We start from the raw sequence: 461,373 nt of genomic DNA on the forward strand, positions 1-461,373 counted from the left end.
TGGCTAATACATCGTTTGTCGAATTAGAAACTTTTGGTTTCTCCGGTACAGGTTTTTGTATCGGTTTTTCAACAGGAACAGGTTTTTTAGGCTTTTCTTTTGTCGGAATTACAACGTCATTATCTGCAGTTGTATTTTCTTGTGTAATTATCGATTCCTCTTCTGGAGTTGCTTTTGCAGGCGCTTGTTTTACATTGTTTTTTACATCCAGAACTTCGCTTTTATAATTGGCGCCAGAACCTAAATCGCTGTCTCCAAAATTTATGGTTACGCCTCCACCGCCACCTCCGCCATCAGCAAGAGCAACATTGTTTTCTGGATTATATGGTGGCCAGAAACGTATAAATAACAGTAATAGAATTATTACTGCATAAATAGCTGTTGTGAATAGCAATGATTTCTTTTGATCTGAAGAAATTGAGGAACTCATTTAAATTCTAAATTTTGAAATGTATTATTTTAAAAACGTTTAAAAGTAGTAAAAATTGTTTAGAATGAAAGAGAGAATTTAACCGCGCGTTATGAGTTTTTAGAATTTATTATAACGCAAAGTTCACAAAGGTTTACGCAAAGAAACGCAAGTTTTATCTGTTTAATTTGAGAAATCTTTAGGTTAAAGTTCACAAAGTTTAATATAGACACAGCTTTGCGAACTTAATATTTAGATATTGCTTGCGCTCTGAATTAAAATATCTTAGCGTGCTTTGCGTTAAAATCTATGGGTACAAAAAAAACGAGCCAAATAAAAATCTGGCTCGTTATATATTAAAGTGTAAAATATATTACACTAACTGTTTCAATGCAATCTCAAAAGCAGTTGCACTGATATTTGTTTTAGATGGGCTTAGAGCATGCGCTTTAACAATTGCATTTTTAATAGTTTCTGAAGTGTCATTAAAAATTGCCTCGTCTGTCATTTGAACTTTTTTCTCCATGAAATAAGCAAAAACTCTCGCCATTCCGCAGTTTGAAATAAAGTCAGGAATTAAACTTACTTTACTATCTACTTCTTCCATGATAGAACCAAAGAAAATTTCTTTGTCTGCGAAAGGAACATTTGCTCCGCATGAAATTACTTCCAATCCGTTTGCGACTAAACTGTCAATTTGAGCCTGAGTTACCAATCTTGAAGCTGCACAAGGCGTGAAAATCTCAGCGCCAATTGTCCAGATTTTAGAATTGATTTCCTCAAACGGAATCATATTATCAGCAACTAATTTGTTTCCGTCTTTATTTAAGAACAAAGCTCTGATTTCTTCAAAAGAAAAACCTTCTTCTTTTATTAATCCGCCATCGCGGTCGATAATTCCAATTACTTTTGCGCCCATTTCGGCTAGATAAAAAGCAGCGGCAGAACCTACGTTTCCGAAACCTTGTACGATTGCTTTTTTACCTTTAATGTCTCCTCCGTAAGTTGCATAGAAATGACGAACTGCTTCGGCCACACCAAAACCAGTAATCATATCAGCAACTGTGTATTTCCTAGTTACGTCTGGTGAGAATTTTGGGTTTTCGATAACCTTAATTACACCTTGACGCAATTGCCCGATTCTATTAATTTTATCTGCTTCTGTTGGTTTGAAGTGTCCGTTGAAAACTCCTTCTTGCGGATGCCAAACGCCACATTCTTCTGTCATTGGAATTACTTCGTGAATCTCATCAACATTCAAATCTCCTCCAGTTCCGTAGTAGCTTTTTAGTAACGGAGAAACCGCTTTGTACCAGCGTTGTAAAACTCCTTTTTTGCGAGGATCGTTCGGATCAAAATTTATTCCAGATTTAGCACCGCCAATTGCAGGGCCTGAAACAGAGAATTTAACTTCCATTGTTTTAGCTAGAGATAAAACTTCGTTCATGTCTAAGCCTTTTCTCATTCTTGTTCCTCCACCCGCAGCTCCTCCACGAAGTGAATTAATAACAGTCCACCCTTCGGCTTCTGTTTCTGAATCTTTCCAATTGAAAACAATTTCAGGTGCTTTGTTTTCAAATTGTTGTAATAAATCTTTCATTTTGTTGTGATATGTTTATTTTGCGTAAATGTATAAAATAGAATAATGCGAATAATGTATTTTGCATCAAATTTATAAAACAAAAAAGAAAAGCCGAAAACTATTTGGTTTTCGGCTTTTCGAATATTTAAAAAATTAAGAATTATTGTCCTAATAAGTGTTTTTTCAAAGTTTCGTCTACTGGTTTGTCAGAAAGCCAGATTCCGAATAATGCTTTTTTGAAATCGAATCCAGGAATTTTTCCTTTTAAAACTTCATTTTTACTCACATAAACATTTTGGTCTAACGGATTGTATGCTAAAATGAAAACATCTTTTTCTGTAATGGCATCGCTTAAAAAGCTTTTTAATTGCTCAATTCTAGGGCGCAATTGTTCCAAATTTGCACCAGCAGATTTTTCAAAACCTGTATTCATTGCTTTTGTTAATTTGCTAGAAGAAACCATAGAAGAAGTGATTTCGATTCTCACAGCCATTTCTGTGTCACTGTCAATAATGAATTGCGGGTCTTGAGTTAATTGAGATAAATACAATGCCTGAACATAAACTTCTAACCACATTTTTGATCTTCCGCCTGCTCCGTTTAATTGTAATGACTTGCCTTGAAATTCTATTTTTCTAGGAACTGTAACACCATTAACATCGATTTGAGTTTGTGCTGAAACAGTAGAAAATTGCAAGCTTAGAAGGATTGTCAGTAAAAGTAAAATCTTTTTCATATTCATCAATTTTTTATTTTTAGGGCAAAAATAATAGTAATTTATCAATTTTTAGGTCACATTGAAAATGTTTTTTTACTAAAATTTTCATGTTTAATTTTTGTATTGCATTAGCAATCAATTTAGTAAGAGTAGGTTTACGTAGTTTTACTGATTTTAAGAATTGTTTAATTTTTGGAGTACTAAAAAAATTCATTTTTCTGATTTTAAAATGCTTTTTAAGCTCATTTTTGAATGAGAGATTTTATAGAAATTGTTGTCAAATTAATGCTCTTTTGAAAAAAAATATAAATAATAACGAAAACGTTATCGTAATCTTTGCTGATCTATTAATTTTATATGCGCGCATTGTAATTTAAACATTAAAAAATTATCTTTGGAAGCCTTTGCACAAAAAAATAAGGCATCGAAAAAACATAAAAAAATCATCAACTATAGAAATCTATTTTGAAATCTGGTTGAGAAAAACATTTAAAGTAAACTACTATGGATTTTAATCTTACCGAAGAACATTTAATGATTCAGCAGGCAGCAAGAGATTTTGCTCAAAATGAATTATTGCCGGGAGTTATTGAACGTGACGAAAAACAAATTTTTCCAACTGAGCAAATCAAAAAAATGGGTGAGCTTGGATTTATGGGAATGATGGTTGATCCTAAATATGGAGGAAGCGGTCTCGACGCTGTTTCTTATGTGATTGCAATGGAGGAAATTTCTAAAGTTGATGCTTCTGCTTCGGTTGTAATGTCGGTAAACAATTCATTGGTTTGCTGGGGATTGCAAGAGTATGGAACTGAAGAGCAAAAACAAAAATATCTGCCAGGTCTTGCTTCGGGAGAAATTCACGGTGCATTTTGCTTAAGTGAACCGGAAGCTGGAAGTGATGCAACTTCGCAAAAAACGACTGCAATCGATATGGGAGATCATTATTTAGTTAATGGTACAAAAAACTGGATTACAAATGGAAATACTGCATCTGTATATTTGGTAATTGCACAAACTCATCCAGAATTAAAGCACAAAGGAATTAACGCTTTGATTATGACGAAAGATATGCCAGGTTTCTCAGTTGGTCCAAAGGAACAAAAAATGGGAATTCGCGGTTCTGACACGCACTCTTTAATGTTTACTGATGTGAAAGTTCCAAAAGAAAACAGAATCGGTGAGGATGGTTTTGGATTTAAATTTGCCATGAAAACACTTGCTGGAGGTAGAATTGGTATTGCATCTCAAGCTTTAGGAATTGCTTCTGGAGCGTATGAATTGGCTCTAAAATATTCTAAAGAGCGTAAAGCCTTTGGAACTGAAATCTGCAACCACCAAGCAATTGCTTTTAAGTTAGCAGACATGGCGGTTAATATCGAAGCAGCACGTCATTTATGTATGAAAGCAGCTTGGGATAAAGATCAGCATAAGAGTTATGATGTAAGCGGTGCAATGGCTAAGCTTTTTGCTTCGCAAGTTGCAATGGATACAACAGTTGAGGCTGTTCAGATTCACGGAGGTAACGGATATGTAAAAGAATATCATGTAGAGCGTTTAATGCGCGATGCAAAAATTACTCAGATATACGAAGGAACTTCTGAAATTCAGAAAATTGTAATTTCTAGAGCGGTTATTGCTGGATAAATAATCTTAGAATTTTTTTTATACCCTTTCGGCTTTTAGTTGAAAGGGTTTTTTTATGAATATTCTATTACTTTTCATAAGTTTATAGTCCAATAAATTTTATAATCAATCATCAATTAAAAACAGAAAACTATGAGAAAGCTATACTTTTTGCTTCCAGTTATTTTTTTAGCCTGTAAATCGGGAACTTCAACAACAAAGGAAAATGAAGTAAAAACAGATTCAAAGCCAATAGAAATCAGCTATAAAGTAAAAGAAAATGAAATCTCAGATTTTCTTAAATACCTTTCTTCTGATGAATTGGAAGGTCGTGAAACCGGAACAAAAGGAATTGAAAAAGCGGCAGTTTTCTTGGAAGACTTTTTAAAGAAAAATAAAATCAAACCTTATTTTAAAACTTACAGAGATACGTTGACTAATTTTAATACGCCGGCTTTTAATATTGTTGGGGTTATTGAAGGAACAGATCCTCAATTAAAAAAAGAGTTTGTAGTATTGAGCGCACATTACGATCATATTGGTTTGGAGAAAAAAGATCAAGCCGATAAAATTAATAACGGAGCTAATGACGATGCTTCGGGTGTGACTTCTGTAGCAGCAATGGCAAAGTATTTTAGCGAAACAAAATCGAATAAAAGAAGTATTTTAGTTGTATTCTTCGCAGGAGAAGAAAAAGGATTATTAGGGTCTAAAAGTTTAGTCGAGAAATTGAAAAAACAAAATTTCAATCTTTATACGCAATTAAATATCGAAATGATTGGTGTGCCAATGAAACGAGATTATCTGGCTTACATTACGGGTTTTGATAAATCGAATATGGCGCAAAAAATAAACGAGTACACAGGAAAAAATACTATCGGATTTTTGCCAAAAGAGGCAGAATATCAATTGTTCTACCGTTCTGATAATTATTCATTCTTTCAAGCTTTTGGCAAACCATGTCAATCTTTAAGTACTTTTGACTTTGAAAACTTTGATTTCTATCATCATGTTTCAGATGAATTTAAAGTGATGGATATTCCACATATTACTAGATTCACACAAGAATTATTGCCTGCTGTGACCAAAATTGCGGTTTCGTCTACGCAAGAAATAACCATGAATAAATAAGAGGCTGTTTTACAGCATTTGATTATTTTTGCTCCATGAAAAATATTATCGTTACAGGAACAAGCAGAGGAATTGGTTATGAATTGGCCTTGAAATTTGCTGAAGCAGGTCACCAAGTTTTGGCCATTTCCAGAAAAATACCGCAAACACTTTTAGAACATCAAAATGTAACTTGTCTATCTGTTGATTTGGCAGATGAAACTGCTTTATATCAAGTTGAGAATTTCCTTTCTTCAACTTGGAAAAAAGTAGATGCAGTAGTTCATAATGCAGGAGCCTTACTTTTAAAGCCTTTTGCAGAAACTACTCAAGCAGATTTTGAAAGTATTTATAAAGTGAATGTTTTTGCAGTGGCGAATTTGACTCGTATCTGTATTCCGTATTTAGAAAAAGGAAGCCATGTCGTTACGATTAGTTCTATTGGCGGAGTTCGCGGAAGTTTGAAATTCGCAGGACTAGCAGCTTACAGTTCCAGTAAAGGTGCTGTAATTACTTTAACTGAATTGCTAGCAGAAGAATATAAAGAAAAAGGAATTTCTTTTAACGTTTTGGCTTTGGGTTCTGTTCAAACCGAAATGCTAAACGAAGCTTTCCCTGGTTATCAAGCGCCAATTTCAGCAGAAGGAATGGCAACTTACATTTATGATTTTACGCTTAACGGAAATAAGTATTTTAACGGAAAGGTTCTTGAAGTTTCATCAACGAATCCGTAATTAGTTAAATTCCAAAATTTAAATTCCAAATTCCAATTTAAAAACGTCTAACATCTAACCAATAACATTTAACTTTAAATTGAGCGAAACTTTAGCTAAATATATTCCAGAACATGCGGTAAAACCCGTTTTCGATTTGATAGTGGCCAATCAGGTGCATTTGAAAATTGTAAACGAACGTCAGACGCGTCATGGTGACTATAGACGCGGTCCGAGTGGAAAGCATGAAATTACGGTTAACGCTAGTTTGAATAAATACAGGTTTTTAATCACGTTAATTCATGAGATTGCACATTTGGTTGCTTTTGAAAAATTTGGACGAAATATAAAGCCGCACGGGAACGAATGGAAATACACTTTTCAGCGTTTAATGGTTCCGTTTATTCGGCCAGAAATATTTCCAGGACATATTTTGCCTTTGTTGGCGAGACATTTTAAGAATCCTTCAGCAAGTAGTGATACAGATACAACTCTTTCTTTGGCTTTAAAGCAATATGACAAAGACAATGACAAGAACTATGTTTTTGAAATTCCTTATGGAAGTATTTTTAGAATCAAAAACGGTAAAGTTTTTAAAAAAATAGCCGTTCGGACAAAACGTTTTGAGTGTTTAGAAATCAGCTCTGGAAAAACGTATCTTTTTAATCCAAATGCGGAAGTTGAATTGATAACGTTGAAAAATTCCAATATTTAAATTCCAAATTCCAATAATTGGAAAAATCAATAAAAAAATCCCAAAATCCAAGTTTACTGCCATTGGAATTTGGGATTTTAAAATATTGGAATTTAAAAGACTATAATCCTTTCAAATACGCTTCACGTACTTTCTTAAATAAGTTTGAAGAATAAACGAATTTTACGATTGCTTCATTATCGGTTCTAAAGATTTCTTCTTTAGTTCCCTGCCAAGCTTTTAATCCTTTCTTTAAGAAAACAATATTTTCGCCAATCTCCATTACAGAGTTCATATCGTGCGTATTGATTACGGTAGTGATATTATACTCTTTTGTAATTTCCTGAATCAAGTTATCAATCAAAATCGAAGTATTTGGATCTAAACCTGAGTTTGGTTCATCGCAAAACAAATATTTCGGATTGTTTACAATAGCGCGTGCAATTGCCACACGTTTCTGCATACCTCCAGAAATTTCAGAAGGTAATTTTTTATGAGCGTCTACTAGATTTACCCTTTCTAAAACAAAATCAACACGTTCTTTGATTTGTCCTTTGCTATTATTGGTAAACATTTTTAACGGGAAAGCTACATTTTCTTCAACAGTCATAGAGTCAAATAAAGCACTTCCCTGAAATACCATTCCGATTTCTGTTCTCAAGTCGCGTTTTTCATCTTTATCTAAGTCAGAATAAACTCTTCCGTCAAATTCAATTGTTCCTGAGTCTGGTGTGTGAATTCCTAACAATGTTTTTAATAAAACTGTTTTTCCAGATCCACTTTGCCCAATAATCAAGTTGGTTTTTCCAGTTTCAAATACCGTCGAAACGCCTTTTAAAACTTTGCTGTCACCAAATGATTTTTCTATATTTTTTACTTCTATCATTATCCTAATAATAATTGAGTTAATATATAATTTAGAAGGATGATAGTTACAGATGTCCATACAAATGACGTTGTACTTGCCTTACCAACTTCTAATGCACCACCTTTCATATAATAACCATGAAAAGATGGAATTGTTGCCAATAACATAGCAAAGATTAAAGTCTTGATAAAGGCATATGTAATATGAAACGGTATGAAATCTTTCTGAGCTCCCATAATAAAATCTGCTCCCGTTGAAAATCCGCCGTAAGCGCAAGCAAGCCATCCTCCAAAAATTCCTAAAAACATACTAATCCCGATTACAAATGGGTACATTAATAAAGCTATAATTTTTGGGAAAACAAGATAGTTTACTGAGTTTACTCCCATAACTTCTAAAGCATCAATTTGTTCTGTAACACGCATTGTTCCAATACTTGAAGTAATGTAAGATCCCATTTTTCCAGCCATAATTACTGAAATAAAAGTAGGAGCGAACTCCAAAACCACAGACTGACGTGTTGCGAAACCGATTAGATATTTTGGAATCAAAGGATTAGTCAGGTTTAATGCCGTTTGGATAGCAACAACTCCTCCAATGAAGAAAGAAATAAAGCATACAATTCCAAGTGAATCAATAATCAAATCGTCTATTTCTTTGAAAATTAAATTTTTCATAACCGACCATTTGGTCTGTTTATTGAAAATTTCTTTCAACATTAAAAAATATTTTCCTATTTGGGATAAATAACGAATTAGCATCATAAGTTTTAAATATTGGCTAAGGTAAAAAGAAGTTATGAGTTTTGAGTTATGAGTTAAGAGTTTTCGGCACGTTTCCGAATCAAATTAACTTTTTTTTCATTTTTTGCAAACGATAATTTCTGATAAACTTAGCTTGTTCAGGAGTTACAAGTAAAGGTGTTTTGGCGCTTTTAGCTTTCATAAATCCTTTAATGTAATCTAAAAACAGAAATGGTTTTTTCTTCATCATCGCCAATTTTGCAGAAGCAATTGCCGTGATCCAGAAACCATAACCCAAAGTATAAAAAGCTTCGCCTTGTTTATAGCGAGCTGTTTTGTTGTAATTTGCACCAGTCGGTTTTAGATGTTTTACATGTAAAGATTGATCAGTGACTATTTTCCAATCATAATATTTGCATAGTAATTCATCTACAGTATCCCAGCCCATTGCTGGTTTTAAACCGCCAATTTGCAGAAAGGTTTCTTTGCGATACGCTTTTAAAGCTCCTCGAATATGATCTTTATCGGTTAGGTTTTCTAAAACCCATTCGCCATTTTTATCAATATAGCAGAATCCGCCGACCATTCCGATTTTTGGATCAGATTCGAAATGTTTGATTATGGTTTCGAAGTAGTTTGGAGGAAAAATTAAATCGCCATCTATTTTTACAATAATGTCATAATCAGAATCCAGAGTTTCAAAACCTTTCTGAAAAGCCTGAATTACTTTGCTTCCCGGCAAATGAATAGCATCTGAAGTTTTGTTTACAACAGAAATATATGGATTTTCTTCTGCAAAACTTAAAACAACTTCTTCTGTTTTATCGGTTGAATTATCATTTACGACTACAACTTTAGAAGGCAAAACAGTTTGGGAAACCAAAGATTGTAAGGTCAGGCCAATTAAATCTTGCTCGTTATGTGCGGGAATGACGATATAGTACTTCATTTTAAATTCCAATTTTTAAATTCCAAATTCCAAACCTTGAGAATAAATCCCAATCTTCTAAAATTCCAAATTCCAATCTTAACGATATAGTTAAAATTGGAATTTGGAATTTAAAATTTGGAATTTATTTTATCTTTTCCGCAACAACGATATAATATCTCGGAGTGAAATATCTTAATAATGGTCTTAATCCAAGCTTTTTTACTGGATGTGTAAACTGCAGACGGTCTGTTATTTTCCATCCCGTTTTTTCTAAAAGCCAGTCCAATTGCCAATCTTCAAATTCATGGTAATGTCTGTCCCACATATCGGTTTTAGAACGATATGCTGGCGAAAACCATAAGCGTAACGGAATTGAAATTAATAATTTATCACATTTTACGTTTTGCAAAATAGTGTATGGATTTAGTAAATGTTCGAAAATTTCAAAAGCTGTAAAAACAGTATATTCTTCTGTTTGTAAAGCAGTATGATCGTTGTCTAAATCTTCTCCTTTAGTGTTTTTTACCTTGTATCCGTTTTCTTCCATTATTTTAGAAAATGGATTTGGTACGCCAAAATCAAAAATGGTTTCAGATGTGCTAACGTGTTTTTTTAAAAACTCTAAAGTAAGTTTGAATCTTTTATTCGGAAACGTTTTTTCGTACATAGTCATTGCGAACGAATCTCTCGTTCATGAATTGTTAATTAGGTCGCAAATATACTAAAAAAGTCCGCACTATAAGATGCGGACTTTTTTTAGTTTTCAGTCTCAGTCACAGTTTACAGTTAGTTAAACCGAATACTGCGACTGCAAACTGCGACTAGTATCGGTAAACAAAAGCATTAATGTTCATTCCCGCTCCCACAGAAGCAAAAATAAGAACATCACCTTTGTTGATTTCGTGGCCTTCAACTTTTCCTTGAAGAATTAAATCATATAAAGTTGGTACAGTTGCAACACTACTGTTTCCTAAATCGTGAATGCTCATTGGCATAATGTCTTTAGGTGCTGTTTTGTCATATAATTTGTAGAAACGTTCAATGATCGCTTCGTCCATCTTTTCGTTTGCTTGATGAATCAGGATTTTTTTAACTTCGTCTATTGCAATACCGCTTTTATCCAAACAGCTTTTCATCGCACACGGGACATTGCTTAAAGCAAATTCGTAAATTTTGCGTCCGTACATTTTAATGTATTTCGTGTCTGGATCTAAATCTTTATTGTATGATTTTCCAAAGAAAAGATAATTAGCTTCATCAGTTGCGTAAGTTGCACTTTCATAAGCCAATAATCCTGCTTCATCTGTGGAGGCTTCTAAAATTGAAGCGCCAGCACCGTCAGAATAAATCATAGAGTCACGATCGTGATCGTCTACAACTCTTGATAAGGTCTCGGCTCCAATTACCATCACTCTTTTTGCCATTCCAGATTTAATGAAAGCATTGGCTTGCAAAACGCCTTCAATCCATCCTGGACATCCAAAAATAATATCATAAGCGACACACTTAGGATTTTTGATTCCTAGTTTGTTCTTAACACGTGTTGCTAAACTCGGCAAAATATCAGATTGAGTAGTTCCTGGTTTTACATCTCCAAAATTATGGGCGATGATGATATAGTCTAAAGTTTCTGCATCAATTGCAGCATTTGCAATTGCTTTTTCAGCAGCAAAGAAAGCTAAATCAGAAGCATTGTATTGTGGTTCAGCATAACGGCGATTTTCAATTCCAGTAATGCCTTTAAATTTTTTAATTACAACTTCATTAGGATAACCAAAAGGAGTTCCGTCCTCATTTAAAAAAACATGCTTATCAAAATCTGTGTTTTTTACTTCTAAATTAGGAATATAGCTCCCAATACCAATTATTTTTATTTTCATTTTTCCCTTTATTATCCGATAAATTTAGCGCTAATGTATAAATAATATTATGATAACAATCATAAAAAATAGTATGCATGCATATAATTATGAAATAACTATTTTTCGGTTGATATATTGTATTTTTTCTAACGATTTTTTAATATTTCCTAGATTTCAAACGATTGAAGACGATTATGAAGGTAAAGTTTTTTTGGTATTATTTTAATTTATTCGAAATAATTTCACAAAAGATTAGCTAAAAGTTATGTTTCTTTAAATCAGATTTCTTCTTTGGTGTTTTGTTTTAAAAAAGTTTCAGGTTTCTGGTTTCAAGTTGCTTTTCGAAACCTGAAACAAAAACAAAACCCGACAGGTTTTTAAAACTTGTCGGGTTTGAATATTATAAGAAAACTAATTTTAGCTTTCCATATAAGCTTCGATTGGAGCACAGCTGCAAACTAAATTTCTGTCACCATAAGCATCATCTACACGACGAACAGATGGCCAGAATTTATTGTCAGCAATGTAGTCTAATGGGTAAGCTGCTTTTTCTCTTGAATAAGGGAAATCCCAAGCATCATTAGTTAACATTGCTAAAGTGTGAGGTGCATTTTTTAATACGTTGTTTGTATCTTCAGCTGTTGCAGCTTCAATCTCTTTTCTGATTGAGATAAGAGCATCACAGAAACGATCTAACTCAGCTAAATCTTCAGATTCAGTTGGCTCAATCATTAAAGTTCCTGCCACAGGGAAAGAAACTGTAGGAGCGTGGAAACCGTAATCCATTAAACGTTTAGCGATATCGCCAACTTCGATTCCGTTTTCTTTAAATGCACGGCAATCTAAAATCATTTCGTGAGCCGCTCTTCCGCATTCTCCAGTATAAAGAATTGGGTAGTGTCCTTCGAAACGCGCTTTCATGTAGTTCGCATTCAAGATCGCATGCTCTGTAGCACTTTTTAGTCCTTCAGCTCCCATCATCGTGATGTAACCGTAAGAGATTAAACAAACCAAAGCAGAACCGTAAGGTGCAGATGAAATAGCTGTGATCGCATTTTCGCCACCAACTTTTAATATTGGGTTTGTTGGCAAGAACGGAACTAATTTTTCGTTCACACAGATTGGTCCAACACCAGGTCCACCACCACCGTGAGGAATAGCGAATGTTTTGTGTAAGTTTAAGTGACAAACGTCAGCGCCAATTGTAGCAGGATTTGTTAATCCAACTTGCGCGTTCATGTTTGCACCATCCATATATACTAATCCGCCGTTTTCGTGGATTAATTTTGTGATTTCGATAATTGAAGATTCGTAAACTCCATGAGTAGAAGGGTACGTTACCATTAAACAAGATAAATCATCTTTGTGTTCGATAGCTTTTGCTCTTAAATCTTCTACATCAATGTTTCCTTCTGGAGTAGTTTTCGTAACAATGATTTTCATTCCAGCCATTGCAGCAGAAGCAGGGTTTGTTCCGTGAGCTGATGAAGGAATTAAACATACATTACGGTGACCTTCATTTCTTGACATGTGGTAAGCGCGAATCGCCATTAAACCTGCATATTCTCCTTGAGCTCCAGAGTTTGGCTGTAAAGTTGTTCCAGCAAATCCAGTGATTACATTTAATTGCTGCTCTAATTTTTTAAGCATTGTAATGTAACCTTCAGCTTGCTCAACTGGTGCAAACGGGTGAATGCTGTTCCAGTTTGGCATTGAAAGAGGTAACATTTCAGAAGCTGCGTTTAATTTCATCGTACAAGAACCTAATGAAATCATCGAGTGATTCAATGATAAATCTTTACGCTCTAATTTTTTGATGTAACGCATTAATTGGCTTTCTGAATGATGATTGTTGAAAACATCATGTGTCAAGAAAGAAGATGTTCTTTCTAATGAAGCCGGTAATTGACTAGCTTCACTTAATTCAGAAACAGAAACCGTTTCTTTTCCTAAAGCCTCAGCAAAAATCGCAATAATTTGGTTGATGTCAGAAATCGAAGTTGTTTCGTTAAATGAAATCGAAACTGATTCAGCATCAGGATAGAAGAAGTTTACTTCGTTTTTCTCAGCAACTGCTTTTACTTTTTGAGCATCAGCTTTTACTAAGATTGTATCAAAGTAAGCTGAGTTAGTTTGGTAAACTCCTAATTTATTTAAAGCTTCAGCAGTAGTAACTGCAGAGGCGTGAACTTTGTTTGCAATGTATTTCAAACCTTCTGGTCCGTGGTAAACAGCGTACATTCCAGCCATAACTGCTAATAAAACCTGAGCAGTACAAATGTTAGAAGTCGCTTTTTCACGTTTGATGTGTTGTTCACGAGTTCCCAAAGCCATACGTAAAGCACGGTTTCCATTTGCATCGATAGAAACCCCAATAATACGGCCTGGCATAGAACGTTTGTATTCTTCCTTAGTAGCAAAGTAAGCAGCGTGAGGACCACCGTAACCCATTGGTACACCAAAACGTTGCGTTGTTCCAACTACCACAGCAGCTCCCATTTCTCCAGGAGAAGTTAAAGTTGCTAATGATAAAATATCAGCAGCAAAAGCAACTTTGATTTCGTTTTCTTTTGCTTTAGCAACAAAAGCACTATAATCGTTTACTTGACCATATTTTCCTGGGTATTGTAAAATCGCTCCGAAGAACTCATTTGAAAAATCAAATGTTTCGTGATTTCCAACAACTAATTCAATTCCGATTGGAGTTGAACGTGTTTGAAGAACAGATAAAGTCTGTGGTAAAATTTCTTCAGAAACGAAGAATTTGTGTGTATTGTTTTTCTTTTGATCTCTTGTACGAACATCAAATAATAAAGCCATAGCTTCTGCAGCAGCAGTTCCTTCATCAAGCAAAGAAGCGTTGGCGATTTCCATTCCTGTTAATTCGATAACTGTAGTCTGGAAATTTAAAATAGCTTCCAAACGACCTTGTGCAATTTCTGCTTGGTAAGGCGTGTAAGCTGTGTACCATCCTGGGTTTTCAAAGATATTTCTTTGAATTGGAGCAGGAACGATAGTTGGGTGATAACCCAAACCAATGTACGATTTGAATACTTTATTTTTCTTTCCTAATTCTTGAATATGATTTGCAAATTCATATTCTGTCATTGCAGGATCTAAATTCAAAGGTGCTTTTAAACGAATATCATCCGGAAGGGTTTCGTAAACAAGTTGCTCAATTGAGTCAACTCCAATTGTTTTCAGCATATGCTGAAGATCGGTTTCTCTTGGACCAATGTGTCTTAAAGCAAAAGCATCTGTTTTCATGTAGCTATCTAAGTTTTTTAAATTAATGTGTTCGAACACCATTTTGCTGAACGAATCACATTTAAAAGTAAATGTGTTGTTTTTTGTGGCGCAAAATTAAGTATTATTAATAATTTAATAGGTATTTTTAACTTCATTTTTTATCAAATTTCTAACTAATGGTATGATTTGTTAATAAAAGATTAGATTTGAGGTATGATAGTATCAAAACGCTTCTTAGATTTTTACCTGAATAGCAGTATTCATGTAGCTTTGTCGTGTTATGCACTTGTGCGAATAACGTTTCATGTATTTCATATTCAGTATGATGAACCCATGGCGCTTTTTGTTTTTTTTGGAACAATTGTAGGATATAATTTCGTAAAATATGATGCGCTGGTTCGCGTAAAGAAAAATCCGATTGGAACTCAGCTAAAAATTATTGCTATTTTGAGTTTTATTTCGGTTGTTTTAGTCGGTTATTATTTTTTCCATTTAAAGAGAATTACGCAAATAGTCTCTGTCGGAATTTTTGCCATAACAGCGCTTTATACTTTGCCTTTTTTTCCAAACAGAAAAAATGCTAGAAACTGGGCAGGTGTAAAAATTTATATTGTCGCACTTTGTTGGGTTGGAGCAACTTTAGTCCTGCCTTTAATAAATGCTGAAATTCCGTTTACCACAGATTTCTTCATTAAATGCATTCAGCGTTTTATATTGGTTTTTGTGCTGATTCTGGTTTTCGAAATTTTAGATTTAGCCAACGACGATCCGCATTTGCAAACCGTTCCGCAGACGATCGGTGTAAAGCGAACTAAAATTTTAGGGCTTTCGCTTTTAGTTCCGTTTTGGTTTTTAGAGATTTTAGTATCAACTTTTAATTATCATGATGCCTTCATCAATTTGATAATGGTTATTATGCTCATGCTTTTTATCATTTTCGCCAATCCAAACCGATCTAAATATTATACTTCTTTTTGGGTTGAAGCTGTTCCAATTTTTTGGTGGTTGATGGTGGTTTTTTTATAAAAATATTTTGGGCGTGCTCCAATAAAACAAGTGGGCAAAATTACTTTGTGCTTATTCGCCCACTTGTTTTATCGCGGTCGGGCTATCCGTGCTACTTCGGTAGCTAGCTCCTATCCCTCACGCAAAACGTAAAATGAGAAGATTCATTTTCAAAGAAGATTAAATCTGTGTGAAATAAAATCCAAACAATTATCAATTATTGTTTTCCGAAATCTCTTTTAAAACCTTATTTCTTTCCAAAAGAAAATTTATCAAATGTCTTTTCAAAAACAAAACATCAAATAATTTTCCGAAAATCCCAAACGGAGTTTCATATTGCAGTTTGTCTTTCATAATTATAAAACCATTTTCTTCCTCAAAAAAATGTTCATGTTTGAAAGACTTGAATTTGCCTTTTTCCATTTCATCTACAAAATAATCATAGAGATTCATTGCTGTTATTCGGCTTTTGTGTGTGAGATAAAATCCGAAATGTTTTCCTCGCCAGGTTACGGTTTCATCTAAATTGATTAACCCAGATGTTACACCTGCAATTGCTTTTTCTTTTGAAAAACTTGCTGACTGTTGATGAATATTGATGTTTCTTGAAGCATCAAAAACGATTTGTTTTGGTGCTTTTATTTTAGTTGTGAGGTTTATGGTTGTCATTGGCTTAAATTTTTCTTTGCGTAATCTTTCGACGAAGGAGAAATCTCCACAAGAAGCTCGACAAAGATTGGCTTATTGGAGCGGAGTTACTTGCGAAGATTTCTCCTTCGTCGAAATGACAAACTATTTGAATTTAGGTTCTAAATTAAATCTCGAAAAGCCTTATCAATCTCCCCAAACTTAAATTCAAACCCATTTTCTAAAAGTCTTTTAGGAATCACATTTCTACTTTTCAAAACCAATTCCGTTTCAGTTCGAATGAGGAAAGATCCAATTTTCAGAAAGAATGTATTCAACGGAATTCCAAAAGGAAAACCAATAGCTTTTCGAAGTTTCTGCATAAAATCAACATTTCGAATTGGAGTAGGAGAAACAATATTGATCATACCAGACATTTCTTGTTCAATTATAAAATCAACAGCATGGGCAAAATCATCTTCGTGAATCCAACTTACAAATTGATTCCCTTTTCCTTGTTTTCCTCCAAAACCAATTTTTGCCAAAGTCTTTAACGGAATAAAAGCGCCACCATTTTTCCCTAAAACAATAGAAGTCCGCAAAGTTGTTTTTAAGGTATTTGGAGTTTCGGTTTTAAAGAATGCTTTTTCCCAGGAAAGTGCCACGTTTATAGAAAAGTCATTTCCAATTTCGCCATCAACTTCATCCATTTGTTTGTCTAAAGAAAAACGATAAATAGTTGCTGTTGATGAATTCAGCCAATGTTTAGGCGGATTTTGACATTTTAAAACTGCTTTATTTAGAATTTTCGTGCTTTCAATTCTCGACCAAAGAATTTCTTTTTTATTCCCTTTCGTATAACGACAATCAACAGATTTTCCTGCAAGATTAATTAAAACTGTCGCATTTTCCAATTCCTTTTCCCAACCAGTAAAAGTTCTTGCATTCCAGTTTACATATTTAATTCCGTCAATTGTTTGAGATTTTCCTCTTGTTAGAATTACAATCTCATCAAATTTATTTTTGAAATGATTCGCTAAAACTTTTCCAAGAAAACCTGTTCCAGCTGCGATTAGAAGTTTTTTCATTTTGTTGTTTATTATTAAACCTAACAGGTTTTTAAAACCTGTTAGGTTTTGACATTGTTAAGCTTTAAAAACTAATCTCTCTTCGCGTTGAGCTTCCTTAGCTTTTCTTTTTCCTCTAAAAAAGAAATACAAATTGAAGAATAACATAATGCCAAGATAAATAGAAAATCCTCCAATTTTATAGCTTAGTCTTTCAATTAATTCCTGATAACTGTCTTGGTTTAATTGCAGTTCCAAAATCATTAATGCAAAACCAATATTTAAAAGATAGAATCCCGTTTCAAAAAGTTTGTTTGTTGCTTCAGCAATTTCTTCACGGCCTTTAAATATATCTAACATAAAGATTTTTCCGTTTTTGAAAAGTGTTTTAGAAACATAATAAGTTAAAAATAAAGCAACTGGCAAGTAAATTCCGTATCCGATTAAGATTTTTGTAGTTTCCATAATATTTGAATTTTAGTTGTTGTGGATTAATTTTTCAACGTATTTAGTTATAATTAAAATGTTGAGGTAATGCAGAATTGAAATAATAAAAATTATGACAGCTGTTTTGGTGCAAATCGTTTCAATTACTTGAGTAGAAGAGATAATTTTTTTCCAGGAAATTAAAGTCATTGCACAATAGCCTATGTTTAAAAGATAATAGGCCAAAAGCAAAACCTGATTTATTCTTTGACAAATATCCGCGTGATTTGGGATTAAATCTGCAACGTAAATATTTCCGTTTTTGTAGCAGATTTTTCCAACTTTTAGAATGATGAAAGTTGTAATGCCGAGATAGATTAAATATCCAATAATGTTAAAATTCATAATTTCTTTTTTTGATTATAGATAATAAACGTTAGAAAGAATATTAAGGCAACTGGTAATAAGAAAAGCCAAGTAAATTCTCCATCCCAGATCAAAAAGAAAAAGATTACGAGTGAGAAATAAATGTAAATGAATTTGTTTTTCGGAAACAAAATAAGAAATAGAAATGCAGCTAAAACTTGTAATGCTCCTGTAATTGCTATTCCATAAGCACCTGCCAGTAAAAACGTTAATGCACAAATATTGATTATTTCCATTATTTTAAAAGTTGTTTTCATAGTTACTGTTTTTTTTAAACTTTCAGAAAAATTTGAAAGTTTGAATTAAATTTTTTTTATTTCATCATTTTTATAAACAATTTCCCAAGCCAGTTATCATTAAATTCAGTCATTTTGTCCAACATATTATCTGCTTTTAAAACAAAATCATAGAGTTTAGTGGTTTGATCAACGAAGTGTTTTTCCTCAGCTGAATCTTTAGCTTCAATTGTCGAAACTTCTTTTAAGATTTTAAGAGCAGGCTTAATTTCTCTTTTGCTTCTTTCTCTGGATATTTTTGCAGCCAATTCGTCTAAATCTTTTTCGGCTGTGAAAAATTCTTTTCTTTCGCCAGCTTTAAATTCTTTATACACAATTCCCCAATCCATAAGAGCTCTTAGGTTCATACTGGCATTACCACGAGAAATCTGCAATTCTTCCATAATGTCTTCCATCGAAACAGGTTCGTTTGAAACCATTAATAAAGCGTGGATCTGTGCCATCGTCTTATTAATTCCCCACTGAGAACCCAATGCTCCCCAGGTTTGTACAAACTTATTTTTTGCTTCTTTGAATTCCATGGATCAAATGTATGTAAAAGTTTTTAAACTTTCAATAAAAAATGAAACATATTTAACAGATTATAAAGTTATGTTAATTCAAACACTGAAATTTCCGATTAAATAATGATGCAGCTATTTTTGTAAAAATCACATTTTATGGAATTATACTACACATTTTCGGTGCTGATTGTATTAGCATCTTTCTTCGCCTATTTAAATTTAAGATTTTTAAAACTTCCAGGAACCATCGGAATTATGATTATTGCTATGCTGGTTTCAGTTGGAATTCGCCTTTTGGGAGATTCTTATTTTCCTGCAACAACAAAGCATTTTTTTGATCTCATAAAAGAATTTGATTTTAATGAAATACTAATGGGAGCGATGTTGAATTTCCTTTTGTTCGCAGGAGCTTTGCACGTAAATATGTTTGATCTTAAAGAGCAAAAAGTTCCCATTATGATTTATTCAACAGTCAGTGTCGTTTTATCAGCTTTGATTATTTCTGTTCTGCTTTATTATATCGCACCGTTTTTCGGAATTACGATTCCGTATATTTTTTGTTTGGTTTTTGGAACCTTAATTTCTCCTACAGATCCAATTGTGGTGTTGGGAGTTTTAAAAGAAGCTAAAGTTCCCAAGAGAATCGAAACCAAAATTGTTGGAGAGTCATTATTTAATGACGGAGTAGCAGTAGTAATGTTTGCCGTTGTTCTAAAAATGGCGACCGACCCGACATTTGATGCTACTTTCGGTTCAATATCTTGGTTATTTATTAAAGAAGGAATTGGCGGGCTTTTATTAGGAGCGGCTTTCGGATTTACAGCATCTAAGGTGATGAAGAAAATAGACGATTATAAAGTTTCTGTTCTTATAACGCTTTCTATTGTAATGGGAGGATTTTTGATTGCCCAAAGTTTACACGTTTCCAGTCCGCTGGCGATGGTTGTTGCCGGATTGATTATTGGAAACTATGGCAAAAAAGTTGCTATGAGTGAAGTGACTAAAGATTATTTAGGGAAATTCTGGGAACTTATAGATGAAATTTTAAATGCTGTTTTGTTCTTATTTATTGGTTTTGAATTGTTATTGTTGCCAGATTTAAATAAGCAATTGCTGACAGGATTCATCGCTATTTTTATAGTACTCTTTTCAAGATTAACTTCTATAGTTTTACCGTGGAAATTCTTCGATATATTTAAATTCTTCGGAATCAAATCGGCTTACAACAAAGGCTCTTTAATGGTTTTGGTTTGGGGTGGAATCCGTGGTGGAGTTTCTATCGCATTAGTTCTTTCTATGCCAGAGAGCGAATACAAAAACCTCTTATTGGAAGTAACTTATATTGTGGTATTATTTTCTATTGTTGTTCAAGGATTGACAGTTGGAAAATTGGCCAATAGGGTTTTGGAGAAAGAGTAAAGAGAATAGAAATAGAACAAAGAGTAAAGATGAAAGTTCTTTATTTTTAAAACGTAAAATTAAAAAGGCTGACTCACTTTCGAGACAGCCTTTTTTATTAGAATGCTCCAGCGGAGCAAAATGTTCTTCAATACTTTTATCGTTTATCTTCTTTAGAAAAGTTGGATTCTCCATTTATATCAATTTGAGTTCCTAAAAAGCGAGGTTCGCGATTTCGTAAAACATCAAAAAAAGATTTGAAAATAGAACCATATTCTCTAAAGCAAACATATTTATAACCTAAATATTCTCCCTTGTTTGCGGAATATCCAACACATTTAATTCCTAGTTTTTGTCCGATATAAATAGCGCGATTTAAATGATATTTCTGAGAAATTAAGGTTGCTCTTTTAATTTTGAAAATATGTTTGGCACGATACATTGTCGAGTAAGTATCAAAACCCGCATAATCAATAAATATCTTGGTAGTGTCAACGCCATGATTATAACAATAATTTTTCATCACCGTTAATTCATCATATTCATCACGACCATTATCTCCGGAAAGTAAAATTTTATTGATGCGTTTGGCTTTCCAAAGCATAATCCCAGCATCCAAACGATCTTTTAAATATTTGCTTGGCTGATTTCCGTTAATTCCTGCACCAAAAATAATTCCGACATCATTCTTTGGGAACTTTTTAGCTGAATAATAAATCTTAGTTTTTGTTGAAGATTTTTACATAATAGTTTACAGAAACAACGGCAATCAATCCGATAATGGCAAGATAAAGTGCTATTTTAAAATATTTTTTCACGGCTTGTATTTGTAAGATTATGATTTAAAATACGAAGATAACTAAATTTATTTCTAAGAAAAATCAAATAAAAAAACCGAAGCAGGAAAGCTTCGGTTTCAAAAAATATCTAATAGTGTAAGAAGTCTAAAAATCTAAGAAAGTCTAAAGTAATCCTGCTCTCTTCAACAAAGCTTCAGGTTTAGGTTCTTGACCTCTGAAACGTTTGTACAAAATCATCGGGTGTTCTGTTCCTCCTTTTGAAAGAACATTATCTTTAAATTTCTTAGCAATATCTTCGTTGAAAATTCCATTTTCATGGAAATATTCAAAAGCATCTGCATCTAAAACTTCTGCCCATTTGTAGCTGTAATATCCAGAAGAATATCCGCCTTGGAAAATGTGTGAAAATGCCGTACTCATTGCATTTTCTTTTACATCAGGATACAATTGTGTGTTGGCAAATTGTTCTGTCTCGAAAGCTTTTAAATCTGTGATATTAGTTGGGTCTTGCCCGTGCCAAGCCATATCTAATAATCCGAAACTTAATTGGCGTAAAGTCGCTAAACCTTCTTGGAAACTTGCACTTTCTTTAATTTTCTGAACATATTCAATCGGAATGATTTCTCCCGTTTCGTAATGGTTTGCAAACAAAGCCAAAGCTTCAGGCTCGTAACACCAGTTTTCCATAATCTGACTTGGTAATTCTACGAAATCCCAATAAACAGAAGTTCCAGATAAACTTGGGTAAACTGTATTTGCTAACATTCCATGTAAACCGTGACCGAATTCGTGAAATAAAGTGGTAACTTCATTAAAAGTCAATAATGAAGGTTTTGTCTCGGTTGGTTTTGTGAAGTTGCAAACATTCGAAATATGTGGTCTTTCATTTACGCCGTCTTTTACATATTGAGATTTGAATGAAGTCATCCATGCGCCATTTCTTTTTCCTTTTCTTGGAAAGAAATCAGCGTAGAAAATCGAAACTAAATTGCCATCAGCATCTTTTACTTCGTAAGTTGTAACTTCTTCGTGGTATTTATCAATATCAAAAACCTCGGTAAAAGTTAAACCGTATAATTTTTTTGCAACGGTAAATGCACCATCTAAAACTTTTTCTAATTGAAAGTAGGGTTTCAGTTTTTCATCATCTAAATTGAAAAGCTGCTGTTTTAATTTTTCAGAATAATATGCGCCGTCCCATTTCTCTAATTGTTCAATTCCGTCTAATTCTTTCGCGAAAGCGGTTAATTCAGCAAATTCTTTTTGAGCTGCTGGTTTTGCTTTTGCTAATAAATCATTTAAAAAAGAAAAAACTTTCTCCGGACTTTCTGCCATTCTTTCTTCCAGAACAAAATGAGCGTGTGTTTTATAGCCTAATAAATTGGCTCTTTCATGACGAAGTTTAGCAATCTTTAAAACAATTTCTTCGTTGTTGAATTCGTTCTTCTGGAAACCTTTTGCTCCAAAAGCAATTGCCATTTTTTTACGTAATTCGCGATTATTGGCATAAGTCAAAAACGGAACGTAACTTGGATGATCTAAAGTAAAGATCCAGCCTTCTTTTTCCTGATTTTTGGCTAATAATCTAGCCGCTTCTATTGCGCCTTCCGGTAAACCTGACAAGTCTTTTTCATCGGTTAAATGCAATTCGAAGTTGTTTGTTTCTGCCAAAACATTTTCGCCAAACTGCAAACTCAATTTGGATAATTCTTTGTCGATTTCTCTTAGTTGATTTTTCTTGTCTTCTGGCAAGTTCGCTCCGTTTCTTGAGAAGCTTTTGTATTTTTTATCTAATAAAGTTGTTTGTTCAGGGTTGAGGTTCAAATTTTCTTTTTGATCGTAAACGGTTTTTACTCGTGCAAAAAGTTCTGCATTTAAACGAATATCATTTCCAAATTCTGAAAGCCAAGGCGAAACTTCCTGAGCAATTTTCTGCATTTCGTCATTCGTTTCAGCCGAATTCAAATTGAAGAAAATACTAGAAAGACGATCTAAAATGTCGCCTGAAAAATCCATTGCGACAATGGTATTTTCAAAAGTCGGCTCATCTGGATTATTTACAATTGCATCAATTTCGGCTTTAGCCAAAGCAATTCCTTCCTGAAAAGCAGGAACGTAATCTTCGATTTTAATTTGCGAAAAAGGCGCTGTGTTATGCTTGGTGTTGAAATATTGTGTTAATACGCTCATATTTTTAGTTTTCAGTCTCAGTCTCAGTTTTCAGTATGAAATTGAGACTAAAGAGTTTATTTTTTGAGTTTTCAGTCGCAGTCTCAGTTTTCAGTGTTCACTGTGACTGAAAACTGAGACTGAATACTATTTTAAGCTTTCAGCCGCTTTATTAACCGCCGCTTTCAATTCTTCTTTATAAGAAATAATAGTATCTAAAACTTTTTTGTCATGGCTTCCGATGATTTGCGCTGCTAAAATCCCTGCATTTTTTGCTCCGTTTAAAGCTACTGTTGCAACAGGAACTCCGCCTGGCATTTGCAGAATTGACAATACAGAATCCCAGCCATCAATAGAATTGCTTGATTTTACTGGAACTCCAATTACAGGAAGCGGAGACATTGAAGCTACCATTCCAGGTAAATGCGCTGCGCCACCAGCACCAGCAATAATTACCGAAATGCCGCGATTGTGTGCGTTTTTGCTGAAATCGAATAATTTTTCCGGCGTTCTGTGTGCCGAAACGATATCTAATTCAACTTCAACATTAAATTGTTTTAATATGTCGATTGCATCCTGCATAACTGGCATGTCTGAGATGCTTCCCATTATAATGGCTACTTTGCTCATTTTGTTTTTGTTTGTTTTGTTTCAGGTTTAAAGTTTCAAGTTGTTAGAAACTGTAAACTCTGTTTTTGTTTTGTTAGTTTATGATCTAAATTTAAGCAGAATTGTATAAATTAGAAATAAAATGAAAATTGTTAATGCTAAGGAACTAAAGACAAGTAAAATAAATAGAATGAAACTTTTTATCCTTTCTCCTTTATATTCGTATTTGTTTGTGAATTTTTCAAAATGAATTTTAAACAAATTTGATTTGTCGTCTAAATTTAAAAGATTCATTAATATTTCTACAAGATCCATTAAAACTGATAAATTTGTTTATTTTGCTTTGAGTTTGTTAACTGACCACTAAAAAATTACTGATCACTGATCACTTTAATAGTATTCTTCACTTCCTGTGCAATTCTTCTTGCTTCAGCCATATTTTCATTTACGATTGTCACGTGTCCCATTTTTCTGAAAGGGCGAGTTTGTTTTTTTCCGTAAATATGTGGTGTAACACCGTTCCATCCTAAAATGGTTTCAATGTTTTCATAAACAACATTTCCAGAATGACCTTCGGCACCGACTAAATTTACCATAATTCCGGCCACTTTGCTGTCTGTGTTTCCTAATGGAAGATCTAAGATAGCGCGTAAATGATTTTCGAATTGTGAAGTATAACTCGCTTCAATAGAATAATGTCCAGAATTGTGTGGGCGAGGAGCTACCTCGTTTACCAAAATTTCGTCGTCCTGAGTCTGAAACATTTCGACTGCTAAAAGGCCAACGTGATTGAAATTCTCTGAAACTTGTAAAGCAATTGCTCTGGCTTTTTCGGCAACTTTATCGTCGATTCTTGCTGGGCAGATTACATATTCTACTTGATTGGCTTCTGGGTGAAATTCCATTTCGACCACCGGATACGTTTTCATTTCTCCTGACGCATTTCTAACCACGATTACAGCCAATTCATTTTTGAACGGAACCATAGTTTCGGCAATGCATTCTACATTTGGTAATGTATCTAAATCTGATGCCTGACGAACTATTTTTACTCCGTTTCCGTCATAACCAAATTCGGTGCATTTCCATACAAAAGGTAATTTTAGATCGCTGATTTTAGATTTTAGATTTTCTAAATTTTCAAATCTTTCGAAAGGTGCGGTTGGGATATTATTTTTAGCGTAAAATTCTTTTTGAACGCCTTTATTCTGAATTCCTTTTAAGGTTTTTGGAGACGGATATACTTTTAAACCTTCATTTTCCAATTGCGTTAAAGCTTCAAGGTTTACCAATTCGATTTCGAAAGTCAAAACATCGACTTGTTTTCCGAAATTGTAAACAGTATCATAATCCATTAAATCGCCTTGAAAAAACTTGTTGCAGGCAATTTTACTTGGCGCTTCATCACTCGGATCTAGAACGTAAGTTTGTATGTCAAATTTTCTGGTATCGAACAAAAGCATTTTGCCTAATTGTCCGCCACCTAATATTCCTAATTTAAAATCAGAAGAAAAATAATTCATTTTGTGTTGTGTTTTTGCAAAGATACTTTTTAATCTTTTTTTAGCCAAAATTTAGTTTTTCTGCCACAGATTAAAAGGATTTTTTTGTTTGCCACGAATTACACCAATTTTCACTAATCAATTTTAAAATTGATTTAAAGAAAAATTTGTGCAAATTGGTGTAATTGCTTCGCCTGTTCAATATAGCTCGGGTCGTGGCAACTAAAAACTATTTTATTTTCTTCAAAACTTCTTTGGCGACGGCTTTGTATGCGGCGGAATGGTCTCCGAAATCTTTATCGATTGTTACTTTTAGTTCGGGGTGAATCCAGTCGTAATAATTTCCTAGAATATATAAGGTTCTGATGGAATATGCTTTTGTTGCAACTTTTGTATCGTTAATCAGCCAATCGAAAGAGGCTTCAATGCAGTCTTGAAGATTTTCTTCGGAGAGTTTGATGCTGTTTTCGCTTTTCTTATAATGTGATTTTACTAAAAGCTGAACGATTTTTGCAATCGGGCGCATGGCACTTTCGTCTTTTAAAACTTTCAGATTGGAACAGAAAAAATCGAGGTGAGGCTGGAGCCAAAGCAATTCTTCGTAAGAAACAAATTCTAAAATCCAGCAAGCTTTGTGGTTGTTTTTGTCTTCGGGTGAAAAGCAAATTGAAACTAATGCGCTGAAAAGTGAAGGGTTTTCTAAAACATCTTGCGCGGTTTTGAGGCGGTTTTCTCTATAAGCATTAACATAATCCAGTTTTTTCTGCAGTTCGGAAAGCATTGTCTTTGAAATTTAATACGCCACTAAAATAAATAATTTAATGAGATAATTCCGTAATAGTTTATAGGTAATCCTGGATAATAAAATCTTGGTTGCGCATTTCCAACTCCTGTAGCGTTGGTCAAAATCATCGAAGCGTATTTTTCGTTCGTAACATTATTTATTCCTGCGTCTAAATGTGCTTTTAATCCCGATAAAATTTCAAATTGATATCCTGTTTTTAAATTTAATAAAGAATATGAATCTGAAAAATCGGCATTTGAATCATTCATCGGAATTTTATCTGTAAACTGAAAATCGGCTGAAAAATAAAATCCTGAATTCGTATTGAAATTAAAACCTGCGCTCGCGGTATTGGCTGGAACTCCGGTTAATTTGTTTCCAGAATAATCATTTCCGTTATCAACAAAATCTTTGAATTCATAATTCCCGATCGAAGCTCCGACATAAGAATGCAAATTGAAAATTCGATTGATTGTCCAATTGTGATTTAATGAAATTTCAATTCCTTCATGAAACGTTTTTCCAGCATTTACACCTTCGTATTGATCATCTCCGATTCTTTTGGCGACTAATAAATCTTTGATTTCCATTCGGTAAATAGCAATTTGTGTGTAAAGTTTTTTATTGAAAAAATGTAGTTTTCCGCCCAATTCAAAATTATAACCTGTTTCGGGTTTAATGTCAGAATTGATGTTTCCTGTAGAAGTTAAAGTTTCTTCGGTTGCAGGAAGAGAAAATCCTCGGCTTGCAGAAAAGTAAAAAGTTCGGATTTCATTCGGTTTAAATAAAAAAGAAAGCTGTGGCGAAAAAATGCCGTCATAACTATATTCTTCCTTTGGATTATTCGCGGAAGCGGGAAAATCATTCTGAAGTTCGAATTTGGTTTTGTTGTAATTTAAACCGGCTTGAATTTCAAATCTATCGGAAAGCAAAGTTCTGATTTGCGAAAAAATATTGTAGAAATGCCTTTTCTGGTCGGTTGCAGTAAGTTGATCGCCTTGCAAACTTCCGTTTCCATTATTCTGCTGATATAAGTTTTCGAAAGTATTCCCGCTATAATTATCTCTGAAATATTCTAATCCAGCAATAAATTGATTTTTGATTTTTCCGATACTAAAATCTCCCGAAAACTGCGTTCTCGCACCCGAAGCAAAAGTATATTGGCGCAAAATATCAAAAGGGCGCGGTTCGTTGCTGTCTTTATAATTGATAAAAACCGAAGTCGAATTATTCAAATGATCATTTAATTTAAAATCATAAGCCAATCCAGCTAAAGTCGATTTGTATTCTTTGAATCCTTTTGAAGCAACCCAAGTCGGTGCTCCAGCTTGCGGATTATTTTCGAAAGTGGTTTTATTGATCGAACTCGGAATGTAGGCTTTCAAATAAGTATAATTGGAAAAATACGTCAGTCTGCTGTTTTTCTTTCTGAATAATTCACCACTGAGCGTAATTCCTTCGCGATTGTATGCGCTGTTTTCGCGCCAGCCGTCGGTTTTTAAATTATGATAACTCAGATTTAAAGAAGCACTTTTTTCATTCAAATTAAAACCGACTCTGTTTTTCAATAATCCAAAAGACCCAAAAACAGAACTAACTTCAGTTTGATAGTTGGATTTATTGAATGTTTCTGGCGAAATCAAAATTGCTCCGCCCAATCCAGCGCCATAAATACTAGAAAGCGGACCTTTTATAACTTCAATTTGATTGATGTTTTGAAGATCAATATCGTCAATCACGGTTTCGCTGTTTCCGGATGTTAGCGGAATGCTTCCGTAAAAAGCTCTGATATTATTGGTTCCGTATGGAGTTCTCGCTCCAATTCCGCGAATCGAAATTCGGGTTGTGGTAATATTAGACGATTGCATAAAAACGCCAGGAATAGTATTAATGACATTACTTATGTCTGTTGTGTTGTTTCGAAGCAATTCTTTTTCGGATAAAATGCCAATCGAAGCGGGGCTATTTTGCAAATTACGATTAATATGAAGCGGACTTATTAAAATTTCGTTCAGTTTTTGAGTTTTGACTGAATCAATATTTTGAACTTCTTTTTCTTGTGCGGAACTATTTTTAGAAATAAAAAGAACAAAAAGAAGAAGAAAATATTTTTTGAAAGGCATAAAAGGAGATGGATTAAAGTGCGGTTTATTTTAACACATAGAAACATAGCAATGATTGAGGCAAAAAAGGCGTTTTACTTGTCAAAAGCCACATAGTACTATGTGTGAAAACTAGTTTTCTTAATAACATCTTTTTAAACAATCCCGATGAATCGGGACTATGTCTCTATGTGTTTAAATGTTTTTATAGTTGGAATTTGGAATTTTTAGTTTGGAGTTTTATTTCGCTGTCACTTTCCAAATCGTATTTCCGCTATCATCATTTACTAAAAGTGATCCGTCATTCATAACCGTTACCGCAACTGGACGTCCGTAAACTTCGGCTTTGTTTTCGTCAGAAATAAATCCGGTTAAAAAATCTTCTGGTTTTCCGGAAGGTTTTCCGTCTTTAAAAGGAACGAATAAAACTTTATAACCTGAAATTTTAGAACGGTTCCAAGAACCATGCTGTCCAACAAAAGCTCCGTTTTTATATTTTGCCGGAAATTTTTCTTTTGTATAAAATGCCAATCCTAGTGAAGCAGTGTGAGAACCAACTGGAACATCTGGAACAATTGCTTTTTCGACCAAATCTTTTCTTTGGCCTTTCATTCTTGGATCTGGAATACTTCCAAAATATGAATATGGCCAACCGTAGAAACCATCTCTTTTTACACTGGTAATATAATCAGGAACTAAATCGTCTCCGAGTTCATCACGTTCATTGACTGCTGTCCATAATTCTTTATTGACAGGATTCCAATCCATTCCTACAGGATTTCTCAGTCCAGAAGCAAAGATTTTTTCGCCAGTTCCGTCAGGATTAATTTCGAGAATTGCTGCCCTGCGGATTTCTTTATCCATTCCGTTTTCTCCATTATTACTTCCAGAACCTACCGAAACATAGATTTTGCTTCCATCAGGACTTGCCAATAGATTTCTTGTCCAGTGATTGTTGTAGCCGCCCGCGGGAAGTTCAAGTATTTTTTCTCCTTTGCTTTCCAGTTTTAGCGGATTGTTTTTATAAGGATAGCGGTATAATCCATCCGTATTGGCAATGTAGAAAAAGTCTTTTAAAACTAACATTCCAAAGGGTTTGTTGAGTCCAGAAATAAAAACTTCGCGAGTTTCAAATTTTCCGTCTTTGTCTTTATCTCTTAAAACTGTGATTTGATTTTTACTCGATCTCGTTCCACTTTCAACTACAAAAATATCTTGGTTTGGTGCAATATAAGTCCATCGCGGATTTTCGAATCCGTCAGCAAATTTGGTTACCGTAAAACCTTCAGGCGCTTTTGGTGTCTTGCCAGCTGGCCATCCAATTACTTTACTGTTATTAGTTTTAGATTCGGTAGCGTATGGAGGAGGAAGCGTAATATCTCCAATGGCAGTTTTTACAACATTGCCTGGCTGGTTGGCGAGCGCTTCTTTTTCTTCTTTTTTTACTTGCCCATTGCAGGCAGTCATTAAGGCTAGTAGTGGTATAGATAATAGGGTTGTGGTTTTTTTCATCGGTTTTTTGAAGTTAAATGATTATATCACAACAATTTACTGAAATTTAGAATAGGGTCAAAAAACAAATTGTAAACATTAACTGATATTTAACATTCATAAAAAATATCTCGATACAGTTTATTTTGATAGAAGCTGTTAAGTTCTAATTCTTTATCTTTGTCCATTATTTTAAAAAGAAAAATAATGATACAACTTCACGATAAACAATTTGTTCCGTTTATTTCGGCTAAAGAAATTGATTTTGCTTTGACTAAATTGGTAGCTCAGGTAGAAGACGATTTTGGAGATGATACGCCAATTTTTATTGGAGTTCTGAATGGCGCTTTTATGGTAGTGTCAGATTTTCTAAAAAAATATAAAAAGCCATGTGAGGTTTCATTTATCAAAATGGCATCTTATGAAGGAACACAAAGTTCTGAATCGGTTAAAGAATTGATCGGAATTAACCATGATTTGACAGGAAGAACAGTCATCGTTATAGAAGATATTGTTGATACTGGAAATACAATCGAAGAATTAAAACACTTGTTTAAAGCACAAAATGTAAAGCATTTTAAAATTGCGACATTGTTCTTTAAGCCAGAAGCATATAAAAAAGACATCAAAATAGATTATATCGGAATTCGAATTCCGAATAAATTTATTGTAGGTTACGGTTTAGACTACGATGGTTTAGGAAGAAATTTAACCGAAGTTTACAAATTAGCAGAATAACAAAACACAACTAATATTCATTTAAAAAACTTCTGAAAGACAGAAGTAACAACACTCATTTCAATTATGATTAACATCGTTTTATTTGGAAAGCCTGGTGCAGGAAAAGGAACTCAGGCAGAATTTTTAAAAGAGAAATACAATTTAACACACCTTTCGACAGGAGATATTTTTCGTTTCAATTTAAAAAATGATACTGAACTAGGAAAACAAGCAAGAGTTTTTATGGACAATGGAGAATTGGTTCCTTGCGAAGTAACAACTGCCATGTTAATTGATGAGGTGAAAAAACATCCAGATACAGCAGGATTTTTGTTTGACGGTTACCCAAGAACAATCAATCAGGCTGAGGCTTTAGATAAATTTTTACCAACGATCGGATCAAGTGTAACAGCAACAATCGCTTTAGAAGCTGATGATGAAATTTTGGTAAAACGTCTATTAGAGAGAGGAAAAACAAGCGGGAGAGTTGATGATCAGGACGAAGAAAAAATTCGTGTGAGATATCAGGAGTACAATGAGAAAACAGCTCCTCTAATTGGATATTATAAAGAACAAGGTAAGTTTCATGCTGTAGACGGTATTGGAACTATCGAACAAATTACAGAGCGCTTAACGTCAGTTATAGATAATTTGTAGAAGCTTTTTCCAGCTGTACGTTACGAGTCCTCGCTAAAAAAACTATTTTTCTATACCATAAAACGAGCTTCCTGCGGTCGCTGTTTTCTGGCAAGAAAAATTAGTTTTTTTAGCTCTGGGCTCTTCTCTTCCATCTGGGCTATTTTAGATTACGGTTACAAATTATATAACGAGACTATTTTATAACGAATCCCCCTATCAATTGGAAATACTAATAATATTTTTTCTAATTCTACTAAACGGAGTTTTCTCCATGTCAGAGATCGCTTTGATTTCGGCCCGTAAAAACAGGTTGGAAACAGCAGCGAAAAAAGGCAACAAAAGTGCTAAAACGGCACTCGATTTAGCCAACTCCCCAAATAAGTTTTTATCTACAGTACAAATCGGAATTACCTTAATCGGGATTTTGACGGGTATTTATTCTGGTGACAAAATCACAGCAGATGTTGAACTTTTTGTGGCAGGAATTGCAGTTCTAAAACCTTACGCACATTCAATTGCGGTGGGGATTGTAGTTGTAGTTTTAACTTTTTTCTCATTGGTTTTGGGAGAATTACTTCCAAAACGAATCGGATTAAATTATCCAGAAGCTATCGCTAAAATGGTTGCAATGCCAATGAAAGTGATTTCTATTATTACGGCACCATTTATTTGGCTGTTGACTTCATCAACAGATTTTTTATTGAATGTTCTTCAAATCAAGCCAACTGCTGACGGAAAAGTGACCGAGGAAGAAATTAAAGCCATTATTAAAGAAGGAACAGAAGTTGGAGAAGTTCAAGAAATTGAACAAGATATTGTGGAGCGTGTTTTTCATATTGGAGATAGAAAAGTAAATTCTTTAATGACGCACCGCAAGTCGGTTGACATGTTGCCATTAAAAGCCGACAAAGAAAAAATTAAAGAGCTGGTTGTTCAGGATCTTCATGCGGTTTATCCGGTGTACAACGATAATTATGATGATATAGTTGGAGTTGCTACACTGAAAAATATATTTGCCAATATTGAAAATGATAATTTTGATTTTTCATCAATTATAACTGAAGCGCCTTATTTGATGGAGCAGACAACGGCTTATAAAGCGTTGGAAAATTTTAAGAAAACGGGAGTTCATTACGCGTTAGTTTCTGATGAATATGGTGTTTTTCAAGGTATGATTACGCTGAATGACATCTTAGAAGCTTTAGTTGGAGATGCCTCAGAATTTTACAAAGACGAATTCCAGCTTATAGAAAGAGAAGACGGTTCTTGGTTGGTTGACGGACATTATTCGTTACACGATTTTTTAACGTATTTCGAGTTAGACGAACTGACAAACGATTACGAAGTAAACACCGTAAGCGGAATGATTATGACTGAACTTTCACATATTCCAAAAGAAGGTGAAAAACTGATTTGGCAGAAATTCATCTTGGAAGTTGTCGATATGGATGGTGTTAAGATTGATAAAGTGCTTGTGAAAGCATTAAAAGAGTAAAATTTGTTTCAAGTTTAAAGTTTCAAGTTAGTTGACGTTCTGTTGGCTTGAAACTTGAAACATGAAGCTATACATAAACAAGAAAAAATGACAGAAGGAAATTTTGTAGATTACGTTAAGATATATGTTTCTTCCGGAAAAGGAGGAAAAGGTTCTACGCATTTACATAGAGAGAAATTTATTGAAAAAGGTGGTCCGGACGGTGGAGATGGCGGTCGCGGAGGACATGTGTATTTGGTTGGAAATAAAGGACTCTGGACATTATTTCATTTAAAGTTTGCACGTCACATTAAAGCAGGTCACGGTGGAGATGGAGGTTCTGACAGAAGTACAGGAGCAGACGGAGAAGACAAAATCATTGAAGTGCCACTAGGAACTGTTGTAAAAGACAAAGAAACTGGAGAAACACTTTTTGAAATTACAGAACACGGAGAAAAACAAATTCTGGCAAGAGGAGGAAAAGGAGGTTTAGGAAACTGGCATTTTAGAAGTTCTACAAACCAGACACCTCGTTATGCACAGCCAGGTTTGTTGGGTGTAGAAATGGATGTGATTTTGGAATTGAAAGTTTTGGCAGATGTTGGTTTAGTTGGTTTTCCAAATGCTGGAAAATCTACTTTATTATCTGTTTTGACTTCTGCAAAACCTAAAATCGCCGATTATCCGTTTACGACTTTAAAGCCAAATTTAGGAATTGTTGCGTACAGAGATTTTCAATCTTTTGTAATTGCTGATATTCCTGGAATTATTGAAGGAGCCGCAGAAGGAAAAGGTCTTGGGCATTATTTCTTGCGTCATATTGAACGTAACTCAACTTTATTGTTTTTGATTCCTGTTGACACGGCAGATATTAAAGCAGAATATGATATTTTGGTTAACGAATTGACTAAATACAACCCTGAAATGTTGGACAAAGAGCGTCTTGTCGTGATTTCAAAATGCGATATGCTGGATGATGAATTAAAAGCTGAACTAAAAGCTGAATTGGATGTTTCATTCAAAGATGTTCCGTATATGTTTATTTCGTCTGTTGCACAGCAAGGTTTAACAGATTTGAAAGACAGGCTTTGGAAAATGCTTAATGAATAAGATTCTGAGTTTCTAAGATTCTAAGCTCAAAAGAGAAAACTTAGAATCTTAATTGCTTAGTATCATAGTAACTTTTCAAAAAAGGTGTTCTGTTCTCAGAGCACCTTTTTTGTTTTATACTGTTAAATTCGTAATAAACTGCTAAAAATATAGTATCATTTTTAATTTTAAGATTGTTTAGGTTGAGATAATTGTCAAAATGGCTTATATTCGCATCACTTAAACAAAATAACATGAAAAAAGTAATTTTATTCTTGACCATGTGCCTTATGGCTTTCCCAATGAGAGCCGATGAAGGGATGTGGTTTTTGATGTTTATCGAAAGATTGAACCATAGAGATATGGAAAAAATGGGCTTGCAATTGACAGCCGAAGAAATTTACAGTATTAATCACCACAGTTTAAAAGATGCGATTGTACAATTCAATGGAGGATGTACTGCCGAAATCGTTTCAAATACTGGTTTGGTATTGACTAATCACCACTGCGGATACGGCGCGATTGCAGAACTTTCGACTGCAGAACAAAATCATTTGAAAGATGGTTTTTGGGCAAAAAGCCGTTCTGAAGAATTGAAACCAAAATCTTTATTTGTTCGTTTCTTCGTTCGTATGGATGATGTTTCAAAAAGAATCTTGTCAAAAGTAAATGATACCATGACAGAAACTGAAAGAAATAAAATCATTCAGCAAGAAATCGCTTTGATCGAAAAAGAAAATAGCGAAAACGGAAAGTACACAGTTTCTGTTCGTCCTTTTTTTCAAGGAAATGAATATTACTATTTTGTTTACCAAGATTACACAGACGTTCGTTTAGTTGGAACTCCTCCTGAAAGCGTTGGTAAATTTGGTGGAGATACAGACAACTGGGAATGGCCTCGTCAAACAGGAGATTTCTCTATGTTTAGAGTGTATGCAGATAAAGACGGAAATCCTGCTGCTTACTCAAAAGACAATGTGCCTTTAAAACCAAAACATTATTTACCTGTTAGTTTAAAAGGTGTAAAAGAAAATGATTTTGCGATGATCTTAGGTTATCCAGGACGAACAAACCGTTGGATGCCAGCTGGAGGAATCGAGCAAAACATTAAATACGCTTATCCTGCATGGGTTGAAGGTGCAAAAACAGGAATGGATGTAATGAAAAAGTATATGGATAAAGATGCAACTGTTCGTTTACAGTATGCTTCTAAATATGCTTCGACTGCAAACTACTGGAAAAACCGTCAAGGTATGATCGATGCTTTAACAAAAGCAGGAACGGTTGATACAAAAGCAGAACAAGAAGATAAATTTTATGAGTGGGCGAGCAAACCTGCTAATAAAGAAAAGTACGAGAATGTAATTCCGACTATCAACGATTATTACAGAGAAACAAACTTAAAAGCGCGCCATGATAATTATTTGACTCAGCTTTTACGTACTTCTGCTTATGCCACAGGACCAGCTAATTTAGGAAATGCATTGATTGCTTATTACAAAGAAAACGACGCTAAGAAAGCAGAAATGCTTCCTAAAATCAATGCAATGGTAGAAAGCATTTATGGAGATTTTTATGCTCCATTAGAAAAAGATGTTCTAACAGCCCAATTGAATTTATATGCTTCTAAAGCTGCTGAGTACGGACTTGCTCCAGAAATTGCAAAAATGAAAACGGCTAATAATGGTGACTTTACTGCTGATGTAGCAAAAGCAACTGAAATAAGTTATTTTTCAACTAAAGAAAAAGTATTAGCATTTTTAGCTGATCCAAAACCATTGGCAATTGTACATGATCCGTTGTATATTATTTCTAATGATTTATTGACTAAATACCGTTCTAAAACAGACGACCAAGCAAAAGCTGATGATGGTTTTGCAACAGCTTACCGTAAATTGGTTGAAGGTTTAAGAGAGTCTAAATTAAACGCAATTAAATATCCAGATGCAAACTCTACATTGAGATTGACTTACGGAAAAGTTCGCGCTTTACCAGCTGATCCTCGTAACGATGCTAAAATCAACAACTATACTACAATGGAAAGTATGGTTAAAAAATACAAAGCAGGAGATCAGGAATTTGACTTGCCAGCTCGTTTATTAGAATTAAACAAGAAAAAAGATTACGGGCAATATGCTGATAAAGCAGGTTACATGCCAGTAAACTTCTTAACAGATAATGATATTACTGGAGGTAATTCAGGTTCACCAGTTCTTAATGGAAAAGGAGAATTAATCGGAATTGCTTTTGACGGTAACATCGAAGCTATGGCTGGAGACGTTATTTTCGATTCTAAATTACAAAGAACAATAAACGTAGATATTCGTTATGTGCTTTGGATTATCGACAAATACGCTGGAGCTAAAAACATTATTGACGAATTGACGATTGCCAAATAATCTCAATTTCTATATAAAATTAACCCGACAAGTTCTGAAACTTGTCGGGTTTTTGTTTTATATATTTCCCTATTTTTGATATATGAAAAAGCTGCTACTTTTCTTTTTAATTGTTCCAATGTATTGTTGGTCGCAATCTAATTTTGAAAAAGCAGAAAAATTATTTCAGTCAAAAAAATACAGTGAAGCCCAATTGCTTTTCGAGGGAATTTTAAAAAATAATCCGTCAGATATAAAAACTTTGGAGTATTTGGGTGAAATTTCGGCGCACCAAAAATCTTGGGTGAAGGGCGCAGAATATTTCAAAAAACTAAAAGATTTGAAGCCAACTGTGGCTGATTATTTTTTTAAATATGGGGGCTGTCTGGCAATGCATTCTTTGGAAGTGAATAAAATAAAAGCTTTTGGGATGGTCGGTGATATGAAAGAAGCTTTTGAGAAAGCAATTGAACTCAACCCGAAACATGTTCAAGCCAGATGGGCATTAATCGAAATTTATTTGCAATTGCCTGGAATTCTAGGCGGAAGCGAATCAAAAGCACTTGCATATTCAAATGAATTGGCGCAGTTTTCTCCAATTGATGGTTATTTGTCAAAAGGACGGATTGATGAATATTTCAAAAGATATGATTCGGCCGAAAAAAATTACAAAAAAGCACATGAAATTGGCAATTCAAAAGTCACATTTCAAAAATTATATAATTTATATTTGAACAAATTAAAAGACACAAAAAAAGCACAGGATTTAAAACGAAAATTCGAAGCTTAAAATAAAAATCTCAAAATGCAAATTCTGCATACAATTGGAATTTGGAATTTAATAATTGGAATTTAAATGAAAACACATTTCATCGCGATAGGCGGAAGTGCAATGCACAACTTAGCATTAGCATTGCATAACAAAGGATATCAAGTTACTGGCAGTGACGATGCTATTTTTGAACCATCAAAATCAAGATTAGAGAAAAAAGGAATTTTGCCAGCTGAACTGGGTTGGTTTCCAGAAAAAATAACGGCAGATATTGATGCGATTATTTTAGGAATGCATGCAAAAGCAGATAATCCTGAATTGTTGAAAGCGCAAGAATTAGGATTGAAAATTTATTCGTATCCAGAATTTTTATATGAGCAATCTAAAAATAAAACCCGTGTTGTAATTGGGGGGTCACACGGAAAAACAACAATTACTTCGATGATTTTGCATGTTATGAATTATCATAATATCGCTGTCGATTATATGGTAGGGGCGCAGCTGGAAGGCTTCGACACTATGGTTCATTTAACTGAAGAAAATGATTTTATGGTTTTGGAAGGCGATGAGTATTTATCTTCTCCAATTGACAGACGTCCGAAATTTCATTTGTATCAGCCAAATATTGCTTTGATTTCTGGAATTGCTTGGGATCATATCAATGTTTTTCCAACGTATGAAAACTATGTCGAGCAGTTTGAGATTTTTATCGAAAAAATTACAAATGGCGGAATTTTGGTTTACAACGAAAATGATCCAGAAGTAAAGCGTGTTTCTGAGGCAGCAACAAATCCGATTAGAAAAATTGCATATTCAACTCCAGAATATTCAGTAAGCGATGGCGTGACTTTATTAAAAACTCCAGAAGGCGATATGCCGATTGAAGTTTTTGGAGCGCACAACTTAAATAACTTAGCGGGAGCAAAATGGATTTGTCAAAATATGGGCGTTGACGAAGCTGATTTCTACGAAGCAATTGCAAGTTTTAAAGGCGCTTCTAAACGCTTAGAAAAAATTGCTGAAGGAAAAGGTAAAGTAGCGTACAAAGATTTTGCACATTCTCCAAGTAAAGTGGCTGCGACAACAAAAGCAGTTAAAGAGCAGTATCCGAACAGAACTTTGGTGGCCTGTTTAGAATTGCACACTTACAGCAGTTTAAACGCTGCATTTTTGAGAGAATATGAAGGTGCTTTAGAATATGCTGATGTTGCTGTTGTTTTCTACTCGCCAGACGCAGTAAAAATAAAACAGTTGGAAGAAGTAACTTATGATCAGATTGCTACTGCATTTAATAGAAAAGATCTAATTATTTATACTAATCCTGCTGAATTTAAAGAGTATCTATTTAATTTGAATTTGGACAATTCAGCACTTTTATTAATGAGCTCTGGAAATTATGGAGGTTTGAATTTTGATGAGGTAAAAGGTTTGATTAATTAGAAAATTAGGAAATTTGATAATGTGCCAATTGCTTTGCAGTTGGCACTTTTTTTTAAAAAGATAATTATCAAATTGGTACATTTTCTAATTGTAGTTAATTGAAAGAATTTTCTTCTTTTTTAATATCTTCGCTTCTTTAAACTGTTATTATGGAAGTAGGACATTTCGCTATTAAAAACTGGTCAGATGATGACAAACCACGTGAAAAATTAATGCTCAAAGGAAAAGATGCTTTGAGTGACGCTGAATTATTAGCAATTTTAATTGGTTCAGGAAGTCGTAACGAATCTGCAGTTGCATTAAGCCAACGAATTTTAGCCTCTACAAAAAATCTAACTGCTTTGGGAAAAATGTCTATTTCTCAATTGATGCAATTTAAAGGGATTGGGGAGGCAAAAGCGGTTTCAATTGTTTCTGCTTTAGAATTGGGGAGGAGACAAAGAATAGAAGATGTTTTAAAAGTCAAAAAAATAACGTCAAGTAAAGGTGTATTTGATATTATGCAACCCATCATTGGAGAACTTTCACATGAAGAATTTTGGGTGCTTTTTCTTAATAATTCTAATAAAGTAATTTATAAATCACAATTAAGCAAAGGAGGTATCGCGGGAACAATTGTAGATATACGATTGGTTTTTAAATTAGCTTTAGAAAATGGGGCTACAGGCTTGATTTTGTGCCATAATCATCCTTCTGGAAGTTTAGTTCCAAGTAGTGCTGATAAACAAATTACCAAAAAAATTAAAACTGCAGGAGAAATTTTAGATGTTAAAGTTTTAGACCATGTTATTATTACTGAATCAAAATATTATAGTTTTGTAGATGAAGGAATTTTTTAATACATGAACACCAATATTACTGACATCTTTTTTGATTTAGATCATACTCTTTGGGATTTTGATAAAAACTCAGAAATGGCTTTTGATCGAATTTTTAAAAGTAAATATCAAGAAATCATTACTCAAGATTTTATTAAGGAATATATTCCCATCAATCAAGAATGTTGGAGATTGTATCAGAATGATAAAATTACGCATCAAGAGTTACGTTATAATCGTTTAAAGTATTCATTTGATGCTTTGAATTATGTGATTTCAGAAGAGAATATTTTGGAAATTGCCAACGACTATATTGAGTTTCTTACTGATAATAATTATCTTTTTGATGGAGCAATTGAAGTTTTGGAATATTTAAAGCCGAAGTATAAACTCCATATTATTACAAACGGATTTGCACATGTGCAGGAAAAGAAAATTAATAATGCATCGCTTGGAGGTTATTTTAGCACGATTACAAATTCGGAATTAGCAGGGGTTAAAAAGCCAAATAGCATTATATTTGACTATGCTTTAAATTTGGCAAAAACTTCAAAAGAAAAGAGTATAATGATTGGAGACGACTTTGAAGCTGATGTAAATGGAGCTTTAAATGCAGGTCTGGATGCTATTTTCTTTAATGAGAAAAAAGTTGATGTTTCGGGAGAATATAAACAAATTAACCATTTATTAGAACTAAAAAAATATTTATAATGATGAAGATTAAATTTTTACTCGCAGCAATTTTATGTTCAGTTGTTGGATTTGCGCAATCTATTAATGATTACAAAGCTGTAATTGTACCTTTGAGATATGATTTTATTAAAACCGATAATCAATACCGCTTGGCTACATTGAGCAAGGCAAATTTAGTTAAAGCTGGTTTTGAGGCTTTTTATTCAAATGAACAGCTTCCTGATGGTTATACTGATCGTTGTCAAGTTTTGTATATTGACGTGAAAAAAGATAATGCTTTTTTGGTAACTAAACTTTTTGTTGAATTTAAGGATTGTTACGGACAGGTGGTTTATACATCGGAGGTAGGTAAAAGTAGAGAAAAAGAATATGAAGTTGCCTATAAAGAAGCGTTAGACAATGCTTTTACATCAGTTTATGCTTTGCATTATAAATATAGCGGTAAATCTGTTGCTTCGGCTAAAGTTGCACAGAAAATTACTGCAGAAAGTTTGGCAGCAACAGCCTCTGTTGCTCCTGCGGCAGCGGCAGTAAAATTGGCAGCAACTCCGGCAGCTCCCTCGCCAGATTTAAAAGATCCAAATTTATTGTATGCTCAACCTACAGAATCAGGTTACCAATTGATTGATAAAACACCAAAAGTGGTTATGAAGCTTTTTAAAACATCGCAACCAAATGTTTATATTGCTTCCAAAGATAATGTTCAAGGTTCTTTGATTTTGAAAGAAGATGGACAATGGTATTTTGAATCTTATCAGAATGATAAATTAGTTTCAGAAAAAATTGTAGTTAAATTCTAAAATGCAAAATACGGTTTAATAACCGTATTTATCTTTCCAACGGTTCTTTAAAAATTCGCGGGTACTGTTCTCTCTAGAATTGTTTCCGGGATTGTAAAGAACCGTTTCTTTTATGGCATCTGGCAAGAATTCTTGTTCGGCAAAATTGTTGGCATAATTATGCGAATATTTATATTCATCTCCATATCCTAGTTCTTTCATTAATTTAGTAGGAGCATTTCGCAAATGAAGTGGGACTGGTAAATCGCCAGTTTGTTTTACCAATTGTTGTGCATTTCCTATTGCCATATACGAAGCATTGCTTTTTGGAGAAGTGGCCAAATAAATCGCACATTGGCTTAATATGATTCGGCTTTCTGGATATCCAATAGTGGTAACGGCTTGGAAAGTATTATTAGCCATTATTAAAGCAGTCGGATTGGCATTGCCAATATCTTCACTTGCGAGAATTAGCATTCTTCTAGCAATAAATTTTACATCTTCACCGCCTTCAATCATTCTAGCTAGCCAGTAAACGGCTCCATTTGGATCGCTGCCGCGAATAGATTTTATAAATGCAGAAATAATATCATAATGCTGTTCGCCAGTTTTGTCATAAAGAACCGTATTTTGCTGTACAAGTTCTAAAACGCGATCATTGGTTATAGTAATTTCATCACCAGCAGAAGCATTAATAACCAATTCAAAAACATTGAGAAGTTTTCTTCCGTCACCGCCTGAAATTCGAAGTAAAGCCTCTGTTTCTTTTAGATTTATCTTTTTTGTCAATAAATAGGCGTCAGTTTTCATTGCTCGCTCTAAAAGAGCTTCTAAATCGGCTTTTGTAAACGCGTTTAATATATAAACTTGACAACGTGACAATAATGCAGGAATCACTTCAAAACTCGGGTTTTCGGTTGTAGCACCAACCAAAGTTATCCAGCCTTTTTCTACAGCGGCTAAAAGTGAATCTTGCTGTGATTTACTAAATCTGTGAATCTCGTCAATAAATAGAATGGGATTTTTAGCAGTAAAAAGTCCGCCGCTTTGTTTTGCTTTATCGATAACATCGCGAATATCTTTTACACCTGAATTTATGGCACTAAGAATATAAAATGGTCTTTTTGATTCTTGAGCAATTATTTGGGCCAAAGTTGTTTTGCCTGTACCAGGAGGTCCCCAGAAAATTAACGAAGGAATTATTCCTTTTGAAATTTGCTGAGTTAAGGATCCAGTTGGTCCAACCAAGTGCTGCTGGCTGATATAATCTTCTAATTTCTGCGGACGAATACGCTCTGCTAAAGGTGCTTCCATATTACAAAATTACTGTTTTAAGATTTAAATTTCATTTATTCAAAAGTTAAAACACTTCGCGTGGAGAAGGATTGTTCCAATTTGAGACAATTTCTTATTTTGATATGACAAAATATCAGTAAATTTTTTTTGGATAGTTTTTTGAGTTCTGTTAAATATTATTTTGTAAAAATATGAGCAATACTAATTTTAAGTTTTCAAATTCGGTTGTTGGACTTCCGCTTTTTTTTGCCCTTTTTTTATGGATTGTGTATTGGCTTCAGATTCGTTTTGACTTTGATTTTTATCGATACGGAATTTACCCAAGAGACCTAATTGGTTTACGCGGTGTTTTATTTAGTCCATTTATTCATGAAAATTTAGATCATTTATATAATAATAGCATTCCACTTGTAATACTATTAGCTGCGATGCGATTTTTTTATCCAAAACAGACATTAGGTGTAATCGGTTATGGTATTTTATTTTCAGGATTGATTACTTGGCTTGTTGGGCGAGAAAATTTCCATATTGGGGCAAGTGGATTGATTTATGTTCTCGTGAGCTTTATTTTCTTTAAAGGGATTCAGACTAAATATTATAGACTCGTAGCGTTATCTCTAACCGTAATCTTGCTTTATGGTGGAATGATTTGGTATGTTTTTCCAGATGTTGATCGATCCATTTCTTGGGAAGGGCATTTGGCGGGACTTATTACAGGTTTTGTTCTCACTCTATTCTATAAAGCACCAGAATATGCAAAACCGATTGTTTACGATTGGCAGCGTCCTGATTTTGATCCCAGCAGTGATCCTTTTATGAAGCATTTTGATGAAAATGGAAATTTTGTACCCCGTTCTCATGATGAAGAAGGTTTTGAATATTTTTTTTCTAGTCATCCGGTAAATTATATTGTAATCAAAAAAGAAGAACAGGAGGAGCAAGAAGAAAGATAATGAGTAACTGTCTTTAAAATAAAAAGATTAAATTTGTTAGATAACGATTTAATCTTTTGAGCATTATGAAGAAAATGAAATTTTTGGTTTTGTTCTTGTGTTTTTTTGTTCATGCAAAAGGCAATGCTCAATGTGAAGTGAAAAATAGGGTACAGGCAGACGGAAGTATGATTTACTATTTTGAACCTGCCGTATTTTATACTACAAAGTCAAAATCGTTAAAAATTAATATTGTTACAGATAAAGAACACTATTTTGTTGCCTTACAGCCGACGCCATTTCCTGAAAAAAGAGAAGGAAAAAAAATCAAAGATGATTTAATAATTCATCTTGCAGATAGTAAAACGTACAAGTTGGCGCATTATGATACCCAATATAGACGTAACGATTCGATAATGCAGGTTCTTTATTTGATTGATGATAAAGATCTTGAAGCATTTTCTAATTATGAGGCTGTTAGTGCAGAAATCAATATGCAGGGTACTGAATTTATGCGAAGCTATAACTTTAAGCTTCATAAAAATGCAATTGTTGAACAGCTTAAATGCTTTTTAAAGAAAGAAGAAAACTAGATTACTCCTCATCTTTTGCCTCTGGAGTTTTTCTTTCTTTAAATTTCTTTTGAAGATTTCGAATAAGGTTATTGAAAGTTATAGTAAGGGATGCAGCGTTAGTGGTTTGATTTCCGTTGTTTCGTGGGAGGTATTCGTTGCAATAAGTTAATTCGACCTGAAAATCATCGGTAAATAAATAACCAGCCCCCACATTGAATCGATTCCTATCGAAGAAACTTTCACCCGTAACTTTCGCTCCAGATTTAAAGTAAATTTCATCTGAAGCAATTCCATATATTACGCCGCTTCTTAAGAACTTACTGTTAATAGGCTGTATGTATTTAATTTGTTGGCGATACCGAAAAACATTTTCATAATCATCATCTTTATTTTTCATATGACGGAATTCAGTGCGCATTCTTGTGCTTAAGGTGTATCCAGTTTTATGAAAATAATAAATTCCTTGAAGAGCAAATCGTGTTTCAGGAGATTCGAATTGGCCAATTTCGGGAACATCTCTATTATTGAAATAAGCGATAAATGCAGAAAATTTCCATCTTGGAGAAAAGTAATAATGTCCCCAGCCTCTAATAGATCTCTGGATTGTATTTTCGAATAAATTTGGTGACGATTCAGTACTGCTATAAGTTGCGGCAAAATCTATCTCAGTTGCCCATTTTTTGCTTAAAGTCTGGTTAAACTGAATTTCATTCCAAAACTGATTATACGTAGTATTTTGTCCGTAGCTGTTTGTAATCAATAAAATCACAAACAGGCATCGGAATATGATAAATTTTGATTTTGAATTAGATTTTGAAAGCATTAATTAAAGGTATTTAATTATTTCATTCGCATCTTAATCTCTAAATGTATTTTTAGGTTCTTTGTCGAACAGCTTCGTATAGGAAAGCACCACAGGCAACAGACACGTTTAAAGATCCAATCGATCCAAACATTGGCAGTTTTGCTTTTTCGTCCACTATTTTTAAAACAGAAGGATTTATTCCTCGATCTTCAGATCCCATAATTATGGCTAATGGTTCTGCTAGTGATATATCATAAATATTTTGATCAGTTTTTTCAGTCGCAGCAACTGTTTTGATTCCTGAGCCTTGCAGGTAGAATATAGCATCTTTTATATGCTCAACTTTGCAAATAGGTACATTGAATACAGCGCCTGCAGAAGTTTTAACGGTGTCGCCATTTACTGGAGCCGAACCTGCTTTTTGTACAATAATTCCGTTTACTCCAGTACATTCGGCTGTTCTAATAATTGCGCCAAAATTTCTAGCATCTGATATCTGGTCTAAGATAAGAAAAAGAGGTTTTTTACCAGACTCCATTGTAGATTCAACCAGATGTTCCAAATCAATAAATCCAATAGGAGAGATGGTTGCTACGGCACCTTGGTGATTATTTGGAGTAAGGCGGTTTAGTTTTTCTACAGGCACATAAGAGAAGTTAACGTTTGCACGTTTCATTACCTTCATTAAATCTTTCATAAGCTCGCCAGAAATGTCTTTCTGAATGAAAACTTTGTCTACTTCTTTTCCTGACTGAATTGCTTCTATGATGGCTCTAATGCCAAATATTTGATGTTCTTTTTCCATTGGACAAATATAGGTAATATGTTTATATAAAAAAACCATCCCAAATTAATGGGATGGTTTAATATTTACACTATTGAATTAAAATCCTAGTATTCGTCTTCGTAGAAACCAGTTCTCTTGTGACCTTCATAAAGGATATCATATCCAGCAGCATCATAGTCAAAATGAGCTCTAAAAGAGATTTTGTCTACCTTGTGTCCACCTTTTGAAGTTGCTGCACCTTTTTCGATTTTTCCGTCAGTAATTGTTACTTTAGAACCATCAAGGATGTTTTCAGCTGAAGTAGCATTGAAAGTTCCAGTTTTTGTGTCAACTGTAACTTTACATTTGATAACATAACCATTTTCATGATCATCAATCCACATTGTGTTATCATTTGCAGCAGTGTTGTAAGTTGAATGCAGAGCGTGTTCAGCAATAACATGTCCGTCAGAATCAGTTACATTTACGAACCAGTCTCCAGCCATAGCTTCAACAGAAGTTCCCCCTGAATCTGTATCACCAACTTCGTCGCAAGCTACAAATGAAGTAAGTACAAGCATAGCAACAAGTACACGTGTTATGTTTAATTTTAATTTTTTCATTTTAATAGTTTTAGATTTGCAATTGAGTTAATGTTGAAACAAAATTATAGTTTGTAGCAGGTGGCGCAACCCAAGCACAAGTTAGCACAACTGTCTTAGTAGCTGCATTAACAGTTAAAGCAGTAATATTTGCAACTCCTCCAAAATATTGATTTGTTAAAGGGTTTCCAGGGAAAGTAAATGTGTTGGTAGGGATGTTACCAGCAATTGTTCCTCCTCTTGTAGCAGAAGTTATACCAATATTTCTTCCTATACTATACCATCCTCCGAATGCGTCAGATACACCATAAGTACCATCAGAGTTTTTCCAGATATAAATATATTTCATATCTACAGAGCTTCCTTGTGATGCAGGTAATAATGTACCATTTCTTCTAGTTGTAGAAAGATAAACACCTTCAATACTATTTACTAAATCTCCAGTTTTGTATACAATTACTTTTCTAGTAGCGGTTGCTTTAAAACCGTCTTTGTTTGTTGCAGTATAAGTTTCAGTGTATTCATCAGGCTGATTAACATCTAATGTTTTAGCCCCTCTGAAGTTTCCGTTAAAACTTACTTCAGTTTTGATTACAGTTGTACCTTCTTTTGCTACAGCTCCTGGGTCTGTGTAAGTTCCGCCAGCTGGTACAAATACTGTACTTGCACCGTTTACTTCAATAGTAGGATATATTGTAACTTTTGATACTCCTCCTGTTGAATCAGCATCACAAGAAGTAAATAGCAAACCGCCCATTACTACCATTGTTAGTTTTATGAATATATTTTTCATTGTTTATTTTTTATTAGTTAACATCCCACCAAACTGGCTCAGTGATTGCTTTTAAAGCTGGAGCATTTGGATTTCTTGATTTCACGTTGTTTGGTAAAACAACTCTTTTTGGGAATTTACCACCTGTAACATTCTCTACAGATACAGCAAATTGTCCAGGCACATAAGCTTCATTTGATTGAGGCACATTAGAAACCCTCGGGAATCCTGTTCTGCTTTGCTCAAAGAATGATTCGTAACCGTTTCCAGGGAAACTTGCAATCCATTTTTGAGTAATAATTGCTTCAACTTGAGCGGCAGTTCCTGTTGCAGGGAATTCATATTTTCCTCCTGCTGCTAAGAATGCTGTAGCTGTTCCTCCCCATCTTGTGAATGAAGCAGTAACACCTGCGTCGTATTTCGCTTTTGCACCAGCACCTCCGTAGTATCTTGAAAGCGCTTCAGCTTGCAAGAAGTTACTTTCTTCTTTGCTAATAAAGAATACCGGAGTAGTTGGGCTTAATGTAACTAATGAAAGATTAGTTGCTGTATTTTCGAAATCTCCTTGGTTATTAGGATTTCCAGCACCATAGTACTTGCCTAAACGTGGGTCAGCATTAGTTGATAAGTAAGAGTATAAAGTTTTACTAGCTCTTAAGTTAAGAGTAGTGTTTAATTGTCTTCTGTCAGATTCATATAAAGGGTTACTTCTGTCAGCAGCATCTTCAAATTGAGTCATAGCAGCATCAACATCTAAGAATTGAGCACCAGAATTAATTAAAGTTGTAATTCCTGATTGCGCTAAAGTTGGATTAACCTCAGTTTGTCTTAGGTATAATTTCAATAATAAAGTATTACCGTATTTAGTCCAATTAGTCATGTTGCCAGCAAAAATAAAATCATCAGCAGCTGGTGCACTACCTACAGAAGAGCTTAGATCTTTAGATAAAGCTAATTTTAAATCAGCAATCATTAAGTCGTAAACTTCTTTTCCAGTATTAAATTTAGGTTGCAAAATGTTTACATTATTTGCTTCAGTGTAAGGAATTGCATCATACAAATCTGTTAAAACTTGAGATCCTTGAACTTCAAGTACAGTTGCAATTAAATAGTAATCCCAGTTTCCTTCAGCAGCAGCCTGTGCTTTTACAACTCTAATATCGTTTAAAGCGTCATACATTGCTGTATAACCTGCTTGGTAATCATTCGTTCCAATACTGTATGAGTCAACATCTTTGTATTGGTTTGAAGTATTGTTTTGTGTCCAAAATTGAGACCAAAATCCACCAATTATGGCATAGTATGATCCTTGAGCACCAGCTAGACCTGCAATACCTGCAGGAAGAATAGTACTGTTTGCTTGTCCAGGAGGCAATGCATCTGGATCTCTATTAATGTCAAATGTTTCATCACATGACACTAATAAGAAAAGAGCTGTAATTAATGTTACTATCTTTTTCATTTTTTCTATATTTTTTTTAGAATGATAATTTTAAAACTCCACCAACTGATCTTTGTGATGGGTTAGTACCGAACTCTCCAAAATCAGAAGCTACTCCAGTTCCATATGTACCCGTTTCAGGATCTGTGTAAGGATTCTCTCCTGGAGTCCACATAAACAAGTTTCTTGCGTAAACTCCTAAAGTGATTTTGTTTAATCCCATGTTTTTGCTAAGCGCAGAAGGGAAATCGTAGTTTAAATTTATCTCTCTTAATCTTACAAATGTTTTGTCAATTACGTGAGTTCTTTCAATACCTGGGTTATTAGAAGTATTGTAGAATGTTGTTACTTTATCCCAAGCAATTGGAGTAGTGTTTTCTGTATATGTTACAGCACCAGTTGTTGCATCTACGTGCTCATTAACAGAGTTTGGTACAATGAAAGGATTTCTGTCATTGTAAGTAGTCTCAATACCATTACCTACGAAGTGAGAAAGTCTCTTAGTGTATGAATAGAATTCACCTCCTTGTTTCCAATCCATAGATAATCCTAGATTGAAGTTTTTGTATTTGAAGTTGTTTTGTAATCCCATTACGAAATCACGTTGTGAATTTCCAATTTTTTGGATGTCATCACTAACTTCATACATTCCTGTCGAAGGATTTACGATATATTGGCCAGCAGCATTAGTTTTTGGTACTTGAGAAAAGAATGTTCCAAGAGGTTCTCCTTTTGCTGCAGAGTATGTAACTCCGTATGCAGAATTCACATCAATTCTATCGAATCCATCAGCTAACTTTGTAACTTCACTCATGTTTTTAGTGAAAGTGTAGGTTAAATTCCAAGTAAAGTTGTTGTTTTTAATTGGACTTGCACTAAGAGAAAGTTCGATACCTTTATTTACTAATTCAGCAGCATTGATAAATTTAGAAGTAAAACCAGTAGATGGATCTAACGGTAAAGCAACGATCAAATCAGATGTTGTTTTGTGATATAAAGCAATATCATAGCTAATTCTGTTTTTTAAGAAAGATCCCTCAGCTCCAACTTCATATTCTACAGTTGTTTCTGGTTTTAAATCAGCATTTCCTAATCTCGCAGCAGCTTCATAGAAACTAATTCCGCCAATTGGAGATGCAATAATACCAAAGTTAGCAGCTGCAGATCCAGGAACATAAGAATTCTCAGTAACATAAGCTTGTGTGTCATTTGCAATTTTAGAACCTGCACCTCTTAATTTTAAGAAAGTGTCTCCATTGTCAATTACGATTGCACCAAGAGATAATGCAGGGTAGAAATATGCATTGTTACCAATTGGTAAAGTTGATGTAACATCTTCTCTACCTGTAACTGTTAAGAAATATCTGTTTTTGAAAGCAATCTCTGCAGAAGCATAAACCGCTCCAGTTTTTCTCATAGAGTTTGATTGAGTAATTGTTGGTCTAACAGCTGAGTTAGAAAGCTCGTAATATCCTGGGATACCTAAGTTTGTAATCGTGTTGAACAATTGGTCAGATTCTCTTTTGTTGTAGTTGAAACCACCCAAAAGATTTAATGTCCAGTCTTCACTTAAATTAGTGTTGTAGTTTAAGTTAAAGAAAGTATCAAATTCGCTAAATTCTGATCTTCCCTCTGTTACTCCTCCCACAACTTTGTTAGCCCCAGCCACAGCTTGTGGAGTACCTGGTAAGTAGTTTACAATTGCGCCATAGCTTTTTTGTCTTTCAGTTCTAAAGTTACCACCAACTTGCCATGTAGCTGTTAATTTGTCAGTGATTTTATAACTTAAATTAACATTTCCAAAAATATTGTTTCCGTAGATTTTTGTGCTATTTTCGTTAATTGAGAAGTATGGATTTGTTGCATAAGGGGTAAAATAATAGTCTGGCGTATTAAAGATGTTATTTTTGTAATCTCTTAAGTCTACCACACTTATATCTCTTGGGATCTGTAATAAATCTTGTTGTAATGTAGATCCTTGTCCTGCATCATCACCTTGTCCAGTGTTAACGACACTTTGGTCTTTATAAACATAGTTTAATGCAGTTCTTAAAGTGAATTTTTTTCCTTTTAAACCGCCATTGAAACCTAAAGATTGCTTTTTGTATAAGTCTGTATCAGTAGGAACAACTCCATCACTGTTTACATTAGAAAATACTAAAGAGAAATCAGATGTATCTCCACCTCCACTTAAGTTTACAGATTGTGTAGACAATATACCAGTGTCATAGAAATCTCTAACGTTATCATTTAATCCAACATATGGCTTAATTTGCTGTGTCCCGTTGTACACAGTTCCCCATGGTCTAACCTCGCCATTAAACGCAGGTCCCCAAGATCCATTCTCATTACTGTAAGAATTTGTTCCAGAATATCCAGCTCCGTTCCATCCTTGTCCAAATTGATTTTGTAAATGTGGAACTCTAGCTACTTCACTAAATTCTGTTGAAGCTAACATATCAACTTTGATACCTGTATTTGCTTTTCCTTTTTTGGTTGTAATGATGATTACACCTCCACCAGCTCTAGATCCATATAACGCAGATGCCGCCGCTCCTTTAAGAACTGTCATGCTTTCGATGTTATTTGGGTCAAGGTCTGTAATACCGTTTCCAGCATCATAAGATCTAGTAGAAGATGTTGATCCACTGTAGCTGTTATTGATTGGTGTTCCATCAACAACATAAAGGGGACCACCTGGTTGAGTAATTGTGTTGAAACCACGAATTACAACTTTTGTAGAAGCTCCTGGTTGAGATGGAGCAGTAATATCAACCCCAGCAATTTTACCAGAAAGGGTCTCAAAAGGGTTTGTGTTAACTACTTGAGTAAGAGCTTCTGCTTTTAAAGTCGTAGTCGCGTAACCAAGAGCTTTTTTCTCTCTTTTAATACCAAAAGCAGTAACAACTACACCTTCAAGTTCTTGTGCCCCTGCATCCGCCATTTTAACGTTTACAGTAGATGAACTTGCAGCTACTTCTTGGGTTTTCATTCCAATGTAGCTAAATACCAAAATTTGGCTTGAAGAAGCTTTGATCGAAAATTTACCATCAAAGTCTGTTTGCGTTCCTGTCTTAGTTCCTTTAACTAATACACTAACACCTGGTAAAGGCATTCCTGCATTGTCAGAAACTGTTCCCGAAACAGCTCTTTCTTGCGCAAAAGAAAGTTGCGCAACTAGTACTAATAAAAGTACTAAGAATCCATTGAACTTTAGTTTCATTTTTAAATATTTTGAATTAGTCCGACAAAAATCTTAATAATTTGTTAATCTACCTAATTTAAAAAGCTTTTTTTTTAGTTAAATAATGATTTTAGGATGTGATTTTGCTGTTTTGCTGATTAAAAGTAGCTTAAAATTGCAAATCCGTAATTTTTAGTGTTAAATTTGATAATAATTAAAAATTTCGTCAAACCTACAAATGTTAAATTTATCGATTGAGGGTGTTTAAATGTTTTTTTTATAACTTTTGTCTCAATAAAAACAATGAGATTTACTGCTAAATTTTGTTAAAAAGAGCGAGAATCTTTAATACTAGTCATTAAGAGATGTATAAAGTGATTTGTGTTTGTTGTTATTTTGAATATTAAGCAAGTCTTTTGATTGTTGGAAGAATTGAAAATGTGGTTTTCTTTTTGGATGGTTTGCAACTTTTTTGTTTGAGATTCTGGCTCAAGTGGGTCAAATGTAAAATTAGGGTTAATTTAGTTTTAAAAACAATAAACGGTTACAGAATATCTGTAACCGTTTATTGTTAATTGAAAAATATAAGTTAAAATTTATCCCAAAATAATTTGGTTTCCACAGCATCACCACCAATTGCAGCGCTTGCTTCTGTATAGCTTGCTTTATTTAACGATTGCTCAATAATTGGATAAGTATATCGCATTGGAAAACCAGACACGGCATCGGGTGGGGCGATTAAAACAGGAAAATCTAATCTTCTATAGAACGACCAACCCTCAAATGAGTTATTGTAAAATGCTATCCAACTTTGTGTTCCTATTTTTTCTTTCCATGTTCCTGCGGCAGTTGAGTAAGCAACATCCGGATTTGCTAGGTAAGTCGTAGCATCAGATTGTGTTCCTCCCCAGTCTAAAATGGAAGCGGTTATTGCGGTATTATAATGTGTTTCAGCATCTGCAGGAGTTCCGTATAAAGATCTTTCCGCTGCTTCTGCTAAAAGAAATTCCGCTTCAGCATAGTCTAAAATTGTTCCTGGAAAGTCTGGAGCTTGAATTGTTGGTGTAATGTGTGTTTTTTGTGCAAATGAATTGCTAGCGCCATTTTCTCCTCCTATATATTCTATTTCTGGGGTTGATGGGTCGTCCATGTTGTTATCAAAGTATTTTGCTCTCCTTGGATCTTTTAAATTGTTCATTTTGTCTATTATTGTACTAGTTGGAACAAAATCCGAACGGCCACTCGCAACAAGATCAACATATAATGGGTTAGTATTTGGTGTAGCTGTAAGGTATTTTAGGTCAGCATTATCAAGATTTGATGTGAATACAAATGGTGCTGCACTTGATACGGTTGCTTGTGCTAATGCATTTTCGGATGGGATATCAGAAATAGTTATGCCCATCCTTAATTTTAGAGTGTTTGCAAACTTGATCCATTTTGATATATCTCCCCCATAAATCCTATCATTGTCTCCAAAGCTTTTGCCTCCAGTGTCTAATTTAGCTATTGCATTGTTTAATCTTGTGATTAAATCTTTGTAGATTGTTAGGCCGTCATCGTACTTTGGTGTTTTGTATTTAAGATTTATAGCTTGAGAATATGGAATGTTTCCGAACGTTTCAACTAATATTGCATAAGTATAAACATTTAAGACTTCTATAATTGCAAGTTTGTTTTGTTTGTCTAAAGGGTTTTCTGTTAAACCAAGTGGTGTATTAGTAATGTTTTTGGCACTTTGATCTAAATCTTTTAATACATCCTTATATAAAAATTGCCAGTGTTGTTCTGGAATCGTCCTTGTAACTAAGTCGTAGTTGCTTTCATCTGTATAAACAGTTTCAGTAAAATACTGGTTAATTAATCTAATGATGTTATTGTTGACATTTGTATTTGTCATTTGGTCTACCAAACTTTTTTGCGCACTCGTAAATAACGCTTCTCCAGGTACATTGGATGGATCTTTTACGTTGACATTTAATTTTTCTATATCATCAGAACAGGACGAGAATACTGCCGCAGTGAGTATGATTATAAATATTTTTTTCATGATTTCTAGATTTAAAATTGGAATTTAATGTTGAAGCTAACATCTCTTGTTGATGGTAGAGATCCTGTTGAGTAACCTTGTAAGTTACCAGCTCCTAATCCTGATTCAGGATCCGCATCGGGTAAATTCTTATGGATAATCCAAAGATTTGTTCCAACAATACTAAAAGTCATTCCGTTTATGAATGTGTTTTTTAATACCTTTTCTGGTAGTGAATATGCAATTGATGTCTGTCTTAGTTTTATATAACTTGCGTCATATACAAATGCCTCGTCAGGCAGACCTCTTCTGTAGCCTTGAGCTCCAAATCGGCTTGCCTCAATTCTAGTTGTGTTTACTTTGCCGTCAGGATTTACTCCTGGGTTTATAAAGCCTCCACTATCAGCTCCCGAGGTCAATGGGTTTCTGATTGGATTCCCTAATTCATTTAAATATGCGGTGTCGTCTGGCAAACCTGTTGCTAAGCCATAATAGCGATCTAATGAGAATATTTGTCCGCCTTTTTGCATGTCTATTAAAAATTCAAACGAAAAGCTTTTGTAGGTGAATTTGTTGTTTAGGCCTCCTGTATAATCGGGATTTGCATTTCCAATAGGATTGTCAGAAGTTGAAGTTTTGATATATTGGCCATTGCTTGGGTCAACAACTCGCTCTCCATTTAAATAAGTATATTTTGTACCATATATTACGCCATATGGTTGGCCCACAGCAGCATTTATTGTCACACCGCCTTGAAAAGATCCTAATTGCAGGTTGTCAATACCTTCCAATAGGTTTAAAACTTTGTTTCTATTTCTGGCAAAGTTTAAATTAACCTCCCATGAAAAATTGTCTGTTTTTATTGGCGTACCATTTAAGGTTATTTCGATCCCTTTATTTTCAATTTCTCCTGCATTAATTAATTCGTACAGGTATCCTGTAGATGCAGTAAGTCTTAATGGGATTATTTGATCAATTGAATTTGATTTGTAGTAAGAGAAATCAAATCCCAATCTCTTTTTAAAGAAAGAAAGTTCTAAACCTGCTTCGTAGCTTTTTGTGCGTTCTGGTTTTAGATTAGGGTTGTTTTTGGTGTCCTTTACAGATGCAGATGCTGCTCCAAAAGCAGTGTTGACTGCATAGGTGTCTAGAACTCTATCAAACCCAGGGCTATTTCCTACTTCTGCGTAATTAAGTCTTACTTTTCCGAAAGAAAGCCAATCTGCTTCTATAAATTTAGAGAATACAAAACTAGAAGAAACAGAAGGGTAGTAGTAGGTGCTGTTTGCTTCTGGAAGGGTTGATGAATGGTCTCTTCTGATTGTTCCCTCAAGGAATAAATAATCTTCATACCCAAAAGATGCGCTTCCGTAAATACCGTCTACTCCTATAGCTTCATCTCTTTCAATGGGAGCTAATAGAGGACTAACAGTATTTTGTAGGGAATATAATTTTGGTATGGCAAGTCCACCGTTTGTTGCTGCGAATATTGAGTTATAATAACTTCTTCGAATATTTACACCGACAACACCCTTTAGATTTAGTTTTTGCGTAATGTCTGTGTTGTAGTTTAACATAAAGTCATAGTTGTATTCACTGAAGCCTATGTTTTTTCGTGAGTAACCTGATGAAGCTGGGTTTCTATTAAGAGACCCATCGCCACCTCCAGTTCCAATACCAAAATCAACAGGGACACTTCCAATGGCTCTTCTTTCTTCTTGTAGTTCATCATATGTGTCAACAGAAATTCGGCCAAAAGCATCTAACCACTTTGCAATTTTGTAGTTTAACGAAACATTTCCGATGAATCTGCTTCTGCTGTCTGATTCGTAATTTTCGTAACGTTGAAAATATGGATTGTCCCAAAATATTGGAGTTGGATTAGTGTAGGAATTAGGGTTCCACGTTACATTCCGTCCTGTAAGTTCATAAGCTTGTCTTAGGCTTTTTATGTCAACGTTGGTTTGCCACCATTGTCTAAAATTACCAGCGATATTGTCGTTGTATCCCGTGCTGTTTCTACCAATTGTGCTTGTTTTTGTAAAGTTTCCATATCCTGCTACAGTTAATCTGTCGTTGATTAGGGTAGATGCGTTTAATGTAAAAGTGTTTCTCTTTAAGCTGCTGTTTGGTAATAAGCCAGTTTGATCAAGATTATTAGCTCCTAATCTCAAATAGCCATTGTCTAAACCCTTATCGATTGAAATTGAATTTGTAAGAGCGACTGGTTTTTGAAAAAATGTAATTGGACCATTTTTTGCGGCTACCCACGGTGTCGCTTTCATGTAATTTGGCGACTCAGGGTAAAATGCATCCCATTGATAAACTAATAAATTTGGATCAAAAGCTTGCCCATACGAAGCGTCTTCAGTTAGCGGAGTTACATTGTCTAAAATTCCGTCTCCATTTATGTCGATATGATCTAAGTACGAATCTTCATCGGGGCCATAATAAGGTCCATATCCTGCACCATATTGCTTTTGATATTTTATGAAAGTACTTTTGTCGACAGAACCAATTGTTACGCCTGAATTAACAGTAATTGAATAGCCTTTTGCTTTTTTGTTTCCTTTTTTTGTTGTTATAACAACAACACCATTAGCCGCTCTAGATCCATAAAGGGCACTGGCGGCAGAACCTTTTAGGACGTTGATAGATTCAATGTCTTCCGGGTTGATATCTGATGCGGCGCTTCCGTAGTCATAACCTGCTCCAGATTGTTCTTGGTCTCTTGTGTTTGAATTGTTGTTGCTTACTGGTACCCCATCAATTACAAATAGCGCTTGGTTGTTTCCTGTTAGAGAAGAATTTCCTCTAATAACAATGTTGGTAGAGCCTCCAAAATTTGTTGTTCTTTTTACTTGTACTCCAGAGACTTTTCCTGATATGGCATTTACGAAGTTATCGCTTTTAACCGCGGCTAGATTTTCTCCTTTAACTTCTTGAGTGGCATAACCGAGAGATTTTTTCTCTCGCGATAATCCTAAAGCTGTAACTACAACTCCTTCTAATTGTTGTGCGTCACTGGAAAGTTTAGCATTGACTTTTGTTGAGCTAGCTGGAAATTCTTGTGATTTCATTCCGATATAGCTAAAAACTAAGACTTGATTTGGTGATGCTTTGATGGAATATTTTCCATCAAAATCGGTTTGTGTTCCAGTTTTTGCTCCTTTTATTAATACGCTTACGCCTGGTAGAGGCATATTTGCATCATCGGTAACAATACCTGAAACAGTTCTTTCTTGCGCAAAGGTTAGCTGCGCCATTAGTGCTAGTAAAAACACTAAGAATCTGTTTTGTTTTGATTTCATATCGTCAAATATTTTGGATTAGTCATGTAATATTCGTAAATACTTGTTAAAAATCCTAATATTTTGTTAATGATTTTTTGTAAAATCCTAAAATTTAACATTGTAACAGATTGTAAGGATACTGTTATAAAATTTTATTTTGTCTTCATTTGTGCTACCATTAGCTATTATTATCTTTAATAACCCATTTTTTGTTAGTAGTCCTAAACTTACACCAATACTAATTAAACTGTTGAATCTTTCGCTATTTTTTATTGAAGTTCGATCTTGGTAAATTCCATAATCGAGTATGGTGTGTGCGTATAAATTTGAGCTAAGTAAATATCTGTATTCGGTAATAAATAGATTTGCAATATTTCCTTGAAGACTATTTTCTGAGAAACCTCGAATTGAATTTAATCCTCCAAATCTAAAAAGTTCGTTTGTGATGTAATTGTCACTCTTTAGATATAAGATTTGTGGGTTGATGTAAATAAAGTTTTTCTTATTTAATTCGAAATTGTAAGATAGGTTTAGATTAGCGAAAAATTGATTGGTTGTTTCTTTGATTTCGGTAGTGTTGTTTGTTGTTCTTTTTCCATAGCCAAATAACAGGTTTGCATATGATTTTCTTGGAAACACATAGTTGGAGTTGTCATTTTTTTTATGTTCTAAAGTGGTGGTGAAATATGAGTTTTTGAAATCACTGATTGTTGCGCTATTGGTGTTTTGGATATCACTTGATTCTGTTGATTGGTAGCCTGCATATACTTTAGAGTTATAGTTAAGGAAATAGCCTAGATTTATTTCTGTTTTTGTGTTTTGAAATGTGCTATCCTGTTTAAAAATATTTAGTTGGGCTTTTATTCCTAACGGGCTTTTGAAAATGTATGGGATTTCCAGTTTTGTATTAAATGTCGTTTGTTTATTGCCGTCGCTTTTCCAGTATAATGAAAATTGCTCTCCTGCGTGGAGTATGTTAATTAAGGAAATGTCTAAATAGCCATTAAGGCGTATTTTTTTACTGTCGTCGTTTGAAAATCCAACATAGCCATCAAAAGTATTTGCTTTTCTTTTTTCAATATAAGTGTAGACTTTTGTCGAGTCTTTGGTGAATAAAATTTCGGGGTATTTAGTTTGAGAAACAAATTCAAAACTGTTTATATCTTCATAAAGTCTTTTTACAGTTTCTTGGTTGAATATTCTGTTGGTGTATTTTTTATTTAATTGTTTTAATGCTCCTTTTGGGAAGTAGTCTTTTAAAGAGAGATCTGTGTAATTTACAATAATGGAATTTAGTGTTCTTTTTTTTTCGGAATTAAGATTTAAGTCAGCGTAAATTATGGAATTCTTTTTTTTGATATTTGCTAGATTGATTTTGGAAAATGCAAAACCTGCTTTTTCATTGTTTGAAATTTCTTTATTAAGGAAGTTTTCAAGCTCTGTAAAAGGGATAATTATGCTGTCTTTTGTGTTTTTCTTATATTCATTAAAAAAACTATTTATACCTATATATACATGTACTTCTTTGATTTTGGTTTTTAAGTCTATAAATGCTGTATAAGTGCTGTCATTTATCTTTTTGGTTTCTAATATTTTAGAATCTATATAGCCTTGTTTTGAGAGTTTGTTTGTTACTGAAAAAAGTTCGTCATTTAATGATTTTATGTTTACGTGTTTTTTTGCATATGGAATAGAATCGATTGTTAGGCTTTGTTTTTTGTTAATTCCATTTATATTCAAATAAAATGACTGTGCGAAACAATTTACGGATAATAGTAAAATGAGTATGTAATATAATTGTTTCAAATGCAATTGTTTTGTTAGTTAAATGTAAAGCAAATATCTAATGTTTCTTTGTTAAATCATAGATATAAATAATGTTGTTGAAAATTAATGATTTAACGTTTGTATAGTGAAAATTATTTTATACATTTGCAACCCCGTAAAAAGCGGGAATTTAATAAACATAATAATTTTTAGTATTAATTATGCCAACAATTCAACAATTAGTAAGAACAGGAAGAACTCAGATCACTAAGAAGAGTAAATCGGTTGCTTTAGATTCTTGTCCTCAAAGAAGAGGGGTTTGTACGCGTGTTTACACTACTACACCAAAAAAACCAAACTCTGCAATGCGTAAAGTTGCGCGTGTGCGTTTGACAAATGGTAATGAGGTGAATGCTTACATCCCAGGAGAAGGACATAATCTACAAGAGCACTCGATAGTATTAGTGCGAGGTGGAAGGGTAAAAGATTTACCAGGTGTTAGATATCACATCGTTCGTGGAGCGCTTGATACGTCAGGTGTTGCAGGAAGAACGCAAAGAAGATCTAAGTACGGTGCTAAACGCCCAAAAGAAGCAAAAAAGTAATTTAAAAACTTTTAAGAAAAAGACATGAGAAAAAGAGCGGCAAAGAAAAGACCACTTTTACCGGATCCAAGGTTTAATGACCAATTAGTAACACGTTTTGTGAATAACTTAATGTGGGATGGTAAGAAATCTACAGCTTTTAAAGTATTTTATGATGCTATTGATATCATTGAAACTAAAAAGCAAAATGATGAGAAAACTTCATTAGAGATCTGGAAAGATGCTTTAACTAACGTTATGCCTCACGTAGAAGTACGTAGCCGTAGAGTTGGTGGAGCTACATTCCAAATTCCAATGCAGATTCGTCCAGATAGAAAAATTTCTATGGCAATGAAGTGGTTAATACTTTATTCAAGAAGAAGAAATGAAAAATCTATGGCGCAACGTTTAGCTGCTGAGTGTTTAGCTGCTGCTAAAGAAGAAGGTGCTGCGGTTAAGAAAAGAATGGATACTCACAAAATGGCAGAAGCTAATAAAGCATTCTCTCACTTTAGATTTTAATTCGTAAAGAAATGGCTAGAGATTTAAAATATACAAGAAATATCGGGATCGCTGCTCACATTGATGCTGGTAAAACTACAACAACTGAGCGTATTCTTTTTTATACTGGAAAATCACACAAAATTGGTGAGGTTCACGATGGTGCTGCAACAATGGACTGGATGGCGCAAGAGCAAGAAAGAGGTATTACAATTACTTCTGCTGCTACAACTTGTACTTGGAACTTTCCAACTGAGCAAGGTAAAGTTTTGCCAGAATCAAAAGCGTACCACTTTAATATTATTGATACTCCTGGACACGTTGACTTTACTGTAGAGGTTAACCGTTCTTTACGTGTATTAGACGGTTTAGTGTTCTTATTTAGTGCTGTTGATGGTGTTGAGCCTCAATCAGAAACTAACTGGAGACTTGCTGATCAGTATAGAGTTCCTCGTATGGGATTCGTGAACAAAATGGACCGTCAAGGTGCGAACTTTTTAAATGTATGCGGACAGGTTAAGGACATGTTGAAATCGAATGCGGTTGCAATTACTTTGCCTATTGGAGATGAAGCTGATTTTAAAGGTATTGTTGACTTGGTTAAAAATCAGGCTATCGTATGGCATGATGAAACTCAAGGAGCTACTTTTGATATTGTTGACATTCCTGCTGATATGGTTGATGATGTAAAGCACTATCGTTCTATCCTTATCGAAGAGATTGCTACTTATGATGAAAATCTTTTAGATAAGTACATGGAGGATGAAAACTCTATTACGGAGGAGGAAATCAACAATGCATTAAGAGCGGCTACTATTGATATGGCGATCATTCCTATGCTTGCTGGTTCTTCTTTCAAAAACAAAGGGGTTCAATTCATGTTAGATGCAGTTTGTAAATATTTACCATCTCCTTTAGATAAAGAAGGTATTGAGGGAATTCATCCTGATGATGCTGATTTATTGGAAGAAGATCAAACTAAAATCTTGCGTAAGCCAGATGTAAAAGAGCCGTTTGCTGCTTTAGCATTTAAAATTGCTACTGATCCATTCGTAGGTCGTTTAGCTTTCTTCCGTGCGTATTCTGGACGTTTAGATGCAGGTTCTTATGTTTTAAATACTCGTTCTGGTAATAAAGAAAGAATTTCTCGTATTTACCAAATGCATGCTAACAAACAAAATCCAATCGAATTTATTGAGGCTGGAGATATTGGAGCTGCTGTAGGATTTAAAGATATTAAAACTGGAGATACTTTATCTGATGAAAAGCATCCAATTATCTTGGAATCTATGAAATTCCCAGATCCTGTAATTGGTATCGCTATCGAACCAAAAACTAAAGCTGACGTTGATAAAATGGGTATGGCTTTAGCTAAATTGGCTGAAGAAGATCCAACGTTTACGGTTAGAACTGACGAGGCTTCTGGTCAAACTATTATTTCAGGTATGGGTGAGCTTCACTTAGATATCTTAGTTGACCGTATGAAACGTGAATTTAAAGTAGAGGTTAATCAAGGTGAGCCACAAGTAGAGTATAAAGAGGCGTTTACAAGATCTGCTCAACACAGAGAAACTTACAAAAAACAATCTGGAGGTCGTGGTAAATTCGGTGATATCGTATTTAGAATCGAGCCTGCTGATGAAGTTGATGGAAAAGTACCTGTTGGATTACAGTTTGTGAATGAAGTAAAAGGAGGTAACGTTCCTAAAGAGTATATTCCTGCAGTTGAAAAAGGTTTCCGTGAAGCTATGAAAACTGGACCTTTAGCTGGATATGCTGTTGATAGTTTAAAAGTGACTTTATTAGATGGATCTTTCCACCCTGTGGATTCTGATGCTCTTTCTTTTGAGTTAGCTGCAAGAATGGGTTATAAAGAGTCTGGTAAAGCTGCTGGAGCTGTTATCTTAGAGCCTATCATGAAAATCGAAGTTATCACTCCAGAAGAAAACATGGGTGATATCGTAGGTGACTTGAACCGTCGTAGAGGTCAAGTTAATGATATGGGTGATAGAAACGGAGCGAAAACTATTAAGGCAGATGTGCCGTTAGCTGAGATGTTTGGTTATGTTACAACATTAAGAACATTATCATCTGGTAGAGCGACATCTACAATGGAGTTTTCTCATTATGCAGAAACACCTTCTAATATTTCAGAAGAGGTAATCAAAAAAGCAAAAGGTAACGCTTAATTTTAAGAAAATGAGTCAAAAAATCAGAATAAAACTAAAATCTTACGATCATATGTTAGTGGATAAATCTGCTGAAAAGATCGTGAAAACAGTAAAAACTACTGGGGCAGTTGTAACAGGTCCAATTCCGTTGCCAACTCACAAAAAACTTTTCACTGTATTGCGTTCTCCGCACGTTAACAAAAAAGCGAGAGAGCAATTTGAAGTAATGTCATACAAGAGATTGATTGATATTTATTCATCTTCATCTAAAACTATTGATGCTTTAATGAAACTTGAATTGCCAAGTGGAGTTGAAGTTGAGATTAAAGTATAATTTTTTTTATATTTTTTTATATAAAAAGCGAGACATTTTTTGTCTCGCTTTTTTTTGTTTTTAAAAGTTGTTTTTAATTTGAAAAAGAATAAAATTAAATATTTTTTTAATGTTCTAAATATTCTAAATCCCTTTGTTTTAGGGTAGTGCGAGTTTTTTTAGTTGTGATTTTATTGTTTAATTTTTAAATGGAAAATGTTATTGCTATAAAAAGAAGTGCTTGAATTTTGGTGTTGATGAAGTTTGTTTTCTTGTTGTTTTAGTGCTTGGATTTTGATAATGAGCGATTTAATTTTTGTAACTGTTTGGTTTATTCAATTTTAATATCTACTTTTGCACTCCCTGTTTGGAAATTTCTGTTATTTTCAAATTGAAGGGAATTTTAGTAATTAATAATTAATATTTATGTCTGGGTTAATTGGTAAGAAAATCGGCATGACTAGTATCTTCGACGAAAACGGGAAAAATATTCCTTGTACAGTAATCGAAGCTGGGCCATGCGTTGTTACCCAAGTCAGAACCAATGAGGTTGACGGGTATGAAGCGTTACAACTTGGTTTCGATGACAAAAACGAGAAACATTCTACTAAAGCGGCTTTAGGTCACTTTAAAAAAGCTGGAACTGTTGCTAAGAAAAAAGTCGTTGAATTCCAAGATTTTGCAACTGAACAAAAATTAGGAGATCTTATTGATGTTACTATTTTTGAAGAAGGAGAATTTGTAGATGTACAAGGTGTCTCAAAAGGTAAAGGTTTCCAAGGTGTTGTTAAACGTCACGGTTTTGGTGGGGTTGGACAAGCTACTCATGGTCAGCACAACCGTTTAAGAGCGCCAGGTTCTGTAGGAGCTTCTTCTTATCCATCTAGAGTATTCAAAGGAATGCGTATGGCTGGAAGAATGGGAGGAGAAAATGTAAAAGTTCAAAACCTTAGAGTTTTAAAAGTAGTTGCTGAGAAGAATCTACTTGTTGTTAAAGGATGTGTTCCTGGACACAAAAACTCTTATGTAATCATTCAGAAGTAATGGAAGTAAAAGTATTAGATTTCAACGGAAAAGATACTGGAAGAAAAGTTCAACTTTCTGATTCAGTATTCGCAATTGAACCAAACAATCACGCAGTATATCTTGATGTTAAGCAATATCTTGCTAATCAGAGACAGGGTACTCACAAGGCTAAAGAAAGAGCTGAAGTAACAGGAAGTACGCGTAAGATTAAAAAACAAAAAGGAACTGGTACTGCTCGTGCAGGAAGTGTTAAGAGTCCTTTGTTTAAAGGTGGTGGAACAGTTTTCGGACCAAGACCAAGAAGTTATTCATTCAAATTGAATAAAGGTTTGAAAAGATTGGCTAGAAAATCTGCTTTCTCAATCAAAGCAAAAGAGTCAAATATCGTAGTTGTAGAAGATTTTAATTTCGAAGCGCCAAACACTAAAAATTTCATTAACGTTTTGAAAGCTTTAGGGTTAGAGAATAAAAAATCTTTATTTGTGTTGGGTGAGTCAAATAAAAACGTATATTTGTCGTCACGTAATTTAAAGGCTTCAAATGTCGTAACTAGCTCAGAATTAAGCACTTACGCAATATTAAACGCTAATAATTTAGTGCTTTTGGAAGGTTCTTTAGAGTTAATTGAAGAAAATTTAAGTAAATAATAGGAATATGAGCATCATAATTAGACCTATAGTAACGGAAAAAGTAACCAAAGAAAGTGAAGTTCTAAACCGCTTCGGATTCGTTGTTAACAAAAAAGCAAACAAAGTTGAGATTAAGAAAGCTGTAGAGGCTGCTTATGGAGTGACTATCGTTTCTGTTAACACAATGAATGTGAGACCAGATAGATCTACTAAATACACTAAAAGTGGTTTAATCAGTGGAAAGACAAATGCATACAAAAAAGCAATTGTTCAAGTACAAGAAGGAGAAACAATTGATTTTTACAACAATATCTAAGATAGAAAAATGTCAGTAAGAAAATTAAAACCTATTACCCCGGGTCAGCGATTTAGAGTTGTGAATGGTTATGACGCTATTACAACTGATAAGCCGGAACGCTCTTTGATAGCGCCGATAAAAAACTCAGGAGGTAGAAATAGTCAAGGAAAGATGACCATGCGTTATACGGGTGGTGGTCACAAGCAGAGATATCGTATCATCGATTTCAAAAGAACTAAAGATGGAATTCCAGCTACAGTGAAATCAATCGAATACGATCCAAATCGTACTGCATTTATTGCTTTATTAGCTTATGCTGATGGAGAGAAAACTTATATTATCGCTCAAAATGGATTGAAAGTTGGTCAGAAATTAGTTTCTGGACCAGAATCTCAACCAGAGATTGGTAATACTTTACCTTTAAGCAGAATTCCTCTTGGAACTGTTATATCTTGTATTGAGTTACGTCCAGGACAAGGAGCCGTTATCGCTCGTTCAGCTGGAACTTTTGCTCAGTTAATGGCAAGAGACGGGAAATATGCAACAATTAAAATGCCATCAGGTGAGACAAGATTAATCTTGTTAACTTGTTCAGCTACAATTGGAGCTGTTTCTAACTCTGACCACCAATTAGTTGTATCTGGTAAAGCAGGTAGAACAAGATGGTTAGGAAGAAGACCTAGAACTAGACCAGTAGCGATGAACCCTGTTGATCACCCTATGGGAGGTGGTGAAGGACGTTCTTCTGGAGGGCACCCACGTTCAAGAAACGGATTGCCAGCTAAAGGTTACAGAACTCGTTCTAAGAAAAACCCGAGTAACAAGTATATCGTAGAACGTAGAAAGAAATAATAAGATATGGCACGTTCATTAAAAAAAGGACCTTTCGTTCATTATAAATTAGACAAGAAAGTTCAAGAAAACGTAGAAAGTGGTAAAAATGCAGTTGTTAAGACTTGGTCTAGAGCTTCAATGATTACACCAGATTTCGTTGGACAAACTATCGCAGTTCATAACGGTCGTCAATTTGTACCAGTTTACGTAACAGAAAACATGGTAGGTCACAAATTAGGAGAGTTTTCACCAACTAGATCTTTTAGAGGTCATGCTGGAGCAAAAAATAAAGGTAAAAAATAAAAGAAGCAATGGGAGTTCGTAAAAGAGAAACAGCAGATGCGAGAAAAGAGGCTAATAAGTCTATCGCTTTCGCAAAATTGAATAACTGCCCTACTTCACCTAGAAAAATGCGCTTAGTAGCGGACTTGGTAAGAGGTCAGAAGGTAGAAAGAGCACTTAACATTTTAAGATTCAGTTCTAAAGAAGCTTCAAGAAAATTAGAAAAACTATTATTATCTGCAATCAATAACTGGGAGCAAAAAAATAGTGAAGGTAACTTAGAAGAGGCTGGATTATTTGTTAAAGAGATCAGAGTAGATGGTGGAATGATGTTAAAAAGACTTCGTCCAGCTCCACAAGGTCGTGCACACAGAATAAGAAAACGTTCTAATCACGTAACAATCGTGCTTGGAGCTATCAATAACACACAAAGCAATTCTTAAGCAGCATGGGACAAAAGACAAATCCAATTGGAAATAGACTTGGTATCATCAGAGGATGGGACTCAAACTGGTATGGTGGAAATGATTACGGCGATAAATTAGCTGAAGATCACAAAATCAGAAAGTATATCCATGCTCGTTTATCAAAAGCTAGTGTATCAAAAGTAATCATCGAGAGAACTTTGAAACTTGTAACCGTTACTATCACTACTGCTAGACCTGGTATTATTATCGGAAAAGGCGGACAAGAGGTAGACAAGTTAAAAGAAGAACTTAAGAAAGTTACTGACAAAGAGGTTCAAATTAACATCTTTGAAATTAAAAGACCTGAGCTAGATGCTTATCTTGTGGCTACAAGCATCGCTCGTCAAATCGAAAGCCGTATTTCTTACAGACGTGCAATCAAAATGGCTATTGCTGCTTCTATGCGTATGAACGCTGAAGGTATCAAAGTTTTGATTTCTGGTCGTTTAAATGGTGCTGAAATGGCGCGTTCAGAAGGTTTCAAAGAAGGTAGAATTCCTCTATCAACTTTCAGAGCTGACATTGATTATGCTTTGGCTGAAGCTCACACTACTTATGGTAGAATGGGTATCAAAGTATGGATCATGAAAGGTGAAGTTTACGGTAAGAGAGAACTTTCTCCACTTGCTGGAATGGACAAAAAACAATCTGGTACAGGTGGTGGAAAAGGTGGAGATGCTCCTAGAGGCAAATCTAACTTTAACAAAGGTGGAAAACCAGACGCTCGTAAAAGAAAGTAAATTTTTAAACTAAAGAAAAATGTTACAGCCTAAAAGAACAAAATACCGTAAGGTACAAAAAGGTAGAATGAAGGGTAACTCTCAAAGAGGGCATGAACTTTCAAATGGAATGTTTGGTATTAAATCTGTACATGAAGATGGAATGTTCTTAACATCTCGTCAAATCGAAGCTGCACGTATCGCTGCAACTCGTTACATGAAGAGAGAAGGACAATTATGGATTAAAATTTTCCCAGACAAACCTATCACTAAGAAACCTCTTGAAGTACGTATGGGTAAAGGTAAAGGAGCAGTTGAGTATTGGGCTGCTGTTGTTAAACCAGGAAGAATTATGTTTGAAGTTGGAGGGGTTCCATTGTCAGTTGCAAAAGAGGCTTTACGTCTTGCAGCTCAAAAACTTCCAGTAAAAACTAAGTTCGTCGTTGCTAGAGATTTCGAAGCATAATTTATATTTATTATGAAACAATCAGAAATAAAAGATCTTTCTGCAGCGGAGTTGCAAGAAAAGCTTAGTCAAACTAAGAAAGTATATGCTGACCTAAAAATGGCTCACGCTATTTCTCCAATTGCTAACCCACTTCAAATCAGAAGCGTTAGAAGAACAGTTGCAAGACTAGCTACAGAGTTAACTAAAAGAGAGTTACAATAATTGTATTCTGCTGAAAGATGGAAGAAAAAAGAAATTTAAGAAAAGAAAGAATAGGTGTTGTTACTTCAAATAAGATGGATAAATCTATCGTTATTTCTGAAGTAAGAAAAGTAAAACACCCATTATACGGTAAGTTCGTGTTGAAAACAAAAAAATATGTTGCACACGACGAAAAAAACGACTGTAACATTGGTGATACTGTAAGAATTAGCGAAACGCGTCCTTTAAGTAAAACAAAATGTTGGAGATTAGTTGAAATCTTAGAAAGAGCTAAATAATTATGGTACAACAAGAATCAAGACTAAAAGTAGCAGATAACACGGGAGCTAAAGAAGTTTTAACTATTCGTGTTTTAGGAGGTACTAAAAGAAGATATGCCTCTGTTGGTGACAAAATTGTAGTTTCTATCAAAGATGCAACTCCAAACGGAAACGTGAAAAAAGGAGCTGTTTCAACTGCAGTTGTTGTGCGTACTAAAAAAGAAGTGAGAAGAGCTGATGGTTCTTATATCCGTTTCGATGACAATGCATGTGTTCTTTTGAATGCTGCAGGGGAAATGAGAGGAACTCGTGTTTTTGGTCCGGTAGCAAGAGAACTTCGTGAAAAACAATTCATGAAAATTGTATCATTAGCACCAGAAGTGCTTTAATTCGTTTTAAGATGATAAAGCTAAAAATAAAATCAGGAGATATCGTAAGAGTTATTGCTGGAGACCATAAAGGTGCTGAAGGTAAAGTTTTACGTGTTTACCGTGAAAAAAACAAAGCGATAGTTGAAGGTGTTAACTTGGTTTCAAAACACACTAAACCAAGTGCTAAAAACCCTCAAGGTGGTATCGTTAAGAAAGAGGCTTCTATTCAAATTTCTAACATTGCTTTAATTGATCCTAAAACTAAGGAAACAACTAGAGTAGGTATTAGAGTAGAAGGAGATAAGAAAGTAAGATTTTCAAAAAAATCTAATCAAGTACTATAGTAATGGCATATACACCTAGACTAAAAGAAGAATATAAGAGTAGAGTAATCTCTGCTCTTAAAGAAGAGTTCGGATATACAAACGTAATGCAAGTTCCTAAACTTGAAAAAATCGTTTTGAGCCGTGGAGTTGGTGCAGCTGTATCTGATAAAAAACTTATTGACTATGCAGTTGATGAGTTAACAAAGATCACTGGACAAAAAGCAGTATCTACAATTTCTAAGAAAGACGTTGCGTCTTTCAAATTAAGAAAAGGGATGCCTATTGGAGCAAAAGTAACTTTACGTGGAGAAAGAATGTATGAGTTTTTAGATAGACTTATTACTTCTGCTTTACCACGTGTAAGAGATTTCAACGGTATTAAAGCTACTGGTTTTGACGGAAGAGGTAACTACAATCTTGGAGTTTTAGAGCAAATCATTTTCCCAGAAATTGATATTGACAAAGTAAACAAAATTTCAGGAATGGATATTACATTTGTTACTACTGCAAAAACTGACAAGGAAGCGAAGTCATTATTGGCTGAATTAGGATTACCTTTTAAAAAGAATTAAGACATGGCTAAAGAATCAATGAAAGCCCGCGAGGTGAAAAGAGAGAAAACGGTAGCTAAGTATGCTGAAAAGAGAAAAGCTTTATTAGAAGCTGGAGACTATGAAGGTTTACAAAGATTACCAAAAAACGCTTCACCTGTTCGTTTGCATAACCGTTGTAAATTGACTGGAAGACCAAGAGGTTATATCCGTCAATTCGGTATTTCACGTGTAACTTTCCGTGAAATGGCTAACAATGGATTAATTCCAGGTGTGAAAAAAGCAAGCTGGTAATTTAAAAAAGTTTATAAATTGATTAAAGGTTCAGGAAGCGGGGTGCTTCCTGAAAACCATAATCGCAATCAAATACATATGTATACAGATCCTATTGCAGATTATTTGACTAGAGTTCGTAACGCTGTGGCTGCAAACCACAAAGTTGTTGAAATTCCAGCTTCTAATCTTAAAAAAGAGATAACTAAGATCTTATTTGATCAAGGTTACATCTTAAGTTACAAATTTGAGCAGAACACAGTTCAAGGTTCTATCAAAATTGCTTTAAAGTATGATAAAGATACTAAAGAGCCTGTAATTAAAGATATCCAAAGAATTAGTAAACCTGGTTTACGTAAATATGCAGGTGCTGCCAAATTACCAAGAATCCTTAATGGATTAGGAATTGCTATCGTTTCTACATCAAAAGGTTTGATGACTGGAAAACAAGCGAAGCAATTAAATGTAGGTGGTGAAGTAATTTGTTACGTATACTAATTTTTAAAGACTAAATAAGATGTCAAGAATAGGTAAAAGTCCAATTGTAATCCCTGCTGGTGTAACTGTTGAAGTTAACGAAGGTGTTGTTACAGTAAAAGGAAAGAAAGGTCAACTAACTCAGGAGTTCTCGGACGTAACTGTAAAAGTTGAAGGCGATCAGATTTCAGTTGAAAGATCGTCTGATTATAAAGACCAAAGAGCAAAACACGGATTATACAGAGCTTTAATCAATAACATGATTGTAGGTGTATCTGAAGGTTTTACAAAAGAACTTGAATTAGTTGGGGTTGGTTATAGAGCTTCAAACCAAGGTCAAAAATTAGATTTAGCTCTTGGATATTCTCACAATATTGTTTTAGAAATTGCTCCAGAAGTATCTTTAGAAACAATATCTGAAAAAGGTAAGAACCCTATCGTAAAATTAACATCATTTGATAAACAACTTTTAGGTCAAGTTGCTGCGAAAATCAGAAGTTTCCGTAAGCCTGAGCCATACAAAGGAAAAGGTGTTAAATTTGTGGGTGAAGTATTAAGAAGAAAAGCAGGTAAATCAGCTTAAAATATAAGATTATGTCATTAACAAAATCTGAAAGAAGACAGAGAATTAAATTCAGAATTAGAAAATCGGTTAGTGGTACTGCTGCAAGACCTAGACTTTCTGTTTTTAGAAGTAATAAAGAAATTTACGCTCAAATTATTGATGATGTAAATGGAGTTACTATCTTAGCTGCATCTTCTAGAGAAAAAGAAATAGGAAAAGGTACTAACGTTGAAGTAGCTGCTGCTGTTGGAAAACTAGTTGCAGAGAAAGCGTTAAAAGCTGGGATTGATACCATCACTTTTGATAGAGGTGGATATTTATATCACGGTCGTATTAAATCATTAGCAGAAGGCGCAAGAGCCGCTGGACTTAAATTCTAATATATTATGTCTAAATACAAAAATGTAGAATTGGTAAAACCTAGTGGTCTTGAGTTAAAAGATCGTCTAGTTAGTGTTAATCGTGTTACTAAAGTTACAAAAGGAGGTAGAGCTTTTGGTTTTTCTGCTATTGTAGTTGTAGGTGATGAAAATGGAGTAGTTGGTCACGGATTAGGAAAATCTAAAGACGTTTCTGAAGCAATTGCGAAAGCAGTAGAAGATGCTAAGAAAAACTTAGTTAGAATTCCTTTAAATGGACAATCTGTTCCTCACGAACAAAAAGGTAAATTTGGTGGTGCACGTGTATTCTTAATTCCAGCATCTCATGGTACTGGAGTTATTGCTGGTGGAGCTGTTCGTTCAGTTCTTGAGTCAGTAGGTATTCACGATGTATTGTCTAAATCTCAAGGATCATCAAATCCACATAACGTAGTAAAAGCAACTTTTGATGCTTTATTGCAAATGAGAAGCGCTCACACTGTTGCAAAACAAAGAGGGGTTTCTTTAGAGAAAGTTTTTAAAGGTTAATTCAAGGAAATTATGGCTAAATTATTAGTAAAACAAGTAAGAAGCAAAATCAACTGTCCTCTTTCTCAAAAGAGAGGGTTGGAGGCTTTAGGTCTACGCAAAATTGGACAAGTTGTGGAGCATGAGTCAAATCCTGCTATCCTTGGGATGATAAACAAAGTTAAACACTTAGTTTCTGTTGAAGAAGCTAAATAACAAATACTGTTATGAATTTAAGTAACTTACAACCTGCTGAAGGATCTACACACAATCAAAATAAAAGATTAGGTAGAGGAGAAGGTTCTGGAAAAGGTGGTACTGCTGCACGTGGACACAAAGGAGCAAAATCTCGTTCTGGTTATTCTAAAAAGATTGGTTTTGAAGGAGGACAAATGCCACTTCAAAGACGTGTACCTAAGTTTGGTTTCAAAAACATCAATCGTAAAGAATACGAAGGTGTTAATTTAGATACTCTTCAATTATTAGTTGATAACGGTGTAATTACTGATTCTGTTTCAATGGCAGATTTCGTAGCAAATCGTCTAGCTTCTAAAAATGAAATCGTTAAGATTTTAGGTAGAGGAGAATTGAAAGCAAAATTAAAAGTAACTGCCCACAAATTTACTGCTACTGCAAAAGCTGCTATTGAAGCTGCTGGTGGAGAAGCTGTAACTATATAACTTATCTATTAAGATGAAGAAATTTATTGAATCAATAAGTAATGTTTGGAAAATCGAAGAACTAAAGAATAGAATCTTAATTACTTTAGGATTACTTTTAGTATATCGTTTTGGAGCACACGTTACGCTTCCTGGAATTGACGCAACGCAATTGACTGGTTTAGCGGGACAAACTAAAAATGGTCTAGGATCTATTCTAGACATGTTCACCGGGGGTGCTTTCTCTAAAGCTTCAGTTTTTGCTTTAGGTATCATGCCTTATATTTCTGCGTCTATTGTTGTTCAGTTGATGGGAATTGCGATTCCATATTTACAAAAACTTCAAAATGATGGGGAAAGTGGTAGAAAAAAGATTAATCAAATCACTCGTTGGTTGACAATCGCTATCACATTGGTTCAAGGTCCAACTTATATCTATAATTTATACAGAACATTGCCTAGTAATGCATTTTTGCTAGGCTTTAATTCACCTGAATTTTTGTTCTCGTCTGTTATTATCTTAGTTACTGGTACAATTTTTGCTATGTGGCTTGGGGAAAAAATTACAGATAAAGGTATTGGAAATGGTATTTCATTGTTAATTATGGTTGGTATTTTAGCTCGTTTACCACAAGCTTTTATCCAAGAGTTTACAACTCGTGTTACCAATAACAATGGAGGTCCAATGTTATTAGTTATTGAAATTATTGTGTGGCTGTTAGTTATCATTTCTTGTGTATTGCTTACAATGGCGGTACGTAAAATCCCAGTACAGTATGCTCGTCGTACTACAACTGGAGATTACGAACAAGATTTGGCAGGAGGTAATAGACAATGGATTCCTCTAAAGCTTAATGCTTCTGGAGTTATGCCAATCATCTTTGCTCAGGCAATTATGTTTATCCCTGCAGCTGTGGCTGGATTGTCTAAATCAGATACATCACAATCTATTGTTGGTGCATTTAGTAATATGTTTGGTTTCTGGTATAATTTTGTTTTTGCAACTTTAATTATTGTATTTACATTCTTTTATACTGCAATCACCGTTCCTACTAACAAAATGGCTGATGATTTAAAAAGAAGCGGTGGTTTTATCCCAGGCGTACGTCCAGGAGCAGAAACTTCTGATTTCCTTGATAAAGTGATGTCTTTAATAACTTTCCCAGGATCTTTATTCCTTGCTTTGATTGCTGTGTTCCCAGCTATTGTTGTAAGTATTATGGATGTACAACAATCTTGGGCAATGTTTTTTGGAGGTACCTCATTAATAATTATGGTTGGTGTTGCAATAGATACTATTCAACAGATCAATTCATACTTGTTAAACAAACATTATGATGGTTTAATGAAGACTGGTAAAAATAGAAAAGCGGTAGCTTAATATATTTATGGCAAAACAATCAGCAATAGAACAAGACGGATCAATTATAGAAGCATTGTCAAATGCTATGTTCCGTGTAGAGTTAGAAAATGGACATATTGTAATTGCTCATATTTCTGGTAAAATGCGAATGCATTACATCAAATTATTACCTGGTGATAAAGTGAAACTAGAAATGAGTCCTTACGATTTGTCAAAAGCAAGAATTACTTATCGATATTAAAGGATATTCACTATGAAAGTTAGAGCATCAGTAAAAAAGAGAAGTGCCGAGTGCATTATCGTGCGTAGAAAAGGGAGACTGTACGTAATAAACAAAAAGAATCCTAGATTTAAACAAAGACAAGGATAATTATGGCAAGAATAGCAGGGGTAGATATCCCAAAAAACAAAAGAGGTGTTATTGCACTTACCTATATCTTCGGATTAGGAAAAAGTAGAGCTATTGAGATTTTAGAAAAAGCTCAAGTTAGCCAAGATAAAAAAGTTCAAGATTGGAATGATGATGAAATCGGAGCAATTCGTGAAGCTGTTTCATTTTACAAAATTGAAGGAGAATTACGTTCTGAAATTTCTTTAAACATTAAACGTTTAATGGATATTGGATGTTACAGAGGAATTCGTCACAGATCTGGTCTTCCATTAAGAGGACAAAGAACTAAAAACAACTCAAGAACAAGAAAAGGTAAAAGAAAAACTGTTGCTAACAAGAAAAAAGCAACTAAATAATAAGTAATATGGCTAAAGCAACTGCAAAAAAACGTAAAGTTATCGTTGAATCAACGGGTGAGGCTCATATTTCTGCCACTTTTAATAACATTATTATTTCTTTGACTAATAAGAAAGGTGAAGTTATCTCTTGGTCTTCAGCTGGTAAAATGGGTTTCAGAGGTTCTAAAAAGAACACTCCTTATGCAGCTCAAATGGCAGCAGAAGATTGCACTAAAGTAGCACTTGAGGCAGGACTTAAAAAAGTGAAGGTTTATGTAAAAGGACCAGGTAACGGACGTGAGTCTGCTATCCGTTCTATTCATAACGGTGGAATCGAAGTTACTGAAATTATTGATGTTACTCCAATGCCACACAACGGATGTCGTCCTCCAAAAAGACGTAGAGTTTAATTTTTTATTTTTATAGTATAATCAAGGTAGAACATAAATTATCGAAGGATTAGACCTGAATTCATAATTTCTACCTTAAAATTTTTTTTAAAATGGCAAGATATACTGGTCCTAAAACCAAAATCGCTCGTAAATTTGGCGAAGCAATCTTCGGAGATGATAAATCTTTCGAAAAAAGAAATTACCCACCTGGACAACACGGGATGGCTAAAAAAAGAGGAAAAAAATCTGAGTACGCTGTTCAGTTAATGGAAAAGCAAAAAGCTAAATATTCTTATGGAATTTTAGAAAAACAATTCAGAAATTTATTCGAAAAAGCATCAGCGACTAAAGGAGTAACTGGTGAAGTTCTATTACAATTATGCGAAGCAAGATTAGATAATGTTGTTTTTAGAATGGGAATTGCTCCATCTAGAAGAGGTGCGCGTCAAATCGTTTCTCACAGACACATTACTGTAAATGGAGAGGTAGTTAATATTCCTTCTTACCACCTTAAGCCTGGTGATAAAGTTGCAGTTCGTGAAAAATCTAAATCTTTAGAAGCTATCGAACGTTCTTTATCAAATTCAAGTCATGTTTATGAATGGATTACTTGGAACAATGATCTTAAAGAAGGAACTTTCGTTTCTGTACCTGCAAGACTTCAAATTCCAGAAAACATTAAAGAACAATTAATCGTAGAGTTGTACAACAAATAATAATTGACTTAGTCGAAATTTATGGCAATATTTAATTTTCAAAAGCCCGATAAAGTTATCATGATCGATTCAACCGATTTTGAAGGTAAATTTGAATTTAGACCTTTGGAACCTGGTTACGGATTGACAGTTGGTAATGCACTTAGAAGAGTTTTGCTTTCAGCATTAGAAGGTTATGCAATTACATCTGTTCGTATCGAAGGTGTAGATCATGAGTTTTCTACTATTTCAGGTGTTGTTGAAGATGTTACCGAAATTATCCTTAATCTAAAACAAGTACGTTTCAAACGTCAGATCGAAGATATCGATAATGAATCAGTTACTATTTCTGTTTCTGGTAAAGATCAATTAACAGCAGGTGATTTTCAGAAATTTATTTCAGGTTTCCAAGTTCTAAATCCAGACCTTGTTATCTGTAACTTAGATTCTAAAATCAAATTGAATTTCGATTTAACTATCGAAAAAGGTAGAGGATACGTGCCTGCTGAAGAGAACAAAAAACAGAATGCTGCAATTGGAACGATTTTTACAGATTCTATTTTTACTCCGGTAAAAAATGTAAAATATGCAATCGAAAATTTCCGTGTAGAGCAAAAAACAGATTACGAAAAATTAGTTTTTGAAATCAAAACTGATGGATCTATCAATCCTAAAGATGCTCTTACTGAAGCTGCTAAAGTTTTAATTCACCATTTCATGTTATTCTCTGACGAAAGAATTACACTTGAGGCTGACGAAATTGCACAAACAGAATCGTATGATGAAGAGTCATTGCATATGAGACAATTGCTTAAAACTAAGCTTGTTGATATGGATTTATCTGTGAGAGCATTAAATTGCTTGAAAGCGGCTGAAGTTGATACACTTGGTGATTTAGTATCGTTCAATAAAAATGACCTAATGAAATTCCGTAATTTTGGTAAAAAATCTTTAACTGAACTTGATGAACTTGTTGCAGTGAAGAATTTAACTTTCGGAATGGATTTAGCGAAATACAAATTAGATAAAGAATAATTTACTTCATATTTTGCTCTCCATGGTGGATTGTAGCAAGATGAAGATAAAAAAAACACGTCATGAGACACGGAAAAAAATTCAACCACTTAAGCAGACAGACTGGACATAGAAAAGCTATGTTAGCTAATATGGCTTGTTCTCTTATTGAGCACAAACGTATTAACACTACTGTTGCTAAAGCTAAAGCGCTTAAACAATTTGTTGAGCCTTTAATCACAAAATCAAAAGAGGATACGACTCACAATCGTCGTATTGTTTTTGCTTACTTACGTAACAAATACGCTGTAACTGATTTGTTCAGAGATGTTGCTGCTAAAGTAGGTGACCGTCCAGGTGGATACACACGTATCATTAAAGTTGGAAATCGTTTGGGAGATAACGCTGATATGGCGATGATCGAACTTGTTGACTTCAATGAACTTTACAACGGAGGTAAAAAAGAAGTTAAAAAAGCGAAAAGCCGTCGTGGTGGTAAAGCTAAAAAAGCTGAAACTGCTGCTCCTGAAGCCCCTGCTGCTGAATCAGAAACGACTACTGAAGCTTCTGAATAATTATGAAAGTAATCATTCTATAAAGATAAAGGATAAACTAATTTTTAGTTTATCCTTTTTTTTTGATTTTTTTTGAAACTGCAAAAATGTAACTTATTTAAAATGATAGGTTTTATTTTTACGAGTGAAAGTTTTAAAAAATCTTGGAAGGGCTATTTTAAAGAAGTAAATTTGCAAAATTCTAATTACACTTAAAACCTTGATTAGGTTTTATAACTTGATTAAAAAAACAATACAAATTAAATAATGAAATACACAACACGACAAAGCGCCATTTTATTACTAAGTGATGGAACAATTTTTCACGGAAAGTCTATCGGTATTAGCGGTAAAACTTTTGGTGAAGTTTGTTTTAATACTGGAATGACAGGATATCAAGAGATTTTTACAGATCCTTCGTATTTTGGTCAAATTATGGTTACTACTAATCCGCATATCGGGAATTACGGTATAAATGATTTAGAAGTTGAATCAGACAGCGTGAAAATTGCTGGTTTAGTTTGTAAAAACTTTAGTTTTAATTATTCTAGGGAAGGTGCTTCAGGAAGTCTGGAGGATTATTTTACAAAACAAAATCTTATTTGTATTTCTGATGTTGATACTCGCGCTCTTGTAAGTTACATTCGCGATAATGGTGCAATGAATGCTGTTATTTGTACAGATGGAACTTCAATTGAAGATCTTAAAAAAGAATTAGCAGATGTTCCAAATATGGAAGGTCTTGAGCTGGCATCAAAAGTGTCTACGAAAGAACCTTATTTTGTTGGAGATGAAAATGCTACATATAAAATCTCAGCGCTTGATTTGGGGATTAAAAAGAATATTCTAAGAAACTTTGCAAAGAGAGATTGTTATATTAAGGTTTTTCCTTATGACACAACTTATGAAGAATTAAGCGCATTTAATCCAGATGGTTATTTCTTGTCGAATGGACCTGGTGACCCAGATCCGTTACATGGAGTAATAGATGTTGCTAAAAAAATCATTGCAGATGATAAGCCTTTGTTTGGAATTTGTTTAGGACATCAGATTATTGCCTTAGCAAATGGGGTTCAGACTTACAAAATGTTTGGTGGACACCGAGGTATTAATCATCCTGTAAAAAATCTTCTTACTGGTAAAGGAGAGATTACTTCTCAAAATCATGGATTTGCTGTAAAAAGAGAAGCTTTAGAAGGTCATCCAGAATTAGAGCTTACACATATACACCTAAATGATGATACTGTTGCTGGAATGAGAATGAAAAATAAGAATTGTTTTTCAGTCCAATATCACCCAGAAGCTAGTCCAGGACCACATGATTCTTCTTATTTATTTGATCAATTTGTGGAGAATATTAAAACTAGCAAAGTCTAAAACGATGTAGTTAATAAATAAACGGGTTTAATGAGTAAAGCTCGTTTATAGTATTAAATATTTTTATAATTTCGAAAAAAAAATATAATTTATTAATAAAAAACAAAAATAATGAGTATTATAATTAAAGTTCACGCAAGACAAATTCTTGATTCTAGAGGTAATCCTACTATTGAAGTTGATGTAGTAACTGAAAATGGAGTTTTAGGTAGAGCTGCTGTTCCATCTGGAGCATCAACTGGAGAGCACGAAGCTGTTGAATTACGTGATGGAGGTAAAGCTTATCTGGGTAAAGGTGTTTTGAATGCAGTGAATAATGTAAATACTATTATTGCTGAAGAATTAGTTGGAACTTCTGTTTTCGAACAAAACACAATTGACCAATTAATGATTGATTTAGATGGTACTCCAAACAAATCTAAATTAGGTGCAAACGCTATTTTAGGTGTTTCTTTAGCTGCTGCAAAAGCTGCTGCTAACGAGCTTGGATTGCCGTTATACAGATACGTAGGTGGTGTTTCTGCTAATACATTACCAGTTCCAATGATGAACATCATCAACGGAGGTTCTCACTCTGATGCGCCGATCGCATTCCAAGAGTTTATGATTTTCCCAGTAAAAGCAACTTCTTTTACACATGCTATGCAAATGGGAACTGAAATTTTCCACAACTTGAAAAAAGTACTACACGACAGAGGTTTAAGTACTGCAGTAGGTGACGAAGGAGGTTTTGCTCCAAATTTGGCTGGAGGAACTGAAGACGCTTTAGATACTATTAAACTTGCAGTTGAAAAAGCAGGATATTCTTTCGGTGACGAAATTATGATTGCTCTTGATTGTGCTGCTTCTGAGTTTTATGTAAATGGTAAATACGATTACACTAAATTTGAAGGTGAAACTGGAAAAATCAGAACTTCTGCTGAACAAGCTGAATACTTAGCTGAACTTGCGGCTAAATATCCAATTATCTCTATCGAAGACGGTATGTACGAAGATGACTGGGATGGATGGAAAGCTTTAACTGAAAAGATTGGAGATAAAGTACAGTTAGTAGGTGATGATTTATTCGTTACTAATGTTGCTCGTTTATCAACTGGTATTGAAAAAGGAATTGCAAACTCAATTTTAGTAAAAGTAAACCAAATTGGTACTTTAACTGAAACAATTGCTGCTGTAAACATGGCGAAAAACGCTGGATATACATCTGTAATGTCTCACCGTTCTGGAGAAACTGAAGATAATACAATTGCAGACTTAGCGGTAGCTTTAAACTGTGGTCAAATTAAAACAGGTTCTGCTTCTCGTTCAGATCGTATGGCTAAATACAACCAATTATTGAGAATTGAAGAAGAACTAGGAAGTACAGCTTATTTCCCTGGTTTAAATGCTTTTAAAATCAAATAATTCTGCAAATTATATATTGGAAAAAACCATCCGCCGCGGCGGATGGTTTTTTTTTGGACTTTTAACAAATTCATAGCAGTATTCTTTTTTTAATTAGTCTTAAATTCATTAGATTTGATAAATTATTATTTAAAGAATTATTTCCAGTATATTATGTCAAAAATAGCTACATTAGAAATAGATGGTAAAAAGGTTGAGCTTCCAGTAATCACAGGGAGTGAAAACGAATCAGCTATCGATATTAACAAATTACGTGATTTAACAGGTTATATTACACTAGATCCAGGTTATAAGAATTCAGGATCTTGTACAAGTGAAATCACTTTCCTAGATGGAGAAGAAGGAATTTTACGTTACAGAGGATATTCTATCGAAGATCTTGCTGAAAAGGCAAGCTTCCTAGAAGTTTCATATCTTTTGATTTTTGGTGAATTACCTACTGCTGCACAATTAGAAGATTTTGAAAATGGTATTAAAAAACATTCTTTGGTAAACGAAGAAATGAAAAATATTATTGACGGCTTCCCTAAAACAGCTCATCCAATGGGAGTGTTATCTGCTTTAACAAGCGCTTTAACAGCTTTTAATCCTAAAGCGGTTAACGTTGATAACGAAAAAGAAATGTACGAAGCTATTTGTAAAACAATGGCAAAATTTTTAGTGATCGCCACATGGACTTATAGAAAATCTATGGGTTATCCTTTAAATTACTATGATAACACAAAAGGATATGTAGAAAGCTTCATGCAATTAATGTTTAAATTGCCTACAGGACCTTACACTGCAAATCCAGTAATCGTAAATGCTTTAGATAAGTTATTTATTCTACATGCTGATCACGAACAAAACTGTTCTACTTCTACAGTTAGAATGGTAGGTTCTTCTCATGCTGGTTTATTTGCTTCAGTTTCTGCAGGGGTTTCTGCTTTATGGGGGCCACTTCACGGTGGAGCAAACCAAGCTGTGCTTGAAATGTTAGAAGAAATAAACAAAGATGGTGGAGATACAGATAAGTTTTTAGCGAAAGCGAAAGATAAAAATGATCCTTTCCGTTTAATGGGATTCGGACATAGAGTTTACAAAAACTTTGATCCAAGAGCTAAAATCATCAAAAAAGCAGCGACAGAAGTATTAGAAACTTTAGGTGTTGAAGATCCGATTTTAGATATTGCTAGAAAATTAGAAAAAGCGGCTCTTGAAGATGAATACTTCAAGTCAAGAAACTTATATCCAAACGTTGACTTCTATTCTGGAATTATCTACAGAGCTTTAGGAATTCCAACAGATATGTTTACTGTTATGTTTGCAATTGGAAGACTACCAGGCTGGATTGCGCAATGGAAAGAAATGCGTGAAAATAAAGAGCCAATCGGAAGACCAAGACAAATTTATACAGGGCATCCTTTAAGAGAATTTAAGTCTAATAAATAAAAAACGAAAGCTTCACTTTACTGTGAAGCTTTTTTTATATTTGCTCAAAATATAATAAAGTTATGTTGCAATTAAATGTAAAGAACGAAACGTCTCGGCTTCGTGCTGTAGTTCTGGGTTCTGCTGTTCATAATGGTCCAACTCCAACTATAGAAGAGGCTTATGACCCTAAATCATTGGAACATATTAAGGCAGGAACTTATCCTGTAGAAAAAGATATGGTTGCTGAAATGGAGGCTTTTAATGCTGTTTTTCAGAAATATGATGTAACTGTTTATCGTCCAGAAATGATTGAAAATTACAATCAAATTTTTGCTCGTGATATTGGATTTGTAATTGACGATGTTTTTGTAAAATCTAATATTCTGCCAGATAGAGAACGCGAATTGGATGCTATTCAATATGTAATTGATCAGATTGATCCGTTAAAAGTAGTTCGTCCTCCAGAAGAAGTTCATATAGAAGGTGGAGATGTTATGCTTTGGAATGATCATATTTTTATAGGAACTTATAAGGGAAGCGATTATAAAGATTACATTACCGCAAGAACCAATATGCATGGTGTAAATTATATTAAATCTCTGTTCCCTAATAAGATTGTAAAGGAATTTGATTTAGTAAAATCAAAATTAGAAGCAAGAGATAATGCATTGCATTTAGACTGCTGTTTTCAGCCAGTAGGAAAAGATAAAGGGATAATCTATAAAAGAGGTTTTAGAGAAGAAGCAGATTATCTTTATCTAGTGAAGCTTTTCGGAAAAGAAAATCTATTTCATATTGAGAGAAACGAAATGTATAATATGTTCTCAAACGTATTTTCGATCGATGAAAATATAGTGGTTTCGGAGAAGAATTTTACGAGATTGAACAACTGGCTTCGTGAAAATGGCTTTACTGTTGAAGAAATTCCGTATGCCGAAATTTCAAAACAAGAAGGTCTGTTGAGATGTTCAACTTTGCCATTAATTAGGGATTAAATAATTGTTTCAAGTTTCAGGTTTCAAGTTTTTCCAGAATTTGACATTGAAATTTAAAACAAAAAAATATAAAAAATGAAACAAACTACTAATGCTATCGTGATGATTCGCCCAGTTGCGTTCAGAATGAATGAACAGACGGCAGTGAATAATTATTACCAGAAAGTATTGAATGGACTTTTGCCAGATACTGTTAATGCTAAAGCGCAGCAGGAATTTGATGCTTTTGTAGAAAAGCTAAGAGCGGTTGGTGTTGATGTAACTGTTATTGATGACAATTTAGAGACTGATACTCCAGATAGTGTTTTTCCAAACAATTGGGTTTCATTTCATGAAAATGGAGATGTAGCTCTTTATCCAATGTTTGCTGAAAATCGTCGTCAAGAACGTCGAGAAGATATTTTAGATACTTTGGAAGAAAAAGGATTTGAAATTTCTAATATCATGGATTATACTTCTGCAGAAGAAGATGGTATTTTCTTAGAAGGGACTGGAAGCTTGTTATTGGATCGTTCAAACGGAAAAGCGTATTGCGCATTATCTCCAAGAGCCGATGAAGAATTGTTTATAGAATTCTGTGAAGATTTTGACTATGCTCCTGTAATTTTTGAAGCTTTTCAAACTGTTGATGGTGAGCGTAAACTGATTTATCACACTAACGTGATGATGTGTTTGGGCGAAACTTTTGCAGTTATTTGCGCAGATTCTATTGATGATAAAAAAGAACGCAAAATGGTTTTGGATAATCTAAAAGAAGATAAGAAAGAGATTATTTTAATTACAGAAGATCAGGTAAATAATTTTGCTGGAAATATGCTTGAAGTTCGTGGGAAAGATGATAAGAGATATATTGTAATGAGTGCTTCTGCACATCAAAGCTTGACTCTAAAACAAATTGCCCAATTAGAAAATCATGCAGAAATTTTAAGTTCAAGTTTAGATACAATCGAAGCTTGTGGAGGAGGAAGCGCCAGATGTATGATGGCAGAAGTTTTCTTGCCAAGAAGTTAAAAGAAAATATTTAGTAAAAAAGAAAGGGATAAAAGTCATTAAGATTTTATCCCTTTCTTTTTTAGAATATGATTTGAGCTAGAAATTTCCTTTAATAATATTAACGATGGCACTTACAATGTATTGAATGCCGATAGAAATAACTATAAAACCAACAATTCTTGAAATAGCAACAATTCCTGATGCTCCTAAAATTCTAGCTAAATAATGTGCACTTTTTAAAATAGCAAAAATAGCTACAGCAATAGCAAAAATGGCTAATGACGAAATTATGATTTCGTTTATTTGATGATGTTCCTGATAAAAAGCGATTAAAAGAGACATTGATCCAGGGCCTGCAAGCATTGGTATTGCTAATGGTGTAAGTGCAATATCATTTCTGTGTTGTGCCTCATTTTCAATTTTTTTGTTGATCCCTCGTTTTTTATTGAATTTACCAGAGAGTAAAGAAAATCCAGAGTTAACAATTACAATTCCGCCAGCTATTCTTAGGGCGTCTATACTAATGCCGAAAAAAGTTAGAACATATTGGCCAATAAAATAAGAAACCAATAATATAATAAAAACATTAATAGCAGTCCAAAGAGAAATTCTAGATCTTTCTTTTTGAGAATCATGTTGTGTTAATCCGACGAAAATGGGTACTGTTCCTATTGGATTTAATACCGAAAACAATGCGGCAAATAGATAAATGAATAATTCCATATGATATTGGTTAGTGGAGTAAATGTAGTTATTTTTTGATGCTTTTGCATGAAAATATGTTATGATTATGTTTTTATTGGTTATCGATTCTGAATCAAAGATGTAGGACTTAATCATTCTTTTTTGATTACTTTTGCAGTCTAAATAAAAACTATGAAAAGTAAAAAAACATTAGTTATAGGAGCATCTACAAATCCAGAACGTTACTCTTTTAGAGCTGTTAATATGTTGGTTGGTAAAGGGCATTCAGTATTAGCAATTGGACAAAAAGCAGGAGAGGTTGCAGGAGTGAAAATTCAGACTAAGGCAATGCCAGTTAAAAATATCGATACCATTACTTTGTATCTAAATCCTGTTCGTCAAAGAGATTATTATAATTATATTATAGAATCGCATCCTAAACGTGTAATTTTTAATCCAGGAACAGAAAACCCAGAATTCTATCAATTGTTAGAGTCTAATAGTATTGATGTAGAAGTTGCTTGCACCTTAGTTTTGTTAGCTACAAATCAATATTAAACTTTTTAAATATCTTAGAAATAGGTTTTTGAAAAATGCATTTATTTTGGATAGAAAAGAAAGGGGTTTCGTAATAATTTTTAAATATCGTTAAGGCTTGAATTTAATGGCTGTAGTGTAGGCTAAACCATTAAAAGTATTACATTTGTCGTCATGGAATTTTCATCAAAATTAATTGAAAAAGCAGTAAACGAAATGTCGCAATTGCCAGGTATTGGTAAACGTACAGCACTTCGATTGGTTCTTCATTTGTTAAAACAACCAAAGGAACAAACGGCCTTTTTATCGCAAGCATTATTAAATATGCGAGAGGATATTAAATTTTGTGAAAGCTGCCATAATATTTCTGATACTAAAATTTGTGAAATTTGCGCTAATCCAATTAGAAATCACCAGACAATATGTATTGTCGAAGATATTAGAGATGTGATGGCAATAGAAAATACTGGACAGTTTAAAGGAATATATCATGTCCTTGGCGGAAAAATTTCTCCAATTGAAGGAGTTGGCCCCAATCAGTTGAATATTTCTAGTTTGGTGACAAAAGTAAAATCTGGAAATGTAGCGGAGATTATTTTTGCATTAAGCTCAACTATGGAAGGAGATACAACCAATTTTTACATCTATAAGCAAATTGCAGATTCTGATATTATAATTTCAACAATCGCGAGAGGAATATCGGTTGGAGACGAATTAGAATATGCAGACGAAATTACATTAGGAAGAAGTATTTTACATCGCGTACCTTTTGAAAAAACATTTAAAAACAATTAACTAAACCCCAAATAGCAAGTAGTTTTCTTGATAGTAACGGAAAAAATATTTGCGATAAAATTGAACGAATGACAAAAAAAAGTTTTTTTCTATTCTTATTAATCTCAACATTATTTACCTCATGTATTCCGATTAAAGATTTGGTTTATCTTCAGGATAAAAATGATTCTGTAGAACAGACAGCAATTGCTGCAGTCGAATCAAAACCATATAGATTACAAGTCAATGATGTTTTAAGTATTAATATAAAAGCAATTGATTCTAAGCTAGTTTCTATTTTTAATACTACAGAAAATCAATCTAGTCAAACTAAGTCTGAAGCAGGGTTATACTTTGACGGTTTTACAGTTGATGACCATGGAAATATTAGAATGCCAATTCTCGGAGAAGTAAATGTGATTGGTTATACTCTTGAAGAAGTTCGCGTAAAAATTGAAAAGAAATTACTAGAAGAATATTTTAAAAGTGAGGCTAATATTTTTGTCACTGTTAAATTGGCAGGTTTTAGATATACCATTAACGGAGAAGTTGGAAATACAGGAACAAAAACATTGTTTAAAGAGAATGTAACTATTTTGGAGGCTGTTGCAAATGCAGGTGATATTACTACTGTGGGCAATAGAAAAGAAGTAACAGTAATTCGTCAGACTCCAACAGGTGTGCAAATGCATAATATTGACCTTACTGATGTGAATGTAATGAAATCACCTTATTATTATTTACAGCCGAATGATTATATTTATGTAAAACCATTGAGACAAAAAACTTGGGGAACCGGTCAAACAGGAATACAATCTATTGGAACAATCATTACATTGTTATCTTTAGCTACAACAGTTTACCTAATTATAAAATAAAATAGATTTTTAAAATGTTAGACATTAAAGATTTTGCCATTTTTGAAAATCATTCTCATTTTGATTTTAAAGGATTTCTGTTGAAAATTGCTAGCTACTGGAAATGGTTTCTGGCAAGTTTGATTATTGCATTCACGATTGCTTATCAGGTAAATATTCGTAAAGAAAAAATTTACGGAATGCAGACCATGATTTCTATTAAAGAAGAAAGCAATCCCTTTTTTACTTCAAATACCAGTTTAGTTTTTAATTGGGGAGGAATCTCTGATCAAGTAAATGGAATTTCTACAATTCTTCAGTCAAGATCCCATAATGAATTGGTTGTAGATAAGCTTCAGTTTTATATTGACTATTTAGAGCAAGGAAAATACAATTTAATAGACTCTTACGGTGCTGTTCCATTTTATATCGATATTGATAAGACAAAAGGGCAGATTGTAAATTCATTAATTAATATAAAGTTTTTAAATGAAAACGAATATCAAATTCAGATTCCATTTGAAAGCAACTCCGTTTCATTGATTACATATAGCAATAATTCTTATAGCAATACTTCTGTACAGCCTGTAACCTTCATAAAAAAATACAAAGTTGGGGAAACCGTAAATCTCCCGTTTTTGAATTGGAAGCTACAAATCAATGATAATCCAGGTTTTTACAAGGGTAAAGAATATTTTGTCAGATTTAATGATTTTGACGGGACGGTATCTCGATATAAAGGGATAAATGTAGACTCTGGTAAAAGCGGTGGGTCACTGTTGACTTTGTCAATGCAGGGAACAAATAAAACCAGAATGGTGGATTATTTGAATTCTACTGTAAAAATGCTTATCAAAATTCAGCTCGATGGCAAAAATCAATTTGCCACAAATACTATTAGGTTTATTGATAGTACTCTTGTGGCAATGGAATCTCAGCTTAAGCAGACTGGTAACGAACTAAAATCTTTTCAAAAGGATAAAAATATTTATGAAATAGAAGACGGCGGTTCCAGAGTTTCAGATAAAATAATGGATTTTGATGTTCAAAAGGATCAGTTAACGAGAAAAATAGCTTATTACAATTCGTTAAAAACATATTTAAACGGCAGTGTCGATTATTCGAGATTGCCTGCTCCTTCTGTTGCGGGAATTGAAGATCCAAATATAATAGCGAATGTTTCTAAACTTATTGCACTTTCTACTCAAAGATCAGAAATGGCTTATGCTGTAAAAAGTGAAAAAATATTTAAAGATTTTGATAATCAAATGGCGGCAGTAAAAAATGTTCTCCAAGAGAATATTGTTACGGCAAAAGCTTCTTTGTTATATGACTTATCTTTGATAAACGCAAAAATTGGTCAAGCTGAAAGTACAGTAAAAAGACTTCCGGCTGAACAGCAAGAGTTATTGAAAATCAAAAGGAAATATGATTTAAATGATAACATCTATACAGAATTTCTTCAAAAAAGAAATGAAGCAGAAATTGTCAGAGCGTCTAACTTGTCAGACATTCATTTTATTGATCCAGCAAAAGATATTGGAGGAGGTTTGATAGGTCCTAAGACTTCTGTAAATTATGTAATGGCTTTATTTTTAGGAATTTTAATTCCTTTACTGTTTGTCCTGGTGATTTTTTTCATTAATAATTCAATTCAGAATACTGAGGATATTAGCAAATTGACTCAAATTCCGTTGCTTGGTGTAATTGGGGTTAATAAGGATTCTGGAAGTTTAGCAGTTTTTGACAAACCAAAATCAGCACTTTCAGAAGCTTTTAGGGGCATTCGTTCTTCTCTTCAGTTCTTGTATAAAAAGCAGCAAGTCAACGGATCAAAAACATTAATGATTACTTCTTCAATTAGTGGTGAAGGAAAGACATTTTGTTCTATAAATATTGCTACAGTTTTTGCTTTAAGCGAAAAGAAAACAGTAATTGTTGGTCTAGACTTACGGAAGCCTAGATTAGCAGATGAATTTCAAATAAAATCACCTTTGGGTGTTGTCAATTATTTAATAAAACAAAATAGTTTAGAAGAAATTACTAATTCCACACAAGTGCCGAATTTGGATGTAATTCTTTCTGGACCAATTCCGCCAAATCCTTCAGAATTAATTTTAAGTGATGGAATGAAGGAATTGATTGATGAATTAAAATTGAAATATGATTATATAGTTTTAGATACTCCTCCTGTTGGTTTAGTGGCAGATTCACTAGAGTTAGTTCAATTTGCAGATGTGACATTGTATATCGTAAGGCAAAATTATACTAAGAAAGATATGATAACGTTGTTGAATACTAGACTGAAACGAGGCGAGTTAAGCAATGTGAGTATTGTATTGAATGGTTATGAAAATAAAGCTAAATATGGTACTGGTTACGGTTATGGTTACGGCTATGGAGCTTATTCGAATGGTTACCACGAAGAAGAAGTCAAAGTTGGATTTTGGAAAACATTCATGAATCGAATTAGAAAAAGCTAAAAGTTGGATAAATGGAAAATAAAACAAAAGATACTATTTTAATTACGGGAGGAGCTGGATTTATAGGTTCAAATTTGACCGAGTATTTTTTAGGTTTAGGCTATAAAGTTGTCTGTTTGGATAATTTTTCCACAGGGCATCGTCATAATTTGAAAAATTTTTTAAGCAATCCTGATTTTAAGTTAATTGAAGGTGATATTCGAAATTTAGCTGATTGTAATTTAGCAGTAGATGGAGCAGATTATGTTTTACATCAAGCTGCTTTAGGTTCTGTTCCAAGGTCAATAAAAGACCCAATAACGACCAATGAAGTAAATGTTTCTGGATTTTTAAATATGCTTACAGCAGCTCGTGATGCTAAAATAAAACGATTTGTATATGCTGCTAGCTCTTCAACCTATGGAGATTCTCAAGGACTGCCAAAAGTAGAAGATGTTATAGGAAAACCATTGTCTCCTTATGCCATTACTAAGTATGTAAATGAGCTGTATGCGGAAATTTTTAGTAAAACCTATGGTTTAGAAACAATTGGCCTTCGTTATTTTAATGTTTTTGGAAGAAAACAAGACCCTAACGGAGCGTATGCTGCAGTAATACCAAAATTTGTAAAACAGTTTATGAATCATCAAAGTCCTGTGATTAATGGAGATGGAAATTACTCTCGTGATTTTACTTATATCGATAATGTTATTCAGATGAATGAATTGGCAATGACTTCTAAAAATCCAGAAGCCATTAATTCAGTTTACAATACTGCATTTGGTGATAGAAATACATTAAATGATTTGGTTAAATATTTAAAAGAATATTTATCAGAGTTTGATCCGAAAATAAAGGATGTTCAGGTTATTTATGGAGAAAACAGAGCAGGAGATATTCCGCATTCATTGGCGAGCATTGAAAAAGCAAAAAAGATATTAGGGTATAATCCAAAATATTCTTTGCAAGATGGATTGAAAGAAGCTGTGGGATGGTATTGGAATAATTTAAAATAAACAGATCAAGATAAAATAGATCAAATGAAAATTACAAAAATTTGCTGCATTGGTGCAGGATATGTTGGTGGGCCAACTATGGCGGTTATAGCTCAAAAATGTCCACACATTCAAGTTACAGTTGTTGATTTAAACGAACAAAGAATAGCGGATTGGAATGATCCAAATCCTGAAAATATTCCAATATATGAGCCAGGTCTCTCTGAAATTGTAGCGGAGGCTAGAGGTAGAAATCTATTTTTTTCTACAGATGTTGATAAGGCAATAGATGATGCACAAATGATATTTATCTCGGTAAATACGCCAACCAAAACTTATGGTAAAGGCAAAGGAATGGCTGCAGATTTAAAATATATTGAGTTATGCGCAAGGCAAATAGCAAGAGTAGCAAAACAAAATAAAATAGTTGTAGAGAAATCAACCTTGCCAGTTAGAACTGCCGAAGCTATTAAAAGTATATTAGATAATACAGGAAACGGTGTTCAGTTTCAAATTTTGTCTAATCCAGAATTTTTAGCAGAAGGTACTGCTGTTACAGATTTGTTAAATCCAGATCGAATTTTAATCGGAGGAGATACTACTCCTGATGGTGAGGAAGCGATTAATGCTTTGGTAGACGTTTATGCAAATTGGGTAAGCAAAGAAAAGATTTTAACAACAAATGTTTGGTCGTCAGAGTTGTCTAAATTGACTGCAAATGCATTTTTAGCGCAACGAATTTCATCTATTAATGCGATGTCTGAATTATGTGAAAAAACTGGTGCAGATGTCAATGAAGTGGCGAGGGCAATAGGAATGGATAGCAGAATCGGTCCTAAATTCTTAAAAGCTTCTGTTGGATTTGGTGGTTCTTGCTTTCAAAAAGATATTCTGAATTTAGTTTATATAGCAAAATCATATGGATTAAATGAAGTTGCCGATTATTGGGAACAAGTCATTATTATGAACGATCATCAAAAAAGAAGATTCTCAAATAAAATCGTTCAAACATTATACAATACAGTAGCCGATAAAAAAATTACTTTTTTAGGCTGGGCTTTTAAAAAAGATACAAACGATACAAGAGAATCTGCCGCGATTTATGTGGCTGACGACTTAATAAATGAGCAAGCCAATATTTCTGTTTACGATCCAAAAGTTTCTGAAAATAAGATGTTAAACGATCTTAACTATTTAGAAACAAGAGCAAATGAAGAAAACGTAAAAGCGTTGAATGTCTTTGATAATGCTTATGAGGCTTGTAAGGATGCTCATGCAATTGCAATCTTAACAGAATGGGATGAATTTACTACTTATGACTGGAAAAAGATTTACGATTCTATGCATAAGCCCGCTTTTGTTTTTGACGGAAGAAACATTTTAAATGCTAAAGAATTAGAATCAATCGGTTTTGTTTACAATGGGATAGGTTCGTAAGTTTGTATGATGGTGAAGTAAAAAGATGTGAAAATGTGAAGTAGTAAGGTTTGCTTCGTTATAAATAAAATGATGAATTGGTACGTAGTTTATACAAAACCTAAATGGGAGAAAAAAGTTGCAGACAAACTCAATCAATTAGGAATTGAATGTTATTGTCCAGTTATTATTCAGGTTAAACAATGGTCTGATAGAAAGAAAAAGATCGAAGTGCCACTTTTTAATTCTTATGTTTTTGTTCAGTTGGAAGATTCAGAAAGGAATTTAGTTTTTCAAGTTGCTGGAGTGGTTAGATATTTGTTTTGGTTAGGGAGGCCCGCAATTGTAAAAGATCAGGAAATCGAAGCGGTAAAAAATAGTCTTAAAGCAACAAATATTAGTGACGTGACTGTTTCCGCGCTTCAAGTAGGAGATAAAATCAAATTAGAGTCAGGTGCGTTTATTAATCAAAATGCCATTGTTCAAGAAGTTTCTAATAATTATTATACTTTAATCTTGGAAACTTTAGGATGTGTTCTAAAAATAAAATATAAATAACAACGTTATCAAATAAAAATTAACAGAAGAGAAGTCTTTTTTAGATTTTTTCTTCTGTTTTTTTATGAAGGAATTATTTACAGCCTGATTAATAATAGATTGTGGTTAAGTGCATTTTATTTAACAATTTGTTGGTGAGTATTACGGGAAACCGTATTGAATAACTAGACTTATTATACTATATTTGCGCGAAAATGATTAATTTAGGCATCTGAGTCAGATATTGTGACTTGGAATGGCGAAGCCGTGAATTTTTGATAGCCTAAAGAAATAAAGAAAATGGAATTAGATAAAAATATTAAAATTGCAGTTATTGGCTTAGGGTATGTAGGATTACCATTAGCTCGATTATTTGCAACAAAATATTCAGTAATTGGTTTTGATATAAATGAATCTAGAGTCAATTCTTTGAAATCGGGAACCGATACAACTTTAGAGGTTGAAGATGATGTTTTACAAAAAGTATTAATTACGAATCCTGATGAAGAAGCAGGTCTATATTGTACGACTTCGATAGATGATATTCAGAATTGCAATTATTATATAGTTACTGTACCTACTCCAGTTGATAAAAATAATAGGCCGGATTTAACTCCTCTTTATAAATCTAGCGAAACTGTTGGTAAAGTTCTAAAAAAAGGAGATATCGTTATTTATGAATCAACTGTTTATCCTGGAGTAACAGAAGAGCAATGTGTGCCAGTTCTTGAGCAGGTTTCTGGATTAAAATTTAATGAAGACTTTTTTGCAGGATATTCGCCAGAAAGAATAAATCCAGGAGATAAGGAACATACAGTTGAAAAAATTCTGAAAGTTACTTCTGGGTCAACGCCGGAAATTGGGTTAAAAGTTGATGCTTTATATAAGTCTGTAATTACTGCTGGAACTCATTTAGCACCAACTATAAAAGTTGCAGAAGCAGCTAAGGTTATTGAAAATTCTCAGAGAGATATTAATATCGCTTTTGTTAATGAATTGGCGAAGATTTTCAATCTAATGAATATTGATACGCAAGAAGTCTTGACAGCGGCGGCAACAAAATGGAATTTTTTGCCGTTTAAACCAGGTCTTGTTGGTGGGCATTGCATTGGTGTAGATCCTTACTATTTAGCACAAAGAGCGCAAGAATTTGGATATCATCCTGAAATTATATTAGCAGGAAGACGTCTAAACGACAGTATGGGAGAATATGTCGCTTCGCAAATAGTAAAGTTAATGATCAAAAGAGGTATTTCTGTTAATGGAGCAGAATTGTTAATGCTAGGCATTACATTCAAAGAGAATTGTCCAGATGTTCGAAACACTAAGATAGTCGATGTTGTTAAAGCATTAAAAGATTATGGAATTGTAGTAACAATATTTGATCCACTAGCAGATGTGCAGGATGTAAAAAAAGAATATAATTTAGTAACATTAGACTCTGTTCCTGATAATAAATTTGATGCTATTGTTCTAGGAGTTTCGCATGCGGAGTTTTTAGAATTAGATTTTTCAAATTTGCAGAAAGAAAAAAGTTTAATTTATGACGTAAAAGGAGTCTTAGGATCTTTAGCTGACAATAGGCTGTAGATTTTAGCTTCTTTTTTTTATTTATAATATATGAATTCAGATAAAACTATTACGCATGTTATCCTTACTGGAGGAGTTGGAAGTCGTTTGTGGCCATTGTCTCGTAAAAGTAGACCAAAACAATATCTTGAAATATTTGATGGAAAGTCTTTGTTTGAAATGACAGTTGAACGCAACAGTCATTTGGCAAACAAAGTAATGGTGGTTGGAAATATTGATAATCATCAATTAAGTGGGAAAGTAATGGAAAAAACGAGTACTTCTTATATAAATATTATTGAGGCAACACCTAGAAATACTGCTGCAGCAATTGCTTTCGCCGCATTTGCATCTGAACCTGATGACATTTTAATAATCACTCCTTCAGATCATATTATAGATCAGATGGAGAATTATAATCAAGCTATAAGCGAGGCAGTAAAAAAAGCTAATGATGGATTTATTGTAACATTTGGTGTTATTCCAACTAAACCGGAAACCGGATACGGATATATTGAAGCAGAAGATGACAATGTAATTTCTTTCCGTGAAAAGCCAAATGAAACTACAGCAAAAGAATTTATAGCAAAAGGCAATTTCTTATGGAATAGTGGAATGTTTTGCTTTAAAGCAAGTGTTCTTTTAGAAGAGTTGAAAAAATTTCAACCTGATGTATATGAAAAGGCAAAAAAAGTTTGGGAAACAAGAAAAGCAGACTTTTTAGATTTAGATTTATCTATGGAGATTCCTTCTATAAGTATTGACTATGCGGTAATGGAACGTAGCAAAAAAATTAAAGTTGTTCCTGCTTCGTTCTCGTGGTCAGATCTAGGATCGTTTGAATCAGTATATGATTATTTATTCTCAAAAGGACACTCGACAGATTCAGATGGTAATATGGTTATTGGATGTGATAAGCATACAACTTTTTTAGGTTTGAAAAACACTATTTTTGTTTATACTGAAACTGCCAATCTAATTTTGCAAAAAGAAAATTCGCAAGATGTAAAAGATATATATAACGAGTTGGAAAAACAAAATTCAGATTTATTAAATTAATAAAAGCATTTAAAAAATGAAAAAAATTCTAATAACTGGCGGAGCTGGTTTTATTGGTTCACATGTAGTAAGACGTTTTGTAAATAAATATCCAGAATATCAAGTTTTTAATTTAGATGCTTTGACATATGCTGGAAATCTTGAGAATATAAAAGATATTGAGAATAAAGAGAATTACATTTTTGTTAAGGGTGATATTGTTGATGAGAATTTTATAAATGAACTTTTCGAGCTTCATAAATTTGATGGGGTTCTACATTTAGCGGCAGAGTCACATGTCGATCGCTCTATTGAAGACCCACTTGCATTTGTTAAAACCAATGTTATTGGAACAATGAATTTATTAAATGCAGCTAAGAATCAATGGAAAGGTAATTTTGAAGGTAAAAGATTTTATCATATAAGTACTGATGAAGTCTATGGCTCATTAGGAGCAACAGGATTGTTTACTGAAGAAACTCCTTATGATCCAAATTCTCCATATTCGGCTTCAAAAGCCAGTTCAGATCATTTTGTCAGGGCTTATGGTGAAACTTATGGGCTTCCATATGTTTTAACTAATTGTTCAAACAATTATGGATCATATCATTTTCCTGAAAAACTAATTCCTCTTTTTATTAATAATATTATAAATAACAAATCTCTTCCAGTATATGGCGACGGTAATTATACTAGAGATTGGCTGTTTGTAGAAGATCACGCGATAGCAATTGATTTAGTTTTTCATGAAGGAAAGAATCACGAAACCTATAATATCGGTGGATTTAATGAATGGAAAAATATAGATCTGGTTAAGTTGTTATGTAAAATAATGGATGGAAAATTAGAAAGAGAGGCAGGTACTTCTGAAAAACTAATTACCTATGTTAAAGACAGGCCAGGTCACGATCTGCGTTACGCCATAGATGCTTCAAAAATTAACAAAGAACTTGGATGGAAACCTTCAGTCACTTTTGAAGAAGGATTAGAAAAAACTATCAATTGGTATCTAAATAATCAAGAGTGGCTTAAAAATGTTACTTCAGGAGCTTACAAAGATTATTATCAAAAACAATACTCATAAAGATATATTCGGAATAAATATATTTTAAATTAATTTCTCATTTAATATGAAAAAAATATTATACGTTCTTACTTTATTTTTTGCATTGACTACGTTTAATGTAGCAGCGCAAGATATAATGAAATCTAAAGATTTAAGTACATTAAAAGTAGATTATTTATCTGATGATGATTTAGCAAAAATTAGTGCTCAGTTAAAAAGCAATAATACAACTATTGATCAAGTTGAATCCATGGCTTTATCAAAAGGTATGAGTCAAACAGAGTTTAATAAACTTAGAGTTAAACTTAATGAGTATGAAAAGAAGAATGCTAAGGATAGCGCTAAAGATAAAAACAAGGATAGTAAATCAAAAACAGGGGAGAAAACTTCAGAGTTTGGAAGGAAACAAGGCGAGATAAAAAATGATAAAGTAAAAGATTCATTAAATGCATTAATTTTTGGTTCAGAGCTATTTGATAATCCTACTTTAAATTTTGAGCCAGATTTGAATTTGGCTACTCCTATGAATTATGTTCTTGGCCCTGGTGATGAACTACAAGTAAGTGTTTATGGAGTTCAAGAATATAATGCCAATATTCCCGTAAGCGTAGAAGGAAAAGTAAGTATAGACTATGTAGGACAAATCTTTGTCTCTGGAATGTCTATTGAGGCCGCAACTCAAAAAATTAAGGCCGCTATTGCAAAAGTATATAGTACGGTCCGTTCTGGACAATCTCAAGTGAGTATTAGTTTAGGAAAAATACGTACAATAAAAGTAACAATTGTTGGAGGTAAGCAGCCAGGCAATTATTCTATTTCTTCTTTAGCAACTGTTTACAATGCATTACATTTAGCTGGTGGACCTGGAAAAAATGGAAGTTATAGAAATATTGAATTAATAAGAAATAATAAGGTTTACAAGAATATCGATATTTATAGATTTTTAGTTAAAGGAGATCAATCTGATAATGTTGCCTTAAAAGAAAATGATGTAATTAGAATTCCTGCCTATAGTCAAAGAGTTACCGTTGAAGGAGAAGTTAAGCGTCCTGGTATTTTTGAGATGAAAAAAGGTGAAAAATTTTCTGACTTGTTAAATTTTGCTTCTGGGTTTAATGAATTTGCATATACAGCATCGGTAAACGTATTACAAAAGACAGGAAAAGAATTCAAAGTCCACGATATAAACGAAAGCGAGTATAATTCCTATCAACCTCAATCTGGAGATGTTTTTAGAATTACTACGATTCTAAATCGATTTGAAAATCGTATCAAGATTGAAGGTGCTGTTTTTAGACCAGATTATTATTCTTTTACAGAGGGAATGAGAATTTCAGATCTTGTAACAAGAGCAGAAGGATTAAAAGAAGATGCTTATAGTAAAAGAGCAAGGATTATTCGTTTAAAGACTGATCTGACAACAGAGATTGTTAATGTAGATTTAGGCGCAGCATTATCGGGAGATTTAAATGCAGATATTGAATTAAAAAGAGAAGATATAGTGACTGTATATTCTATTTTAGATTTTAGAGAAGAATATAAAGTTACGATAGACGGTGAAGTAAAAAATCCCGGGGAGTACGAATATTTTGAAAATCTTACTTTAAATGACTTAGTTGTTCAAGTTGGAGGATTAACAGGTTCAGCATCAAAAAGAGTGGAAATAGCACGAATGATAAAATCTGACGCTATTGATGATGCAGATCCAAAGCGTATCGAATTAATAGAATTAGAGATAACGGCTGATAATAACGAGCAAATTAAGAATTTTGTTTTGAAACCTTTTGATGTCATTAATATTCGTAGAATGGCAGTATACGAAAAGCCCCAAATGGTTACTGTTAGCGGCGCAGTTGCGTATCCGGGCAAATATGTTTTGGCCAATAAAAAAGAAACCGTTTATAACGTTGTAATGAGAGCAGGTGGTTTAACTTCTATTGCTAATCTTGATGGAATGAAAATCAAGCGACCAATAAAAGAAGAACAAATTGAAACTTTAGAAAGAGTTGATTTAAATTTAAATAAGAATGATACTTTAAAAGGGAAACTTACTAAAAAGCTAAAAGATGATTTGAAGTTTGCAACTATTCCTGTAGATTGGGAAAAGATAGTTAAAAACAAAAATCATTATTCAAATGTTACATTATTTCCTGGAGATGAAATAGAAGTTGCTTTATACAACGAGGGTGTAAAAGTTACTGGTAATGTATTGTTGACTTCTGAAATTCCTTATAGAAATGGTAAAGGATTTAAATATTATTTAAATTCTGTTGGGGGTGTAGATAGTAAGGGTTGGAAAAGAAAAGCATATATTATTTATCCAAACGGCAAAGCAGATGTAACAAAATCATTTTTGTTCTTCAAATCTTATCCAAAAGTAGAACCAGATTCTCAAATTGTGGTCCCAGAAAAACCAGAAAAAAAGAAAATGAGTGCAGGGGAATGGGCTGGTTTAGGAACTGCTTTTGCTAGTCTAGCATTGCTAATTGTAACAGCTTTTAAATAAATAATAGTTTAATTTAATGGATAAACCTATTCAAAAAGATGAGATTTCCTTAAAAGAGTTAGTTCTGAAAATAAAGGACTGGTCTAGTTATTTATTTTCCAAGTGGAAAATAATAGTATTAGTGGGTTTTGCTGGTGCGATTTTAGGCCTTACTTATTCAATATTTAAAAAGCCAATTTACACAGCTAGCTTGTCTTTTGCATTAGAAGATGAAAAAGTTGGCGGAATGGGAGGAGCACTTGGCTTAGCAAGTTCTTTTGGTTTAGATTTAGGTGGTAGTGGAGGTGGGATCTTTACAGGTTCAAATCTGACGGAACTTTTTAAATCAAGATCGATGGTAGAGAAAACACTTTTATCTCCTGTTGACCTAAATGGAAAGAATGTTTCTTTAGCTGAAATGTATCTTGAGATTAACGGATGGCGTGATAGCTGGAAAGAAAACCCAAAACTTAAATCTGTTGAATTTTTACCAAATTCTAATCGTAGCAAATTTACTCGTGTTCAGGATAGCATACTAGGAAAAATGTATAATAATCTATCTCACGGAGAATTATCTGTGGGGCAGAGAGATAAAAAGATTAGCATAATTACTATCGATGTTATTTCTACAAATGAGTTATTTGCAAAATATTTTTGTGAGTCTTTGGCCAAACAGGTAGGAACTTTTTATGTTGAAACAAAAAGTAAAAAAGCCAGAATCAATATGGCAATATTAGAAAGACAAGTTGATTCTGTCAGATCTGAATTAAATGGAGCAATAACTGGAGTAGCTATTGCTAATGATAATACTTTTGGTTTAAATCCAGCATTAAATGTTCGAAGAACGCCTTCTGCCCGCAGACAGGTCGATGTTCAGGCTAATACCGCAATTCTTTCAGAATTGGTAAAACAATCTGAGTTGGCAAAAGTAACTCTTCGAAAGGAAACACCTTTAATACAAGTAATTGATCGACCAATTCTTCCCCTGGCAAAAGAACGTTTTGGAAAAACAAAAGGAATTTTAATTGGAGGAATACTAGCAGGTTTTTTGACAATTATATTTTTAATTTTTAGAAGATTATTGAAACTGATTTTAGATTTATAAAAGAACCTATTAATTATGAAACCTATAATTTTAGATTTTCCAAAAATTCAAGATCCAAGAGGAAATTTGACATTTTTGCAATATGATACTCAAATCCCTTTTGAAGTAAAAAGAACTTTCTGGACTTATGATGTGCCAGGTGGTGAAGTTAGAGGAGGGCACGCTTATAAAAGTCAACATGAAATCATTATTGCTCTTAGTGGTAGTTTTGATGTTATAATCACAAATTTGGACGGTACAATTGAAAAGTTCTCCTTAAATAGAAGTTATTATGGATTGTATTTGCCTGCAAAAACATGGAGGCATATGGAAAATTTTTCTACAAATTCATTGGCTTTGCACGTTTCAAGTGAATGTTTTTCAACGGATGATTATATTAGAGATTTTGAAGAATTAAAAAATAATGAAGGAAAATAAAAAAACTGTTTTTGATTGTAATGTGTTGTACTTAATGCAAAAGGGCGATAGGAATGGACATATTACCTCAGTTAATAATGATGTTGAAATACCATTCGGTATTAAGCGAATTTTCTATCTATATGATATACCAGGTGGTGAATCAAGAGGAGCTCATGCTCACAAAGAATGTCATCAATTTTTAGTAGCTACGAGTGGAAGCTTTGAAGTATTATTGGATGATGGGATTACAAAAAGACAAATTTTATTAAATAGACCAGATATAGGATTGCATATACCTCCAGGAATCTGGGCATCTGAAATAAATTTTTCTTCAGGATCAATTTGCTTGGTTTTAGCTTCACATACTTATTCTGAAGCAGACTATTTAAGAAATTACGATGATTATATTAAATATGTTAATGAGTAAAAATAAAATACATGCCTTAGCAGATGTTCAGTCTAGTGATATAGGAAATGATACATATGTATGGCAATTTACCGTAATATTATCTAATGCCAAAATTGGAGATAATTGTAATATAAATTGCAATTGTTTTATAGAAAATGATGTTATAATAGGTAATAATGTCACAATAAAATCAGGTGTTCAAATTTGGGACGGTGTAAGGATCGAGGATAATGTATTTGTCGGTCCAAATGTAACTTTTACAAATGATCTAATACCGCGTTCAAAAGTTTATCCTAAGGAATTTAAGCAAACAATATTGAAAACAGGTAGTTCGATAGGAGCTAATTCGACTATTGTAGCAGGGATTGAAATCGGAGAAATGGCTTTTGTCGGAGCAGGAAGTGTTTTAACTAAATCTATTGCGCCTTATACAGTTTGGTACGGTAACCCAGCAATACAACGAGGATTTATAACCGAAGAAAGCATTTTGCTGGACATGAATTTAAAGGATAAAAACACAGGAGAACGATATTATTTAGAAGGATTTAAACCAGTAAAAAAATGATAAAATTTTTAGATCTTTACCAGATCAATCAAAACCATAGAGAAGATTTAGTAACTGCTTTCGAGAGAGTATTAGACTCTGGTTGGTATATCATGGGAAAAGAGTTGACAAAATTTGAAGAAGAATTTGCCAATTACTGTGGTGTAAAGTATTGCATAGGTGTTGCTAATGGCCTAGATGCACTTATTTTAATTATTAAAGCATATAAAGAACTGGGGGTTTTTAAAGATGGAGATGAAATCTTAGTTCCTTCCAATACATACATAGCTAGTATTCTGGCAATTTCAGCAAATAATCTTAATCCCATTTTGGTAGAGCCTGATATTAATACATATAATATTGATCCTGCTAGAATAGAAAGTTTAATTACTAATAAAACTGTAGCAATTTTGCCCGTCCATTTATATGGTCAGTTATGTGATATGGACGCAATTACAGAAATTGCTAAAAAACATAATCTTAAAGTAATAGAAGATTGTGCACAGTCTCATGGAGCAACTGATCTTATAGGAAGAAAAGCGGGTAATTTAGGTGATGCAGCAGGGTTTAGTTTCTACCCTGGCAAAAATTTGGGGGCTTTAGGAGACGCTGGAGCAATTACAACATCAGATTCTAAATTAGCGGAGACATTGAGAGCATTATTAAATTATGGATCTCATGTGAAATATCAAAATAAATTCAAGGGAATAAATAGTAGATTAGATGAATTACAGGCAGCACTTCTATCTGTAAAACTTGAAAAACTTGACGAAGAAACTGAATATAAGAGAAAAATAGCAGAGACATATCTAAGAGAAATAAAAAATCCAGCTATTATATTGCCAAATGTTAAAAATAGTGCTGCGCATGTATGGCATTTATTTGTGATTAGAACTGAAAATAGAGCAGGTCTCCAAGATTACTTAGCACAAAATGGTGTGCAAACCGTTATTCATTACCCTATACCACCACACAAGCAATTAGCTTATAAGGAATGGAACGATTTAAGTTTCCCAATTTCCGAAAATATCCATGATCATGTCTTAAGTTTACCTATAAGTCCTGTTTTATCACCAGAAGATGTTGCGGAAATTATTGCAATAATAAATAAATGGTAAAAGGCTTAAGACAAAAATTAAAGATTTTAAATGCTGATATATTTAAAGTCTTTTCATTTACTGCTATTTCAACTCTGGTAAAGATGTTGACTAGTTTAATTAGTGTTAAGGTAATTGCCACCATTATAGGACCAAGTGGAATTGCTTTACTTGGTCAATTAAATAGTTTTGCTACTATAGTTATGATTATTGCAGCAGCAGGAATAAACAACGGTGTTACAAAATATGTTGCAGAATTTAATGATTCAGTTGAGGATATTAAAAAGTTGCTTTCGACAGCTCTTAGAATAACACTTCTTTGTGCTTTCTTTAGTGGAATTTTGATGATCATCCTAAGTAATTATCTTAGTAAATTGATAATGTTGGATTCAAGTTATGGATATGTCTTTATTATTTTTGGTTTAACTGTTTTTTTATATGCTTTAAATGGTTTAATAGCTTCAATTTTAAATGGTTACAAGGAATTTAAGCTTTACGTTTATGTAAACATTATTGGTAGTTTGTTTGGATTAGTCTTTACTTTAATTCTTGTTTTTATTTGGGAATTGAAAGGAGCGTTGATTAGTGCCGTAACCTTTCAAAGCTTTATGTTTTTTATTTCTTTATGGATGATTAGAAAACTTCCATGGGCTAAAAAAGAATATTTTTTACTAAAAATTGATAAAGTGTCTTTTAATAGATACTTTAAATATTCTTTAATGACTCTAGTTACAGCAGCAACAGCGCCAGTTGCGCAGCTTTTATTGAGAGGAAACATAATGGCCAATATTTCGGTGGTTGAAGCAGGATGGTGGGAAGCAATGAACCGGATATCAAATATGTATTTGATGATAATTACGACTTCATTTAGTGTTTATTATCTGCCAAGATTGGCGGAAATTGTGGATACACAAGAACTAAAAAAGGAAATTTTTAAGGCGTTTAAGATTATAGTTACTTTTCTATTAGTTTTATTCACTAGTGTTTACATTTGTAGATTTTTAATTATTAAGATTTTATTTTCAAAAGATTTCTTAGAAATGCAAGATCTATTTTTATGGCAATTATTAGGTGATTTTTTTAAAATTTGTAGTTGGTTATTAGCGTTTTTAATGATTGCTAAAACAATGACAAAGGAATTTATTATTTCGGAGGTGTTATTTACATCTCTTTTCCTAATATTGGCTTATGCTTTTATGAGGTTTGCTGGAGTGGTAGGAATTACTCAAGCTTATGCCCTAAGCTACTTTATTTATTTTTTAGCAATGGTTGTGCTTTTTCGAAAAATTCTGTTTAATAAAATTAAAATTAATGAGTAATCATAAAAAAACAATTGTTTTTTACTGCTTTAATTTTAGCATGGGCGGAACAGAAACATTAATATTGCGTTTGTTAGAATTTTATCATTCTCAAAATTATAGAACGATACTTTTGACGGAAAATCCAATACATGAAAGTATTAGTGAAGATTCTAAAAAAGTATCATTTGAGCATTACTTATATGATAAGAAAACAAAAAACTTTTCATCAGGTCTTAAAAAATTAGAATTTGAAAATGACGAAAAGCCACTTGTGATAACTCAATTTCTGCCCGAATTCTTAAAATGTTTTACTCTTATCAATAAAACTAGGTATGGTGTTAATTTTAAACATACCTTATACATAGTACATCCCAATTCGACATTTTACGGACCTAAGAAAATTACTTTTTTAGCTAAGACAATGATTATGATGTTGTTGAGAAAAAAAGTTTTAGTTTTCATGGATGAAACTTGTGTAGAAAAATGTATCGAACATTATAATCTGAAAAAAACTTTAGATTTTGTAATATATAGACTGCCAATTTTCATAAATAAAAATAATATCGTAGAAAAAAAGAATGAAATATTTAATATCTTAACTATAACGAGGTTTGAATTCCCTTTTAAAGCTTATGTTTTAGGATTGATTAATTCATTTGGAAATATTTGTGAAAAATATCCATCTATATCCTTGACAATTATAGGACATGGTAAAGGAAAGAAAGAGGTGGAAAATGCAATTTCCTTTCTATCAGATTCTAAAAAAGCAAAAATCAATATTGTAGAAGAAATTCCATATCACAAAATTAGTGATTATATTAAAGCTTGTGATGTGTATGTGGGAATGGGAACTACAGTATTAGATGTTGCAAATAATAATAAAATTGCAATAACTGCAGTTGCATATCAAAATTCAAATTTAGCCGTGGGTTATTTTCATGATAATCATACAGTAATAGGCGAAGTCTTAAGAGAAAATTTTAAGTATTTCACCTTTGATCAGCTTTTAGAAGATGTCATAAAAACGGATTCTAAGGAATTTGAGAATTTGGGAGCTAAGAGTAAAAAGAGATTAATGGAAAATTATGACATAGAAATTGTAGGAAGTAATATATCTAAACATACCGAAAGTTATTTGTCATTTTATGAAACAATATTAATAAGCATTTTTTCGTATATTAATTTGTATTCTACTCGTCTAATGAGTTTCTATCAAAGAAAAAAAATCTAAAATTTGATAATTCGATAAGAAAGGATTTTATTCCAGATATTCCCATGATTTTTTTGTTAACTGGAAGTTATAGCTATTTTATTGATTGACTTCTTTTTTGTGACTAGAGAAGAAAATTTGGTGGAAAAAATGATTTGCTTAAAATTTTTTAATAATTTATGGACGTTATAGTTATATTTAATGGTTTAGGAAACCAAATGTCTCAGTATGCCTTCTATTTGCAGAAGAAAAAGATTAATCCATCAACTTATTTAATTTCTTTTTGTAAGGATCACAATGGATTAGAAATAAACTCTATTTTTAATATTACTTGGAAAAATACACTTATAAACAAATCATTATATTTTTTATTTAGAATTTTAATTGCCGATAGGTTCAAATTAATCACAGTTCCACTCAAAAAACTATTAACTCAAATGGGATGTTCTGTAATAAATGAGGACTATGATTATAATTTCAATTCAGAATATCTAAAACCCTCCAAAGGAATAACATTTTATTTTGGCGGATGGCATAACGAAAAATATTTTATAGATTCGAAGGATGAAATATTAGATAGTTTTAGTTTTAGTAAAGATGTTGACGAGATAACAACAAGCCTTGTGCAAGAAATGGCAAATTATGAATCAGTTTCCATACACGTAAGAAGAGGTGATTATTTAAATGCGGCAAATATTAATTTATTTGGAAAAGTTTGCACTAAAGAATACTTTGAAAAAGCAATTGATTTAATGAATGAAAAAGTTAAAACCCCACATTATTATATCTTTTCTAATGATATTGGCTGGGTAAAAGAAAATTTTAACTTAGAAAGAGTTACCTATGTTACACATAATAGTGGCATAAATTCTTGGAGAGATATGTTTTTGATGAGCAGTTGTAAACATAATATTATAGCTAACAGCAGTTTTAGCTGGTGGGGTGCTTGGCTTAATAAAAATAATAATAATACAGTATTGTCGCCAACCAAATTTTTAAATAGCGACAAAGTAAGTGATATCTATCCAGCTAATTGGACTAAAATTTCAGATAATTAAATGAAAAATATTGCATTTACAATATGTGCTAAAAACTATATAGGCTTGGCACAGGTTTTAGAAAAATCTATTAAAAGCCACAATCCTGAAGTTGATTTTTATATATTCATCGCAGATGAAATTAACCTAGATGATGCAATTACAGATTTGCCAAAAAATGTTTTTGTTACTAGAAATGTTGTTGGATTTTCTGATGATAAATGGAATCAAATGGCTTTTAAGTATGATTTGACTGAGTTTTGTACTTCAATAAAACCTTCTTGTTTTAAATATTTGTTTGACAAATTTCAGCCAGATACTTGTATTTATTTTGATCCCGATATTTTAGTATTCAATAGTCTTAATTCTATTTTTTCTGGTCTGGAATCTCACTCAATTATTGTAACTCCACACATTACAACAATTGAAGAGAACTACACTGGAGATCTGCCAGAAAGTGGTTTGATGTATACTGGAATGTTTAATCTTGGTTTTTTAGGCCTTAAGAGAAATGATGTTTCAATGAAAATGTTAAACTGGTGGGAAAAAAGGTTAGAAGACAGATGTTTTCAGAATAAAATGGAAAGCTATTTTACGGATCAAAAATGGATGGATTTTTTGCCTTCTCTTTTTTCTTCCGAGCTATTAATTTCTTTCGATTTGGGATTAAATTTCGCGCCATGGAATTTTTACGAACGTGAAGTAATTATGAATAAAAATTTGTACTATGTTAGAAATAGGATAAATAAAAATAATTCAAGTGAATTAACACCATTAACATTTGTTCATTTTTCAGGATTTAATTATTCATCTTTAGTAAATAATGAAATAGCACAAGGAAATATTGCGGGCTTAAAAATTTATCCTGATGTAGAGCAAATCTTAAATGAGTATAGTAAAGTGTTAAAAGAAAGTTCATTTTTGAGTTTTATAAAATTGACTTATACTTATGGGAAATTTTCTGATGGTAAGCCAGTTTCTAAAACATATAGAAAATTATTTAGACGTTTATTTGAGGACGGACAAATAAAATCGAATCCATTTGATGCTAAAGGGCAATTTTATCAAGCACTTAAAGCAGGGAATGTTTTAAACGAGAAGATGAGTGGGGCAGATAAAAAATCAGTTAATAATTTTGAGGGAGTTAATAGAAAACTTACAGTAATAAATAAAATTTTTTACTATGCATTTAAAGTTTTAGGTGCAGAAAGATTTTTTATGCTTGTGAGATTATTACGAATTTATTCTAAGGTAGAAAACCATGTTTATTTAATTGATGGAAATTATTTGGATGGGTCAAAAATCAGAGATTAAATTGTCGTTCTAAGTATATAACATCAGTTATTTATTGAAATGTCAATAAATAATATTAAAAAAAAAGCCAATTTGATATATTTTTTTTTATTTTTTTTTATCCTTTTATTTGGTGTTTTTGATTTTTATCCTGTTTCGAAATTAAACAAGTTATTTTTTGTTTGCGTTATAGGTATGGTTTTAATCCTTGTAGGGGGATTACGTTGGGAAACTGGTACTGATTGGGATAGTTATTTTAATTTTTTTAATAACAATAATAGTTATAATGATTTTATAAGTTCAGATTTTGAATATTTATATGCACTGCTTGCGTTTAGCGTAAAACAGTTTTTTAATTCCTATACTTTTTTATTGCTAATTTTTTCACTTTTAGCTGTATCGATTAAGTTATATGGGTTTTGCAAAATATCAGAATATAAGTTCATTTTTTTAACTATTTTAATGTACTATGCAAATCAGCTAGGGGATGTTTCTTCCACAAGACAATCAATGGCTCTGTCATTTGGAGTATTGGGGATAATGTTCGTTATTAATAAAAAATTAATACCATTTTTAATAACAACTTTAATCGCTTTCTATTTTCATTCGTCGGCGATTATTTTCTTGTTGGCAATTCCACTGATTTATTTTAGAATTGAGCGCAAACAATTAATTTTATTGATTTTTATTGGTTTTTGTTTTGGATTAGCAATTACATTAAGCGGGAGTAATAACTTTTTGTTTTCTTATGTTATGGGTGGCGATGGACATTTCGCTGAGCGGCTAACAACTTATCAGGAAATACAGGAAATAGGAAATAGCTCGACAGGAAGCGCTATCGATCCGAAAGTATCTTATATTCTTGGTCTTATTAGAAGATGTTTTGTATTGCTACCAGCATTGTTTTTCTATGAAAAATTAGCTCTTAATAAAAATTTTAAGATATTACTAAATATTTATGTTGTTGGTAGTTTAATCTATCTAATATTTACACCAATAATTCAAGTTTTAAATAGGATGTCTGCTTATTTTGATGTTGCAGAATTCATGATTTTACCACTATTTGTCACTATACCTAACCAAAGATATTTGAGAATTTGTGTATACATAATTATAGTAATGTATACTTTTGCAAAATTCTATTCTACTATTATGGCGTTTTGGACATTTTACACTCCATATAAATTATGTTTTTAGGAAAAACACTACTTATTAATACCTTAAATCTTGAAAGTTCTGGATCTTCTGTTATTTCAGATCGGAATTATCAATTAATGGAAAGAAACAGTAGTCAAATGTTTAAATATTCAATTTCTTTAACTTTAAAAAACATCAAACAAAACATTCATTCAATTTTGTTTGATTTTAATTTGGTTAATGATTTTGATCTGAAAGATATTATTCAACAAATCAAATCAAATCAAATAGACACTGTCTTTGTTGACACATCACTATTAGGAAATGTAGCAAAAGAAATAAAGATTAATTTTCCAAATGTGTATGTGATTGCTTTCTTTCATAATGTTGAATATGATTATTTCAAAGAATTGATTAAAGTTTCTAAAAGGTTTCAACATTATTTTACACTAATTCTAATAAAAAAAGCAGAAAAGCAATTAATAAAATTTTCAGATGTCATAATTACTTTAAATCAAAGGGATTCTGATGGAATCAATGATTTATATGGCAAACGGGCAGATTTGTTATTGCCAACTTCATTTGTAGATGTTTACAATGAAGAAAAATATATGCTCAATAGGAATAAAACAAATGTGTTAAAATTATTATTTGTAGGATCATATTTCCCACCTAATATTTATGCAGTTGATTGGTTTGTAAATAACGTACTAAAGAACATAAAAAGAGAAGTTGAATTTTATGTGGTTGGTAATGGTTTTGAAACGCATAAATTTAAACAAATTGATCCACGTATAAAGTTAATTGGTCGCGTAACTGATCTAACCTCATACTATTATATGTCTGATTTAGTTGTTGCTCCAATTTTTCATGGTTCTGGTATGAAGACCAAAGTTGCTGAAGCACTAATGTATAATAAACCTATATTAGGTACAAAAGAAGCTTTTGAGGGTTATGAAATTGATAGTAATTGTATCGGTTTTGAATCTGAAGAAGCCGTTGAACACATAGAATTTATTGAAGAGTTTAAACTCACTAATTTTAAAAATATTCGGAAAATATTTTTAGATAATTATAGTTTTGAAAAAATTAATTCTAATTTTTACAAATTTTTTAATGAAAGAAAATAATAATTTAGTCTCGGTAATAATTCCAGCATATAATGCTGCAAACACAATTATTCGAGCGCTTGATTCTGTATACAATCAGACTTATAAAAATATAGAATTAATAGTAGTAAATGATGGTTCCAAAGACGATACCCTTAAAATCTTAAAAAAATACAAAGAATCAAAGCTAGAAAGTACTATAAGTTTTTTAATTATTGACAAACCAAATGGAGGAGTTTCGTCTGCAAGAAATTCGGGCTTAAAGTCAGTAAATGGTGATTTTATAGCATTTTTAGACTCAGATGATGAGTGGTTTCCTGAAAAATTGCATATACAGGTAAAGCTTTTATTGAACAATAAAATAGATTTTCTTGGTTCTGCTTTTGAAGGTCTATATATGAAGAATAAAACTGATGGAGAATTAATAAAAATAAACTTAAGACAATTGATCTTTAAAAATTATTTCCAGCCATCAACAGTAATTATGAAATCTGATGTTCTAAGGGAAATTGGATTTTTTGATGAGAATCAAAAATATGCAGAAGAAGGTAATTATTTCATGAGGATAGCAAATAAATTTAATTGTTTTTTCCTAAATAAAAAAATTATCAATTTTAGTAATGGCAAGAGAGGTTTCGGAGTAAGTGGATTAAGTGCTAACTTAATCGAAATGGAAAAAGGAGAATTAAAAAATTTAAAATTTGCTTATCAAAATCAATACATTAGTTTTCCGACGTATTCTTTAGCGGTCATATTTTCAGTAATAAAATTTGCTAGGAGGTGGTTAATTGTAAAAATAGATAAATTATTATGAGATACGATTTTTTAGGTTTGATGAGAATTGGAATATCATTTTTATATACGAAAATATTTTTTAGGAAAGCAAAAATTATTAGATTACCATTTGATGTGCGGAATAAAAGAAATATTGTATTCGGTAATGGATTTTCTTCGGGATTCAATTGCCGATTAGAAACATATTCAGAAAAGAATGTACCATGTATGTTCATTGGTGAAAATGTGCAAATTAATGATTACGTTCATATTACAGCAATTGACAAAGTAGAAATCGGAAATAATGTATTAATTGCAAGTAAAGTTTACATATCAGATTGCTCTCATGGAAGCTATGCAGGTGATGAGTATGATAGCAATCCTGACACTGTTCCATCAAACAGGCCGCTTTTTACAAAGCCTGTTATAATTGAAAACAATGTTTGGTTAGGGGAATTCGTGTCTGTACTGCCGGGTGTTACTATAGGAAAAGGAACTATAGTAGGCGCTAATTCAGTTGTATCTAAAGATTTACCACCATATGTTATTGCTGTTGGATCTCCAGCTAAACCAATTAAAAAATTTAATTTTGATACCCAAAAATGGGTTAAAACTTACTAGAAAATGAAAAATATATTAATTACCGGCGGAGCCGGATTTATAGGTAGTAATTTAGCACTAAAATTAATTGATAAAGATTATATTGTTACAATTTTAGATAATTTATCAACACAAGTTCATGGTGAGAATCCAGAATTAAGTTCGCCATTGTATAAAAGTATTAAAGATAAAGTAAAATTTATTAAAGGAACTGTTACATCAAAAACAGATTGGCAAAATGCTATAAAAGACCAAGATATAATAGTTCATTTAGCTGCAGAAACAGGTACAGGTCAATCTATGTACGAAATTCAAAAGTATGTAGATGTTAATATTAATGGGACTGCTATTTTATTAGATTTATTGGCAAACGAAAAGCATCAGGTAAAGAAAGTGGTTATAGCATCTTCAAGATCTATTTATGGTGAAGGTAAATATCTAAATGAAAATGGTCAGAGCGTATATCCAAAACACAGAACTGCTGAGTTTATGGATAGAGGAGATTTTGAAGTTAAGTTTGATAATTGTAAAAATTTGAAACTAGCAGCTACAGATGAAGAATCAAAAATTCATCCTTCTTCTGTATATGGCATTACAAAACAAAATCAAGAACAAATGATTATGACTGTCTGTCCAACATTGGGTATCGCTCCCGTTGCTTTCCGTTATCAAAATGTTTATGGACCTGGTCAATCGCTAAAAAATCCTTACACTGGTATTCTTTCAATATTTTCAACTCAAATAAAAAATGGGAACGGTATAAATATTTTTGAAGATGGAAAGGAAACGCGTGACTTCGTTTTTATTGATGATGTTGTGAATGCAACTATTTTGGGTATTGAAAAAGAAGAGGCTAATGGAGAAGTTTTTAATGTGGGAACTGGTGTTGGAACTGATGTTATATCTGTTGCAACTGGATTAATAAAGAATTATAATCAAGAAGTTGCAATAAATATAAGTGGTAATTATCGCTTAGGAGATATTCGCCACAATTTTGCAGATTTAACTAAAATAAAATCAAAACTAGGATTTGAGCCTAAATTTAATTTTGAACAAGGACTTGAGAAATTTACTAATTGGGTAAATACTCAACAAGTAGAGAATGATAACTATGAGAAATCAATTAGTGAAATGAAAGCTAAGGGACTCTTTAAATAGTTAATAAAAATAAAATTAAATAGTGAAATGATTGCAGGAAGTAATATACTTGTTTTTTCAGTGAAATTTTTTAATTACGAAAAATTAATTAAGGAAGAACTTATTTCAATGGGGGCAAATGTTGATTTATTTGATGAAAGGCCATCTAATTCTTTCTATAGTAAGGCTGTAATAAGGATGAAAAAAGATTTTTACAAAAAAACAATTAATCGATATTTTAATGCTATAATTGATAAGATTAAAGATAACCAGTATGATTATTTCTTGCTAATAAAAGGAGAATCTACTCCATCTTTTTTCTTGAATTTTCTAAAAAAGAATAACCCAAACATAAAGCTTATCTATTATACTTATGATTCATTTAAAAATAATCCAAACGGATTAGAGAATTTAGTTTATTTTGATAAAAAATTCACTTTTGATAAAAATGATTCAAAAAAATATGATTTAAGTTTTAGACCACTTTTTTTTGCATCTGATTATTCAAAAATAGGTGCCCAAAAATCATCTGGTCAATATGATATCTCTTTTATAGGTACAGCTCATTCAGATCGCTATAGCCTTAGTCAAATTGTTAGCAAGTGGTGTGATAATAATAAATTAAAAATGTTTAATTTTTATTATTCACCTAGTAAAATACTTTTTGCTTTAAAAAAAATGACAGATAAGGAGTTTATGAAATTTGATAAAGATAAAATAAGTTTTAAGAGTTTGTCTCATAATGAAATTATTGAGATTTATAAAAACAGTAAAGCGATACTTGATATTAATCACCCCGGTCAAGATGGACTAACAATGCGAACATTTGAAACATTAGGTTCAGCAAGAAAACTCCTTACAACTAATCCAAATATAACGTCTTATCCTTTTTATAATACTAATAATATTTACATAATAAACAGAGATAATCCAAAAATAGATCAGGATTTTTTTAGTACCGAATTTAAACCAATTGAAGAGAAAATGTACTATTCAATGTCTTTGAGAGGATGGCTCGAGGAGCTGTTTGAAAAAGAATCAACTATTTGGTCATGAATATATTAATTACAGGAGCGAACGGTTTTTTGGGTAAATCTATATATAAAGAATTATGTAATGAAAATGACATAATTACTATATCTCGTGAAAATGCAGATATAAATGCTGATCTCTCGAAAATGATACCTGTTTTTTTTAAAAAAATTGATTTAGTAGTACATTGTGCAGGAAAAGCGCATATGATTCCAAAAAATGCAGAAGAGAAAAAGGCATTCTTTGATGTAAATGTGGAAGGAACTTTAAATTTATTAAGAGGTCTTGAGAATAATGTAGAGTTGCCAAAATATTTAGTTTTAATTAGCAGTGTTGCAGTTTATGGTCTGGAATATGGTTTGAAAATTGATGAAAATTACCCACTTGCAGCAATTGATCCTTATGGGATAAGTAAAATTGAAGCTGAAAAAATAATAATTGATTGGTGCGCAAAGAATAATGTTATTGGGACAATTTTAAGATTGCCACTCCTAGTAGGTGAGAATCCACCAGGTAATTTAGGTGCAATGTTAAAGGCTATTGAAAAAGGATATTATTTTAATATTGGAGGAGGTTTAGCTCGAAAAAGTATGGTTTTAAAAAGGGACGTAGCTTCATTTATAATGAAAGCCTCATTTGTTGGAGGAATCTACAATCTTACTGATGGATTTCATCCTAGTTTTAGTGAATTAAGTGAGGCAATTTGTAAAATTAAAAATAAAAAAACTCCTTTGAGTTTACCAAGTTGTTTAGCAAATTTTATTGGTAAATTAGGAGATAGCTTAGGTCGCAAATCACCAATTAATTCTTTAAAGCTAAAAAAAATTACATCAGATCTAACCTTTGATGATAGTAAAGCAAGAAAAGTTTTAAACTGGCAGCCACAATCAGTAATAAATTATTTAAAAGATAATAATATTTAAAAGTAATTGCTTTGTGAATATTAAAAAATAAGTAAAAAATAAATAAAATGAAAATTGCACTTATAACGGGAATTACCGGACAAGACGGTTCATACCTTGCCGAATTACTACTAGAAAAAGGTTACATGGTACATGGTGTTAAAAGAAGAGCCTCTTCTTTTAATACGCAGCGTATTGATCATATCTACCAAGATCAACACGAAGCTCATGTGAACTTTAAGTTACATTATGGGGATTTGACAGATTCTACAAATGTTATTAGGATTGTTCAAGAGGTACAACCAGATGAAATCTATAATTTAGGAGCGATGAGTCATGTAAAAGTCTCATTTGATTCACCAGAATATGTTGCAAATGTTGATGGTATTGGTACATTAAGAATTTTGGAAGCTGTACGTATTTTAGGGTTAGAAAAGAAAACTCGTATTTATCAGGCATCAACATCTGAGTTATATGGAGGTTTAGCGGAGAATAAGAACGAAAAAGGGCTATATGATGAAAATTCGCCTTTCTATCCACGTTCTCCATATGGAGTAGCAAAGATTTATGGTTTTTGGATTACTAAAAACTATCGTGAGGCATACAACATGTATGCATGTAACGGAATTTTGTTCAACCATGAATCTCCACGTCGAGGAGAAACTTTTGTGACTCGTAAAATTACAATGGCTGCCGCTGCAATTGCTTTAGGTGAACAAGAATGCTTATATTTAGGAAATCTAGATGCACAGCGCGACTGGGGACATGCTAAAGATTACGTAGAAGCTATGTGGCGTATTTTACAGCAAGATGTTGCGGAAGATTATGTGATCGCAATGGGAGAAACCACTTATGTACGTGATTTTGTGAAAATGTCATTTGCCGAGCTTGGTATTGAGATAGACTTTAGAGGAGAAGGAGTAAATGAAAAAGGGTATGTTGCTTCTTGCAGTAATCCTGCTTATCAAATTGAAGCTGGGAAGCAAATTATTGCTGTTGATCCTGAATATTTCCGTCCTACAGAAGTTGACCTACTTATTGGAGATCCTACGAAATCTAAAACTAAATTGGGATGGGTTCCGAAATATGATCTAGCTGGATTGGTTAAGGAGATGATAGCATCTGATCTTCAGTATGTACAGAAAGAGAAAATGATAAAAGAAGTAAGATCAGCTGTAAGATATTAATTAACATAACACAGGATATTTCTTTCTATTTAGAAATTTAAAATATGAACAAAACCGATAAAATATATATAGCAGGGCATCGCGGCATGGTCGGGTCGGCTATTTTGAGAAAATTAAAAACTGAAGGGTTTACAAATTTTGTTTTGAAAAGCTCTTCAGAATTGGACTTGAGAAATCAGCAAGCTGTTGCAGATTTCTTTGCTGAAGAAAAGCCAGATTATGTTTTTTTAGCCGCGGCAAAAGTTGGAGGAATTATCGCGAATAATACTTACAAAGGAGATTTTATTTACGAAAATTTGATGATACAAAATAACGTTATACATCAATCCTATTTAAATGACGTAAAAAAATTAATGTTTTTAGGATCTTCATGCATTTATCCTAAAATGGCTCCTCAACCTTTAAAAGAGGAATACATGCTAACAGGGGAATTAGAACCGACAAATGAACCTTATGCAATTGCAAAAATTGCAGGAATTAAAATGTGTGATGCTTACAGAGATCAATTTGGATGTAATTTCATTTCTGTTATGCCTACTAATTTATATGGCCCTAACGATAATTACGATTTGAAGAACTCCCATGTTCTTCCCGCAATGTTAAGAAAATTCATCACTGCAAAACGAAATAATGATGAGTCTGTAACAATTTGGGGAACAGGTAGCCCGAAAAGAGAATTTTTACATGCCGATGATCTTGCAGAAGCTTGTTTTTATTTAATGGAAAATTACAACGAAGAAGGGCTTGTAAATATTGGAGTAGGAGAGGATATTTCGATTTTGGATTTGGCAGTTTTGGTTAAAAAAATAGTTGGTTATGAAGGTGGAATTCTTACAGATACTTCTAAACCCGATGGTACACCTCGTAAATTGATGGACGTTTCAAAGCTGAACGGTTTTGGCTGGAAAGCTAAAACAAGTTTAGAAGAAGGTATCCAAAAAGTTTATGACGAAATAAAAGATACTAACTGGGAATAATTTCATAAAATGGAATATACGATTCTAGGGATTGTTTTAATGATCATAATGCTACTTTATTTTAAAGTAGCTGATCATTTTAATATAATTGATAAACCAAATCAAAGAAGTTCTCATACAGAAATAACATTAAGAGGAGGTGGGATCATTTTTTGGTTTTCTGCCTTACTTTATTTTACGCAGCATATCCAAAGTAATTATTTTTTCTTTACTGGTATAACTTTTGTCAGTTTAGTTAGTTTTTGGGATGATATTCAAAGTTTATCAAATAAAATTAGAATTGCAGTTCATTTTCTTTCAATTACTCTGATTTTTTATGATTTAAATTTATTTCATTTAATGCTTGTTTTTGGGGTTGTAATTTCTTACATACTGGCCATTGGGCTAATAAATGCTTATAATTTTATGGATGGAATTAATGGAATTACTGGTCTTTATACTTTAGTTGTAATGGGATCATTATTGTATGTCAATACAAAAATTCAGCTTTTCATTGATGGAATGTTTATAAAGTACGCAATGATTGCTAGTCTAATTTTTCTGTTTTTTAATTATAGAAAAAAAGCAAAATGTTTTGCTGGAGATGTTGGAAGTATTGCCGTAGCTTTTTGGATAATTTATTTGGTTGTAAAACTAATTCTTGTAACGGAATCTATTATTTGGCTATTGTTTTTAGCAGTATATGGGGTTGATTCGGTTTGTACAATCTTACATAGACTTTACCTTAAACAAAACATTTTTGAAGCGCATAGATTGCATTTGTATCAAGTGTTAAGTAATGAATATAAAATCCAACATCGATTAGTATCTCTTTTATATGCTTTAATTCAGACGGGAATTTCCTTTTTAGTGATTTTTCTTTATCAAAAAGTTCAAGATGCAATTATATTCATAATTGTAATTTTACCATTAATGTTGCTTTACTCCTTAAAGTTTTATTTGTTAAACAAAAATAATTTACGTTTGAATCATGGAGCCTAAAATAATTGAGGGAGGAAAATTTTCAGATCATCGGGGAAGTATTTCATATGTGAATGATTTTAGCTTTACAGATATTGAAAGGTTTTACATTATAAGTAATTCTAAGGAAAATCCTATTCGGGCTTGGCAAGGACATAAATTAGATACTAAAAATTTTTATTGTCTTTCAGGTTCTTTTAAAATTCATTTTATAAAAATTGACAATTGGGAGAATCCTTCAAAAGATTTGGCTATTGAGACTGTTTTAGTTACAGAATCTGATAGCAAAATTGTTCACATACCGGCCGGTTATGCAAATGCAGTAGAATCTCTAGAAGAAAATTCAAAATTAATATCCTTTTCTACATTGCCTTTAGCAAATGTAAGCGATGACGATGTTCGCTATCCACCAAGTTATTGGTTATTCAAATAATGAAAGATAATAGAATTTACTTGTCATTATCTCAAGAAAGTGGTTATGAGCAAGAGTATATTAAGAGAGCTCTAAAATCGAATTGGATCACTTCTGGGGGACCCAATGTTGATGAATTTGAAGATGAACTTCAGAATTATTTTAAACATGAAAAATTTGTAGTTGCATCAAATTCAGGAACTTCTGTAATACATTTAGCTCTAATTTTGTTAGGTGTTAAAGCTGGTGATGAGGTAATTTGCCAAAGCATGACTTTTTCGGCTTCAGCTAATCCAATTTTATATCAGAATGCAGATCCTATATTTGTAGATAGTGAAGCCGATACTTGGAATATTTGTCCTGAGAATCTTGAAATAGCTATAAAAGACAGAATAAAAAAGGGAAAAAAACCAAAAGCAATTATAGCAGTTCATTTATATGGTATGCCTTATAAAGTAGATGAAATACATGCAATTGCTGATAAATATGAAATACCAATTATTGAAGACAGTGCAGAAGCTCTCGGAAGTAGTTATAAAGGAAAAAAATGTGGTGGTTTCGGAACCTTTGGGATTTTATCTTTTAATGGGAACAAAATTATTACCACTTCCAGTGGAGGAGCATTAATTACAAATTCAAAAAGTATAAAGGGAAAAGCCATTTTCTATGCAACTCAATCAAAAGATAAGGCTGTACATTATCAGCATAGTGAAATAGGCTATAATTATAGGATGAGTAATATTTGTGCTGGAATTGGTCTTGGGCAAATGAAAATTTTAGAAAAGAATATTAATCTTCGACAAGACAATCATTTATTTTATAGAGGCATTTTTAAGGATATTAAAAATGTACAACTCTTTGAAACTTTAAGTGATGATTTTTTTTCTAATTATTGGTTAAATACAATATTATTAGAAACAAAAAAAGAAAGAGAAAGTTTAAGGTTTGCTTTTGACGAAGCTAACATAGAGAGTAGACCGTTATGGAAACCAATGCATCTTCAGCCAGTTTTTGAAAAATATCCGTATTATGGAAATAAAATTGCAGAAAACCTATTTGAAAAAGGATTATGTTTGCCATCAGGATCGAATTTAACTGATAAAGACAAAAGGAGAATAAAAGAAGTTATTATAAATTTCTTTAAACGAATATAAAATTTTAAAATGAAAATCGAAGAAACATTTATAAAAGACTTAGTAGTTGTAGAACCAACAGTATTTGGAGACGAAAGAGGTTACTTTTTTGAATCTTATAGTAAAACTAAATTTGAAGATTTAGAAATTAATATTGAATTTGTTCAGGATAATCAGTCATTTTCAAAAAAAGGTACATTAAGAGGCTTACATTATCAAAACCCTCCTTTCGCACAGACAAAACTAGTTCGCGTTTTAGAAGGAGAAATTATTGATGTTGCCGTAGATTTAAGAAAAGATTCTCCTACATATGGAAAAGCGTTTAGCATTTTATTATCAGCAGAGAATAAAAAACAATTATTGGTACCACAAGGGTTTGCTCACGGATTTTCTGTTATTAGCGAAACAGCTTCGGTTATGTATAAGTGTGACCAATTTTATAATAAAGCTTCTGAAGGCGGAATCAAATATGATGATCCATCTTTGAATATTGATTGGGGAATGAATTTAGATGAAGCAATAGTTTCAGAAAAAGACCAAATTTTGCCTTTTATTGAAAATTGTAATAGCTTATTTTAATGAGAAAAATTCTAGTAACTGGTGCAACAGGGCAATTGGGATCTGAACTTTCAGTTTTAGCACCTTCTTATTGTCAGTACGAATGGATATTTGCTGATAGAACGAAAGCGTCATTAGATAATTTAGAAATGCTTCAATCTCAATTAGAAGAAATTTGCCCTGATATTATATTTAATTGTGGAGCTTATACTGCTGTTGATAAAGCTGAATCTGAAAGGGATTTAGCTTTTAGAATAAATCACGAAGCGGTAAAATTAATTGCAAAATATTGTGCAGAACATGATGTCAAATTAATTCATATTTCAACAGATTATGTATTTGATGGTTCTTCGTCCGTTGCTTTAAATGAAGAAGCTAAAACTAGCCCTATAAATGTTTATGGAGAGAGTAAATTGACTGGCGAAATCGCTTGCTTAAAAGAAAATCGTGAATCGATTATAATTAGAACTTCTTGGGTTTACAGTAAGTTTGGAAATAACTTTGTTAAAACGATGCAAAGATTAATGCAGGAAAAAGATGAAATTAATGTTGTAAATGACCAGATTGGTTCGCCAACTTATGCTGCTGATCTTGCACAAGCAATGATTGATATCATCGAATCTTCAAAATGGATCCCAGGAATTTATAATTATTCAAATGAAGGCGAAATTAGTTGGCATGAATTTGCCTTAAGCATTAAAGAGTTAGGGAATTATAATTGTAAAGTAGGAGGAATTCCATCATTATCTTATCCAACTCCAGCAAAAAGACCAAGCTTTTCATTATTAAATAAGGAAAAAATAAAGAAAATTTATAATGTAGATGTTCCTCATTATAAAGAAAGTTTAAAAAAAATATTTGTTTAAAAACCTAAGATCTTTTAGAGAACTTGAGAAATCTAAAATCTAAATCTAAAATTAATTTTTATGAAAGGTATTATATTAGCTGGAGGTTCTGGCACAAGATTGCACCCATTGACATTAGCTGTAAGCAAGCAATTAATGCCTGTTTATGATAAACCCATGATTTATTATCCATTGTCAACTTTGATGATGGCCGGAATCAATGAGATTTTAATTATATCTACTCCACATGATTTACCACATTTTAAAAAGCTTTTAGGAGACGGAAATGCAATAGGATGTAAGTTCAGTTATGCCGAACAGCCAGATCCAAATGGTTTAGCTCAAGCTTTTGTAATTGGCGAAGAATTTATCGGGAAAGATAAGGTGGCTTTAGTACTAGGAGACAATATTTTCTTTGGAACTAATATGCAACAACTTTTAAAAGATAATGCTGATCCAGAAGGAGGAGTTGTTTTTGCATACCATGTTTCCGATCCTGAAAGATATGGAGTGGTTGAATTTGATGAAAATAAAAATGCTATTTCTATCGAAGAAAAGCCATTGAAGCCTAAATCAAATTATGCTGTGCCTGGATTATATTTCTACGATAACTCTGTAGTAGATATAGCAAAAAATATAAAACCAAGTGCTCGTGGTGAATACGAAATTACAGATGTTAACAAAGTATATCTTGAAAAAGGGAAATTAAAAGTAGGTATATTAAGCAGAGGAACAGCTTGGCTGGATACAGGAACTTTTAACAGTTTGATGCAAGCTGGACAATTTGTACAAGTTCTTGAAGAAAGACAGGGGTTAAAAGTAGGATGTATCGAAGAAATTGCTTGGCGACAAGGATTTATTGATGATGTTCAACTTGAGGAATTGGCTCAGCCACTACTTAAATCAGGTTATGGAACTTACCTATTGGAGTTTTTGAAACAAAAGAAAAGAGGTGTTAAAATTTAATTTACACCTATTAAGTAATTATTTAAAACCTTTAATTTGTATTTTTGTATAAAGTTCAAATTTTACTGACTTAAAAAATGATAAATTGAATACAGAAAAACCAAATAATATAACCTCTTTGTTGTATCGAACTTTTTCTCCAAGAAATCTTAGAGCAAATATCAATAATTTGAGTTATTTGCCGAGATGGATTATTGTTGCAATTGATGTAATGGTTTTGTTTTTTTCATTTTCATTTACTTATTTGCTCTTTGATGGAACCGCAATAGGATATATTATAACATCGCACGATTTTTATTTTGTAGCCAGTTTAATAACGGTCAATATATTTTTCTTTTGGCTTTTTAGAACATATTCTGGAATTATTAGGCACTCTTCCTACATAGATGCCATAAAACTGCTTTTTTCACAGATGTCAGTTTTAGTGTTTTTCTTATTTGTGAATTTAGTATTTGAATTGTACACAGGACATAAAGCTTTTCTAAATACTGCCCTTTTTATTAATTTAGTTTTGTCTTTTTGTGGTTTGTTTTTATATCGTGTAATTGTAAAACAGACTTTTGAAATGTATTTTTCAGAAAAAGCTACAACAAAGCTCGTGCGAACAGTTATTTATGGTACAGATGCAAATGCAATTTCAGTAGCTAATGCTTTAAAATTTGAAACTCCTTCACGATTTAAAATTGTTGGATTTGTAGATAAGAATAATCAGAATGCGTCTAAACGTATGCTTGATCTGCCTATCTTAATTTTAAGAAAAAAGCTTCCAGCTCTTATGCGCTCTGTCGCTGCAGAAGGTGTAATTATTGCTGACAAAAGCTTGACTAAAGACGAGCAACTTATTATTGTTGATCAGTGTTTAGAGTTTAACTACAGAGTATATACCGTTCCACTAATATCTGATTGGGAAAACCAAAAAGAAATTTCTCAAAAAGTAAAAAATATACAGATTGAAGATTTATTGGAAAGAAAACCTATAGTTCTAGATAGTAAATCAATTTCTAAACAATTAAAAGACAAAACAATTTTAATTACTGGCGCTGCTGGTTCAATTGGAAGCGAGATTGTAAGACAGGTTCTGAATTTCAATCCGAAAAATGTTATTGTTTTGGATCATGCTGAGACTCCATTGCATAATTTGTGCTTAGAAACGCAAGCAATGAATTTCAGCACAAAAATTGTTGCTGTAATTGCAGATGTACGAAGCAAGAAAGCACTTGAGAAAGTATTTAAAAATTATAATCCACATGTTGTTTTTCATGCTGCTGCATATAAGCATGTGCCTTTAATGGAAGAAAACCCTGCTCAGGCAATTCAAACTAACATAAAAGGAACTAAAAACCTTGCAGATTTAGCTTGTAAGTATCGAGTGAAGAAATTTGTAATGGTTTCTACAGATAAGGCTGTGAATCCAAGTAACGTAATGGGCGCAAGTAAACGCATTGCTGAAAAATATGTTCAATCTTTGTTCTTAAAAAATCAAAGAGAGAATGTTGAAGGAGGCACGAAATTTATTACGACTCGTTTTGGAAATGTTCTAGGATCAAATGGATCCGTTGTTCCTTTATTTACGAAACAAATTGCAGAAGGAGGGCCAGTAACCATTACACATCAAGATATTATTCGTTATTTCATGACAATCCCAGAAGCTTGCCAATTGGTATTGGAAGCAGGTGCGATGGGTAATGGTGGAGAAATCTATATTTTTGATATGGGTAAACCCGTTAGAATTATTGATTTAGCACGAAAAATGATTAAATTGGCCGGTTTTATACCAGATAAAGAAATTAAAATTAAAATTGTTGGTCTAAGACCTGGAGAAAAACTTTATGAAGAATTATTGAATGATACTTCTAAAACTCTTCCAACATATCATAATAAGATCATGATTGCACAAGAGATTCAAGATGAGTACGAAACCCTTCATAATGATGTTGATGAATTAATTGGCATTGCTGATTTTTACGAAAATGATGATATAGTAGCAAAGATGAAAAAAATTGTTCCAGAATTTAAAAGTATGAATTCTACTTTTGAAGTTCTCGATAAATAATTTTACATTTGGGCAAAATTTTAATATTAAGAAGGTGTTTTTTTTAAAACGCCTTTTTCTATTTTAGAGAATTTCGAAAAAGTTTAAAAATCTTGTTAATTTAAAACGTTTTTGTATATACAACCTATTACAAATTGATGTAATTAAAAATGAACCCTACCCCAAATTCTAATGAATGGCTGTTTGAAATAACACCCAAAAACAAATTCTTTTCACTTAACCTTAGAGAAGTCTGGAGATATAGAGATTTATTATTTCTGTTTGTAAAAAGAGATATAATCACAGTTTATAAACAAACTGTTTTAGGACCACTATGGTATTTAATTCAACCTTTATTTACATCGATCACTTTTACGATTATCTTTAATAAGGTTGCTGGTATCGATACAGGAGCCATTCCTCCATTCTTATTTAATCTAGCAGGAATCATGGTATGGAACTACTTCACATCTTGCTTGACTGGAACTTCGGATACTTTTAGATCTAATGCGGCAATATTTGGAAAAGTTTATTTTCCAAGAATCATAACTCCATTGTCAATAGTAATTTCAAATTTGATCAAATTTGGAATCCAGTTTTTCATATTTGTTATCTTTTATATTTTCTTTTATTGGCAAGGAGCAGATTTAAGTTTAAATAGCTCTTTATTATTCTTTCCTATATTAATTGCTTTTATGGGAATTTTGGGACTTGGTTTAGGAATGTTGATTTCATCTATGGTTACAAAGTATAGAGATTTAAATAATTTACTTGGTTTTGGAATACAATTACTGATGTATATCTCTGCTGTAATGTATCCTATGGAGTTAATAAAAGCCAAATTGCCAAAATTCGGATGGATTGTAGAATACAATCCATTAGCGTATGTTATAGAAACTTCTCGTTATATGCTCTTAAATATTGGAAGTATATCAATTTTAGGTTTAGTATATACAATGGCACTCACATTAGCTGTTTTTTTTGCTGGATTATTGGTTTTTAATAGAACAGAAAAAAGCTTTATAGATACCGTATAAATGAAAGATATAATATTAAAAGCCGAAAATATTTCAAAACAATATCGTTTAGGTGAAGTCGGAACAGGAACAATAAAACACGATTTAAATCGCTGGTGGTATAAGATTCGTGGAAAAGAAAATCCATATTTAAAAATAGGAGATGTAAATGATCGCTCAACTAAAGGAACTTCAGAGTATGTGTGGGCTTTACAGGATATTAATTTTGAAGTTGAACGTGGAGAAGTTTTAGGGATTATAGGAAAAAATGGTGCAGGTAAGTCTACACTTTTAAAAATATTATCTAAGGTTACTGCACCAACTACAGGAAGTATTAAATCTCGTGGGCGAATTGCATCGCTTCTTGAAGTTGGAACTGGTTTTCATGGTGAGATGACAGGACGTGAAAATATCTATTTAAATGGCGCTATTTTAGGAATGACTAAAAAGGAAATCGCTTCAAAAATAGATGAAATTATTGAGTTCTCTGGTTGCGAACGTTATATTGACACGCCAGTAAAACGATATAGCTCTGGAATGACAGTTCGCTTAGCGTTTGCTGTGGCTGCTTTTTTAGAACCTGAAATTTTAGTAATTGATGAGGTTTTGGCAGTTGGAGATGCTGAATTTCAGAAAAAGGCAATTGGGAAAATGCAGGATATATCTAAAGGAGAAGGTAGGACGGTATTATTTGTTAGTCATAATATGGCCGCTGTAAAAAGTTTATGTACTAAGGGTATTGTCTTGGAACATGGAAAGGTAATTTTTAAAGGAGGAATTGATGAAAGTTTAAAAAAGTACCAAACTTTAACGCAAAAAATAACCACTAAACTTTTAGATTTTAATAGAAAAGGAACAGGAGAATATCGAGTTTCAGGTCTAAATCTGATTTCAAGTGGTGAAAAGAAGAACACCTTTTTTCTTGGAGAAAAGATTACAATTAATTTATTGTTAAAACAGCTTAAACAAGACAGCTTAAAAAATGTGAGAATTGTTATTGGAATATATAATTTCATGGATGAAGGATATTTAAGATTTGATACCAATTTATTAAATTTCGCTATTTGCCTTGATAAAAGTGAATCAGAAATCTCTTGTGAATTGGAGGAATCTTTAAATATTAAACCTGATAATTATTATTTGAATATAGCAGTTTTCAGCGAGAATGTTTTAATCGATTATTTAACGAACGCTTTTGAGTTTACTATAGAAAACGCAGATTATTTTAATACTGGTAAAAATTTACAAGATTCAGAATTATCAAGAGTATATTATAAACATAAGTGGTCACAGTTAAAATAAATTAAATGGATAATATTCAATACTCTCATAAGTCAATGATAGATGATTTTGGCAGAGTTTTTTTTTATAATAATAGAGTTTTCAGACAGATATCAAAAGAAAAACAAAATACTTGTTTGGAATTGCTTAACTCAGATATGTTTAAAGAGTTAGCCAAAAAAGAGTTAATACCTCAAACCTTTGTATCAGACGAATTTCCAGAAAGTAAACAACTTATTTTAGAACATGAACGACTAGTTGAAAGTTTGCAACATGAATGGACCTTTCAAATGTTTAAGGATGCTGCCTTAATGGTGTTAGAAATTAATGACATTTGTAATAAATATGGGTACGAATTAAAGGATGCTCATACCTTAAATGTCTTATTTAATAACAATAAGCCTGTTTTTGTAGATATTGGAAGTATAGATGTAATCAGATCTAAAAATCATTGGATTGCTTACGAGGAATTTTTAAATTCGTTTTTTATCCCGCTATTATTTTGGAGTAAAAATGAACTTCTGATTGTTAGAAAATTATTGGAAAGTAATTTTCATAGAATGTTCACAATTCCTTATCAAAATATAGAAGAATCAGGATTGTATAAATTACTATTAGTTGATAGATACAATTTTTCTTTTAGAAAAAAGGTATTATTTTCATCAAGAAAACATATTACCATTGTAAGCTTTCTTGTAAAAGCTACAAACAAGATATTAAAAATTATTTTTAATAAAAAAAGTAAACTTTTTAGATATGATCTAAAAGTAAATAGACTAACAGATAACTTTCCAAAAAAGGAAATAAAGAACAATATAGATTTACTTTCAAAATCTATCGTAGATAGTCAATGGAAAGGTTACCATGGTAAGTTTTACAATGATATTGAAAATGTTAATTACTCTTATAGATTTAAAAGGTTATTAGAAATTATCAATGAATTGAGAGATGTTGAAACAGTTATCGATTTAGCAGGTAATGAAGGTTATTTTTCTTTTTTATTGTCTAAAGAAATGAATCTAAAAAAAATTATTTTAGTTGATTATGATGAAAATGCTATAAATGAAGCATATTTAAATAGTAAGAAATTAAATGTTAATAATGTTACGCCTCTTTTATTAAATTTCATGTTTACACCTGATTTATTAGGAACTTCTAAAAGGCTAAAGTCCGATTTGGCTGTTTCTTTGGCTGTAACACATCATTTAATATTAACTGGTAAATTTTCTTTAGCAGCAATTTTTGAAAGACTTATTATGTTTTCCAATAAATATGTGATAGTAGAATTTATGCCTCTAGGGCTATGGAGTATTGAAACAAAAATAAAACAAGTATTGCCTGAATGGTACACTATTGAATGGTTTAGAGATGAGTTTATAAAGTCTTTCAGTTTGATCATTGAAGAACAATTAGAAGAAAACAGAATTGTTTTTGTGGGAAAAATTAAATAGAGGTAAATGAAAAAAGTAATTAAAAATAAAATTATTTCCTTTTTAGATTTTGTTATAAAAAAAACTATAATAGCTGTCTATGGAGTTAATTCAAATATTTATAAATTACTCTTTAATGATATAGAATTAAAAGAAAAAGAACAGATTCACAATAGTATTTTAGATGAGAATGTTAAGTTATATACACCTTACAAACTTGTGAATTCAAATGTTGGAGAATACACATATATCGCAAATAATGTGATTCTTAATAATACTACAATAGGCAAGTTTTGTTCAATAGGCCCAAATTTACTTTCTGGCTGGGGAATACATCCTACTAACGGCTTATCAACACATCCTATGTTTTACTCAACACAAAAACAAAATGGTACCACATTAAGTGAAGTTGATAAAATTAAAGAAACAAAAAATATTGTAATTGGTAACGATGTTTTTATAGGAATGAATGTCACTATCCTAGATGGTGTAAAAATTGGCGATGGTGCTGTAATAGGTGCTGGCGCAATTATATCTAAAGACATCCCTGCGTATGCAATTGCAGTTGGAAATCCGGTCAAAATAATAAAATATAGATTTGATGATGCTAAGATTGAGCAACTTTTGAAAATTAAGTGGTGGGATTTTTCAAAGGAAGATTTGAGTTTAGTGGAGAAATACTTTTTTGAAGTAGATGAGTTTTTAAATAAATTTATTTGAAATGGCACTAATATCAATTATAACTATTAACTATAATAACCTTGAAGGTCTAAAAAAGACAGTTGAAAGTGTTATCAATCAGACTTGGCAGGATTTTGAGTATATAATTATCGATGGAGGATCGACTGATGGTAGCGTAGAATACATTGAAAATAAAAAGAATAAAATTGATTATTGGATAAGTGAGAATGATTCAGGTATTTATAATGCTATGAATAAGGGAATTAAGATTGCTAGTGGAAAATATATTTCATTTATGAATAGTGGGGACTGCTTTCTTTCATTAAATACATTGAAGTTATGCAGTGATATAATTATTAACAATAATGCAGATGTATTTTATGGTCAAATTAAAATCGATGATGTATTAAAAGAAAAAACGGTAATTTATCCATCTAAATTACGATTATCTTATTTGCAATATATGGTAATCAATCATCAAGCTTGCTTCTTTTTATCGGAGACATTGCAAAATTTTCATGGATATAATGAGGAGTATAAATTAGCAGCTGATTATCATTATTATTTAAAATTATACATAAATGGGAAAACATTTCTTCCTATACTATTTCCTATTGTTAAGTATGACCTAACAGGTATTAGTAGTTTGAGAATGGAAGAATATAAAATTGAAATGAAGAAAGTTTGGGATAGTACGATTCCTCATTATTTATTTGAAACAGAAAATAATTATTTTAGTTTGCTAACCACAATTAAAGATAGTAAGATATTAAGATTAGCTTTTAAACTAAGAGATTATAAGATAAAATTATTTAATGGAAGATAAAGCATTAATTTCAGTAATAATGCCTGCATATAATGCTGAAAGTTATATTGCGGATGCAATAAACTCGGTTATTCATCAAACATATAATAATTGGGAATTAATTATAATTAATGATGGTTCAAATGACAAAACTGAAGAAATAGTAAAAGAAGCATCATTAAAGGACAAAAGAATAATATATATATATCAGAAAAATGGTAGACAAGGAAAGGCAAGGAATCTTGGTATTTCAAAATCAAAGGGAATATATCTTGCATTTCTTGATGCAGATGACATATGGCTACCTGAAAAATTAGATGTTCAGATTTTAGAGATACAAAAGAGAAATGCCGACTTAGTTTTTGCTGATTCTTATTTTTTTAATGATAATGAAGTATCTGATATTTCTAAAAAAATGAACATTCCTACCTCAGTTTTTTATGATAAAACTTCTTTAAAATTATTTTTAAAGGAAAATAGAATTCCGATCTTGACCGTCTTGGTAAAAAAAGAAAAGGTAATTAATGTTGGAGGCTTTTCTGAAATTTTAGATATTCAGAACGTAGAAGATTATCATCTGTGGCTAAAATTGCTTATGTCTAATTGTGTGTTTTATTCTTCAGACCATATATTAGCAAAATATAGAGTTCATGAAAGTTCAGCAACATCAGCTGATAAATTAGCTTTAAACAAAATTCCAAATGCTTTTTTTGATTTGTTACAACTTTTTCCAAATTATAAAAAAGATATTGAAGAGGAGCTAAAATTAAGGTTTAAACTTATTTATAAAAGAAATCTTTTTACAAAATCAGAAATGGCTATTTGGATTAAAAGGAACACAAAATATTTATCAAAGTCTAAAATAAGTTTTATTTATTTATTATTAAATCTCATGTTACCAACAAAGATTACTAAGAGATCTTTAATTTATTTATTGAATGTATAAGATTTCCATCATAGTTCCCTGTTATAATCAAGCTCAATATTTAAGTGAAGCGCTTACTTCAGTGCTTAATCAAACATATGAAAATTGGGAATGTATTATAGTAAATGATGGAAGTAACGATAATATCAATGAAATTGCCCAGAAATGGTTAGATAAAGATTTCCGTTTTAAATATGTAAGCAAGAATAACGGCGGACTAAGTAGTGCAAGAAATGCAGGGATAACTGTCGCCAAAGGAGAATTTATTTTGCCTTTAGATGCAGATGATAAAATTGGACACAATTATTTAAAATTAGCTTTATACGAATTTCAAAAGGATTCTTCATTAAAAGTAGTTTACTGTAAAGCAGAAAAATTTGGTGATGAGGTTGGAGATTGGATATTGAAGCCATTTTCATTATATAATCTAAGTAAAAAAAATATGATTTTTTGTACTGCATTGTATAAAAAGAAAGAATGGGAATTGGCAGGAGGATATGATACTAATATGATTTACGGACTTGAAGATTGGGAATTTTGGATTTCAATGCTTAAGAATGATGGAAATGTAAAACGTATTGATTACCATGGGTTTTATTATAGAATAAAATCCAGTTCAATGATAAAAAGTCTGGATCCTGATAAAGAAAAGTATTTGTATAAATACCTAAACATCAAACACGCTGATTTTTTTGTAAACCAATTAGGCTCCTCAATAGAATTAAACAATGATTTAGAACACACTAGAAACGATTACAGGCGAAAACTTAAAAGCAAAAAATTTGTTATTGATGTCTTTTTAAATACTTTTTTGGGTTTTACAATTTTTAATAATAAGAATGATTTATATTAAATAATGTTAGTCTCGATAATAATTCCCGTTCACAAAACTATAGATTATTTTAAAAGTTGTGTAGAAAGTGCATTATTGCAATCATATAGCCATATTGAAGTAATTATAGCCTGCAATGGCGAATTGGAAATTCAAACTTGTAAGGATTTTTTAAATATAAATGATCCAAGACTTATTTATTTAAAAACAAAACCTGGTCGACATAATGCGAGAAATGAAGGATTATTAGCTGCTAAAGGAAAATATATTCAATTTTTAGACTATGACGATTTGTTATATTTAAAAAAAATTGAAACCCAAGTTTCATTGTTAAAAAGTGCAAACAGTAAAGAAATAATTTCTATCACAAAATGGAAAAAGTTTAAAAATGAATTAAATGAAAGTTATAATTTTCCATATAATAACATATTTGAAGAAGAGAAAATAGATGCCCGAAAATTAATTCGGAAATTATCAGTTAATGGAGGTTTTATTGCCACAGGATCGTGGTTAATTCCTAAAGTTTTAATTGGTAATATTCAATGGATAGACAGTCCTAATGATGATGCTGTTTTTTTATCAGGCATATTGAAAGGAAATCCTGAAATAATAATGGTTTCTGAAACTTATGCAGGGTATAGAATTCATGATGAAAATACCAGTTCTTTATTTAAAAAATCAGAATTAGACAAACTTCTGGTGAGTTGGGAACTTATTTATCAGAATTTGAAAGCTCTACATATATTCGAAGTAAAACTTTATTTGTATAAAGCATATTTAAATTTAATACGTTATTCTAAAGTCGTGAATGGGTATCGAATTTTATTTATAATTTATAAAACGCTAATGTTTGGATTTAAATCTAAACTAGGTTTTAACTTAGTTTTAGATCTAAAAAGAATGTTACTAAAATAAGAAGAATTGAAATCAAAAATACTTATAATAGGCCCAATTACAGATTTTGGAGGAAGAGAGCTAGAAGTAGGTTTTGTTTCTAATGTCCTATCATCAAAACATGAAGTTGAGGTATGTTCTACAGTGACTATTTCAAAAAATAGTCAGGTTTTAGATTTCAGTAAAAGTCTTCCCGTTTTTTCTTTAAAAAGCAAAGTATTTAAAAACTTTTTGTGGATTAAATTTCTAGCCTTTATTAGTTATTTAAAGAACAATTGTAAGGGATCAGTTTCAGATTATGCCAATAACGAATGGGCAAAAAAGCATTGTAGTTATGATGGTAAAGTTTTAGAGGTTTTAAATACCCTGATTCCTAAATATAATTTGGTTGTTTTTTTTGGCCAGTTATCATCGAATTACGTAAAAGAAGTTATAGAAATTTGTCATGATAATAAAATCAAATTTGTTTTTAGAACAACAGGCAAAATTTTAAATTATCAGAATTATGATTATTTAAATTATGTTGATTTATATATTCATCATTCAGAAAGTAATGCAAATGGTCTTAAAATAAATACGCATAACTATACAGTAATTGATCAATGTGCTTTTAATGAAGAAGAATTATTGAAAATTTCGGTAGTAAAAAATAAGGTAAAAACATTTTTAACCATCGCACGTTTAGAAAAGGAAAAGAATATCGATGTCCTTATAAAAGCTTTTTTAAAGATTTCCGACAACGATAAATTAATTATTATTGGTGAAGGATCTGAATACGATAATCTGAAAAATCTAGCAAAAAACAATGTCAATGTTATTTTTACAGGATTTATACGAAATCATAAAACAGCTGATTTTTTTAAACAGGCAGATTGTATCATAATTTCACATTACGATTTTGAAACAGGTCCTTTAACAGGTATCGAAGCTATGGCAAGTGCAAGATTAATTTTGTCAGCGAAAACAGGTGCAATGGAGGAGCGATTCGACGGAATTAATATTTCATGGTTTGATAATACAGTAGAAGATTTATATGAAGAAATGGTGAAAATCAAAAATATTAATGCAGATCAGGCTGAAAAATTATCAATTGAAATTAGAGACAGATATATTTCACGTTTTTCGAAAGAAAATATTAATGCACGATACTTAGGAGTAATAGAAAAAGTAATGGACGTATCATGAGAAAAGGAGAAAATCTTTCAAAAGATGTAATATTACCTGAATTGGATTCACATCACAGAGTAATAATTCCATTGTATATACCTGATGAAGAAAGTTATTATAAAGATGCTTTTATAATTTTCACTTATTGTCTTTTATCAATTCAAAAAACTTCGATTACAAAAATTAAGATTTCAGTGATAAGTGATGGTTGTTGTGATGCTATAAATACAAAGCTACTTCAATTGCAAAGAGACAATTTGATTGATGAACTTATAATAGAGAAAAATAACGTTGGAAAAATAAATAGCATTTTAAAAGCATTGCGTACAGCTCCAGAACGTTTGATCACTATTACCGACGGAGATGTCCTATTTTGCAATAATTGGGAAACTGAAATATTAGAAGTTTTTAAAGCTTTTCCTCAAGCTGGAGCAGTTTGCCCAGTACCTGTTTTTAGAAAACAATTAAATTTGACAGCCAATATTTGGTTTAAATATTTTTTCTCTAAAAAACTCTATTTTAGAACAGTAAAAAATCCTGATGCTATGGAGAAATTTGCTCAAAGTTTAGGATGGTCTTCTCTAGAAGATAGATTTAAAGATTCAATTTGTACATTGAAAGCAAAAAATGGCACTATTGCAGTATTAGGATGTTCTCATTTTGTGGCAACTTATAAACGCGAAGTTTTTGATGTGATACCAAAAACAAACAGTGTTTATAAATTAGGAGGAGACAGTGAGTACCTTTATTTAGATCTACCCGTAGTAAAAATGGGCGGATACAGGCTATCAACAAACGAAAACTTAGCTTATCATTTAGGAAATCATCTAGAATCTTGGATGGTCGAAAAATTTAATGATTTAAAGGAGATAACAGAAAAAAAAGTAGAAAACTTACATTTAAAAGAATTGTCCAGAGGACCTATTAGTTATTTGTTTACAGAGAAGATCTTTAGAAAACTTTTTTATAGTAAACAATTTTACAATTATGCTTTAAGAAAAAAAGGTATTTCAAAAGAGAAATTAAAAACATTTTGGTACTAAAGAAAAATAAAAATAGTCTAGAATATAAATGCAGATAATAAGATAATGGAGCCAATTATTTCCATAATCATGCCTATTTTTAATAGAGCAAATTTGATTGCCGAAACATTAGATTCAATAAAGAATCAAACTTATACTTTATGGGAGTGTATTATCATAGATGATGGGAGTACTGATAATACGGTAGAAATTCTTAAAAAATATCAGGAAGAAGACAACAGATTTAAATTTTTTGTTAGGCCTAATAATATAACAAAAGGGCCTAGCTCTTGTAGAAATTTTGCCTTCGAAAAAGCTTTAGGAAGCTATATACAGTTTTTTGATAGCGATGATATTATGCATCAAGATCATTTAAATCTTAAAATAAATAGCATTAAAGATTCAGATTTAGTGGTTTGTAAATTAAAAGAATTTGAACAGGAATTTGATAAACAGGAATTTTTGTTAGATACAGTCCCTAATATAAGCTACCAGAATCTATTTGAAGATTTTGTTTCAGGTGCTTTTCCTATGATGATGGTGGCTCCAATGTGGAAAAAAGAATCATTACAGCCTTACTTGCCAATTAGAGAAGATTTGCATATTCTTGAAGATTACGATTTGTATGCGAGAGCATTATTTGAGCCAAAGAAAATTTCAATTATAAATGAAATTTTGATTCTTTATAGAATGGGTTTAAGCTCATCTACAAACTCATTTTACAGCAATATTGATTACGGATTAGAGTCCTATCTTGAAGCCAAAAGAACAGTATTAAAATTAACTTCTTCAAAATCTGTTAGATTATGTATTTTAAAAATGACTTTAGGTTTCTTTAGAATGGGACTGGCTCAACAAAAATATGAAGGTTGTCAAAAATGTATCGATTTTATTAAACATGAAAGATTGCTTTATTCCATCAAATTAAAAATGCAATTTTTTCGAATTCATTTTTTTATCTCATTTTTAAATTTATAAAACGTGGTGACACGCGCTTTAAACCATTATTAAAATTATAATTATTATTTGATGAAAATTTTAATGGTTGCCATACCCAATCATCACTTTTTTCAATGGGTAAACCAATTGAAAGATTCTGGTCATGAAATATACTGGTTTGATATTACTGATGGAGGTCCAAAGGTTGAAAGAATAAACTGGGTTCATCAGATAAAAGGTTGGAAACAGCGCTTTAACTTTCCATTTCGACAAGGTCTAAAGAGTAAGATGCCTCGTTTATATAAGATGATTCAAAAAATTCGGGAGCGAGATACCAAAGTTGTTTTCGAAAAAATAATTGAAGATTTAAAGCCAGATATAGTTCATTGTTTTGAAATGAAGCTAGCTGGAATGCCAATATTAGATATTTTAGAAAAGAAGGATAATATAAAATTTATATATTCCTCATGGGGGAGTGATATGTATGCTTATCAAGAACTTGGACTTTCTAAAAATGAAGTTGAATCTTTTTTGACAAGAGTAGATTTTTTAATCACAGACTGTAAGAGAGATTATAAAATTGCTGGCGAAAATGGATTTAAAAATACTTTTTTAGGAGTTTTTCCAGGTAACGGAGGAATTTATTTTGAAAAAGAGTTTATTAAAGAAACCGCAGACCGAAACATTATTCTAATAAAAGGCTATGAAGATGGTGTGGGAAAAGCAATAAAAGTAATTGAATCGTTAGAACTTGTTTCTTCAAATTTGTTGAAGGATTTAAAAATCGTTGTCTATAGCGCCGATTTGAAAGTTAAAAAACGAATTGAAGAATCCTCTTTTTTAAATTCTCTGGACATTAAAATATTGAGTAGAAACAAGTTTATTTCTAATGCAGAACTATTGAAAATAATGGGGGAAAGTATTATCCATGTTGGAAATAGTATTTCTGACGGAATGCCCAATGTTTTATTGGAATCAATGGGAATGGGAGCATTTCCTATCCAATCAAATCCAGGCAACGTCACGGAAGAAGTCATAAAAAATGGTATAAACGGTTTTATAATTGAGCAACCTTTAGATAATTTAGCAATTGCTAAATTAATTGAAAATGCAATTAAAAATATTGAGTTGAGAACTTCTGCTCAAGAATACAATACCAATTTTATTGCTGAAAACTATAATAGAAAGCATCTCCAAAAAAGCATTGTTAAATTGTATGAGAAAGTGCTTTTTAATAAAAATTAATATAAATAATGAAACTCTCTACATTAATTGTAACTAAAAATAGAGCTCAAGAACTTGAATTAACCCTTAATAAGTTATTAGGAATTTTAGATCTTATGCAGCATGAAGTGCTAGTATTTATTGACGGATGTGAAGAAACACATAAATTAATTTCTAAATATAACTGGGTTAAATGGTCATGGAACGAAAAAAGTGTAGGAGCTTCACCAGCTAGAAATTTTCTTTATAAAAAAGCAGAAGGAAATATATTGGTAGGACTTGACGATGATGCGCATCCGATTAGCGAAAATTTTGTAAATAAAATCGAAAATACATTTTTGCAATTTCCTGATGTCGGAATAATCGCTTTTCAGGAAGTAAGAGGCTTATTTTCTACAGATGAAGAAGCATTTAGAAGCAGGCAAACAAAAGTGACACAACATAAAACTACTGATTTTATTGGATGCGGATTTGCAGTTAAAAAAAGTGTTTATGATGAAACAAGAGGATTTCCTTCTTGGATTGATATTTATGGCGAAGAGTCATGCTTATCAATTGAGGTTCTTGATTTAGGATACGAAATTCTTTATGATAATGAAATTGTAGTTAATCATAGAATTGATAAAAAAAAGCGTCTAGCCCAAGGAAGAAATTATTTTAGATTTGAGAAACAACTTAAAAATACAATTTATTATTATCTGGTATATTACCCTAAACCAATATTAAAAATAGCAAAGCTGTTATTGCATAACTTTAAAAAGTATGCATTAACAGACAAGAAGTGCTTTTCGTTATTTTTTAAAGCCGTTTTTACGGCGACTAATAATTTTTTCAAGGTTTTAAAGTTCAGAAAACCTGTTTCAAACCAAACATTACAAAGAATGAAATTGTTGAAAGGAGTTCAATATTAATTTTATTAACCAAGCTAATATGAAATACATAATTTAAGAATGCTTTTTAACTCTTTAAACTTTGCTTTATTTCTACCAGTAGTTTTTGTTTTTTACTGGTTTGTGACAAATAAAAGTCTGAAACTTCAAAACATATTACTTTTAGTATCAAGTTACTTTTTTTATTCCTGTTGGGATTGGCGTTTTCTTTTTCTGCTGATTTTTTCAACATTATTAGACTTCTTTTCTGGAATTCAAATAGAAAAGGCAAAGAGTCAGCATCAAAAAAAGTTTTGGTTTTGGTTAAGTATAATTGTTAATCTTGGTTTCTTAGGTGTTTTTAAATATTTTAATTTTTTTGCTGAATCATTAAAAGATTTAATTTCAATTTTTGGTTTTCAAGTTAATATTTGGTCGCTACAAGTAATTTTACCAATCGGAATTTCTTTTTACACCTTCCATGGCTTGTCCTATGTTATTGATATTTATAAAAATAGAATCAAAGCAGAGAAAAACTTCATTGATTATGCTTTATTTGTTTCTTATTTTCCATTATTAGTGGCAGGACCAATAGAACGGGCAACACATTTATTGCCTCAGATAAAAAAGAAAAGAAACTTCAACTACGAGCAAGCTGTAGATGGATTAAGACAAATACTTTGGGGATTGTTCAAAAAAATTGTGATTGCTGACAATTGCGCAATTCAAGCTAGTTTGATTTTTAATAATTCGACTGAATATTCAGGAAGCACTTTAGCAATTGGAGCTATATTTTTCGCTTTTCAAATTTATGGTGATTTTTCAGGTTATTCAGATATTGCTTTAGGAGTGTCGAGATTGTTTGGAATAGAACTTCTTCAAAATTTTTCTTTTCCATATTTTTCTAGAGATATTGCTGAATTTTGGCGTCGTTGGCATATTTCACTATCATCGTGGTTTAAAGACTATTTATACATCCCGCTTGGAGGAAGTAAAGGAGGAAGGTGGGTTCAAGTTAGGAATACTTTTGTAGTTTTTTTAGTCAGCGGATTTTGGCATGGGGCAAATTGGACTTTTATAATATGGGGCCTATTGAATGCTATTTATTTCTTACCCTTATTACTTTTAAATAAGAACAGAAGTCATATAGAAATAGTTGCCTTAGAAAACAAGTTGCCAAGTATAAAAGAGTTTGTAATGATGGTTACAACATTTACATTTACAGTTTTGGCTTGGATTTTCTTTAGGGCAAATAATGTAAAACATGCATTACAATTTATATCAGATATTTTTTCTAAGTCATTTTTTTCTCTTCCAACAGAAAGACCGACATATTTAATTTTATTGATATTACTTTTTATCATTATAGAATGGTTAGGAAGAAGAAAGAAATATGCACTCGAAAATTTAGAATTTCAATATAACACTTTCTTTAGATGGTCTATGTATATTATAATTATAGTGTTTCTTTTTATTTTTGGAGCTAGAGAACAAGAATTTATTTATTTTCAATTTTAGTATGAAAAGATTTTTACTAAGAGTTTTAATATTTAGTTTAATCTTTTTTGCGTTAGATAAACTATTTTATATTTTTTTATTCATAGCGCCTAAGCTAGAAGAAGACCATAGACTTGAGCTTTTGCTAAATGGCAAGATTAATAAAGAATTAATTGTAATGGGATCTTCAAGAGGGGCTTACAATATTATTGCAAATCAAATTGAGAAAGAAACTGGAAAAACAGCTTATAATATTTCGTATGCTGGTTCGAATATTCAATTTCATTTGTTTTTATTGAAAACACTATTAGAATTCAATAACAAACCTAAAACAATTGTTCTTTCTTTGGATAACCCATACGAGTTTTTATATGTTAAAACATTCGATTATAGATACGATAAAATGTATCCTTTAGAGAAGTATAATTATATAAATGATGAATTGATTAGGCTGGATGACAAAAGTAAATTTTCAAAAATTTTCTGCCTAGCAAGGTTAAACCGGAATAGTTTTAATTTTAGAAAAAAAGGAGTGACTAAAGAGAGTCCAATTTTAGAATGCGGATCGATGCCTTTTTCAATAGAATCTGGGAAGAATAATTTTAAATTTGATGACAAAAAAGTTTGTTATCCAATTAAGGAAGAACTTAAAGATAAAAAGAAAGCATTTCTTGAGTTTCAGAGGATTTGTAAAGAAAACAATATAAAATTAATTTATTGTTTTGCTCCTAATTTTAGAGTTTATAATTCGACACTCGAAAATAGGATAAAAGACATTTCATTGCCAGAAAATCGACTTTTTGTTTATGACACTACAGATTTTAGATATAAAAAGATAGAGTATTTTCACGATGAATCGCATCTTAATATAAGAGGCGCGAAGCTGTTTACCAGTGAATTAAGTAAATTCATAAATTTGAATAAATAACAATATGATGAAAAAAACCGCCATAATTCCACTTCGTAAGAACTCTAAAGGAATTTCAGGAAAGAACAAAAAAAAGATGCTCGGACGACCACTTTTTTCATGGGTTTTAACCGAAGCAATTTTTTCTGAATTAGATGAAGTATATGTTTTTACAGACGATCAGGAAATTATAGATTATATTAAAAGAGAATATTTTTGGACTTCAAAAGTAAAAACACTTTTAAGAAATGATGAGAATGCTTCAGATACAGCATCGACAGAAAGCGCTATGCTAGAATTTGCAGAACTTATAAAGAATGATTTTGACTTGTTATGCTTATTGCAAGCAACTTCTCCGATGACAAAATCTCAGGATATTAATGCAGTGCTAAATGAAGTTCTTGTTAATAAAAAAGAATCAGCTTTAACTGTCGTGAATACGCATCGTTTTATCTGGAACGCAGACGGAACTCCAAGTAATTATGATGTTTTTAAAAGACCGAGACGCCAAGATTTTGAAGGATTGCTAATTGAAAACGGAGCAGTATATGTTACTACAAAAGAAGCTTTTCTAAACTCAAAAAACAGAGTAAGCGGTTCAATTGGTTTAGTAAAAATGCCAGAGGAATCTTTGGTAGAAATCGATAGTTTATCTGATTGGGAAATTATCGAAAAATTATTAGGAGATCGTCAGAAAAAAATGAAAGTGCATAAACGAATAGATTATTTAGTTTTAGATGTAGATGGAGTTTTCACAGATGGATGTGTTTATTACGATGCAAATGGAGAAATGGCTAAAAAATTTGATATGCGTGACGGAATGGGATTGGAAATTTTAAGGCAAAATAACGTTGAAGTGATCGTAATGACCTCAGAAAATTCTGAATTAGTTGCGCAGAGAATGAAGAAATTGCAGATTAAACACACTTTTTTAGGAGTTAAAGATAAATTTTCCTTTTTAACACATTTTCTTTCAGAGAGAAATAGTAGTTTTGGCGCCGTCTCGTATGTGGGCGATGACGTAAATGATTTAGCAAATATTTGCAGTGTTGGTTGGTCATTTACTCCTGCTGATGCGACAGATATCGTTAAGGCAAATGCAGATTATGTTTTAACTCATAAATCAGGAGCCGGAGCAATACGAGAAACTTGTGAAATTTTATTAAAGTACAATAAACGTTATGAAGGAATTTAAAAAACCTTACGTGATTGCCGAAATTGGATGCAATCATAAAGGTGAAATGGAAATAGCAAAAGAATTAATTAAGATTGCAAAAATCTTCGGAAACGCAGATGCAGTAAAATTCCAAAAACGTAATAATAAAGAGCTTCTTACAGAAGAGCAATATAATGCGCCACACCCAAATTTTTCTAATTCGTATGGAGAGACTTATGGTGCGCACAGAGAGTTTTTAGAATTCAATGTTGAACAGCATAAAGAACTAAAAGCGTATTGCGATGAAATCGGAATTACTTATTCAACATCTGTTTGGGATACGACTTCAGCAAAAGAGATCGCATCCTTAAATCCAGATTTTATTAAAATTCCTTCTGCTTGTAATAATAACTTCGAAATGCTAGAATGGTTGAGCGAAAATTATTCAGGAGAAATTCATATTTCAACAGGAATGACTACTAAAGGAGAAACAGATACTCTGGTTGAATTTTTTACTAAAAAAGGTAGAAACCAAGATTTAGTTTTATACAATTGTACATCTGGTTATCCAGTTCCTTTTGAAGATGTTTGCCTTTTGGATATTAATATTTTAAGACAAAAATACGGTCACTTGGTAAAACACATCGGTTTTTCAGGGCATCACTTAGGAATTGCTGTAGATATGGCTGCTTATACTTTAGGAGCTAATATTATTGAAAGGCATTACACTCTTGACAGAACTTGGAAAGGTACCGATCATGCGGCTTCTTTAGAGCCAATGGGTTTACGTAAACTTACAAGAGATTTAAATGCAGTTTATCAAGCTTTAACTTTTAAATCTGCTGATATTTTGCCAATCGAACAAGTTCAAAGAGATAAACTAAAAAATAAAAAAGTATAAGTTTATAAGGATTTCTATTGAAACTAATTATTGCCTTAACTTTTAACAGAAGTTAGAATGAAAATGTAAAAAATTTTCGCATTAGATTCTATTTTACTTGAAATGAAAAAAAACATATTTATCTTTTTACCAGACGGAGTAGGACTTCGTAATTTTGCCTTAACTTCTTTCAAAGAAATTGGTGAGAAGAATGGTTTTGATATCACGTATTGGAACAACACACCATTTTCTATTACAGAGAAGTTAGGTTTTAAAGAATTAAAGATTCAGGAAAAGTCAGTGCGTCCTTTAACTATAGTTTATAGTCGTGCACGCAAAAGAATGGAATTGAATTTTTTTGATAAAAAATTTAATGAAGTAGTTTACAACACTTATAATTTTCCACAATCTTATAAGGGGATAAATAATGCTGTAAAAAGTTTTATGGTTGATGCTCTGACAACTTTTGGGTCTAATCAAAAAGGAATCAAGTTTGTTCGTGAGCAAATAAAAAAAGGAGAACGTACAACAAGTAAATACAAAGAAAGCAAAAAACAGTTGGAAGAACACAAACCTGATTTTGTGTTCTGTACCAATCAGCGTCCAACTCAAGCGATTGCTTCTATTTTGGCTGCACAGGATTTAGGAATTCCAACAGGTACTTTTATTTTTTCATGGGATAATCTTCCAAAAGCAACAACTTTAGTCGAAACAGATTACTATTTTGTGTGGAGTGAACACATGAAAAAAGAGGTTTTAATGTACTGTCCGTATGTAAAAGAGGAACAGATTTTTGTTACTGGAACTCCTCAATTTGAAAGCCATTTTGATAAAACTCTTTTACAATCAAAAGAAGAATTTTTTGCAGCACATAATCTAAATCTTAATACAAAATACATTTGTTATTCTGGAGATGATATTGTGACTTCTCCTTTAGATCAATATTATTTAGAAGATTTAGCATTATCGGTAAGAGAATTAAATCAAAACGGATATTCTTTAGGCATCATTTATAGAAAATGTCCTGTCGATTTTACCGATCGTTATGATGAGGTTTTAAATAAATATAAGGATGTAATTGTAAACATAGATCCATTATGGAGTCCTGTTGGGCAAAGCTGGAATGAGATTATGCCCACAAAAGAAGATTTTGCATTACAGACAAACATTTGTGAATACACAGAATTTGTAGGTAACATTGCTTCTTCTATGGTTTTTGATTTTTCTGCCCATGATAAATCTTGTCTGTTTTTTGATTACGAACAGCCACAATTAAAAAAAGGAATCCGTGATATTGGGCAAAACTATAAATACATCCATTTTAGATCGAAACCTTCTGAAGAAGCGGCTTTATGGGTCAGAAATAAAAAGGATTTAACAGCTATTGTTAAAGACATTATTGACGGAAAAACTTCAAGTGTAAAAGAGAGTAAAAAATGGTTCGAGATTATCGTTGGACCAAATCCTACTGAAGCATCTGAAAAAATCTGGGAAAGTATAAATAGTCTTTTAAAGAAATAATTATTTATGTTTTTTAACTCTTTGGCATTTGCCATCTTTTTGCCAATTGTTTTTTTTCTGTATTGGTTTGTTTTTAATAAAACCAAAAGCACACAAAATGCCTTATTAATCATTGCAAGTTATTATTTTTATTCTTGCTGGGATTGGAGATTCTTATTCTTATTAGTTTTCTCTACATTTCTAGATTATTTTACAGGAATTCAAATTGAAAAAAGTAATTCAGATCGAAGGCGTAAATTTTGGTTCTGGCTTAGTATTTCAGTCAATTTAGGCTTTTTAGGAATTTTTAAATACTATAATTTCTTTGCGTCTTCATTTGCAGAAATGTTCACTTCTTTTGGATTTAAAGTAAGTCCATTTTTGCTAAATGTTATTCTTCCAGTAGGAATTTCATTCTATACTTTCCACGGATTATCTTATGTAATTGATATTTATTATAAAAGAATAAAAGCCGAATATAACTTTATTGACTATTCTCTGTTTGTGAGCTATTTTCCACTTTTAGTTGCAGGACCAATTGAAAGAGCTACTCATTTACTGCCACAGGTTAAAATAAAAAGAGAATTTAATTTTGAAAAAGCTAAAGAAGGATTTAGTCAAATTATCTGGGGACTTTTTAAAAAAGTAGTCATAGCTGATACTTGTGCGATTTATGCCAATGCGATTTTTGATCACTATAATTCGATGGACTCCTTATCTCTTATTTTAGGGACAATTTATTTTGCATTTCAGATTTATGGTGATTTTTCTGGCTACTCAGATATTGCGCTTGGAGTTTCTAAACTTTTTGGAATAGATTTATTAAGGAATTTTAATTACCCTTATTTTTCAAGAGATATAGCTGAGTTTTGGCGCCGCTGGCATATTTCACTTTCCTCTTGGTTTCGAGATTATCTTTACATTCCGCTTGGAGGAAGTAAAGGTGGACTTTGGATGAAAATCCGAAATACATTCATCATTTTTATCGTTAGCGGATTTTGGCATGGGGCCAATTGGACATACTTAATGTGGGGATTTATAAATGCAATCTACTTTTTACCATTACTATTATTAAGAAAAAATAGAAATAATACGGATGAAGTAGATATTAAATTTCGCTTTTCGTCACTAAAAACTTTGCTTAACATTTTATTTACTTTTGGTCTAACTTGCTTTGCATGGATTTTTTTTAGAGCAGAAAATATTTTTACAGCTTTTAATTACATTCAAAGAATCTTCGCATTTAATATTGATTTTCAAAATCTAAAGGGACAAATAAGTTTTACAACCACATTTGTTTTACTTTATTTGGTCTTACTAGAATGGAATAACAGAAAAATAGAGTGTCCTTTAAATGGTAAGCTTTCCAAGGTTAAAATATTGGCAGCAATTGTATTGATTCTACTTTTGGGAGAATTTAATATTAAAAATAACTTTATTTATTTCCAATTTTAATATCCATTTGTAGATGAAATCTTTCTTAAAATATCTCCTAGAAATTTTATTTATTGCTTTAATTGTTTGTTTTGGGCTTCAATATTTCTCAGATAATGGTTTAAAAAAATTAAAAGGGACTAAGATTAATGATTGGCAAAATATAATAGAGGGCAAAATTAATAGTGACGTAATTATAAATGGTTCATCTAGAGGTTACTTCATGTATAATGCAAAAAATATAGGTGAACTATTAAATTTAAGTTGTTTTAATATTGGTTTTAATGCTGGTGGTTGCAATTTGCAGCAATCTAAATTTGATATCTATCTAAAAAAAAATAGAAAACCTACAGTGATAATTCAGAATATAGATCTATCCCACTTTTTAAAAAATACCGAGTTACCAGATGAATGGCAGTTTACCCCTTTTATAAACAATGAAATAATTAATTCGTTTGTAACTAAATATGATGATAAATATAAATATTTGCCCTATATCCCATTGTTGAAGTATAACCAGAACTTTCAGCTACTTAAAAAAGGTATAATTGCTAATTTTTCAAGTTCAGTTACAAAGAATGACAAGACTATCAATGGTTTTTCACCACAGGATAGGATTTTTAAAATAGACTATCATAATCTTGAAAGAATAAAAAAAGATAAGTACGATTTTAATGAGATCGACTTTAGAAATGAAATTAAAGAAATGGTTTATTTTTATTTTCGAAGATTAGATAAAGATGCAAAAGTTATTTTTGTTTGGGCACCAGAACATAAATTAAGATGTTCTTTGCTTTTTCCTGAAAAAGGAAAAATTCTAATCGATGAATTAAATAGAATTGAAAGTAATAATAAAAACTTTCAGTTTATTGATATGCGTGTCAATGAGATATCTAATCATGATGAATATTATTATGATACCTATCATCTAAATGCAACAGGAGCCGATATTTTCTCAAAAGAATTGGCAATAAAAATTAAAGAAATTTTAAATTAATATATGTTTTTTAACTCTTTGGCATTTGCCATCTTTTTGCCGATTGTTTTTTTTCTGTATTGGTTTGTTTTTAATAAAACCAAAAGCACACAAAATGCCTTATTAATCGTTGCAAGTTATTATTTCTATTCTTGCTGGGATTGGAGATTTTTATTCTTATTGGTTTTCTCTACATTTCTAGATTATTTTACAGGAATTCAAATCGAAAAAAGCAACTCTGAAAAAGGAAGGAAGTTTTGGTTCTGGCTTAGTATTTCAGTCAATTTAGGCTTTTTAGGAATTTTTAAATACTATAATTTCTTTGCGTCTTCATTTGCAGAAATGTTCACTTCTTTTGGATTTAAAGTAAGTCCATTTTTGCTAAATGTTATTCTTCCAGTAGGAATTTCATTCTATACTTTCCACGGATTATCTTATGTAATTGATATTTATTATAAAAGAATAAAAGCTGAATATAACTTTATTGATTATTCTCTTTTTGTAAGCTACTTTCCACTTCTAGTTGCAGGACCAATAGAAAGAGCAACACATTTACTGCCGGAACTAAAAGAAAAACGCGAATTTAATCTTGAAAAAGCAAAAGAAGGAGTTTATCAAATTGTTTGGGGATTAGTGAAAAAAGTCGTCATTGCAGATACTTGTGCTGTATATGCAAATGCTATTTTTGATCATTATCCATCTATGAATTCTTTTTCATTAATTATGGGAGCAATTTATTTTGCTTTTCAGATTTATGGCGATTTTTCGGGTTACTCAGATATAGCGCTTGGAGTTTCTAAATTATTTGGTTTAGATTTATTGCGAAACTTCAATTACCCCTATTTTTCAAGAGATATAGCTGAGTTTTGGCGTCGTTGGCATATTTCGCTTTCGTCTTGGTTTAGAGATTATTTATATATTCCTCTTGGTGGAAGCAAAGGCGGACTTTGGATGAAAATCCGAAATACATTCATCATTTTTATCGTTAGCGGATTTTGGCATGGTGCCAATTGGACATACATTGTTTGGGGATTTATAAATGCTGTTTATTTCCTTCCATTATTACTTTCAAATAGTAATAGAAACAATATGGATTCCATAATTTTAAAATGGAATCTAGATTCTGTGAAAGTATTGTTTAGTATTCTAACCACATTTTTATTGACCTGTATTGCTTGGGTGTTTTTTAGAGCAAGAACTATTACAGATGCAGTTTTGTATTTAAAAAGAATATTCACAAATGGCGAGTTTATCCCTCAGTATTTAGATAACGAACGATATAATTATGAATTACTATTGATGATTGGTCTGTTTGTTTTAGTAGAATGGAATAATAAAACTAAAGTAGAACCAATTTCAGGAAAAAGAAGTTGGCTAAAAATGGCACTGGCGATTATGGCAATTATTGCTTTCGGAACTTATTCTGATTATAAAGAATTTATTTATTTCCAGTTTTAATGAAGAAGTTTTTATTAGACATATTAGGAATTTTTCTTTTAACAGTTTTGATAGCGGTTCTCTTGGACGGATTGTATACTTATGTTTTTATGCAATCAAAAAATCGTGGAAAAATAGAAACTGTTTTTAATTCTACAGCAAAAAAATACGACGTAGTAATTTTAGGTTCTTCAAGAGCCAACAATCACTTTGTTTCGCAAATGTTTGAAGATAAAGGATTAAAAACGTTTAATTACGGAATGAGTGGAGGACATCTATTTGAAGCATCTTTAATGTTAAAATTGATGATAGAAAGAAAATATGAAATCAAAAATATAATTCTTGAAGCCGATTTAAATCTTTCAAATGACCAAGAATCTGAAGGAGTTGCAACAAAATTTCTACCTTATATTCATTGCTCAAAAGTTATAAAAGATCATTTTGCGACAGAAGAAAACTTTAACGAATTGTATTATATCCCTTTTTACAGATATGTAAAGTTTGATTCTAAAATTGGTTTTAGAGAAGTTTACAAAATAGAAGTAAATGAAAAAACAAATGCTTTGGATAACTTAGGATATTATCCATTGGATAAACACAAAAATGGCAATATGAAAAACAATATTGTCAATTTAAATCCTTTGCCACACAATAAATATTACGAAGAAATAAAAAATATCTGTAAAAAAAATAATATCAATTTTATTTCTGTTATGACGCCAATGTGTGAAAATGTAGTTGGAATGAATTACTTTGATAAAGTGAAAAAACTATATCCAGAAATTCACAATTACGAAAATATAATTGTAGAGAATAAATACTTTTCTTCATGCGGGCATATGACAAATGCCGGAGCTCGATTATTTACAGCAAGAATTATCAAAGATTTTTTTGGGAAATAACGAATATAAGGCAATGAAGAATTTTTTACTTTATGTATTCAAAATTTTAGTACTAACTTTTGTTTTGATGTTTATAATGGACAAAGTTTATTCATATGCTTTTCGTCAATCAAATAAAAGAAGTAAAATTAGCTTTATCTATAATTCGCCACCAATAAATTATGATGTTGTAATATTGGGCTCGTCTAGAGCAAATAATCATTTCGTGACAAAAATGTTTACAGATAAAGGATTAAAAACATTTAATTTCGGAATGCAAGGCTCTAAACTATTTGAATCTGATTTGGTTCTGAAATTACTTTTAGAAAAAAAGAATAAAATAAAAAATGTAATAGTTGACGTTGATGTCACACTAAAATCTGAAAGTAAGTCAGACGGAACATTTTTAAAATTTTTGCCTTATTTTAATGAATCTTATGTAATTAGGGAGCATTTTAAAGAATTGGATGATTTTAATAGTTTTTATTATATCCCGTTTTATAGATATCTGAGATTTGACTCAAAAATTGGTTTTAGAGAAATGCTTTTTTCTGTTTTAAATAAAAAAAGCAATGAAATTGATAATGGAGGATATGGTCCGTTGCCTGAAAATAATGGAAATTTAAATACTGAAGTTTTAGATTTTCAACCACACAGGAATAGATATTATGAAGAAATTAAAAAAATCTGTAAAGTGAATAATATTAATCTCATTGCAATTATGACACCTATGTGTGAAAAGGCTATAGTTAACAATTACTTCAAAAAAGTAAATCAGCTGTATCCTGAAATTTACAATTACGAGAACATAGTGGCAGAAGATAAATATTTTTCGTCATGTGGTCATATGAATGATATGGGAGCGAAAGTTTTTACGGCAAAAATTTTAAACGATTTTTTTAGTTATGAATGTAATTAAGTTAGAAAAGTTAGATTACATCGATGTTATTAGAGGTATAGCCATTTTAATGGTAGTAATTACCCATACTGCTCAGCAAGAATTGGTTAAATTACCTCATCTTTTATCTGTATTTCTAGGTTTTGGAGAAAGAGGAGTGCAGATTTTCTTTATTGCCAGTGCTTTTACTTTGTTTCGATCGTATAAAAAAAGAAATAAAATTGAAAAAAGTCCAGTTAAAAACTTCTTCATCAGACGATTTTTTAGAATTGCGCCAATTTATTATTTAGGCATTATATATTATATATTAGGATAATGTACAATCTATCTTATTGGCAGGCAAGTCAACCCAATATTACTATTGGCAATGTGATTTCTAACTTTTTTTATTGTCATGGTTTAAGTCCTTGGATTAATAGTCTTGTTCCAGGAGGATGGTCCATAACAGTCGAAATGTTTTTTTATGTACTGTTTGCTTTCTTGTTTAAAAAAATAGAAAGCATCAATTCTGGTGTTATGTTTTTAAATTTTACTTTATTATTCAAATTGGTATTACAGGAGTTTCTCCAGTATGGAAATTTTATTTCAAATTCCTATTTATGGGGAGAATTCATTTTCTATTATTTTCCAAGTCAATTACCAATTTTTGCATTAGGTATAATTTTATATTTTCTAATTGAAAACCCTAATAATATAAAATTGGTTAAGACTAAAAATCTTGCTTTTTTTGTCATTTTACTTCCATTGCAAATTGGATCAAAATTCGATTTTCTATATTTAAATCATATAATTTTTGGTATAATCTTCGTAGTTTTTGCTCTTGTTTTGAGTAAAGGAAAACTTAATTTTTTATCTAAACCAATTATACCATATATTGGCAAAATAAGTTTTAGTATTTACATAATACATTTTATAGTTATAGTATGGTTAGCTAGGTCTTATTTAATTGATTTCTGCAATAACGGCTTAATTAATTTATCCTTACGATTTATACTAATCTTGTCTTTTTCAATTCTTATTTCAACTTTAACTTATCGTTTAATTGAAATCCCATTGCAGAATTTAGCCCAAAAAAATTATTCTAAAGACAGAAAGTGATAATTAAAATAAAAAACTGTTTTTTCAAAAACAATTAAATATGCATATAGCTTTTTTAACACCTGAATTTCCTCACCCCCAAGTTGCTTACGCAGCTGGAATAGGAACTAGTATAAAAAATCTTACTACAGCATTAAGTAATGAGAATATTAAAGTTACTGTTTTTGTTTATGGTCAGAAAAAACAAGAGATTTTGGAAGAAAATGGCGTTACGATTCATTTAATTCAAAATAAAAAATATAAACTTTTTGGTTGGTTTTTTCATCGAAAATATATACAGAATTATATCAATTCAGTTATTGAAAAAGAAAAGATTGAATTACTTGAAGCTCCTGACTGGACAGGAATTACGGCTTTTATGAACTTAGATGCACCTCTAGTAATTCGTTTTCACGGAAGTGATACTTATTTTTGTCATTTAGAAAATAGAAAGCAGAAGCGTAAGAATTTTTGGTTTGAAAAATTAGCTATAAATCAAGCAAAAGCTTTTATTTCACCAACAAAATTTACAGGAGAGGTTTCAAAAAAACTTTTTAATATAAAAGGAAAAGAAATCATAACTATTCATAACGGTTTGGATCTTGAAAATTTTAAAAATGAATTTCCTAAAGAATTTGAAAAAAAACTGATTTTATATATTGGAACTCTGATTAGAAAGAAAGGAGTTTTAGAACTGCCTGAAATTTTTAGCAAAGTTCGTAATGATATTCCAGACGTTAAATTAGTTTTAATTGGTACAGATTCGTTCGATATAAAAACAGGGTCAAAATCAACATGGGAACTAATGAAAGATTTGTTCACTGAAGAGGACTTGAAGAATGTAAACTATTTGGGTAAAATTCCGTACAATGAAGTTCAAACTTATATAAAGAAAGCAAATGTGTGTGTGTTTCCAACTTTTGCAGAAACTTTAGGAATGGTTACAATAGAATCAATGGCCATGCAAAAAGCTGTTGTAAATAGTAATATTGGCTGGGCACAAGAGCTTATTGTAGATGAAGAAAGTGGTTATTTGGTTTATCCTTCAAATCATGATCTTTATTCAAATCGAATTATTCAATTACTAAAAGACAATTCACTTTGTCAGGAAATTGGAGAAAAAGCTAGAATTAAAGTAGAATCTCATTTTGATATCAATCAATTGGTGAAAGAAAATGTAGAGTTTTATAAAAAGATAATTAATAAGAAAATTTAATGGTAGTTGTTTGTCATAAAAATAATAAAGTTGTAAAAGTTTGCAAAGATGGAGAAGCTATTTCATTTGAATCTTCTTTAAATATTGCCTCAACTTTAATGACATTTGCGAAAAAATTCCCAACAGATAGAATAATCTGGAGTCATATTACTGTAGAATCTAATATAAATTGGGAGGCTATAGATACAATTTTTCATCATGATAGAATCATGGCATCTTTCAATAAGGATATTGAAGAATACTTTTCAAATGGTATTGGATATATTGACGAGTCTGCATTTTTAAATGTTAATAAAAAGGTTAGTTACCCAACTTGGTTAACCAGCAGTGCAGTGGGGGGAATTAGCTCAAAAGCGCTTTTGCAATTTGAAAATAAAATTAAGTTTGTAAATAACTTTGATTATTTCTTACATAGTATTGCAAAAATAGCATCTATAAAAGGACTGTTTTGCTATTCAGAACCAAGACTTGTTATTGATAAAACAATCTCAATTCCAGTAAAAAAAGCAAATATTTACACTTTGTTTCAGTTTGCAAAACAACATTATCGTACACGCTGGATATTCATACTGTTTTTTAATTTCTTAATTTTTGAAAAACGCTTTCCAATAGCCCCTTTATTGTTTTCGTTGCGATTTAAAAAACGAAATAAAATCAATTTTGATTTATCTGAAATATCAGTTCAATCAAAATTAAAAATTGTGGAATCTAAAACTATTGATGTTATTATTCCAACGATTGGACGAAAAGATTGTTTGTATGATGTATTGCAAGATTTAGCAAAACAGACTCATTTACCACAAAATGTTATAATTGTAGAGCAAAATCCTATAGAAGGAAGTCAAAGTGAATTAGATTATTTAAATTCTGAAAAATGGCCGTTTGCTATTAAACATATCTTTACTCATCTAACAGGAGCTTGTAATGCACGAAATGTTGCTCTGAGCCAAGTTTCGAGCGAATGGGTCTTTTTAAATGATGACGATAATAGGTTTGATGAAAATTTAATTGGCAATATCTTTAATAAAATTGAACAATTTGGGACCTTTGTTGCAACAACATCATATTTACAAAAAAATGAAAAATTACTATTTAAAGATATTCACCAAACAGGAATTTTTGGTTCTGGAAATAGTTTTGTAAAATCAAGCTGTTTAGCTAATGTTTCTTTTTCAATGGCCTTAGAATTTGGTTACGGTGAAGATTTTGATTTCGGAATGCAACTAAGACAACAAGGTTTTGATGTAATCTATTTCCCTGATCCAGCTATTTTACATTTGAAAGCTCCTTTCGGTGGATTTAGAATCAAACCTCATTTTCCTTGGACAGGCGAAAAATATCAGCCAAAGCCATCTCCAACAATTATGTATACAAAACAGAAATATTTGAATCAAAAACAAATTAACGGTTATAAACTGAGGCTGTTCATAAAAGCCATAAGAAAAGAATCTCTTTTTAATTGGGCTGATTTTTATGTTTCATTTAAAAAAGGATGGAATTTAAGTGTCGATTGGAGTAAAAAATTATAAGAATGCAATAGTTTATTTTAAAACTAGAAAAATTTAAAGAAGTTGAAAATTATATGAAGTTACTCAGAAAGAAAATTGCGCGTTTTTACAAACAATTGATTTTACTAAAATATTATTCTAAAAAATTTGTTTTTTCTAGCAAACAAGAAAAAACAAAGATTATAATCTGTTTTGATGGTAATTTAACACATGGCGGATTAGTAGATCGGTTAAAAGGGATAATTTCTTTGTATGAGATTTCTAAAATTTTAGATTTTGAATTTAAAATTTTCTTCACACATCCATTTGAATTAACAAATTTTTTAGAGCCAAACGCAAGTGATTGGATTATCAATGAAAAAGAAGTTAAATACAATGTTTTTTCCTCTAAAATTGTTTATTTAATTAACGATTTTAAAAGAAAACCTCTTCAAATTTTTGAGAAATCTAAAGCAAAAACTTTTTTTGTTTATTGCAATGTCGATTATTTAGCCAAGTTATACCCAGCTAAAAATGAGCAGGAGATAAAATTTATTTGGAAAAATAATTATGACCACCTATTTAAAACCTCAAATTATCTACAAGAAAAATTAAATATTCTTAGTTCTGAACCAAGGATAGCATTCCATACTAGATTCACTACTTTAATGGGAGATTTTTCAGATTCAACAAAAATGATTTTGAATGAAAATGAAAAGTTGAATTTAATTCAAAAAGTTATAAAAGCGATTAATGATAAAGCCAACCAATACCCTGACAAAGTAGCATACATATTTTCTGATAGTGATTTTTTTTTAAATCATGTTAGAGCCACAACTAATTATAAGACTTTGGCAGGAGTCCCAAAACATATAGAAAATAATAATTCTGATCTTGATTATCATTCTAAAACATTTCTTGATTTTTACTATTTAGCAGGAAGTGAGCATGTATTTTTAGTAGCAATTGATCAAATGTATTACAGTAGTTTTTCAAAATATGCTGCTATAATAGGAGAGGGCAAGTTTAAAAGCATAACGAATTAAAATATCTGCTAGAGTATGGTGAAGATATATACAGAACATCTTTTCTTGACAGAAGATAATAGAAGAATAATATTTCCACTATTATTTGATATGGTATACCTGCCAAATAATGGCACAAGGTCAAATTTTATTTTTGTAGATTCTCTTTCTGAAGCTGACGTTGCCATTTTTCCTGTAGACATTGTTTCTTTTTTGAAAAAAGATAAAAGCAATTTTTTTCATAATTGGATTGCGAAAATGTCACAAAATAAAGTGCCAATTTGGATTTATACAGCTGGTGATTTTGGATTTACTTTTAAGAATGAAAATGTTTTGACTTTTAGAATGGGAGGTTTTAATTCGAAGTTACCAACTAATACTTCCATAATGCCTTCCTTTGTGAATGATCCATATAATAAAATTTTAAAAGACGATTTTTTTGTGCTTCCCAAAAAAGAAAGGCCAAGTATTGGTTTTGTAGGCAATGCAAACGGCTCTCTTTTTAAGTTCATTAAAGAGTTTATTCTCTATTTAAAAAGAGTTATTATTAATTTGGGATATCGATATCCAGAAGATTATCATCCTTTTTATCCAGCTGGAAGAAAAAGATATAAACTTCTCTATAAACTCCAAAAAGATAAAAGAATTCAAAGTGATTTTATTTTTAGAGATAAATATAGAGCTAGAAATGAAAATAAAGAGAAAACAACATTAGAGTTTTTTAAAAACATTCAGGATAATTTATATACTTTTTGCCTGCGCGGAAATGGAAATTTTTCTGTTCGATTTTATGAAGCATTAATAATGGGTAGAATTCCTGTTTTAATTAATACAGATGTAAGGCTACCATTAGAAGATTTAATTGACTGGAACAAACATTGTGTTATTGTTTTAGAAGATTCGATAATTCAAGACTTACTAAACTTTCATTCTTCTAAAACAGAATTTGAACTTGAAGAAATACAAACTAATAATCGAAAATTAGTATTGGAAAGATTAAACAGAGTCGATTATTTTGTTCAAATTAGTAATAAATATTTAGAAAGTAAATGAAGTTTTCTCTAATTATCTGTACTTATATGCGTCCTGAGCCGTTATTAAAATTACTAATTTCGGTTCAAAATCAAGTTTTTTATCCAAATGAAATTTTAATTATTGACGGTTCACTTAATGACAGAACTAAAGTTGCTCTAGATAATAAGGAATTCAAAAATTTAAAATATTTTTTAGTTTCTGATAAAGAAAGAGGGTTAACGAAACAGCGTAATTTTGGAATTTCCAAATTAGATCCTACCAGCGATATTGTATGTTTTTTGGATGATGACATTGTTCTGGAATCTAATTATTTTCAAAATTTATTAAACACATATCTTTTATTTCCTGAAGCATTAGGAGTAGGAGGCTATATTGTTAATGAAATAAAATGGGACATAATTCCTGAAAATTATAAGTTCAAGATTAATGAATTCTATTTTGATGGATGGAAACGAAAGGATGGAAGTCGTTTTGTACTAAGAAAAAAACTGAATTTAGACAGTAATACTCCTCCAGGATTTTCACCTAATTTTTCACATGGAAGAAGTGTTGGTTTTTTACCTCCAAGCGGAAAGATTTATGAATCAGAACAATTAATGGGTGGCGTTTCATCTTTCAAAAAATCAGTATTTGAAGAGTTTTCATTTTCAACTTATTTTGAGGGTTACGGTTTGTACGAAGATGCGGATTTTTGTTTAAGATTGGCAAAAAAAGGAAAATTGTACCTTAATACAGAAGCAAAGCTGAACCACTATCATGATCCTGCTGGTAGGCCAAACCAGTTTCACTATGGCAAAATGGTAGTTAGAAATGGATGGTATGTTTGGCGAACAAAAAATCCTAATCCAATTTTGAAAGATCGTTTGAAATGGAATGTGATCACATTTTTATTGATTTTGATACGATTTACAAATGTTATTAATGGAGCTGAAAAAAAAGCCACTTTTACAGAAGCAATAGGACGAGTTGTCGGATGCTTTAGTTTAATTTTAAATAAACCTAAAAGATAAAATGAAAACAAAAATTTACATTTATGGACTTTGTAATATATTCTATGATGCATATTATATTCAAGGGCTAAGTGAGGTTTGTAAGAATTTTGAATTTAATGTATCAAAGTTTCCAGCATTTAGTCAAGGCACATTTGCGGTAATTATTGAAGAAGGAAATCTATCAAAAAAAATAATTATAGACTCAAGAGATTCTAGTGAAATTGGCACTGCAGAGCTTGAATGGTGCAATGTTTACGGAAAAATAAATTATAACACTAAGGAGTTTTCAGCTAATCATAATAAAAAAATTGTTCCTATTGGTCCAAGTTTTGGGGTTAAAATCTGGAATTTAAGTGAAACATTGTATTTTTTAAGTCTCAATTTTATTAGGTTCAGAAAGAACATTACAAATAAAAAAGAGTTTGTAGCAAATTATTGGAGACAATATAAAAGGCTAGAATTGAAAAAATACAAGCATGTAAAATCTTCTTTGAATGAAATTTTTTTTATGAACTCAATTTGGAAAAAAGAAAATGAAACGAATGAGAATAGGGCTTTATTTATTGAAACATGTAAAAACAATTCGAATCTTATTTTTGAAGGAGGCTTTGCAGCTAGAACTAATGGAGACAATTTAGGTTTCGATAAATTAGTTTATTCAAAAAAAATTCCACTTAATATTTATATCGAAAAAATTAAAAACTCTGCATTTGTATTCAATACGCCAGCTGTTCTTTCTTGCCACGGCTGGAAATTAGGAGAATTTTTAGCTCTTGGGAAAGCAATTATTACAACTCACCATTATAATGAATTGCCGGCAGTTTTAGAGAATGAAAAGCATGTTTTGTATATTGGAAATAAAGACGACTTGCAAAAAAACATTAAGAAATTGATAGATGATCCAACCTTTAAAAATAGTTTAGAATTGGAAAGCCGAGAATATTTTGAAAAATATTTAGCGCCTCAAAAAGTTATTTTAAGATTATTAGAAAGAAACTAGAATGAATTTTTTAATAATAACCCATGTCAATCATATTCATAAAGACAATCAATATTTTGGTTATGGTCCATATATTGGAGAAATGAATATTTGGTTGAAATATGTAAATAAAGTAACAATTGTTGCTCCATTAAAAAATGGAAATATTTTGCCTATTGATCTATCTTATCAGTGCGATAATGTAAACTTTAAAAATGTTCCAGATTTTAGTTTTACATCATTAAAAAGTAGAATAATATCAATTTTTAAATTGCCTATTATTTTCTGGAAAATATATCTGGCAATGAAAAAAGCCGATCATATTCATTTAAGATGCCCAGGTAATATGGGATTAGTCGCTTGTTTTGTTCAAATTCTATTTCCAAATAAAATAAAAACTGCTAAATATGCGGGTAATTGGGATCCAAATAGCAAACAACCTTGGACATATAGATTACAGAAATATTTGTTAAAAAATACTTTCTTGACTAAAAATATGAAAGTTTTAGTTTATGGTGATTGGAAAAATCAATCTAAAAATATTAAATCATTTTTTACAGCTACTTACTCTGATTCTGAAAAAGAGATAATCGCTAAAACCAACACTAATTTATGCTTTAAGTTTCTTTTTGTTGGAAGCTTAGTGGATGGGAAAAGACCTTTGTATGCAATAAAATTGATTGAAGGCTTGATTAAAAAAGGTTGCAATGTCACATTAGATTTATATGGAGATGGTGTAAAAAGAAGTTCTCTTGAAAACTATATTCAGACTAACAATTTAGAGAAATATATTTTCTTAAAAGGGAATCAAAATAGAGAAACTTTAAAAAAGGCGTATAAAGAAAGTCATTTCGTTGTATTGCCATCAAAAAGTGAAGGTTGGCCTAAAGCAATTGCAGAAGGAATGTTTTGGGGATGTGTTCCTATTGCTACTAAAGTTTCTTGCGTTCCATCTATGTTGGATTTTGGAGATAGAGGTATTATGTTGGAAATGAATTTAGAGAACGATTTGAATGAAATTATGAAAATAATTGAAAATGATGGAGTGTTTACGAATAAAAGCAAATTAGCTGTGATTTGGTCACAAAAATATACAACTGATGTTTTCGAAAAAGAAATTAAAGCAATGTTGCAAGTATGAGAATCGTACAAATAATAGATTCCTTAGAAACTGGAGGAGCAGAAAGAATGGCAATAAATTATGCCAATGCACTTTCGGAGAAAGTTGAATTTTCGGGTCTAATAGCAACTCGTAAAGAAGGTTTGCTTTTAGATTATTTAGATGAAAAAGTGGCATATTTATTTTTGAAAAAAAAATCTAGTATTGATCCAAAAGCTCTTTCTAGAATAATTAGCTATCTAAAAGGAAATAAAGTAGAAATAATTCATGCACATAGTTCATCATTTTTTATTGCTGCTTTAGCTAAAATTTTTATTCCAAAGATTAAAATTATATGGCATGATCATTTCGGTATTTCTCAAGATTTAGATTCGAGAAAAAATTTGATATTGAAAATAGCATCATTTTTATTTCTAGGAATTATTTCAGTAAATGATTATCTGAAAAAATGGGCTTTAGATTATTTACATTGTCCAAATGTTACTTACTTCCCTAATTTTATACTTGAATCAATAGATTCGTCAAGTAATTTTAAACTAAAAGGGATTGAGGGTAAAAGAATAATTTGCGTTGCCAATTTGCGTCCGCAAAAAAATCATGAACTATTGATAAATGGAGCGCAAATGCTTCATCAAAAATTTCCAGAATGGTCATTTCATTTAATTGGTAAAGATTTTTATGACGACTATAGTAAAAATCTTGTAAAAAAAGTAAATGATCTTCAGCTTACCGAAACAGTATTTTTCTATGGCGAGATGAATAATACACAAAATTTACTCAAACAATCTGAAATTGCTGTCTTGACTTCTCGCTCAGAGGGACTTCCTTTAGCTGTTTTGGAATATGGATTGTCGAGCTTACCAGTTGTTGCAACAGATGTTGGCGAGGTAAAAAAAATTATACAGTCTCAGCAAGAAGGTTTGTTGATAGAATCAAATAATTTGGAACAATTTGTAAAAGCTGTTGAATATTTGATAGAACAAGAAGAAACGAGAAAAATAATAGGGAAAAAGCTCTTTTCCCTCGTTGAGCAGAATTTTAGTGAAAAATCAATTTTGAATGGGTACATCGCATGGTTGGAATCTTTGACTACTTTTGCGTGATAAACCGTTATTTATTAAATGAAAAATACAAAATTTAATTATACATCATTAATCATTCTGCATATTGTAATAGCATTTGTTGTTTTTGCACTTCCTTTTTTGTCCAAAATTTATGCTTTTCTGATTCCTGTTATTGGGGCTTTTTTTGTTTTTAAAAATAAAAACAAGAACAATGAAGTATTATATGTAAGTGCTTATCTAGTAGGAGCTGAGGTTTTTTTACGTATGACAGGCGGAAATTTTAACAATGAGTATGTGAAGTATTTGGTCGTCTTTTTTATGCTTTGTGGCATAATTTTTAAAAACTTTTCTAAAAGCGCATTCATATTCTCATTTTTTTTAATACTACTATTACCTGCTGTTTTAATTACTACAGAAACAGCCAGTTTTGATATCGATATTAGAAAAATTCTAGTTTTTAATTTATCTGGCCCTTTTTGTTTAGCTATATGCGCAACTTATATGATCAATAGAAAGATTGTATTTAATGATCTCCAGAATGTGTTAAAATCAATTGGTTTTCCTATAATAACAACTACTATTTATCTGTTTTTATATACGCCGAGCATAAAAGAGGTGGTCACAGGTACTCAATCAAATTTTGAAACTTCTGGAGGATTTGGTCCTAATCAAGTTTCTACAATATTGGGATTAGGCATATTTGTTTTTTTTTCACAATTAATTTTATTTTCAAAAACTAAAAAGGATATTTTTATTAATGGAGGCCTACTTATCTTTATAAGTTATAGGGGTATTGTAACTTTTTCAAGAGGAGGGGTTTTTACCGCAATAGCCATGATTATTTGTCTTTTTGCCGTTGTTTATTATCTCTCTAATGCAAGAGGAAAGAGTAAATTTATTGTCGTTTTTGCTTTAACGGGTTTAATGTCTATTGGAATATGGACTTATAGTTCCTTACAAACAAATGGACTTATTGAGAAACGATATGCCAATAAAGATGCTCGTGGGAGAGATAAAAAAGATCATTTAGGTGGTAGAGAAGAAGTTATGAATGCAGAAATAAATTTGTTTTTGAATAATCCTATTTTTGGTGTAGGAGCAGGAATGAGTAAATATGAGAGAGTTGAAGAATTAGGACAGGAAGTAGCTTCACACAGTGAAATTACAAGGCTAGGTGCAGAACATGGAGTATTTGGCGTGCTTGCATTTTTAATTCTTTTTTTTACGCCAATCGTGAGTTATATAAATAACAAGCAACATTTATATTTTCTATCATTTTTTATATTTTGGATACTGACTATTAACCATGCAGCCATGAGAATAGCCGCACCAGCTTTCGTATACGCACTATGCCTACTTTCAGTGCAAATAAAAATTCCTGAAGAAACAGAAAATTAATAGATTAGTTATATTTTTTGCGATACATTTGCTTTGCCCTAACCAAATTAAAACCTACAAGAGATGTTATCAAAAAAGAAAATGCATTTCGAAATCTCGGAGAGGAAGATCTTACTCCTTTCCTTCGATGCTGTTTTTATTCTATTTGCTTTATATTTATTAAGCGCAATCTTTGATTATCATTATTTCGCCTTTGATTTAAGTAGCTCGCTTAGCATACTTTTACTAGTCAGCTATCTTTTTGTCTTTGGTGTAATATTTGAAATCTATAATCTACAGGTAGCAAGCAATCATCTGCAGATTCTGCAAAATGTCGTTTTTACCGCAACAGCCACTGTTTTGGCTTATTTGTTTACGCCCGTTCTTTCGCCTGTATTGCCCAAACAAAGATTAGTAATAGTAATATTTTATTTTACAATACTAATTACATTGTTGCTTTGGCGTTTGTTCTATTGCTATTTTCTAGCCTCTCATCGTTTTTCGCAAAATGTTGTTTTGATTTGTGATCAAAGTGAAGTTGAAAAATTAGTCTTAGGATTGGAAAGCGTTGATCCGCATTACAAAATTATTGGTTTCGTTAATTCCGATTCTGTTGCAGATGAAAATTTAGATTTTCATTATGTAAACGAAATAAAGAAAGAAGATTTAGAACGTTTCGTCTCTACACATTATGTCTCAGAAATTGTAATTGCTTCTCAGAAAACAGATGGTATCACTTCCGATCTATATCACCAGCTGCTTCATTTATTAGAAAAAGGATATATCATACGCGAATACACACAAGTTTACGAAAGCAAAACACAGCGGATTCCTGTTCATCACATAGAAAGAGATTTTTATAGATTTTTCCCCTTTAGCAGAAGTAATAGTAATAAACTGTACTTGTCTTTGGTTCGTCTTATCGAACTCATGTTTTCTATTCTGGGGCTTTTAATCAGTCTAGTTTTTATTCCGATAATTTTTCTCTGCAATCTATTTGCCAATAAAGGAAGCCTTTTTTACACTCAAGAAAGAGTAGGGAAAAATGGAGTAGTTTTCGAGATTTACAAGTTTAGAACTATGACCGAGAATTCAGAGGCAAACGGAGCTGTTTTTGCGACTCATAATGACAAAAGAGTTACTCCATTTGGTAAATTTATGCGGAAGTCTAGAATTGATGAACTTCCTCAATTTATTAATGTCTTAAAAGGAGATATGGGCGTAATTGGCCCAAGACCTGAGCGACCATTTTTTGTTGAAGAAATTGCCGCTGTAATGCCTTTTTATGAAACGCGTCACGTAATTAAACCTGGACTTACGGGATGGGCGCAGGTTAATTATTCTTATGGGGAATCAATCGACGAAAGTTTAGTTAAACTTCAGTACGATTTGTATTATATCAAACACAGAAGTATATTTCTCGACCTAAGCATTACTTTCAAAACCATTACGACGGTTTTATTCTACAGAGGTCAATAAAAAATTTTAGATTATAATCGGAATTGGTTTTTTGTTGCGAATAGCTGTTCGCACTAAAACCACTCCGCTTGTAATGATCAACGGTAAAGTGATAAAGAAATGTGCCTTATTGATTAAAAATAAAAAGTAAATCACTAAAAGGACAAAGTTGATCAGCGAAAATCGATACGTCCATAGTTTGTTTTTGAAAATTGAAAACAAAACTAAAACCAATAAAAGCGGACTAAAAAGCAGTACGTTATAATTCATCGCCAACTCTTGGTGGAATGAATAAAATCCCATTATTACAAAGAATATCCCCATTAAGGATAAAATCAAAAAATAGATTTTATCGACTGTTTTGTTTCTAGCAAAGATTACAAAAAGCAGAATAAAGAGATATGTGTAAATGTTATTCCACCAAGATTTCGGTGTTTCTTTCGTAAATTCTAGTAGCGTTTTGCTTTTAGCTACAAGAGGTTTATTCTGGAAAGTGGTTTTATCTAAACTGTTTTTCAATTCAAATGGAAGGAAAATTCTGGTTCCCATTTGATCAACTTTAGTTCCGAAAATAATGCTAGTTCCTAATTGATCATAAAAATGCCCGTCAAAATAAGGAAATAGGATAGAACGATAGGTCTTGTCTGTGTCTCCTTTTTTAGTTATTGCATTTTGATTTAGTGATTTATTAATAACATCAACAACCATCGAGGTGCAATTTTTATCAATAAATTTATAAGTATAATATCTTTCTTCAGAAAATAAAGAATGATTCAGATTGTCAAATATTTTTTGTTTTAAAGGAAGACCAATGAGAAGTTCTTGTTCATAAACACTTCGTTTATCATTGCTATATTCACTTATAAAATCAGAAAAAGGATGAGTAATAATAAAATATTGTAAATCACCTTTCGCGAATTTGGCAACGAAATTAGGGGTTCTAAAATCAAATGCGCCATAATTATAAACGATATCAATATTATTTGATGGATCAAATACACGAACAGCGGTATGTCCAAAATAAGAATAAGTCTCATTTCCAAGTCCGCAAGTCAAAATGCTTATTTTGGCGTCTTTAGATAAAGGTAAACTTTGGCTGAAACCAATAAAACTTGCTAAGAATAATAAAATAAAAAGTGCTTTTTTGAACATGACAGTTTTCATGATTTAAAATTTTAAATGTTTTATGGTTTCTAATTATCTAAAGATACCCAAATCTACTTTTAACGAAAAAATATTAGAATATAATGCGGTACTTTGGTTTCCTAAATCAGTCAAAGCGTAATCAATTTGTATGCCTTTATATCTAAATCCCAAACCAATATTAGGCTGAAAATTTACTTTTTCGGTGTTATCTAGCTGCGTTACATTCTGAAAGTTTCCTGCTCCAGCGCGCACAAAAACTAAATCGGTATAGCCAAACTCAAACCCTAGAGCTGGGTCTATACTTATAGCTTTTGAAGAAATAATGTCATTTGTTTGTTCAAAACGCATATTTAAATTAGCTGAGGTCACAAGACTGCATTCGTTATGAAAATCAAATCTTTTCGAAACTCCCAATTGTGCTTTTGGCAATGTTATCTCTGTGCTTTCTGGCAAAGTATTATTTTCTCCCGGAATTGCATTGGCGATTTTTTCATATTCTTCTTCATCAATATTCCAGACGTTGTAAGTTGTAGTGATGTCGCGAAGCATTAAACCAAATTTCCAATCATTTCTTTCAAATTGAAGTCCAATATCAAATCCAAAACCCCAAGAATTGGCAAATTTTCCAATCACTCTTCGAATTACTTTTGCGTTTACACCGTATTGAAATCCGTCAACAGGCAGTTTTCTTGCATAAGAAAAAGTAAAACCATAATCTGCTGTAGAGAAGAGGCTGATTCTGTTGTAATCAATATTTCCTTGATTATCGATTAACTGTGTAGTGTCCATAATGTCGTCTACTCCAAAACGAATCATCGAAATTCCCCAAGCACTTCTGTCGTCAATTGGACTTGCGTAACCAATGTAATCGTATTGCGCAATATTGGCAAAGTAGCTGGCATGCATTAAAGCGATTTGATGATCTTCGAGATGCGTCAAACCTGCTGGATTCCAGTAAACTGCATTTACGTCATTTGAAGAGGCAGTTACAGCACTTGCCATTCCAAGAGCAGCAGCATCGACCCCAATATTCATAAATTCATTCGAATATTTTCGAACGGTTTGTGCATACTGAAAAGTACAACTCCAAAAGAATAAAAACACTAAATATTTCTTCAACTGATATGTTTTTGCAGATCGAGGCCTGTTTTAAAAATTTTTATCAAAAATATAATATTTTACTCATCTAATAAGTTCCTTTGCTTAAATATTCCCAAAGTCGCGCTTCGAAATAAAAAACTCTCGAAAAAACTCGTTTTGCATCCAGTTATTATACTAAATTTGTTCTCAGCCATTATCAAATTTTTAAGCTATGAATATCAAAAAGCATATCCCAAATCTAATTACATTAATAAATCTTTTCTGCGGTTGTGTCGCAATTGTTTATGTTTCTCAGAACGATTATTTAATGGCTTTTTATATGGTTTGCTTAGGAATCTTTTTTGATTTCTTTGATGGTTTTTTTGCCAGATTATTTAAAGTGTCAAGTCCGCTTGGGTTGCAGTTGGATTCTTTGGCAGATATGGTGACAAGCGGCGTAACGCCTGGATATGTGATGTACAGCATGTTTACCAACAGCGCACACGAGTTAGGATCGCATCCAGCAATTCCGTTTTTAGGATTTATTATCACTTTAGGATCTTGTTATCGTTTGGCTAATTTTAATATCGATACACGCCAGACGGATTCTTTTATCGGATTGCCTACACCTGCAAATGCTTTGTTTATTTTGAGTCTTCCTTTAGTTATTTCGTTTTCAGATTCTTTGATGGTTTTAGAAATCTTAACCAATCAATGGGTTTTATTGGTGATAACGCTGTGCAGTGCTTATATTTTAAATGCTGAAATTCCGTTGTTTGCTTTAAAAATTAAAAAATTCAGTTTGAAAGAAAATGCACTTCAAATTGTATTTTTGATCATTTCTGTACTAATGATTGCGTTGCTTCAATATATGGCAATTCCGTTGATTATTGCTTTTTATGTATTGCTGTCGATCATTAATAATCTTTTTTTGAAAAAGTAATTCTGTTTAATGGCAAGAAAAACGACTTATCGTAAAACATATTCAAGAAAACCAGCTGGAAGATCTTTTCTAAGCAGACTTTTTCGAGGACTTTTATTGATTTTTTTCGGACTTTTATTCATTGGGATAATTTATCATTATCGCAAAGGGCTTGCTTATTATTTAGGTTTTAGAACAGAAAAAGTTTTAGAAGAAGATGAGGTTGATAAACATCTTTCTGATGTGCGAAACATTCGAGTTCTCGAAAATCATAAAGGAAAAGTAATTGGAATTGATGTTTCTGAATTTCAAGGAAAGGTAGATTGGGAAGAAGTCGAAATCTTGGACGAAAAATATCCTGTCCAGTTTGTTTTTATCCGTGCAACAGCAGGAAACGATCGTGTAGATAGGCAATTTAAAAGAAATTGGGAAGGTGCAAAAGAAAATAAAATCATGCGTGGCGCCTATCATTATTATCGCCCAAACGAAAATTCTATTGAACAGGCAGATCTTTTCATTAAAACAGTAAAATTGCAGAAAGGAGATCTTCCGCCTGTTTTAGATATTGAAAAATTACCTAAAAATCAGCCTTTGGACAGTTTGAAAAAAGGCTTGAAACGTTGGTTGAATAAAGTGGAGAAACATTACCAAGTTCGTCCAATAATTTATTCAGGAGAAAGATATTATTCAGATTTTTTAAAAGAAGAATTCGGAGATTATTTGTTCTGGATTGCGAATTATAATTTCTACAGAGAAAAAATCGAAGATGACTGGTTGTTTTGGCAGTTTACAGAAAAAGCTTCTCTGCCAGGAATCAAACATCGCGTTGATGTTAATATTTACAACGGCGATTTAGAACAATTGCATTTTATTACAGTGGAATAAAAGCCTTCAGTTAACAGAGAGTATTTGATAAAACCAAAATAACAATTATTATAAAAGGTAACAGAAGCATTACAGAATACGGATTGGCAAAATTTATAGTATAACCCATCCATTGAATCTTTTTAGGAGGAAGCAATCTTTTATCTTTAGGGTTATAATAACAGGTATTGAAGAAATACCAATTCTTTGGATCTTTGTGCCAATTATCGTAATCTTCCTGAGTTGGTTTTTCTGATTTCATTTTAAATTAGTTTGCAGTGACGGTCACAGTTTTCAGTTTCTATTGAGACTGTAAACTGAGACTGCGACTGAATACTTTTTTCTAAAACTCCAATTTCTTTTTACGAAGCTCGAAGTTTTGTCCAAGATAAACACGACGAACCATTTCGTCTTCTACCAATTCTTCTGGAACTCCAGCTTTAAGAATTCCTCCTTCAAACATTAAGTACGTTTTATCTGTAATGGCTAAAGTTTCCTGAACGTTGTGATCGGTAATTAAGATTCCGATGTTTTTATTTTTTAATTGCGCTACAATTCGCTGAATATCTTCAACCGCAACTGGGTCAACTCCTGCAAAAGGCTCATCCAATAAAATAAATTTAGGGTCAGTTGCCAATGCACGCGCGATTTCGGTACGACGACGCTCACCTCCAGAAAGTAAATCGCCTCGGTTTGTGCGAATATGTTCTAAGCTGAATTCTTCAATTAAGCTTTCCATTTTAGCAATTTGAGCTTCTTTAGAAAGTTTCGTTAATTGTAAAACGCTCAAGATATTGTCTTCAATACTTAATTTTCTAAAAACAGAAGCTTCTTGTGCCAAATAACCAATTCCCTGCTGAGCACGTTTGTACATTGGATAGTCGGTAATATTTAAATCATCAAGAAAAATATTTCCTTGATTTGGTTTTACCAATCCTACAATCATATAGAATGACGTTGTTTTTCCAGCTCCATTTGGCCCTAAAAGCCCCACAATTTCTCCTTGATTTACTTCAACAGAAATTCCTTTTACAACACTACGTCCTTTATAGGTTTTGATTAAATTATCGGCTCTTAGCTTCATTTTTTTAATTAGATAATATCTTAATTAGATAATGTGTCAATTTGATAATGAGATAATTATTATCTCTGTTGGCAAAATAAGATAAAATAAATTAATCAATTAAACGAATTAACATATCGTATGAAAATTATCTAATTGGCTAATTATCTTTATTCTCTAATTATTTGCCCTGCTCTTCAAGTGCTTCCCAGAATTCGTAAGCTCTTCTTAAATGAGGAATAACAATTGTTCCTCCAACAAGAGTGGCAATTCCCATTGCTTCCATCATTTCTTCTTTAGAAACACCTTCTTTATAGCTTGTTTCTAAATGGTATTTTACACAGTCGTCACATCTTAAAACTGTAGAGGCTACCAAACCTAAAAGTTCTTTTGTTTTTACGTCAAGAGCACCTTCTGCATATGCATTAGTGTCAAGATTAAAAATTCGCTTTACAATTTTGTTGTTGTCAGCAAGCAGTTTTTCGTTCATTCTAGAACGATAGTCGTTAAATTCTTGAACTATATCAGACATTTTCTTTTAATTTATTTTTATAGACAATCTTCGAAATTAGGATACTAACCTCGTAAATAATTAACATTGGAATTGCAACAATAGTCTGGCTCACAACATCAGGTGGTGTTACAATAGCAGCGATGATCAAAATCAATATTACAGCGTATTTCCAATATTTTCTTAAGAATTCAGGAGTAACTAATCCTAGTTTTGTTAAGAAATAAATGGCAATTGGGAGTTCAAAAAAGATGGCACTTCCCAAAATACTTGTTTTTACCATTCCCATATAAGATTCCAGCGTGAATTGGTTTTTTACGACATCACTTACAGAGAATGTTGCAACGAAGTTTATCGACATCGGAATTACAACAAAATACCCAAATAATACTCCTAAAAAGAAAAGTAAAGAAGAAACAAAGATGAATAATTTTGCATTTTTTCTTTCTTTCTCATAAAGTGCTGGGCTGATAAACTTCCAGATTTCCCACAATATGTAAGGGAAACTCAAAATAAAACCAGCTAGAAGACACATCCAAACAAAGATGTTTACTTGACCTTCCATTTCGGTATTCTGAATAATGAAATTCAGTTCTGTAATACAGATGCTGTCAGCAAATCCTAATGAATGAGATAAGTCACAAAACCAAACATACGTGAAGAATGTTGGTCTAATTGGACCCAAAATAATTTGATCAAATAAATAATCACTAATAAAATAAGTAACAATTGCCATTATAATTGTTGCAAGTGTACTTCTAACCAATAACCATCTTAATTCCTCAAGATGATCTAAAAATGACATCTCGCCAAGATTTTTCTTTGCCATTATACGATTCCTTCTTTTAAAATGTCATGTAAATGTAAAACTCCTTTGTATTCTCCATTATCCGCAACAATCAATTGAGTGATTGAAAAGTCTTCTAGAATATTTAAAGCATCCACAGCCATAGTTTCAGACGAAACTACTTTTGGATTTTTTGACATAATATCTTTTGCGGTTAAATCTGCAATAGTATCTACGTCGTTTAGCATTCTTCGGATGTCTCCATCGGTAATAATTCCAACAATTTTATTGTCTTCAATTACTGCAGTAACTCCTAATCTTTTTTCAGAGATTTCGAAAATTGCTTTTTTGATAGAAGTGTCCGGAGTAACAGCTGGTTTTAATGAATGCTCGATCATATCTTTTACGCGAAGCAGTAATTTTTTTCCTAAAGCACCTCCAGGATGATAAACCGCAAAATCTTCTGGTTTGAAATCACGCATTTCCATTAAACAAACTGCTAAAGCGTCGCCCATTACAAGTTGTGCAGTCGTACTGTTTGTTGGAGCTAAATTGATAGGACAAGCTTCTGTGTCAACAGTTGTATTTAAAACCAAATCAGAGCCTTTTGCTAAGAATGAAGTTGTGTTTCCTGTAATGGCAATCAAAGTATTTCCGAATCTTTTTAATAAGGGTACGAGGACTTTAATTTCTGGACTATTCCCGCTTTTTGAAATACAAATAATAACATCATCGTTTTGTATCATTCCTAAATCTCCGTGAATAGCTTCTGCGGCGTGCAAAAACATAGAAGGAGTTCCGGTGGAGTTAAAAGTAGCCACCATTTTTTGAGCAATGATTGCGCTTTTTCCAATTCCTGTAACGATTAGACGGCCTTTAGATTCGTATATGCGTTGGACAGCTTCGTAAAAATTTTCGTCCAAAAAATCAATTAGTTTTGTAATTGCTTCACTTTCAGAGAGTATTGTTTTCTTGGCGATCGCCAATATATTTTCTTTTGTGATCAAAACAGAATATTTAAAATTTGTATGTATAAAAGAAAGTTGTATCTTTATGTGTTGCAAATTTATACAAAATACCATTAATATAGAGAATGAATTCAAATGAAATTGAAATACATAAAGAATTAAAGAAGTATTTCGGCTTTAGCCAATTTAAAGGCTTGCAGGAGCAAGTCATTACGAGCATTTTAGACGGAAAGAATACATTCGTAATTATGCCGACCGGTGGAGGAAAGTCTCTTTGCTACCAATTACCGGCTTTAATTCAAGAAGGAACAGCAATTGTTGTTTCTCCATTAATTGCTTTGATGAAAAATCAGGTTGATGCAATTCGAAGCCTTTCGTCTGAAAATGGAATTGCACATGTATTAAACTCCTCTCTAACTAAAACAGAAATTGCTCAGGTTAAAAAAGATATTACATCTGGATTGACCAAACTTTTGTATGTTGCCCCTGAATCATTAACAAAAGAAGAATATGTTGCTTTTTTACAAAGCGTGCCTATTTCTTTTGTGGCCATTGATGAGGCGCACTGTATCTCAGAATGGGGACACGATTTTAGGCCAGAGTATAGAAATCTGCGAAATATAATTAAGCAGCTGGGTAAAGTGCCAATTATTGGACTTACCGCAACCGCAACACCAAAGGTTCAGGAAGATATTCTGAAAAACCTTGACATGGCCGATGCCAATACTTTTAAAGCATCGTTCAACAGACCGAACTTGTATTATGAAGTTCGTACCAAAACAAAAAATATTGAGTCGGATATTATTCGATTTATCAAACAGCATAAAGGCAAATCTGGGATTATTTACTGCTTAAGCCGTAAAAAAGTAGAATCGATTGCCGAAGTTTTACAAGTAAACGGAATCAGTGCTGTTCCTTATCATGCAGGTTTAGATGCCAAAACCCGTGCCAAACATCAAGATATGTTTTTGATGGAAGATGTTGATGTCGTTGTAGCAACAATAGCTTTCGGAATGGGAATCGATAAACCAGACGTTCGTTTTGTAATTCACCATGATATTCCGAAATCTCTTGAAAGTTATTACCAAGAAACCGGTCGCGCAGGACGTGACGGTGGAGAGGGTCATTGTCTAGCGTATTACTCTTATAAAGATGTAGAAAAGCTAGAGAAATTTATGTCTGGAAAACCAGTTGCCGAACAAGAAATTGGTTTTGCACTTTTGCAAGAAGTGGTGGCATACGCCGAAACTTCAATGTCGCGTAGAAAATTCCTTCTTCATTATTTCGGTGAAGAATTTGACAGTGAAACTGGCGAAGGAGCCGATATGGACGACAATGTTCGCAACCCGAAACATAAAGTTGAAGCCAAAGATCAAGTAGTTAAATTGCTTGAAATTGTTCGCGATACCAAACATATTTACAAATCAAAAGAAATTGTATTTACTTTAATTGGCCGTATCAATGCGGTTATTAAAGCGCATAAAACAGATACACAGCCTTATTTTGGTTCTGGTTCAGACCACGACGAAAAATACTGGATGGCATTGTTGAGACAAGTTTTGGTAACAGGGCTTTTGTCAAAAGACATTGAGACTTATGGCGTAATAAAAATTACAAAGGAAGGTTTAGATTTTATCAAAAAGCCAGTTTCGTTTATGATGTCTGAAGACCATGAATACACTGAAGCCGATGATGAAACAATTGTTACAGGAGGAAAATCTTCTGGAACAGCAGACGAAGTTTTAACTGGAATGCTTCGCGAACTTCGTAAAAAAGTAGCTAAAAAACTGGGAGTTCCTCCATTCGTAGTTTTCCAAGATCCTTCAATCGAAGATATGGCTTTAAAATATCCGATAACAATTCAGGAATTATATAATATTCATGGTGTTGGTGAAGGGAAAGCTAAAAAATACGGAAGCGAATTTGTAGCTTTAATCAGCCGATATGTTGAGGATAATGATATTATTCGTCCAGACGATTTAGTTGTTAAATCTACAGGAGTGAATTCTGCTAACAAATTATACATCATTCAGAATATTGATAGAAAACTTCCATTAAGTGATATTGCTTCCGCGAAAGGTTTAACGATGGATGCTTTGATCAAAGAAATGGAACAGATTGTTTATTCTGGAACAAAACTGAACATCAAATATTGGTTAGATGATATTTTGGACGACGATCAACAGGAAGAAATTCATGATTATTTCATGGAATCTGAATCTGATAAAATCGAAGACGCACTAAAAGAATTTGATGGCGATTACGATATTGATGAATTGCGTTTAATGCGTATAAAGTTTATTAGCGAAGTAGCGAATTAAATAGTTTACAGTCGCAGTTTACGGTCTCAGTAAACTGCGACTTAAAATTAGTCTCAGTGCAAAACTGTAAACTGTGACCGAAAACTGAAAACTACTCGTAGAGTTCCCCACGATGCGGTTTCAAAGCATCTCTTACTTGAATCATATTTTCGTCTGTTACAACCATAAAAGCAATGGCGTACATTTCGTCTATGACTTTATATCCCGTAATATTTAAGGGCAATTTTTCTATTGCGATATATTCTTTTAGATGAATTTCGTGGTGTTCAGCAGTTTTAGCCGAAGCTGGTCCGCGAAAATCCCAGATTAGTTTTATTTTTCTTGACATTTTTTTAAGTTTCAAAGTGACAGAGCGACAAAGGTACAAAGTCTTTATTAAAGATTCTGAGAAGCTAAGATTCTGAGCTTTTTTTCGTAGAAAACAAACCGCAATGCGTGTAACCATTCTTGAAGAAATCTTTTTAATCCAATTAATCTGTGGCTAAAAATAAATAGTAAGATTTTAGGAAGAGTAAATTTGCTGCTTAACTAACCGCAAAGTGCGATAAGATTAATTTTTCTTTGAGAATAAACACAAAGTTCGAAAAGCTATATCAACACAAAGCTTTGCGAACTTTGTGTTTTTCTGCAGCCATACCTTTAAAAAAACTTAGCGCACTTTGCGGTTAATTATATAAAGTCAGTTCAAAATAGTACTTTTGCATGTTCTTTTCATAGAAAGAAAAGCTAATAGAATAAATATACAAAAATGCCTAAAGAACTTTTACTTCAAGTTACACCCGAAATTGCTGCAAACGAATCATTGCTAAAAGACCATTTGTCAAAGCAGATTAAAGTTTCTGCTCAAGAAATTCAGCACGTTTCAATTTTAAAACGCTCTATTGATGCACGTCAGAAAGCAATTAAAATTAATTTGAAAGTTCTTATTTATTTAAAAGGCGAACCCTTTCAGGAAACTAAAATTGAACTTCCTATATATAAGGATGTTTCCAATGCGCAGGAAGTTATTGTTGTCGGAGCAGGCCCAGCCGGACTTTTTGCGGCATTGCAATTAATCGAATTAGGTTTAAAGCCAATTGTTTTAGAACGCGGAAAAGATGTTCGAGGCCGTCGTCGTGACTTGAAAGCGATAAACCGCGAGCATATCGTAAACGAGGATTCTAATTATTGTTTTGGAGAAGGTGGAGCAGGAACGTATTCTGATGGAAAATTATATACCCGTTCAAAAAAGCGTGGAGATGTAACTCGAATTCTAGAACTTTTAGTGGCTTTTGGAGCTTCTGAAGATATTTTGGTAGAAGCACATCCGCATATTGGAACCAATAAGCTTCCTAAAATTATTGAAGATATCAGAAATAAAATCCGAGAATTCGGGGGGCAAGTTTTGTTTGAAACCCGTGTAGCTGATATTTTGGTAAAGAATAATGAAGTTGAGGGAATTGTAACGCAAAACGGAGATAAAATTCACGCCAATAAATTAATCTTGGCAACGGGACATTCGGCTCGTGATATTTTTGAATTATTAGATAAAAAGAAAATTTTAATTGAAGCAAAACCTTTTGCTTTGGGAGTTCGCGCAGAACATTCACAGGAATTAATAGACAGCATTCAATACAGTTGTGATTTCCGTGGAGAACATTTACCTCCAGCGCCATATTCTATCGTAAAACAAGTTAACGGCCGCGGAATGTATTCATTCTGTATGTGTCCTGGAGGTGTAATTGCGCCTTGTGCTACTAGTCCAGGAGAAGTGGTTACAAATGGTTGGTCTCCTTCTAAACGTGATCAATCAACTGCAAATTCAGGAATTGTTGTCGAATTAAAATTGGAAGATTTTAAGCCTTTTGCAAAATTTGGAGCTTTGGCGGGGATGGAATTTCAAAAAAGTATCGAACAAAAAGCTTGGCATTTGGCTGGGCAAACCCAAAAAGTTCCAGCTCAAAGAATGATTGATTTCACTAAGAGTAAAGTTTCAGCAGATATTCCGAAAACTTCTTATGTGCCAGGAACTACTTCGGTTGAATTGGGACAGGTTTTTCCAGGATTTTTGACTCAGATTATGCGTCAGGGATTTCAAGAGTTCGGAAAATCAATGCGTGGTTATTTAACTAATGAAGCTATTTTGCATGCGCCAGAAAGCAGAACTTCATCGCCAGTTAGAATTCCGAGAGATCCGATGACATTAGAACATTTGCAAATCAAAGGATTATATCCATGTGGAGAAGGTGCGGGTTATGCCGGAGGAATTATCTCTGCAGCCATTGACGGAGAAAAATGTGCCTTGATGATTGCGGAGTCCTTGAAATAATTGACTTCAGGTTTCTTGGTGTAGTAAAAAGATTGTTATCTTAGTGGTTTGATTGTAATAGAATTTGCCCCAAAGATGACAATACAAGAAATAGAAAAAAAATACGGATTCAATTTTCCGCTTTTATACAAGCAATTAGACGCTGATGGTATGTTGGACGTCGGAGAATATGGTCCAAATTGGTATGCCGAAGTTTATCCAACCTTAAAAGATAATCCGCCTCTGCTTTTGCATTCTTATGATTTTGAATCGCTGAATTTGAAATCGGTTGCCGAAGAAATAGAAGAGCTCAGAGATCCAGAGGATTATCGAAATATCAATCCAGAATTTAAATTTATTCCGTTTGCCAAAAGTGGAGGTGGAGATCATTATTGTTTCTTTTTAAACGAAGAAAACAATGGCGATGTGCCGATTGTTTTTGTCTGGCACGACTCCAACGAAGTCAATTACCTGGCTAAAAACCTTCAGGATTTTATCTTCAAAGTTTTATTGATCGATATGTCAAAACAAGATGTTTATAATGGACTTACTGACGAGGAATTTAGGGAAGATATAGAATCGGTATTTAAATCGCACAAAAAATATCTGACTGAGCAGCAAAATGACATCCTGTCCAACATTTTAAAAAGAAACATCATTGACTATGAAATACATGTTTCACCAAAAATAGTAGAATCTGCGAGAGGATTACTGACTGATTTCGAATTAGAATCGATTGTTAATGAAGTAATTCCTTTCGATAAAATGAATCAGAGTTTTAAATATTCTAACGAATAATTCTTTACAGAAAAATACTACTATATTTGCATAAAAAATAATAATATAATGGCGGGTTTTTTTTCCAATTTATTTAATAGAAATAATGATGCAAAATCGATTATTTCCTTTGATGTGATTGATTCTATTTATAGTCATTTGTATCATGAATCTAATAGTTTAGAATTCAAAGTAAAAGGACTTCATGAAAATGTTACTGTAAATTTATATTCTATACCATCCTCATTAGATCACCAAGAAGGAAGAGCAGAAATTAAAAAAGCGGGGTTTAATAATGCGTATGAAGTTCTGAACGAACTTTATAAAAAACTGAATATTGGAGGCCTGTCAGAAGAAGCAATGCAAGATGACTTACAATATGATTTTATTCATATTCAGTTTTATTCGGAGCCAACTGCAGAGGAGAAAAAGTTTTTTAAACGTTCTATAAAAAACTTTGTAATCTTTTTTTGCTGTACGAATAGTTTGGAAGTAAATGACTTTAGGATGTTGTATTCAGGGAAACATTTCTTCGATTATACAAGAGGGTTACTGGAGAGCGAAGTTATTGATGTGAATAATCCAAAGAATGAAAGTGAGACAATTGGCGTTAGGGACCTTAAAGTGGTTTTACAAGGAATCTGCCAATATTTAAATATTGAAATTCCAGAAACAATTGAACTTCCTTCGTCTGAAAATTTAGTAGAAAGAGAAGAAGCTACCATACAATCCTTTGAGGAATTTATCAATTTAGTTTCTAGAGAAAATATTGAAGAAGAAGAACTTAAAAAGCAGTCAGAAATACTTTTTAAAAACTATCTAAAAGGCAGTGAAGAATATCACGCGATTGTTGAGGGGCATTTTGATTTCTTTGAGAATATCAATGCTTGGAACAGTGACTGGAAATTCGATCCCGAAGATGCTGAATATTTCATTTCTGAATTGATTGGTGAAGATTTTAAGTTCGATTATCCAGAAGAAACTTATAGCCATGATCTTTTTCCTTACATTCAGTCGGAATTAGAAAAATTAAATCTAGAGCTAATGACTTACGAAACCTATGGAGACAATTATTTGTTTTTTGTGGCAAATAAAGACGAAGTAGAAAGAATTCTGGAATTATCTGAAATTACAAAAATTGAAGTTACTCAATTGTAATAGATAGCCACGAATTCACGAGTTTTATCTTAAAATCTATTCGTAAAGTTTTTAAAATAAAATTCGTGAATTTGTGGCAAAAACATTTTTACGGTATCAAAATAATTTTCCCTGTGCTTTTTCTGCTTTCTAGGAAATCGTGCGCTAGTTTTCCTTCTGATAATTTGAAAGATGTTGGTTCTGAAAGTTTGATTTTTCCTTCGGTAATCCAATTGAATAACTGAGTCGCTCTTTTGATTCGTTCTTCTTTAGAATTTAAATAACTCCACAAATCGCCTCCAGTCAAAGTTTTAGAGCTGTCCATAAGCATTCTCGGATCTACAGGTGCTGGATTGCCGCCTGCCATTCCGAAGAAAACAACTTGTCCGCATTCTTTAGTGACTTCAAAACTTTCCATTAAAGTGCTTCCAATACTGTCGTAAACAGCATCGACACCGTTTGGAACCACTTTAAAAACTTGCGATTTCCAATCTTCATTATAAAGAAAAACATGATCTGCACCTTGCTCAAAACCGATTTTCGCTTTTTCTGCAGATGAGGTTAATCCAATAACTGTCGCACCCAAAAGTTTACTGATCTGTGTTAAAATCTGTCCAACTCCGCCAGCAACTGCATGTATTAAAACAGTTTCTCCCTTTGCAGTTTTATGACTGTCTGTAGCCAAATAATGAGCGGTTAAGCCTTGAAGCAAAACAGAAGCTGCAGTTTCAAAAGAGATTTTTTCGGATAATGGAATAATGTGATTTACATTAACGGCAACCAATTCTGCATTGGCAAATGGAACATCGGCAAAAGCGACACGATCACCTACTTTAAATTCTTGATGATTGTTAGCATCGACCACAATTCCTGCGCCTTCATAACCGGCAATAAAAGGAGGATTTCCTTTTAAATGATAATTCCCTTTTCGACGGTAAACATCAGCAAAGTTTAATCCGATGGCTTTCATCTCGACTAAAATCTCATCTTGTTTTAGTTGCGGATTAGGGATTTCTATATATTCTAAAACATCTGATTCTCCAAAAGAAGAAAAGGTAAGTGCTTTCATTTTTTTAATATTTTAAGAAAGCAAAGTTCGTGAAAAATCCAAAAAGAAAAAGCCTCAAAATAATTGGAGGCTTTGGTTTATTTTTTCTTTGCCACTCCCGATAGCTATCGGAGTAGCAAAGAATAGAAATTAAATTTTAGGAAATTTCATTTCATTAAAAGTGCTTTTCTGTTTAGCTAAAGCCTCAATGTCCTGCCATTTTCTTGGTGACTCTGCAGAAAGGTTTTCGTATGAATTTTTTAGCATTAAAATATCATCTTCGATTCGAACGCCGATATTCCACCATTTTTTATCGCATTTGCTGTTTGCAGGAATGTAAATTCCAGGCTCAACAGTTAGAATCATATTTTCTTTTAGAGTTCCCATATAGTTTCCTTTGTCATGAACATCTAGGCCAAGAAAGTGTGAGCAGCCGTGCGGATAATATATTCGAGCATCTTTTGGATCTGTAATAATTCCTAATTTAATTAATCCAGCGGCAATAACTTCTTTTGCCTTTTTGTTCAAATCCTGAATTGGAGTTCCTTCTTTACAAAGTTTAAAAACTTCCTCTTGAGCGTCATAAACTATCTGATAAATTGCTTTTTGCTCTTCGGTAAATTTCCCGTTAGCAGGAATTGTTCTGGTAACATCTGCAGAATAACCGTGATATTCAGAACCAACATCCATTAATAATAATTGATTGTCAATTTTTGTAGCATTGTTTTCTCCGTAATGCAAAATACATCCGTTTGCACCAGCACCAACAATTGGAGGATAGCCTTCGCCTTCGGCGCCATAGTGCCTGTGAATATATGCATGAATTCCGTCAGCTTCATTTTCGCTCATATCAGGGCCAACCGCTTTCATCACTTCATTGTGGGCAACGCAGGAAAGTTTTACTGTTTTGCGCATTAAAACAAGTTCTTCTGGTGTTTTGATTTCGCGAAGAGAATTTGTGATATTGTTAAACAAATCTATCGAAGCTTCATTTTCTGTTATAATTCCGGCTTTAGATTTAAACGATTTCAGCAATGCAAACAAATTGTCTGGATGATTACTTTCTGTAACATCTGTTGGAAACTTGTCATAAATGATTTTATCAAATTTTGAAAAATCAATTGCAAACGCATTAAAATCTTTTCCGTTGTAAACGGTTGTAAAACCTAACTTAGATTTTGCGCCTTCAATCCCTAAACGTCTTCCTGTCCACATTTCGCGCGCAGCATTTCTTTCTCGTACAAAAAGCACTTCAGTATATTTTTCTGTTCCCTGTGGTTCTTTAAAAAGCAATAAAATGGCGTCTGGTTCTTTATATCCCGCCAGATAATATAAATCAGGATTTCCGTGATAGTTGTAATTAATATCTTTTGAAAAAACTCTTTCAGGATAAGAAAAAACAACAGCAACTGAATTAGCAGGCATTAAAGCTCTAAAAGCTTCACGCCGTCCTTGATGAAATTCTTTTGTGAGGTAATCTGTTGGAAGGTTTTCTTGCGAATGAGCAAATGGCGCAGTCAAGGCGAATACAAACAAGAATAGAAATTGTTTCATTTTTTGGTTTTTTATTGATGATTTTTCGTTTTTTGATCGATGCAAATTACAAAAAAAATAATGTCGCTTGTTTTATTTTAAACATTTGAGCGATAAAACTTTAAATAAATTGTAGTAACTTAGATACAGAAAATTGCGGGTTATCCTCAAAATAAAACTTCGATAAACCTGTAACTGGGCATGAATATTGAGAAAAGAATTTTTATAGAATTATGTTACACTTCAAAAAACAAATTATAAATCTTTAAAATCCACTTTTATGAAAAAATACACATTTGCAGTCCTTTCAGTTTTAACGTTATTAATTGCTTCATGTTCTGCATCAAAATCTGCTTCTAATGCAGGCGATTTGTTTGGAACAACTTGGGAGTTGGAATATATCTCAGGACCAAGAATTGCTTTTGAAGGATTATACCCAAATAAAAAACCACAGCTTACTTTTGATGAAAAAGAAACAAAAGTATATGGCAATAATGGATGCAACGGTTATAGCGCGTCTTATACTTTAAAAGGAAAGTCTTTGACTTTTGGAGAAGAAGGACCAACTACAATGATGTTTTGTGAGGGTGGAGGTGAGCAAGTATTCCTAAAACAAATTAGACAAATTACAAGTTATTCTATTGATAAAGACGGCAAATTAAATTTAATTCAGGGAGACGTACCGATGATGCGATTTAAAAAAGTAGCAAAACAATAGTTTAAATGACAATATAAGAAAAGGGGAAATGATTATTCATTTCCCCTTTTTTGTTTTCGTTTACTGTTTCTTTTTGAGTTTGTCTTTAAAAACCTTTTCAAACTTTTCTAGTTTAGGCTGAATTACCATTTTGCAATACGGCTGATTTTTATTGTTAGCATAATAATTCTGATGATAATCTTCGGCTTTGTAAAAAACTTTAAAAGGTTCCAATTTCGTCACAATCGGATTGTTGTAAACCTTCGCTTTGTTTAGTTCAGCAATAATGCTTTGAGCGGCTTTTTTCTGTTCGTCATTTTTATAGAAAATAACAGAACGGTACTGCGTGCCAACATCTGCTCCCTGACGATTTAAAGTTGTCGGATCGTGCACGGTAAAAAACACTTTAAAGATTTCGTTTATGTCAGTTATGTTTTTATCGTATGTAATCTGCACGACTTCGGCATGACCAGTTTCTCCAGTACAAACCTCTTCGTAAGTTGGATTTACAGTTTTTCCGCCAGAAAATCCAGAAACAACAGATTTTACTCCATCTAGATTTTCGTAAACGGCTTCAACGCACCAGTAACAGCCTCCGCCTAGCGTAATTGTTTCTAGATTGGCTTTTTTATTTTGGGAAATGCCATTTAGTGAAAGCGCAAAAAGACATATTAAAAGTATATTTTTCATTTTTAAATTATTTATTATCTGGAATAAAATCAAGAGCAATCGAGTTCATGCAGTAGCGTTTTCCCGTTGGGGCAGGACCATCATCAAATATGTGTCCTAAATGTCCACCACAACGTCCGCAAAGCGTTTCAATTCTTTCCATTCCAAGAGAATTATCTTCTTTAAAAACAATGCTTTTTTTGTTTTCTTGTTCATAGAAACTTGGCCATCCGCAGCTGCTAGAGAATTTTGCTGTAGATCTAAAAAGCAAGTTGCCACAAGAAGCGCAGTAATAGGTTCCTTTTTCATCGGTGTTCCAATATTTTCCAGTAAAAGGTCTTTCTGTGTCAGCTTCACGCATTACGGCATAGACATCTTCTGGTAAAACCTTTTTCCATTCGGCATTGCTCACGTTTAATTTCTTCGTGTCAGTATTAGAATAATAAGGATTTCCGGGTTTGCTGATTTTATTTTCCATAACAACTGTGTTTGCAGATTGTTTTTTTGTGTTTTGTCCACAGGCTTGTAAAACAAAGAGCGGGAGTAAAAAGCAGAGGCTGAAAATTAGATTTTTAGATTTCATAAGTTCTTGGGTGATTAATCTGTACATCAAAGATACGTTGAGAATTAGCTTCAAAATACAAGGTGTGTTATTATTGAGATTTTTTTAAGTGTGTTTTAACTTTTTATTAGTTACGTAAAACAACGCAATGTAGTTTTTATGTCTTAATTTTAACTGCTTTTAAAATTTAGTATAAATTACAGCGTTGTAAATCAATGAAATAGGAATTGAGTCAAAACCTTAATTTTTGCCAAGCTGAATTAGCATTTTTAAGCCATTTCTTTTTTCGTATTTTTGTTTGCTTAAGAAGCCTTATGATAGAAGAAAACGTAATACTAGTTAATCAGAACGATGAACAGATTGGCTTAATGCCAAAATTAGAAGCACATGAAAAAGCGCTTTTGCACCGTGCCTTTTCGGTTTTTATTTTGAATAGTAAAAACGAAATTATGCTGCAACAGCGTGCTCATCATAAATACCATTCTCCTTTGCTGTGGACAAACACTTGCTGCAGTCATCAGAGAGAAGGCGAAACCAATATTGAAGCGGGAAGCCGAAGATTGTTTGAAGAAATGGGGTTTAAAGCTGAATTGAAAGAATTATTTCATTTTATCTACAAAGCACCTTTTGACAATGGTTTGACAGAACACGAACTGGATCATGTTATGATTGGTTATTATAATGAAGAACCAAACATAAATCCAGATGAAGTGGAAGACTGGAAATGGATGAGTATTGAAGATGTGAAAGCAGATATTGAAAAACAGCCCGAAATTTATACCGTATGGTTTAAGATAATTTTTGATGAATTTGATCATTATCTCGAAGACCATAAATTATAGCCAACTAACCAGAAACATAAATGAGAGTAACCATATCAAGAAAAGCACATTTTAATGCTGCACATCGACTGCATCGAAAGGATTGGTCATTTGAAAAAAACGATGCTGTTTTTGGAAAATGCAACAATCCTAACTTTCATGGTCATAATTATGGTTTAACAGTAAGTGTTACAGGAAAAATCGACCCGGAAACTGGTTTTGTCCTCGATGTGAAAGTATTAGCGGATATTATACGAGAAGAAGTAGAAATTCCGTTTGATCACAAAAATCTCAATCTGGACGTTCCAGAATTTGCAGATTTGAATCCAACTGCAGAGAATATAGCTGTTGTGATATGGAATAAAATTAGACAACGAATTCATGCCGACTTTGATCTTGAAGTTGTGCTGAACGAAACGGAACGCAATTTTGTAACTTATAAAGGAGAATAAAAAAATGTCATTAAAAATAGGAGATATAGTTCCGAATTTTACTGCGAAAGACAACAATGGTGACCTTTTTGAAAGCCAAAGCGTTTTAGGAAGAAAGCCGCTGGTGATTTATTTTTACCCAAAAGATAATACGCCAGGATGTACCACCGAAGCTTGCAGTTTTCGGGATCAATATGAAGATTTTAAAGATTTGGGGGCCGAGGTAATTGGTATTAGCAGCGATAGTGTGAAGTCTCACCATAAATTTGCGGCTAAACATAAATTGCCTTTTATTTTGCTTTCAGATCAAGATAAAAGATTAAGAAAACTTTTTGGTGTCCGCAATAATCTGTTCGGACTTTTGCCAGGGCGTGTTACCTATATAATCGATAAAAATGGTTTGGTAATTTCGATATTTGATAGCGCAAACGCAGCCAAACATATACCTAAAGCCTTAGAAGCCGTACAGGAATTAGTATCATAAAATACCAAAATAGTATCAGAATAAAATTAATTAAACAAATATATTAGCCTAAAAACATGAGTCAAAATTTATACCCTTTGCAATTTGAACCGATTTTGAAAGAAAGAATCTGGGGAGGAGAAAAGCTAAAAACAATTTTAAACAAACCAATCGTTTCTAAAATTACGGGCGAAAGCTGGGAATTATCTACTGTACAAGGAGATGTAAGTGTGGTTGCAAATGGAGTTTTAAAAGGAAAATCTTTAATGGATTTAATTGATGAAACACCAGGCGCTATTTTAGGAACTAAAGTTTACGAAAGATTTGGAAAACAATTTCCGCTTCTTTTTAAATATTTAGATGCAAGAGAAGATCTTTCTATTCAAGTGCATCCAAACGATAAGTTGGCAAAAGAGCGTCACAATTCATTTGGTAAAACAGAAATGTGGTACGTAATGCAAGCCGATGCCGATGCTAGGATTATTGTTGGTTTTAAAGAAGATTCTAGCAAAGAAGAGTATTTGAAACATTTGCATGATAATACTTTGGTTTCAATCTTAGACGATGTGAAAGCAAAATCGGGAGATGTTTTCTTCTTAGAAACGGGAACAGTTCATGCAATTGGAGCAGGATTAGTAGTTGCCGAAATTCAGCAAACATCTGATATCACGTATAGATTATACGATTTTGACCGTGTAGATGCGCAAGGCAACAAAAGAGAATTGCATGTAGATCTGGCACTAGATGCCATTAACTATAATAAAGTAGATACGCAGAAAAAATACGAGACTAAAGTAAATACTTCAAATACAGTTGTAGACTGTCCTTATTTTACAACCAATTTTCTTCCGTTAGAAAATAAATTGGAAGTTGCTAAAAATGGAGAAACATTTACGGTATATATGTGTATTGAAGGTGATTTTGAAATTGAATATGACGGATTCAAACAGGCTTACAAAAAAGGCGATACAGTTTTGGTTCCAGCTGCTATAAATGCATTTAATTTGAGCGGAAAAGCTTCAATTTTAGAAATTTACATTTCTTAGCATTAAATTTAAAGATAATATGTACTTTTGCAGACGCAAATTAAAATAAAAAGAAAAATGGCAAACGTTAAGAATTTAAAGAAAGACATCAACTTTGTATTAGGAGATATTATTGAGGCGGTTTACTTGTTTGAGATGTCAACAACAGGAAATCCAACTCCAGAAACGAATGCTTTGGTTGATGAAGCTATTGCTGTATTTGATACTTTGATTACAAAAGTGAACGCTAAAAACGTTGAAAATAAAAAAGCACATTTCAAACAAATTAATGTTGAATTAGAACAAGCTGCTAATCAATTGATTGAAAAAATCAACGCACTATAAGCAAAAAAAAAGCGTAAAAAAGTGCAAAAATATTTTGGGAAATTGAAAAACCGCTTTATATTTGCACCCGTAATGACGCCGATGTAGCTCAGCTGGCTAGAGCAGCTGATTTGTAATCAGCAGGTCGTGGGTTCGAGTCCCTCTATCGGCTCAAAAAACGGAAACCATCACAGAAATGTGGTGGTTTTTTTAATTATAGAGAGAGGTGTGAAATTTTTTTTGGAATATTAAAAAACATTTCTATCTTTGCACTCGCAAAATAGGCCGATGTAGCTCAGCTGGCTAGAGCAGCTGATTTGTAATCAGCAGGTCGTGGGTTCGAGTCCCTCTATCGGCTCAAAAACCATCACAGAAATGTGGTGGTTTTTTTTTGTTCCAAAAAGAAAATAAATTCCAATTTTTAAATTTCAAATATCACCTTTCAAGTTTTAAACTTATAAAAGTTTTTTCAATGGGTGGTAAATGCAAGAGTTGAATATTTGGGCGCTTTTGTTGTTTTTAAGAGGCTTTTTTGAATAGTGTGGGTTTTTGCATTTTTTATGTTTGAAATTTCAATTTAGAGCATAAAAAAGCCCTGAATTTCTCAGAGCTTTTAATGTCTTGTAAACGAAAAAATTATTTTTGTGCTTCAGTTGTTGCCGTTTCAGCTTTAGCGGCTGCAGGAGCTTTTTGTTCTTCTTTTTTGATGTCAGCTACATATTTAGTAAGCTTTTTTCCGTAAAGCGATTGTGCTACTTTTGGAGTCATCGATTTTTGAATCGTGTCCAGAAACTTCAAATTGATATCGTAAATTTCTGCTAAAGCAATGTAAGGTGCTACTTCGTGATCTTTATTGTTGATAGCAAAGTTTGTTGCATACAAATATTTTCTTTTGATATTTGATTGCTGTTTTGCGTCAAGACTGTCAAGAGCTTTTTGGTCTTTTCTTTTTAAAGCTTTGAATTTTGCTTCAACCATAGACAAATTCTCATCTCTAAAACGAGAATTTATTTTTTGATATTCTTCATATAATTCTTGGTTTTTTGATCCAGTAATTTTTGCGCCAGCGATGAAATTATCTAAGTTGGTGTCAATATTGATATTTCCTGGTTCAGCAAAGAATAAAATGTTATTGTCTAATGAGTTTGTTACACCACGATCTAAATATAGGTATAACATTTCTGGAGATTCTAATTTAATGTCTCTTTCAAAAGCCGAGTTTCCGTCAATTTTGATGCTGTCGATGGCAACAAGAGAAGTGTCAACAATTCTTTGGATATATAAAGTTCCGGTTTTTAGGCCTTTAATGTTTCCTGTAATGTGTAGGTTATCGGCAGCAGTTTCTTTTTTGCTGCAAGATGCTAATACTGCAAGAGTAACAAAAGCAATTAATGTTTTTTTCATTGGTTTTTGAGATTTTGGTGCAAAATAAAGAAAATAGTTTAAATGTAAAGAGACAGCCGTTTTATTTTTATAAAAAAAATAAATCCCAATCTATTTCTAAATTGGGATTTTAAAGTCGTATAGGAAAAGGTCTTACATCGAAAGATTGAATGAAGAGCCGTTTTCGTGTGTATAAGTGTAAAGCGCGTCACAGTCGTTATTTCCGTAATCTACCACGCCGTTTAAAATGCCTCCTTGAACTTTTAGTTGTCCTTTAGAGATAAATAGGCAAGAATATTTTTTAATCAATGGTTCTTTTACAGTCAAAGTAAGCGTTTCTCCATTTGAAGCCGTTACTGTATGAGTTCCTTCTGTGATTTCATATACGTTATCAGATAAGACAAGTGGTGTATCTACGCCAGCTGTTTGTTTAGTGGTATAGATTCCTGAATTGGTATAAACACCTCCTTGCAAATCTGTCAACTTGCCGTTAGTCACTTTTCTAGTCCATTGCGGTACAGTTGCAACAGTTGTAGTATTGGTGTATTCAATAGTTCCTTCAAGTTTGATGCCTTTTATAGAATAGTCAATTCTTTCAATTGTCATTTTGCTTCCAGTTGTAGTGATTGGTCCAGAAAGCGTAACTTTTAGTTTTCCTTTGCGTGTAAGATTGTTATTATCTGTACAGCCCACTGTTCCGAAATCTGCTAGAAAAATTTTTGGATATTCAGTTCCATTTGGGGATGAAATGGTAATCGATGCGCAAATTCCAGTAGGCGTCTCAGCAGTTTTTCCTGTTGTTGAGGTGCTTGTGCTGATTAAAAGACCTGTGTTAAGATCCATTTCGTTTGAAGTGTCTACCGCCACTGAAGCCCCAATGTTTGTAAGGCTTGTTGAAGTGGTTTCTTCGTGATTATCGCTTGAACAAGAAACGTATAAAAGTGCTGTAGCACAAATAGCTGTTAATAAAATAGCAGTTTTTTTCATAATGGTTTTGTTTTTGGATGAGATTAATAAGGCGTTCAAATGTAACAAAAAAATAAATTACAATTAAAAAATCCTGTAATGGTTATTTACAGGATTGTATAACGTCTTTTTGAAGAAAAAATTATGTTTAGTATTATTAGAAATAATTTTAAACGGACTTGTAGTAATTGCTTTTGGCTTTTCTGATTTTTTTGTATTCTTCCCAATTAAAACGGTTTAGAAAAACGGCCGCATTTTGAGCTCCTCTTATAAAAAGGTCGATTTTTGCATCGTCAGTCAGATTGAAGTTTAGCCAATTGTGGCTTCCAGTGTCAATGTATCCGATTAAGTTTTTAAAATCTGGATTTTTTTGCAGGAACTCATAATCATATCCATAGCGTGCAGTGTCAAACAATGAACTTATTAGGTTGGAAAATTTTTCATTTTTATTGATTTCGTTTTTGTCGTAACCCAATTTAATTCCAAAAGTTGGAGAAGCGGGCACATTCATATTTTCGTGAAAAATGTCAATTGGGAAATTTGAAATAATACCGCCATCCATAAACATAACTTCAGATGGTACTGATGTTCTTAGGCAAGTTGCATCGTTCCACTTGTTCCAAGCGTCAATTCCACTTGGAATGTTTGTAATTTTAAAAGGAGTGAAAAATAAAGGAATAGACATAGAAGCTCGGACGAAATCGGCTGGATTCTGAACATCTGGATTCGAATAAAACAAATCAATCATTTTAGGGAAAATGATTTTGCTTTCGGTGGTAATATCAGCAGTTATTATTGCCATTTGGCTCCAATGATCCACTCGGGTATATTCTATTTTATCTCCGTGATTTGGCAGATTAATTCGATATAACTTGTTTTTGTCAGAAACGCCTTTTTCTCTTAAAGCTCTCAAATCGGCATAGTTTTTTATTCCTTTTTGCGAAAGAAGATTCGTCATCCATTGATGAAAATTGTTTCCGGGATTTAATCCTAAATCGTCTTTAAAATTATCCACAACCTGACAGCCTTTCATTATTAATTTCAGATTTCCGGCGTCACTTAGCAAAGCGTCGATAAATTCGCGGGCGTCATGATCGCCATCAACAAAATCATATAAATTTTTGTTGCATAAACATTCCAGGATCCATTCTGATTTTTGAATATCACATGTTCCTGCAGCAGCCATCAGCATGGTATTGATGCTTCCTGCTGAGGTTCCTGCCAGACTTAAAAACCGAATTCCCATTTGCTCCAAAACATATACATAGCCGACCAATGCAATTCCGAGGACGCCTCCGCCTTCTTGTACAAGATCAACATATTGGCAGTTATTATCATCTATAATATCAGAAAATTTTTTGCCTTTAATCTGTTCTTTTAAATCTTTTATAATTGCTAGAACTTCTCCGTTTTCTGTAAACTTTCTCTTGTCCATGATTTCTAGAATTTTAGATTTTTTTATTTAATATTCTGGTAATCAAATATATGTGATGTTTATTTTTGAGGAAAGGGGAAAATGACCCTTTTTTAAGAGCGATTTTCGATCAAAAAAAAATCCTGCAAAACTTAATTTGCAGGATTTCAGAAATATTATTTTCGAATGATTATTTAATCATTTCAAAACTTCTCTTAACAAAAGCAGTAAGTGCTTCACCTTTTAGAAGGTTTTGAGATAATTTAGCTAAGTCTAGAGCTTGTTTCACTAAATGTTCTTGGTGTGTTTTGTCTTCAGTATTTAAAATGCTTGACGCTAAGTCAGAATTTGTGTTTACAACCAAATTGTACATTTCTGGCATATTACCCATTCCGAACATTCCGCCGCCAGTTTGGCTCATTTCTTTCATTCTTCGCATAAATTCAGGCTGCGTGATGATAAACGGAGCAGCTTGAGAATCCATAGCTTCTAGCTGAACGCTGTATGCTTTAGGAATGTATGCTTCTAAAGAAGTTTTTAAAGCTGCTTTTTCGTCATCAGATAATTTAGAAATAGCATTTTCTTCTTTTTTGATCAAGTTATCGATGTGGTCAGAATCGACACGAACAAAAGTCAAGTCTTTATTGTCGTTTTCGATTTTCTGAATTAAGTGTGAGATAATCGGAGAATCTAAAAGCAATACTTCGTAACCTTTATCTTTTGCTGCCTGGATATAAGAATGCTGTGCATCTTTGTTTCCTGCATAAAGAATAACTAGTTTACCATCCTTGTCGGTTTGGTTTTCTTTTAGTTTTTCCTTTAGTTCATCCAAAGTGAAGTAAGTGTCGTCTACCGTTGGGTACAGAACAAATGCACCTGCTTTTTCGTAGAACTTCTCTTCAGAAAGCATTCCGTATTCTAAAACGATTTTAATGTCATTCCATTTTTGCTCGAAATCAGCACGGTTTTCGTTGAATAAAGCTTTTAATTTATCAGCTACTTTACGAGTAATGTAGTTAGAAATTTTCTTAACCGCTCCATCTGCCTGTAAACCAGAACGAGAAACGTTTAACGGAATATCTGGAGAATCGATTACACCTTTTAACATCGTCAAGAATTCAGGAACAATTCCTTCTACGTTGTCAGTAACGTAAACTTGATTTTGGTACAACTGAATTTTATCTTTCTGGATCTGCATATCTGTACCCAATTTAGGGAAATACAAAATACCAGTTAAGTTAAACGGATAATCTACATTTAAGTGAATGTTGAATAATGGCTCTTCAAACTGCATTGGATACAATTCTCTGTAGAAGTTTTTGTAATCTTCATCAGATAATTCAGAAGGCTGTTTTGTCCAAGCTGGATTAGGGTTGTTAATGATGTTGTCAGTTTCAACAGTTTCATTAACGTAATCTTCTGGAGCATCTTCTGGTTTTGGAAGTGTTTCAGTTCTTGTTCCGAATTTAATCGGAATAGGCATGAATTTGTTGTATTTGTTTAATAAACCGCTGATTTTAGAATCGTCTAAGAACTCAAGAGAATCTTCAGCAATGTGAAGAATGATTTCAGTTCCGCGTGAAGTTTTGTCAGCAGGCCCTAAAGTAAACTCAGGACTTCCGTCACATGTCCAGTGTGCAGCTGGCTCATCTTTGTACGATTTTGTAATGATTTCAACTTTTTCAGCTACCATAAACGCTGAATAGAAACCAAGACCAAAATGTCCGATAATTCCAGAATCTTTAGCAGAATCTTTGTATTTGTCCAAAAATTCCTCAGCACCAGAAAACGCTACTTGATTAATGTATTTTTCAACTTCATCAGCAGTCATACCTAAACCTTGATCGATAATGTGGATTTTTTTACCTTCTTTGTCCACTTTTACTTCGATAATCGGGTTTCCGTACTCAACTTTAGCTTCGCCAATGCTGATAAGGTGTTTTAATTTTAAAGTAGCATCAGTACCATTAGAAACAAGCTCACGCAAGAAAATTTCATGGTCGCTGTACAAGAACTTTTTAATTAAAGGAAAAATGTTTTCTACTGAAACATTAATTTTACCTGTTGCCATATTTTTTATTTTTTGATTTAATTTGATGATTTTCATTTATTCAAATAGAATACCAATTGTATTTTGGGTGACAAAATGTCGGAAATGTTAATTTTGAAAGAAAATAAATAGATTCTAAAACGAAAATTATCTCAACGAATCGTATATTTGTGGTACAATAATTGTTAAAAAGGCAAGTTATTAATCTAAAAAAATTGTACAAAATGAAGAAGAGTATTTTTATATGTATGATTGCCGCTTTGTTTTTTGCGTGTAAATCATCTTCGTCGACAACAGCTTCGTCCTCTGAGGCTACTACACTTTCAACAAAACTAGACAGACCGACTCAAGTAGCGTTAAAAGGAAATTGGGTGCTTACCAATGTGTCTTATCCTGGTTCAGATTATATCAAAGTAACTTCTTTTGATTTGGCTGATTCTAAGTGTTTTATCGGAAGTTCTTGGAGTTTTATTTCTAACAACAATAAAGGTACAATGGCTTTAAATTCTCCTAGTTGTACAGCTTTTAATTCGCCAATTGTTTGGAGTATCAACAATCAAGGGCTTTTTGTTCTTAAAATTGTAAATCCAGGAACAAAATCTAAAAACGTTAAAGAAGGATATCTGCTAAAAGTAGCTGGTGTGACTGATAACTCTTTTCAGTTAATCGATAACATTAATGTTGGAGGTCAAGTAAAAGATGTGACTTACCAATTTCAAAGAGCTAATTAATATTTTAAAGTATAAAAAATGAGAAAGATAACGGTTTTAGGATTAAGTAGTTTACTAGTGTTAGCTAGCTTTTTTACAAGCTGCGATTCAGTAAAAAATGCAAATAATACACAAAAAGGAGCTGGAATTGGTGCTGTAGCAGGTGGTGTTATTGGTGGTATTTTAGGAAATAATTTAGGTAAAGGCGGAAACGCTGCTTTAGGAGCTGCAATTGGAGCTGCTGTAGGTGGTGGAACTGGAGCTTTGATTGGAAACAAAATGGATAAACAAGCTCGTGAAATTGATCAAGCTTTACCAGGTGCTAATGTTGAAAGAGTTGGTGAAGGAATCCACTTGACATTAAATGAAAATGCGGTTCGTTTTGATACTAACAAATCAACTTTGACAGCTCAGGCAAAAGCTAACTTAGACAAATTAGTTCCAGTATTTACTGATTACGGAGATACTAATATTGAAATTTTTGGATATACTGATAATACAGGAAAACCAGAATATAACTTAACGCTTTCAGGTCAAAGAGCAGCTTCTGTTCAGGCTTATTTAGTTTCTAAAGGATTAAAAGCAAGCCGTTTCAAAACTTCAGGTTTAGGAATCGCTGATCCGATTGCAACAAACGATACTCCAGAAGGAAGAGCTCAAAACCGTCGTGTTGAATTTGCCATTACAGCAAATGACAAAATGGTTAACGATGCTAAAGCAGAAGCTGGAAAATAGTTTCTAATAAAATAAATTATCAGAAAAGCTGTTTCAAATAATTGAAGCAGCTTTTTTTTTAATAATTGATCGTATAACAATCAGAATAAACTATTTTTTAATATCGAAATATATTCTTTTAATCATCATAGTATTCAATTTTTCGCTCTATTATGTGATTTATAATATTGTGCATACTGTATGTTTTTCTTATCCAATTATTAAACCTATCATTTGTAGTTTCGATATTTGTGGTGAGTATACTTTCCTTTTCATTTTTATGAGTTGTCCATTTTGTGATAATGGTTTTAGGGTTTGTGAACGTATTATAATAACTTTCAATCTCTTTTTTATCATTATATCTATAATGTAATTTTGATATGGAATCTTTTACAATACTTAGTATTTCTAATTGATCTAATTTATTGTTATTATATATTTCAGTGATTTTCACGTCGGAAAACTTATTTTTTATTTGTTTTAAAACTTCTTTACGTGAATATTCAGTTAGAATTTTTATGATGATAGTAGTGTCTAGAATAGTTTTATACTCGTACAAAGTTTTTCCTTCTGGGTAAAAAGATAATTGAAAAGAATTATTTGATTTATCGGACGTCATAGTTTCGGCAGAATCGTTGTTTTGAGCAAAATATAAGTCTTCACTGATTTTATTGTCATTGTTGTATTTATAAAGTCTATATTCTTGTAAAGTGTCATTTATATAATGTTCATGTTTGACAACTTGATCATTACTGAATATATTGATAAATTTTTCTCTGTACTTTTTATTAGGATTTATGATTGTGGAATCAGGAAGTTCTCTTTTTTTACTAAAATATTGATTGGTAATATCAACTATTTTTGAACCGTCATTCTTGGAAATGCTTTTTATCCTTTCCAAATTATCAAATTCAATTATTTGCCAGTAATTATAATGTAAATCATTATTCTTCTTTAATGATTTTATTTTTCCTTTTTTAGAAAAATCAATTTCTGAAATAGCTTTGACGGTATCTTTGTCATTTAAATAAAAATTTTTGATTGTAATTTTTTTCACAGAGCCTTTAAAATCAATTTCTTTAGGAATTATTTCTAGTTTATTTATTGTGTTGATTTGAGATAAAAGTAACTCAGTATATAACAGAAAGAAAAGATAGAATAGTTTTTTCATAACGTTTTAGTTTTTAATCTTGGCAGATATTTGTCAAATCGGGTTACTTATTAATTAGTAAAAACGATTATTCGATTGCAGGGCAATATCCCATATAAACTACTTCATACAGTATTGTCTTTCTTTTTTTTTCTGTAAAATCAAGAATGTAAAATACTTTGTTTTGTGCTAAAATTTCGCAATTTATCTCTTCATTATTATATTGGTTTATTAACTCAGGCATGATTATTTTATTTCTAATCCTTTTCAAGAATGCTTTATTTACTATTTTTCTTTGAGATTTAATGTTAGTATCTTTCTTTTCCCATCCTTTAAATTCTACATGAAAAAATGATAAAAAAATATTTTTGAGTTGAAAATTAAAAGATTTTTCTCTAAAATCAGTTGGAATTATTCTTGTTTGAATATTGTGTTTTTTTTCATTTTCTTTTCCATGATAAGGGATATATATTGTGTCTAATTTTTTTAAACTATCAATATCTTGACTGTAAATAGAAAATGAGAAAAATAGAATTATAAAAGAGAAATTCTTCATTTGTTTCTATTCAATGCTTTGAGGTAAAGTTCCCATGACTTTGACTTCTTTTAATTTTATCGTAAACCATCCAATGTCGTCATCATCTATTAAAAACACCTTCTTTTTATGACCAATTAAATCTGTTGCTTCAGCTAAATTGTATTTGGTTAAAAAATCGTAAGTAATAATAAGATCTTTGTTTTTTCGTAGAAATGATCTTTTTTCTTTTTTTTCTTCAGGACTTATAAAATAATGGTGGGTAAAGGTCATTAAAATTTGATAACTACCATGATATCCAAAGATGTAGTAGTAGTTATAATATCTCATTTTTGTATTTGAAGTTATTTCTTCATTGACATGTTGATTGTTTTTATCTTTCTTGAAAAATATGTATAAAGTATCAGATTTTTTTATTTTTTCTAAATTCTGGCTGTAAGCAGAAAATGATAAGAATAGAATTATAAAAAAGATATTTCTCATTTGATTTTATAGTAATGTAAAATATTTTATTCACCTATCGGACAATAATTTAGTAGAAATACGCGATATAAATTTACATTTCCTTTTTTCTTTTCAGTAAAATCAAGAATGTAAAATACTTTAGGCTTTGAAAGCAATTCACAAACAATATATTCCTCACTAAACTTCTTTAAAAAATTGATTCCAATTATATTGACATCTTTATTCTATAGGATAGGTGCGCTCTGTTATTTTTGCTTCGACCAGTTTTACTTTTGATTTGCAAAAATTTGAGTGATCAATAATATATATTTTTTTCTTCTGCAGAAGCAATTTCTCGCTTTTAAAATAGCCCAAATTTTTAAGGAATTTATAATCAACTATTAGATCTTTTCTTTCTTTTAAAAAGGATTTTTTTTCCCATTTAACTTCAGGAGTTATCAAATAATGATTAAATAGTACATAATACTGCCTTACTGCAGTTGTTTCAATTGAAAAATAAAAATAATAGTCATAATTATCTCTGTTAACAACATTATTTCTTGCCCTTATTTGGTTCACATTGTCATTTTTGAAATAGATATATAAAGTATCTGTGCTTTGAATTTTTTCGAGACTTTGAGAGAAACTATTATTTATCGAAAAACAAAAAACAATTATAAATAAATATTTTTTTTTAATTTTTGCTAAGACCATCTATACGGGTTTTATATTGGTTATAGTAATTTAATTTAACTTGATCTATTACATTTATAGATTTTATTTCGCCTGTTTGTGGATCTTTAATAAATGTTGCTATTTCGTTTTTAAAAAACTCACAATCCTGTAATCCTCCTAGAACTAAATTTTTATAAAAATCATTCCAATTGAATTTTACATCTATAGTTGGGGATTCGGGATGGAAAACAAGCTCTTGCAAAAAAGTTGATTCAGCGGGTGATATTAACTTATCTTTTATCTCCGCAAGAACTTTTTCCATAGTTGGTATCATATAATTATAGATAAAGTTATGTTGCGCCTGATCATTATTAAAACCATCGTAACTTTTGTTTACAATGTTATAAAAATCCTCATTATTAATATTAGGGATATTTCCAAGCTGGCCATCGCATAATTTCACATTCAAAAAGGCATGTATGCATTCATGTAAAATAGTTTTTGCTACAACCAATTTACTATTATTTTTTATAAAATTGGCATCGATAGTAATTATATTGTTTGTAGGGTCTAATAAATTGGTTTTGGTATCGCCATTAGCTCCTCCTGCTATATTTCCCGTTTGGAACTTAACGTTATATCTTGTACTGTTTTGGAATATATTCAAAAATAAATTTTTAAATTCTGGAGACTCGGTTAAAGTTTTATATACAGTATTAAATTTTTGGTTTTCAGGTAAATTTAAATCATTAAGAATAGCGCTTAAATCGACATTCACCGGAGACTTTTGTGAATATATAAAATTTTGTATAGAGTTATTGAGCTGTTTTACTATAGTAAATTGTCCGTCCTCAATGTTGTACAGCATTTGTAATGTAAAAGCTTTATTTGCAGGTGTAAAACCTTCATTGTTCAAAAAATCTATCAATGCTTTGCTATATTGATAATTGTTTATTATAGTATATTTTTCTAAAGCTGAAAATTGATAATCAGGCTTAAACATTTTTTGCAGTGCAATATAGATTCCTTCGCCTGTATTACCATAAGATGTTCCGCCACCAGAACCTCCTGTCCAGCTAGATTTAGTTGCAGGTGTTGTTGGGCTAGGCTCAGGATCACTATATCCATCTCCAGAACAGCCACAGCTTGTAAAAACATTTGGGTGATCGCACCCACCATCTGCATGTGTGGTATGGCAAGTGCAATCACTATATACAGTTACACAGTAACAGTCAATTCTAGCTGTTATACTTGGAGTATAATTAGCTCGATAAGCGTGGAATGGAGAGGCAGAATATCTTATAGTTCCATTATCCATGCCTTCGATAGTCACTAATTTTACATCAATATTGGTATCTGTTATTTCTACAGATAAAGTATTTAAGATGTTAGAGCGCTTTTCGGAATTTATATATAGCGGAATACTTTAAGCAACATCATTTTTGTCATTCTTTATAGAAGCTATATTTTTAGTGTCAAAATAATAGTCTGTATTTCCAGAGTTTGTTTTAAGATTAGAAACAGGATTGTTTTCTATAAATAATGCCAATTCTGGATCTCTATTTTTTAACTTTTCAAGTAATTCATTTAACGTTACTTTCTGAGAATAGATTGAACTCTTAGAGCTGGACTGGTTTCCAACTTCTTCATTAACTCCACAGGAATTAATTAGCAATGTAATGGTGATTAAGAAATAAATTTTTAGGCGTTTCATTTTTTGTTTGGTTTGGTAGTAAATATATATTAGGTTTTATTTTGATTTTTCATAAAAAGCATAAAGCTGATTGCAGTTTTCAATAACATTTTCTAAATCATTTTCTCTTAAAAATTGTTCTACAATGGCTGCATCTTCTAAATTGCTTTTAACGGATAGGTATTTTAAGAACCAATATTGATAAGCATTAGATTGTGCGATGAATTCTGGGTTTATTTTTGAAATCTTTTTGTTCAGTTTGTCAAAATCAAAATGATAGGCAAGTTCGTATAATGAAATAAGCTCCAGTTTTTGTTTTTTTTCAAGGTAATCCTCGTCACTTTTCTTTAATTCTTCTTTTGCGTCTTTTAAATAATCGGATCCAACTTGAATTATTTTTCCTTTTATATTTTTATCTACCAATAAAGAGTATGTATAGTATTTTTGAGCAGCTCGTATAGCTGTGGTATATTTTTTTGAGGAATAAAAATTTGATAATTCTGTTGTGAGATATTCTGTAGATAAACTGAATTGCGATAACTCGTTTTTTAATTTTGCAGGTGTTTGATAGCCAAAAAAGTGATGTAAGACTTTGCCGTTTACGTCCATAACTATCATATTAGGTAGTGCTCTGATTTGATATTTGAGAGCAAAATCATTATTCTGGTCGACGTCAATTTTAAGCGGAACATAATTTTGAAGAACATTTTGAACCTGCGTATCATTCCAAGAGTTTAAATCCATTTCTTTACATGGCCCACACCATTTTGCGGTAAAGTCAACAATGATTAGTTTGCCAGATACTAAGGCTTCTTTTTGAGCTTCTTCAAAAGAAGTATACCAAGCAGCCTGAATAGAATTTGATAAAAAAAGAAGTAATGCTAATGATAGTAGTTTTTTCACGATCTTAAATTATTAATAGAGACAAATTAAAGTAAAAAAAGGATTACAAATAAAGTTTTAATGTTAATTTTTTAAATAGTTTTCAGATAATAAACTATCTTAAATACTGTTTCATAATTGAAGCAGCTTTTTTTTGACTTTAGAAATTAAACATTGTAAATTTGACGTCTCATATTACAACTCATGCTCGACATACAAAATATATCTTTTTCGTACACCGAAAGTCCCGTTATAAAAAACATCTCTTTTTCTATTGAAAAAGGCCAGAACATTGCCATTATTGGTGAGAGTGGCTGCGGAAAAAGTACGCTGCTCAAGCTTATATATGGACTTTATGATCTAGACGAGGGAAAGATTTTTTATGGGGATAAACCAGTTTTGGGACCAAAGTTTAATTTGATTCCAGGAATGCCTTACATGAAATATCTGGCTCAGGATTTTGATTTGTCTCCATACGAGACTGTTGCAGAAAACGTCGGTAAGTTTCTATCAAATGGTTTTGCAAACATGAAAAAACTTCGTGTTCAAGAATTATTGGAAATGGTAGAAATGGAGCAGTTTTCCAATGTGAAAACAAAATTCTTGAGTGGAGGACAGCAGCAAAGAGTGGCTTTGGTAAGAGTTTTGGCTTTAGAACCAGAGGTCATTTTATTAGATGAGCCATTCAGTCAGATTGATGCTTTTAGAAAAAATGCTTTACGCCGTAACTTGTTCCGTTATTTAAAGCAAAAAGGAATTACCTGCATTATTGCAACGCATGACAGTACCGATGCTTTGTCTTTTGCAGATCAGGCCATAGTGATGCGAAACGGAGAAGTGCTAGTTAAGGATGATCCTGCAAAAATATATGAAGACCCGAAAATTAAATATGTCGCTTCTTTGTTTGGTGAAGTGAATGAAATTCCGACTCATTTATTATTGTCATATGAAGACGAAACTCATAAAACATTAGTTTATCCACACCAATTTAAAATGGTTTCAGAGTCAAAACTGATGGTGAAAATTAGGAGAACTTATTTTAGAGGAAGCCATTATTTGATTGAAACGGTTTATAAGAGGCAATTGATTTTCTTTGAAAGCGAAATAGATTTACCGCTCGAACAAGAAGTGTTTTTAGCTTTAAATTATTTATAACTAGGGAATGTCTCAATTAGAAAATTAGATAATTTCTAATTGTTAAAATAATAAACCCGACAGGTTTCTGAAACCTGTCGGGTTTACTGTTGGAATTAAATTAGGAATTTAGTTTTTCAAATACTTTTCTAAAAACTGATCTTGCTCCCAAAGCAAATGAAGAATATTTTCTTTAGCAACATAGCCATGAGATTCTTTTGGAAGAATAACCATTCTTGCAGGCGCTCCTAAACCTTTTAATGCTTGAAAATAACGTTCCGTCTGCAAAGTAAAAGTTCCAGGGTTATTATCAGCTTCTCCGTGCACCAATAAAATTGGAGTCTTCATTTTTTCTGCATTCATAAATGGAGACATTGCATTGTAAACTTCTGGAGCCTCCCAGTAGTTTCTTTGCTCAGATTGGAATCCGAATGGGGTTAAAGTTCTATTGTAAGCCCCACTTCTCGCAATTCCGCAGGCAAAAAGATTGGAATGCGTCAATAAATTTGCTGTCATAAATGCTCCGTAAGAGTGTCCGCCAACAGCTACTTTTTTACGATTAATATAACCCAAAGCGTCAACCGCGTCAATAGCCGCCGCTGCATTATCTACCAATTGCGAAATAAAGTTGTCGTTTGGTTCTGTTGTTCCTTCGCCAATAATTGGGAAAGCGGCATCGTCTAAAACAACATATCCTTTTGTAACCCAGTATACAAACGATCCATAATAAGGGAATGTGAATTCGTTAGAATTTTGAGTCGATTGCGAAGCGCTATTTCGATCTTTATATTCTGCAGGATAAGCCCAAATCAGTAGCGGCAATTTTTCTTTTTTAGCTTTATCGTAACCAGCAGGAAGATATAAGGTTCCTGAAAGTTCCAAACCGTCTTTACGTTTGTACTTAATTACTTCTTTGCTAACATTTTTAATGCTTTCAAACGGATTTTTGAAATCAGTAACTTGTGTTAAGCTGTTTTGTTTTTTAATATTTCTGAAATAATAATTAGGATATTCTGTCTTTGACTGAATCTGAACTAATATTTTTCCAGATTTAAAATCTTCAATTTCTAAAATATCTTCTTTTTTGTCTTTGTATGGAGAAGTATAAATACGTTTTGATTTTAAAGTTTCCAGATTGAATTCGTCAACAAAAGGGAATTGTCCGTCTTTAGTATAACCTTCACCAATTCTGTACAGATTATTTTTTTCGATAGCTAAAACATATTTATTGTAGGCATTTTTTCTTGTTTCGAAAACTCCTGGATCTGAATAAACATCTTGGGAATTTCTATCGGTAATCAATTTTGGCTGCTGACTTGGATTTGATGGATTTATCAAAAATGTTTTGGTGTTTCTCGTGTCGTACCATTCTTCAGAAAGAACGGCTAGATTATCATTACCCCAAATAATGTCGCTAAAACGCTGCGGTGTTTTTGCTAATGAATAAGCTTCTTTGTCGAAAGGAGCTTCCCAAAGAAAAACTTCATCTCTAAAATCAACTTTATTTGCTGGATCACCTTCATCTAAAGCCACAACATAAGATAAAGTTGCAGGTTTGTCGTTTCTCCAAGCCATTTCTCTTTTTCCTTTTCGGACAGCCATAAAACCTTTAGGCATAATTTCATTTAAAGGAACCTCATTTACCGTTTTAATTTCTCTTCCGCTTAAATCATAAACAATGGTTTTAGACGGAAATCTATTTAATGGAACTACATAAGAAAATGGTTTTTGAATGGTTGTCAGCATGATGTAATTGCCATCTGGCGAGATTCTTTCTCCGGCAAACATAGCCGCTTCTTTATATAAAACAGCGTCGCCATTTAGTTTTATTTTATATAATTCAGAAGTGATGCAGTTTTCAAAATTAGCTTCGTCATTTTTGTTTTTCAACATATCAGGATAGGTTCTGTTTTGTGATTTTTCTCCTGAAGTGTTAGAAATAATCGGGCCTGTTGGGAGATCTTTTTTAGAATCCAAAAGTGGCTGTCTATTTTTAGGAAGCATTTTTACTAATATAGTTTCACTATCCAAAAACCAGCTAAACGGATTTCCAAGATTTGCATTTACTCTAGCCTCTGTAAGTTTTGTAGCTTGTGCTGTTGCCACATCCAAAACCCAAAGTTCAACCCCAGAATTTGTAGTATGGGAGAATAGGATTTTTTTGTCGTTTGGCGACCAAAGAATGTTTGTTATTTTTGGATTTTCAGGCAGGCCTTTTACCTGAATTTCTTCCTTACCGCTTATTTTTCTTAGTTTTAAGTTGTTTAGATAAGTTACAGTACTTGAGATATTAGTAACGGGATTAATTCTTAAGCCTGCTAAACGAACTTCGTCTTGATTGAGGTCGTCTAGTGTTTTATAGGTACTGCGATACATTAAAAGCATGTTTTCTTTTTTGGTATCCATAGATACAGAAGGCGCTCTTTGGTAATCTGCCAAATCTAAAATAGATTTAGAAGGTTTTTGATAAGTTAGATTCTCTTGAGCAAAAGAGAAAAAACTTATATTTAGAAATAAAAACAGCGTAATCTTTAATTTCATAGTTTAAATTTTAGGAGTTTGTAATAGTATTCAAAATGTTTGTCTAAAATACTTTTATGTTGTTACATCTAATGCGTGATTTTTAATTTTTTTCAATGTTTGCGTCTGAATGCTGTCTTTTCAAGAAGTAAATGATTATAAGTGGTTGTATAATTAGAATATATTAAATTGCTAATAACGAAAAAAATAGTATTTTGTATACGTATATTTTAAAGTATGCGTAAATTTGCAATCCAAATTTTTAATAAATAATAATTGATTATGTATCATTCAAAAATAGCTGGTTTAGGATATTATGTTCCTTCCAATGTGGTGACTAACGATGATTTGTCTAAGATAATGGATACCAATGATGAATGGATTCAGGAAAGAACTGGAATTCAGGAAAGAAGACACATCATTCGTGGAGAAGACACCACGACTTCAATGGGAGTAAAAGCAGCTAAAATTGCAATAGAGCGTTCTGGTGTTGCCAAAGAAGATATTGATTTTGTAGTTTTTGCTACATTAAGTCCAGATTATTATTTTCCAGGACCAGGTGTTTTGGTTCAAAGAGATTTAGGTTTAAGAACAGTTGGAGCATTAGATGTTAGAAACCAATGTTCTGGTTTTGTTTATGCACTTTCTGTTGCAGACCAATATATTAAAACCGGAATGTATAAAAATATTTTGGTAATTGGTTCTGAGGTTCACTCTACAGGATTAGACATGACTACTCGCGGACGCGGTGTTTCGGTAATTTTTGGAGATGGAGCAGGAGCGGCAGTTTTGAGCCGTGAAGAAGACTTAACAAAAGGAATTTTATCAACTCATTTACATTCAGAAGGAGAACATGCTGAAGAGTTAGCTTTGCAAGCGCCAGGAATGGGTGCGCGTTGGGTAACAGATATTATTGCAGACAATGATCCAAATGACGAAAGTTATTATCCATATATGAATGGACAGTTTGTGTTCAAAAATGCAGTAGTTCGTTTTGCAGAAGTAATCAATGAAGGATTAGAAGCAAATGGGCTGCAAGTTTCAGACATTGATATGCTGATTCCACATCAAGCAAATTTGAGAATTTCACAATTCATTCAAAACAAATTTAAATTAACAGACGACCAAGTTCACAACAACATTCAGAAATACGGAAATACAACAGCAGCATCTATTCCGATTGCTCTGACAGAAGCTTGGGAACAAGGAAAGATCAAATCTGGAGATACTGTAGTTTTAGCAGCTTTCGGTAGTGGATTTACTTGGGCTAGTGCTATTATCAAATGGTAAAATAATCATCTTACATTTATATTTTTTTAAAACCTGCTTTTTATTCGGAGCAGGTTTTTTTATAAATTGCGTACTCAAACCTGTAAGGTTTCATTTAGAGAAAAACTATCGAAATCAAAATGAAAAAAAATCAACTGGAAATAGCTTGTTTTAATTATGAATCGGCATTAATTGCTCAAGCAAATGGCGCGGACAGAATTGAGCTATGTGAAAACATGAAACTGGGAGGAACCACTCCAAATTCTATTTTGGTAGTGAAAGTCCGTGAAAGTTTAAATATAAAAATGCATGTCATTATAAGACCTCGAGGTGGTGATTTTGTTTATTCGGATGAAGAGCTTACCGAAATGAAGCAAGACATTAAGCATTATAAAAAGCTGGGGGTCGACGGTTTTGTTTTTGGAATCTTAAAAGAAAACGGAAAAATAAATAAAAAGCAAAATAAAGAATTAGTACATTTGGCGCACCCATTATCTTGTACTTTTCACCGTGCTTTTGATGTGGTAAAAAATCCCGAAAAATCGCTTGAATCTATCATTGACTGTGGTTTCAAAACAATTTTAACTTCTGGTCAAGGTGTAAATGTCGAAGAAGGCATTCAGGCTTTGGCTAGACTTCAGGAATTGGCAGGAGATAGAATAGAAATTATGCCTGGTGGCGGCTTGCGATCTTCAAATATAAAATTACTCCAAGAAAAATTAGATTTAACTTTTTATCATTCTTCTGCGATCACAGATAATTCTGAAATTGCCAATCCCGAAGAAATAAAAGAATTACGCAATTTTTTATAGATTAAAATTTGTTGGGTGATATTACCAAGATACTTAATTTGCTCTGTGTAAATCTGCTTTAATCTTTTTAAATCTGCGTGAAAAATTATTTTCAAAAGTATTTTTAGCAGAATTAAAAAACAAAAAAAGTCTGGAGTTGGCAAGCTCCAGACTTTTTTTCTACAAGAAATTATTCAAAAATTATTTAAAAAATCTTCTCAGACAAGGTTAGAACATTCCGCCCCCGCCTTTGTTAGTATTGTCATCTCTTTGTTTACGCTGTAAATTTTTGATTTTTCCACCACCAAAGTTGTAAGTCAGACCAAAGTAAACCGTTTGGCTTTCCCATTTAAACTGACCAGCTTGTGGATATGGATTCTCAGTATCGAAAGCATATTTCATTGTATTGAAAACGTCATTGAAACGAACACTTAAATTCATTTTGTTGTCTAACAATGTGTAGCGCGTACCAATATCCATTTTGTACATTTCGTGGCTATTGTTTTGAAGTCCGTCTGTAGCGCCTCTGTAGAATCCGAAAGCTAAGAAGCTTAAACGTTTGTTTACTTTAAAGTTAGAGTTCATACGTCCATTAAATGCAGAAACAGTAACTGTTTTGTTTTTAGGCCCAATTTCATTTTTTTCTGGAATAAAACCATATATAACTCCTGATTGATCAATACTAGAAAAATCAATCGATGGCTGAATATCCCACCATTTTGTGATTTTATAATTGAATGACATTTCAAATCCGTAAGCTGTATTATGATCAAAATTTGTAAAACTCATGATCTGTTTTTGCCCGCTTGTATCCGTAGGGTCTGGATATAAAATTCTGCTAATTTGATCATTAATGCTTCTCACAAAAACACCCGCTGTAAAACTTCCTTTTTCAAGGGTTTTAGTATAATTTAACTCGACAGAATTGGTAAACTGAGGTCTTAAATCAGGATTTCCTATTGAAGTCACCAATGGAGTAGCAAATTCACGAATAGGTTTTGTCTGCTCTAAACTCGGACGGTCAACACGACGGCTGTAGCTTAACTGTAAAGTATTTTTCTCAGTGATATTGTATGTTAAATAAGCTGATGGATACAAAGTAATGTAATCGTCATCAAATTTATCTTTACCATAATTTAAGTTGGCTTGAACTTTATAGCTTTCAAAACGTGCACCTACTTGATAGCTTAGTTTTTTGAATTTTTGCCCAAATGTTACATAAGCAGAATAAATATCTGTGTCATAAGTATAGTGAGACATTTGATCTGCAACAGGTAGCAAAGGATTTCCAGTAATATAATCATTTTCTGTTCTTGTAATTCTTGCTTCCGCACCAGCTTCAAGCGTTGTTTTTTCGTTTAACGGATTAACATAATCTACGTTTATTGTGCTTAATTTTCGGGTTCCTTTCAAATAATCTTCATAGAAGACATTCCCTGCAGTATTGTCTGTTTTTGTCGTTTCAGTATCAAAAGAAGCATTTTGAGTTTCTTTATTGTCACTGTAGTTGGCTTCAAAATCTAAAGTGTGACCCTCTTTTTTGAAGATGTGCTTGTATGCTAAATTGTACGTTCCAACCTGATCTGGCCCCCAATATCTTGATTTTTGAAAGATATTCGAAATATCAGAACCAGTTACATTATTGTAATCAATATCAGTATCTACATAACCTTTTCCTGTAGATTTATTCTGATTAGTATAGATAGATAAAGTATTGTGATCATCGATTAAATAATCCATTCCAATTTTGTATAAGTAGGAATCATTATCATTTAGTACATCTATATTTTGAGTAATATCTTGATCAAATCTTTGGATAAAACCTTTATTATGATATTTTCCAAAGTTTTGTCCCACGTTTCCGAAGAAGTTTACTTTTCCAGTTTTATAGTTTAAATCTAAAGACTGATTGTATTTTGCCGTTTCACCAAAAGTAATACCGCCACTGTAGCTTCCGTTAAAACCAGTGTTTGCATTTTTATGCAAAATAATATTAATGATTCCAGACATTCCTTCTGGATTATACTTGGCGCTTGGGTTAGTGATTAATTCAATTTTCTTGATAGAAGTTGAAGGAATTTGTTTCAATAATTGAGCAGGATCAATATTCGTTGGACGTCCGTCAATTAATACACGAACATTATCATTTCCGCGAAGCGAAAGTTTTCCATCCTGATCTACATTCACAGAAGGAATATTATTCATAATATCTGATGCGGAAGCTCCAGCGGTAGTTAGATCTTTACCAACATTCACCACTTTTCTATCGATTTTTTGTTCAATAGTCGAACGTTCAGCAACGATATTTACACCTTTAAGTTGTGTCGCTTCTTCTTCAAGAGCAACATTTACAGTTGCCGTTTTTTTGTTTTCGCTCAAAAGCACAGAACCGATATATTTTCTAAATCCTATATATTGAATTTCGATCGTATAACTTTTTAAAGCAATATTCTTAAATGAAAAGTCCCCGTTATCGTCTGTGTTTACGCCAGAAACTACTTTTCCATTTTCTTTTAGTGAAACTGTTGCATAAGAAATGGGTGCGTTGTTTGACTTTTCTGTAATTTTTCCAGAAACACTTCCAGTATTCTGGGCCTGTGCAGTTGCGATTATTCCTAATAACGCAAACAGAAAGAATTTTAATTTCATGATTTTTTTACTGATTATTTTTTGATTTGATTGATGATGATTTCGTTTTGTTAGTTTTTCTTTTTTTTGTTTTTTCCTGACTTCAAAAAATTAAAGTCTCTATTAAGACTCTTTTACGGTTGATATGTTACAAGAAATTCTAGAAAAAAATATATTTTTTTTCTCATTGGCTGTTTTGTAAGAGATTAGGGTTTTGGTTTTTTGATAATTTTAACAATTAAAAAATGCTCTTTTTTGTCAAATTGCAACTCTTTTCTTTAATTTAATATGTTTTTGATTTTCTCTAATTGATGAATAAGCAGTATCTTTGCTCACTTTAAAATAAGTTTACATGTCATTACAACAAATTCTTACACCTTCTATACAAAAAGCAATACAAGCATTATTTGATGTTACTGTTGATAAAATCGAATTTCAAACGACTAGAAAAGAGTTTGAAGGAGATATTACAATGGTAATTTTTCCTTTACTGAAAGTGATTAAAAGCAATCCAGCTGAATTGGGAAATAAAATTGGAAATTATCTAGTTGAAAATGTTTCTGAAGTTGCCCGTTTTAATGTAGTTTCTGGTTTTTTGAATATTGTGATTTCAGACAGTTATTATGTGAATTTCTTTAACGGAATAAAAGACCAAAAACAATTCGGATTTGTGGCTCCAAATCCAGATGAAAAAGCAGTTATGGTAGAATATTCTTCTCCAAACACTAACAAACCTTTGCACTTAGGACACGTTCGTAACAATTTGTTAGGATATTCTGTTGCAGAGATTTTAAAAGCCTCAGGTAAAAAAGTATACAAAACGCAAATTATTAATGATAGAGGAATCCATATCTGTAAATCGATGTTGGCTTGGGAGAAATTCGGAAACGGAGAAACTCCTGAGACTTCTGGTTTAAAAGGAGATAAATTGGTTGGTAAATATTATGTAGAGTTTGATAAAGCATACAAAAACGAAATTAACGGTTTAATCGAAACTGGAAAAACAGAAGAGGAAGCCAAAAAGCAAGCTCCAATTATTATCGAAGCGCAAGATATGCTTAAGAAATGGGAAGCTGGCGACGAAAAAGTGATTGCACTTTGGAAAAAAATGAACGAATGGGTTTATGATGGTTTTGCTACAACTTATACGAATCTTGGAGTTGATTTTGATAAATATTACTACGAAAGCAATACATATCTATTAGGGAAAGATGTTGTTCAGGTAGGTTTAGATAAAGGAGTTTTTGAAAAAGATCCAGATGGCTCTGTTTGGATTGATCTGACAGACGAAGGACTTGACCGTAAAATTGTTTTGCGTTCTGACGGAACAGCGGTTTACATGACGCAAGATATCGGAACAGCAATTCAGCGTGTAAAAGATATGCCAGATGTTGGAGGAATGGTTTACACTGTTGGAAATGAGCAGGATTATCACTTTAAAGTGTTATTCTTAATTCTTAAAAAATTAGGATTTGACTGGGCTTCAAGTTTATATCACTTATCATACGGAATGGTAGATTTGCCTTCTGGAAAAATGAAAAGCCGTGAAGGAACTGTTGTAGATGCTGATGATTTGATGCAAGATATGACCGATACAGCAAAACAGATTTCAGAAGATTTAGGAAAACTAGACAGCTATTCTGATGAGGAAAAAGCTAAACTATATAAAACAATTGGTTTAGGAGCTTTGAAATATTACATTTTAAAAGTAGACCCTAAAAAACGTATTTTGTTCAACCCAGAAGAATCTGTAGATTTTGCTGGAAATACAGGACCGTTTATCCAATACACATACGCGAGAATTCAGTCCATAATCCGTAAAGCCGATTTTGATTTTTCTAATAAAATTGAAATTGAAGAATTGCACGAGAAGGAAAAAGAATTGGTAAAACAAATCGAGCTTTTCCCAGAAGTAATTCAGAATGCGGCTCAAAATCATAGTCCGGCATTAATTGCGAATTATACTTACGATTTAGTAAAAGAATACAATTCTTTTTATCAATCAGTGCATATATTAGGAGAAGTAGATTTAACGAAAAAAATATTCAGAGTACAGCTGTCTCAAAAAGTAGCCGAAGTAATTAAATCGGCATTTCATTTGCTAGGAATTGAAGTTCCAGAGAGAATGTAAAAAAAATATAGACCTAGTTAAGGAAGAAAAGCCGGTAGTTTTAAACTATTGGCTTTTTTTATTGCTTTTTTGGCTTTACCGGCATTTCTGTAGTTTCATTCTTAGATAATTTTGCACTGGCTTTGCAAGTGTTACAATGCAAGTGTTACAATGCAAGTGTTACAATGCAAGTGATAAATTCCAAGTCAATTTATATTCTTCAAATATTCATTTTTAGCTATTTTGAATTAGTACGCTTTTAGTTGAGATGAAAAGAATGAAAAAACCATCTATATACTGGATGGTTTTTATTCTTAATTAAAGTTCAGTAATTAATTTCCTCCTCCAATAAGCTATCATAAAAAACTTTTTTAATATCGCATAAGTTATTTAGTATGTAATTTGTAGTATTAATATTTCAAATTATAATGTTAAAAGTAAATTGATTCTTGTTAAAATTATTTTAATTTTTTAAGTTCGCCCTCTCTAATTAAAAAAACAAAATAATGAAACAAAAATTAAAAGGACTTATAATGCTTTTTTTCATTCTGATTCTGCAGTCAAGCATTGCTCAGGAGAAAAAAATTACAGGAGTGGTTTCGGATGCAAATGGTCCAATTCCAGGAGTAAATGTAATGGTCAAAGGCACAAAAACTGGAGTACAATCAGATTTTGATGGAAAGTATATAATAAATGCTAAAACTGGAGATATTTTGACTTTTTCATACATGGGATTCAAAGATGTTAATTTGACTGTTGGATCTGGTTCTGTTCTAAATGCTAAGATGCAAGAAGACGGAAAAGAGTTGGATGAGGTTGTAGTAGTTGCTTATGGTACAGCAAAAAAGACATCTTATGTAGGGTCTGCTACTCAAATAAAATCAGAGCAATTGGAGAACAGGCCTTTAACAAATGCTCTTTCTTCTTTAGAAGGAGCGACATCTGGTGTCCAAATTCAAAGTTCTGCTGGACAGCCTGGTGCAGCTCCAGAAATTAGAATCCGTGGTTTTAGTTCAATTAATGGATCAAATACTCCTTTGTATATAGTAGACGGTGTTCCATATGCAGGGGATATAAGTAATTTAAATTCAAGTGATATTGAAAGTTTAAGTGTTTTAAAAGACGCTTCTTCAACATCTTTATATGGTTCAAAAGCAGCGAACGGCGTAATTATTATTACCACAAAATCAGGAAAGTCGCAAAAGGATAAATTTTCCCTTAATGTAAGTACTGGAATGACCTCTCGATCTATTAAAGATTATAAAAGGGTAAATGCTTTTGATTATTATCCTTTAGAATGGGAAGCAATTAGAAATAGTCGCCCTATGGGCAATCAATCAGAAATAGATGCAGCAAATCTTTATGCGTCTGCTAGAGTACCAGTTGTATTAGTTACCAACCCATTTGATGTTCCTAGTGGAAGCATAGTTGGAACCGATGGCAAATTAAATCCTAATGCAAAGTTAATGTATCCTCAAGATCTTGATTGGGCAAAACAATTGGAAAGAGCCGGAGTTCGTAAAAATGTAGATTTCTCTTATCAAGGAAAATCTGAAAAATCAAACTACTTTGCCTCTTTAGGTTATTTGGACGAAGAAGGATACATTCAGAAATCAGGTTTTGAAAGAACAACGGGAAGACTAAATTTAAATACAAGTTTAAAAGAATGGTTTAAAACAGGTGTGAATATATCAGGAACTTTGACTAATTCGAAATTAGGAACTGATGGAGTTGAAAATACCAGTTCATTCAAAAATCCATTTAGAACTATAAGAACAATGGGACCGATTTATCCTGTTTTTGATCATACGACAAATGGCGATTATGTGCTTGACGCAAATGGCGATCGAATTTATTCGACTGTTAGAGGTTCAGGAGCATCAAATGGGCGCAACGTTGTTTATGAAACTTTAAATGATACTGATGTAGTAAAAGGATTAGCGCTTTCAGCAAGAATTTTTTTTGAAATTTCATTTACTAAAGATTTAAAGTTCACAACAAATGCTTCTATTGACAAAACATATCGAAATAGAACTTATTCTTACAATACTGAAATTGGGGATGGAGCGCCAACTGGATTAATGGCAAAAGAGGATAAAGTTCTAACTGGAATTACTTATAACCAGCTTTTGAACTACTCTAAGAAAATAGGAGAACATTCATTCAATATATTACTAGGGCATGAAAGTTTCGATTATGAAACAAATTGGACCAGTAGCAGTAAAACAGGTCAAGTAACGCCGGATATTATTGAATATGTTAACTATGCAACAACTACAGGTTTGACTTCTTTTACAAGAAATTATGCAACAGAATCATACTTCTCAAGAGCCGGTTATGATTACATGAATAAGTATATTTTTTCAGCATCATTAAGAAGAGATGGATCCTCAAAATTTGCGGAGAATAATCGTTGGGGTAACTTCTGGTCTTTAGGCGGTGCGTGGGTGATTTCTAAAGAAAATTTCTTAAAGAATTATACTTGGCTTGATGATTTGAAATTTAGAGCTTCGATCGGACAAGTTGGAAATGATTCTCATATAATTGGCGATACTAATGATGCGGGCTCAAAAATTAATGGTTTAAATTACTATGTTAGCCAGCCTACTTATAGTTTAGGTTATGATAATGGAAGTGAAGGCGGTATTGTAACTTATGCTGCAGCTGCGCCAGATTTAAAATGGGAAGTTAATACCCAAAAAGATATTGCTGTAGAGTTTGGTCTGTTCAAAAACAGATTAAAGGGAAGTGTGGAGTATTATAATAGAAATACTGACGGGTTAATTTTTTCAGTTCCTAATCCTTTGTCTTCGGGTCTAGACAATAGAGTAGAAAATATTGGTTCTATGGTCAACAAGGGGATTGAAATTTCATTAGATGGTGTTATCATTAAAACAAATGATTTTTCTTGGAACTTAAATGTCAATGCGTCAACAATTAATAATAAAATTACAGAACTTCCTCAAGGAGAAATTATTAACGGAAGTAAAAAACTTTCAGTAGGACATTCAATTTATGATTATTGGTTAAGAGATTGGTATGGTGTTGATCCTTCGGACGGATATGCCTTATTTGTAGCAGATCCAAAATTTGTAAATTCAAGTGATACTTCAATAAGAATTGTAAATAGTGTAAATGTGACTACAGATCAAAATAAAGCATTATACCATTATGCGGGTTCAGCTATTCCAGATTTGTTTGGAAGTTTTGGAAATACATTTAAATATAAAGGACTGCAATTAGATGTAATATGCTCATATCAAATAGGAGGACAAATGTATGACACTAATTATGCTGTTTTAATGCATACTGGTAATAATTATGGGTCTGCTTTAAGTACAGACATTTTTAGAAGATGGCAGAAGCCTGGTGACATAACTGATGTGCCTCGATTGGATGTCAATAGAAATACTCCAGCAAGTGCAGCTTCTGATAGATGGCTAATAGGTTCTGATTATTTATCATTAAGACAAGTCAATTTATCATATAAGATGCCTTCAGAGTTTATATCAAAATTCGAAATAGATAATGCTTCAGTATATATAAATGGAGAAAATTTAATGCTGTTTACAAAGCGTCAAGGAATGGATCCAACTCAAACTTTTAATGGAACAACTCAAAATAGATATATACCATCAAGAGTAATTTCGTTAGGAGTGAATTTAAATTTTTAATATTATGAAATCAAATTATATAAAAGTATTATTCGCATTTATAGTGCTAACTTTTTTAGGCTCATGCTCTGATGATTTTTTAGATAAAAAGCCAACTGAATTTGTTGACTACGAAGGAGCAACAAAAACAACTGAGAATTTAATGACACTTTTGAATGGCATTCATAGATCTTTATATGTTAGTTATGAGGATCAGAGTCAAGGAGGTTTAGGAGGTTTAATGGAACAAATTGATATTGCAGGTGACGATGTAGTTTTTCCAATTACTAATGGATGGTTTTTGACAGTGTATAATTGGAGCGCAATGAACAATGAAAATTCGACAGAACTCCGTTTTGCATATAGGACTTATTATAGAATTATTAGAAATGCGAATACAATAATAAATGCGGCAGATGCTGCAATTGGTTCCGATGCTGATAAGAAAATTGTAAAAGGACAAGCTTTGCTTTACCGAGCATTTTGTCACTATCAATTGGTACAGTTATTTGGTAAAAGATATGTAAATGGTGAAACAAATTCTCAGCTTGGTGTGCCAATTGTCTTGACTGTAGGAAATGATAAATTTCCACGCTCAACAGTTGAAGAAGTTTATGCTCAAATAAATAAAGATTTAGATGAGGCGAATGTTTTATTAATAGGTTACACAAAACCGAATAATTCACATTTAGATTTGAAAGTGGCTCAAGGCTTAAAAGCCAGAGTAGCTTTGACGCAGGGGAATTGGTCAATTGCGGCCGAATATGCAAATAAAGCTAGAGCCGGTAAGACCTTAATGCCAATGGCAGAATATACTTTGGGTTTTAATGATTTTAATAACAGAGAATGGATGTGGGGAAGCCATATTAATGAAGTACAAACAACATATTTTGCAAACTTCGGAGCTTATATGTCTAGGAATTTTAGTTCAACAGTAATTCGTTCTTGTCCAAAGGCAATTAACAGTAAGCTATATAATATGATTCCTTCTACAGATGTTCGTTCTGCTATATTTGATAAAACTGGAAAACATACTGCATTAGCACTTCCTTCGAATTTTGCGAAATTCCCTTATACCAGCCAAAAATTTTTAGCTATAAGTACTGGAGATAGCAGATGTGATGTCCCATATATGCGTGTTGCAGAAATGTATTTAATAGAAGCAGAAGCAAAAGCAAGGCTTGGAAATGCAGATGCGGCTAGCATACTTTTTGAATTTGAAAAAACAAGAAATCCTTCATATACATTATCAACAAATTCTGGACAAGCATTAGTTGATGAAATTTTACTTCAAAGAAGGATTGAGTTGTGGGGAGAAGGCTTTAGATTCTACGATTTAAAACGCACAGATTCTCCTCTTGACAGAACTGGTTCAAATCATGATATAGGTATTACAAATGGAGTTTTAACTGCTGTTTCTTCAGATAAAAGATGGCAATGGTTGATTCCAAAAGCAGAAATAGATGCAAACCCACTAATAGTTCAAAACCCATTATAATAAAATTGAAAGTAAAAAAAGCCTGAAGTTTCAAAACTTCAGGCTTTTTTACAACAACTAATTCTAATTACTTAACAAATTTGTCAATGATTTTATCTGTTTCTGCTTTTGCAGTATCTGGTTTTAAATCAAATAAAAGAGAATAAAGAGCTTTTCTGTCCACTTTAGCTTCTAAGTTTAAGTCTTGATGTCTGTCAAAAAGAGTTTGCCATTTATCGCGAACGTTTTTCCATAATGCATTATTTTCTTTCCACCATTTTTGAGCAGCAATGCATTTTACATCTGGAACTTTAGTGTAAACATCAAATCCTTTTTCTTGAGCTAGTAAAACATCTTTCCCAGTATCGTCGCGAACTAATTTATCATTGTCTTGTTCGTGATTCCATCCCGTAGCAGTGATTTCGTGTATGTTTCTTCTTTTCAAAACATTATAATCGTTACGTTTTGTTTGCTCTCTTCTTGGAAGTGGAGCATCAGCAACGTTTGCCCAATAATCTTGTCCGTCAACATGTACCCAAGTTGAAGATCCCTCATATCTTGGGCTATCATCTACCTGATATACTTTTTGAGTCCACTGACCTTTAACGGCTTTTTTGTCTAATTTCTTGTATTTCCAAGAATTGCCTTTATCAAAAGTATATAAGTCTGTGTTTTCGTATAGCCAATCTTGTCTCCAGTGTTTGATAATCATATCGTCGCTTACAATCAATAAGTGCTGCATCACAATTTTGTTAGGAGTGTCTTCTAATAACTCTACCCATTCCAAGGCAGATTCGTGTTTCGTTTCAGAAGGTTTATAAGTAAGAGAATCTTTTGGATATGAGAAAGTTTCTGTGAAGTTAAACTTTACCTCATAACAACCACACATTGATTTAATAGATTTTATGTCTTGTTGTTTTTTGTCCTGACTAAAACCAAGACCACATGTTAAAGCCATAGCGGCTGACAAAAAAAGGCTTTTTGAAATCATAACTTATTGTTTTGTTTAAATTTTCGCAAATATATAAATTTTATTTAGAACAATTAAAAATAGTTATATATTTGCATCGATTATTAAGACTGAATAAAAATAATGAATTTTAAAATAACTCTTTTTACTGTTGTGCTTTTTTGTCAAATTTCTGTTTCTCAAGAGGTTCAAAAAGATAGTGTCGAAACAAATGAATTATCAGAAGTTAAAGTTACTACTGCAACTAGAACGGAAAGAGTGCTTTCGTCATTGCCTTTACCCATGACAATTATTACATCTGAAGCTATTATGAAGTCAGGCGTTACAAGATTAAATGAAATTTTAAGCGAACAGACCGGTATTATTTTAATTCCAGACGAAAGTGGTTTTGAAGGAATTCAAATGCAGGGATTGGATGCCGCTTATACCATGATTTTAATTGACGGTGTACCATTAGTAGGCAGAAGTTCTGGTGTTTTAGATTTATCAAGGGTTTCAGTAGGGAATATAGAAAGAATCGAAATTGTTAAAGGCGCTTCTTCTGCATTATATGGTTCTGAAGCAATGGGAGGAGTGATAAACGTAATTACAAAAAGACCAAAAAAAGATATGTTTACAGGTAGTCTTTCTTATCGATATGCAACTTTTAACACCAGTGATGCCAATACAAATTTGCTGTGGAAAAAGAAGAAATTCTCAGCTAATCTTTTTGCTAATTTTTATTCTACACAAGGTTATGATTTAGATAAAAGTACACCGTTAAAGAATCTAGAACCATTTTACAATTTTACTATTCAGCCTAAGATATATTACGACTTTTCAGAGAATCTAAAATTAATTGTGAATAACCGTTTTTATGATATGAAAATGGATAATAGAGCAATTATAGATTCTGAAAACTATACGGGGGACGCCAAAGAGAAAGAATGGAATTCGCAATTAAAATTTGAACATAAATGGAGTTCGAAAGTATATTCTGAATATGAATTTTATGCTACAAACTATCAAAATGATTCATTTTTAAAAGACCAGAATAATATCGTTTTTGAAAGTGCCTATTACAATCAATGGTTAATTCGACCAGAACTTCGAACAACAATTTCTCTGAAAAATGATAAACTAACTGGTGGAGTTGGATTAAATTATGAGACGCTAGACAGGACTTATTTTGAGAAACAAGTCAATTTTAATTCGCAATATCTTTATCTTCAATACGATTACAATCCGACAGAAAAATGGAATGTTCTTGCTGGATTTAGATATGACAATCATAGTGAATATGCTTCACAGTTTAGTCCGAAACTAGCAGTCAACTATAAGGTTAATGAAAACTTTTCTCTTAAGTCTTCCGTAGGCTATGGATATAAAGCGCCAGATTTTCGCCAATTGTATTTTGACTTTACAAATCCATCAGTTGGATATACGGTTTTAGGATACAACGTTGCAGAAGATCGCTTAGATCAACTTGAAGAACAGGGACAGCTTTTGTCAAGAGTTGACGGGGTAAGTTTTGGTGAGCCGTTGAAGCCAGAAAGCTCAATTAATGTCAATTTTGGAACTTTTTATAAGAAAAATAAATTAAGATTGGACGTCAATGCTTTCTATAATTCAATAGAGAATTTAATTGATACTCGTGTTGTTGCTCAAAAAAATAATGGTCAGAATGTCTTCAGTTATTTTAATATTAGTAAAATCTTTACTTATGGTCTAGAGTTTAATTCAACTTATGATTTTACAAAACAATTATCAGTATCATTTGGGTATCAGTTTTTAACAGCAAAAGACAAATCTGTTCTAGATAATTTCGAAAATTACCAATACATCCGCAACTCAGATTTGCAGACCATTCAGATTAAAAAATCTGATTATTTTGGATTGTTTAACAGGTCAAAACATACGGCCAATGTTAAGTTTGCTTACACTATTCCTAAAATTAAGACCGACATCAACTTACGCGTTTTTTATAGAAGCAAATATGGGATGTTTGACACCAATGGTAATCAGATACTGGACAAATATGACACATTTGTAGATGGTTACTTTTTGACAAACTTATCAATTTCAAAATATATCGGAGATAAATTTATGCTTCAAGCGGGAGCTAATAATTTATTTGATTTTACAGATCCTAGCCAAATTAGCAACCTGGCAGGACGACAGTTTTTTGCACGAATTCAATATAATTTTTAATCAATATTTATTTAACACCTTTTCAAAATGAAAACAAAATTCTTACAGCTTTCGCTTTTAGCATTATTTATTTTTACAGCATCTTGTAGTAGCGATGACGATAAAAATGAAGTAGTACCAGTAGTAACTACAAAAGTTTCTAATATTGCTGCACCGCAGACAGGCGGGCAGGGACAACCAGCAGGTGGAGCATTTGCAAAATTTAGTTTTTCTCAAAATAAGTTGGTAACAGATAATAGCTGGGATATTGCTTTCCGTGGGACTACAATCATTGTAAATGGAGGAGCTAAAATTGGTCTTACAGATGAACCAGAAAGAACAGGGTCTGGCGCAGTAAGTATTGTATCTGGAACATTTGCTAGTATTACTACATTTCCTGCGGCTAGTACTTTTGCTCAAGATGCAGCTGCTGTTTATTCAATTCCAACAGGAAGCGGAAAAGGTTGGTATTCTTATAATGCAGAAACTCATATTATTTCTCCTATTGCAGGAAAAGTATTTGTAGTAAAAACACACGATGGTAAATATGCAAAATTTGAAATATTGAGTTATTATAAAGATGCACCTGCAAGTCCAACATTAACTTCTGAGTCGCCATACTACACTTTTAATTTTGCTTACCAAGCAAACAGTACCACTACATTCTAATAAAAACTAATAATCTCGAATAGATTATTTATATAGGGTACTTTTAAAAACATCAAAAATCTAGTCAATCATTAGCTTTGTTTTTTTATTTTTTTTGATAAGGAGGTTAGAATTTTCTAACCTCTTTTTTTTGTTCTACTTTCTTGTTAAAATGAAATAGAAACAAAATGTTATTCTATCTTTGCACAAATTTTTTCTGCTGTAGATTAAACATTATTGAATTGGTTTAATTTTTGAATGCAGTCCTTCATATTTTTTATAATTATTAAGTGAACACAAAATCTTATTTTTTTCAGTCTTTTGCGATTGTTGCTTTGGCATTGGTTGCTTTTATTGGATTCAAACAAATCCTTCCAGACAAAATATTTTCTGAGAGTAAGTTAGATTCTAAAAATATATTAATAGACAGTCTGCTTTTAGAATCTGTGGCAGAAGATTCTCTTTCTATAGACAAAGACAGTATTGCTGAAAGTGAAAGAGAACTGAATCAGCAGAAAATTGTTTTTGATGAAACCGAAGGAATTGAATTTCCTGCTGAAACATTCGAAAATTATAAAGGATATCAATACCTGATTTCTTTTTACGAGAAACTGTATCAGTTAGAGAAAAATCCGCAGAACAAAGTTAGAATCGCTTATTATGGAGATTCTATGACCGATGGCGATTTAATCGTTCAAGATGTTCGTACCAATTATCAAGAACGTTTTGGAGGAAATGGAGTTGGATTTGTTCCTATTACTTCAGAATCTGCTGCTTCGAGAGGTTCTGTAAAATCAACTTATTCTAAAAACTGGAAAACGCAATCTTACTTAAATGTAAAAAGACCGACAAGTCCTTTCGGAGTTAACGGACATGTGTTTTTTGCAAATGATAAATCTAATCCGACTTGGGTTCAGTACGAAGCTGGATTGAACAAATATTCAACTTCTTTAGATAACGCCACATTGTTTTATGGGCGTGCTACTAAAACAGGAAAAGTGAATTTCATTATCGGAAAAGATACAATTAAGAAAAGCCTTTCTCCAAATAATTTAGTAAACACGTTAAAAGTTTCATCGGGAAGTTTAAAAGCTTTTAAAGCTAATTTTGTTCAGGCAGATTCAATTCCGATTTACGGTTTTAATTTTGATAATGGAAGCGGAGTTCACGTAGATAATTTTTCTCAGAGAGGAAATTCAGGACTTCCGATTTCGATGTTCAATGCTGATGTAATGAGAGCTTTCAATAATAGTTTGAAATATGACTTGGTTATCCTTCATTACGGAACCAACGTTTTAAATTACGGAACTAAAAATTATTCTTGGTATGAAAGAGGAATGACAAAGACCGTTAATAAAATTAAAGAATCGTTTCCTGGTGTTTCAATTTTAATCGTTTCAACTGCTGATAAATCGACAAAATATGATTTGGAAATGAAAACCGATTCAGCGGTAGTTCCTTTAATGAAAGCGCAAAAACATTATGCTTTAGAAACTCATGCAGGGTTTGTAAACTTATATACTTTGATGGGTGGAGACGGCTCTATGATAAAGTGGGTTGACGAAACTCCGGCAAAAGCAAATAAAGATTATACGCACTTTAACCAGCGTGGCGCAAAAGCAATTGGTAATTTGCTTTACGGACAATTGAATAAAGGATACGAAGAATATAAAGTACTCAGACAAAAAAGAGATGCTGAAGGGACTAAGCCAAAACCAGTAAAAAGAGCCAGACCCGATTCTATTTCAGTAACAAAAGATAGTGTATGATAAATAAACTTATGGTTTTCTTTTGTTGTCTTTTTTTTACAACAAATGATAAAACTCCTAAAACAGACGTACAGCCAACACCCAAAAGTATGATTCAAAAAGTGGATACAGCAGCAATTGATGCTCCTTCTGATGGCCAGATTTATAACGCAAAAGCGATAAGCGATTTTTTTGAAAAACTAGAAAAAAACGAAGATCAGAAGAATCAAAAAATCAATATTGTGCATATTGGCGATTCGCATATTCAAGGCGATTTGATGACCAATGAAATCAGAAAAAAATTGCAGCAGAGGTTTGGTAATGCTGGGCGTGGTTTAGTATTTCCATATCAATTGGCCAAAACAAATGGATCTTACAACGAACGTTTTCGATCTAACAGAACTTGGGAAAGCTATAGAAATATTCACCCATTTAAACAATGCCCGATTGGGATAAGCGGAATTGGCCTTTGGAGAGATTCTGGCGGATTTGTTCTGGAAATGAATGTTAAAGATCCAGCGTATAAATTCAATACAATAAAAATTATTACGCCCCAGAATCAGAATATGTTCGATTTGGCAATTTCGTCTAAAATCAATTCTATTCAGACAACCGAGCGAAGAGTTATTACCCATAAGATTAAAAAAGGCGAAGTACTTGGGACCATTGCAGACAAATACAATGTTTCAATTGCTGAAATTAAAAGAGACAATCGTTTAAAAGGGAATAATATTCGTACAGGAAGAACATTAAAAATTGCCACAAACGAAACAAGAGCAAAGACCATTTCAATGTCAGAGTTTGTTCCGTTAGCAATCGAATCAGATTCTTTTTCGCATTATTACAACTCGGAAAATGCTTTAAGCCGAATATTTTTGATTCCTAACAAAGACGCAAAGGATTATGAGTTAAACGGAATTGTTTTAGAAAAAGATGCACCTGGTATTATTTATAGTGGAATTGGAGTAAACGGAGCTAAATATTCAGATTACAATAAATATCCATTATTCTTTGAACAATTGAAATCATTGCATCCCGATCTTCTGGTTTTTTCACTGGGAACAAATGAAAGCTATGATCATCTGGATTCGGAAAATTATATTAAAGAATTACGAGAATTTATCAATAATATCAGAGCACAAAAAATAGATGCACCGATAATTGTAATGACACCTCCGCCATCATTGCTGAGAAGAAAGCCCAATACTTATATTGATAATTATGCGAGACAAATCATAGATATAGCTCAGAAAGATGGTCTTGCGGTTTGGGATTTGTACGACGAATTTGGAGGCATGAGCGGAATCAGACAATTAAAAGTGCAAGGATTAATTGGGCCAGATTGGGTTCATTATTCAAAAAAAGGATACGAGAAACAAGGAGATTTGTTTACTCAAGCGATTTTAAGATCATACGATAATTTTAAATTAAAGAAGTAAGTTGACGACAATAGAGAGCATTAATAATTGGTTCATTCAAAACTTTGGTGCAATTACAATAGAACAAGTTAAAAGTTGGTTCGTTTATAATGAAGACGAAAAACTTTTATTTAATACCGGTTTATTCTTAGGTTTATTTTTGGTTTTCTATTTTGTGTATGGTTTTTTACGCAAAACATTTTATTTGAGATTAACGTATGTTATCCTCTTCTCATTGTTCTTTTACTATAAATCAAGTGGAATTTACTTCCTTCTTCTATTGCTTTCATCGGTTGTAGACTATGGTTTGAGCCAAATTATTTACAGAGAAAGCAGAGACAGCGTTAAGAAATTTTACTTGGTGATAAGTGTTATTTTGAATTTGGCGCTTTTGGGCTATTTCAAATACATGAACTTTTTGATTGTGACATACAACGATATGTTTCATGGTAATTTTGAACTGCATAATGTTTTTCTTCCTGTTGGAATTTCGTTTTATACGTTCCAATCGATGAGTTATATTATTGAGATTTACAGAGAAGAAATCAAACCGACAAAAAACTACATCGAATATTTATTCTTCGTTTCGTTTTTCCCGCAATTAGTTGCCGGGCCAATTGTACGTGCAAAAGATTTTCTTCCTCAGATTTATCAAAAATTAAATTTGACAAAACAAGACGTAAACAATGCCTTGTTTTTGATTATTGGAGGTTTAATAAAGAAAACCGTAATCTCAAATTATATCTCGGTAAACTTTGTTGATCGTGTTTTTGATACGCCAATGAGTTATACTTCTTTCGAAAACTTAATGGCATCATACGGATATGCTATTCAGATTTACTGCGATTTCTCAGGATATTCAGATATGGCAATTGGTATTGCATTACTGCTTGGATTTAAATTGCCGGTCAACTTTAGAACACCGTATAAATCAACTTCGATTACCGATTTCTGGAGAAGATGGCACATTTCGCTTTCGACTTGGTTAAAAGACTTTTTATATATTTCTATTGGAGGAAATCGTAATGGATCTTTTGCAGGATATTTATTTCCAAGTTTATTCTTCTTCGGATTATTGCTTTGGGGAATGTCTTGTTATAATGAAAGTGTAATTCCGCTTGTCATTGCAGGAATCAGTATTTTAATTTTCGCTTTGTCGTTTTTACTGTCAAGCAAAATAAAACAAACTTTAGTAACCAATTTCAACCTGTTTACTACAATGCTTTTAGGAGGATTGTGGCACGGAGCAGGAGCGCAGTTTATTGTTTGGGGAGCACTTCACGGATTAGCTTTAGCGGTTCATAAAATTTTCATGGAATTCTTTCCTTCTAAAAAAGATAAAAGCCCGAATTTCTTATGGAGATTTTTCTCAATCGTAATTACATTTCACTTTGTAGTTTTCTGTTGGATCTTTTTCCGAGCAAGAGATTTTGAAACAGCATTACAAGTAATTAATAATATCGGACAATTGACTTTCGAACCAGAACTTTGGAAAACAATTGTTCTTGGATATAAAAATGTTTTCGGATTAATGTTGTTTGGTTATGTTTGGCATTTCTTGCCAGAAACTTTCACAAACGGAATGAAATCTGTTTTCGACAAAACGCCATTACTAATAAAAGCAATAATCTTAGGATTCGTTTATTGGATTGTTTATGCGACAGCAGTAGCCGGTTCACAGCCTTTCATTTACTTTCAATTCTAAAATAAAGGTTCAAAGGAACATAGTTACAAAGGCGCAAAGGTTTTATTCTTTGCGCCTTTTTTCTTTTTGCACAGATTAAAAGGATTAAAAAGATTTATTTCGCGCAGATTCTGCAGATTTTAGCAGATTTAAATTTTTAATTATTTAAAATAGAAATCTGAATCATCTGGTAAATCTGCGAGAGAAATAATCAGTGAAATTGGTGTAATTAGCAGCAAAGAAAAAACTTTGCGCCTTTGTTACTTTGCCACTTTGAACCTTAAAAAATAAATTGCCTGAAATATCTAATTAGATTATCTTTGCACTTCATATAAAGAAAATGATATGTTTGATAATTTAAGTGATAAGTTAGATAAAGCGTTCCATATATTAAAAGGGCATGGTAAAATTACAGAAGTAAACGTTGCTGATACCTTAAAAGAAGTTCGTCGTGCATTACTTGATGCCGATGTTAACTTTAAAATTGCTAAAGATTTTACAGCAAGAGTAAAAGATAAAGCAATTGGTCAAGATGTATTGACAACATTACAGCCAGGACAATTATTAGTAAAACTGGTAAAAGATGAGTTGACAGAATTGATGGGTGGAGATGTTGCTGGTGTTAACTTATCAGGAAATCCAACGGTTATTTTAATGTCAGGACTTCAAGGTTCTGGTAAAACTACTTTCTCAGGAAAATTAGCTAATTTCTTAAAAACAAAGAAAAACAAGAAACCACTTCTTGTAGCGTGTGATATCTACCGTCCTGCGGCGATCAATCAGTTGCATGTTGTGGGAGATCAAATAGGTGTTGAGGTTTACTCAGAACCAGAAAATAAAAATCCTGTAGAGATTGCTCAAAACGCAATCAAACACGCCAAAGCAAACGGATTCAATGTGGTTATTGTCGATACAGCAGGTCGTTTAGCAGTAGATCAGGAAATGATGGACGAAATTGCTCGCGTACACAAAGCAATTCAGCCTCAAGAAACATTGTTCGTTGTCGATTCTATGACAGGACAAGACGCTGTAAATACAGCAAAAGCTTTCAACGATATCTTGAATTTTGATGGAGTTATCTTAACGAAATTAGATGGTGATACTCGAGGTGGAGCAGCGCTTTCAATCAAATCGGTTGTAAACAAACCAATCAAGTTTGTAGGTACAGGAGAGAAAATGGAAGCAATTGACATTTTCTACCCAGATCGTATGGCTGAGAGAATCTTAGGAATGGGAGACGTTGTGTCTCTTGTTGAAAGAGCTCAGGAGCAATTTGACGAAGAAGAAGCAAGAAAACTTCAAAAGAAAATCGCTAAAAACGAATTTGGTTTTGATGATTTCTTAACGCAGATTCAGCAAGTGAAGAAAATGGGTAACATGAAAGACTTGGTTGGAATGATACCAGGAGCTTCAAAAGCCATGAAAGATGTAGAAATTGAAGATGACGCATTCAAACATATCGAAGCGATCATTTATTCGATGACGCCAGCTGAAAGAAGCAAACCAGCCATTATCGACGTGAAAAGAAAAGCCAGAATCGCGAAAGGTTCGGGAACTAAAGTCGAGCAAGTAAATCAGCTGATGAAGCAGTTTGACCAAATGAGCAAGATGATGAAGATGATGCAGGGCCCAGGCGGAAAAAATCTGATGAAAATGATGGGAGGTATGAAAGGGATGCCGGGTGGTATGCCAGGAGGAATGCCGAGATAAAATAAGAAAAAGTTTCAAGTTTAAGGTTTCAAATTAAGGGGCCAAAACTTGAAACTTTTTTAATTACATAACTATTAAGTTTCGCCAGTAACGTGAAACTTTAAACTTGAAACAAAATAAACACAACACATGCAGCTACTAGACGGTAAAAAAACATCTAACGACATTAAAAACGAAATTGCAGCCGAAGTTCAATCCATAAAAGCAGCGGGAGGAAAAGTGCCTCATTTAGCAGCAGTTTTAGTGGGAAACAACGGAGCAAGTTTAACTTACGTGGGAAGTAAAGTAAAATCATGCCAAGAAATCGGTTTTGATTCAACTTTGGTTGCTTTACCAGAAACGATTACAGAAGACGAGCTTTTAGCAAAAATCAAAGAATTGAACGAAGACGATAATCTAGACGGATACATCGTTCAGTTGCCTTTGCCAAAACATATCGATGAGCAGAAAATTTTATTGGCAATCGATCCAGATAAAGATGTTGACGGATTCCACCCAACAAACTTTGGTAGAATGGCTTTGGAAATGGAAAGTTTTATTCCAGCAACACCATTTGGAATTATGGAATTGTTGGAGCGTTATAAAGTTGAGACTTCAGGAAAACATACTGTTGTAATCGGAAGAAGCCACATCGTTGGGCGTCCAATGAGCATCTTGATGAGTCGTAAAGGAAATCCAGGAGATTCTACAGTTACATTAACGCACAGTCGAACTAAAGACTTGGCAGAGTTCACCAAAAATGCAGATATTATCATTACAGCTTTAGGAGTTCCAGAATTTTTAAAAGCAGATATGGTAAAAGAAGGAGTAACCGTTATTGACGTTGGAATTACTCGCGTAGACGACGCTTCAAACCCAAAAGGATATGTTATTAAAGGTGACGTTGATTTTGACGGCGTGAGTAAAAAAGCATCGTTCATTACACCAGTTCCAGGTGGAGTAGGACCAATGACAATTGCAATGCTGCTTAAAAATACACTTTTAGCAAGAAAAATGAGAAGCGCAAGAAATCAATAATTTCTTTTTAAATATTATGAAAGCCTGTTCTGTCGAGCAGGCTTTTTTTATTGTGTTAAATTTTTCTAACACATAGAAACATAGAATTGGTTTCTAAAAAGAATATAAAAGAGAAACAAATTTCTCTCACATAGCCAAGCTATGTTTATTTACTAAAAGTGAAGCGCCTTTTCTACATTTAGAATATCTATGTTTCTATGTGTTTAAAAATCTAACAGAAACAGCCATTTTAATATATAATTAATAGTTTAAAGTTTCGGGTCTTAAAAATAAAGGATACTTTTGCAGCGCTTTAAAAATAACACTTCTCCAAATGGACGATTATTATTATTCGTTAGTATTAAATTAAGCAGCTTTTGAAATTTTCAAAATGCTGCGCTAAAAACCTGTATTTTGAAATGAAAGCCTTTTACACAAACAACAACGGATTAGTAGAAATCCAAAAATGGACTTCAAATTGCTGGATTCACATCGAATCTCCAACAGAATCAGATAAAAATTATTTATTAGAAGAACTTCAAATTCCTGAAGCTTTTTACAATGACATTGAGGATATCGACGAAAGGCCTCGTATCGAAATCGAAGACGGTTGGACACTTATTATCATGCGCATTCCTATTAAAAGCGGCGATGTGAAAATTCCATTTCATACCGTTCCGCTCGGGATCATTTTTAAAGACCATATCTGCGTTACAATCAGTTTTTATAAAACAGAAATCATAAAAGATTTTGTGGCTTATTCACAGCGCAAAAACATTGACATAGAAGATAACTTCAATTTAGTTTTAAGATTGCTTTTGTCTTCAAGCGTATGGTATTTAAAATACCTGAAACAAATCAACCAGAAAATAAAATTAGCAGAAGATAATTTAGAGAAATCAATCAAAAACGAAGAATTGCAAGCCTTGCTACAAATCGAAAAATGCTTTGTATTCTTCATCACGTCACTAAAAGCAAATGACGTTTTATTTCAAAGAATCAAAAATCTAAAAGCGCACAAAGCTAGTTACGATCCGGAATTGCTGGAAGATGTTGAAATCGAATTAAATCAGGCGCAAGACACAGCCAACATTTACAACAACATCTTGACGGGAATGATGGATGCCTATGCTTCGGTAATTTCAAACAATATGAATAACATCATGAAGCAAATGACATCAATTTCAATCATTTTGATGATTCCAACCCTAATCGCCAGTTTGTACGGAATGAACGTCCCAAACGGATTAGAAGAAAGCAAATACGGCATCTGGATCTTACTTTTAGTTTCGATAATTCTATCCACTTTTGGAGTCTTTTTGTTCAAACGCAGAAGATGGTTCTAAAACTTTAAATATATAAAGCCTGCTCGTTAAGAATGGGCTTTTTCGTTTTTATATCTTGGGCGTGACCCCGACCCATCGAGAGGGCAAATATACTTTACGCTTATTCGCCCTCTCAACGGGTCGGGGTCGGGCTATCCGCGCTACTTCGGTAGCTTGCTACTATCCCTCACGCAACTTTACGGAGAGATCTAACAGGTTTTTAAAACCTGTTAGGTCTTGTTGGATATCTTTTAAATATAGTCCCTACGGGACAAAAAAACGACGTAAATTATTGTTCTACCAATATTTAATCTCTCCGAGATAATCCCGCTAGGAGTGAAATATCGGTAGGCTTTGGCAGGCAAAAAGGCAAATATTAAATTAATTTGCGCGCCAATATTTAATCTCTCCGAGATAACTCCGCTAGGAGTTAAATATTGGTAACCCAAAATTATTAATACCCGCATAAAATATCCCGTAGGGATTATACATTTAAAAAGGCAGAGTACAGATTAAGATATAAAACAATTATTTTTTCACGTTTTTTACTTGCCAATTCAAAATAAATAATAACTTTGTACTGCAAAGTACTTTAATTATGAATCAAAAGCACCAAGAAGATTTAGCACATATTCGTTCCATGATGGAGCGCTCTTCAAGATTTATATCGTTAAGCGGACTTTCAGGAGTTTTCGCGGGTCTTTCGGCTTTAATTGGTGGAATCTATGTATACCAGTTGTTCAAGGCAAATGGAATGGATTATTTGACCGACGAGCATAGATTGTATTCTGCCAATTTGGTTTCGGAATTATTCTGGATTGGGATTGGAATTTTAGTTTGCGCATTTGCATTCGGAATCTTTTTCACCATTAGAAAAAGCCGAAAATACAATCTGCCAATTTGGACATCTGCAACGAAGAAAATGCTTTTCAATTTAACCGTTCCACTTTTTGCAGGAGGGGTTTTCTGTCTGGCTTTGATGTATCACGGATACTTCGGATTGGTTGCGCCATCTACTTTGCTGTTTTATGGTTTGGCACTTATTAATGCAGAAAAATATACTTTTTCTGATGTAAAATATTTAGGTTTCTGCGAACTTTGTTTAGGATTAATTGCTCTTTTCTATATCGGATATGGATTGATTTTCTGGATTCTTGGATTCGGGATCCTACATATCTTATACGGATTAGTAATGTTCAAAAAATACAAATAATTGAATGGGAATTATTGACAAACTAAATAAAGATTTCGAAAGCCGTGTCAGACTGGGCATTATGTCCGTTCTGATGGTTAATGACTGGGTAGATTTTACCGAGATGAAAACGCTTTTGAATATCACAGATGGTAATTTAGCGAGTCATTCTTCCGCATTGGAGAAATCTGAATATATCGAGATTAAGAAAGAATTTGTGGGCAAAAAGCCAAAAACATCTTATCAGGTAACACCGCTTGGCCGCGCGGCGTTCAAAGAGCACCTTTCTTACCTCGAAAAATTAATGAAATCTTAGAAACTAAAATTTTTTATCCAAAAACTTTGAATCGCAAAGTACTTTTAAAAACTAAAATCATGAAAAAACATCAAATTATCTTCGCATGTACAGCGGTTTTTATACTGCTTTTTTACAATGAATCTGTCGGTATCAATATTTCTATTTTTGGCGTTTTGCTAACGCTTTTAATTAGCTATTTCTTTCAAGAAAAGCTTGTAGACAGATCACACCTTATTTTGGTAATGACTTCTATTCTGTCATGTTTTGCTTTTGCTTGGTATGGAGATGCAGCATCGTTTTTTGCTTTAGCATTATCAATTCTGTTTTTGCAATTTAAAACGCAGGATGGCGAGCTCAAAATCATACAGATCTTTCCACTCATATTTTTAAATGGATTTACTTCAATAGGACGCATTTTTATTTTTGAGCAATGGCTTCCTGAACGAAAAATCCACAACGATTTTGCCAAAAAGCTAATAGCATTTGTGGTTATTCCAGTGCTATTTTTAGGATTGTTTTTTATCGTTTACTCTTTCGGAAGCGATCATTTCTCTTCATTATTTACAGATTATGAGTTAGATATCAATCTGCCGCAATTAATTGCAATGTGTATTTTAGGGTTTTATATCTCGTTCAGTTTTTGGAATTATTGGGTTCCAGATGCTTGTTATGAATTCAATCCAAAATTGAATAATGATTTCACAAATGTTTCTGAAGTTAAAAACCGAAACACATTTTCATTTCTTGATTTGGACTTCGAAAGGAAAAGTGGCGAAATCACATTGTTTCTCTTGAATATTATGCTTTTAGTTTTTATTGGAACTTACAATTATGAGCAATTCTTCGAAGTTGTAGAAAAAACAAACTTAAGCGCAGATACCCACGAACGCGTAAATGCTGTAATTTTTTCTATCCTTATGGCTGTTGGAGTAATCTTGTTTTATTTTAAAGGCGGATTCAATTTTGATGAAAAAGCCAAAACTTTAAAGAATTTGGCAAAAACCTGGCTTGTTTTAAATGTGGTTTTAATTGTGAGTGCTATGGTTAAGAATACAGAGTATGTTTCTTTTTATGGCCTAACATACAAACGTCTTGGAGTTTATGCTTTTTTAATTTTAGCTGTTATCGGATTAGTAGTTTCATTTCAAAAGATAAGAAAACAAAAAACGAACGCTTATCTTTTCAATCAGATGGTTTGGTATTTCTACGGAACAATTCTTTTGTGCAGTTATGTAAATTGGGGAAGTCTTATTACCAATTATAATATTTCAGTGAACAAAGGAGTAGAGCCAGTTTTTTTAAGCGGTTTGAATTTCAACGATGATGCTCGTCGTGAATATTTACAAAAGAATAATCTGGATGGAAAATATGTAGAAGCAGTAAGAGAAGAATTGATTTTGAATTATCAAAACTCAAGTTTTTTGTCAAAAGCTTTGTATTATGAGTTTTTGGATAAAGAAAAGAAATAACAAAAAATCCCATTCATATTAAACGAATGGGATTTTCTTTATTTATTATCACCTCTTTTTTTAAATCGAGGATCGTGTTTTGAAATAAATGCTTTTCTTCTAGTTGGAGTTGCGCTTGAAGCCGAACTTTCAACTTTAGGAAAACTAGCTTCTTCCGTTTTACTCGATGGTTCAATTAACTGATTTAATTCTTTTATTTCAGCATCGGTTAATTCACGATAACGGCCAACCGGAACGTCCAAAGAGATATTAATGATTCTAATACGTTTTAAGGCCGTAACTTCATAACCTAAGTATTCAGACATTCTTCTAATCTGACGGTTTAATCCCTGAGTTAGTATAATCTTAAAAGTGTATTTGCTGATCTGCTCGACTTTACATTTTTTAGTAACCGTATCTAAAATCGGAACTCCATTTCCCATTCTCTGAATAAAACGTTCAGTGATCGGTTTGTTTACCGTAACTGTATATTCTTTTTCGTGGTTATTTCTAGCGCGAAGAATCTTGTTTACAATATCACCATCATTGGTCATAAAAATCAAACCTTCACTGGCTTTATCCAATCTTCCAATCGGGAAAATTCGTTTAGGATAATTAATATAATCAACAATATTATTTTTTACTTCAAGATTGGTCGTGCATTCAATTCCGACAGGTTTATTGAATGCCAAATAGATCATTTTTTCGTTTTTCTCAACGATTAATTTTCCGTCAACGCGCACTTCATCCTCTGGCGAAACTTTCGTTCCCATTTCCGGCACAGCACCATTTATTGTTACGCGTCCTTCTTCAATTAATTTATCGGCTTCGCGACGAGAACAAAAGCCCGTTTCAGCAATAAATTTATTAAGACGTTTTAAATTTTCTTCCATACTGCAAAAGTAGCTAAAAGTTTAGACTTCTTAGAATTTTAGATTTCAGACTTTAGATCTCAGACTTTAGATTTTAGACTTTAGATTTTAGAAAAAACTTAGAAACTTAGAATCTTAGCATCTTTTTTCTACGAATCATGAAAAATGGAACTATCTTCTGGAGTTTCTTTTCTGTCGAACATTCCGTAATCACGAACTACAGATGCAATTCTTAAATGATAATCTTTAAAAACTTCATTTCTTCCTTTTGCTTGTGCGGCACGATGCATTTCAAGATTTCGCCATTGCTGAATGCTTTCCTCATCTCGCCAAAAAGATAAAGACAACACTTTTGAAGAATCGGAGAGACTTTGAAATCGTTCTATCGAAATAAATCCTTCAATATTATCTAATTCCGGACGCAGACTCGCTGCGATATCCAGATATTCTTCTTTTTTTCCTTCATTAGGAATAACTTCAAAAATTACAGCTATCATTTTAATTGTAGATTTTGGATTTGAAAAAAACTTTGTGTCTTAGCGAGTTAGTGGCTCAGAACCTTTAAAAAGAAACTCAATCACTTTATTATACAAATCATCATCATGCATACCGTGACCTAAACCGCTAGTTTCAATAAATTGACTGTTTTTCCAACCTTGCGCTATTTTTTTTCCTTCTGCGAAAGCAACAATTTTGTCTGAAGTATCATGAGCAATGAAACCAGGAATAGTAATTTCTGATGCGAATTTTTGTCCCGAAAAGTCTTCTAATTTAAAATTAAATCGATTTATGAATTTGCTTTCCAAAAGAGGTAGCATTCTTCTATTCAAACTAAGCATCGAAATATAATTATCAATCAAAGTCTTTAAGTCAGAAGGAGCGCCAAGAATAACCATTTTGTTAATGCTTGTATTCGGAAATAAGTATTGATGATAGACACAAGCAGCGCCGCCAATAGAATGTCCAATAATAATTTCGGGTTGATATTTTTCTACCGCTTTATTGATGAATTCGGCATAAAGCGGCACATTAAATTCTTTTCCGCTGCTTTGTCCATGTGCAGGCGCATCAATGGCAATTATTGTGCTGCCAGATTTTTGAAGATGAGGCAAAGTTTTTTTCCAGCGTGCAGCATTGCTTTCCCAACCGTGGACTAAAAGAATCTTAGTTTCATTTCCTTTCCAAACATAAGTTTGAAAATGATGTTCGTTATGATGAAATATTTCTGTTTCAGCATGTCGCAAAACTTTTGGAAGCTCTTCTTTTTTTAATCGCCCAATTCGTGGCTGGCTAAAAAGAGCATAAGAAAGTTCCATAGCCTTTTGTGGACGCACGTAACTCAAAAAGTTAATATAAGATCCAACTGATTTTAATGTGATAAAACGAATGCCTTTTTTAATTCCCAAAACTTAAATTTTTTTCTAAAGGTAAAAAAAAGGTCTGTCACGAATTACACAAATGAGCACGAATTTTTATTCTCAGTATTAATAGATAAAAAAAGTAAATAGTGATAATTAGTGGAATTACAGCAAAAATAAAAGCAAAAAAAAAGTCCCGATTTAATCGGGACTTGATATTTAGAATTTTGCGAACAATTGTTCCATTTTTTCTTTTTCTTCTTCAGCTAATTGCGTATCAACTAAAATTCTTCCAGAGTGCTCATCAGTGATGATTTTCTTTCTTGACGCAATTTCAACCTGAGTTTGAGGTGGAATTGTAAAGAAAGATCCAGCAGAAGCTCCTCTTTCGATAGAAACTACAGCTAATCCGTTACGAACACTGCTTCTGATTCTGTTGTAAGCTGCTAATAATCTTTCTTCGATTTGTGCAGCAAATTCAGCAGACTTTTCAGTTAAGAATGCTTCTTCTTTCTGAGTTTCAGCCATAATAGCGTCTAATTCAGATTTTTTATGTTTTAAATGAGAGCTCTTAGCGTCAAGTTTTTCTTTTAAATTAGAAATAACTTCTTTTTTGTGCTCGATAGAAGCTTTCATTTCTTTGATTTGCTTTTCGGCCAATTGAATTTCTAATTCTTGAAATTCAACTTCTTTGGTCAAAGAATTAAATTCTCTGTTGTTACGTACTGATTCTTGTTGTTTAGTGTACTTTTTAATAACCTCTTTATGCTCCTCAATAGCAATTTTCTTTGCTTTGATTTGCTCCTCAATCACTTCAAGTTCACCTTTCAGTTTTTCTGAACGAGTGCTCAAACCTGCAACTTCATCTTCTAAATCTTCAACCTCTAAAGGAAGTTCTCCTCTAACGTTTCTGATTTCGTCAATTCTAGAGTCAATAAGCTGTAAATCGTATATTGCTCTTAACTTGTCCTCAACACTTAATTCTTTCGTATTCGTCATATTTTATAAGTACTTAACTGGATTTGTATTTTCTTCCGATAAAATGATTGCAAAATTAAGAATTTTTTTTCGAAGATAATCAACAATATAATTTTTTGTATAGCGTTCACTCTCAAAATGACCAATATCTGCCAAAAGCAACTTGTTTTCGGCTTCATAAAATTGATGATATTTTAAATCAGCTGTCAAAAAAGCATCAGCTCCTGCGCTTATCGCATTTCTGATGGCAAAACTTCCAGAGCCTCCTAAGACAGCTACTTTTTTTATTTTTTTGCCTAAAAAAGCAGAATGACGAATTCCGTCGGCAATCATTTTATCTTTTACAAAGCGAAGAAAGTCTTTTTCGTCCATTTCATTTTCAAATTCACCAATCATTCCTAAACCAATATTTTGGTGCGAATTTTCGAGATTGTAAATTTCATATGCTACTTCTTCGTAAATATGATTGGCAAAAAGCGCTTTTAAAATTCTGGATTGCAAGTGTTTTTCAAATGTAACTTCAATTTTTATTTCTTGAGTTTTGGTCAATTCATGTCTTTCGCCAATTACAGGATTGCTATTTGCATTTCCTTTGTAAGTTCCAGTTCCTTCAGAGTTAAAACTGCAGTTTTCATAATTTCCAATTGTTCCTGCTCCGGCTTCAAACATTGCATTTCTAACCTTATCGGCATTTTCTGGAACAGTATAAGTGACTAGTTTTTGGATGAAATTATTTTTAGGAACTAATATTTTTGTATTTGTCAATCCTAGAGCATCGCAGAAAATTTTATTGACTCCTTGCGAATGATTATCAAGAGCGGTGTGGACGGCAAAAATGGCAATATCATTTTTGATGGCTTTCAAAATTGCACGTTCAACATAATTTTTCCCAGTGATTTTTTTTATGCCAGAGAATAATATAGGATGAAAACAAACTACAAGATTACAGTTTTTTGCAACAGCTTCATCAATTACATTTTCTAACGCATCATGACAGACTAAAACTCCCGTGCATTCAGTTTCGGAATCTCCAACTAAAAGCCCGACATTGTCAAAATCTTCAGCGTAAGCCAAAGGAGCCATTTCTTCAAGAACCGATATAATATTTTTGATTTTCATTTTGAGTTTTTGTTTCAAGTTTTAGGTTTCAGGTTTCAAGTTGTTTGACTTGTGCAAAACCTAAAACAAATTAACGAAAAAAATTATACTTTCGTAAAATGAACTTACTTCGAAAATTACTTTTCCCATTTGCTATTTTATACGGATTCATTACTTCAATCCGCAATTTTCTTTTTGATAAAGGAATTTTAAAATCGACCTCATTTGATCTTCCTGTTATTGCTGTTGGAAATTTGAGCGTGGGCGGAACTGGAAAAACGCCGCAGATAGAATACTTGATTCGATTATTATCGGATAAATATAAAGTCGCAACTTTAAGCCGTGGCTATAAAAGAAAATCGGAAGGTTTTGTTTTGGCTAATGAAAATTCAAACGCTGAAATTCTGGGAGACGAACCTTTTCAGTTTCATCAGAAATTTCCAAATGTAATGGTGGCCGTAGATGCTAATCGTACAAACGGAATTCAGCAATTGCTTTCGAAAGATGAAAAGCCTGAAATTATTTTGCTGGATGATGCCTATCAGCATAGAAAAGTAAAGGCTGGTTTTTATATTCTGCTGACTTCTTATGGAGATTTGTATGCGGATGATTTTATGCTTCCAACAGGAAATTTGAGGGAAAGCAGGAGCGGAGCAGAAAGAGCCAATATTGTTGTGGTAACAAAATGCCCTAAAATATTGACTGAAGAAGAGCAGACAAAAATTAGATTGAAATTGAAGTTAAATGCTGCACAGCAAGTCTTTTTTACTTTTATAGATTATGATATGGTTATTTTCGGTAAAAATGAAAAAATTGCTGTCAACGAAATTAAATCAGAATCAAAATTGTTGCTGGCTGGAATTGCAAAACCAAAACCGTTTTTTGATTATTTAAAAAATGAGAGTGACGAATGTCTTACTTTTCCAGATCATCATCATTTTTCTGATGCAGATTTAGATTCAATTCTACGCAAAGCAAACGGAAGAAAAATCATTACAACTGAGAAAGATTATGTTCGCTTGAAAGACTCCGAATTGATTGATCAATTATATTATCTGCCAATAAAAAGCTCTTTCATTAACCATCAGCAAGACTTCGATACTACGATTTTAGAGTATGTAAAAGAAAACTTAGAACCTTAGCTAATTAAAAAACTTAGCAATAGTGCTATAGAAATCGTCTGGAACAAAAGGTTTTGTAATTACATCATCCATTCCAAAAGAAAGAAGCATATCGCGGTTTTCGTCAAGCGAAATTGCTGTCAAAGCTATAATTGGAGTCGCTTTGTCAAATTCGCGAATCAATTTGGTTGCTGTAGTTCCATTAATACCAGGAAGATGGACATCCATTAAAATCATGTCAAATCGCTTAATTTTTAAAAGCTCAACAGCATCTTCTCCATTGTCAACAATCTCACAGGTAATGTTTTTGTTTTCGAGCATTTTACGAGTAATCATCTGATTGATTTTGTTGTCCTCGATCAATAAAATAGATTTATTTTTCAATTGTTTGTCATTATATGGTTTTACTTCTTCGATTACTTCCAATGGTTCGTTGTTAATTTTGAAATTTAATTTGAAGGTAAAAGTAGAGCCTTTACCTACTTCACTTTTTAGTTTTATCTCGCCTCCTAAAAGTTCTATTAATTTTTTTACAATAGTAAGGCCAAGGCCTGTTCCTCCATATTTTCTGTTTACTTCTATAGAACCTTGAGAAAAGCTTTCAAAGACAGATTGAAGCTTGTCTTCTGGAATTCCTATCCCGGTATCAACAATTTCGAAATATACTGTTGCATTATCTTCTTCTTGCGAATATAATTTGGCAATTACATTTACATGTCCGTTTTGGGTAAATTTTAAAGCATTGTTGATTAAGTTAAGGATAATCTGAGATAGTTTTGTAGGGTCTCCAATTAAATTGTCTGGAATCGCTTTGTCTATTTCTAAATTGAAGTAATTTTTGTTGGCTGTCGCCAGTTCTTTTAACGAACTTTGAATGTTAAAAAGCAATTCTTTCAAATTAAAGCTGATATTTTCAACTTCAGCTTTAGTCGAATCAATTTTATTAATTTCTAAAATTTCATTGATAAAAGTGGTCAAATAATTACCGGAGAACTTTAAAGATTCTAAGTATTTTAATTGTTTTTTCTTTGGTTTATCTTCAAGCAGGATATGAGTAATTCCGTTAATGGCATTCAACGGTGTCCGGAGTTCATGACTTACTGTCGATAAAAATTCAGATCTGGCTTTTGATGCTTTTTCTGCTTTATTTTTTGCTAAAATTAATTCTTTGTTTTTCTCGCGAAGCAGTAAATTGTTTTGGTTTCTTATGATATTGTTTTTGTACAAAGCCAAACTCAATAGAGATAGAATCGAAATCAAGGCAATTGCCAAAATGCTGACTAACTTAGAATAACGATAGGTTTTGAGCTGAAATTTTTCTTCACTTTCTTTTTTTATGCTATTGCTTAAAGATTGATTTTTTTTGAATTTTTCATATTCGTCCAAATCAATTTTGGCGTTTTTTAGTTTTAGAAGATAATTTTCCAGCTGATAATGTTCGTCTAGATACGAATACGCCAAATCATAATTTTTATTCTGTTTGTAGTATTGGCTTATTGCTAAAACGATTTTTGCTTTTTTGGGAAGATCATTGATTTTAGCGTTGTAATCTAAGGCTTTGTTAAAATATATTATAGTTGAATCATTTCTTTTAAGCTGGCTTTCAATTAAGCCAAGCTGATAATATGCATCTATTTTGGTTTTTATATTGGCAGTATTGTCAGGTTTTTTAATAATAGTCTTAAAAGTTCTTGCTGCCGATTTAAGATCGTTATTGGTCTTAAATGCCAAGGCTTTCTGGTAATCTAAAATTCCAGCATTGTCATTGATGTTCAGTTCTTTTAGTAGATCTGCAGCTTTTGTGTAATATACGGCAGCTGTTTTATAATCACCTGTGGCCGTGTTGGCTGCGCCGATATAATGCAGAGCTAAAACTTTTGTACAGCTAGGTTTTAAGGTGTCAAATAAAGAAACTGTTTTATGGAAATTTTTTAATGCATCTTCAAATTTTCCCTGATTGTAGTAAATTTTACCAAGCTTAAAAGTCTGATTGGCCAAATTCTCTTTTTTGCCATTTTCTTCACAGAAATTAATAGACTTTTCTGTGTAAAAAATAGCTTGATTGTACTTTTTATTGCTCAGATTAGAATTGGCCAGCTTGTTATAATAGGTCAAGCTATCCGTATTCTTTTTGGCTTGAGAATACAAAAGCGAGTTAAAAAAACAAACAACAATAAAAAGACAGTATTTCATGTATGGCAATGCTTTTACAATGAATCTTATTATTTTCTTATCAGTAAAATTAAATCAATCAATCTTGATGAATAGCCAATCTCATTATCATACCAGCCTACAACTTTTACCATTTTGTCGATAACCGAAGTTAACTGAGCATCAAATAAACAAGAATGTGTGTTGCCAATTACATCAACCGAAACAATTGGATCTTCGGTATAATCTAATATTCCTTTTAAATTTGTTTTTGAGGCTTGTTTAAATGCTTTGTTTATTTCTTCAATGCTAACAGCTCGTTTTACATTGAAGGTTATGTCTGTTAATGAACCGTCTGGAACTGGGACTCTAATACCACAGCCACCCATTTTATTATGCAATTTAGGAAAAATTTTTGTTAATGCCTTAGCTGCACCTGTAGTTGTTGGAACAATCGATTGACTGGCGCCTCTTGCACGTCTCAAATCCTTATGTGGCTGGTCGTGAAGGCTTTGGTCGGTGGTAAAAGAATGTATAGTCGTAATGTAAGCTTGTTCAATTCCACACAATTCTTCAATGATTTTAATCATTGGAGCAGCATTGTTTGTGGTGCAGCTTGCATTTGAAACTATATTTTCGCTCCCATCCAAAATATGTTCGTTTACTCCAAGAACTACTGTTTTTATAGTATCCACTTCTGATGGAGCAGAAAGAATTACTTTTTTTGCTCCAGCTTCAAGATGCGCATTTAGTTCTTCATGCGTTTTATACTTTCCAGTCGATTCGATAACAATATCAATCGAGTGTGATTTCCAATCTAAATTTGAAATACTTTTTTCGTGAAAAAAGAAAAAATGCCTTCCGTCTACAATGATGCTATTTTCGTCATGACTTACTTCATATGGCAAAACCCCATGAATACTGTCATATTTAATTAAATGTGACATGGTTTTGTTGTCAGCAATGTCATTTATAGCAACGACTTCAATTTCAGGGTGATTTAAAAGCAATCGGAATAAATTTCTTCCAATTCTTCCAAATCCATTAATAGCAATTCTTGTTTTCAATTATTTGGTTTATTCGTTTAATTGGTTAATCGCTTAATTGTTTTCAAACCGTTAAACGTCTCTACGATTAAACGATTAACTTAAAAATTTATAAAATATGTTTTTGTGCTTTGTATGAAGAACGAACAAGAGGTCCGCTTTCTACATGTCTGAAACCTAATTCAAGACCAAATTGTTCATATCTGGCGAATTGTTCAGGCGTAATAAATTCTTTTACAGGAAGATGTTTTTTACTCGGCTGTAAATACTGCCCAATTGTTACCACGTCAACATTTGCATTTTTTAAATCTCTCATCGTCTGAAAAACTTCTTCTTCAGTTTCTCCAAGACCAAGCATAATTCCAGATTTGGTTCTGTTGATTCCTTTTTCTTTCAGATAACGAAGCACTTCCAAACTTCTGTCATATTTTGCCTGAATACGAACTTCGCGAGTTAAACGTCGCACTGTTTCCATGTTATGAGAAACCACTTCAGGGTTTGCTTCTACAATACGGTCTATGTTTCTTTCAATTCCTTGAAAATCTGGAATTAAAGTTTCAAGAGTAGTTTGAGGATTCATTCTACGAATAGCTCTCACAGTTTCCATCCAAATGATAGAGCCTCCATCTTTCAAATCATCTCTGTCAACACTTGTAATGACAGCATGTTTGATATTCATAATCTTAATAGAACGCGCTACTTTTTCAGGTTCGTCCCAATCTACCGTTTCAGGTCTTCCGGTTTTTACCCCGCAGAAACCGCAAGAACGCGTGCAGACATTTCCTAAAATCATAAAAGTCGCTGTTCCTTCACCCCAGCATTCTCCCATATTTGGGCAGCTTCCAGAAGTACAAATGGTATTTAAACTATATTTATCAACTAAACCTCTAAGTTCAGTATATTTTTGTCCGATAGGTAATTTTACTTTTAACCACTTTGGTTTTGTGGTTTGTGTATTTTCAGCGACTGTTTCCATATATCAATGTTCAAAGTACAAAGATACGGAATGTAGTTTATTTTGAGACGTTTATTTGCTTTTCCTTTACATATCATATTTATAGAAGATATTGAGGATAATATAAATCAAGTGTTAATAAATTGATTTAAGTGTATTTTTCGGTTGCTTTTTTTGGTTTATGTCTGATGTTTTAATGTTTTATTTGGTTTTTGTGGAATATAAAAGTTCGGTCTTAATCTGTTACAAATTTGGCTTCTTGGGAACTTGCAAAATTCATGCAATACTAATTTTGCTGTTAATTTAACAGTTTTAAAACCATGAAAAAGAGAATTATTGTATTAGGAGCTTTATTTGCAATTTTGAGCCTCACCAAAACAAATGCACAAATACTTTCAGATAAAACTATGGGAGCTTTAGGAAAAGGCGTTTCAGGATTTACTTTTAGTGATGCAGACGCTGCGGCTTTAGCAAAACAATCTATTGCAGAATTGGATGCAAACAATCCTGTTGCAGATCCAAAAAATGGATATTCAATTCGTTTAGACCGTTTATTTGGGAAACATACTACAAGCGAAGGAGTTACTTTAAATTATAAAGTGTATTTAGTGAAAGATATTAATGCTTTTGCATGTGCAGACGGAAGTGTTCGTGTGTTTGCAGGTTTAATGGATATTATGGATGATAACCAGTTGCTTGCTGTTATTGGTCACGAAATCGGACATGTTGTTAATCATGATACAAGAGATGCTATAAAAGCAGCTTATAAAAAAGATGCTTTATTAGATGTTGCGTCGTCTCAATCAGGAAAAGTAGAAACTCTTACCCAATCTCAATTAGGGCAAATAGGAAGCGCTATGATTGATAGCAAACATAGCAGAAAACAAGAATCTGAGGCGGATAATTTCTCTTATGATTTCATGAAAAGAAATGGTTACGATGTGAATGCTGTAGAGTCGGCTTTTCGAATTCTTCAAAATTTAAGCGAAGGAGCGGAGGCATCTTTTATGACTAAAATGATGAGCTCTCATCCTGATTCTGGAAAAAGAGCTGACGAGGCCAAAAAAAGAGCAACAAAAGATGGATTGTATCATGCATATGAGCAACAGAAAATTGTAAATACAGTTCCAGTAACAGCAGCAAAGAAAACAACTGCAGCAACAAAGAAAACAAGTACCGCAAAGAAGAAATAAACGCTGCAGAATACAAACCGGTAAATCTAATAATTGGCCGGTTTTTGCTTTTTTAGTATAGAATCAAAATCGGTTATAGTTGATTATCAGCTCATAAAAATGTTATATCTTTATTTGTTGAAAAACAAGTTTTGTGTGAATTTAAAATAGCATTTTGTTATGCTACATTTGTTGTTAAATTGTAATTATAAAAAATATGAAAAAGAAATTTATAATAGTAGGACTTTTATTTACAGCATTTGGTTTAACTAAAATGACTGCACAGATTAATTTTGGAGATAAAGCAATTGGGGCAGTTCAAAAAGGGGTCACTGGTTTTACTTTTAGTAATGCCGATGCAGCAAAATTATCTAAAGAAGCGGTAGCTAAATTAGATGCAGAGCATGAAATTGCTGGACCAACTGATGGTTATGCAATACGACTAAATCGTGTTTTTGGAAAACATGCATCGGGAGACGGATTTACTTTAAATTATAAAGTATATAAATTAAAAGAAGTAAATGCTTTTGCAACCGCAGACGGAAGCGTTCGTGTCTATTCAGGATTAATGGATATCATGGACGATAATGAATTAATCGCTGTAATCGGGCACGAGATTGGACACGTAGCAAACAACGATTCTAGAGATGCAATTCGTGCGGCTTATCAGAAAGAAGCATTAATGGATGGAGCAGCTTCTCAATCGGCAACTGTGGCAACAGTTACAGACAGCCAACTTGGAAAAATTGGAAGTGCAATTATTGACAGCAAGTATAGCCGTAAACAAGAATCGGAAGCAGATTTATTTGCTTACAATTTCATGAAGAAAAATGGTTACGATGTAAATGCTGAAGAATCTGCGTTTAGAATTTTAGCAAAAATGAGTGAAGGTTCTGAGGCTTCATTTATTGACCAAATGATGAGCTCGCATCCAGATTCAAAGAAAAGGGCTGACGATGCCAAAAAAAGAGCAGAAAAAGATGGTTTATATAAACCGTATGTACAGCAAAAAATTGTAAATACAGCTCCAGTTGCAAAAAAGACAACCACAAAGAAAACAACTGCCACAAAAAAGAAATAAGAGTTGTTTCTTAAATTATAAAACCCAGCAATTTCTATTTGCTGGGTTTGTTTTTTTTTATCCTAGTACATGAAAAGCAAGAATCTTTTGCACTTCATAAACATTAACGGATTTATTGAATTGTTTTACAATGCTTGGCTGTTGTTCGCTAGAAATCCAGATTTTTAATTCTGCATCTAGATCAAATGTTCCTGCAGTTTCTACACTGAATCTTGTGATGTTTTTGTAAGCAATAGATTTGTATTCAGTTTTGCTTCCTGTAATTCCTTGCACATCTACTAAGATTAATCTTTTGTTCGTGAAAATGAAAGTGTCGCGAATAAGTTTAAAACCCATTTCGATTTCTTCATTTGCTGTTAAAAGCTGCCCGTATTTTTTAATTAAATCTTCTTGACTTACAGAACCTGCATTGCCAAGAATAGCTGAAAATATTCCCATTACTTTGTTTTAATTTAGTTAAAATGATTTCCGTTTTGAAGGAGTAAATGTAGTGGATTTTGTTAATTTTTCTGAATCGATTTGAATTTAATTGTGAATGGAATTATTGTTATTGCAATTAAAAAAGAGGCGATAAAAGTGACAACTAAATTCCCAAAGTTTAAAGCTTTTGGATCTATTGTAAATCGCATGAATAAAATTGCTGTTGTAAATAAAATCACAGAACTCCAATATAATTTAGTAATTGAATTTGTGGAATTGCTTGTTATTGGCAATCTAAAGAAAGTTGTCAATAGGATAATGCTGCCGATCAAAGTGCTTAAATGTTGAGCTGTTTTCCAGAATGGAATTTCTGTTCCAAAGATTGCTATCGTGCTTTTCAAAGTTTCAATTTGATTCACAAAATAGCCGTGTTTATGGGTAAAGGCATCCCACAAAATATGAGAAAATATTCCAATAAGTAAAGAGATTAAGATGATAAGCCAATTTCTTTTAAAATAAACATTCCAGTTGAAATCTGTAAAAATCAAAATTCGACTTCTGATAAATGAAGGAAGATTTTGAAATAATAGATTTCTAGCAAGATTATGAAAAAGAAAAGTCAATAAAAGAGCAAGAGGTAAATCGAACCAAAAAATACCATTTAGAGTGTGGCTGTAATCGCTTTTAACTCTCATACGCAAAAAATATTCAAAATCTGGTGTTAGGCTTCCAATTACTAATGCTGTTAGAGAGAACCATGATTTTGGTAAATATCTCAAAGGAAGAATTATTGCAGGATGCGAAAAAGTGAAAGGCATTTAGTTGATTTTTAGTTTTGATTTAGGAATTAAATGTAACAAAAAAGCAGAACCTAAGTCCTGCTTCTTTCACTTTTCAAAATATTTATATTATTCGACTTCTGTTTTTATTGTGATAGGAAGATTGTATGCAGTTCTAACTGGTTTTCCGTCTAGAATTCCAGGAGCCCATTTTGTTTTTAATGATTTTAAAACTCTAATGGCTTCTTTCCCCATTCCATAACCAGGATCATTCTTTACAATAATGTCTGTAAGTGATCCATCTTTTTCAACCACAAAAGAAACATACACTCTTAGTGTTTTTTCTACGTCAAGTTCTGGTCTGCGGAAATTGTTTCCAACATACTTGTAGAACTGAGCAATTCCGCCCGGAAATTCAGGAAGTTTATCCAATATAGCTGTTGAAACAGGTTCATTGCTTGGTGGTGCAACTGAAGCAGCGTCACCATTTCCTCCTCCGCCTCCCGTTGTAGGTAATACATTTATCGAAGTTCCTGTTCCGGTAGCGTTTTCAACAACTGGTGCATTTTCTGTATTAGGCGCGATCTCCTGTACAGCGTCTTGAGTTCTTGCAACAACAGGATTGGTTAATTGAATCGCATCTGTTTGACTTGCAGCAGTTTGTTCTACAATCGGTGCAGGTGGTGCTGGCGGTGGTGGCACAACAGTAGGGTCAATGTTTACGGGCGTTATCGGGTCGTAAATCATTGGTTCTGGCTCGACTGGAACTACTGAGGAATTAAATTTGCTAATAAGTGCAGATGCACTCCCTAAAGCCGTTAATAACAATAAACCCATAAAGAGAGCTGTAACAGAATTTTTAGAATTTTCTTGGCGTAATTGGTACGCGCCGTATTCCTTGTTTTTGTTCTCGAAAACAAGATCGGTCCACTTGTTTTCATAAATGCTTAATTTAGACATAATTTTTTGGGTTTTAAGGTTAAGTAACTTTAAATCATACGCAGAAAAGGTTTAGGTTTGAGCTAGCAACGAAAAGTTGTAGTTTTAATGTTGTGGAAATGTTTTTATTTTAAGAATAAATATGAGAATAATTTATTCTTTGATTAAAGATAATAAATTATCTATTACGTTCGATAATTTCGGCCAATAATTTTTTAGCGCGTAAAAGTTTTACCTTAACACTGCTTAATGGCTCATCAATCTTAGCAGCAATTTCCTGATAAGACATTTCTTGAAAATAACGAAGCTGAATTACTTCTTGATAGTGCGGTTTGAGTTCTTTGATGCATAAGAGCAGACGGGAAAGATTCTGTTCCTTGATTAAAGCGTCTTCTGCAGATGGAGTAGGGTCGGCAATGTTGTAGGCCTGTTGGTCTTCGTTGTCCGTGATTTCTATAAAAAGATTGGTTTTCTTTTTTCGAAGCAAATCAATATAGACGTTTTTTGCAATGGCGATAAGCCAGGTATTAAACTGAAATTCTGGATTATAAGAAGCAATTTTGTCAAAAGCTTTGGAGAAAGTTTCTATCGTAATATCTTCTGCGGTGGTTTCGTTTTCGGTACGTTTGAGCATAAACGAGTACACCTCATTCCAATAATGATCTAATAAAAAAGTAAAGGCGATCTGATCGCCTTTTTTTGCTTTTTCTATTTTAGAATTTATTTCCAATATACTGGTTTTGAAAAGATATTAGTTATAAAGATATTAATTTGCGTTAATATAAGCGCTATCTCAACAACCGGAAACCAAATTTTAATATCTTTTTCTTTTAATTTTCCTGCTGAACATCCAACGACTGTCCACACAATAGTATAGCGTGTAGCTAAAATTGCTAATACGGCGATCCATTGGTATTGAAATGCTAACAGTATAATAACTAAAATAAAGAAAAATAATTGTGATAGGAAAAATAATCCTAACTGCATTTTATCAAAAAACTTGTAATGTTCTGCAGTAGAAATATGTCTCCTTTTCTGAGTAAACCATTCTTTATAAGTTTTCTTAGGTTCTGAATAGGTGAAACTTTCAGGTGTATAAGAAATTGTAGTATTCGCTTTATTTGCTGCCTGATTAATGAATAAGTCGTCATCGCCAGAGCGAATCTGAATATGATCGATAAAACCATTTACATTAAAAAACTCTTCTTTTTTGTAGGCAAGATTTCTTCCAACTCCCATGTAAGGAAGTCCTATTTTTGCCCATGAAAAATATTGAAGTGCTGTTAGGACAGTTTCAAAACGAATAATTTTGTTTAAAAACGAACGCTCTACTTTTTCATAACCTCCGTAACCTAAAACGATTGTTTTGTTCATCGTAAACTGCGAAGCCATAGAAGTAATCCAATCTTTAGAGTTTGGAAAACAATCTGCATCTGTAAAAAGTAAATAATCTTTCTTTGCAGCTTTTATCCCAAGCGTTAAAGCGTATTTTTTATTTCCCCAAAAAGCTTCATTGTTTTCAACTTTTACTAGACGGATATTAGAGAATTCTTTTTCAAATTCTTCAAAAACTTCAAGAGTTTCATCGCTAGATGCGTCGTCAATTAATACAATTTCAAAATCTGGATAATCTTGCTGTGCCAAAAGCGGAACGTATTTTTTTACATTCTCTTCTTCATTTTTAGCACATACAATTACAGAAACCGGAAGATTTTTAGGTTTCACATGCTGTGGTTTGGCAAAAGCAAATTTGCCAAAAACTCCTAAATAATAAAATAATTGAACTACGACAATAGCAATAAAAAAGTAAAATATGTATATAAGCATCTGATTTATTAGGTTCTATTAATTTCACGTTCTGCGACTGCAAATGTACTTATCAATTCGCTAAATTCAATAGCCAAAGCCGATTTACTTTCGGCATTTTGACATTTCTTTTGCAACAGCAATAGACTGAGGGTTTTCGGTTTTTTCCAATTCCGAAATTATGTTTTTATAATTGTGATCGTCACGATTTTGAGAGAGTTTTTTTGTGGCTTGAATTTCTTTAATTTCGATTTCAAAACCAAAGATTCCTCTTGCTTCGCGCATGGTTTTTTCAGATAAATTTTCAACACGCACAGGATTCTTAGAATTCACTTCGTACTTGTCTACAAGCTTTTTCAACTGCTCTACCGAATTTTCATAATCTACAATCTTGATCCTTCCATAAACATGTACGGCTATATAATTCCAAGTCGGAACATTTTCGTGATCATACCAAGAAGAAGAAATATAACTATGAGGTCCAGTAAATACAGCCAAAACTTGGTCATTTTCTCTAAAACCTTCAGCTTGCGGATTCAGCTTTGAAATATGACCTTGCAGAATCTCTTTTCCATCAGCATTCAATTCCAATTCAATCGGAATATGTGTTGCACATAATTTTCCGTTAGTCTGATTAATCAGGATTCCAAAACTGTTTTCTTTCAAAAAAGCTCTTATTTCTTCCTGATTTTCGTTTTTGTATAAATCCGGTGTGTACATGATCTTGTTGTTTATACAATTTGTCACATTGAGCGGAGTCGAAATGCTTTATAGCAAAGACTTCGACTCCGCTCAGTCTGACAATAGGTTAAATTCGTGACAATTAGTGAAATTTGTGTTTTAAATCACATTTACTTCCGCTTCAATCTGAATACCGAATTTTTCAAAAACAGTTTTCTGAACTTCTTTCGCAACAGCTAAAATTTCCTGTCCTGTTGCGTTTCCGTAATTTACCAAAACTAAAGCTTGATTTTTGTGAACTCCCGCATCGCCAAAACGCTTTCCTTTAAAATCTGCATGTTCAATCAGCCATCCCGCTGGAACTTTTACTTCGGTTTCTGAAACTTCGTAGAATTTCATTTCTGGGAATTTCTGATGGATTTTCTCAAAATCAGATTTCAATAAAATCGGATTTTTGAAGAAACTGCCGCTGTTTCCTAATTCTTTCGGATCTGGCAGTTTGCTTTGTCTTATGGCAATTACAGCATTACTCACATCTTTTAAAGTAGGTTCTGTAATATTGTTTTTAGCCAATTCTGCCAAAATATCTCCGTAAGACGTATTGATTTTATGATTGCGTTTAGTCAGTTTAAAAATAACCGAAGTAATAATATATTGGTCTTTTACTTCATTTTTGAAGATGCTTTCGCGATAGCCAAAGTTGCATTCAGCGTTATTGAAAGTTTTCATTTCCTGAGTTGCAATATTCATCGCTTCGCAAGAAACAAAAGTGTCTTTAATTTCGGTTCCATAAGCACCGATATTTTGAACTGGAGTTGTACCAACATTTCCAGGAATCAGAGACATATTTTCTAATCCGCCAAAATTATTGTCGATCGTCCAAAGAACGAAATCATGCCAAGTTTCGCCCGCCTGACTTTCAACCCAAACAAAATCGTCGTCTTCTTTTATGATTTTTTTGCCTTTTAAATCAATATGAATAACCAATGCGTCAATATCTTTGGTTAAAAGCATATTGCTTCCGCCGCCAAGAATGAATTTTTTCTCGTTTTTGTTTGCTGACAAAATGGTTTTCAATTCAGTAATAGAATGAACGGCAACAAATTGTTTAGCACTGGCTTCAATGCCGAAAGTATTATATTTTTTTAAAGAAAAATTGGATTGGATTTCCATAAATAAAAGGCTTTTTAATCTGAGTCAAAAGTAAGGATTATAATTTATTCGGAAGGGGTTTTAAATAAATATCAGGTTTCGAAAACTAAATCAATTTCTTTTGTAAATTTGAAAGAATTGTAATGTTATAATTATGAAGCTTTTTTTTCTTAAGAATAAGATTTTACTCTTTTTAGGTCTGTTTATTTCAGTGTCTTCTTTTGCTCAATCAGATATTGTCGGGAAATGGGAGACTAGAGATATAATTGGGTATTCTGATGTTCTTGAATATTCTTTAGTAAAAGACAAACAACAGAATAATGGACGAAGCGTAACATTCAAGCAAGATGGCACATTTTTTTGTGATGCGCCAGTGAAATGTCTTAATGATTGCTTCGTTTTTACTTCTGGAACTTATAAGCAAGTTGATAGTGATTATATACAATTGATTGTAAAAGATGCTCATTTTATTGGTTTAACTTGCAAGATGAAAAATCTAAATAAAGAAGATATTATTAGAGATTTAGGTTTTTTTTACATTAATAAAGAAGGAGAAACAATTCGATTGATTCCAAATAATAAGGTTTTGAAGGATGCTGAAAAGCTTTCTATGGTTTATCCCCAATAATTTTTATTGCAAAGACCCAAGCTTCACGTTCATAGCGTAAACTCTTGCGAACTTTGCGGTTAAATATTTATAGAATTCAACAACTCATGATATTTCTTTGAAATAATCATCATATTAATATCGTAATTCGCATTTTCTTCCACAAATTTTCTATTTCGAATAATCGTCTCGTTTCGTAATTCAGCATTTTCAAAAGACCAAATTAACTCATTGGCCAGCATTTCGATATTGTCAACTTCAATCAATTGCCCGTTTTCTCGATGCGTAATCCAGCTTTGATTTCCGGGAATATCAGAAACAATAGGATAACAATTGCAAGCCATTGCTTCAAATAAAGAGGCAGAAACGCCTTCGGTGGTTGGCATACTAATGTAAATATTAGATTGCTGCAGTAATTTTGGAAGTTCTGTATTCGGGATTCTTCCTGTAAAAATTACTTTGTTTTCTATTTGGAGTTCTTTTGCAAGATCTTTTAAAAATTGCAATCTGTTTCCGTCGCCAACAATGGTCAAAGAAAAATCAATTCCTTTTTGGTTTAAAATTCCGAAAGCTTTTAAAATGGAATCATGTCGGTATTCTGGCTGTAGCGAACGTGTAACAATCGCTTCAATTTTATTTGAATTATTGGTTGAAGGTGTAAAAAGTGATAGGTCAATTCCTTTTGGGAGAACCAAAACTTTGTTCATGTCAACTCCAGTTGCTTTCATGTGAATTGCCATTACAGGACCCCAGGCATGAATTAAATGCGCTTTTTTGAAAGCATATTTCTGAATGAATTTTTTAAAAGGATATAATTTAGACTCTTCCGGCCATAAATCAGTTCGGCCTTGTTGTGCGATCGCAATGGTTTTGGATCCAGATAATGCTGCAAGAAAACCATAACTGGTAGTTCTTTCTGCAATTACCATGTCTGGCTTTTCTTTTTTAATTATTTTTCGAATAGAAATTGGAGCGAAGAAATATTCTAAAATGCGTTTAGATCTGCGATTGTTTGATGTTTGAAGTTCCCAAGTAATGATTTCAAAATCGCCAAATTCTTTAAGGCCTTTCATCCAAGTGATGGCATCAGCGCGATAAGATTCTCCAAGAAAAAGTATTTTCCTTTGCATTATAAAAGTTTTTTCGCCACGAATTCACGAATTAATTTTGAATAATTCGTGAATTCGTGGCGATTTTTTTTGTCTAAAATTCTTCAGTATCTAAAGCGCGATTTATAAAATCGTTTAGCGGTTTTAAAGCAATGAGTTTTTCGCTCATTTTTTTTACAAAATCCTTTTTTGTAACCTCAGAAATATCGTAGGTTTGGCTTGCTGTAAAACTTTTTAATTTTAAAAACTCAATTGCAGGATGGTCTTTTTCGTAACCGCGTGGCATGCTTTTTAATGAATTGTTTTCGTTTACGTCCAAACTTCCAAATTCTTTTTTAAAGTTTTTATCATTTAAGATTTCCTGTAAATCATCATAGAAAAAAGCGATTTCTTTACGGACTTTCTTTAGTTCTTCTGCATCAGGAGAATAAAATCCGCCTGCAATAAAACTTCCTCCTTTTTCAATGTGAACGTAATAGCCAGAACGATTTGCACCTTTTGCTCCTGCTGACATCCAAACGCCCAAATGAGATTTGTAAGGAGATTTGTCTTTAGAAAATCGTATGTCACGATTGATTCTAAAAGTGCAGTCTTTTATCTCAAGAAGTTCCAACGACGGATCAAGGGGTTTCATTATATCTAGAAAATCACTAACCAACTGATGGTAGTCTTTCTTAAAAACTTCGTATCGTTTTTTATTGTCTTGAAACCATTCTCTGTTATTGTTCTTTTTTAAATCGTCTAAAAATTGCAATGATTCTTTCGTTAGCATGTTCCTTTATATTTTATTGCAGTTGTTTTTAAGTTTTTTACTCAGGCTAATTTACTGATTTCTATTTTGTGATTACTTCTAAAAACTGATACAAATTTTACCAAATTTCACAAGTCACAAATTAAATATCTTATATGTCTGATGCGTGGATTTTACAATTGCTTCGGTTCTTTCGGGATGTGTGTCTGAAATAAAAAGCTGTCCAAACGTTTCGCTGTTTACCATTTCAACGATTTTGGCAACGCGGGTTTCGTCCAGTTTGTCAAAAATATCATCAAACAAAAGAATGGGTTTTACGCCACTTTGTTTTTTTAGAAATTCAAACTGAGCCAATTTCAAAGCAATTAGAAAAGATTTCTGTTGTCCTTGCGATCCGAATTTTTTTATCGGATGGGAGTCGATTTCAAACGATAAATCGTCTTTGTGAATTCCTACACTTGTGTGTTGAAGTCCACGGTCTTTATTTATATTTTCCTGTAAAAGCGTTAAAAGATCTTTTTCAAATAAATGGCTTTCATAAACCAGTTGTACACTTTCCTCAGATCCCGTTATTACCTGATGGTGTTTATTAAATATAGGTATAAATTGTTCAAGAAAATCTTTTCGCTTTTCAAAAATCGATTTTCCGTAACCTTGCAATTGCTCATTATATATAGATAAGGTATCGTTATCAAAAACATGATTCAGGGCAAAATACTTTAAAAGGGCATTTCGCTGTGTAATTACTTTTTGATATTGTATTAATTCGTGGAGATATGTGGCATCCAACTGCGAAATCACACTATCCATAAATTTGCGGCGCGTTTCGCTTCCTTCAATAATTAAATCACGATCTGCTGGCGAAATAATTACTAACGGAATAAACCCGATATGATCTGAAAATTTATCGTAAGGTTTTCCATTTCGTTTTAAAACCTTTTTCTGCCCTTTTTTTAAACTGCAGACAATCTGTTCGGTTCTTTCGTTCTTTTCCAGTTCGGCATCAATAACAAAAAATTCTTCGCCGTGTTTGATATTTTGAACAGCAAGCGGATTAAAATAGCTTTTTCCATAAGCTAAATGATAAATAGCATCGAGCACATTGGTTTTCCCAATGCCATTTTTTCCCACAAAACAGTTGATTTTGATGTCAAAATCAAAACTTGCTTCTGAAAAGTTTTTATAATTGAATAATGAGATTTTGTTTAAATGCATTTTTTTCGGGACTCCACGTATAAAATTTACCCTTTTTGAACAGTAAAAATTTGAGGCTGCAAATTACCGAAAATTATCGATATAATTGGCTTTGGCGTTTTTGTGGACATATTTATTTTACCGCTTCCGCGAAAGGATGAGCGAATACGGAAAATATTTTTTTTAAAATAGTGATAAAATTGAAATTTTTTACCTCAGTTTCAAGAAAAATTTTATTTTTGCCGTTCACTAAATAAATTTTAAATGGCAACTTACAATAAAAGAGGATATAAGACACCAAAAGAAAAGGAAGTAAAAGAGGTAGTTACTGAAGAGCAGCAAGTAATTATTGACGAAAAAGACAGTACAACGGCTGGAGTTTTCTCAAAATTAGATGAAACGGCTTCAAAAACTGAGGATTGGGTGGCTAAAAATCAGAAAATCATTATTGGTTTAGTTGCGGGTATTGCAGTGGCTACAATTGGATATTTGGCTTACCAAAAATTTATTGAAACTCCTAAACAAGAAGAAGCTGCAAGTGAAATGTTTGTTGCGCAGCAAAACTTTGAAAAAGCTGTAAACGGTGTTTCTAGCGATTCATTATTCAAATTATCATTAAACGGTTCAGAAGGTAAATTCGGATTTATTAAAATCGCTGAAGAATATTCTGGAACAGACGCTGGAAACTTAGCAAACTACTATGCAGGTATTGCTTACCTAAATACTGGTAAATTTGATGAGGCAATTAAATATTTAGGTGAATTTAAATCTGAAGACGCAATCTTAAGTGCTTTGGCTAAAGGGGCAACAGGTGATGCTTATTCTCAAAAAAATCAGCAAAAAGAAGCTTTAGATTTTTATGTAAAAGCTGCTGAGTCTAATAAAAATGATTTTACAACGCCTCGTTTCTTGTTAAAAGCTGGAAAAACAGCTTTAGCTTTAGGGCAAAAAGAAGATGCATTGAAATATTTCAACGACATTAAAGATAATTACGACAGTACTCCAGAAGCGGCATCTGTTGATGCTTTGATCGGATTAGCGCAATAAAAATTTTAGACTTTAGATTTTAGATTGTAGATTTGTAATTAAGAATCTAAATTCTAAAATAAAAAATCTAAAATATATAAGATGGCTACTCAAAATAAAAATCTATCAGAATACGATAAAAACACAATCCCAAACGCGAAAGACTTTCGGTTTGGGATTGTTGTTTCTGAATGGAATGAAACTATAACAGAAGGACTTTATAATGGTGCTTTTGACGCTCTAGTTGATTGCGATGTTCCGGCTCAGCAAATTATCCGTTGGAATGTTCCAGGAAGTTTTGAGTTGATTTACGGAGCAAAAAAAATGCTTCAGACTCAAAATGTTGATGCGGTTATCGTAATTGGTTGTGTAATTCAAGGAGAAACGAAACACTTTGATTTTGTTTGTGAAGGTGTTACGCAAGGAATTAAAGACTTGAATGTTCAGACTGATATTCCAGTTATTTTCTGCGTTTTAACAGATAATAATATGCAACAGTCAATTGATAGAAGCGGAGGAGTGCACGGAAACAAAGGAACCGAAGCTGCAATCGCGGCCATAAAAATGGCTTACATACGTCAGCAAGCTTCAATAGCTCATGCTTACAATCAGCCTTTATTGACTTCGGGAGCACTTCAAATTGAAGATTCTCCGAAAAAAATTGAGAACGAATAAAGCACATTTGTTTTAAAAATATTAAAACCTATACTGTGTAATAACGGTATAGGTTTTTTTGTTTTTTTTATGATTATTCTTATTCTAAAAGCCAACCAAAATTCATTAAATTTGTACTTCTTGGTTTGTAAAAACCTAATCTAACTTTAAAACCTATTTTTGCTTAATGTCGAGTATTATTCAATTGCTTCCTGATCACGTTGCTAACCAAATTGCTGCTGGAGAAGTGGTTCAAAGACCTGCTTCAGTCGTAAAAGAGTTGTTAGAAAATGCTGTTGATGCCAAAGCAACTGATATTAAATTAATTATAAAAGATGCCGGTAAATCGCTGGTGCAAGTTATCGATAATGGAGTCGGAATGACCGTTACCGATGCACGCTTGTGTTTTGCCCGTCATGCAACATCCAAAATCCGTCAGGCAGAAGATTTGTTTTCGCTTGGGACAAAAGGTTTCCGTGGAGAAGCTTTGGCTTCTATTGCAGCGATTGCGCATATGGAAATGAAAACCAAGCAAGATCAAGACGAATTGGGAACGCATATCATAATTGAAGGAAGTAAATTTATTTCGCAGGAAGTGGCCGTTTTGCCAAAGGGAACTTCGTTTGCGGTTAAAAACTTGTTTTTTAATATTCCTGCTCGCCGTAATTTCTTAAAGTCAGATACAGTTGAGTTTCGTCACGTCATGGATGAATTCCAGCGTGTGGCACTGGCGCATCCAAATATTCATTTTAGCTTTTATCATAACGGAAGCGAAATGTACAATCTTCCAGCAGCGGGATATCGCCAGAGAATTGTGGGTATCATGTCTGGTAAAACAAATGAAAAGTTGGTTCCAGTAAATGAAGAAACTGATATTATAAGCATTCAAGGATTTGTTTGTAAACCGGAGTTTGCAAAGAAAAATAGAGGAGAACAGTTCTTTTTTGTAAATGATCGATTTATAAAAAGCAGTTACCTACACCATGCGGTTATGTCTGCATACGACGGATTGCTGAAAGATGGTTCTCAACCAAGTTATTTCTTGTATCTACAGGTTCCGCCAAACACAATTGATATCAATATTCATCCGACTAAAACAGAAATTAAGTTTGATGACGAGCAAGCATTATATGCTATTTTAAGAGCGTCCATCAAACACAGTTTAGGACAGTTTAATGTCGCTCCAGTTTTAGATTTTGATCGAGATGCCAATTTAGATACACCATATCATTATAAAGATGTAGAAGCAGAAATTCCGACAATTCAGGTTGACGGCACTTTTAATCCTTTTACTGATGATAAAACCAATCAGCATTATAGTAAAGCTGCCTCAGGATCTTCTGGATATAGTTCAAGTTCATCATCATCATCATCATCATCGTCAGGATCGTCATATTCTGGGTCATCGTATTCAGGTTATTCTAAAAGAGTTGAGCCAACGGCAAGCTGGGAAAGTTTGTATGTTGGTTTGGATGTCGAAAATCCTGAAAGTATAGAAAGTTCGCCTTTTACATTCGAAAATGAAGAAGTAACCTCTTCTTTGTTTGATGATGAAGAAGTGGAACAGGCAACGCAGAAAACGTATCAAATTCATAAAAAATATATTGTATCTCCAATAAAATCAGGAATGATTATTGTTGACCAACAGCGTGCACATCAGCGAATTTTGTATGAACAATTTTTGCTGAACATGACCGTCAATCAGGCGGCGAGCCAACAATTGCTTTTTCCTTTAGATTTGTTTTATTCGGCTTCAGAAATGAAGTTGATCGAAGAATTGAAACCTTCTTTGGAAACTACCGGATTTGTTTTTGATGAAAGTAAGACAGATCACATTGTAATTTCCGGAATTCCTGTAAATATTACAGAAAGCGAAGTTTCGCAGGTAATAGAACAATTATTGAGCGACTTGCAAGACGGAATTCCAGCAAACAGTTACAGTCAAAATGATACAATTGCCAAGTCGATGGCCAAAAGTTTAGCGGTTAAAACAGGATCTTATTTGACCGAAAAAGAACAAGATAATTTGGTAAATGGTTTGTTTGCCTGTAAAGATCCAAATATTTCACCTTTTCAAAAACCTACCTTCATCACTATGCGTGTTGAAGATATAGATAAAAAGTTTGCTTTATGATGAATATCACGCCAGTAGTTAAACAACTGCTAATTATTAATATAATATTCTTTATTGGTGCTCAATTAGTGCCAGTTTCTTATGAATATTTGTCATTGTTCTATCCAGAAAGCGAAAGTTTCAGAGCTTGGCAAATCATTACGCACATGTTTATGCATGCACCATGGCCAAATTTTGCGCATATTTTATTTAATATGTTTGCCTTATACAGCTTCGGGTCTGCATTGGAGCATTTTTGGGGAGGAAAAAAGTTTTTGTTTTTCTACATTTCTTGCGGATTAGGTGCGGCATTGCTTCATACTGGAGTAAACTACCTTCAGCTGCAATCTCTTTTAAGTTCTGTTTCTGAATTGAATTTATCTAAATCAGAATTACACTTGATTTTGAATGCAAATTATTCTTCTTTATTCGATGCCAGTGGCCGAATGGTACAAGGAGAAATCGCTACAATTTTAAATAAAGCACATTGCACGCAAGAACAATTTAATGCTTTGGCACAGGCTAGCGGTATAGTTCAGTCGCCAGTTTTGGGCGCTTCTGGAGCAATTTACGGTTTATTAACTGCCTTTGCATTTATGTTTCCAAATGCTCAGCTGGCATTGATCTTTATTCCTGTTCCTATCAAAGCAAAATATTTTGTGCCTGGAATTTTAGCAATTGACTTATTTTTAGGTTTTAAAGGAAGTTCTTTATTTGGAAGCGGAGGAACTGGTATTGCGCATTTTGCTCACGTTGGCGGTGCAATTGCTGGTTTTTTAATGATGTTGTACTGGAAAAAAAATCAGTTTAATAACAACCGTTGGAATTAATTTTTAACTTTAAAGTACAAATTCTAAAACAAAAGAGTTTCTATGAATATTCTAGACGATTTAAAATTACAATATAGATTGGGTGGTATTGCTATGCGTGTTATGTATTGGAATATAGCATGTTTTATTGTATCACTTATCTTCTTCTATCAATTTTCAATAGGTCAATTTGCTTTTCCAAGTTGGTTGGCTTTATCGTCAGATCCTCAGGTTTTTATGTTTAAGCCTTGGACTTTTTTAACCTATGCTTTTTTTCACGATGGATTTTTTCATCTGTTGTTCAATATGATGGTGCTTAATTTTGCGAGCACTTTGTTTTTGACTTATTTTACTCAAAAGCAATATTTAGGTTTGTATCTTTTAAGCGCTCTTTTTGCAGGAGTGGCTTTTGCACTGAGTTTTTATTTTTCTAATATCAGCGGTTCTATTGTTGGTGCTTCTGCAGCAATTATGGCTATTTTGGTGGCCGCAACGACCTATTCTCCTTTAATGAATGTTCGTTTGTTTTTATTCGGAAATGTGAAACTTTGGCATATTACGGCTGTTATTTTAATTTTAGATTTAATGCAGTTCCGTTTAGGGAATATGGGCGGACATATTTCGCATCTTGCTGGTGCTTTCTTCGGATTTGCTTATATTAAATTGCTTCAAAACGGTACTGATTTAAGTATCGTTGTTTCTAAAACTTTAGATTTCTTCGCAAATCTTTTTAGAAAATCTCCTACGACCCCATTTACAAAAGTTCATAAAAATTACAAAAGACCTACAGAAAAAACGACATCAAGAATTGTTACGAAAGATAAAACGCAACAGCAGATTGATGAAATTTTAGACAAAATTAGCCAGTCAGGATACGATTGTCTGACAAAGGAAGAAAAAGAGTTTTTATTTAAAGCTGGAAAATAAACTTGTAGGAGAAAAATATGAAAAACCTTTCTTGGTTTAATAAAATAATGTTCTTTTTGAACATAGTGCTGACTGTGCTTACATTTAGCATCTATGTTTTGCCTTTTTTAGCACCTAAAAGTTTTCCGCTTTTATCGGTGCTTACTTTGTTTATGCCTGCTTTTTTTGTGGCCAATGGATTGTTCTTTATCTATTGGGGAATTCAGTTTAAAAAACGCCTTATTTTATCGGGTTTGGTTTTGCTGACAGGAATTACATTCATCAGTAAATTTTATAAGTTTTCTGGAAAAGAGTATGTGAAGGATGAAAAGGATTTTTCTGTAATGAGTTATAACGTTCGTCTTTTTAATGTTTTTAAATGGCTGGATCGAGATGATATTCCGTCAAACATTAAAGCTTTTATAGATGAGAAAGATCCTGATATTTTGTGTATTCAGGAATATTCAAATTCGGCACATTTAGATTTAAAGGTTTATCCGCACCGCTATATTTTTATTGACGGCAAAAAAATTAAGACTGGGCAGGCTATTTTTTCTAAGTTTCCAATTATTGACGAAGGAAATATCATTTTTCCAAAATCTGACAACAATGTAGTTTATGCTGATATTAAGCGCGGAAAAGATATTATCCGTGTTTACAATATGCATTTGCAATCTATTAAAATTTCTCCCGATGTAAGTGAAATTTCCGATGATATTGATAATGTGAATCAGAAGAAATCACAACGCATTTATGCTAGAATCAGTAAAGGATTTACGCAACAGCAAGAGCAGGCGGAAATTTTTAAAGAGCATATTAAAAAATGTAATTATCCAATTATTATCTGCGGAGATATGAATAATAGTCCATTTTCTTATGTGTACCGAAATATAAAAGGGAAATTAAAAGATGCTTTTGAGGAAGCTGGAGAAGGTTTTGGAGCTACTTATAAGTTCAAATACTATCCTGCTAGAATTGATTATATTTTTACAGATAGTAAAATGAAAGTAAAACAATTTGAAAGCTTTTCTGACTTCGAAAATTCAGACCATTATCCGATTATGACAAGACTTTCTGTGGAGTGATTTTTTTTAGTCGAAAGTCGAAAGTCGAAAGTTAAAAGTTAAGGTGATATGAAAATTCATAACTCATAACTTATAATTTATATGATCTTTTGGGTTTTCAAATAATCCATTGCAAATTTACCTTCGTTAAAAAGCAAATCCAAAACACTTAAATTATTGATAAAACCGTGTTTGTCATCAAATACCTGAGTGTATTTTTCAAAAGAATTAGCATCCTTTTTACCATTTGCTAGATATCTGAAATCGGCAAAATCAGTAACTTCATGAAAGTATTCTGTAGTTTTTCCAAATTCCAATTTCATTCGAAGACATTTTGTCACAACGTCTAACACTTCGAAATTCAAATCCATTAAAAATTCATGTTTTTTCTCGAAAATAGGAACGATATCATCTTCGAAATACTCAAAGAAAGGAGAGCTTCTATATGCGGCCTCAAGCGATTTAAAATGCTGTTTCTGCCAATCAAATTCGTTTTCGATTAAAATGTCTTTTGTTTTTTGATGTGCAGTTTTAGAATGCTTAACAGGGATATTTAATAATTGAATTCCATTCGGACTATAGATGTAAGTTCTATTTCTATTGGTCTGTTTCTGAAAATTATCTTCCATTTCAAAAGTAATGCTGTCTGATTGCGCGATTACAGCAAAATGACTGATAGATGGGAAATAAGTTGGAAGTATTAAGGAATTCATTTCGTTTTGTTTCAAGTTTAAAAAGTTTCAGGTTTCAAGTTGACGTAAAACGTGAAACTTGAAACCTGACACAAAAATAACTTATTTTTTAATTATGCTTTATTCTCTCTTCTTTTTTTCCAGATAAAATCTCCAACGAAGTAGATGGCAAGAAGTATTAAGAAATATTTAAAGTAAGAATGAGGCTGACCTTCGCCGTCTACAGTTGTAAATACCCTGTTCCAACGAATTTTATTGATGCCTTTTCCGTTGGTATCCCAGCTCATCCAAATGAATACTGGTTTTCCTACGATATGATTTTCAGGTACGTAACCCCAATAGCGGCTGTCTTCAGAGTTATGACGGTTGTCTCCCATCATCCAGTAGTAGTTCTGTTTGAAAGTGTACGTTGTCGCAGGTTTTCCGTTAATTAAGAATTTTGAACCTTGCAATTCTAATGTGTTTCCTTCGTAATTTGTGATAATCTCTTTATAGAAAGGAAGAGATTCATTTGTTAGAGCAACCGTTTTTCCTGCCTCAGGGATGTAAATTGGTCCCATGTTGTCTTGGTTCCATTTGTTGATATGAGGAAAAATAGCATTGTCATCTCCATGATCAACTTTTCGGATAACGGCAGTAACGCCAGGAGTGTTTTTAAATCTTTCTGCTCCAGCTTCTGTTAAGGCTCCTAAATAAAGTGTATCTCTTTTTTCTGTTCTAAAGCCTGCAGGATCTGTAATGTCCAATTCTTTGAAAATGGTTTCAAAATCAATAGGTGTTTTCCCGTCTAATGCTACAGCGTATGAGTATTGTGGTTTAGCTCTTTCTGGTAAAACTAATTTTTTTCCATTAATAAAAACATAGCCATCTTTTATTGATAAACTGTCCCCAGGAATACCAACACATCTTTTTACGTAATTTGATTTTTTGTCAATCGGCTTAATAACGCCAGGTCTTCCTTTTGGTTCGAAGAAATAATGAACCGTATCGACGGGCCAGTTAAAGACGACAATATCGCATCGGTTTATTTTCTGGATAGCAGGTAGTCTAAAATATGGTAATTGCGGCCAGCTTAAGTACGATTTGCTTTTGGTTAAAGGAATTGAGTCGTGAACCATTGGTAAGGCTACTGTTGTCATGGGAACTCTAGGACCGTAGTTTAATTTGCTTACAAATAAGAAATCACCAATCAATAAAGATTTTTCTAAAGACGATGTTGGAATCGTATACGGCTGTACAACATAAGTGTGTACTAATGTTGCTACAATAATGGCAAATAATAAAGAGCTAACGGTATCTGCAGCTTTGTTGTCAGGAGTTAGTTTGCGATCTTTATGATATTCTAATTTTTGAGTATAATTGACAACATAGATGTAAAAGCCTAAAGTAAACAGTCCTAAGATTGTGTCCAAAGTCGATTTTTTACCAAAAGTTCGTAACGTTTCTACCCATACAACTGGAAACATAATCAGATTGATGATTGGAATAAAAAGTAGTAATGTCCACCATGTTGGGCGTCCGATAATCTTCATTAAAACGATTGAATTGTATACCGGAATTGCAGCTTCCCAGCTTTTTCTTCCTGCTGCCTGATACAGTTTCCAAGTACCAAGGAAATGAATAATCTGTACAGCTAGAAAAAATACGAACCAAGAGTAAAGTGTCATAATAATTGTATTTTAAGTTTCAAATTCAAGGTTTTCTGACTTGAATTTTGGTCAATTTATTGTAAGTTAAGTACGTCTTTCATAGAGTAAATCCCCTGTTTTCCTGCTAGCCATTCTGCCGCAATAACAGCGCCTAATGCAAAACCTTCACGATTATGAGCGGTGTGTTTAATCTCGATGCTGTCTATTGGCGAATCGTAAGTTACGGTGTGTGTTCCAGGCACTTCTCCAATTCTTTTTGCTTCAATATGAATTTCATTTGCTTTTGCTTCTTCTAAAGTCCAATTGGCGTAATTGCTGTTTTGGATAACACCTTGTGCTAAAGAAATAGCTGTTCCGCTTGGAGCGTCAAGTTTGTGGATGTGGTGAATTTCTTCCATCGAAACTTTATAAGAATCAAATTGATTCATGATTTTAGCTAAATATTCATTTAACCCGAAGAAAATATTTACTCCTAAACTGAAATTTGAACTAGAAATAAATCCTCCTTTTTTCTCGTTGCAAAGTGCAATCATTTCATCATAATGCTCTAGCCATCCTGTTGTTCCTGATACTACAGGCACATTAGCATTAAAAGATGCTGAGATATTACTAACGGCTGCTGATGGCACGCTAAAATCAATGGCAACATCGGCTGTTGAAAGTCCGTCATAGGTGTTAAATTCGTCTTTCTTTAAAACTATTTCATGACCTCTTTCTAAAGCAATTCTTTCAATTACTTTACCCATTTTTCCGTATCCTAAAAGCGCAATTTTCATTATGATTTGTTTTTGATTTTTTAAATAGAATATGATCTATTAAAACTTATAATTAAAGGTTAGTCCGACATTTGGTTTAAATGTTACATCGTCGGGATAAATTTCTGGACGCATTGAAAGTCTTTCGTTTACGTTAAATTGTATCAACGCGGCATCAACATTGGCATCGATAATGTTTAAGACATAGAATCCGACAACAAACAATGCAGAGAGATCTCTGTTTCTTTGGTAGAATTTTTGTCCATCAACAAGACGGCTGTCATCCAAAAATTGATATTTATCATCGTTGTAGCCTTCTAATCTTCGTTTGTAGGCGTCACGATAATCGTGGTATTTTTTATTGTTGTCTATATAAAAATATAAACTGGTTCCGATTGCTCCGTAGACCAATGGAATTTTCCAATATTTTTTGTTGTATGCTTGGCCTAAACCTGGTAAAATAGCAGAATAAAAAGCTGCTTTTGCTGGTGTAAGCGGGTCTATTTCTTGCAATGCAGTAGTGTCTTTTACGACCAAAACCGTGTCTTTTTTTACCTGGGCAAAAAGAGAAACGGTTCCTGTTAGAAAGAACAATAGACCAATGGGGACAATTTTATTCACTATCCGTTTATTAATTTTATAATTCTGTTAAAGTCAGCTTCAGAATTAAATGGAATTGTAATTTTTCCTTTTCCGTTACCAGCGACTTTTATATCAACTTTTGAGCCAAAATAATCGTTGAAAGTGTTTTTTTGCGTTTCTCTAACTATAAAAGCGGCATCAGCTTTAGGCTTTCCATCAGCTTTAGGCTGTTGGCCTTCATGGTAATTTTTAACTAAAGCTTCTGTCTCACGAACAGATAAATTTTGACTAACGATTTTTTGATAAATATCAGTCTGAACGTCTAAATCTTCAATGTTGATAATTGCTCTACCATGCCCCATGCTGATAAAACCATCACGAATACCGGTTTGGATAATCGGATCTAATTTTAAAAGACGTAAATAGTTGGCAATTGTCGAACGTTTTTTACCCACTCTTTCACTCATTTGTTCTTGAGTTAATTGAATTTCGTCAATCAAACGCTGGTATGATAAAGCAATCTCGATTGGGTCTAAGTCATGTCGTTGGATATTTTCAACCAAAGCCATAACCAATGATTCGTTGTCATTTGCAATACGAATATAGGCAGGAACATGAGTAAGTCCTACTAATTTAGACGCACGAAGACGACGCTCTCCAGAGATTAACTGGTATTTATTAAAATCTAATTTACGAACAGTAATAGGTTGAATTACGCCAAGTTCTTTAATAGAAGTGGCTAATTCGCGTAACGATTCTTCATTAAAATTGCTTCTAGGCTGAAACGGATTTATTTCAATTGCACTTATTTCAAGTTCAATGATATTTCCAACAACTTTATCAGCATTTTTGTCTTCTACTGATTTAATGTCGTTTTCCGGATCTTTTAATAAGGCAGATAATCCTCTTCCTAAGGCTTGTTTTTTAATTACTTTTGTCATAAAAACTATTTACTGTTTTTCTTTATAATTTCTTGTGCTAAATGAATATAGTTTACGGCACCTTTGCTTGTAGCATCATAGTTGATGATGCTTTCTCCAAAGCTCGGAGCCTCACTTAATTTTACATTTCGCTGAATTACAGTATCAAAAACCATATCATTAAAGTGTTTTTGAACTTCTTCTACAACCTGATTAGATAAACGTAATCTTGAATCGTACATGGTTAGCAATAGACCTTCAATGTCCAAATCTGGGTTGTGTATTTTTTGAATACTCTTAATAGTGTTCAATAATTTTCCTAATCCTTCAAGTGCAAAATATTCACATTGAATAGGAATAACTACAGAATCTGCTGCTGTTAAAGCATTCAAGGTTAACAAGCCTAGAGAAGGCGCGCAGTCGATAATGATATAATCATATTCTTCTTTTGCTTCTTCCAATGCTTTTTTAAGCATATACTCTCGGTTTTCTTTGTCAACCAATTCAATTTCGATAGCAACAAGGTCAATGTGAGCAGGGATCACGTCAACGTTTGGAGCTGTACATTTTAAAACGGCTTCTTTTGGTGTTACAGTATGCTCAAGTATTTGGTAAGTTCCAGTTTCAACTGTTTCTACGTCAATTCCAAGACCAGATGTAGCATTAGCCTGTGGATCAGCGTCGATCAACAATACTTTTTTCTCTAAAACACCTAATGAGGCAGCAAGATTTACTGATGTAGTAGTCTTTCCAACGCCTCCTTTTTGATTAGCAATAGCAATGATTTTGCCCATTTATTTTCTGAATTTTGAACCGTAAAAATACAATTATTTATGGTTTCTGAAAATCTATTTTGTTAACATTTGCGAAAGTGTGATTAATCGGGGTTTTATGGGAGTTTGATAGAAAATAATTTTAGTTATGAATAAAATTATTAATAAGTTTTTTGAATAATTTAGGCGATATTCTTGCTGCAAAATGATGGGGATCTAAATTTTAATTAGGTTCAAGGAACTATTTTAAAATTTCGATAGTGACAAAAACCAAACCGCTTTTTTTGTTAGTAGCAATATCCATAAAAGCTCTTTTGCTAAGATCAATTTCTCGTCCTTTTACAAAAGGCCCGCGATCTGTAATTTCTACAATAACAAATTTATTGTTTACTTCATTCGTTACTTTTAACATGGTGCCAAAAGGAAACTTTTTGTGTGCGGCAGTAAAATCATTGTTGTTGAATCTTCTGCCACTTGCTGTTTTTCGTCCGTTAAATTTATCGTGATAATAAGAGGCGTGGGCATTCTGTTTGTATAAGACGCTTTCTCTAACTGAAGCGCATGAATCGATAGGAGTGATGTTTTTTTGTTGTGCGATTGCGACGGCAGAAAAGAATAAGGTAATAAATAGTATAATCTCTCTCATATTATTTTCTCTTTCTATTTTATTGACAAAAAAAGACTATTAGAGAAAAACAGATATGTTCGATAAGCTTTATTTGTGTTAGAAAAAGACAAATTTTTAAGTTTTGTAGTGTTTTTGATAAGAAAATTGAGATCAGAAACGGACGTAAAGGTTCGAGATTATTGCTATTTTGGGCTTTCTTAAAACTATAATTATTACAATCTATCAAACCACAAAATGAATATTCTTATGAGTAAAAAAGTAATCTCATTATTGACAGTATTTACGTTTATGATGCTTTTATGCAGTTTCGTTTCGCCCAATTCGACTAATGAAAAAATAAAAGGAAATAAAAATATAGAGCGTAAAATTGTTTACAACAAAAAGAAACATAGTATCACATTATCATGGTCGGCTTTTGGTTCTTCTGGAAATTATACCATTACAAGAGGAGGCAGTCGTCTGGCATCTGATTTTATGTCGGTAGGATCAACTTCTAAATTGTCATTTATCGATAATAAGCCTAATACTAGCAAATATGAGAACTATTATAAAGTACGCCGAAATGATATCACGATTATCATTTCGCTCGAAAATCAGATTTTTGGAGACAATATGTATTTCTACGACAGAAAACATGAAAAAGCTGAGACGGCGCGAAATGAAATTAATTCGCAATTTAGCAGTATCGGTTTAGGCGGTGCAAATGGCGAATGGACAACAAAACGTCAAGCCTATTATTTTAAGCCAAATGTGAATGGGCAGACTTATGATGTTGGCGGATCAGGTTCTGCGTCATCTGCTGAGGCTAATTCTATAGAGTTAGGATTTTATTCTCATATTGGAGGTCTGGGTAAAGTGCCATCAGATGTAAAATTAGGTGCAATTTTTACAAGGCCACATCTTTCGGGTGGAGCAAATGCGACTTGTACATTTTGGCGTTCTGTAGAAAATGTGGAAGTAATGCGTGATTTTTCGTGGACTGTTTCTCAGTCAACAAGCGCACGAAGATTATTAATTGAAAGCACTTCAAAATATATTTCAGATATTGGAAATACTAACTTTTGGGGCAGTGGCGGCTTCATTGCCGATGCACATTATACAACTTCGAGACCAAATTGGGGCGGACAACAGCAATGGTATACTAGAAATACAGTTTTTCCATCGGGTTCTGGAGTTATGGGTGGTTCATACAATATGGTTTGGCAGGGTTGTGTAAATTCTCCGCAAGCAAATGAAGCTAATTCTCCAATTACGACAACTCCCATTATTCGCGAAAAACCTTTTCTTTTTATTGGAGACGATGGCGAATATAAAGTTTTTGTTCCTGCATGGCAAAAAGATCGGGTGGGAGTTTCTTGGTCGGCAACAGATATGGGAAAAGGCGAAATTCAAGATTTGATTGCGAGCTGGTACGTGGCGAAAGAAGGAGATACTGATGTAGAGATTAATGCAGCATTGAAAGCTGGCAAAAACATATTTTTTACTCCTGGACATTATGCTTTGAACGCTCCCATTCAGGTAAATAGAAAAGACGCTATACTTTTGGGGGCTGGTATTGCTTCTGTAACGTTAGAGCCAACAGAAAAAAATATTTGGGGATGTATTTATGCTGATGATAAAGACGGAATTATCATTGCTGGCCTTTTAATGGATTCATTTAATAGTACGACGTATCAAGTTAGAATTGGCAATGAAGGAGCGAATGCAGATCATAGCACGGATCCTATTTTGCTCAGCGATATTACGTGTCGAGTAGGCGGAGTTCAATCAAAAAATATTCAGATTCAGGCTTCTATGCAGATAAATAGTAATAATGTTGTTGGAGACCATTTCTGGTTATGGCGTGCCGATCATGGATCGCAGAAAGGTGGCGACGCGCGTTGGAAAAGAGACAGATGTAAAAACGGACTTATTGTGGCAGGAAATGATGTTACGCTTTATGCATTATTTGTTGAGCATTATCAGGAATATGAAGTGTTATGGCTGGGAGAACGCGGCAGAACATTTTTCTTTCAGAACGAACCTCCTTATGATGCACCAAATCAAGCGAGTTGGAGCAGTCAAGGAGGAAGGGTTGATGGTTATGCAGCTTTTAAAGTAGCAAATTCGGTAAAAGAACATCACACAATCGGGATGGGTTCGTATGCTGTTTTTACAGGAACGGATGGAAATGTAAATAAGAAAAATGGTTTTGAAATTCCGAACAGTCCCAATGTAAAATTGGAGAAAATGTGCATTACTCGTTTTGCAGGTTCGGGAAATATTCAAAACGTTATAAATGGTACAGGCGGAAGTACAGCAACTGGTGTAAAACGTGTAGCATCTTATAATAATGGCGAAGGCACACAACCTTTTGATGAGGAATTTACGTTGCCTAATAAAGAATCATATCCTTCTTATATAAGTATGGAGAAATAAAAAAGAAAGATTTTTTTGCCACGAATTCACGAATTATTTTTTCAAATCTTTGCAATTATTTATTCGAATTAATTCGGATAATAATTAGATAAAGTATTTAAAAGAAAATTCGTGAATTCGTGGCTATTTATTTCGTTTCGGCTTTGTTTGAGGATATAGCCAATGGTTTTAGCCATTGGAACACAATGTATGAAAAATAAAAAAACCGAACATTTCTGTTCGACTTGTCGGGGTGGCAGTCCCGAAAGCTTTCGGGGGAAACTGTGGCTTTTCCGATCAGAATCGGACGCGATAACCGCTTGCCAATATTTTTATTTTGAGTTTATTGCAAAAAAAAAAGTCTTTCCAAATAAATGAAAAGACTTTTGTCGGGGTGGCAGGATTCGAACCTGCGGCCTCCTGCTCCCAAAGCAGGCGCGATAACCGGGCTACGCTACACCCCGAAGATGTAATTTTTGTTGTAGTGCCCGAAAGCGGATGCAAATATATAAATAAATTTCGTTTACAAAAGGAAAAAATGAAAATAAATAAAACTTATTTGGACATAGCTATTTCAGATTTATTTTCGGCCATATTTTTTATAATAAAGTTTACATTTGCAACTCAAAAAAACTATTACTATGTCAAATACAATCGAAAAAATTAAATGCCTTATTATAGGTTCTGGTCCTGCAGGTTATACTGCGGCAATTTATGCTGCCAGAGCTAATATGAATCCGGTACTATATCAAGGAATGCAACCTGGCGGTCAATTGACTACAACTAATGAGGTTGAAAACTTTCCAGGTTATGTGGATGGAGTTACAGGACCAGAAATGATGATTCAGCTACAAGAACAAGCAAAACGCTTTGGTGCAGATATTCGTGACGGTTGGGCTACAAAAGTTGATTTTTCTGGAGATATTCATAAAGTTTGGATTAACGACACAATCGAATTGCACTGTGAAACTGTAATTATTTCTACAGGTGCTTCGGCTAAATATTTAGGATTGCCATCAGAACAACACTATTTGAATATGGGTGGAGGAGTTTCTGCTTGTGCTGTTTGCGACGGATTCTTCTACAGAAACCAAGATGTTGTTATTGTTGGAGCAGGAGATTCTGCTTGTGAAGAAGCACATTACTTATCTAAACTTTGTAAAAAAGTAACCATGTTAGTACGAAGCGATAAATTCAGAGCTTCTAAAATTATGGAAGAGCGTGTTCGTAAAACTGAAAACATCGAGATTTTAATGAATCACGATACTGTTGAAGTTTTAGGAGATAACAATGTAGTTCATGCCATTAAAGCTTTAAACAAAACAACTGGAGAAACCATCGAAATTCCTGCAACTGGTTTCTTCGTAGCAATTGGTCACAAACCAAATACAGATATTTTTAAAGATTACATTACTCTTGACGAAACAGGATATATAGTAAATACACCAGGAACTTCTAAAACAAATGTTGAAGGTGTTTTTGTAGCGGGAGATGCTGCAGATCATGTATACCGTCAGGCAATTACTGCCGCAGGTACAGGATGTATGGCTGCATTGGATGCTGAAAGATATTTGGCTTCAAAAGAATAAGTTAAAAGGTTTTAAGTTTCAGGTTTCAAGTTGTTGGAACTTTGAAATCTTTCTATAAAAAATCCCAGTCTTAAAATTTTTAGACTGGGATTTTTCTTTTTCGTTATATTTATTTTTAAAATTTAAAGAGCTTACAATGTCGTTGCTTTTGGCTTTGTTGCACCTGGTTTTTTTATCAGCTTAGCTTCTTCGCTAAAGCGTGTAAGGTCTATTTTTGGATCGCCATATAATGAAATTTCAGACTTGTCTCCAGCTGCAATTGCGACAGTGTTTTCTGCTAAAATGGTAGCAACGGCAGAACCTTCAGCTGTAACATTTGCATCTTTCAAAGTAAATTTTGTTCCTGTAAAAACTGAATTGTTGTCTAATCGAATAGTAGCTTTTTCTGCAATACCTTCAATTGCAGCGGTTGCTTTTTGATACAAATCGCATTTGAATTTTATGGCAGAAACCAATGTTTTAACTCCAGCATATTTGCTCAATTGTAAACTTCCGTCTTCAGCTTTTAAGTTTAATTCTGTTCTGGATTTATCATCAGCAATTAAAGTGAATTTTTTTGAGTTTACATTCAAATACAATTTGGAAAAATCAAGACAATTCATTGTGATGTCATCCAATTGCAGTTCTTGAATAGCATAAACTATTGCCTCATTTTTTGTGATTACTTTATTCAATGATTTAGTATAAGTAACCTTGACAGATAGTTTCTTGAAAATAGTAGATTCTTTATTGGTGTATAAGCGAAGTGTTTTTTCTCTTAAATCCATTCCTACAATATCGTGCAGGTTGTCATCGGCTTCAATTTTAATTTCGTTTTTTTCTCCTTGTTCTAGATAAACTTCTATATTATCATCGACTTCAAGGGCATCAAAACTTCCAACTTCTTTTATTGAGGTCGTTACAATTTTAGAACCTTTAATTTTTTCTCTTTTTTGAGCGAAAGTCAGAGTTGTAACAAGTAATAATAGGAGTAGGGCGGTACTTTTTTTCATTAATTCTAGATTTGATTTTGACAAATATAAAAAAATCATCCACTTTTGGTGAATGATTTCGTTTATATTTAACAGTTGTTTTTTTAGCTTTTGTTTACGTTTCCTCCAGAGCTTGCAGATTTTTCAACTGTTTTTGGATTACCGCTGTAGTTAATATTTCCTCCGCTAGAAGCATCTGCTTTTAGACTTAAGATTGGACGTACAGAAACGGTTCCTCCGCTAGAAGCATCTGCATGAACATCATTGGCCATTAATTTTTCGGCATCAATACTTCCACCACTAGAAACTGAAGTGGTAAGGCTTAATGCTTTACCTTCGATATCTACAGAGCTTCCGCTTCCTGCATCCACTGCGATTCTGTCCGATTCGATTTTAACATCCATTGATGCTGCGCTCGAAGCTTCTAAAGTAATATCTTCACCTTGAACAAGTCCATCAGTTTCAACCGTTGAAGCACTTGAAGCTTCTATTTTATGAACAACTGGCATTTTTACGGTTACTTTTTTTGATGTAATGTTGCGGAAAGAATTGTACTTGCACTCAATAATAAGTGTTCCGTTTTCTACTTTCGTAACAATTTCTTTTTGAAGATTGTCATCAGCCTCAACCGTAATTTCTGTAGCATCTGACTGTACAATAACCACATCGATGGCATTGCTTACAGAGATATTTTTAAACTCTCCTTGAACAGTTCTTTTTTCTGTGGTAACATTCCCGCTTCCTTCAATTGCATTCATGTTAAAATTACATGAAGCAAACAATAAAGCAGTAACAGTTGCAATTATAAATTTCGTAATATGAATGATTATTTTTATCATGGTTTAGTTAATTTTGATTATCACTCCGTTTTTATCAGTAGTTAGTTTTCCTTTAGTTTTTTTTCCGTTTAAAACTTCTTTTCCATTAATTTTAACTGAAACTTCTTTTATAGTGTCGTTAGTGGTATTTGTATCAGAATCATTTTGATCGTTTTCATAATCACTTTCGTAATTGTTGTCATTGTCCTCATCAGCAGGGCAGTTTAAACATTTTACTTTAGTTCCGATAACTTTGTAATTGTAATCTCCGTTATAATTTAATTCAAAGAAATTGTCGTCAGAATTATAATAATCTCTTACAGAAGAATCAGGTTTGATTAATTGCCCTTCTGGTACATACAGATAAATATCAACTTCTTGTCCTCTGAATTTGTTTTTTACATCTGTCAGAAAATAGTTATCCAAAAGTAATTGATTTCCGTTAACTTGAAACTTATAATTAATTTTTTCTGCTCTTTTTTTAGCGTTTGTAAAAGAGTTTCCTCTCGCGCTTTTTTCGATCTGAATAAATGGAGTCGATTCGTCTGTGTGTAATACGTGTAAACGCACATCATTAGAATAAATCAATTCGTTGTTTGCAGAATCTTGTACAAATTCAAACTCTCTATAGTGGTTCAAACTTTTTGTATAATAATCATTGTACTTAAACTTGATATATAAAGTATCAGTTGGTTTAATTGCCAGAACTTTTTTCTCTACTACTTTATTATCGTACGAAATTTCAGTTGCCTGTTTGATTCCGATACTAGTAAGAATTGCGATAGAAATAATCCAAAGAGCTAAAAGCGTATATTTTGTAATGTTTCCTATTGATTTTAAGTTTGGAGATAACAATTTAAATCCTAAAAGAGTTAAGAAGAAAAACGGAATTCCAACAGCAAAGAACATTAACAATCCGAATGACCAAAGAGGGTATTCTGTAAAGTTTCCAGCTTCGATAAAATTCTGCCAAGGGAAATCGATAAAAATATTAGTCCCTAATGTAAATACGCCAATCAATAACATGATTAAGGTAGAAATCCCTGATATAATTAGAATTACTCCTAAGAATTTAGCAAAGATCTTAAAAATGGTCATGATAAAGTCTCCAAATGAACTACTTATTCTCTCAGCTCCCGACTTTACTTGGTTTCCCATTTTGTCATAATCTGCATTTTTGAATTTCTCAGAAAGTGAATCAATTTCTTCTCGAACTTTTTTTTCGATGTTCGAAATTGTTACAGGTTCTCCAGTCATTTCCAATTTTTCTGAAGTTGTAACTGCTTCTGGAGTTACAATCCAAAGAACGAAGTAAGCTAAAATCCCTGTTCCAAAACCTGCGAAAACGAAGATTAAGAATATGATTTTAATCCAAACAGCGTCAATTCCAAAGTAATGTCCTAAACCTGTAGCCACACCTCCGATCATACCTTTTTCTTTATCGCGATATAATTTTTTGTGTTTTCTAGGTCCATAATTATTATAAGACTGATTTGGATTTTCTTCGTCTTCAATTCGATAATCTTCTGGTTGTCCCATTACCGCAATCACTTCATCAACATCTTTCAGTCCAACAACATGTTTTTCGCTTTTTTGTTTTTCTGTCAATAATTCAGAAACACGCATTTCGATGTCTTTAATGATTTCATCCTGACCAGATGAGTTGTTAAGTGATCGTTTTATAGCGTCAAAGTAGCGTGTCAATTTTAAGTATGCATCTTCATCGATGTGAAAAAACATCCCGCCTAAGTTAATATTTACTGTTTTGTTCATGACTTATTGATTTTGATTGGTGATTAGATTTACGGCGTCGGATAATTCTGTCCAAGTGCCGCTAAGTTCGTTTAAAAATGTTTGTCCTATCTCGGTTAATCCATAATATTTTCGCGGTGGTCCAGAGGTCGATTCTTCCCAGCGATAATTTAGTAAACCGTCATTTTTCAATCTAGTTAACAACGGGTAAACGGTTCCTTCTACAACTAGTAATTTTGCGTTTTTTAAAGTGTCTAATATTTCAGATGTATATGCGTCTTTTTCTTTTAGAACTGATAAGATGCAAAACTCAAGAACACCTTTGCGCATCTGTGCTTTTGTGTTTTCAATGTTCATAATTTCATTTTGTTTTTTTTTGATTGAACAATTCGTTTTTTGATTGATGATGATTTGATTGATGATTGATTTCGAAACTTATATGATTTGATTGATGTTTCGACTATAACTTTTAATTTTTAATGTCACACTGAGCGAAGTCGAAGTGTTACTTTATAAAAGGAATCGTAATCGGATATTTGTATAATTCTCCGTTTGAAGCTTTTATAGAAGCATAGATTACTAAAAAGAATTCAACAAACTTTAATAACCCGAAAAGTATAACAGCTGTTATGCCTACACTTAAAATTCCAATGTTTGCCTGAATGTTAAAGTTTCTGATTACAAAATCATCGTCATTAAAAACGGCTTCTAATGGAAGATTCTGCAAGAAAACAGTAACGAAAATCGGTATCGCAATAAGCGCTAAGATCAAAGAATAAAGCAAAATGCTTAATTGAAAGTTTAACGCCTGTTTTCCGTGATGATCTGCAAATTCAGATTTGTCTTTATAGTTTGTCCAAATGATTAGCGGAAAAATATAGTTCCCAAACGGAATGATATATTGGCTTAAAGTACTCAAATGAGTAAATGCTGCTGTATTCTTTTCTGATGTTTTTTCCATGATGAGTGGTGTTGTTGTTTCCATGATTAAAAGTATATAGTAATTTCTTATGCAAATATATGTCTAAAAAACAGTATCTTGTTTTGCATAGTACTAATTATTAACAAAAATTTAACAAATTTTAAATTTGTAAGAAACCTATAATTTACTGGAAATCATTCGGAATGCCTTGCTTTATTGGTCTTTTTCGAAAGTTTGTTTAATTTATTGTGCATGCATAGTTTTTTTGTATTTTTACTAAAAAAAATATCACATGGCAGTTTCAGTTTCTAAACTCAATAAATTTGTATTGTTCAAATTACCATCAGCATACTTTTGCGGGGTACGTGTAAAAGCTATAGATAAAGACAGTTGTATTGTTTCTGTTAAACACAGATGGATCAATCAGAATCCGTTTAACTCCATGTATTTTGCAGTTCAGGCTATGGCAGCAGAGTTGACAACCGGGGCTTTGGTAATTTCTCAAATTCAAGAAAGCGGTCGAAAAATTTCGATGTTGGTTGCCAACAACAAAGGGAATTTTACTAAAAAAGCGACTGGTAGAATCACTTTCGTTTGTAATGATGGGCATTTAATCGCCGAAGCGATTCAAAAAACTATTGAAACAGGAGAAGGGCAAACGTTCTGGATGAAGTCTATCGGAACCAATGAAGAAGGCGTTCAAGTTTCAGAAATGGATTTCGAATGGAGCGTTCGTTTGAAATAGTATTTAGAGAGCTTTGTCAAAGTTCAAAACTTGACAAAGTTTCGTAGCAGTATATAAAAAGACCTCGTTTTTAGCGAGGTCTTTTCTTTGAAATCCAGTTTCAATTATTTTTTAACGCAACAAGATTTTTTATCTTTTTTATCAGTTGATGTTTTTTTACAGCAAGATTCTTTTTTCTCTTTATCTTTTGTTACCGGTTTTGTTTCCTGAGCCATTATACCGATCGAAAATAAAGCAGCTGTTGCTATCGTGATTACTTTTGTCATTTTCACTAAATGTTTTTTGTGTTAGAGATTATAATTGGTGAATCAAATATAAACGGATTTTGTATTCGTAAGAATAGTTTGATTGTTAATGTTTTGATAAAAAGTGGATTCCGTGTTTAGGAGAAATCTAGTAATGAGTAATGAACGTAAATAATTTTTATAATTCAAATAGATCAATAATTCAAATTCACTCCAAAACCAATTCCCATATCGCTATCATAATGAGTCGTGATTCCGAAGTTTCTGCCAACAATGTATTTCAATCCTGCCATGTATTCTTTATCAGTATTCCACATCAAGTTCATACGAAGGCGTTGTGAAAGCGGAATGTCCTTTCGCTCAAACTGAACTCTAACATTCCCATCGGTATAAACCTCAATTTGTGCTTTTATGAGCATTGGTAAAGTATACTCAAGACCCGCACTAAAAACCGAACGATTGTCTTTGGTGTTTTTCTGTCCAAAAAGATTTTGTTCTTGCTCGTCCATTCCCATTTTTCGGTATCTCCAATCAAAACCAATAAAAGGCATTAACCATTGATTTTTTCCGATGTAACGACCAATGTGAGTTTCAGTCTCATAACCATGTTTGTCATTATAGCCCAATCTCCATTCGGTTCCGATGCTCCAGCGCGTGTTGCTGAACATCGCTTCACCATCATTTCCGTTGGTTGCAAAATCGTTTTCTGCCATAAAATGAAACATACGGTCATCCATTTTCAACATTTTAAAAGCCATTTCTGGATGATGAATCAACGGATTTGGTGCTGAATTTTCATAACTAAAAATACGTCCCATTCCAGCCATCATGTGGTATAAAATATGACAATGGAAAAACCAGTCGCCATCAGCATTTGCCTGAAATTCGATCGTGTCGGTTTCCATTGGCATAATATCAATCACATTTTTCAGCGGAGAATAATCACCGTGTTCATTCAAGATTCTAAAATCATGTCCGTGTAAATGCATCGGGTGGCGCATCATCGAACCATTGTATAAAACGATACGAACGTTTTCTCCTTTTTTAATTAGAATTTTATCGGTTTCAGAAACCACTTTATTATCTAAACTCCAAACGTAACGATTCATATTTCCGGAAAGCGTAAAACGCAATTCTTTTACAGGAGCATCTTTCGGAAGATTGGTTTTAAATGGCGATTTCAGCATGCCATAATTCAAAGTCACAATTTCTGAAGTTTCAGTGCTGTCGCTCTGCATTTTCATGTTTTCCATATTATGATTCGAATGATCCATTGCAGGTTTTGCATTTTCATCTTCGCCTGAAATTTCTGGATACATCACGGCATTCATGTCCATTTTATTCAAAGACATATTCATGCCCATATCGTTCATTTCACCGTTCATTTTCATCATATCGTTCATCATTTTCATGCCTTCAAAATATTTTAATTTCGAAAGATGATGAACGGGCTGTTTTTCTCCATTTCCTAAAAACAAAGTTGCAGATCCAGTTCTATCTTCGGCTGTAGCCAAAAAGGCAAAAGATTTATTGTTTTCGGGAATTGTAACTACAACATCATAAGTTTCAGAAACCGCAGTAATCAAACGATCGACTTCTACAGGTTCAACGTCATTTCCGTCGCTCGCTACAACGGTGATTTTTCCTCCGCCATACGTCAGCCAGAAATAACTGGAAGCACCGCCGTTGGCAATTCGTAACCTAACTTTAGAGCCTGGTTTAAGGTCTGAAAATTGCTGTTCGTTTTTACCATTAATTAGAAATTTTTCATAATACACATCGCTCACATCCATCGCGTTCATTCGTTTCCATTCGTTGGTCACTTTGGTTGAAAAATGCCCTTGTTTGATGGCTTCGGCATAACTTTGCGTAGTTCCTTTTTTGACAGCAAACCAATCATTGGCATTATGGAGCATTCGCTGAATATTCTCTGGCTTAAGATCTGACCATTCGCTTAAAATAACCGGAATTGTTGGCAAATCGTCAATTCCTTTTCGAATAGTCGAATCGTCTTTTTTCTTATTGATGATAAAAAGCCCGTACAAACCAATTTGTTCCTGCAATCCCGAATGGCTGTGATACCAATAGGTTCCGTTTTGAATAATTGGAAAAGTATATTTATGTGTAGTTCCAGGTTCGATTGGCATTTGCGTAAGATACGGAACTCCGTCTTCTTTATTGGGAAGAAACAATCCGTGCCAGTGCATCGAAGTGCTTTCCTTTTTTAATTCGTTATGCACATAAATTTCTGCAATATCGCCTTCGGTGAAAGTCAAAGTCGGCATCGGAATTTGTCCGTTCACCGCAATCGCTCGTTTTTCTTTCCCCGAAAAATTGACAATCGTATCACGAACATGCAAATCGTAACGCACTACTTTTTGTGCTTTTAGCTGAAAAGCAATTAAAAAAAAGATCAGTATATATTTAATTTTAATCATGGATTATAATTTTAAATCAATTGTACATAATTGAATTTTAACACATAGAAACATAGATTTTTTTGTCTAAAAAAAGAGAATAAAAGAAACTAGTTTCCACACATAGCTATGTGTATTGATGCAAGTGAAACGCCTTTACGCACAAGGCAAAGCTATGTTTCTATGTGTTGAAATATTTCGCCCAACTTATAATTTTAAATTTCTCAATCGCAAAGCATTTACGATTACAGATACCGAACTCAAACTCATAGCAACCGCGGCCAACATTGGCGAAAGCAAAATTCCGAACACTGGATATAAAATTCCAGCCGCAATTGGCACTCCCAAAGTGTTATAGATAAAAGCGAAGAATAAATTCTGTTTGATATTTGACATTACCGCATGGCTGAGGTTTTTAGCTTTTACAATTCCGTTTAAGTCGCCTTTTACTAAAGTTATTTTAGCGCTTTCAATGGCAACATCAGTTCCTGTTCCCATTGCAATTCCAATATTAGATTGAGCCAAAGCAGGCGCATCGTTGATTCCGTCACCCGCCATTGCTACAATTTTTCCTTGTGCCTGAAGACGTTCGATTTCTTTTAATTTATCTTGCGGAAGACAATCGGCTTTGAAAGAACTCAAATGCAAATGTTCTGCAACTGCTTTTGCAGTATTATGATTGTCTCCTGTCATCATAATAACCTCAACGCCCTGAGAAATTAACTCTTTAATAGCTTTTGCGCTATTTTCTTTAATAGCATCGGTGATGGCTACGAAACCTAAAACGCTTTTTTCAATAGCGATGTACGAAATGGTTTTTCCTAAATTCTGTTCAGAAATTACTTTTTGTTCTAAATCATTAGAAACAGAAGCACCAATTTCATCCATTAGTTTTTTGTTTCCTAAAGCGACACTTATGTTTTCTATAGTTCCTAAAACTCCTTTTCCTGCAATAGTTTCAAAACCGTGAACTTCTTTTAATGAACTATTTTTTGCTTTCGCGAAATTTACGACGGCCTGCGCCAATGGATGTTCGCTATGCTGATTTAAAGATGCGATATTTTGAAGCAGAAAATCTTCGTCATTGTTTATAGCATAGATTTTTTCAACGGATGGTTTTCCTTCAGTGATTGTTCCGGTTTTATCAGTTATCAAAACATCAATTTTATTCATGTTTTCCAACGCTTCGGCATTTTTAATCAAGATTCCGTTTTGTGCTCCTTTTCCAACTCCAACCATAACCGACATTGGAGTCGCCAATCCAAGTGCACAAGGACAGGCAATAATTAAAACGGCAATCGCATTAATTAATCCGTAAACATAAGCGGGTTCTGGACCAAATTTTGCCCAGACAAAAAAGGTTATAATTGAGATGATAACTACGGTCGGAACAAAATATTTAGAAACGCGATCGACTAATTTCTGAATTGGAGCGCGAGATCTGCTGGCATCATTTACCATTTGGATAATTTGCGAAAGCATCGTTTCAGAACCTACTTTTTCGGCAATCATCACAAATGATTTTGCTCCGTTTATAGTTCCAGAAATTACTGCATTGCCTGTTTTTTTGTCTACTGGAATTGGTTCTCCCGTAATCATCGATTCGTCTATATTACTTTCGCCAGTTGTTATTTTTCCATCAACAGGAATTTTTTCTCCGGGTTTTACACGAAGTAAATCGCCTTTTTTGATGTTGTGGATGGAGATTACTTTATCTAATCCGTTTTCAACCAAAGTCGCTTCTGTTGGGGCTAATTTTAGTAATTCTTTTATAGCTCCGTTGGTTTGCCCGTGCGCTTTGGCTTCCAACAATTGACCTAATAAAACCAAAGTGATAATTACCGTTGCCGCTTCAAAATACAAATGAATGGTTCCGTGATGCGATTTAAATTCGGATGGGAAAATATCTGGAAAAAACATTCCCACGATACTAAATAAGAAAGCAACACTGGTTCCAATTCCTATTAATGTAAACATGTTTAAATTCCAAGTCACTATTGATTTGTATGCGCGAACGAAAAACATCCATCCGGCATAAAACAAAACGGGAATCGAAAACAAAAGCTGAACCCAATTCCATTTTTCAATCGACATGATATTGTACAATGGATTATTCGGAATCATTTCTGACATGGAAATGATGAAAATGGGAAGCGTAAACAAAATCGCAATTTTCATTTTTTTCAATAAATCAGTATAAGTTTTGTTTTCTTCGCTTTCAGAAGCTTGCATCGGAACCAAATCCATTCCGCAAATTGGACAATCGCCTGGTTCGTTTGAAACAACTTCTGGATGCATCGGACAAGTAAATTGTGTTGCAGTTATGGCAACTTGCGGTACTAAGTCCATTCCGCAAACTGGGCAATCTCCGGGTTTGTTGTATGTTTTATCTCCTTCACAATGCATTGGGCAGTAGTAGACGCCATTTGCACTATGCTGGTGCACTTTTTTAGTTTCTGTTTTATGATGATCGTGATTGTGACCGTGATGTTCTTTTTTATGGCTAGAACAGCAAGATTTAACAGCTACTTCTCCATGGTTTTTAGGAGAATCCATTTCAATAGTATAATTTCCAGCAGCTGCTAAAACTTTCTGAAATTTTTCTGTCGGGACGTGTTTGTCCATTGTAATAGTTGCTATTGGCGGATTCAAACTAACTTCTGCATGAACACCTTGTACTTCGTTCAAAGTTTTTTCTACTTTTTTGCGACATCCGTCACACGACATTCCTGAAATTATATATTGATGAGTCATTGTATTGGTTTTTAAGTATTACAATGCAAATTTCCGAAGTATCTGCGAGTTCGGTTTGTAGAATTTTGGGAATGATTTGTAAGATTTACTAAATGTTGTTTTTTAACGCAGAGGGCGCATAGAATTTACGCAATCCCGATAGCTATCGGGAGCTAAGTTTTTATTTAGTTCAGATTTTTATAAGTTCGCAAGCTTGTGTGAATAATTCTGCGAGCTGTATTTAAACATAGCCCAAGGTTTCAACCTTGGGAAACGTGTTGTGATAAATTCAATGTGTGTTAATTATTAGATGCCAATCGTTGCGTTCCAATGGTTGAAACCATTGGTTATGTTTTACTTTTGCAATAAAATTCTCTCGCAGATTCCGCAGATTGAGCAGATATTTTTTTAGATTATTAAATCAAATCTGCTCAATCTGCGGAATCTGTGAGAGAATAATTTTTTGTGTCGAGATTAAATATTCTCGATCTGAATACGCATTTTATCTTTTGATTGCTTAAATGAAGTAGGAGTAAAGCCCGTAATTTTCTTAAATTGATTACTCAAATGCGCCACATTGCTGTAGTTAAGAATATCAGCAATTTCGCTTAACGAAAGCTCATTGTAAATCAATAATTCTTTTACTTTCTCGATTTTCTGGCTTATGAAATACTTTTCTATTGTAGTATTTTCAATTTCAGAGAATAAATTGCTTAGCGAATTATAATCTTGATTTAAGTTTTCTGCCAGATATTCTGATAGGTTGATTTTGAGATCATTGTTTTTATGATGAACCAAATCGACAATCAGGTTTTTTATTCTTTCGACCGTTTTTGTCTTTTTATCATCGATTAAATCAAAACCTAAAGCTTGAAGATTTTCTAATAGAATTTCTTTTTGAGAATCGCTGATTTCCTCATTCAGTTCAACTTCTCCTAATTCTACAGCAGTAGTTTGAAGTCCGAGCTTTTCGAACTCAGACTTCACTACCATTTTGCATCGGCTGCACACCATATTTTTGATGTAAAGCTTCATATTTATTTGATCGTTTCTACCACATTTCCGCAAGTCAACATAGAAGAACCGTAGTATGGATTCTTAACTGCTTTTTCTTTGCTTAACCAATCAGCATCTGCCATTGGGCAGTATTGTTTGTAAATTGGTTGTTCTGGATTAGAAACTTTTATTAAATCGTAAGTGCTTTTAGATAATGATTTGAAAGTCTCACGCTGTTTTTTAAGATCTGTTGTTGCTGAAATACTTTTGGCATCGGCAGTTAATTTTTTCACCACTTTCATCCAAACAGTATGTTCGTTGTTTTTTAGTTTGTCCATTTTTACTGCAGTAATCGCTGTCAATAAATCTTTGGCTTTCGCCGAAGTCAATTTGCTGTCACTTTTAATAAGCGCATCTTTTACAGTAAAATAAGCATCGTAAACAGATTGTAATTGAGAATCTGCCATTTCGATTGCTGTTAATTCAGTAGTATTGGTTTTTGCCTGAATTGTATTTGCGTTAAATACTATTGTAAGTGTTGTTGCTAAAGCTATAATTGATTTTTTCATTGTATATATTATATGTGGTAAAGGATTATTTCCTTTAAAATTAATTAAAAAATTTGATTTCAAAAAGACCCAATGTGGGCTGTCACAAATGCTATAATTATATTTTTGGCTTCAGCCAGATAGAAGTAAATCCAGAAGAAATAGTAGAATTACTATAAGATGAAATAGTATTTTTTAAAGAAAAATTGAAAACATCGTTTTGCAAATCAAAATCATTTGAAGTTAAAAAGATGTTTAATGTTGAGGTATTACAGCCAGAATGACGGCATTTTCCATCACAATTATGTTTTTCTTGTTTCGAAGTTTTCTTTTCACAGCACTTTTTTGAACAGCTGTTTTCTTCTTTAGCGGTAATTTCTTTAGAGTGTCCAGTATGGCATGCAAAAGTATAACTCGGGTTCAAAAAGAAGCTAAGAGTTATAAAAAGCATTATTATGTGGATTTTCTTTTTCAAAGAAATTGTTTTTAGTAGCACAAATTTAGCTAAAAATGTTCGAGGAAATAACTTTTTAAGATTTTGCTAACTAGAGTTTTTTGAAATCGGTTGGCTTCATGTTTTTACGTTTCTTAAAATAATTCGTCAAATGGCTTTCATCAGTAAAACCAAATTCGTATGCTATTTGTTTAATCGGCAATTGATTGTTGTGAAATCTTTTTTCGATTAAGGTCAATCTTAAATTATGAATGTATTCGCGATAACTGATGCTGAAAGTTCTTTTAAAATAAGCGCTAAAATAGGTTTGCGCAATATTAAAATGTTCTGCAATAACTTTTATCTGAACCAATTTGGGCTGATAAATATTCTGATGAATATAATTGGCAATTTGCTCACTATCAAAATGAGCCGATTTCATCTGAAGGTTCATGCAGCGGATGGTTTCTTTGATTAAACCAAAAATCGAAAGAATCTGATAAAATACAATCGGAGAAGAAGTAACATCGATATACTTATCATAGGTTACAATATTTTCGACAGTATTTTTTAAAATTGTTCTGCAAGGTTCATCAAACTTCAAAACCGTTTCTTTTAAGATTTTATCGCGCATGAAACTTTCGGGAGTATTCAATAAGAATTCATCGCAAGTTAAATTCTGTTTAGAATTGAAATAATTGTCAGTGAATTTGATAAAGATGAATCGAGTGCTTTTCTTTATGTCAAAATAATGTTCATCGTCTGGCGAAATCACAAATAAGTCGCCCGCTTTGTAAGGCAGAAGATTATTATTTAGATGATGAATCCCGCTTCCTTTCTTAATGTATATGATTTCGTAATACGTATGTGTATGTGGAGGAAGGTGAAATTTTTCTTCTTCAAATTCATCAAGAACAAGTGTTTTAAACTGATTTAATTTCGGCATAACTTAATTATACAATTTTATATCACAAATATACAATTTTTAATTCGCTTAACGGTGTTAATTTTGCGTCGTAGAAATCTATTCCTTTCTACATTGAATCAAAATGAAAAAAAGTCTTATTGCACTCTCTTTAGGAGGGTTAACTATTGGAATTACAGAATTTGTAATGATGGGATTACTCCCAGATATTGCTTCAGATATGAAAGTTTCAATTCCGGTTGCTGGATATTTAATTTCGGCTTATGCACTTGGAGTTGTTATTGGGGCACCTTTATTAGTAATCGCGGGAAGAAATTATGCGCCTAAAAAAATGCTTTTAATCTTAGCCCTAATGTTGGCTGTTTTTAATGCTTTATCAATCATTGCTCCCAATTATAATGTTTTATTTGCTTCTCGATTTCTTTCTGGTTTGCCGCATGGTGCATTCTTTGGAGTAGGAGCCGTAGTTGCAAGCCGTTTGGCAGATAAAGGAAAAGAAGCGCAAGCCATCTCGATTATGTTTGCGGGCTTAACTATTGCTAACTTAATAGGTGTGCCGATTGGGACTTATATTGGACATCATTTTATTTGGCGTTATACTTTTGTTTTAATTGCTCTTGTGGGACTGTTGACTTTGTTGGCTATTTATTTTTGGATGCCAAATCTAGAAAAAGGAGAAAGCGTAAACATGAAAACGCAGTTGCAGTTCTTTAAAAGAACAGAAGCTTGGCTGATAATAGGAATTACGGCTATTGGTTTTGGAGGTCTGTTTGCTTGGATCAGCTACATCGCACCATTATTAATTAATGTATCTAAGTTTTCGCCAGAAGATGTTTCATCCATCTTAATTCTTGCTGGATTAGGAATGGTGGTTGGAAATTTTGTAGGAGGTAAGTTGGCAGATCGTTTTTCGCCAGCTCCTACAACTTTGGCTTTATTGCTTGTTATGTCCACCGATCTAGTTTTAGTTTACTTTTTCTCATTCAATCAATACATGTCCTTATTTCTGACTTTCTTGACAGGGGCTATTTCGTTCTCTGTAATTGCTCCAATTCAAATGCTGATGATTCGTACTGCAAAAGGAGCAGAGATGATTGCTTCAGCTTCTCTTCAAGGAAGTTTCAATATTGGGAATGCTCTAGGTGCTTTTCTAGGTGGACTGCCCTTAGCTGCAGGATTTAGCTATTCTTCTCCTAATCTTATTGGAGTAGTGATGTCGATTATCGGAATGATTATTACATTCATATTGATGAGATTACATCAAAAACAGGTTCAAGTTCAGCCGATATAAATCTAGAAATAATAAAATTTTAAGCCCTTAACTTTTGTTTAAGGGCTTTTTTTGTGCTTGTAAAGACGTAAACTTATAGTCAAAATTACTTTTTGGTTTGTTCTGCTGGTTTCATTTATAAGTAAAATCATTGTAAATTTTAAAATATTGCTGAAGTTTCCCATCTTTTTTTAGCTTGATTTTAACTTTTTAAGTGTAAAAATAACACCTGATAATTTCGTAATTAATATTCATGTAATCGATTGTTTTTTTTGTAATAATAGAATCAAATGAACGATTGATAATAATATTTTTAATATTTTAAAGTGACATAAATTAGATATGTCATATAAAAAAGCGATAAAAATTTTATTATATAATTTATTTTAGGATTTTTTTGGGAAATTTTATTTTTCGTTTAAAAAAAATATTTATGTTTGTGTAATCGATTACAACTTTTTTTGACAACGTTCGCAATCGATTAAGTTAGATGATGAAAAAGGAAGTTAGAATAAAGCTTCAGTGAAGAGATAAATAAATTGCTGTTAAATAAAAAACCACAAATATTAAGTAAAAAATGAATTGAAAGTAACCACAAAAAACCACTTAAACCAACAAGAAAAACATTAATAACTTAAACAATCAACCATGAACTTTAAAGAACTATTAAACAAAGGAGCAAATTTTTGCTTTAAACTTGTTTTCTTACTGTGCTTATTGATCGGTAGTCAAGTACACGCGCAAGGCACAACGATAGAGGGAACCGTGAAGGATGCCGCGGGACTTTCTCTTCCTGGGGTAAACGTCTTAGAAAAAGGAACTAAGAACGGAACTTCTACCGATTTTGACGGGCATTACAAAATAAAACTAACCAATCCGAAAGCCGTATTAATCTTTTCTTTTATAGGGTTCCAAAGCATTAATGTTTCTACAGAAGGAAAAACTAAGGTAAATGCAACATTGATTGAAGATGCTAATAACTTAAATGAAGTTGTTGTAATTGGATATGGAACTTCTAAGAAATCTGATTTGACTGGTGCAGTTTCTACTATCTCAGGAGCAGACTTGAAAAAAGTGCCGGTAGCAAATGTTGCCGAAGCTTTAACTGGTAGAATTGCGGGTGTGCAAGTAACTGCTGCCGAAGGTTCTCCAGATGCAGATATTAGAATTAGAGTTCGTGGCGGTGGTTCACTTACACAAGATGCTTCGCCATTAATTATTGTGGATGGTTTTCCAGTTAATAACATGAATGATATTTCTTCATCTGATATCGATACGATGACTGTTTTAAAAGATGCTGCTTCAACTGCTATCTACGGATCACGTGGTGCAAATGGGGTAATTCTTATTACAACAAAAAAGGGTAAAGACGGAAAAATGGCAGTGAACTTTAATATGTTCTATGGCATGAAAACGATGGCAAAAGAAATTGATGTTTTGTCACCTGAAGATTATACGAAATGGCAGTACGAATATGCTTTACTTTCTCAAACGGGAACAAAAGTGCCTTCTAACCCAGATTCATACACTAAGTATTTTGGAAATTGGGAAGATCATGACATGTACAATGGCTTAAAGGGAGATGATTGGCAAAAACAGATTTTTGGGCGTACAGGTGAGGTTCAAAGCCGTGATTTAGGAATTAGAGGAGGTACAGAAAAGTTGAACTACAATTTTAATTATGCTCATTACGATGAAAAAGCAATTATGATAGGCTCAAACTATAAAAGAAATAACCTGTCATTAGCTTTAAAAAGTAAATTAACTGATAAGATAGATGTTGGTTTTACTATGCGTTATTCAGATACAGAGATTGACGGTGGTGGTGTAAATGAACAAAACGAGAAGTCTTCATCAGATTCTCGTATGCGTACTATCGTAGGTTATGCACCGCTTCCAGTAGCAGGTTTAACATCTGAAGATGTAAATGGAGACGGGTCAGATATGCTAATAAATCCTTTTACGTCTGTTTCGGATAATGATCGTCAGCAGCTTCGTAAAAACTTTAATATGCTAGGAAGTTTTGGATGGCAGATTGTAGATAATTTAAAGTTGAACGTAGATTTAGGTTTGGATAATTTTAATAATCAGGACTATCGTTTTTATGGGCTAACTACTTATTATGTGGCTAATGCGCCGCTAGCTACTATGCAGAATATGCCTGCAATGATTATGTCAGATACTAAAGATAGACGTTTCAGAAATGCTAATACGCTGACTTATGATTTCAAGAAAGTAATGGGAGAAGATCATCATTTGAATGTTCTTGTTGGGCAAGAAAGCATCGAATACAATTCGAATACTGTAACTAGCACAATACATGGATATCCAACGTTTTTTGATTTTGATCAGGCAAAAAAATTAACAACGCAAGGATCTCCGCAATCAGTAGATAATTACTATAGTCCAGATGATAAATTATTATCATTTTTTGGACGTGCAAATTATGACTACAAAAATCGTTACATACTTTCTGCTACATTTCGTGCCGATGGATCAAGTAAATTTTTATCGCAAAATCGTTGGGGATATTTTCCAGCTTTTGCAGCCGGATGGAAAATCTCAGAAGAAAGCTGGATGAAAAACCAAAGCTGGTTAAGTCTTCTAAAATTAAGAGCAAGTTATGGTGAGGCAGGAAATAACAATATTCCTGTTGGTCAGCAGATTCAAATTTTTCAATCTACAGCAACATCATGGATTAATGGCGTTACTAGTGTTTGGGCTCCTTCAAAAACAATGCCTAATCCTGATTTGAAATGGGAGACAACAGTAACTCAAAACTTTGGTTTGGATTTCGCATTTTTCAAAAATCGCTTAAGTGGTAATTTTGATATCTATAAAAATATTACAAGTGACTTATTAATTAATTTCCCTGTTGCAGGATCTGGATACGATTTCCAATATCGTAATATGGGAGAAACTCAAAATACAGGTTTTGAAGCTACTTTAAATGTTGTGGCTATTGAAAAAGCTAAATACGGATTGAATTTTTCATTCAATATGGGAATAAACAAAAACCGTATTAATTCATTAGGTACTATGAATGATTTTGGACAGGCAACAGGATGGGCTTCTTCACAAATTGGAGACGATTACCTTATAGCAGTTGGTGGTTCATTAGGTAGTATGTATGGTTATAAAAATGATGGAAGATATGAGGTTTCAGACTTTGATTATGTTGGAGGGAAATATGTTTTAAAAAGCGGAGTAGTTAACACATCTACTTCTTTGGTAGGAGACGGAAGTTCTCTTAAACCAGGAGATATGAAATTGAAAGATGTTAATGGAGATGGAAAAGTAGATATAAATGATAAAACAGTTATCGGAAATGTTAATCCTAAAAGCTACGGTGGTTTTGTAATCAACGGAAATGCTTATGGATTTGATTTAATGGCGGCTTTTAACTGGAGTATTGGCAATGATGTTTATAATGCCGATAAAATTGAATTTTCAACAGCTACTGCTTCAGGAAAGTATAAAAACTTAAACTCTACAATGGCAGATGGAAAAAGATGGACAAATCTAGATCCAGCAACTGGCCAATTGGTAACAGATCCTACTGCATTGGCAGATCTTAATGCTAATACAACAATGTGGTCGCCTTATATGAGATCTGCTATTTTTACAGATTGGGCAGTGGAAGACGCGTCGTTTTTAAGATTAAATACTCTAACATTAGGATACACAATGCCTGAAATGTTTACATCTAAACTTTCAATTTCTAAATTGAGATTTTATTTGACAGCAAGCAATGTTTTTGTTTGGACTAACTATTCTGGTTCTGATCCAGAAGTTTCAACCAAAAGAAAAACTCCATTAACTCCTGGAGTTGATTCGAGTCCATATCCAAGAAGCAGACAAATGATTTTTGGATTGAATCTTAATTTCTAATTTAAAAGACTACACAAAATGAAACATAAAATATTAATAGCGGGATTGATTATTTCAGGTCTATTTAGTTCTTGCCAGCAATTTGAAGATGACTATTTAGATGCGCCTGCACAATCAACATTAGATGCTTCTGTAATTTTCTCTACAGCGGGACTTGCAAAAGGAGCTATTGACGGAATAAAAGTGCCATTTGCGGAGACTAACTCTTATAGAGGAAGATTTTTACCTTATTATGGATTAAATACAGATGTAGAATGGTATAATACTTCGCAAACAGCAGGGGATAAGGCAGATTTGTGTGTGTATGATGCTAAGCCAAGTAATACTGAGATGAATACCACTAATAACGCTTATGCCATGATGTATTCAGGTATTGAACGAGCAAATGTTTGTATTCAAGGTATACGCCAATATGGAAATCCTGCACCAGGTACAGAAATGGGACAGCTATTAGGTGAAGCTTTAACGTTAAGAGCTATTTACTATGCTGATTTACTTAAGTCATGGGGAGATGTTCCAGCTCGTTTTGAGCCTATTACAAGCGCCACTTTATATTTGGCTAAAACCAATAGAGACATTATTTACAAACAACTAATTGCAGATTTAGGAGAAGCATCGACATTAGTGGCTTGGCCTAATGAAACAGCTTACACAAGTACAGTAGAACATGTAAATAAGGCTTTTGTAAAAGCATTTAGAGCGCGTTTGGCTTTGGCTGCAAGCGGTTACCAGCAATATCCTGATGGAGTAAGAAGAAGTAATGATCCAGAACTTTCAGTTGCTAATATGTATGCATTAGCTTTAAAAGAATCTCGTGAGGTAATTCAAAGTGGTTCTGCTCGTTTAGAATCTACTTTTGAGGGATTGTGGAGAAAATACAATGAAGAGAATACTGCTGCAGGAGGAGAATCTCTTTGGGAACTTCCTTTTTCTGATGGACGTGGTAGAATGTTATTCACTTTTGCTGTAAAACACACGGCTGCGGTTGACCAATTTCAAGCTAATGGTGCTAACCGTGGAGGTGTAGCAGGTCCGTTGCCATTTGTTTTTTACGATTACGATCAAGCCGACGCTCGTAGAAATGTGACTTGTGTCCCTTATAAATACGGTGCTGCAGTTAATGGTATTGCTAAACAAGAATTAGGAACTTTAGATACATGGTATTTTGGTAAATATCGTTACGAATGGATGAAACGTTATGTAACATCTACGAATGATGATGGAGTGAATAAAATGTACATGCGTTTTGCCGAAGTACTTCTTATTGCGGCTGAAACAGCAAATGAATTAGAAGGGCCAAGTGCAGCAATGCCTTATTTGAAGGAAGTTCGCAGGAGAGCATTTTCTTCGGCAGATCAAGCTGTAAAAGTTGAAAATTATGTAAATGCCTTAACGAGTAAAGAAGCAATGTTTAATGCGCTTGTTGAAGAAAATAAATATGAGTTTACAGGAGAGATGGAGCGTAAACAAGCACTTATTCGTTGGAATTTGCTTAAGGCAAACTTAGACAAAGCAAAACAAAAAATGGCAGAATTATCGGCTCGTACAGGACAATACGCAGATGTGCCGGCTACTTTGTATTATAAATATCAAGCGGATAATGTGAGTTTAGATATTTACGGTCTTAATAGAGGAGAAACCACAAATCCGGGAGCAGCTTATTTATCTACGCCATGGACTTGGACAGGAACAGCTGCAGATGCCAAGATAGCCTCACTTTATAAAGTAGGAGTGAACCCTGATAATAGACAATTCTGGCCAATTTGGCAAGTGTTTATTGATGGAAGTAATGGTCAGTTAAAAAATGATTACGGTTATTAAAATCTTTCAAAAAATTAATAATAAATTATTATGATGAAAACATTAGATATATTTAAAGGTTTAATAACTGTATTACTTCTTTCAATTGCGGTTTCAAGCTGTGAAAGTTATAATGAAGCGTTGTTAGACGGTATCGGAAATACAAGAGAATTTTCTCCAATTGGACTGACAGCAAAAATTAGAAACTCAACTACGGTTGAATTAAACTGGACAGTTAAGGCAGAAGAAAATCCAGATCATTATGTAGTGGAATTTAGCGCAGATGATCCTGAGTTCAAAACTATTTATAAAACAATGAATGTTGCCGCTTCTCAACTTCCTGTACAAGTACCACTAGAAGGAGAAACGGTTTATTCAATAAGAGTAAAAGCAGTTAGCGCTGCTGGTTTGGAAGATTCTAAATGGTCTGTTACTACAGCAACAACGTTGACAGAACAAATTTTCTTTCCAGTCCAAGATGCAGATATTGAAGCAACTCAGGTTACATTAAGATGGACTCCTAATAGTGCAGTAACACAAATTTCTGTTCAACCAGGGAATATTACACACACAATTACGGCAGCAGAAAAAACAGCTGGAGTTGCAGCTATTACTGGTCTTACAGGTGAAACTGCTTATACCGCAACTTTATTAAACGGAACGAAGAAAAGAGGGGTAGTAACTTTTACTACAGGAATTGATATTGGAACGGGGATATTGGTTAAACCAGAAGATGATGTACTTCAAAAAATTGCTAGTGCACCTTCTGGATCTGTTTTGGTTTTCATGCCTGGTGATTATACAGCTCAAACTGGAACAATAGCAGTAAATAAAACATTAACATTGAGAGGTTTGAGACCTGGTGATAAACCAAAACTTAAATTTAATTTCACTCTTGCCAACAACCCTAATAATACAAGTGAAGTAGTTAATTTCTCTTTAGTTGATATCGATTTAAGTGGAGCAGGAACAACTGGCGGTGCAATTACAATTGGTACAGCAGCTACAACAAACTTAGGAGATGTTTTAATAAGTGGTTGTAATGTTCATGATTTCCCATCTCAATTAATGTATGGAAATGCATCAGCAAAATTAAAATCGTTCACTGTTGATAATAGTATTATTAAAAATGTTAACACCGCTTCTGGGGCTGATTTTATTGACTTTAGAACGACTTACGTGGCAAGTGTTTCTTTAACAAAAAGTACATTTGACAACTGTTCATCGCGTGACTTTATACGTTTAGACGCAGCTACTGGATTGACAGGGACAGGGTTAACAAGTAATGTGTTAATTGATGCATGTACGATCTATGCGCCTACATTGCCAGCAACGAGCAGAATTTTGTATGTCCGTTTTAATGCAAATGCATCAATAGTGCGTAATACACTATTTACGGTTGGATCAGCGTCTTATACTAACAATACGGCAACTGCTGCTCCTACGTTCTCAAACAATAATAATTTCAATTCACCAAATTTACAGGCTGCAGGAAGCAATAATAGACCAGATACTTCTGCAACTGTATTAGATCCTCAATTTACAAGTGCGACAACAGGTGATTTTACTCTTAAGAATCAAACATTAATTGATAGAAAAGTAGGAGATCCACGTTGGATAAAATAAAAAATCGTGGTTGATTAAATAGAAAAAGCGGGATACAATTTTTTTTTGTAATCCCGCTTTTTAGTTTTTAATTTGATCTTTATCTGCTTTGATACAATTTGATTACAAATAAAGACCTATAAATTTTATTCCAATTCGATGCAATCAAAAACAGGATTGTCTTCAAGCAAAGCAGCAACATTCAATTCACTGTCAACTCTCAGAATATTATCGCAATCTTCGAGATCAAAATTCCACAGAGAATTAGGCAATAATTCATTTAAGAGTACAGAAGCCGATTCAAATTTGGCTTGGGTATCAACGGAGGTTTTAAAAACATAAATCATAGTTTGCATTTTTGAGGAAGCAAATTTCTGAAAAACGTTTACATATTTGTTAGGATTCTTTAATCAATAATTGGGACTTATCAATCAATTTTCGATATCGAATAGGAGAAATTCCTTCTGTCTTTTTGAAAAAACGGCTAAAGTAAGATTGGTCTTCAAATCCTACCTGTGTTGCGATTTCCCCTACTGAGAGAGTGGTTTGAAAGAGTAAATATTTTGCTTCGAGCAATATGTTTTCGTCAATCCATTTAACGGCAGATTTTCCTGTAATGGTCTTGACACATTTATTCAAATGGTTTGGAGTGACATTCAATAGAGAAGAATAGTAATTTACCTGATGTTGGGTTTTTATATGATCATGAATCAGTTCTTTGAATTTTGTTGTAATGGCTTCCGCAGCTGAAATATTTTTCACAGTTTTTACAGCATTTTTATTCATTTCATAAAATAGCGTAATCAGATACGACTGTACGATATTTAAATCTGTAATCGTGGTCTCTGAATATTCCTTTTTCAATCGCTCAAATATGTTTGTAATGGGAGCAATATCTTCGAGAGCCAGTTTGATTTTCGGATTTCCAGAAATCTTCAAAAAATCAAAATCATTCAACAATTCACGGCTGCCGTATTTCCGAATTAAAATATCAGGATGAAACTGACAGATGTAACCTTTATGAATATTATTGATATTGTCTAGTGAAAAAATCTGTCCGGCAGGCACCATAATCATTTCGTTATCAGTTGTGATATATTCCTGATGTCCCAATTTCATCTTGTGCTGTCCCGAAGAAATAAAAATTAAAGTATGGCAGGAATGTTTAGAAGGCGGAACAGGATGCTGCATTTGCATCATTTCTTCGATTTCAAGACAGAAAAAATGATCCGAATTTGACTTGAAAAGCAAATGAATAGGATTGTCTTCTCCCAGAAATTTCTCCCGAAAGCCTTTTGGATTGTACGTTTTGATTTTTTCAGCCTGCTTTTTTTTCATTTTAATAATATAATCTAAAATCAAGCAGTTTGCATAAATTGTAATGTTTCGTATAAAGATCCTCAACAACCTCAAACAAATTGTCGTTTTCTTGATACAGACTAAAAAATGCTTTGTCAATAGTACTGCAACTGGCAATTTTATTATAAGTAGAACCATACCCAGAAATAGCTCTAGCGCCAGTAATATCTAAGAAATATTGTGCTTCTTCTTCGTTTAAATCTAAAACTTTAAGATTGGCAAAATGAATGATTTTTCCTTTCATTTTTCCTTCAAACAATTCGGCAATTTCTTCTATGCTGTAATAATAATCGTGAAGGCAGATGTTGTTTTCCTGACCTGGCATTGCCAAATAAATAATTTCGTAATCTTTGAAATTATGATCTTCGTAAAGTAAAATATTCAAACTTTCTTCTAAACCTTCAATCGTATCGCAAGTTTTATGAATGCTAGAAATGCCCTGGTCAATTGCCAGTTCTTCCAGACATTTTACCACATGGGTTGGGCTATGATCGTCTATATCTCGAACGCCTTCTAGGCAGAAAATAAATTTTTCATTATCCATGCAGTTATACTTTGGATTTAAACTTTTTTAGTGGTTTTAGCAAATGTATTTTTTATATCATAAAATACAATAGAGAAAACAGACTTTAACGTCTTTTTTGGATTTTAATATAGGTTAGAGCTACGTAAACTTTTAAGCGTATTTTTGTAAACCGAAAATAATTTACGCATGATACAAATTAACCAAACAGCATCATTTGCTGTTGAAGATATATTATTCTGTTTTGCGCTCGAATCTGAAGCAGCAGAAGTTTTTAAAGGACACAATGTTTTAATTACTGGAATCGGAAAAGTAAACGCAGCTTATGAGCTGACAAAAGCCATTCTAAAGAAAAAGCCCTCTGTAATTATAAATCTAGGTTCGGCAGGAAGCAGCTGTTTTCAAAAGGGCGACGTAATCTGCTGTACCAAATTTGTTCAAAGAGATATGGACGTTCGCGGTTTAGGTTTTGCATTATACGAAACGCCACTTTCTGGTTTACCGCCAGTTTTAGAATATGGTTTGTTAATGGACAATCTTCAAGAAGGAATCTGCGGAACGGGAGATAATTTTGAAATGGGACATTGCTCAGACGCGTACAATGTGGTTGATATGGAAGCGTATGCTCTAGCCATGATTGCCATGAAAGAAAATATTCCGTTTTTAAGCTTAAAATATATTTCTGACGGAGCCGATGATAATGCAGCAGAAGATTGGACAGTTCAGGTTCATAAAGCAGCGATAGCTTACGGTAAAATCTTGGGATTGATAAAAGAATCAGAAGCCATTTCTTAGATGAAATGGCTTTTTTTATTGGTCTCAGATTCGGGTTTAAAACCCTGCAATTTATTGCAGTACTTTAGTAATGCGAAAAAATATAATCTTTTGACTTTTTTGTTTTGACAAAAAGTTTTCAGAATAGAGAGACTTTCAGTCTCTCGTCAAACAAAGCTCTGCACTTTCAGTGCAGAGTGGTTTAGTTATAGATGTAAATTTTCAAACATTTTTCCAGTGTAATAATCGACTACAAAAAAAATTATGGCAGACAATAAAGAATTATTGCAGCAATTGCAACTTTTTTATTTTTCATGATAATTAAACTTTTCGAAAAATTCTATCATTAATATGTTCTCATCTTTTTCTTTGCTTGGGCTAGCAAAGAAAAACTATACTTAGTCAGTCTAAGTTAAATTTTATTGTCATATCTTGATAATAATTATCTCCGACGGTTTTCCAATGATCTGTAAGATTTCCATTATCATCATACTTGTATACTTCTAAACTTGTTTCTCCAACTGTTAGACAAGAATAGATAAGGGTACCATCAATGTTATATTCGTTTTCCCAACCAACATGGCTTCCAATTTTATATTCAATCTCGTTCATAATATCCCCATTATCGTGTCGATCATAAACAACATATCCAGAGAATGGCTCATTGTTAAATAGAACTTTGTGGCAACCATCATAATCCCAGTCACCCCATTGAATATCTTCAAAATCAATTCTGATTTTATTTGGTTGTTTTAGATTCATAATGTTTTATTTTATATAATTCAAATTTATTGCTCTAATGGCTATTTAATAATAGTAGTAATGTTTAATTTTTCTAATAGATTTCTTAAACTTTTTTCAAGACGAGAAAATATGTATGTTTTTAATCATTTCCTTTATCATTTTTAAAGCTTCAGTAGATGTTTTTCGAATAATGATTTTATTCTTTTTATCTTTTATTAAAGCCGTAAACTGATTGTCTTCTATATTAATATCAACGATAGTTCCTCCATATTTTAAAGTGGTTTCTGCAATTGCAATCGGGAGATTTGTTGCGCCCGAAGTTCCCAGAATAAATAGTATTCCAGAATTTTTAGCAATTTTTAAAGAACTGAATTTTTTATTTGTTTTCTCATCATAATATTCATCAAACCATAAAATATTAGGTCTCATCCAGCTTCCGCAACTTTGGCATTTTAAAAGTTCTATTTCTCTTTCCGTCAGATCTTCATCGATTTCTTTTCCTTTTATTTCTTCGGGTAGATTTACGATTTCTTTACAGCCGTTCGAACATTTAATTTCTCTATTGTTGCCATGGATTTCGAATATTCTTTCAGTTCCGCTTTGTCTGTGTAAATTATCAATGTTTTGGGTAATAAGATGAAATCGGTCTTTCAGGATATTTTCAATTTCAACCAATTCGTAATGACTTTCATTTGGTTTGGCATTTTGAAACATTTTCTTTCTAAACAACGAATATTGCCAGACTTCTTCCGGATGTTCTTTAAAGTATTTAAAAGTTCCAAATTCTTCTGGTTTATGAAATTGTGTTCCTTTGACCCAAATACCATCAACACCTCTATAAGTTGGTATGCCACTTTCTGAAGAAAGTCCAGCTCCTGTCAAAAAGGTAAAGAGGTTTCTTTTGTTTTTAGTTGAAACGTATTTTATGATATCTTCTAATTGTTGCATGTTTAGTTTTAAAAAACAGTTTTTTTTCTTGATTAAATATAAATTAAAAATAGATACATCAGCTTTCTAATTTTAATTCAATAAAAAACGGACTTTTGAAAATGACTGCCCTAGCCCAGATAGGAGCGATATCCTTTTGTGGCGGGGTTAGCCACAAAAGATATAGCGGATAGCTGGAATTAGCTCCAAATAGAAATAACACAATAAAGTACATCTACACCCCTTAAAAAGAAAAAACTCCCTCCTTTATTTTTCGTAATAGCGGTATTTTGCAGTGCATTCGATTGATTTTTTTCATAGGTTTATTGAAATTAAATTACTCGGGCGTTTATTCTATTTTGTTTATGAAAAACATCAAAAACTGCATTTTAAGTCTTATTCTATTTTTTGCGACTGCTATCAGTTCATTTGCCCAAAGTTCCGATTTGTACTTTGATCATATTAACTACGATAACAGTTTTTCGCAGAGTATGATTTCGAGTATTCATCAGACCCAAAAAGGTTTTATCTGGATTGGAACGGCGAATGGTTTAATCAGTTATGACGGATATGATTTTTTGCGATATGTTTACAATAAAGATATTCTGAACAGCATCAGCAACAATCATATAAATGTAATTCTGGAAGATAACGAAAGACAGCTTTGGATTGGAACCAATAACGGATTGAATCTTTTTAATAAAAATGAAAAAAGCTTTTTGCGCGTTGACGTTCAGAAAATAAAAGGCGGAAGAAACTATATTTCATCCATAATTCAAGACGATCAAAACCGAATTTGGATTGGAACTTTTGGCGGAATCAAACGCCTGAACAGACAGAAATATCTGTTGGAAGAAATCTCAAACGATCATAATTCGCCATTCAGAAAAAGTAGGGTTTTGTCTTTGTTTTATGATCGAACTTACGGAGTTTTAGTTGGAACATCTAAAGGTTTGGAATGTTTTGATCCTAAAAACGGTTCTAAAAAAACGCTTCCAAAAGTTTTGGCAGAAAATGAAGCTTTACTAAAATCAAAAATCTGGAAAATTATTAAAGAAAAAAATGGCGATTTATGGTTTGCTACCGAAGCAAATGGTGTTTTTCGTTTTGAAGTCAGCAAAAATTCTGTGACCAATTTTCTTCTAAATGCAAATAACAGAAGAAGTTTGTCTTCCAATTGGGTAAATGACATCGTTTCTATTGATGGCAATACGATCTGGTTTGCCACAAAAAATGGTTTATGCGTTTATAAAAAAGACAGAAATGAGTTTACAAAATATGGGCATAATCCGTTACAGAATTACAGTCTTTCTGATGATGATGTCAAATGTTTTCTAAAAGATCGTCACAATGATATTTGGATAGGTACGAATGGAGGAGGAGTTAATTTTTTCCAGAAAACGAATACCAATTTCACAAATATTAGAGAAGTCATAAAACCAAATTTCGGACTGAATACAGCCTTTGTTAATGCTGTTATAAAGGAAAATGACGGATCTGTTTGGGCTGGCACCAATGGCGGAGGCTTAAATTATCTTGATTTTAGAAATAATAAAAATGCTTCTTATCAAATTGAAGCTCATGATTTTGACAAAAGCGTGAACATGATAACGGTTTTAGCGAATCAAAACGAACAAAATTTGTTTTGTGGAACTTTCAACGGGTTATTCAAATTCAATAAAAACACTAAAACATTTCAGTTTATATCGCTTTCGCGAAAGGATTCCAAAGAAAGAGAACGTCCGATTACGTCTTTATTAATGGATAACGGAGATCTCTGGGTGGGAACAAATGGCAACGGATTGAAAAAAGTAATGCCTGACGGAACGGTCGAAATTTATATGGCCGATGGTTCTGCCAATTCGCTTAGTGATAATTTCATTACAGATATTGCAAATAGAAAAGACGGACTTTGGATTGCCACACAATACGGTTTAAATTATTTCGATAAAAAGTTAAAACAAGTTACCCGAGTTTTCAAAGCAGGTCCTAAAAGCGGTTTGTCAAATAATAGTCTTACGGTCATGTTTACCGATTCTAAAAACCGATTTTGGATTGGTGCAGAAAGTGGAGGCGTAAATATTTTTGACGAAAAAAAAGGCCGTTTCTTCGAAATCAACCGTTCGATGGGTTTTACAGATGAAACCATCAAAAGTATTTCAGAAGATGCCCAAGGAAATATCTGGATTAGTGACAATAATTTGCTTTATAAAATCAAAACCAAAAATGTAAAACCTGTTCCTAGTATTAAAGATTTTGAAATCACTTCTTTTTCTTCGAATGATGGTTTGAAAGTAAAGCAATTCTCAAACAATTGCAGCATAAAACTAAATGAAAAAGAACTGGTTTTTGGATGTTCAAATGGTTTAATCATTTTTAATCCTTCCAAATTAATTAAAACAAAAGATAAATCACCAATTGTTTTAACCAAGCTAATTGTTAATAATGAGGAAATTAAACCTGGAAATAAAGAGGTTTTTTTGGAAAAAAGGATAAGCGAAACTTCAGAAATCACTTTAAAGCACGATCAAGGATACATCGGATTAGAGTTTAGTGCTATGAATTTTATTTCGCCAGAAAAAAATGAATATGCTTATAAATTGGAAAGCTCATTTAATAAAGACGAATGGCATGTGATAGGCTCACAGCATTATATTAACCTGACCAATTTGAATTCGGGAACTTATCTGCTGAAAATTAAAACGTCGAATGGAGGAGGAGAGTGGAATCCGACAATTAAAACTTTAAAAATTATCATGTTACCGCCTTGGTGGAAAACTTGGTGGGCCTATTTGTTTTATATCGCACTATTGGCTGGTGCTTCGGTTTTATTATTCCGTTTTTTAAGAAATCGAGAATTATTAAAACAAGCTTATTATTTGGAACAAGTTGAAAAAGAAAGACAGGAAGAATTGTATAAAATGAAATTGGATTTCTTTACCAATGTTTCTCACGAAATTAGAACGCCTTTGACATTAATTAGCGGACCAGTTGAAGAACTTCTGAGCGGTGCCGAAAAAGGTTCAAATCTTGAGCATAAACTGAAAACCATTAAAAGTAATTCTGATCGATTGTTAAAATTGGTCAATGAATTAATGGATTTTAGAAAAGCTGAAAAAGGAAGTATGAAAATCTATTGCGAACAACAGGATATTGTTTCATTTTGTTTTGATATTTACGAGTCGTTCCGCGGAATTGCAGTCGAGAAAAAAATCGATTATAAGTTTGTTCTGAATATTAATACGGCTTTGATTTATTTCGACAAAAACCAAATGGAGAAAGTAATCTACAATCTGCTTTCGAATGCTTTTAAATTTACCAGTAAAAATGGCCGTATCACTCTTGCGGTAGAACAAAAGGAAGGTGAAGATTATATCGAAATTAAAGTCAAAGACAATGGAATTGGGATTCCAGAAAACAGAAAGAAGAAAATCTTCAAGAACTTTTTCCAGCTGGACGAACGCGGAAGCGCCAATTTAGGAAGCGGAATAGGTTTGGCTTTAAGCAAAAGCATTGTAGAGCTGCATCATGGCGAAATAAAAGTGCAGACAGAAGCCGATGCTAATTTCAATACCATATTTACAATCAAATTGAAGAAAGGAAAAGAGCATTTTAAAAAATCGCAGATTGTTGAAAATTCAGTTAAAATCGAAGAAAATGCAAATCCGATTTCGGATGTTAAAACTGAAATTGATCTTTATGAACCAGAATATTTGGATGATACGGAAAACACTTTTAAAAAGACCGTTCTGGTAATTGAAGACAATGAAGAAGTACTCTCTTTTGTGTATGACATTTTATATGCCGATTATAAAGTGCTGAAATTTACAAATGGAATCCAGGCGCTGGAATACATGGAAAAGGAAATTCCAGATTTAATAGTAACCGATGTGATGATGCCAGAAATGGATGGTTTTGAATTGTGTACGATTTTAAAAACAAGTCAAAATACCAATCATATTCCGGTTATTTTATTGACGGCAAAATCTTCGACTTTAAATAGAATCGAAGGGCTTTCGACTGGTGCTGATGCTTATATTTCGAAACCTTTCAGTATAGAAGAATTAAAACTTACGATTGCTAATTTATTATCTGCAAAAGAAATTATGCGTCAGAAATATGGCGATGGATTTATTGGAGATACAGAACAGGAAAATCTAAATACTCCTGAAGGACAGTTCCTCAAAAAACTGATTCAGATTATCGAAGCCAATCTTGACAATACCGATTTTGATGTAAATGATCTGGTAAGCGAAATAGGAATGAGCCGAACGGTATTGTATAAAAAAGTACAGTCGCTCACAAATCAGTCAGTGGCTGGTCTCATTAAAAATATGCGTTTAAAGAAAGCAGCGAGTTTATTGGCCAATACCAGTTATTCAGTTTCTGAAGTTGCTTATATGGTTGGTTTTAATGATCGAAAACACTTTAGCAAAGAGTTTAAGAAGTTTTATAATTTATCGCCAAGTGAATATAAAGGAGCTCAGAGTAAAGTTTAACGGCAATCCTGATAGCTATCGGGAGGCGAAGGTTTACGCAAAGTCCGCAAAGTTGCATATTAAACTTTGCGGACTTTGCGCTTTTATTCCTTGCGAGCTTTGAGGTTAAATAATCGAAAAAAAATAACCACCTCATAATTTTTTAAGGTTTATATTACGAATAATGCTTTTTAAAGCCCTTAAAACACAAATAAACACATTCACGCCCCCAAATGCGAATGTTTTCCTCCCCTAAAACCATCATTTATTAGTCACATTTGCAACATAAATCATGACTGATTTCTATCTAACTAACCAAACAATTATTTTATGAAACAAAACAAACGTGTCAAGATGTTTTGCCGTGAAGGAAAATATCTAAAACTAGTTTTAGTACTGTTTATGTGTATTTTTTCGACCACAATTAATGCACAGGAAAGTCCGATTTCTGGAAAAGTAGTCGATAATGCAGGATTGCCTCTTCCAGGTGTAAACGTCCATATAAAAGGAAGCACAAAAGGAACCCAAACCGATTTCGACGGTAATTTCACGATTAGTACTGCCCCAAAAAGTACACTTGTATTCTCTTTCATCGGAATGGATGAGGTTTCGGTGGAAACCGAAAACAAGAAAAACCTAAAAGTAGTTTTAAAACCAAGTTCTCAAGCTTTAGACGAAATTATTGTTGTAGGTTACGGGACTAAAAAGAAAAGTGACGTAATCAGTTCTGTGGCTTCGGTAAAACCTGGAGACATGACTAAAGTGGCAACTTCTGATGTTGGAGAAATGCTTCGTGGAAAAGCTGCCGGTGTACAAGTAAGTTTAAATGATGGCGGACCTGGAAGTTCTTCTTCAATCCAAATTAGAGGAAAAAAATCGATTAACGGAAGCAACGAACCGATCGTTATTGCAGATGGAATCGTAATCGGAAACATTAACGATATTAATGCCAACGATATTGCTTCTTTGGAAATCTTAAAAGATGCTGCCGCACAATCTATTTACGGAGCAAGGGCTTCAAATGGTGTAATCTTAATTACGACCAAAAGAGGAAAAACAGGAAAAGCAAAAATCTCGTATAACGGTTTTTCTGGAATTCAAACCATCAACAGAAATTTTGATGTTTACAGCGGAGAAGAATTTGCGCAGTTAAAAAGAGAAGCCTACAGAACAAGCAATGGTGGGGTTTATCGTCCAGACGATCAGGTTTTCACACCGCTTGAACTGGAATCTGTTCAATCTGGAAAATATATTGATTGGGAAAAATTGGTTTTAAGAACTGGTGTAACAAACAACCACAGTGTTAGTATTTCGTCAGGAACAGAGAAAACAAGTATTTTTTCGAGTATCAACTATATTAATACTTCTGGAGTTGTTCCAAATTCGGATTACGAAAAAGTTGCCATGCGTGTCAATGTGGATCAAAGAATTACAGATTGGCTGAAAGTTGGAATGAATGTTTCGCTTCAGTTTTCTGAATCTAACCGTCCGAATGTGGGCAATATTTTAAATAATGCAATTAATACATCTCCGTTAGGACAAGTTTATAATCCAGATGGTTCTTTCCGTTACCTACCGGGAGGAATTCAAGAAACACCAAATCCGCTGATTGATGTTTACGAAACGAATACTAATGAATTGAACCGTAACGACATCATGAACGTGTTTTTGGATATTAATCTGGCAAAAGGTTTTACCTATAAATTGAATGCCAGCCACAGATCGTGGAATTACAAAGCGATGTCTTTCAATACTTCAAAATCACTTTCAGGAATTGCAAACTCAGGGCAAGGAAGCGGTTATATTCGTTTTCAGGATAATGTAGAGTATCAATTGAGTAATATTTTACATTATAATTTAAATGTAGCCGAAAAAAATCATTTTAACGTAACGGGAGTTTATGAACTTACCTCATCAGAATACAATGATTTTAGAAACTCTGCGAGCAGAATTCCGAGTGATATTCTTGGGATTTATGGTTTAGAAAGTGCGTTCTTAAATACGCCTGAAATTGGAGGAAATGAAAGATCGTTGATTTCTTTTGCCGGAAAATTAGAGTATGATTTTGACAGCAAATACTATTTTACAGTTTCAGGAAGAGCTGATGGATCTTCAGTATTTGGAGCCAATAATAAATGGGGATTCTTTCCGGCCGTCAATGCGGCATGGAATGTTTCGAATGAAGAATTTATGAAAGAACACGTTCCTGTAATCAGCAATTTAAAATTGAGAGCAAGTTATGGTAAAGTGGGTAATCAGCCTCAGAACCCATATCAAAGTATGGCAACAGCGACACAGAGAGATTACATTATCAATGGTGTAAAAGTTTCGGGTTATGTCCCAGGTTCGCAATTATCAAATCCAGATTTAAGATGGGAAACTTCTACACAATTAAACTTGGCAGCTGATTTTGGTTTATTTAAAAACAGATTAACAGGAACGGTTGAGGTATATAATACAGATACTTCGGATTTATTGATTTATGAAACGCTTAACGCGAATACAGGTTATACGACCAAACTTTCTAACATTGGAAAAGTAAACAACAAGGGTTTGGAAGTGACTTTAAATGGAGATGTATTCAAAACAAAAGATTTTAGATTGAATCTTGGAGCCACTTTTACTAAAAATAAAAACAGCATTGTAAGCATCTACGGAAAAGATGCAGACGGAGACGGAAGAGAAGACGACGCTGTTGGAAACTTATGGTTTATTGGAAAACCAATAGATGTTTACTATCGCTACAAAGCAGTTGGAATTTATCAGGAAGGAGAAAATATTCCGCTGGTAACTGGAACTACTTTATATCCAGGAGATATCAAATTATGGGATGCAGATCCGTCAAACGGAGCCAATCCGAATCCAGATCAAGACAGGGTAATTACATCTAAAATGCCAGATTGGTTCGGAACTTTTTCTGTGGCTTTAGAATATAAACAATTTGATTTCTCAGCAGATATTTATACGGTTCAGGGCATTACAAGAGACAACCCGTTTTTATACGATTATGTGCGTGGAGGTTCTCTAAGAGGAGTTAAAAACGGTATCAAACAAGATTATTGGACGCCAGAAAACCCAGGAGGAAACTGGCCGAGGCCAAGGGACGGAAATGATCCGCCGTATATCAATACTCTAGGATTGCAGGATGCCTCATACATTCGTTTACAAAACATTTCTTTTGGATTTAAATTCCCAGAGAGCACGCTAAAACCATTAGGATTAAGCAATATGAGGCTTTATGTAACAGGCAGCAATTTGGTTACTATTACAGATTACCAGTCTTACAGCCCTGAAAAAGAAATATACGATTATCCAGAACCTGTGACTTGTGTTATAGGATTACAGGTAGGTTTCTAAGGTTTAAGACATTCAATAAATAAAAATAACAAGATCATGAAAAATATAAATTTTCTATTTGTTTTGATTTTCGGACTTTCTTTAGGACTTACCTCATGCGAAGAGTTTCTGGAAGAAAACGTAAAAGATCAGGTTTCTGTAGATTATATCTACAATTCTCCAGCTGGTTTAGAAGTTGGAGTTAATGCACTTTACAACCAGATGCGTTATTACAATCTGCCATCTGGTGACAACAGCGATTTATGGGCCAATGTATTCTTTATGGTAGCAACCGATTTAGGTTTGCATAGAACTTGGAATACGCCTTACGGAACAGGGCACAATCCACAATCGTTTACAGGTTCGAAATGGATTCAGGGCTATAGAATTATTGACAGATGTTCGGCTATTATTACTTCGGCAAGATCAGTAAAAATGGACGATGCTGCTAAAAGAAGATTGGTAGCACAGGCAAGAGTCATTAGAGGCGAATTGTATTTAGATTTGAAACAAATGTATGGTGGAATCTTAATTGACACGATTCCAACAACACCACAAAACATCAACGATCCAGTCGAATATAAAGTAGCCAGCGATGCAGATGTTTATAGATTAATTGATGCAGATTTGGATTATGCAATCGCCAATCTTCCTTTTAAAGTAGATCCAGGACGTTACGGACAAGGTGTTGCGAGACATATTCGCGGGAAAAGCGCTTTATGGCAGCAAGACTGGGCAGAAGCTGCAGCACAATTTGATGCCATTATTAATGATGGAACTCACGGATTAGTTGCTCTTGCTGATGTTTGGGGACAAAACGGAAATCATAAAGAATCTCTTTTTACCTATCAAAAAGACTTTTTATTAGGGCCTGATGATAATTTGGCAGGTGGTGGTGGTTCTTGGTTAAGCAGTGTTTTTACACATAGGACTTATGAATTGAATGCAAGCGAATTGGTTCAAGACGTGGCTTATGGAGGTCAGGCTTTAGGTTGGTTTTATCCAAATAATTACTTGAAATCATTATACGACCAGGCAAACGACTTGAGATTTAAAACCTATTATTATTCAGATAATTATCAGGATTATAAAATCAATGTGCCAAGTAATCCAAAATTCGGACAGCCCATTACCAATCCAGCCATTGCAGCTCCAAATGGAAATTACAGAGCTTGGCATTGGAGTTTGAAAAAATACCACGATTCAGAAAAACTGCCAATGACTTCAAACAGCTACAAAGATTATATGTATTACAGACTGGCTGAAACTTATTTATTGGCTTCTGAGGCTCATCATAATTTAGGGAATGATACCAAAGCGCTGGCATACTTAAACAAAGTAAGACGAAGAGGTTATACTGGAAATCCTGAAAGTACCGTAACCACTTACGATTTGACAGCTTGGACATTAAACAACTATTTAGATGAATCAGCCAGAGAACTAGCTTTCGAAAACAACAGATGGTTTTTGCTGAAAAGGCTTGGGCTTTTGGTAGAAAGACAAAATCTCTATTTCCGTTCAAGTCCTTCCGGAACTATTTCTGGAGAAGTACCGCTAAAAATGACTCCAGCAATGGTAAACATGCCAATTCCACAGAGCCAGATTGATTTGATGGGAAAACCAGAAGGATTTAATGTTGGATATAATTAATTGATTCAACGCATAGAAAAATAGATTACCATGTGAATTTTAAACAAGTGAAACGCTTTTATGTTCAAAACAAATCTATGTTTCTATGTGTTTAAAAAATCACACCCAAAAAGTTAAGGTTAAAAGTTAGTAATAACCCATCCGGAAGTTAGAATATCCTGATCTGACTTCCGGATTTAAAACAGACTCACAATGATCAATAAAAAATATATTCTTGGTATACTTACCGTTTTGTTGTTTGCATCCTGCAGCAATGACGAAAAAGTAGTTTTTATAAATGCAGATGAGGGCGATTCGGGAAATCCAAATCCGATTACACAGACCTTAAAAGAAAAAGCAAAGTTTAAAATTGGCGCCGCAGTCAAAATGAAAGATTTGCAAAATGAAGCTAATTTTAAAAATGCCGTTTTAAAACATTACAGCCAGATTACAGCCGAATTCGAAATGAAAATGGCAAGTATCTGGACTTCTTCAACAGCATATAATTTTACGGCAGCCGATTATTTGGTAGGTTTTGCCAAAGACAATAATCTAGAAGTTCATGGACATACTTTAGTTTGGTACGATTCATTTCCAGAGTGGTTTAAAAATGCTAAATACGATTCAATTGCATTCGAGTCAAAAGTAAAAATTTACATCACAGATGTTGTTGGCCGTTACAAAGGAAGAGTAAAAAGCTGGGACGTTGTCAATGAAGTTTTTGCTGATGGCGGTGCTATGCGAAACGAAACAGTAATCAATTCATTATTTAAAGATCCAATCGGATTTTACGGAAGATGTTTCCGATATGCAAAAGCAGCTGATCCAGACGCAAAATTATTTTATAATGATTATAGCGTGGTTTTAGATGCAGGAAAAAGAGCTTCCATCAAAAAAATGGTAACCAGATTTAAAGCCAACGGAGTGCCGATTGATGGTTTAGGAGATCAGTTTCACTATGCAACAGATACCAACAGACAAACCATGAAAACTGGTTTTACAGATATGGCTTCAACAGGATTGTTAATTCATATTTCAGAATTGGATATAAAAGTAAATACAAGCAAATCAGATTCATATGTTTTTACAGATGCCGAAGCTCAAAAACAGTCTGAAACGTATAAGTATATCACAACCATGTATGAAGAATTGCCTCAAAATCAAAAATTTGCTATTTCCACTTGGGGAGTTACTGATAAATATACTTGGCTGACAAGCTTTTGGCATTACAAAGAATATCCACTGCTTCTGGATGCTGACTATAATAAGAAACCAGCTTACCAAGGATTTTTAGAAGGATTGAAATAATGCAGAATATAGAATATAGAGAATAGAATATAGAAAGGAAGAGAAGAAATAAGATTTGATGAGAAGTCTTTTCTCTATAATCTCTGTTCTATTTTCTATAAAATAATAACCAAAAAACCGAAATCATGAAAATAAAACTAACCCACATACCCAAATTAAAATATTTCCTTTTAATGCTTTTTGTAGGTTTGCTTTCCTGCGAAGACGATATACGGGAAGTGTACCTTTACAAAAAAGGAGAATTAAATGCAACTTCAACAAATACCGCTATAAAAGGAGGAGAAACAGTAACTTATACCGATTCGTCAACAAAAGTGCGTGCCATAAAATGGACTTTTCAAGGCGGTTCGCCAGGGGTTTCAATAGAGCCTAATGTTGAAGTAAAATATACCAAAGCTGGAACTTTTACGACTACTTTAGAAATCACTTTTGTAGATAATACCATTCAAAAGAAAACATTTACAGTTGAGGTCGAAGCACCGCCAACTCCGCCAATTGTTATTCCAGCTGATGCACTTAAAATCTACTCTGAAAATCCTGATTTTACTAAAACCGCTCCCGTTCTAAATTGGGTTTCAAGCAATCAGTTTGTGATAAAAGAAGTGGCAACTGATGGATATGAAGGGGCTTATAGAAATTTCTCTCTTCCTGCAACACCGCCTGCAACGGAAGCGAAATGGGCAATGGCAATTTTGCAGTTTGTGAATGTTACCGATATTTCATCTTACACTTATATCAATATGGCAGTAAGAACTACAAGTACTGGAAAAATCAGATTCAGAATGAAAGATGCTTCTAATACAGGCTATGTAGAATTTGATGCAACAAGCAATTTGTATGGACTAAAAAGAGATGGAAGTTGGAACATGGTTAAAATCCCGATTGCCGATTACAAAAAACAAAACCCTGCACTAGATTTAACCAAAATCAAAGATATTCTAGTATTAAGAAGCGTTGATCCAGAAGATGTAAGAGCTTTAAACAACTATACTTTCGATTTCGATCATATTTATTTATCGAAATAATTTTTTTAACACATAGCCCCGATAACTATCGGGACTTATGTGTTAAAAAATAGATCACCTATTTCCTCTCAAAAAAATAATTAAAAAATGAATTTAAAGAAACATTCCATTTGCGTATTATTCTGTTTTACAAGTTTAATATCGTTGAATGCTCAGAATAAAATCACTTATCAAAAAGTCGAAGCCAGACAAAATGCTTTAGATCCAAAATGGGTAGCTTATGATGCAAAAACTATTGATAAACTGCCTGGATTTAAAATAAAAAAGCAATTGCCAGGTTCGATTTACGGCGGTTCTAAAATGTGGCAGAAAGAAGCAACAGGATTTTTTAGAACAGAAAAAATAGACAACAGATGGTGGATTATCGATCCGGAAGGATATCCGTATATTTTTAAGGGTGTTGCCGTTTTCAATGCGGGGCGTTCAGTAAATCAGCAGAAAGCATTTGATAAAAAGTTCGGAAGCAAGGAAAATTGGGTAAACCAAGAATCAAAATTACTTCGAGATAACGGATTTAATGGCGTAGGAGCGTGGTCAAATGTTGATTTGGTTAGAAATGCAGAAAACCCACTAGTGTATACCGTGATTATTTCTCCAATGGGAATGTATCATGCTGATCATATTAAAAAATATGGAGGAAAATATAAAGAAGCGAGCTGGCAAAATTACCGCTTTGATTTGGTTATGGTTTTTGATAAAGAATTTGATGCCTACATCGAAAAATCGGTAAAAGAGATTTCTCAGTACAAAAATGATAAGTATTTGATGGGTTATTTTACAGATAATGAACTGCCTTGGTATAACGACGCATTAGATAAACATTTAACTTTATTGGCCAAAGATGAGCAGGGTTATATTGCTGCAAAAGAATGGTTGGATAAAAGAAAAGGGTTTAATGCTTCGGCATCTGATATCACTCAGGAAGACCGAATGGCATTTACGGCTTTTTATTTTGAAACGTATATGAAAAAAGTAACTGATGCGCTTCGAAAAGCAGACCCAAACCATATGTATTTAGGATGTCGTTTCAATCAGGATAAAGAACAGGAATTGACCAATCCAGAAATTTTTAAAGTAGCTGGAAAATATATGGATATCATTTCGATCAATCATTACAGAAAATGGGAACCGAGTCAGGAGTTGATGAATAATTGGGGCGAATGGTCAGGGAAACCATTTTTAATTACGGAATGGTACACTAAAGGAGAAGACTCTGGATTGCCAAATAATACAGGTGCAGGATGGCTGGTTAGAACACAAAAAGAAAGAGGACTTTTTTATCAGAATTTCACTTTAGAATTACTGAAAAATAAAAATTCTGTAGGCTGGCATTGGTTCAAATATATGGACAACGATCCACAGGATTTAAGTACAGATTACTCAAATCGAGATTCAAACAAAGGAATTGTGAATAGCAATTTCGAACCCTATCAGCCATTGTTAAAAGAAATGAAATTGATTAATGATAATGCTTATGAACTGACGCGTTATTTTGATAAAATGTAATTTTTTTTTAAACACATAGAAACATAGGTTTTTTAGACTTAATAAAGGATACTAAAAGAAACTAGTTTCTAACACATAGCTAAACTTTGTTAGTAAAATCCGGCTATGTGTATTTATAAAAGTGAAACGTCTTTTATGCTCAAAGTAGAACTATGTTTCTATGTGTTTAAAAAATAAAATCTGCTTAATCTGCCAAATCTGCGAGAGAAATATCAGCCCGCAGATTTAACAGATCAGCAGATAAAATATAGCTATGTGCATTTATGAAAGTAAAACGTCTTTTATGCTCAAAGAGAACTATGTTTCTATGTGTTTAAAAAATAAAATCTGCCAAATCTGCGAGAGAAATATCAGCCCGCAGATTTAACAGATCAGCAGATAAAATATAGCTATGTGCATTTATGAAAGTAAAACGTCTTTTATGCTCAAAGAGAACTATGTTTCTATGTGTTTAAATTAATTAGATCCATATAATTAAAAATAAAAACTATGAAAAAAATTGTAATGCTGTGCTGTAGTTTTCTCCTTATGGGAAAAGCCATTGCACAGGAAATTCCGTTAGTTTCCAATATTGCGGCCCGAAACAATATTACTTTAAACGGAAAATGGAGTTATATCGTAGATCCGCTAGAAAATGGTTATTATGATTACCGGTTAATGCCTTTTAAAAACAACGGATTTTTCGAAAATAAAAAATGGAATACCACAGACCTAACCGAATATAATTTCGCAACTTCTGCCACAATAGACATCCCGTCAGATTGGAATTCGAAAGATCAAAGGTTATTTTTTTATGAAGGAACGGTTTGGTTTCAGAAAGACTTTAATTATAAAAAAGATGCAAAAACTAAAGAAATTCTTCATTTCGGAGCAGTCAATTATGACGCAAAAGTCTACGTAAACGGAAAATTGGCAGGAACGCACGTTGGCGGTTACACACCTTTTAATTTTGATGTAACTGATTTATTAGTTGACGGAAATAATTTTGTAGTAGTAAAAGTTGATAACAAACGGCATAAAGACAATGTACCAACGGTAAATATGGATTGGTGGAATTATGGCGGAATCACAAGAGACGTCACTTTGGCTCAAGTTCCGAATACGTATATCGAAGATTATTTGGTTCAATTGGATAAAAAAGAAAAAGGAAAAATTTCTGGCTGGATAAAACTGAATAGTGAGACAGCAAACCAATCTGTTTCAGTTTCTATTCCTGAATTGAAAATTAAAAAGAACATTACTACAGATGCAAAAGGAACGGCATATTTTGAAATAAAAGCCAATCCAGTTTTATGGACGCCAGAAAAACCAAAATTATATGAGGTAACCATTTCTAAGGCCGATGAAAATATTGCGGATCAAATTGGTTTTAGAACTATTGAAACTAAAGGAAAAGAAATTCTGTTAAACGGGAAAAAAGTCTTTTTACGCGGCATCAGTATTCACGAAGAAGCGCCTTTCAGATCTGGAAGAGCTTGGTCTGAAGATGATGCCATAACGTTGTTGAATTGGGCAAAAGAATTAGGCTGTAATTATGTTCGCTTAGCGCACTATCCGCACAATGAAAACATGGTAAAACAAGCTGAAAAAATGGGGTTAATGATTTGGTCTGAGGTTCCGGTTTACTGGACAATTTCATGGACAAATCCAGATACTTATGCCAACGCAGAACATCAATTGCATGATATGATTTATCGTGATAAAAACCGTTGTGGAATTGTAATTTGGTCAATCGCCAACGAAACGCCACACGGAGATGATAGAGATATTTTCTTAAGCAAACTGGCAAAATATGCGCGTACTCAAGATAATACTCGTTTAATCAGTATGGCAATGGAAGTGACTAAAAGTCCAAACAATATAAATACACTTCATGATAATATGAACGAGTTTGTAGACATTGTAAGTTTTAATCAATATTTGGGCTGGTACAGAGGAACAAACGAATCTTGCAAAGACATGCAATGGGTAATTCCCTACAACAAACCGGTTATTATCAGCGAATTCGGAGGCGAAGCCTTACAAGGTCGTCATGGAGATAAAAAAGAACGATGGAACGAAGAATATCAAGAAGAATTATACATTCAAAACACACAAATGTTCAATCGCATTGAAGGCTTGGCAGGAGTTTCTCCGTGGATTTTGGTTGACTTCAGGTCTCCAAGAAGGCAGTTGCCAAATATTCAGGATTTCTTCAACCGTAAAGGATTAATTTCAGATCAAGGAATTAAAAAGAAAGCTTTTTATGTGATGAAAGATTGGTACAAGCAAAAAGAAGAAGAGTATAAGTAAGTAAAGCAAGTAGAAAACCTCCAAAGTCATTTTGATTTTGGAGTTTTTTTTATGTTTTTTCCTTAATTTTATTTGAAAAAACAGAAGACTTTTAATGGAACTAGAAATTGTCATAAGATTGCTTTTAGCAGCATTTTGGGGAGCTTTAATTGGTGCCGAAAGAGAATATAGCGGAAAAGCGGCAGGTCTTCGCACCACAATAATGATTTCAGTCGGAGCTTGTTTCTTCACTTTTATGTCCGAATGGATTGGCGGAGCAGGAAATCCAGATAGAATAGCTTCTAATATTGTAACTGGTTTAGGATTTCTTTGTGCAGGAGTTATTTTTAGATCCGATAGCCATGTTACCGGTATTACAACAGCAGCAACAATCTGGTCGGTTGCAGCTGTAAGCATGGGAGTGGGAGCAGGTTATTATTTTGCATCGGCTTGCGCGGCCTTAATGATTCTTTCTATTCTTACGGTGCTTACATTTCTTCAGGATAAAATTGACCTCATCAACGAACATAAAACGCTTCGAATAACTTTTAAACGTTCAGACAATGGTCTCGAAAAATGCAAAGAACTTTTTTCTGCTAGTGGCGTAAAATCAAAACTGATTACGCAGCGCCGTAATTTAGATCATGTAGTTTTAGAATGGCAGATACACGGACCTAAAAAAAATATAGAATCTTTGTACGTAGCACTTTTGCAAGAATCTGTTTTTGAAGAATTAGTATTATAACAGCAAAAAATATGAATTTTAGTTTACAACCCATTTTAGAAAATGATCTTTGCATTTTGTCTCCTTTAGAAGAAAACGATTTTGAAGCATTATACAAAGTAGCTTCCGATCCTAAAATTTGGGAACAGCATCCAAATAAAGACCGATGGAAAAAAGAAGTTTTCGAAAACTTTTTTGAAGGAGCCATGAAAAGTAAAGGCGCCTTTAAAATTATAAGTAAAGAAACAGGAGCATTTATCGGAAGTACACGATTTTACGATTTCAATCCAGAAGATGATAGTATTTTTATCGGCTATACTTTTTATGCGGTTTCATGCTGGGGAAAAGGCGTGAACCAAAGTGTAAAAAAGACCATGCTGGATTATCTTTTTCAATATGTTTCGAATGTGAAATTTCATATTGGTTCAGAAAATATTCGATCACAAATTGCAATTTCGAGAGTAGGAGCCAAAAAAGCCGCTGAAGAAGAAGTGGCTTACTTCGGAGAAAAGCCAAAATTGAATTTTGTGTATCAAATAAATAAAGAAGAGTGGAAAAGACAAAAGCCTTAAACATTTCGTTTAAGGCTTTTGTCTTTATAAAATGATTTTCTATTTCACCAAATAATCAACCTGATCGGCTTCGCAAAGTCTGAAATAGCCAAAAGCAAAATTATTGGCATCAGAAGTGTTTACAATGTTTCCTCTAATGTTTCCTGGAGGAACAAGAAACGGATTTGCGCTTGAAGCTTCCAAGATTAATTTCCAGTAGTTGTAGAAATTTTTAGAGACGCCTCTGTGCGTTATTTTGACAGTGTTTCCAGATTTCATGTCTTCATGAGAATATCTGGTACTGATTTCGTTTCCATTGAAAAATTCGTCATTGGTAATTTCGTATTCCGGATAAATCAAGAATTCACTTTGGTAATCGGTTACGTAAAAATTAACTTGATCTGCTGGGTCATTGTAGTAGAATGTCAATTCAATAACATCTTCTCCACCAAAATCAGGAACTATTTTTTGTTCAATTTTATTGATTGGAGTGGCAGAACTCAGTTTTTCAACCGCAGTATAACTTTGTCCCTCGGCAGTAATAAATAACTTGTATTCCATGTCAACTACAGGGAGAAAATTGGTGCATTTATAAACTCCTGCTTCGGTTTCATTAAAGGTAAAAACATCTCCGTTACTGTTTTCAACTCGTACTTGCGCGCCTGAAACTTTTGGAGTTGTACCGCTGTAATAAGGAGCAGTTTTACTAATTTTTATGGTTTGTTCCTTTCCGTCAGTTCCTTTTTTCCAGATAATTTCGGCATCGATAACCAACTTGGTTTCGCCAGTTTCCAGATCCAGATTGACCACATCTTCGCATGACGCAAAAGAAAAAACAAAAAGAAGACTTATTAATGCCAGTGCTCTATTCATTATCGTATATTTTTTCAATTTATTCATAGCATTAAAATTTAAAATTATAAGAAACCCCAGGAACAATTCCGAAAATAGATAGTCTTCTGGTTTCATTTGCACCTGTATCTTCATTGGTTGTAAAGCTCATAGAAGTCGCATTTTTTCTGTTGTAAATGTTGTAAAGGCTAAATACCCAATAGCTTTGCCATCCTTTCTTTTTGTCTGGTTTTGGCGTGTACGTTGCCGCCACATCTAAGTGGTGGAAAAGTGGCAAACGGTTTTCGTTTCGCAAAGAATAATTTGGCACATGAATGCCTCCCATTTCATAATAGCCATTTGCGTACGTTACCGGCTGACCAGATTGTAAAGTAAAATTACCATTAAAAGACCATTTCGGATTCAGTTCATAACTTCCTACAATGCTTAGATTATGTAATTTGTCATAACCAGATAAATACCAGTCGCCGTTTGCAATTCCGGGTTCTTCGGGAGTTCTTCCAGGAGTTTTTTGTTCAGCACGAGATAAAGTATACGAAATCCATCCTGTAAAAACACCAGTGTTTTTTCTGAATAACAATTCCATTCCGTAAGATCTGGCTTTTCCGTTTAAAATAACCTGCTCAATATTGTTGTTAGCCAAAACATCAGCGCCGTCAATATAGTCAATACGATTTTGAACATTTTTATAAAATAATTCGGTTTCTAAAGAGTAATCTCCATCTCTGAAATTTCTAAAATACCCCATAGCATACTGATCCAAAAGCTGAGGTTTTGTAAAAGGTCCGCTTGGTGTCCAGATGCTCATTGGCAGAGGAGACTGAGTGTTTGATAAAATATGAATGTACTGCGCCATTCTGTTGTAACTTGCTTTTATAGAAGTTTCATCGTTAAAGGCATAAGACAAGGCAGCTCGAGGTTCAAAATTATTAAACTTGCTGATGGTTTTTCCTTTTCCGTACAAAATGCTTCCGTTGGGCGTTCCTTCTTCATAAATTTTGTATAACGGATTGTATACAACCGCTTGACCATTTTCGTAAGTGCTGATAGTTTCGTCTCCTAAACGATAAAACATGCTGTAGCGCAGTCCATAACGGAAATTCAGTTTTTCAGTAATCTGATTTTCAAAATCAACAAAAGCAGAAGCTTCTAGAGCATATTTTTTGTCCAGCTGCATATAATTAAACTGCGAATCTGGAGAAGTCGGTTTTACAACTCCTGGGTTGAAATTGTAATACAAACCATCAATTCCGTAATTGATTTTAAATTTCTCTGATTGCTGGAAATTCCAGTTGTATTTCAATCCATAACTCGCAATGTTGCTATCCCATTTAAAACTTTCAATCGGGATTTCCAGATTAAATCTATAATCACTGTAGAAAGTAGATAAATTGCTGTTTACGCGGTCAGAAAATTTATGTTTCCAGCTCAAAATACCCATTGTGCTTCCGTAAGTGCTGGCAAAACGATCATTAATATCAAATATATCATTTCCAAAATAACCAGAAAAAGACAATGAATTCTTGGCATTAAAACGATAATTTAATTTAGCGTTCAAATCATAAAACATGGCAGAGTTGTTATTATCTGCCAGTTTCATGAACAAATGCGCGTACGAGGCACGTCCGGAAAGGATGAACGAACCTTTTTCTTTTTGCAACGGACCTTGAACTAAAAGTCGGCTTGAGATAATTCCGATCCCTCCGTTTACTTTATATTCTTCAAAATCTCCCGTTTGTTGCGTAACATCTAAAACAGAGGAAACACGTCCTCCAAATTTTGACGGGATTCCTCCCTTATACAAATCTAAACCATTAACGATATCGGCATTAAAAATAGAAAAGAACCCAAACATGTGCGAATCGGCATAAACCGGAGCGCCATCCAAAAGAATCAGATTCTGATCGGCTGCACCACCGCGGACATTAAAACCCGAAGAAGCTTCTCCCGCATTGGTAACTCCCGGCAAAGTCAAAATTGATTTTAACGGATCAGGTTCTCCCATTGCAACAGGAATTTTTTTGATTTCCTGCATTGAAAGCTTATTCACACTCATTTGAGTGGTTTTAATATCAACCGCTTTATTGTTCATTACGATAACTTCTCCCAATTGCTGGCTGTCTGAATCTATATTGAAGTTCACTTTGGTATCGTCTGAAACAGAAACACGTTTTTCTTCATTTTTAAATCCAACATAGCTTACCTGTACAGTATAAGTTCCGTTTGGGACATCAATGCTGTATTTTCCATTAGCGTCTGTTACAACGCCAGTTTCCAGTTCTTTAATAAAAATATTGGCGCCAATAACAGGCTGTCTTTCGTCATCATAAATGTGGCCGGTCAGCTTGCTTTTTTTTTTGGCTGGTTTTGGAGTCTGAGATTTCTGCTTAACAAAAATATTGCTTCCAACTATAGAAAATTGTACAATCGAAGTTTGGTTCAATTCCGTAATAAGCTTGCTCATTTCGATATTCTTATACGTGTTTTTTTGAGTAAAATACTTTTTATTGGTATCTATCTGATCTGTAAAAGCAAATTTAAAATCGGTTTGACTTTCAATCTGTTTGAAGAATTCTTTTAAAGTTACATTTTGATCTACAGTTACGGTAACGCTCTGGGCAGACATACATAAACTGAATAAAAAAAAGCACGCTGAAATTATATGCTTCATGAAATTTTGTATTTTTGAATATTATTAAATGGAATAACCTCGTGTTATCCTGAAAATTAGGAGGATGTGTAGTTTCGCGGCTTACATCCTTTCTTGTTTTTTATTGAAAAGTGATCTGTTTTAAATCTTCATTTATTTCAAAGTTTAGGTTATACATTTCGGATAGTAATTGTACAATTGTTTTTAAATCTTCTCTTTTATTGATTCGGATAGTGATTTTCTGATCGAGATTCTCTTTCGGAATATTCACTTTGTAGCCATAGTTTTCTTCAATATAATGACTGATAACAGACAATTTTTCGTTATCAAAATCTATAAAACGGCTAAATTCTGATACTGAAGCAGTTTGGTTTCCGTATGTAAATTTTTCTCCCGGTTTCAAAATCCATTTTTGGCTTTGGCCTTTTACATTCATTTGAACGCTTCCTTCAAAAAGTTCAACGGTTACTTGTTTGTTTTCAGATTCTTTAACTGTAAAAGAAGTTCCTAAAACAGTAGTTGTGGTTTCGTCGCAAAAAACTTGAAAAGGATGCTGTTTGTCTTTTTTTACATTAAAATAAGCTTCGCCGTCAATTTCAATTTTTCTGTTTAAAGCAAAATTGTTCCCAAAAGAAATTTTAGAATTCGGACCCAATTCAACTTTTGAACTGTCTGGCAAGACTACATATTTTATGGCTGAGGTTGTGTTTTCAATTACATTTTCAGCAAGAACTATATTTGCAGCAGCAGAATTTTGGTTAAAATAAATTCCAGTTCCAATAAGCGCAAAAAGTAAAACCGAAGCTGCTGCATAAAGATGCCAAGGCTTAAATTTTCTTTTTTTCTCAGAAAATGTTTTAGCATGAAATTGTTCCCATGAAGCTTCTTTCTCGCTGTCGGAATGAGATAGGGGAGATTCTTCCCATAACTTTTTAAACTCCTCGTCAAATTTCTCCTTATCCATTTTTTCTAGATATTAAATAATTTGACAATGAAATCCCTGTTTATTAAAAACACCGTAAACCATTTCTTTAATATCACGGTTGGTTTTAATTTTAAGGATGTTTTCGCGTCCTTGGCGATCAAAATTTATGATACAGTCAGAAATGATAAACTGTAAATGAGCTACAAGTAAACTTGCATCCTTTTTTGATTTTACATTAGTTTTATACGCTTCGATATGCATTTTTAGTTCTTGTTTTTTAGTATAACAAACGAGAACTAAAAAGTTCCTAATGGTTTTCGATTTTTTTTCGAATAAATTTACTGGCGAGATAGATATGATTGGCAATGGTCTTTTCAGAAAGATCCGTTATTTCTGCAATCTCCTTATAGCTAAGGTTTTCCAGTTTGTGTAAAGTGAATATTTTTTGCTGCTGTTCTGGAAGCTGATTAATGAAATTTTGAAGTTTTTCTTGTCGTTCTTCAAAAATTCCAGAGTCAGTTTCTTCATCGAGCATCTCAACTTGAGAAGGATCAAGCTGTACTACTTTGTTTTCTCTGTTCACATGATTGATGATAATGTTTTTGCAGATAACAAATATTTGTTTGTCAAACAACACCTCTTCGTTAAGCAGTTCTCTTTTATTATATAATCTTATGAAAGTTTCCTGAACAAAGTCTTCAGGAGTAAATACGGAAGAATTGAATCGTTTGGCAATATTTATAAGTTTATCGTAATAGCTGAAGTAAACTTCTTTAAAAGCTGCTTCATTACCTTTTTTTAAACTTAAAATAATTTTTTTATTGTCCATAACGAAAATATCGCGACTAGCTTCCTAGTTCTAAACTCTTTGGCTTCAATATTATTGTATTCAGAAATTGAGTAATCTAAATCAGGAATGTAATAAGTTACAAAGAACCGTAATTTAATCCAAGATTTGACGCTTTTGTAGATTAAATGTTACAATTTATTTCAAATAAAACCCTTAACTGAAATGTCAAGGGTTCTATTTTTTTTGTTTTTTGATTCTATTAATCTAAAAATTAATGTTTAGCATCATTTGAATGTCTACTCTGTCATAAGAAGAAGAGATGCCTGTTATTTCTTTAAAACCTAATTTCTCATACAGTTTAATGGCAGGTTTTAGTTTAGTGTTACTTTCTAGATAAATTTTAGAAGCTCCTTTGTCTGTAGCCCATTTAATTGCCGATTGAGCCAGTAATAATCCGACACCTTTTCCTTGCGCTTTTGGACTTACAGCCATTTTTGCCAATTCGTAATCATACTCTTTTCCGTCACTTTTAATTAAAGCGCAAACACCCAAAACCTCATCGTTTAAAATGGCAGAAAAAATTTCTCCGCCTTTGTTTATTATATATTCTTCGGCATGATCTAACGCTTTCACATCATTTGGTTCAACTACAAAATAATTTGAAATCCATTCGATGTTTAAATCCTTAAAGCTTTTTTGATATTTAGGATTATAAGTTACGATTTCTACTTGTTCTTTATTTTTCATAATACATTAAATACTGTTTTATTACGCCTGTCTTAAAAAAGAAAATCCTTGAACATTTTATTCAAGGACATTTAATTTAAAGACTGTAAAGTTCTATTGTTGATTTTCTTTTTCAAAATCTGCAGCTGAGATCTGATCTAAGATATTGGTCTGATTTGGCGAAATGTAATTTTTGTTTTCAGTAACCTGTTCTTTCTTAAAAAGAAGGTCTAGTGCATTGTAAAGCTTTAATAAAACATCTTTGTCTTCTTTTTTAATATCTAAAGCAGAATTGAAATTAAAAACATAATTATTTGAATTGCGTACTTCTACTTTAATTGTTTTAGATGTGATTTTAAATTTTACTATGTCCATGTTCTGTGTAAATTACTTGTTGCAAGATACTAATTTAATAAAATCTGTACTTAAAGAAGGGTTAATTTAAATAAAAAACCCTTAAACATTTCTGTTTAAGGGTTTTACCTTTTTGTAGCGAGGACGGGAGTTGAACCCGTGACCTCAGGGTTATGAATCCTGCGCTCTAACCAACTGAGCTACCTCGCCTGGACTGCTATCATGAATTCCTGATTGCGGGTGCAAAGATAGAAATAATATTAAAGCATACAAGCATAAAATGAAGAAAAAAAAATATTTTTAAAAATGCATTGTTTTTGGACATATATTCTTATATTTCGAAAAAAATTAAAGTAGCACATGGAGTCAAAAATACGTTACGAAATAGAGTTTCCGATTAATTCTTCGCCACAACTATTGTATCAATATATATCAACGCCGTCAGGTTTACAAGAATGGTTTGCTGACAATGTTAATTCGAGAGGTGAATTTTTTACTTTTATCTGGAACGATTCACAGGAGAGAGCGCGTTTAGCTTCAAAAAAATCAGGAGAAAAAGTAAAATTCAAATGGGTTGATGACAGCAGTAAGGATACTGAGTATTTTTTCGAACTCCATATTTTAGTTGATGAATTAACTAAAGATGTATCGCTTATGGTAGTAGATTTTGCTGAAAAAGAAGAATTAGGAGAAGCTAAACAATTGTGGGAGAATCAAATCTCAGATCTAAAACATCTTATAGGATCTGTTTAGTAAAAGTCTATTTTATACCTTATATTTGCCCTGAACAAAATTCAGGGTTTTTTTATGATTAATTTTAACGGAAACATTGGGCAAGAAGATAATATACTAACTCTAAACCGTGCCTTTTTGTATGGTGACGGAATATTTGAAACGGTAAAAATTGTCAATGGAAAAATCTTGTTTCTTGAGGATCATTATTTTAGGCTAATGGCTTCTATGCGTGTGGTTAGAATGATGATTCCGATGGATTTTACAATGGAATATTTTGAAGAACAGATTCTTAATTTGGTAAACGAACAAGGAATTGCAGCTTCGGCACGTGCCAGAATTACTGTTTTTAGAAATGATGGCGGTTTATATCTTCCAAAAAGCAATGATATTTCATTCTTAATCAACGCCATTTCTCTTGGGAATAAGGCTTACACTATAAATACAAGCGAATACGAAGTAGATTTGTATAAGGACTTCTATGTGACAAAACAATTATTGTCGTCTCTTAAAACGACTAATAAAATGATTAACATTACGGGAAGTATTTACGCGAATGAAAATGACCTTGCCAATTGCATTTTGCTGAATGACAGCAAAAATGTTGTAGAGGCACTTCAAGGAAATATTTTTATGGTAACGGGTAAAAAGCTTATTACACCTCCAATTTCAGAAGGTGCATTAAACGGTATTATGCGTAAACAGATTTTAGCTCTAGCTAAAAAAATAGAAGGCATAGAGGTTTTAGAAGAAGTAATTTCACCTTTTGATCTTCAAAAAGCAGATGAATTATTTCTGACGAATGTAATCACGGGGATACAGCCGATAACTAAATATCGAAAAAAGGAGTTTACAGCAAATCTGGCTCATTTATTAGTGCAGCGATTAAATGAATCCATTTCTGAAAATTAATTCAGATATGGATTTTCGGGTGCATTAGACCAAATAAGATAATCGCCGCCAAGCTCGATAATCTGCTCTTTCCAAAAGTGAGTAGTAGATTTTCCGATAATTTTATTTTTATAATTATTATCAGCAATAATCCAAGAGTTTCCTTGCATCTCATTTTCAAGCTGATTTTCTTCCCAACCGGTGTAGCCTAAGAAAAAACGAATATTGTTTTTACTTATTGATCCGTTGTTTATTAGGTCTTTGGTGGACTCAAAATCTCCTCCCCAATAAATTCCATTTGAAATCTCAACACTATTTGGGATTAACTCAGGAATATTGTGAATAAAATAAAGGTTGTCTTGTTCTACAGGGCCTCCGTTATATATCTTAAAGTTAGCATCAATCTCGGGTATTAAGTCATTAATAGTATATTTTAATGGCTTATTAATTATAAAACCTATTGATCCTTCTTTGTTATGGTCTGCTAATAAAATTACCGATCTGTTAAAAGATAAATCTCCAATTATTGAAGGCTCGGCAATAAGCAAGTGTCCTTTTTTTAATTTTTCTGAAATCATACGGTTACAATTTTTATTAAATTTAATCATAAAAAAATTAAAATCACAAAAAAAATCGTTAAACCGCATAAAAAAACCTTCCAGATGGAAGGTTTTAATTATATTATAAGTTTAGAGAACTTTCTTACTTAGTTCACTGCACCTTCTAATTCAGCTCCTGCTTTGAATTTTACAACGTTTTTAGCTGCGATTTTGATAGTTTTTCCTGTTTGAGGGTTTCTACCATCTCTAGCAGCTCTTGAAGAAACTGACCATGATCCAAAACCTACTAATGAAACTCTTCCTCCTTTTTTCAAAGTAGTTCCTACATTACCTAAAAAAGACTCTAAAGCTAATTTCGCCGCAGCTTTTGTAATTCCTGCATCAGCAGCGATAGCATCGATTAATTCTGATTTGTTCATAATAATTAGTTATTAATTGTTGGTTAAAAAAAATTGTTAATACACAAATTTAGTAGGAAATCCGTTGCGTGCAAGTGTTTTCTTTATTTTTAGCAAAAATTGTTGATAACTTGCTTTTTTTGTTCATAAAGAGTGTTGTTTATCGATAAAAAACAGGTACAAACCCCTGTTTTACTGACCTTAATACACTTTTGCAGCATCCGAAAAACTCACTCCATTTAATAATTCTGAAGCGAGCATTCTCTTTTTTCCTGGAAATTGTAGACTTAATAACTGAATAAACCCATTTTTTATTGCAATCTTGATTTCTTTTTTACTGCTAATTAACTTTCCAATCTCATAAGAGTGTGATTCTGAGATTAGTTTACCTTCATAAATTTTAATGTTCAATTCTTCATTTTGGTCTTTCAAGAAGCACCAAGAAGCAGGATACGGACTTAAACCGCGAATTAAATTATTGATTTCTGCTCCAGATTTTGTCCAATCTATTTTACAGTTTTCTTTATTTAATTTATAAGCCGTTTTGATATCGTCGTTATCTTCTTGAATGGTTGTTACGACATTTCCATTTTCAATCACTTTCAAAGTGTCAATGACAGTTGTGCTTCCTAAATGCATCAAACGATCGTGTAATTGTCCTGCGGTTTCTTCTGGCTCAATATTAATTTCAGAATTTAAAATCATAGCGCCAGTATCAATTTTATCGTCAATAAAGAAAGTGGTAACTCCCGTTTTAGTTTCTCCGTTGATAATGGCCCAGTTAATTGGAGCCGCACCGCGATAATTAGGTAATAAAGAGGCATGAAGATTAAAAGTTCCTAAACTTGGCATTTCCCAAACCACTTTCGGAAGCATTCTAAAAGCAACTACGATTTGTAAATTGGCATTTAAAGCTTTTAATTCTGTTAAGAAATTTTCGTCTTTTAAGTTGGTTGGCTGTAGTAAAGTAAGGTTGTTAGCAAGCGCATATTCTTTTACAGCCGAATATTTTATTTTTTGTCCGCGCCCTGCTGGTTTATCTGCAGCCGTAATTACGCCCACAACTTCATAGTTATTTTTAATAATGGTGTCCAAAATGCCAACGGCAAATTCTGGCGTTCCCATAAATATAATTCTCAATTTCTCCATTATGATTTTAAAGTGTATTTATTATTCGCTTGTATAGTGATATGATTGTTTTCGAGCAATTCCTGAAGAACCGATAAAATATCTTTGGCATCCATTTTAATCTGGTTTTCAATTTCTCTCGAAGTCAGAGAAGCTGTTCTAAGCAAAGACAAAATCTTATCTGCAATCGAGTCAGCTTCTGTAATTTTCCCTTTTTGTGTAATGCAGTACGAACAAATGCCACAGTTTTCAGTTGTTTCTTCGCCGAAATAATCCAAAACCAATCTGTTTTTGCAAGTTTTGTTGTCTTTTATATAGTGAAGAACCGATAAAAGCTGTTCTTTTTTAACTTCGTTTTGTTTTTCTAAATATTTAGAAACCCTATTTATAGTAAGATCGTCTTCTCGGACTTCATTAAATAAAATAGTAGCATCGTTATTTTTAGATTTATATTCGATGATTTCCTTTTCTTTTAATTTTTCTAAAAGAGCAATAACTTGTTCCTCAGATCGATTTGATTTTTTAGCAATTAATCCCAGATTCAAATTAGATTTTACTTCATAAACTCCAGGATAAGTTCTTAAAATTGCCAAAATGATCTCTTCATCACTTGGGTTCAGGCTCATGTATCGAATCACTTCTTTAGATTCGATCAAAAACTGAATGCTGATTTTTTCTGAGAATTCCTGAGACATTGTAATAATTCCCTGCTGATTTAAAAACTGTAATGCATTGTATGTTTTAAGAGTAGGGAATTCATATTTGTTGCAGAAATGATTCAGTTTAAACGAAAAAGATTCATCTAAACCTTCGCCATAAGCAATCTGAAAGTAATTGCAGAGTTTGTTGTACATGGTTTTGAGAAACTTTTTGTCTGGAAGAATGCTCAAAAACTGCTGTTCTGTCTGGATAGAATCTGAATTGTTATAAAGCAAAATCGAAAAAGCTTTAGCGCCATTTCGACCTGCGCGTCCAGATTCCTGATAATAATTTTCTAAGTTTTCTGGAAGCTGTGTATGAATAACAGTCTTTACATTGTCTTTGTCGATTCCCATTCCGAAAGCATTTGTGGCTACGATAACCTGTGCCTGCTCCGACATCCACAACTGCATGTTTTTGTCTTTTTCTTTTGCCGAAAGTCCGCCATGATAATACGTTGCTGTAAAACCAAGTGACTGCAATTGCGAAGACATGTTCAAACAAGCTTTGCGATTTCGAACATATATAATAGAAGGTTGCGGATTTTTTTTAAGAATCTGTTCGGTACGGTATAATTTGTCTTCAACTTCAAAAACCATGTAAGCGATATTTTTTCGCTCAAACGACTGCTGAAAGTGATTCGGATTTTTTAATTCTAATTGGGTTCTAATATCTTCAATAACTCTCGGAGTTGCCGTAGCAGTCAAGGCTAAAAACGGAATTTTAGGAAAGTATTTTTTCAGTTCCGAAATTTTAAGATAGGCAGGCCTAAAATCGTGGCCCCATTGCGAAACACAATGTGCTTCATCAACAGCAATTAAATTGATAGGTAGATTTTTGATGCGCTCCAGAATCCAATCTGATTGTAGACGTTCTGGTGATAAATAGAGAAATTTATAGTTTCCGTATTGGCAATTATCCAAAAGATCAATTAATTCTTCGGTATGAATTCCGCCAGTAAGAGCAATTGCTTTAATATCTCTTTTCTGCAGATTCATCACCTGGTCTTTCATTAAAGCAATCAAAGGAGAAATAACAAGACAGATTCCTTCTTGCATCATCGCGGGGACCTGAAAACAAATCGATTTTCCTCCGCCTGTCGGAAGTACCGCAAAAGTATCCTGTCCTTCAAGAACAGAATCGATAATTTCTTTTTGCAACGGTCTAAAACTGTCGTGTTTCCAGTATTTTAGAAGAATATCCTGCGCTCCGAGCATTGCGTTTGTTTTAAAGTTAAAAATTTAGAAAACAGTTTCTAGTTTTGCAACTTTAAACCATGCCGCTAAATTTTGTCTAAGATATAAAGAATTCTGTTTTCAACTGTATCTTTAGGAACCTCAATCAGTTCGTAACCATATTTTTTATAGGTATCAACAAGATGCTCTTGAATTTTTACTGCCTGATCAAAATTTTCATAACGCTCAGAATCACTTTGGTAAATTTCTTCCCAAGGCGGTAAAATAAAAGTTTTAGAATATTTATAGTCTTCGCATGCCTTAACGAAACTTGCTGGATATTCATCGCCAATGTAATCCATATAAGCTACAACATCTGGAATTCCGCGGTCAATAAAAACCACATTATCAGGTTCTTCAAGAGCGTTTTTATATTGTTCAATACGACCTTTCAATAACATTTCGCTAAACAGAAGCGGCTGCTCTAAAAACAACTGTTCAATGCCTTCTTGTTGCGCTTTCATGGTAACCTGTCTAGAGATTTCTGGATAGCAGCAAAAGCCACGAGCTACCAATTCGTTAATAAGTGTTGATTTTCCAGTACCAGGTCCACCAAGCAGGACTATAATTTCTTTTTGCACTATTCTAAAAATAAAGGGCAAATTTACCTAAACTTATTCATAATTAAAAAGAATTTTTACTTGAAGCGAAAGATTTGGCATTTTTAGCTAGCATGGGTTCCTGCTGTCCGCTCCAATCTTTTGCTTTTTAAAGAAAAAAGCAAAAGGATTTCCTCTGCCATCAGGGCTAAATAGGAGAGATGGTTTTGTTTTTGGGATTGTTTTAAAAGAAGAAAGTTCCAGCGGGACGATATATTTATAGAAAGATTGTACATTATAAATCAAAAGCTCCAGCGGAGCGACACAATTTGGATAATTTACATGTCGCTCCGCTGGAGCTTTTGATATGCGGGAAATTTATTTTGCTATAAATATTTTGCTCCGCTGGAGCAGTTTTTATTTGAATTGCCGTTGGTTTTAACCAACGAGGTTATATGATTTTTTAAATCTCGGCTTTAACCAAATAAACTATTCACAAAATGAATACTTTCCTGAACTTTTCCCATTTTTAGAAGGAACAATCAAATGCGATTGGAACTTTTTGCCATTCAAAGCATCATTCACAAAATCCAAAACATACTTCTGTCCTTCATGGAAAAGATAACCCGAGAATTCATGTCCACCACCACAGAAAGTAATTAGTTCAATGTCTTTATGTAAATCTTTCATTTGGTTATATACTGCATAAGAACCAAAAAGAATCAGCCAGCCCGATGCATTTGTTGGACAAGAACGGTGCGAACCCGCAGCGTATGGAACGGTGTCGTCATTACTTCCATGCGCCAATAACATCGGAATCGCTTTTTCTTTCGTAATTAAATTAATGTCTTGAATAGCTCCAGAACCGCCTATGAAACCTTTGTATTTGAAGTTTTCAGGCAAATTGCTTTTGTATAAATTCATCAATTTATAATCCCAAAATGAAGCATGGAAACCAATTTCGGCTCCAGCACTAATTCCGGAAATAAAAATTTTTGAAGTATCAAGATTGTATTTGTCGGCATTCTGAATCATGAAAGCAGTTGCTTGCCACATGTCGCTTACGCCAATTTGTATCGCTTTTATTTTTTCGGTCAAAGTTCCTTTGCATCCAAAATCCTTTCCTTTCATATATAGGCTGTACGAAATACTCGCAACGGCATAGCCATTTTGTGCCATGAATAAACCAAAATCTTTTTCGCTTGTGCGTTCACCGCCTGAAAATCCGCCACCAAAAGCAAACATAATTAAAGGGATTTTCTCGCCTGCTTTTTTCTTTGGCAGATATAAATCTAAATCTAGTTTTAAAGTGTCGTTTTGGAAATAAGTCAGTGTTTTAACTTCTTGTGCTTCAATATTGTTGAATGTAAGAGCGATAAAAAGTAAAAGGAATTTTTTCATTGTAATGTGTTTTAATCTCGCAAAATTGCGAAGTCGCAAAGTTTTTTTTTGCCACGAATTTTCGCTAATTTTTATTTTTTGATTTGCCAAGTTAACTAAAATTGGTGAAATTGAATTTTAAGAATGAATAATTTGTGTTAATTAGTGTAATTTGTGGCAAAAAAACACCCTCATTTTTAGACTCAAAAAATCTAAAATCTAAAATCTGAAATCTGAAATCAAAAACGTATATTTGCGTTTATTTTTAATTACGAATGGAGAACGATAAAGAAAAAAATACAGCCGAATTTTACGAAAGATTAAAAGTTGAGCTTGATAACGCAAATACTTGGCCTGCAGAATACTTGTACAAATTTATTGTGCCTTCTGTAGCAGATAATGTTGAGCGTGTAGAAAAAGCTTTTGATAGAATGGGAGCTGTTATTAAAACAACGAAATCTAAAACAGGTAAATTTACCAGTGTTTCTGTTGATGTTACTATGCACAGCTCAGATGATGTGATCAGTAAATACAAAGAAGTTTCTACAATAGAAGGTATAGTTTCATTATAAACTTATGATCGAAAAATATAAAAGAGAAGCCGCAAAAGATGTTGTGTACAATTTGGAATATAATTCTGAAAGACAGCGTTTAATTATTCCGGAATATGGACGTCATTTGCAAAAATTGATTGATCAGGCTACTGCAATCGAAGATGATGAAACGCGCAATAAAGCCGCAAAATACATCATTCAGGTTATGGGAAGTCTGAATCCTCATTTGCGTGATGTGCCAGATTTTCAGCACAAACTTTGGGATCAGCTTTTTATCATGTCTGATTTTAAACTGAATGTTGAATCTCCATATCCGATTCCGTCAAGAGATGTTTTGCAGCTAAAACCAGAGATATTGCAATATCCACAAAATTTTCCGAAATACAGATTTTATGGCAATAATATCAAATACATGATTGAAGTTGCCAATAAATGGGAAGAAGGAGAGATGAAAAATGCGCTGGTAATGGTAATTGCCAATCATATGAAAAAATCTTTCTTGAGCTGGAACAAAGACACCGTAAAAGACGATGTGATTTTTGAGCATTTATATGAGTTATCTGGTGGTAAAATCAATTTATTGCACAGTACAGAAGAGCTGTTAAACACGACAGATTTAATGCGTACCAACAAACGCATGTCTAATAAAACAGCTTCTGGAACACAGCCAAAAATTCAGAATAACAAAAACAACAAAGGCGGTCAAAAAAAGAATTTTCAAAAAAACAATAATCAGAAGTAAAAAAAGGTGCTAAGAGGCAAGCTTCTAAGTTGCTAAGTTTTTTACTTTGACACTTTAAAAAAACAAACAAAAACAAAAATAAAAAAAGCTGCTAAGCTACTAAGTTGATGAGTTTTTTTACTTAGAATCTTAGAATCTTAGAAACTTTGAAAGAACCTAAAAAAAATCTATGGGAATTTTTAAAATCGAAGGAGGAACTCCTTTAAAAGGAGAAATCACTCCGCAAGGAGCAAAGAATGAGGCATTACAAATTTTATGTGCCGTGCTTCTAACAGGAGAGAAAGTAAAAATTAATAACATTCCTGATATTATAGACATCAATAAATTAATCACTTTGTTGGGGAATTTAGGGGTGAAAATTCAACGTAACGAACCAGGTTCAATTACTTTTCAAGCTGATGAAGTTAATGTTGGATACTTAGAAACTGAAGCTTTCAAGAAAGAAGGTGGAGCGCTTCGTGGTTCTATTATGATTGTTGGTCCGCTTTTGGCTCGTTTCGGAAAAGGATATATTCCAAAACCAGGAGGAGATAAAATTGGTCGCCGTAGATTAGATACACATTTTGAAGGTTTTATTAACCTTGGAGCAAAATTCAGATACAATAGAGAAGATCATTTTTACGGAGTAGAAACTCCTGAAGAAGGTCTAAAAGGAACAGATATGCTTCTTGATGAAGCTTCTGTAACTGGAACTGCAAACATTGTAATGGCTGCTGTTTTAGCAAAAGGAACAACTACAGTTTACAACGCTGCTTGTGAGCCTTATTTACAGCAATTGTGTAAAATGCTGAACTCTATGGGAGCTAAAATCACTGGAGTTGGTTCGAACTTATTGACTATTGAAGGTGTTGAAAGCCTTGGAGGATGCGAGCATACAATTCTTCCTGATATGATTGAAATTGGTTCTTGGATTGGTCTTGCAGCTATGACAAAAAGCGAAATCACAATCAAGAATGTTAGCTGGGAAAACTTAGGGTTGATTCCGAATACTTTTAGAAAACTTGGAATTACAGTTGAAAAACGCAATGATGATATTTATATTCCTGCTCACACAAATGGGTACGAAGTAAAAACAGATATCGACGGTTCTATCTTGACTATTGCCGATGCACCATGGCCAGGATTTACGCCTGACTTGTTAAGTATTGTTTTAGTTGTCGCAACTCAAGCAAAAGGAGATGTTTTAATTCACCAAAAAATGTTCGAAAGCCGTTTATTCTTCGTGGATAAATTGATCGATATGGGAGCAAAAATTATGTTGTGTGATCCGCACAGAGCTGTGGTTATGGGGCACAATTTCGAATCTCAATTGAAAGCAACCACAATGTCTTCTCCTGATATTCGTGCGGGAATTTCATTATTAATTGCGGCGCTTTCTGCAAAAGGAACAAGCACAATCCAAAATATCGAGCAAATCGACCGTGGATATGAGCGTATCGATGAGCGTTTAAGAGCAATCGGTGCAAAAATTGTGAGAGCTTAAAAAGTTTATAGCCACGAATTCACGAATTTTTATTTTCAATGATTATAAAAAAATAATTCGCGAATTCGTGGCGAAAAAAATAGTCTAAATGACAAACGAACAAAAAGCTGTTAAAGCTACTATTTTTAGTATAATAGGAAACACCTGCTTGGCCCTTATAAAAGGCTTAGCAGGTTTTTTTGGCAATTCTTATGCCCTAATTGCAGACGCTATTGAATCAACGACTGATATATTTGCGTCTTTTTTGGTTCTTTTTGGAATAAAATATTCAAATAAGCCTGCCGATGAAAATCATCCTTACGGGCATGGTCGTGCAGAACCTCTGATTACGTTTTTGGTTGTGGGTTTTTTAATTACTTCGGGAACTGTTATTGGTTACGAAAGTATTGCTAATATTGGCACTTCGCACGATTTACCTAAATCTTGGACTTTGTATATTTTAGGCGCCATTATTATTTGGAAGGAATACTCTTTCCGTTTGGTTATGAAACGAAGCCGACAAACCAATAGCACATCTTTAGCAGCCGACGCTTGGCACCATAGAAGCGATGCCATAACTTCTGTAGCGGCTTTTATCGGAATTTCGATTGCTTTAATTATGGGAAAAGGCTACGAATCTGCAGATGACTGGGCAGCACTTTTTGCAGCGTTTTTTATTCTTTATAATAGTTATAAAATATTCAGACCGGCGCTTGGCGAAATTATGGATGAGAATCTAAATGAAGATTTGGTTGAAGAAATCCGTGTTGTAGCACTTACAGTTCCCGGTATTTTAGGGACTGAAAAATGTTTTATCCGTAAAGCTGGAATGAAATACCACGTTGATCTGCATGCTATTGTTTCGGCAAAAATTTCGGTTAAAGAAGGGCACGATTTGGCACATAAACTGAAAGATACACTCAGAGAAAAAAATCCTGAATTAGGACATGTATTGATTCATGTTGAACCAGATGATTATCATTGAGAGGTTCAAAGTTGCAAAGTGACAAAGAAACAGAGCTGAAGTACTTTATGTATCCTTGACTTTGCTCAAACTGAGAAGTAGGCTAAAATTAAAACCCCCATTATTCTTAAGGAAGAATAATGGGGGTTTTAATTTTAGTTAAGAAAAAACTTTGTGCCTTTGTCACTTTGTGGCTTTGCATCTTAATCTAAAATATTCAAAATCTTCAAGCCAAAGACAACGCCGTTTTGCTGAATGCCACCTTGATAAGAATGCACATAATCGATTCGGAATAATTTGAATTTTCCAAAACCTAGATTGTCTAAACCAACAGTAAATTCAGAGTATGGTTTTCGGTCGGGAATAGCCAAAGCATGAAAACCAATATTCATTGTTGACTTTAAAAGATTTAACAACGGAATTTTATTCATGATGAAGCCAGTGTCATTATATTCAGTGTGCATTTCAAAATAACTATCGTTTGTGCTGTTCGCATAATATGGCATCATGTTAAAGACATTCAAATAGCGATCACTTGTTCCGATATGAGTCTGGTTTCCATTAAAATGTCTATAATCGATAAACGAAATATTCTCTGCATTAAAGAATTTACCACCTCTAAAATTGGTTCCTAAAAGACCTTTGTTTCCAAGCGACAAATCATATTGTACCGAAGCACCGATTCGTTCATATTCATATTTTTTTTCGCTTGCCGCGAATGCTTTTTCAAAAGCCAGATAAACTGTAGGATATTTATCGTTTTTAAAATTATATCTTCCGTCAGGTCTTGATATGTATTTATTTCCAAAGTTAATTCTAGTTGTTACAAGAGCTTTAAACAAATGATGTTGGTCAAAAGCTGGAGTTGTAAAATCGTTTGGCGCCAAAGGATTGTTCGAAGAATAAATATCATCTTTTTTAAAGAAAGAATAATCAGTTGTATTGAAAAGAGGTTTACGCTGTTCGTAACCTATTTTTCCCGTAAGATTTATTCCATTTGCAACATCTTGTCCGTAATTGATTTCAGCAAATTCCAAGTTGTACAGCTTCATATAATTGTCTTTAAAAAACAAAGAACTTATAGAATTGAGAAACTTACTAATAGGTTCAGCACTGTTAAACTGAGTAGTTTTTACCCCTCCAGAACCCCATATTGTGGCATAATTTATAGTATTGAAACGATGGCTGAATTGGCCAATTGCACGAAAGCGTTCATCAGAAAAGCCATAATTGAAAGTCGTGCTTATAGAAGTGTTTGTTCCTTTTTCTTCATCCCATTTTCTAAAAGAAAAGCCAGAATCCAAATTAAAACCCTGAACAGTATTGAAACTTAAAGAAGTAATGTTCAGCAAGCCTTTATAGTCAAAAGAATATTTTTTGAAAGTATTTTTATAATCATAACCCAATAAAATATCCCAAACCTTAAATTTATTGTTTTTGGCGTCAATGGAATCGGTGTATTTTTTTGATTTTCTAATAGTCTGCAGACTGTCTTTCTTGGCATAATCTGAGCTTTCTTCAATAGTTAACGGAATTGGGCGAATTTCATTCCAGAAAGCATCATTTTTTTTGTTGGCATTAAGGTCAAAAGCAACAATTTCGTTTCCGAAAGTTTTTTTGTCAAAAGAATCAGGAAATTCATAATTTGAATATACATAATTGAAGTTTCCAGAAAATTTCACACCAAAAATACCCGCATTAAAAGAAAGCGTCTGTGCATTCTTAGACCAAATTTTATTTTTGGTATTGTAGCTAAAACTCTGTTTTAAAGTCATGGTTTCTGTAAACTCGTTTTTCATTCGATACCCTTTGATATCAAGATCAATGGCATAAATCGCAAAACTGTCATCTACAATATAGATGTAGCCTTCAAAAACAGGTTCTTTATCTCGTTTTGGAGTAACTTTGATTTTATTAATTTGCTGGTTATTGTCGTCATAAAAAGTGCTTTCAAGCTTATATTTGTAATAATTGAAAGCATTGTCGGCAATAGGAGAGATGAGTTTTACATCAAAATCTAAAGTATTGTCGTAAAAATCATAAGTCGATAAAGCAGCCGTATTATAGCTATAACCGCGATTGTTTCCTGAAATTTTAGAAGCAATAATCTTTTCCTTGAGTTTGTTTGGTTTCTCAAAAGTCACCTTCGAAATCGTCTCAGATAAATACAAAATTCCTGTTCCAGTAGAATCGAGATTCGAAGCCATGTCATCGCCCAAATCAACTTTTTTGCCTAGAATTTTTTTAGGAAGATCTTTAACCTTAAACATTCCTTTTGAATAATAATCGGCTGTATAACGTCCGGTTTTATCTGAGTTTTCTTTTTTATGAGCTATTGCGCTTTTTATAATAGCGTTTGCAGGATTGTTTTTAGGATCAATGATTACTTCATTTAATGCAAAACTTTCTTCCTGAAGACTGACATCTATATTGACTATTCTTGTTGCGGCCAGAACAGTTATTTTTTTGGTTTTATAACCTAAATATTGAAATGTGATGATGTTTCCGCCAATTTCTTTTACGTTCAGCTGATATTTTCCCTGTTCATTTGTAGTGGTTCCAGCATAGGTGTTTTCTTCAAAAACGGATACAAAAGGAAGCGGATTTCCCTTGTCGTCTGTAACTGTTCCTCTTATTTGAGCAAAATTGGAAAGTGAAAAAAATAGAAAGGCAAATAAAGTATAGTTTCTCATGCAAATGTGGTATATCTTACAAAAATATAATAAGTTAAATCTGAGCTTATTAATAATTTGTTAAATTGATGAGAGACTGTATCATTCTGCGAGAAGTCAAAATTTTCCCTCAGAATGATAATTACATTATAAAAAAGATTGAATAGCCAATTCGTAACTTTTTAGTCCGAAGCCTAGAATAACACCTTTTGCATTTCCAGATAAATACGATTGATGTCTAAAGCTTTCGCGCGCATATGTATTTGAAATATGAACCTCAATGACTGGCGTGGTAACGGCTTTCATTGCATCGCCCAAACCGATGGAAGTGTGTGTGTACGCTCCAGCATTCAGAATAATGCCATCAAATGAAAAACCAACTTCTTGAATTTTACCAATCAATTCGCCTTCAATATTGCTTTGGTAATAAGAAAGTTCAATGTTTGGGAATTTTTGTTTCAACGTTTCAAAATAATCTTCAAAAGTTTGGCTTCCGTAAACTTCTGGTTCGCGTTTTCCTAAAAGATTCAAATTTGGTCCGTTGATAATGCAGATTTTCATAAGTTTTTTATTTTGAGATATTGACATTGCAATTGATTTTTGCAATTGTCATTGAACTTTGTAAAAATAAAAAAACCGCACTAATAAATAGAACGGTTTTTATAAAAGTATGTGATATTCTTTTAGAACATATATCCTGCTGAAAGTTGGAAAACAGAGTTTTTAAAATCAGCTTCTTCTGAAATTTCTGTTAAACCTATTCCATAACGTGCTTGAACAAAAAGACCTCCAACAACTTTTAATCCTAAACCAGCATTAAGAGAAAAATCAAATGTTTTTGGATCTGCAACATCAAATTCTTTTTTATTGCTAACAAGGAATGATGCTTGTGGACCAAGTTCTAAACTAAGAGATTTAGTCATGTAGAATTTTGCCATTACAGGAATAGCGATATAACCCATTTCGTTTTTAAAATCCTGTACAGCACTTTTGTATTCTGCTCCTTGTGTAGTATATAAAAGTTCTGGTTGAATTGAGAATTTTTCTAATAATTTAAGTTCTGCTACAAGACCTGCGTGGTAACTTGTAATACCTTCTTTGTCAACAGAAATTCCATCAAAATCAGAACCTCCAGTTTGGTTGGCAAAGTTAACCCCTGCTTTAACCCCGATTTGTACAAATTGTGCGTTTACTGCCGCTGATGTTGCAATGAACATTACAGCTGCTAAAATTATTTTCTTCATAAAAAGGTTTTTAAAAATTGGTATTTTAAAATGTTATTTAAAGTTCAAAACTACATATTTAGCATTTTATTGCATTATAATTTGGATTAAATAATTACTAAAATTCCCACTCAAATTGCTTTTTCTTATCTCATAAATGCCTTTTCTTCTTTCAATGCTTTGATTTTCAATTAGTCTATATCGATTTCATTTTTGTCTTATTTTAATACTTTTTAAACTTATTGCGGAGTTTATTTTGTAAGTCTAATCTTAGTTTTGTCGAATATTAATCAAATAATATTTTAAAAATCATGAAAAAAATTATTTTGGCTGCTATTGCAGTATTAGGCTTTACATTTGCTAATGCACAAACGGGAGGATTCGCAAAAGGAGATACATTTATTTCTGGAGCATTGAATGTGAGTTCTGAAAAAACAGGTGATGCTAAAAGTAGCGGTTTCACAATTGAGCCAAAAGTAGGCTATTTTGTTACTGAAAATATTGCGATTGGAGCAAAATTAGGATTTGGTTCAGATAAAGTAGGGGATGATAAAACAAATTCATTTACTGCTGGGGCTTTTGGAAGATACTATTTTACACCTGCTTCACAATTTTCAATCTACGGACAAGCGGGTCTAGATTTTACAAATTACAAACACAAGCCAGGAGATTTTAAATCAAATGAGATTGGAGCTAACCTTGGTTTAGGTTTGAGTTATTTCTTATCTAACCATTTTGCAATCGAAGCAACTTGGCTTGGTTTAGGATACAGCGTAAACAACAATGGAGGACATGGAGCTGAAAAAACTAATTCTTTTGGTTTTGGAACAGACTTAAGAGATGTAAGCTTCGGAGTTGTTTATAAATTCTAAGTTAAAGAAACAGTTAGTTAATTTTAAAAGGCCTTCCTTAATTTTAGGGAAGGCTTTTTTGTTGCTGGAGAATTCTAATTTTAACTTGAGTTAATCTAAAATTAACAATTAGCGTAATAGTTACTATTTTATTTGTTAAATTCCTAATGTAGAATTATGAAGAATATTTTTATATTTGACTCGATTAATTTAACCCAAAACAAATTAGAATGAAAAAAATTATCTTATCTGCCATTGCTATTATGGCTTTTGCATTCACAAATGCTCAGGAAACAAGATTTGGAATAAAAGGTGGTCTTAATATTACAACTTTTGCAGGCGGAAATTATTGGGATGCTAACTCTTTAGTAGGTTTTCAAGTAGGAGGTTTTGCTGAGATTAAAGTTATTGAAAGATTATCTATTCAGCCAGAGCTTTTGTTCTCTACTCAAGGTGCTAAATTGAAGTTTGCAGGCGATAAATTTGATACTAAATTAAATTATATTAATGTGCCTGTTTTAGCGAAGTTTTATATCACAAAACAATTTACTGCTGAGGCTGGACCACAATTAGGATTTTTAGTTTCTGCTAAAAGTGAAGGAAGAGATGTGAAAGATGGTTTCAAATCTGTTGATACAGGATTTAATTTCGGACTTGGATATAACTTTACTGATAACTTCTCAGTTGGTGCTCGTTATACAGTAGGTTTGTCTAATATTGCAGATAATGATGCAGATACTTGGGACGAATATTACGATAGTCCAAAAAACAGTGTTTTTGCTATAACTGCAGCTTATAAATTTAATTAAGAAATTAAAAATATTTGAAGAACCTTCCTTTTTTAAGGAAGGTTTTTTTATGCCAAAAAATTACTTACTTTGTGAGTATGAATTGGAGCAGATATATAAAAGATTATCAGTCGTATTTGAGGATAGAGAGAGGTTTGTCTAAAAATACGATCGAAAATTATGGTTTTGACATTGAACGTTTGTGTCTTTTTTTAGAAACCAATCAAATTGATGTTTCACCAATAAAAATTTCTGATGAAACATTACAGCAGTTTATTTATACAGTAGCTAAAGAAGTAAATCCGAGATCACAGGCGAGGATTATTTCTGGGCTTAAAAGTTTTTTTAATTATCTGGTTTTTGAAGATTATAGAAATGACAATCCTTTAGAATTAATTGAGGCGCCAAAAACAGGCCGAAAATTGCCTGATACTTTATCGCTTCAGGAAATTGATGCGCTGATCGAAACAATCGATTTAAGCACCAATGAAGGCGAGAGAAACCGCGCAATGCTCGAAACTTTGTATGGTTGCGGATTACGTGTTTCTGAATTGATTACGCTTAAAATTTCAGATCTTTTTTTTGATGAAGGTTTTATTAAAATCACGGGTAAAGGAAATAAAGAAAGATTTGTTCCAATTGGTCCTCTAACTCAAAAGTATATTGATATTTACAAAAATGCAGTCCGTTCAAATCTCAATATAAAAAAAGGTGCCGAAGACACTTTGTTCTTAAACAGACGTGGAAATCAGTTAACGCGTGCCATGGTTTTTACTATTATCAAAGATCTTGCTCAGAAAATGGGACTTAAAAAAAGTATTAGTCCGCATACCCTGAGACATTCTTTTGCGACTCATTTGCTTGAAAACGGCGCTGACTTGAGATCAATTCAATTGATGCTGGGTCACGAATCTATTACAACAACTGAAATCTATGTGCATTTGGATCGCAGTTTTTTAAAGGAAGTAATGCATAGCTTTCATCCTAGAAAGTAATTATTTTCATAATAGCCTATGTTTTTGTTGTGAAAATCCATATATTGTGTTAAAATATTGTTTTGATTAAAGTTAAAACGTTGACAGGTGAGTTTCGTTTTTTGCTTTTCGGAATAAGTTTGGATATCTTATTTACATAAAAAAGTATCATATGGTTTTTGATTTATATGGAAACGAAGATTGCTTAGAGGTAAATAATTTTTATAGAAAATTGTTGGCCGAAATGCCGGACTTGCTTTTTCAGTTTGTTATTGATGCTGATAATGATTACTCGTTTCCCCTTGTAAGCAAATCGGCAGACGAAATATTTGAACTTTCTGCTGCAGATTTTAATAATGATATAAAGCTTATAGTTTACGATCGAATTTTACCGCAGGATCGTGAACTTTTTTTTCAGTCTTTAGTCAAAGCCAGAAAGGAAATAAAACCTTGGGAAATAGAGTTTAGAGCTACTCTTCCTAAAAAAGGAATTCGCTGGTTTAAAATTGCTGCAAAAACAGAATCTGCGGCAAATGGAAATGTGATTTTCTATGGTCATGTTTCGGATATTACCGAATTGAAAGATAAAGAAGAAAAGCTAAGGATTTCGGAAGAGCGTTTTCAATTTGCCTTAGATGCTTCTACTGCCGGAATTTGGGATTGGGATATGGTCACCAATAGGGTTTTTTACTCTTCTCTGTCTCTTAAAATTTTAGAATTAGAATCGACTGATATTTTTGATGATCCAGAACGATGGGATAAAATTGTGCATCCAGATGATCTTCCAAAATATTATTCGGATATTCATGAACACTTTGATAATAAGATTCCGTTTTATGAAAATTATCATCGTGTAATGACTTCCAGCGGTAATTACAAATGGATTTTAGACCGCGGAAAAGTAATTGAACGCGATGAAAACGGAAGGCCTTTGCGAGTAATTGGGACGCATACTGATGTTTCGGCTCAGAAAGAAAAAGAGCTGGAGCTTATGAAAACCATGAAACTGTATAGTGATCAAAATAGCCGTTTATTGAACTTCTCGCATATTGTTTCTCATAATCTAAATACACAGGCTGGAAATATAAAATCGATTTTAGATCTTATTGATGCAGATGTTAGTAAACAGACCGTGACAGAAATGCTGCAATATTTACGCACCGTTTCTAATGATCTGAATGAAACTATTTCGAATCTTACCCAAATTGTAAAAACGCAGAGTAATATTAATATTGCGGTAGTGCCACTAAAACTTTGTGAATATATCGAGAAAACTATTTCAACGATTAAAGGGTATCATAAAGAACGAAAAGTTACGATCATCAATAACGTACCGAAGTATTTGACGGTAAATTTTAATCCGGCTTACATGGAAAGCGTTTTGTTGAATTTTACAACAAACGCAATTAAATATGCGCATCCAGATCGTGATCCTGTAATTACTTTTGATTTTGCTATTGAACCTGAAGGTTTTAAATCCCTTAAAATAACAGATAATGGTCTCGGAATCGATTTGAAAGTCTATGGTGATTTGCTGTTTGGTATGTATAAAACCTTTCATAAACATGAAGAAGCGCGAGGTATTGGATTATACATTACAAGAAATCAAATTGAAGCAATGAAAGGAACTGTTGAAGTAGAAAGTGAAGTAGGGGTTGGGACAAGCTTTAAAATCATTTTTAATGATATGTAAGCTTGCATAGAGTTAAATAAAATAAAGGCTGTCAACTGACAGCCTTTATTTTTTCTATATATTATTCTCCTAGATTATTTAGCAATGTTTACAGCTCTAGTTTCTCTAATAACTGTAACTTTTACCTGTCCAGGATAAGTCATTTCGGTTTGAATTTTTTGTGAAATTTCGAAAGATAAGTTTGCTGCGTTGTCATCAGAAACTTTTTCGCTTTCTACAATTACACGAAGCTCTCTACCAGCTTGGATCGCATAAGCATTTTTAACTCCACTGAATCCGTATGCCACGTCTTCAAGATCTTTTAGACGCTGGATGTAAGAGTCAAGAACCTGACGTCTAGCGCCTGGTCTAGCTCCAGAAATAGCATCGCAAACCTGAATAATTGGAGATAATAAAGACTTCATTTCGATCTCATCGTGGTGAGCTCCAATCGCGTTGCATACTTCTTCTTTCTCTCCGTATTTCTCAGCCCACTGCATACCTAAAAGTGCGTGTGGCAAATCACTCTCTGTATCAGGCACTTTTCCGATATCGTGTAATAAACCTGCTCTTTTTGCCAGTTTTACGTTTAGTCCTAATTCTGCAGCCATTATACCGCAAAGTTTAGAAACCTCTCTTGAGTGCTGTAATAAGTTTTGTCCGTAAGAAGAACGATATTTCATTCTACCTACAACTTTAATTAATTCTGGGTGTAAACCGTGAATTCCCAAGTCGATAACAGTACGTTTTCCAACTTCGATAATTTCGTCATCGATTTGTTTGGCAGTTTTAGCCACAACTTCTTCGATTCTTGCTGGGTGAATACGTCCGTCAGTTACTAATTTGTGTAAAGATAAACGAGCAATTTCTCTACGAACAGGATCAAAACAAGAAAGAATAATTGCTTCTGGCGTATCGTCAACAATGATTTCCACACCAGTTGCGGCTTCAAGTGCTCTAATGTTACGCCCTTCACGTCCAATAATTCTACCTTTAACATCATCAGATTCGATATTGAAAACAGATACACAGTTTTCAACTGCTTCTTCCGTTCCAACTCTTTGGATAGTATTAATGATGATTTTTTTAGCTTCTTGCTGCGCAGTCAATTTTGCCTCTTCAATAGTTTCTTGAATATGAGACATTGCTTTTGTTTTAGCTTCAGCTTTTAAGCCTTCTACCAATTGTTCTTTTGCTTCTTCAGCAGAAAGACCAGAGATTACTTCTAATTGCTGTAGCTGGCTTTTATGAAGTTTGTCAACTTCAGCCTGTTTTTTGTCTAAAAGCTCAATTTTATTGTTGTATTCAGCTGTTTTAGCTTCAAAATCTTCGTTTATTTTTTTAGCTTTAGAAAGTTCATTAGAAACTTGAGATTCTTTATCGCGAACGCGTTTTTCTACTTCAGCAACTTTTTTATCGCGCGCTAAAATAACTTGTTCGTGTTCTGATTTTAGTTCGATAAAACGCTCTTTGGCTTGAAGAATTTTATCTTTTTTGATATTTTCGGCTTCTAAATTAGCGTCTTTTAAGATAGAGGCCGCTTCTTTTTTAGCGTTTTTAATTAGGTTTGAAATATTACTTTTCTCGATAATTTTAGCTATTGCAAATCCTGCCGCAATACCTACAATACCAATAATGATCGTTATGATGTCCATGTTTGTTAGGGTTTATATATAAAAAAAGCCTACATTAATTGCTTGTATAAACTCGTAAAGACAAGTTTTGAGCTAACTCACTGTTCAAGTTTCCCAGCCAAAAGGAGGGCATACTATAGTAGCGACGATTTGCTCATTCTAAATTGTTAGTGTTGAGTTTACCAAATGTGAACTAATGTAGGCAGTATCTTAGTTTCTGTAAAGAACGTTTAATTTTCGAGATATTGATCTAAAAGCGTATTTAATCTTTTAATTCTTTCGATAGTTTCTTCTCCATCGATTGCATTATCAATCTGTTTTTGTTCTACCTGCGATGCAAATTGCAATGCACACATAGCTAGAACATCTTGTTTGTCACGAACCGCGTAATTTTCTTCGAACTGCTTAATCATGGCATCAATTTTTTTAGAAGCACTTCTAAGTCCTTCTTCTTGAGCGGGTTCAACCGTAAGTGGGTAAACGCGGTCGGCAATTGATATTTTAATTCTAAGCTTTCCGTCCATGTTATTAATCTGATAGTTGCGCTATGCAGTAATCGATTTCGCGAATTAATGAATTTATTTTAAGCTTTGTCTCTCTCTTGTTATTGTCGCTGCCGAGCAACGAATTGGCTATCTTAAGTGTTTCATTTTGCTTCTTCAAAGCTTCCATTTCCTCAGATTGTTTCTGGATAATTTGCGCAGCTTTGGCTAGTTCTAATCGTAATACTTGATTGTTTTGTTCAAAGGCTTTTGATTTCTCAAAAAGCTTTTCAACTTTATATTCAAGAGTATCAATTATTTCTGCAATTACACTCATTATACATCCTATTCATTACTTAATCCTACAAAGTTAATATTCCTTTTTATTAATGCAATTTTTTATCGATTTTTTTGCATTATTTTAGATAAATATATTGTAATTCAATCAATTGGGTTTTTGAAGCTTTTTTCTTGCTTTTATTGGCTTATTTTTGCTTATCTTAGCAAAAATGTTGTTTATGAGATTATATGTACTTGCCCTTTTAATTTGTAATTCTGTGTTTGCTCAAACACAATATCCTAAAGATTATTTCCGTCCCCCATTAGATATTCCAATGCAGCTTTCTGGCAATTTTGGAGAATTAAGACCTAATCACTTTCATGCGGGTTTTGATTTAAAAACCAACCAGAGAGAAGGTTTGACTGTACATGCGATCGCAGATGGCTATGTTTCGAGAATAAAAATTTCGACTTTTGGAAACGGAAAATGCATTTACATTACACATCCAAATGGATATACTTCTGTTTACGGGCATTTGCAAACGCCAACTGGGGCAATTTTAGATTATGTAAAAAAAACGCATTACAAAGAAAAAGCCTATGAGATTGAAATGTTTCCAAAGCCAGACGAGCTTCCCGTAAAAAAAGGAGATATAATTGGACTTTCTGGGAATACGGGTTCATCAGAAGGACCGCATCTTCATTTTGAAATCCGTGATACTAAGACAGAATTTGTTATCAATCCGATTTTCTTTGGCTTTGACCAAAATTTAAAAGACACCAAAAAGCCAACTTTGTCTAGTTTGTATGTTTATCCTTTGGATAATGCAACGGTAAATCAGTCAAAACAGCCACTGCTGGTAAGTATGGCACTTCAAAAAGACGGGACTTATTTAGCATCTAAAATTAAAGCAAACGGAAAAATTGGTTTCGGAATTAATGCCGTTGATACCGATGATGTGTCGCATAATAAAAATGGAGTTTTTAATGTTTCGACTTTTTTAAACGGAAATCAGAATTATAATTATCAGTTTAATACGTATTCTTTTGATGAAATGCGTTATATCAATGCTTTGATTGATTATTCTAGATATAAAAAATCGGGACAGCGAGTACAAAAACTTTTTATGAAAACGCCTTTTGCGTTAAGCATTATCAAAACAGATTCTCTTCGCGGTATTGTAAAAGCTGAACCTAATCTGACTTCAAATTATAAAATTGAAGTTTCGGATTATTTTGGAAATATGAATTCGGTTACAGTCCCAATTGAGTTTGATGCCACAACACCTCTTGTGGAAGCGGAGCCAATTAATGGGCAGTATTTTATCAAGTATAATAGAGATGCCAATTTTGAGAAAGATAATATGTCGGTTTTCTTTCCGGCTGGAACTTTTTATGATGACTTCAATATGAATTTTGATGTGAGAAATAACAAAATTTTTATTCATGACGATACCGTTCCGGCACATTCTAATTTTACGATTATCATAAAAGACGATACTTATCCAGAATCTTTACGAGATAAACTTTATATTGGTAAAGGAACAAGTTATAACGGAACAACCAGAAAAGGTGATGTTTTTACTGCGAAAGCAAAAATATTAGGAACTTACGGTTTAGTTCTCGATACGATTCCGCCAGTTGTTAAAATTGCAAAACCAATTGAAGGAAAATGGATTAGCGATCAAAAGAAAATTGATTTAACAATAAGCGATTCTTTGTCTGGAATAAAATCTTATAACGGATATTTGAACGGAAGTTGGGTTTTGTTTGAATACGAAAATAAAGCGAGAAGAATTACGCATACTTTTGATGATCAGTATTTGGCAGAAGGTGAAAACGTATTAAAAGTTGAAGTTGTTGATAATGTAGGAAATACTACTATCTTTGAAACTCGTTTTTTTAGAAGTCAACAAAAATAAAACCCAAAATCTTTGAGTCATAACAGGTTTACATTCGTTTTTCTTTTTTTCTTTTTCAGCTGCATTGCATTAGCTCAAAACGCTCGTATCAAAGGGCTTATTTTAGATAATGAAAAACATCCTATTACGGAGGTAAATGTTTCCTCACAAGATATTACAGTGCAGTCTGATTTAAATGGTTTTTATGAAATTGTAATTCCATCAAACAAAAAAGTCTCTTTGATTTTTACTCACGTTTCTTTAAAAATGATGAGTTTGACGGTGAATTTAAAAACAAATGAAGTATTTGTGTTTAATCCGATTATGAGTAATTCTGAAGAACAGATGGGAGAAGTTTTTGTTTCTTCTGGAAATAGAAAACGAGTTCAAGGAATAACTTCTGTTGATACTGAAACCATAAAAAAGATTCCGGGTGCCAATGCAGGAATCGAAAATATTCTAAAAACACTTCCTGGCGTTAATTCAAATAACGAATTAAGCACACAGTACATGGTTCGTGGCGGGAATTATGACGAAAATCTAGTGTATGTAAACGAAGTAGAAGTATATCGTCCGTTTTTAATTCGTTCAGGACAGCAGGAAGGATTGAGTTTTACGAATACAGATCTAGTTCAAAATGTCGAGTTTTCAGCAGGAGGATTTCAAGCGAAGTTTGGAGATAAATTGTCATCTGTTTTAGATATTACGTATCGCAAACCGACTCAGTTTGGCGCTGCTTTTGAAGCCAGTTTTTTAGGCGGAAGCGCTGCGGTCGATCTGGTTTCGAAGAATAAAAAATGGTCTGCTGTAACAGGAGTTCGTTATAGAAATAATAGTCTTTTGGTGAATAGTCAAGATACAGAGACGAATTATAAACCGACTTTTGCAGATATTCAAACCAATGTGAATTATGATATTTCTGAAAAATGGCAAATGAGCTTTTTAGGAAATATTTCTCAGAACAAATATTCGTATGAACCTTTGGTGCGCCAAACTAATTTTGGAACGGGAGATCAGCCAATGGCGCTTGCGGTTTATTATGACGGACAAGAAAAAGATCAATACGATACCTATTTTGGAGCTTTAAAAACGACTTATAAAGCATCGCCTACGCTTACGCTAAAATTAATTGGATCTTTATTTCATACCACAGAAAAAGAACATTTTGATATTTTGGCGCAATATCGTTTAGGCAATGTAAATGCTGAAGATCCAGAAAACACATCTGCAGTTGATTTTACACGCGGAATTGGTTCTCAATTAAACCACGCTCGAAATGATCTCGATGCTTTAATTGCAAATATTGAACTGAAAGGAACTAAAGATTGGAAAGAAAGCCAGTTGGAATTTGGTTTAAAATATACTAGAGAATCTATTCGTGATCGAGTAGTGGAGTGGGAAGTTATTGATTCGGCTGGATTTTCTATAAATCCGCCTTTGGTTATTCTTCTAAAAAATAATCAGCCGTATACGCCTTACACAGGACCGCTTTTGCCATATCAAAATATTCGAGCAACCAATTTTAATACTATAAATAGATTTTCCGGTTATGCACAATGGAATAAGCAGTCGGAATTAGGCTCAAGTCAGATTTGGTATCATTTGGGAGCGCGTTTTCAAGGTTGGAATGTTGCGGGAGCTTTAGAAGAAGGAAAAACACAGTTTGTGGTAAGTCCGCGTGCGCAATTTGCCATAAAGCCAGATTGGGATCGCGATATGGTTTTTAGAATTTCGGGCGGATTGTATCATCAGCCGCCGTTTTACAGAGAATTACGAGATTTAAATGGTGTTGTGAATCCGAATGTGAAAGCTCAAGAAGCAATTCATATAGTTTTAGGAAATGATTATAATTTTAGAATGTGGAATCGTCCTTTTAAATGGGTGACCGAACTGTATTATAAATCGCTTTCTGATGTAAATGTGTATTCAATTGACAATGTCCGAATTCGTTATGTTGCCAATAACAATGCAAAAGCGTATGCACAAGGTCTTGATTTTAGATTAAATGGAGAATTTGTTCCAGGAACAGAATCTTGGGTAAGTTTCGGATATATGAAAACGGAGGAGAATTATGAAAACAAAGGGTATATTGCCCGTCCGACAGATCAGCGTTTGAAATTTGCGATGCTGTTTCAGGATTATATGCCGAATATTCCAAGCGTGAAAGTGTATTTGAATTTGGTTTATAATACAGGTTTGCCTGGAGGTGCGCCAGCATATTCTGATCCGTATTTATATCAAAACCGATTGAATGATTACAGAAGAGCTGATATTGGTTTTGCAAAGGTTTTTGTAGACGCTAGTACGCAGAATGCAAAAAAAGGCTGGCTGAAAAACTTTAAAGAATTGGCTGTTGGACTGGAAATTTTCAATCTTTTCAATAATCAAAATGCTATTACCAATACTTGGGTTCGTGACGTGTATTCAAAAAATCAATATGCGATTCCAAATTATATGACTTCGAGGGTTTTTAACGTTAAGATAAATGCGAGGTTATGATAGAAAAACGTGAAAAGAGAAAAAAGATTTTTTACGTTCCAGGAATGATTTCTTTAGTCTTAATACCGCTGTTTTGTTTTTATCATTTTTTTAAAGTTGATGCTTTTATGGTTTATGGATCCTTAAATTTAATGGTTCCTGATAAAGAAGAATTTGAAAAATATAAAATCGCAGATTTAAGAAAGTATAAAAGGTTTAATTTTAATGATGTAAAATTAAAAGAACTTGACAAAATAAAAGAATTAAGATTTTTTGTTCGAGATATAGTCAAAAAGTATGACACTATAAATGGCGCTAAAATTCATTTTGGGTCAAAAACAGATTATGATACTTTTGTTAATGTAATTAATTTGGTAGCAGAAGAAAAAGTGCCAACTTGGGCTTTGTTTGGGAATGATATTTATGTATTAACAAGCCCAAAACCAAAACCAAATAAAAATAATTATCGTGTAATAACTTGTGGTTATTATGAAGCCAATAAAGATTTCTGGTTAAAAGAAGATAAGGAAAGAGAACGGGCTTATCATCTTTCTTTGTATAAAAAGAGCTGGCTTATTTTTCTAGGTTATCTAGGAATTGTTCTACTAAACATCTTTGCGCTAGTAAAATTCAATAAAAACAAAAATTACAATCAAAAATAGTATATTTGATAATCGTATATAATCATTGTAGATGAAAAAGTATTTTAAATATATCGCGCTAATACTTGTCGGAACAGTAATCAGCTGTCGAGAGGAAGTTCAAAAACCAAAAGTAAGTTATGGCGCTTCAAACAAAGTAAGTGTTACTAAAGCCGATACAACTCAAATTGAAATCGCCGATTTGCCAATTCAAATGGAAGGAACAAGTTATTTAATTCATCCAGTTGGAGATTTAAGGGTTTTTGAAAGAGGATCTAAAGCTAGATATGGTTCTTCGAGTGTAAATGATGTGAGTTTTACAATTTCTAATTTAGGCGAATATGAAATTACAGGATACCTTCAGAATTTAAAATTCCAAAAAGTAGATTCAGATTCTATCCGACCATTATCAGATAAACCGGTTTTGATTTTAACAGCTACGTATTTGAAAACGGTTGCAGATAGAACTCATAATAATGTGATGGTTTACACCCTGACAGATTCAGATACCAATAAAGATGGTAAAATAGATACTAGTGATATTAAAACTTTATATTTAAGTGACATCAGCGGAGAAAATTTTACGAAAGTTTCTGCTGACCTTCAAGAACTGGTAGATTGGAGCTTAATTGAATCTAAAAACCGTTTGTATTTTAGAACTATCGAAGATACCAACCAAAACGGCCAGTTTGATAAAAATGATGTTCTTCACTATAATTATATAGATTTGGCTTCTAAAAAATGGGAGGTGAAGAGTTATAAGCCGATATAACTTTTTAAAATTTTAAAATGTATTCTGAAGATGAATTAAAAGAACAGGAGAAGGAATTTAGTACTGTTTTGACTTATGTTTTTATGCCCATATTCATTCTTACTGTTATTGGAGCATATTTCGTGGGTAATTCAAAGGGATATATAGAAAAGGAATATAAAGAAGCTAATGAATATAGTTTTTCAGGAGTAGTTTATGAAAAGGAAATAGAAGGTGGAGAGGGATATCGTTTTCCTCATTATTTATTTTTGAATTCAGGAATTAGATGGCAAGTGAGTAGTGAACTATATGATAAAATAGAGATTGGTGATTCTGTGGTGAAAAAGTCTAAATCTGATTCTGTTTATTATTATAAAAAAGGAAGACAAATCATCATTGAAGATCAAAATTTGTATCTTAGAAATAGGTATTTAGAAAAACTCAAAGAAAAATAAATTAGACTAATATATTTAATCTTTTCAAATTCTTTTAATCTGTGGCAAGAAAAAAAACTTAGAATCATAGCGTCTCAGTATCTTAGCAACTTCAAATTAATATATCACTTTCCAAGTCTGATTTTTCAATTTCGAAACCAAAACCTAAGCGTTCTACCAGTTCTATTACTAATTTTTTGTACCAATTTTCAGATTTTGGATGAATGTATATCTTTTCGATCAATTGATTGATGTCAACATTGATTTTTAATCCGTCATTTAATTTGATGCCGCTTTTTGAAGTGTCACTTAGAATTCGTACTTCTCTTTCGTATTGGAAACTTTTTCTTTTAAATAAGAATGGAAAGAACAAATCATCAAACGGAATGTATTCTTTTTTATAATCAATGTAATTTACTTCACCAATAAACTGATCATAATTGTTTTCTGGTTTTACAGCTTTCTGCAGTCTTCTTATGGTGGACTGAATGGCTAAGCCTTCATTGTTTTTGGTGAAAATCTGCCACATGGCAAATGATTCGTATTCGTTAATATGCCAACTGCTAATCGCTACTTTTTCGCGATGCGTTTTATAGTAATTTAAAAATTCAGGATTATCTACTGCAAGTTTTTTAATCTCTTCGTAAGTAGGTTCGCTGAAAGTTCCTTCATATTGATCTTCAAACTTGTCTGAACGTGACATGAAAAGTTTCTTTGAAAGCAATAAATCAAGAAATTTGGATAGGTCTAGATATTTCCAAACAATAGTATCGGGATCGTCAGGAAGTTTTATGTTGGGGTTGTTAAGATACATTTTCTGAAAGAATTAAATTTCAATCTTTAACTATCCTAAAGTTATAAAAATAAACACAGATTAAAGAAATTAAACTGAGTTTTAATATTTCCTTAATCTGTGTTAGATTATTTTTATGTGAAAAACTTACGATTCGAAAGACTGCATTGTTACCAGCTTATTGTAAGTTCCATTTTTTGCAATTAATTCATCGTGAGTTCCTTGTTCAACGATTTTTCCTTTTTGCATTACCACTATCACATCTGCTTTTTGAATTGTAGAAAGACGGTGTGCAATTACGATCGATGTTCTGTTTTGCATCATGTTTTCCAGTGCAACCTGAACAAATTTTTCGCTTTCTGTATCCAATGCAGATGTTGCTTCGTCCAAAATCATAATAGGTGGATTTTTTAATACAGCACGAGCAATAGACAAACGTTGTTTTTGACCTCCTGAAAGTTTGTTTCCGCTGTCTCCAATATTGGTGTAAATGCCTTTTGGAAGATCTTTAACGAACTCATAAGCATTTGCGATTTTTAGAGCTTCGATAATTTCATCATCAGTAGCGTCTAATTTTCCTAAAGAAATATTGGCTTTTATCGTATCATTAAACAAAATGCTATCTTGCGTTACCAATCCCATCAAACTTCTCAGTGAGTGAAGATTCATGTCTTTAATGTTGATTCCGTCTATAGCTATAGAACCTTCGTTTACATCATAAAAACGAGTCAATAAATTTGCAATAGTACTTTTCCCGCTTCCAGATTGTCCAACAAGCGCAACAGTTTGGCCTTTTTTAATTTCAAGAGAAAAGTCTTTTAAAACATTTTCATTTTCATATTTAAAGTTGATATTCTGAACGCTGATGTTGTTGTCAAACGTTGTTTTTTCGATTGCATTTTCTTTAGAAACAATAGTATTTTCTTGGTCTAAAACTTCAAGAACACGTTCTGCAGCTGCATTTCCTCTTTTTACTCCGTATGACGCTTTAGAAATTGCTTTTGCAGGAGTAAGAATGTTATAAGCAAGTCCCATGTAAGCGATAAACGAAGGACCGCTTAGAGTTTTGTCAATCAAGACCATTTGTCCTCCATACCATAATAAAATAGCAATAACAGTAATTCCCATAAATTCACTAGCAGGAGAAGCTAAGTTCTGACGGTTTCCTATTTTATTTGATAAATTAAAAAAGCGCTGAGTTGAATTTTGAAAAACGGTATTGAAATAGTTTTCAGCATTATATCCTTTTACAACTTTTAATCCGCCAATAGTTTCTTCAATTGTAGATAAGAAAGTACCTTGCTCTTCTTGCGCTTTTGTGGATTGCTTTTTCAATTGTTTTCCGATTAAAGAAATTATGTAACCAGAAATCGGAATAAAAATGAATACAAATAAGGTTAACTTGGTGCTGATGATCAGCATTGTAGTGATGGTGAAAATGATAGTTAAAGGTTCTTTTACTATAAGCTCTAATATGGCTAGAAAAGAGTTTTGTACCTCGTTTACGTCAGCTGAAATTCTTGAAATGACATCTCCTTTTCTTTTTTCAGAGTAAAATGCCAAAGGAAGTTCCAGTGTTTTTTTGTACATAGCATTTCGCATGTCTTGTAAAACTCCATTTCGTAAAAAAGTGATAAAAAACATAGCTAAATAATCGGCTAAGTTTTTTAATAAGAAGATCGAAATTATAATTGTCACCATTATGGCTAAAATATAACCTGGGTCATGATTGCCTTTTGTTGTAGTGATGTAGTAGCTTAAATAGTCTTCACCATATTGCTGCAATTTTAAAATACCTTCATAAACCGGTTTTTCGTATCTAGCTTTTGTCTGGTCAAATAAAACCTGAAGCATCGGAATTAAAGCCACAAAAGAAAGTGTGCTGAAAAGCGCATACAAAATATTGAAAAAGATATTTAAGAACGCATACTTCTTATATGGGTATATAAAAGGAACTATTTTTTTGAAATTACTCATTTATTTTTGGATGTTATTTTTTTTCTGCTTGGTTATGCTTGCTTGAGTTTTAGCATTGTGTTTTTGTTGCAATAATTCGAGTTGTCGAATTTTTACTGCACAAAATTAATCCAATTGGATTGTTTTCAATTTCTTTTAGGTTTTTTTTATAAAAAAAACTCTGATTTTGCATCTTTAAGAAATGCAAATCAGAGTTTTAAATATTGGACTCCTTGTTTTTAAGACTATTTGCAAATGGCAATATTTTCAAAAAAAGGATTTATTTAATTCAACTGCATATCTGCAATAATGTTTTGAATCTTTTGATCTAAGAAACTTTCTGCTTCATCAAAATCAGAAACCGATTCGATTTCAGCATTCACACTAATGTAGAATTTAATTTTAGGTTCAGTTCCGCTTGGTCTTGCGCAAATTTTAGAGCCATCCTCAGTATAATAAATCAATACATTCGATTTCGGAATATCCATTATTGATTCTGAGCCGTCTAATAAATTTAAAGCGATAGACGATTGATAATCTTCAACCATAATAACTCTTTGTCCGTTAATTTCTTTCAAAGGATTTTCACGTAAATCAATCATCATTTGATTGATTTCCTGTAAGCCTTCCATTCCTTTTTTGGTTAAAGAAACTAAGAATTCTTTATAAAAACCATTTTCAACATAAAGCTGTAAAAGTTCTTTATAAACAGAGCTTCCCGCAGCTTTTGCCTGAGCGGCAACTTCGCATATCAATAAAGTAGCGGCAACTGCATCTTTATCTCTAACAGCATCGCCAACCATAAATCCGAAACTTTCTTCACCACCTCCGATAAATTCAAGTTCAGGAAAATCTTTGATCATTTTTGCGATCCATTTAAATCCAGTCAAGCCAACTTTACACTCAACGCCATAACTTGTTGCCAATTCCATCATCATTGGAGTTGAAACGATTGTTGAGCCAACGAATTGTTTTCCGTTAAGTTTACCTGCTTTTTTCCATTGTTTCAATAAGAAAGAAGTCATCAAAACCATCGTTTGGTTTCCGTTTAATAAAATCATTTTGCCGTCATTGTTACGAACAGCAACTCCTAAACGGTCGCAGTCAGGATCTGTTCCCACTACAATGTCAGAATTTGTTTTATCTGCTAGAGCCAAAGCCATAGTTAAAGCTTCAGGTTCTTCTGGGTTTGGAGATTTTACCGTTGGGAAATCTCCATCTGGAATAGCTTGTTCCGGAACGATATGAACATTCTTGTATCCAGCTTGCGATAAAACGTCTGGAATTGATTTTATAGAAGTTCCGTGCAATGAAGTAAACACAATATGAAGATTGTCTTTGGCTTCAGCCGGAGTATTAAAACTTGCGTTTTCGATAGATGATTTTATAAATGCTTTGTCTATTTCGGTATCAATGTACTGAATCAAACTTTCGTTTGCGTTAAATTTGATTTTGTCATAACCTAAGCTTTCAATCACATTTACAATTTCTTTGTCCTGAGGAGGAACAATTTGCCCTCCATCTTGCCAATATACTTTATATCCGTTGTATTCTGGTGGATTGTGAGAAGCTGTTAAGACAATTCCGCATTGGCATTTTAAATATTTAAGAGCAAAAGATAATTCTGGAGTTGGTCTCAAATCAGAAAACAAATAAACCTGAATTCCGTTTGCCGAGAAAACATCAGCTACCACTTTTGCCAACGTATTGCTGTTATGACGGCAATCGTAAGCAATAACTACTTTTAAAGGTTCGTTTGGAAAAACTTTATGCAGATAATCAGATAATCCCTGAGTATTTTTTCCAAGTGTATATTTGTTGATTCTGTTATTTCCAATACCCATTACACCGCGCATTCCTCCAGTTCCAAACTCTAGGTTTTTGTAAAAACTCTCTTCAAGTTCTTTTGGTGAAGTGGTCATTAATTCCTTAACTGCAGCCTGAGTTTCTTGATCGAATGTTGGCGTCAGCCATTCGTTTACAGCATTTAATATATTTGGTGCTATATTCATTATATGATTTCGTTTTTATGTTTGTTTAAAAATAGTTTGTTATTGAGAGTTTAAGGTGCTTTATGAAATATTTTTATATCTTAATTAAACATTGATTTAAAAATATAACTTATAAAGAGCTTTTTTAAAAATTAACCTCTCGTGCTACTTTATATCTTGCCTCGTTATTTTTTGTTCTTAAAATAATTTCGCCTAAGAATCCGGCTAAAAATAACTGAGTTCCCAAAATCATGGTCGTTAAAGCAATGTAAAACCAAGGATTGTTTGTAACCAAGCTATATTTCATTCCAGTATACATATGGTACAGTTTAGAAATTCCAATGTATCCAGCGGCTAAAAATCCGATAATAAACATTAAAGAGCCTATTGCGCCAAATAAGTGCATGGGTCTTTTTCCGAATCTAGATAAAAACCAAATGGTAATCAAATCTAGGAATCCGTTTATAAAACGTTCCATTCCAAATTTAGTTTCACCATACTTTCTAGCTTGGTGAATTACCACTTTTTCGCCAATTTTTCCGAATCCGGCATTTTTAGCCAAAACAGGAATGTAGCGGTGCATTTCGCCAGAAACTTCAATGTTTTTTACCACAACATTTTTATAAGCTTTCAATCCGCAATTAAAATCATTCAGATCAACGCCAGAAGTTTTTCTAGCGGCCCAGTTGAATAATTTTGACGGAAGATTTTTTGCCACAACAGAATCGTAACGTTTCTTTTTCCAACCTGAAACCAAATCGTATTTCTGATTCACAATCATTTCGTACAATTCAGGAATTTCATCTGGACTATCTTGCAAGTCAGCATCCATTGTAATAATAACATCGCCTTTTGCTTTTGCAAAACCAGCATGTAAAGCCTGAGATTTTCCGAAGTTTTTCATAAAACGAATTCCTTTTACATTAGGATTTTCGTTAGAGAAACCTTCAATAATCTGCCAAGAATTATCTGTACTACCATCATCTACAAAAATGATTTCATAAGAGTAATTGTTAGACTGCATCACTTTAATGATCCAAGTGTAGAGTTCTTTAAGTGATTCCTCCTCGTTTAGAAGCGGTATAAGTATAGATAAATTCATTTATATTTTTATTCTTGTGTAGATTTGCTTTTAAAAAATGCTGCGAAAATTAATCCGAAAATTGCGCTTATAACCATAGCAAAAACAGATCCTTTTAATAATTCAAAAGTAGAATACGGATTGCTTTCTTTCATTTTAGCAACAGCTTCATTAATTGCTGAAGCTGGCGTGCCAAATTTCTGCATCATACCAATAGTATATTTGATCATAATTTCGCTCAAAGTGTCTTTTGCGCCTGGATCAATTACATTAAATAATACGATGTTGAAAGTTGTTGATATTAAAATACCAATTACTGCAGCTATAAAATAAGTAGTAAAAGCATCTTTAAAAGGAAAAACACCGTTTAAATCTTTCTTAGTTTTAGAAAGTAAAATGATACTAATTGTAAGGCTTATTACGATTCCTAGTATTCCCATCCACCAAGCTGTAAACAGATTTAAATCAATAGCATAGATTGTAGCTGTAACCAAAGCAGATGCAATTCCGATCATTACACCATACGTAACTCCATTCTTTTTTATAACTTCATTAATCATATTTCGATATGTTTAAAATTAATCCACAAATATAGTAATTCCCACTATAATCGGATATAAAAAAAGCTTTTCGAAATAAACTAAAAAAAAGTAAGCTAACTGTTTGTTTATTAAAAAAGAATTGTAAATTTGCACACTCAAAAATAATTAAATTTTTAAACAAAAAAGAGTATTATTTGTTTACACCTTTTTCTAACCATGAAAAAGCTTCAAAATAAAGGTGCTCCAAACAATAAATAAAAGAAAAGATGAAAAAAGGAATTCACCCAGAAAATTACAGATTAGTTGCATTTAAAGACATGTCGAATGATGAGGTTTTTATCACTAAATCTACTGCAGATACAAAAGAAACAATTGAAGTTGACGGAGTTGAGTATCCAGTTGTAAAAATGGAGATTTCTAGAACATCTCACCCTTTCTATACTGGTAAATCTAAACTTATCGATACTGCAGGACGTATTGATAAATTCAAAACTAAATATGCTAAACACGCTAAAAAATAATAGCTGTTTTAAATTTATACAAAAGCCTTCCAATTCTGGGAGGCTTTTTTTATGCGTTAAATATTACTTTTCGTTAAAATGGTTTTTTAGTAAACCGGTAAAATATTCGTAACTTTGAAGCCAGGTAACCAAATCAAATTTTAACAAACACTCAATTATTTATGAACTACATTCTTTTCGACGGTCCCGTTCGGAATGCTTTATTACCCTTTACTTTTACACGGCCGGTAGCTGATATTTTGATAGGAATTATGACGATTCGTCAGAAATGGGAAAAATATCTTGGTTCGACAATCACTACGATAACCGAAGAATATTTGTCTGAAAAATTTCCAATGGTTGAAATGGAGGAAAATGTAATGATCAACGCAGCGTATTTGCCAAATGATACTCTTGCGGAGATGGTTTCTAATTTGACAGAAAATCAGGCAATCTTTAAAGGTGAAGATGTAATTGCATTTTTTGCGAGCGAAAATCAGGAAGAAGTCGATTTTGATTCTTACGAAATCATTCAGTACAATGAAGATTGTATCACCATTGAACATACTTGGGATATTTTTTCTAAAAATGACGCGGCGATTCGTCAGGATTTTAAATATCTGACAGAAGACCGCACTTCTCAGCCAATTCCTAAAAGTGTAAATGTAATTTCGCCAGAGAATATTTTTATTGAAGAAGGAGCAAAACTAGAGTTTGTAACTTTAAATGCATCGACTGGTCCTATATATATAGGTAAGAATACCGAAATTATGGAAGGAACCGTAATTCGAGGACCATTCGCTTTATGTGAAAATGCAATGGTAAAAATGTCGGCTAAGGTTTATGGAGCAACAACTGTTGGGCCTGGAAGCCGAATAGGAGGCGAGGTTAAAAACTCGGTTCTTTTTGCTAATTCAAATAAAGGACATGAAGGATTTTTAGGAGATTCAGTTTTAGGGGAGTGGTGCAATATTGGAGCAGATTCTAATAACTCGAACCTAAAGAACAATTACGAAGAAGTGAAATTATGGAGCTATGAAACAGAAAGTTTTGCTAAAACAGGGCTTCAGTTTTGCGGTTTAATGATGGGAGATCACAGTAAATGCGGAATCAACACGATGTTTAATACAGGAACTGTGGTTGGGGTAAGCGCTAATATTTTCGGAAGCGGATTTCCTCGCAACTTTGTTCCGAGTTTTTCTTGGGGCGGTGCTGCCGGATTTACGACTTATGTAACTAAAAAAGCTTTTGAAACAGCAAGATTAGTGATGAGTAGACGAAATATAGAATTTGATGCAACTGAAGCTGCAATTATGGAACATATTTTCGAGGAAACTAAAAAATGGAGAAAAGACTGATTTTAATGAGATAATTATATAATTAGTCAATTAGATAATTTTTTGCAAACCCGACAGGTTTTAATAACCTGTCGGGTTTTGTTATTTTAGGGTTTTAGAGAATTTTCTAATTTTCTAATTGACACATTTTCTAATTTTACTTATTTGTCAATTTTAATAAAATCTCCTTTCATATTGAATTTTAATTCTAAACCGTTGGTAAGTTTTGTTTCATAACCAGAAGTCTCAATTTCTATTTTGGTTACATCTTCTTTAGGAAAATTAGCTTTTATATAAGAAGCAATTTTTTTCGGGATGATAGATTTTGGGACTTTGCCAATTTTGGCGTCCACTTCTTTCCAATTTCCTTTCTTGTCAAATTCAATTTCAATTTTATTGTCAAACTGAACTTTGTATTCTGTAGAAAGAATTTCTTTGTCTTCTAAGATATAGCTCGGTTTTTTAGATCCAAAATGTGTTTTTAAGAATGTTTGGGCATTTGCTGGTAAAGCTTCTTTTTTAATTACGGTTTTTTGTGCATTTGAAGAAAAACCAATCATCAGTCCTGCAATTACGTAAACAGCCAGTTTTAATTTCGTTCTCATATTTTGCTGATTTTTAAATTCTTATACAAGGTAAGATTTAAATTTTAAAAATAGAAACAAATCGATTTGGTTTGATTCTTTGCAATTTAAGCTTTGTTTAATTCTTTAAATTTTTGCATTATCAAATTGTCTCATTGGCAAATTATCTAATTATCACATTTTCAAAATTATCTAATTATCAAATTGGGACATTATCTAATTAAATCTATCTTTGCAGCACGAAAAAAATGGGTAGTCAAATAAACGATTAACCGATTAAACAAAATTCACAAACACAAATGATTACAGTTAACGATATTTCGGTTCAGTTTGGCGGAACTACACTTTTTAGCGATGTTTCTTTTGCTATTAATGAAAATGATAAAATTGCCCTTATGGGTAAAAATGGTGCGGGAAAATCGACACTTTTAAAAATAATTGCAGGTGTAAATAAACCTTCTACAGGAAATATTTCTGCTCCAAAAGAAGCTGTAATTGCTTATTTGCCTCAGCATTTGCTTACTGAAGATGGTGCTACGGTTATGGAAGAAGCGTCAAAGGCTTTCAGTGAGGTTTTTAAAATGAAAGCTGAAATCGACGATATCAATGAGCAATTGACCGTTCGTACCGATTATGAAAGTGACGAATACATGAAATTGATCGAAAGAGTTTCTGACTTAAGTGAGAAATTTTATGCTATCGAAGAAGTAAATTATGAAGCTGAAGTTGAAAAAGTATTATCAGGTCTTGGATTCGAACGCGAAGATTTTACACGTCAGACTTCTGAATTTTCTGGAGGATGGAGAATGCGTATCGAATTGGCTAAAATCCTTCTAAGAAAACCAGATTTGATTTTGCTGGATGAGCCTACCAACCACATGGATATTGAGAGCATTCAATGGTTAGAAGACTTCTTGTTGACTCAAGCAAAAGCCGTTGTGGTAATTTCGCACGATAGAGCATTCGTAGATAATATCACAAACAGAACTATCGAAGTTACAATGGGAAGAATTTACGATTACAAAGCAAAATATTCTCATTACTTAGAATTAAGAAAAGATCGTAGAATTCATCAGCAGAAAGCCTACGACGAACAGCAAAAAATGATTGCTGAAAATCGTGCCTTTATTGAGCGTTTTAAAGGAACATTTTCTAAAACAGATGCCGTTCAGTCTCGTGTGAAAATGCTTGAAAAATTAGAAATTGTTCAGGTTGACGAAGTAGATACTTCGGCATTGCGATTAAAATTCCCTCCAGCACCACGTTCAGGACAATATCCAGTTATTGTAAAGGAAATGTCTAAATCGTATGGAGATCATGTTGTTTTTAAAGATGCCAATATTGTTATAGAACGCGGACAGAAAGTGGCTTTTGTTGGAAAAAATGGTGAAGGTAAATCGACAATGATTAAAGCGATCATGAAGGAAATCGGCGTTGATTCTGGAAGCGTTGAAATCGGACATAATGCGCAAATTGGATATTTTGCACAAAACCAAGCTTCTTTGTTGGATGAAAATGCAACTATTTTTGAAACCATAGATAATATTGCTGTTGGAGATATTAGAACACAGATTAAAAATATTTTAGGAGCTTTCATGTTTCAAGGTGATGATATCACTAAAAAAGTTAAAGTGCTTTCTGGAGGAGAAAAAACGCGTTTGGCAATGATTAAATTATTGTTGGAGCCAGTAAACTTATTAATTCTGGATGAACCTTCGAATCACCTTGATATGAAAACCAAAGATATTATTAAAGATGCTTTGCGTGATTTTGACGGAACTTTGATCCTAGTTTCTCACGATCGTGATTTCCTTGACGGATTGGCAACTAAGGTTTTTGAATTTGGAAATAAACGAGTAAAAGAACATTTTGAAGATGTGGCAGGTTTCTTAGCGCATAAGAAAATGGACTCTATGAGAGAAATCGAGAAATAATATTTTTCATTATAATTTGAAAAAGGGCATAAGTTTTAATCTTATGCCCTTTTTTTGTTATTGTAACAATATTTTAATGCAATTTTTTTTACATAAAATATCTTTTTTGTTATTTTAGTACTTCCATTTTCCTGTTGACTATAAGCAGTTAACTTTTGAACTCAAGAATAAAGAGCTGATTTTTAAATCGCTATACAAGCATTAATGTTTCAATTTATTTTAAGCCTATGAGTAAAAGTCTACTAATGCCAATTTTTTTTCTTTTTTTTATAACGCCAACTTTTTTACACGCCCAAGGCGATTTGAATCAAGGAGCCGATAAAACAGATAAAATAGAGAATGAGGAAGTAAAATATCCGCAATTTCAGTTAAAAGGGCTACTTCAAGCCAGATATTTGGAAAGTTTTGGAGATAACGTAGATGTTTTAGGAACTCATCACTCTACTGGAGATGTAACGCAAAGTTCTTTTGATATTAAAAGAATGCGTGTGGGGCTAAATACCAAATTAAGCGAAACTACGGAAATTGTAATTCTGGTGAATTTGGCAGATTTTAAGTCAGATACAAAAGGTAAAGTTCTCGAAAATGCCTATGGAAAATATACTTTCAATAAATATATTGCCCTAACAGGAGGGCAGTTTCGCCCAGCTTTTGGTATTGAAGAGCTTGTTCCAGTGGATATTATTAAGTCTTTTGACTTTTCGAACCAATATTATGAATTCGGGAAAAACGGATGGACAAGTTTTCAAATTGGAGCGTCGGCAACTGGAGCTTTTGATATTGGGAAAATTCCAGTGAATTATGCTATTTCGGTTTTAAATGGAAATGGTAAAAATGTAGAAATGGACAAAGACAATGGAAAACAATATTCTTCGAGATGGGTTTTCGGTTTGTCAAAAGAACATAAAATTAATCTCGGTTTGAACGGTGGTTTTGGAAAGGTTTTTAAAGAAGATGTATTTGCGCTAGGAGCAGATATTACAAGCGATTTTAAACTAACCGATAAACTTAGTTTTGATCTGCAGATCGAATATAAACAGGGAACAAACCATAATTTATATTATTCCTTGCCAGTTGAAAGCCGAACAGATAAAGTTGCCGATTATCAAATGCGAGGCATTTATTTCTTGCCGAACTTTAGATATGAGGTAAATTATCAAAAACTTACTGCGCTTGAATTGTCGTGTCGTTACGAAACTTTCGACCCTAGTTATAAAATCAATTCAAACGTGCGTACCACTTATACGCCAATGGTTAGTTTAGAATTCGGAAAGTCGTATACAGGCCGTATCGAAATGGGATTTGAAATTGACAGATTCGATAAAAGCATCTCGGATACATCAACCTACAACGATAATTTATTTTTAATTCAGTTACAGCTCAGAATTTAACTCACTTAATTTTTGTTTTTATGAAAGAAGTAAAAATTCCACAGACCCTAATTACGCTGGCAGTTTTAGTTGCCATTTGGTTTATTCCAGCTCCAGAAGGCGTTGTGACAGAGGCTTGGCATTTATTTGCCATTTTCGTAGCTACTATTTTAGGAATCATCTTAAAAGCAGCTCCGATGGGAACTATGTGTATGATTGCAATTGCTTTGACAGCTATGTCTCAGGTTTTGGCTCCAGGAGATCCTGGAAAATCGATCACGCTGGCATTAAAAGGATTTGGAGATAAAGTAATTTGGCTTATTGGAATTTCATTTTTCATAGCAAGAGGATTTATAAAAACAGGTCTTGGAAATAGAATTGCTTTTTTATTCATAAAAATATTTGGGAAAAGTTCTTTAGGATTGGCTTATGGTTTAGGATTGGCAGATTTGGTTCTAGCGCCAGCTGTTCCGAGTAATACCGCTAGAGGAGGAGGAATTGTTTATCCAATTATGAAATCAATGTCAATGAGTTTTGGTTCAATGCCAGACAAACCTGAAACACATAGAAAATTAGGGGCATATTTGACTCTAAATAGTTATAATATGAACTTAATTGCTTCTTCTATGTTTTTAACAGGAACTGCAAGTAATCCAATGTGTCAGAAGTTTGCTCTTAATTTAGGGATAAAAATCAGCTGGATGTCATGGGCAGCTGCTGCGATTGTTCCGGGTTTGTGTGCTTTTATTGTAATTCCATTTGTGCTTTACAAAATTTATCCTCCAGAATTAAAAAAAACTGGTGATGCTCCGCAGATAGCAACGCAGAAATTAAAAGAAATGGGGGCGATAACAAGAAATGAATGGATGATGTTGCTAACATTTTTTATTCTGCTTTTCCTTTGGATGACAGGAGATTTATTTTCTATCGATGCAACTACAACTGCCTTTATAGGGTTGGTAATTTTGCTTTTGACTTCAGTATTGACTTGGGATGATGTAAAAGCCGAAAAAGGAGCTTGGGATACTATAGTTTGGTTCTCTGTTTTGGTAATGATGGCCAGTTCGCTTAACGAATTAGGTTTTATTGCTTGGTTTAGCGATTTAGTGAAAGCAGAAATTGGCGGGTTAAGCTGGCAGATGGCTTTTCCGATTATTATATTAGTGTATTTCTTTAGTCATTATCTTTTCGCAAGTGCAACCGCACACGTTGCAGCAATGTATGCGGCTTTACTTGGTGTTGGTGTTTCGCTCGGAATTCCTGGGTTACTGCTGGCATTTATGCTTGGTTTCGTCGGATCTCTTTACGGAACTTTAACGCATTATGGTCATGGTCCGGCACCCGTATTTTTCGGGAGCGGCTACGTTGATCTAAAGAGCTGGTGGGTCAAAGGGCTTATAACCGGTTTGGTTATGCTCTTGATCTATATGGTAATTGGAGGATTGTGGCTCCGAATTATTGGATATTTTTAGATTCTAATTCCTGGAGGAAGTAACTCTTTATATTTAGGGTTTTTCTTGAAAAATGAAACAATCTTTGGATGGATAGGAACTACTCTGTAATTTTTTTCAGAACTTAAATCTAAAATATTCTTAAGTAAGGTATTGATCGTTTCTTCGTTTTCGTACGAATCAGGTTTGTTGATTTTGGTTAAAAAGATTTTTTTTTCTTGAAATTGATACTCAACTGCTAACATTCCTTCAGGGATGACAGTTTCGAATTGGCGTGCAAATGTGTTGTCTTTGATTTCCATAGTTACAGAAGTTTCCATACTAATTTCTTGTTAGGTTATTGGTAAATAGTGAATTTGGGATTCGAAACATGTATTGAAAGAAAATTCTTTATAAGATTTAAAATCAAAAAATATTTCGAAATGCAAAGGTAATCATTTGATTTTCAATATTAAATTATTTTTTGCAGCTGTAAACTTTAAGTTATTGTTTTGAAGTTTGATTTTTTGAGTCAGATGTAATAAATAGGTCTGAAATTTGATTATCATGATATTAAAAGAAGTAACTTTATTTTTTAAGAATAAATATCTCAATGGTAATTTCATTTTAATGTTATGAGTAAAATTCCAGTTTATTTTATGCCGGGTCTGGCAGCGAGTTCATCTATTTTTGAAAGAATAAAATTGGATGAAAATATTTTTGAAACGCATCTTCTCGAGTGGGAAATTCCAAACCCTAAAGAATCTTTATCAGATTATGCACTTCGAATTAGTAAAAACATAAAAGAAGAAAATCCTGTTTTAATCGGAGTTTCTTTTGGAGGCATCTTAGTTCAGGAAATTTCGAAGCATATCAAAGCGCGAAAAGTCATTATAATATCAAGTGTAAGAAGCAATCATGAATTTCCTAGAAGAATGAAAATAGGAAAGCGAACAAAAGCTTATAAACTAATCCCGATGCAGTTGATTCTTAATATTGAAAAGCTTGCCAAGTTTTCTTTTGGAGAAAAAGTCAATAAGAGAATAAAATTATACGAGAAGTTTCTATCTGTACGCGATTTAGGGTATCTGCAATGGGCTGTAGAAAGTGTAATCTTATGGGATCGAGATAAAATTGACGAAAATGTAGTGCACATTCACGGAGATCAAGACGAAGTTTTTCCAATTAAATATATCGATAAATGCATTTTGGTTAAAGGGGGAACCCATATTATGATTCTTAATAAGTATAAATGGCTGAATGAGAATTTACCTTCGATAATTTTGGAGTAAAACTTCAATTTTAAAATTCCAAATTACAAATCTTTATGAATGCAGTTTTGTCATCCTGAGGAACGAAGGATCACACTCCTAGCTAGATAAAGATTGGCAATATCCTGTGTGGAATTTCTAGTGTGATCCTTCGTTCCTCAGGATGACAAACTATCTGGGAAATCTTTAATGGAGCAAAATCTAAACTCAAAAATCTACAATAAAAAAAATCCCAAACTCCTTTTTAGAATTTGGGATTTTTATATTTGGAATTTAAAAAATCGTTAGATTTTCTTCATTTGCTCTTTCATCATAGAGATTTGTTCTTTCAGCATTCCTTGTTTGTCTAATTTTTTAGCTTCGTTTAATAAATTAGTCGCTTCCAATTTTCTTCTGCGTGACATGGCAACTCCTGCAAGGTTTAATTTAGCTACAGCTAAATCCATATCCATTGATAGTCCAAGTTCGATTGCTTTTTTGAAATGTTTCTCTGCTTGGTTGATATTGGTTTGGGACAACATGATACCCTGCAAATAGTTTAAGTATCCTTGTTGTTTTCTTACTAATGCACCTTCTGGATTTTTGATATATGATAACCATTTATTAGCTCCTGCGAAGTCTTGTTTTCTTAGTTTAAGGAAAGCTAAAAGGATAAATTCGTTTTTGAAATAAAGAAAAATCGGAATTGCAGTCAATAATATAAGAAAGATTCCATTTCCGATATTACTTTCTGTAAATTGCCAAATGCCCGCCACTACAAGAAGTCCGGCCAAAATAAGTTTAATATTTTTGTGAAACATAATTAATGTAAATTTGTGATTGCAAAGATAGTAAAAGGAATTAAAAATATTTTTATAAAAGTACTTGCTAGAAAAAAAAGTCTTTGTATATTTGCACTCGGTTTTTGAATAACGATATCAAAAACAAATTAATAAGTTAATAGATACCATTTTTAAAGATACAAAGCAATGAGCAAAAGAACATTTCAACCATCGAAAAGAAAAAGAAGAAATAAGCACGGATTTATGGACAGAATGGCTTCTGCGAATGGAAGAAAAGTTCTAGCGCGTAGAAGAGCAAAAGGAAGACATAAATTAACTGTTTCTAGCGAGCCTAGACACAAAAAATAATGTTTGTATAAACATACATAAGGCGATTACTTTTTTAGTATCGCCTTTTTTTATACCTTTTCGGTACAAATTTTTTCAACTTTCTAGTTTATAACGCACTAGAGAGGTTTTTAAATCGTAAATAACTACACAATACATACAAAATGCCTAAAGACACATCAATAAAATCAGTTTTAATAATAGGTTCAGGACCTATTGTTATTGGCCAAGCTTGCGAATTCGATTATGCGGGATCTCAATCTGCACGCTCGATTCGTGAAGAAGGAATTGAGGTTATCTTGATTAACTCGAATCCAGCGACGATTATGACCGACCCATCTATGGCCGATCATATTTATTTGAAACCTTTAACGACAAAATCGATTATTGAGATTCTTAAGGAACATCCGCAAATTGATGCAGTTCTTCCAACAATGGGAGGACAAACTGCTTTGAACTTGTGTTTGGAGGCTGAAGAAAAAGGAATCTGGCAAGATTTCGGAGTAAGATTAATCGGTGTTGATGTAAATGCAATTAATATTACTGAAGACAGAGAGCAATTCAAACAGCTTTTAGAAAAAATCAATGTGCCAACTGCACCAGCAAAAACAGCTACATCTTACTTAGAAGGAAAAGAAATTGCTCAGGAGTTTGGTTTTCCGCTTGTAATTCGTCCTTCATTTACACTTGGAGGAACAGGAGCAGCTGTGGTGTACAAAAAAGAAGATTTTGATGAGCTTTTAACTCGCGGACTTGAAGCTTCTCCAATTCATGAAGTTTTGATCGACAAAGCTTTGATGGGGTGGAAAGAGTACGAGTTAGAGCTTTTAAGAGATAAAAATGACAACGTTGTAATTATCTGTTCTATCGAAAACATGGATCCAATGGGAATCCACACTGGAGATTCGATTACAGTTGCGCCAGCGATGACATTATCGGATACTACTTTCCAAAAATTACGTGACTATGCTATCTTAATGATGAGAAGTATCGGGAATTTTGCGGGAGGATGTAACGTACAATTCGCAGTTTCGCCAGACGAAAAAGAAGATATCGTAGCAATCGAGATCAACCCTCGTGTATCTCGTTCTTCTGCTTTGGCTTCAAAAGCAACAGGTTATCCAATTGCAAAAATCGCTTCTAAACTAGCTTTAGGATACAACTTAGATGAATTGCAAAACCAAATTACAAAATCTACTTCGGCTCTTTTCGAACCAACTTTAGATTATGTAATCGTAAAAATACCACGTTGGAACTTCGATAAATTTGAAGGTTCAGACAGAACTTTAGGTCTTCAGATGAAATCTGTAGGTGAGGTTATGGGGATCGGACGTTCTTTCCAGGAAGCGCTTCACAAAGCGACTCAATCTCTAGAGATTAAGAGAAACGGTTTAGGTGCTGACGGAAAAGGATATAAAAATTACGAGCAGATTATTGAGAAACTAACGTATGCAAGTTGGGATCGTGTTTTTGTAATCTACGATGCAATCGCAATGGGAATTCCATTGAGCACCATTCATGAAATTACAAGAATCGATATGTGGTTCTTAAAACAATATGAACAGCTTTATACTTTAGAAAAAGAGATTTCAAACTACAAAGTTTCTAATCTTCCTAAAGAATTATTGCTTGAGGCGAAACAAAAAGGTTTTGCAGACAGACAAATCGCCCACATGATGAGTTGTCTGGAAAGTGAAGTGCATACTTTACGTATGGAGCAGAAGATCAACCGTGTGTTTAAATTGGTTGATACTTGCGCAGCTGAGTTTAAAGCGCAGACTCCTTATTACTACTCCACTTTTGAAGCTGAAATTGAAAAACCAAATGGAGAGCGTTTTGTTGATAACGAAAGTATTGTAACAGATAGAAAGAAAGTGATCGTTTTAGGTTCTGGACCAAACAGAATTGGACAAGGAATCGAGTTTGATTACTCTTGTGTACACGGAGTTTTAGCTGCTAAAGAATGCGGTTACGAAACCATCATGATTAATTGTAATCCTGAAACAGTATCTACAGACTTTGATACGGCTGATAAATTATACTTTGAGCCAGTTTTCTGGGAGCATATTTATGACATTATCCAGCACGAAAAACCAGAAGGTGTGATCGTTCAGCTTGGAGGTCAGACAGCTCTTAAATTAGCAGATAAATTGTCTAAATACGGTGTGAAAATCATCGGAACTAGTTTTGATGCACTTGACTTAGCTGAAGACAGAGGACGTTTCTCAGACTTATTAACTGAGTTAAATATTCCTTTCCCAAGATTCGGAATCGCTGAAACGGCTGATGAAGCTTCAAAATTAGCTGATACTTTAGATTTCCCACTTTTAATCCGTCCTTCTTATGTACTAGGAGGTCAGGGAATGAAGATTGTAATCAACAAAAAAGAGCTTGAAGAGCACGTAATCGATTTGCTGAAAGCAATTCCAGGAAATAAATTGTTACTAGACCATTACTTAGCTGGAGCAATCGAAGCTGAAGCAGATGCCATCTGTGATGCTGATGGAAATGTGTACATCATCGGAATTATGGAGCACATTGAGCCTTGCGGTGTTCACTCTGGAGATAGTAACGCAACATTGCCTCCTTTCAACTTAGGAGAATTCGTAATGCAGCAAATTAAAGATCACACACATAAAATTGCTAGAGCTTTAAAAACGGTTGGATTAATCAACATTCAGTTTGCAATTAAAGATGATACGGTTTACATCATCGAGGCAAACCCAAGAGCTTCAAGAACAGTTCCGTTCATTGCAAAAGCTTATGGAGAGCCTTACGTAAATTACGCTACTAAAGTAATGTTAGGCCACAATAAAGTAACTGACTTTGATTTCAACCCACAATTAAACGGTTTTGCAATCAAACAACCTGTTTTCTCTTTCAGCAAATTCCCGAATGTTAACAAAGCGTTAGGGCCAGAAATGAAATCAACAGGAGAAAGTATCTTGTTTATTGATGACTTAAAAGATGATCAATTCTACGAATTGTACTCTAGAAGAAAAATGTATTTGAGTAAATAATCTCAGGTTCTATTATAAAAGAAAAGCTCCAATGAAAATTGGAGCTTTTTATTTCTGAAATTGTTTGAAACTTTATTCGCCTTGATTAAAGTTCATATTATCTCTAGTGTTTTTTTGAACTGAAATAGCACCAAACAATGCCAATAGAAAAGCAAAAGCATAGAAACCTTTTTCGCTTGGAAGAATCGTTGCATTCCAAAGTCCAACAACTAAAAGAACAATTGATAATAATGTTCCAAACCAGCAGATTCCGTAGTAAATATCAGTAACAGGAAGTTTTTCTAATCGGTCTCTTACGCTTTTTTGCAGCGAAACAACAGCAAAAAGTCCGAACATTAGAACGGTGAAATAATATCCTTTTTCGTTTAAAAGCATTTCGGCTCTGGCAAGTCCAACAATAAAACCGATTGTCCCGGCTCCAAGTGCAACCCAAGATGCGGCGATAAAGGCATTTGATGTTTTTTGTATCATAATTTATTATTTTGGTAAGCTACAAATATAATTAAATTAGATTCATGCCAAAATAAAAACGCGATGTTTTGTTCAGTAAAATCTTTCAAATACAAAAGAAAAAGCTCCGTAATTGGAGCTTTTCTTGTTTTAAAAAGTAAGATGTTTTTTTATTTTTTAAGCAATTGCTCTAAAGGTTTTAATTGCTCCATGTCTATTTTAGAGTTTTGTAAAACAGACATTAAGGTCATAATATTATTCGGATTCATATCTTCGCCTAACACACGAACTACTGCAAAACCATTTTCTTTTCTGTTGGCAAAAATGACAAACTCTTTAATGTTGTCGTCACTTCCGACGTAGCTTATAGAAGCGCCTTCTTTACCAGAGCCGAACTTCATTAATTCTTGATATTTAGGATCTTTTAATATGGCTTTTACTTTGTTTCTTTCTGCCTCAAATTCTGTTTGATTGTTTTGATCTGCTTTAAAAGCCAGAATATTCATTTTGTCAAACGAATTCAAAGCCTCGTTTTGCTCAGCTGATAATTTGGTTTTATCAACATTCAAAATGTTTGGTGAAATATCTAAAGCAATAAAATCTTTTTTCTCTGAATTCTCAACGAAATATTTTTGCAGAGATGGTTCAGAATTACAGCTCCCCAAAGTTAGAAGAGCTGTAAGTGCTAGTATGAAGATGTTGTTTTTCATTTTTATTTTTTGCCTTTAGAAGCTTTCTTTAGGTCTGTACCGCCAGGAAGCTGCATTTTATCTGTTAATACCGAAATCTCGTTTAAGTCAAAATTACCAGTTAAAGATAGTAAAACAGTTTCATCATTTTTTGCACCGTCAACATACATTAAAAGTTCTCTTATCTGCGTATCTGTAGCGCCAGATTTTACCATTATTCTAACGTTTTTTCCGCCATCATTTACTCGCATTAATTCTTCTAAACCGGCAGTTTTTACATATTTATCGGCAGTAGCTTTCATGTCGGCTTCGATTTTTGGATTTTTAGTAGTAAATACTTTTAAGTAATCCAGTTTTTTGATTAGAGCAATATATTGCTGAGTCTCTTTATCAGAAGCATCAGTTTTTACTTTGCTCATTAAATCGAACATTTTTTTGTTTACAATTACTGAAGTTACATCATCCTGACCATCAAATTTGTCAAAAGCACTTTGTGCATAAAATGTAGTTGAAACGAATGCGAAGACTAAAGTTATAATGAAATTTCTCATGATTATTTTTGTTTAATTACTGTTTGAAAATTTTGTTTTTTGATTGTTCATATTCCTTAATGTAGTGTACACTTTCAATACCTACATTAACATTGTTTGATAATAAAGCCAAAGCTTTTTGAGTCGCTTTTAAAGCTTCTTCGGGATCATCGTAAGTTCCTAATTCTGCTTGCGAAGCTACTGCAGTAGGTTCATTTTTTTCGCTAACAAAAAAGTAAGTTCCGATTCCGAGCAAAACAACAGCAGAAGCTGCAATCGATAACCACGCCACATTTCGTTTCTTAGTTTGTAGTGGAATCTCATACGTCGATTTCTGTTCTCTTGCTTGAGAGAAATAGCCAAACATAGGTTTGTATTGCTCCAAATGCTGCGCAACATTTGATGAAGAAAAATATTCTTTTAATTGATTTTCTTCAGCAATAGAAGTTTCTCCCTGAAAGTATTTTTCTAATATATCTTCTATTTTATTTAGTTCCATAAAGGTGTGTATTTGTCATTGATTCTCTAATTTTTTTTCTCGCTCTAGAAAGTGCCACTCGTATTGCTGTTTCGTTCATATTTACGATTTTGGCTATTTCTTCAAATTCATATTGTTCAACATCCCGAAGCTGAATTAATAGCTGCATTTGTTCGGGCATTTCGTTTATAATTTTTTCGACCCATTCTAAACTGTCTTGGTCTTCTAATTTTTTATCCAATTGAGGTTGCCGATCGGTAAAATTATTATGGACAATCTGCAGATTACTGGCTCTTTTAGATTTTAGCTGATCGAGACAATAATTTTTAGTCATTGTCATGGCCAATGCTTCGACGCTATTGTAGCTTTGCAGATTATCTTTTTTGTTCCATAATTTTACCATTACTTCCTGAGTCGCATCTTCTGCTTCTTCGGTGCTAGTAAGCAATCTTTTTGCCAGACGAAAAACTTTGTCTTTAAAAGGATTTATTAATTCTATAAATACAACTTGGTTCATTAATAAGATGGTTAATCGTTAGCTTATATATTCAAGACGAGGTACAATTATATTTGTTACAGCAAAAAAGAAATTTTTTTTATGTAAAAAAAATACTGCTTTAACGATAAAGGTAAAACTAAAGATACTATTTTTACGTTTATTCAGAATATAGATAACTACACGATATGAAAACAACTTTAAAGAGTGTTCTTTTTCTCTTTTTATTCGCTTTTTCTTTACAGTCTTGTGAAGATCAGGATGATGTAGCTGCTCCAGCAGACTTGCAGATTAATAATTTTATCTGGAGAGGATTAAATGAAGTTTACTTATGGCAGCAAGATGTTCCAAATCTAGCCGATGGTCGTAATTTACAACCAGATTTCAATCAGTTCTTGAGAGGATACTCTCATCCTGAAGATTTGTTCGAAGATCTATTGAACAAGCCAGTAAGCAAATATCCAAATGGAGACGCAATTGACCGCTTCAGTTGGATTGTTGACGATTATACTGTTTTGGAACAGGAATTAAGCGGCGTTACAAAAAATAATGGTGTTGATTTTAGATTGAGCCGTGTGGCTTCTGGATCAAATGATGTTGTTGGTTTTGTCCGATATATTATTCCAAATTCTGATGCTTCTACAAAAGCAATTAAGAGAGGTGATTTATTTACGAGTGTAAATGGAACAAAACTTACGGTTTCTAATTATCAGGAATTATTATTAAATCAGGATAGTTACACTTTAAATCTTGCAGATTATAATGGAACGAGTTATGTTTTGAATGGAAAATCAGTTTCCTTGACTAAAACTGTTTTAGAAGAAAATCCTATTTTGATCAATAAAGTAATTACTTCTGGAAGTCATAAAATTGGTTATTTAATGTATAATGGCTTTTATCCTGGATATGATGATAAATTAAATCAGGCTTTTGGCGAATTGAAATCGCAAGGGATAACAGATTTAGTTTTAGATCTTCGATACAATGGAGGAGGAGCTGTTACCTCTTCAATAAGACTTTCTAGTATGATTACAGGACAGTTCGATACTCAGATTTTTGCAAAAACGCAATTTAACAGTAAGTGGATGAAAGATATGACCGCTGAAGATTTGGAAAGCTTGAATTATAGATTTGTGAATAATATTGAAGGAAAAGCATTAAACAGCTTAAATTTAACTACAGTCTATATTATTACAACTGCGAGTACGGCTTCTGCAAGCGAATTGGTTATAAATGGTTTAAAACCTTATATCAATGTAGTGCAGATTGGAGAAACTACAACGGGTAAAAATGTTGGTTCTTATACGATTTATGATTCTGAAACTTTGTTTACTAAAAAAGGAATCAATCCGAATCATAAATATGCGATGCAGCCTTTAGTTTTTAAAATTTCTAATTCTGCCGGTTTTGGAGATTACACGCAAGGTTTACAGCCAACGTATCAGCAGTACGAAAGAGTAAGTACCTATGGAGTTTTAGGAGATCCTTCTGAACCTCTGCTTAATTTGGCAATTTCAAAAATTACAGGAACAACTGCCAAAAGAATTTTTGATGATTCTGCACCAAATACACCTTATCTGACAGATTCAAAAATCATAAACGGATTAAGACACGGAATGTATTTTCAAAATGTTCCAAAAGGACATTAATGTAATAGGATATAAAAATAGAAAAGGCTTTCAGAAATGAAAGCCTTTTCCATAAAAAACAAAAACTAATTTTAAAGTATAATATTAATTATTAAAGTAGAATCCGTTTGAACCTACACCAACAGCTAATTCTTTTTGTAAAACTCCAGATAAATTATAGATAAAAGCTTTACTATCTTTATCAAATTTTGCATCGGCAATATAAATGCGGTTGTTTTCTACAGCAAAACCGTAAACGTAGCTCGCTGGCGAGTTTACAATTGCCGTAGTAGAAGGTGTTGTTGCATTGATATCCATAGCATAAACAGAGCTTCCAGCAGTATAATAGATTTTGTTGTCTTCAATATCCATAAAACCTAGACCAGCTAAGCTCTCTGGAAATGCAATTCTAGATATAGATTTATCAGACAGTTTTACTTTTACAATTTCACCTGATCCAGAATAAGGAGCTCTCAAAATAAATAAAGTTCCGTTTTCTTCTTCGATAGAATCTCCGCTAGAGCCAATTTCTACTGTTTCTATCGCCTTTGTTGCAATATTTACAATTAATAATTTAGTGCTGCTGTTAGGTTCTGTAATGTATAATTTGCCATTTTCTAAGATTAATCTGTTTGCAGTGGCATTTAACTCGATTTTTGATTCGACGGTATTAGTAGCCAGATTAATTACAGCAACATAATCGTCAGTGTCTCCAGTTGCTGGATTGATATAAGAATATGTATTTGCATTTGTTACATACGCTTTTCCGTCTTTCACAACTCCGTATCTTGGGTTAGCAAGACCAGAATCAATCTTTGCAATCAATTTAAAAGTATAACGGTTTACAACATTGATTACATTTGATCCTCCTGAAATGATGTATGCGCGATCTCCATCAAAAAAGATATTTTGCAGATATCCGCCAATTAAATCAGAACCGTTGGCAGAAGCATAAACATCTTTGGTAAAAGAGGTAAAATCATCGCTTGAGAAAGAAACGCTTCCGACATCTGAACTTCCTTCATTTAAAATAAAAAAACCATTGTCGTAAGCACCTTTAGGATCATCGTTATCATCACTTGAACAAGAAGCGAATAACGAAATGCTTAACGCTATTAAAAGTAATTTACTAAACTTCATATATTAAAATTTTAAGGTTAAATACATATTGAAATTACGACCAGGCATTGGTCTGTTTTCTAGACTTTCGTAATCTTTATTGAAAAGATTTAAAACTTGAAAACCTACTTTGAAAGAATCTAAAAATTTTAGATCGTAATCGATTCCGATATTTGAAACCGTATAATCGTTAATGATTTCATCAGGATCGTTATCGGCTCTCGTGTAAACAAATCCGTTATAAAGGATTTGGTAATATGCGCTTATTTTATCTCGAGAATACGAAACAGCTCCTGTAGCTTTATTGAATGGAACAAAAAAGATCTGATTTTTAGTTTTTTCATCTTGCGAAACCGTATAAGCATAGGTAGCGTTTACAGCAAAAATATTTTTGCCATAGCTTTTCTTCCAGCCCAATAGGGTTTCGGTTCCATAACTAATTACCTTATCTTGGTTTTGGGGAGTCCAAATTCCGTTTGTACCTGGAACCCATTGCAGCATATCGGTAATTTTCATATAATAAAAATTCTGCGTCCAAGTCAGATTTTTGAATGTAAAAACATTGCCAATTTCTCCCTGATAAGAGCTTTCAGGCTTTAAGTTTGGATTTCCTCCTTCATCCCAATACAAATCATTATATGTTGGAATTCTGAAGTTTCGAGAAACATTCAGTTTCAGATTATACCAATCATTAAATTTATAAGAAGATCCTAAATTGAATAAAATAGGCGATTTGTAATTATTTGTAAATTCTTTTCTAATGCCTAATTCGTTTTTCCAATTTGTGCCAAAATCTTGTCTAACTAATAAAGCGGCAGAACTGATTTCTCGAATATGGCTTCCAAAACTAGTTCCGTAACCGTTTGTTCTGCTATAGTCTGCAATTCCGTTTATGTGAGTTGATTTAAATAAGTGATAATCGACATCAAGCTTTGTAATTAAGTTTTCGGTCTTTCCGTAGGTATAATTTTTTAAAGCGTTATTGGCAAAATACTGATAGTTTTCGAAAATATAAGCTGTTTTGAAATTGGTTTTTATTTTTCCATACGTTCCATCATATTCCAAAAGATTTCTATTGAAACCGTTTATATATTTGCTTTTTGTTTCAGTTTCTGTAATCAAAGAAGTATTTCGATCAGTGTTTGAAGTCTGGCTGTAAAGTTTTAAAATATGATTTTCGTTGAATTTGTATCCGGCATTAGCGCTCAAAGTAATAATATCATACTGCCCGTTCTGATTCCATCTCTGTTCGCCTCTCCAGGTATATCGATTTAGATATTTGTAATCGTTTGTAGAACTATTTTTGGAGAGTCCGATTTGAGCGCTCCATTTCTTGTTAGAAATAGAGGTTTTGTAATTTACCCCAATAGTATTAAAACTGCCGTAATCTAGTCTTAAATTATTCTCAAATCGATTAAAAAACAACAAATCGTTATTTAAATGCACGGTTCCTCCAACTGCACCGCTTCCATAAATAACACTTCCGCCGCCCGCTTTTACACTTATAGAATTATAGTCAGCGCCAGAAATAGTATTAAAATCCGTGCTCCCATTCATTTGAGAATTAATATTAATTCCGTTCCAGATTACTGCTGTCTGAGAAGAAGTTGTTCCTCTGAAAGAAACTGTAGAAAGCATTCCGCGTCCGTATTCTTTAAAATATAGAGTCGAATTGAAATTTAATAAATCGGTTAAGAGTGCTTCGTTTTTATTGATTATAGAATCATTCAGTTTTAAAACGGATTGTGAAGCAGAGTAAGTCCTTAAATTTTTATCTGAAACAAAAACTTCTTTAAGACTGGTAATAGAATCGTTTTGCGCCAAAATAATCTGACACATCACAAATAAGCAAAAAGTAAAAAGTCGTTTTAAAGTCATAATTTCTTCGCTCTTTTTCCCGAGAGCTCGATAATTGTTTACAAAGGCAGGTCTCCTGGCTTGCGTCTTGCTGTTTACCTTCCCATTCGCCGTGGCGGAACAGTGGTTTGTAGTTAACAGCAAGCATTCGTTTAGAACTTAGCTTACAGTTGCGGGTACAGCTCAAGAATTTACTTGATTCCCTTTTAATGTGTTTTTAAATCAAAAACACAACCTTAATTTGCTGCAAAGATAAAGTTAAAAATATTGATTATTCAAATTTGTTTACGTTTCATGAAAAACACAAACAATTTTTATTAAAAATCGATTTTTATAACTTGCCCGAAATCAACCTTATTGTTGAAAGCATCCCTTAAAGGCAGTGAACTCTGATGGCATAAAATGCTTCTGATGATTCCGGCGTGAGCAACAATTATAATTGGCTGATTTGTTGTAGAAATGGCTTCAGATAAAAATTGACCAACTCTTTCATGGAGTTCTACAAAAGATTCTCCGTTTGAAACTTTAATATTTACAAAATCTTCCATCCACGGATTAAGTTCTTCTGAAGGAATTTCGTTCCAGCTTTTTAATTCCCAATCTCCAAAATTCATCTCTTTCAAACGCTCGTCTTCCTGGTAAGAAATGGCTTTTATATTTTCTTGAATATGTTTTGCTAAAATAACGCAGCGCTTTAACGGACTAGAGAAAATAATTGCCTCCGAAGGAAGTTCAGAAATAATTCGGTCAAAAATTTCATCAAATGGTACGGCAATGTCAACATCAGATTGTCCGTAACAGATTCCTTTTTCGCAAATGGTTTCGGTATGACGAACTAGATAAATTTCCATAAAAATAAAATGCTTAAGTAAAATACCACTTCGCATACCTGTTGCGTGGCTCCAAGACAATCTCCAGTATAGCCATCAATCCATTTCTGGAAATAGCGAGCTAAAAAATAGCGTGTTATGAAAACAGGAATTATAGCAAGAAGAAATTTCAAGTCAAAATAAGAAAATGCAATCAAAGGAATTAATCCAAAAAAGAAAGAGCCAAAAACTTCTTTCCAAGTATATTGTTTTGCAATCGGTTTGCTTTTGCTCGAAGCATCATCACGAGAATATTCATGCGTGAAAATAATGCTGATTGCTGCCAAGCGACTTATAGAATGCGCAGAAATAAATAAAAGGAAAATTAGTAAAATGTTATCAGTAAAAAGTAAAATATTTTCTGAAATCACTTTAAACTTTAATAAAAAAAGTAAAACCAATCCAATTGCTCCATAGGCGCCAATCGCACTATCTTTCATAATCATCAAGATTTTTTCTTTGGTCCAGCCTCCACCAAATCCATCACAGACATCAGCGAATCCGTCTTCATGAAAAGCACCCGTTGTTAAAATAGAAGCAATAATCGCTAGTATAACAGCAATTTCTGATGAAAGAAATTGGGCAAATATAGAATAGGCGAAAAATGAAATAGTCCCAACAATCCATCCGATAAAAGGAAAATATCTTGTCGCTTTATTTAAATAATCTGGATGATGTGTAATGTTTTTTGGGCATGGAATTCTGGTGTAAAACATTAAACAGGTGAAGAAAATGTGTAGTTCTTTTTTCATTTGATTATGATTATTTGGCTAAAGCCTTCTTTAGGAGCAAATTTATGACCTCCAGATAAATCTGGAGGCAATTCAAAAAAAATAAAGAATAATTTCTATGAATTGCCAACATCTTTAGATGTTGGTTGGATTATAGTTACTAAGAAAGGCTTTAGCCAAATTTTCTTAATATTATTTAAATCCAAATTTGATCATGAATTCGTCATATTCTTCTTGAAATGTTTTCTTTTTATGATGTTCTTCTTGATTCTTAATATAATCCCGAACTCTATCTACAATAGATTCTGAAACTGAAACTGCAAAATATTCATCCTGCCATTCAAATTTATCTTTTGTTAATTGATTTTTATTAATCCAATACGAGGATTCTCCTTTCAAGAGCTGTATCACTTTCTGAATAGTTTGATTATTTCCTAATGAAATTAAACAGTGGCAATGATCAGAATGTCCACTAATAAAGTCTAGATAGATTTCCTTCTTTAAAGCATTTTCTTGTATGTGATGCCATACTTTTTTACGAATATCAATAGAATTTAAAAATGGGAATCTATTTTTTGTACTCCAAACGCAGTGAATGTAAACTTTTGTAAAAGGCATGTATGATATTTAAAAATTCAAAGTTATAAACTTTAAACTTAAAAAGAAAGTTATTTCCTACTCACTCCCGCGCTTTCAAAACTAGCCATTTCATTCAAAAAAGCCTCAGCCGATTTTAAAATCGGAAAAGCAACAGCGCATCCGGTTCCTTCTCCCAAACGTAAATCGAGATTTAAAATAGGTTTTGCTTCCAGATAATTCAATAATTCTGAATGTGCTTTTTCGGCAGAACAATGGCAGAAAACAGCATTTTGTTTGATATTCGGATTTATTTTAAAAGCTATCAAATAGGCAACAGTACAAATAAAACCGTCCACCAGAATCAGCATTTTATTTTCAAAAGCAGTCAGCATTCCGCCAGCCATTTGAAGAATTTCAAAACCTCCAAAATAGGAGAGTTGCGATAGTATTTCGGCTTGACCGGAATAACTTTCAATGGCTTTTTTGAGTAGATTTTGTTTTAGAAGTAGTTTTTCGTTTTCAACTCCAGTTCCTTTTCCAACACAATCTTCAATAGGAAAATCGGTTAAAAGACTCATTAAAACAGAAGCGGTTGAAGTATTTCCAATTCCCATTTCACCAAAACCAATACAATTTGAACCAGATTTTGCGATATTTTCAACAATCGATTTTCCTTTCTCAAAACATAACTGAACTTCAGATTCACTCATTGCCGGAACATGAAGAAATGACTGAGTTCCTTTGGCAATTTTTGCGTCTATTAACTTTGCATTGGTTGGAAAATCATAATTAACGCCCGAATCTACAATTGATAATTCGATATTATTCTGATTGCAAAACACGTTTATTGCTGCGCCACCATCGAGAAAATTATTGACCATTTGTCGCGTAACATCCTGTGGATAGTCACTTACGCCATGATTTGCGATTCCGTGATCGGCAGCGAAAACTACAATATTAGGTTTTAAGATTTTTGGATTCAAAGTTTCGAAAACGGTTGCCATTTGGAAAGCCAAAGATTCTAATGTTCCCAAAGAACCGACAGGTTTTGTTTTAGAATCTATTTTGTCTTGTAAAAGAGTGTAGAAGTCAGAATTGTTTTGGAATTTGTTTTCCGATTTCAAATCAAAAGCAGGAACATTTATTTGATGGATTTCTTTGATTTCGTTGCAAATAGGAGCTTCTAATTTTTGTTTCCAATGCAATTGCTGCAGCATTGGCTGATTGTTATAATTGGTAGCTGGTTTTCCGATGCAGAAATAACCCAGCGGTTCTATGTTTTCTGGTAAATCAAGGATTTTTTTAAACTGATAATAATTGAGAATCGAAACCCAGCCCATTCCGTAACCTTGTTCTGTAAGCGAAAGCCAGATATTTTGCGCCGCACAAACTGTGCTGAATTTCACCGCTTCATTACTGCCAATAGTTCCAATCGTAAACTGATTGAGAACTGAACGGTCGTAAGAAATGATTAGTCCGATTGGCGCTTCTTCGATCGCCTCTAGTTTAAGTGATCTGTAAAGTTCTTTCTGCTCGGGATTGTCGGTTAGTTCCTCTGCTTTTTTATTGTAGTCTAAAAAAAGCTTTTTAATAGACGTTTTAACTTCATCTGATTTAATGATATAATATCTCGTTGCATCGGTTAGTCCCACAGATGGTGCCCAATGTCCAGCCTGTAAAGCTTTCTGAATTACTTCATCTGGAACTTCATCGGCTGTAAAATGTCGTGTGTCGCGGCGTGATTTTAATATATCGTCTAAATTGCTCATTTTTAAAAATCAATGACAATTTCAAAAATCAATGGCAATGTGAATCCTGAAATCTTTATTTTTTGTAAAGTTAAAATATTCGTTTTGCAATTAGGACGTAATATTTAGAATTTATTTTAAAATCAATGAGAATATTGATTTTTGAAATTGTTATTGATATTGAAGTTTGTTATCCTTTTATTTTAACTGGAATTCCAGAAACCATCAATACAACTTGATCTGCGTTTGTAGCAAGAAACTGATTCATCCAGCCTTGGAGTTCAACAAACTTTCTTCCGATATGAGTTTCTGCGTGAACTCCCATGCCAATTTCATTTGTCACAATAATGATATTCGCATTTTTGTGTTTAGCGATAGCAAGAAATTCTTTTTTGGCTTCTTCCAAACTCAAATGTACATCGTTTTTATGATCAACAAAGAAATTAGTTAGCCAGAGCGTTACACAATCAATTAAAGCAGTTTTTCCAGAAAAATCAATTTCACTTAAATACTTTTCCTTTTCAATATTCGTCCAATGTTCGTCTCTTTCCTTTTGATGACGGTCAATTCGATTTTGGAAATCATCATCCCATTTTCTGGCAGTTGCTACATACAAAGGAGAGTTGGAAAGTTCTAAAGCCAATTTCTGTGCATAACCGCTTTTTCCAGAGCGCTCGCCGCCAGTTATCAAGTAAATCATTTTTTATTAATTATGAGTTTTGAATTATGAATTATGAGTTTGGGCAAGTTATAAAATAATTATGAAGACTAACTCATAATTTATCACTCATAACTCCTAATACGGGCAATGTCGGCAGTTATTTCCACAACAGGTTCCTCTTTTTAGGTGAAACCAAGCTTTAAAAACATAATTGCCATTTTCGATATAATAATCGATGCCTTCAATCAAATGATTGGTTTTTGGCAATAACATAGCTTTATTCTTAAGCGCCTTTTCTGGAGTTATGGTTTCAATATAAGCATCAATTTTATCTTCGCAAGCTTCCTTAAAACACTCAGGACAAAGGCAATCACCTCCGTCGGCAAGATTAAAAATAGGAGGGTAGTCATTACACCAGCACTTATTTTCAGGTGAAACGTCGCCGCAAGAAAAAGCGGTTTCACAGCTGGAGCAGATTTTTGTTTTTGGTACATTCATCAAATAAAAGGCTATTTGTTTAAATTTGTACGAATAAAGGTAAACAAAAAAAATAGAAATTGATTTACCTTTGTGCCCACACAAAACACAAAATATGAAATATTTTTTCCATAAATTACCAGTCGTTTTTTTACTTTTTGTAGTAATTAGTTGTAAAAAGAATGAAGCGCAAGAGGCAGTAAAATCTACCGTTGCCAAAGAAAGCATCGAATTTGCATCTGGACTTTCAATTGTTAAAAACGAAGGCTATTCAATTGTAAATGTGATGAATCCGTGGCCAAATGCTAAGGGAAAATTTACTTACATTTTGGAAGAAAAAGGAGTACAAATTCCAGACAGTTTAAAAAAATATCCTGCGATAAAAGTTCCTTTAGAAAGTGTTGTGGTAACTTCAACAACAAATATTCCTTTTCTAGAAATGCTCGAAGTGGAGAATAAATTGGTCGGATTTCCACATACCGATTACATTTCTTCAGAAAAAACACGAGCATTAATTGATAAAGGTTCTGTGAAAAACGTTGGACAAAATGAAAAACTGAACATCGAACAATTAATAGAATTGTCACCAGATTTGATTGTTACATTTGGAGTTGATAATAATAATCCGATGTTGGATAATTTGAAGAAAAGCGGTTTGAAAGTGCTTATTCAAGGCGATTGGATGGAACAGTCTCCGCTTGGGAAAGCAGAATGGATTAAGCTTTACGGCGCTCTGTTTGGAAAAGAAGATAAAGCAAAAGAACTTTTTGATAAAATCGTAGAAAGCTATAATCAGGCAAAAAAGCTCGTTGTCGATAAGCCTGCAACTTCAAAAGTTTTGTATGGATCTATGTACGAAGATGTTTGGTACGTTGCCAAAGGAAACAGCTGGGTGGCGCAGTTCATGCAAGATGCAAAATCTAATTATTTGTGGGCCGATTTAGAAGGAACTGGAAGTGAAGGTTTGTCTTTTGAAAAAGTTTTAGATAAAGCGAAAACGGCTAATGTTTGGATTGCTTCTGGATCTTTTAAAAGTTTAGATGAATTGCAAAAAGCAAATCCGCATTACTCAGAATTTGACGCTTTCAAAAATAAAACGATATACAATTTTGAAGGAAAGCTAGGGGCAACAGGCGGAACAGTTTATTACGAATTGGCGCCAAGCCGTCCTGATTTGGTGTTGAAAGATTATATCAAGATTTTTCATCCCGATTTATTGGCGGGCTACGAATTTACTTTTGCATCAAAACTGAATTAAATTGGCGAATAAAAAACGAAATACCATTTTATTTGTCATATTGACTTTAGGACTTTTTCTAATGTTTTTTGCGAGCATTAGTTTAGGATCGGTTACAATTCCGTTAAAAGATGTTTTTGCGAGTTTAACTGGTGGTGAGGCAGCAAAATCGACTTGGGAATATATTATCATTAATTATCGTTTGCCAAAAGCGATTACTGCAGTTTTAGTCGGAACAGGACTCTCTATGAGCGGACTTTTGATGCAGACTTTATTTAGAAATCCGCTTGCTGGACCTTATGTTTTAGGATTAAGCTCTGGAGCAAGTCTTGGTGTTGCATTTGTTATTTTGGGAGCAGGATTTCTACCTTCTTTTTTGAGTGTAATTGCATTGTCTTCTTACGGAATTGTTTTGGCATCTACTTTAGGAAGCACGTTGGTTTTATTTCTAGTTTTAGTGGTTTCGCAGCGATTGAGAGATACCATGGCCATCTTGATTGTGGGTTTAATGTTTGGAAGTTTCACCACAGCAATTGTAAGTGTTTTAACTTATTTTAGCACGGCAGAACAGCTTCAGAAATTTACTTTCTGGTCAATGGGAAATCTTGGAAATCTTTCTTGGACAACTATTGTAATTTTAACATTCTGTATTGGAATCGGATTGCTTTTGAGTGCCAAAAGCATCAAGCCATTAAACGCCTTGCTTCTTGGAGAAAACTATGCAAAAAGTATGGGATTGAATTTTAAACAAGCAAGATTAGTCATCATTTTTGCAACTAGTATATTATCAGGAGCTATAACAGCTTTCGCCGGACCCATTGCATTCGTCGGCTTAGCAGTTCCTCATATTGCAAAATTGACTTTTCAGACCAGTAATCATACTATTTTGTTTTGGAGCACTTTATTTTTTGGATCCATAATAATGCTGTTTTGCGATATTGTTTCGCAAATGCCAGGTTTTGATGTCACGCTTCCAATAAATGCCGTAACTTCTATTATTGGCGCGCCGGTTGTTATTTGGCTTTTAGTTAGAAAAAGGAATTTTTAAGTTTAAACTTACAAAATAAAATAATATCTTAGTTTTTAAAACACATAGAAACATAGATTTAAAAGCCGGTTAAAGGCGTTTCACTTTTCTGAAATAAACATAGACTTTGTGAAAATCAATTTGTTTCTCGAATAAATTAAGGTAATGATAACCCAGAAGTTTTTAGACGAATTAAGTTTTAATGTAATTGGGGCATGTATAGAAGTGCATAGAACTATTGGAAGAGGATTGCTTGAGAATGTTTATCACGAATGTTTGAAAGAAGAATTGACCTATAGGAAAATAAATTTTTTGACAGAAATGAACGTGCCATTGATTTATAGAAATAAAGAATTAAATACGAATTTAAAATGTGATCTGTTTGTTGAAAATTGTCTTGTTGTAGAATTGAAAGCTACATCAGAATTAAATCCTATATACGAAGCACAGCTCATGACATATATGAAACTTTTAAAAGCTCCTAAGGGCATTCTAATTAATTTTAATTTTAAAGAGGGCCAAAAAACATTTGTGAATGAATATTTCAAATTGCTGCCAAAGTTCTAAGTTCAAAAGCTATGTGTTAATTTACAAGTAAATTTTAAAATAAACTTTCAGTAAAATAGAAATCTATGTTTCTATGTGTTTAAAAAATTAACTCAAAATGAAAAATATCTTAATAACTTCACATCTAAATATTGGATACAAATCCAAGAAAGGAGTTACGACCATTGCTGAGAATCTTAATTTAAATCTTGAAACTGGTAAATTAATCACTTTAATAGGAGCAAACGGAATTGGAAAATCTACCTTATTACGAACGCTTACTGGAATTCAGAAACCTTTATCGGGAAATGTTTATTTGAATGAAAGGAATATTTCAGACTATCAGCCTTTAGAATTGGCACAAAATCTCAGTTTGGTTTTGACCGAAAAACTGCCGCCAAGTAATCTTTCTGTTTTTGAATTAGTCGCTTTAGGTCGTCAGCCGTATACCAATTGGGTTGATAAATTATCTGGCGAAGATGTTCTAAAAGTTCATGAAGCAATGAGTTTGACACAAATAGAACATTTAGCGTCAAAAAAACATTTTCAAATTAGCGACGGACAATTGCAGAAAGTTTTAATTGCTCGAGCTTTGGCACAAGATACGCCATTAATTATTTTAGATGAACCAACTACACATCTTGATCTGCTGCATAAAGTTTCATTATTCAAATTATTAAAGAAATTGACGCAAGAAACTCAAAAAAGCATTTTGTTTTCCACACACGATATCGATCTTGCCATTCAATTAAGCGACGAAATGATCATGATGATGCCAGAAAGTATAGTGCAAGATCAGCCGTGTAATTTAATTTCGAATGGAAGTTTCAGCAATTTGTTCAAAGATGAACATATTATTTTTGATGCTGAAAAAGGGAAGTTTATCGTGAGTTAGTTTTTTTTTCAGGAGCTAATCCTGCTGTTCGCTATATCTTTTGTGGCGAACCCCGCCACAAAAGGATGCCGCTTCCATCAGGGCTAGAAGTCTCGTTTTCAGAAGAAGCTTTTTCTATTAAACAGTTAAACAGATAAACGATTAAACTTTCTTCAATCCAATTTGTCTCTTCGCTTCTCCAACCACAAAAGCAACCGAATTAGCAATATTAAAACTGCGAATAAGCGGTGACATAGGAATCGTCAAATGATTTTCGAATCTTGCCATAAATGCTGCGCTCAATCCAACGCTTTCTTTTCCGAAAACCAGCCAGTCCCCATCTTGAAATTCATTTTCTAAATACGATTTTTCAGAATGCGAACTCATTAAAAATACACGAGAATGATCTGGAATCTGAGCAATCCATTCGTCTACATTTTGATATTCTGTTACATCAAGATGAACCCAATAATCCAATCCAGAACGTTTCAGATTTTTGTCATTGATCACAAATCCGAAAGGATGAATTAAATGAAGACGGCTTTCTGTGCCTACACACAATCTGCCAATATTTCCGGTATTATTTGGTATTTCTGGTTCTACAAGAACAACGTTTAACATCTTTTTAGTTATGAATTATGAGTTATAAGTTATGAGTTTATGGAAATTATCTAATTGACACATTTTCTAATTATCTAATTGAAAATCGGAAACTTCCAAAACTTCACCTGCTTTTAGATTTTGCAAATATACATTTCCTATTCGAACGCGAACTAGACGTAACGTAGGAAAGCCAACTGCAGCGGTCATTTTTCTAACTTGACGAAATTTTCCTTCTCTTACCGTGATGGATGCCCAAGAAGTCGGACCATGACGCTCGTCTCTTATTTTTTTGGCTCTCGCTCCAAAATCGGGAATCTCGGTAACGATAGATGCTTTACAGCGTTTCGTTTTGTATTTTCCGCCATCAAGTCCGATTTCTACACCATTTTGCAATTGTTCTATTGCTTGTGGCGTAATTAATCCATCAACCTGAACGTAATATTCTTTTTCAACTTTTTTACTTCGAACGAGTTCGCTCATATTTCCATCAGTAGTCAAAAGAAGCAATCCTTCAGAATCTTCGTCCAGTCTTCCAATTGCCATTGTGCCTTCTGGGAAATCATACAATTCGCCCAAAAGCTTTTTCTTTCTTTTTAATTCGTAAATAAATTGGCTCAAATAGCCGTAAGGTTTAAAAAGAATGAAGTGTCGGTGCATTTTTAATTTTTTGCAAAGATAGTTCCTTTCCTAAAATTAAAACCAATTACAGCTTTTGGGATTTCATTTTTTTTAGCCATTGGTAGACAAACCAAATTACAGTAACTGTAAAAATGGAAATTAAAATGGGGTAATAGTTTTCGAAAAATTGATGAAAATAACTTCCGACCAAAATGTATGCAGAAGCCATGCAAAGCTTGATTAAGATAAATTCAGAATTGGACCAGCTAGTTTTAATTTTAAAGAAATTCATAATAATTACGGTTGTTAAGTTGCTTTAAATAAAGGTAATAAATAAAAAAGCAGATGGCAATTATAAAAGAAAAGCAATATGAAGTCATAATGTGTTTAGTGGTTACAATTCGTAATATTATAAAATTGAATCTAAAAAATAATATTACCATGGAAACGAATGATTTAGGAACAAAAAAAATAAACGGAACGCAGAAAAATATTGATGAATCTAAAGGAAAAAACGTTTCGCACGACAAAGAACTAAAAGATGCCAAATTGAATAAAGAATTGGTTACAGATGCAGATGGCGATAAAAAGATTGTAGAGAGAGCCCGTAACGAGAATGAAGATATTAATAAAGCGCTTCATCAAATAAATCCAGATAACCCAAATGCAAACCGCGGAGTTGAAACGGAAGAAGAGGCAAATAAAACGGTTGAGAACAAAGATCATAATTCCGATATAACTCCAAATCGATATCCGAACTCACATCCAGATAATCATAAAGATCGTGGAAATATGAAATTGGATGAAGAGGAATAAGACAATACGAAATTTTCAACAAAATTGCGTCAATTTAATGTCAAATAACATAACATTAGCGGTTCGCGTTAATGTTATTTTAAACTCTATTCAAAGCTTTTATGTCGGTTGATATCTTCGTAAATTAGAGGAATCAATTTAAAAACATATATAAAATGGCACTTTTAGAAAATAAAGTAGCTTTTGTATCTGGCGGCGGTTCAGGAATCGGACGCGCGGTGGCAGAAGCCTACGCTCGAGAAGGAGCAAAAGTAGTAGTAGCTGATATAAATGTAGAACACGGTGAAGAAACCGTAAAAATGATAAAGGAAAAGGGCGGAGAAGCTTTTTTCATAAAAGGAGACTCGTCGAGTGCTGCTGACAATAAACATATGGTTGAGGTGACGGTTTCTAAGTACGGCCGATTGGACATTGCCTGCAACAATGCAGGAATGGGAGGCCCGGCAAAACCAACTGGCGAATATGAGCCAGAAGCTTGGGATAAAGTTATTGCACTTAATTTAAGCGGTGTTTTTTATGCCTGCCGTTACCAATTGGAGCAAATGGAGAAAAATGGTGGAGGAAGCATTGTTAATATTGCCTCAATTCATGGACAAGTTGCTGCGCCAAATAGTGTTGCCTATACAGCGAGTAAACACGGTGTGGTTGGTTTGACAAAAAATATTGCAGTAGAATATGCTCAGAAAAACATTCGATGCAATGCTGTTGGACCTGGTTATATTGAAACAGCACTTTTAAAAGATAATCTTAACAAGGATATGATGCAAGCCGTTGCAGCAAAATCTGCAATGAACCGCTTAGGAACCGCAGAAGAGGTTGCCGAATTGGTAGTTTTTCTAAATTCTGATAAATCATCATTTACAACAGGAAGTTACATTATTGCGGATGGAGGTTATACCGCAGTTTAATATTTTTTAAAGAATACTATTTTGAATTAGTAAAAGCAGTAAGCGAAAGTTTACTGCTTTTTTTGTTTTTAGAAATCCATTATTTGTAAGAAGTGTAGCGTTTTCGGGGCTTTTTGGAATGCTGGATATTTTGAAGAATGTTTTGTTTTAAGTGTTTTTTGTTGGTTTTATTTTATTATATTTAATCTTGTTTTAAGTTTTGATGAAAAATATTTATAAAAATATAAACATTAAGTTTATGGTTTTGTAATATTCCCTTAACTTTAAAGACGATAAATTTGAACTCTAAAAACTCTATTCTTTAACCTATGAAAAAACTCTACTTTTCGCGCCTTTTGGCTCTTTTATGTTTTTTTAGTTGCATTTCTGGAGATCTTTTTGCCCAGACAAATCCAACGCCACAAAGTATACCTTATTTTCAGAACTTCAGCGGATTAGCGGCAAATTCTACTACTTACCCAGCTGGTTTTCAGGGTTGGTTGGTAAGCTCAAGTCAGAATACATCAAGTTATAGTACAGCGTTATCTGGCGATAGAGCTTTAATTGCTAACAGTACGGCAAACACTAATAGTGGCAATATTCACAATTATAATGGAAAAATAGGTTTTTTAAATACTACTTCAGCTGATTTTTCAATAGGTTTTGCGTTTTCAACACTAGGAGAAACAGATATTTGGGTTCTGTATGATGCCATGATTATACGTAACCTTTATGATGGAGCCTCTAATAATCGTCTTCAGGAAATGGCCTTGCAATATCGTATTGGAACTAGCGGACCTTTTATAGCGGTACAAGGTTCTGAATATTCTAATGATAGTAAAACACAGCAGACCGGAGGTACCGAACCTTTAGATAATCGTGTAACAAAGAAAATTGTAAAACTGCCATCAGATTGTGATAATCAGTCTGTAGTTCAGATAAGATGGATTGCAAGATTGATGTCTGGATCAAGTGGTTCTCGCCAGTCTTTTGCAATTGACAATGTTGATATCAGAAGTGACAATAAGGCGCCTGTTACTGAATCGGGGTATCCGAAAGTAAGTAATATTTTGTCTTCAGGATTTGATTTTATTAATAAAATAGATGAGGTAGGAAAGACATATTATGTTTTGTTGCCAAACGGTAGTGCTGAACCAACAGTAGCGCAAATAAAACTTGGTCAAGATGCCACAGGAAATGCTGCCTTGCAATCTGGTTTCTTCGATATAACAGACTCATCCATAGATTACACAAAAAGCTTTACGGGATTAACTTTAAATACAGCTTATTCTATTTTTTCTGTATCAGAAGATATTTTCAAAAATACTCAAACAGTAGTTAGTAAAGTCGATGCTGCAACTTTAAGTGTAGCAAGTCCCGAAATTTCTACAACGGTTTCTTCTTTAGATTTTGGTATCTTAGAATTTAATCATGACTCTAAAATTTTAAGTTATCAAGTTCAGGCCTCGAATCTCACAGATACTATGGTTTTAACTTCCTCTTCAAATTTTACAATTTCTAAAGATAATAACACATTTACTTCATCATTGACATTTGTTCCAGCTGATTTTGCTTCAAATGCAACACCAGCAGTATATGTGAAGTTTACACCAAATGCTGTTTCTGGTTTCACAGGACAAATAACACACGAATCAACAGGAGCAGTAACAGAAACAGTTACGTTGACTGGAACTGGGATTGATCCTTTTAAACAGGATTTTAATGATGCTAATGTTTTAGCAAATAGTGGTTGGAAACAATATGACGAATCGGGGCCTTTAAATAAATGGACTTATACTGATATTGCTCGAAATGTAAATTCTGGGACAGGAGCCGTTTTAGTAAATGGATATTCAGATACTGGAGCAAGTAAAGACTGGCTAATTTCACCTAAATTACGATTGAATAATTTTGGAGATTTGCCGCTATTGTCTTTTTATTCTCGTAAGTTTTATGCTGGACCTTCTCTTAAATTAATGGTTTCAACCAATTATGATGGTGTAAGTAATCCGAATACCGCTACATGGACAGAAATTGATGGCAAATTTCCAACAAGTACAGGGAGTTATGTGCAATCGCAATATATTAAATTGACAGATTATAAAACGGATCATACTTATTTGGCTTGGGTTTATGAAACGACAAAAGGAGGAGCAAACTTTGCTTCTGAATGGTCATTTGATGATTTTGCTGTGACGGATGAGGCAGGTTATTTAGATTTAAATCCTGTTTTAGATTTTGGTGTTGTCAATGCAAACACAATTTCAGATGCTCAGTCTTTTAGTTTTAAGGCAGAAGGTTACGGAGATATTACAATTACTGCTCCAGCATCCTACAAAATATCAGCAGATAATATTTCGTACGTATCAAGTATCGTAGTTACAGCTGCCGATGCTTTAGCGGGTAAGACCCTTTACGCAAAATTTACGCCAACTGTAAAACAATTTAAAATATCAGGTTCATTAACGGTAACAGGAACTGCTTTAAGCAAACAAGTTGGATCGCTTACTGGTTCTTCTTTGCCAAAATCAGAAACTTTTGATGTGGTTACTTATAATTTAGAGTTTTTTGGTTCAGATAATCCTAGTAATGGACCTTCAGATAATGCGCTACAAATTGAAAATGTAGCAAAAGTGATGAATAAATTGGATGCTGATGTTTACGTGGTTCAAGAAGTTTCTAGTGATGCAGCTATAGACGATTTAATTGTGAAGCTAAATGTAAACGGAAAAACATTCAATAAGACTATTTCTCCAGTTTGGTCATATTCATGGGATCCAAATTCAGATCCAAATTTTCCGCCTCAGAAGCTCGTGGTTATTTACAATACTCAAACTGCTACTTTGAAAAAAACTAGAGTAATGTTTAAAGAGTTTTATGATGAATTGGTTGCAGGCACTAAAACTTTATCAAATTATCCGCTTCCAGCAAGTAATCCGCCAGTACATCCGAGCTCAGGATTCTTCTCTTCGGGGCGTCTGCCTTATATTGTAACTTTAGAAACGAATCTCAATGGAGTTAAAAATGAAATTAAGGTTATAGATGTTCACGCCCGTGCAAATAGCGGTTCTGATATGACAACATACACAAGACGTAAATATGATACACAAGTTTTTAAAGACAGTTTAGATGCACATTATCCAAATGATAATTTAATCATTTTGGGTGACTACAACGATGACGTGAAAAAATCAGTTTTTGGCACAAACAATCCTTCGACTTACGAAAACTTTGTAACTGATACAAGCAATTATAAAGCGCTTACTTTAGAAATAAGCCAAGCTGGTGCTTTTAGCTTTTTAACTTCGGGTGGATTTTTAGATCATATTATGATTTCAAATGAATTGTTTGATCAGTATATAGATCAATCGACAGCAGTTTATGATCCAAGAAATGATATTGCAAATTATACCACAACAACTTCAGATCACGGGCCAGTAATTGCTCGTTTCGAATTAAAACAAGACGTGCTTTCTACGCCAGATTTTGGAAAAAACAAATATTTTGTAAAAGCATATCCAAATCCTGCTGCAGACGTGTTGAATTTTGATATCAAAACAGCAACGCAAGGAAGAGATCTAAAAATCAGGTTATACGATTTTAATGGTCGTGCTATTGGAAATCCAATTAGTGTTAAGAATGAATCTGAAGTTAGCACAGCAGTTGTTGCTGTTGGCAATCTGGTTTCGGGAGTATATTTTTATACAGTTACAGAAAACAATAAGGTCATTTTTAAAGATAAAGTCATTAAGAAATAATAGAGATTTTCTATAAAAACGAAAGGCAGTCTATTTTAAGACTGCCTTTTTTATATAAATACTTTTTTTAGTTTCTCGATATCAATTTTACTTTCCTCTGAAAAGTTAAAAAAATAATCCAACTGCCATTTTTGTGTTTTCTGTGCTTGTTTGCTTGTGGTTTCATCCCAAGGCGGATAAACTCTCGTTGCTCTGATTCCTTCTTTCTTTTCGGTAGAAAAAATGCCTTTTTCTAATAATGTCTTTTTCGGAAAAATAAACTGTCCCCAGTTCTCATCTTTTCTAACGTTCACAATCACAAAATCAATATTTTCTGAATAATCAAAAGGTTCAATCATTCCTGATCGATTTCGTTTCCATAAAGTAACAAACTGCCCAGTTTTGGTTGGGGTAATTTTTGCTTCTCTATAGCAGATGTTTTTATTATTTAATTGAAAACGAAATGCGCTATATTCTTCGCTTTCGCTTTCCTTTTGAAAAGAGGTTATTTGCAAATCAGCTTTCTTAAAAATGCCTTCTTTGCTCAATACTAAATCACGAGATGCGATACTAAAATTCATTTGCGAAAATTACTGCAAATTCAATTTAGAAAGAAACATTCAGTCCAAAATTTAATCCCCATTGAAACTGATTGAATGACTGGCTGTTTAGCGGATTGATATAATAATTTACAGCAGGTTCAACAAAAACATTGGTCTTTTTGTACACGCGATATTGAACAGTACTGCTCAAAGTAGAACCATAAACATAATCATTGGCGTTCATGTTTTCTCCAATGGAATGCCCATCTAGAGCCACATTATTAGAAATTAATTTACCTACAAAACCTCCAGTATTTAAGTTGATGCTAGCTTTATTTTTATTAAAAACAGAATAAGAAACCTCAAGAGGCATTTCTACATATCTTAAATTTTGATCTAATTTACCTGTTTGTACGTTTTCATTTTTCATAGCTTCTTTAGTACTATTCGAAATCAAAAGATAATCTTGTCTTGACGGATCTGATGACGCAACTGGACTACTGTCGGCATAGGAAGCGGCAGGAGCAAAAAAAGCATTGTTTTTGGCACTTACGTAAGATACATTGGCAACGCTTTGTCCCAATTCGCTAATTTTTAATCCAGAACCTACAGCCCATTTTTTGTTAATGCTGTATTTTGTTTTTACACCATAAGAATTAGATTGTTTAGAATCGTTTACGTTTCCTAATGTTTTTTCGTTTTTCGTATTTTCAGAACTTGCTACACCAGCAAAAACCGCAACTGCCCATCTTTCTTTTTTATTGATCAGATTGTCCTTTTTTTCTTTTTCTTCTTTTTCCTTTTCAGGAGTTAAAATTCCTTTTTCTAAATTTTGAAGCTCGGCCAACTGCATAGAGTCTGTTTTGCTCAAACTGTTAGTAATTTTAAGATCGTCCTTTATTATAACTGCTTTATCAGTTCGCTTAGTCTCATTTTTATCGGAAACTGAATTTTTCGAATTGTATGCGTTGCTGTTTGCAAAAGAGTTGTTTGTAGAATAACCATGATTATTAAAAGCAATATTTTTATTGTTTTTTAGAGAAAGCTGCTCTTCAAAAATAGAATTTGAAAGCTGTTTTTTTGCTGTAGAATTAAATTTGCTTTGTTTCCCAAATGCAATTCTTTCTTCTGAAATTCCTTTATTCGAAGATTTTATATGGTTTTCTAAAACAGATTTTTTGGAAGATTTTAGAATCGACTTGTTTTCTGATGAACCAAAATTTTGATACGCAATAGATTGGTTCGAAGCATTTGCAGGAACTACTGTGCTCGATTTTTTAGAAGATTTTATGCTAGATTTTTCTTCTGATGAACTTGAGTTTTGATAGGCAACAGATTGGTTCGGAGTATTTGCAGGAACCACTACATTAGATTTCGAATCTTTTTTACTGCTTTTGTTCTTAGAGTTTGTTTCTGCTACAGAAGTCTCTTGAACTTGAATTCCTGATTCATTATTGAATTGATTATTCGTATCATTTCCATTTAAAGAATCTATTTTTTTGTCAGCATTTTTAGTTCGGTCTAATTTTCTATCGTTAGAATTATCGTTTGTGTTTTTGTCAAGAACAATACTATTTCTGCTGTTTTCTAAATCGCCATTGTTAATATTTGTGTTTTCAGATAAATCGGTAAAATGTAAAATTGAAGGCAGAAGCAACCCTAATAATAAGCATGCAGCAGCCGACCACCAAAGAACAACTCTCTTCTTCTTTTTAGGTTTGTCTAATTTTTCTTCAATCTGACTCCACAATTCTGGAGGCGGAACACTCGAAAAGTCTTCCATTGATGAAAAAATATCTTCTATTTTTTGCTTCTTCATGCTATCTTAAAATTTTTTATGCTCAAAATTCGCTTTTGTAATATGTGTTTGGCGCGATTTAAATTTGATTTTGATGTTCCTTCGGAGATTTTTAATAGTTCGGCGATTTCTTTGTGTTTCATTTTTTCGAAAACATACAAGTTAAAAACCGTCCGGTATTGATCTGGTAAATCTCGAATGTATTCCAGCAGTTTTTCCTGTTCTATCGGAATAGCTTCCAGTTCCTCTTCTTCTATAAAATCGGTATCGGGATCAAAAACATCTAAAAAGAAACTCTCTTTTTTCTTTTTGTTTAAAGTTTCGATGAGTTTATTAATAAAAATCCGTTTGAGCCAGCCTTCAAAACTTCCTTCAAATTTATACTGGCTTATTTTCTGAAAGGCAATTACAAATGCTTCCTGAAAAACGTCTTTCGCGTCATCTTCGTTCTTCATATATTTCAAACAAATACCATATAAAACAGGAGAGAACAACTGATAAATTTTCAGTTGTCCCTCCCTGTCATTTTTAATGCACAGTTTGATATATTTTTCTAACTCGTCTTTCAAGAAATGGTTCAAATTTGATTTTGCAAAAATAGTTCTAAATAGCTTACAAAACTATCTTTTAAAAATAGTTCGAGTACCGTCTTGACTGTTGCTTACAATGGTTAGGTTTTGATTGTCAAGGTTTTCTATGACGTAAGTTTTGCCTTCGAACGTAATTAGATCATGTTCTGACTGATCAAAATATCCCTTTCCTTTTTCTATCTGATAAGCACTATTTCTAATCTCTACATTGTTTTTATAAGTAATAACTCTTCCGTTTTCGGTAAAGATAATTTTCTTAGTAAATCCGATTGTTTTTGGTGTTGCAACATAAGGATTGTCAGAACCACCGATAGATTTTTCCCATATCCAAGTGTTTACTATTGATCCTGAGGCGTCTTTAGAATCATTTACAGAAATCACTGACATAAAAAGAAAACAGATAATAAAAGATAAAAAGAGTTTCTTCATAATCATGTTATTTTAAACTTGTAATTTTTTCCTGAATCGCTTTTTTGAAAAGTTTTATTTCTGCACTTTGGTCTGAAGTGTCATTGTTGTCGATATAAACTTTTGTAACGCTTGCACCTTGACGCAGTTCAAAATAAATTCCGCCTTGATCTGCAGCATCTGGAGAACCGTAGGTTTTCGTCTGTCCTTTTAAAGCCAAGATTTCAGCAGGAACGCTTTTTAATAATAAAGTATATTCACCTCTTTTAATTGTTGGAGTATATTTGTATTGGTTAAAATCATATTGTCCAGCTCCAACATTTAAGAATTTTAAAGTATTATAATCGTTAATCTGATAGAATTTTTGGCAGTCTGCACCAGTACATTGATTGTAGAAGCTTCCAATAATCATATTGTCTGCACTTTCAGCTGTTTTATTAAAAATCATTCCTTTTGTTGTCTTAGGGATTAAAACAAAATCTGAAGGATAAGTAGGAGCTTGTGTCACGTTCTCGCCAACAGCAGGGGCTTTTTCGTAGTAATTCACAACGATTTCGCAGTTGTTTTCTACGATAGAGCTAATCACGATATCATAACCACTTGTAGGTTTAGCACCAGCGAAAAGTCCAACTAAATATTCTTTTGTAAAATCAATATTTGGATCACTGGCAACTGGACAATTGTTCGCGTGTTTTGTAAAATACTCATCCATTTTTTCTTGAGAAGCAATAATAACTGCGGCAGGATTATTAGGCTGAGATTTTACACTATAATTGCATAAGAAAGGAAAACCAGTAAAATTTACAACTGTATTAGCTCCGCAATCTACATAGTTATTTCCATCATTAAGAGAACAAGCACTGAATCCAAAGGCTACAAATAAGCCAAGTATTAATTTTTTCATAATTATTTTAATAGGTTTATATCTTGTAGATAGCACATTTAAAAAAAGGTTGCGTTGAGGTTTAATTTTTTTTAAAATAAAATGTTGGTTTAGTTGGATTTGAAAATGAATTAGTGAAATTTCCATTTTAAAAATTAAGTACTACGTATTATTGAGTACTTTTACGTAAAACAAACTTAGTTATGTCTGATTATTTACCGTTTTTATTAGGATTCGTTGTGGCGCTTTTTGTGGGCATCTACGTAGGCAAAATGCTTTCTGCATCAAAGTTTCAGTCAGAAAAAGCTATTTCTGAGGAACGATTAAATGCATTAAATGGTCAATTGCAAATGCTAAAAGAGCAATTTGAAAATGAAAAAAGTAACTTTCAGAAACAACTTCAGTTCAATATTTCTGAAAAAGAAAATATTCGTACAGAAAAAGACAGTTTAGCAATTCAGCTTTCTAAAAAAGAAGTGGATTTTGAAAATTTATGGGAACGCCATAAAGAACAAAAAAGCGAAATTAATGAGCTTCAGGAAAAATTTACTAAAGAATTTGAAAATTTGGCCAATAAAATTCTTGAAGAAAAATCGGCAAAGTTTACCGAACAAAATACTGTAAACATGAAAAATATCCTGACGCCTTTGCAGGATAAAATTCAGATTTTCGAACAGAAAGTAGAGCAGACACATAAAGAAAGCATCGATTATCATGCGGCGCTTCGTCAGCAGATTATTGGTTTGAGCGAAATGAACGCACAAATGAGCAAGGAAACTTTAAATCTTACTAAAGCATTAAAAGGAGACAGCAAAATGCAGGGAAATTGGGGCGAATTGGTGCTGGAGCGTGTTTTGGAAAAATCGGGATTAGAAAAAGGAAGAGAATACGAAGTACAGCAAAGTTTTACCAATAGTGAAGGAAACCGCGTTTTTCCAGACGTGGTAATCAATCTTCCCGACGGTAAAAAAATGATTGTCGATTCTAAAGTTTCGCTTGCCGCTTATGAAAAATGGGTAAACGAAGAATCGGAACTTTTAAAAATAGAATTTCTTAAAGAACACGTTATTTCTATAAAAAGACATGTTGAGCAGTTGGGCAGTAAAAATTACCACGATTTATATCAAATGGAAAGCCCAGATTTTGTTCTTCTTTTTATTCCGATGGAACCCGCGTTTGCCATTGCATTAAACGAAGATCCAACCTTATACACTAAAGCTTTTGACCGAAATATTGTCATTGTAACACCAAGCACGCTTTTGGCTACTTTGCGAACTATTGACAGTATGTGGACCAATCAGAAACAACAGGAAAATGCCTTAGAGATTGCGAGACAAGCGGGAGCTTTGTATGATAAATTTGAAGGTTTTGTAACCGATTTAGTTCGAATTGGAAACAAAATAAAGGATACCAAAACAGAATACGAAAGCGCTATGAATAAATTGGTTGATGGAAAAGGAAACCTGATTTCGAGCGTAGAAAGATTGAAAAAAATGGGAGCAAAGGCTAAAAAGTCACTTCCTGAAAATATTATTGCAAGAGCAGCGAGTTCAGATGAAAATGAATTATTGAATTAGAAGAGAAAGTAAAAAGAGAAAAGACACAAGAAAAAAGACCAACCTATATATAGAATACAACTAATCAAAAAAATACCAAAAACAAAAACATGAGTACAGATTTTAAACCCGTTTCTTCATCAAAAGTTAGTATATCAGAATTAATGTTGCCATCCCATACTAACTTTAGCGGAAAGATTCACGGAGGATATATTTTACAATTACTAGATCAGATTGCTTTTGCATCGGCATCAAAATTCAGCGGCAATTATTGCGTAACAGCTTCTGTAGATACGGTAAACTTTCTGAAACCTATTGAAGTTGGAGAATTGGTAACTATGAAGGCTTCTGTAAATTATGTTGGAAGAAGCTCCATGATTGTCGGCATTCGCGTAGAAGCAGAAAATATTCAGACAGGAGTTATCAAACATTGCAATTCGTCTTATTTTACAATGGTTGCTAAAGATAAAGAAGGCAAAAGTGTTCAGGTTCCAGGATTAATCTTGTCAAATTTGGAAGAAGTGCGCCGTTTTAGAAAGGCAATAAAACATATCGAAGTTAGAAAAGAAGTAGAAGAACATGAAAAATTGGCCAATATAAATTCTATTGAAGATTTGGCAAGTCTAGAAAAATATAATGTGCTTCTAGAAATCAGCTAAATTTTCTTATATTTAGTTATTACATATTAAATATTAGAAATTATGGTCAAGTTTGGATATACAATTTTATACGTTGAAAATGTCGAAGAATCTATCGCGTTTTATGAAAATGCTTTTGGTTTTTCGAGAAAATTCGTCACGCCAGAAGGCGATTATGGCGAATTAATTACAGGAGAAACAACACTTTCGTTTGCTTCGAAGAAATTAGCTTCAAAAAGTTTACCCGACGGGTTTATTGAAAGCAGTCTAGAAGATAAGCCTTTTGCTATAGAAATTGGATTTATAACAGAGAATGTTCCTGAAGTTTTGCAGAAAGCAACTTCTTTTGGCGCAGTTATAGTTTTAGAACCTGTAGAAAAACCTTGGGGACAAATCGTGGCTTATGCAAGAGACTTAAACGGTTTTTTAATTGAAATTTGCACAGAGGTAAAAGCATAGAAATTCGTTGTCAAAAATTATGGTAAAGTCCCTACGAGACAAAATATTGATTGACACCACATTTTGTCTCGTAGGGGCTTTTTTCACAATCCTTTAATGCGGCAAAAATTCACAAATTTTTAGCATTACTCTCAGAACTTTTAATAGGGAAATTTCGTAACTTTAAGTGTAATTATTGGGTTACGGAATTTTTTCACTGAGTATTGCCGTTCAATTTTCAGATTATTAAAATCTGATTTTTCATTTTCTCTTAATCAGAACAAATTGAATGACATAATTGTTTAAATGCAGACGATTATGAAAACAACTACTTTATTATTTTTACTTTTTACCGCCTTTTCTGTCATTGCCCAAGACAAATTTTTCACTAATACAGGCACCATAAATTTTGAAGCCTCTGTTCCTTTGTACGAGGAAGTGAAAGCAGTAAATAGACAGGTTGCTATACTTTTAGAACCTAAAACAAGTACTTTTATTTGTACTGTTGTCATCAAAGATTTTCGCTTTAAATTGAATCTCATGCAAGAGCATTTTAATGAAAATTACATGGAAAGCAATCGCTATCCTAAAGCCATATTTAAAGGGAAAATTCAGAAATTTGATTTAAAAGATATTACTGAAGTCGCAAAACAATATGAGATTAAAGGGAAACTTAATTTACGCGGAAAATCAAAAGAGATTGTGGTGAACGCTTTGATTAAAAGAGTTCCAGAAGGAATCCAGATCATTTCAGATTTCCCAATTGCAGTATCCGATTTTAATATTCATATTCCAACTCCTATAGCTTCAAAAATTGCACAAACGGCCAATACAGAACTAACGGGCATTATTCGCAGCGATGAGACTATGCTGACTTTGAAATAAAAGTTATTTTATACAATTAATAAGCGTCTTTTCTAAATCAGTAAATTGAAATTCAAAACCGGTTTTTTGAATTTTCTCTGACGAAATACGCTGTCCCGTTAATACAGCTACGCTCATTTGTCCCAGCATAATCTTTAATACAAAAGGGGGAACTTTAGGCAACCATATACTATAATCATAGAGTTTAGCCAGAGTTTTAGAAAATCGGGCATTTGTTGTATTGTCTGTTATGCAGGCGTTGTATGGGCCTTCCAGTTTGGTATCTTCAATGCTTTTTAAATAAATCTGGCATAAATCTTCAATATGAATCCAAGGGAGATATTGTTTGCCAGAACCCAAAACAGCGCCAAAACCAGATTTAAATGTGGGAATCATCTTTTTTAGAAAACCTTCGTTTTTGCCTAAAACGATACCAGTTCTAATTTTGACTGTTCGAATATGTAAAGAAGCGATTTTATCTGCGGCATTTTCCCATTTTTGGCAAGTTATGCCTAAAAAATCATCGGCTGGGGCAGTGGTTTCAGTACAAATATTATGACTGGTTATAGCACCATAAATTCCGATTCCTGAAGCAGAAACAAAGGCTTCTAGTTTTTTATTGTTTTTCTCTAAAATTGAATAAATCATTTCAACAGGTCTAACACGACTCTCGATAATGGCTCTTTTACGTCTTTTAGTCCACCTTTTTTCGACGATTCCTTCGCCAGCAAGATGAATAATGTAATCGGCATTTAGAATTGCATTTTTGTCAATATAGTTTTTTTTGATGTCCCATTTGTAATATGTAACTCTTGGAGTATCTTCTCTATCAGATCGGCTCAGGACAGACACAGAAAAACCTGCTTCGATCAGGACATCTGTCAAATGTTTTCCAATGAAACCACTTCCACCTGTTAATAGAACATTTTGAGCCATAATAGTTTATAATATATTTAACAGTCTAACTTGTTTAAGGATTAGTAAAGATAATTAAACAATGTTTACCTTTATGGCAAATTCTAAATTTTAATAAGATGGCGACTAAAAAAAAGGTAATTACCAAAGATGATATCGTTTCAAAATATATGGAAGAAGTTCTGGAAAAAGGACAAAAGCCTAAATCGGTTTATCATTTTGCCAAAGAAAATGATTTTACGGAAGCTGAATTTTATGCTTTTTTTGGAACATTAGAAGGTTTAGAAAAAGAAATATTCAGACTGTTTTTTGAAAATACAGTCACTCTTCTTCACAAGAATGAAGAATATCAGGGATATGATATGAAGAATAAAATGCTGAGTTTTTATTTTACTTTCTTTGAAATCCTCACTGCCAATAGAAGTTATGTTTTGCAATCGCTTAAGATTGACAGAAATCCGCTTAAAAATTTAGTGCAGTTAACTACGCTGCGAAATAGTTTTAAAGAATATGTTTCTGAAATTTTGACAGATGATTACAGATTAGAACAGGAAAAGTTTCAGAAGTTTCAGGAAAAAGCCATTCAAGAATCGTCTTGGCTGCAATTAATGCTGACGATTAAATTCTGGATGGAAGACGAATCTCCTGCGTTTGAGAAAACCGATATTTTTATCGAGAAGTCAGTTAACGCCTCATTTGAGTTGATGAATGTGGCGCCAATGAACCATCTGATAGATTTCGGAAAATTTTTGTTCAAAGAAAAAGTATATAGCAGATAATGAAAACAATCGATTATATTCCGACCTCAAAAATAGAGAGAGCAGGAAAATTGGTTCAAACTGGGGCTAAAATTGGTGTAAACTACGTAAAACATTATGCCGAAAAAATAGTAAATCCCGATTTGACCAGAGATAAACTAAACGAAAATAATGCAGAAGATATTTATGACGGACTAAAAAGCTTAAAGGGAAGCGCACTAAAAGTAGCACAGATGTTAAGCATGGATAAAAACTTTCTTCCGCAAGCTTATGTAGAAAAGTTCTCTCTATCTCAGTTTTCTGTTCCGCCACTTTCTGCTCCGTTAGTTTTAAAAACTTTCAAAGGCAATTTTGGAAAAACGCCATATGAGATTTTTGACGAGTTCAATCCAAATTCTGTAAACGCAGCAAGTATTGGTCAGGTGCATTTGGCGAAGAAAGGAGATAAAAAGCTAGCCGTTAAAATTCAATATCCAGGTGTTGCCAATAGCATTTCGTCAGATTTGGCTTTGGTAAAACCAATTGCTATCAGAATGTTTAATCTACAGGGAAAAGATTCTGACAAATACTTTAAAGAAGTTGAAGATAAACTGATTGAAGAAACCAACTATTTGTTGGAGTTAAAACAAAGCCAAGAAGTAGTTGACGCCTGCAGTAAAATTGAAAATATCACTTTTCCGAATTACTATCCTGAGTTTTCGTCAGAGAAAATCATTACGATGGATTGGATGACGGGAATTCATCTTTCTGAATTTACAGCTATAAATAAAGATCAAGAAGCTGGCGACAAATTAGGTCAAGCACTTTGGGATTTCTATATGTATCAGATTCATGTTTTGAGGAAAGTGCACGCAGATCCACATCCGGGAAATTTTTTGGTAGATGATCAAAATAAATTGATTGCTTTGGATTTTGGTTGTATGAAACAGATTCCAGAAGATTTCTATACGCCGTATTTTGAATTGATTAATAAAAATGTAATTACAGACGAAAAGCTTTTCAATCAAAAATTATTCGAATTAGAGATTCTTCGACCAGATGATACACCAGCAGAAATTGAATATTTCACCGAAATGTTTCATGATTTGCTGTCGCTTTTTACAAAGCCTTTTCAAAACGAAACTTTCGATTTTGCCGATGAGGAATTCTTCAACGCGATTGCCCAATTAGGAAAACGTTTCTCAGAAGATACAAACTTGAAAAAAATGAATGGGAATCGAGGCTCAAAACATTTTATTTACATGAACCGTACTTTCTTTGGTTTGTACAATTTAATGTTTGATTTGAAAGCCAAGATTGTGGTTGATAACTATTTGAAATACTAGAAGTTTAGAAATTCCAATTTTATATGCATAGGCCTTTGTTAAAGTTTCAAGCTTTGACAAAGGTTTTTTTAGTTTAGTTTGTCATCCTGAGGAACGAAGGATCACACTTGCAAATCGACAAAAGTTGGCGACATTCTGTGCGGAGTTTCTAGTGTGATCCTTCGTTCCTCAGGATGACAAAAATGAGTATAAATCTAAAACCTAAAACAAAAACTTTACTTCAAAATCCCAGCCTTGTAAGTCGCAATTGCACGATCTCTAGCAAAGGCATGATCAATCATTGGTTCATTATAGCCAAAATCAAATTCAGGAATCCATTTACGGATATATTCTCCTTTTGGGTCAAATTTCTGCTGCTGAATTTCGGGATTAAAAACTCGGAAATAAGGAGCAGCATCACAACCAGTTCCTGCAGCCCATTGCCAGTTTCCTACGTTTGAAGCCAGTTCAAAATCCAAAAGTTTTTCGGCAAAATAAGCTTCTCCCCATCGCCAGTCGATAAGCAAATGTTTGCATAAAAAGCTCGCTACAACCATTCGAACGCGATTATGCATATAGCCCGTTTCGTTTAACTGACGCATTCCAGCATCAACCATTGGATAGCCTGTTTCTCCAGCACACCAACGTTTGAAATCATCTTCGTTATTTCGCCATTGAATTCCGTCGTAATTGGATTTGAAATTATGATTTACGCAATTCGGAAAGCTAAACAAAATCTGAATAAAGAATTCTCTCCAGATGAGTTCGCTTAAAAAAGTCTGATTTTTTCGGTTTGCCCAGTTTACCAATTTGCGAATACTCACAGTTCCAAAACGTAAATGCGGAGAAAGATAAGAAGTGCTGTCTATAGCGGGAAAATCTCGTGTTTCTTTATACTGGGCAATTTGTGTTAAGTTGTGCGGCTTGACTTTTATATCGCTTCTTTCAAAATTAATTTCGGCTAAATCAGGAAAAGTAAATTTATTTTTTGCGAAATTGCTGTGAAACGGAACAGAGTCATATTCCGTAGCAGATCCTAAAAAATGGTATTTCTCTAGCCATTTATTCTTATATGGAGTGTAAACCGTATATGGGTTTCCATCTGCTTTTGTGATTTCTTTTTCCTCAAAAATAACATGATCTTTATAAAAGAAAGTTTCAATGTTGTTTTCTTTTAATAAAGCAGTTATCGCTGTGTCGCGTTTGATGGCAAAAGGTTCATAATCTTTGTTAAAGAAAACCGATTGAATATCAAATTCTTCCATAAGTGATTTCCAAACGTCTTTTGTTTTCCCTTTTTTTATTAAGATAGAAGAATCGAGTTTATTTAATTCTGAATTTACTTTTTGGAGTGAATCATAAATAAAAGTCACTCGAGCGTCATTTTTCGGCAGACGGTCCAAAATATCATCGTCAAAGATAAAAAGAGGAACGACAGGAAAATTAGACTGTAAAGCATGAAATAATCCTGTGTTGTCTTCTAAACGCAAATCACGTCTAAACCAAAATAAAGTAACTTTTTGTTTTGTCATTGGTTTGTCTTAATAAAAATAATTTTAAAGGTTTTTACTTCGAATCAAATAGCTCGGAAAGGCGCTAAGTCACAAAGCAATTTTTTCTTAAGCCTTTGTGAAAAAAAATTGCGACTTAGCGTCTTTGCGAGACTAAAAAAAATGCGATTTATTTTTTAGAATTAAATAATTCTTCGATTTTATTAAATCTATAATCGAAAATTCTTTTCAGTTTGTTTTTTACAACTAATTGATTCATGATTCTGCCTAGAATTCCAAGTGGAAGAGCATAATGAACTATGTCAGTCATTTTTGTTCCGCCATCTGGTGTTGGTTCAAAGAAATGTTTATGATGCCACAATTTGTAAGGCCCAAATTGCTGAATGTCTACGAAATACTCGTTTTCTTTGCAAGCCGTAATTTCGGTAACCCAAGACATTTTGATTCCGAAAAGGGGTTTTAAGGTGTAAGTGATAATTTGTCCATGATACATGCGTTTGCCGTCATAATCCTGAATTTGGAAATTCATATTATCAAGCGTAATGGTTTGCAAGTTTTTTGGATCGGAAAAAAAATCCCAACAGTTTTCTACACTTGCATTGATATGCTGTACGGTTACTATCTTGTGTAATTTCATAATCACAAATCTTTCTTGAAACACTAACGTGTTCAAATAATGCTACATTTTATAATATTTAAAGGGAACGAATAGCATTCCAAAACATTCTCCTTTTTCTTTGCCTAAATGTTTGTGGTGTATTTTATGCGCTTTTCTAAGTCCGATGAGGTATTTGTTTTTAGTGTTTTTAAACCATTTAAAACGTTGATGGATTAATACATCATGAATTAGAAAATAACAGACTCCATAAAGTGTGATTCCGCAGGCGATAAAAAACAAATAATTGAATCCGCCCTGAACTCCAAAATAAAATAAGACAATGCTTGGAATGGCAAATATGACAAAGAAAATATCGTTGCGTTCAAAAGTATCTTCATATTTCGGCTTATGATGATCGGCATGAAAATACCACATAAAACCATGCATCACATATTTATGAGTTAGCCAAGTAACACATTCCATGAACAGAAAAACGCTCAAAAAAATTAAAAAAGAAATCATTTTTATAAATGTTGATGTTTTAAAATTATCGTTTTATTGTTTTTGAGTTTAGCTTTGAATTATAAAAGATTGACTCAAAAAGATTGACTATTTTGGTTTTAAGTCTGCGATTCTCTCAATCTTGTCATTTCGACGAAGGAGAAATGACAAACTGTTGGCTTTTATTGAGAACTCGATAACTGAATAAGCTTACACAAGTTTCAATTTATAAGTCACAAAAGACTGCGCTAAAAGTCCTGCTTTTGTATAATTAGAAACTCGAATTCTAGAATTTCCAATTTCATAATAAGGCGTATTTTTTAGCTTTTTCAATAATTTTTTATAATAAACATAAGCCGTATAAACACCGAATTTGGCTTCGATTGGCAATTTTACAATTCCCTGATAAGCAATTCTGAAATCTTCTTCAATTTCTTTAATAATTTGTGTTTTAGAGTCTTCTGTGAAATTATTCAGATTTACGCCTGGGAAATAAGTTCTATTCAGGATGGTATTGTCATCTTTTAAATCTCTCAGGAAATTTACTTTCTGAAAAGCCGAACCTAAACGCATAGCTTCATTTTTCAATTGTTCGTATTTGTGCTCTTTTCCAGAAACAAAAACTTTCAAGCACATGAGTCCAACGACATCTGCAGAACCGTAAATATAATCTATATATTCAGCTTGTGTTTGATAATTGGATTTGATCAAATCCATTTTCATGCTTTTTAAAAACGCCTGAACCAAATCATCAGTAATATTATATTCTTTTACAGTCTGCTGAAACGAATTTAAAATAGGATTTAAACTGATGCCTAATTGCATTGCTTTATAATATTCTTTTTCAAAATCTTCAATGAGATATTCTTTTTCATAATCATGAAAAGAATCTACAATTTCGTCAGCAAAACGAACAAATCCGTAAATACTGTAAATAGCATCACGAATGCTTGGCGAAAGCATTTTAACAGCAAGCGAAAAGGAGGTGCTGTAATTTTTGGTAACCAATTTGCTGCATTTGAAAGAAACGGCGTCAAATAGTGATTTCATTTTTTAAGATCTAAAAGATTTTTGAATTAATTCAGCTGCTAGTTTTCCTGAAATTAAAGCAGGCGGAACACCTGGACCAGGAACAGTTAACTGTCCTGTAAAATATAGATTCTTGACTTTTTTGCTTTTTAATTTTGGTCTTAGAAAAGCAGTTTGTAATAGAGTATTGGCCATTCCGTAAGCATTTCCTTTATAAGCGTTATAGTCGTTTACAAAGTCATTTTTGCAGAATGATTTCTTAAAGATAATGTTATTTTTAATTTTTTGCTGGGTAAGTTCCTCAAAACGAGTAATTATTCTCTCAAAATATTCTTCCCGTAGTGCTTCGTTATCTTCAATTCCAGGTGCAAGTGGAATTAAAAAAAATCCAGATTCCATTCCGTCTGGCGCTGCAGTTTTATCTGTTTTTGATGGAAAGTTAGCGTAGAATAAAGGTTCTTCTGGCCACTTTGGCTGATCGTAAATATCTGCTGCATGCTGATTGAAATCTACATCAAAAAATAAAGCATGATGCGAAATGTTTTCTATTTTTTTATCGAAACCTACAAAAAATAGGAGTGAGGATGGAGCAAAAACTCTGTTTTCCCAATATTTTTCGGAATACATTCTGTGTTCCTTTTCGAGTAATGTTTCAGAATGATGATAATCAGCTCCGCTAAGAACAACATCAGATTTTATGACTTTACCATCAATGACGATTCCAGTCGCTGTTTTATTCTCAACGATTATTTTTTCAATTGATGAATTGGTTTGAATGGTAACGCCAAGTTCTAAAGCGAGTTTTTCGATTCCTCGAATAACATCAAACATTCCCGTTTTGGGGTGCCAAGTCCCTAAGCCGAAATCGGCATAATTCATAAAATTGTAAAACGAAGGCGTTTTACTCGGTTTTGCTCCAAGAAATAAAACGGGAAATTCGAGAATCTGAATTAATCTTTCATTTTTGAAAGTTTTTCGAATATCGGCGCTTACATTCTTGAAAAACTGATTCAGTTTTAATGCTGTTTCTTTTGTGATTAATTCAAGCGGAGAAATTCCCGGACGATAAACCAAATCCTTTATGGCAATGTCGTAATTGCTTTTGGCTTGATCAATAAAATTTTGCAGCTTTTCGCCACTTCCTTTTTCTATGGTTTCAAAAGTATATTTTATTTCTTCCAAATTATCATAGATGCTTATAAAATCATTGATTCCGAAATAAACCCTATAGGCTGGATTTAATTTTATGAGTTCGTAATAATCAGAAGGTTTTTTATTGAAATCCTGAAAAAAGCGTTCAAAGACATCTGGCATCCAATACCAGCTTGGTCCCATATCAAAAGTGAAACCGTTTGCTTTAAACTGTCTTGCACGCCCGCCAATTGTACTGTTTTTTTCGTAAACAGTAACCTTGTTTCCTTGTTGGGCAAGGTAACAAGCGGCTGCTAAAGAGGAGAAGCCTGATCCTATTATTTGAATTGTTTTTCTCATTTGTTTAACAAATATAAGAAAAACTTAAACAAAAATAAATTAAAGCATGTTAATAGTTTCTTCCATAGAATCAAAAATTCGAATTCTGTCTGTGAGGATCGTCTGGTCTATATGTTCCACCATTTTACCCATAAGCCAGATTTCGTTGTTTTCCTGCAGTAGTTTTTGCCCCATAGATTTTACATATTGATTGATTACGCTTCTATCTGGTTGAACAGTCATGAAAGAAACAAATGTGATATTCTCAAAATGTTTTGTTAAGTCCTGTAAGTTTTCAATGGGCATACTTTCTCCGAGATAGATGGTTTTGTAACCTTTGTCAAGGATTTCATATTGCAGATATAACAATCCAATTTGATGGATTTCGTTTAGCGGAAGCGATAAAACAAAAATTCGATCAGTTTTGGTTGGTTTTCTAATCTGTAGGCTTTCTGTGTAAATCAATATTTTCTGCTTAATTAAATGACTCATAAAATGTTCATTAGCAGGAGTAATGGTTTCAGATTGCCATAATAATCCCAGCTCTTTTAAAAGAGGTAAAAAATGTTCTTTAAAAACTTCTTTAAACGTTTTCTCTGTAATAAGCCAATCGAATGTATTGAAGAATAATTCTTGGTCAAAGTTCATCATCGCCATTTTAAAAGAAGTAATGGCGTAGTTTTGAGAATTTTTCTTTGAAATTATTTCGCGTACCAATTGTGGTATCTTTTCTTCAGGGTATGTAGCGATTTTGGAAATCTTATACCCGTATTCGTGCAGCAACGTAATGTTTAAAAGTTTCTGCAAGTTATGAAGATTGTAAAATCTGATATTAGTATCAGTTCGCATAGGTTCAAGGATATTGTATCTCTTTTCCCAGATGCGTATGGTATGCGCTTTTATTCCAGATAAGTTCTCAAGATCTTTAATGCTGAAAACAGTTTTTATATTGTTTATCATTTTTTGCGATTAAGTCAACAAATGTAAAATAAAATCTTAGATTGGGGCTTAAAACTACATTAAAAAGATAGAGAATTAGAGGTTTACGTATTTAAAATATATTTTTTACCTAAAATCAGGTATATAATTCTTAAGAAATATATTACTTTGGTAAAAAAGAAAGGTCTGCATGTTTTTAATATGCAGACCTTTCTTTGAGATTTTGAGTTTCGTTATTTGCAAAAAGTGGCTTTATTTTTTATAGCGCTCTGGCTTCCAAGTTCAATTGCTTTAGTAAAATCTTTGCAAGAGTTTTTCTTGTCTCCAATTTTATTGTAAGCCAAGCCTCTTAAGTTGTAAGCTATATAATCTTTTGGGTTTAAGCCTAGGGAAGAGGTGCAATCCTCAATAGTGCCTTGATAATTCTGTAGTTTGTAGTTGACATTGGCTCTGCCTGTAAAAGCGTCAGCATTCATGCTGTCCAGTTCGATTGTTTTGCTAAAGTCGGCTTGAGCTCCTTTTAAGTCGTTTAGCTTGAATTTTGCTACACCGCGATTCTGATAAGCTTCAACGAATTTAGAATTCATGCTAATGGCTTTTGTGTAATCGGCGATTGCGCCTTTTGTGTTGCCGGCTTCAGCTTTTTTCATGGCTTTGTCGAAATAGCCCGTTGCAGATTGTGCCCAGATAGAGCAAGTCATCATTATAAATGATGCTAATAGTAGGTTTTTCATAAAACTAATTTGGGATTAGTGATTTAATTATTTGTCAACGAATTTAGGAAAGTTTTTATTCTGAAAGGAATTTCTTTTTAAATAATATTTATGTAAATGAAGAGTGTTTACGGAGTGAGGAATTACGAAGATGTGTTTTGATTGAATATGCCTAAAAACAAAAAAGGCCAAGTAAAATAATTACTTGACCTTTTGTGACCCGACTGGGGCTCGAACCCAGGACCCCATCATTAAAAGTGATGTGCTCTACCGACTGAGCTATCGAGTCGTCATTTCTTCAATGAGGGTGCAAATATAAGGACTTATTTTAGCTTATTGGCTGTTTTTTGAAACGAATTTTAAATTAATTTCAATAAAAAATGTAAATCATTATTTTACAGTAAAATAGGTTTCTATAGTGACCATGGAGGGATTTGAACCCTCACGCCCTTACGAGCACCACCCCCTCAAGATGGCGAGTCTACCGTTTCTCCACATGGCCTAAAAAGAAAAAGGTCGAGTAAAATAAATTACCCGACCTTTGTGACCCGACTGGGGCTCGAACCCAGGACCCCATCATTAAAAGTGATGTGCTCTACCGACTGAGCTATCGAGTCATTGCTTTCAAGAAATTTAATTTGTTAATCACAAAGTTTGTGACCCGACTGGGGCTCGAACCCAGGACCCCATCATTAAAAGTGATGTGCTCTACCGACTGAGCTATCGAGTCATTTAATTTCTTGAATGCGGGTGCAAATATAAGGAGTTTTTTTTGAAGTTTCCAAGCTATTTTATCATAAATTTGTCTTTTTTTTGGAAAAATCTCCAATTGCTTAGTTTATAAGGTTTTATTAATATGAAAAAAATTGTACTGTTAGGTTACATGGGTTGCGGAAAGTCAACAATCGCCCAAAATTTGTCAAAAATTACAAATATTCCGTTCTTAGATTTGGATAAATACATCGAAGAAAGAGCAAATTTATCCATAAATGAGATTTTTGAGAAGCATGGTGAAGTCTATTTTCGAAAACTTGAACATGAAATGTTTGTTGAATTGCTGCAATCTTCTGAAAATAATATTATAGGACTAGGAGGAGGAACTCCATGTTATGCCAATAATCATGAATTGTTAAAAGGGGAAGGTGTTACCTCTATATATTTAAAAGCATCAATTGCTACCTTATATAATAGATTGGTGCATAATAAAAGCAAACGTCCTTTAATTGCTAATATGAATGAAGAAGAAATGAAAGAGTTTATCGCGAAACATTTATTCGACAGAAGTTTCTACTACAATCAGGCAAAACATAAGGTTTCGGTAGATAATAAATCTGTCGAAGAAACGGTTCAAGATATTTTAGAAATCTTAGCTTAGAGAAGCATAATCGCCGTTTTCTGAATTGAAAACTACTTGAACATGCTCTAATAAAGATGTTGAAAGTGAAATTCCTTTAAAGTCGGCCTTTACAGGATATTTTTTGTGGTTTCGGTCAACAAGTACTGCTGTTTTGAATTTTTTAAGCGGAACGTCTAAGAAATGACGAACAGCATATATTAATGTAGTGCCTGAATTTAGTACATCGTCAACCAAAACAAGTCCTTTGTTTTTGTATTCCTCAGGGCTTAATGAAGTTTGTATAGCTTCTTGCGGATTTTGTTTGTTTACTTTTACTTCGCAGATAGAAACCTTTAAGGTAGAAATGCTGCTAAGTGCCGAAGCAATTTTTTCGGCAAAAACAAATCCGTTAGAAGCAATTCCTGCAATAACAACTTCTTCTTCGTCAACAAAAGTCTCGTAAATTTGATAAGCGATACGTTTTATTTTATGTTCGATTTTCTGATGGGTTAGGATAATATTGCTACTCATAATGAATTTTTTTGCTAAGGTAAATAATTTTAAACTCCAATTTTAAAAATTCCAAATTCCAAACTTTGTGAAGCAAGAATGAAATTGTGAAATTCAAATTTATCGTATTTGGAATCTGGGATTTGAAATTTAATTTTCATCATGGTCTTCCTCGTCATCGTAAAATTCGTCTCCGTAGTCGTCAATGTCTCTTCTGTCCTTTTTAGTTGGACGACCTGCACCTGTTCTTCTAGAATGCTCTTTCGATAATTTTAGCATCTCCAAATGTGCAAAAGCTTCTGGTGGAGTTTCGTTTTTTTGATATAAATCAACCAATTTTGCTCCTACACGATTTTGCGGAATATCTAAAACTGTTATAATCTGTGTAATTTGATCTTTTCTAAACGTAATTCGGTCTGTAGGAAAAACTTCTTTTGAAGGTTTTGCAATCTGCCCATTTACAGTGATCTGATTCTTTTTGCAAGCTTCAGTAACCATGTTTCTGGTCTTGTAATAACGAACGCACCACAAGTATTTATCTATTCTCATAATTTTTCTAAAATCCAAGTTAAATTCTTTACAAAAATAAATCAATATTGTATCTTGCGCACCTAAAAAAATGATAATAATGAATAAATTTAAATATTATTTTGTTTTGTTACTTGCTGGTCTTGCCATCGTTTCTTGTAATAAAAGTGATGATGATGATTCAGTAGTAGTTCCTGTGAGGGATTATGCAGAGCAGTATAAAGCAGATAATGATTCTATTGAAAAATTTTTGAAGACTAATTACATTGTTGTAGATAAGACGACTTTTGATGTTAAAATACAAAAAATTCCTGCTGGAGGAAATCAAGTTTCTATTTGGGATCAGCAAGAGTATCCTTTGAAAGTTAGACCTGTTTATAGCCGTGATGTAAATTATAAAGTTTATTACTTAACTTTAAATAAAGGTGTTGGTGATGCACCATGTAATTTCGATGAGGTTACCGTTTCTTATACAGGAACGCTTTTAAATGGAACTCAGTTTGATACCTCTTATGGATTGGCACGTGACTTCAATTTGAATATTTATGCTTCAGATGGTGTAATAGAGGGTTGGGGAGAGATTATGCCACAATTTAAAGTAGGCACTCGCAACCCTACAGGTGATGATGGGACTATTACTTACAACGATTATGGAGCTGGAGTAATGTTTTTGCCTTCAGGATTAGGATATTATGCCAATTCTAAAACAGATATACCAGCATATTCGCCTTTAGTGTTTAGTTTTAAATTATTTGCTTTAAAGCGATCTGACCTTGAATATAGTGCTTCAGCACAAGCAATTGTAGGTGATGGTGTGCCAACTTATTTAGAGGATGTTAATGGTGATGGGTATGTGTATAATCAGGGAGATACCGTTAGATATCCTAAATTGCCAGATGAATTAATAGATGATACTGATAAAGATGGAATTCCTGACTTTTTAGATTTGGACGATGATGGGGATGGATATACAACCAGATTTGAACTTACTAAGCCTACTGATGCTCCCTTTTCAGGATTAAGCAAATATTATCCTTATGACCCTGTTTTAGATAATCCTGCGACTCCAAATGTTGATGAAAGTGAATTGTGGGGTATTCCGAGAAGACCAACGGGAGAGCTTACTGATCCTGCGAAACCGGAGTCAATTACAAATCCTCGTAAATTTGTTCCAGAAGATTATACAACACCAGGACGATTAAGAATTCATCTTGATAAAACGTATCCTTATCAAAAGAATTAAAAAAAAAATAATACAAAATATTGAAGCTGAAGCCTCGGAATTTACATTTCGAGGCTTTTTTTATAAATAAATAATTTGCCCTAAAATATTTCCTAAGTGGACAAAAAAATGCTGGGCAATAGTTTATAAAACTTTATTTTAATAAAAAACAATAAAAAAAACCTCGAAATTTGAATTTCGAGGTTTTTTTATAAGTAGGAAAGTTTAAAAATTACTTTCTTTTAATTACTCTTTCTACAGCTTCAACAATTGCTTGATTGTTTAATTTGTATTTTTCCATTAATTGCTCTGGAGTTCCAGATTCTCCAAAACTATCTTGTACTGCTACAAATTCTTGTGGAGTTGGATTGTTTAATGCTAATACTCCTGAAACGCTTTCTCCAAGACCTCCAAGGTAGTTGTGCTCTTCTGCAGTAACTACGCATCTCGTTTTAGCAACTGATTTAAGGATTGCTTCTTCGTCAAGAGGCTTGATAGTGTGGATGTTGATTACTTCAGCAGAAATTCCTTTTTCTTCTAATTTTTCAGCTGCGATAAGGGCTTCCCAAACTAGGTGTCCTGTTGCAATAATTGTGACATCAGTTCCTTCGTTTAAAAGAATAGCTTTTCCGATTACGAATGGTTCGTCAGCAGGAGTAAAGTTAGGTACAACTGGACGTCCGAAACGTAGGTATGCAGGACCGTGGTGGTCTGCTAGTGCAATAGTTGCTGCTTTAGTTTGGTTGTAATCGCAAGTGTTGATTACGGTCATACCAGGCAACATTTTCATTAAACCAATATCTTCTAAGATTTGGTGTGTGGCTCCGTCTTCTCCTAAAGTTAAACCTGCGTGAGAAGCGCAGATTTTTACATTTTTATCTGAGTAAGCCACAGATTGACGAATTTGATCGTAAACTCTTCCTGTAGAGAAGTTAGCAAAAGTTCCTGTGAATGGAATTTTTCCTCCAATCGTTAAGCCTGCAGCGATTCCAATCATATTTGCTTCTGCGATTCCGATTTGGAAAAAGCGTTCTGGGTGATTTTTTTTGAATTCATCAAATTTTAATGATCCAATTAAGTCAGCACATAATGCTACAACATTCTCGTTTTTTTGACCTAATTCAGTCATTCCCGCTCCAAAACCAGAACGAGTATCTTTGCTTCCTGTATTTTCGTATTTTTTCATTTTATTTTTTGCTGTATGCAATAGGCAGTAGGCAATAAGCGTGAAGCTTATGGCTTAAAGCTTAAAGCTGTTTTAGTAATCAACTTGATCTTTAGAGTAGTTTTGAGCTAATGCATTTTTTAATTGCTCGTCATTTGGAGCTTTACCGTGCCAAGCGTGCGTGTGCATCATGAAATCAACACCATTACCCATTTCTGTATGCAATAAAATACAAACTGGTTTTCCTTTTCCTGTTCTTGATTTAGCATCAGTTAAACCAGCGATGATAGCATCAATATTGTTTCCTTCTGTGATTTCTAAAACATCCCAGTCAAAAGCTTCAAATTTTGCGCGAAGGCTTCCCATTGCCAAAACTTCGTCAGTTGTTCCGTCAATTTGTTTTCCGTTAACGTCAATTGTAGCAATAATGTTGTCTACTTTTTTAGCAGAAGCATACATGATAGCTTCCCAGTTTTGACCTTCTTGCAATTCTCCGTCTCCGTGTAAAGTATAAACTAAATGATTGTCTTTGTTTAATTTTTTAGCTTGAGCTGCTCCCAAAGCTACAGATAAACCTTGTCCTAATGAACCAGAAGCCATACGAACTCCAGGTAAACCTTCATGAGTTGTTGGGTGTCCTTGTAAACGAGAGTTTAATAATCTAAAAGTAGCAAGCTCTGAAATTGGAAAGTAACCGCTGCGCGCTAAAACGCTATAGAATACTGGGGAAATATGACCATTTGAAAGGAAAAAGATGTCTTCTCCAATTCCGTCCATATCAAAACCTTCTTTGCGGTCCATTATATTTTGATATAATGTTACCAAAAATTCAGTACAACCTAAAGAACCACCTGGGTGTCCAGAGTTTACAGCATGTACCATTCTAAGAATATCTCTTCTTACTTGGATCGTTAAATCGCTTAATTGTTGTGTGTTAGGCTTCATTTTATATGTAAAAGTTAAACTGGAGCAAAAGTAATCGTTATTTTGCGGGGAGACAAATGATTTTTTGCTTTAGTTGTATAGCAATTGTTAAATTTTACTATTTTTTTTACATTATGAAAATAAATGTAACGAATGTTTTGCTTTTAATTCTTTATAAGAATGTGTCCACATTTTTTAAAGAGAAACAATAAAAAAGCCTTGCGTTTCTGCAAGACTTTTGTGAGGGTATAATAAAAAAGATGTAGTTATTCAGTATCTCCTTCGCTGTAATAATTATTTTCTTCGTCTTCTGAACCAAGGTCTTCTTGCTTGTCATCAAGTTCAGAGCCTGGAACATCAAGATCATTTCCGATTTTATCACTATTTTGTTTCCATTCGTGATTGGCATTATTGATTATTCTTTCTCCAGAGATATCTTGAGGGTCAATATCTTCTAATCTTTCTTCTTGATTGTAAATATCTTCATTTGCATCATAATTCATGTTTTCAAGGTTTCTTTCAATTTGATCATCCTTGATTTGGTCTAGTTTCTCATCTGCGTTTATCATGATTCTAAAGTTTTTTAGTTGAATATTAAAATTATGAAAAGAATCGGTGAAACTGTTACATTTTAATAATCTGATCCTTGTACTTTTTACATTCGTTGGCTAAGTTTTTTGAAACCCGTTTGCGTTAGGGATAGCAGCGGCATCTCCCAAGGCTTTTTAGCCGTAGTTTTTTTTTAATGGGGAATATAGAGGATAGCCCAACCTTTAGAACGCCCAAATGAAGTAAATTGCAAATGTGAAAATCAAAATCCTAAAACGTAGAATCTGAAATTAAGAAAATATTAGCTAATTTTCTAATTGACAAATTTTCCAATTCATAAATTTTCCCTGAAATTAAACTATCTTTGCGCTCTGAAAAAAGAAACAGATGAAGTTTGATTTATTACAAAAAGATCCGCAGTCTAAAGCAAGAGCGGGAAGTATTACTACTGATCATGGCGTAATTGAAACGCCTATTTTTATGCCTGTTGGAACTGTTGCTTCTGTAAAAGGAGTACATCAGCGCGAGCTTAAAGAAGAGATTAATCCAGATATTATTCTGGGAAACACCTATCATTTATATCTGCGTCCTCAGACAGAAATTCTTGAAAAAGCTGGCGGATTGCATAAGTTCATGAACTGGGATCGTAATATTTTGACTGATTCTGGAGGATATCAGGTATATTCTCTTTCTTCAAATAGAAAAATTAAAGAGGAAGGGGTAAAGTTTAAATCGCATATTGATGGTTCTTACCACTTTTTTACGCCAGAGAATGTAATGGAAATTCAGCGTACAATTGGTGCAGATATTATCATGGCCTTTGATGAGTGTACACCTTACCCGTGCGATTATCGTTATGCGCAACGTTCTATGCATATGACACATCGTTGGTTAGACCGTTGTATTAATCATTTAGAAAAAGTTCCTTATAAATATGGTTACGAACAAACGTTTTTCCCGATTGTTCAAGGAAGTACTTATAAAGATCTTCGTCGCCAGTCGGCTGAATATATTGCAAGTGCTGGTCAGCAAGGAAATGCAATTGGCGGACTTTCTGTTGGTGAACCGGCTGAAGAAATGTATGCTATGACTGAAGTAGTTTGCGAAATTCTTCCAGAAGATAAACCACGTTATTTAATGGGTGTTGGAACTCCAATTAATATTTTAGAAAATATTGCATTAGGAATTGATATGTTCGACTGCGTTATGCCAACGCGTAACGCAAGAAACGGAATGTTGTTTACAGCAAACGGAACAATCAATATCAAAAACAAAAAATGGGAAGCTGATTTTTCTCCAATTGATGAAATGGGGCACACTTTTGTTGATACAGAATATACAAAAGCATATTTGAGACACTTATTTGCTGCTAATGAATATTTAGGAAAGCAAATTGCAACGATTCATAATCTTGGTTTCTACATGTGGTTGGTTCGTGAAGCTAGAAAACATATCTTAGCAGGCGATTTTAGACCTTGGAAAGAAATGATGGTTAAAAATATGAGCCAAAGACTTTAAAAAGAGTTTTAAGTTTCAGGTCTCAAGTTTTAAGTTCTCTACAGAGCGTGAAACTTGAAACTTGGAACCAAACAAACAAAATATATATGCTTTCAATAATAGATAAATACATTTTAAAAAGATACCTCGGAACTTTTTCTGTGATGCTTCTTTTATTTGCGCCAATCGGAATCGTAATTGACGTTTCGGAAAAGGTAAATAAAATGCTTGAAAACAAGATTCCGTTTGGAGATATTGCTTTCTATTATTACAATTTTACGATTTACTTTATTAACTCACTATTTCCGATATTCTTGTTCTTATCGGTAATTTGGTTCACATCCAAATTGGCGAATAATACAGAGATTATTGCCATTTTGAGTTCTGGAATTTCATTTACACGTTTCCTGCGTCCTTATATTATAGGGGCAACAATTGTGTCGATTTTCGTATTGCTAATGGGATTTTTTATTGTTCCTGCAGCCAGTGAAGGTTACAATAATTTTAGGTATACATATCTTAAAGGAAACGGAAAAGAACTCATGCGTGGTGAAAACACCAATGTTTTCAGACAGATTAACGATCATGATTTTATATTTGTAAATAGCTTTAATGAAGAATCAAAAACAGCTTTCAATTTTTCGTTAGAACATTTCGAAAAAGAAAAACTGACATATAAAATTACTGCAAGCCGTATTAAATGGGATCCTAAAAAGAAGATTTATGTTTTATACGATTATACAAAAAGGACTATCGGAGATTTAAATGATGTAATTGAAAAATCTCCCGAAAAAAATGTTGCCTTCAAATTTGAATTATCAGATTTAACACCCGTAGTCTATATTGCTGAAACGCTGACTTTGGGTAAATTAATTGATTTTATTGAAAAAGAAAGAAAGAGAGGTTCTGGAAATATTAATACCTATTTGGTTGTTCTTTATAAAAAATACAGTATCCCAGTTTCAGCATTCATTTTAACTATTATTGCAGTTTCGGTTTCTTCTATGAAACGTCGCGGTGGAATGGGAATGAACCTTGCCATCGGAATTGCAATTGCGTTTTCATTTGTATTCTTTGATAAAATCTTTGGTACACTGGCCGAAAAATCTACATTCTCACCTTTATTGGCTGTCTGGTTTCCGAATATTGTTTTTGGAATCTTAGCAGTTTACCTGTTACGTAATGCGAAACGATAATTTAAAAAGTTATTTAAATCTTCATTTAATTGTTTTTATCTGGGGTTTTACCGCCATTTTGGGCGCTTTAATTACTATTGATGCCGAAAATCTGGTTTGGTACAGAATGCTGATTGCGATGATTTTTTTGGGTGGATTTATTGCCTTTAAAAAACAGTCTTTTCAAGTTCCTGTGAAGGAATTTTTTAAATTGATTTTTGTCGGATTACTCATCGCTCTTCATTGGATTTTCTTTTTTAGGGCAATTCATGTTTCAAACGTTTCTATTACGCTTTCCATATTTTCATTAGGAGCATTTTTTGCTTCTTTATTGGAACCATTATTTTACGGAAGAAAGGTGCTTTGGTATGAAGTTCTCTTCGGACTTATCATAATTGCTGGTTTAGGATTGATTCTTCAAGTTGAGATAAAGTACCTTGAAGGCGTTTATTATGCCTTGGCCGCAATTATTTTAGGTGTTTTATTTACTTTAATGAATGGAAAATTGATTTCAGATCATGAACCTTCTTTAATTACTTTTTATGAGTTTGGTGCAGGAGTTGTCTTTATTACGATTTATTTTTTGTTTCAAGGAAAATTTAAAGCAGATTTCTTCGAAATGTCTTTAAATAACTGGGTCTTATTGTTGATTTTAGCTTCAATATGTACAGCTTATGCTTTTACTGCTTCGGTAAAAGTAATGCAAAGATTGACGCCTTATACGGTAATGTTAACTACTAATTTAGAGCCAGTTTACGGAATAGTTTTGGCTTATTTCATATTAGGAGGAAAAGAAAAAATGAGTGTTGAGTTTTATATCGGCGCAGTAATAATTATTATAACAGTTATTCTAAACGGTGTTTTTAAGCACTATCAGAACAAGAAGGAAAACTTGTAATAGTTTCCTTATTTTTAAAATGCATTTTTATACTTTAAATAACAATTAACTTCGCCAATGATATAATATTTTTATATTTGCGGTTCGATTTACAAACAAAATTCAAAAATCCATGGAATATTTAGATTTTGAGCTTCCAATTAAAGAACTTGAAGAACAGTTAGAAAAGTGCGTTATTATTGGAAAAGAATCTGACGTTGACGTAACGCCAACGTGCAAGGAAATCAACAAGAAATTAGAGCAGACTAAGAAAGATATATACAAAAACCTTACGGCTTGGCAGAGGGTACAATTGTCAAGACACCCAAATAGACCTTATACTTTAGACTATATCAAAGCAATCTGCGGAGATACTTTCTTAGAACTTCATGGAGACAGAGGTTTTAAAGATGATAAAGCTATGGTTGGCGGTCTTGGTAAAATAAACGGACAATCGTTTATGATTATTGGTCAGCAAAAAGGGTTTAATACCAAAACACGTCAATACCGTAATTTTGGTATGGCTAATCCAGAAGGATACCGTAAAGCTTTACGTTTGATGAAAATGGCAGAGAAATTCGGAATTCCGGTTCTTACTTTAGTAGATACTCCGGGTGCATATCCAGGATTGGAAGCTGAAGAAAGAGGACAAGGAGAAGCTATTGCTAGAAATATCTTCGAAATGGTTCGTCTGCAAGTGCCAATCATCACTATCATTGTTGGTGAAGGTGCTTCTGGTGGAGCTTTAGGAATTGGTGTCGGAGACCGTGTTTATATGTTAGAAAATACTTGGTACTCTGTAATTTCTCCAGAATCTTGCTCTTCTATTTTATGGAAAAGCTGGGAATATAAAGAGCGTGCAGCAGAAGCTTTAAAACTAACTTCTTCTGATATGAAAAAACAAAAACTTGTTGATGATGTGATTCCAGAGCCACTAGGCGGAGCACATTATGACAGAGAAACTACTTTTAAAACAGTTGCGGAATATATTACAAAAGGATATAACGAATTGAAAGACTTATCAACAGCTGATTTAATTGCCCAGAGAATGGACAAATACAGCAATATGGGCGAGTTTAAAGAGTAAATTCATAAAATAGAATTAAAAATCCGAAGCCCTGCGGTTTCGGATTTTTTTTTGGTTATCAACACAAAAAATATATTTATAAACAATAGAATAGTTATAACTCGTTAGCATATTTTTTTTAAATTTTGCTACTTTCGCTATATGGAAAATTTCAAAAATGTAAACCCTGTCAAGGTCGACAAAACTACTATTATCAATCTAGAAAAAGGTAAGCTTCCTCCGCAAGTAATTGACTTGGAAGAGGCTGTACTTGGTGCGATGATGATTGACAAAAAGGGGGTAGATGATGTAATTGATATTTTACAGCCAGACGCTTTTTATAAAGACGCACACAAACATATTTTTGAAGCAATTTTGCAGCTTTTTACAGAAACACAGCCTATCGATTTGCTGACAGTTTCTACGCAATTGAAGAAAAATGGTAAGTTAGAATTAGCCGGTGGAGATTTCTATCTGATTCAGCTTACGCAAAAAATTGCTTCTTCTGCGCACATCGAATTTCACTCGCGTATTATTCTTCAAAAATTTATTCAAAGAAGTTTGATTCGAATTTCATCTGAAATTATTGAAGAATCTTATGACGAAACCACAGACGTTTTCGATTTGCTGGATAAGGCAGAATCTAAATTGTATGAAGTAACGCAAGGGAATATTAAACGTAGTTCTGAAACGGCTCAGAGTTTAGTTCTTCAGGCGAAGAAGCGTATTGAAGAAATTGCGGGTAAAGAAGGTTTGAGTGGTGTGGCAACTGGATTTGAGAAACTAGATGAAGTAACTTCTGGATGGCAGCCTTCGGATTTGATTATTATTGCGGCTCGTCCTGGTATGGGTAAAACAGCTTTCGTCCTTTCGATGGCGAGAAACGTAAGTATTCAGTTCGGACATGCGGTTGCGATTTTCTCTCTGGAGATGGCATCGGTTCAGTTAATTACAAGGCTTATTTCTTCTGAAACTGGACTTTCTTCAGAAAAACTAAGAACCGGTAAATTAGAAAAACACGAATGGGAACAGCTGAGTACTAAAGTAAAAGATTTAGAAAAAGCACCACTATTTATAGATGATACACCTTCGCTTTCGATATTTGATTTACGTGCAAAATGTCGTCGTTTGGCCTCGCAGCATGGAATTAAATTAATCATTATTGACTACTTGCAGTTGATGACTGCAGGTGGAAGCGGTAAAGGAGGTGGAAACCGTGAACAGGAGATCTCAACAATTTCTCGAAACTTAAAGGCTTTGGCAAAAGAGTTGAACGTTCCGGTAATTGCGCTTTCTCAGTTATCGCGTGCCGTTGAAACCCGTGGATCTAGTAAACGACCTTTGCTTTCGGATCTTCGTGAATCTGGAGCGATCGAGCAAGATGCTGATATTGTATCGTTTATTTATCGTCCTGAATATTATAAAATTGAAGAATGGGATGATGATGAGGCATCTTCAACACAAGGGCAGGCTGAATTTATTATAGCCAAGCACCGTAACGGTGGATTGGAAAATATTCGTCTAAAATTCTTAGGGCATTTGGGTAAATTTGATAACCTAGAAGAATTTACAGGTGGGTATGATGATTTACCTTCTAAAATGAATCATGATGATAATCCTTTCCTAACAAAAAATTTACCATCTGCTAATGAAGCTTTCGGAAGTAATTTAAATGATGACGATGACGATAGCGATGTTCCGTTTTAAAAAACAAAAAAGCCTTGTTTCAAAGGCTTTTTTTTATGTTTTGATGTTAATTTTTTAATAAAAATCAGTAGTTTAGCGAAACCAATTATAAACTATCAAGTTTTTTATTAACCAATTAACAAATTTAAATTATGAATGAAGAAACTTTTCCGGGACCTATCCAGATTCCGTTAGCAACTGCAAATGAGTGGGAAAGAAGATATCAGAATGATACCACAATCGAAGACTCTAAGAACAAAGTAAAAGCTTTTTTAATACCAAGAGAGAGTTTAGAAAAAGTTTTAAAACTTGAAACAGAAGCTGTTTGGGCTTATCTAGGCATAAACGATCAGAAAGAAAAAACATTGCTTTTTGTTGGTGCCGAATATGATAAAGAAACTGGTAAATGGGTTAATGTATACGGTACTGGAGATGGTGTAGAAGGTGGCGAAGGAGCCGAAGAGGTCGTATATGACGGTGCAAGACCAAGTCCTCCATATTAATTAATTGAATTTCAAGAATGGATGATTTTTTAATATATTCAAGTTATTTGATTTTATTGATTAATCTTGTTCTATATACATTTAGCTTTTTCCACAAGGAAAAAGCTAATGTTTTTTTTGTCTCTTATTTGGCCTTTTCAACTGTGTTGCAGTTTTCAATGGAATTGGTATACCATTTAGGGATGAGTAATTTATTTCTTGTAAATATTTTTTTTATAGGGCAAATGATTATTCTGGGGCTTTTTTATAATTCGCTATTTTATAATAAAGCTCAAAAAATATTCGTCAAGACCTCATTAATAATTGCTTTATTGATTTTATTAATCCAATTTGTAATAGATTCAAGTCAATTCTTAAAGTTTAATTTATTTGGAATTACTTTAACTTCTTTGCTCATTGTTGTTTTTGCATTACTTCATTTTTATAATATGCTTACAGAAAACAAAAAGTATTATTATATAAGTATGGGGATAGTTTTTTATTTGTTGGCTAGCACGGTCTTATTTTTAATTGGCAATCTTTCAACAGGATTAAGTGCTGACTTAAAATACTTGAGCTGGCAATTAAATGCTTTTTTATTAATAGTTTATTATTTGATTATTTTATTTGAATGGTTAAAAAGTTTTTCGAGAAAAAGTTTACAGAACTAGATTCTATTGTATAATATAAAATGAACAGATATGAATACAGGTCATATTCCTGAGAAAGAACTCGTAGCCATAATATTATACATCTCTTTGTTTTTTATAATTGTTGCAGTAGCATTGATTATATTCTTTTACTTTTCTAGGAAAAAAATCATTCAGAAAGAATTAGAAAAAATAGATTTAATACTTCGATATCAAAAGGAACAACTACACGCTATAATTGTAACCCAAGAGGAAGAACGTAAAAGGATTGCGCAGGATCTTCATGACGATATTAGTTCAAAATTGAACATTGTTTCCTTAAACAGCCATTTGCTTACAGCGCCAAACTTAACTGAAGCTGAAACTGCAGAAATTACAGAAAATATAATCGCTTTGACAACAAAGGCATTAGATAATTCTAGAAAGATTGCACATAATTTGTTGCCGCCTGTTTTTGAAAAATTTGGTTTACATGCTGGCATAGAAGAGCTATGTGAAGAGTTTGAAAGCAGTAAATCGGTTAAAACACATTATAAAAACGAAATTGATTTTGATGAGAAAGATATAGATAGGCATCTGCATGTTTTTAGAATTCTACAAGAGCTTATCAATAATTCTATACGCCACGGAAAAGCTTCAGAAATATGGATTTCGTTTGCTAATGTAAACGGAATAAATACTTGCAACTACAAAGATAATGGTGTTGGTTTTGATAGTTCAAATGCTGAAAATCAGAAAGGTCTAGGAATGAAAAACATTGACAGCCGAATATCATTTTTAGAGGGAACAATAAAAATTAACTCTGAAATTAATAATGGTATTGTTGTAAATTTTACTTTTTAGCTGGAATTATGTGTTTTATTAAGGTTTTTAGTCAATAAAGTGGGGTATTTAGACTTTTTCTAAATCATATTTTGTAATTTCGATAAACCAAATTAAACGACCAAAAACAAATAAGATGAATGCTGCTATCAAAATTGCCCTAGTCGATGATGAAATTTTGTTTCGAAAAGGAATTTCTTTTTTATTACAGAGAGAAGAAAATATAGATGTTATTTTTGAAGCTCCAAATGGCGATGAGCTTATTTCACAGTTGAATGAAAGGGAAATAAAACCAGATATAATAATAATGGATTTAAAAATGCCGGTCTTGAACGGTGTCGAAGCCACTAAAATTATTAGAAAACTTTTTCCCGATATTAAGATTATTGCATTGACCAGTTATGATACCAAATCTTTTATTGCAAATATGATTCAAGTTGGCGCTGTCGCTTACTTAATAAAAAACACCACTCCAAAAGATTTAATTCATACAATCAACGAAGTAGCAAAAAAAGGTTTCTATTACAACGAAAATGTTTTAAAAACAATTCAAGAAACCATAGTTTCTCCTAAAAATACAAGAGGCGGTTTAGAAACAAATTTTCTTTCTCCTCGCGAAATCGAAATCCTACAATTAATTTGCCAGCAGAAAACTACTGCAGAAATTGCAGAACATCTTTTTTTAAGTCCGAGAACAATAGAAGGACATAGGAATAATTTATTGCTTAAAACAGAATCGCGAAATATTGCTGGTTTGGTTGTTTATGCCATCCAGAATGAATTGGCAGTCTTAACAATTTAGAAAATTATGCTGTCAAAAACTGAATGGACAGTACATAATATAATATGATTGTTATCACAAGAACACATAAACCTATTTTTTGAATCATATTTAAACCCTTTTGTTGGTTGTTGCTTTCGTTAAACTTCATAGTGGTTAATTTTTTACAGCGATTAGTTTTGTGAACTTGGGATAGCAAATTTATAGAGAATTTTCTATCAAATTATAGGTGTTTTTACCTGTTTTTTCATGTTTAGAATCTTTCATTTCCAAGTTTTTTTTTAACATTCTATTATGTCAGAAAAGATTGTAAGCATTCTTTTTTTGGTGCATCCTTTTATATCTTTACTAAAATAATTTTCTGATGAATAAGAGTTTATTCTACATTTTTATACTATTAGCAACATTTAATGCTAGAGCTTCGTTTATCTTACTTCCGATGGACGAAACAACACAGCAAAATCATCTAAAAGCATACGGGATTACTTATTGGTGTTTGAGCAGGGATTATAAAGCAAGTTGGCTTTTAAATTACCGCGGAGGTTCTTTTTTACTTCCTGATGCTGATGAAATTAGAAAAGAATGTAAAATAAGAGGAGTTAGTTTTGAAGTGATTTCAGATAGTGAACAAGCTTCTATTCTGAATGAAATTTCGAGTCCTTCACAAAATATGGAATCGGTGATTTTGGAAAAAGCTCCTAAAATAGCGGTTTATACTCCAAAAGGAAAACAGCCATGGGATGATGCTGTGACTTTGGTTTTAACTTATGCTGAAATTCCTTTTACGCCAATTTATGATGAAGAAGTTTTAAGTGACCAATTATTAATGTATGATTGGCTACATCTGCATCACGAAGATTTTACTGGGCAATACGGAAAATTTTATGCAGCTTACAAAAATACGCCTTGGTATATTGATCAAAAAAAGGACGCAGAAGCCTTAGCAGCAAAACTAGGATACGCAAAAGTATCTCAGGAAAAAGGAGCGGTTGCAAAAAAGATTAGAGATTTTGTAATTGGCGGAGGTTTTATGTTTGCTATGTGTTCTGCTACAGATAGTTTTGATATCGCACTTGCAGCTGATGGTGTGGATATTTGCGAAACAATGTTTGACGGAGATCCAAGTGAGTCTAACTATCAATCAAAATTGAATTATAATAACTCGTTTGCCTTCAAGAATTTTACTCTTGAAAGAAGACCAGAAGTTTATGAGTTTTCGGATATCGATATGACAACGAAAAGGAGAGTATTGATGGAGAAAGATTATTTTACGTTAATGGAATTTTCTGCAAAATGGGATCCGATTCCGAGTATGTTATGTCAAAATCATACACAATTGGTAAAAGGTTTCATGGGACAAACCACTTCATTTGATACTTCATTAATAAAATCGAATATCTTGATCATGGGAACCTGCGAATTAAACGGCGAGTCAAGATATATTCATGGAGAAAAAGGCAAGGGGATGTTTACTTTTTTTGGAGGACATGACCCAGAAGATTTTCAACACCAAGTTGGAGACCCACCGACGGTTTTAGATTTACATCCGAATTCTCCAGGTTATAGATTGATTTTGAATAATGTTTTGTTTCCAGCTGCTAGAAAAAAGAAGCTTAAAACATAAATTAATTTAAAGAAAATTCAAACCAGATTGGAATATGATCTGATACTTTTCTTGCATTCTGCAGTGAATCAAAATCTTCGTAAAATTTAATAATACCAGAATTAAAAACTTTTAAACTGGATGTCTTATAAAAGATATTGTCAAACTCAGATGCAAGACAGATATTGCTTTTGCATTGATGCTTAAGAGTCGTTTTTTGATTTTTTAATACAGATGCATATCCCATTTTCTTTAATGGGTTAAAAACAGAATGTTTTTCGGGACAATTGAAATCGCCTAAAAAAGTAAGGTTTAAATCGGGATATTCGTTTGGTAAAAATTTGAAATATTTGATTTCGGTTTCGGGCTGTTTTTTTTTCGTTATGGCATGAAAATTAACTAGTGTAATTGTCTTTTTGTTGATTTCGAATGTGGCGAAATAGGGCTCCCGATCAATTTCTACACTAAATTTTTTCTCGAGCCAAGGTCTGCTTTTTAATTTGGCTTTGTTGGTTTTCCAAATGAAAGCATAGCGTTCAGTTTTGTAACTGCTGCTCGAAGTAGGATCGCTTATTTTATAATCCCATTTATTTCCTTTTTCATTAAGTAATGATGCCAATTTTGCAACAGTTTGGGCACCACCATTTCCAGCAACAACTTCTTGAATTGCAATAATATCGTAATTAGAAATTGTCTTGGCAATATAATTTAAATGGATGTCAGATTTAGATTTTCCAAAATTTTCTAAATTCCAAGATACCACCTTGGTCTGCGCTAAAGATAAAAAGGTAAAAAATAATAAGACGAGGCTGAGAGTTTTTTTCATGTAAAAATTTATAGAAAAAGATATGAACCTTCTTTTTCAGCAATAATCAAGCCTTTCTTAAAATTAATTAATGTTTTTTGTATCGGTTTTTTAGTGCAGTTCCGATAATTATAATTTGCAATACTAATAATGCTGGAATAAATATTATTTTCCAATCAATTTCTAGCCAGCCTGTTTTTTCAGAAACAAAGGCAAAGCTAATTGATAGAAAAAGGCAGAGTAACATTGTTTTCATAATAATTTTATTTTGTGTAGTATTAATTTTGGAGAATATAATACTCGCTTTACTTTTCGGTTTCATGGTAGGTTAATAGGTTATTACAAATTTAACGGTATCAAAAGTGTAATCCTTACGGAAACCCGTAAAGCGCCATAAAAATTACACCAATCCGAAATCTTTTGCGATTGCAATTAAATGCACATTATTGTTAGCCTTAAAATAGATTTTCAGTTTATTGATTCTTTTTTCAATACTGCTTGTTCCGTTAGGTGTTATAGATAAATCTTTAAATTCCTTAGAAATGCTTTCCAAAATATATCCTTTTGATAAAAGCTTCAAAATAGAAATATCATAAGATTCAATTTCGATTAAGGCTTTGTCATTAAAATTAAAAGACAAATCAGAAGAAAGTATTTTTTCTTCATTATTAAAGGTGCTTTCAATAGCATTTCTTAACTCAGCAATACTATTCCTCCCTTTAGAAACGTAAGCATTGATACCTAATTCGTTAAAAAGAGTTTTAATTCTATAGCTTTTATCTTCTATAGAAAAAACAATCTTTTTTATATTAGGCTGTACCTTGTTTATGGCATCAATAAGTTCATCGCCACTATTTAAAGTTACTTTTCTGTGATCAGATTTAAATGATAAATCAGTAATCAGCAAATCATAAGGTTCGTTATCAGCTAATGCTTTTTTTATTTTAAGCAAACCTTCGTCACAATATTTTACGTGATGAATTACAGGAACTTGTAATTCTTCAAGTACTTGAACTACTGCCAGGCTGATACTGTCTAAATCTTCGGCAACTAAAACTTTTTTAAACATATATTGTATTATATAGGAAATTTGATACTTATTTTAAAACCACTTTCGGAATTTGCATCAAAATTAATTGTTCCTTTTATTGTTTCAATACGGTTTTCCACATTTTGTAGTCTTTTTTCTAAAATTGATTGTTCACCATTAAATTTTGTTCCATTATCCGTGTAAGTTATAAAGATGTTTTTTTTATTTTTTTTGAAAGTTATGCTTGCTAGTGACGCATTGTTTAATGTTTTCATCTGCTCAAAAATTTCTTGTATAACACGGGAAGCAGTTATTTTTTTTACCCTATCAATTTTGGACCACGAAAAAGTATTTAAGCCATTTATTATGATATTTAAGTGGGAGGTTGCATAGCTGGCAACCATTTCTTTCAGTCCTATTTCGAAATTTTCATCGGTAAGTATTTCACTGGTTTCTCTGGATATATTTCTTGTCTTTGAATAGATGTTGTTTAAATGAGTTAAAAATTGTTCTTTATTTTCTTCTTTTTCAAGGTTGCTATTTTTTGAAAATGATAAAATCTTGTCAATATCCTTTTCAAGTTCAGATTGTAATTTTTCAGAAATACGCATTTCATTCTTAAAGATTTCATTGGCTGTGTCTCTTTTTCTTTTCTTAGTTAAATGAAAAACTATAAACATTAAACTTAAAAGACTAATAGAAATTACGACATAAGAGATATAACTTCTATTTTTTTGTCTCTGCATTTCCAATTGATGCTCCGCTTTTTGAGCTCTGAGTTCCAAGTTTTCTTCTTTATCTCTTTTGAAATTATATTTTATATCAGAAAATTCATTTTTCAACTTTAATTTTGCAGTATTGATACTATCCATAAAATTGATATACAAATTAGTATATTTTCTCAATTCATTGCCTTTAGCACTTTGAACTAAAAAACTTAAACAATACTTTCGATCGGTATAGAAATTAATTTCTGAAGCTTTTTTGTAACCTATTTGGGCATATTTTTTTGCTAAGGAAGGATTACTGTTTAGATAATATTCAGAAAGAACAGTATAACTGGTAGAAATATCTTCGCGATCATTCATTTTAAGTCTTATTTCGAGAACTTTTTTGTAAATATCAAGTGCTTTTGGATTCTTTAAATTATAATAACATATTCCTAAGTTGTTCAATTCTACACAATAGCCCATCGTTCTGTTACGAGAACTGTTTGTTTTTGAATATCCCACTGTAGTAATTATCTCAAAAATATAAGCTGCGAGTTTATATCTTTTTTGTTTCATATAAACAACGCCCATACTGTTTAAAATGCTCCATTTTCTGTCCGCTGAAGTATTAAGGCGCAATGCTTTTCTATAATAGAATAAAGCTCTTTCTAGATTGCCTGTTTTAAAGTAATTGAATCCTTGAATAAAATAGGTTTGCCAAGCAAATCGTGTTTTTTTCATATATTTTAAGTGTGGTAAAATTTTAACTACCATTTCTTCACTTAGTATATAATTGCCTTGATATTGATATATATGTGATAGAGCTATTAAAGCATCTACAAGATCTATTCTATCTTTTACTGGATCGGAAAGAAATATTATTTTTTTATAAATTGGGAATGCATTTTTATAATCAGAATTATCAAAGTAATTGTCACCTATTATTGTGAGTCTTCTGACTTCTGCAGTATTATCAATCTTTTTTACAATAACTTTTTTTCCCTTTTCACAAGAAGTTGGAATAGAAAGTAAAAAAAATGTAGAAAGTAAAATTTTAAGAAAAGAAGAGATTTTCATTTGAAGATTTTGGAGTTAAGAATTCGATTTAGATTGGCAGTTTGATAAATACCTTAAAGCCTTTTCCTAAACCAGAATCAATGTCTATCACACCTTTTATAGCAAGAATTCTATTTTCAATATTATGCAGGCCATTTTTCAGGATCATTTTATTTACATCAATTCCTTTTCCATTATCGGTATAATTGATAATGATATTTCTTTTGGATTCTTTAAAAACAATAGCTACTAGACTGGCATCGCTATGTTTCTTCATGTTTACCAGAAGTTCTTGTATCGCCCTGTAAATAGCAGTTTTTTTTACTTTATCAACTTCATCCCAAGAAATTGTATCTAGTCCATTTATTAAAAGATTTATGTTGGGAGTATTAAATCTGGAAATCATTTCTTTTAAAGAAGAAATATAATTTTCATCAGTTAATATGATAGCATTTTCTTTTGAGATATCTCTTGTGCGGGCATAAATGGTATCCAGATTATGCAGCAATTGTTCCCTATTTTCAGCTAAAGATAAGTTTCTGTTCTCAGCAAATGCCATAGTATGATAAATGTCATTTGCTAACTCGTCATGTAATTTCTTCGAAATTCTGGTTTCACTATTGTAAGCAGCTTCTATTTTTTCTCGATTCGCTTTAGACGTTAGATAATAATACAGAATAAGAATAAGGCATAAACTCAGAATAATGATAATATAAGATATAATATTTCTGCTTTTTTGACGCTCCAGTTTTAGTTCGTTTTCAACTTTATGAGTTTTTAATTTTAAGTTCTCTTCTTTTTCTCTTTTAGAATCATATTTAATTCTTGCAAACTGATTTTTGGCTTTTTGTCTTACTTCAAAAATACTGTCTACTAAATCAATGTATAGTATAGAATATTTTTTAAGCTCCTGATCTGAACTGTTCTTAATTAATAATTTTAAAGAACTTAGCTTATTGTCAATGTTGTCAATGTTGTCAATTTCGCTGAATTTCTTGTAAGCTTCTAAGGCATGTTTTTTTGCTAAAGTAGGAGCCTTGTTTTCATCATAATAGGAAGCAATATGCAAATTGCTAATTCCAATCCCTGATTTATTTTTAATTTCTTTTCTAATTTGTAAAGCCTGGTTTAGATATTGAATTCCTCTTGGGTCACTCATTCTGTTATAGCACAGACCAATGTTGTCTATATTTTTTGCATTGTATTCTGGTTTCTGCTTTAGTTCTTTTTTAGTAGAAAGACGTAAAAAGATTTGTAATGCCTCATCATATTTTTGCTGTTCTAGCAAAACAGATCCAATATTACTTTTTGTTAATGACTTTCTAGCTTCATCTACTTTGAGGCCTAATGCTTTGTTATAATAAAGTAAAGCATCATTGAGATTATAAGTGCGAAGATAGTTTGTGCCTAAAGTTACGTAGGTATTCCAAACATTTGTTTGATCTTTTATTGACTTTAAGTAAGGAATTGCATCGGTTATGGTAGTTTCGCTCCCAATATGGTCTCCATGGTTAAGTTGGATATCTGCCATATGGTTAAGAATTTTTACATAATTATCAGGGTCTTTTTTGGAATCACAAAGTAATTTTGCCTTGTTATAGTAAAAAAAGGAGCTATCGGTATCATTATAGTTATTATAAAAAACCGAAGCTTTGTCTATGTTTTTTTTAATTTCTAACTTGTTATTTAGGTCTTTTAAATTATCGTTATTGTCTTTCTGACAAGAAAAAAGAACTAATAAAAGAGCAGTAATTGGTGTAACTAATTGTATTCTTTTCGGTATCATGCGCCAAAAATAAAAAATCTCTGTTTCTGTAAAAGCGTATAAATACCTGTTTTTGTAAAAAGATGAATTCGCTATTTTTTGACTGTTCATTTACAATTATATACAAGCAAACCCTCAGAGTGAGGGTTGTTAAAGTTTGAAAATGATGTAAATATTATCTTTATAAAATTATGATGCACGCATTCCAGTTGTAATGGCTAATCTATTCCAAGAGTTAATTGTAATGATGGCTAAAAGTATTTCTGCAAGATATTTTTCGTCAAATAGTTTAGCAGCATTTTCGTAAACTTCATCTGAAACATGATTGCCAATTAATGTTACTTGTTCTGTTAATTCTAAGATTACTTTTTCTTCTTCAGTATAAAAATCGGCTTCGCGCCAAGCGCTAATTAAATAAATTCTTTGTTCAGAAATACCATGCTTTCTAGCGTCTGCAGTATGCATGTTAATACAAAATGCACAGCCATTAATTTGCGAAGCACGGATTTTAATTAATTCTTTGTGTACAGGTGTTAATGAAGTTGATGAAATATATTTTTCTAAATTCATCAATGCTTGATAAGCCTCTGGAGCTACATTCGGAATAACAATTCTTGGTTTCATTTTTATGTGTTTTAAAAGTTCATTACAAAGGTCAGTAATGTATACTCTTAAAAACTTGAACTAGTTCAAGAAAATTCAAATCACACTTTTCCAGCCCTTATTTTACTCATAAATTCGGCCGAAAAATCTAAGTAGGAGGCAAGCATGTATTGAGGAACACGTTGAACAAAGTCTGGTTGCAGATTTTTAAAATGATTATAACGTTCTTCGGCAGACATGGTAAACAAGAATTTAATACGCATTTGTGCAGCCCCAAAAGCTTTTTGTGCTACAATTCTAAAGTACTTTTCGAGTTTAGGGATTTGAATTAATAAAGAATCTAAAACAGATTTTTCAATAGCAATTACATCAGTAGTTTCAACAGCTTGTATATAAAAATGAGACGGAACATGGTTATGATAACTTAAATAGTCGGTAATCCACCAATTTTCTATTCCAAATTGAAGAGTCTGTTCAGTACCTTTAGAGTTAATTATGTATTGACGCATGCAGCCTTTTACAACAAAATACATTGTATTGCATATTTGTCCTTCTTGTAGAACATGTTCTTTTTTCTTAATCTGTGAGAGACCAGGACAACTCTTGAGTACATCGATCTCATGAGATTCAAGTTGTACAAACTTTTGAATATGATGGATAAGTGCGTCTTGCATTTTGTAGAAAATTACTTTAAGTAAATTTAATTTATTATTTAGTCATATTATAATAAGTGGTCAAAAAACAAAAAACCATTCGCGTTAACGAATGGTTTTTATATAATAAGTAAGTAATCTTAAATTGAGTTTATAAAACGTTTTATTTTACTTTATTAAGAATAGCTTTGAAAGCTTCTGGGTGGTTCATAGCTAAATCTGCAAGAACTTTTCTGTTCAATTCGATTCCGTTAGCTTTAACTTTCCCCATGAATTGAGAATAAGACATTCCTTCTAATCTAGCTCCAGCGTTAATACGTTGAATCCATAATGAACGGAAATTTCTTTTATTCTGTTTTCTGTCACGGTAAGCGTAGCTCATCGCTTTCTCTACCGCGTTCTTAGCAACTGTCCAAACGTTTTTACGTCTACCAAAGAAACCTTTGGCTTGCTTCATTATTTTTTTTCTTCTTGCTCTTTTAGCAACTGAATTTACCGATCTTGGCATAATTTTAATGTTTTTTTGTAGCAGGCGTCCTGAATTGAATCAAAGGAACTTTAAAGCCATACTCCAAGGTTATATAAATAATTTTTTAACCTAAAGAAATCTTAGTCAAATGTAGAATGTCAAACGTCAAAAGAAAATTACTTTTGACTTTAAGACTTTCTAACTTTAGACTTATTAGATAATTCTTAATTGTTGTTTAATGCTTCTCATATCTGTTTGGTGAACTAGCGCTGAGTGAGTCAAAGCTAATTTACGTTTTTTAGATTTTTTAGTCAAGATGTGACTTTTAAAAGCATGCTTTCTTTTAATCTTTCCAGAGCCAGTAACTTTAAAACGTTTCTTAGCGCTAGATTTTGTTTTCATTTTAGGCATTTTTCCTAGTGTTTTAATTTATTCTTACTTACTTATATTTTTAGTAAAAAGTAAAAGTTAAAAGTCAAAAGTCAGTTTATGACTTTCGACTTTAAGACTTTAAGCTTTCGACTTATTTCTTTTTCTTCGGAGCAATGAACATAATCATTCTCTTTCCTTCCAGAACTGGCATTGCCTCAACTTTTCCGTGTTCCTCTAAGTCTTGAGCAAGACGTAATAATAGAATCTGACCCTGATCTTTGTAAATGATTGAACGTCCTTTAAAGAAAACGAAAGCTTTTAATTTAGCTCCTTCTTTTAAGAATTTTTCAGCATTCTTTCTTTTAAACTCATAATCGTGCTCATCTGTCTGAGGACCAAAACGAATTTCTTTTACAACAACCTGAGAAGATTTAGCCTTTAATGCTTTATCACGTTTCTTTTGTTCATAAACAAATTTCTTGTAGTCCATGATTTTACAAACTGGCGGCTCAGCATTTGGAGAAATTTCAACCAAATCCAACTCAAGCTGATCTGCTAAACGCAATGCATCAGCTATTTTAAAAACGCCAGGTTCGATGTTCTCACCTACAAGACGTACTTCTGGAACACGAATAAGATTGTTTATTCTGTGTGTGTCTTTTTTTTCTACTCGAGGTTGAAAACCTCTGTTACTTTTTATTGCTATGACTTTCTAATTTAAGTTAAACTGTAAATACTTTTAATGTCTTTTTTATTTCTTCGTCAACAATCGAAGCAAATTCGTCGATTGAAACTGTGATGTTACCTTTTCCTTCTTGTCCATGACGACGAATAGAAATCGTTCCGTTTTTCTCTTCTTCCTCACCAACGATAAGCATAAATGGAATTTTTTGCATTTCTGCATCTCTAATTTTCTTACCGATAGTTTCATTTCGGTTGTCAATTAGGGCGCGAATTTCGTGATTTTCTAGCAAATCTAAAACTTTTTTAGCATAATTTTCGTATTTCTCGCTCAAAGACAAGATAATAGCTTGTTCAGGCATTAGCCAAAGTGGGAAATTTCCTGCTGTATGCTCGAGTAAAATTGCTATAAAACGCTCCATAGATCCAAAAGGAGCTCTATGAATCATGACAGGGCGATGTAATTCATTATCAGCACCTTTATAGGTTAATTCAAAACGCTCAGGTAAATTATAATCTACTTGAATAGTTCCTAACTGCCATTGTCTTCCCAAAGCGTCTTTTACCATGAAATCCAGTTTTGGACCGTAAAATGCTGCTTCGCCATATTCTACAACAGTATTTAGACCTTTGTCTTTTGCTGCATTAATGATTGCATTTTCAGCCTTTTCCCAGTTTTCATCTGTACCAATGTATTTTTCTCTGTCCTCCTGATCTCTAAGTGAAATCTGAGCGGTAAAGTTTTCAAAACCTAAAGAACCGAATACATATAATACAAGGTCAATTACTTTTTTAAACTCCTCGTCCAATTGCTCTGGGGTACAGAAGATATGTGCATCGTCTTGAGTAAATCCTCTCACGCGAGTTAAACCGTGTAATTCTCCAGATTGCTCGTATCTGTAAACAGTACCAAATTCAGCATAACGCTTTGGCAAATCTTTATATGACCAAGGTCTTACATTGTAAATTTCACAGTGGTGAGGACAGTTCATTGGTTTCAATAAGAACTCTTCGCCTTCAGCTGGAGTATGAATCGGTTGGAAGCTGTCAGCTCCATATTTTGCATAGTGACCAGAAGTAACATAAAGTTCTTTCTGTCCAATATGTGGACTAACTACTTGCTCGTATCCGGCTTTCTTCTGAGCTCTTTTTAAGAACTGTTCCAAACGGTCTCTTAAAGCAGCTCCTTTTGGTAGCCATAAAGGCAAACCTTGACCTACTTTTTGAGAGAAAGCAAACAATTCTAGTTCTTTTCCTAATTTACGGTGGTCACGACGTTTTGCTTCCTCAAGAAGTTCAAGATATTCAGTTAAATCTTTTTGTTTTGGGAAAGAGGTTCCATATACACGAGTCAACTGTTTGTTTTTCTCATCACCTCTCCAGTATGCGCCGGCAACGCTCATGATTTTTACAGCTTTGATAATTCCGGTATTGGGAATATGTCCACCACGGCATAAATCAGTAAAAGTAGAGTGGTCGCAAAAAGTAATGGTTCCATCTTCAAGGTTTGAAATCAATTCGGTCTTGTAAACGTTATCCTTATACATTTCTAATGCTTCCGCTTTACTTACCGGACGCATTTTAAAATCAAACTTTCCTCTTGCGATTTCAAGAATACGATCTTCAATCTTTTTAAAATCAGCCTCAGAGATTTTTTGGTCTTCAAAATCCACATCATAATAAAAACCATTAGCAATTGCAGGTCCTAGAGTTAGTTTAATTCCAGGATACAATTCCTCAAGAGCTTGAGCCATTACGTGCGAAGTTGAGTGCCAGAAAGCTTTTTTTCCCTCGGCATCATTCCAGGTATATAAAATAAGATTACCGTCGGTCGTTAATGGAGTCTCGGTTTCAATAGTTGTACCATTAAAAGATGCAGAAATAACATTTCTTGCAAAACCTTCGCTAATGTTTTTAGCGACCTCCATTGGAGTTGCGCCTGAAGCGAACTCTCTAATTGACCCATCGGGTAAAGTAATCTTGATCATTGTTTATAATTTTGTGAATGCAAATATACATGATTACAAAAATACATACAATATATATGTAGAAGTTTACTCTATTATATATAAGTATAGTTTTATTGTGTTACATACGACTTATCTCTTATTTCCGAACCGTCGGTTTTTTAAACCTGTCGAGTTTATTTTTTATACATATATAAGGATAAAGCCCCGGTTCCCATGCTGAGCGGAGTGAAGCGCATCCAGTTTTGGAATTTGGAATTTGAAAGATTGGGATTTTGTTTTTTTTAGGAGCTGTTTCCCGCTATCCGCTGCAATCTTTTTATGGCGAACCCCGCCATAAAAAGGATTTCCGCTCCTATCGGGGCTATGGATGCGGTTTCAGGAGAGGCATTTCGGGAAATGGAAGATTTTGGAAAGATGAAAAAATGCCTGAAAAAGGCGCCAAAGGCTGAAGATCCACTAAAAGCGGATATCGGAAAACCCGATAAAACAAGAAAATGCCAGCCGAATCAGGAAAAACCTTACGCTCGGTGAAAAATATCCAAAATGTAAGCCCCGCGTTATGAGAAGGTTAGGAAAAAGGGCGGAAAAACTTCAAAAAAACTCTTTAAAAAAGCTTGCAGAAGCGGAAAAAGGTTCTACTTTTGCACCCGCAACGGCGAAAAACGCTCTTAGACATTCCGGCAGCTTGATCATATTTTGAGGAAAGAGATTTTCGAAAAAAAAGATTGGAAAAAGCTTGCGGGAAAAGAAAAAGCTTTTTACATTTGCACCCCGCAAAACACGGAAGCTCATTGAAAGATTGGAAGAAAAAGTTGAGAAACTGGAGCGATAAGAAAGCTTCAAAAATTTTTCAAGTTTTTCTTGCGAGAAACAAAAAGAAGTTTTAGTTTTGCACCCGCTTTGAGAAACAAGCGGAGGAAACAAAATTACGTTCGTAGACATATTGAATTGACAGCCGTTTTGAAAGAGATTTCAAAACAATATAGAATAAGAGTAATGGAATCGAGAGATTCGAAGAGAACCGATAGATAGAGCATCGACTATATAATATTAAAATATACGATGAAGAGTTTGATCCTGGCTCAGGATGAACGCTAGCGGCAGGCTTAACACATGCAAGTCGAGGGGTAGAGGCTTTCGGGCCTTGAGACCGGCGCACGGGTGCGTAACGCGTATGCAATCTGCCTTCCACAGAGGGATAGCCCAGAGAAATTTGGATTAATACCTCATAGCATCATGACCCGGCATCGGGATATGATTAAAGTCACAACGGTGGAAGATGAGCATGCGTCCCATTAGCTAGTTGGTAAGGTAACGGCTTACCAAGGCTACGATGGGTAGGGGTCCTGAGAGGGAGATCCCCCACACTGGTACTGAGACACGGACCAGACTCCTACGGGAGGCAGCAGTGAGGAATATTGGTCAATGGGCGCAAGCCTGAACCAGCCATGCCGCGTGCAGGATGACGGTCCTATGGATTGTAAACTGCTTTTGTACGGGAAGAAACCCTCCTACGTGTAGGAGCTTGACGGTACCGTAAGAATAAGGATCGGCTAACTCCGTGCCAGCAGCCGCGGTAATACGGAGGATCCAAGCGTTATCCGGAATCATTGGGTTTAAAGGGTCTGTAGGCGGTCTTGTAAGTCAGTGGTGAAAGCCCATCGCTCAACGGTGGAACGGCCATTGATACTGCTGGACTTGAATTATTGGGAAGCAACTAGAATATGTAGTGTAGCGGTGAAATGCTTAGAGATTACATGGAATACCAATTGCGAAGGCAGGTTGCTACCAATGGATTGACGCTGATGGACGAAAGCGTGGGTAGCGAACAGGATTAGATACCCTGGTAGTCCACGCCGTAAACGATGGATACTAGCTGTTGGGCGCAAGTTCAGTGGCTAAGCGAAAGTGATAAGTATCCCACCTGGGGAGTACGAACGCAAGTTTGAAACTCAAAGGAATTGACGGGGGCCCGCACAAGCGGTGGAGCATGTGGTTTAATTCGATGATACGCGAGGAACCTTACCAAGGCTTAAATGCAGACTGACCGGTTTGGAAACAGACCTTTCGCAAGACGGTCTACAAGGTGCTGCATGGTTGTCGTCAGCTCGTGCCGTGAGGTGTCAGGTTAAGTCCTATAACGAGCGCAACCCCTGTTGTTAGTTGCCAGCGAGTCATGTCGGGAACTCTAGCAAGACTGCCAGTGCAAACTGTGAGGAAGGTGGGGATGACGTCAAATCATCACGGCCCTTACGCCTTGGGCTACACACGTGCTACAATGGCCGGTACAGAGAGCAGCCACCCCGCGAGGGGGAGCGAATCTATAAAGCCGGTCACAGTTCGGATCGGAGTCTGCAACTCGACTCCGTGAAGCTGGAATCGCTAGTAATCGGATATCAGCCATGATCCGGTGAATACGTTCCCGGGCCTTGTACACACCGCCCGTCAAGCCATGGAAGCTGGGGGTGCCTGAAGTCGGTGACCGCAAGGAGCTGCCTAGGGTAAAACTGGTAACTAGGGCTAAGTCGTAACAAGGTAGCCGTACCGGAAGGTGCGGCTGGAACACCTCCTTTCTAGAGCCCCATGTGTTAGCCGGAAGGCACGCTGGGGAAATGAGATGCCTGGCTATAGGTTTTGGGTCTTGAAATTGCATTACTCTTGCTGTTAATTTAAAGAAATAAACTTTTAAGTAAAAAAACAGAGTCTCGTAGCTCAGCTGGTTAGAGTACTACACTGATAATGTAGGGGTCGGCAGTTCGAGTCTGCCCGGGACTACTTTTTAAAGCTTGAAGAGAAGGAAATTCTAGAGTTGAAGCGTTATGAATATTAATTCATAATTCATAATTCACAATTCATCATTAGATTTGGGGGATTAGCTCAGCTGGCTAGAGCGCCTGCCTTGCACGCAGGAGGTCAACGGTTCGACTCCGTTATTCTCCACGAAACTATCGTAAAAACGGTAGATAAAAGTTCATTGACATATTGGGATAAGAAAATAATAAGAAAGTAGAAAGCGTTTTTATCAGCAATGATGAAAACAAAACAAAACGGTCTTGTTCTAACGGACAAGATTGGTGCAATAAGCAAAATAAGGGCGCATGGGGGATGCCTAGGCTCTCAGAGGCGATGAAGGACGTGATAAGCTGCGAAAAGCTGCGGGGACGGGCACACACCGGTTGATCCGCAGATATCCGAATGGGGCAACCCGCTATATTGAAGATATAGCACACCGATAGGTGGGCAAACCCGCTGAACTGAAACATCTAAGTAGGCGGAGGAGAAGAAAACAAAAGTGATTCCGTAAGTAGTGGCGAGCGAACGCGGATTAGCCCAAACCAATTATGTTACGGCATAGTTGGGGTTGTAGGACCGCGAGATTCCATGCATGAGGAACCGGAAGCTTCTGGAAAGGAGCGCCATAGAGGGTGACAGCCCCGTACGGGCAACAAATGTAATGGATAGCGGTATCCTGAGTAGGGCGGGGCACGTGAAACCCTGTCTGAATTCGGCGGGACCATCCGCTAAGGCTAAATACTCCTGAGAGACCGATAGTGAACCAGTACCGTGAGGGAAAGGTGAAAAGAACCGTGAATAACGGAGTGAAATAGATCCTGAAACCATGCGCCTACAAGCGGTCGGAGCCCTTTCGTGGGGTGACGGCGTGCCTTTTGCATAATGAGCCTACGAGTTAACGCTGCTGGCAAGGATAAGTGGTTAAGCCATGGATCCGCAGCGAAAGCGAGTCTGAATAGGGCGCTTTAGTCAGTAGTGTTAGACGCGAAACCGTGTGATCTACCCATGGGCAGGTTGAAGCTGTGGTAACACACAGTGGAGGACCGAACCGGTTGACGTTGAAAAGTCTTCGGATGACCTGTGGGTAGGGGTGAAAGGCCAATCAAACTCGGAAATAGCTCGTACTCCCCGAAATGCATTTAGGTGCAGCGCTGGATATAGTTATATAGAGGTAGAGCTACTGATTGGATGCGGGGGCTTCACCGCCTACCAATTCCTGACAAACTCCGAATGCTATATAATGTTTACCAGCAGTGAGGGCTTGGGTGCTAAGGTCCAAGTCCGAGAGGGAAAGAACCCAGACCATCAGCTAAGGTCCCCAAATATATGCTAAGTTGAAAGAACGAGGTTTGTCTGCCCAGACAGCTAGGATGTTGGCTTGGAAGCAGCCATTCATTTAAAGAGTGCGTAACAGCTCACTAGTCGAGCGGACGAGCATGGATAATAATCGGGCATAAGCATATTACCGAAGCTATGGATTTGCATGTATGTGCAAGTGGTAGGGGAGCATTCTGACAGGGCTGAAGGTGTATCGTAAGGTATGCTGGACCGGTCAGAAAAGAAAATGTAGGCATAAGTAACGATAATGCGGGCGAGAAACCCGCACACCGAAAAACTAAGGTTTCCACAGCTATGCTAATCAGCTGTGGGTTAGTCTGGACCTAAGGCGAACCCGAAAGGGGCAGTCGATGGCCAACGGGTTAATATTCCCGTACTTCTTATTGCTGTGATGGGGTGACGGAGTGATGAAAGCGCCGCGGACTGACGGAATAGTCCGTTAAAGCACCTAGCTATATCTTCTATAGGCAAATCCGTAGAAGATGGCGAAATGCGATAGTACTCGGAGTCTTCGGACAAAGAGATAGCGCGCCTAAGGGCTTCCAAGAAAAACCTCTAAACTTCAGGCAGTAAGAACCAGTACCGTAAACCGACACAGGTAGTTGAGGAGAGAATCCTAAGGTGCTCGAGAGATTCATGGCTAAGGAATTAGGCAAAATAGACCTGTAACTTCGGGAGAAAGGTCGCCCCGAGCAATCGGGGCCGCAGTGAAGAGGTCCAGGCGACTGTTTATCAAAAACACAGGGCTCTGCAAAATCGCAAGATGAAGTATAGGGCCTGACACCTGCCCGGTGCTGGAAGGTTAAGAGGAGATGTTATCTTCGGAGAAGCATTGAATTGAAGCCCCAGTAAACGGCGGCCGTAACTATAACGGTCCTAAGGTAGCGAAATTCCTTGTCGGGTAAGTTCCGACCTGCACGAATGGTGTAACGATCTGGACACTGTCTCAGCCATGAGCTCGGTGAAATTGTAGTAACGGTGAAGATGCCGTTTACCCGCAGTGGGACGAAAAGACCCTGTGCACCTTTACTATAGCTTAGTATTGACCTTGGATAAATGATGTGTAGGATAGGTTGGAGACTGTGAAGGGGCGTCGCCAGGCGCTTTGGAGTCATTGTTGAAATACAACCCTTTGTTTATCTGAGGCCTAACCCCGTATTGCGGGGGACAGTGCTTGGTGGGTAGTTTGACTGGGGTGGTCGCCTCCAAAAGAGTAACGGAGGCTTCTAAAGGTTCCCTCAGCACGCTTGGTAACCGTGCGCAGAGTGCAATGGCATAAGGGAGCTTGACTGAGAGACATACAGGTCGATCAGGTACGAAAGTAGAGCATAGTGATCCGGTGGTTCCGCATGGAAGGGCCATCGCTCAAAGGATAAAAGGTACGCCGGGGATAACAGGCTGATCTCCCCCAAGAGCTCATATCGACGGGGGGGTTTGGCACCTCGATGTCGGCTCGTCACATCCTGGGGCTGGAGAAGGTCCCAAGGGTTGGGCTGTTCGCCCATTAAAGTGGCACGCGAGCTGGGTTCAGAACGTCGTGAGACAGTTCGGTCTCTATCTACTGCGGGCGTTAGAAATTTGAGTGGATCTGATTCTAGTACGAGAGGACCGAATTGGACAAACCTCTAGTGTATCTGTTGTCCCGCCAGGGGCACCGCAGAGTAGCTACGTTTGGAAGGGATAAGCGCTGAAAGCATATAAGCGCGAAACCCACCACAAGATGAGATTTCTTTTAAGGATCGTGGAAGATGACCACGTTGATAGGCTGCAGATGTAAAGGCAGTAATGTCACAGTCGAGCAGTACTAATAATCCGTAAGCTTATGCACACCCTTTTCCCCCGATGCAGATCGGGGGAGAGAACTTTCTAAAAAAAACTCTTTGTTTCTTTATCCCAGTATGTTAAGATATTGTCTGATTGATAATTTACAATTGATAATTAACAGTCGGAAGCTGCTTGCAGCGAATAGCCTTAAGGTGGTTATTGCGGCGGGGCTCACCTCTTCCCATCCCGAACAGAGAAGTTAAGCCCGCCAGCGCAGATGGTACTGCAGTCATGTGGGAGAGTATGTCGTCGCCTTTCTTTTGAAAAACCCCGTTTCGTTTAGAAACGGGGTTTTCTGTTTTATGCCAATTTTTGGAAGGTTTTACCTCCTGTTAGTGAGCCTTAAATGTTTCTAATGAGATGGAGGAAGATTCTTTTGTTCTTGTGTTTTATTTATAATGACAAGAAAGTTCTAATTCTAGGTAAAAGTCGTTATTATACTTATAATATTTGTAAGTGTTAGGTTGTGTAGGTGGTTGAGTATTATCTTGTGTGAGGTTAGATTTATTTTTATAGTTGAGATTATTAGTAATCTATAGAATAAAAATTAGGTAGCTGTTTTTTATGAATAGGAAATCTTAAGCGTAGTTTCTTTATGGTTTTAATGGTAGGAAGAGGAAAGGTGTGAATATTTTTTTTTCGTTTGAGTCTTTTGGCTCTGAAGTAGGATTGTTGTTATTTTTAATTTTCTGAATGGCTTTAAAAGCCATTCGCTTCGAATAGCTAAAACTTCTGAGTTGTCCTGAAAAAGCCCGGCTCGATTACTAGTATAAAAATTAGTTAAATCTGAATAGAATTACTTTTGTTTCCCTTTTTTTTTTTTTTAATTGATTTGGTTTTGCAAATGAACTTGATTTGGAGTTAGTATATTTATTGATAAATGAACTCTGATTTGGTTATAGAATAAAACAGATTCAAGAACTTGTTTTTTAGGCTTTCAAATCTTCAAAGATTTCAGATAATCCAAATTCTTCTTTAAAATACCATTTGCCTTTTTGAAACTGTATTTCATTATGGATCATAGTTTTGTGTCATATTTGCGAATCTTGTTTTAGACAAATATTCAGTGTGTTTTTTGTTGTAATACTTAAAATCTCCATCGGAGTGATATATAAGATTCCGTAGAAGCGATTAAATATCAGATAAAATAACCTGCAATTTTGTGAATATGTATCTGTTGTTAAATGGGGCTAATATGTTTCTAATTTGATAGCTACTACGAAGATTGTCTTTACAAAATAATCTGTGTTCAAATCACTCCCGAAGCTTCGGGACTATCGGGGCTATAGATTGGTTTTCGGGGGAAGATTTTTGAGAGCTTTGCGCCTTTGCGGCTCTGAGAGATTAAAAACGGGCAGTTAGGAGATGTCTTAGATTCTGCCTTCTTTTCAGAAAATCTCTCCAAAGGCTGAAGATCCACTAAAAGCGGATATCGGAAAACCCGATAAAATAAGAAAATGCCAGCCGAATCAGGAAAAACCTTACGCGCGGTGAAAAATATCCAAAATGTAAAGCGTCTGTTATGAGACAGTTAAGAAATAACTTGAAAAAAGATTGAAAAAAGTCTGGGAAAAGTGTTGGAAAAGCGGAAAAAGGTTCTACTTTTGCACCCGCAACGGCGAAAAACGCTCTTAGACATTCCGGCAGCTTTAAGATATTTGAGAAAAGAGATTTTCGAAAAAAAAGATTGGAAAAAGCTTGCGGGAAAAGAAAAAGCTTTTTACATTTGCACCCCGCAAAACACGGAAGCTCATTGAAAGATTGGAAGAAAAAGTTGAGAAACTGAAGCGATTAAGAAAGCTTCAAAATTTTTTCAAGTTTTTCTTGCGAGAAACAAAAAGAAGTTTTAGTTTTGCACCCGCTTTGAGAAACAAGCGAAAACAGAAGAATACACGTTCGTAGACATATTGAATTGACAGCCGTTTTGAAAGAGATTTCAAAACAATATAGAATAAGAGTAATGGAATCGAGAGATTCGAAGAGAACCGATAGATAGAGCATCGACTATATAATATTAAAATATACGATGAAGAGTTTGATCCTGGCTCAGGATGAACGCTAGCGGCAGGCTTAACACATGCAAGTCGAGGGGTAGAGGCCTTCGGGCCTTGAGACCGGCGCACGGGTGCGTAACGCGTATGCAATCTGCCTTCCACAGAGGGATAGCCCAGAGAAATTTGGATTAATACCTCATAGCATCATGACCCGGCATCGGGATATGATTAAAGTCACAACGGTGGAAGATGAGCATGCGTCCCATTAGCTAGTTGGTAAGGTAACGGCTTACCAAGGCTACGATGGGTAGGGGTCCTGAGAGGGAGATCCCCCACACTGGTACTGAGACACGGACCAGACTCCTACGGGAGGCAGCAGTGAGGAATATTGGTCAATGGGCGCAAGCCTGAACCAGCCATGCCGCGTGCAGGATGACGGTCCTATGGATTGTAAACTGCTTTTGTACGGGAAGAAACCCTCCTACGTGTAGGAGCTTGACGGTACCGTAAGAATAAGGATCGGCTAACTCCGTGCCAGCAGCCGCGGTAATACGGAGGATCCAAGCGTTATCCGGAATCATTGGGTTTAAAGGGTCTGTAGGCGGTCTTGTAAGTCAGTGGTGAAAGCCCATCGCTCAACGGTGGAACGGCCATTGATACTGCTGGACTTGAATTATTGGGAAGCAACTAGAATATGTAGTGTAGCGGTGAAATGCTTAGAGATTACATGGAATACCAATTGCGAAGGCAGGTTGCTACCAATGGATTGACGCTGATGGACGAAAGCGTGGGTAGCGAACAGGATTAGATACCCTGGTAGTCCACGCCGTAAACGATGGATACTAGCTGTTGGGCGCAAGTTCAGTGGCTAAGCGAAAGTGATAAGTATCCCACCTGGGGAGTACGAACGCAAGTTTGAAACTCAAAGGAATTGACGGGGGCCCGCACAAGCGGTGGAGCATGTGGTTTAATTCGATGATACGCGAGGAACCTTACCAAGGCTTAAATGCAGACTGACCGGTTTGGAAACAGACCTTTCGCAAGACGGTCTACAAGGTGCTGCATGGTTGTCGTCAGCTCGTGCCGTGAGGTGTCAGGTTAAGTCCTATAACGAGCGCAACCCCTGTTGTTAGTTGCCAGCGAGTCATGTCGGGAACTCTAGCAAGACTGCCAGTGCAAACTGTGAGGAAGGTGGGGATGACGTCAAATCATCACGGCCCTTACGCCTTGGGCTACACACGTGCTACAATGGCCGGTACAGAGAGCAGCCACCCCGCGAGGGGGAGCGAATCTATAAAGCCGGTCACAGTTCGGATCGGAGTCTGCAACTCGACTCCGTGAAGCTGGAATCGCTAGTAATCGGATATCAGCCATGATCCGGTGAATACGTTCCCGGGCCTTGTACACACCGCCCGTCAAGCCATGGAAGCTGGGGGTGCCTGAAGTCGGTGACCGCAAGGAGCTGCCTAGGGTAAAACTGGTAACTAGGGCTAAGTCGTAACAAGGTAGCCGTACCGGAAGGTGCGGCTGGAACACCTCCTTTCTAGAGCCCCATGTGTTAGCCGGAAGGCACGCTGGGGAAATGAGATGCCTGGCTATAGGTTTTGGGTCTTGAAATTGCATTACTCTTGCTGTTAATTTAAAGAAATAAACTTTTAAGTAAAAAAACAGAGTCTCGTAGCTCAGCTGGTTAGAGTACTACACTGATAATGTAGGGGTCGGCAGTTCGAGTCTGCCCGGGACTACTTTTTAAAGCTTGAAGAGAAGGAAATTCTAGAGTTGAAGCGTTATGAATATTAATTCATAATTCATAATTCACAATTCATCATTAGATTTGGGGGATTAGCTCAGCTGGCTAGAGCGCCTGCCTTGCACGCAGGAGGTCAACGGTTCGACTCCGTTATTCTCCACGAAACTATCGTAAAAACGGTAGATAAAAGTTCATTGACATATTGGGATAAGAAAATAATAAGAAAGTAGAAAGCGTTTTTATCAGCAATGATGAAAACAAAACAAAACGGTCTTGTTCTAACGGACAAGATTGGTGCAATAAGCAAAATAAGGGCGCATGGGGGATGCCTAGGCTCTCAGAGGCGATGAAGGACGTGATAAGCTGCGAAAAGCTGCGGGGACGGGCACACACCGGTTGATCCGCAGATATCCGAATGGGGCAACCCGCTATATTGAAGATATAGCACACCGATAGGTGGGCAAACCCGCTGAACTGAAACATCTAAGTAGGCGGAGGAGAAGAAAACAAAAGTGATTCCGTAAGTAGTGGCGAGCGAACGCGGATTAGCCCAAACCAATTATGTTACGGCATAGTTGGGGTTGTAGGACCGCGAGATTCCATGCATGAGGAACCGGAAGCTTCTGGAAAGGAGCGCCATAGAGGGTGACAGCCCCGTACGGGCAACAAATGTAATGGATAGCGGTATCCTGAGTAGGGCGGGGCACGTGAAACCCTGTCTGAATTCGGCGGGACCATCCGCTAAGGCTAAATACTCCTGAGAGACCGATAGTGAACCAGTACCGTGAGGGAAAGGTGAAAAGAACCGTGAATAACGGAGTGAAATAGATCCTGAAACCATGCGCCTACAAGCGGTCGGAGCCCTTTCGTGGGGTGACGGCGTGCCTTTTGCATAATGAGCCTACGAGTTAACGCTGCTGGCAAGGATAAGTGGTTAAGCCATGGATCCGCAGCGAAAGCGAGTCTGAATAGGGCGCTTTAGTCAGTAGTGTTAGACGCGAAACCGTGTGATCTACCCATGGGCAGGTTGAAGCTGTGGTAACACACAGTGGAGGACCGAACCGGTTGACGTTGAAAAGTCTTCGGATGACCTGTGGGTAGGGGTGAAAGGCCAATCAAACTCGGAAATAGCTCGTACTCCCCGAAATGCATTTAGGTGCAGCGCTGGATATAGTTATATAGAGGTAGAGCTACTGATTGGATGCGGGGGCTTCACCGCCTACCAATTCCTGACAAACTCCGAATGCTATATAATGTTTACCAGCAGTGAGGGCTTGGGTGCTAAGGTCCAAGTCCGAGAGGGAAAGAACCCAGACCATCAGCTAAGGTCCCCAAATATATGCTAAGTTGAAAGAACGAGGTTTGTCTGCCCAGACAGCTAGGATGTTGGCTTGGAAGCAGCCATTCATTTAAAGAGTGCGTAACAGCTCACTAGTCGAGCGGACGAGCATGGATAATAATCGGGCATAAGCATATTACCGAAGCTATGGATTTGCATGTATGTGCAAGTGGTAGGGGAGCATTCTGACAGGGCTGAAGGTGTATCGTAAGGTATGCTGGACCGGTCAGAAAAGAAAATGTAGGCATAAGTAACGATAATGCGGGCGAGAAACCCGCACACCGAAAAACTAAGGTTTCCACAGCTATGCTAATCAGCTGTGGGTTAGTCTGGACCTAAGGCGAACCCGAAAGGGGCAGTCGATGGCCAACGGGTTAATATTCCCGTACTTCTTATTGCTGTGATGGGGTGACGGAGTGATGAAAGCGCCGCGGACTGACGGAATAGTCCGTTAAAGCACCTAGCTATATCTTCTATAGGCAAATCCGTAGAAGATGGCGAAATGCGATAGTACTCGGAGTCTTCGGACAAAGAGATAGCGCGCCTAAGGGCTTCCAAGAAAAACCTCTAAACTTCAGGCAGTAAGAACCAGTACCGTAAACCGACACAGGTAGTTGAGGAGAGAATCCTAAGGTGCTCGAGAGATTCATGGCTAAGGAATTAGGCAAAATAGACCTGTAACTTCGGGAGAAAGGTCGCCCCGAGCAATCGGGGCCGCAGTGAAGAGGTCCAGGCGACTGTTTATCAAAAACACAGGGCTCTGCAAAATCGCAAGATGAAGTATAGGGCCTGACACCTGCCCGGTGCTGGAAGGTTAAGAGGAGATGTTATCTTCGGAGAAGCATTGAATTGAAGCCCCAGTAAACGGCGGCCGTAACTATAACGGTCCTAAGGTAGCGAAATTCCTTGTCGGGTAAGTTCCGACCTGCACGAATGGTGTAACGATCTGGACACTGTCTCAGCCATGAGCTCGGTGAAATTGTAGTAACGGTGAAGATGCCGTTTACCCGCAGTGGGACGAAAAGACCCTGTGCACCTTTACTATAGCTTAGTATTGACCTTGGATAAATGATGTGTAGGATAGGTTGGAGACTGTGAAGGGGCGTCGCCAGGCGCTTTGGAGTCATTGTTGAAATACAACCCTTTGTTTATCTGAGGCCTAACCCCGTATTGCGGGGGACAGTGCTTGGTGGGTAGTTTGACTGGGGTGGTCGCCTCCAAAAGAGTAACGGAGGCTTCTAAAGGTTCCCTCAGCACGCTTGGTAACCGTGCGCAGAGTGCAATGGCATAAGGGAGCTTGACTGAGAGACATACAGGTCGATCAGGTACGAAAGTAGAGCATAGTGATCCGGTGGTTCCGCATGGAAGGGCCATCGCTCAAAGGATAAAAGGTACGCCGGGGATAACAGGCTGATCTCCCCCAAGAGCTCATATCGACGGGGGGGTTTGGCACCTCGATGTCGGCTCGTCACATCCTGGGGCTGGAGAAGGTCCCAAGGGTTGGGCTGTTCGCCCATTAAAGTGGCACGCGAGCTGGGTTCAGAACGTCGTGAGACAGTTCGGTCTCTATCTACTGCGGGCGTTAGAAATTTGAGTGGATCTGATTCTAGTACGAGAGGACCGAATTGGACAAACCTCTAGTGTATCTGTTGTCCCGCCAGGGGCACCGCAGAGTAGCTACGTTTGGAAGGGATAAGCGCTGAAAGCATATAAGCGCGAAACCCACCACAAGATGAGATTTCTTTTAAGGATCGTGGAAGATGACCACGTTGATAGGCTGCAGATGTAAAGGCAGTAATGTCACAGTCGAGCAGTACTAATAATCCGTAAGCTTATGCACACCCTTTTCCCCCGATGCAGATCGGGGGAGAGAACTTTCTAAAAAAAACTCTTTGTTTCTTTATCCCAGTATGTTAAGATATTGTCTGATTGATAATTTAGAATTGATAATTAACAGTCGGAAGCTGCTTGCAGCGAATAGCCTTAAGGTGGTTATTGCGGCGGGGCTCACCTCTTCCCATCCCGAACAGAGAAGTTAAGCCCGCCAGCGCAGATGGTACTGCAGTCATGTGGGAGAGTATGTCGTCGCCTTTCTTTTGAAAAACCCTGTTTTACAACGGGGTTTTCTGTTTTATGGCAATTTTTGGAAATCCCGCAATGCAGCTGCCCTAAAACTTTTTTCCTGACCAAGCGTTAGGGATGACGTACATGCTTGCTTGTCACGAAGGAATGTGGCATTTTAAACTATAACCCTATAACTGTTAAATTATAGTCAATTGTTGACGGTTAAATATTGATACTTTAGACTTTTTGGATTTGAATGAGTATTTTTGTGTTTAAATTACTTTTTAAATATGAAGAAAAATATTTTATTGTTAGCACTTCTTGCTGTAACAGGTTTAAGTGCGCAACAACGTCCAAAGTTAGTTGTGGGTATAGTTGTCGATCAAATGAAAATGGAATATTTATATCGCTTTTCAGATGATTTTTCTCCTAACGGCTTTAAAAGATTAATGAATGATGGATTTACTTTCCAGAATATGCATTACAATTATATGCCAACTTATACTGCTCCTGGACACGCTTCAATCTACACTGGTACAACTCCAGCTACACACGGAATTGTAGGTAACGAATGGTTTAGCAGAACTCTTGGAAAAGAAATGTATTGTACGGATGATGCAGGAGTTAAAACTGTAGGTGATGGCACTGCCGAAGAAGGCGCGATGTCTCCAAAGAATCTTCAAAGTACTACAATTACTGATGAAGTAAGAATGGCTACTAACTTTACTGGAAAAGTTATTGGAATGAGTCTAAAAGATCGTGGAGCCATATTGCCAGCAGGACATTTTGCGAACTGGGCATTTTGGTACAGTAAAACAGGTTCTTTTATTTCTAGTACTTTTTACGGTGAGAAACTGCCAGAATGGGTTACTGAATTCAATAATGAAAAAAACTACTTAAAATATATTAATAAAGGATGGGATTTGTATAAACCTGCTTCAGTTTACAATGAAAGTCTTCCAGATAATAATCCATATGAAGGAAAGCTGTATGGAAGTGCTGCACCTGTTTTTCCATATGATTTAAAATCTATGTATGAAAAAAATGATGCAGGTGTTATCAGAGCTACTCCTTTTGGAAATGATCTTTTAGCTGAGTTTGCAAAAAGAGCTATTGAGAAAGAAGAATTAGGGAAGGATAATGTTACTGATTTCTTAACTGTTAGTTTTTCATCTACAGATTATGTAGGTCATTTGTTAGGTCCTAGATCGATGGAACTTCAAGATACTTATTTAAGATTAGATCAGACAATTGCTGATTTCTTGGCTTATTTGGATAAAACAGTTGGAAAAGGGAATTACTTACTTTTCTTAACTGCTGATCATGCCGGAGCTGAAAATGTAATCTATTTGAAAGATCGTAAATATAATGTTGACAATTATCCTTCAAAAGAGGTTAAGAAAAGCTTACAGGATTTTTCAACTAAGACTTTTGGTGTAGATTTGATTCAAAATTATTCGAATTTTAATGTTTTCTTTAATAAGCAAATTGTTAAGGATAAGAAATTAGATCTTGATAAAGTTGAAGATATTTTTAAAAAGTTTTTAATAACCCAACCGCAAGTTAAAAAGGTTTATACAGAAGAAGAAGTTTTAGCGAATGCTGGAAATGACTATGCTCTTAATTTTGTGGCAAAAGGTTATGATGTTACACAAAATGGTGATTTAGTTATTGTAGATAAGCCTGGCATGATTGAATATACTCCAACAGGTACATCTCACGGCACCATTTATAGCTATGATACACATGTTCCAGCTATTTTCTATGGTTGGCATATCAAAAAAGGTGAGTCGTATGATAAAAAAGCAATTACGGAAATTGCTCCAACAATTGCTCAAAAAATTAAAGTTACTTTCCCAAATGGAACCGAGGCAAAAGTTATGACTGAAGTTCTTGACAATAAAAAATAAATAGATTATTATTTAGAAAAACCTGTCTTCATGACAGGTTTTTTTATGCCATAAAAAAAGGCTTTTCAATTAAGAAAAGCTTTTTGTAATAGTGACTTAGTAAGCACTTGTTTAAGTATTAACACTATGCGTTTGCTAATACTATTTCTTCGTTAAAAGGAAGATTCCAAGCTTCTGCAACTCCTTTGTACAGGATTTTTCCATTAGCTACGTTTAATCCTTTTTTCAATTCTTCATTTTCTGCGCAAGCTTTTTCCCATCCTTTGTTTGCTAATTGTACAGCATATGGTAAAGTTGCATTTGTTAAAGCTAAAGTAGAAGTGTAAGGAACAGCTCCTGGCATATTAGCTACACAGTAGTGAACGATATCATCAATAATGAAAGTTGGGTTTTCGTGAGTTGTAGGAGTACAAGTTTCTATACATCCTCCTTGATCTACCGCTACGTCAACAACAACAGTTCCCGGACGCATTAATTTAAGCATATCACGAGTAATTAAGTGAGGTGCTTTTGCTCCTGGAATTAAAACAGCACCAACGATTAAGTCAGCATCTTTAATTGCTCTCGTAATATTGTAGTGGTTAGACATCTCTGTGTTTACGTTTGCAGGCATGATATCATCCAATTGGCGTAAACGAGGTAGGCTTAAGTCCATAATAGTAACTTGAGCACCTAAACCAGCAGCCATTTTTGCAGCTTGAGTTCCTACAATTCCTCCACCTAAAATTAATACTTTTGCAGGTGGTACACCTGGAACTCCTCCTAAAAGAATTCCTCTTCCTTTTAATGGTTTTTCAAGATATTTCGCTCCTTGTTGGATAGCCATACGACCAGCAACTTCAGACATTGGGACTAATAATGGTAAGCTTCTGTCTGTTTTCTCAACAGTTTCGTAAGCTAAACAAACAGCTCCTTTTTCTAACATTGCATGCGTTAATTCTTCTGAAGAAGCAAAGTGGAAGTAAGTAAATAATAATTGATCTTTTTTGATCAATGGGTATTCAGAAGCAATTGGTTCTTTTACTTTGATGATCATTTCTGCAATAGCATAAACTTCTTCAATTGTTGGTAAAATAACTGCACCAGCTTGTGCATATTCTTCATCGGCGAAACCACTTCCTAAACCAGCAGTAGATTGAACATAAACTGTATGTCCGTGTTTTTTCATTTCTGATACACCTGCAGGAGTTAAAGCAACTCTGTTTTCGTTATTTTTTATTTCTTTAGGAACACCTATTATCATTTTGTTATATTTTTTTGTTTTTATTGAAATTGTTTTACAAATCTACAGATAGAGAATAAATTATGGTTTAATGCTTAATAAATAAGAAAATATTATTTTATTTTTTACTTTTACAGAAAAATATTCTGTTTTTGGTCTGAATTTATTCTTCAAAAAGAAAAAAAGACTAAATCTATCTAATTTTAATAAAACGTTTTCGTTATGGCTTTAGATGAAATTGACAAAAAAATCCTACGTCTTTTGCAGGAAGACGCGCACTATACTTTAAAAGACATCGCAAACAAAATAAACTTGTCTTTAACACCAGTTCATGATCGGGTGAAACGTCTTGAAAAAGATGGCATTATAGAAAAATATGTGACGCTTCTAGACAAGAAAAAACTCGGAAATAATTTGACCGTTTACTGCCAAGTTACGCTTACAAAACAGACTTACGATACATCGGAAGGATTTAACCAATCGATTTTGAATTTGCCTGAAGTAGTAGAGTGTAATTATGTTTCAGGAAACTTCGATTATATGCTGAAAATTATAATTCCAGACATGGAAAGTTATCATCATTTTCACCAGAAAAAATTATCGGTTTTGCCCGAAGTCTCTTTGATCAATACTGTTTTTGTTATTTCAGAAGTGAAAAGTACGACTGTTCTTCCGATTTAATAAAAAAACCATCAGGAAATCCCGATGGTTTTTAGCAAAAAAGTTAGTTTGGTTGAATTAATAATAAGTATAACGTCTTACTTTGGCAATATATTTTGCTAAACGAATAACTTGATGGCTGTAACCATATTCGTTATCGTACCAAATGTAAAGTACGATGTTTTTTCCGTCTTTAGAAACAATAGTAGCATTGCTGTCGTAAATTGATGGAGCTGAAGTTCCTACAATGTCGGACGAAACTAATTCGTTGTTTAAAGAATATTTTATCTGCTCTACTAATTCTCCTTCAAGAGCATATTTTTTCATGATTTTATTAATTCCTGCAATTGATGTTGCTTTTTTAACTTCTAGATTTAAAACAACTAGAGATCCATTAGGGACAGGAACACGAATCGCATTTGAGGTTAATTTGCCTTCCAATGATGGTAAAGCTTTTGCAACAGCACTTCCTGCGCCAGTTTCGGTAATCACCATATTCAAAGCAGCTGCTCTACCGCGACGGTATTTTCTATGCATATTATCTACCAAATTTTGATCGTTGGTGTAAGCATGAATGGTTTCTAAATGTCCTTTTACAACGCCAAGAGTTTCTTCAATCACTTTTAAAATTGGAGTGATGGCATTTGTTGTACATGATGCAGCTGAAAAAATATTTACTTCATCAGGGTTAAATTCATTATGATTTACACCATGTACAATATTCGGTACACCCTTTCCAGGAGCAGTCAGTAAAACTTTACTAGCTCCGTTTGATGTTAAATGTCTTTTTAATGCTTCTTCGGTAGTAAACGCTCCAGTGTTATCAATTACTAAAGCATCATTGATTCCATAGACAGTATAATCGATTTCTTCTGGGGAATTTGCTGTAATGATATGAACAGTTGTTCCGTTTATAATTAAGGCATTATTTTTAGAATCGGCTATTACAGATCCTTGAAAATCTCCGTGAATTGAGTCATATCGCAATAGAGAAGCTCGTTTCTCTAGGCTTGTAGCGTCATTTTTATCACGTGTTACAATTGCTCTTAATCGCAATTGATCTCCTTTTCCAGTTTTAGACATTAGCTCTCTCGCCAATAGACGTCCAATTCTTCCAAAGCCATACAAAACAATATCCTTAGGCTTAATTTCTTTTGAAGATTTTGCTTTTTTCAATTTTTCAATAACAAAATATCTTGCATCAGGATATTTCTCATCTTCTAAGCGATATTCGTAAGTTAGTTTTCCCAAATCTATTTTTGCTGGCGGAAGATCTAGAGATAATACCACTTTTGCGATTTCAACCGAATCAAAAATACTGATTGGCTTACCTACGAATTCACCAGCATATTGATGAAGATTGATAATATCGCTAACGTTTTTATCCAATAACTGATTTTTGAATAAAACCATCTCGATTGATTTGTCATACCATAAATCGCTTATGACTTTGATTAATTCGACACCCGCTTTTCTTCGGTCGACTTGTAAGGATACCTCTTTTTGGTACAATGATTTGTTACTCATAATTGAAAAAATAAAATGCTCACTATTTTAAAATTTTGCGCAAAAGTATCTATTTCAATCGATTTCGTAAACTATTTTAGCATTTATTTTTGAAAATAAAAAAGCCACCTTATTTTATTAAGATGGCTATTTTTTAGTTTTCAATCACTGTCCCAGTTTTTAATAACTGATAACTGGGACTGAAAACTGCGACTTATATAATAATTCTGAAAATCTCTCCGTTTCTGTTGATCATTTCAATTCGAACGCTTTGTCCTTCGTCTTTTTTACTTAAAAGTTTTGAAACCGTTTCAACGTTTGTTGCTTTTACATTATCAATGCTTAGAATAATATTTCCTACTAATTCATTTTGATATTGCATTAAATTCTCATTGCTGATGTTTTTAATTTTAACGCCATAATCGATTCTGAATTTTTTCTTGTCAGCAGCATCAATATTTTCTAATTCAATTCCTTTAAATTCAGCGCTGTAAAACTCATTTTTGCTTAAAGTAACAGGGACAGTTTTAGTTTTTCCGTCTTTAATGTAAGTTACTTTTACAACATCATTTGGACGTTTTGTATTGATGTAGCCAGATAAATCTGCATAAGTTGCAATATTTTGATCATCCAATTTTACAATGATATCACCTTTAGTTAGACCAGCTTTTTCTGCGCCAGAATTTTTAGAAACTCTATTAATGTAGAATCCTTGCGTTTCTGTTACTCCCAATTCTTTAGAAGCTGTTGCATTCAATTCGCCACCTTCAACACCAAGAATACCTCTTTGAACATTTCCATATTCCATAATATCCTCAATAATTTTACGAGCTATATTAGAAGGAACAGCAAAAGAATATCCAACATAAGAACCTGTCATTGAAGAAATCATGGTATTAATTCCAATTAATTCACCTCTTGCATTTACTAACGCTCCACCGCTATTACCTGGGTTTACTGCAGCATCAGTCTGAATGAAAGATTGGATTCCGCTTTGGTCTAAATTTCTAGCTTTAGCCGAAACAATTCCAGCAGTTACAGTAGAAGTCAAGTTATAAGGATTTCCAACTGCCAATACCCATTCTCCGACTTTTACGTTATCAGAATTTGCAAAAGCAGTATAAGGAAGTTTTTCATCAGCATTGATTTTCAAAAGGGCAATATCCATTTTTGAATCCGTACCGATTAACTTCGCTTTGTATGATTTTTTATTATTTAAAGTAATTTCAATTTCTGTGGCATCTTTAATTACGTGATTATTCGTAACAATGTATCCGTCTTCAGAAATAATAACACCAGAACCAGTTCCTACCTGTTCTTGTTGTTGCTGTCCGCCATATCCGTAGAAAAATTCAAGCATTGGGTTGCTAATAGTTCTTCTCGAAACATTTTTTACGTGAACAACGGTATGTACAGTTTTGTCTGCGGCTTCGGTAAAATCTAGTATTTCAGCACCTAAACCAACATTTTTTCCATAAGAGTTAGGGGCAAGAGTTACAACAGAATTTCCTTTTCCAAAAAAAGAATTGTTGCTTTCAAATAATAACTTGTAAGCACCAAGAGTAATAGCACCACTTAATAATGACACTAAAAATAAGGCTGAAAATCTTTTCATATTAGAATTTGTAATTAAGTTATTAGAATTTAAGTTTCATGTTTTATTTAACGTAAAATTACTTCAAAAAATTATTTGTAAAAACGGTTTAACGCTCTTTAACAATGATTAACATTTCATTAATTAATAGTTCGTACTTTTGCATTTCTAACAACTAAAAAATGCAAATAGAATTTTATAAATATCAAGGTACTGGAAACGATTTTGTAATGATTGATAATCGTACAAATTTCTTTCCAAAAGACGATGTAAAGCTTATTGAGCGTCTGTGCGACAGACGTTTCGGAATTGGAGCAGACGGATTAATTTTACTCGAAAATGATTCTGAAACTGACTTCAGAATGGTGTATTATAACTCAGATGGAAATCAAAGTTCGATGTGTGGAAACGGCGGACGTTGCCTTGTTGCTTTTGCCAATCAATTAGGTGTAATTGATGACAAAACCACTTTTATCGCAACCGACGGATTGCATCATGCTTCTGTAAGTGCTGATTCAATTGTGTCTTTACAAATGATTGATGTAAACGAAATTCAGAAAAAAGATTCTTATACTTTCCTAAATACAGGTTCTCCGCACCATGTTCAGATTGTAGATGATTTGGAACATTATAATGTAAAAGAAAACGGAGCCGCAATTCGTTATGGTGAATTGTACGGAGAAAAAGGAAGCAATGTCAATTTTGTTAAAAAAGTAGATAGCGATACTTTTTCTTTAAGAACTTACGAAAGAGGTGTTGAAGATGAAACTCTTGCCTGCGGAACTGGAGCAACTGCAGTTGCAATTGCGATGAATGCGATTGGAGAAACAGATAAAACTTCGATAAACTTAAATGTTGAAGGAGGAAAACTAGTGGTTTCTTTTGATAAGGATAATGATGGTTATACAAATGTTTTTTTAACAGGTCCTGCGAAATTTGTTTTTAAAGGAACAATCGAGATTTAAATCTAAAATCTGCAATCTAAAATCTACAATCTAAAATATCAAGATGATTACATTAAAAGGCGATTCGATTTATTTGCGTCCACTTGAGCCTCAAGATTTAGAGTTTATTTACTCTATAGAAAATGACGAAAATATTTGGGAAGTTAGTAATACGCAAACTCCTTACAGTCGTTTTTTGATTAAACAATATTTGGAAAATGCACATCAAGATATTTATGAAGCAAAACAGCTTCGTTTGGCTATCTGCCAAGATGAAGATTTTCCTGCTATCGGATTGATTGATTTATTTGATTTTGATCCTAGAAATAATAGGGCAGGGATTGGTATTGTTATTCAGAAAGAAGAAAATCAAAGGAAAAATATTGGTTCTGAGGCTTTAGGGCTTTTAATAAAATATTCTTTTTATAATTTAAATCTTCATCAATTGTATGCAAATATTGGTGTACAAAATGTAGCAAGTCTTGCACTTTTTACTAAATTTGGTTTTAAGAAAATCGGAATCAAAAAAGACTGGATCTTGTATCATAACCGCTATCACGATGAAGCAATTTATCAGTTAATTAATAAACAAATTTAAATTTTAAGCTTTGAGTCTAAAAAAAATAATCACGATAAGTGCCGTAGCCATCATTTCAGTTTTATTGATTTATGGTTTTATATTAATCAGTAAAATATTTAGTTCTAATACTAAATTTGAAGAAAAGGAAGTGTATGTCTATGTGCCGACAGATGCCAATTATGCTGATGTAAAAAAGATATTAGCACCTTACATAAAGAATTTTGACAACTTTGAATTGGTTGCCGAAAAAAGAGATTATCCGCAAAATGTAAAATCTGGACGTTTTTTACTGAAAAAAGATATGAATAATATCGACTTAGTAAGGGCAATGCGTTCTAATATTCCTGTTAAGTTGGTTTTCAATAATCAAGAAAGATTAGAGAATTTTGCCGGAAGAATCGGAGCAGAAATTGAAGCAGATAGTTTGTCACTTCTAAAAGCGATAAAAGATTCTACATTTTTAGCAGCAAACGGATTTAATGAAGAAAATGTTTTTGCAATGTTTATTCCAAATACTTACGAAGTTTATTGGAATACTTCAGCTGAAAAGTTTCGTGATAAAATGATAAAAGAATATCATAATTTTTGGACACCTGAAAGAATCGAGAAGGCAAAGAAACAAGGTTTAACTCCAGTGCAAGCTACAATTTTAGCTTCAATTGTGCATAAAGAATCCGTTAAAAAAGACGAAAGACCACGTATTGCAGGAGTTTATTTGAATCGTTTACGTTTAGAAATGCCTTTGCAGGCTGATCCAACCGTTATTTATGCTTTAAAATTAAGAGACAACAATTTTGATCAAGTTATAAAAAGAGTTTTTTACAATGATTTGGTAATGAGATCTCCATATAATACTTATGTCAACAAAGGACTTCCGCCTGGACCAATTGCAATGCCTGATATTACAGCATTAGAAGCAGTTTTAAATCCAGAGAAAAACGATTATATTTATTTCTGTGCAAGTGTTGATCGTTTCGGATATCACGAGTTTGCGGCGACATTGGCAGAACATAATGTAAATGCAAAAAAATATTCTGACTGGATTGCTAGTCAAGGAGTAACGAGATAATTTTATTATCTTTTTAAATATTAAAGACCGAAGTAAAATTCTACTTCGGTTTTTTTTTTTCAAATGCAAAAATTGGATTGAAATCGAAAATTTATGAATTTATTATTTTGAGTATTTTTTGTAATGAATTAATAAAAAAATAAACATTTTTTGATGTTCAATTTTATAAAATTCAAAAACTGGTTTTCAAGATTTGAATAAAAAATCAAGTATTTTATATAAGAAAATTCCTTCATTTTAATGAAATTTGCTTAAAATTTATATAAAATGGGATTTTTTTTGGCTTCGATTTTTGGTTTTTAAAGCTAAAAAAAGAGAACTGAAATCTCTCGGTATCCATTACTATAACTGGGATAGAAGCAGTTTACGATTTTACGTAAAAAATGCTAAACTATTGATTTTAAGCATATTTTTAAAATAACTTATCTTTGCACCGTAGAAATTTCAAGAGGGTGACAGCGTCTTGAAGAAAAACAATTTATGATAAAGAAATGGTATTTTTATGCGAGTTTAGTCGTTATTATTACATTTTTAAGTTTGGGATTTATTCCCTCTAACCACGAAACCAAACCTTGGTTTTTAATTGAAAAAACGGATGGATCAGAATACATTTTTCCATCTAAAGAAAAAGATGATTATCCAAAAATCGCAAACGTCCCATTCACAGGAAATCGTCTAATAGGATTTAAAGAAGCAGTCGCTTTTAAAGAATCACAAGGGCAGTACAGACTTGTAAATACTCTTGGTTATATGGGCAAATATCAATTTGGTTCTAAAGCTTTGAGAGCAATCGGAATTAATGATACTAAAGCCTTTTTAAAAGATCCTGCTCTACAAGAAAAAGCTTTTATGGCTTTACTAGCCAAAAACAAATGGATTTTACGTAACGAAATCGAAAAGTACGAAGGCAAAATCGTCAGCGGTATTGAAATTACCGAATCTGGAATTTTAGCTGCAGCTCATTTAGGTGGTGCAGGTTCTGTAAAGAATTTTTTCAAAAACAAAGGAAGCAGACATTTTAGAGATGCTTTTGGAACTTCTTTGAAAAGCTACATGAGAGATTTTGCAGGTTACGATCTTTCTTTTATAGAAGCTGATAGTAACGCAACAGTAAACGACTAAATTAAAAGAGGTTGTTTCGCAATAGGTGAAACAACCTCTTTTTCTATTTATTTTCCATATCGGTAATACTGAGTACTGAGACTGAGACTGCAAAACTCAATCTATCAAAGCTTCTAAGATTTTTATAGCTGCTTCACTTATTTTAGTTCCAGGTCCAAAAACGGCCGATGCGCCGGCATCAAACAAGAATTGATAGTCCTGAGACGGAATAACACCGCCCACAATTACCATAATATCTTCTCGTCCATGTTTTTTTAATTCTTCTATCACTTGAGGCACCAATGTTTTGTGACCAGCAGCAAGTGATGAAACACCTAAAATATGAACATCATTTTCAACGGCTTGTTTTGCTGCTTCTGCCGGAGTTTGAAATAATGGGCCTATATCAACATCAAAACCAACATCGGCATAACCTGTTGCGACTACTTTTGCACCACGATCATGACCGTCTTGTCCCATTTTAGCAATCATAATTCTAGGACGTCTTCCTTCTTGTTTGGCAAAAACATCTGCTAGTTGTTTTGCTTTTTCAAAATTCTCGTCATTTTTTATTGCTGCACTATACACTCCGCTAAAAGATTTAATTTGTGCTTTAAAACGGCCAAAAACAGTTTCCAATGCATTACTGATTTCGCCTAATGTTGCTCGGTTTCTAGCGGCTTCAATTGCATTTTCTAATAAGTTCCCTTGCCCTGTCTGCGCACAATGGATTAATTTTTCTAGTGACTTATTTACTTTTTCAGAATCTCGCGTTCGTTTTATTTCTTCAAGACGTTCAACCTGTTGTTTGCGAACCAATTGATTGTCTACATCCAAAATATCCAACGGATCTTCCTTCTCTAAACGATATTTATTTACACCGACAATAATATCTTGCCCGCTGTCAATTCTTGCTTGTTTTCTTGCCGCAGCTTCTTCAATTCGAAGTTTTGGAATTCCAGCTTCAATTGCTTTGGTCATTCCGCCAAGTTCTTCTACTTCTTCAATTAATTTCCAAGTCTTTTCTACGATGTCATTGGTTAAGCTTTCAACATAGTAACTTCCAGCCCAAGGATCGACTGTTTTAGTGATTTTAGTTTCTTCTTGAAGAAATATTTGAGTATTTCTAGCAATTCTGGCAGAGAAATCTGTTGGAAGCGCGATTGCTTCGTCTAAAGCATTAGTATGAAGCGATTGTGTTCCGCCAAAAGCCGCTGCTGCCGCTTCTATACAAGTTCTAGCAACATTGTTAAACGGATCTTGCTCTGTCAAGCTCCATCCGCTGGTTTGGCAATGCGTTCTTAATGCCAAAGATTTATCACTTTTTGGATTGAATTGCTGTAATAATTTTGCCCAAATCATACGCCCAGCTCTCATCTTGGCAATTTCCATAAAATGATTCATTCCGATTGCCCAAAAGAAAGATAATCTTGGAGCAAATTCATCAATCGTCATTCCTGTTGATAATCCGGTTCTGATATATTCTAAACCATCTGCCAAAGTATATGCTAATTCAATATCAGCTGTTGCTCCAGCTTCCTGCATATGATAACCAGAAATGGAAATAGAATTGAATTTTGGCATTTTTTTGCTCGTAAATTCAAAAATATCAGCAATGATTTTCATCGAAGGAGTTGGAGGGTAGATATAAGTATTTCTAACCATAAACTCCTTTAAAATATCATTTTGGATTGTTCCCGATAATTTTTCTGGACTAACACCTTGTTCTTCAGCAGCAACTATATAAAAAGCCATAATAGGTAAAACAGCTCCATTCATAGTCATGGAAACAGACATTTCATCTAGCGGAATCTGATCGAAAAGCACTTTCATGTCTTCAACAGAATCTATTGCGACACCAGCTTTTCCGACATCGCCAACTACTCTTTCGTGATCTGAATCGTAACCGCGATGTGTTGGTAAGTCAAAAGCAATAGAAAGTCCTTTCTGTCCTGCCGCTAAATTTTTTCTGTAAAAAGCATTGCTTTCTTCTGCTGTAGAAAATCCTGCGTATTGACGAATAGTCCACGGACGTCTCACATACATCGTAGCATATGGTCCGCGTAAATTTGGTGCAAAACCGGCTCCGAAATCAAGAAAATCTAAATCTTCGATATCTTTCTCAGAATAGTTTTTTTTAATTTCAATTCCTTCAGCTGTCGTAAAGTTGTCTGCCAAGTTTCCTTGACTTTCAGCTTTCGGCTTTTGACTTTGAAGAGTAATATGTTTAAGGTCTTTTCTAATCATTGAGACACTTTTTTGAATTTTTAATTAATTACGTTTGAGATTATTCTAATTCCAATCTTTCTTGCTCCATTTTCTCAGCCAATCTCTTTTCGATAATTGGGGTAATTAATGTTTTTCTTGGTTTGATTTTTACAAAAGGAAACAATTCTAAATCATGTTTCATTCGGTCTTCTTTGTTTGGATATTTATTTGTACCTAAAAGAATTTCTTTTTTAGAATCAAATAATTCTTGCTCTTTATTGGCACTTTCCTGAATTTTCTTTTTAATTGTGCCATCATTTAAAAGTTTTAAGAAACCGCCATTGGCTTCAATATCTTTAAATAACGCCAAGCTTTTTTCTGCCAATTGCATGGTTAAGCTTTCGATGTAATAACTACCATCAGCTGGATTGTCAACTTTATCAAAATAACTTTCGTGTTTTAAAATTAAAAGCTGATTTCTAGCAATTCGGTCTCCAAATTCATTGTCTTTATGATATAATGTGTCGTAAGGCAAATTGGCAATCGCATCTGCACCGCCTAAAATTGCTGACATACATTCAGTTGTCGTACGCAGCATATTGACATTATAATCGTAAATGGTTTTATTACGCTTTGTTGGCGTTACCAATAAATGGCATTTTATTTTTGAATTATATTCTGTAGCAATTAAATCAAAAAGCATTCGAAGTGCACGAAGCTTTGCAATTTCGAAGAAATAATTTGTTCCAACAGAAACTTGAAAAACAATAGACTTTGCGGTCCCAGCAAAACGATTTAAATATTCGTTTGCATGCGCTAAACTATAAGCGATTTGCTGAGTGATGTTAGCTCCAGAATTTTGGTACAATCCCAAATCTACACTGAGAAGATTTAAATTGGTTGTATTTTTTAAAAGCAAATCTAAAGTTTCAAAATTATTTTTTTCAGAAGTCGTAAACCAATTTCCTTCTCGTGCCAATTGTCCGATTGGATCAAAATTGCAATAAAAATTAGCTTTTTTCTGAATTGAAATCGTATCTAATTTTTTAACGAAATCGATTGAGATAAAACTGAAATTAAAGTAGACGTTTTTGTTTTCTAAAGGAAGATTCTCTAGTAATTTTTGAACATCAATTTTATCATTTTCGATTGTAAAACGAAGGCTTTCTGCACCTCTTTCTAAGGTGTTTAAAGCGCGCTCGATAGATTTTTCAACATCGAAAACAAAGATATTTTGGCAGATTTTAAAATCCGAGGCTTGAGTATTTACATTTGCGGCTTTTGTGAACTCATCGCTATGATAAAAAGGCTTTACCTGAATATCTTCTGGAGAATTCCAAATAACAGTTTGATTGTAATCGGCTCCATCCAATTCAAACTGAATTTTTTGTTTCCATTGTTTGGATGAAATCGGATTAAAATCGTCGAATAGGTTAGTGGCCATTGTAGTTTTTTTGATTATTCTTTTTCTTGAATCGTGTCTCCTTCAAATTGTATGATATAAATATCTTCGCTGTCCTTTTTCATAAAATACTTTTCGCGAGCGTATTTTTCAATTTGTTCTGGATTTTTGAGCAGCTTAATTTGCTCCTGATCTTTTTTGATTTCTTCCTGATAATACTTTTTATTATCCTCGAGCTCATGTATTTGTTCATCTAAGAAACGATGATCAAAATAGGAGTAGTTGTCTAAAAATAACATCCAAACTATAAAAAATAGTAAAACCCAAACATATTTGTTTCCAAGGTATTTGAACCATTTTTTGTCTTTATATGGATTCTTGAATTTCATATAAGATAATTTCTTTTGAATTGTTTTTTTAGACCTGTTAGAGAGCAAACCCGACCTTCGCTGGGCTGCATATAATTTTATGGTTTAAATTTACGATAAAAATTATGAAATTCTCTGATTAATTACGGCACGAACGACATCAATTGCTACCGTATTGTATTTGTCATTCGGGATGATAATGTCTGCAAAAGCCTTAGAAGGTTCGATAAATTGCTCATGCATAGGCTTTAAAGTCGTTTGATAACGGTTTAAAACTTCATCAATATCGCGTCCGCGTTCTGAAATATCTCTTTTTAAACGACGAATTAATCTTTCGTCAGAATCTGCGTGAACAAAGATTTTAATGTCGAACATGTCACGCAATTCCGGATTTGTCAAAATTAAAATTCCTTCAACAATCATCACTTTTCTTGGATGAGTCGAAACGGTATCGTCTGTTCTGTTGTGCTGAATAAAAGAATAAACCGGCTGATCGATTGTTTCTCCTGCTTTTAAAGCTTTTAGATGTTTTACCAATAATTCAAAATCGATCGCACGTGGGTGGTCAAAATTAATTAATGCTCTTTCGTCAAAGGATAAATTATCGGTTTGTTTGTAGTACGAATCCTGAGAAATCACCCCAACTTCTGTGTCTGGTAATTCATTCATAATTTGGTGTACTACTGTAGTTTTTCCACTTCCTGTTCCTCCTGCAAGTCCGATAATGAGCATAAAATTTTTGTTTGATATTTGTTTGGCAAAAATAATAATTTAACTGAATCGTTAAACATTTAAAATAATTTAACCATATAAGTAACATAAGTAAATTTAAGTAAACAGATATTTAAACAAAATGCTTCTTAGCTGAACTTATATTACTTATATGGTGAAAAACATAAAAAAATCCCGAAAGTAAACCTTCGGGATTTCGTGCAATCAGTATAGTTTAAAAAAATATTCTGAATTTAGTAAGCACTTGTAATTATTTATTCTTTTTTGCTTTAATCATCATTTCAAGCTGATCCCAAAGTTCTTCTGGAATTGCCTCTAATAAGTTGAATTGTCCGGCACCTTTTAACCATTCGCCACCATCAATTGTGATTACGTCTCCATTTATGTATGAAGAGAAATCTGAAACTAGGTAAGCAGCTAAATTTGCTAATTCTTGGTGATCTCCAACTCTTTTTAATGGCACTTTTTTAGCCATGTCAAATTTCTCTGAAAGATCTCCAGGCAATAATCTGTCCCAAGCACCTTTTGTAGGGAATGGTCCAGGAGCAATTGCGTTAGAACGAATTCCGTATTTTGCCCACTCTACAGCAAGACTTCTTGTCATTGCTAAAACTCCCGCTTTTGCAGTAGCACTAGGAACCACATAAGCAGATCCTGTCCAAGCGTAAGTAGTTACTATATTTAAAATCGTTGCCGAAGTTTGTTTAGTGTCAATCCAGTGTTTTCCAAAAGCTAACGTACAGTTTTTAGAACCTTTTAGTACGATATCTATCACAGTATCAAAAGCATTTGCAGATAATCTTTCGGTTGGCGAAATGAAGTTTCCTGCCGCATTATTTAAAAGAACATCTACTTTTCCGAAAACCTTTAAAGTTTCCTGAAGCATGTTTTCGACTTCTTCGTAATGGCGAACATCACATTGAAGAGGAAGGCATTTGCCTCCAGTTTGGCTTTCCAGTTCGGCAGCTGTGGTTTTTAACTTCTCTAAATCTCTAGAAGTTATCGCTACTTGAGCTCCTAATTCGAGAAAATATTTGGTCATAGCTTTGCCTAAACCGCTTCCGCCGCCTGTAACGACAATGACTTTGCCTTTTAAAGCATCATCACGCAACATTTTATCTGTGTAGCTCATATTTTTTCTTTTTTTTACAATATTAGTTAAATAAAATAGGATGCACGCATAACAATGTTATAAAATTTTGAAAAATTTTATATATCGCATAATTTTTTTGCTGCAGATTCAAGTGTGAAGTCGTCTTTGGCAAAGCAAAAACGAATTAATTTTTGATCCTTATGATCTGAATAAAAGGTCGAAATAGGAATTGCAGCCACGCCATGATCGATAATTAGGTTTTTACAAAAAGTTACATCGTCATCATTTGAAATATTAGCATAGGAAGCAACCTGAAAATAAGTTCCTTCGCAAGGTTTTAGTTCAAAACGACTATTTTGAAGCAGTTTTTGAAAATAATCTCGTTTTTCCTGATAGAATTTTCCAAGAAGATTGACATCAACAACATCTAAATATTCGCTAATGGCAAACTGAGAAATACTATTCACGCTGAAAACCAAAAACTGATGCACTTTTTTGATTTCTTTCATTAAATGTTCTGGAGCAATGGTGTAGCCAATTTTCCAACCCGTTATATGAAATGATTTTCCAAAAGAAGAAACCATGACGCAACGGTCTAAAAGGAAATCCTTTGTATGTGCCGAAATATGTTTTTCTTCGAAAGTAATATATTCGTAAACTTCATCGGATAAAATGATAATGTTTGGATATTTCTCCAGAAGATTTTTTAATTGGACAAAATCATTTTCAGTTAAGATTTTTCCAGTCGGATTATGCGGATTATTGATAATCATCAATCTGGTTTTAGCAGAACATGCTTTTTCAATTTTATCCCAATTTGCAGTATAATCGTCATTTAGAGCAACTCGAACAGGTTTTGCTTTACAAAGTAAAACAGGAGATTCGTAAGAATCATAACTTGGATCAAGAATAATTACTTCGTCATTTTCTCTTACTAAAGCTAAAATTGTTGTAAAAATTCCTTGCGTTGCTCCAGCCGTAACCAAAAGTTCTAAATCAGGATTAATCGTTCTATTGTATGAATCCTGAGTCAGCTTTGCAATTTTATTCATCAACGGCGGATAACCTGCCATTGGAGTATATTGATGTACATTTTCCTTTGCTAATCTTGCAACTATATCTGTTAATCTTTCGTCAACAGGGAAATTTGGAAATCCCTGAGAAAGATTTATGGCATTGTATTCGGTTGCCATTTTTGACATTACCGTAAAAATGCTTGTGGTTATGTTAGGGAGTTTGCTCATAGTGAAGTTTGATTAGGGAAAACTTGCAGGCCAAATAGAAATTAAAGGTTTTGTTCCTGATGATTATCTACAGGTATTGATAAATAGTAAAGAGTTCTCACAAGTCTATGATTATTGGTTGCCGGAATCCATTTAGGAGCTTTTTTTAGAACGCGAATTGCTTCGTTTCCTGTGCTGTGCCCAATATCTTTAATAACTTTTATATTGCTAAGATTCCCGTCTTTTTCAACTACAAAATTTACTTCAAGCATACCTTTTACATGTTCATCTTCTTCAGGGTAGAAGAAATTATTTTTGATGTATTTTTGAAATTTCTGTATTCCCCCTTCAAAATCAGGTTTTACATCAATTGAGTCAATAGCATATATTGTGGTGTCTTCTTTTATTTGAACTTCATTATCACTATCAGATATATTTGCTTCTGTGATAGATTCTTCAAAGTTGTTTTCTTTAACAATATTCTGTTCTGTTTTTTCTTCTTTTGAAGCTTTAGTTTCTGTGAAAAAATTACATTGTGTGAAACCAATCAAAATCAAAATTAGCATTAAAGTCTTTTTCATTCTCCTAAGATTAATTACATTTTATGAATAATAAAAATAGCAGGACGTTTATCAATGTCAATTTTTAATTTTTTCCAATCAGCAACTTTCAATGTTTTGATGAATTCTGTTGGCAAAGTAATATCCGCTGCAATACAAAGATGTGTCGCAGGACTTAAAATCTGTAAAAGATCTTCAATCAGTTTATTATTTCTGTATGGAGTTTCAATAAATAGTTGCGATTGATTTTTATCATAAGATAATTTCTCAAAATGACGAATTGCCGATTTTTTCTCGTCTTTATCAATTGGTAAATATCCGTTGAAAGTAAAACTCTGGCCGTTCATTCCTGAAGCCATCATAGCCAATAGAATAGAAGAAGGGCCAACTAAAGGCACAACCTGAATTCCTTTTTCGTGTGCCAATTTTACAATTGCAGCACCTGGATCTGCAACGCCAGGACAGCCAGCTTCGCTCATTAATCCCATATTTGTTCCTTCCAACAGAGGTTTGATGAAATCATTGTGTTCGCTAGTTTCTGTTCTTTTGTTTAAAGTAAAAAGAACCAATTCAGATTGTTTTTTTTCTGGATAAACGGCTTTTATAGATTTTCTAGCAGTTTTATCATTTTCAACAATATAGTGGTCGATAACTTCTATCGTTCTTCTAACAGTCTGAGGTAAAACATCCATCGGATCGCTTTCGCCCATTGTAGTTGGAATTAGATATAATTTTCCGAAAGATTTCATGTGCTTTTGTTTAAAATTAAAAAATTCAATTATCTCTTTTTTAGAAACAATTGAATTGTATTAGGAGTGTTTTTTAAGAAGCTGATCTGCAATTAAATCAGTCACTTCGTCTAGCATTTTGTAAACGTTTTCAAAACCATTGGCAGAACCATAGTAAGGATCAGGAACATCTACATTTTCGTCTGGAAATAAGTCGTTTAAAATCAAACGGACTTTGTTTTTGTGTTCTGGAGTTTTGGCTAAATGAATAACATCGCGAAAATTCGAATTGTCCATTACATAGATATAATCAAACTCATCAAAATCAGAGACTTTTATTTGTCTGCCTTTTTGTGCGCTGATATTGATTCCGTATTTTTTGGCAACTTCAATAGAGCGTTTGTCAGGGCAATGTCCAACATGCCAAGAACCTGTTCCTGCAGAATCTACCAAGAATTTGTCTTCAGGAAGCTTAGAGGCTAAAATTCCTTCTGCTAAAGGTGATCTGCAGATATTCCCTAAACAAACCATTAAGATTTTTACAGGCATGGCGCGTATTAAAGCGTTAGTTTTTTATTGATGTCTTCAACAAACTTTTTGAATTGTTTGTCTGTAGAAACTAAGTTGTCGACTGTTTTACAAGCGTGAAGAACAGTTGCGTGATCGCGATCTCCAATTTGCGAACCAATATTGGCTAAAGAAGCTTTAGTGAATTTTTTAGCAAAGAACATAGCTAATTGTCTTGCTTGCACAACATGCCTCTTTCTAGTTTTAGATTGAAGTGTTTCAATGTCTAATTGGAAATAGTCTGAAACAATTTTTTGGATATAATCGATAGAGATTTCTCTCTTTACGTTTTTAACAAATTTCTCTACAACACTTTTCGCCAGTTCAATTGTAACTTCTTTTTTGTTGAAAGAAGATTGAGCGATCAATGAAATAATAGCTCCTTCAAGTTCTCTTACGTTTGTTTTGATGTTGCGGGCAACGTATTCTAAAATATCTTCAGGCATTTCTACACCATCGCGGTATAAAATGTTTTTTAAGATTGAAATACGCGTTTCGTAATCTGGCTGATGCAATTCTGCAGACAATCCCCATTTAAAACGAGATAATAATCTTTGCTCGATATCCTGCATATCAACAGGAGCTTTATCAGAAGTTAAGATTACTTGTTTTCCGTTTTGGTGCAAATAGTTGAAAATGTGGAAGAATACATCTTGTGTTCCAGATTTTCCAGATAAGAATTGAACATCGTCAATAATCAAAACATCAATTAATTGGTAAAAGTGAATGAAATCATTACGATTATTCTTTTTTACAGAATCAATGTATTGCTGTGTGAAAATCTCAGCAGAAATATATAAAACCGTTTTTTCTGGATATTTATCTTTTACTTCTACACCTATAGCATGCGCTAAGTGTGTTTTTCCTAAACCAACCCCTCCAAAAATTAATAATGGGTTAAATGAAGTTCCCCCTGGTTTGTTGGCAACTGCCATACCAGCAGAACGAGCTAATCTATTTGAATCTCCTTCTAAGAAATTGTCAAAACTGTAGTTCGGATTTAACTGAGACTCAATTTTTAAATTTCTGATTCCAGGAATTACAAAAGGATTTTTAAGTTCAGGATTTAAGTTTTTAAACGGAGCATCAACCTCTTGCGGTTTCATTGGCACTCTATTGGCACTTGGCAGCTGCTCGGTAAACGGCTGTTTATTGCCATAAGTGTTCTCCATTTTAATTTTATAGAGTAACTTTGCGTTTTTTCCCAGTTCTTTGGTAAGCGCAACTTTCAATAATTTTACGTAATGCTCTTCGAGCCATTCGTAGAAAAATTTACTTGGAACCTGAATGTATAATGCGTTATCGGTTAGCTCAACTGATTTGATTGGTTCGAACCAAGTTTTATATGCTTGGTCTTGAATATTATCCTTTATAAAGGACAAACAGTTTTCCCATACCGATTGAGCAGTTTTAGTCATAGATTCAGATAAATTTTTATTATTGTTATAAAGATTCTCCTAATAAAAATGGAGCAATTTTATTCCGTATTTCGGGATAACAAATATGTGAACAAATTTCTGTAAAAAAAAATATTTTGGTATCTAATTTTATAAAAAAAAGTTGTAAAGAGCCTTTTCAAATTCGAATTTTTTTAATATTTTATAAATGAAAAATCATCAGACTCAAGTACGAGTTCGTTACTCAGAAACTGACCAAATGGGAGTCGTTTATCACGGAAATTATGTGCCTTATTTTGAGATAGGACGCGTGGAATGGCTTAGAAATAAAGGGGTTTCGTATAAAAGCATGGAAGAAAGCGGAATTGGTCTTCCAATTGTCAACATGAATATCAACTACAAAAAATCGGCGCGATACGATGAACTTTTGACAATTCACACTACATTCAAAAGTCACTCCTCTGTGAAGATCGAATTTGACTGCGCAATCTATAATGAGGCAAATGAGTTATTAACAACTGCGACGTTTATTTTAGTATTTGTTGCGTTAAAAACAGGTCGTCCGACAGCTCCTCCAGAATACATTTTAGATATATTCAAATCACTGGATGAAAAGTGTTAAAACTGCCTTCATTTTGATGTTAAATTATATAATTTTGATATCAATTTCGAACATTAAATCAAAAATGCTGAATACTGTTTCGGCATTTTTTTTTCTCGTTTTTGTCACAATTTTACCAATTGGCAGTCCAGAAACTTCATCCATTTCCATTTCCTGAGATACGATTTCTAATTTCTTTTCTTTGATCACTCTCATGACTTTGTTCATGTTTTTATAATCAAAAGAAATTAAAAATTCGACGTCTATTGTTTTTTCTACAATTTCACAAACTTCTAAGGTCTGCTGCGCTGTAGTTCTATAAGCTGCAATTAAACCGCCAACACCCAACTTTACGCCTCCAAAAATACGAACGACTACTACAAGAACGTTAGTTAATCCAAAAGATTGTATCTGGCCGTAAATTGGTGCTCCAGCTGTGTTGCTGGGTTCGCCATCATCATTGGCACGATACGAAACTTTATTTCCAACACCAATTTGGTAAGCATAACAGTAGTGCACCGCATGCGGATGCTGCTTTTTTAGCTCTTCAATAATAGGTTTTACTTCATCTTCGTGATCTATTGGAAAAGCATAACCAAAGAATTTACTGCCTTTTTCCTTAAACAGTATTTCTTCAGATGCAGCCGCAATAGTTTGATAAGTATCGTTAATTTCCAAAAGCAGTATTCTTAAAGTATATTTTTTTTATAAAGATCGACCACATCTTCTTTTCCAACTTGAAGATTCCAAACTTTGATTCCTAAAGCCGCAGCGCTATCGGTATTTTCTGTCTTGTCGTCAATAAATAAGGTGTTTTCGGCAACTAGATTGTTTTGTTCAAGAACAAACTGATAAATTTTCGGATCTGGTTTTCTCATTCCGATATCAAAAGAAAAATATACTTTTTCAAAACAGTCATAAAAATCCTTGTAAAAAGAAACGCCACTTTTTTCTTCAAATGTATTGATGTGAATAGAATCGGTATTGCTTAACAGAAACAATCGGTATTTTTTTGATAATTCCTGAAGAAATTCCAAACGATAAAATGGAAAATCTGCCAAAACAGCATTCCAAGCTTTTAGAATATCTTCCTTTGAAGCATTGGGCAATTGTTTTTGAAAACCGCCGATGAAATCTTCTGGAGAAATAGCGCCTACTTCAAAAGAAAGATTTAATTGTTCAAATTCATTATTCCACTCCTTCATTCCTAATTTTTGTAAACCAGAAATTGTGGCAGGTTTGTCTAAATTGATAAAAATGTCTCCGAAGTCAAAAATTATCGCATTAATCATGATTTTTAATCTGTATTAGTTTGTCGCTTAAAATGTTGGTTTTGATGCTGTTTTTTCTTGAAATATTTGGAGCTTTCGTTCCTTTTTCAAAACTTGTTTTTCCAATAAAAATTCGTGCCTCGTCCCAAAGATTTTCATCGATAAAAGATTGAAGCGTTTGTCTTCCGCCTTCAATAATCACAGATTGAATTTGATTTTGGTATAAAACATCTAAAATCTGAGGCACAATATTTTTGCTGAAATCAATTACTTCAAATTGTGTGTTTTTTGTTGGTGATTTTTCTTTTTCGCTAGAAAAAATAATAGTTTTCACAGTGTCATCAAAAATAAAACTGTTTTGATCAATTCTGTTATTTCGATCTATAACAACTCTTGTTGGATTATTTCCGTCCCAATCTCTGGCGTTTAATTTCGGATTGTCATCAACTACAGTTTGTGTTCCAACTAAAATTGCTTGTTCTTCAGTTCGCCATTTATGAACCAATTGTCTCGAATATTGATTGGTGATCCAAACCGGTTTTCGATCTTGATTGCTAACTTTTTCTGGCGCCAGAAAACCATCCTGACTTTCCGCCCATTTTAAAATTACGTAAGGCCTCTTTTTTTGATGAAAAGTAAAAAAGCGTTTGTTCAGCTCGTTGCATTCATCTTCTAAAACACCAACGGTTACATTAGCGCCAGCTTCAATTAATTTCAAAATGCCTTTTCCAGCTACTTTTTCGTTAGGGTCAACCGTGCCCACAACTACATTCGGAATTTCATTTGCAATAATCAAATCACAGCACGGAGGAGTTTTTCCAAAATGGCTGCACGGTTCTAAGCTTACATAAATTGTAGCTTTTTTCAACAGCGATTTGTCTTTTACCGAATTTACGGCATTTACCTCTGCATGTGGTTCACCAGCCTTCTTATGCCAGCCTTCACCAATAATCTGACCTTCATAAACAATCACACTGCCAACCATCGGATTCGGATACGTTGTTCCAAGTCCATTTTGTGCCAGTTCGATGCAGCGTTTTA

430 protein-coding genes, 12 tRNA genes, 6 rRNA genes and 1 riboswitch (2 of these 449 running past the window's edge) are annotated in these 461,373 nt (G+C 33.4%); of the genes, 253 read left to right on the forward strand and 195 right to left on the reverse strand.

The genetic code is table 11. From position 1 onward, the window contains the following. The 3 genes from BB050_RS10175 to BB050_RS10185 all read right to left on the reverse strand — a co-directional run. Positions 1-430 carry the start of a hypothetical protein gene (locus tag BB050_RS10175; RefSeq protein WP_066033495.1) on the reverse strand. 476 nt of this gene lie to the left of the window's left edge, so the window shows 430 of its 906 coding nt (coding positions 1-430); it begins with the start codon at positions 428-430; its stop codon lies beyond the left edge, outside the window. A 352-nt stretch (positions 431-782) separates the two neighbouring features. Beyond that, the gene (locus BB050_RS10180) at positions 783-2,009 is read right to left on the reverse strand and encodes a Glu/Leu/Phe/Val dehydrogenase dimerization domain-containing protein (RefSeq protein ID WP_066033496.1); all 1,227 of its coding nucleotides are present in this window, start codon (positions 2,007-2,009) and stop codon (positions 783-785) included. Positions 2,010-2,151: 142 nt separating this feature from the next. Then, positions 2,152-2,727, reverse strand: a complete 576-nt coding sequence (locus BB050_RS10185; protein WP_066033497.1) for a chalcone isomerase family protein — start codon at positions 2,725-2,727, stop codon at positions 2,152-2,154. A 486-nt stretch (positions 2,728-3,213) separates the two neighbouring features. Between BB050_RS10185 and BB050_RS10190 the strand changes: the two genes are divergently transcribed. From BB050_RS10190 to BB050_RS10205, 4 genes are all read left to right on the forward strand, one after another. Then, on the forward strand, positions 3,214-4,356 hold the full coding sequence (locus tag BB050_RS10190; RefSeq protein WP_008464201.1) for an acyl-CoA dehydrogenase: 1,143 nt from the start codon (positions 3,214-3,216) through the stop codon (positions 4,354-4,356). Between the two features lie 132 nt (positions 4,357-4,488). Next, a complete protein-coding gene (locus tag BB050_RS10195; protein ID WP_066033498.1) occupies positions 4,489-5,466 on the forward strand; it encodes a M20/M25/M40 family metallo-hydrolase in 978 nt (325 codons plus the stop codon). Between the two features lie 35 nt (positions 5,467-5,501). Next, positions 5,502-6,179, forward strand: coding sequence for an SDR family NAD(P)-dependent oxidoreductase (locus BB050_RS10200; protein WP_066033499.1), 678 nt, complete (start codon positions 5,502-5,504; stop codon positions 6,177-6,179). Between the two features lie 79 nt (positions 6,180-6,258). Then, the gene (locus BB050_RS10205) at positions 6,259-6,873 is read left to right on the forward strand and encodes a SprT-like domain-containing protein (RefSeq protein WP_066033500.1); all 615 of its coding nucleotides are present in this window, start codon (positions 6,259-6,261) and stop codon (positions 6,871-6,873) included. Between the two features lie 100 nt (positions 6,874-6,973). Here the strand turns inward: BB050_RS10205 and BB050_RS10210 are convergent, their stop codons facing one another. From BB050_RS10210 to gcvP, 6 genes are all read right to left on the reverse strand, one after another. Beyond that, positions 6,974-7,738 (reverse strand): ABC transporter ATP-binding protein, encoded by a 765-nt coding sequence (locus BB050_RS10210; protein ID WP_008464208.1) that lies wholly within the window; start codon positions 7,736-7,738, stop codon positions 6,974-6,976. Then, the gene (locus BB050_RS10215) at positions 7,738-8,484 is read right to left on the reverse strand and encodes an MlaE family ABC transporter permease (protein WP_008464210.1); all 747 of its coding nucleotides are present in this window, start codon (positions 8,482-8,484) and stop codon (positions 7,738-7,740) included. Before BB050_RS10215 ends, BB050_RS10210 begins: the two co-directional genes overlap by 1 nt. Positions 8,485-8,563: 79 nt before the next feature. Further along, positions 8,564-9,412 (reverse strand): glycosyltransferase family 2 protein, encoded by an 849-nt coding sequence (locus BB050_RS10220; protein ID WP_066033501.1) that lies wholly within the window; start codon positions 9,410-9,412, stop codon positions 8,564-8,566. 124 nt (positions 9,413-9,536) lie between these two features. Beyond that, on the reverse strand, positions 9,537-10,061 hold the full coding sequence (locus BB050_RS10225; RefSeq protein WP_008464214.1) for a methyltransferase: 525 nt from the start codon (positions 10,059-10,061) through the stop codon (positions 9,537-9,539). Between the two features lie 154 nt (positions 10,062-10,215). Next, positions 10,216-11,274 carry a 3-oxoacyl-ACP synthase III family protein gene (locus BB050_RS10230; protein ID WP_008464216.1) on the reverse strand — a complete coding sequence of 353 codons (1,059 nt, stop codon included), beginning with the start codon at positions 11,272-11,274 and terminating at the stop codon, positions 10,216-10,218. Between the two features lie 399 nt (positions 11,275-11,673). Continuing rightward, positions 11,674-14,523, reverse strand: a complete 2,850-nt coding sequence (gene gcvP, locus BB050_RS10235) for an aminomethyl-transferring glycine dehydrogenase (protein ID WP_066035133.1) — start codon at positions 14,521-14,523, stop codon at positions 11,674-11,676. 195 nt (positions 14,524-14,718) lie between these two features. On the opposite strand from gcvP, the gene BB050_RS10240 reads away from it, so the two are divergent. After that, positions 14,719-15,531, forward strand: coding sequence for a UbiA prenyltransferase family protein (locus BB050_RS10240; protein WP_066033502.1), 813 nt, complete (start codon positions 14,719-14,721; stop codon positions 15,529-15,531). Positions 15,532-15,723: 192 nt separating this feature from the next. Here BB050_RS10240 and BB050_RS10245 read toward each other — a convergent pair whose 3' ends face one another. The 6 genes from BB050_RS10245 to BB050_RS10270 all read right to left on the reverse strand — a co-directional run bounded on the left by BB050_RS10245 (position 15,724) and on the right by BB050_RS10270 (position 18,873). Then, on the reverse strand, positions 15,724-16,179 hold the full coding sequence (locus tag BB050_RS10245) for an SRPBCC family protein (RefSeq protein ID WP_066033503.1): 456 nt from the start codon (positions 16,177-16,179) through the stop codon (positions 15,724-15,726). Between the two features lie 140 nt (positions 16,180-16,319). Then, positions 16,320-17,225 carry a TIGR01777 family oxidoreductase gene (locus BB050_RS10250; protein ID WP_066033504.1) on the reverse strand — a complete coding sequence of 302 codons (906 nt, stop codon included), beginning with the start codon at positions 17,223-17,225 and terminating at the stop codon, positions 16,320-16,322. Between the two features lie 57 nt (positions 17,226-17,282). Continuing rightward, positions 17,283-17,669 (reverse strand): hypothetical protein, encoded by a 387-nt coding sequence (locus BB050_RS10255; protein ID WP_066033505.1) that lies wholly within the window; start codon positions 17,667-17,669, stop codon positions 17,283-17,285. 12 nt (positions 17,670-17,681) lie between these two features. After that, a complete protein-coding gene (locus BB050_RS10260) occupies positions 17,682-18,035 on the reverse strand; it encodes a hypothetical protein (RefSeq protein ID WP_066033506.1) in 354 nt (117 codons plus the stop codon). Further along, on the reverse strand, positions 18,032-18,313 hold the full coding sequence (locus BB050_RS10265) for a hypothetical protein (protein WP_066033507.1): 282 nt from the start codon (positions 18,311-18,313) through the stop codon (positions 18,032-18,034). The genes BB050_RS10260 and BB050_RS10265 overlap by 4 nt, the downstream gene beginning before the upstream one ends. A gap of 56 nt (positions 18,314-18,369) precedes the next feature. Beyond that, positions 18,370-18,873, reverse strand: coding sequence for a GbsR/MarR family transcriptional regulator (locus BB050_RS10270; protein ID WP_066033508.1), 504 nt, complete (start codon positions 18,871-18,873; stop codon positions 18,370-18,372). 138 nt (positions 18,874-19,011) lie between these two features. On the opposite strand from BB050_RS10270, the gene BB050_RS10275 reads away from it, so the two are divergent. Continuing rightward, positions 19,012-20,274 (forward strand): cation:proton antiporter, encoded by a 1,263-nt coding sequence (locus BB050_RS10275; RefSeq protein WP_083219823.1) that lies wholly within the window; start codon positions 19,012-19,014, stop codon positions 20,272-20,274. A 136-nt stretch (positions 20,275-20,410) separates the two neighbouring features. On the opposite strand, the gene BB050_RS10280 is transcribed toward BB050_RS10275, so the two are convergent. From BB050_RS10280 to BB050_RS10310, 7 genes are all read right to left on the reverse strand, one after another. After that, positions 20,411-20,971, reverse strand: a complete 561-nt coding sequence (locus BB050_RS10280) for a SanA/YdcF family protein (protein WP_335583316.1) — start codon at positions 20,969-20,971, stop codon at positions 20,411-20,413. A gap of 244 nt (positions 20,972-21,215) precedes the next feature. Then, positions 21,216-23,243, reverse strand: coding sequence for a M3 family metallopeptidase (locus BB050_RS10285; RefSeq protein WP_066033509.1), 2,028 nt, complete (start codon positions 23,241-23,243; stop codon positions 21,216-21,218). Between the two features lie 126 nt (positions 23,244-23,369). Beyond that, a complete protein-coding gene (gene purE / locus BB050_RS10290; protein ID WP_066033510.1) occupies positions 23,370-23,852 on the reverse strand; it encodes a 5-(carboxyamino)imidazole ribonucleotide mutase in 483 nt (160 codons plus the stop codon). Positions 23,853-24,202: 350 nt separating this feature from the next. Next, positions 24,203-25,354: a 5-(carboxyamino)imidazole ribonucleotide synthase gene (locus BB050_RS10295; RefSeq protein WP_066033511.1), complete on the reverse strand. Its 1,152-nt coding sequence runs from the start codon at positions 25,352-25,354 to the stop codon at positions 24,203-24,205. 208 nt (positions 25,355-25,562) lie between these two features. After that, positions 25,563-26,114, reverse strand: coding sequence for a hypothetical protein (locus tag BB050_RS10300; RefSeq protein ID WP_066033512.1), 552 nt, complete (start codon positions 26,112-26,114; stop codon positions 25,563-25,565). A 23-nt stretch (positions 26,115-26,137) separates the two neighbouring features. Next, on the reverse strand, positions 26,138-28,240 hold the full coding sequence (locus BB050_RS10305) for a TonB-dependent receptor (protein WP_066033513.1): 2,103 nt from the start codon (positions 28,238-28,240) through the stop codon (positions 26,138-26,140). Between the two features lie 219 nt (positions 28,241-28,459). Further along, on the reverse strand, positions 28,460-29,731 hold the full coding sequence (locus BB050_RS10310) for a PQQ-dependent sugar dehydrogenase (protein WP_066033514.1): 1,272 nt from the start codon (positions 29,729-29,731) through the stop codon (positions 28,460-28,462). Positions 29,732-29,917: 186 nt separating this feature from the next. Between BB050_RS10310 and hpt the strand changes: the two genes are divergently transcribed. From hpt to BB050_RS21860, 10 genes are all read left to right on the forward strand, one after another. Then, complete coding sequence (hpt, locus tag BB050_RS10315; protein ID WP_066033515.1) at positions 29,918-30,448, forward strand: hypoxanthine phosphoribosyltransferase; 531 nt, start codon at positions 29,918-29,920, stop codon at positions 30,446-30,448. Between the two features lie 66 nt (positions 30,449-30,514). After that, on the forward strand, positions 30,515-31,087 hold the full coding sequence (locus BB050_RS10320; protein ID WP_008464247.1) for an adenylate kinase: 573 nt from the start codon (positions 30,515-30,517) through the stop codon (positions 31,085-31,087). A gap of 253 nt (positions 31,088-31,340) precedes the next feature. Continuing rightward, positions 31,341-32,564, forward strand: coding sequence for a hemolysin family protein (locus BB050_RS10325; RefSeq protein WP_008464248.1), 1,224 nt, complete (start codon positions 31,341-31,343; stop codon positions 32,562-32,564). 87 nt (positions 32,565-32,651) lie between these two features. Continuing rightward, on the forward strand, positions 32,652-33,653 hold the full coding sequence (gene obgE / locus BB050_RS10330; RefSeq protein WP_008464249.1) for a GTPase ObgE: 1,002 nt from the start codon (positions 32,652-32,654) through the stop codon (positions 33,651-33,653). Between the two features lie 233 nt (positions 33,654-33,886). Then, a complete protein-coding gene (locus tag BB050_RS10335; protein ID WP_008464250.1) occupies positions 33,887-36,031 on the forward strand; it encodes a S46 family peptidase in 2,145 nt (714 codons plus the stop codon). A gap of 82 nt (positions 36,032-36,113) precedes the next feature. After that, positions 36,114-36,800, forward strand: a complete 687-nt coding sequence (locus tag BB050_RS10340; protein ID WP_066033516.1) for a tetratricopeptide repeat protein — start codon at positions 36,114-36,116, stop codon at positions 36,798-36,800. 66 nt (positions 36,801-36,866) lie between these two features. Next, positions 36,867-38,222: a UDP-N-acetylmuramate--L-alanine ligase gene (locus tag BB050_RS10345; RefSeq protein WP_066033517.1), complete on the forward strand. Its 1,356-nt coding sequence runs from the start codon at positions 36,867-36,869 to the stop codon at positions 38,220-38,222. Between the two features lie 149 nt (positions 38,223-38,371). Then, positions 38,372-39,061, forward strand: coding sequence for a RadC family protein (gene radC, locus BB050_RS10350; RefSeq protein ID WP_066033518.1), 690 nt, complete (start codon positions 38,372-38,374; stop codon positions 39,059-39,061). 3 nt (positions 39,062-39,064) lie between these two features. After that, entirely contained in the window at positions 39,065-39,751 is a 687-nt protein-coding gene (locus BB050_RS10355; protein ID WP_066033519.1) for a YjjG family noncanonical pyrimidine nucleotidase, read from the forward strand. Further along, a complete protein-coding gene (locus tag BB050_RS21860; protein WP_083219825.1) occupies positions 39,751-40,533 on the forward strand; it encodes a hypothetical protein in 783 nt (260 codons plus the stop codon). The genes BB050_RS10355 and BB050_RS21860 overlap by 1 nt, the downstream gene beginning before the upstream one ends. 15 nt (positions 40,534-40,548) lie before the next feature. Here the strand turns inward: BB050_RS21860 and BB050_RS10365 are convergent, their stop codons facing one another. Continuing rightward, positions 40,549-41,826 (reverse strand): replication-associated recombination protein A, encoded by a 1,278-nt coding sequence (locus tag BB050_RS10365; RefSeq protein ID WP_066033521.1) that lies wholly within the window; start codon positions 41,824-41,826, stop codon positions 40,549-40,551. Between the two features lie 173 nt (positions 41,827-41,999). Here BB050_RS10365 and BB050_RS10370 point away from each other — a divergent pair, with 173 nt between their 5' ends. Next, the gene (locus BB050_RS10370; protein WP_066033522.1) at positions 42,000-42,761 is read left to right on the forward strand and encodes a rhomboid family intramembrane serine protease; all 762 of its coding nucleotides are present in this window, start codon (positions 42,000-42,002) and stop codon (positions 42,759-42,761) included. Positions 42,762-42,826: 65 nt separating this feature from the next. Next, a complete protein-coding gene (locus BB050_RS10375; RefSeq protein ID WP_236940438.1) occupies positions 42,827-43,333 on the forward strand; it encodes a hypothetical protein in 507 nt (168 codons plus the stop codon). A 1-nt stretch (position 43,334) separates the two neighbouring features. Here the strand turns inward: BB050_RS10375 and BB050_RS10380 are convergent, their stop codons facing one another. From BB050_RS10380 to BB050_RS10420, 9 genes are all read right to left on the reverse strand, one after another. Then, the gene (locus BB050_RS10380) at positions 43,335-44,138 is read right to left on the reverse strand and encodes a DUF2490 domain-containing protein (RefSeq protein ID WP_066033523.1); all 804 of its coding nucleotides are present in this window, start codon (positions 44,136-44,138) and stop codon (positions 43,335-43,337) included. Positions 44,139-44,190: 52 nt separating this feature from the next. Next, complete coding sequence (gene rlmB / locus BB050_RS10385) at positions 44,191-44,925, reverse strand: 23S rRNA (guanosine(2251)-2'-O)-methyltransferase RlmB (RefSeq protein ID WP_066033524.1); 735 nt, start codon at positions 44,923-44,925, stop codon at positions 44,191-44,193. 86 nt (positions 44,926-45,011) lie between these two features. Then, entirely contained in the window at positions 45,012-45,509 is a 498-nt protein-coding gene (locus BB050_RS10390; RefSeq protein WP_066033525.1) for a lipid-binding protein, read from the reverse strand. Positions 45,510-45,519: 10 nt separating this feature from the next. Next, positions 45,520-46,281 (reverse strand): immunoglobulin-like domain-containing protein, encoded by a 762-nt coding sequence (locus BB050_RS10395; RefSeq protein WP_066033526.1) that lies wholly within the window; start codon positions 46,279-46,281, stop codon positions 45,520-45,522. A gap of 13 nt (positions 46,282-46,294) precedes the next feature. Beyond that, positions 46,295-47,722 (reverse strand): SusD/RagB family nutrient-binding outer membrane lipoprotein, encoded by a 1,428-nt coding sequence (locus BB050_RS10400; protein ID WP_066033527.1) that lies wholly within the window; start codon positions 47,720-47,722, stop codon positions 46,295-46,297. Positions 47,723-47,738: 16 nt separating this feature from the next. Further along, a complete protein-coding gene (locus BB050_RS10405; RefSeq protein WP_066033528.1) occupies positions 47,739-50,924 on the reverse strand; it encodes a SusC/RagA family TonB-linked outer membrane protein in 3,186 nt (1,061 codons plus the stop codon). A 550-nt stretch (positions 50,925-51,474) separates the two neighbouring features. After that, positions 51,475-52,935 (reverse strand): SusD/RagB family nutrient-binding outer membrane lipoprotein, encoded by a 1,461-nt coding sequence (locus BB050_RS10410; protein WP_066033529.1) that lies wholly within the window; start codon positions 52,933-52,935, stop codon positions 51,475-51,477. A gap of 11 nt (positions 52,936-52,946) precedes the next feature. Continuing rightward, positions 52,947-56,225, reverse strand: a complete 3,279-nt coding sequence (locus BB050_RS10415) for a SusC/RagA family TonB-linked outer membrane protein (RefSeq protein ID WP_066033530.1) — start codon at positions 56,223-56,225, stop codon at positions 52,947-52,949. 87 nt (positions 56,226-56,312) lie between these two features. Then, positions 56,313-58,013 (reverse strand): BamA/TamA family outer membrane protein, encoded by a 1,701-nt coding sequence (locus BB050_RS10420; RefSeq protein ID WP_236940439.1) that lies wholly within the window; start codon positions 58,011-58,013, stop codon positions 56,313-56,315. A gap of 182 nt (positions 58,014-58,195) precedes the next feature. On the opposite strand from BB050_RS10420, the gene rpsL reads away from it, so the two are divergent. The 37 genes from rpsL to ctlX all read left to right on the forward strand — a co-directional run bounded on the left by rpsL (position 58,196) and on the right by ctlX (position 81,784). Beyond that, complete coding sequence (rpsL, locus tag BB050_RS10425) at positions 58,196-58,579, forward strand: 30S ribosomal protein S12 (RefSeq protein ID WP_007136570.1); 384 nt, start codon at positions 58,196-58,198, stop codon at positions 58,577-58,579. A gap of 24 nt (positions 58,580-58,603) precedes the next feature. Continuing rightward, entirely contained in the window at positions 58,604-59,080 is a 477-nt protein-coding gene (rpsG, locus tag BB050_RS10430; RefSeq protein ID WP_008464282.1) for a 30S ribosomal protein S7, read from the forward strand. A gap of 11 nt (positions 59,081-59,091) precedes the next feature. Continuing rightward, positions 59,092-61,248 (forward strand): elongation factor G, encoded by a 2,157-nt coding sequence (gene fusA, locus BB050_RS10435; RefSeq protein WP_008464283.1) that lies wholly within the window; start codon positions 59,092-59,094, stop codon positions 61,246-61,248. A gap of 10 nt (positions 61,249-61,258) precedes the next feature. Then, positions 61,259-61,564: a 30S ribosomal protein S10 gene (rpsJ, locus tag BB050_RS10440; RefSeq protein ID WP_007803605.1), complete on the forward strand. Its 306-nt coding sequence runs from the start codon at positions 61,259-61,261 to the stop codon at positions 61,562-61,564. Between the two features lie 405 nt (positions 61,565-61,969). After that, positions 61,970-62,587: a 50S ribosomal protein L3 gene (rplC, locus tag BB050_RS10445; protein WP_008464284.1), complete on the forward strand. Its 618-nt coding sequence runs from the start codon at positions 61,970-61,972 to the stop codon at positions 62,585-62,587. Beyond that, positions 62,587-63,216: a 50S ribosomal protein L4 gene (gene rplD, locus BB050_RS10450; RefSeq protein ID WP_008464285.1), complete on the forward strand. Its 630-nt coding sequence runs from the start codon at positions 62,587-62,589 to the stop codon at positions 63,214-63,216. Before rplC ends, rplD begins: the two co-directional genes overlap by 1 nt. A 7-nt stretch (positions 63,217-63,223) precedes the next feature. Beyond that, complete coding sequence (gene rplW, locus BB050_RS10455) at positions 63,224-63,514, forward strand: 50S ribosomal protein L23 (protein WP_008464286.1); 291 nt, start codon at positions 63,224-63,226, stop codon at positions 63,512-63,514. A gap of 9 nt (positions 63,515-63,523) precedes the next feature. Beyond that, the gene (gene rplB, locus BB050_RS10460; RefSeq protein WP_008464287.1) at positions 63,524-64,348 is read left to right on the forward strand and encodes a 50S ribosomal protein L2; all 825 of its coding nucleotides are present in this window, start codon (positions 63,524-63,526) and stop codon (positions 64,346-64,348) included. Between the two features lie 6 nt (positions 64,349-64,354). After that, on the forward strand, positions 64,355-64,633 hold the full coding sequence (gene rpsS, locus BB050_RS10465) for a 30S ribosomal protein S19 (RefSeq protein ID WP_008464288.1): 279 nt from the start codon (positions 64,355-64,357) through the stop codon (positions 64,631-64,633). 8 nt (positions 64,634-64,641) lie between these two features. Next, positions 64,642-65,055, forward strand: a complete 414-nt coding sequence (gene rplV, locus BB050_RS10470) for a 50S ribosomal protein L22 (RefSeq protein WP_007803631.1) — start codon at positions 64,642-64,644, stop codon at positions 65,053-65,055. Between the two features lie 5 nt (positions 65,056-65,060). Then, positions 65,061-65,819 carry a 30S ribosomal protein S3 gene (gene rpsC / locus BB050_RS10475; RefSeq protein ID WP_008464292.1) on the forward strand — a complete coding sequence of 253 codons (759 nt, stop codon included), beginning with the start codon at positions 65,061-65,063 and terminating at the stop codon, positions 65,817-65,819. Between the two features lie 19 nt (positions 65,820-65,838). Next, a complete protein-coding gene (gene rplP, locus BB050_RS10480; protein ID WP_008464295.1) occupies positions 65,839-66,264 on the forward strand; it encodes a 50S ribosomal protein L16 in 426 nt (141 codons plus the stop codon). A 12-nt stretch (positions 66,265-66,276) separates the two neighbouring features. Further along, positions 66,277-66,468: a 50S ribosomal protein L29 gene (gene rpmC, locus BB050_RS10485; RefSeq protein WP_008464297.1), complete on the forward strand. Its 192-nt coding sequence runs from the start codon at positions 66,277-66,279 to the stop codon at positions 66,466-66,468. Positions 66,469-66,485: 17 nt separating this feature from the next. Then, complete coding sequence (gene rpsQ / locus BB050_RS10490) at positions 66,486-66,746, forward strand: 30S ribosomal protein S17 (RefSeq protein WP_008464298.1); 261 nt, start codon at positions 66,486-66,488, stop codon at positions 66,744-66,746. Positions 66,747-66,748: 2 nt separating this feature from the next. Next, positions 66,749-67,117 (forward strand): 50S ribosomal protein L14, encoded by a 369-nt coding sequence (gene rplN / locus BB050_RS10495; RefSeq protein WP_007803649.1) that lies wholly within the window; start codon positions 66,749-66,751, stop codon positions 67,115-67,117. A gap of 11 nt (positions 67,118-67,128) precedes the next feature. Continuing rightward, complete coding sequence (rplX, locus tag BB050_RS10500; RefSeq protein ID WP_008464300.1) at positions 67,129-67,443, forward strand: 50S ribosomal protein L24; 315 nt, start codon at positions 67,129-67,131, stop codon at positions 67,441-67,443. A 2-nt stretch (positions 67,444-67,445) separates the two neighbouring features. Further along, positions 67,446-67,997, forward strand: a complete 552-nt coding sequence (gene rplE, locus BB050_RS10505; protein WP_008464302.1) for a 50S ribosomal protein L5 — start codon at positions 67,446-67,448, stop codon at positions 67,995-67,997. Positions 67,998-68,000: 3 nt separating this feature from the next. Next, the gene (rpsN, locus tag BB050_RS10510) at positions 68,001-68,270 is read left to right on the forward strand and encodes a 30S ribosomal protein S14 (protein ID WP_008464305.1); all 270 of its coding nucleotides are present in this window, start codon (positions 68,001-68,003) and stop codon (positions 68,268-68,270) included. A 78-nt stretch (positions 68,271-68,348) separates the two neighbouring features. Then, a complete protein-coding gene (rpsH, locus tag BB050_RS10515; protein ID WP_008464306.1) occupies positions 68,349-68,747 on the forward strand; it encodes a 30S ribosomal protein S8 in 399 nt (132 codons plus the stop codon). A 19-nt stretch (positions 68,748-68,766) separates the two neighbouring features. Next, entirely contained in the window at positions 68,767-69,309 is a 543-nt protein-coding gene (rplF, locus tag BB050_RS10520; RefSeq protein WP_008464308.1) for a 50S ribosomal protein L6, read from the forward strand. Between the two features lie 11 nt (positions 69,310-69,320). Continuing rightward, positions 69,321-69,671, forward strand: a complete 351-nt coding sequence (gene rplR / locus BB050_RS10525; protein WP_008464310.1) for a 50S ribosomal protein L18 — start codon at positions 69,321-69,323, stop codon at positions 69,669-69,671. Between the two features lie 3 nt (positions 69,672-69,674). After that, a complete protein-coding gene (rpsE, locus tag BB050_RS10530) occupies positions 69,675-70,199 on the forward strand; it encodes a 30S ribosomal protein S5 (RefSeq protein WP_085949269.1) in 525 nt (174 codons plus the stop codon). Positions 70,200-70,211: 12 nt separating this feature from the next. Next, positions 70,212-70,394 (forward strand): 50S ribosomal protein L30, encoded by a 183-nt coding sequence (rpmD, locus tag BB050_RS10535; RefSeq protein WP_008464315.1) that lies wholly within the window; start codon positions 70,212-70,214, stop codon positions 70,392-70,394. Positions 70,395-70,405: 11 nt separating this feature from the next. After that, positions 70,406-70,858 carry a 50S ribosomal protein L15 gene (gene rplO, locus BB050_RS10540; protein ID WP_008464317.1) on the forward strand — a complete coding sequence of 151 codons (453 nt, stop codon included), beginning with the start codon at positions 70,406-70,408 and terminating at the stop codon, positions 70,856-70,858. A 13-nt stretch (positions 70,859-70,871) separates the two neighbouring features. Beyond that, complete coding sequence (gene secY, locus BB050_RS10545; RefSeq protein ID WP_008464318.1) at positions 70,872-72,218, forward strand: preprotein translocase subunit SecY; 1,347 nt, start codon at positions 70,872-70,874, stop codon at positions 72,216-72,218. Between the two features lie 7 nt (positions 72,219-72,225). Next, positions 72,226-72,441: a translation initiation factor IF-1 gene (gene infA, locus BB050_RS10550; protein ID WP_007136545.1), complete on the forward strand. Its 216-nt coding sequence runs from the start codon at positions 72,226-72,228 to the stop codon at positions 72,439-72,441. 12 nt (positions 72,442-72,453) lie between these two features. Next, on the forward strand, positions 72,454-72,570 hold the full coding sequence (gene ykgO, locus BB050_RS21575) for a type B 50S ribosomal protein L36 (RefSeq protein WP_002987490.1): 117 nt from the start codon (positions 72,454-72,456) through the stop codon (positions 72,568-72,570). A 2-nt stretch (positions 72,571-72,572) separates the two neighbouring features. Continuing rightward, positions 72,573-72,947 (forward strand): 30S ribosomal protein S13, encoded by a 375-nt coding sequence (rpsM, locus tag BB050_RS10555; protein WP_008464322.1) that lies wholly within the window; start codon positions 72,573-72,575, stop codon positions 72,945-72,947. An 8-nt stretch (positions 72,948-72,955) separates the two neighbouring features. Continuing rightward, positions 72,956-73,339, forward strand: coding sequence for a 30S ribosomal protein S11 (gene rpsK, locus BB050_RS10560; protein WP_008464324.1), 384 nt, complete (start codon positions 72,956-72,958; stop codon positions 73,337-73,339). Positions 73,340-73,431: 92 nt separating this feature from the next. After that, positions 73,432-74,037 carry a 30S ribosomal protein S4 gene (gene rpsD, locus BB050_RS10565; RefSeq protein WP_008464326.1) on the forward strand — a complete coding sequence of 202 codons (606 nt, stop codon included), beginning with the start codon at positions 73,432-73,434 and terminating at the stop codon, positions 74,035-74,037. Between the two features lie 21 nt (positions 74,038-74,058). Further along, positions 74,059-75,051, forward strand: coding sequence for a DNA-directed RNA polymerase subunit alpha (locus BB050_RS10570; RefSeq protein WP_008464329.1), 993 nt, complete (start codon positions 74,059-74,061; stop codon positions 75,049-75,051). A 62-nt stretch (positions 75,052-75,113) separates the two neighbouring features. Beyond that, the gene (rplQ, locus tag BB050_RS10575) at positions 75,114-75,605 is read left to right on the forward strand and encodes a 50S ribosomal protein L17 (protein ID WP_008464331.1); all 492 of its coding nucleotides are present in this window, start codon (positions 75,114-75,116) and stop codon (positions 75,603-75,605) included. A 246-nt stretch (positions 75,606-75,851) separates the two neighbouring features. Beyond that, positions 75,852-76,961, forward strand: coding sequence for a glutamine-hydrolyzing carbamoyl-phosphate synthase small subunit (carA, locus tag BB050_RS10580; protein WP_066033531.1), 1,110 nt, complete (start codon positions 75,852-75,854; stop codon positions 76,959-76,961). Between the two features lie 111 nt (positions 76,962-77,072). Beyond that, positions 77,073-78,365 carry a phosphopyruvate hydratase gene (eno, locus tag BB050_RS10585; protein WP_008464336.1) on the forward strand — a complete coding sequence of 431 codons (1,293 nt, stop codon included), beginning with the start codon at positions 77,073-77,075 and terminating at the stop codon, positions 78,363-78,365. A gap of 153 nt (positions 78,366-78,518) precedes the next feature. Beyond that, on the forward strand, positions 78,519-79,796 hold the full coding sequence (locus BB050_RS10590) for a citrate synthase (protein ID WP_066033532.1): 1,278 nt from the start codon (positions 78,519-78,521) through the stop codon (positions 79,794-79,796). 62 nt (positions 79,797-79,858) lie between these two features. Then, complete coding sequence (locus BB050_RS10595; RefSeq protein WP_008464340.1) at positions 79,859-80,773, forward strand: dimethylarginine dimethylaminohydrolase family protein; 915 nt, start codon at positions 79,859-79,861, stop codon at positions 80,771-80,773. A 75-nt stretch (positions 80,774-80,848) separates the two neighbouring features. Then, positions 80,849-81,784, forward strand: a complete 936-nt coding sequence (gene ctlX, locus BB050_RS10600) for a citrulline utilization hydrolase CtlX (protein ID WP_066033533.1) — start codon at positions 80,849-80,851, stop codon at positions 81,782-81,784. Between the two features lie 78 nt (positions 81,785-81,862). On the opposite strand, the gene BB050_RS10605 is transcribed toward ctlX, so the two are convergent. Beyond that, the gene (locus BB050_RS10605) at positions 81,863-82,489 is read right to left on the reverse strand and encodes a MarC family NAAT transporter (RefSeq protein WP_008464345.1); all 627 of its coding nucleotides are present in this window, start codon (positions 82,487-82,489) and stop codon (positions 81,863-81,865) included. Positions 82,490-82,642: 153 nt separating this feature from the next. Between BB050_RS10605 and BB050_RS10610 the strand changes: the two genes are divergently transcribed. The 71 genes from BB050_RS10610 to BB050_RS10960 all read left to right on the forward strand — a co-directional run bounded on the left by BB050_RS10610 (position 82,643) and on the right by BB050_RS10960 (position 157,844). Continuing rightward, positions 82,643-83,008, forward strand: coding sequence for a CoA-binding protein (locus BB050_RS10610; protein ID WP_008464347.1), 366 nt, complete (start codon positions 82,643-82,645; stop codon positions 83,006-83,008). Between the two features lie 153 nt (positions 83,009-83,161). Next, positions 83,162-83,782: a recombination mediator RecR gene (gene recR / locus BB050_RS10615; RefSeq protein ID WP_066033534.1), complete on the forward strand. Its 621-nt coding sequence runs from the start codon at positions 83,162-83,164 to the stop codon at positions 83,780-83,782. Between the two features lie 68 nt (positions 83,783-83,850). Beyond that, positions 83,851-84,639: a polysaccharide biosynthesis/export family protein gene (locus tag BB050_RS10620; RefSeq protein ID WP_066033535.1), complete on the forward strand. Its 789-nt coding sequence runs from the start codon at positions 83,851-83,853 to the stop codon at positions 84,637-84,639. Between the two features lie 14 nt (positions 84,640-84,653). Continuing rightward, positions 84,654-87,101, forward strand: a complete 2,448-nt coding sequence (locus BB050_RS10625) for a polysaccharide biosynthesis tyrosine autokinase (RefSeq protein ID WP_066033536.1) — start codon at positions 84,654-84,656, stop codon at positions 87,099-87,101. An 11-nt stretch (positions 87,102-87,112) separates the two neighbouring features. Next, positions 87,113-88,096 carry an SDR family oxidoreductase gene (locus BB050_RS10630; protein WP_066033537.1) on the forward strand — a complete coding sequence of 328 codons (984 nt, stop codon included), beginning with the start codon at positions 87,113-87,115 and terminating at the stop codon, positions 88,094-88,096. Between the two features lie 24 nt (positions 88,097-88,120). Next, on the forward strand, positions 88,121-89,512 hold the full coding sequence (locus tag BB050_RS10635; RefSeq protein WP_066033538.1) for a UDP-glucose 6-dehydrogenase: 1,392 nt from the start codon (positions 88,121-88,123) through the stop codon (positions 89,510-89,512). A gap of 69 nt (positions 89,513-89,581) precedes the next feature. After that, positions 89,582-90,049, forward strand: a complete 468-nt coding sequence (locus tag BB050_RS10640) for a UpxY family transcription antiterminator (protein WP_236940440.1) — start codon at positions 89,582-89,584, stop codon at positions 90,047-90,049. Positions 90,050-90,328: 279 nt separating this feature from the next. Next, positions 90,329-91,618, forward strand: coding sequence for a nucleotide sugar dehydrogenase (locus BB050_RS10645; RefSeq protein ID WP_066033540.1), 1,290 nt, complete (start codon positions 90,329-90,331; stop codon positions 91,616-91,618). 30 nt (positions 91,619-91,648) lie between these two features. After that, the gene (locus tag BB050_RS10650; protein ID WP_066033541.1) at positions 91,649-92,656 is read left to right on the forward strand and encodes a mannose-1-phosphate guanylyltransferase; all 1,008 of its coding nucleotides are present in this window, start codon (positions 91,649-91,651) and stop codon (positions 92,654-92,656) included. Between the two features lie 16 nt (positions 92,657-92,672). Further along, on the forward strand, positions 92,673-93,719 hold the full coding sequence (gene rfbB / locus BB050_RS10655; RefSeq protein WP_066033542.1) for a dTDP-glucose 4,6-dehydratase: 1,047 nt from the start codon (positions 92,673-92,675) through the stop codon (positions 93,717-93,719). A 46-nt stretch (positions 93,720-93,765) separates the two neighbouring features. After that, positions 93,766-96,207, forward strand: coding sequence for an SLBB domain-containing protein (locus tag BB050_RS10660; RefSeq protein ID WP_066033543.1), 2,442 nt, complete (start codon positions 93,766-93,768; stop codon positions 96,205-96,207). A 16-nt stretch (positions 96,208-96,223) separates the two neighbouring features. Continuing rightward, entirely contained in the window at positions 96,224-97,291 is a 1,068-nt protein-coding gene (locus tag BB050_RS10665; RefSeq protein ID WP_066033544.1) for a Wzz/FepE/Etk N-terminal domain-containing protein, read from the forward strand. A gap of 15 nt (positions 97,292-97,306) precedes the next feature. After that, complete coding sequence (locus BB050_RS10670) at positions 97,307-97,708, forward strand: sugar 3,4-ketoisomerase (protein WP_066033545.1); 402 nt, start codon at positions 97,307-97,309, stop codon at positions 97,706-97,708. Continuing rightward, positions 97,695-98,117, forward strand: a complete 423-nt coding sequence (locus tag BB050_RS10675) for a sugar 3,4-ketoisomerase (RefSeq protein WP_066033546.1) — start codon at positions 97,695-97,697, stop codon at positions 98,115-98,117. Before BB050_RS10670 ends, BB050_RS10675 begins: the two co-directional genes overlap by 14 nt. Then, positions 98,110-98,664, forward strand: a complete 555-nt coding sequence (locus BB050_RS10680; protein ID WP_066035136.1) for an acyltransferase — start codon at positions 98,110-98,112, stop codon at positions 98,662-98,664. Before BB050_RS10675 ends, BB050_RS10680 begins: the two co-directional genes overlap by 8 nt. Further along, entirely contained in the window at positions 98,661-99,761 is a 1,101-nt protein-coding gene (locus tag BB050_RS10685; protein WP_066033547.1) for a DegT/DnrJ/EryC1/StrS family aminotransferase, read from the forward strand. Before BB050_RS10680 ends, BB050_RS10685 begins: the two co-directional genes overlap by 4 nt. Continuing rightward, positions 99,755-101,059 (forward strand): O-antigen translocase, encoded by a 1,305-nt coding sequence (locus BB050_RS10690; protein ID WP_066033548.1) that lies wholly within the window; start codon positions 99,755-99,757, stop codon positions 101,057-101,059. The genes BB050_RS10685 and BB050_RS10690 overlap by 7 nt, the downstream gene beginning before the upstream one ends. After that, complete coding sequence (locus BB050_RS10695) at positions 101,052-102,272, forward strand: glycosyltransferase family protein (protein ID WP_066033549.1); 1,221 nt, start codon at positions 101,052-101,054, stop codon at positions 102,270-102,272. The genes BB050_RS10690 and BB050_RS10695 overlap by 8 nt, the downstream gene beginning before the upstream one ends. Positions 102,273-102,430: 158 nt before the next feature. Continuing rightward, on the forward strand, positions 102,431-103,309 hold the full coding sequence (locus BB050_RS10700; RefSeq protein WP_066033550.1) for an alpha-1,2-fucosyltransferase: 879 nt from the start codon (positions 102,431-102,433) through the stop codon (positions 103,307-103,309). Next, positions 103,310-104,602, forward strand: a complete 1,293-nt coding sequence (locus BB050_RS10705) for a glycosyltransferase family protein (RefSeq protein WP_066033551.1) — start codon at positions 103,310-103,312, stop codon at positions 104,600-104,602. A gap of 39 nt (positions 104,603-104,641) precedes the next feature. Continuing rightward, positions 104,642-105,778, forward strand: coding sequence for an EpsG family protein (locus BB050_RS10710; RefSeq protein ID WP_066033552.1), 1,137 nt, complete (start codon positions 104,642-104,644; stop codon positions 105,776-105,778). Further along, complete coding sequence (locus BB050_RS10715) at positions 105,769-106,848, forward strand: glycosyltransferase (RefSeq protein ID WP_066033553.1); 1,080 nt, start codon at positions 105,769-105,771, stop codon at positions 106,846-106,848. Before BB050_RS10710 ends, BB050_RS10715 begins: the two co-directional genes overlap by 10 nt. Then, positions 106,835-107,641, forward strand: a complete 807-nt coding sequence (locus BB050_RS10720) for a glycosyltransferase family 2 protein (RefSeq protein ID WP_066035137.1) — start codon at positions 106,835-106,837, stop codon at positions 107,639-107,641. The genes BB050_RS10715 and BB050_RS10720 overlap by 14 nt, the downstream gene beginning before the upstream one ends. Then, positions 107,638-108,222: an LbetaH domain-containing protein gene (locus BB050_RS22235; RefSeq protein WP_066033554.1), complete on the forward strand. Its 585-nt coding sequence runs from the start codon at positions 107,638-107,640 to the stop codon at positions 108,220-108,222. The genes BB050_RS10720 and BB050_RS22235 overlap by 4 nt, the downstream gene beginning before the upstream one ends. Positions 108,223-108,225: 3 nt before the next feature. After that, complete coding sequence (locus tag BB050_RS10730; RefSeq protein WP_066033555.1) at positions 108,226-109,359, forward strand: NAD-dependent epimerase/dehydratase family protein; 1,134 nt, start codon at positions 108,226-108,228, stop codon at positions 109,357-109,359. A gap of 27 nt (positions 109,360-109,386) precedes the next feature. Next, entirely contained in the window at positions 109,387-110,394 is a 1,008-nt protein-coding gene (locus BB050_RS10735; RefSeq protein ID WP_066033556.1) for a WaaS/CpsH family glycosyltransferase, read from the forward strand. Then, positions 110,391-111,293 (forward strand): NAD-dependent epimerase/dehydratase family protein, encoded by a 903-nt coding sequence (locus BB050_RS10740; protein ID WP_066033557.1) that lies wholly within the window; start codon positions 110,391-110,393, stop codon positions 111,291-111,293. Before BB050_RS10735 ends, BB050_RS10740 begins: the two co-directional genes overlap by 4 nt. A 47-nt stretch (positions 111,294-111,340) precedes the next feature. Then, positions 111,341-112,459: a GDP-mannose 4,6-dehydratase gene (gene gmd, locus BB050_RS10745; RefSeq protein ID WP_066033558.1), complete on the forward strand. Its 1,119-nt coding sequence runs from the start codon at positions 111,341-111,343 to the stop codon at positions 112,457-112,459. 44 nt (positions 112,460-112,503) lie between these two features. Then, positions 112,504-113,436: a GDP-L-fucose synthase family protein gene (locus tag BB050_RS10750; protein WP_066033559.1), complete on the forward strand. Its 933-nt coding sequence runs from the start codon at positions 112,504-112,506 to the stop codon at positions 113,434-113,436. Positions 113,437-113,445: 9 nt separating this feature from the next. Beyond that, the gene (locus tag BB050_RS10755; protein ID WP_066033560.1) at positions 113,446-114,417 is read left to right on the forward strand and encodes an MraY family glycosyltransferase; all 972 of its coding nucleotides are present in this window, start codon (positions 113,446-113,448) and stop codon (positions 114,415-114,417) included. Next, positions 114,407-114,829: a WxcM-like domain-containing protein gene (locus tag BB050_RS10760; RefSeq protein ID WP_066033561.1), complete on the forward strand. Its 423-nt coding sequence runs from the start codon at positions 114,407-114,409 to the stop codon at positions 114,827-114,829. Before BB050_RS10755 ends, BB050_RS10760 begins: the two co-directional genes overlap by 11 nt. Beyond that, positions 114,829-115,962 carry a DegT/DnrJ/EryC1/StrS family aminotransferase gene (locus BB050_RS10765; protein WP_066033562.1) on the forward strand — a complete coding sequence of 378 codons (1,134 nt, stop codon included), beginning with the start codon at positions 114,829-114,831 and terminating at the stop codon, positions 115,960-115,962. Before BB050_RS10760 ends, BB050_RS10765 begins: the two co-directional genes overlap by 1 nt. 9 nt (positions 115,963-115,971) lie before the next feature. Then, entirely contained in the window at positions 115,972-116,520 is a 549-nt protein-coding gene (gene rfbC / locus BB050_RS10770) for a dTDP-4-dehydrorhamnose 3,5-epimerase (RefSeq protein ID WP_066033563.1), read from the forward strand. Then, positions 116,520-117,365, forward strand: coding sequence for a dTDP-4-dehydrorhamnose reductase (rfbD, locus tag BB050_RS10775; RefSeq protein WP_066033564.1), 846 nt, complete (start codon positions 116,520-116,522; stop codon positions 117,363-117,365). Before rfbC ends, rfbD begins: the two co-directional genes overlap by 1 nt. Positions 117,366-117,425: 60 nt before the next feature. Further along, positions 117,426-118,310, forward strand: coding sequence for a glucose-1-phosphate thymidylyltransferase RfbA (gene rfbA / locus BB050_RS10780; RefSeq protein ID WP_066033565.1), 885 nt, complete (start codon positions 117,426-117,428; stop codon positions 118,308-118,310). Between the two features lie 85 nt (positions 118,311-118,395). Next, positions 118,396-120,363 carry a polysaccharide biosynthesis protein gene (locus tag BB050_RS10785; RefSeq protein ID WP_066033566.1) on the forward strand — a complete coding sequence of 656 codons (1,968 nt, stop codon included), beginning with the start codon at positions 118,396-118,398 and terminating at the stop codon, positions 120,361-120,363. A 149-nt stretch (positions 120,364-120,512) separates the two neighbouring features. Beyond that, positions 120,513-121,379 carry an ABC transporter permease gene (locus BB050_RS10790; RefSeq protein WP_066033567.1) on the forward strand — a complete coding sequence of 289 codons (867 nt, stop codon included), beginning with the start codon at positions 120,513-120,515 and terminating at the stop codon, positions 121,377-121,379. Continuing rightward, the gene (locus BB050_RS10795) at positions 121,380-122,660 is read left to right on the forward strand and encodes an ABC transporter ATP-binding protein (RefSeq protein ID WP_066033568.1); all 1,281 of its coding nucleotides are present in this window, start codon (positions 121,380-121,382) and stop codon (positions 122,658-122,660) included. It abuts the gene before it with no gap. A gap of 5 nt (positions 122,661-122,665) precedes the next feature. Next, positions 122,666-124,090: a class I SAM-dependent methyltransferase gene (locus BB050_RS10800; protein WP_066033569.1), complete on the forward strand. Its 1,425-nt coding sequence runs from the start codon at positions 122,666-122,668 to the stop codon at positions 124,088-124,090. 6 nt (positions 124,091-124,096) lie between these two features. Further along, complete coding sequence (locus tag BB050_RS10805) at positions 124,097-124,789, forward strand: CatB-related O-acetyltransferase (RefSeq protein WP_066033570.1); 693 nt, start codon at positions 124,097-124,099, stop codon at positions 124,787-124,789. A gap of 1 nt (position 124,790) precedes the next feature. Then, positions 124,791-125,576 (forward strand): glycosyltransferase family 2 protein, encoded by a 786-nt coding sequence (locus BB050_RS10810; RefSeq protein WP_066033571.1) that lies wholly within the window; start codon positions 124,791-124,793, stop codon positions 125,574-125,576. Beyond that, on the forward strand, positions 125,566-126,501 hold the full coding sequence (locus tag BB050_RS10815; RefSeq protein WP_083219827.1) for a glycosyltransferase family 2 protein: 936 nt from the start codon (positions 125,566-125,568) through the stop codon (positions 126,499-126,501). Before BB050_RS10810 ends, BB050_RS10815 begins: the two co-directional genes overlap by 11 nt. Next, complete coding sequence (locus tag BB050_RS10820) at positions 126,494-127,333, forward strand: glycosyltransferase family 2 protein (RefSeq protein ID WP_066033572.1); 840 nt, start codon at positions 126,494-126,496, stop codon at positions 127,331-127,333. Before BB050_RS10815 ends, BB050_RS10820 begins: the two co-directional genes overlap by 8 nt. Before the next feature lie 3 nt (positions 127,334-127,336). Continuing rightward, the gene (locus BB050_RS10825; RefSeq protein ID WP_066033573.1) at positions 127,337-128,227 is read left to right on the forward strand and encodes a glycosyltransferase family A protein; all 891 of its coding nucleotides are present in this window, start codon (positions 127,337-127,339) and stop codon (positions 128,225-128,227) included. 6 nt (positions 128,228-128,233) lie between these two features. After that, complete coding sequence (locus tag BB050_RS10830; protein WP_066033574.1) at positions 128,234-129,391, forward strand: glycosyltransferase family 4 protein; 1,158 nt, start codon at positions 128,234-128,236, stop codon at positions 129,389-129,391. Continuing rightward, the gene (locus tag BB050_RS10835) at positions 129,388-130,416 is read left to right on the forward strand and encodes a glycosyltransferase (RefSeq protein WP_066033575.1); all 1,029 of its coding nucleotides are present in this window, start codon (positions 129,388-129,390) and stop codon (positions 130,414-130,416) included. The genes BB050_RS10830 and BB050_RS10835 overlap by 4 nt, the downstream gene beginning before the upstream one ends. Positions 130,417-130,461: 45 nt before the next feature. After that, positions 130,462-131,373, forward strand: a complete 912-nt coding sequence (locus tag BB050_RS10840) for a glycosyltransferase family 2 protein (protein WP_066033576.1) — start codon at positions 130,462-130,464, stop codon at positions 131,371-131,373. A gap of 51 nt (positions 131,374-131,424) precedes the next feature. Beyond that, a complete protein-coding gene (locus BB050_RS10845; protein WP_066033577.1) occupies positions 131,425-132,579 on the forward strand; it encodes a glycosyltransferase family 4 protein in 1,155 nt (384 codons plus the stop codon). Positions 132,580-132,587: 8 nt separating this feature from the next. Beyond that, the gene (locus BB050_RS10850) at positions 132,588-133,469 is read left to right on the forward strand and encodes a glycosyltransferase family 2 protein (RefSeq protein WP_066033578.1); all 882 of its coding nucleotides are present in this window, start codon (positions 132,588-132,590) and stop codon (positions 133,467-133,469) included. Positions 133,470-133,508: 39 nt separating this feature from the next. Beyond that, the gene (locus tag BB050_RS10855) at positions 133,509-134,945 is read left to right on the forward strand and encodes an MBOAT family O-acyltransferase (protein WP_066033579.1); all 1,437 of its coding nucleotides are present in this window, start codon (positions 133,509-133,511) and stop codon (positions 134,943-134,945) included. 1 nt (position 134,946) lies between these two features. Next, positions 134,947-135,852 (forward strand): hypothetical protein, encoded by a 906-nt coding sequence (locus tag BB050_RS10860; RefSeq protein WP_066033580.1) that lies wholly within the window; start codon positions 134,947-134,949, stop codon positions 135,850-135,852. 4 nt (positions 135,853-135,856) lie between these two features. Continuing rightward, the gene (locus BB050_RS10865; protein ID WP_335583315.1) at positions 135,857-137,026 is read left to right on the forward strand and encodes a cytidylyltransferase domain-containing protein; all 1,170 of its coding nucleotides are present in this window, start codon (positions 135,857-135,859) and stop codon (positions 137,024-137,026) included. After that, positions 137,013-137,888 carry an N-acetylneuraminate synthase family protein gene (locus tag BB050_RS10870; RefSeq protein WP_066033582.1) on the forward strand — a complete coding sequence of 292 codons (876 nt, stop codon included), beginning with the start codon at positions 137,013-137,015 and terminating at the stop codon, positions 137,886-137,888. The genes BB050_RS10865 and BB050_RS10870 overlap by 14 nt, the downstream gene beginning before the upstream one ends. Positions 137,889-137,990: 102 nt before the next feature. Then, positions 137,991-139,388 (forward strand): glycosyltransferase family protein, encoded by a 1,398-nt coding sequence (locus BB050_RS10875; protein WP_066033583.1) that lies wholly within the window; start codon positions 137,991-137,993, stop codon positions 139,386-139,388. Positions 139,389-139,394: 6 nt separating this feature from the next. Continuing rightward, a complete protein-coding gene (locus tag BB050_RS10880) occupies positions 139,395-140,822 on the forward strand; it encodes an MBOAT family O-acyltransferase (RefSeq protein ID WP_066033584.1) in 1,428 nt (475 codons plus the stop codon). A gap of 13 nt (positions 140,823-140,835) precedes the next feature. Continuing rightward, positions 140,836-141,798 carry a hypothetical protein gene (locus BB050_RS10885; protein ID WP_066033585.1) on the forward strand — a complete coding sequence of 321 codons (963 nt, stop codon included), beginning with the start codon at positions 140,836-140,838 and terminating at the stop codon, positions 141,796-141,798. A 3-nt stretch (positions 141,799-141,801) separates the two neighbouring features. Further along, positions 141,802-143,235 carry an MBOAT family O-acyltransferase gene (locus BB050_RS10890; RefSeq protein ID WP_066033586.1) on the forward strand — a complete coding sequence of 478 codons (1,434 nt, stop codon included), beginning with the start codon at positions 141,802-141,804 and terminating at the stop codon, positions 143,233-143,235. Next, positions 143,235-144,116 carry a hypothetical protein gene (locus BB050_RS10895; RefSeq protein WP_066033587.1) on the forward strand — a complete coding sequence of 294 codons (882 nt, stop codon included), beginning with the start codon at positions 143,235-143,237 and terminating at the stop codon, positions 144,114-144,116. Before BB050_RS10890 ends, BB050_RS10895 begins: the two co-directional genes overlap by 1 nt. 214 nt (positions 144,117-144,330) lie before the next feature. Beyond that, a complete protein-coding gene (locus BB050_RS10900) occupies positions 144,331-145,014 on the forward strand; it encodes a hypothetical protein (protein ID WP_236940441.1) in 684 nt (227 codons plus the stop codon). Further along, the gene (locus BB050_RS22185; RefSeq protein WP_066033588.1) at positions 145,001-145,309 is read left to right on the forward strand and encodes an acyltransferase family protein; all 309 of its coding nucleotides are present in this window, start codon (positions 145,001-145,003) and stop codon (positions 145,307-145,309) included. Before BB050_RS10900 ends, BB050_RS22185 begins: the two co-directional genes overlap by 14 nt. Beyond that, complete coding sequence (locus BB050_RS10910) at positions 145,309-146,091, forward strand: acyltransferase family protein (protein WP_066033589.1); 783 nt, start codon at positions 145,309-145,311, stop codon at positions 146,089-146,091. The genes BB050_RS22185 and BB050_RS10910 overlap by 1 nt, the downstream gene beginning before the upstream one ends. A gap of 40 nt (positions 146,092-146,131) precedes the next feature. Beyond that, a complete protein-coding gene (locus BB050_RS10915) occupies positions 146,132-147,286 on the forward strand; it encodes a glycosyltransferase family 4 protein (RefSeq protein ID WP_066033590.1) in 1,155 nt (384 codons plus the stop codon). After that, complete coding sequence (locus tag BB050_RS10920) at positions 147,286-148,815, forward strand: glycosyltransferase family 2 protein (protein WP_066033591.1); 1,530 nt, start codon at positions 147,286-147,288, stop codon at positions 148,813-148,815. The genes BB050_RS10915 and BB050_RS10920 overlap by 1 nt, the downstream gene beginning before the upstream one ends. Positions 148,816-148,868: 53 nt before the next feature. Next, positions 148,869-149,819 carry a hypothetical protein gene (locus BB050_RS10925; protein WP_066033592.1) on the forward strand — a complete coding sequence of 317 codons (951 nt, stop codon included), beginning with the start codon at positions 148,869-148,871 and terminating at the stop codon, positions 149,817-149,819. Between the two features lie 15 nt (positions 149,820-149,834). Further along, entirely contained in the window at positions 149,835-150,851 is a 1,017-nt protein-coding gene (locus BB050_RS10930; protein WP_066033593.1) for an exostosin domain-containing protein, read from the forward strand. Beyond that, positions 150,848-151,843: a glycosyltransferase family 2 protein gene (locus BB050_RS10935; RefSeq protein WP_066033594.1), complete on the forward strand. Its 996-nt coding sequence runs from the start codon at positions 150,848-150,850 to the stop codon at positions 151,841-151,843. Before BB050_RS10930 ends, BB050_RS10935 begins: the two co-directional genes overlap by 4 nt. Position 151,844: 1 nt before the next feature. Continuing rightward, positions 151,845-152,825 (forward strand): glycosyltransferase, encoded by a 981-nt coding sequence (locus BB050_RS10940; protein WP_066033595.1) that lies wholly within the window; start codon positions 151,845-151,847, stop codon positions 152,823-152,825. A gap of 1 nt (position 152,826) precedes the next feature. After that, positions 152,827-153,945, forward strand: coding sequence for a glycosyltransferase (locus tag BB050_RS10945; protein WP_066033596.1), 1,119 nt, complete (start codon positions 152,827-152,829; stop codon positions 153,943-153,945). Continuing rightward, the gene (locus BB050_RS10950) at positions 153,942-155,027 is read left to right on the forward strand and encodes a glycosyltransferase family 4 protein (RefSeq protein WP_066033597.1); all 1,086 of its coding nucleotides are present in this window, start codon (positions 153,942-153,944) and stop codon (positions 155,025-155,027) included. The genes BB050_RS10945 and BB050_RS10950 overlap by 4 nt, the downstream gene beginning before the upstream one ends. 18 nt (positions 155,028-155,045) lie before the next feature. After that, a complete protein-coding gene (locus BB050_RS10955) occupies positions 155,046-156,386 on the forward strand; it encodes an O-antigen ligase family protein (protein ID WP_066033598.1) in 1,341 nt (446 codons plus the stop codon). A 63-nt stretch (positions 156,387-156,449) separates the two neighbouring features. Continuing rightward, a complete protein-coding gene (locus BB050_RS10960; RefSeq protein WP_066033599.1) occupies positions 156,450-157,844 on the forward strand; it encodes a sugar transferase in 1,395 nt (464 codons plus the stop codon). 6 nt (positions 157,845-157,850) lie between these two features. Here the strand turns inward: BB050_RS10960 and BB050_RS10965 are convergent, their stop codons facing one another. Together BB050_RS10965 and BB050_RS10970 are read right to left on the reverse strand one after the other, a co-directional pair. Continuing rightward, positions 157,851-158,987: a lipoprotein N-acyltransferase Lnb domain-containing protein gene (locus BB050_RS10965; protein ID WP_083219828.1), complete on the reverse strand. Its 1,137-nt coding sequence runs from the start codon at positions 158,985-158,987 to the stop codon at positions 157,851-157,853. A 33-nt stretch (positions 158,988-159,020) separates the two neighbouring features. After that, complete coding sequence (locus BB050_RS10970; protein ID WP_455550102.1) at positions 159,021-160,088, reverse strand: putative type IX sorting system protein PorV2; 1,068 nt, start codon at positions 160,086-160,088, stop codon at positions 159,021-159,023. Between the two features lie 193 nt (positions 160,089-160,281). On the opposite strand from BB050_RS10970, the gene BB050_RS10975 reads away from it, so the two are divergent. Together BB050_RS10975 and BB050_RS10980 are read left to right on the forward strand one after the other, a co-directional pair. Further along, positions 160,282-160,992: a CDP-alcohol phosphatidyltransferase family protein gene (locus BB050_RS10975; RefSeq protein WP_066033602.1), complete on the forward strand. Its 711-nt coding sequence runs from the start codon at positions 160,282-160,284 to the stop codon at positions 160,990-160,992. A 9-nt stretch (positions 160,993-161,001) separates the two neighbouring features. Then, positions 161,002-161,856 carry a glycoside hydrolase family 25 protein gene (locus BB050_RS10980; protein ID WP_008464441.1) on the forward strand — a complete coding sequence of 285 codons (855 nt, stop codon included), beginning with the start codon at positions 161,002-161,004 and terminating at the stop codon, positions 161,854-161,856. A 10-nt stretch (positions 161,857-161,866) separates the two neighbouring features. Here the strand turns inward: BB050_RS10980 and BB050_RS10985 are convergent, their stop codons facing one another. From BB050_RS10985 to BB050_RS11005, 5 genes are all read right to left on the reverse strand, one after another. Next, positions 161,867-162,097 carry a DUF5808 domain-containing protein gene (locus BB050_RS10985; protein WP_066033603.1) on the reverse strand — a complete coding sequence of 77 codons (231 nt, stop codon included), beginning with the start codon at positions 162,095-162,097 and terminating at the stop codon, positions 161,867-161,869. 81 nt (positions 162,098-162,178) lie between these two features. Beyond that, a complete protein-coding gene (gene lptB / locus BB050_RS10990; RefSeq protein ID WP_008464443.1) occupies positions 162,179-162,919 on the reverse strand; it encodes an LPS export ABC transporter ATP-binding protein in 741 nt (246 codons plus the stop codon). 160 nt (positions 162,920-163,079) lie between these two features. Then, a complete protein-coding gene (locus BB050_RS10995) occupies positions 163,080-163,430 on the reverse strand; it encodes a carboxymuconolactone decarboxylase family protein (protein WP_008464444.1) in 351 nt (116 codons plus the stop codon). After that, positions 163,423-164,238 carry a twin-arginine translocase subunit TatC gene (tatC, locus tag BB050_RS11000; RefSeq protein WP_008464445.1) on the reverse strand — a complete coding sequence of 272 codons (816 nt, stop codon included), beginning with the start codon at positions 164,236-164,238 and terminating at the stop codon, positions 163,423-163,425. Before tatC ends, BB050_RS10995 begins: the two co-directional genes overlap by 8 nt. Beyond that, positions 164,238-165,203: a KpsF/GutQ family sugar-phosphate isomerase gene (locus BB050_RS11005; protein WP_066035140.1), complete on the reverse strand. Its 966-nt coding sequence runs from the start codon at positions 165,201-165,203 to the stop codon at positions 164,238-164,240. Before BB050_RS11005 ends, tatC begins: the two co-directional genes overlap by 1 nt. Positions 165,204-165,289: 86 nt before the next feature. Between BB050_RS11005 and recQ the strand changes: the two genes are divergently transcribed. Continuing rightward, entirely contained in the window at positions 165,290-167,485 is a 2,196-nt protein-coding gene (gene recQ, locus BB050_RS11010) for a DNA helicase RecQ (protein WP_008464450.1), read from the forward strand. Between the two features lie 91 nt (positions 167,486-167,576). On the opposite strand, the gene BB050_RS11015 is transcribed toward recQ, so the two are convergent. Further along, positions 167,577-167,813, reverse strand: coding sequence for a hypothetical protein (locus BB050_RS11015; RefSeq protein ID WP_008464452.1), 237 nt, complete (start codon positions 167,811-167,813; stop codon positions 167,577-167,579). A 420-nt stretch (positions 167,814-168,233) separates the two neighbouring features. Between BB050_RS11015 and BB050_RS11020 the strand changes: the two genes are divergently transcribed. From BB050_RS11020 to BB050_RS11030, 3 genes are all read left to right on the forward strand, one after another. Next, positions 168,234-169,793: an NAD(P)/FAD-dependent oxidoreductase gene (locus BB050_RS11020; RefSeq protein ID WP_066033604.1), complete on the forward strand. Its 1,560-nt coding sequence runs from the start codon at positions 168,234-168,236 to the stop codon at positions 169,791-169,793. 75 nt (positions 169,794-169,868) lie between these two features. Then, entirely contained in the window at positions 169,869-170,570 is a 702-nt protein-coding gene (locus tag BB050_RS11025) for an SMI1/KNR4 family protein (protein ID WP_066033605.1), read from the forward strand. Between the two features lie 48 nt (positions 170,571-170,618). Beyond that, positions 170,619-171,707, forward strand: a complete 1,089-nt coding sequence (locus BB050_RS11030) for a DUF6630 family protein (RefSeq protein ID WP_066033606.1) — start codon at positions 170,619-170,621, stop codon at positions 171,705-171,707. A gap of 88 nt (positions 171,708-171,795) precedes the next feature. On the opposite strand, the gene BB050_RS11035 is transcribed toward BB050_RS11030, so the two are convergent. Both BB050_RS11035 and BB050_RS11040 read right to left on the reverse strand, forming a co-directional pair. Beyond that, positions 171,796-172,755, reverse strand: a complete 960-nt coding sequence (locus tag BB050_RS11035; RefSeq protein WP_066033607.1) for a quinone oxidoreductase family protein — start codon at positions 172,753-172,755, stop codon at positions 171,796-171,798. Between the two features lie 129 nt (positions 172,756-172,884). Continuing rightward, complete coding sequence (locus BB050_RS11040; protein ID WP_066035141.1) at positions 172,885-174,288, reverse strand: aminopeptidase P N-terminal domain-containing protein; 1,404 nt, start codon at positions 174,286-174,288, stop codon at positions 172,885-172,887. Positions 174,289-174,547: 259 nt separating this feature from the next. Here BB050_RS11040 and BB050_RS11045 point away from each other — a divergent pair, with 259 nt between their 5' ends. Next, positions 174,548-174,985: an META domain-containing protein gene (locus tag BB050_RS11045; protein WP_066033608.1), complete on the forward strand. Its 438-nt coding sequence runs from the start codon at positions 174,548-174,550 to the stop codon at positions 174,983-174,985. A gap of 60 nt (positions 174,986-175,045) precedes the next feature. Here BB050_RS11045 and msrA read toward each other — a convergent pair whose 3' ends face one another. Then, positions 175,046-175,654: a peptide-methionine (S)-S-oxide reductase MsrA gene (msrA, locus tag BB050_RS11050; protein ID WP_066033609.1), complete on the reverse strand. Its 609-nt coding sequence runs from the start codon at positions 175,652-175,654 to the stop codon at positions 175,046-175,048. Between the two features lie 7 nt (positions 175,655-175,661). Then, entirely contained in the window at positions 175,662-176,216 is a 555-nt protein-coding gene (gene msrB / locus BB050_RS11055) for a peptide-methionine (R)-S-oxide reductase MsrB (protein ID WP_066035142.1), read from the reverse strand. 293 nt (positions 176,217-176,509) lie between these two features. On the opposite strand from msrB, the gene idi reads away from it, so the two are divergent. The 7 genes from idi to BB050_RS11090 all read left to right on the forward strand — a co-directional run bounded on the left by idi (position 176,510) and on the right by BB050_RS11090 (position 179,617). Further along, entirely contained in the window at positions 176,510-177,037 is a 528-nt protein-coding gene (gene idi, locus BB050_RS11060; RefSeq protein WP_008464471.1) for an isopentenyl-diphosphate Delta-isomerase, read from the forward strand. Between the two features lie 20 nt (positions 177,038-177,057). Beyond that, a complete protein-coding gene (locus BB050_RS11065) occupies positions 177,058-177,468 on the forward strand; it encodes a 6-carboxytetrahydropterin synthase (RefSeq protein ID WP_066033610.1) in 411 nt (136 codons plus the stop codon). Between the two features lie 4 nt (positions 177,469-177,472). Then, positions 177,473-177,931 carry a peroxiredoxin gene (locus BB050_RS11070; RefSeq protein ID WP_066033611.1) on the forward strand — a complete coding sequence of 153 codons (459 nt, stop codon included), beginning with the start codon at positions 177,473-177,475 and terminating at the stop codon, positions 177,929-177,931. A 56-nt stretch (positions 177,932-177,987) separates the two neighbouring features. Continuing rightward, the gene (locus BB050_RS11075) at positions 177,988-178,956 is read left to right on the forward strand and encodes a type I phosphomannose isomerase catalytic subunit (RefSeq protein WP_066033612.1); all 969 of its coding nucleotides are present in this window, start codon (positions 177,988-177,990) and stop codon (positions 178,954-178,956) included. Positions 178,957-179,013: 57 nt separating this feature from the next. Beyond that, positions 179,014-179,280: a hypothetical protein gene (locus tag BB050_RS11080; protein ID WP_008464481.1), complete on the forward strand. Its 267-nt coding sequence runs from the start codon at positions 179,014-179,016 to the stop codon at positions 179,278-179,280. 77 nt (positions 179,281-179,357) lie between these two features. Continuing rightward, a tRNA-Thr gene (locus tag BB050_RS11085) sits at positions 179,358-179,431 on the forward strand. 112 nt (positions 179,432-179,543) lie between these two features. Next, positions 179,544-179,617, forward strand: a tRNA-Thr gene (locus tag BB050_RS11090). A gap of 278 nt (positions 179,618-179,895) precedes the next feature. On the opposite strand, the gene BB050_RS11095 is transcribed toward BB050_RS11090, so the two are convergent. The 4 genes from BB050_RS11095 to htpG all read right to left on the reverse strand — a co-directional run bounded on the left by BB050_RS11095 (position 179,896) and on the right by htpG (position 185,093). Further along, positions 179,896-180,663: a DUF4369 domain-containing protein gene (locus BB050_RS11095; RefSeq protein WP_066033613.1), complete on the reverse strand. Its 768-nt coding sequence runs from the start codon at positions 180,661-180,663 to the stop codon at positions 179,896-179,898. Positions 180,664-180,795: 132 nt separating this feature from the next. Next, the gene (locus tag BB050_RS11100; protein WP_066033614.1) at positions 180,796-181,629 is read right to left on the reverse strand and encodes a hypothetical protein; all 834 of its coding nucleotides are present in this window, start codon (positions 181,627-181,629) and stop codon (positions 180,796-180,798) included. Between the two features lie 148 nt (positions 181,630-181,777). Further along, positions 181,778-183,043, reverse strand: a complete 1,266-nt coding sequence (locus tag BB050_RS11105; RefSeq protein WP_066033615.1) for a patatin-like phospholipase family protein — start codon at positions 183,041-183,043, stop codon at positions 181,778-181,780. A gap of 169 nt (positions 183,044-183,212) precedes the next feature. Next, positions 183,213-185,093: a molecular chaperone HtpG gene (gene htpG / locus BB050_RS11110; protein WP_008464488.1), complete on the reverse strand. Its 1,881-nt coding sequence runs from the start codon at positions 185,091-185,093 to the stop codon at positions 183,213-183,215. A gap of 203 nt (positions 185,094-185,296) precedes the next feature. On the opposite strand from htpG, the gene BB050_RS11115 reads away from it, so the two are divergent. Both BB050_RS11115 and BB050_RS11120 read left to right on the forward strand, forming a co-directional pair. Further along, positions 185,297-185,803 (forward strand): lipocalin family protein, encoded by a 507-nt coding sequence (locus tag BB050_RS11115; protein WP_035691207.1) that lies wholly within the window; start codon positions 185,297-185,299, stop codon positions 185,801-185,803. Between the two features lie 18 nt (positions 185,804-185,821). After that, positions 185,822-186,517 (forward strand): YiaD family glycine zipper/OmpA-like lipoprotein, encoded by a 696-nt coding sequence (locus tag BB050_RS11120; RefSeq protein ID WP_008464490.1) that lies wholly within the window; start codon positions 185,822-185,824, stop codon positions 186,515-186,517. A 118-nt stretch (positions 186,518-186,635) separates the two neighbouring features. On the opposite strand, the gene BB050_RS11125 is transcribed toward BB050_RS11120, so the two are convergent. The 7 genes from BB050_RS11125 to BB050_RS11155 form a co-directional block, all read right to left on the reverse strand. Then, positions 186,636-187,667, reverse strand: coding sequence for a hypothetical protein (locus BB050_RS11125; protein WP_066033616.1), 1,032 nt, complete (start codon positions 187,665-187,667; stop codon positions 186,636-186,638). A 67-nt stretch (positions 187,668-187,734) separates the two neighbouring features. Then, positions 187,735-188,202 carry a hypothetical protein gene (locus BB050_RS11130; RefSeq protein WP_066033617.1) on the reverse strand — a complete coding sequence of 156 codons (468 nt, stop codon included), beginning with the start codon at positions 188,200-188,202 and terminating at the stop codon, positions 187,735-187,737. A gap of 6 nt (positions 188,203-188,208) precedes the next feature. Next, entirely contained in the window at positions 188,209-188,664 is a 456-nt protein-coding gene (locus BB050_RS11135; RefSeq protein ID WP_066033618.1) for a hypothetical protein, read from the reverse strand. Positions 188,665-188,865: 201 nt separating this feature from the next. Further along, entirely contained in the window at positions 188,866-189,339 is a 474-nt protein-coding gene (locus tag BB050_RS11140) for a hypothetical protein (protein ID WP_066033619.1), read from the reverse strand. After that, on the reverse strand, positions 189,320-190,633 hold the full coding sequence (locus BB050_RS11145) for a hypothetical protein (RefSeq protein ID WP_123906994.1): 1,314 nt from the start codon (positions 190,631-190,633) through the stop codon (positions 189,320-189,322). Before BB050_RS11145 ends, BB050_RS11140 begins: the two co-directional genes overlap by 20 nt. Before the next feature lie 93 nt (positions 190,634-190,726). Beyond that, on the reverse strand, positions 190,727-191,014 hold the full coding sequence (locus tag BB050_RS11150) for a hypothetical protein (RefSeq protein ID WP_066033621.1): 288 nt from the start codon (positions 191,012-191,014) through the stop codon (positions 190,727-190,729). Positions 191,015-191,050: 36 nt separating this feature from the next. Continuing rightward, complete coding sequence (locus BB050_RS11155; RefSeq protein WP_066033622.1) at positions 191,051-191,896, reverse strand: thioredoxin family protein; 846 nt, start codon at positions 191,894-191,896, stop codon at positions 191,051-191,053. Positions 191,897-192,079: 183 nt separating this feature from the next. Here BB050_RS11155 and BB050_RS11160 point away from each other — a divergent pair, with 183 nt between their 5' ends. Next, the gene (locus tag BB050_RS11160) at positions 192,080-193,030 is read left to right on the forward strand and encodes an ABC transporter ATP-binding protein (protein ID WP_008464491.1); all 951 of its coding nucleotides are present in this window, start codon (positions 192,080-192,082) and stop codon (positions 193,028-193,030) included. A 108-nt stretch (positions 193,031-193,138) separates the two neighbouring features. Here the strand turns inward: BB050_RS11160 and BB050_RS11165 are convergent, their stop codons facing one another. Then, on the reverse strand, positions 193,139-195,550 hold the full coding sequence (locus tag BB050_RS11165; RefSeq protein ID WP_066033623.1) for an alpha/beta hydrolase family protein: 2,412 nt from the start codon (positions 195,548-195,550) through the stop codon (positions 193,139-193,141). A 261-nt stretch (positions 195,551-195,811) separates the two neighbouring features. On the opposite strand from BB050_RS11165, the gene BB050_RS11170 reads away from it, so the two are divergent. Both BB050_RS11170 and BB050_RS11175 read left to right on the forward strand, forming a co-directional pair. Next, on the forward strand, positions 195,812-196,819 hold the full coding sequence (locus tag BB050_RS11170) for a 3-oxoacyl-ACP synthase III family protein (protein WP_008464493.1): 1,008 nt from the start codon (positions 195,812-195,814) through the stop codon (positions 196,817-196,819). 119 nt (positions 196,820-196,938) lie between these two features. Continuing rightward, the gene (locus BB050_RS11175) at positions 196,939-197,610 is read left to right on the forward strand and encodes a copper homeostasis protein CutC (protein WP_008464494.1); all 672 of its coding nucleotides are present in this window, start codon (positions 196,939-196,941) and stop codon (positions 197,608-197,610) included. A gap of 207 nt (positions 197,611-197,817) precedes the next feature. Here the strand turns inward: BB050_RS11175 and BB050_RS11180 are convergent, their stop codons facing one another. Continuing rightward, on the reverse strand, positions 197,818-200,238 hold the full coding sequence (locus BB050_RS11180; RefSeq protein WP_066033624.1) for a TonB-dependent receptor: 2,421 nt from the start codon (positions 200,236-200,238) through the stop codon (positions 197,818-197,820). A gap of 331 nt (positions 200,239-200,569) precedes the next feature. Between BB050_RS11180 and argS the strand changes: the two genes are divergently transcribed. The 3 genes from argS to BB050_RS11195 all read left to right on the forward strand — a co-directional run bounded on the left by argS (position 200,570) and on the right by BB050_RS11195 (position 207,478). Then, positions 200,570-202,348: an arginine--tRNA ligase gene (gene argS, locus BB050_RS11185; RefSeq protein WP_008464497.1), complete on the forward strand. Its 1,779-nt coding sequence runs from the start codon at positions 200,570-200,572 to the stop codon at positions 202,346-202,348. Positions 202,349-202,833: 485 nt separating this feature from the next. Continuing rightward, positions 202,834-206,001: a SusC/RagA family TonB-linked outer membrane protein gene (locus BB050_RS11190; protein ID WP_083219830.1), complete on the forward strand. Its 3,168-nt coding sequence runs from the start codon at positions 202,834-202,836 to the stop codon at positions 205,999-206,001. A gap of 4 nt (positions 206,002-206,005) precedes the next feature. Further along, positions 206,006-207,478 (forward strand): RagB/SusD family nutrient uptake outer membrane protein, encoded by a 1,473-nt coding sequence (locus tag BB050_RS11195; protein WP_066033625.1) that lies wholly within the window; start codon positions 206,006-206,008, stop codon positions 207,476-207,478. Positions 207,479-207,545: 67 nt separating this feature from the next. On the opposite strand, the gene BB050_RS11200 is transcribed toward BB050_RS11195, so the two are convergent. Next, positions 207,546-208,448, reverse strand: coding sequence for a DUF6607 family protein (locus tag BB050_RS11200; RefSeq protein WP_008464503.1), 903 nt, complete (start codon positions 208,446-208,448; stop codon positions 207,546-207,548). 102 nt (positions 208,449-208,550) lie between these two features. On the opposite strand from BB050_RS11200, the gene BB050_RS11205 reads away from it, so the two are divergent. The 11 genes from BB050_RS11205 (at position 208,551) to BB050_RS11255 (ending at position 223,084) form a co-directional block, all read left to right on the forward strand. Further along, the gene (locus BB050_RS11205; protein ID WP_066033626.1) at positions 208,551-210,617 is read left to right on the forward strand and encodes a TonB-dependent receptor plug domain-containing protein; all 2,067 of its coding nucleotides are present in this window, start codon (positions 208,551-208,553) and stop codon (positions 210,615-210,617) included. A 27-nt stretch (positions 210,618-210,644) separates the two neighbouring features. Beyond that, positions 210,645-211,265, forward strand: a complete 621-nt coding sequence (locus BB050_RS11210; protein WP_066033627.1) for an HmuY family protein — start codon at positions 210,645-210,647, stop codon at positions 211,263-211,265. A 269-nt stretch (positions 211,266-211,534) separates the two neighbouring features. Then, entirely contained in the window at positions 211,535-213,013 is a 1,479-nt protein-coding gene (locus tag BB050_RS11215; protein ID WP_066033628.1) for an SGNH/GDSL hydrolase family protein, read from the forward strand. After that, positions 213,010-214,431 carry a GDSL-type esterase/lipase family protein gene (locus tag BB050_RS11220; protein ID WP_066033629.1) on the forward strand — a complete coding sequence of 474 codons (1,422 nt, stop codon included), beginning with the start codon at positions 213,010-213,012 and terminating at the stop codon, positions 214,429-214,431. The genes BB050_RS11215 and BB050_RS11220 overlap by 4 nt, the downstream gene beginning before the upstream one ends. Before the next feature lies 1 nt (position 214,432). Beyond that, complete coding sequence (locus BB050_RS11225; protein ID WP_066033630.1) at positions 214,433-216,115, forward strand: MBOAT family O-acyltransferase; 1,683 nt, start codon at positions 214,433-214,435, stop codon at positions 216,113-216,115. 324 nt (positions 216,116-216,439) lie between these two features. Then, positions 216,440-217,804, forward strand: coding sequence for a signal recognition particle protein (ffh, locus tag BB050_RS11230; protein ID WP_066033631.1), 1,365 nt, complete (start codon positions 216,440-216,442; stop codon positions 217,802-217,804). 129 nt (positions 217,805-217,933) lie between these two features. Next, positions 217,934-218,821 carry a bifunctional 5,10-methylenetetrahydrofolate dehydrogenase/5,10-methenyltetrahydrofolate cyclohydrolase gene (locus BB050_RS11235; RefSeq protein ID WP_066033632.1) on the forward strand — a complete coding sequence of 296 codons (888 nt, stop codon included), beginning with the start codon at positions 217,934-217,936 and terminating at the stop codon, positions 218,819-218,821. A gap of 398 nt (positions 218,822-219,219) precedes the next feature. Continuing rightward, entirely contained in the window at positions 219,220-220,146 is a 927-nt protein-coding gene (locus BB050_RS11240; RefSeq protein WP_008464514.1) for a magnesium transporter CorA family protein, read from the forward strand. Positions 220,147-220,723: 577 nt separating this feature from the next. Next, on the forward strand, positions 220,724-221,338 hold the full coding sequence (locus tag BB050_RS11245) for a hypothetical protein (RefSeq protein ID WP_066033633.1): 615 nt from the start codon (positions 220,724-220,726) through the stop codon (positions 221,336-221,338). 4 nt (positions 221,339-221,342) lie between these two features. Then, positions 221,343-221,633, forward strand: a complete 291-nt coding sequence (locus BB050_RS11250) for a winged helix-turn-helix domain-containing protein (RefSeq protein ID WP_008464519.1) — start codon at positions 221,343-221,345, stop codon at positions 221,631-221,633. 59 nt (positions 221,634-221,692) lie between these two features. Next, positions 221,693-223,084 carry a DUF4153 domain-containing protein gene (locus BB050_RS11255; protein WP_066033634.1) on the forward strand — a complete coding sequence of 464 codons (1,392 nt, stop codon included), beginning with the start codon at positions 221,693-221,695 and terminating at the stop codon, positions 223,082-223,084. 38 nt (positions 223,085-223,122) lie between these two features. Here the strand turns inward: BB050_RS11255 and rluF are convergent, their stop codons facing one another. From rluF to BB050_RS11280, 5 genes are all read right to left on the reverse strand, one after another. Further along, positions 223,123-223,956 carry a 23S rRNA pseudouridine(2604) synthase RluF gene (gene rluF / locus BB050_RS11260; protein WP_066033635.1) on the reverse strand — a complete coding sequence of 278 codons (834 nt, stop codon included), beginning with the start codon at positions 223,954-223,956 and terminating at the stop codon, positions 223,123-223,125. Positions 223,957-224,084: 128 nt separating this feature from the next. Beyond that, on the reverse strand, positions 224,085-224,432 hold the full coding sequence (locus BB050_RS11265) for an antibiotic biosynthesis monooxygenase family protein (RefSeq protein WP_066033636.1): 348 nt from the start codon (positions 224,430-224,432) through the stop codon (positions 224,085-224,087). Between the two features lie 39 nt (positions 224,433-224,471). After that, positions 224,472-225,341 carry an alpha/beta fold hydrolase gene (locus BB050_RS11270; RefSeq protein WP_066033637.1) on the reverse strand — a complete coding sequence of 290 codons (870 nt, stop codon included), beginning with the start codon at positions 225,339-225,341 and terminating at the stop codon, positions 224,472-224,474. 171 nt (positions 225,342-225,512) lie between these two features. Next, a complete protein-coding gene (locus BB050_RS11275) occupies positions 225,513-226,292 on the reverse strand; it encodes a zinc ribbon domain-containing protein (protein ID WP_008464525.1) in 780 nt (259 codons plus the stop codon). A gap of 3 nt (positions 226,293-226,295) precedes the next feature. Next, positions 226,296-227,390: a Nif3-like dinuclear metal center hexameric protein gene (locus BB050_RS11280; protein ID WP_008464526.1), complete on the reverse strand. Its 1,095-nt coding sequence runs from the start codon at positions 227,388-227,390 to the stop codon at positions 226,296-226,298. A 98-nt stretch (positions 227,391-227,488) separates the two neighbouring features. On the opposite strand from BB050_RS11280, the gene lpxK reads away from it, so the two are divergent. Next, positions 227,489-228,511 (forward strand): tetraacyldisaccharide 4'-kinase, encoded by a 1,023-nt coding sequence (lpxK, locus tag BB050_RS11285; RefSeq protein ID WP_066033638.1) that lies wholly within the window; start codon positions 227,489-227,491, stop codon positions 228,509-228,511. Here the strand turns inward: lpxK and BB050_RS11290 are convergent, their stop codons facing one another. The 3 genes from BB050_RS11290 to lipA all read right to left on the reverse strand — a co-directional run bounded on the left by BB050_RS11290 (position 228,512) and on the right by lipA (position 232,663). Continuing rightward, on the reverse strand, positions 228,512-230,683 hold the full coding sequence (locus BB050_RS11290) for a tetratricopeptide repeat-containing hybrid sensor histidine kinase/response regulator (RefSeq protein WP_066033639.1): 2,172 nt from the start codon (positions 230,681-230,683) through the stop codon (positions 228,512-228,514). It abuts the gene before it with no gap. 29 nt (positions 230,684-230,712) lie between these two features. Further along, a complete protein-coding gene (gene gap / locus BB050_RS11295) occupies positions 230,713-231,708 on the reverse strand; it encodes a type I glyceraldehyde-3-phosphate dehydrogenase (protein WP_008464529.1) in 996 nt (331 codons plus the stop codon). An 88-nt stretch (positions 231,709-231,796) separates the two neighbouring features. Then, complete coding sequence (lipA, locus tag BB050_RS11300; RefSeq protein ID WP_008464530.1) at positions 231,797-232,663, reverse strand: lipoyl synthase; 867 nt, start codon at positions 232,661-232,663, stop codon at positions 231,797-231,799. A gap of 299 nt (positions 232,664-232,962) precedes the next feature. On the opposite strand from lipA, the gene BB050_RS11305 reads away from it, so the two are divergent. Together BB050_RS11305 and BB050_RS11310 are read left to right on the forward strand one after the other, a co-directional pair. Further along, positions 232,963-233,835 carry a M48 family metalloprotease gene (locus BB050_RS11305; RefSeq protein WP_066033640.1) on the forward strand — a complete coding sequence of 291 codons (873 nt, stop codon included), beginning with the start codon at positions 232,963-232,965 and terminating at the stop codon, positions 233,833-233,835. Between the two features lie 196 nt (positions 233,836-234,031). After that, on the forward strand, positions 234,032-234,895 hold the full coding sequence (locus BB050_RS11310) for a M48 family metalloprotease (RefSeq protein WP_066033641.1): 864 nt from the start codon (positions 234,032-234,034) through the stop codon (positions 234,893-234,895). A 57-nt stretch (positions 234,896-234,952) separates the two neighbouring features. Here the strand turns inward: BB050_RS11310 and BB050_RS11315 are convergent, their stop codons facing one another. The 7 genes from BB050_RS11315 to murB form a co-directional block, all read right to left on the reverse strand. After that, positions 234,953-235,333, reverse strand: coding sequence for a PH domain-containing protein (locus BB050_RS11315; protein WP_008464535.1), 381 nt, complete (start codon positions 235,331-235,333; stop codon positions 234,953-234,955). 62 nt (positions 235,334-235,395) lie between these two features. Continuing rightward, complete coding sequence (locus BB050_RS11320) at positions 235,396-236,133, reverse strand: DUF4184 family protein (protein WP_066033642.1); 738 nt, start codon at positions 236,131-236,133, stop codon at positions 235,396-235,398. A 90-nt stretch (positions 236,134-236,223) separates the two neighbouring features. Continuing rightward, positions 236,224-237,054, reverse strand: a complete 831-nt coding sequence (locus BB050_RS11325; protein ID WP_066033643.1) for an energy transducer TonB — start codon at positions 237,052-237,054, stop codon at positions 236,224-236,226. A 157-nt stretch (positions 237,055-237,211) separates the two neighbouring features. Beyond that, positions 237,212-237,763, reverse strand: coding sequence for an RNA polymerase sigma factor (locus BB050_RS11330; RefSeq protein ID WP_066033644.1), 552 nt, complete (start codon positions 237,761-237,763; stop codon positions 237,212-237,214). After that, a complete protein-coding gene (locus tag BB050_RS11335; protein WP_066033645.1) occupies positions 237,754-238,860 on the reverse strand; it encodes a glycosyltransferase in 1,107 nt (368 codons plus the stop codon). The genes BB050_RS11330 and BB050_RS11335 overlap by 10 nt, the downstream gene beginning before the upstream one ends. A gap of 84 nt (positions 238,861-238,944) precedes the next feature. Next, positions 238,945-239,559 carry an FMN-binding negative transcriptional regulator gene (locus tag BB050_RS11340; RefSeq protein WP_066033646.1) on the reverse strand — a complete coding sequence of 205 codons (615 nt, stop codon included), beginning with the start codon at positions 239,557-239,559 and terminating at the stop codon, positions 238,945-238,947. 120 nt (positions 239,560-239,679) lie between these two features. Then, positions 239,680-240,693 carry a UDP-N-acetylmuramate dehydrogenase gene (gene murB, locus BB050_RS11345; protein WP_066033647.1) on the reverse strand — a complete coding sequence of 338 codons (1,014 nt, stop codon included), beginning with the start codon at positions 240,691-240,693 and terminating at the stop codon, positions 239,680-239,682. Positions 240,694-240,826: 133 nt separating this feature from the next. Between murB and BB050_RS11350 the strand changes: the two genes are divergently transcribed. Beyond that, complete coding sequence (locus BB050_RS11350; RefSeq protein ID WP_066033648.1) at positions 240,827-241,300, forward strand: DUF2147 domain-containing protein; 474 nt, start codon at positions 240,827-240,829, stop codon at positions 241,298-241,300. Between the two features lie 59 nt (positions 241,301-241,359). Here the strand turns inward: BB050_RS11350 and BB050_RS11355 are convergent, their stop codons facing one another. The 3 genes from BB050_RS11355 to recF all read right to left on the reverse strand — a co-directional run bounded on the left by BB050_RS11355 (position 241,360) and on the right by recF (position 244,354). After that, the gene (locus BB050_RS11355; RefSeq protein ID WP_083219831.1) at positions 241,360-242,409 is read right to left on the reverse strand and encodes a glycosyltransferase; all 1,050 of its coding nucleotides are present in this window, start codon (positions 242,407-242,409) and stop codon (positions 241,360-241,362) included. Between the two features lie 73 nt (positions 242,410-242,482). Then, entirely contained in the window at positions 242,483-243,160 is a 678-nt protein-coding gene (locus BB050_RS11360; protein ID WP_008464550.1) for a DUF2461 domain-containing protein, read from the reverse strand. Positions 243,161-243,274: 114 nt separating this feature from the next. Then, complete coding sequence (gene recF / locus BB050_RS11365) at positions 243,275-244,354, reverse strand: DNA replication/repair protein RecF (RefSeq protein WP_066033650.1); 1,080 nt, start codon at positions 244,352-244,354, stop codon at positions 243,275-243,277. 243 nt (positions 244,355-244,597) lie between these two features. Between recF and BB050_RS11370 the strand changes: the two genes are divergently transcribed. The 6 genes from BB050_RS11370 (at position 244,598) to BB050_RS11395 (ending at position 250,926) form a co-directional block, all read left to right on the forward strand. Beyond that, positions 244,598-245,380 (forward strand): tetratricopeptide repeat protein, encoded by a 783-nt coding sequence (locus tag BB050_RS11370; protein WP_008464552.1) that lies wholly within the window; start codon positions 244,598-244,600, stop codon positions 245,378-245,380. An 81-nt stretch (positions 245,381-245,461) separates the two neighbouring features. Next, positions 245,462-246,034 carry a 6,7-dimethyl-8-ribityllumazine synthase gene (ribH, locus tag BB050_RS11375; RefSeq protein ID WP_066033651.1) on the forward strand — a complete coding sequence of 191 codons (573 nt, stop codon included), beginning with the start codon at positions 245,462-245,464 and terminating at the stop codon, positions 246,032-246,034. Between the two features lie 166 nt (positions 246,035-246,200). Next, positions 246,201-248,147 (forward strand): DNA mismatch repair endonuclease MutL, encoded by a 1,947-nt coding sequence (gene mutL, locus BB050_RS11380; protein WP_066033652.1) that lies wholly within the window; start codon positions 246,201-246,203, stop codon positions 248,145-248,147. Continuing rightward, complete coding sequence (locus tag BB050_RS11385; protein ID WP_083219832.1) at positions 248,144-248,956, forward strand: rhomboid family intramembrane serine protease; 813 nt, start codon at positions 248,144-248,146, stop codon at positions 248,954-248,956. Before mutL ends, BB050_RS11385 begins: the two co-directional genes overlap by 4 nt. Positions 248,957-248,998: 42 nt before the next feature. Then, positions 248,999-249,862: a rhomboid family intramembrane serine protease gene (locus BB050_RS11390; RefSeq protein ID WP_008464557.1), complete on the forward strand. Its 864-nt coding sequence runs from the start codon at positions 248,999-249,001 to the stop codon at positions 249,860-249,862. Positions 249,863-249,879: 17 nt separating this feature from the next. Further along, entirely contained in the window at positions 249,880-250,926 is a 1,047-nt protein-coding gene (locus tag BB050_RS11395; RefSeq protein ID WP_035691148.1) for an endonuclease/exonuclease/phosphatase family protein, read from the forward strand. 77 nt (positions 250,927-251,003) lie between these two features. Here BB050_RS11395 and BB050_RS11400 read toward each other — a convergent pair whose 3' ends face one another. From BB050_RS11400 to BB050_RS11430, 7 genes are all read right to left on the reverse strand, one after another. Continuing rightward, positions 251,004-251,618, reverse strand: a complete 615-nt coding sequence (locus BB050_RS11400; RefSeq protein WP_066033653.1) for a WbqC family protein — start codon at positions 251,616-251,618, stop codon at positions 251,004-251,006. A gap of 92 nt (positions 251,619-251,710) precedes the next feature. Beyond that, positions 251,711-253,264, reverse strand: coding sequence for a signal peptidase I (gene lepB, locus BB050_RS11405; protein WP_008464563.1), 1,554 nt, complete (start codon positions 253,262-253,264; stop codon positions 251,711-251,713). A gap of 56 nt (positions 253,265-253,320) precedes the next feature. Continuing rightward, the gene (dapB, locus tag BB050_RS11410; RefSeq protein ID WP_008464565.1) at positions 253,321-254,022 is read right to left on the reverse strand and encodes a 4-hydroxy-tetrahydrodipicolinate reductase; all 702 of its coding nucleotides are present in this window, start codon (positions 254,020-254,022) and stop codon (positions 253,321-253,323) included. 39 nt (positions 254,023-254,061) lie between these two features. After that, the gene (locus tag BB050_RS11415; protein ID WP_052017591.1) at positions 254,062-254,622 is read right to left on the reverse strand and encodes a DUF5683 domain-containing protein; all 561 of its coding nucleotides are present in this window, start codon (positions 254,620-254,622) and stop codon (positions 254,062-254,064) included. Next, the gene (locus BB050_RS11420) at positions 254,622-255,524 is read right to left on the reverse strand and encodes a ParB/RepB/Spo0J family partition protein (RefSeq protein ID WP_008464568.1); all 903 of its coding nucleotides are present in this window, start codon (positions 255,522-255,524) and stop codon (positions 254,622-254,624) included. The genes BB050_RS11415 and BB050_RS11420 overlap by 1 nt, the downstream gene beginning before the upstream one ends. A 5-nt stretch (positions 255,525-255,529) precedes the next feature. Next, positions 255,530-256,297, reverse strand: coding sequence for a ParA family protein (locus BB050_RS11425; protein WP_008464569.1), 768 nt, complete (start codon positions 256,295-256,297; stop codon positions 255,530-255,532). Between the two features lie 220 nt (positions 256,298-256,517). Further along, a complete protein-coding gene (locus tag BB050_RS11430; protein ID WP_066033654.1) occupies positions 256,518-256,922 on the reverse strand; it encodes a septal ring lytic transglycosylase RlpA family protein in 405 nt (134 codons plus the stop codon). A gap of 228 nt (positions 256,923-257,150) precedes the next feature. On the opposite strand from BB050_RS11430, the gene BB050_RS11435 reads away from it, so the two are divergent. Next, positions 257,151-259,322, forward strand: a complete 2,172-nt coding sequence (locus BB050_RS11435; RefSeq protein ID WP_066035144.1) for a pectate lyase family protein — start codon at positions 257,151-257,153, stop codon at positions 259,320-259,322. 368 nt (positions 259,323-259,690) lie between these two features. Here the strand turns inward: BB050_RS11435 and BB050_RS11445 are convergent. Further along, positions 259,691-259,765 (reverse strand) — tRNA-Pro (locus BB050_RS11445). A 177-nt stretch (positions 259,766-259,942) separates the two neighbouring features. Here BB050_RS11445 and trxB point away from each other — a divergent pair. Continuing rightward, entirely contained in the window at positions 259,943-260,890 is a 948-nt protein-coding gene (gene trxB / locus BB050_RS11450; protein WP_008464669.1) for a thioredoxin-disulfide reductase, read from the forward strand. Positions 260,891-261,021: 131 nt separating this feature from the next. Here trxB and BB050_RS11455 read toward each other — a convergent pair whose 3' ends face one another. The 5 genes from BB050_RS11455 to BB050_RS11475 all read right to left on the reverse strand — a co-directional run bounded on the left by BB050_RS11455 (position 261,022) and on the right by BB050_RS11475 (position 265,416). Then, positions 261,022-261,882, reverse strand: a complete 861-nt coding sequence (locus BB050_RS11455; RefSeq protein ID WP_066033656.1) for a GIN domain-containing protein — start codon at positions 261,880-261,882, stop codon at positions 261,022-261,024. 83 nt (positions 261,883-261,965) lie between these two features. After that, entirely contained in the window at positions 261,966-262,700 is a 735-nt protein-coding gene (locus BB050_RS11460; RefSeq protein WP_066033657.1) for a head GIN domain-containing protein, read from the reverse strand. A gap of 3 nt (positions 262,701-262,703) precedes the next feature. After that, on the reverse strand, positions 262,704-264,452 hold the full coding sequence (locus BB050_RS11465; protein ID WP_066033658.1) for a PspC domain-containing protein: 1,749 nt from the start codon (positions 264,450-264,452) through the stop codon (positions 262,704-262,706). 3 nt (positions 264,453-264,455) lie between these two features. Continuing rightward, positions 264,456-264,788: a PadR family transcriptional regulator gene (locus tag BB050_RS11470; protein WP_008464689.1), complete on the reverse strand. Its 333-nt coding sequence runs from the start codon at positions 264,786-264,788 to the stop codon at positions 264,456-264,458. Between the two features lie 148 nt (positions 264,789-264,936). After that, positions 264,937-265,416, reverse strand: coding sequence for a DUF4870 domain-containing protein (locus BB050_RS11475; protein WP_119792881.1), 480 nt, complete (start codon positions 265,414-265,416; stop codon positions 264,937-264,939). A gap of 229 nt (positions 265,417-265,645) precedes the next feature. Between BB050_RS11475 and BB050_RS11480 the strand changes: the two genes are divergently transcribed. Next, on the forward strand, positions 265,646-266,098 hold the full coding sequence (locus BB050_RS11480; protein ID WP_008464693.1) for a DUF4442 domain-containing protein: 453 nt from the start codon (positions 265,646-265,648) through the stop codon (positions 266,096-266,098). A 104-nt stretch (positions 266,099-266,202) separates the two neighbouring features. On the opposite strand, the gene BB050_RS21865 is transcribed toward BB050_RS11480, so the two are convergent. The 7 genes from BB050_RS21865 to BB050_RS11510 all read right to left on the reverse strand — a co-directional run bounded on the left by BB050_RS21865 (position 266,203) and on the right by BB050_RS11510 (position 274,416). Next, a complete protein-coding gene (locus BB050_RS21865; RefSeq protein WP_164085586.1) occupies positions 266,203-266,364 on the reverse strand; it encodes a hypothetical protein in 162 nt (53 codons plus the stop codon). A gap of 173 nt (positions 266,365-266,537) precedes the next feature. Further along, complete coding sequence (locus BB050_RS11485) at positions 266,538-268,781, reverse strand: multicopper oxidase family protein (RefSeq protein WP_066033659.1); 2,244 nt, start codon at positions 268,779-268,781, stop codon at positions 266,538-266,540. Positions 268,782-268,967: 186 nt separating this feature from the next. Continuing rightward, the gene (locus tag BB050_RS11490; RefSeq protein ID WP_066033660.1) at positions 268,968-271,514 is read right to left on the reverse strand and encodes a heavy metal translocating P-type ATPase; all 2,547 of its coding nucleotides are present in this window, start codon (positions 271,512-271,514) and stop codon (positions 268,968-268,970) included. 453 nt (positions 271,515-271,967) lie between these two features. Beyond that, complete coding sequence (locus BB050_RS11495; protein ID WP_066033661.1) at positions 271,968-272,528, reverse strand: AraC family transcriptional regulator; 561 nt, start codon at positions 272,526-272,528, stop codon at positions 271,968-271,970. A gap of 2 nt (positions 272,529-272,530) precedes the next feature. Beyond that, positions 272,531-273,058: a DUF3347 domain-containing protein gene (locus tag BB050_RS11500; RefSeq protein ID WP_066035145.1), complete on the reverse strand. Its 528-nt coding sequence runs from the start codon at positions 273,056-273,058 to the stop codon at positions 272,531-272,533. Positions 273,059-273,155: 97 nt separating this feature from the next. Continuing rightward, the gene (locus tag BB050_RS11505; protein ID WP_236940325.1) at positions 273,156-273,512 is read right to left on the reverse strand and encodes a hypothetical protein; all 357 of its coding nucleotides are present in this window, start codon (positions 273,510-273,512) and stop codon (positions 273,156-273,158) included. A 70-nt stretch (positions 273,513-273,582) separates the two neighbouring features. Then, entirely contained in the window at positions 273,583-274,416 is an 834-nt protein-coding gene (locus BB050_RS11510; RefSeq protein WP_066033663.1) for an AraC family transcriptional regulator, read from the reverse strand. Positions 274,417-274,519: 103 nt separating this feature from the next. On the opposite strand from BB050_RS11510, the gene BB050_RS11515 reads away from it, so the two are divergent. The 4 genes from BB050_RS11515 to BB050_RS11530 all read left to right on the forward strand — a co-directional run bounded on the left by BB050_RS11515 (position 274,520) and on the right by BB050_RS11530 (position 282,982). Further along, positions 274,520-275,686, forward strand: a complete 1,167-nt coding sequence (locus tag BB050_RS11515; protein WP_066033664.1) for an MFS transporter — start codon at positions 274,520-274,522, stop codon at positions 275,684-275,686. Positions 275,687-276,313: 627 nt separating this feature from the next. Beyond that, a complete protein-coding gene (locus BB050_RS11520; RefSeq protein ID WP_066033665.1) occupies positions 276,314-279,556 on the forward strand; it encodes a SusC/RagA family TonB-linked outer membrane protein in 3,243 nt (1,080 codons plus the stop codon). A gap of 18 nt (positions 279,557-279,574) precedes the next feature. Next, positions 279,575-281,377 carry a RagB/SusD family nutrient uptake outer membrane protein gene (locus BB050_RS11525; RefSeq protein WP_066033666.1) on the forward strand — a complete coding sequence of 601 codons (1,803 nt, stop codon included), beginning with the start codon at positions 279,575-279,577 and terminating at the stop codon, positions 281,375-281,377. A gap of 30 nt (positions 281,378-281,407) precedes the next feature. Continuing rightward, positions 281,408-282,982, forward strand: a complete 1,575-nt coding sequence (locus BB050_RS11530; protein WP_066033667.1) for a DUF4957 domain-containing protein — start codon at positions 281,408-281,410, stop codon at positions 282,980-282,982. Between the two features lie 125 nt (positions 282,983-283,107). Here BB050_RS11530 and BB050_RS11535 read toward each other — a convergent pair whose 3' ends face one another. From BB050_RS11535 to BB050_RS11545, 3 genes are read right to left on the reverse strand one after another with little or no spacing between them, the layout of a single operon-like run. Next, positions 283,108-283,308, reverse strand: coding sequence for a hypothetical protein (locus tag BB050_RS11535; protein ID WP_008464714.1), 201 nt, complete (start codon positions 283,306-283,308; stop codon positions 283,108-283,110). Positions 283,309-283,357: 49 nt separating this feature from the next. Beyond that, positions 283,358-284,299 carry a helix-turn-helix domain-containing protein gene (locus tag BB050_RS11540; RefSeq protein WP_066035146.1) on the reverse strand — a complete coding sequence of 314 codons (942 nt, stop codon included), beginning with the start codon at positions 284,297-284,299 and terminating at the stop codon, positions 283,358-283,360. Position 284,300: 1 nt separating this feature from the next. Continuing rightward, complete coding sequence (locus tag BB050_RS11545) at positions 284,301-284,864, reverse strand: DUF6642 family protein (RefSeq protein WP_008464718.1); 564 nt, start codon at positions 284,862-284,864, stop codon at positions 284,301-284,303. Positions 284,865-285,032: 168 nt separating this feature from the next. Between BB050_RS11545 and BB050_RS11550 the strand changes: the two genes are divergently transcribed. After that, complete coding sequence (locus BB050_RS11550) at positions 285,033-285,638, forward strand: 5'-methylthioadenosine/S-adenosylhomocysteine nucleosidase family protein (RefSeq protein ID WP_008464720.1); 606 nt, start codon at positions 285,033-285,035, stop codon at positions 285,636-285,638. Between the two features lie 381 nt (positions 285,639-286,019). Here the strand turns inward: BB050_RS11550 and BB050_RS11555 are convergent, their stop codons facing one another. Both BB050_RS11555 and BB050_RS11560 read right to left on the reverse strand, forming a co-directional pair. Next, on the reverse strand, positions 286,020-286,379 hold the full coding sequence (locus BB050_RS11555) for a hypothetical protein (protein ID WP_008464721.1): 360 nt from the start codon (positions 286,377-286,379) through the stop codon (positions 286,020-286,022). Between the two features lie 96 nt (positions 286,380-286,475). Beyond that, positions 286,476-287,309: an SIR2 family NAD-dependent protein deacylase gene (locus BB050_RS11560; RefSeq protein WP_066033668.1), complete on the reverse strand. Its 834-nt coding sequence runs from the start codon at positions 287,307-287,309 to the stop codon at positions 286,476-286,478. A 344-nt stretch (positions 287,310-287,653) separates the two neighbouring features. Between BB050_RS11560 and BB050_RS11565 the strand changes: the two genes are divergently transcribed. The 9 genes from BB050_RS11565 (at position 287,654) to BB050_RS11605 (ending at position 304,137) form a co-directional block, all read left to right on the forward strand. After that, positions 287,654-291,787, forward strand: a complete 4,134-nt coding sequence (locus tag BB050_RS11565) for a hybrid sensor histidine kinase/response regulator transcription factor (RefSeq protein ID WP_066035147.1) — start codon at positions 287,654-287,656, stop codon at positions 291,785-291,787. Between the two features lie 309 nt (positions 291,788-292,096). Then, positions 292,097-295,123, forward strand: a complete 3,027-nt coding sequence (locus BB050_RS11570; RefSeq protein WP_066033669.1) for a SusC/RagA family TonB-linked outer membrane protein — start codon at positions 292,097-292,099, stop codon at positions 295,121-295,123. A gap of 36 nt (positions 295,124-295,159) precedes the next feature. Further along, positions 295,160-296,752 (forward strand): RagB/SusD family nutrient uptake outer membrane protein, encoded by a 1,593-nt coding sequence (locus BB050_RS11575; RefSeq protein ID WP_008464727.1) that lies wholly within the window; start codon positions 295,160-295,162, stop codon positions 296,750-296,752. 192 nt (positions 296,753-296,944) lie between these two features. Continuing rightward, complete coding sequence (locus BB050_RS11580) at positions 296,945-298,039, forward strand: endo-1,4-beta-xylanase (protein WP_066033670.1); 1,095 nt, start codon at positions 296,945-296,947, stop codon at positions 298,037-298,039. 125 nt (positions 298,040-298,164) lie between these two features. After that, positions 298,165-299,064, forward strand: coding sequence for a PKD domain-containing protein (locus tag BB050_RS11585; RefSeq protein ID WP_066033671.1), 900 nt, complete (start codon positions 298,165-298,167; stop codon positions 299,062-299,064). Positions 299,065-299,151: 87 nt separating this feature from the next. Then, the gene (locus BB050_RS11590) at positions 299,152-300,570 is read left to right on the forward strand and encodes a hypothetical protein (protein ID WP_066033672.1); all 1,419 of its coding nucleotides are present in this window, start codon (positions 299,152-299,154) and stop codon (positions 300,568-300,570) included. Between the two features lie 489 nt (positions 300,571-301,059). Continuing rightward, a complete protein-coding gene (locus BB050_RS11595) occupies positions 301,060-302,862 on the forward strand; it encodes a glycoside hydrolase family 2 protein (protein WP_066033673.1) in 1,803 nt (600 codons plus the stop codon). 94 nt (positions 302,863-302,956) lie between these two features. After that, positions 302,957-303,586: an MgtC/SapB family protein gene (locus tag BB050_RS11600; protein ID WP_066033674.1), complete on the forward strand. Its 630-nt coding sequence runs from the start codon at positions 302,957-302,959 to the stop codon at positions 303,584-303,586. Positions 303,587-303,597: 11 nt separating this feature from the next. Continuing rightward, on the forward strand, positions 303,598-304,137 hold the full coding sequence (locus BB050_RS11605; protein WP_066033675.1) for a GNAT family N-acetyltransferase: 540 nt from the start codon (positions 303,598-303,600) through the stop codon (positions 304,135-304,137). Between the two features lie 39 nt (positions 304,138-304,176). Here the strand turns inward: BB050_RS11605 and BB050_RS11610 are convergent, their stop codons facing one another. The 8 genes from BB050_RS11610 to BB050_RS11645 all read right to left on the reverse strand — a co-directional run bounded on the left by BB050_RS11610 (position 304,177) and on the right by BB050_RS11645 (position 310,623). Further along, positions 304,177-305,016, reverse strand: a complete 840-nt coding sequence (locus BB050_RS11610; RefSeq protein WP_066035148.1) for a DUF4249 domain-containing protein — start codon at positions 305,014-305,016, stop codon at positions 304,177-304,179. 4 nt (positions 305,017-305,020) lie between these two features. Then, a complete protein-coding gene (locus BB050_RS11615; RefSeq protein ID WP_066033676.1) occupies positions 305,021-307,639 on the reverse strand; it encodes a TonB-dependent receptor in 2,619 nt (872 codons plus the stop codon). A gap of 100 nt (positions 307,640-307,739) precedes the next feature. After that, positions 307,740-308,582 (reverse strand): FecR family protein, encoded by an 843-nt coding sequence (locus BB050_RS11620; RefSeq protein WP_066033677.1) that lies wholly within the window; start codon positions 308,580-308,582, stop codon positions 307,740-307,742. Positions 308,583-308,594: 12 nt separating this feature from the next. Then, positions 308,595-308,804, reverse strand: coding sequence for a hypothetical protein (locus BB050_RS11625; RefSeq protein ID WP_008464748.1), 210 nt, complete (start codon positions 308,802-308,804; stop codon positions 308,595-308,597). A 46-nt stretch (positions 308,805-308,850) separates the two neighbouring features. Next, complete coding sequence (locus BB050_RS11630; RefSeq protein WP_066033678.1) at positions 308,851-309,372, reverse strand: RNA polymerase sigma factor; 522 nt, start codon at positions 309,370-309,372, stop codon at positions 308,851-308,853. A gap of 225 nt (positions 309,373-309,597) precedes the next feature. Further along, positions 309,598-310,080, reverse strand: a complete 483-nt coding sequence (locus tag BB050_RS11635; protein WP_066033679.1) for a GNAT family N-acetyltransferase — start codon at positions 310,078-310,080, stop codon at positions 309,598-309,600. Between the two features lie 93 nt (positions 310,081-310,173). Next, a complete protein-coding gene (locus BB050_RS11640; RefSeq protein WP_066033680.1) occupies positions 310,174-310,434 on the reverse strand; it encodes a hypothetical protein in 261 nt (86 codons plus the stop codon). 115 nt (positions 310,435-310,549) lie between these two features. Next, positions 310,550-310,623 (reverse strand) — tRNA-Met (locus tag BB050_RS11645). Between the two features lie 150 nt (positions 310,624-310,773). Here BB050_RS11645 and BB050_RS11650 point away from each other — a divergent pair. After that, positions 310,774-311,166 carry an START-like domain-containing protein gene (locus BB050_RS11650; protein WP_008464757.1) on the forward strand — a complete coding sequence of 131 codons (393 nt, stop codon included), beginning with the start codon at positions 310,774-310,776 and terminating at the stop codon, positions 311,164-311,166. Between the two features lie 54 nt (positions 311,167-311,220). Next, entirely contained in the window at positions 311,221-312,057 is an 837-nt protein-coding gene (locus BB050_RS11655) for an aminotransferase class IV (RefSeq protein WP_008464758.1), read from the forward strand. Here the strand turns inward: BB050_RS11655 and BB050_RS11660 are convergent. From BB050_RS11660 to BB050_RS11685, 6 genes are all read right to left on the reverse strand, one after another. Beyond that, complete coding sequence (locus tag BB050_RS11660) at positions 312,054-312,614, reverse strand: YqgE/AlgH family protein (RefSeq protein WP_008464759.1); 561 nt, start codon at positions 312,612-312,614, stop codon at positions 312,054-312,056. The genes BB050_RS11655 and BB050_RS11660 overlap by 4 nt on opposite strands. Before the next feature lie 128 nt (positions 312,615-312,742). Next, positions 312,743-313,015, reverse strand: a complete 273-nt coding sequence (locus tag BB050_RS11665) for an HU family DNA-binding protein (protein WP_008464760.1) — start codon at positions 313,013-313,015, stop codon at positions 312,743-312,745. A gap of 180 nt (positions 313,016-313,195) precedes the next feature. Continuing rightward, positions 313,196-314,143: a methionyl-tRNA formyltransferase gene (fmt, locus tag BB050_RS11670; protein WP_066033681.1), complete on the reverse strand. Its 948-nt coding sequence runs from the start codon at positions 314,141-314,143 to the stop codon at positions 313,196-313,198. After that, positions 314,143-316,038 carry a RecQ family ATP-dependent DNA helicase gene (locus BB050_RS11675; protein ID WP_008464762.1) on the reverse strand — a complete coding sequence of 632 codons (1,896 nt, stop codon included), beginning with the start codon at positions 316,036-316,038 and terminating at the stop codon, positions 314,143-314,145. Before BB050_RS11675 ends, fmt begins: the two co-directional genes overlap by 1 nt. A gap of 65 nt (positions 316,039-316,103) precedes the next feature. Beyond that, the gene (locus BB050_RS11680; protein WP_066033682.1) at positions 316,104-316,637 is read right to left on the reverse strand and encodes an AAA family ATPase; all 534 of its coding nucleotides are present in this window, start codon (positions 316,635-316,637) and stop codon (positions 316,104-316,106) included. Between the two features lie 447 nt (positions 316,638-317,084). Further along, positions 317,085-317,996 carry an alpha/beta hydrolase family protein gene (locus tag BB050_RS11685; RefSeq protein ID WP_066035149.1) on the reverse strand — a complete coding sequence of 304 codons (912 nt, stop codon included), beginning with the start codon at positions 317,994-317,996 and terminating at the stop codon, positions 317,085-317,087. Positions 317,997-318,250: 254 nt separating this feature from the next. On the opposite strand from BB050_RS11685, the gene BB050_RS11690 reads away from it, so the two are divergent. The 4 genes from BB050_RS11690 (at position 318,251) to BB050_RS11705 (ending at position 321,718) form a co-directional block, all read left to right on the forward strand. Continuing rightward, positions 318,251-318,547, forward strand: coding sequence for a DUF493 family protein (locus BB050_RS11690; RefSeq protein WP_066033683.1), 297 nt, complete (start codon positions 318,251-318,253; stop codon positions 318,545-318,547). A 4-nt stretch (positions 318,548-318,551) separates the two neighbouring features. Next, complete coding sequence (locus BB050_RS11695) at positions 318,552-319,271, forward strand: DUF4290 domain-containing protein (protein ID WP_066033684.1); 720 nt, start codon at positions 318,552-318,554, stop codon at positions 319,269-319,271. 169 nt (positions 319,272-319,440) lie between these two features. After that, positions 319,441-320,754, forward strand: a complete 1,314-nt coding sequence (gene murA, locus BB050_RS11700) for a UDP-N-acetylglucosamine 1-carboxyvinyltransferase (RefSeq protein WP_008464769.1) — start codon at positions 319,441-319,443, stop codon at positions 320,752-320,754. Positions 320,755-320,842: 88 nt separating this feature from the next. Beyond that, entirely contained in the window at positions 320,843-321,718 is an 876-nt protein-coding gene (locus BB050_RS11705; RefSeq protein WP_066033685.1) for a cation diffusion facilitator family transporter, read from the forward strand. A gap of 182 nt (positions 321,719-321,900) precedes the next feature. Here BB050_RS11705 and BB050_RS11710 read toward each other — a convergent pair whose 3' ends face one another. From BB050_RS11710 to BB050_RS11720, 3 genes are all read right to left on the reverse strand, one after another. Next, positions 321,901-324,390 (reverse strand): DUF5686 and carboxypeptidase regulatory-like domain-containing protein, encoded by a 2,490-nt coding sequence (locus BB050_RS11710; protein ID WP_066033686.1) that lies wholly within the window; start codon positions 324,388-324,390, stop codon positions 321,901-321,903. 126 nt (positions 324,391-324,516) lie between these two features. Next, positions 324,517-324,930: a type II 3-dehydroquinate dehydratase gene (gene aroQ / locus BB050_RS11715; RefSeq protein WP_066035150.1), complete on the reverse strand. Its 414-nt coding sequence runs from the start codon at positions 324,928-324,930 to the stop codon at positions 324,517-324,519. A gap of 122 nt (positions 324,931-325,052) precedes the next feature. Beyond that, positions 325,053-325,613 carry a porin family protein gene (locus BB050_RS11720; protein ID WP_008464791.1) on the reverse strand — a complete coding sequence of 187 codons (561 nt, stop codon included), beginning with the start codon at positions 325,611-325,613 and terminating at the stop codon, positions 325,053-325,055. 290 nt (positions 325,614-325,903) lie between these two features. On the opposite strand from BB050_RS11720, the gene BB050_RS11725 reads away from it, so the two are divergent. The 4 genes from BB050_RS11725 to BB050_RS11740 all read left to right on the forward strand — a co-directional run bounded on the left by BB050_RS11725 (position 325,904) and on the right by BB050_RS11740 (position 329,898). After that, complete coding sequence (locus tag BB050_RS11725; protein ID WP_066033687.1) at positions 325,904-326,464, forward strand: outer membrane beta-barrel protein; 561 nt, start codon at positions 325,904-325,906, stop codon at positions 326,462-326,464. A 209-nt stretch (positions 326,465-326,673) separates the two neighbouring features. Beyond that, positions 326,674-327,252, forward strand: coding sequence for a porin family protein (locus BB050_RS11730; RefSeq protein WP_066033688.1), 579 nt, complete (start codon positions 326,674-326,676; stop codon positions 327,250-327,252). 77 nt (positions 327,253-327,329) lie between these two features. Beyond that, the gene (gene xerD / locus BB050_RS11735; RefSeq protein WP_066033689.1) at positions 327,330-328,226 is read left to right on the forward strand and encodes a site-specific tyrosine recombinase XerD; all 897 of its coding nucleotides are present in this window, start codon (positions 327,330-327,332) and stop codon (positions 328,224-328,226) included. 151 nt (positions 328,227-328,377) lie between these two features. Then, the gene (locus tag BB050_RS11740; RefSeq protein WP_066033690.1) at positions 328,378-329,898 is read left to right on the forward strand and encodes a sensor histidine kinase; all 1,521 of its coding nucleotides are present in this window, start codon (positions 328,378-328,380) and stop codon (positions 329,896-329,898) included. Between the two features lie 74 nt (positions 329,899-329,972). Here BB050_RS11740 and rny read toward each other — a convergent pair whose 3' ends face one another. The 3 genes from rny to BB050_RS11755 all read right to left on the reverse strand — a co-directional run bounded on the left by rny (position 329,973) and on the right by BB050_RS11755 (position 332,330). Continuing rightward, positions 329,973-331,532: a ribonuclease Y gene (gene rny, locus BB050_RS11745; RefSeq protein ID WP_008464800.1), complete on the reverse strand. Its 1,560-nt coding sequence runs from the start codon at positions 331,530-331,532 to the stop codon at positions 329,973-329,975. A 209-nt stretch (positions 331,533-331,741) separates the two neighbouring features. Then, positions 331,742-332,035 carry a cell division protein ZapA gene (locus BB050_RS11750; protein ID WP_008464801.1) on the reverse strand — a complete coding sequence of 98 codons (294 nt, stop codon included), beginning with the start codon at positions 332,033-332,035 and terminating at the stop codon, positions 331,742-331,744. A 4-nt stretch (positions 332,036-332,039) separates the two neighbouring features. Then, on the reverse strand, positions 332,040-332,330 hold the full coding sequence (locus BB050_RS11755; RefSeq protein WP_008464802.1) for a hypothetical protein: 291 nt from the start codon (positions 332,328-332,330) through the stop codon (positions 332,040-332,042). Positions 332,331-332,511: 181 nt separating this feature from the next. On the opposite strand from BB050_RS11755, the gene BB050_RS11760 reads away from it, so the two are divergent. The 5 genes from BB050_RS11760 to BB050_RS11780 are packed head-to-tail and all read left to right on the forward strand — an operon-like array spanning position 332,512 to position 338,498. Beyond that, positions 332,512-334,194, forward strand: a complete 1,683-nt coding sequence (locus tag BB050_RS11760; RefSeq protein WP_066033691.1) for a M23 family metallopeptidase — start codon at positions 332,512-332,514, stop codon at positions 334,192-334,194. Positions 334,195-334,206: 12 nt separating this feature from the next. Continuing rightward, a complete protein-coding gene (locus BB050_RS11765; protein WP_066033692.1) occupies positions 334,207-336,672 on the forward strand; it encodes a TonB-dependent receptor plug domain-containing protein in 2,466 nt (821 codons plus the stop codon). Further along, a complete protein-coding gene (locus BB050_RS11770) occupies positions 336,669-337,313 on the forward strand; it encodes a hypothetical protein (RefSeq protein ID WP_066033693.1) in 645 nt (214 codons plus the stop codon). The genes BB050_RS11765 and BB050_RS11770 overlap by 4 nt, the downstream gene beginning before the upstream one ends. A 31-nt stretch (positions 337,314-337,344) precedes the next feature. Further along, complete coding sequence (locus BB050_RS11775) at positions 337,345-338,064, forward strand: CREC-EF hand family protein (RefSeq protein ID WP_066033694.1); 720 nt, start codon at positions 337,345-337,347, stop codon at positions 338,062-338,064. Positions 338,065-338,081: 17 nt separating this feature from the next. Continuing rightward, positions 338,082-338,498, forward strand: a complete 417-nt coding sequence (locus BB050_RS11780; RefSeq protein ID WP_066033695.1) for a hypothetical protein — start codon at positions 338,082-338,084, stop codon at positions 338,496-338,498. Between the two features lie 91 nt (positions 338,499-338,589). On the opposite strand, the gene BB050_RS11785 is transcribed toward BB050_RS11780, so the two are convergent. From BB050_RS11785 to BB050_RS11805, 5 genes are all read right to left on the reverse strand, one after another. After that, positions 338,590-339,291, reverse strand: a complete 702-nt coding sequence (locus BB050_RS11785; RefSeq protein ID WP_066033696.1) for a hypothetical protein — start codon at positions 339,289-339,291, stop codon at positions 338,590-338,592. 126 nt (positions 339,292-339,417) lie between these two features. Next, entirely contained in the window at positions 339,418-341,247 is a 1,830-nt protein-coding gene (locus BB050_RS11790; protein WP_066033697.1) for an ABC transporter ATP-binding protein, read from the reverse strand. 263 nt (positions 341,248-341,510) lie between these two features. Next, positions 341,511-343,238 carry a phospho-sugar mutase gene (locus tag BB050_RS11795; RefSeq protein ID WP_066033698.1) on the reverse strand — a complete coding sequence of 576 codons (1,728 nt, stop codon included), beginning with the start codon at positions 343,236-343,238 and terminating at the stop codon, positions 341,511-341,513. Positions 343,239-343,362: 124 nt separating this feature from the next. Beyond that, on the reverse strand, positions 343,363-344,319 hold the full coding sequence (locus BB050_RS11800; RefSeq protein WP_066033699.1) for a glycosyltransferase family 2 protein: 957 nt from the start codon (positions 344,317-344,319) through the stop codon (positions 343,363-343,365). A gap of 8 nt (positions 344,320-344,327) precedes the next feature. Beyond that, entirely contained in the window at positions 344,328-344,858 is a 531-nt protein-coding gene (locus BB050_RS11805) for a DUF4199 domain-containing protein (RefSeq protein ID WP_008464815.1), read from the reverse strand. A 248-nt stretch (positions 344,859-345,106) separates the two neighbouring features. On the opposite strand from BB050_RS11805, the gene BB050_RS11810 reads away from it, so the two are divergent. Both BB050_RS11810 and BB050_RS11815 read left to right on the forward strand, forming a co-directional pair. Next, a complete protein-coding gene (locus tag BB050_RS11810; protein ID WP_008464817.1) occupies positions 345,107-345,361 on the forward strand; it encodes a type B 50S ribosomal protein L31 in 255 nt (84 codons plus the stop codon). A 161-nt stretch (positions 345,362-345,522) separates the two neighbouring features. After that, positions 345,523-346,698, forward strand: coding sequence for a GlmU family protein (locus BB050_RS11815; protein WP_066033700.1), 1,176 nt, complete (start codon positions 345,523-345,525; stop codon positions 346,696-346,698). 140 nt (positions 346,699-346,838) lie between these two features. Here BB050_RS11815 and BB050_RS11820 read toward each other — a convergent pair whose 3' ends face one another. Beyond that, positions 346,839-347,282, reverse strand: coding sequence for a PepSY-like domain-containing protein (locus tag BB050_RS11820; protein WP_066033701.1), 444 nt, complete (start codon positions 347,280-347,282; stop codon positions 346,839-346,841). Positions 347,283-347,560: 278 nt separating this feature from the next. Here BB050_RS11820 and BB050_RS11825 point away from each other — a divergent pair, with 278 nt between their 5' ends. From BB050_RS11825 to BB050_RS11835, 3 genes are all read left to right on the forward strand, one after another. Then, entirely contained in the window at positions 347,561-349,195 is a 1,635-nt protein-coding gene (locus BB050_RS11825) for an ABC-F family ATP-binding cassette domain-containing protein (protein WP_066033702.1), read from the forward strand. Between the two features lie 245 nt (positions 349,196-349,440). Further along, a complete protein-coding gene (locus BB050_RS11830) occupies positions 349,441-350,586 on the forward strand; it encodes a porin (protein WP_066033703.1) in 1,146 nt (381 codons plus the stop codon). 20 nt (positions 350,587-350,606) lie between these two features. Next, the gene (locus tag BB050_RS11835; RefSeq protein ID WP_008464830.1) at positions 350,607-352,037 is read left to right on the forward strand and encodes an anion permease; all 1,431 of its coding nucleotides are present in this window, start codon (positions 350,607-350,609) and stop codon (positions 352,035-352,037) included. On the opposite strand, the gene BB050_RS11840 is transcribed toward BB050_RS11835, so the two are convergent. After that, positions 352,034-352,336 carry a GNAT family N-acetyltransferase gene (locus tag BB050_RS11840; protein ID WP_008464832.1) on the reverse strand — a complete coding sequence of 101 codons (303 nt, stop codon included), beginning with the start codon at positions 352,334-352,336 and terminating at the stop codon, positions 352,034-352,036. The genes BB050_RS11835 and BB050_RS11840 overlap by 4 nt on opposite strands. A gap of 294 nt (positions 352,337-352,630) precedes the next feature. On the opposite strand from BB050_RS11840, the gene BB050_RS11845 reads away from it, so the two are divergent. Continuing rightward, positions 352,631-353,287 carry an alpha/beta hydrolase family protein gene (locus BB050_RS11845; RefSeq protein WP_066033704.1) on the forward strand — a complete coding sequence of 219 codons (657 nt, stop codon included), beginning with the start codon at positions 352,631-352,633 and terminating at the stop codon, positions 353,285-353,287. A 263-nt stretch (positions 353,288-353,550) separates the two neighbouring features. Here the strand turns inward: BB050_RS11845 and BB050_RS11850 are convergent, their stop codons facing one another. Next, positions 353,551-354,066 (reverse strand): hypothetical protein, encoded by a 516-nt coding sequence (locus BB050_RS11850; RefSeq protein WP_008464839.1) that lies wholly within the window; start codon positions 354,064-354,066, stop codon positions 353,551-353,553. Between the two features lie 168 nt (positions 354,067-354,234). Between BB050_RS11850 and rpmH the strand changes: the two genes are divergently transcribed. Then, positions 354,235-354,396, forward strand: coding sequence for a 50S ribosomal protein L34 (gene rpmH / locus BB050_RS11855; protein WP_008464848.1), 162 nt, complete (start codon positions 354,235-354,237; stop codon positions 354,394-354,396). Positions 354,397-354,539: 143 nt separating this feature from the next. Next, complete coding sequence (gene carB / locus BB050_RS11860) at positions 354,540-357,395, forward strand: carbamoyl-phosphate synthase large subunit (RefSeq protein WP_008464849.1); 2,856 nt, start codon at positions 354,540-354,542, stop codon at positions 357,393-357,395. Between the two features lie 72 nt (positions 357,396-357,467). On the opposite strand, the gene yiaA is transcribed toward carB, so the two are convergent. The 5 genes from yiaA to BB050_RS11885 form a co-directional block, all read right to left on the reverse strand. Beyond that, positions 357,468-357,866 (reverse strand): inner membrane protein YiaA, encoded by a 399-nt coding sequence (gene yiaA / locus BB050_RS11865; protein ID WP_066033705.1) that lies wholly within the window; start codon positions 357,864-357,866, stop codon positions 357,468-357,470. A 149-nt stretch (positions 357,867-358,015) separates the two neighbouring features. After that, positions 358,016-358,555 (reverse strand): DUF4252 domain-containing protein, encoded by a 540-nt coding sequence (locus BB050_RS11870; RefSeq protein ID WP_066033706.1) that lies wholly within the window; start codon positions 358,553-358,555, stop codon positions 358,016-358,018. A gap of 2 nt (positions 358,556-358,557) precedes the next feature. Next, positions 358,558-359,085 (reverse strand): DUF4252 domain-containing protein, encoded by a 528-nt coding sequence (locus tag BB050_RS11875; RefSeq protein WP_008464855.1) that lies wholly within the window; start codon positions 359,083-359,085, stop codon positions 358,558-358,560. Between the two features lie 16 nt (positions 359,086-359,101). Beyond that, positions 359,102-359,563 carry a hypothetical protein gene (locus BB050_RS11880; RefSeq protein WP_066033707.1) on the reverse strand — a complete coding sequence of 154 codons (462 nt, stop codon included), beginning with the start codon at positions 359,561-359,563 and terminating at the stop codon, positions 359,102-359,104. Beyond that, positions 359,550-360,059, reverse strand: a complete 510-nt coding sequence (locus tag BB050_RS11885; protein WP_008464858.1) for an RNA polymerase sigma factor — start codon at positions 360,057-360,059, stop codon at positions 359,550-359,552. The genes BB050_RS11880 and BB050_RS11885 overlap by 14 nt, the downstream gene beginning before the upstream one ends. 167 nt (positions 360,060-360,226) lie before the next feature. On the opposite strand from BB050_RS11885, the gene BB050_RS11890 reads away from it, so the two are divergent. After that, positions 360,227-361,687, forward strand: a complete 1,461-nt coding sequence (locus tag BB050_RS11890) for a S41 family peptidase (RefSeq protein ID WP_066033708.1) — start codon at positions 360,227-360,229, stop codon at positions 361,685-361,687. Between the two features lie 84 nt (positions 361,688-361,771). Here the strand turns inward: BB050_RS11890 and BB050_RS11895 are convergent, their stop codons facing one another. The 8 genes from BB050_RS11895 to BB050_RS11930 form a co-directional block, all read right to left on the reverse strand. Next, positions 361,772-362,806, reverse strand: a complete 1,035-nt coding sequence (locus BB050_RS11895) for a YncE family protein (protein WP_008464860.1) — start codon at positions 362,804-362,806, stop codon at positions 361,772-361,774. 3 nt (positions 362,807-362,809) lie between these two features. After that, positions 362,810-364,663, reverse strand: coding sequence for a TonB-dependent receptor plug domain-containing protein (locus tag BB050_RS11900; RefSeq protein WP_066035151.1), 1,854 nt, complete (start codon positions 364,661-364,663; stop codon positions 362,810-362,812). Between the two features lie 28 nt (positions 364,664-364,691). Continuing rightward, a riboswitch (cobalamin riboswitch) is annotated at positions 364,692-364,896 on the reverse strand. Positions 364,897-364,959: 63 nt separating this feature from the next. After that, complete coding sequence (gene cobC / locus BB050_RS11905; RefSeq protein WP_066033709.1) at positions 364,960-365,493, reverse strand: alpha-ribazole phosphatase; 534 nt, start codon at positions 365,491-365,493, stop codon at positions 364,960-364,962. Next, the gene (locus tag BB050_RS11910; RefSeq protein ID WP_066033710.1) at positions 365,478-366,263 is read right to left on the reverse strand and encodes an adenosylcobinamide-GDP ribazoletransferase; all 786 of its coding nucleotides are present in this window, start codon (positions 366,261-366,263) and stop codon (positions 365,478-365,480) included. Before BB050_RS11910 ends, cobC begins: the two co-directional genes overlap by 16 nt. Before the next feature lie 171 nt (positions 366,264-366,434). Further along, positions 366,435-366,860 carry an IS200/IS605 family transposase gene (gene tnpA / locus BB050_RS11915; RefSeq protein WP_066033711.1) on the reverse strand — a complete coding sequence of 142 codons (426 nt, stop codon included), beginning with the start codon at positions 366,858-366,860 and terminating at the stop codon, positions 366,435-366,437. A 50-nt stretch (positions 366,861-366,910) separates the two neighbouring features. Next, complete coding sequence (gene cobT, locus BB050_RS11920) at positions 366,911-368,590, reverse strand: nicotinate-nucleotide--dimethylbenzimidazole phosphoribosyltransferase (RefSeq protein ID WP_066033712.1); 1,680 nt, start codon at positions 368,588-368,590, stop codon at positions 366,911-366,913. Positions 368,591-368,759: 169 nt separating this feature from the next. Further along, positions 368,760-369,269 carry a bifunctional adenosylcobinamide kinase/adenosylcobinamide-phosphate guanylyltransferase gene (gene cobU / locus BB050_RS11925; protein ID WP_066033713.1) on the reverse strand — a complete coding sequence of 170 codons (510 nt, stop codon included), beginning with the start codon at positions 369,267-369,269 and terminating at the stop codon, positions 368,760-368,762. A gap of 96 nt (positions 369,270-369,365) precedes the next feature. Next, positions 369,366-369,728, reverse strand: coding sequence for a DUF5522 domain-containing protein (locus BB050_RS11930; RefSeq protein ID WP_008464871.1), 363 nt, complete (start codon positions 369,726-369,728; stop codon positions 369,366-369,368). Positions 369,729-369,822: 94 nt separating this feature from the next. Between BB050_RS11930 and BB050_RS11935 the strand changes: the two genes are divergently transcribed. The 4 genes from BB050_RS11935 to BB050_RS11950 all read left to right on the forward strand — a co-directional run bounded on the left by BB050_RS11935 (position 369,823) and on the right by BB050_RS11950 (position 373,412). Then, entirely contained in the window at positions 369,823-370,965 is a 1,143-nt protein-coding gene (locus tag BB050_RS11935) for an ABC transporter substrate-binding protein (RefSeq protein ID WP_066033714.1), read from the forward strand. Between the two features lies 1 nt (position 370,966). Next, positions 370,967-371,992, forward strand: a complete 1,026-nt coding sequence (locus BB050_RS11940; RefSeq protein WP_123906995.1) for a FecCD family ABC transporter permease — start codon at positions 370,967-370,969, stop codon at positions 371,990-371,992. Positions 371,993-372,136: 144 nt separating this feature from the next. Then, the gene (locus tag BB050_RS11945; protein WP_066033715.1) at positions 372,137-372,538 is read left to right on the forward strand and encodes a GxxExxY protein; all 402 of its coding nucleotides are present in this window, start codon (positions 372,137-372,139) and stop codon (positions 372,536-372,538) included. Between the two features lie 97 nt (positions 372,539-372,635). Then, positions 372,636-373,412 (forward strand): ABC transporter ATP-binding protein, encoded by a 777-nt coding sequence (locus BB050_RS11950; RefSeq protein ID WP_066033716.1) that lies wholly within the window; start codon positions 372,636-372,638, stop codon positions 373,410-373,412. Between the two features lie 141 nt (positions 373,413-373,553). On the opposite strand, the gene BB050_RS11955 is transcribed toward BB050_RS11950, so the two are convergent. Together BB050_RS11955 and BB050_RS11960 are read right to left on the reverse strand one after the other, a co-directional pair. Next, entirely contained in the window at positions 373,554-374,012 is a 459-nt protein-coding gene (locus BB050_RS11955; protein ID WP_066033717.1) for a tRNA (cytidine(34)-2'-O)-methyltransferase, read from the reverse strand. Between the two features lie 66 nt (positions 374,013-374,078). Then, complete coding sequence (locus tag BB050_RS11960) at positions 374,079-374,651, reverse strand: pseudouridine synthase (protein ID WP_066033718.1); 573 nt, start codon at positions 374,649-374,651, stop codon at positions 374,079-374,081. A gap of 306 nt (positions 374,652-374,957) precedes the next feature. On the opposite strand from BB050_RS11960, the gene BB050_RS11965 reads away from it, so the two are divergent. The 3 genes from BB050_RS11965 to BB050_RS11975 all read left to right on the forward strand — a co-directional run bounded on the left by BB050_RS11965 (position 374,958) and on the right by BB050_RS11975 (position 380,073). Then, a complete protein-coding gene (locus BB050_RS11965; protein ID WP_236940326.1) occupies positions 374,958-375,428 on the forward strand; it encodes a hypothetical protein in 471 nt (156 codons plus the stop codon). A gap of 155 nt (positions 375,429-375,583) precedes the next feature. Beyond that, positions 375,584-376,336, forward strand: coding sequence for an SDR family NAD(P)-dependent oxidoreductase (locus tag BB050_RS11970; protein WP_066033719.1), 753 nt, complete (start codon positions 375,584-375,586; stop codon positions 376,334-376,336). 308 nt (positions 376,337-376,644) lie between these two features. Continuing rightward, positions 376,645-380,073, forward strand: coding sequence for a T9SS-dependent choice-of-anchor J family protein (locus BB050_RS11975; RefSeq protein WP_066033720.1), 3,429 nt, complete (start codon positions 376,645-376,647; stop codon positions 380,071-380,073). A gap of 50 nt (positions 380,074-380,123) precedes the next feature. On the opposite strand, the gene BB050_RS11980 is transcribed toward BB050_RS11975, so the two are convergent. The 5 genes from BB050_RS11980 to BB050_RS12000 all read right to left on the reverse strand — a co-directional run bounded on the left by BB050_RS11980 (position 380,124) and on the right by BB050_RS12000 (position 384,294). Further along, entirely contained in the window at positions 380,124-380,633 is a 510-nt protein-coding gene (locus BB050_RS11980; protein ID WP_066033721.1) for a MepB family protein, read from the reverse strand. A gap of 25 nt (positions 380,634-380,658) precedes the next feature. Next, a complete protein-coding gene (locus BB050_RS11985) occupies positions 380,659-382,413 on the reverse strand; it encodes a hypothetical protein (protein ID WP_066033722.1) in 1,755 nt (584 codons plus the stop codon). Further along, on the reverse strand, positions 382,410-382,847 hold the full coding sequence (locus BB050_RS11990; protein ID WP_236940327.1) for an RNA polymerase sigma factor: 438 nt from the start codon (positions 382,845-382,847) through the stop codon (positions 382,410-382,412). The genes BB050_RS11985 and BB050_RS11990 overlap by 4 nt, the downstream gene beginning before the upstream one ends. 165 nt (positions 382,848-383,012) lie before the next feature. Next, positions 383,013-383,411, reverse strand: a complete 399-nt coding sequence (locus BB050_RS11995) for a hypothetical protein (protein WP_066035153.1) — start codon at positions 383,409-383,411, stop codon at positions 383,013-383,015. Between the two features lie 7 nt (positions 383,412-383,418). After that, positions 383,419-384,294 (reverse strand): protease complex subunit PrcB family protein, encoded by an 876-nt coding sequence (locus BB050_RS12000; RefSeq protein ID WP_066035154.1) that lies wholly within the window; start codon positions 384,292-384,294, stop codon positions 383,419-383,421. A gap of 182 nt (positions 384,295-384,476) precedes the next feature. Between BB050_RS12000 and BB050_RS12005 the strand changes: the two genes are divergently transcribed. The 4 genes from BB050_RS12005 (at position 384,477) to BB050_RS12020 (ending at position 387,790) form a co-directional block, all read left to right on the forward strand. Beyond that, complete coding sequence (locus tag BB050_RS12005; protein WP_008464889.1) at positions 384,477-385,850, forward strand: DNA recombination protein RmuC; 1,374 nt, start codon at positions 384,477-384,479, stop codon at positions 385,848-385,850. Positions 385,851-385,939: 89 nt separating this feature from the next. Continuing rightward, positions 385,940-386,488, forward strand: coding sequence for an acyl-CoA thioesterase (locus tag BB050_RS12010; protein WP_008464890.1), 549 nt, complete (start codon positions 385,940-385,942; stop codon positions 386,486-386,488). Between the two features lie 42 nt (positions 386,489-386,530). Then, entirely contained in the window at positions 386,531-386,926 is a 396-nt protein-coding gene (locus BB050_RS12015; RefSeq protein ID WP_066033723.1) for a VOC family protein, read from the forward strand. A 297-nt stretch (positions 386,927-387,223) separates the two neighbouring features. Beyond that, positions 387,224-387,790, forward strand: a complete 567-nt coding sequence (locus BB050_RS12020) for a YceI family protein (RefSeq protein WP_035691290.1) — start codon at positions 387,224-387,226, stop codon at positions 387,788-387,790. Between the two features lie 3 nt (positions 387,791-387,793). Here BB050_RS12020 and BB050_RS12025 read toward each other — a convergent pair whose 3' ends face one another. Continuing rightward, positions 387,794-388,705, reverse strand: coding sequence for a TIGR01777 family oxidoreductase (locus BB050_RS12025; RefSeq protein WP_066033724.1), 912 nt, complete (start codon positions 388,703-388,705; stop codon positions 387,794-387,796). Positions 388,706-388,803: 98 nt separating this feature from the next. On the opposite strand from BB050_RS12025, the gene BB050_RS12030 reads away from it, so the two are divergent. Both BB050_RS12030 and BB050_RS12035 read left to right on the forward strand, forming a co-directional pair. Then, complete coding sequence (locus BB050_RS12030; protein ID WP_066033725.1) at positions 388,804-389,463, forward strand: TetR family transcriptional regulator C-terminal domain-containing protein; 660 nt, start codon at positions 388,804-388,806, stop codon at positions 389,461-389,463. Beyond that, positions 389,463-390,767, forward strand: coding sequence for an ABC1 kinase family protein (locus BB050_RS12035; protein WP_066033726.1), 1,305 nt, complete (start codon positions 389,463-389,465; stop codon positions 390,765-390,767). The genes BB050_RS12030 and BB050_RS12035 overlap by 1 nt, the downstream gene beginning before the upstream one ends. Before the next feature lie 215 nt (positions 390,768-390,982). Here the strand turns inward: BB050_RS12035 and BB050_RS12040 are convergent, their stop codons facing one another. The 11 genes from BB050_RS12040 to BB050_RS12090 all read right to left on the reverse strand — a co-directional run bounded on the left by BB050_RS12040 (position 390,983) and on the right by BB050_RS12090 (position 398,237). Next, complete coding sequence (locus BB050_RS12040) at positions 390,983-392,278, reverse strand: cryptochrome/photolyase family protein (protein WP_066033727.1); 1,296 nt, start codon at positions 392,276-392,278, stop codon at positions 390,983-390,985. A 148-nt stretch (positions 392,279-392,426) separates the two neighbouring features. Next, entirely contained in the window at positions 392,427-392,894 is a 468-nt protein-coding gene (locus BB050_RS12045) for an SRPBCC family protein (protein ID WP_066033728.1), read from the reverse strand. 42 nt (positions 392,895-392,936) lie between these two features. Beyond that, positions 392,937-393,377, reverse strand: a complete 441-nt coding sequence (locus BB050_RS12050) for a sterol desaturase family protein (RefSeq protein ID WP_066033729.1) — start codon at positions 393,375-393,377, stop codon at positions 392,937-392,939. Positions 393,378-393,566: 189 nt separating this feature from the next. Next, positions 393,567-394,406, reverse strand: a complete 840-nt coding sequence (locus BB050_RS12055) for a phytoene/squalene synthase family protein (RefSeq protein ID WP_008464902.1) — start codon at positions 394,404-394,406, stop codon at positions 393,567-393,569. Positions 394,407-394,409: 3 nt separating this feature from the next. Continuing rightward, entirely contained in the window at positions 394,410-395,876 is a 1,467-nt protein-coding gene (locus BB050_RS12060; RefSeq protein WP_066033730.1) for a phytoene desaturase family protein, read from the reverse strand. A 39-nt stretch (positions 395,877-395,915) separates the two neighbouring features. Continuing rightward, positions 395,916-396,815, reverse strand: coding sequence for a MerR family transcriptional regulator (locus BB050_RS12065; protein WP_008464906.1), 900 nt, complete (start codon positions 396,813-396,815; stop codon positions 395,916-395,918). Between the two features lie 212 nt (positions 396,816-397,027). Continuing rightward, on the reverse strand, positions 397,028-397,528 hold the full coding sequence (locus BB050_RS12070; protein ID WP_119792711.1) for a tetratricopeptide repeat protein: 501 nt from the start codon (positions 397,526-397,528) through the stop codon (positions 397,028-397,030). A gap of 195 nt (positions 397,529-397,723) precedes the next feature. Then, a tRNA-Lys gene (locus tag BB050_RS12075) sits at positions 397,724-397,796 on the reverse strand. Positions 397,797-397,926: 130 nt separating this feature from the next. Then, positions 397,927-398,009, reverse strand: a tRNA-Leu gene (locus BB050_RS12080). 42 nt (positions 398,010-398,051) lie between these two features. Next, positions 398,052-398,124: transfer RNA gene (locus tag BB050_RS12085), tRNA-Lys, on the reverse strand. A 40-nt stretch (positions 398,125-398,164) separates the two neighbouring features. Beyond that, a tRNA-Lys gene (locus BB050_RS12090) sits at positions 398,165-398,237 on the reverse strand. 126 nt (positions 398,238-398,363) lie between these two features. Here BB050_RS12090 and BB050_RS12095 point away from each other — a divergent pair. After that, the gene (locus BB050_RS12095; RefSeq protein ID WP_066033731.1) at positions 398,364-398,882 is read left to right on the forward strand and encodes a shikimate kinase; all 519 of its coding nucleotides are present in this window, start codon (positions 398,364-398,366) and stop codon (positions 398,880-398,882) included. Here the strand turns inward: BB050_RS12095 and BB050_RS12100 are convergent. Further along, positions 398,874-399,374, reverse strand: a complete 501-nt coding sequence (locus BB050_RS12100) for a phosphoribosyltransferase domain-containing protein (protein ID WP_066033732.1) — start codon at positions 399,372-399,374, stop codon at positions 398,874-398,876. The genes BB050_RS12095 and BB050_RS12100 overlap by 9 nt on opposite strands. A gap of 129 nt (positions 399,375-399,503) precedes the next feature. Next, the gene (locus tag BB050_RS12105; RefSeq protein WP_008464910.1) at positions 399,504-399,902 is read right to left on the reverse strand and encodes an RNA-binding S4 domain-containing protein; all 399 of its coding nucleotides are present in this window, start codon (positions 399,900-399,902) and stop codon (positions 399,504-399,506) included. Positions 399,903-399,981: 79 nt separating this feature from the next. Here BB050_RS12105 and BB050_RS12110 point away from each other — a divergent pair, with 79 nt between their 5' ends. After that, entirely contained in the window at positions 399,982-401,124 is a 1,143-nt protein-coding gene (locus tag BB050_RS12110; protein ID WP_066033733.1) for an FKBP-type peptidyl-prolyl cis-trans isomerase, read from the forward strand. A gap of 211 nt (positions 401,125-401,335) precedes the next feature. On the opposite strand, the gene BB050_RS12115 is transcribed toward BB050_RS12110, so the two are convergent. The 3 genes from BB050_RS12115 to BB050_RS12125 all read right to left on the reverse strand — a co-directional run bounded on the left by BB050_RS12115 (position 401,336) and on the right by BB050_RS12125 (position 403,761). Beyond that, positions 401,336-402,289 carry a transketolase family protein gene (locus tag BB050_RS12115; RefSeq protein ID WP_066033734.1) on the reverse strand — a complete coding sequence of 318 codons (954 nt, stop codon included), beginning with the start codon at positions 402,287-402,289 and terminating at the stop codon, positions 401,336-401,338. Between the two features lie 72 nt (positions 402,290-402,361). Further along, complete coding sequence (locus BB050_RS12120; RefSeq protein ID WP_008464913.1) at positions 402,362-403,213, reverse strand: transketolase; 852 nt, start codon at positions 403,211-403,213, stop codon at positions 402,362-402,364. Positions 403,214-403,458: 245 nt separating this feature from the next. Further along, positions 403,459-403,761, reverse strand: a complete 303-nt coding sequence (locus BB050_RS12125) for a hypothetical protein (RefSeq protein WP_008464914.1) — start codon at positions 403,759-403,761, stop codon at positions 403,459-403,461. A 367-nt stretch (positions 403,762-404,128) separates the two neighbouring features. On the opposite strand from BB050_RS12125, the gene tgt reads away from it, so the two are divergent. From tgt to BB050_RS12175, 10 genes are all read left to right on the forward strand, one after another. Next, positions 404,129-405,259 (forward strand): tRNA guanosine(34) transglycosylase Tgt, encoded by a 1,131-nt coding sequence (tgt, locus tag BB050_RS12130; RefSeq protein ID WP_066033735.1) that lies wholly within the window; start codon positions 404,129-404,131, stop codon positions 405,257-405,259. Positions 405,260-405,345: 86 nt separating this feature from the next. Continuing rightward, entirely contained in the window at positions 405,346-406,434 is a 1,089-nt protein-coding gene (locus tag BB050_RS12135) for an LptF/LptG family permease (protein WP_008464919.1), read from the forward strand. Next, positions 406,421-407,311: a DMT family transporter gene (locus tag BB050_RS12140; protein WP_066033736.1), complete on the forward strand. Its 891-nt coding sequence runs from the start codon at positions 406,421-406,423 to the stop codon at positions 407,309-407,311. The genes BB050_RS12135 and BB050_RS12140 overlap by 14 nt, the downstream gene beginning before the upstream one ends. A 112-nt stretch (positions 407,312-407,423) precedes the next feature. Continuing rightward, positions 407,424-408,377: an acetyl-CoA carboxylase carboxyltransferase subunit alpha gene (locus tag BB050_RS12145; protein WP_008464922.1), complete on the forward strand. Its 954-nt coding sequence runs from the start codon at positions 407,424-407,426 to the stop codon at positions 408,375-408,377. Between the two features lie 141 nt (positions 408,378-408,518). Continuing rightward, positions 408,519-410,063 (forward strand): replicative DNA helicase, encoded by a 1,545-nt coding sequence (gene dnaB / locus BB050_RS12150; protein WP_008464924.1) that lies wholly within the window; start codon positions 408,519-408,521, stop codon positions 410,061-410,063. A gap of 131 nt (positions 410,064-410,194) precedes the next feature. Next, the gene (locus BB050_RS12155) at positions 410,195-410,545 is read left to right on the forward strand and encodes a hypothetical protein (protein ID WP_008464926.1); all 351 of its coding nucleotides are present in this window, start codon (positions 410,195-410,197) and stop codon (positions 410,543-410,545) included. A 17-nt stretch (positions 410,546-410,562) separates the two neighbouring features. Beyond that, the gene (locus BB050_RS12160) at positions 410,563-411,195 is read left to right on the forward strand and encodes a hypothetical protein (protein WP_008464928.1); all 633 of its coding nucleotides are present in this window, start codon (positions 410,563-410,565) and stop codon (positions 411,193-411,195) included. 30 nt (positions 411,196-411,225) lie between these two features. Further along, positions 411,226-412,017 (forward strand): sensor histidine kinase, encoded by a 792-nt coding sequence (locus BB050_RS12165; RefSeq protein ID WP_066033737.1) that lies wholly within the window; start codon positions 411,226-411,228, stop codon positions 412,015-412,017. A gap of 115 nt (positions 412,018-412,132) precedes the next feature. After that, positions 412,133-412,798, forward strand: a complete 666-nt coding sequence (locus tag BB050_RS12170) for a response regulator transcription factor (RefSeq protein WP_008464932.1) — start codon at positions 412,133-412,135, stop codon at positions 412,796-412,798. A 343-nt stretch (positions 412,799-413,141) separates the two neighbouring features. Beyond that, positions 413,142-414,401: an asparagine synthetase B gene (locus BB050_RS12175; RefSeq protein WP_066033738.1), complete on the forward strand. Its 1,260-nt coding sequence runs from the start codon at positions 413,142-413,144 to the stop codon at positions 414,399-414,401. A gap of 1 nt (position 414,402) precedes the next feature. Here BB050_RS12175 and BB050_RS12180 read toward each other — a convergent pair whose 3' ends face one another. From BB050_RS12180 to thrS, 11 genes are all read right to left on the reverse strand, one after another. Next, positions 414,403-415,206 carry an endonuclease/exonuclease/phosphatase family protein gene (locus BB050_RS12180; protein ID WP_066033739.1) on the reverse strand — a complete coding sequence of 268 codons (804 nt, stop codon included), beginning with the start codon at positions 415,204-415,206 and terminating at the stop codon, positions 414,403-414,405. A gap of 67 nt (positions 415,207-415,273) precedes the next feature. Continuing rightward, entirely contained in the window at positions 415,274-415,441 is a 168-nt protein-coding gene (locus BB050_RS21870; RefSeq protein WP_160782925.1) for a hypothetical protein, read from the reverse strand. A 144-nt stretch (positions 415,442-415,585) separates the two neighbouring features. Next, a complete protein-coding gene (locus BB050_RS12190; protein ID WP_066033740.1) occupies positions 415,586-416,254 on the reverse strand; it encodes a response regulator in 669 nt (222 codons plus the stop codon). 8 nt (positions 416,255-416,262) lie between these two features. After that, the gene (locus BB050_RS12195; protein WP_066033741.1) at positions 416,263-418,002 is read right to left on the reverse strand and encodes a tetratricopeptide repeat protein; all 1,740 of its coding nucleotides are present in this window, start codon (positions 418,000-418,002) and stop codon (positions 416,263-416,265) included. A gap of 28 nt (positions 418,003-418,030) precedes the next feature. Next, positions 418,031-419,767, reverse strand: coding sequence for a sensor histidine kinase (locus BB050_RS12200; RefSeq protein ID WP_066035155.1), 1,737 nt, complete (start codon positions 419,765-419,767; stop codon positions 418,031-418,033). Between the two features lie 168 nt (positions 419,768-419,935). Then, positions 419,936-420,370 carry a carboxymuconolactone decarboxylase family protein gene (locus BB050_RS12205; protein ID WP_066033742.1) on the reverse strand — a complete coding sequence of 145 codons (435 nt, stop codon included), beginning with the start codon at positions 420,368-420,370 and terminating at the stop codon, positions 419,936-419,938. 80 nt (positions 420,371-420,450) lie between these two features. Beyond that, entirely contained in the window at positions 420,451-420,882 is a 432-nt protein-coding gene (locus BB050_RS12210; RefSeq protein ID WP_236940328.1) for a Crp/Fnr family transcriptional regulator, read from the reverse strand. Positions 420,883-421,165: 283 nt separating this feature from the next. Beyond that, positions 421,166-421,510, reverse strand: a complete 345-nt coding sequence (gene rplT / locus BB050_RS12215; RefSeq protein ID WP_008464948.1) for a 50S ribosomal protein L20 — start codon at positions 421,508-421,510, stop codon at positions 421,166-421,168. Between the two features lie 174 nt (positions 421,511-421,684). Next, complete coding sequence (rpmI, locus tag BB050_RS12220) at positions 421,685-421,882, reverse strand: 50S ribosomal protein L35 (protein WP_008464950.1); 198 nt, start codon at positions 421,880-421,882, stop codon at positions 421,685-421,687. A 112-nt stretch (positions 421,883-421,994) separates the two neighbouring features. Next, a complete protein-coding gene (infC, locus tag BB050_RS12225; RefSeq protein ID WP_211516891.1) occupies positions 421,995-422,489 on the reverse strand; it encodes a translation initiation factor IF-3 in 495 nt (164 codons plus the stop codon). Positions 422,490-422,565: 76 nt separating this feature from the next. Further along, positions 422,566-424,512 (reverse strand): threonine--tRNA ligase, encoded by a 1,947-nt coding sequence (gene thrS, locus BB050_RS12230; protein ID WP_066033744.1) that lies wholly within the window; start codon positions 424,510-424,512, stop codon positions 422,566-422,568. 300 nt (positions 424,513-424,812) lie between these two features. Here thrS and BB050_RS12235 point away from each other — a divergent pair, with 300 nt between their 5' ends. Next, complete coding sequence (locus BB050_RS12235; RefSeq protein ID WP_066033745.1) at positions 424,813-425,025, forward strand: hypothetical protein; 213 nt, start codon at positions 424,813-424,815, stop codon at positions 425,023-425,025. A 60-nt stretch (positions 425,026-425,085) separates the two neighbouring features. Here the strand turns inward: BB050_RS12235 and BB050_RS12240 are convergent, their stop codons facing one another. Further along, complete coding sequence (locus tag BB050_RS12240; RefSeq protein ID WP_066032562.1) at positions 425,086-425,436, reverse strand: hypothetical protein; 351 nt, start codon at positions 425,434-425,436, stop codon at positions 425,086-425,088. 117 nt (positions 425,437-425,553) lie between these two features. Between BB050_RS12240 and BB050_RS12245 the strand changes: the two genes are divergently transcribed. From BB050_RS12245 to pafA, 11 genes are all read left to right on the forward strand, one after another. Beyond that, positions 425,554-427,067, forward strand: a 16S ribosomal RNA gene (locus BB050_RS12245). Positions 427,068-427,195: 128 nt separating this feature from the next. After that, a tRNA-Ile gene (locus BB050_RS12250) sits at positions 427,196-427,269 on the forward strand. A 91-nt stretch (positions 427,270-427,360) separates the two neighbouring features. Then, positions 427,361-427,434, forward strand: a tRNA-Ala gene (locus BB050_RS12255). Between the two features lie 136 nt (positions 427,435-427,570). Further along, positions 427,571-430,453 (forward strand): 23S ribosomal RNA (locus BB050_RS12260). 144 nt (positions 430,454-430,597) lie between these two features. Next, a 5S ribosomal RNA gene (gene rrf / locus BB050_RS12265) occupies positions 430,598-430,707 on the forward strand. 1,765 nt (positions 430,708-432,472) lie between these two features. Further along, a 16S ribosomal RNA gene (locus BB050_RS12275) occupies positions 432,473-433,986 on the forward strand. 128 nt (positions 433,987-434,114) lie between these two features. Next, a tRNA-Ile gene (locus tag BB050_RS12280) sits at positions 434,115-434,188 on the forward strand. 91 nt (positions 434,189-434,279) lie between these two features. After that, a tRNA-Ala gene (locus BB050_RS12285) sits at positions 434,280-434,353 on the forward strand. 136 nt (positions 434,354-434,489) lie between these two features. Beyond that, positions 434,490-437,372: ribosomal RNA gene (locus BB050_RS12290) — 23S ribosomal RNA — on the forward strand. Positions 437,373-437,516: 144 nt separating this feature from the next. After that, a 5S ribosomal RNA gene (gene rrf, locus BB050_RS12295) occupies positions 437,517-437,626 on the forward strand. The 16S, 23S and 5S rRNA genes sit together here with 4 tRNA genes alongside, the layout of an rRNA operon. A gap of 260 nt (positions 437,627-437,886) precedes the next feature. Continuing rightward, entirely contained in the window at positions 437,887-439,506 is a 1,620-nt protein-coding gene (gene pafA, locus BB050_RS12300) for an alkaline phosphatase PafA (protein WP_066033747.1), read from the forward strand. 124 nt (positions 439,507-439,630) lie between these two features. On the opposite strand, the gene ald is transcribed toward pafA, so the two are convergent. Then, positions 439,631-440,749, reverse strand: coding sequence for an alanine dehydrogenase (gene ald, locus BB050_RS12305; RefSeq protein ID WP_066033748.1), 1,119 nt, complete (start codon positions 440,747-440,749; stop codon positions 439,631-439,633). Between the two features lie 201 nt (positions 440,750-440,950). Here ald and BB050_RS12310 point away from each other — a divergent pair, with 201 nt between their 5' ends. Next, positions 440,951-441,409 carry an Lrp/AsnC family transcriptional regulator gene (locus BB050_RS12310; protein ID WP_008467950.1) on the forward strand — a complete coding sequence of 153 codons (459 nt, stop codon included), beginning with the start codon at positions 440,951-440,953 and terminating at the stop codon, positions 441,407-441,409. A 57-nt stretch (positions 441,410-441,466) separates the two neighbouring features. Here BB050_RS12310 and BB050_RS12315 read toward each other — a convergent pair whose 3' ends face one another. Both BB050_RS12315 and BB050_RS12320 read right to left on the reverse strand, forming a co-directional pair. Beyond that, positions 441,467-442,915 carry a glyceraldehyde-3-phosphate dehydrogenase gene (locus BB050_RS12315; RefSeq protein ID WP_066033749.1) on the reverse strand — a complete coding sequence of 483 codons (1,449 nt, stop codon included), beginning with the start codon at positions 442,913-442,915 and terminating at the stop codon, positions 441,467-441,469. Between the two features lie 193 nt (positions 442,916-443,108). Beyond that, the gene (locus BB050_RS12320; protein WP_008467953.1) at positions 443,109-444,509 is read right to left on the reverse strand and encodes a trypsin-like peptidase domain-containing protein; all 1,401 of its coding nucleotides are present in this window, start codon (positions 444,507-444,509) and stop codon (positions 443,109-443,111) included. Positions 444,510-444,670: 161 nt separating this feature from the next. On the opposite strand from BB050_RS12320, the gene dapF reads away from it, so the two are divergent. The 4 genes from dapF to BB050_RS12340 all read left to right on the forward strand — a co-directional run bounded on the left by dapF (position 444,671) and on the right by BB050_RS12340 (position 448,203). Further along, positions 444,671-445,453, forward strand: coding sequence for a diaminopimelate epimerase (gene dapF, locus BB050_RS12325; RefSeq protein ID WP_066033750.1), 783 nt, complete (start codon positions 444,671-444,673; stop codon positions 445,451-445,453). Between the two features lie 43 nt (positions 445,454-445,496). Continuing rightward, on the forward strand, positions 445,497-446,030 hold the full coding sequence (locus tag BB050_RS12330) for a GNAT family N-acetyltransferase (RefSeq protein WP_008467956.1): 534 nt from the start codon (positions 445,497-445,499) through the stop codon (positions 446,028-446,030). A 10-nt stretch (positions 446,031-446,040) separates the two neighbouring features. Further along, positions 446,041-447,081, forward strand: a complete 1,041-nt coding sequence (gene mltG, locus BB050_RS12335) for an endolytic transglycosylase MltG (protein WP_008467958.1) — start codon at positions 446,041-446,043, stop codon at positions 447,079-447,081. A 480-nt stretch (positions 447,082-447,561) separates the two neighbouring features. Then, positions 447,562-448,203: a hypothetical protein gene (locus tag BB050_RS12340; protein WP_008467959.1), complete on the forward strand. Its 642-nt coding sequence runs from the start codon at positions 447,562-447,564 to the stop codon at positions 448,201-448,203. A gap of 96 nt (positions 448,204-448,299) precedes the next feature. Here BB050_RS12340 and scpA read toward each other — a convergent pair whose 3' ends face one another. The 10 genes from scpA to dnaA form a co-directional block, all read right to left on the reverse strand. After that, the gene (gene scpA / locus BB050_RS12345) at positions 448,300-450,429 is read right to left on the reverse strand and encodes a methylmalonyl-CoA mutase (protein WP_008467961.1); all 2,130 of its coding nucleotides are present in this window, start codon (positions 450,427-450,429) and stop codon (positions 448,300-448,302) included. A 40-nt stretch (positions 450,430-450,469) separates the two neighbouring features. Continuing rightward, positions 450,470-451,834, reverse strand: coding sequence for a methylmalonyl-CoA mutase subunit beta (locus tag BB050_RS12350; protein WP_066033751.1), 1,365 nt, complete (start codon positions 451,832-451,834; stop codon positions 450,470-450,472). A 14-nt stretch (positions 451,835-451,848) separates the two neighbouring features. After that, positions 451,849-452,181, reverse strand: a complete 333-nt coding sequence (locus BB050_RS12355) for an FtsB family cell division protein (protein ID WP_008467965.1) — start codon at positions 452,179-452,181, stop codon at positions 451,849-451,851. Positions 452,182-452,283: 102 nt separating this feature from the next. Continuing rightward, complete coding sequence (gene udk, locus BB050_RS12360) at positions 452,284-452,892, reverse strand: uridine kinase (protein WP_008467967.1); 609 nt, start codon at positions 452,890-452,892, stop codon at positions 452,284-452,286. A 250-nt stretch (positions 452,893-453,142) separates the two neighbouring features. Continuing rightward, the gene (locus tag BB050_RS12365) at positions 453,143-454,024 is read right to left on the reverse strand and encodes an SDR family oxidoreductase (RefSeq protein WP_008467969.1); all 882 of its coding nucleotides are present in this window, start codon (positions 454,022-454,024) and stop codon (positions 453,143-453,145) included. Between the two features lie 77 nt (positions 454,025-454,101). After that, positions 454,102-455,229 (reverse strand): methionine aminotransferase, encoded by a 1,128-nt coding sequence (locus BB050_RS12370; RefSeq protein WP_066033752.1) that lies wholly within the window; start codon positions 455,227-455,229, stop codon positions 454,102-454,104. 41 nt (positions 455,230-455,270) lie between these two features. After that, on the reverse strand, positions 455,271-455,789 hold the full coding sequence (locus BB050_RS12375) for an energy transducer TonB (protein ID WP_066033753.1): 519 nt from the start codon (positions 455,787-455,789) through the stop codon (positions 455,271-455,273). Positions 455,790-455,803: 14 nt separating this feature from the next. Then, positions 455,804-456,517: an SAM-dependent methyltransferase gene (locus tag BB050_RS12380; RefSeq protein WP_008467974.1), complete on the reverse strand. Its 714-nt coding sequence runs from the start codon at positions 456,515-456,517 to the stop codon at positions 455,804-455,806. 60 nt (positions 456,518-456,577) lie between these two features. Continuing rightward, complete coding sequence (locus tag BB050_RS12385) at positions 456,578-457,045, reverse strand: low molecular weight protein-tyrosine-phosphatase (protein ID WP_066033754.1); 468 nt, start codon at positions 457,043-457,045, stop codon at positions 456,578-456,580. An 8-nt stretch (positions 457,046-457,053) separates the two neighbouring features. After that, positions 457,054-458,481 (reverse strand): chromosomal replication initiator protein DnaA, encoded by a 1,428-nt coding sequence (dnaA, locus tag BB050_RS12390; RefSeq protein ID WP_008467978.1) that lies wholly within the window; start codon positions 458,479-458,481, stop codon positions 457,054-457,056. A 187-nt stretch (positions 458,482-458,668) separates the two neighbouring features. On the opposite strand from dnaA, the gene BB050_RS12395 reads away from it, so the two are divergent. Next, positions 458,669-459,082: an acyl-CoA thioesterase gene (locus BB050_RS12395; RefSeq protein WP_008467980.1), complete on the forward strand. Its 414-nt coding sequence runs from the start codon at positions 458,669-458,671 to the stop codon at positions 459,080-459,082. Positions 459,083-459,106: 24 nt separating this feature from the next. Here BB050_RS12395 and BB050_RS12400 read toward each other — a convergent pair whose 3' ends face one another. The 3 genes in view from BB050_RS12400 to ribD are tightly spaced (at most 11 nt apart) and all read right to left on the reverse strand, a layout consistent with a single transcriptional unit that may run on beyond the window. Next, the gene (locus BB050_RS12400; RefSeq protein WP_066033755.1) at positions 459,107-459,739 is read right to left on the reverse strand and encodes an IMPACT family protein; all 633 of its coding nucleotides are present in this window, start codon (positions 459,737-459,739) and stop codon (positions 459,107-459,109) included. A gap of 11 nt (positions 459,740-459,750) precedes the next feature. Continuing rightward, on the reverse strand, positions 459,751-460,353 hold the full coding sequence (locus tag BB050_RS12405; protein ID WP_008467985.1) for an HAD family hydrolase: 603 nt from the start codon (positions 460,351-460,353) through the stop codon (positions 459,751-459,753). Then, positions 460,346-461,373, reverse strand: partial view of a bifunctional diaminohydroxyphosphoribosylaminopyrimidine deaminase/5-amino-6-(5-phosphoribosylamino)uracil reductase RibD gene (gene ribD / locus BB050_RS12410; RefSeq protein ID WP_066033756.1) — the 3' portion only. It continues 22 nt past the right edge of the window; the window shows 1,028 of its 1,050 coding nt (coding positions 23-1,050); its start codon lies beyond the right edge, outside the window — the gene reads right to left on this strand; it ends in the stop codon at positions 460,346-460,348. The genes BB050_RS12405 and ribD overlap by 8 nt, the downstream gene beginning before the upstream one ends.

Origin of the sequence: Flavobacterium anhuiense (genome assembly GCF_001705175.1) — a bacterium.
GTDB lineage: Bacteria > Bacteroidota > Bacteroidia > Flavobacteriales > Flavobacteriaceae > Flavobacterium > Flavobacterium anhuiense.

What these genes read in the sequence shown, in the direction of transcription:
- BB050_RS10180 (WP_066033496.1), bottom strand. Translation starts at nt 2,009, where the DNA reads ATGAAAGATTTATTACAACAATTTGAAAACAAAGCACCTGAAATTGTT.
- BB050_RS10185 (WP_066033497.1), bottom strand. Translation starts at nt 2,727, where the DNA reads ATGAAAAAGATTTTACTTTTACTGACAATCCTTCTAAGCTTGCAATTT.
- BB050_RS10190 (WP_008464201.1), top strand. Translation starts at nt 3,214, where the DNA reads ATGGATTTTAATCTTACCGAAGAACATTTAATGATTCAGCAGGCAGCA.
- BB050_RS10195 (WP_066033498.1), top strand. Translation starts at nt 4,489, where the DNA reads ATGAGAAAGCTATACTTTTTGCTTCCAGTTATTTTTTTAGCCTGTAAA.
- BB050_RS10200 (WP_066033499.1), top strand. Translation starts at nt 5,502, where the DNA reads ATGAAAAATATTATCGTTACAGGAACAAGCAGAGGAATTGGTTATGAA.
- BB050_RS10210 (WP_008464208.1), bottom strand. Translation starts at nt 7,738, where the DNA reads ATGATAGAAGTAAAAAATATAGAAAAATCATTTGGTGACAGCAAAGTT.
- BB050_RS10215 (WP_008464210.1), bottom strand. Translation starts at nt 8,484, where the DNA reads ATGATGCTAATTCGTTATTTATCCCAAATAGGAAAATATTTTTTAATG.
- BB050_RS10220 (WP_066033501.1), bottom strand. Translation starts at nt 9,412, where the DNA reads ATGAAGTACTATATCGTCATTCCCGCACATAACGAGCAAGATTTAATT.
- BB050_RS10225 (WP_008464214.1), bottom strand. Translation starts at nt 10,061, where the DNA reads ATGTACGAAAAAACGTTTCCGAATAAAAGATTCAAACTTACTTTAGAG.
- BB050_RS10230 (WP_008464216.1), bottom strand. Translation starts at nt 11,274, where the DNA reads ATGAAAATAAAAATAATTGGTATTGGGAGCTATATTCCTAATTTAGAA.
- gcvP (WP_066035133.1), bottom strand. Translation starts at nt 14,523, where the DNA reads ATGAAAACAGATGCTTTTGCTTTAAGACACATTGGTCCAAGAGAAACC.
- BB050_RS10240 (WP_066033502.1), top strand. Translation starts at nt 14,719, where the DNA reads ATGATAGTATCAAAACGCTTCTTAGATTTTTACCTGAATAGCAGTATT.
- BB050_RS10245 (WP_066033503.1), bottom strand. Translation starts at nt 16,179, where the DNA reads ATGACAACCATAAACCTCACAACTAAAATAAAAGCACCAAAACAAATC.
- BB050_RS10250 (WP_066033504.1), bottom strand. Translation starts at nt 17,225, where the DNA reads ATGAAAAAACTTCTAATCGCAGCTGGAACAGGTTTTCTTGGAAAAGTT.
- BB050_RS10255 (WP_066033505.1), bottom strand. Translation starts at nt 17,669, where the DNA reads ATGGAAACTACAAAAATCTTAATCGGATACGGAATTTACTTGCCAGTT.
- BB050_RS10260 (WP_066033506.1), bottom strand. Translation starts at nt 18,035, where the DNA reads ATGAATTTTAACATTATTGGATATTTAATCTATCTCGGCATTACAACT.
- BB050_RS10265 (WP_066033507.1), bottom strand. Translation starts at nt 18,313, where the DNA reads ATGAAAACAACTTTTAAAATAATGGAAATAATCAATATTTGTGCATTA.
- BB050_RS10270 (WP_066033508.1), bottom strand. Translation starts at nt 18,873, where the DNA reads ATGGAATTCAAAGAAGCAAAAAATAAGTTTGTACAAACCTGGGGAGCA.
- BB050_RS10275 (WP_083219823.1), top strand. Translation starts at nt 19,012, where the DNA reads ATGGAATTATACTACACATTTTCGGTGCTGATTGTATTAGCATCTTTC.
- BB050_RS10285 (WP_066033509.1), bottom strand. Translation starts at nt 23,243, where the DNA reads ATGAGCGTATTAACACAATATTTCAACACCAAGCATAACACAGCGCCT.
- purE (WP_066033510.1), bottom strand. Translation starts at nt 23,852, where the DNA reads ATGAGCAAAGTAGCCATTATAATGGGAAGCATCTCAGACATGCCAGTT.
- BB050_RS10295 (WP_066033511.1), bottom strand. Translation starts at nt 25,354, where the DNA reads ATGAATTATTTTTCTTCTGATTTTAAATTAGGAATATTAGGTGGCGGA.
- BB050_RS10300 (WP_066033512.1), bottom strand. Translation starts at nt 26,114, where the DNA reads ATGCTTTCCGAACTGCAGAAAAAACTGGATTATGTTAATGCTTATAGA.
- BB050_RS10305 (WP_066033513.1), bottom strand. Translation starts at nt 28,240, where the DNA reads ATGCCTTTCAAAAAATATTTTCTTCTTCTTTTTGTTCTTTTTATTTCT.
- BB050_RS10310 (WP_066033514.1), bottom strand. Translation starts at nt 29,731, where the DNA reads ATGAAAAAAACCACAACCCTATTATCTATACCACTACTAGCCTTAATG.
- hpt (WP_066033515.1), top strand. Translation starts at nt 29,918, where the DNA reads ATGATACAACTTCACGATAAACAATTTGTTCCGTTTATTTCGGCTAAA.
- BB050_RS10320 (WP_008464247.1), top strand. Translation starts at nt 30,515, where the DNA reads ATGATTAACATCGTTTTATTTGGAAAGCCTGGTGCAGGAAAAGGAACT.
- BB050_RS10325 (WP_008464248.1), top strand. Translation starts at nt 31,341, where the DNA reads ATGTCAGAGATCGCTTTGATTTCGGCCCGTAAAAACAGGTTGGAAACA.
- obgE (WP_008464249.1), top strand. Translation starts at nt 32,652, where the DNA reads ATGACAGAAGGAAATTTTGTAGATTACGTTAAGATATATGTTTCTTCC.
- BB050_RS10335 (WP_008464250.1), top strand. Translation starts at nt 33,887, where the DNA reads ATGAAAAAAGTAATTTTATTCTTGACCATGTGCCTTATGGCTTTCCCA.
- BB050_RS10340 (WP_066033516.1), top strand. Translation starts at nt 36,114, where the DNA reads ATGAAAAAGCTGCTACTTTTCTTTTTAATTGTTCCAATGTATTGTTGG.
- BB050_RS10345 (WP_066033517.1), top strand. Translation starts at nt 36,867, where the DNA reads ATGAAAACACATTTCATCGCGATAGGCGGAAGTGCAATGCACAACTTA.
- radC (WP_066033518.1), top strand. Translation starts at nt 38,372, where the DNA reads ATGGAAGTAGGACATTTCGCTATTAAAAACTGGTCAGATGATGACAAA.
- BB050_RS10355 (WP_066033519.1), top strand. Translation starts at nt 39,065, where the DNA reads ATGAACACCAATATTACTGACATCTTTTTTGATTTAGATCATACTCTT.
- BB050_RS21860 (WP_083219825.1), top strand. Translation starts at nt 39,751, where the DNA reads ATGATGAAGATTAAATTTTTACTCGCAGCAATTTTATGTTCAGTTGTT.
- BB050_RS10365 (WP_066033521.1), bottom strand. Translation starts at nt 41,826, where the DNA reads ATGGAAGCACCTTTAGCAGAGCGTATTCGTCCGCAGAAATTAGAAGAT.
- BB050_RS10370 (WP_066033522.1), top strand. Translation starts at nt 42,000, where the DNA reads ATGAGCAATACTAATTTTAAGTTTTCAAATTCGGTTGTTGGACTTCCG.
- BB050_RS10375 (WP_236940438.1), top strand. Translation starts at nt 42,827, where the DNA reads ATGAAGAAAATGAAATTTTTGGTTTTGTTCTTGTGTTTTTTTGTTCAT.
- BB050_RS10380 (WP_066033523.1), bottom strand. Translation starts at nt 44,138, where the DNA reads ATGCTTTCAAAATCTAATTCAAAATCAAAATTTATCATATTCCGATGC.
- rlmB (WP_066033524.1), bottom strand. Translation starts at nt 44,925, where the DNA reads ATGGAAAAAGAACATCAAATATTTGGCATTAGAGCCATCATAGAAGCA.
- BB050_RS10390 (WP_066033525.1), bottom strand. Translation starts at nt 45,509, where the DNA reads ATGAAAAAATTAAAATTAAACATAACACGTGTACTTGTTGCTATGCTT.
- BB050_RS10395 (WP_066033526.1), bottom strand. Translation starts at nt 46,281, where the DNA reads ATGAAAAATATATTCATAAAACTAACAATGGTAGTAATGGGCGGTTTG.
- BB050_RS10400 (WP_066033527.1), bottom strand. Translation starts at nt 47,722, where the DNA reads ATGAAAAAGATAGTAACATTAATTACAGCTCTTTTCTTATTAGTGTCA.
- BB050_RS10405 (WP_066033528.1), bottom strand. Translation starts at nt 50,924, where the DNA reads ATGAAACTAAAGTTCAATGGATTCTTAGTACTTTTATTAGTACTAGTT.
- BB050_RS10410 (WP_066033529.1), bottom strand. Translation starts at nt 52,935, where the DNA reads ATGAAAAAAATATTTATAATCATACTCACTGCGGCAGTATTCTCGTCC.
- BB050_RS10415 (WP_066033530.1), bottom strand. Translation starts at nt 56,225, where the DNA reads ATGAAATCAAAACAAAACAGATTCTTAGTGTTTTTACTAGCACTAATG.
- rpsL (WP_007136570.1), top strand. Translation starts at nt 58,196, where the DNA reads ATGCCAACAATTCAACAATTAGTAAGAACAGGAAGAACTCAGATCACT.
- rpsG (WP_008464282.1), top strand. Translation starts at nt 58,604, where the DNA reads ATGAGAAAAAGAGCGGCAAAGAAAAGACCACTTTTACCGGATCCAAGG.
- fusA (WP_008464283.1), top strand. Translation starts at nt 59,092, where the DNA reads ATGGCTAGAGATTTAAAATATACAAGAAATATCGGGATCGCTGCTCAC.
- rpsJ (WP_007803605.1), top strand. Translation starts at nt 61,259, where the DNA reads ATGAGTCAAAAAATCAGAATAAAACTAAAATCTTACGATCATATGTTA.
- rplC (WP_008464284.1), top strand. Translation starts at nt 61,970, where the DNA reads ATGTCTGGGTTAATTGGTAAGAAAATCGGCATGACTAGTATCTTCGAC.
- rplD (WP_008464285.1), top strand. Translation starts at nt 62,587, where the DNA reads ATGGAAGTAAAAGTATTAGATTTCAACGGAAAAGATACTGGAAGAAAA.
- rplW (WP_008464286.1), top strand. Translation starts at nt 63,224, where the DNA reads ATGAGCATCATAATTAGACCTATAGTAACGGAAAAAGTAACCAAAGAA.
- rplB (WP_008464287.1), top strand. Translation starts at nt 63,524, where the DNA reads ATGTCAGTAAGAAAATTAAAACCTATTACCCCGGGTCAGCGATTTAGA.
- rpsS (WP_008464288.1), top strand. Translation starts at nt 64,355, where the DNA reads ATGGCACGTTCATTAAAAAAAGGACCTTTCGTTCATTATAAATTAGAC.
- rplV (WP_007803631.1), top strand. Translation starts at nt 64,642, where the DNA reads ATGGGAGTTCGTAAAAGAGAAACAGCAGATGCGAGAAAAGAGGCTAAT.
- rpsC (WP_008464292.1), top strand. Translation starts at nt 65,061, where the DNA reads ATGGGACAAAAGACAAATCCAATTGGAAATAGACTTGGTATCATCAGA.
- rplP (WP_008464295.1), top strand. Translation starts at nt 65,839, where the DNA reads ATGTTACAGCCTAAAAGAACAAAATACCGTAAGGTACAAAAAGGTAGA.
- rpmC (WP_008464297.1), top strand. Translation starts at nt 66,277, where the DNA reads ATGAAACAATCAGAAATAAAAGATCTTTCTGCAGCGGAGTTGCAAGAA.
- rpsQ (WP_008464298.1), top strand. Translation starts at nt 66,486, where the DNA reads ATGGAAGAAAAAAGAAATTTAAGAAAAGAAAGAATAGGTGTTGTTACT.
- rplN (WP_007803649.1), top strand. Translation starts at nt 66,749, where the DNA reads ATGGTACAACAAGAATCAAGACTAAAAGTAGCAGATAACACGGGAGCT.
- rplX (WP_008464300.1), top strand. Translation starts at nt 67,129, where the DNA reads ATGATAAAGCTAAAAATAAAATCAGGAGATATCGTAAGAGTTATTGCT.
- rplE (WP_008464302.1), top strand. Translation starts at nt 67,446, where the DNA reads ATGGCATATACACCTAGACTAAAAGAAGAATATAAGAGTAGAGTAATC.
- rpsN (WP_008464305.1), top strand. Translation starts at nt 68,001, where the DNA reads ATGGCTAAAGAATCAATGAAAGCCCGCGAGGTGAAAAGAGAGAAAACG.
- rpsH (WP_008464306.1), top strand. Translation starts at nt 68,349, where the DNA reads ATGTATACAGATCCTATTGCAGATTATTTGACTAGAGTTCGTAACGCT.
- rplF (WP_008464308.1), top strand. Translation starts at nt 68,767, where the DNA reads ATGTCAAGAATAGGTAAAAGTCCAATTGTAATCCCTGCTGGTGTAACT.
- rplR (WP_008464310.1), top strand. Translation starts at nt 69,321, where the DNA reads ATGTCATTAACAAAATCTGAAAGAAGACAGAGAATTAAATTCAGAATT.
- rpmD (WP_008464315.1), top strand. Translation starts at nt 70,212, where the DNA reads ATGGCTAAATTATTAGTAAAACAAGTAAGAAGCAAAATCAACTGTCCT.
- rplO (WP_008464317.1), top strand. Translation starts at nt 70,406, where the DNA reads ATGAATTTAAGTAACTTACAACCTGCTGAAGGATCTACACACAATCAA.
- secY (WP_008464318.1), top strand. Translation starts at nt 70,872, where the DNA reads ATGAAGAAATTTATTGAATCAATAAGTAATGTTTGGAAAATCGAAGAA.
- infA (WP_007136545.1), top strand. Translation starts at nt 72,226, where the DNA reads ATGGCAAAACAATCAGCAATAGAACAAGACGGATCAATTATAGAAGCA.
- ykgO (WP_002987490.1), top strand. Translation starts at nt 72,454, where the DNA reads ATGAAAGTTAGAGCATCAGTAAAAAAGAGAAGTGCCGAGTGCATTATC.
- rpsM (WP_008464322.1), top strand. Translation starts at nt 72,573, where the DNA reads ATGGCAAGAATAGCAGGGGTAGATATCCCAAAAAACAAAAGAGGTGTT.
- rpsK (WP_008464324.1), top strand. Translation starts at nt 72,956, where the DNA reads ATGGCTAAAGCAACTGCAAAAAAACGTAAAGTTATCGTTGAATCAACG.
- rpsD (WP_008464326.1), top strand. Translation starts at nt 73,432, where the DNA reads ATGGCAAGATATACTGGTCCTAAAACCAAAATCGCTCGTAAATTTGGC.
- BB050_RS10570 (WP_008464329.1), top strand. Translation starts at nt 74,059, where the DNA reads ATGGCAATATTTAATTTTCAAAAGCCCGATAAAGTTATCATGATCGAT.
- rplQ (WP_008464331.1), top strand. Translation starts at nt 75,114, where the DNA reads ATGAGACACGGAAAAAAATTCAACCACTTAAGCAGACAGACTGGACAT.
- carA (WP_066033531.1), top strand. Translation starts at nt 75,852, where the DNA reads ATGAAATACACAACACGACAAAGCGCCATTTTATTACTAAGTGATGGA.
- eno (WP_008464336.1), top strand. Translation starts at nt 77,073, where the DNA reads ATGAGTATTATAATTAAAGTTCACGCAAGACAAATTCTTGATTCTAGA.
- BB050_RS10590 (WP_066033532.1), top strand. Translation starts at nt 78,519, where the DNA reads ATGTCAAAAATAGCTACATTAGAAATAGATGGTAAAAAGGTTGAGCTT.
- BB050_RS10595 (WP_008464340.1), top strand. Translation starts at nt 79,859, where the DNA reads ATGTTGCAATTAAATGTAAAGAACGAAACGTCTCGGCTTCGTGCTGTA.
- ctlX (WP_066033533.1), top strand. Translation starts at nt 80,849, where the DNA reads ATGAAACAAACTACTAATGCTATCGTGATGATTCGCCCAGTTGCGTTC.
- BB050_RS10605 (WP_008464345.1), bottom strand. Translation starts at nt 82,489, where the DNA reads ATGGAATTATTCATTTATCTATTTGCCGCATTGTTTTCGGTATTAAAT.
- BB050_RS10610 (WP_008464347.1), top strand. Translation starts at nt 82,643, where the DNA reads ATGAAAAGTAAAAAAACATTAGTTATAGGAGCATCTACAAATCCAGAA.
- recR (WP_066033534.1), top strand. Translation starts at nt 83,162, where the DNA reads ATGGAATTTTCATCAAAATTAATTGAAAAAGCAGTAAACGAAATGTCG.
- BB050_RS10620 (WP_066033535.1), top strand. Translation starts at nt 83,851, where the DNA reads ATGACAAAAAAAAGTTTTTTTCTATTCTTATTAATCTCAACATTATTT.
- BB050_RS10625 (WP_066033536.1), top strand. Translation starts at nt 84,654, where the DNA reads ATGTTAGACATTAAAGATTTTGCCATTTTTGAAAATCATTCTCATTTT.
- BB050_RS10630 (WP_066033537.1), top strand. Translation starts at nt 87,113, where the DNA reads ATGGAAAATAAAACAAAAGATACTATTTTAATTACGGGAGGAGCTGGA.
- BB050_RS10635 (WP_066033538.1), top strand. Translation starts at nt 88,121, where the DNA reads ATGAAAATTACAAAAATTTGCTGCATTGGTGCAGGATATGTTGGTGGG.
- BB050_RS10640 (WP_236940440.1), top strand. Translation starts at nt 89,582, where the DNA reads ATGATGAATTGGTACGTAGTTTATACAAAACCTAAATGGGAGAAAAAA.
- BB050_RS10645 (WP_066033540.1), top strand. Translation starts at nt 90,329, where the DNA reads ATGGAATTAGATAAAAATATTAAAATTGCAGTTATTGGCTTAGGGTAT.
- BB050_RS10650 (WP_066033541.1), top strand. Translation starts at nt 91,649, where the DNA reads ATGAATTCAGATAAAACTATTACGCATGTTATCCTTACTGGAGGAGTT.
- rfbB (WP_066033542.1), top strand. Translation starts at nt 92,673, where the DNA reads ATGAAAAAAATTCTAATAACTGGCGGAGCTGGTTTTATTGGTTCACAT.
- BB050_RS10660 (WP_066033543.1), top strand. Translation starts at nt 93,766, where the DNA reads ATGAAAAAAATATTATACGTTCTTACTTTATTTTTTGCATTGACTACG.
- BB050_RS10665 (WP_066033544.1), top strand. Translation starts at nt 96,224, where the DNA reads ATGGATAAACCTATTCAAAAAGATGAGATTTCCTTAAAAGAGTTAGTT.
- BB050_RS10670 (WP_066033545.1), top strand. Translation starts at nt 97,307, where the DNA reads ATGAAACCTATAATTTTAGATTTTCCAAAAATTCAAGATCCAAGAGGA.
- BB050_RS10675 (WP_066033546.1), top strand. Translation starts at nt 97,695, where the DNA reads ATGAAGGAAAATAAAAAAACTGTTTTTGATTGTAATGTGTTGTACTTA.
- BB050_RS10680 (WP_066035136.1), top strand. Translation starts at nt 98,110, where the DNA reads ATGAGTAAAAATAAAATACATGCCTTAGCAGATGTTCAGTCTAGTGAT.
- BB050_RS10685 (WP_066033547.1), top strand. Translation starts at nt 98,661, where the DNA reads ATGATAAAATTTTTAGATCTTTACCAGATCAATCAAAACCATAGAGAA.
- BB050_RS10690 (WP_066033548.1), top strand. Translation starts at nt 99,755, where the DNA reads ATGGTAAAAGGCTTAAGACAAAAATTAAAGATTTTAAATGCTGATATA.
- BB050_RS10695 (WP_066033549.1), top strand. Translation starts at nt 101,052, where the DNA reads ATGAGTAATCATAAAAAAACAATTGTTTTTTACTGCTTTAATTTTAGC.
- BB050_RS10700 (WP_066033550.1), top strand. Translation starts at nt 102,431, where the DNA reads ATGGACGTTATAGTTATATTTAATGGTTTAGGAAACCAAATGTCTCAG.
- BB050_RS10705 (WP_066033551.1), top strand. Translation starts at nt 103,310, where the DNA reads ATGAAAAATATTGCATTTACAATATGTGCTAAAAACTATATAGGCTTG.
- BB050_RS10710 (WP_066033552.1), top strand. Translation starts at nt 104,642, where the DNA reads ATGTCAATAAATAATATTAAAAAAAAAGCCAATTTGATATATTTTTTT.
- BB050_RS10715 (WP_066033553.1), top strand. Translation starts at nt 105,769, where the DNA reads ATGTTTTTAGGAAAAACACTACTTATTAATACCTTAAATCTTGAAAGT.
- BB050_RS10720 (WP_066035137.1), top strand. Translation starts at nt 106,835, where the DNA reads ATGAAAGAAAATAATAATTTAGTCTCGGTAATAATTCCAGCATATAAT.
- BB050_RS22235 (WP_066033554.1), top strand. Translation starts at nt 107,638, where the DNA reads ATGAGATACGATTTTTTAGGTTTGATGAGAATTGGAATATCATTTTTA.
- BB050_RS10730 (WP_066033555.1), top strand. Translation starts at nt 108,226, where the DNA reads ATGAAAAATATATTAATTACCGGCGGAGCCGGATTTATAGGTAGTAAT.
- BB050_RS10735 (WP_066033556.1), top strand. Translation starts at nt 109,387, where the DNA reads ATGATTGCAGGAAGTAATATACTTGTTTTTTCAGTGAAATTTTTTAAT.
- BB050_RS10740 (WP_066033557.1), top strand. Translation starts at nt 110,391, where the DNA reads ATGAATATATTAATTACAGGAGCGAACGGTTTTTTGGGTAAATCTATA.
- gmd (WP_066033558.1), top strand. Translation starts at nt 111,341, where the DNA reads ATGAAAATTGCACTTATAACGGGAATTACCGGACAAGACGGTTCATAC.
- BB050_RS10750 (WP_066033559.1), top strand. Translation starts at nt 112,504, where the DNA reads ATGAACAAAACCGATAAAATATATATAGCAGGGCATCGCGGCATGGTC.
- BB050_RS10755 (WP_066033560.1), top strand. Translation starts at nt 113,446, where the DNA reads ATGGAATATACGATTCTAGGGATTGTTTTAATGATCATAATGCTACTT.
- BB050_RS10760 (WP_066033561.1), top strand. Translation starts at nt 114,407, where the DNA reads ATGGAGCCTAAAATAATTGAGGGAGGAAAATTTTCAGATCATCGGGGA.
- BB050_RS10765 (WP_066033562.1), top strand. Translation starts at nt 114,829, where the DNA reads ATGAAAGATAATAGAATTTACTTGTCATTATCTCAAGAAAGTGGTTAT.
- rfbC (WP_066033563.1), top strand. Translation starts at nt 115,972, where the DNA reads ATGAAAATCGAAGAAACATTTATAAAAGACTTAGTAGTTGTAGAACCA.
- rfbD (WP_066033564.1), top strand. Translation starts at nt 116,520, where the DNA reads ATGAGAAAAATTCTAGTAACTGGTGCAACAGGGCAATTGGGATCTGAA.
- rfbA (WP_066033565.1), top strand. Translation starts at nt 117,426, where the DNA reads ATGAAAGGTATTATATTAGCTGGAGGTTCTGGCACAAGATTGCACCCA.
- BB050_RS10790 (WP_066033567.1), top strand. Translation starts at nt 120,513, where the DNA reads ATGAACCCTACCCCAAATTCTAATGAATGGCTGTTTGAAATAACACCC.
- BB050_RS10795 (WP_066033568.1), top strand. Translation starts at nt 121,380, where the DNA reads ATGAAAGATATAATATTAAAAGCCGAAAATATTTCAAAACAATATCGT.
- BB050_RS10800 (WP_066033569.1), top strand. Translation starts at nt 122,666, where the DNA reads ATGGATAATATTCAATACTCTCATAAGTCAATGATAGATGATTTTGGC.
- BB050_RS10805 (WP_066033570.1), top strand. Translation starts at nt 124,097, where the DNA reads ATGAAAAAAGTAATTAAAAATAAAATTATTTCCTTTTTAGATTTTGTT.
- BB050_RS10810 (WP_066033571.1), top strand. Translation starts at nt 124,791, where the DNA reads ATGGCACTAATATCAATTATAACTATTAACTATAATAACCTTGAAGGT.
- BB050_RS10815 (WP_083219827.1), top strand. Translation starts at nt 125,566, where the DNA reads ATGGAAGATAAAGCATTAATTTCAGTAATAATGCCTGCATATAATGCT.
- BB050_RS10820 (WP_066033572.1), top strand. Translation starts at nt 126,494, where the DNA reads ATGTATAAGATTTCCATCATAGTTCCCTGTTATAATCAAGCTCAATAT.
- BB050_RS10825 (WP_066033573.1), top strand. Translation starts at nt 127,337, where the DNA reads ATGTTAGTCTCGATAATAATTCCCGTTCACAAAACTATAGATTATTTT.
- BB050_RS10835 (WP_066033575.1), top strand. Translation starts at nt 129,388, where the DNA reads ATGAGAAAAGGAGAAAATCTTTCAAAAGATGTAATATTACCTGAATTG.
- BB050_RS10840 (WP_066033576.1), top strand. Translation starts at nt 130,462, where the DNA reads ATGGAGCCAATTATTTCCATAATCATGCCTATTTTTAATAGAGCAAAT.
- BB050_RS10845 (WP_066033577.1), top strand. Translation starts at nt 131,425, where the DNA reads ATGAAAATTTTAATGGTTGCCATACCCAATCATCACTTTTTTCAATGG.
- BB050_RS10850 (WP_066033578.1), top strand. Translation starts at nt 132,588, where the DNA reads ATGAAACTCTCTACATTAATTGTAACTAAAAATAGAGCTCAAGAACTT.
- BB050_RS10855 (WP_066033579.1), top strand. Translation starts at nt 133,509, where the DNA reads ATGCTTTTTAACTCTTTAAACTTTGCTTTATTTCTACCAGTAGTTTTT.
- BB050_RS10860 (WP_066033580.1), top strand. Translation starts at nt 134,947, where the DNA reads ATGAAAAGATTTTTACTAAGAGTTTTAATATTTAGTTTAATCTTTTTT.
- BB050_RS10865 (WP_335583315.1), top strand. Translation starts at nt 135,857, where the DNA reads ATGATGAAAAAAACCGCCATAATTCCACTTCGTAAGAACTCTAAAGGA.
- BB050_RS10870 (WP_066033582.1), top strand. Translation starts at nt 137,013, where the DNA reads ATGAAGGAATTTAAAAAACCTTACGTGATTGCCGAAATTGGATGCAAT.
- BB050_RS10875 (WP_066033583.1), top strand. Translation starts at nt 137,991, where the DNA reads ATGAAAAAAAACATATTTATCTTTTTACCAGACGGAGTAGGACTTCGT.
- BB050_RS10880 (WP_066033584.1), top strand. Translation starts at nt 139,395, where the DNA reads ATGTTTTTTAACTCTTTGGCATTTGCCATCTTTTTGCCAATTGTTTTT.
- BB050_RS10885 (WP_066033585.1), top strand. Translation starts at nt 140,836, where the DNA reads ATGAAATCTTTCTTAAAATATCTCCTAGAAATTTTATTTATTGCTTTA.
- BB050_RS10890 (WP_066033586.1), top strand. Translation starts at nt 141,802, where the DNA reads ATGTTTTTTAACTCTTTGGCATTTGCCATCTTTTTGCCGATTGTTTTT.
- BB050_RS10895 (WP_066033587.1), top strand. Translation starts at nt 143,235, where the DNA reads ATGAAGAAGTTTTTATTAGACATATTAGGAATTTTTCTTTTAACAGTT.
- BB050_RS10900 (WP_236940441.1), top strand. Translation starts at nt 144,331, where the DNA reads ATGTTTACAGATAAAGGATTAAAAACATTTAATTTCGGAATGCAAGGC.
- BB050_RS22185 (WP_066033588.1), top strand. Translation starts at nt 145,001, where the DNA reads ATGAATGTAATTAAGTTAGAAAAGTTAGATTACATCGATGTTATTAGA.
- BB050_RS10910 (WP_066033589.1), top strand. Translation starts at nt 145,309, where the DNA reads ATGTACAATCTATCTTATTGGCAGGCAAGTCAACCCAATATTACTATT.
- BB050_RS10915 (WP_066033590.1), top strand. Translation starts at nt 146,132, where the DNA reads ATGCATATAGCTTTTTTAACACCTGAATTTCCTCACCCCCAAGTTGCT.
- BB050_RS10920 (WP_066033591.1), top strand. Translation starts at nt 147,286, where the DNA reads ATGGTAGTTGTTTGTCATAAAAATAATAAAGTTGTAAAAGTTTGCAAA.
- BB050_RS10925 (WP_066033592.1), top strand. Translation starts at nt 148,869, where the DNA reads ATGAAGTTACTCAGAAAGAAAATTGCGCGTTTTTACAAACAATTGATT.
- BB050_RS10930 (WP_066033593.1), top strand. Translation starts at nt 149,835, where the DNA reads ATGGTGAAGATATATACAGAACATCTTTTCTTGACAGAAGATAATAGA.
- BB050_RS10935 (WP_066033594.1), top strand. Translation starts at nt 150,848, where the DNA reads ATGAAGTTTTCTCTAATTATCTGTACTTATATGCGTCCTGAGCCGTTA.
- BB050_RS10940 (WP_066033595.1), top strand. Translation starts at nt 151,845, where the DNA reads ATGAAAACAAAAATTTACATTTATGGACTTTGTAATATATTCTATGAT.
- BB050_RS10945 (WP_066033596.1), top strand. Translation starts at nt 152,827, where the DNA reads ATGAATTTTTTAATAATAACCCATGTCAATCATATTCATAAAGACAAT.
- BB050_RS10950 (WP_066033597.1), top strand. Translation starts at nt 153,942, where the DNA reads ATGAGAATCGTACAAATAATAGATTCCTTAGAAACTGGAGGAGCAGAA.
- BB050_RS10955 (WP_066033598.1), top strand. Translation starts at nt 155,046, where the DNA reads ATGAAAAATACAAAATTTAATTATACATCATTAATCATTCTGCATATT.
- BB050_RS10960 (WP_066033599.1), top strand. Translation starts at nt 156,450, where the DNA reads ATGTTATCAAAAAAGAAAATGCATTTCGAAATCTCGGAGAGGAAGATC.
- BB050_RS10965 (WP_083219828.1), bottom strand. Translation starts at nt 158,987, where the DNA reads ATGAAAACTGTCATGTTCAAAAAAGCACTTTTTATTTTATTATTCTTA.
- BB050_RS10975 (WP_066033602.1), top strand. Translation starts at nt 160,282, where the DNA reads ATGAATATCAAAAAGCATATCCCAAATCTAATTACATTAATAAATCTT.
- BB050_RS10980 (WP_008464441.1), top strand. Translation starts at nt 161,002, where the DNA reads ATGGCAAGAAAAACGACTTATCGTAAAACATATTCAAGAAAACCAGCT.
- BB050_RS10985 (WP_066033603.1), bottom strand. Translation starts at nt 162,097, where the DNA reads ATGAAATCAGAAAAACCAACTCAGGAAGATTACGATAATTGGCACAAA.
- lptB (WP_008464443.1), bottom strand. Translation starts at nt 162,919, where the DNA reads ATGAAGCTAAGAGCCGATAATTTAATCAAAACCTATAAAGGACGTAGT.
- BB050_RS10995 (WP_008464444.1), bottom strand. Translation starts at nt 163,430, where the DNA reads ATGTCTGATATAGTTCAAGAATTTAACGACTATCGTTCTAGAATGAAC.
- tatC (WP_008464445.1), bottom strand. Translation starts at nt 164,238, where the DNA reads ATGGCAAAGAAAAATCTTGGCGAGATGTCATTTTTAGATCATCTTGAG.
- recQ (WP_008464450.1), top strand. Translation starts at nt 165,290, where the DNA reads ATGAATTCAAATGAAATTGAAATACATAAAGAATTAAAGAAGTATTTC.
- BB050_RS11015 (WP_008464452.1), bottom strand. Translation starts at nt 167,813, where the DNA reads ATGTCAAGAAAAATAAAACTAATCTGGGATTTTCGCGGACCAGCTTCG.
- BB050_RS11020 (WP_066033604.1), top strand. Translation starts at nt 168,234, where the DNA reads ATGCCTAAAGAACTTTTACTTCAAGTTACACCCGAAATTGCTGCAAAC.
- BB050_RS11025 (WP_066033605.1), top strand. Translation starts at nt 169,869, where the DNA reads ATGACAATACAAGAAATAGAAAAAAAATACGGATTCAATTTTCCGCTT.
- BB050_RS11030 (WP_066033606.1), top strand. Translation starts at nt 170,619, where the DNA reads ATGGCGGGTTTTTTTTCCAATTTATTTAATAGAAATAATGATGCAAAA.
- BB050_RS11035 (WP_066033607.1), bottom strand. Translation starts at nt 172,755, where the DNA reads ATGAAAGCACTTACCTTTTCTTCTTTTGGAGAATCAGATGTTTTAGAA.
- BB050_RS11040 (WP_066035141.1), bottom strand. Translation starts at nt 174,288, where the DNA reads ATGAAACAATTTCTATTCTTGTTTGTATTCGCCTTGACTGCGCCATTT.
- BB050_RS11045 (WP_066033608.1), top strand. Translation starts at nt 174,548, where the DNA reads ATGAAAAAATACACATTTGCAGTCCTTTCAGTTTTAACGTTATTAATT.
- msrA (WP_066033609.1), bottom strand. Translation starts at nt 175,654, where the DNA reads ATGAAAAATATACTTTTAATATGTCTTTTTGCGCTTTCACTAAATGGC.
- msrB (WP_066035142.1), bottom strand. Translation starts at nt 176,216, where the DNA reads ATGAAATCTAAAAATCTAATTTTCAGCCTCTGCTTTTTACTCCCGCTC.
- idi (WP_008464471.1), top strand. Translation starts at nt 176,510, where the DNA reads ATGATAGAAGAAAACGTAATACTAGTTAATCAGAACGATGAACAGATT.
- BB050_RS11065 (WP_066033610.1), top strand. Translation starts at nt 177,058, where the DNA reads ATGAGAGTAACCATATCAAGAAAAGCACATTTTAATGCTGCACATCGA.
- BB050_RS11070 (WP_066033611.1), top strand. Translation starts at nt 177,473, where the DNA reads ATGTCATTAAAAATAGGAGATATAGTTCCGAATTTTACTGCGAAAGAC.
- BB050_RS11075 (WP_066033612.1), top strand. Translation starts at nt 177,988, where the DNA reads ATGAGTCAAAATTTATACCCTTTGCAATTTGAACCGATTTTGAAAGAA.
- BB050_RS11080 (WP_008464481.1), top strand. Translation starts at nt 179,014, where the DNA reads ATGGCAAACGTTAAGAATTTAAAGAAAGACATCAACTTTGTATTAGGA.
- BB050_RS11095 (WP_066033613.1), bottom strand. Translation starts at nt 180,663, where the DNA reads ATGAAAAAAACATTAATTGCTTTTGTTACTCTTGCAGTATTAGCATCT.
- BB050_RS11100 (WP_066033614.1), bottom strand. Translation starts at nt 181,629, where the DNA reads ATGAAAAAAACTGCTATTTTATTAACAGCTATTTGTGCTACAGCACTT.
- BB050_RS11105 (WP_066033615.1), bottom strand. Translation starts at nt 183,043, where the DNA reads ATGGACAAGAGAAAGTTTACAGAAAACGGAGAAGTTCTAGCAATTATA.
- htpG (WP_008464488.1), bottom strand. Translation starts at nt 185,093, where the DNA reads ATGGCAACAGGTAAAATTAATGTTTCAGTAGAAAACATTTTTCCTTTA.
- BB050_RS11115 (WP_035691207.1), top strand. Translation starts at nt 185,297, where the DNA reads ATGAAGAAGAGTATTTTTATATGTATGATTGCCGCTTTGTTTTTTGCG.
- BB050_RS11120 (WP_008464490.1), top strand. Translation starts at nt 185,822, where the DNA reads ATGAGAAAGATAACGGTTTTAGGATTAAGTAGTTTACTAGTGTTAGCT.
- BB050_RS11125 (WP_066033616.1), bottom strand. Translation starts at nt 187,667, where the DNA reads ATGAAAAAACTATTCTATCTTTTCTTTCTGTTATATACTGAGTTACTT.
- BB050_RS11130 (WP_066033617.1), bottom strand. Translation starts at nt 188,202, where the DNA reads ATGAAGAATTTCTCTTTTATAATTCTATTTTTCTCATTTTCTATTTAC.
- BB050_RS11135 (WP_066033618.1), bottom strand. Translation starts at nt 188,664, where the DNA reads ATGAGAAATATCTTTTTTATAATTCTATTCTTATCATTTTCTGCTTAC.
- BB050_RS11140 (WP_066033619.1), bottom strand. Translation starts at nt 189,339, where the DNA reads ATGGTCTTAGCAAAAATTAAAAAAAAATATTTATTTATAATTGTTTTT.
- BB050_RS11150 (WP_066033621.1), bottom strand. Translation starts at nt 191,014, where the DNA reads ATGAAACGCCTAAAAATTTATTTCTTAATCACCATTACATTGCTAATT.
- BB050_RS11160 (WP_008464491.1), top strand. Translation starts at nt 192,080, where the DNA reads ATGCTCGACATACAAAATATATCTTTTTCGTACACCGAAAGTCCCGTT.
- BB050_RS11165 (WP_066033623.1), bottom strand. Translation starts at nt 195,550, where the DNA reads ATGAAATTAAAGATTACGCTGTTTTTATTTCTAAATATAAGTTTTTTC.
- BB050_RS11170 (WP_008464493.1), top strand. Translation starts at nt 195,812, where the DNA reads ATGTATCATTCAAAAATAGCTGGTTTAGGATATTATGTTCCTTCCAAT.
- BB050_RS11175 (WP_008464494.1), top strand. Translation starts at nt 196,939, where the DNA reads ATGAAAAAAAATCAACTGGAAATAGCTTGTTTTAATTATGAATCGGCA.
- BB050_RS11180 (WP_066033624.1), bottom strand. Translation starts at nt 200,238, where the DNA reads ATGAAATTAAAATTCTTTCTGTTTGCGTTATTAGGAATAATCGCAACT.
- argS (WP_008464497.1), top strand. Translation starts at nt 200,570, where the DNA reads ATGTCATTACAACAAATTCTTACACCTTCTATACAAAAAGCAATACAA.
- BB050_RS11190 (WP_083219830.1), top strand. Translation starts at nt 202,834, where the DNA reads ATGAAACAAAAATTAAAAGGACTTATAATGCTTTTTTTCATTCTGATT.
- BB050_RS11195 (WP_066033625.1), top strand. Translation starts at nt 206,006, where the DNA reads ATGAAATCAAATTATATAAAAGTATTATTCGCATTTATAGTGCTAACT.
- BB050_RS11200 (WP_008464503.1), bottom strand. Translation starts at nt 208,448, where the DNA reads ATGATTTCAAAAAGCCTTTTTTTGTCAGCCGCTATGGCTTTAACATGT.
- BB050_RS11205 (WP_066033626.1), top strand. Translation starts at nt 208,551, where the DNA reads ATGAATTTTAAAATAACTCTTTTTACTGTTGTGCTTTTTTGTCAAATT.
- BB050_RS11210 (WP_066033627.1), top strand. Translation starts at nt 210,645, where the DNA reads ATGAAAACAAAATTCTTACAGCTTTCGCTTTTAGCATTATTTATTTTT.
- BB050_RS11220 (WP_066033629.1), top strand. Translation starts at nt 213,010, where the DNA reads ATGATAAATAAACTTATGGTTTTCTTTTGTTGTCTTTTTTTTACAACA.
- ffh (WP_066033631.1), top strand. Translation starts at nt 216,440, where the DNA reads ATGTTTGATAATTTAAGTGATAAGTTAGATAAAGCGTTCCATATATTA.
- BB050_RS11235 (WP_066033632.1), top strand. Translation starts at nt 217,934, where the DNA reads ATGCAGCTACTAGACGGTAAAAAAACATCTAACGACATTAAAAACGAA.
- BB050_RS11240 (WP_008464514.1), top strand. Translation starts at nt 219,220, where the DNA reads ATGAAAGCCTTTTACACAAACAACAACGGATTAGTAGAAATCCAAAAA.
- BB050_RS11245 (WP_066033633.1), top strand. Translation starts at nt 220,724, where the DNA reads ATGAATCAAAAGCACCAAGAAGATTTAGCACATATTCGTTCCATGATG.
- BB050_RS11250 (WP_008464519.1), top strand. Translation starts at nt 221,343, where the DNA reads ATGGGAATTATTGACAAACTAAATAAAGATTTCGAAAGCCGTGTCAGA.
- BB050_RS11255 (WP_066033634.1), top strand. Translation starts at nt 221,693, where the DNA reads ATGAAAAAACATCAAATTATCTTCGCATGTACAGCGGTTTTTATACTG.
- rluF (WP_066033635.1), bottom strand. Translation starts at nt 223,956, where the DNA reads ATGGAAGAAAATTTAAAACGTCTTAATAAATTTATTGCTGAAACGGGC.
- BB050_RS11265 (WP_066033636.1), bottom strand. Translation starts at nt 224,432, where the DNA reads ATGATAGCTGTAATTTTTGAAGTTATTCCTAATGAAGGAAAAAAAGAA.
- BB050_RS11275 (WP_008464525.1), bottom strand. Translation starts at nt 226,292, where the DNA reads ATGACGAATACGAAAGAATTAAGTGTTGAGGACAAGTTAAGAGCAATA.
- BB050_RS11280 (WP_008464526.1), bottom strand. Translation starts at nt 227,390, where the DNA reads ATGAAAATCAAAAATATTATATCGGTTCTTGAAGAAATGGCTCCTTTG.
- lpxK (WP_066033638.1), top strand. Translation starts at nt 227,489, where the DNA reads ATGAACTTACTTCGAAAATTACTTTTCCCATTTGCTATTTTATACGGA.
- BB050_RS11290 (WP_066033639.1), bottom strand. Translation starts at nt 230,683, where the DNA reads ATGAAATACTGTCTTTTTATTGTTGTTTGTTTTTTTAACTCGCTTTTG.
- lipA (WP_008464530.1), bottom strand. Translation starts at nt 232,663, where the DNA reads ATGGAAACAGTCGCTGAAAATACACAAACCACAAAACCAAAGTGGTTA.
- BB050_RS11305 (WP_066033640.1), top strand. Translation starts at nt 232,963, where the DNA reads ATGAAAAAGAGAATTATTGTATTAGGAGCTTTATTTGCAATTTTGAGC.
- BB050_RS11310 (WP_066033641.1), top strand. Translation starts at nt 234,032, where the DNA reads ATGAAAAAGAAATTTATAATAGTAGGACTTTTATTTACAGCATTTGGT.
- BB050_RS11315 (WP_008464535.1), bottom strand. Translation starts at nt 235,333, where the DNA reads ATGGGAATATTTTCAGCTATTCTTGGCAATGCAGGTTCTGTAAGTCAA.
- BB050_RS11320 (WP_066033642.1), bottom strand. Translation starts at nt 236,133, where the DNA reads ATGCCTTTCACTTTTTCGCATCCTGCAATAATTCTTCCTTTGAGATAT.
- BB050_RS11325 (WP_066033643.1), bottom strand. Translation starts at nt 237,054, where the DNA reads ATGTCTAAATTAAGCATTTATGAAAACAAGTGGACCGATCTTGTTTTC.
- BB050_RS11335 (WP_066033645.1), bottom strand. Translation starts at nt 238,860, where the DNA reads ATGCTTATATACATATTTTACTTTTTTATTGCTATTGTCGTAGTTCAA.
- BB050_RS11340 (WP_066033646.1), bottom strand. Translation starts at nt 239,559, where the DNA reads ATGTACACACCGGATTTATACAAAAACGAAAATCAGGAAGAAATAAGA.
- murB (WP_066033647.1), bottom strand. Translation starts at nt 240,693, where the DNA reads ATGGAAATCCAATCCAATTTTTCTTTAAAAAAATATAATACTTTCGGC.
- BB050_RS11350 (WP_066033648.1), top strand. Translation starts at nt 240,827, where the DNA reads ATGAAGCTTTTTTTTCTTAAGAATAAGATTTTACTCTTTTTAGGTCTG.
- BB050_RS11355 (WP_083219831.1), bottom strand. Translation starts at nt 242,409, where the DNA reads ATGCAAAGGAAAATACTTTTTCTTGGAGAATCTTATCGCGCTGATGCC.
- BB050_RS11360 (WP_008464550.1), bottom strand. Translation starts at nt 243,160, where the DNA reads ATGCTAACGAAAGAATCATTGCAATTTTTAGACGATTTAAAAAAGAAC.
- recF (WP_066033650.1), bottom strand. Translation starts at nt 244,354, where the DNA reads ATGCATTTAAACAAAATCTCATTATTCAATTATAAAAACTTTTCAGAA.
- BB050_RS11370 (WP_008464552.1), top strand. Translation starts at nt 244,598, where the DNA reads ATGGCAACTTACAATAAAAGAGGATATAAGACACCAAAAGAAAAGGAA.
- ribH (WP_066033651.1), top strand. Translation starts at nt 245,462, where the DNA reads ATGGCTACTCAAAATAAAAATCTATCAGAATACGATAAAAACACAATC.
- mutL (WP_066033652.1), top strand. Translation starts at nt 246,201, where the DNA reads ATGTCGAGTATTATTCAATTGCTTCCTGATCACGTTGCTAACCAAATT.
- BB050_RS11385 (WP_083219832.1), top strand. Translation starts at nt 248,144, where the DNA reads ATGATGAATATCACGCCAGTAGTTAAACAACTGCTAATTATTAATATA.
- BB050_RS11390 (WP_008464557.1), top strand. Translation starts at nt 248,999, where the DNA reads ATGAATATTCTAGACGATTTAAAATTACAATATAGATTGGGTGGTATT.
- BB050_RS11395 (WP_035691148.1), top strand. Translation starts at nt 249,880, where the DNA reads ATGAAAAACCTTTCTTGGTTTAATAAAATAATGTTCTTTTTGAACATA.
- BB050_RS11400 (WP_066033653.1), bottom strand. Translation starts at nt 251,618, where the DNA reads ATGAATTCCTTAATACTTCCAACTTATTTCCCATCTATCAGTCATTTT.
- lepB (WP_008464563.1), bottom strand. Translation starts at nt 253,264, where the DNA reads ATGACACTTTACTCTTGGTTCGTATTTTTTCTAGCTGTACAGATTATT.
- dapB (WP_008464565.1), bottom strand. Translation starts at nt 254,022, where the DNA reads ATGAAAATTGCGCTTTTAGGATACGGAAAAATGGGTAAAGTAATTGAA.
- BB050_RS11420 (WP_008464568.1), bottom strand. Translation starts at nt 255,524, where the DNA reads ATGACAAAAGTAATTAAAAAACAAGCCTTAGGAAGAGGATTATCTGCC.
- BB050_RS11425 (WP_008464569.1), bottom strand. Translation starts at nt 256,297, where the DNA reads ATGGGCAAAATCATTGCTATTGCTAATCAAAAAGGAGGCGTTGGAAAG.
- BB050_RS11430 (WP_066033654.1), bottom strand. Translation starts at nt 256,922, where the DNA reads ATGAGAGAGATTATACTATTTATTACCTTATTCTTTTCTGCCGTCGCA.
- BB050_RS11435 (WP_066035144.1), top strand. Translation starts at nt 257,151, where the DNA reads ATGAGTAAAAAAGTAATCTCATTATTGACAGTATTTACGTTTATGATG.
- trxB (WP_008464669.1), top strand. Translation starts at nt 259,943, where the DNA reads ATGTCAAATACAATCGAAAAAATTAAATGCCTTATTATAGGTTCTGGT.
- BB050_RS11455 (WP_066033656.1), bottom strand. Translation starts at nt 261,882, where the DNA reads ATGAAAAAAAGTACCGCCCTACTCCTATTATTACTTGTTACAACTCTG.
- BB050_RS11460 (WP_066033657.1), bottom strand. Translation starts at nt 262,700, where the DNA reads ATGATAAAAATAATCATTCATATTACGAAATTTATAATTGCAACTGTT.
- BB050_RS11465 (WP_066033658.1), bottom strand. Translation starts at nt 264,452, where the DNA reads ATGAACAAAACAGTAAATATTAACTTAGGCGGGATGTTTTTTCACATC.
- BB050_RS11470 (WP_008464689.1), bottom strand. Translation starts at nt 264,788, where the DNA reads ATGAACATTGAAAACACAAAAGCACAGATGCGCAAAGGTGTTCTTGAG.
- BB050_RS11475 (WP_119792881.1), bottom strand. Translation starts at nt 265,416, where the DNA reads ATGGAAACAACAACACCACTCATCATGGAAAAAACATCAGAAAAGAAT.
- BB050_RS11480 (WP_008464693.1), top strand. Translation starts at nt 265,646, where the DNA reads ATGGCAGTTTCAGTTTCTAAACTCAATAAATTTGTATTGTTCAAATTA.
- BB050_RS21865 (WP_164085586.1), bottom strand. Translation starts at nt 266,364, where the DNA reads ATGACAAAAGTAATCACGATAGCAACAGCTGCTTTATTTTCGATCGGT.
- BB050_RS11485 (WP_066033659.1), bottom strand. Translation starts at nt 268,781, where the DNA reads ATGATTAAAATTAAATATATACTGATCTTTTTTTTAATTGCTTTTCAG.
- BB050_RS11490 (WP_066033660.1), bottom strand. Translation starts at nt 271,514, where the DNA reads ATGACTCATCAATATATAATTTCAGGAATGTCGTGTGACGGATGTCGC.
- BB050_RS11495 (WP_066033661.1), bottom strand. Translation starts at nt 272,528, where the DNA reads ATGAAGCTTTACATCAAAAATATGGTGTGCAGCCGATGCAAAATGGTA.
- BB050_RS11500 (WP_066035145.1), bottom strand. Translation starts at nt 273,058, where the DNA reads ATGAAAAAATCAATTATAGCTTTAGCAACAACACTTACAATAGTATTT.
- BB050_RS11510 (WP_066033663.1), bottom strand. Translation starts at nt 274,416, where the DNA reads ATGCCGAAATTAAATCAGTTTAAAACACTTGTTCTTGATGAATTTGAA.
- BB050_RS11515 (WP_066033664.1), top strand. Translation starts at nt 274,520, where the DNA reads ATGAAAAAAAGTCTTATTGCACTCTCTTTAGGAGGGTTAACTATTGGA.
- BB050_RS11520 (WP_066033665.1), top strand. Translation starts at nt 276,314, where the DNA reads ATGAACTTTAAAGAACTATTAAACAAAGGAGCAAATTTTTGCTTTAAA.
- BB050_RS11525 (WP_066033666.1), top strand. Translation starts at nt 279,575, where the DNA reads ATGAAACATAAAATATTAATAGCGGGATTGATTATTTCAGGTCTATTT.
- BB050_RS11530 (WP_066033667.1), top strand. Translation starts at nt 281,408, where the DNA reads ATGATGAAAACATTAGATATATTTAAAGGTTTAATAACTGTATTACTT.
- BB050_RS11535 (WP_008464714.1), bottom strand. Translation starts at nt 283,308, where the DNA reads ATGATTTATGTTTTTAAAACCTCCGTTGATACCCAAGCCAAATTTGAA.
- BB050_RS11540 (WP_066035146.1), bottom strand. Translation starts at nt 284,299, where the DNA reads ATGAAAAAAAAGCAGGCTGAAAAAATCAAAACGTACAATCCAAAAGGC.
- BB050_RS11545 (WP_008464718.1), bottom strand. Translation starts at nt 284,864, where the DNA reads ATGGATAATGAAAAATTTATTTTCTGCCTAGAAGGCGTTCGAGATATA.
- BB050_RS11550 (WP_008464720.1), top strand. Translation starts at nt 285,033, where the DNA reads ATGATACAAATTAACCAAACAGCATCATTTGCTGTTGAAGATATATTA.
- BB050_RS11555 (WP_008464721.1), bottom strand. Translation starts at nt 286,379, where the DNA reads ATGAATCTAAAACAACCAAATAAAATCAGAATTGATTTTGAAGATATT.
- BB050_RS11560 (WP_066033668.1), bottom strand. Translation starts at nt 287,309, where the DNA reads ATGCAACAATTAGAAGATATCATAAAATACGTTTCAACTAAAAACAAA.
- BB050_RS11565 (WP_066035147.1), top strand. Translation starts at nt 287,654, where the DNA reads ATGAAAAACATCAAAAACTGCATTTTAAGTCTTATTCTATTTTTTGCG.
- BB050_RS11570 (WP_066033669.1), top strand. Translation starts at nt 292,097, where the DNA reads ATGAAACAAAACAAACGTGTCAAGATGTTTTGCCGTGAAGGAAAATAT.
- BB050_RS11575 (WP_008464727.1), top strand. Translation starts at nt 295,160, where the DNA reads ATGAAAAATATAAATTTTCTATTTGTTTTGATTTTCGGACTTTCTTTA.
- BB050_RS11580 (WP_066033670.1), top strand. Translation starts at nt 296,945, where the DNA reads ATGATCAATAAAAAATATATTCTTGGTATACTTACCGTTTTGTTGTTT.
- BB050_RS11585 (WP_066033671.1), top strand. Translation starts at nt 298,165, where the DNA reads ATGAAAATAAAACTAACCCACATACCCAAATTAAAATATTTCCTTTTA.
- BB050_RS11590 (WP_066033672.1), top strand. Translation starts at nt 299,152, where the DNA reads ATGAATTTAAAGAAACATTCCATTTGCGTATTATTCTGTTTTACAAGT.
- BB050_RS11595 (WP_066033673.1), top strand. Translation starts at nt 301,060, where the DNA reads ATGAAAAAAATTGTAATGCTGTGCTGTAGTTTTCTCCTTATGGGAAAA.
- BB050_RS11600 (WP_066033674.1), top strand. Translation starts at nt 302,957, where the DNA reads ATGGAACTAGAAATTGTCATAAGATTGCTTTTAGCAGCATTTTGGGGA.
- BB050_RS11605 (WP_066033675.1), top strand. Translation starts at nt 303,598, where the DNA reads ATGAATTTTAGTTTACAACCCATTTTAGAAAATGATCTTTGCATTTTG.
- BB050_RS11610 (WP_066035148.1), bottom strand. Translation starts at nt 305,016, where the DNA reads ATGAATAAATTGAAAAAATATACGATAATGAATAGAGCACTGGCATTA.
- BB050_RS11615 (WP_066033676.1), bottom strand. Translation starts at nt 307,639, where the DNA reads ATGAAGCATATAATTTCAGCGTGCTTTTTTTTATTCAGTTTATGTATG.
- BB050_RS11620 (WP_066033677.1), bottom strand. Translation starts at nt 308,582, where the DNA reads ATGGATAAGGAGAAATTTGACGAGGAGTTTAAAAAGTTATGGGAAGAA.
- BB050_RS11625 (WP_008464748.1), bottom strand. Translation starts at nt 308,804, where the DNA reads ATGCATATCGAAGCGTATAAAACTAATGTAAAATCAAAAAAGGATGCA.
- BB050_RS11630 (WP_066033678.1), bottom strand. Translation starts at nt 309,372, where the DNA reads ATGGACAATAAAAAAATTATTTTAAGTTTAAAAAAAGGTAATGAAGCA.
- BB050_RS11635 (WP_066033679.1), bottom strand. Translation starts at nt 310,080, where the DNA reads ATGAAAAATAAAGAACAAGTAGAAATCGTAACTTATAATCCTAAATAT.
- BB050_RS11640 (WP_066033680.1), bottom strand. Translation starts at nt 310,434, where the DNA reads ATGGACATAGTAAAATTTAAAATCACATCTAAAACAATTAAAGTAGAA.
- BB050_RS11650 (WP_008464757.1), top strand. Translation starts at nt 310,774, where the DNA reads ATGGAGTCAAAAATACGTTACGAAATAGAGTTTCCGATTAATTCTTCG.
- BB050_RS11655 (WP_008464758.1), top strand. Translation starts at nt 311,221, where the DNA reads ATGATTAATTTTAACGGAAACATTGGGCAAGAAGATAATATACTAACT.
- BB050_RS11660 (WP_008464759.1), bottom strand. Translation starts at nt 312,614, where the DNA reads ATGATTTCAGAAAAATTAAAAAAAGGACACTTGCTTATTGCCGAGCCT.
- BB050_RS11665 (WP_008464760.1), bottom strand. Translation starts at nt 313,015, where the DNA reads ATGAACAAATCAGAATTAATCGATGCTATCGCTGCTGATGCAGGAATT.
- fmt (WP_066033681.1), bottom strand. Translation starts at nt 314,143, where the DNA reads ATGGAGAAATTGAGAATTATATTTATGGGAACGCCAGAATTTGCCGTT.
- BB050_RS11675 (WP_008464762.1), bottom strand. Translation starts at nt 316,038, where the DNA reads ATGCTCGGAGCGCAGGATATTCTTCTAAAATACTGGAAACACGACAGT.
- BB050_RS11685 (WP_066035149.1), bottom strand. Translation starts at nt 317,996, where the DNA reads ATGAAAAAATTCCTTTTACTTTTTATCGCTCTTACATTCAACAATATT.
- BB050_RS11690 (WP_066033683.1), top strand. Translation starts at nt 318,251, where the DNA reads ATGGAGAACGATAAAGAAAAAAATACAGCCGAATTTTACGAAAGATTA.
- BB050_RS11695 (WP_066033684.1), top strand. Translation starts at nt 318,552, where the DNA reads ATGATCGAAAAATATAAAAGAGAAGCCGCAAAAGATGTTGTGTACAAT.
- murA (WP_008464769.1), top strand. Translation starts at nt 319,441, where the DNA reads ATGGGAATTTTTAAAATCGAAGGAGGAACTCCTTTAAAAGGAGAAATC.
- BB050_RS11705 (WP_066033685.1), top strand. Translation starts at nt 320,843, where the DNA reads ATGACAAACGAACAAAAAGCTGTTAAAGCTACTATTTTTAGTATAATA.
- BB050_RS11710 (WP_066033686.1), bottom strand. Translation starts at nt 324,390, where the DNA reads ATGAGAAACTATACTTTATTTGCCTTTCTATTTTTTTCACTTTCCAAT.
- aroQ (WP_066035150.1), bottom strand. Translation starts at nt 324,930, where the DNA reads ATGAAAATCTGCATTATCAACGGACCAAATTTGAATCTTTTAGGAAAA.
- BB050_RS11720 (WP_008464791.1), bottom strand. Translation starts at nt 325,613, where the DNA reads ATGAAGAAAATAATTTTAGCAGCTGTAATGTTCATTGCAACATCAGCG.
- BB050_RS11725 (WP_066033687.1), top strand. Translation starts at nt 325,904, where the DNA reads ATGAAAAAAATTATTTTGGCTGCTATTGCAGTATTAGGCTTTACATTT.
- BB050_RS11730 (WP_066033688.1), top strand. Translation starts at nt 326,674, where the DNA reads ATGAAAAAAATTATCTTATCTGCCATTGCTATTATGGCTTTTGCATTC.
- xerD (WP_066033689.1), top strand. Translation starts at nt 327,330, where the DNA reads ATGAATTGGAGCAGATATATAAAAGATTATCAGTCGTATTTGAGGATA.
- BB050_RS11740 (WP_066033690.1), top strand. Translation starts at nt 328,378, where the DNA reads ATGGTTTTTGATTTATATGGAAACGAAGATTGCTTAGAGGTAAATAAT.
- rny (WP_008464800.1), bottom strand. Translation starts at nt 331,532, where the DNA reads ATGGACATCATAACGATCATTATTGGTATTGTAGGTATTGCGGCAGGA.
- BB050_RS11750 (WP_008464801.1), bottom strand. Translation starts at nt 332,035, where the DNA reads ATGGACGGAAAGCTTAGAATTAAAATATCAATTGCCGACCGCGTTTAC.
- BB050_RS11755 (WP_008464802.1), bottom strand. Translation starts at nt 332,330, where the DNA reads ATGAGTGTAATTGCAGAAATAATTGATACTCTTGAATATAAAGTTGAA.
- BB050_RS11760 (WP_066033691.1), top strand. Translation starts at nt 332,512, where the DNA reads ATGAGATTATATGTACTTGCCCTTTTAATTTGTAATTCTGTGTTTGCT.
- BB050_RS11770 (WP_066033693.1), top strand. Translation starts at nt 336,669, where the DNA reads ATGATAGAAAAACGTGAAAAGAGAAAAAAGATTTTTTACGTTCCAGGA.
- BB050_RS11775 (WP_066033694.1), top strand. Translation starts at nt 337,345, where the DNA reads ATGAAAAAGTATTTTAAATATATCGCGCTAATACTTGTCGGAACAGTA.
- BB050_RS11780 (WP_066033695.1), top strand. Translation starts at nt 338,082, where the DNA reads ATGTATTCTGAAGATGAATTAAAAGAACAGGAGAAGGAATTTAGTACT.
- BB050_RS11785 (WP_066033696.1), bottom strand. Translation starts at nt 339,291, where the DNA reads ATGTATCTTAACAACCCCAACATAAAACTTCCTGACGATCCCGATACT.
- BB050_RS11790 (WP_066033697.1), bottom strand. Translation starts at nt 341,247, where the DNA reads ATGAGTAATTTCAAAAAAATAGTTCCTTTTATATACCCATATAAGAAG.
- BB050_RS11795 (WP_066033698.1), bottom strand. Translation starts at nt 343,238, where the DNA reads ATGAATATAGCACCAAATATATTAAATGCTGTAAACGAATGGCTGACG.
- BB050_RS11800 (WP_066033699.1), bottom strand. Translation starts at nt 344,319, where the DNA reads ATGAATTTATCTATACTTATACCGCTTCTAAACGAGGAGGAATCACTT.
- BB050_RS11805 (WP_008464815.1), bottom strand. Translation starts at nt 344,858, where the DNA reads ATGATTAATGAAGTTATAAAAAAGAATGGAGTTACGTATGGTGTAATG.
- BB050_RS11810 (WP_008464817.1), top strand. Translation starts at nt 345,107, where the DNA reads ATGAAAAAAGGAATTCACCCAGAAAATTACAGATTAGTTGCATTTAAA.
- BB050_RS11815 (WP_066033700.1), top strand. Translation starts at nt 345,523, where the DNA reads ATGAACTACATTCTTTTCGACGGTCCCGTTCGGAATGCTTTATTACCC.
- BB050_RS11820 (WP_066033701.1), bottom strand. Translation starts at nt 347,282, where the DNA reads ATGAGAACGAAATTAAAACTGGCTGTTTACGTAATTGCAGGACTGATG.
- BB050_RS11825 (WP_066033702.1), top strand. Translation starts at nt 347,561, where the DNA reads ATGATTACAGTTAACGATATTTCGGTTCAGTTTGGCGGAACTACACTT.
- BB050_RS11830 (WP_066033703.1), top strand. Translation starts at nt 349,441, where the DNA reads ATGCCAATTTTTTTTCTTTTTTTTATAACGCCAACTTTTTTACACGCC.
- BB050_RS11835 (WP_008464830.1), top strand. Translation starts at nt 350,607, where the DNA reads ATGAAAGAAGTAAAAATTCCACAGACCCTAATTACGCTGGCAGTTTTA.
- BB050_RS11840 (WP_008464832.1), bottom strand. Translation starts at nt 352,336, where the DNA reads ATGGAAACTTCTGTAACTATGGAAATCAAAGACAACACATTTGCACGC.
- BB050_RS11845 (WP_066033704.1), top strand. Translation starts at nt 352,631, where the DNA reads ATGAGTAAAATTCCAGTTTATTTTATGCCGGGTCTGGCAGCGAGTTCA.
- BB050_RS11850 (WP_008464839.1), bottom strand. Translation starts at nt 354,066, where the DNA reads ATGTTTCACAAAAATATTAAACTTATTTTGGCCGGACTTCTTGTAGTG.
- rpmH (WP_008464848.1), top strand. Translation starts at nt 354,235, where the DNA reads ATGAGCAAAAGAACATTTCAACCATCGAAAAGAAAAAGAAGAAATAAG.
- carB (WP_008464849.1), top strand. Translation starts at nt 354,540, where the DNA reads ATGCCTAAAGACACATCAATAAAATCAGTTTTAATAATAGGTTCAGGA.
- yiaA (WP_066033705.1), bottom strand. Translation starts at nt 357,866, where the DNA reads ATGATACAAAAAACATCAAATGCCTTTATCGCCGCATCTTGGGTTGCA.
- BB050_RS11870 (WP_066033706.1), bottom strand. Translation starts at nt 358,555, where the DNA reads ATGAAAAACAACATCTTCATACTAGCACTTACAGCTCTTCTAACTTTG.
- BB050_RS11875 (WP_008464855.1), bottom strand. Translation starts at nt 359,085, where the DNA reads ATGAGAAATTTCATTATAACTTTAGTCTTCGCATTCGTTTCAACTACA.
- BB050_RS11880 (WP_066033707.1), bottom strand. Translation starts at nt 359,563, where the DNA reads ATGGAACTAAATAAAATAGAAGATATATTAGAAAAATACTTTCAGGGA.
- BB050_RS11885 (WP_008464858.1), bottom strand. Translation starts at nt 360,059, where the DNA reads ATGAACCAAGTTGTATTTATAGAATTAATAAATCCTTTTAAAGACAAA.
- BB050_RS11890 (WP_066033708.1), top strand. Translation starts at nt 360,227, where the DNA reads ATGAAAACAACTTTAAAGAGTGTTCTTTTTCTCTTTTTATTCGCTTTT.
- BB050_RS11895 (WP_008464860.1), bottom strand. Translation starts at nt 362,806, where the DNA reads ATGAAGTTTAGTAAATTACTTTTAATAGCGTTAAGCATTTCGTTATTC.
- BB050_RS11900 (WP_066035151.1), bottom strand. Translation starts at nt 364,663, where the DNA reads ATGACTTTAAAACGACTTTTTACTTTTTGCTTATTTGTGATGTGTCAG.
- cobC (WP_066033709.1), bottom strand. Translation starts at nt 365,493, where the DNA reads ATGGAAATTTATCTAGTTCGTCATACCGAAACCATTTGCGAAAAAGGA.
- BB050_RS11910 (WP_066033710.1), bottom strand. Translation starts at nt 366,263, where the DNA reads ATGAAAAAAGAACTACACATTTTCTTCACCTGTTTAATGTTTTACACC.
- tnpA (WP_066033711.1), bottom strand. Translation starts at nt 366,860, where the DNA reads ATGCCTTTTACAAAAGTTTACATTCACTGCGTTTGGAGTACAAAAAAT.
- cobT (WP_066033712.1), bottom strand. Translation starts at nt 368,590, where the DNA reads ATGAGCAATTTAGACGATATATTAAAATCACGCCGCGACACACGACAT.
- cobU (WP_066033713.1), bottom strand. Translation starts at nt 369,269, where the DNA reads ATGATTTACTTGATAACTGGCGGCGAGCGCTCTGGAAAAAGCGGTTAT.
- BB050_RS11930 (WP_008464871.1), bottom strand. Translation starts at nt 369,728, where the DNA reads ATGAATGTACCAAAAACAAAAATCTGCTCCAGCTGTGAAACCGCTTTT.
- BB050_RS11935 (WP_066033714.1), top strand. Translation starts at nt 369,823, where the DNA reads ATGAAATATTTTTTCCATAAATTACCAGTCGTTTTTTTACTTTTTGTA.
- BB050_RS11945 (WP_066033715.1), top strand. Translation starts at nt 372,137, where the DNA reads ATGATAACCCAGAAGTTTTTAGACGAATTAAGTTTTAATGTAATTGGG.
- BB050_RS11950 (WP_066033716.1), top strand. Translation starts at nt 372,636, where the DNA reads ATGAAAAATATCTTAATAACTTCACATCTAAATATTGGATACAAATCC.
- BB050_RS11955 (WP_066033717.1), bottom strand. Translation starts at nt 374,012, where the DNA reads ATGTTAAACGTTGTTCTTGTAGAACCAGAAATACCAAATAATACCGGA.
- BB050_RS11960 (WP_066033718.1), bottom strand. Translation starts at nt 374,651, where the DNA reads ATGCACCGACACTTCATTCTTTTTAAACCTTACGGCTATTTGAGCCAA.
- BB050_RS11965 (WP_236940326.1), top strand. Translation starts at nt 374,958, where the DNA reads ATGGCAATTATAAAAGAAAAGCAATATGAAGTCATAATGTGTTTAGTG.
- BB050_RS11970 (WP_066033719.1), top strand. Translation starts at nt 375,584, where the DNA reads ATGGCACTTTTAGAAAATAAAGTAGCTTTTGTATCTGGCGGCGGTTCA.
- BB050_RS11975 (WP_066033720.1), top strand. Translation starts at nt 376,645, where the DNA reads ATGAAAAAACTCTACTTTTCGCGCCTTTTGGCTCTTTTATGTTTTTTT.
- BB050_RS11980 (WP_066033721.1), bottom strand. Translation starts at nt 380,633, where the DNA reads ATGAATTTTAGTATCGCATCTCGTGATTTAGTATTGAGCAAAGAAGGC.
- BB050_RS11985 (WP_066033722.1), bottom strand. Translation starts at nt 382,413, where the DNA reads ATGAAGAAGCAAAAAATAGAAGATATTTTTTCATCAATGGAAGACTTT.
- BB050_RS11990 (WP_236940327.1), bottom strand. Translation starts at nt 382,847, where the DNA reads ATGAAGAACGAAGATGACGCGAAAGACGTTTTTCAGGAAGCATTTGTA.
- BB050_RS11995 (WP_066035153.1), bottom strand. Translation starts at nt 383,411, where the DNA reads ATGAAGAAACTCTTTTTATCTTTTATTATCTGTTTTCTTTTTATGTCA.
- BB050_RS12000 (WP_066035154.1), bottom strand. Translation starts at nt 384,294, where the DNA reads ATGAAAAAATTAATACTTGGCTTATTTGTAGCCTTTGGATTCAGTGCT.
- BB050_RS12005 (WP_008464889.1), top strand. Translation starts at nt 384,477, where the DNA reads ATGTCTGATTATTTACCGTTTTTATTAGGATTCGTTGTGGCGCTTTTT.
- BB050_RS12010 (WP_008464890.1), top strand. Translation starts at nt 385,940, where the DNA reads ATGAGTACAGATTTTAAACCCGTTTCTTCATCAAAAGTTAGTATATCA.
- BB050_RS12015 (WP_066033723.1), top strand. Translation starts at nt 386,531, where the DNA reads ATGGTCAAGTTTGGATATACAATTTTATACGTTGAAAATGTCGAAGAA.
- BB050_RS12020 (WP_035691290.1), top strand. Translation starts at nt 387,224, where the DNA reads ATGAAAACAACTACTTTATTATTTTTACTTTTTACCGCCTTTTCTGTC.
- BB050_RS12025 (WP_066033724.1), bottom strand. Translation starts at nt 388,705, where the DNA reads ATGGCTCAAAATGTTCTATTAACAGGTGGAAGTGGTTTCATTGGAAAA.
- BB050_RS12030 (WP_066033725.1), top strand. Translation starts at nt 388,804, where the DNA reads ATGGCGACTAAAAAAAAGGTAATTACCAAAGATGATATCGTTTCAAAA.
- BB050_RS12035 (WP_066033726.1), top strand. Translation starts at nt 389,463, where the DNA reads ATGAAAACAATCGATTATATTCCGACCTCAAAAATAGAGAGAGCAGGA.
- BB050_RS12040 (WP_066033727.1), bottom strand. Translation starts at nt 392,278, where the DNA reads ATGACAAAACAAAAAGTTACTTTATTTTGGTTTAGACGTGATTTGCGT.
- BB050_RS12045 (WP_066033728.1), bottom strand. Translation starts at nt 392,894, where the DNA reads ATGAAATTACACAAGATAGTAACCGTACAGCATATCAATGCAAGTGTA.
- BB050_RS12050 (WP_066033729.1), bottom strand. Translation starts at nt 393,377, where the DNA reads ATGATTTCTTTTTTAATTTTTTTGAGCGTTTTTCTGTTCATGGAATGT.
- BB050_RS12055 (WP_008464902.1), bottom strand. Translation starts at nt 394,406, where the DNA reads ATGAAATCACTATTTGACGCCGTTTCTTTCAAATGCAGCAAATTGGTT.
- BB050_RS12060 (WP_066033730.1), bottom strand. Translation starts at nt 395,876, where the DNA reads ATGAGAAAAACAATTCAAATAATAGGATCAGGCTTCTCCTCTTTAGCA.
- BB050_RS12065 (WP_008464906.1), bottom strand. Translation starts at nt 396,815, where the DNA reads ATGATAAACAATATAAAAACTGTTTTCAGCATTAAAGATCTTGAGAAC.
- BB050_RS12070 (WP_119792711.1), bottom strand. Translation starts at nt 397,528, where the DNA reads ATGAAAAACCTACTATTAGCATCATTTATAATGATGACTTGCTCTATC.
- BB050_RS12095 (WP_066033731.1), top strand. Translation starts at nt 398,364, where the DNA reads ATGAAAAAAATTGTACTGTTAGGTTACATGGGTTGCGGAAAGTCAACA.
- BB050_RS12100 (WP_066033732.1), bottom strand. Translation starts at nt 399,374, where the DNA reads ATGAGTAGCAATATTATCCTAACCCATCAGAAAATCGAACATAAAATA.
- BB050_RS12105 (WP_008464910.1), bottom strand. Translation starts at nt 399,902, where the DNA reads ATGAGAATAGATAAATACTTGTGGTGCGTTCGTTATTACAAGACCAGA.
- BB050_RS12110 (WP_066033733.1), top strand. Translation starts at nt 399,982, where the DNA reads ATGAATAAATTTAAATATTATTTTGTTTTGTTACTTGCTGGTCTTGCC.
- BB050_RS12115 (WP_066033734.1), bottom strand. Translation starts at nt 402,289, where the DNA reads ATGAAAAAATACGAAAATACAGGAAGCAAAGATACTCGTTCTGGTTTT.
- BB050_RS12120 (WP_008464913.1), bottom strand. Translation starts at nt 403,213, where the DNA reads ATGAAGCCTAACACACAACAATTAAGCGATTTAACGATCCAAGTAAGA.
- BB050_RS12125 (WP_008464914.1), bottom strand. Translation starts at nt 403,761, where the DNA reads ATGATAAACGCAGATGAGAAACTAGACCAAATCAAGGATGATCAAATT.
- tgt (WP_066033735.1), top strand. Translation starts at nt 404,129, where the DNA reads ATGAAGTTTGATTTATTACAAAAAGATCCGCAGTCTAAAGCAAGAGCG.
- BB050_RS12135 (WP_008464919.1), top strand. Translation starts at nt 405,346, where the DNA reads ATGCTTTCAATAATAGATAAATACATTTTAAAAAGATACCTCGGAACT.
- BB050_RS12140 (WP_066033736.1), top strand. Translation starts at nt 406,421, where the DNA reads ATGCGAAACGATAATTTAAAAAGTTATTTAAATCTTCATTTAATTGTT.
- BB050_RS12145 (WP_008464922.1), top strand. Translation starts at nt 407,424, where the DNA reads ATGGAATATTTAGATTTTGAGCTTCCAATTAAAGAACTTGAAGAACAG.
- dnaB (WP_008464924.1), top strand. Translation starts at nt 408,519, where the DNA reads ATGGAAAATTTCAAAAATGTAAACCCTGTCAAGGTCGACAAAACTACT.
- BB050_RS12155 (WP_008464926.1), top strand. Translation starts at nt 410,195, where the DNA reads ATGAATGAAGAAACTTTTCCGGGACCTATCCAGATTCCGTTAGCAACT.
- BB050_RS12160 (WP_008464928.1), top strand. Translation starts at nt 410,563, where the DNA reads ATGGATGATTTTTTAATATATTCAAGTTATTTGATTTTATTGATTAAT.
- BB050_RS12165 (WP_066033737.1), top strand. Translation starts at nt 411,226, where the DNA reads ATGAATACAGGTCATATTCCTGAGAAAGAACTCGTAGCCATAATATTA.
- BB050_RS12170 (WP_008464932.1), top strand. Translation starts at nt 412,133, where the DNA reads ATGAATGCTGCTATCAAAATTGCCCTAGTCGATGATGAAATTTTGTTT.
- BB050_RS12175 (WP_066033738.1), top strand. Translation starts at nt 413,142, where the DNA reads ATGAATAAGAGTTTATTCTACATTTTTATACTATTAGCAACATTTAAT.
- BB050_RS12180 (WP_066033739.1), bottom strand. Translation starts at nt 415,206, where the DNA reads ATGAAAAAAACTCTCAGCCTCGTCTTATTATTTTTTACCTTTTTATCT.
- BB050_RS21870 (WP_160782925.1), bottom strand. Translation starts at nt 415,441, where the DNA reads ATGAAAACAATGTTACTCTGCCTTTTTCTATCAATTAGCTTTGCCTTT.
- BB050_RS12190 (WP_066033740.1), bottom strand. Translation starts at nt 416,254, where the DNA reads ATGTTTAAAAAAGTTTTAGTTGCCGAAGATTTAGACAGTATCAGCCTG.
- BB050_RS12195 (WP_066033741.1), bottom strand. Translation starts at nt 418,002, where the DNA reads ATGAAAATCTCTTCTTTTCTTAAAATTTTACTTTCTACATTTTTTTTA.
- BB050_RS12200 (WP_066035155.1), bottom strand. Translation starts at nt 419,767, where the DNA reads ATGATACCGAAAAGAATACAATTAGTTACACCAATTACTGCTCTTTTA.
- BB050_RS12205 (WP_066033742.1), bottom strand. Translation starts at nt 420,370, where the DNA reads ATGAAACCAAGAATTGTTATTCCGAATGTAGCTCCAGAGGCTTATCAA.
- BB050_RS12210 (WP_236940328.1), bottom strand. Translation starts at nt 420,882, where the DNA reads ATGTATTTTGTTGTAAAAGGCTGCATGCGTCAATACATAATTAACTCT.
- rplT (WP_008464948.1), bottom strand. Translation starts at nt 421,510, where the DNA reads ATGCCAAGATCGGTAAATTCAGTTGCTAAAAGAGCAAGAAGAAAAAAA.
- rpmI (WP_008464950.1), bottom strand. Translation starts at nt 421,882, where the DNA reads ATGCCTAAAATGAAAACAAAATCTAGCGCTAAGAAACGTTTTAAAGTT.
- thrS (WP_066033744.1), bottom strand. Translation starts at nt 424,512, where the DNA reads ATGATCAAGATTACTTTACCCGATGGGTCAATTAGAGAGTTCGCTTCA.
- BB050_RS12235 (WP_066033745.1), top strand. Translation starts at nt 424,813, where the DNA reads ATGGCGAACCCCGCCATAAAAAGGATTTCCGCTCCTATCGGGGCTATG.
- BB050_RS12240 (WP_066032562.1), bottom strand. Translation starts at nt 425,436, where the DNA reads ATGTCTACGAACGTAATTTTGTTTCCTCCGCTTGTTTCTCAAAGCGGG.
- pafA (WP_066033747.1), top strand. Translation starts at nt 437,887, where the DNA reads ATGAAGAAAAATATTTTATTGTTAGCACTTCTTGCTGTAACAGGTTTA.
- ald (WP_066033748.1), bottom strand. Translation starts at nt 440,749, where the DNA reads ATGATAATAGGTGTTCCTAAAGAAATAAAAAATAACGAAAACAGAGTT.
- BB050_RS12310 (WP_008467950.1), top strand. Translation starts at nt 440,951, where the DNA reads ATGGCTTTAGATGAAATTGACAAAAAAATCCTACGTCTTTTGCAGGAA.
- BB050_RS12315 (WP_066033749.1), bottom strand. Translation starts at nt 442,915, where the DNA reads ATGAGTAACAAATCATTGTACCAAAAAGAGGTATCCTTACAAGTCGAC.
- BB050_RS12320 (WP_008467953.1), bottom strand. Translation starts at nt 444,509, where the DNA reads ATGAAAAGATTTTCAGCCTTATTTTTAGTGTCATTATTAAGTGGTGCT.
- dapF (WP_066033750.1), top strand. Translation starts at nt 444,671, where the DNA reads ATGCAAATAGAATTTTATAAATATCAAGGTACTGGAAACGATTTTGTA.
- BB050_RS12330 (WP_008467956.1), top strand. Translation starts at nt 445,497, where the DNA reads ATGATTACATTAAAAGGCGATTCGATTTATTTGCGTCCACTTGAGCCT.
- BB050_RS12340 (WP_008467959.1), top strand. Translation starts at nt 447,562, where the DNA reads ATGATAAAGAAATGGTATTTTTATGCGAGTTTAGTCGTTATTATTACA.
- scpA (WP_008467961.1), bottom strand. Translation starts at nt 450,429, where the DNA reads ATGATTAGAAAAGACCTTAAACATATTACTCTTCAAAGTCAAAAGCCG.
- BB050_RS12350 (WP_066033751.1), bottom strand. Translation starts at nt 451,834, where the DNA reads ATGGCCACTAACCTATTCGACGATTTTAATCCGATTTCATCCAAACAA.
- BB050_RS12355 (WP_008467965.1), bottom strand. Translation starts at nt 452,181, where the DNA reads ATGAAATTCAAGAATCCATATAAAGACAAAAAATGGTTCAAATACCTT.
- udk (WP_008467967.1), bottom strand. Translation starts at nt 452,892, where the DNA reads ATGCTCATTATCGGACTTGCAGGAGGAACAGGAAGTGGAAAAACTACA.
- BB050_RS12365 (WP_008467969.1), bottom strand. Translation starts at nt 454,024, where the DNA reads ATGAGCTACACAGATAAAATGTTGCGTGATGATGCTTTAAAAGGCAAA.
- BB050_RS12370 (WP_066033752.1), bottom strand. Translation starts at nt 455,229, where the DNA reads ATGAGCAAACTCCCTAACATAACCACAAGCATTTTTACGGTAATGTCA.
- BB050_RS12375 (WP_066033753.1), bottom strand. Translation starts at nt 455,789, where the DNA reads ATGAAAAAGACTTTAATGCTAATTTTGATTTTGATTGGTTTCACACAA.
- BB050_RS12380 (WP_008467974.1), bottom strand. Translation starts at nt 456,517, where the DNA reads ATGAAATCTTTCGGAAAATTATATCTAATTCCAACTACAATGGGCGAA.
- BB050_RS12385 (WP_066033754.1), bottom strand. Translation starts at nt 457,045, where the DNA reads ATGCCTGTAAAAATCTTAATGGTTTGTTTAGGGAATATCTGCAGATCA.
- dnaA (WP_008467978.1), bottom strand. Translation starts at nt 458,481, where the DNA reads ATGACTAAAACTGCTCAATCGGTATGGGAAAACTGTTTGTCCTTTATA.
- BB050_RS12395 (WP_008467980.1), top strand. Translation starts at nt 458,669, where the DNA reads ATGAAAAATCATCAGACTCAAGTACGAGTTCGTTACTCAGAAACTGAC.
- BB050_RS12405 (WP_008467985.1), bottom strand. Translation starts at nt 460,353, where the DNA reads ATGATTAATGCGATAATTTTTGACTTCGGAGACATTTTTATCAATTTA.